Raw genomic sequence first — 461373 nt, 5'->3', positions numbered from 1 at the left:
GGCCTGAAGATGGGCGACGCGGTGAAGATGACGGTGTTCCTGGTCGGCCCGACACCGGGCGCGGCTATGGACTTCGCCGGCATGATGGAAGCCTATACGCAGTTCTTCGGCACCAAGGAACAACCCAACCTGCCGGCACGCTCGGCGTTCCAGGTCGCCGGGCTTGCGGCGCCAGGCATGCTGGTGGAAATCGAGATCGTGTTCGCGCGGCCGTAGGCGCAGCGATCGACAACAAAAAAAGGCCACCCGCAGGTGGCCTTTTTTATTACTGTGCTTTAAGCGCCGGCCTGCAGAGCGGCGATACGCGCCTCGATCGGCGGATGCGTCGAGAACCATTCCTTGACGCCGCCCTTGATGCCGAATGCCATCTGCTGCGGCGGCAAGGTCGACGCGACCGTCGAGCCACCGAGCTTCTGCAGCGCGGCGATCATCTTGCGCTTGCCGGCCAGATGCGCCGAGCCGGCGTCGGCGCGGAACTCGCGCTGGCGCGAGAACCAGGCGACGATCATCGACGCGCCGATGCCGAACACGATCTGCAGCACCATCACGGTGATGAAGTAACCCGGACCAGTACCGCGCTCGGTCTTGAAAACCGCCTTGTCGATGACGTAACCGACCACGCGCGACAGGAACATCACGAAGGTATTCAGCACGCCCTGAATCAGCGTCAAGGTGACCATGTCGCCGTTGGCGATATGGCTGACTTCGTGCGCCAGCACGGCTTCGATTTCGTCCTGGCTCATGCTGCGCATCAGGCCGGTGCTGACCGCGACCAGCGAGGCGTTCCTGCTGGCACCGGTGGCGAAGGCATTGGGCTCGGGCGCGTCGTAGACCGCGACTTCCGGCATGCCGATGCCGGCCGCGCGCGCCTGACGCTCGACCGTCTGCAGCAGCCACATTTCAGCCGAATTGCGCGGCTCGGTGATCACCTGTGCGCCGGTCGAGCGCTTGGCCATCCACTTCGACATGAACAGCGAAATGAACGAGCCGCCGAAACCGAAGATCGCGGAGAACGCCAGCAGCGCGCCGAGGTTGAGTCCGTTGGCAGTCAGAAAGCGGTCGACGCCGAGCAGCGAGGCAACGACCGACAGCACCAGCATCACGGCGATGTTGGTGACGAGGAACAGGAAGATGCGTTTCATGGCTTGGGGAAGGCTGTGAACGTGGATTGGGAAAGGCGTGCAACAAAGTGTATCTGCGGCCTGTGACCACGGAATCAAGATTTCGGTTCAGCTATCCGGCGCCGAACCAAGCTCCGCTCGTCCCGAGTAGCCTCGCCTGCGAGGCGTATCGAGGGAGCCGACCACGCTGAGAGCCCGATCCAGTCCCTCGATACGCCGGGCAAGCCCGTCTACTCGGGACGAACGGACTTATTCATGACCCGCCGGCCTAGCCCGCCGTTATCTTGTCCACCGTCTGATAACCACGCGGCAGATGGTTGCCGCGCGAGGCGCGCGCCGCGGTGTAGGCGGCGACGTCGCTCGGCTTCAGCGTCAGGGTGCGCTTGCCGCAGGTCAGCACCAGCGCGGCGTTGGCCGGCACCACGCAGCTGGCGACGATACGGTCCTCGCCCTTCAAGGTGACCAGCTTGTTGCCCTTGCCCTTGGCCAGTTCCGGCAACTCGCCGATCGGGAACACCAGCAAACGCCCTTCGGCCGTGACCAGGGCGAAGCGATCGCTCGCCGCGGCTCGCGTCAGCGCCGGCGGCAGCGGCGCGCCTTCCAGCGTGATCATCGCCTTACCGGCCTTGTTGCGCGCCTGCATGTCGCCGAGCCGGGTCTGGAAGCCGTAGCCTTCGGTGGAACCGAGCACGTAGCGGTCGGCCTCGTCGCCCATCAGCAGCGCGACAACGCGCGCACCGTCCTGCAGATCGAGCTTGGTGGTGACCGGCTCGCCCTGCGAACGCGCCGACGGCAGATCGCGCGGATTCAGCGTGTAGCAGCGGCCCTTGCTGTCGAGCAGGATCAGCAGCTGGTTGGTCTTGCCGATCGCATGCACGAAATATTCGTCGCCGCTCTTGTACGACAAGGCGGTCGCGTCCAGGTCGTGGCCCTTGCCGGCGCGGATCCAGCCGGCTTTCGACAGCACCACGGTGATTGGTTCGGCCGGCAGGATTTCCGAGGCTTCGAGCGCCACGGCGGCCGCGCGCGCGACGATGGGGCAACGCCGCGCGTCGCCGAACTTCTTCGCGTCCTCGTCCAGCTCCTTGCCGACGAGCTTTTTCAGCTTGGCTTCGGAGCCGAGCAGATCGACCAGCTTGTCGCGTTCGGCAGCGAGTTCGGCCTGCTCGCCGCGGATCTGCATTTCCTCGATCTTCTGCAAATGACGCAGACGCAGATCGAGAATCGCATTGGCCTGGATTTCAGACAGGCCGAAGCGTGCCATCAGTTCGGCTTTCGGATCTTCCTCGTAGCGGATGATGCGGATCACTTCATCGATGTTCAGATACGCGATCAGCAAGCCGTCCAGAATGTGCAGGCGCTCGTTGACCTTGCCGAGGCGGAATTCGAGACGGCGACGCACCGTGGCGTTGCGATACACCAGCCATTCGACCAGGATTTCGCGCAGGTTCTTGACCCGCGGCCGGCCGTCGAGGCCAATCATGTTGAGGTTCACGCGCGCCGATTTTTCCAGATCGGTGGTCGCGAACAGATGCGTCATCAGCGCATCGACGTCAATGCGATTGCTGCGCGGGATGATGACGATGCGCGTCGGGTTCTCATGATCCGATTCGTCGCGCAGATCCTCGACCAGCGGCAGCTTCTTCGCCCGCATCTGATCGGCGATCTGCTCCTGGATCTTCGCCGGCGACACCTGCTGCGGCAGATGCGTGACGACGATCTGCAGACCGTTGGGGCCGTCGTCCTCCCGCTCCCAGCGTGCGCGCATGCGCACCATGCCGTTGCCGGATTCGTAGATTTTTTTCAGCTCGGACGGATCGCTGATGATCTCGCAACCGGTTGCGAAATCCGGCGCCGGAACCGCCGCGATCAGCTCGGCCATCGAGGTGTTCGGGTTCTTCAGCAGCAGCTGACAGGCCGCGACCAGCTCGCGCAGATTGTGCGGCGGAATATCCGTCGCCATGCCGACCGCGATGCCGGTGGTGCCGTTCACCAGAATGTTCGGCAGCCGCGCCGGCAACAGCTTGGGCTCGTTGAGCGTACCGTCGAAATTCGGCACCCAGTCCGCGGTGCCCATCTCCAGTTCGCTGAGCAGGGTCGACGCATACGGCGTCATCTTGGCTTCGGTGTAGCGCATGGCCGCGAAGCTCTTGGGATCGTCGGCGCTGCCCCAGTTGCCCTGGCCATCGACCAGCGGATAGCGATAGCTGAAAGGCTGCGCCATCGTCACCATCGCTTCATAACAGGCGCTGTCGCCATGCGGATGGAACTTGCCGATCACGTCGCCGACGGTGCGCGCCGATTTCTTCGGCTTGCTGGTCGAGGAAAGACCCAGCTCCGACATCGCATAGATGATGCGGCGCTGTACCGGCTTGAGGCCGTCGGCGATATTCGGCAGCGCGCGATCCAGCACCACGTACATCGAATAATCGAGGTAGGCCTTCTCGGCAAAGATGCGCAGCGGCAGGCGTTCGGTTTCTGAGATGTCGGTCATGTCATTTCAAACAGCACAATAAATAAGCATCGATGCAAGAGCCGCGATCAGACGTCGGCGCGATCGCCCTTCTCTTCCAGCCAGGCCTTGCGATCGCCGGCGCGCTTCTTCGCCAGCAGCATGTCCATGAGCATGTCGGTGGTGACCTGCGTGGATACGGCCGCGGCCGGCTCTTCGCCTTCGACCGGTTCGACGATCGGCTCCGGCAGCTCGTCCAAGGTCAGCTGCACCAGGCGGCGCGTATCACGCGACATCGTGGTTTCGCGCAGCTGCATCGGGTTCATTTCACCCAGGCCCTTGAAGCGCGTCACCGAAATCTTGGCTTTGTTGCCTTCGGCCTGCAGCCGGTCGAGGATGCCGACGCGCTCGGAATCGTCGAGCGCATAAAACACCTGCTTGCCGGCGTCGATACGAAACAGCGGCGGCATCGCGATGTAGACGTGCCCGGCCTGCACCAGCGGCCGGAAGTGGCGCAGGAACAGCGCGCACAGCAGCGTCGCGATATGCAGGCCGTCGGAGTCGGCGTCGGCCAGCACGCAGATTTTGCCGTAGCGCAGGCCGGCCAGATCCGGGCTGCCGGCGTCGACGCCGATGGCCACCGATATGTTGTGGATTTCGTCGGACGCGAGGGCCTCGTTGGCGTCCACTTCCCAGGAGTTCAGGATCTTGCCGCGCAGCGGCATGATCGCCTGCGTATCGCGATCGCGCGCCTGCTTCGCCGAGCCGCCGGCGGAATCGCCTTCCACCAGGAACAGCTCGGTCTGGTTCAGGTCGGTCAGCACGCAGTCGGCGAGCTTGCCGGGCAGCGCCGGGCCGCTGGTGATCTTCTTGCGTACCACCTGCTTGGCCAGCTTCATGCGCGCGTTGGCGTTGCTGATCACCAGCTGCGCAACCAGTTCGCCTTCGGCCGGATGCTGGTTCAGCCACAGGCTGAAACTGTCGTGGACCACGCCCTGCACGAAGGCCGCGGTTTCACGCGAGGACAGCCGCTCCTTGGTCTGGCCGGCAAACTGCGGATCCAGCATCTTCACGCTGAGCACGTAGCTGCAGCCCTGCCAGACGTCTTCCGGCGACAGCTTCATGCCGCGCGGCAGCAGGTTGCGGAATTCGCAGAATTCGCGAATCGCTTCGGTCAGACCGGTGCGCAGGCCGTTGACGTGGGTGCCGCCCTGCGCGGTCGGAATCAGGTTGACGTAGCTTTCGGCGACCGCTTCGCCACCGCCGTTGAGCCACAGCAGCGCCCACTCGGCTTCTTCGCGTTTGGCGGCGAACTTGCCGACGAAGGGCTCGGACGGAATCGTCTCGGCACCGCCGAGCGCGTCCTTCAGATAATCGACCAGGCCGTTTTCGTACTGCCACACGGTCTGCTCGCCGGCAATCTGGTCGTCGAGCGTGACTTTCAGGTTCGGGCACAGCACCGCCTTGGCCCGCAGCACCTGCTTCAGGCGCGTGACCGAAATCTTCGGCGAATCGAAATACTTTTCGTCCGGCCAGAAATGCACCGTGGTGCCGTTGCGCGATTTCGGCACCGGGCCAATCGGCCGCAGGTCGACGCTTTTGTGGCCGTCGGCGAAATCGATCGCGTACTCGGTACCGCCGCGGGCAACGCGCACTTCTAGCTTCTTCGACAGCGCATTCACCACCGACACACCGACGCCGTGCAGGCCGCCGCTGAAACCGTAGGCCTTGTTCGAGAACTTGGCGCCCGAATGCAGCTTGGTCAGGATCAGCTCGACACCGCTGACGCCGTGCTCCGGATGAATGTCGACCGGCATGCCGCGGCCGTCGTCGGACACCTGCAGCGAACCGTCGGCGAACACCGTCACGTCGATCTTCTTGGCGTGGCCGGCGAGCGCTTCGTCGACCGAGTTGTCGATGACTTCCTGCGCCAGGTGATTCGGCCGCGTGGTGTCGGTGTACATGCCCGGCCGCTTGCGCACCGGGTCGAGGCCGCTGAGGACTTCGATCTGATCGGCGTTGTAACTGGAACTGGGTGCGGGATTCTTGGAAGTCGGGGCGGCCATTGACGGGTCAGCAGGACGAGGCGGATTGCACGGCGGGAGCAGCCGGTCCCGAGAAGAGACGGCGCTGGAGGCGGCGCGAAGGTAGCGGATGAACCCGGGCGCCGCAAGCACGATAGACTGCGCGTTCGTATCAAGCCCAGCCCGCCGCGAGCGATGCCAAAAAACACTGCAAAATCAGGACTCTTCCCCGGCGACGAGGCCGCCACCGAGGCGCCCGGGGCTGCGCCGGCGGGCGACGAGGTCGCGCGCTTCGAGGACGCGCTGGGCGAGCTGGAAAGCATCGTCGAGAAGATGGAACGCGGCGATCTGAAACTGGAGGAATCGCTGCAGCTGTTCGAACGCGGCGTCGGCCTCACCCGCCAGTGCAGGACCTCGCTGGAAACCGCTGAATTGAAGGTGAAAAACCTGCTGGCTGCGGACGACGCGGCCGATGCGAGCTGAGCGGCCCGCGGAGCCCGCCGTGAGCACCGACTTCTCCCACCGGCTCGCGTTCTACCGTGAGCGGCTTCAGGCCACGCTGGACGCCAGCATTCCCGCGGACGATATCTACCCGGCGCGGCTGCACCAGGCGATGCGCTATTCGGCCGAAGGCGGCAAGCGCCTGCGCGCGCTGCTGGTCTACGCCGCCGGCGAAGTGCTGAACCTGCACGTGGATCACCTGGACGCGCCGGCCTGCGCGGTCGAGCTGATCCACGCCTACTCGCTGGTCCACGACGACCTGCCGGCGATGGACGACGACGACCTGCGCCGCGGCCGGCCGACCTGCCACAAGCAATATGACGAGGCCACCGCGATCCTGGTGGGCGACGGCCTGCAGGCGCTGGCGTTCGCGGTGCTGGCGCGCGCCGCGGCGCTGCCCGCCGAGGCGCGGCTGAAGATGGTCGGCTTGCTCGCCGACGCGGCCGGCTCGCGCGGCATGGTCGGCGGCCAGGCCGTCGACCTCGCGTCCGAGAACCAGAGCCTGAGCCTGCCGGAGCTGGAGGCGCTGCACATCCACAAGACCGGCGCGCTGATCCGCGCCAGCCTGGCTCTGGCCTGCAGCGCGCAGCCCGATTTGCTGGCAACGCATGAATACGCGCTGGACCGCTACGGCAAGCTGATCGGCCTGGCTTACCAGATCCAGGACGACGTGCTCGACATCGAGGGCGCGGCGGGCGAGCTGGGCAAGACCGCCGGCAAGGATGTTGCAGCGCACAAATCGACGTATCCTTCCGTGATGGGCCTCGCCGCCGCCAAGCAACGTGCCGAAGAACTGTTTGATGAAGCCCGCAGTGTGCTGAGCATTTTTGGCGATCAGGCCTTGCCGCTGGTCTGGCTCGCGGACCATATCCAGGGCCGCCGGCATTGACGGGCGCGCCAGCCCGCGCCGGCGCGGCTGACATGACCCGCACGCGGTGTTCACCGATAATCCCTTAATACTCTTGACCATTTCCCACATGACCGACATTCCGGGTTACTCGTTGCTCGGTGGCGTGAACGCGCCGTCCGACCTGCGGAACCTGCCCAGCGAAGACCTGCCGCACCTGGCAGTCGAGCTGCGGCGCTTCCTGATCGAGACCCTGGGCCGCATCGGCGGCCACTTCGCGGCCAACCTTGGCACCGTCGAGCTGACGCTGGCCCTGCACCGCTGCCTGAATACGCCGGAAGACCGCATCGTCTGGGACGTCGGCCATCAGGCCTACCCGCACAAGATCGTCACCGGCCGCCGCGCGCGGCTCGAGACCATCCGCAAGCTCGGCGGCCTAGCGCCGTTCAACCTGCGCTCGGAGAGCGAGTACGACGCCTTCGGCGTCGGCCACAGCAGTACCGCGATCTCGGCCGCCGCCGGCATGGCCGCGGCGTTCCGTGTGCAGAAGTTGCAGCGCCGCGCGGTCGCGGTGATCGGCGACGGCGGCATGACCGGCGGCATGGCGTTCGAGGCGCTGAATCACGCCGGCCACGCCGGCCTCGACATGCTCGTGGTCTACAACGACAACGACATGTCGATCTCCGAGAACGTCGGCGGCCTGCGCGATCATTCCGCGCGGCTGATGAGCAAGCTCGGCCTGGTCGCCCCGCATCTGGTGCGGCTGCCGCAGGACGGCGAAGACCATATCGAGACGCATCTGGACAATCCGGGCGCGCTGTTCCGCACGTTCGGCTTCAGCTATCACGGGCCGATCGACGGCCATGATCTGGACGCGCTGACGCGCACGCTGGATTCGATCAAGGACGCGCGCGGCCCGCAGCTGCTGCACGTGATCACGACCAAGGGCAAGGGCTTCGAGCCGGCCGAGGCCGACCCGATCAAGTATCACGGCGTCACCCAGTTCGACCCGGTGACCGGCGCGTTTCCGTCGAAGAAAGCCGCTGGCGCGCCGACGTATACGCAGGTGTTCGGCGACTGGCTGTGCGACGCCGCCGAGCGCGACCCACGGGTGGTCGCGATCACGCCGGCGATGCGCGAAGGCTCGGGCCTGGTCGATTACGCGCGCCGCTTTCCCGAGCGCTACTACGACGTCGGCATCGCCGAGCAACACGCGGTGACGTTTTCCGCGGGCCTGGCCTGCGAAGGCCTGCGCCCGGTCTGCGCGATCTACTCGACGTTCCTGCAGCGCGGCTACGACCAGCTGATCCACGACGTCGCGATCCAGAACCTGCCGGTGATGTTCGCGATCGATCGCGGCGGCCTGGTCGGCGCCGACGGCGCCACGCATCACGGCGCTTTCGATCTGAGCTATCTGCGCTGCATTCCGAATTTGGTGGTCATGGCGCCGAGTGACGAGAACGAGTGCCGTCGCATGTTCGCCACGGGTCTCGCGCTGCCCGGCCCGAGCGCGGTGCGCTATCCGCGCGGCAACGGCCAGGGCCTGGCTGCCGAAGCCGAATACAAGCCACTGGCCATCGGCCGCGGCCGCATCGTCCGCGATGCGCGCGGCCGTCGTCGTCCGCGCGTTGCGCTGCTCGCGTTCGGCTGCATGGTGCAGCCGGCGCTGAGCGCTGCCGACATCCTCGACGCGGTCGTCGCCGACATGCGCTTCGTCAAGCCGATCGACGCCGAACTGGTGCTGGAACTGGCCAACGAAAACGATCTGCTGGTGACGATCGAAGACAACGCGCGCATGGGCGGCGCCGGCAGCGCGGTCAATGAAGTGCTGGTCGCGCAGCACCACAAGGTGCAGGTGCTGAACCTCGGCCTGCCCGACGCGTTCATCGAGCACGGCACGCGCGAAGAACTGCTGGCGCAATGCGGGCTCGATGTCGCCGGCATCCTGCGTTCGGTGCAGAAGCGGCTGCGCGCGCGCGATCTGGACGGCAGCGAGTCGGTACGTCAGGCTTAGAGAACTTGCCCCTCTCCCCTTGCGGGAGAGGGTGGCCCGAAGCGCCGGGAGAGGGGTTGCGAATTGGCAGCCTCAACCCCTCTCCCCCCGCTACGCGGGACCCTCTCCCACAAGGGGAGAGGGATCTCCAATTCAAACCCGATCGCGCCAGCGCAGCTGCTCGCGCAGCGTGACGACGCTGCCGACGATCACCAGGCTCGGCCCTTTCACGTCCGCGGCGATCACCGCAGCCGGCAGATCGCGCAGCGTCGACACGATCACGCGCTGCTCGGGCGAGGTGCCCTGCTCCACCACCGCCGCCGGCCAGTCCGCCGGCAGGCCGTGCGTGATCAGCTGATCGCACAGGTTCGGCAAGGTGTTGAGCCCCATGTAGATCACCACGGTCTGGCCCGGCCGCGCGAGCGCATCCCAGTGCAGCGCCAGCGTGCCGTCGGCACGTTGATGGCCGGTGACGAACACGCAGGCCTGCGCATGATCGCGATGAGTCAGCGGAATGCCGGCGTAGGCCGCGCACCCGTTGGCTGCGGTGATGCCCGGTACCACCTGGAAGGCAATGCCGGCCGCGGCGAGTTCCTGAATTTCTTCGCCGCCGCGGCCGAACACGAAAGGATCGCCACCCTTGAGCCGCAACACGCGCTTGCCTTCTCTGGCCAGGCGCACGAGCTCGGCGTTGATCTGATCCTGCGCCAGCGTGTGTCGCGCGCGGCGCTTGCCGACATAGATGCGCTCGGCGTCGCGGCGCACCAGATCGAGAATCGCCTGCGGCAGCAGCGCGTCGTACAGCACCACGTCGCACTGCTGCATCAGCCGCAGCGCGCGGAACGTCAGCAGATCCGGATCGCCCGGACCGGCGCCGACCAGATAAACCTCGCCACGTCGGGCATCGCCGTCGAGCAGGCGTTGAAGCTCGGCATCGGCGGCGGCTTCGGCGCCGCTCAATACCGCCTCGGCGCCAGGGCCGTCGAGGAAGTTCTCCCACAGTCCGCGCCGGTCCGCCTGTGGCAGCGCAGCCTGCACACGTGCGCGGCGCGCGCCCATGAATCCGGCGAGCCGGCCGTACGCGGCCGGCAGCATCGTCTCGATTTTCTCGCGCAGACGCCGGCCGAGCACCGGCGCCTGGCCGCCGGTGGCGATCGCGATCAGCAGCGGATGGCGATCGACGATCGAGGGCGTGACGAAGCTGCTCGGCAGGGGATCGTCGACGACGTTGACGGCGATGCCGCGCGCATCGGCAGCAGCGGCCACGCTGCGATTCAAGGCCGCATCGTCGGTCGCCGCGATCACCAGCAAGCAGCCGTCGAGCTGCGTGGCATCGAAGTCGGCGGCGACGTGACTGATCACGCCGTCGCGGCTTGCTTGCGTCAGTTCCTCATTGAGTTCGCGCGCGACGACTTCGAGCCGAGCGTCGGTCTTCGCCAGAAGACGCAGCTTGCGCGCCGCCACTTCGCCGCCACCGACGACCAGCACGCGGCGGCCGCGAAGACGCAAAAAAACCGGGAAATACGGCCATTTCGACGACTGCTCCATGGCGCCCGGCGAGCTTTACAGGCCGCGACTACAGGCCAAGATTCAGGCCCGGCGGCAGCTGCATGCCGCCGGTGGCGGCGGCCATCTTTTCCTTGCTGACGACATCGAGCTTCTGCGCCGCGTCGTTGATCGCGGCGGCGATCAGGTCTTCGAGGAATTCCTTGTCTTCGGTCATCGCGGCCGGCGCGATTTCGACGCGACGCGCCTGGTGCTTGCCGTCGAGCGTGACCTTGACCATGCCGGCGCCGGACTCGCCGGTGACTTCGAGCTTGGCGACTTCGTCCTGCGCGCGCTTGAGATTGTCCTGCACCTGCTGCGCCTGGCGCATCAGTTGTCCGAGCGGACCTTTCATGGGGTTTCTCCTGCCTGAAAAATATTAGGAATCGAGCGGATGAATCGAGTTCGGCCGCACCATGGCGCCGAACTGCTCCTTGAATGCACGCACCACCGGATCGCTCTCGATGGATTCGATCGCGCCGCGCACGCGGTCGCTGGCGCTCTTGGCATCGAGCTGCGCCGGGCTTTGCGCGGTTTCGCTGGTGATGTCGATGACCACGCGCAACGGCTCGCCGAACACGCGGCTCAGTGCCGTTTCGAGTGCGACGCGCCGCGTTTCGTGATTCAGGAACGCGGCGTCGACCGCGAGGCCCAGATGCACCACGTCGCCTTCACGGCCGTTCCAGGTGCACTGGCGCGCCAGCTGGCGGCCTGCGCCTTCGAGGCCGAGCTGCTCGTGCAGCTGCGCCCAGGGCAGACTTTTGAGCTGCGGATCAGGCGTGCTACTGGCCGAATGCACGGACTTCGCTTCGGCAACACCGAAAGACTCGACCGGACCCGGAGCCGCAGCGCGGGACGGCGCCGCCGAAACCGGCGCGGCCGCCGTGCGGGAATTCGAAGCAGCCGCCGGTTTGGCGACACCGTCGCCACCGCCCTCGCCCGGCTTGAACGCGAGCATGCGCAGCAAGGTCATTTCAAAACCGAGACGCGGATCGGGCGCCCACGGCAGATCGCGCCGGCCGGCGACGCCGATCTGATACCAGAGCTGCACGTCCTCGACGCTGACGGTCGGCACCAGCGCGACCAGGTCTTCGTCGTCGTCATCGTCGCGTGCGCCGGGCAGCATCTGCAGCACGGCGATGCGCTGCAACTGCGCCGACAGATCGTTGAGCATCGAGGCGTAATCCGGCGCCTGCGCTTCGATCTTGCGGAACGATTCGAGCAGCGCCGCGCCATCGGCCGCAGTCAGCGCGCGCAGCAACTCGATCAGCAGCTGACGCGAACCGGTGCCGAGCATTTCCGCGATCGGCTCGCGGCGCAGTGTTTCGCCGCCGGAAAACGCGATGGCCTGGTCGAGCAGCGACAGGCCGTCGCGCATCGAGCCGTCGGCGGCGCGCGCCAGTTCGGTGGTCGCGCCGGGCTCGAACTCGAGGTTCTCGTTGCCCAGCACCAGCGCCAGCTGATCGCGAATGATCGAAATCGGCAGGCGCTTCAAATTGAACTGCAGGCAGCGCGACAGCACCGTGATCGGCAGCTTCTGCGGATCGGTGGTCGCGAGGATGAACTTCACATGGCCCGGCGGCTCTTCGAGCGTCTTCAGCAGCGCGTTGAACGCGCTCTTGGAGAGCATGTGGACTTCGTCGATCAGGTAGACCTTGTAGCGGCCGCGGGCTGGCGCATAGGCGCTGTTGTCGATCAGCTCGCGTACGTTGTCGACGCCGGTGTTGCTGGCGGCGTCGATCTCGAGCAGGTCGACGAAGCGGCCGCTGTCGACTTCCTTGCAGGCGGTGCAGATGCCGCAGGGCTGCGACGACACGCCGGTCTCGCAGTTCAGGCCCTTGGCGATGATGCGCGCGAGCGTGGTCTTGCCGACGCCGCGCGTGCCAGTGAGCAGGATCGCCGGATGCAGCTTGTCGCCGTCGAGCGCATGGCTCAGCGCCTTGACGACATGGTTCTGGCCCATCACGTCGTCGAAGCGACGCGGGCGCCATTTACGGGCGAGGGCGAGATAGCTCATAGATCACTCATGGGCGGCGGTCGAGGATCGAGGCCGTTGCGCGAGCCCTATTGTCGCGGAAATGCAGCAGCGACGGCAAAGCGCGAACGCCGTGCGCGCCGCGCGCCGCTAGTTCTTGGCGCGCATCATTTCGTGCATGCCGATGCCCGGCAGTTCCAGCAGCAGGATGCCGTCCTTGAACTGGACGCGGCCTTCGTCGAGCGCGGCGCCATCGGGCGCGCGCGCGACCAGCGCGTAGCCGTCGCCGGACTGCTTGTAGAGCACGTCGATCTGGATCGGATCGGCCAGCGCCTTGCCCAGCGGATCGACCGGGCCGACGCTGATCCTGTCGGCCGCCAGCACCCAGCGCATCGCGCCGTTCTGGCCGTGTTCGATCCAGGTTCCGAGCAGCGCCGACGGCGTGTCGCCAGCGGCCACGGCGGAGAATGAAGCCAGCGCCAGCAGGCTGCTCAGGCACAGCATTACGAAAATGCGCATATCGCAGATTTACCCGTGAGAAAAGCCGATTTTATTGCGCGAGTGCGGCTTCACTGCCACCTCGGCTTCCAGCATCTTCTTGAGTTCGGCGCCGTTGCCCATCTCGCCCAATAGTTTGGCGCGATTCCGCACCACCGCATAGTCACCCGGCGTCAGCGAATCGATTTCGCGCACACCGGCCGGCGGCTCCTGCTCGAAATAATGACGGAACGCGATCTCGCGCTGATCGGCCTTGAGGAAATCGAACTTCACCTTGAACGAGAAACGCCGCAGCGCCGCCTCGTCGAGGTGACTCATCAGGTTGGTGATGCAGGCGAACGGATGCTCGTGGCTTTCCATCCAGGTCAGCATCTCGTTGACCTGGCTGATCTCCCAGCCCTGGCTCGCACTGCGCCGATCGCCGAGCAGCGAATCGGCTTCATCGAACACCAGGAAGGCACCGGTGTCGCGTGCTTCGGCGAACGCGGCGGCGATGTTGCGCTCGTTTTCGCCGACCCATTTCGACAGCAGGTCCGAGGCCCGCTTCTGGATCACTTCCAGACCCATTTCGCGCGCCAGCCAGCGGATGTAGGCACTCTTGCCGGTGCCCGGCGGGCCGTACAGACACAGCGAGAACGCGCGCGTCTCCAGGCCGCTCAGACGCGTCGCCAGGTTGGCCAGATCCAGGTCGGCATTGATCAGCCTGGGCTCGTAGATGATGCTGTTGTTCGGCCGCGGCGGCGTCTCGGCGCCGCGCATGACCTTGGCGATCGACGTCACCGCGCGGCGGATTTCGAGGCTGCCGCCGGACGTCAGACGCGCCGAACGCACCGCGCCCGCGGCGATCGCCGGAGCGGCGTCGAAGTCTTCCGCCAGACGACGGATTTCCTCGGCCGGGATCGTCACCTTCTCCTTGTCGAGCAGCCGCTGCCAGACGCGCTCACGGACTTTGGCCGGCGGCACTTTCATCTCGATCGCGAAAGTCATGCGGCGCAGCACCGAGGGGCCGAGCGCCGAGGGATCGTTGACCGTCCACAGCGTCGGCACGCGCGATTCTTCGAACATCTTGTGCATGAACACGCGCGAGCCGTAACCGCCCGGGCGCTCGGCCAGATATTCGTCGTAGCCGTCGGCGCGCAGCAGGTCTTCGGCCTCGTCGAACAGCAGCAGCGCGTCGTTCTGGTTTTCCAGCAGTTTCTGGCTCAGGCGGAAGCTGCCGACGCGCTCGTCGCGCGACGGCTCCTGGCCGCGTTCGTCGGCCTGGCCGACGCCGTAAAGTTTCAAACCCAGCTGCGCCGCGAGCGTCTTGCAGAACTCAGTCTTGCCGGTGCCCGGCGGGCCGTACAGCAGCACATGAATGCCGCGTTCCTGGCGGCTCGCGGCTTGGCTGAGCAGGTTGGCAGCGAGATCGCGATCGGCGCGCAGGTGATCGTAGTCTTCCCACTCCAGCGATTTCAGCAGCGGGTCGCCGAGCAGCGCGGCGCGCACGTCCTCCAGCGGCTCGGCCTGCGCCTGCAGGAACCGCGTCAGCGCCGGCAGCGGCTGGCAGTCGCTGCGATAGTCGATCGTGAACAGGCCGCTGGCGAGCAGGCGGCCGCGCGGCGACATCGCGTCGAGCAGCTCGCCACGGGTCAGGCCGAGCAAGGTCGCGAGCACGCCCATCGTCGTCGAGTCGCCGGCGCGGATTTCGTCCAGCTCCAGCATCTCGAACAGCTCTTCGGACATCGGCAGCACTTTGGCGCGGACCAGCGCGCCCATCAGCGCGTGTTCCTGCTCGGTGAGCCGCAGCAATGCGCCGACCGCGCGCAGGTTGAGTTCGAGCACGCTGGGCTGCGTGTCCTGCAGCTCGTCGAGCCGGGCGCGCAGCGCCTCGACGATATGGTCGTTGGTGATCGTGCGGTTTTCGTCGCCGAGATCGATGCCCAGCGGCTCGGCTTCGTCGAGGACGAAACGGGTAAAACCATCCTGCGCCCAGCGATAACGGTCGACCTTCACCGAGAAGTGGCTGAGCCAGCTGAGCAGCAAGCGTTGCTCGAAGGGTTCCATCATGGTGCTGCCTCGTCTGCGCCGGCCGAGTGGCAATGGTGGGGATAGAGCCCCGGGATACAAGCCAGAAAGACGTTACAAAAGATGTGCAAATCAGTTCCAATGCAAAACAAAAAACACAGTCAAAATCCGCTAGCAGAGGCGCGTTGCACGCCACGATGCTGAAAAGTTCCCCAAGAAACCCCAGCTAAAGCTTTGATCTTGAAGAAGGTCCACGCCAGCTGACTCCGGCACCCGGCATCACCGCTGCCGTTGCTCCCTTCCGGGCCTGGCGGGGTTCACGGCTTTCCGTCGCGGAGGGCCGGCGTGGACCAGCCCCATTATCGCTGATACGACTGCAAATTGCCGGATCCGTTCCCGGCTAGGCGCCGGCCGCTTTGGCGGCGCGCGCCGCCTGCTGCTCGACCAGGGTCAGCGCGACGCGGTCGCGCAGATAAGCCGGCGCCAGTTCGTCCGCGCCGAGGGCCTGCCCGGACTGAAACAGCGGCAGCGCCAGCAGCAGCGCATCCTGCGCATGCGGCAGCGCGCTGCCGTCGACTGAAAGCGGCGCTTTTGCAAGACGTTGTCGCAGAATGGCGTCGTAGCTGCCCCAGCCGGTGCCAACCGCGGTCCAGTCGCCGGCAAGGGCGCTCAGATCGGCCTGCTCCGGCGGCACCACCTGATCGAACTGGAGCGACTGCGCGAGGCCGTCGCCGCCACGCTGGTAGGCGCCGAGGTAAATCTCGCTCATGCGCGCGTCGATGCACGGCAGCACGCGTTGCGCGCCACCGCGGATCGCGGCCTGCGCCAGCATCGCCAGCGAGCTGATCCCCGCGACCGGCCGGTCCAGCCCCAGGGCCAGACCCTTGACCAGGCCGACGCCGATGCGCACGCCGGCGAAGCTGCCCGGCCCGATGCCGGCGACCAGGCCGTCGAGCTGCGCCGGCCGGATGCCGGCCTCGGCCAGCAGCGCCTGTACCAGCGGCAACAGCTTCTCGGTATGCGTGCGGCCGGCCACCTCGAAGCGCTCGATCAGCGCGCCGTCCAGCCACAGCGCGGCGCTGCAGGCTTCGGTGGCCGTATCAATGGCTAGCAGGCGCATGAACTCGCCTTGCCTGTCTCCTTCCCCCGTGAGCGGGGGAAGGTCGGGATGGGGGCGCGACGAGAGAGCTGCGTTGCGGCGTCCCGCCCCCACCCTGGCCCTCCCCCGCTCGCGGGGGAGGGAATTTCGATCGGGAATTCGGCGGCGCTCATAGCGTCTTTGCCCAGGCCAGCGCCGCGTCGCGGTCGATCAGCGGCATCGGCGGCAGGGCCTGCAGCACCTTGCGGCCGTAGGGTTTGCTGCGCAGCCGCGGATCACCGATGACCAGCAGGCCGCGATCGCCGATGTCGCGGATCAGCCGGCCGGCGCCCTGGCGCAGCATCATCACCGCCTCGGGCAACTGGTAGTCGAAGAAGGCATTGCCACCGCGCTGCTTGATCGCGCTCAGGCGCGCCTCGAACACCGGGTCGCCGGGTGCGGCGAACGGCAGCTTGTCGATCAGCACCATGCGCAGCGCGCGGCCGCGAACATCGACGCCCTCCCAGAAACTGCTGGTGCCGACCAGCACGCCGTTGCCGTCGGCGGTGAAGCGCTCCAGCAGCCTTGCGCGGTCGTCGTCGCCCTGCACGAACAAGGTCTGCGCCAGCCGCGTCTGCAGCGCCTGCGCGACCAGCTTGAGCGCGCGATGGCTGGTGCACAGCACGAAGGCGCCGCCATTGGCGGCCTCGATCAGCGGCACGATGCTGTCGATGAAGGCCGCGGTGTAGTACGGATCGTTCGGCTCGGGCAGACCGGCCGGCAGATGCAGCCGCGCCTGGTTTTCGAAATCGAAAGGGCTGTCCAACGCCAGCGTCTGCGCATCGACCAGGCCGAGCTGGCGCTGGAAATGGCCGAAGTCGCCATTGGACGACAGCGTCGCCGAGGTGAAGATCCACGCGCCTTCGTGGGTCTCGCGCATTTTCGCGAAGTTTTCGGCGACTTCGATCGGCGTCTGGTGAAAGCTGCCGCCGCGACCGCGCGCTTCGACCCAGCGAACGCGGCCTTCGAGCTGCTCGGGCGCGGTCAGCAGCGCCCAGCGCTCGTACAAGGTCGCGGCGCGCTCGAAAATGCCGGACAGCGCCGGCGAGCGGTCCTCGTAGGCTTTCAGGGTCTGGCGGATTTCGAAGAGTTTCTCGTCGAGCTGATCGATCAGCTTCGGCACCATCGGCCGGATCAATAAATCTTCGAGCCGCAGGCGGCCGTTGATGGTCGCGAACACCGCTTCCACCGGCACAACCGCGCTGGCGAGCGCTTCGGCAGCGGTAACCAGATCCGGCAGATCGCCCCACTCTTCGGCCTCGGCCTGCGCGTCCTGCGCGATGTCGCGGAACTGGCGTGTCGACACGCGCACGCCGAAGAACTGCGTCGCCAGCTCCGGCAGCTGATGCGCCTCGTCGATCACCACCGCGTCGCAGCCCGGCAGGATTTCGCCGAAGCCTTCCTCTTTCAACAGAAAGTCCGCGAACAGCAGATGGTGATTGACCACGACCAGGTCCGCGGCCAGCGCCGCGCGCCGCGCCTTGACGACGTGGCACTCGGCGAAATCCGGGCATTTGGCGCCGAGGCAGTTGTCGGCGGTGGAACTGACACGCGCGTACAGGGGATCGTCGTCCTTCAGATCGCCGAGTTCGGAGAGTTCGCCGGAATCGGTGCTGCGCGACCACGCGCGGATGCGATTGAGCCGGTCGTCGTAACGCCAGCCCGGCGTCAGCAGCGCGCGCTCGAGCCGGTTCAGGCAGACGTAGTTGCTGCGGCCCTTGAGCAGCGCGGTGCGCGCCGGCACTTTCAGCGCGCCCAACAGCCGCGGCAGATCGCGCCGATACAGCTGATCCTGCAGATTCTTGGTGCCGGTGGAGACGACGACGCGCTTGCCGGCGACCAGCGCCGGCACCAGGTAAGCATAGGTTTTGCCGGTGCCGGTGCCGGCCTCGACGATCAGCGTGCCGGCCTGCTCCACGGTGTCGGCGACGGCCTGCGCCATGGCCCGCTGCGGCGCGCGTGCGACGAAACCGGGCAACCCGCGGGCGAGGACGCCGCCGTCGCCGAAGAGCTCGTCGAGGTCATTCACGGAAGGTTGATGCCTTGACCCTAACTCCGTTCGTCCCGAGTAGTGCCGCGCAGCGGCGCGTATCGAGGGACCGGACATCGATCGGGTCCCTCGATACGCTCACTGCGTGAGCTACTCGGGACGAACGGAGATTGATTGAGCAGGTCCGGCCGGACACGCCTCAGCCGCCGCTGATGCCGCGCTGGATCTCGTCGGCCTTGCCCTGGGCCTGCAGCGCACCGATCGCGTCGCCCTGCGCCTGGCGCGCCGCGGCGATGATCTTCCAGTTTTCGAGCTCGACGTAGATGTTGCCGCGCGCCAGGCTGTTGGACTTCAGCGCGACGCTTTCGGCGTTGTCGTAGTCCTTCTTGTCCAGGTACACGCGCGCCAGTGAACTCCAGACGAAGTAGTTGCGCGGCTCGATGCGCTGCGCGCGTTCCAGCGCGCCACTGGCCTGGTCGAACTGGCCCGCGGCGCGCGCGGTGCGCGCCTGCTTCATCAGCGACACCACGGCCTGGCTGCTGATGTCTTCGGCCGCCTTCGGGTAAGTCGGCACGGTCTTCGGCGGCGGAATCATCGCCAGCGAGGGATCGCCGGGCACCGGCGTGCCGGGCGTGATCGGCACCGGCTGGCGCGGCGGCGGCACCGGCTGCGTCGGTGCCGGAATCGTGCGGCCGATGTTGTCGGGCCAGGACGAGGTGTGTTCGCCCTGCGTGCTGGCGCAGCCGGCGAGCATCAGCGAAGCCAGCAGCAGGCTGGCGGGGGCGCAGCCGGAAATGCGGCCGGAATCGCGGCCGGAATTGCGGATCGACATGGCTATTGGAATATCTCGCGCAACCATTGCATGGGCTGGGACTCCGCAGCATGCGCGCAGGGCGCCCAGGTCTGCGGCGCAAAACCGCGCAGATAGGGTATCAGCAGCCTGCTCTGGCAGCCGTCGTCGGCGCGCAGGCCGGTGATGCTGTCGGCCTCCTGCTCTTCGACATCGGGCGGCGGGATCAGGTCCAGCGGCTTGACCTTGAGATCTCTGATCAGCCGCGACCAGATGTACAGCGCGCCGGTGGAGCCGGACAGGCCCATCGGCTTGTAATCGTCGCGGCCGACCCAGACCACGGCGACGCGATCGCCGGAGAAGCCGCTGAACCAGGAATCGCGCAGGTCGTCGGTGGTGCCGGATTTGCCGGCCAGGGTCATGTCGCCGGGCAACACGCTGTAGGCGCTGCGGCCGGTGCCCAGGCGCATCACCTGGGTCATCGCCCAGGTCGTCAGGTACACCGGGCCTTCCGGCAGCGTCTGTTTGACGCGGATCGGATAGCGATTCAGCGGCTCGCCTTCCTTGGTCGTGACTTCGCGGATCGACGACAGCGGACTCTGGAAGCCGCCGGCGGCGAGCGTGCCGAACATCTGCGCGACTTCCACCGGCGCGACGTCGACCGCGCCGAGGAACATCGACGGCAGCAGCGGCGGATTCGCGGTGTAGCCGGCCTGCTTCAGCGTCGCCGCGACGGCCTTCTCGCCGATCTCCAGGCCCAGGCGCACGGTCGGCAGGTTGTAGGACTGCGCGAGCGCGTTGTACAGCGGCTGCGGACCGTGCAGCTTGTGATCGTAGTTCTGCGGCGCCCAGATCTGCTTGGTCGGCAGCTTCAGTTCGATCGGCTCGTCGTCGAGGATGCTGTGCAGGTTGTAGCGGTCGCCCTGCTCCAGCGCGGTCAGATAGACGAAAGGCTTGACCAGCGAGCCGATCGAGCGGCGTGAATCCAGCGCACGGTTGAAGCCGCTGTAGCGCACGTCGCGGCCGCCGACGACGCCAAGGATTTCACCGCCGCCGACGCTGGTGACGACGCCGGCCGCCTCGAGCGTGTCGGTGGCGATTTTCTTGCTCTTCTCGATTTCGCTCAGGCCCTGCTCGATGTTGCGTTCGAGGGCTTCCTGCGCGCGCGGATCGAGCGTGGTGAAAATGCGCAGGCCTTCGTCGGTCAGGTCGCTGTCCTTGTACTGGCCGCGCAGCTGGCGCTTGACCATGTCGACGAAGGCCGGATAGCGCTCTACGCCGCCCTGCTTGCTGCCGGCCAGCGACAGCGGCCGCGCGATCGCCGCGTTCATCTCGGCCTCGTCGATCAGGCCGGCGTCCTTGAATACGCGCAGCACCACGTCGCGACGCGCCTTGGCGCGCACCGGGTTGCGCCGCGGGTTGTAGAACGAGGCCCCCTTGACCACGCCGACCAGCAGCGCCACTTCGTGATCGCGCAGCTCGCCGATCGGCTTGTTGAAATAGAACCAGCTGGCCAGGCCGAAGCCGTGGATCGCGCGATTGCCGTCCTGGCCCAGATAAATTTCGTTGAAATAGGCTTCGAGGATGTCGTTCTTCGAGTAATGCCGTTCCAGCAGGATCGACATGAACATCTCGTTGAACTTGCGCGACCAGGTGCGATCCAGCGTCAGGAAGAAATTGCGTACCAGCTGCTGGGTCACGGTGCTGGCGCCCTGCACGGTGTGGCCGGCGCGCAGGTTGACGAACATCGCGCGCACGACGCCGCGGATGCTGATGCCGAAGTGATCGTAGAAGTCCTTGTCCTCGACCGCGAGCAGGCCTTCGCGCAACAGGTCGGGCACCTCGTCCAGCTTGACCAGTACCCGGTCTTCGCCGTCCTGCTGCGGGTAGATGCTGCCGATCAGCATCGGGTCCATGCGCACGATGTCGCGCGACTCGCCGCTGCCGGCATCGGCGACGTCGGCGATGCCGCCGGCCGCGAACTTGACGCTGATCTTGCTCTCGGGACGCGGACCGTCCCAGAAATGGAAGGCGCGGATGTAGATGTCGGCGCGGTCCTTGGCGAGCACGAATTCGCCGGGGCCGTCCAGCGTGTCGTTGTTTCGGTAGCCGAGCCGTTCCAGTTCGTGCTTCAGATCACCGGCGTCGAGGTTCAGCCCCGAGTACAGCTCCAGCGGCGAGGCGAACACCTGGGCCGGCAAAGCCCAGCGCACACCGGCAAAGCGCGTGCGGATGTCCTTGTCCAGCGCCACCAGGTAATACGAGAACGCGACCAGGCCGATGCTGGCCAGCACCAGGCCGACAGCCGCCAGCCCGTACCAGAACTGGCGAGGCACGCGGGGGCGGTTCTTTCTGTAAGGGGACGCCATATGGCGCGCCATCATACCGGCTTGCGCCGGCGAAATCCGCGAGCGCGGACCGCCGCGCGCCGCGGTAACGCCAAGCTGAACGGCAGCCTATTCGCCGCGAACCGCGTGCTCGACCTGGTCCAGCGGCGTGTGGCGCACGTCCTTGCCTTTGACGAAGTAGATCACGTACTCGGCGATGTTCTTGGCATGATCGCCGATGCGCTCGATCGCGCGCACCGCCCAGATCAGGTCGATGACGCGGCCGATGGTGCGCGGCTCTTCCATCATGTAGGTGATGCACTGGCGCAGCAGTGCCTCGTACTCGCGGTCGACATTGACGTCTTCGCGCACCACGGCGAGCGCCGCGTCGGCGTCCATGCGTGCGAATGCGTCGAGCGCGCCGCGCACCATCTGCGAAACCTGACGGGACAGATGCTGCGTCTCCATCATGTTTTCGTACATGCGCTCCTGCGTCGACAGCTCATGCGCCATCTTCGCGATCTTGTGTGACTCGTCGCCAATGCGCTCCAGGTCGGTGATGGTCTTGATCACCGCGTGCACCAGGCGCAGATCGCTGGCGGTCGGCTGGCGGCGCGCAAGGATGCGCGAGCATTCCTCGTCGATGTAGATCTCGAGCTGGTCGACCTTGTCGTCGGTGCGGAACACCTGCTCGGCGAGCTCGGTGTCCAGATCCATCAGCGCCTTGGTCGCGTCGATCAGCTGCTGTTCGACCAGGCCACCCATCGCCAGCACGCGCTGGCGCACGTCCTCGAGTTCGGCGTTGAACTGGCTGGAGATATGCGATTTATAGCCGGTCGTATTCATCTGTCGCTCTGCGGATCATCAACTGCGGATTTGCAAGGTCTACAACATATACAAGCAAAGACAGCGGCGTTTAGCCGTAACGACCGGTGATGTAGTCTTCCGTCTGCTTCTTGCTCGGCTTGGTGAACAACTGATCGGTATTGCCGAACTCGATCAGGTCACCGACATACATGAACGCGGTGTAGTCGCTGACACGAGCGGCCTGCTGCATGTTGTGGGTGACGATGACGATCGTGTAGTTGTTCTTCAGCTCGGTGATCAGCTCTTCGACTTTCAGCGTCGAGATCGGGTCCAGCGCCGAGCAGGGCTCGTCGAGCAGGATCACGTCCGGGTGGATCGCGATCGCACGTGCGATCACCAGACGCTGCTGCTGGCCGCCGGACAGGCCCAGGGCGGAATCATCCAGGCGATCCTTGACCTCGTCCCAAAGCGCGGCGCCCTTGAGCGCCCATTCGACGGTTTCGTCGATGACGCGCTTCTTGTTGATGCCGGCCAGGCGCAGGCCATAGGCGACGTTCTCGTAGATTGATTTCGGGAACGGGTTGGCTTTCTGGAACACCATGCCGACACGGCGACGGAGCATCGCGATGTCGACGTCGCGGTCGTAGATGTTCTTGCCGTCCAGGCGCAGATTGCCTTCGACGCGGCAGCCGTCGACCAGGTCGTTCATGCGATTGAAACAGCGCAGCAAGGTCGACTTGCCACAGCCGGACGGGCCGATGAAAGCCGTGACCTTCTTGTGCGGGATCTTCATCGACACGCTGTTGAGCGCGCGCTTGGGGCCGTAGTAGAGATCGAGCTTCTCGACCTCGATCGCGATCGACTCGTCCTCGATGCGCGTCGGCACTTGCGTGCGTTCCATCGACGAGATGTCGATGCCATGGCTGATCGGAGTTCGGTTTTGCACGTTAGTCATTTTGGGGGAATCCATTTGAATCCTCGACGCGAACGGGGCGCTTGTCCAGCCTTTGAGAGCTAGCCTTCCAGCGCCTTGTAGCGCTCGCGCAGGCGGTTACGGATGCTGATCGCGGAAAGATTGAGCGCCAGGATCACCAGCACCAGCAGGAACGCGGTGGCGTAGACCAGCGGCCGCGCGGCTTCGACGTTCGGCGACTGGAAGCCGACGTCGTAGATATGAAAGCCCAGGTGCATGAACTTGCGCTCCAGGTGCAGGAACGGCGCGTCGCCGTCCAGCGGCAGCGACGGCGCCAGCTTGACCACGCCGACCAGCATCAGCGGCGCGACTTCGCCGGCGGCGCGCGCGATCGCCAGGATCAGGCCGGTCATCATCGCCGGCGAGGCCATCGGCAGCACCACGCGCCACAGCGTCTCGGCCTTGGTCGCACCCAGGGCCAGCGACGCTTCACGCAGCGACCGCGGAATGCGCGCCAGGCCTTCCTCGGTGGCGACGATCACCACCGGCAAGGTCAGCAGCGCCAGGGTCAGCGACGACCACAGGATGCCGGGCGTGCCGAAGGTCGGTGACGGCAGCGATTCGGCATAGAACGCCTTGTCGATGTTGGCGCCGACGAAGTAGACGAAAAAGCCCAGGCCGAACATGCCGTAGACGATCGACGGCACACCGGCCAGATTGTTGACCGCGATGCGGATCGACTGCGTGACGACGCCCTGCTTGGCGTATTCGCGCAGGTACAGGGCGGCGAGCACACCGAACGGCATCACCACGATCGACATCAGCATGACCATCATCACGGTGCCGAAAATCGCCGGGAAAATACCACCCTCGGTGTTGGCCTCGCGCGGATCTTCCGACACGAATTCCCAGATCTTGTGAAAGAAGAAGCCGATCTTGACGAACACGTTCATCTCGTTCGGCCGGTACGCGTCGAGTACTTTCGCCAGCGGCAGCTTCACTTCGGTGCCGTCGACGGTCCTGACGATCAGCGTGTCGCGCGCCAGTTCCTTCTTCAGCGATTCCAGCTCGCCGCGCAGGCCTTCGTACAGCGCCTGCTGCTCCTTGCGACGCGCGTCGAGCCTGGCGTAGTCGGCGGCCGCGTTCTCGGGCGTATGGCCTGCCAGGGCAAGACGACGCTCGTCCAGGCGCACGCGCTCGATCGCATAATTGATGCTGCGGATGCGGCCTTTCTCGATCGCATGCAGTTTGCCGCGCAGATCGTCTGCGCGAGCCTCAGCCTTCCTGAAAGCCGCCCAGGTGTCGGCACCGCTGGCGACGCTCTTGCCGTCTTCTTCCAGGCCGGTCAGGAAACCGTGGAAATTGCCCCATTCGACGCGCTCGAAGACGGTGGCATCTTGCGGCTCGGTACGCGCGGTGAACCAGTCCGACAGCAGATAGCGGAAATCCGCGCCCAGCAGATCGCGGTTGGCTACCTTGACCAGAATGCGATCGTGCAGCGGCTTGCTGTCCTCGATCTTCAGTCCGGCGCTCAGCAGACGCGCCGTGGTGACTTCCTCGGTGCTGCGGATTTCGACCAGCAGCGGCTCGGACTTTCCACCCGGCTCCTGGTAGCTGCCCTGCACCAGATCCGCCGGCCAGAAATGCGGCAGGCCGCGCGACGCCGTCAGCACCAGCAGCGACAACGTGATGATGAAGGCCATCGAAATCGCGGCCGCGGTCACCCAGACATAGGGCGCACCGGATGCGATGTAAGCGCCGACGCCCTGGGTGCCCTTGGACACCAGGGTCTTGGGCATTGCCGCGGCAATTTCTTCTTGTGCAGTCGCCATGATCTAGGGAACCTCTGATGAAGTCCTGCACGTCCGCGCGGCGGCCGAAAGGGGTGCAGTGCAAGGAACGACTGACGCGGTGTACTCGCCGTACACGAGGAAGGAGAGACGCCGCCATGCGCCCCTTTCGGCCGCCGCCCTTCGGGTTGCCCCGCAAATGCCGCCATGCGGCGTTGCGGGCTGCTTGTTTGGAATCACCAAACCGCGCACCCCGCGCCTTGCCTGACGGCATTTGCGGGGCAACGCGGGCGCGCAGGACTTCATCAGAGGTTCCCTCGCCCTAGAGGCTGCTGTACTTGCGGCGCAGGCGCGTACGCACCACTTCCGCAACGGTGTTGAAGAAGAACGTGAACAGGAACAACACCAGGCCCGACAGGAACAGCAGGCGGAAGTGCGTACTGCCGACTTCGGATTCGGGCATTTCCACGGCGACGTTGGCGGCCAGCGTCCTCATGCCGGAGAACAGGCTGAAATTGGTCACCGCGGTGTTGCCGGTGGCCATCAGCACGATCATGGTTTCGCCGACCGCACGGCCCAGGCCGATCATGATCGCCGAGAAAATGCCGGGGCTGGCGGTCGGCATGACCACGCCGACCAGGGTCTGCCACGGCGTCGCGCCCAGCGCCAGCGAACCCAGCGAAAGATGGCGCGGCACCGAGAAGATCGCGTCCTCGGCGATCGAGAAAATCACCGGAATCACCGCAACGCCCATCGCGATGCCGACGACCAGCGCATTGCGCTGGTCATAGCCGATGCCCAGCGTGTGGTCCATCCAGGACTGCATGTTGCCGGCGAACAGCAGCGCCTCCATCGGCTTGGCCAGCACGAAGCACAGCCAGATGACGAAGCCGATCACCGGCATCAGCAGCGCCGCTTCCCAGCCCATCGGCACGCGCAGCCGGATCGCCCGCGGCATGTGCAGCCAAAGATAGCCGAACGTCGGTATCGACAGCGGCAAAAGCAACAGCGCCAGGAACATGCCGGGCAGATTGCTTTCGACGAAAGGCGCCAGCCACAGGCCGGCGAGAAAACCCAGGATCACCGACGGCAGCGCCGCCAGCACTTCGACCGCCGGCTTCACCACCTGGCGCATTTCCGGCGACATGAAGTTGGCGGTAAAGATCGCGCCGAGCACCGCGATCGGAATCGCGAAAATCATCGCGTAAAACGCGCCTTTCAGCGTGCCCAGCGCCAGCGGCGCCATGCTGAACTTAGCCTCGAAGTCGGCGCTGGCCGACGACGACTGCCAGAGGAAGTTCGGCTCGTCGTAGCTTTCGTACCAGACCTTGCCCCACAGCGCGCCGAGGGAAATTTCGGGGTGCTCGTTGTGCACGTCGGAGGCGACCAGCTTGCCGTCGTCGCCCAGCGCCATCAGCAGCTGCGCACGCGGGTTGAATGCCAGCGCGCGCACCGGCGCCTCCAGCATCTTTTCCTCGTGGATCAGCCGGCCCGACGTCGCGTAGAACAGCGACACATTGCCCTGCTCGTCACCGACCGCAAAGCCGCGGCGGCGCGGCTCCGAGCCGATCACGGTCGGCTTGGCGCCGGTCTTCAGCGTGAAGTCGCGAACGTGCGCGAGATAAGTCTTGCCGTCGTCGTCGCCGCCCTTGCGGCGCGCCGGAAACCACTGCGAAATGCGGCCGTCGGTCTGCGCGGTGACGATGGAAATGCCGCCGGCCAGATAATGCGCGTCGACGATCGCAGCCTTGGCTTCGCTGACGTCGATCAGCTTCGGCATCTCGCCGCCGTTGAGGCGATAGAACGCGATCTTGCCGGCCGCCTTGTCGATCGCATACAGCCAGTGCATGCCCGGTTCGAGCAGCAGCAGGTCGGGCTTCAGCGGCGGCGTGAACTTCTGCAGCGGCGATTCGGTGACTTCGCTGTCGCCCATCAGCGAGGTGGTGACCTCGAAGCTCTTCAGCGAAATATCGCCCGCCGGGTCGGATCCGACCAGCAGCAGCGCGTCGTCGCTCTCGCGCACCGCCAGGTGCATCGGCGCCTGGTCCATGAACGCCAGCGGCTTTTCGCCCTTGGGATACAGCACGTTCGGCGTGATCAGGCGCTTGTCGTCGGGATACGTGACCTTGTATTCCTGCTGGAACATCAGCACCGAGCCGTCGGACAGGCCGGCGGCCAGCAACGCGCGCTCCGGCGCCACGTCGACCACCTGCTTGATCTGCAGCTCGGCGATCGGCAGATGCACGGCGTTGCGCGCCTGGCCGCTGTGCAGATCGAAGAAATCCAGCTCGCCGGAGGCACCGACGCGCATGCCCACTTCGCCCTGCTCTTCCGCCGCCACGTACAGCGAGGTGCTGCCGTCGCTGGGCACCGGGAACGGCTGGCGCGCCTTGAACTCGGCACCGGCGAACAGCGGCGCGACCTCACTGAGCAGGTAGACGAAGATCAGCAGCAATGCGGCGATCACGCCGACGCCCCCGATCAGCACCACCACCTTGGCCAGGCGGTCCTTGATGTAGCGCGGCTGATAGCCGGCGTTGCCGGCCACGATCGAGCGCGGCTGGGCTGGCGCGTCTGATGCTGTCACTTCGGTCATGAGTACGGTTCGGCAGGCATCGGGCGGGCGCAGAAACGGCCCGGCTTTTTTCCGCAGCGCTTTCTACCGGAAAAGGGCTGCGGAAAAAAGTCTGGTGCCGCCCCGCGGCGGCACCAGACCTGTTGCTAGACGTCTTTTAGACGAATTTTGTTACAGCTGCTCGTTGCCCGCTTAATTAAAACGCGAACTGGGCGCGGGCGGTGATCGCCTCGGGCTTGTCCTTCGCAAAACCGCGGTCATTCTCGCCCATGATGTAGTTGAGCATGAAGCGCACGTTCGGGTTGACGTACCAGTTGGCGCCCAGCGTCAGCGCGGTGGCGCTGCACTCGGTGGCCAGCACGGTGATCGCCGGCAGAGCCGCCGTGGTGCCCGAAGCGGCGACCGCCGGGATGGTCACGTTGCAGGCGGCGTTGCTGTCCTTGTTCTCACCCGAGTCGTAGCGCACGGCCAGTTCGATCGCGCCGAAGTCGTTCTTCGCCTTCGGCTGGCCGAACGCGCCTTCGCCCTTCTTGTACGGCTTGGCTTCGCCGGTGACGAAGTAGCTGGCCTGCGCATACCAAGCCACGACATCCTGGCTGGAGCCGACCGACTGGTCGAGCTTCTGCAGCATGTACTCGGCCTGCAGGGTCGCCGGGCCAAACGAGCCAGCGAGTTCGCCGCCGATGGTCGTGGCGTGTTCGCCGCCGGTGGTGGTGAAGGCGCCAACCGAAGGGCCACGACGGCCGGCATAGCCGAACGCCGAGCCGACGCCGTCGACGGTGCCGTCGTTGCCGTTGGTCTGCGGGTTTTCGTCGGTGTACGACACGGCGACGTGCAGCACCTGACCGTCATTGCGGAACGGCGCGTAGACCGCGCGGGCGTTGTAGCCCAGGCCTTCGGTCGGACGCGTGTTGTCGCGGCGCAGGTCGAAGAAGCCGGCGCCGAACAGGAAGTCGCTGATGTCGGCCTTGTAGAACACGCCCTGCTGGAACTCGCGGCTGGAGCCACCGTTGAAGATACCGGCGGCCGAAGCGAACGGACGCTCCATCAGCGTGATGTCGTTGGAACTGGTCAGCTCTTCCATGCCGCGGAACGGCTTGATCTGGCCGATGATGATTTCGCCGCCCGGGCCGAAAGCGTGGCTGATGTAGACGTCCTGGAAGGCGATGTCACGGCTGCCGCTGGTGTTGTTGGTGCTGTTGCCGGCGAAGTCGGGTTCGAACTTGTAGTTCCAGCCGTAGGCCTTGCCCTTCAGGGTCAGATACAGGCGGCGGAAGTAGGTCGAGCTGCGCTCGTCGTTAGCGGCAGTGTTGCTGCCGAACTTGGCGTTGCGGCCGCTGCCGGCCGGATCGAAGGCCAGCGCGTCGTCGTCTTCGCTCAAGGTGTAGAGATCGAACATGATGCGACCGCCGATGCTCATCTCGAAGCGGCCGTCGTCGGTCTTGATCTTGAAGCCGCCCTTGGTTTCGGCGGTATCGGCCTGAGCGGCGCCGATGCTGCCGCCGATGAATGCGGCGAGGGCGCCGTATTTGATGAATGAATTCACTGGGTGTCTCCCTGGTAAGAAAAAGGCATACACGCCCGTGGCGGCGCCATGGGCGCCACGCGGGGATTACGAATGCGGATGGGGGTTAAGTCAGAAAATCAGAAAGCGGCGGCGCAGGGCTTCCCTTCCCTGCGCGCCGTGACGAAGGCTTACTGCAGCTTGGCGAGTTCCTTGGCAGCCAGCTTGGCCGGCAGCGCGATGTAGCCGTCCTTCTCGACCGTGCCCTGGCCGGTCTTGGACAGCACCATCTTGAAGAACTCCAGTTCCAGCGGCGACAGCGGCTTGTTCGGCGCCTTGTTGACGTAGACATAGAGCACGCGGGCCAACGGATACTTGCCGCTGACCGCGTTCTCTTCGGTGGCTTCTTCCAATTCGCCGCCATCCTTGGACGACAGCGGCACGGCGCGCACGCCGGAGGTCTTGTAGCCGATGCCGGAGTAGCCGATCGCGTTCAGGCCGGTCGACACCGACTGCACCACCGAGGCGCTGCCCGGCTGCTCGTTGACGTTGGTCTTGTAGTCGCCCTTGCAGAGCGCGTGTTCCTTGAAGTAGCCGTAGGTGCCCGAGACCGAGTTACGGCCGTAGAGCTGGATCGGCTTCTTGACCCAGTCGCCGGTCAGGCCCAGATCACCCCAACGCGTCACGTCCTTTTCGGCGCCGCACTTGCGGGTGGCGGAGAAGATCGAGTCGACCTGGCTCAGGCTCAGGCCCTTGACCGGGTTGTCCTTGTTGACGAACACCGCCAGCGCGTCGATGGCGACGCCGATCGCGGTCGGCTTGTAGCCGTACTTCTGTTCGAAAGCCTGGACTTCCTGATCCTTCATCAGACGCGACATCGGGCCGAAGTTGGCGGTGCCTTCGGTCAGCGCCGGCGGCGCGGTCGCCGAACCGGCGCCCTGGATCTGGATGTTGACGCTGGGGTACAGCTTCTTGAAGTCCTCGGCCCAGAGCGTCATCACGTTGTTCAGCGTGTCGGAACCGACGCTGCTGAAGTTGCCGGAGACGCCAGATGCGGGCTTGTAATCGGGAAGATCGGCATCGACTTTGGCGAATGCCGCACCGGCGGCAAGGCCGGAAGCAGCGCCCAGAACGGCGACGATAGTCTTGAGTTTCATTGAGTGCTCTATGAGAAGGGGTTTGCGGCGCGGCGCATGGTCGCTCTCCGTGATTGAAAGCGTATGACAGTCATATTTCATCTAGATGACAAGGCCTGCTTTTGCGCCCTTTTGGCCCTCGGACCGCTCCTAACTAGTGCATCGCCTTCCACAACATGGTGCTGCCGACGAAAATCAGCAGCGCCGAAATGACTTTTTTCAGAGCCTTGGGGTCGAGCCTGAAGCCGATGCGGGTGCCGATGTAGATGCCCGGAATCGCGCCGATCAGCAGCGCGCCCAGCATCGGCCAGTCCACCGAACCGAGGCTGGCGTGGCCGGCACCGGCGATCGCGGTGATCAGCACCGCATGCGCCAGATCGCTGCCGACCAGCCGGATCGGCGACTGCTTGGGATACAGCAGCAGCAACATCATCATGCCGATGACGCCGGCGCCGACCGAGGAGATCGTCACCAGCGCGCCGATGGCGACGCCGCTGACCACGGTCATCGGCCGCTGCCAGCGCGAATCTTCCGTGCCGCCGGCCCGGCCCGGCGCCCGGCGGATCAGCGCCATGATGCGATCCTGGAATACCGTGAACAGCGCCGTGAGGACGATCGCGACCGACAGGGTCAGCTTGATCATCTGGTCCAGGCCCTTGCCCGGCGCCTGTTCGTGCAGGAACACCAGGGTCAGCAACGCCGCCGGCACGCTGCCGATCGACAGCCAGCCGACCAGCTTCCAGTCCAGCGAGCCGTTGCGGCTGTGCAAGGTGACGCCGAAGGCCTTGCTGATCGAGGCGTAAATCAGGTCGGTACCGACGGCGACGCTCGGGCTGATGCCATAGAACAGGATCAGGATCGGCGTCATCAGCGAGCCGCCGCCGACGCCGGTTGCGCCCACGGCGAGACCGACCACCAGGCCGGCGAGAGAAAAAGCGAGATCCATGTCGTGTGACGTAGGAAGTAGTGAAGTGCAACCCTAGCAAGCGGCCGACGGACCGATGAGGAATTTAGGGATATATCGTTATTCCATAAAAGAATTAAAAAGCTTTAAATGCATAATGGAATAACCAACAAATCTTTTACGCCTATATTGAATATGGCAAAGTGCCCACACGGTCTAAGGCCGATGTTCTATAGATAGGCCTGGGGGCCGAATGAAACTCCGACAGCTTGAATACATTCACGAAGTCTCGCACCGCGGGCTCAATGTCACCGCCGCGGCCGAAGCGCTGTTCACTTCGCAGCCCGGCGTCAGCAAGCAGATTCGGATGCTCGAGGAGGAACTGGGTGTCGATATCTTCGTGCGTAACGGCAAGCATTTGTCGGAGATCACGCCGGCCGGCAAGCGCATCCTCGAGTACTCGGACCGGCTGCTCAACGAGGTCGAGAACATCAAGAACATCGCCGAGGAGTTCCGTGACACCGATCGTGGCGACCTGTCGATCGCAACCACGCATACCCAGGCGCGCTATGCGCTGCCGCCGGTGATCCAGCGCTTCAAGGGGCGCTTTCCGCGCGTGTCGCTGCACCTGCACCAGGGCTCGCCGCAGCAGATCGCGCGCATGGCCGCGGAAGGCCAGGCCGATTTCGCGATCGCCACCGAAGCGCTCGAACATTTCGAGCAGCTGGTGATGCTGCCCTGCTACCACTGGAACCGCACCATCCTGGTCAAGCCCGATCACCCGCTGACCCAGGTGTCCAGGCTCAGCCTGAAGGACATCGCCGAGTTCCCGATCGTCACCTACACCTTCGGCTTCACCGGCCGCTCCAAGCTTGACCAGGCCTTCGCCGCCCACGGCCTACGCCCCGACGTGGTGCTGACCGCGGCCGACGCCGACGTGATCAAGACCTACGTGCGCCTGGGCCTGGGCGTCGGCATCGTCGCCGACATGGCCTATGAGCCGACCCAGGACGCGGACCTGGTGTCGCTGAAGGCCGATCACCTGTTCGAGCCCAGCACCACCCATATCGGTTTCCGCCGTGGCCTGTTCCTGCGCGGCTATATGTATGAGTTCATGCAGACTTTCGCCTCCCACCTGTCGGTGGAACTGGTCGACACGGTCGCCGCAGTCGCCGATCACGAGGAGCGCGCCAAGAAAACGCGCGAGATGATCGACTCGCTGCACCTTATCTAGGGATTATTCCTTTTAGTTCTTTCGATATACCCGTATACGGCTGTAGGGCCGTCTACGGTGCTGGTAGCCTTGCGCCCCCTTTTCGCATCAGGCCACCCGCCGGACCGCCGCGATGTACCGCTACGACCAATACGACCAGACCCTGGTCGACGAACGCGTCACCCAGTTCCGCGACCAGACCGAACGTTTTCTCGCCGGCACCCTGCCGGACGAGGAATTTCGCGCGCTGCGGCTGCGCAATGGCCTGTATATCCAGCGCTTCGCGCCGATGCTGCGCGTCGCCATTCCTTATGGCCTGCTCGCCAGCCGCCAGTTGCGCATGCTGGCGCACATCGCCCGCACTTATGACAAAGACTACGGGCACTTCACCACGCGCCAGAACATCCAGTACAACTGGCCGGAACTGGCGCGCGTGCCGGACATCCTCGCCGACCTGGCCAGCGTGCAGATGCACGCCATCCAGACCTCGGGCAACTGCATCCGCAACATCACCAGCGACCATCTGGCCGGCGTCGCCGCCGACGAGCTGCTCGACCCGCGTCCCTACTGCGAGCTGACCCGCCAATGGGCGACGTTCCACCCGGAATTCAACTGGCTGCCGCGCAAGTTCAAGATCGCGTTCTCCGCCGCCAACGGTGACCGCGCGGCGATCCGCGTGCACGACATCGGTGTGCAGATCGTCAAGAACGCGGCCGGCGAGATCGGCTACACGGTTTACGTCGGCGGCGGCCTCGGCCGCACGCCGATCATCGGGCCGATGGTGCGCGAGTTCCTGCCGGAGGCCGATCTGCTGTCGTATTTCGAAGCGGTGCTGCGCGTCTACAACCGCCTCGGCCGCCGCGACAACATGTACAAGGCGCGGATCAAGATCCTGGTCAAGGAAACCGGCCTGGACGCCTTCCGCAAGTTGGTCGAAGCCGAGTGGGAACAGATCAAGGACGGCGAACTGCGGCTGCAGCCGGGCGATCTGGACGCGATGCGTGCGCGCTTCGATACCTTTGAATACGACGCCGCGGCTGCCGCAGACACCAGTTTCGCGCAACAGCAGGCGCAGGACAGCGCCTTCGCCGCCTGGGCCAAGCGCAACCTGGTCGCGCACAAGCAGCCCGGCTACCAGATCGCGTTCGTGTCGCTGAAGGCTTCCGGCATCGCGCCGGGCGACATGACGGCGATGCAGATGGATGCGGTCGCCGAACTCGCCGACCGCTACTCCTTGGGCGAAATCCGCGTCACCCACGACCAGAATCTGGTGCTGGCCGACGTGCACCAGAGCGATCTGTACGCGCTGTGGCAGAGCCTGCGCGATCTGGGGCTGGCAACGCCGAACATCGGCCTGCTGACCGACCTCATATGCTGCCCCGGCCTGGATTTCTGCTCGCTGGCCAACGCCGGCTCGATCAGCGTCGCCCAGGATATCTTCGATATCTTCGAAGACCTCGATGACCAGCACGACATCGGTCCGATCAAGATCAAGATGTCCGGCTGCATGAACGGCTGCGGCCATCACAGCGTCGGCCACATCGGCATTCTCGGTGTCGATAAGAAAGGCGAGGAGTGGTACCAGGTGACGCTCGGCGGCTCCGCCGAAAACGACGCCAGCCTCGGCGACCGCACCGGTCCGTCGTTCTCGCGCGACGACATCGCGCCGGCGATCAAGACCATCGTCGACGTGTACCTGAGCCTGCGCAACAGCGAGGACGAAAGCTTCCTTGCCTGCTACCGGCGTGTCGGAATGGCACCGTTCAAGGCGCGCCTTTACGCCGTGGAGGCCGCATGAGCCAGCTGATCGGTGACGGCAGGATTCTCGAAGACACCTGGACCACGCTGACCGATGACGCCGAGTTGCCCGCTTCGGGCCAGGTCATCGTCAGCTGGGATCGCTGGAATGCCGAGCGCGCGACGCTCGAACCCGGCACGCTGAAAGTCGGACTGTCGCTGCCGAACACGCTCGACGTGGTGCCGGTGCTGGCGGAGCTGCTGCAGCGGCCGCTGCTGGCGCTGAACTTCCCGTCATTTGCGGACGGCCGCGCCTATTCCCAAGCGACGCTGTTGCGCCGCCGCCACCGCTATGCCGGTGAACTGCGCGCCATCGGCCAGGCGGTGGTGCGTGACCAGCTGCAACAGATGCACAGCTGCGGTTTCGACACTTTTCTGTTGCGTTCGGACCAGAATGCCGAGCAGTGCATCCTAAGTTTTCATGACATGAGCGTTGCCTACCAGCCCAACCTGCTCAATATTTCCGGTCTTAGACCCGGAAAACATTGAAAAATCAGCGGGCAGCAAGCTTTGTAATCCACAATGGCGCGACGGTTGCCTTTAGACAGTCGTCACGTCTACAGTCAGTACGGTATTTCGATATATTTTTGGCGAATGCTGCCGCATGGCATTTAGGGACGCCAATCCAATCAAAATGGGAGCATGCAATATGTTGCAGAACAAGGTGTTGGCCGTGGCCGCGGGCGCAGTCGCCCTCCTTTCGACGAACGCCTGGGCTCAGGAGGGTGGCGCGGCGGCCACCGCGGCGACCCGCAATATCCAGGGCTATGCAGCAGCTTCCTTCGAAGCGCCGGTCGGCTTCGGCGCCAGCTGGGGTTCGGTCGGTGTCGGCGCTTTCGCGCAGACGCTCGATAGCACCAGCGACGGCGCCGCCGGCGTCAGCGTCGGCTTCGGCGATGCCGACGAATACGTAGGCCTGGAAACCTCGGCGGTGTTCTCGTCGCTGACCGGCCGCGGCTCCGACGACTCGTTCGGCGACTCCGGCTCGTTCGGCCTGAAGATCCACACCAACCTGCCCGGCGATGCCGCCTTCGGCGTCGGCGTGATCGGCACTGGCGAATGGGGCAGCGACACCTTCAAGCAGGCCAACAGCTCCAGCGTCTACGCCGCCGTGACCAAGGCCGTGCAGCTTGGCAACCACGTCGCGATCCTGAACATCGGCGTCGGCGACAACGTGTTCAACGAGCCGGGCAAGACGACGATGGGTGTGTTCGGCTCCGGCGCGTTCTACTTCACCAACTGGCTGTCGGTCATCGCCGAATACACCGGCCGCTTCACCAACGCCGCGATCTCGATCGCGCCGCTGCCTCAGTTCGTGCCGCTGACGATCACCGTCGGCGCAATCAACATCGGCAAGCGTTACGGCGCCGACGTCGAGCTCGGCGGCACCGTCGGCCTCGGCTACAACTTCAAGTAAGCACTCACCGGTTTCGGCAGGAGCAACACATGACGACTTTCATCAGAGTAATGACCCAGACGGCGCTGGCCGCCGTGCTGCTCGGCAGCATGTCCATCGCCAGCGCCGCCAGCGGCATCAGCGGCAGCGCCGGTGCGACCATCGACACTGGTGGTGGCGGCGCACAGGCCGGCACCAGCGCCGGCACCAACCCGCGCGCTGGCGCTGGCGTCGGTGGCCCGGTCGGCTTGCTGGCCAAGGTGTTTGGCGGCGCCGACCCCGCGGGCAAGAAGAAGAAAAAGGACGAATAGGGCTTTCGTTCAAGCAATAAAAAAGCGGGCTTCGGCCCGCTTTTTTATTGTCGGCGACGTCGGCTGCGCTCAGCCGGTCAGCACCTCGGTCACGCCCCCCATATACGGCCGCAGCGCTTCCGGCACTTCGATGCTGCCATCGGCGCGCTGATAGTTCTCCAGAATCGCCACCAGCGTGCGTCCCACCGCCAGGCCTGAGCCGTTGAGCGTGTGCAGCAGCTCGACTTTGCCCGCGGCAGTGCGATAACGCGCCAGCATGCGCCGCGCCTGAAAATCCTCGCAGTTGGAGCAGGAGCTGATTTCGCGATAGCGGTTCTGCGACGGCAGCCAGACTTCCAGATCGTAGGTCCGCGCGGCGGTGGCGCCCATGTCGCCGGTACACAGCGCCAGCACGCGATACGGCAGGCCGAGCTTCTGCAGGATCGCCTCGGCGTGGCCGGTCAGCGATTCCAGCGCGGCGGCGGACTGCTCCGGCGCCACCGCCCAGACCAGCTCGACTTTCTCGAACTGGTGCTGACGAATCATGCCCTTGGTGTCGCGGCCGGCGGCGCCGGCTTCGGCGCGAAAGCAGGGCGTATGCGCGACGAATTTTTTCGGCAGTGCGTCGACGCCGACGATCTCGTCGCGAAGCAGATTGGTCAGCGGCACTTCGGCGGTCGGGATCAGGCGCCAGTCCTGCTGGCTGCCCTCCTCCATCTTCAGCGCGAACAGGTCATCGCCGAATTTCGGCAGCTGGCCGGTGCCGCGCAGGCTCGCCGCGTTGACGATATACGGGACGTACATTTCCTCGTAGCCGTGCTCGCGCGTATGCGTATCGAGCATGAACTGGGTCAACGCGCGATGCATGCGCGCCAGGCCGCCACGCAGCACGGTGAAGCGCGCGCCGGTGAGCTTGGCGGCGGCGGCGAAGTCCATCAGGCCCAGGGCTTCGCCGAGGTCGGCGTGATCCTTGGCGCCTTCGGCCGCGCGCGGCGTGCCCCAGCGGCGGATCTCGACATTGTCGTTCTCGTCACGGCCTTCCGGCACGCCGTCCTGCGGAATGTTCGGGACGCGCAGCAGGAAGTCTTCGAAGTCCGCCTGCAAGGTCGCCAGCGCCTGCTCGTTGGCACCGAGCTGCGCCTTGATCCGGTCCATGTCGGCCAGGATCGGCGAGGCGTCCTCGCCCTTGGACTTGGCCATGCCGATGCGCTTGGAACCGGCGTTGCGCTCGGCCTGCAGCTGTTCGGTTTCGGTCTGCAGCTGCTTGCGCGCTGCCTCCAGCTCGACGAAGCGCGCCGTGTCGAACACGAAGCCGCGGCGCAGTAGCTGCGAGGCGACCGCTTCGGGATTGGCGCGCAGGCGCTTGGGGTCCAGCATGAGGTCACCACTTCAATAAACGACGTAGCCGCGGATTATAGCGGCCTGCGCTGCAGGCTCAGCCTCGACGCCGACGCTCGCGCAGTTGCGCCAGTTTCTCGCCGATCTTGGCCTCGAGGCCGCGCGGCGTCGGCTCGTAGAACTCGCTGCCGACCAGCGCGTCCGGCAGGAACTGCTGGCCGGCGGCGTTGGCGTCTGCCTCGTTGTGGTCGTAGCGATAGCCATCGCCGTAACCGATGTCCTTCATCAGCCGCGTCGGTGCGTTGCGGATGTGCATCGGCACTTCCAGCGAGCCGGTTTTCTCGACCAGCGCGCGCACCGTGTTGTAGGCGGTGTAGACCGCGTTGCTCTTCGGCGCGACCGCCAGGTACACCACCGCCTGCGCCAGTGCCAGCTCGCCTTCGGGGCTGCCGAGGCGCTCGTACGTGGCCCAGCCTTCCAGGCACAGCGACTGCGCGCGCGGGTCGGCCAGGCCGATGTCCTCGACCGCCATGCGCACCAGCCGCCGCGCGACGTAGCCGGCATCGACGCCGCCGTCGATCATCCGTGCGAACCAGTACAGCGCCGCATCGGCGTCGCTGCCGCGCACCGATTTATGCAGCGCCGAAATCTGGTCGTAGAAGTTCTCGCCCTGCTTGTCGAAGCGGCGAAAGCCGCGGCCCAGCAGGCGCTCGAGCAGTGCGTCGTCGGCCTGCGCGTCGCCGCGCTTGTTCTGCTCGGCGCGCCACAGTTCCACTGCGGTTTCCAGCAGAATCAGCGCGCGCCGGCCATCGCCGTCGGCCGCCTCGGCCATGCGTTGCAGCCAGGACGCCGGCAAGGCGTCATCGGCTTCGCCGAGGCCGCGTTGCGGATCGCTCAGCGCGCGCTTCAGCAGATCGGAAATCGCCGACTCATCCAGTGCTCGCAGCACGAACACGCGCAGCCGCGACAACAGCGCCGAGTTCAGTTCGAAAGAGGGATTTTCAGTGGTCGCGCCGATCAGCACGACGGTGCCGTCCTCGACGAACGGCAGCAGCGCATCCTGCTGGCTTTTGTTGAAGCGGTGGATTTCGTCGACGAACAGCACGGTGCGCTGCGGCGTCAGGCCTTGCAGCGCGGCGTGCGCGCGCTGCGTGGTTTCGCGTATTTCCTTCACGCCTGCCATCACCGCCGACAGGCTGACGAAATGCGCATCGACATGCTGCGCGACCAGGCGCGCCAACGTGGTCTTGCCCACACCGGGCGGCCCCCAGAACACCATCGACGGCGGACGCCCCGCTTCGAGCAAGGTGCGCAGCGGCGCGCCGAGCGCCAGCAGATGATCCTGGCCGACGACTTCGTCGAGCTTGCGCGGACGCATGCGCTCCGCGAGCGGCGCCGCCGCGGCCTGGGCGGCGCCTTGCTTCACTTCTTGCTCGGTTTCACGACCGGCAGGCTAGTCGGCGGCGACTGCTGGCCGGACTCGACGATCTCGGCGCCCTTGGGCGGCGTGAACTTGAGCTGCGCGTCGTCGACCTTGGTGTTGACCTGGATGTCGGTGAACGCGACTTCGGTGCGGTTGCCGATGCGGTCCATGAACACCATGCGTTCCGGAGCGCCCTTGCGCAGCCACATTTCGATCGCCTCGAAATCGCCGTCGACGTTGCGCGGCTTCAGGCGCACGCCCTGGGCGTCGTTGCGGGCGCCCAGATCCTCGATCGCGAACTCGTCGGTCAAGGTCGAGCGCTGCGCCAGCAGCGCGGCGGGCGTGCCGCTCAAGGTATCGGCTGCGGGCCGCACCGTGACCTGCGACAGGTCCGGATCGTAGAGCCAGATTTTCTGGCCGTCGCAGACCATCAGCTGCTCGTAGGGTTGCTCGTAATTCCAGCGGAAGCGGCCGGGGCGCGACAGGATCATCTGGCCGGAACTGCTGGCCAGCTTCTCGCCGCGATCGTTGAACTGCACCTGGCTGAAGCGCGCGGTGACGGTGCGCGTGTCGTTGATGAAGCGGTTGAGTTCTTCGGCGCCGCTGTTGGCGAGCGCGCTGTTCACACTCGCAACAGACAGCGCGAGCAGCGCGGCCGACCGGAACAGAAAGTTACGCATGAAATACCCGAACATGATGGACTCCTGGGACAGGCGCGGCCGGCGTTCGTTCGCCGGCGCCGCGCCACGGAACCTCTGAAACCGTCCTGCACATCCGCGCCGGCGTCAAAACGGGCGCCGCGCAAGGAAGGAGCGACGCTGTGTACTGATAGACATGAGGCGCGACTGACGCCGCACGGCACCCGTTTTGACACCGGCCCTTTGGGTTGCCCCGGAGTGCCCGCCATGCGGCGTTGCAGGCCGCTTGCTTGGAACCACCAAGCCGCACAGCCCGCGCCTTGCCTGGCGGGCACTCCGGGGCAACGCGGGCGCGCAGGACGGATTCAGAGGTTCCCTTAGTCGCCGCTGCGCCCGCCCGGCGCCAGAATTTCGCGATTGCCGCCGGGCCCGCTGGGGCCGACGATGCCGGCGGCCTCCATCTGCTCGACCATGCGCGCGGCGCGGTTGTAGCCGATCTTCAAACGGCGCTGCACCCAGGACACGCTGGCCTTGCGCGTTTCCAGCACGATCGCCACGGCCTGGTCATAGAGTGCGTCGGACTCGGCATTGTCTTCGCCGCCGCCCGCGCCGCCGCCCTGAGCATTCGTCGGCGCCTCGTCGGCGAGGATGTCTTCGATGTAATCCGGCGCGCCGACCTGCTTGAGGTAAGCAACGACCTTGTGAACCTCGTGATCGTCGACGAAGGCGCCATGCACGCGCGCCACGGTCGACGCGCCGATCGGGCGATACAGCATGTCGCCGTGACCGAGCAGCGTTTCAGCGCCCTGCTGATCCAGAATCGTGCGGCTGTCGATCCGCGACGCCACCTGGAACGCGACGCGCGACGGAATATTCGCCTTGATCAGGCCGGTGATCACGTCGACGCTGGGGCGCTGTGTGGCGACGATCAGGTGGATGCCGGCGGCGCGCGCTTTCTGCGCGATGCGCGCGATCAGTTCTTCGACCTTCTTGCCGACCACCATCATCATGTCGGCGAGTTCGTCGATGACGATGACGATATGCGGCATGTTCTTCAGATACACCGGCGTCGGCGCGAAGCCGTCGTCGTCGAACAGCTGCGGCGCGTTCTTGATCGGATCGAGGATAGGCTCGCCGGCGGCTTCGGCTTCCTCGATCTTGCGGTTCAGGCCGGCCAGGTTGCGCACGCCCATCGCCGTCATCAGCCGATAGCGGCGCTCCATCTCGGCGACACACCAGCGCAGCGCATTGGCCGCGTCCTTCATGTCGGTGACCACCGGCGTCAGCAGGTGCGGAATATCGGCATAAACCGACAATTCGAGCATTTTCGGATCGACGAAGATGAAACGCACCTGCTCCTTGGTCGCCTTGTACAACATCGACAGGATCATCACGTTGATCGCCACCGACTTGCCCGCGCCGGTGGTACCCGCCACCAGCAAGTGCGGCATCTTGGCCATGTCCACCGACACCGGATTGCCGGCGATGTCCTTGCCCAGCGCCATCGTCAGCGGCGACGCGCTGTTCTTGTAGCTCGGCGAGTCGAGAATCTCGCGTAGCCAGACCATTTCACGCTTGGTGTTCGGAATTTCGAGCCCGACGTAAGGCTTGCCCTCGATGACCTCGATCACGCGTACCCGCGACACGCTCAGCGAGCGCGCGAGGTCGTTGCTCAAGTTGGTGATCTGAGCGCCTTTGACGCCCGGCGCCGGCTGGATCTCGAAGCGCGTGATCACCGGCCCCGGCATCGCATTGATCACCTGCGCCTTGATGCCGAAATCCTTCAGGTGATTTTCGACTTCGCGCGACAGCCGTTCGAGTTCTTCCGGCGTATAGCGCTTGCCGGTGGGCTTGGGCATGTCGAGCAGGCTGAACGGCGGGATCGGATCGCCTTCGAATTTCGGCACCGCCGCGAACGGCGGCGGCTCGACCTTGGCGGCCGGCTTGGGCTTGGGCGCCGGCTTGGGTTTGGCGCGCGCCAGCGGCGGCTCGTCGTCGATCTCCAGTTCGTCGAGCTCGTCGGGGTCGACGACCGGCGTCGGCATGAACACCATCGGCTCGACCGCCGGCGCGCCGAGCAGGTCCATCTGCGTTTCGGCGGTGCCAACAGACGGCGGCCGCGGCGTGCCCATCTGCGGCGTCCTGCGCCGTTTCAGCCAGGGCAGATCCTCGTCGACGACGGCCACCGGCGGCAGGCTCGCGGCAGGCGCGGCTTCGTCTTCCTCGTCCAGATCCCGCGCCTGGCGTTCCGGCAACTCCGGACGCAGGGCCCACAGCCGCATGACCATGGAGCCGACCGAGTCGAGCACGTCGACCCAGGAGAAAATCAGCGCCAGTGGCAGCATGCACAGGGTCAGCGTCAGCAACAGCAGGCTGGAGCCGACCGGATTCAGTATCGACACCAGCCAGGAGCCCAGCGACAGCCCGGCGATACCGCCGGCGCCCTGCGGCGGGAACGACGGGAACGTACCGACGTGCAGCGCGCACAGACCGGCGACGCTGGGTAGCAGCACCAACCAGGCGATCGCTCGCAGCGGCCACGGAATGCCGCCATCGTTCGAGCGGCCGCGATAAAAGCGCAGGCCCAGCAGGAACACCGCCCACGGCAGAAAGAACGCGACGTAGCCGAACAGGCTCAGCAGCACGTCGGCGATCCAGGCGCCGACGCCGCCGACCAGGTTGTGCGCCGGGGCGCCGGTGCCGCTTGAGGACCAGCCGGCGTCATCGGCGTTGAAGCTGATCAGGGCCACCAGCAGGAACACGGTGAAGCCGGCGCAGGCCAGCAATACCGCCTCTCGCGGCAGGCGTTCCAGCCAGCCCGGATCGGCCAGGTCGTCCGTGGCCTGAGATTTGCTTTTAACCGACTGATTCGCCACTTGATTCGCTAGCGCAGAACGCGGTAATGATGTGACCTGAGTATAGCAAGGCGTTTTCACGGCCCCGGCGTACATCCGGGCAGCACAGACGGGCTTGAATTGAATACGTTCAGCTTCACATAGCAGAAAGGTCGCGCCGGCATCATCGATGCAGAGATAAAGGCGCAGTACCGCCACCATTTTTGCCAGCGAGTCGCAGGACTCGAACGAGGACCGACATGAGTAACCACGTGCGGCATTTCGTTCTGACGGGTGATGGACGCATCCGTGAATTTTCACCGGAGCAGGCCGCCAGGGTGGCGGCAGGCGCCAGCCGCATGCCGGAATATGCAGAAAGCCGCGTGCGTTACCTGCAGCTGACGCTCGAGGACGAAACCGATTCCGAAATCCGCATTCAGAGCGCCGGCGCGAGCATCCGTTTCGACGCCGACGGCAAGATGCTGGAGGCCGGGCCGTCGACGCCCGACGACCAGATCAGCGGCTTCGAGCACGACGCGGTGATCCAGTGGGTGCTGCGCGATCGCCCGGCGGTCGGGCCGACGTTTCACTGATCGCCGCCGCTGACAGCACTCGTCCCTAACACCGCGCCGGCGCCGCTGCGATTTTCTGTCGCAACGGCGCTGGCACGCATCGACGCCGATGAATGGGACGCGCTGTTCGACAGCGGCTATCCATTCACTCGCCACGCTTTTTTAAGCGCACTCGAGACCTATCGCTGCGTCGGTGAATCCCTCGGCTGGCTGCCGCAGCATCTGCTGGCGCATCGTGACGGCAAGCTGGTCGGCGCCGCGCCGCTGTATCTGAAGCTGCATTCCTACGGTGAATTCGTATTCGATTTCGCCTGGGCCGAAGCCAGCCACAGCATTCGCCAGCCTTATTACCCGAAGCTGCTGAACGCGATCCCGTTCGTGCCCTCGGTCGGGCCGCGCATTGGCGCGGTCGATGACACGGTGCGCGCCCTGGTCGTGCAACAGCTCAATGCGCTGGTCGCCGACGAATCGTTGTCGTCGGCTCACACGCTGTTCGTCGCCGACGATCAGGCCGCAGCCTATCGCGCGGCCGGCTGGCTGGAGCGCCACGATCTGCAGTTCCAGTGGTTCAATCGCGGCGACGCCGATTTCACCGCTTTCGCGGCGCGCTTTTCCAGCGACAAGCGCAAGAAGATGCTGCGCGAGCGGCGTCGTGTCACCGAGGCCGGGCTGCGTTTTGAGACGCGGCGCGGCGACGAGATCGACGACGCGCTCTGGGTCGCGATCTACGCGCTCTACGCCAACACCTACGAAGAACGCGGACAGGCGCCCTATCTGACGCCGGAATTCCTGCTCGGTTACGGCGGTGCGGCGGGCTCGCCGCTGCGCGTGATCCTCGGCTACGAAGGCAGCCGCCTGATCGCCGCCGCGCTGACGCTGCAGGGCGGCGACACGCTGTATGGACGCCACTGGGGCGCGGCGGACCGCTATCACAGCCTGCATTTCGAATGCTGCTACTACCAGGGCATCGAGTTGTGCCTGCGCGAGGGCCTGCGCCGCTACGACGCCGGCACCCAGGGCGAACACAAGCTGGCGCGCGGCTTCACGCCGGTGCTGACGCGTTCCTTGCATCACTTGGCCGAACCGCGGCTCCGGGATGCCGTCGAACACTTCCTGACGCGCGAACGTCGTGCGGTCGCCGCGCGTAGCCAGGAACTGATGCACCATAGCCCCTACCGACTCGAGCCTCCGACCAGCGTTTGACCGATGGACAACCCGATCCGCCTGCACTGGCTGGATCCACGCGATCCGAACCAGAACTTTCCGTCGCCGCATCTCGCGATGCGCGATCCGAACGGGCTGTTGGCTATCGGCGGCGATTTGTCGGTAACCCGGTTGATACGCGCCTACTCACAGGGCATTTTTCCCTGGTACAACCCGGACGAGCCCATCCTGTGGTGGAGTCCGGACCCGCGCGCGCTGCTGATGCCGACCGGCATGAAGGTCTCGCGCTCGCTGGGCAAGGCACTGCGCCGCGGCGACTACGCGGTGACTTTGGACACCGCCTATCGCGACGTACTCGACGCCTGCGCCGGGCCGCGCCTGCGCGGCCGCGGCACCTGGCTGGGCAGCGACATGCGCGATGCCTACCAGGAGCTGCACCGGCGCGGCTATTCGCACACGGTGGAAGTCTGGCGCGACGGGACACTGATCGGCGGCCTCTACGGCGTGTCGCTGGGGCGCGCGTTTTTCGGCGAGTCGATGTTCAGCCACGCCACCGACGCGTCGAAAATCGCGCTGTACTGGCTGTGCGAGCAGCTCAAGGCCTGGGAGTTCCATCTGCTCGACTGCCAGGTCGCCTCCGAGCACCTGCGCACGCTGGGCGCGCTGGACATTTCCCGCGAGCGTTTCCTCAACCTGCTGCGCCCTGCGGTAGCACTGCCCGGCCGCACCGGCGCCTGGCATTTCGACATCGCGGTACCCACCCCGCGCGAGCATCTACCTCGGTAAGATGCAATGGCAATGGAACGGATCCGGCTCTACTTAAGCACCGAACATCCCTGCGGCTACCTGCCGCAGCGGACCGCGCGCAGCCTGTTCGTCGATCCGGATTTCACGCTGAACCCGCAGCGCTACGAAATGCTGCTGTCGCAGGGCTTCCGTCGCGGCGGCGATCATGTCTATCGGCCGCGCTGCAGCGGCTGCGCCTCCTGCATTCCGGCGCGCATTCCGGTGCGTGATTTCCGCCCCAACCGCTCGCAGCGGCGCTGCCTCAGAACCAATGCCGATCTGACGATGGAAATTCGCCAGGAGCTGACCGACGAGCAGTTCGATCTGTACCGGCGCTATCTGAAAGGCCGCCATTCCGGCGGCGGTATGAACCCGGAAGACAAGCCCGGTTTCCACAATTTTCTCGACTGCGGCTGGGGCACGGCCGAGTTCTGGGAGATGCGCCTGCAGGGCCGCATGGTCGCCTGCGCGGTGGTCGACCGCACGCCGCAATCGCTATCGGCGGTGTACACCTTCTTCGACACCGACATGCCCGAGCGCAGCCTTGGCACCTTCGCGGTGCTGCAGCAGGTGATGGTCGCGCGCGAAGCCGGCATGGACCACGTCTATCTGGGCTACTGGGTGCCCGGCAGCCAGAAGATGGAATACAAGCGCAACTTCCACCCGCTGGAGATTCTGTCCGGCCGCGGCTGGCAAGTACTGGGCGATCAGCAGGCCTGAACACGCAGCGCGGATTGCCCGCAGGCGGACTCGTAGCTTGCCGGTATCGGCCATAAGGCGGATAATGCCGGGCTATCTTGCATGTCCCCTGTTTTGGAGCAGCTCCCTCGCTAATGGCGAAAGAAGACCACATTGAAATGCCGGGCACGGTCGCCGAAACCCTGCCCAACACCACGTTCCGCGTCAAACTCGACAATGGTCACGTGGTCACCGCCCATATCTCGGGCCGCATGCGCAAGAACTACATCCGCATCCTGACCGGCGACAAGGTCACCGTGCAGCTGACGCCTTACGACCTGACCAAGGGTCGGATCACGTTCCGCGACAAGTGAGATTGCGCTAGCAAAGCCATCCACGCGCAGGCGCGGATCCAGCAACAAAAAAGCCCGCGAATCGCGGGCTTTTTTGTTGCTGGCCGGCTTACACCGGTTCGAGCAGCGCCACCTTCTCTTTCGATTCCATCTCGAACACCAGCTTGTCGTCCTTGACGCTGACGTGAACGCTGCCGCCCGAGGCAAGCTTGCCGAACAGCAACTCCTCGGCGAGCGGACGCTTCAGCGCATCCTGGATCGTGCGCGCCATCGGACGCGCGCCCATCTTCGGATCGTAGCCGCGCGTGCCCAGCCAGGTGCGCGCTTCCTCGTCGATGTCGAGCACCACGCCCTTGGCGGCGAGCTGTTCTTCGAGCTGCACCAGGAACTTGTCGACGACGCGCGCGATCTCGACCGGGCCCAGCGCCGCGAACGGGATGATCGCGTCGAGTCGGTTGCGGAATTCCGGCGTGAACATCTTGCGGATGACCTCCATCGCGTCCATCGAGTGGACATGCTCGACCAGGCCGATCGAACGCCGCGAGGACTCCTCGGCACCGGCGTTGGTCGTCATGATCAGGATCACGTTGCGGAAGTCCGCCTTGCGGCCGTTGTTGTCGGTCAACGTGCCGTGGTCCATGACCTGCAGCAGCAGGTTGAAAACATCCGGATGCGCCTTCTCGATTTCGTCGAGCAGCACCACGCAATGCGGCTGCTTGATCACCGCCTCGGTCAGCAGGCCGCCCTGGTCGAAACCGACGTAACCCGGGGGCGCGCCGATCAGGCGGCTCACCGTGTGGCGCTCCATGTACTCGCTCATGTCGAAGCGGATCAGCTCGATGCCGAGTTGCAGCGCCAGCTGGCGCGTGACTTCGGTCTTGCCGACGCCGGTCGGGCCGGCCAGCAGGAAGTTGCCGATCGGCTTGTCCGGATTACCCAGGCCCGAGCGCGACAGCTTGATGCTCGACGCCAGCTGCTCGATCGCCGCATCCTGGCCGTAGATGGTCAGCTTCAGATCGCGCTCCAGCGTGGCGAGCTTGTCGCGATCGTTGCTCGACACGCTCTTCGGCGGAATGCGCGCGATCTTGGCGACCGTCTCTTCGATGTCACGAACCTGCACGGTCTTGCGACGCTTGGATTCCGGCAGCAGGCGCAGGCGCGCGGCGGCCTCGTCGATCACGTCGATCGCCTTGTCCGGCAGGTGGCGATCGGTGATGTGGCGCACCGACAGCTCCACCGCCGAGCGCAGCGCGCCGCGCGTGAACTGCACATGGTGATGTTCTTCGAAGCGCAGCTTCAGGCCTTCGAGGATCTTGACCGTATCTTCGACCGTCGGCTCGGACACGTCGATTTTCTGGAAGCGACGCGCCAGCGCGCGATCCTTCTCGAAGATGCCGCGATATTCCTGATACGTGGTCGAGCCCATGCAACGCAGCTCGCCCGAGCTGAGCAAAGGCTTGAGCAGATTGGACGCGTCCATGACGCCGCCGCTGGCAGCGCCGGCGCCGATGATCATGTGAATCTCGTCGATGAACACGATGGCGCCGGGCTGCGTGGTCAGCTCGGTCATCACCGCCTTGAAGCGCTTTTCGAAGTCGCCGCGATACTTGGTGCCGGCGATCAGGCTGCCGAGATCCAGGCTGTAGACGACGCTGCCTTTCAGCAGGTCCGGCACGCGGTCTTCGATGATCAGCCAGGCCAGGCCCTCGGCGATCGCGGTCTTGCCGACGCCGGCTTCACCGACCAGCAGCGGATTGTTCTTGCGACGGCGGCACAGCGTCTGCATGACGCGCTCGATCTCATGCTCGCGGCCGATCAGCGGATCGATCTGGCCGCGCGCCGCGCGCTCGTTCAGGTTGACCGCGAACTGCTCCAGCGCGGTTTTGCCGTTGGCCTTGCCGTCTTCCTTGTCCTCGTTGTCCTGCGAGGCTTCCGGCGCGGCTGCGGCGCCTGGCTGTTGTTCTTGGCGATGCCGTGGCTGATGAAGTTGACCACGTCGAGCCGCGTCACGCCCTGCTCGTTGAGCAGGTAAACCGCGTGAGTGTCTTTTTCGGCGAACAGCGCGACCAGCACGTTGAGCGTGGTCACCTGCTTCTTGCCGGCGGCCTGCACGTGGTAGATCGCGCGCTGCAGCACACGCTGGAACGACAGCGTCGGCTGCACCTCGACCTGATCGGCAGAATCGCGGTTGGAATGAATGTTCTGACGGATGTAGTCGCGCAGCGCCTGCTCGAGTTTCTCGAGATCGGCGCCGCCACCACTCAGCACTTCCGACACGTTGGTATCGGACAACAGGGCCAGCAGCAAATGTTCGACGGTCAGCAGTTCGTGGCCTTCACCACGAGCGGCCAAGAACGCGGCGTCCAATGCTTTCTGGAGTTCATCGCTGAGCATTAAGCTTTCTCCATGACGGTGAGCAGCGGGTGCTGATGCTTACGAGCGTAGGCGTTTACCTGAGCAGTCTTCGTCTCCGCGATTTCCACCGGAAAAATACCGGCAGTGCCGCGGCCCTTGGTGTGCACGTGGAGCATGATCTGCACCGCGGCCTCCCGAGTGTGATGAAAAAACTGCTGCAAAACCTGGACCACGAACTCCATCGGTGTGAAGTCGTCGTTGACGACGATCACCTTGTACATCGGCGGCTGCTGCAGGCGCGGTTTGGCTTCCTCTACGGCGAGGTCGCGAAGGTCGTCACGCTGGGTATTGCTGCTGCGGCTCATGGTCCTAGTGTAGCGCTGCGTTCACAAAAAACGAGGGTGCCGGCAAAGCCGTTCTGAACTGCATCTGGATTCGTCCGGCCGGGTCGTCTCGCTGCGCTCGACAGCATTGATACGAGATTCGGTAAGACAAGCAATCTGGTTTCAGATACCGGCAATTCAAGTGCCGTACCCGCGGCCGGCCCGGCGGCGACGGCGTGTTACCGACGGCGACGGCCGGCAACACTTCGGCAACGACTGCCGCTATTTGTTCCTGCGCCGCGGCTTTCTGCGCCACGGCACGCGGATTCCGACCGACGACGAGGGTTTATCCTGCTGTTATCCGTAACAAACAGCAGGTTATGATGGCCTATGACCTCACTGGCCGAGAACCTGCCGCGCAACATCGCGCTTGCCTACGAGCGCCACGGGCGTTGGCTGCCGGCCGTGGGCAAAGTGCTGTTCGCGCTGCTGCTGGCGCGATTGCTGGCGCAGTTCATCTGGCTGTGGGTGCCAGTGCCCGAGGCCAGCGCCTGGAAACCGGCGCCGCCCGCGGTCAGCACCGCCAATACTCCGACGGCCAACGCCGGCCCGAACGCCGAGCTGGTCGCCGGCGCGCACCTGTTCGGCGACTACCAGGCGCCAGCCGATCCGCAACTCGACCAGATGGACAAGGCGCCGGACACGCGGCTGAGCCTGAACCTGCTGGGCATACTCGCTGCCGACCGCGACAAGGAATCGCGCGCGCTGATCGGCACCCAGGACGGCGAAGAGAAACCCTATTCGGTAGGCGACGACGTCGTCCGCGGCGTCAACCTGCAGGCGATCTTCCCCGACCGCGTGATCCTGTCGCGCAACGGCCAGCTCGAGACGCTGCGCCTGGACAAGGACCGCCCCGGCACCTCGCTGGCCGGGGCCGGCGCCGCGCCGGCACTGGCGCAGCCCGGCAATACCGATACCGCAGCGATGCTCGGCAACATCCGCGACCAGCTGCTCGCCGATCCGAGCAAGGCCTCTGATTACCTGCGCATCCAGCCGGCCAACATCAACGGCCAGCAGCGCGGTTATCGTATCTATCCGGGCCGTGACCGCTCGGTGTTCAACGGCGCCGGGTTACGGCCTGGCGATCTGGTGACATCGGTCAACGGCGTGCAGCTGGACGATCCGTCGCGCGCGCTGCAGATGCTCGGCGACCTGAGCACCGCGAACACGCTGAATCTGACCGTGGAGCGCGGCGGCTCGCAGCAGGCGATCACCGTCAACCTGCTGGGTGGTCACTAGCGGTCGGCACACCGTTTTTTGATATTGCGCGCAACGTTCTGACGTTGTTCTTATTTTAATTATCTTGCATCGTTTCCGGGGTCGGTCGAAGCTCACATGACGCCTTCCATTGTTACGCGCCGCGCTCGCGTCGCCGTGCTGTTCCTGCTGGGGTCTATGTGCGCCGCACTGCCGGCCTGGGCGCAGGTGACCTTGAACCTGAAGGACGCCGACATCAGCACGCTGATCGCAACGGTTTCCGAAGTCACCGGCAAGAATTTCATCGTCGACCCGCGCGTCAAGGGCAAGGTCACGGTGGTGTCGTCGAGCCCGATGGACGCCTCCGGCGTCTACGAGACCTTCCTCGCGGTGCTGCAGGTGCAGGGCTTTGCGGCGATCCCGGCCGGCGAGTCGATCAAGATCGTGCCCGAGACCAATGCGCGCCAGGACGGCGGCGGCTACAACTCCAGCGGCGCGGGCCTGGCGATCGACGAGGTCGTGACCCACGTCTACAACATCCAGAACGTGTCGGCCGCGCAGCTGGTGCCGATCCTGCGGCCGCTGGTGCCGCAGTGGGGCCACCTCGCCGCCTACGCGCCGTCGAACATGCTGATCATCTCCGACCGCGCCGCCAACGTCGTGCGCCTGGAAAAGCTGATCCGCCAGATTGACCAGAGCAGCGACCGCGACATCGAGCTGGTGCACCTGAAGAACGCCGGCGCCGCCGATATGGTCCGCACCTTGACCGCGCTGACCCAGGGCGACAAGAACCAGGACCCGAGCGTCAAGCCGGCGATCGTGCTCGCCGACGAGCGCAGCAACAGCGTCATGGTCGGCGGCGACAAGTCCGACCGCCAGAAGATGCTCGACATCATCCGTCAGCTCGATGTTGAAGTCGGCGAAGGCGGCGCGACCCAGGTCGTGTACCTGAACTACGGCAGCGCCGAAAACCTCGCGCCGATCCTGGAAGGCTATGCGCAGCAGGTCGCGGCCGAAGGCAAGCCCGGCGGCGCCACCGCCGCGGCACCGACTGCCAGCTCCGGCAGCGTCACCGGCGCCAAAGTGCTTGCCGACAAGGAAACCAATGCGCTGATCGTCACCGCGCCGCCCAAGACCATGCGCCTGATCCGCGACGTGATCGCGCAGCTCGACGTGCGCCGCTCGCAGGTGCTGGTCGACGGCATCATCGCCGAAGTCTCGGCCGACAAATCCAGCCAGCTCGGCGTCGACTGGGCGGTGTACAACGGCAACAAGGTTGCCGCCGCCGGCATCCTCAACCCGACTACCCTGAGCGCGATCTCCGGCGCCGCCTCGGCCAGCAGCACCGCGGAAGCGCTGGCCGGCGCCGTCAGCCAGGGCATCAACATCGGCGGCGGCGCGATCAGCAGCGGCGGCACCACGTTCGCGCTGCTGCTGAAAGCGCTCAAGGGCGACGGCAATACCAACGTGCTGTCGCAGCCCTCGCTGACTACGCTAGACAACCAGGAGGCCGAATTCTCGGTGGGCCAGGAAGTGCCGTTCCTGACCGGCTCGTACAGCAATACCGGCACCAGCAGCAGCAGCGGCTCGGTCAATCCGTTCCAGACCATCGAACGCAAGGACGTGGGCCTGACGCTCGGCATCACGCCGCAGATCAACCAGGGCAATACGATCAAGCTGAAGCTGAAACTGGAGATTTCCAGCCTGGCCGCGAACTCCACGTCCGCTGTCGATCTGGTGACCAACAAGCGCACCCTGAGCAACACCGTCACGGTCGAAGACGGCCAGATCCTGGTGCTCGGCGGCCTGATCGACGACTCGCTCAACGACAGCCGCAGCGGTGTGCCCTTCATCAGCGACATTCCGCTGATCGGCTCGCTGTTCAAGTACCGCTCGGTGCAGCGCACCAAGCGCAACCTGATGGTGTTCATCCGCCCGGCGATCGTGCGCACCCAGGCCGAGGGCGATTACTACACGCGGCGCAAGTACGACTCGGCGCGCGAAGCACAGTTGAACGGCACCGCCGGCTCGATCCCGCTGATCGGCGGCACGCGTCCGGTGATGCAGGGCTGGGACAAGGCGACGCTGGATCACATGCCGGCCAGCGTGCCGCCTCCGGGCGCCCTGCCCGGCGCCGCGGCGCCGTCGATACCCGATACAGCACCCCTGGCGCCGGGCGCCGCGGTGCCGCTGCTGCCGGAGCGCGAGGAAACCATCGTCACGCCGCGCCGCGACCAGTAGCCGCGCGCCATGGAAGCCATGTTGCGCCGCCCGCCGTTCGCTTTCGCCAAGCGCCACGGACTGATCGTCTCCGAAGATCTCGGCGACCATGTGCTGGTCGCCGCGCGCCCCGGCGCGCAGATCGAGGCGCTGCAGGAAACGCGGCGCTTCGTCGGCCGCCCGGTGCGCTTGAAGAACGTCAGCGTCGTCGAATTCGACGCGCTGCTGTCGCGCACCTACGAAGGCCAGACCGCGGCCACCGCGAGCCTGATGGAAGGGCTCAACGACGAGGAAGGCGCGGATCTGGACGCGATCGCGCACGCGCTGCAGGAGAACCAGGACCTGCTGGAATCCAACGACGACGCGCCGGTGATCAAGTTCATCAACGGCCTGCTGGTCGAGGCGATCAAGGAAAACGCCTCGGACATCCACGTCGAAACCTTCGAGAACCGGCTGACCGTGCGCTTTCGCGTCGACGGCGTGCTGCGCGAGATCATGTCGCCGCCGCGCGCGTTGGCGCCGCGCCTGGTGTCGCGCATCAAGGTCATGGCCAAGCTCGACATCGCCGAAAAGCGCCTGCCGCAGGACGGCCGCATCAGCCGCGCTTTCGGTGGCCGCAAGGTCGACGTGCGCGTGTCGACGATCCCGACCGGCGTCAACGCCGAGCGCGTGGTGATGCGTATTCTCGACAAGCAGGCCGACCGGCTGGATCTGGAACACCTGGGTATCGACGCCGGCCAGATCGAAATGCTGCGCCGTATCATCTTCAAACCCTACGGCATCATGCTGGTCACCGGCCCGACCGGCTCGGGCAAAACCACGACGCTGTATTCGGCGCTGAGCGTGTTGAACGACCGCAGCCGCAATATCATGACGGTCGAGGATCCGATCGAGTACTACATCGACGGCGTCGGCCAATCGCAGGTCAACACCAAGGTCGAAATGACGTTTGCGCGCGGCCTGCGCGCGATCCTGCGTCAGGATCCGGACGTCGTGATGATCGGCGAAATCCGCGATCTGGAAACCGCGGAAATCGCAGTGCAGGCGTCGCAGACCGGTCACCTGGTGTTGTCGACGCTGCATACGAACACGGCGGTCGGCGCCGTCACGCGTCTGCGCGACATGGGCGTCGAGCCTTATCAGCTGAGTTCGTCGCTGGTCGGCCTGATGGCGCAGCGCCTGGTGCGTACGCTGTGCAAACACTGCAAGCAGCCTTACGAAGCCAGCGTCACCGAGAAGGAACAGCTCGCCGTCGCGATCGACGAGCCGCTGACGCTGTACAAGCCGGTCGGCTGCCCGCTGTGCCGGCACATGGGCTTCCTCGGCCGCAGCGGCATACACGAAATCATCGAAATGGATCGCACGCTGGAAACGATGATCCACGACGGCAGCAGCGAGCAGAAGCTCGAGGATTACGCGCGCAGCCGCGGCCCCGGCATTCTTCAATCCGGCCGCTGGAAAATCATCGCCGGTCATACGACGCTGCGCGAAGTGCTGCGCGTGACGGTCGAGGAATAAGCGCCGCACGATGCCCGCTTACGAGTACAGCGCACTCAACGCCAAGGGTCGCCAGGAAAAAGGCCTGATCGAAGGCGACAGCCCGCGCCAGGCGCGCCAGTCGCTACGCGATCGCGGCCTGACAGTGATGGCGATCGAGCAGGTCTCCGACAAGGCCGCGGCGCAGCAGTCTTCGGTATTCAACAACCGCGGCAGCATCAGCAGCACCGAGCTGTCGCTGTTCACGCGCCAGCTCGCGACCCTGGTGCGCTCGGGTTTGCCGCTCGACGAATCGCTCGCCGCGGTTTCGCAGCAGAGCGAATCCAAGCGCGTCAAACGCATCGCGCTCGGCGTGCGCAGCGGCGTGCTCGAAGGCAGCACGCTGGCGCTCGCCCTGAACCAGTTTCCGAACGCGTTTCCGCCGCTGTTTCGTGCCACGGTGGAAGCCGGCGAGCAGTCCGGCAAGCTCGACAACATTCTCGAGCGCCTCGCCGAATACGTCGAAAAACGCCAGGTGATGCGCAACAAGGTGATGCTCGCCGCGGTGTATCCGGCGATCCTGACCCTGGTCGCGATCGGCGTCGTCGTGCTGCTGCTGACCTACGTCGTGCCGCAGGTCGTCGGCGTGTATTCGGACATCAAGGCCGAGTTGCCGGCGCTGACCACCGGCCTGATCGCGGTCAGCAATTTCCTGCGCAATTACGGCATTTTTCTCGCGATCGGCCTGTTCATCGGCGGCATCGTGTTCAATCGCATGATGCGCAACGACGCGTTCAAGCGAAAAATGCATCTGCGCCAGCTCGGCCTGCCGCTGATCGGCAGGCTGACGCGCGGCGCCAACACCGGCCGCTTCACGCGCACGCTCGGCATCCTGTTCGGCAGCGGCGTGCCGATCCTGGAAGCGATGCGCATCGGCACGCAGGTGGTCACCAACCTGCCGATGCGCGAGGCGATCGAAGTCGCGGCGCGCAAGGTGCGCGAAGGCGGCAGCCTGTATCGCTCGCTGGCCGAGAGCAAGCTGTTCCCGCCGATCACGGTGCACCTGATCGCCAGCGGCGAATCCTCGGGCAAACTCGACGAAATGCTCGACCGCGCCGCCGAGAATCAGGAGCGCGAAGTCGAGACCCTGGTCGCGGCGATGATGGGCATTTTCGAGCCGGTGCTGATCCTGGCAATGGGCGGCATCGTGCTGGTCATCGTGCTCGCGATCCTGCTGCCGATCTTCGATCTGAACCAGCTGGTCAAGTAGCCCGGGTGCAACCCGGGGTTTACGACGTTGGCAATCCCGATGCCGCGAGCAGGCTGCTGATCCGCGTCGGCACGTCCTTTTCGATTTCCTTCAACGCCACTTCCAGCGCATTGCCGAAGGACAGCGCGTCGGCACTGCCGTGGGATTTGATGACGATGCCCTGAAGGCCGACGAAGCTGGCGCCGTTGTAGTTGCGCGGATCGATGCGCCTGGCCAGCGCTTTCAGCGCCGGCATGGCGGCCGCAGCGCCGGCGCGGGTCAGCATGTTGCGATCGAATTCCTCACGCATGAACTGGCGGATCAGCTTGGCCACGCCTTCGCCGGTTTTCAGCGCGACGTTGCCGGCAAAACCGTCGCAGACGACGACATCGAGATCGGAGAAGAACACGCCGTCGCCTTCGACGAAACCGACGTAGTTGATCGTCGACTTCTGCAGCAGCGCCGCGGCGCTGCGTATCGTGTCGCTGCCCTTGATCGATTCGGTGCCGATGTTGAGCAGCGCCACGCGAGGCCGCTCGACGCCGTTGACCGCGGTGACCAGGGCCGAGCCCATCACTGCGAACTGCACCAGCTGCTCGGGCGTGCATTCGGCGTTGGCGCCCAGATCGAGCATGTGCACGTGCCGCAGTACCGCCGGCAGCGCCGAAACGATCGCGGGGCGGTCGATGCCAGGCAGGGTTTTCAGCACGAAACGCGCGGTCGCCATCAGCGCGCCGGTGTTGCCGGCGGACACTGCGGCTCTCGCCTGCCCGGTCTTGACCAGGTCGATGGCGACGCGCATGGAGGAGTCTTTTTTGTGCCGCAGCGCTTTGGACGGCGACTCGTCCATGGCCACGACTTCGCCGGCGTGACGCAGGCTCAGGCGTTTGCCCGGCTGCCAGCGCGTATCCAGCAACGCGGCGCGCAGGCGAACCTGATCACCGACCAGCACGATATGCAGCTTTTTATGCTGCTCCAGGCACGACAAAGCGGCGGGCACGGTCACCGATAGACCGTGATCGCCGCTCATGGCGTCTACAGCGAGGACGACGGGCGCGGCCATTTATGGATGCGCGCCGTCAGCGAGGATTATTCCTCGGTGGATTCCGGCGCGGCCTTGTCGATCACCTTGCGGCCACGGTAGTAGCCGTCGGCCGTGACGTGGTGACGCAGATGCGTTTCGCCCGAGGTCGGATCGACCGACAGCGTCGGCGCCGACAGCGCGTCGTGGGAACGACGGTGGCCGCGGTAGGAACGGGACTTCTTGGATTTTGCGACTGCCATGACGACTTCCTTCGGGGCCTGTGTACGCCCGTAAAATTACTTCAGCTCTTCTTCAATTGCGCAAACGGATTGGGCCTCTCGGCTTTGGCCGCGGGCGCCGGCTCCGGCGCATCCGCCTTCGCCTGCTCGCATTGCTGACAGCGCGGCAACATCGGCAGCGCCAGCAGTACTTCATCCTCGACGACGTCTGCAACCACCAGACGATCATCCTCGACCTGGTAAGGGTCGGCTTCCTCTAAAACCTGCTGCGCCTCGGCGTCGTTGCGGACCAGCCGCAGATCGATGTTCGCATCCAGCGGCCAGGCAAAGACTTTTTCGCAGCGGCTGCATTCCAGCTCCAGGCTGCCGTGCAACTCACCGCGGAGCCAGTTGCCGCCGCGATCACGCGCCAGACCCAAGGTGACCTGCAGGGCTTGCGACGGCGCCGCCAGTTCGAGCCTGAGCCGCGGCAGTTGCTGCGGATCGATCTCGCCGACGTGCTGCTCGGGTCTAGCAAGGCCTTGGCTGACCTTTATGTACTGTGGGAGTGCCATAAGCGGATTCACCAGGGGCGCGGATGATAGAGTTCGTCCCCCACATTGTCAAAGCTTTCCTCACCAATGGAACCGTCGTCGGACCCGTCTCCGCCAGCCCCACAGACCCGCTCGGAAAACCCGGTCGTGATCAGCCCCGCCACGCCGCTGATCCTGGCGTCGACCTCGAAGTACCGGGCCGGGCTGCTGGCGCGCCTGCAGCTGCCGTTCACCGTTGAGGTGCCCGGGGTCGACGAGGCCGACCAGCCCGGCGAATTGCCCGAAAGCCGGGCGCGGCGCCTGGCCACCGACAAGGCCGTCGCCGTCGCCACGCGCCTGCCCGGCCACTGGGTGCTGGGCTCGGACCAGGTCGCGTTCTGCGACGACGAGATTCTGCACAAGCCCGGCTCGCCCGAGGCCAATGTCGAACAGCTGCTGAGCCTGAGCGGCCGCGAGGTGCACTTCGCCACCGCGCTGTGCCTGACCACGGCCGGCGGCATCGAGCATCTGGGCCTGGAAATGACCGTGGTGCGCTTCCGTCAGCTCGACCGCGCCGCGGTCACGCGTTACGTCGCGCTGGAGCCGGCCGATGATTGCGCCGGCGGCTTCAAGGTCGAAGGCCTCGGCATCAGCCTGTTCGACGCGGTGGAGTCGCGCGACCCGACCGCACTGATCGGCCTGCCGCTGATCGCGCTGTGCCGGATGCTGGAGAAAGCCGGCCTAGCGGTGCCCTAGCCATAGCGGCAGCTGCGCCGCGTATTCCAGCACCGCCTCGGCGCCGGCCTGGCGCAGCCGGCTGTCGTCATGCACGCCGCAGATCACGCCGACCATCGGCATCCCCAGCGCCGCTGCCATGTGCGCGTCGTACTCGGTGTCACCGACCATCAGCGCGCTGGAAGCCGGCACATCGAGTTCCTGCAGCAGCTCCTTCAGCATCAGCGGATCGGGCTTGGACGCGGTCTCGTCCGCGGTGCGGGTCGAGATCATCAGGTCGCGCACTTCAGCGTGATGCGCCAGCGAGCGGTTCAGGCCGGCGCGCGATTTGCCGGTGGCCACGGCCAGCCGATAGCCCTCGGAATGCAGCTTGCGCAGGCCTTCGAGGGCGCCGGCGAACAGCGGCGCCTCCGGCGGCAGATTGCCCAGATAGGCCGCGCGATAGCTGGCGAGCAGGCTCATCACATCGTCGGGCTTGAGCTCCGGAAACAGCCGGTACAGCACGTCGTGCATCCCTAAGCCGATCAGGTCGCGGATTTCGTGATCCGTGCGCTGCGGCAGCTTCAGCGCGGCGATCGCGGCCTGCATCGAGCTCACGATCTGCGCCGCGGAGTCCGCCAGCGTGCCGTCCCAGTCGAAAATCAACAGCTCGAATCTTTTTTTCATACGTTTTAGGTCTCGCGCCAACCCCGTTCATCCCGAGTAGCCGCAGCGCGGCGCATCGAGGGACGCCTGCGAGGTCGGTCCGCTCCCTCGATACGCGGGCACGGCCCGCTACTCGGGACGAACGGAGGGCGGTTGTATCTGCGTGAAAAAACTAGCGCCGCTCGGCCGCCGGCAAGGTCCCCAGAAAATCCCGCAGCTCGTCCGGCATCGCCGCCGACACGATCAGCTTCGGGAAATCCTCGTCGGCCGCCAGCTTCAAAAAGTGCGAATGCAGGAACATGCGCTTCAGACCGCGCTCGCGCAGCGGCTTGTGGATCTCGCGCTCGCCGTATTTGCGGTCGCCGGCGACCGGATGGCCCAGCGCCAGCGAGTGCACGCGAATCTGGTGGGTACGGCCTGAAAAGATCTCGACTTCGCACAGCGTCGCGTCCTTGTAACGCGCCTGCGGCGTAAACAGGCTGCGCGAAGGCTTGCCGTCTTCTTCGTCCAGTTCGGTAAAGCCCTCGCCGTTTTCGGCGCGGGTTTTCAGCAGCGCGGCATCGACCTCGCGTGCCTCGCCTTTCCAGCGGCCGACCAGCAGCGCGAAATAGCGTTTGTCGGCATGGCCATGCTGGAACGCGCGCTGAGCCCGCAGCAGCGCGGCACGGGTCTTGGCCAGCAGCAGCACGCCGCTGGTGTCGCGGTCCAGGCGATGGCAAAGCTCGATGAACTCGTAGGCCTCCCAGGCGCGGACCGCTTCGATCACGCCGTAAGCCAGGCCGCTGCCGCCGTGCGAGGCATAGCCGGCCGGCTTGTTGAGCGCCAGATAGTGAGCATCTTCGTGGACGATGCTGTCTTTTAGCCGCTGAAGCACCTCGTCCGGCGGCCGCACCAGCTCGCCTTTCTCGGCCACGCGGACCGGCGGGATACGAACCTCGTCGCCTTCTTCCAGCTTGCGCTCGGGCTTGGCCCGGCCGCCGTTGATGCGCACCTGGCCGGATCGCACAAGCCGGTAGACATGCGACTTGGGCACACCAGGCAGCTGTTTTATAAGAAAATTGTCGATTCTTTGACCCGCGTCCTGGGCGCCGGCGCGAACATAGCGGACTTGCGGCTTGACTTGTGGCAAAATATTACAACTCCGTGCTTTAAAGCCGGAGCCTCTCGCCCGGCGGCGGTTTTAAACTGCACGCCAGGGGGACCGTCAAGGATCGGGCCGCCGCGCCGGCTCGCGCTAAGTCTAGCAGCGCCACGACCGATCCCGCCGGAATGTAAGTTTAGAGAGTATTTCAGCCTGCTCGCATGTAGGGATAACGATCCTCGGCGTAGCAGATTCCAATGTCATTACAACGCTCCCGCAACAGACGGGCTACAGAAGCGCGCCGGAGACTCCCACCATGAGCAACGTGCGCCAGAAAATCACCCGTGTCGCGGTCGAGCGCTCCAACCAAGACCGCCTTAATGAAAAGAATCCTGATCAATGCCACCCAGCGCGAGGAATTGCGCGTGGCCATCGTCGATGGGCAAAAGCTTTTTGACCTCGACATCGAACTCGCCAGCCGGGAACAGAAAAAATCCAATATCTACAAGGGCAAAATCACCCGCGTAGAACCTAGCCTCGAAGCCTGCTTCGTCGAATATGGCTCGGAGCGCCACGGCTTCCTGCCGCTGAAGGAAATCGCCAAGAGTTACTTCAAGCAGCCCAGCGGCAACATCCGCGAACTGGTCAGCGAAGGCCAGGAGCTGATCGTCCAGGTCGAGAAAGAGGAGCGCGGCAACAAGGGCGCGGCCCTGACCACGTTCATCAGCCTCGCCGGCCGCTATCTGGTGCTGATGCCGAACAACCCGAAAGCCGGCGGCGTGTCGCGCCGCGCCGAGGGCGAGGACCGCGAAGAAGCCAAGGCCGCGCTCGAACAACTCGAGATCCCCGACAGCATGGGCGTGATCGTGCGCTCCAACGGCGTCGGCCGCACCGCCGAAGAGCTGCAGTGGGACGCCAACTACCTGATCGAGATCTGGACCGCGATCGAGAAGGCATCGAGCGAGCGTAGCGGCGCGTTCCTGATCTACCAGGAAAACAACATCATCCTGCGCGCGCTGCGCGACTACCTGCGCCCGGACATCGGCGAAGTGGTGATCGACAACGCCGAAATCTACGAGCAGGCGCGTCAGCACATGGAACATGTGATGCCGCAGAACCTGCCGCGCCTGAAGCTCTACGCCGAGGAAGTGCCGCTGTTCTCGCGCTACCAGATCGAGAGCCAGATCGAGCTCGCCCACGAGCGCACCGTGCGCCTGCCTTCGGGCGGCTCCATCGTCATCGACCACGGCGAAGCACTGACCGCGATCGACATCAACTCCGCCAAGTCCACCGGCGGCGGCAGCATCGAGGACACCGCGCTCAACACCAATCTTGAAGCGGCCGATGAAATCGCGCGCCAGCTGCGCCTGCGCGATCTCGGCGGCCTGGTCGTGATCGATTTCATCGACATGAACAGCTCCAAGAACCAGAAGGACGTCGAACGTCGCCTGGAAAAAGCCTGCGAAATCGACCGCGCGCGCATCCAGCTCGGCCGCCTGTCGCGCTTTGGCCTGATGGAGATGTCGCGCCAGCGCCTGCGTCCGTCCCTGGGCGAACACACCCAGATCACCTGCCCGCGCTGCGAAGGCCGCGGCCAGATACGCAGCGTCGAGTCGCTGTCGCTGTCGATCCTGCGCCTGATCGAAGAAGAGGCGATGAAGGACCGCACCGGCCGCGTGATCGCCCAGGTTCCGGTCGATGTCGGCACCTTCCTGCTCAACGAAAAGCGCGCGATCGTGCGCGAGATCGAAGCACGCTGCCGCGTCAGCATCTCGCTGGTGCCGAACGCGACGATGCACTCGCCGCATTACGAAATCCGCCGCATCCGCGCCGACCACCTGCAGCAGGACGACAACGCCGCCCCCAGCCACCTGCTGGCCCGCAACCTGGACGCCAAGGCGCTGGAAGAGTCGAGCACGCCGCGCCCGATCGCGCGCCCGGTCGAGGCCGCGGTCAAGCAGATCGTGCCGTCGGCACCCGCACCGGCACCGGTCGCGGCCGCTCCGGCACCGATCCCGGTGATGCAGCCGGTGGTCGTGGTCCAGGGCGAAAGCCTGTGGACCCGGATCCTGCGCCTGTTCGGCCTGAGCCCGAAGACCGCCGAACCGGTGGTGGTGGCGCCGGCCCAGCGCAGCAGCCAGTCCGGCCAGCGCTCGGGCAGCAGCAGCAACAACAACCAGCGCCGCGACAACAGCCGCGGCGGTCGGCCGAACGACTCGCGTCGTGATGGCGGCAACCGTGACCAGAACCGCAACGACGGTGGCCGCGATCAGCAGCCGCGGCGCGACGGTGGCAACGGCCAGCAGCAGCCGCGCAACCCGAACGGCGGCGGCAATAATCCGCCGCGCCAGCCGCAGCAGCCCCAGCAACCGCGCCGTGACGGCGGCCGTCCGCAACAGCAGCCGCAGCAACAGCGCGCTGCGACGGTGATCGTCGAATCTGCCGACGAGGCCGCGCAGACCGCCGCGCCGCGCGCGCAGAATCCGCAGCAGCAGGGCGCTCCGCGCACCGGCGCGCCGGGTGAAGAAGAGCGCAGCGGCCGCAGCCGCCGCGGCCGTCGTGGCCGCAACCGCGGCGAGCGCCGTCCGCAGGAAGAAAACGCTGATGGCCATGACGTCAGCCGCGATTCGCTGCCGGCCGATCTGGCTGCCGCGCTGACGCCGGCCGCCGCCGCTGCGGTCACCGTGACCCTGCTCAACAGCGGCGACTCGGTCGACGCACCGGTGCCGACGCCGATGGAGCCGCCGGCCGGCACCGTGCCGAGCTTCATCCCGGCCGCAATCGACGGCCAGGGCGCCGCGCAACCGCCGGTCAACGCCGCGGTCGCGCAGGCATTTGCGCCGGACACGGTGCGCTACTCGCGCGTCGAGTCGCGCTTCCCGGTGATCGACCCGATCGCCGAACTGCACGCCCCCGTCGAGGCGCCAGTGGAAGCACAGGCCGAAGTGACGGCCGCCGAGGTCGAGACGCTGACCGAGGCCGTCGCGCATGCGCCGGTCGCGTCCGAAGCGCCGGAACTGAAAGTACAGCAGGAACTGTTGATCGAGCCGGCGCCGGTGCTTGCTGTCGAGCAAGCGGCGGCCGCGCCGATGGAAGTTGCCGCGGCCGAGCAGGCGGCCATTGCCGCCGCGCCGGAAGCAGACGCGGCTGTGCCGTTCGAAGCGACGGTGGAGCCCGTCGTCGCCGAAGCGGCGCCGGTGATCGAGCCGCAGGCCGAGACCTGGGCCGAACCGCTGCAGGTTTCCGCGCTGGAAATGTCATCGGAATCCTTCCCGACTCCGCCGCCGGCCGAGCCTGAGCTGGCCGTGGAAGCGCCGGCCGAAGCGGCGCCGGTTGCGCAAGCCGCGGCCGAGCCTGTCGTCGAAACCGCCGCCGAACCGGCCGCGGCACCGGCGGAAGCGCCCAAGCCCGCTGCGCCGCGCTTCATCCAGGTCGAGACCGCGCAAGCCGACAAGCCGGCTTCGGAACAGGAAAAGCAGCAACACTCTTAACGAGTGGCAGGAAAAAAGCCCGCCGGATCTCGACGATCCGGCGGGTTTTTTTTCGATCCCGGCTTGCAGCCGGTCAGCCCGCTCAGCGCCGCGACAGCGCCGCGCTGACGAAGGCCAGATCCTCTTCGGTATCGACGCCGCGCGGCGGCGGGTTGTCGGTGAAGCCGAGCTTGATGCGCAGGCCATTGGCCAGCGCACGCAACTGCTCCAGCGCTTCGCAGTCTTCCAGCGGCGCCGGCGGCAACGCGCTGAATTCGGCGAGACGTCCCGTGCGATACGCGTACAGGCCGATATGGCGGAACGCCAGGCCCTCGGGCAGCAGCGGCTTGTCGCGCGTGGCGCCATCACGCTTCCATGGAATCGGCGCGCGCGAAAAATACAGCGCGTAACCGCGACGATCGCCCACCACTTTCACCACGTTGGGATTGAGGAATTCCTCGACCGAATGCAGCGGATGCGCCAGCGTTGCCAGATCGGCGATCGGATCCTCCGCCAGCAGCGCGGCCGCCTGGCGCAGCAGCGCCGGCGGCATCAGCGGCTCGTCGCCTTGCAGGTTGACGACGATAACGTCGTCGGCCCAGCCTTCCATGCGCGCGACTTCGTTGACTCGGTCGGTGCCCGAATTGTGGCTGGACGAGGTCATGCGCACTTCGCCGCCGAATTCGCGCGCGGCCGCCGCGACTTTCTCGTCGTCGGTCGCGATCAGCACCTGCTCGGCGCCACTGGCGCGCGCCGCGTCCCAGACATGCGCGATCACCGGCCGCCCATGCAATGCGCGTAGCACCTTTCCCGGCAAGCGCGTCGAACCCAGGCGCGCCGGAATCACCACCTTGAATTTCAGCGGCGGCTTCATCACGCCGTTCATGCGAGTTCCTCGTCGGCCAGCGTGCGCGCCTCTTCCTCCAGCATCACCGGAATGCCATCGCGCACCGGATAGGCCAGGCGCGAGGCACGGCACCACAGCTCCTGCTGATCGGCGTGCCACTCCAGCGGTGCTTTGGTCACCGGGCACACCAGAATGTCGAGCAGACGTTTGTCCATACTTAAGTCACCGTGTTCCTGTTGGTTGCCGCTTCAAGGCCGCGCAGGATTCTCGCACACGCGCCTCGTCGGCCGGCGACAGCACCGCCGACACGGGTAGCGCCCACCAGTTTTTTTCAGCGAAGTGGCGACATTTGACCGCGTCCTTCTCGGTCATCAGCAGCGGCAGGCCGTCACTAAATGCCAACTCCTCGCGACGATAGCGATGATGATCGGCAAACGCATGGCGCCGCACTTTCAGACCGGCCGACTCAAGACTCGCAAAGAAGCGCTCGGGATTGCCGATGCCAGCGATCGCATGCACCGTTTTGCCGGCGAAATCCGCGAGCACACACTGCGAAGCGTCGAGCAGATTGCGTGGTTGATCCGCCTGCAGATCGAAGCGTGCCGAATGCGCGCCACCATCGAAACCGGCGCCGTTGACGATCACCCAATCGACCTCACGCAGACGCGATGGCAACTCGCGCAAGGGCCCGGCCGGCAGCAGCGCGCCATTGCCGAGACCGCGCGCGCCGTCGACGACGCAGAACTCGAGCTGCCGCGGCAGACGATAGTGCTGCAGGCCGTCGTCGGCGATCAGCACGTCGACTTCGCCGCTGGCGATCAGCGACTGCGCCGCGACAACGCGATCGGGATCGACGGCGAGCGGCGCGCCGCTGCGCAGCGCGATCAGCAGCGGCTCGTCACCGCACAAGGCGGCATCGGTATCCGTGGTCACGCGCAGCGGATACTGCGCCGCGTTGCCGCCGTAACCGCGCGAAATCACGCCGGGACGAAAACCCCATTCACGCAGGCGCGCGACCAGCCAGATCACGAACGGCGTCTTGCCGGTGCCGCCGACGCTGATGTTGCCGACGATGATCACCGGCAGCGCGAGAGGCTGGCGCGATGCTTCGAGCTTGTGGCGACGCGATTGCGCGACGTGTCCGTACAGCGCCGCCAGCGGCCGCAACGGCAGCGGCGGGGCCTGCGTTTGCGAATACCAGCGGCGCTGTAGCCAGGACTTCATCACTCGCGCGCGCACCAGGGCCTGTTAGCACCAATACGATCGCTGCGCGAACACCAAAGGAGGCGCAGCGCAAAGATCGACCGACGCGGTGTACCGAACGTACACCAGGAGGGAGAGACGCCGCGATGCGTCTCCTTTGGCGCTCGCCCGAAGGGTTGTCGCCCAATAGGCGGCCATACCGCGTTGCTCGTCGTCACCATAGTCACCACTATGCCTCCTCCTCGCGCCTTGTCTGGCCGCCTATTGGGCGACAACGCAGCGATCGTATTGGTGCTAACCGGCCCGATCGGCGCCGACGGGTTCCTCGAACTGCATGCGATACAGCGAGGCGTAGATGCCTCCACGCGCGAGCAGTTCGTCGTGACGTCCCTGCTCCACCGCGCGGCCGTCCTGCATGACGACGATGCGATCGGCGCGCTGCACTGTCGACAGCCGATGCGCGATCACCAGCGTGGTGCGGCCGACCACCAGGCGCTCCAGCGCCGCCTGGATCAGGCGCTCGGATTCGGTGTCGAGGGCCGAGGTGGCTTCGTCGAGAATCAGGATCGGCGCGTTCTTCAAAAGTGCACGAGCGATCGCCAGGCGCTGTCGCTGGCCACCGGACAAGGTCGTGCCGTTCTGGCCGATCATCGTGTTCAGGCCCTGGGGCAGTTTCTGGATGAATTCCCAGGCATTCGCGGCTTTCGCCGCCTCGATCAGCTGCGCTTCCGGCGGCAGCTGGTCGAAGCCGTAGGCGATGTTTTCGGCGACGCTGGCATTGAACAGCCGCACCTGCTGATCGACCAGCGCGATCTGCGCGCGCAGGCTTTTGACCGGGTACTCACGCAGGTCGTGGCCGTCGATCAGCACCGCACCGCCGTCGACATCGTAGAAGCGCGGAATCAGCGACAGCAGCGTCGACTTGCCGGAACCGGAGCGGCCGACGAAGGCAACCGTCTGGCCCGGCGCGATATCCACCGACACGCCTTTCAGCGCATCCGGCAGCTCGTCGCGATAGCGGAAATGCACGTCGCGGAATTCGATTGCACCAATGGCACGCTGCAACTCCCGCGTGCCGCCGAGAGGTTCGGATTCCTCGCCCATCAGGTTGAAAATGTCGCCGGCCGCGGCGATGCCGCGCTGCACTCTTTCGTTGACGTTGCCCAGATTTTTCATCGGGTTCATCAGCGCCAGCATCGAGCCGACGAAGGAGACGAAGGTACCCGGCGTGATTTCGGCAAGCCGTTCGGGCTGTGTCGCGAAGTAGACGATGCCGGCCACCGCCCAGGCGGCGATGAACTGGATCAGCGCTTCGCTGCCGCTGCGCGTGGCGACGATTTTCAGCTGCAGATAACGCTGCCTGTCGTTGACCACGTCGAACGCACGTCGCTCGAAATCCTGCGCGCTGTGAATCTTGACGATGCGCTGGCCGGAGACACTTTCCTCGGCCGCCTGCGCGACCTGGCCCATGTTCTCCTGGATGCGCTTGGAGACTTTGCGGAAGCGCTTGCTGACATAGCGCACGATGGTCGCGATGATCGGCGCGACCACCATGCAGAACAGCGCCAGCCGCCAGTTCAGATAGAACAGCCAGCCGATCAGGCCGATCACGGTCAGGCCGTCCTTGATCACCACGGTCAAGGCGTTGCTCGCGGCCTCGGCCACCTGCTCGACGTGGAAGGTGAGCTTCGCCACCAGCTGCGCCGAGCTGATGCGATCGTAGAAACGCACCGGCATGCGCAGCATGTGTTCGAACAGCTCGCCGCGCAGCTGCTTGACCACGCTGCGCGCGATCCACGACATGCCGTAGGTCGAGCTGAAACCGGCGACGCCGCGCATCACGAACAGGCCGACGATCGCCCAGGGCAGCCAGCGGATCGTCTGCGGATCCGGGGTCACGAACGTCTTGTCCAGCAGCGGCCGCATCAGGCTCATGAAGCTGACTTCGGTCGCCGCGGTCAGCGCCATGCCGAGCGCGGCCAGCGCGAATACTTTCCAGTGGCCGGCGGTGTAGCCGAGCAGCCGCTTGTACACGGCCCAGGGGGTCATGTCGGCGACGGGATCGAGCAAGGGATTGGCGGGCGGGATTTCGGACATCGGGCGAATGTTAGCGTGATTGGGCGTGTAAGCTCACTTCCCGCCCCGCCACCGGTGTCGAGCATGGCCAGAACGCTGTTCGAAAAAATCATCGCCAAGGAAATCCCGGCGAGTTTTCTGTACGAAGACGAGCTCTGCGTCGCGATCCGCGACATCAACCCGCAGGCGCCGCTGCATGCGCTGATCATCCCGCGCCAGATGATCGCGCAGCTGTCGCATGCCAAGACCGAGGACCAGGCGCTGCTCGGCCACCTGATGCTGGTGGCGAACAGGATCGCCGCCGATGCCGGCTACGGCAACGCGTTCCGCCTGGTGGTCAACAACGGCGCCGAAGCCGGCCAGAGCGTGTTCCATATCCACGTGCACGTGCTCGGCGGCCGACCGCTGAGCTGGCCGCCGGGCTGAGCGCGTCATGGCTTTGAAAGACCAATTCCTGCACAACCCACGCTGCAGCAAGTCGCGCGAAGCCCTGCAGCTGTTGCAGGACAAGGGCGTCGAGTTGCCGGTGGTCGAATACCTGAAAAAGCCGCTGAAACAGGCCGAACTACGCGAGCTGTGCTGGCTGCTCGACGTGCCGCCGTCGGCGATCGTGCGCACCGGCGAGGCGCTGTTCAAACAGCTCAAGCTCAAGCCCAGGGGCATCAGCGACGACCAGTGGTTCGACATCCTCGCCGAACATCCGCTGCTGATGGAGCGGCCGATCGCGGTGTATCGCGGCCGGGCGGTGATCGGGCGCCCACCGGAGAATGTGCTGGGTTTGCTGTAAGGCTGTCACCCCACTCCGTTCGTCCCGAGTAGCCGCTTGCGGCGTATCGAGGGACACGACCGATCCGGTGCCTCGATACGCCCGCAAAGAGCGCGGGCTACTCGGGACGAACGGGGCTTGGGCCTCACCATCTTCTACCGCTACGGCATCGCCTCGAAAGCCTGCCGCAGCTGCTCGACGCGAGCACGGTTGCTGCCGCGGTCGTCGTAGGAGAAGCGCGAGATCGAACGCACGTCGACGCGGCCGCTGGGCAGCATCAGCAGCTCAAGATCGTCGCGCAGCTTGAGTTCCGGCGTCACGAACACCGCGTGAATATAGCCCTCTTTCTCGTCCTCGATCGTGCCGCCCATGCGCTCGACGACTTCATGCAGCATCACGTAGTTCGCCGCGGAATCGCCGCTGTAGCCGAGCGCGGCGACGCGGTGCATGTCGTCGGTGGCCAGCGAGGACACGCAGCTCGGGCGCTTCGGGCAGCCGCCGAAATGGCCGGCGTTGATGTAAAGATGTCCGGGCGGCGTCAAGGTGCGGTACGCACCGAAGCCGAATCCGGCAAGGGCCAGCAACAGCAGGCCGACGATCAGTCGCTTGAACATGCTTTTTTGTTGTCCTCTTAACGGGGCTTGTTGGGCTTATTCTTCGAAGGTGGAGTCTGGTCGGCAGCCGTCATCGCCGGCACCAGGCGCTGCGGATCGACACGCGCGTCGAACCAGCTGATACGCCAGTCCAGATGCGGCCCGGTCGCGCGTCCCGACGCGCCGGACAGCGCCACCACGTCACCTTGCTTCACCGCATCGCCGACCTTGGCTTTGAGCTGCGACAGATGCAAAAACGCCGAGGTCAGTCCATGGCCGTGGTCGATCATGAGGGTGCCGCCGGTGTAGTACAAGTCGGGCTCGGCGAGCGTGACGACACCACCGGCCGGCGCGCGCACCGGCGTGCCGGTCGGCACCGCGACATCGACGCCGTAATGCGGTTGCTTCTTCTCGCCGTTGAGAATGCGTTGCGAGCCATAGACACCGGAAATACGGCCTTTCGCCGGCCAGACAAATGCGCTCCGGTAGTCGTCGCGCGACGAATCGATCATCCGCGCATCACGCGTCAGCACGCCTTCACGCTCGATGCGCGCAGCAACTTCCGGTGGCGCGTTGACCTTGTCCGGCGGCAGCGTGAGCTTCTGGATGCTGTACGTGCGAGCCGCGATCTTGTGCGATTCGCTGTGCGTGTTGCCGTCGGCGGTGATGACGTCGAGCTCGGGCTCGCCTGCTTCGTCGCGATCCAGGCCGATGACGAAATGGCCGTCGTCGCCGACCCGCAGCGGCTTGCCCTTGAAGCGCACTTCCGAGCCGGGCGCGACCTGGCCGATCAGCAGCTCGCCCTGGCGCCACTGGCCCTTGATCTGGACCGGCGTGGCCGCTACCTGGGCCGCGTCGACGACGGCGATCCCGAACAACATCGGGATCGCCACCAGCAGCAGGGCCGTGCCGCGCATCAGCCGGGCGCGCGCGCTTCGGACGCCAGCAGCTCCACCGCGTCTGCCAGCGACATCGTCTCCTGCCGCTCGCTGCCGAGACGCCGCAGAGTCACGGTCTTCTCCTCGGCTTCGCGACGACCGACCACCAGAATCACCGGCACTTTCTGCATCGAGTGCTCGCGGATCTTGTAGTTGATCTTCTCGTTGCGCAGATCGGCCTCGGCGCGCAGATTCACGCCACGCAGCGCTTCCCTGACTTCGGTGGCATAGCCATCGGCGTCGGAGACGATGGGCGCCACCACCGCCTGCACCGGCGCCAGCCACAGCGGCATCGCGCCGGCGTGATGCTCGAGCAGAATGCCGATGAAGCGTTCCATCGATCCGACGATCGCGCGATGCAGCATGATCGGCCGCTGCTTCTGCGAATGCTCGTCGACATATTCTGCGTCGAGGCGCTCCGGCATCATCGGATCGAACTGCATCGTGCCGACCTGCCAGCTACGGCCGATCGAATCGCGCATGTGATATTCGATCTTCGGGCCGTAGAACGCGCCTTCGCCGGGCAGCTCGGTCCATTCGACGCCGGTCGCGCGCAGAGCGGCGCGCAGCGCGTTTTCCGCGTGATCCCAGGCTTCATCCGTGCCGAGACGCTTGTCCGGACGCAGCGCCAGCTTGACCGCGATGTTGTCGAAGCCGAAGTCGGCGTAGACCTTCATCGCCTGCAGGTGGAACGCGGTGACTTCGCCTTCGACCTGGTCCGGCGTGCAGAAGATGTGACCGTCGTCCTGGGTGAAGGCGCGCACGCGCATGATGCCGTGCAGGCCGCCGCTGGGCTCGTTGCGATGGCAGCCGCCGAACTCGCCGTAGCGGATCGGCAGGTCGCGATACGAGCGCAGGCCGGCATTGTAGATCTGCACGTGCCCCGGGCAGTTCATCGGCTTCACCGCGTAAGTACGCTTCTCGCTCTCGGTGAAGAACATGTTCTCCTGGTAGTTATCCCAGTGCCCGGATTTCTTCCACAGGCTGACGTCCATGATCTGCGGGCCGCGCACTTCCTGGTAGCCGCTCTTGCGATAAACGCCTCGCACGTATTGCTCGACCGCCTGCCAGATCGCCCAGCCTTTCGGGTGCCAGAACACCATGCCCGGCGCTTCTTCCTGCTGATGGAACAGGTCGAGGGCGCGCGCGAGTTTGCGGTGATCGCGCTTCTCGGCTTCTTCCACCATTTTCAGGTAGTTTTTCAGCTCGTCGTCGGTCGCGAAGGCAACGCCGTAGATACGCTGCAACTGCGCGTTGTTGGCGTCGCCGCGCCAGTAGGCGCCGGAAACCTTGGTCAGCTTGAACGCGCTACCGAGCTTGCCGGTCGACGGCAGGTGCGGTCCGCGGCACATGTCCAGCCAGGTATCGCCCTGCCGGTAGATCGTGATTTCTTCGCCGGACTTAATGCCTTCGGTGACCCATTCGGCCTTGAAGGTTTCACCGCTTTTCTCGAAGAACTGGATCACCTGCTCGCGCGGCCAGACTTCGCGCCGGATCGGCAGATCGCGCTTGACGATGTCGCGCATGCGGCTTTCGATCGCGCCGAGATCATCTTCGCTGAAAGGCTCGGGACGCGCGAAGTCATAGTAGAAACCGACGTCGGTCGACGGGCCGAAGGTGATCTGCGTGCCGGGGAACAGCTCCTGCACCGCTTGCGCAAGCACGTGCGCGGCGTCGTGGCGGATGGTCTCCAGCGCCTCGGGCTTGTCGCGGGTGATGATGCTGATCGCCGAGTCCTGATCGATCGGCCGGGTCAGGTCCCAGAGTTCGCCGTTGACGCTGACCAGCGCGGCTTTCTTCGCCAGGCCCGGCGAAATGCCCTGCGCGATGGACAGGCCCGTCGGCGCGGCATCGAAGCTTTTTACGTTGCCGTCGGGGAAAGTGATGTTGATCGACATGCTGTGCATCCTTCGCCGCGATCGTTCGCGGCGCTGATTTGTTTTTGCGTTGCCGTACTAAGGCTCGTAATGCGGCGGAATCCATTCCTTCAGGAATTCCTCGGCACTCATCGCCAGCAGCCGGCGTTCTTCAAGCTCGTAAGGATCGGCGTCGTAGTTGATCGCGCGGATCGCGATGCGCCTGTCGCCAGCCGGGATGATTTCGCATCCCCTTTCGGCGGCCAGACGAATCGCGTCGACCATACCCACGTGCAGATTCCTTTTAGCCCGGCGCGCGCGAACGCGCCCAGGCCACGGCGGCGTCGAGCCGCGCCAACGTTCGGTCACGGCCGAGCAGCGACAAGGTCTGATCGATCGGCGGCGACACCGCCATGCCGACCACGGCGACACGAATCGGCTGCGCGACCTTACCCAGGCCCAGGCCCTGCGACTCGGCGAAATGGTTCACCGCTTCGTGCAGCGCCGGCACGGTCCATTCCGGCAGCGCCTTCAGCGCCTGATACAGGCCGGCGAGCACGCGCAGACCCTCGTCGTTGAAATGCTTGGCCGCGTCCTTGTCGTTGTAGCCGCTCAGCTCGGCATACAAAAAGTGCGATTTCTCGGCCATTTCCAGCAAGGTGCGGCAACGCTCGCGCTGCGACAGGATCACGTCGACCAGCGCCGGACCATTGGCGGGATCCACGCCCATGCGGCGCAGATGCCACTCGAATTCCACGGCAACGACAGCCGGATCGGCGATCTTCAGATACTGGTGATTGACCCAGTAAGCCTTCTCCATGTCGAAGCGCGCCGGCGACGACGAGACCTTGCTCAGATCGAAAAGCGCCTGCATTTCATCGCGCGTGAACAGCTCCTGGTCGCCATGGCTCCAGCCCAGGCGCACCAGATAATTCAGCAGCGCCTCGGGCATGAAGCCCATCGCGCGATACTCCATCACGCCGAGTGCGCCGTGACGCTTGCTGAGCTTGGCGCCGTCGGCGCCGAGGATCATCGACACGTGCGCGTACTTCGGCAACTGCGCGCCGAGCGCGAGCAGGATGTTGATCTGCCGCGGCGTGTTGTTGACGTGATCGTCGCCGCGGATCACGTGCGTGATGCCCATGTCGAGATCGTCGACGACGACGCAGAAGTTGTAGGTCGGCACGCCGTCGGCGCGCGCGATGATCAGGTCGTCCAGCTCGATGTTGGCGAAGCTGATCGGGCCCTTGATCAGGTCGTCGAGCACGACTTCGCCTTCGACCGGATTGCGGAAGCGCACCACCGGCGGCACGCCTTCCGGCGGCGTCGGCAAGATCTTGCCGATCTCCGGGCGCCAGCGGCCGTCGTAGCGCGGCTTCTCCTTGCGCGCCTGCTGCTCGGCGCGCATCGCGTCGAGTTCTTCGCGGGTGGCATAGCAGTAGTAGGCGGTGCCGTCGGACAGCATCTGCGCGATCACTTCCTTGTAGCGATCGAAACGCTGGGTCTGGTAGACCGGCGCGAAGTCCGACTTCAGGCCCAGCCACGCCATGCCCTCGAAGATCGCGTCGACCGCTTCCTGGGTCGAGCGCTCGCGATCGGTGTCTTCGATGCGCAGCAGGAACTTGCCGCCCAGGCGCTTGGCGACCAGGTACGAAAACAGCGCCGTGCGGGCGCCGCCGATATGCAGGAATCCGGTAGGGCTGGGAGCGAAGCGGCTGACGGCGGACATGGCGGCCAAAAGGGTCTGAATAGCCGCTGATTCTATCAGGACGGCCCTGCCCGGCCGTAAAATGAAGCCATGACTTCGCTATTCGTAGAACAACTCACCGTCATCGACTGCTCCTACCTGGATGCGGCGCGCGGCCTGGTCGGCGAAAGCTGGATCGTCGACATCGAGCTGATCGGTGATCTCGACGATCAGTCGATGGTGCTCGACTTCGGCGAGGTCAAGCGCCGGCTCAAGCGCGCGATCGACGGCTCGGTCGACCACAGCCTGGTGGTGCCGCGGCTGGCGCCGGAGCTGAGCCTGACGCAAAGCGCCGGCAGGATCGACCTGCTGTTCCGCTCGGATCTGGGCGCGTTCGAGCATCAGTCGCCGCCGGTCGCGGTCAGCCTGGTCGACGCCGCCACGATCGATACGGACGCGGTGATCGCCTACCTGAAACCGCGGCTCGCCGAAGTGCTGCCAGCCAATGTCAGCGAACTTCGCCTGCAACTGCGCAACGAGCACATCGACGGCGCCTATTACCACTACACACACGGTCTGAAAAAGCACCGCGGCCATTGCCAGCGCATCGCCCATGGCCACCGCTCGCATATCGAAATCCGTGTCGACGGAACACGCGCACCCCGGCTGGAGGCGGAACTCGCGGCGCGCTGGCTCGACATCTATCTGGGTAGCGACGAGGACATCGTCGCCCGCGGCAACGGCCGCCTGCGCTACGCCTACGACGCGCCGGAGGGGCGCTTCGAAATCGCGCTGCCCGAAGCGCGCGTCGAGTGCATGCAGGGCGACACCACGGTCGAACGAATCGCCGAATGGATTGCCCAACTGCCAAGATCCGCCGCGGTGTCAGGCGAGCTTGAAATACGCGCGTACGAAGGCGTAATGAAGGGCGCCATTGCAAGACGCACGATTGCTGCGTAGCAGCAAGCAATATCCCCGAAAATTCACGTCTTATTCAGCACTTGGGCAGATAATGGGAACATGAACAAGTCCTTCCCGACTGTATCGTTGTACCGCCCCCTGCGCTGGCTGGGTATCGCTGGCGTCGCTGCCCTTACCGGCTGCGTCGGGTACTACCCTGACTCCTATCCGTCTTCGCCGCAGCCGTACTACAGCGGCGGTGGCGGCGGCACCTACTACGAGCCCTACGACAGCGGCTATTACAACAGCCCTGGCTACTATGGCCCGGCCTACGGCGCCACGACGATCTACTACCAGAGCTATTCGCCGGGCTATTACTACCGCCCCGGCTACGGCTATTACCCGCCGCCGCGGCCACGCCCGCCCGGCGGCGACCACAACCACGGCCCCAGCCACAGCGACAACGTCAGGGGTGCCTGGGCCGATCGCCTGGACAACGCGACCGGCAGCAACCCCAGCCGCTACCCGCACGACAACCGCGGTGACGATCGCAACGATGGCCGGCCTTCGCCGTCGAATGGCCAGCCGCGGCCTTCGCCGTCCAACGACGCCCGCGGCGGCTGGGGCGGTCGCGTCGGCCAGGGCGGTGGCGATCGCTCGCCGCCGCCGCGGCCGATGCAGCAGGCGCCGCAACAGCAGCAGCAGGCGCCCGCACGCAACGACGATCGCGACGGCGCCCGCGGTGGCTGGGGCAATCGCATCCGGGACAAATCGAACTGATCCGCGACGGCATCGGTTCCGCGGCCGGCATGTGGGATAATGCCGGCCCTTTTTTTGGCCCCGGCCCCTGACGAGCACCGCCCGATGAGCACCGCAGCCGACGTCCGCTTCTTTCCCCGCGTCACCATCGAGCAGGTCGAGGAAGGCCACCAGCTCGCGCCGAAGTTCGACGAACACGGCCTGATGCCCTGCGTGACCACGGCCGCCGCTACCGGCGAAGTGCTGATGCTCGGCTACATGAACGCCGAGGCGCTGAAGGCGTCGATCCTGACCGGCGAGGCGCACTACTACAGCCGCTCGCGCAAGACGCTATGGCACAAGGGCGCGACCAGTGGCCTGGTGCAGAAGATCGTCGACCTGCGCATCGACGACGACCAGGACGCGATCTGGCTGCGCGTGGAAGTCGCCGGCGACGCCAGCTGCCACGTCGGCTACCGCTCCTGCTTCTATCGCTCGATCCCGACCGGCGACACCGGCGCCGCCGGTGAGCTTCGCTTCGAAGAGAGCGAAAAGACCTTCGACCCGAAGCTGGTGTACGGCGACGCGCCGAATCCGACGATCCTGTAGCGGCAACCGCCCGCCTTCGGGATCACTGCACCGGCACCCGCATGATGTCCATCTGCGCCGGGCCGGCGATGGTCAGCAGCGCCACGCCGTTGCCATCGATCGACAACGAGCGATAGGCACGGATCGACCTCGTCGGCAGTTCCAGCACGGTCTGCGCAGCGCCGTCCGCGGCAAGACGCAGCAGCCGATCGTGTTCGGCGCTGCGCCGCACGATCCACAGTGCGCCATCGAACCACTGCCAGTTGCCCCAGTCGTCGATCGGCAATGCCGCATCGACGCTCTCGGGGGCTCCGATCACTCCGTCCCCGGCGATCGATCGACGCCACAAGCCGGGCACGCTGAGCCGCGTGTAATACAGCCAGTTGCGCCCGGCTATCACCACCTCGCGGCCGAAGCGCCCCTGGTCGTGGGTCAGCCGCGTATAGCGCGCGGTGTCGGGCTCGTAGCGCCACAGATCCCAGTCGCCGCTGCGGTCGCTGCCGAGAATCAGCGAGCGTCCGTCCGGCGCCCAGGTCAGCGCCCGCACGCTGGACCGCTGGTCGATCACCTGCGCGACCTGCCCCGCGACCAGCGAGCCGATGACGATGCTGTCGTGGGCCGCGCCTTCGCGGCGCAGGCTGGTGGCGTAACGGCCGCCCAGCGGAGAACAGGCCGGCGGCTCCGGCGTACCGGCCGGCATGGCCAGCATGCGCGCCTCGGCGCCGGCGCCGTCGATGTACCACAGCGCGACGCCGCGGCTGCGCATCGACACGAAGGCCGGATGATCCGCGTCCGGGCAGGCTTCGCCGAACATGTCGCGGCCGCTGGACGAGATCGACGACAGCAGCGCGCCGCTGCGCAGGTCGTAGCGATCGATGCGGTCGGCGGCGCGGTGCACCGCCGCTGCGATGTCGCCGCTGCCATCGGGAATCATCGCCAGATCAACCGCGGTTTCGACGCGGGAGATCGCCTGTGGCCGCCCGCCACCGTCGGCCGCGATTTTCCAGATCGCGAAGTCGCCGTCACGCGCCGCGTTGAAAAACAGCGCGTGGCTGTCGCCTGCCCAGGCCAGGCCCCAGACCGGAACCTGATCCTGCGTCAGTCGCGTTTCGCGGCCGCTGGCGACGTCGACCACGTAAACCTCGCCGACGGTGTCGGTGCCGCGCAGGAACGCAAGCCGGCTGCCGTCGGGCGCCCAGGCAACGGTGCCGTCGTCCATCCCGGCGGGCGGATGCGTCAGCCAGCGCTGCTGCGCGTCGGCGATGCGATGCAGCACGATGCCGATGCTGGCCGCCTCCGGCAGACGCCGCGCCATTGCCAGCCACTGGCCATCGGGCGACACGGCCAGGCCAGGAAAGCCGCGCTGGTAGAAACAGGGCGCGAGTTCGCGCAGCGAGCGGTCCCGCAGATCCAGCAGCATCACACGGCAGGCATCGCCATCCAGGCCGCGCTCGTAGGCCATGTGGTCCGCGTCCACCCACACCGGCCGCGCGACCGGGGCGATCGGGTCGACGAATTCGAACGGCGCCCGATCCGGTCGCGCCGGGTCGACGATGCGCAGCCGGGCTGGCATGCCCGACTTCTGCCAGGTGTAGGCGAAGCGCCTGCCGTCCGGCGAATAGGCCGGAAAAGCCTCGACCCCGTCCAGCGAGGTCAGCGCACGCAGCGGCCCGGCCGGTGCCGCGGCGCGCGGCGAACGCAGCGCTAACAGGCCGCCGACCGCAAGCAAGGCCAGCAAGGCCAGTGCAGCCACGGCCCAGACCAGGCGCCGCCTGATCCGGATCGAGTCTGCGACGGAGACCGTTGCCGCCGTAGCGGGCTCGATCTCGAGCAGGCTTGCGCTCACCGCCGCGGCGGCAATCTGCGTCGCCGGCAGGCTGAGCCGGTAGCCGGATTTGGAAATGGTTTCGATCGCGCTCGCCGCACCGGGCCGATCGTCAGCGGATTGATCCAGCGCGCGCCGGAGCTGCCAGACGGTGTAGGTGAGACCGCGCGTGCCGGTATAGGCGTTGCCGTCCCAGACCTCGGTGATCAGGCGCTCGCGCGTGACCACGCCGCCGGCCTGCTCGGCCAGGCGTAGCAGCACTTCGGAGGCCTTGACGGTGAGCCGTTCGCGACGCTCATCCAGGCTCAGGCTGCGTGCATCCGCATCGAAGCGATAGTCGCCGATGCGCCAGACCCGCGGCAGTTTCTGGCCGAGACCCACGGCCGCTCAGAAACGCTGGCAGCCGTCGCCAGGGCCGCGCGCGACAGCACGGCGGCGTTCGGGAAACGGCAGCTTTTTGCGGGAGGAGTCGATGGCGCGTGCCGTCTTCGGGCTTCGCGCAAAGCATGCCGTATTTCATAAAAAGGAGTACGCCGCGGCCCTGGCCGCGACGCACTCCCCCGCCATCGACATCCCTGTGATGACGTAACCGGTGAGATCTGCGCGCTACTTGGTCTTGATCACCGTGACCGTCGCCGAGGCCGAGCCGCCGGCGCCGCTGCAGGTCATCGTGTAGCTGTGCGTACCGCGTCCGGCCGGCAGCACTTTCTTGCTACCGGAGGTCGGCGCCGTGCCGCTCCAGTCGCCGCTGGCCTCACAGCTGTCGGCGTCGCTCGACGACCAGGTCAGGGTCGCAGTCTCCTTGCCGCTGACGCTGGTCTTGTCGCTGGTCAGCGTCGTCACCGGCACCGCCGGCAATACGAAAGCCGAGGTCGGATCGACGCTGAACAGCGCGCCGACGTTGTTGGCGCCGCCGAAGATCGAGCTGCTGTAGAGCGTGCCATCGGCGCCGGCGGTGAACCCGGTCGGCAGGCCGTTGACGTTCTCGAACGAGATCAGCCCGAGCAGCGTGCCGTCGGTGCCGATCTTGTAGGCCGCGCCGGCGCCGACCGAGCCGCCGTTGTAGGTGGTGCCGTAGATCGCGCCGCTGGCATCGATGACCATGCCTTCGCGCGGCGCCGAACCGTCGGTGCCACCCGAGAACCGGTGCAGCGTGGTCAGATTGCCGGCCGTGTCGATCTTGAACACCGTGCCGCAGCCGCAGCTGCCGCCGCCGGCATTGGTCGAGCCGTAGAAATAGCCGTCGCTGCCCTGCACCAGCTGCGAATACGGATTGCCGCCGTCGCCGGAGCCGGGGAAGTGATACAGCGTCGCGAAGTTCTTGCCATTGGTCTTCAGGCTGAAGACCGTGCCCATACCGCTGACGCCGCCGTAGCTGGCGGTGCCGTAAAGCTTGCCGTCGGCGCCGAGGGTCAGGCCCTGCACCGGCGAGTAGCCGTCGGCACCGGTGAACTCGTGCAGCACGGTGAACTTGCTGCCGTCGGTCTTCATGCTGAAGACCACGCCGAAGTCGTAAGTGCCGCCGGCCTGGGTCACGCCATAGAGCTTGCCGTCGGCGGCCTGCACCAGCTTGCCGGTGACGAAACGGCCGTCGGTGCCGGCGAAGGTATGCAGCGTCGTGAACGTGCCATTGGTCTTGATCTTGAAGATCGTGCCGTAAGGCGCGGCCGCGAAATCCGACGAGCCCTCGGTGCTCCCGTAGTAATTGCCGTCGGCACCGAGCAGCAGTGGCGCGATCGGAATGCCGCCGTCGGCGCCGCTACCGCTGAACACGTGCAAGGTCGTGCGCTTGCTGCCGTCCGGCTTGATCTTGTAGACCGTGCCGTAGCCGGTGTACGGATCGGTGCTGGTTTCGCTGCCGAAGTAGGTCGAGCCGTACAGAAAGCCGTCGGTGCCGGCGACCGGCGTGCCGTACGGAAAGGCGCCGTCGATGCCGCCGACGAACGAGTAGAACGTGTTGATGCCTTCGGCGTATGCCGCGCCGCTGGCGAGCATCGCCATGCCCGCAAACGCGGCACTGCCGCGGCGCAGCCAGGCGGCCGTCGTAGTCTTCAAATTGATCATCCCTAACTCCCGTGACTTTTGGATCCCCGACCGAACGGCGGGGTGTACGGGGCAAGCCAAGGCGCAATCACCGCGCCAGCGCGTGGCGGAGGAACGCGGCTATCCGGTTATTTTTTGGCGTTATTTTTCTTTGTTTTTTATTTTTACAACGGCGACAAGGGACTATGCGAATGCCGCGAACCTGATCAGCCGCCGCCGTTCGTCCCGAGTAGCCGCGACGCGGCGTATCGAGGGACTCGAGCGCGACCCGGTCCCTCGATACGCCCACTGCGTGGGCTACTCGGGACGAACGGAGGGTGGAGCATGCCGCGCGTTTTCGATACGCGGGCTATCGTCTCGCCCGAATTCGGGGCAGCCAGCATCGCTGTCAAGGCTCGGCCGCCGCATTCCACCAGTGCGCATCACGCCGCCGTGTCTCGACGATCTGCCAGTCCCCGCCGACGCGGGACAACAGCAGCGCGCCGCTGACGCCGGTCACGTACTGCCGCGCGCCGATCGCCGCATACCGCGCGACGACTTCCGGCCGCGGATGGCCGAAGTGGCTGCGCCAGGCGGCGCCATAGATCACGATTCGCGGATGCACCGCCGCAACGAAGTCCGCCCCCGAGGAACTGCGGCTGCCATGATGCGGCGCGACCAGCACCTCGCTGGCCAGCTGCGCCGAGTGACGCTCGATCAACCGGCGCTCGGCCGCCGCTTCGATATCGCCGGTCAGCAGCAGCCGGTGCGGCGCCGAGCCGACCGCGAGCACGCAGGAACCATCGTTGTCGGTCCAGCCGCTGCCATCGGGATGCAGGAACTCGAAGTGCACACCATCCCAGTCCCAACCGATGCCGTCGCGGCAGGGCGGCCGATCCGGCGCACCGAATTCGCTGTCGACACGCAACAAATGGCGCACCGCTTTCAAGCCGCCGATGTGGTCCTGATCGGCGTGAGAAATCACCACGCGATCGAGCTGCCGCGCGCCCTGCCCCAGCAGATATGGCACCACCACCGATTCGCCGGCATCGAAGCCTTCGTCGAAAGCCGGCCCGGCGTCGTACAGCAGCCGGTGATGCGCGGTGCTGACGACGACGGACAGGCCCTGGCCGACATCGAGCACTGCGACGTCGAAGTCTTTCGTCGGTATCGACTGCGTCGGCAACAGCAAAGGCACGAGGCATAGCGCGCCGGGCACACGCAATGGCAGACCGCGCGGCGCCAGCAACAACAACAGCCCGAAAGCGGCGAGCAACAGCGCCGACGGCGGCGGACTCGCCGCGAACCAGGCCGGCATCGCATAGTCGGCGACCACGTTCAGCCCCAGCTGCAGTTGCGACAGCGCCGACGCCGTGACGCCCAGCAGCGGCACGCCGGCCGCTGGCAAGATCGCGGCAGCGCTCAGCGCCAGCAGCGCGATCGGCGTCAGCACCGCGACGACCGGCACCGCGATCAGATTGATCGGCGCCGTTGCCCACGACAGGCCGTGAAAAAACAACAGGCTCAGCGGAACCAGCGCGCCGGTCAAAGCGATCTGCACGCGCAGCGCTTCGATCGCGAAGTGGCGATTTTTCAGGCGCCCGGACGTGATGTAGAAGATCGTCGCCACCGCGGCGAACGACAGCCATAGTCCGGGCGCGGTAATCGCCAAAGGATAGATCAGCAGCACCACAATCCAGGCCAGCGCCAGCACCCGCGACGGATGGCGCAGCCGATCGAACCAGGCCGCAGCCAGCAGCAGCACCAGCATCAGCGCCGCGCGTTGCACCGGCGGCTCCCAGCCGGCGACGAAGGCGTAGGCCAGGCCGACGATCGCCGACATCAGCATGCCGGCTTTCTGCGCCGGCAAACGCAGGCACAGCGGCGGCCACAGGGCCCACAGCCAGCGGCCGAACAGAAAACCGAAGCCAGCGATGATCGCGACGTTGAAGCCGGAAACGGCAATCAAATGGCTTGTGCCGGTCGCGCGGTAAGTATCCCAGTCGGCGTCCGACAGGCCCGAGTCGTCGCCGATGGTCAGCGCCGCCAGCAGCGGCAGACCGGGATGCTGCGGCAGCCATTCGTGCATTCGGTCGAGCACCCGCTGGCGCCAGCGCAGCGACGCCGGGCCGCTGCTGCCGGCGCAAGGCTCGGCCTCACGAACCGTGGCGATGGCGCCGATTCCCTGTCGAAAAAGCCAGGCTTCGTAATCAAACGCATGCGGATTGATCGAGCCGTGCGGCATGCGCAGCCGCAGTTTCATTCTCCAGCATTCGCCGCCGCGCAAAGTCCCGGTCGCGCGATACCAGGACGCGCGGATCAGCGGCAGGGATCGGTCGTCGGGCCGGAACTGGAAGCGCCAGGTGCGCTCGTCTCCGCTCTTGCCCGGAGTCTGCTGCGGCAACGAGGCGATGTGCCCGGTGACGAGGAGTTCTTCGCCATGCCGCGATGCCGGCCAACTCGATTGCAGCACGGAATCGGCGCGCCATACACAGCACAGTGCGCCGAGAAAAAACACCGCGTAATGCGCGCGAAAACGCCACGGCAGCAGCGCCGGGATCGCGGCACACAGCACAACGGAAACGACAGGAAGAACCGGCGAGGCGTGCACCATCAGCACGCCCGCGGTGAACAGCGCGGCTAGGAGGTAAGGGCTTCCGGCAGTGCCAGACGCCCGGCGTCCAGCGTCCATATGCGTTCCATGCGCGCCGCGAGTTTCATGTCGTGCGTGACCACGACCAGGCTAGTGCCAAGTTCGCGATTCAGCTCCAGCATCAGGTCGAAAACCTTGTCCGCGGTTTTTGAATCCAGGTTGCCGGTGGGCTCGTCGGCGAGCACGCAGGCCGGCCGCGTGACCAGCGCGCGCGCGACCGCAGCGCGCTGACGTTCGCCGCCGGACAGCTCGCCGGGCTTGTGTTCGAGGCGCTGGCCGAGGCCGACGCGCTCCAGCAGATCGGCGGCCTGCTTGCGTGCGTTCGCGGCGGGCTCGCGGCGGATCATCAGCGGCATCATCACGTTTTCGAGCGCGGAAAATTCCGGCAGCAGATGATGGAACTGGTAGACGAAGCCGAGGCGGCGATTGCGCAGTACGCCGCGCGCGGTGTCGGACAACTGCGACATGCGCTCGCCGGCCACCCAGACTTCGCCGCGCGTGGGCGCATCCAGCCCGCCGAGCAGATGCAGCAGCGTCGACTTGCCGCTGCCGGACGAGCCGACGATGGCGACGCGCTCGCCGCGGCCGACCTCCAGATCGATATCGCCGAGCACGTCGAGCTTGAGGCGGCCGTCGTCGAAGGTCTTGCCCAGACCCACGGCTTTCAGAATCGGCTGCGAGGTATCGATGATGGTGTCGATCTTTTTAATGGGATCACTCATAACGGAGCGCCTCCGCCGGCTGCACGCGTGACGCGCGCCAGGCGGGATACAGCGTCGACAGTAACCCAAGCGCCAGCGACAGAATGCTGATGCGGATCACGTCGGACGACTTCAATTCGGACGGAAGGTCGCTGATGTAGTAGACGTCGGGCGACAGGAACTGATGCCCGGTCAGCGCCTGCAGGATCGGCACCAGCGTCTCGACGTTCGACGCCAGCAGCACGCCACCGATCACACCGAACAGGGTGCCGACGATGCCGATGATCGAGCCCTGCACCATGAAGATCGCCATGATCGAGCGCGGCGTCGCGCCGAGCGTGCGCAGGATCGCGATGTCCGACTGCTTGTCCTGCACCACCATGACCAGCGTCGAGACGATGTTGAACGCGGCGACGCCGACGATCAGCGACAGGATGATGAACATCACCATTTTCTCGGTCGCCACCGCCTGGAAGAAGTTCGCGTGGCTGCGCGTCCAGTCCTGCACGTAGAACGTGCCCGGCAGACTTGAGGCCAGATCGCGTGCGACCGCCGGCGCGCGGAACAGGTCATGCAGCTTGAGCCGCACGCCGGTGACGCCATCGCCCATGCGATACAGCGACTGCGCGTCGGCCATGTGGATCAGCACCAGGCCGCGATCGAACTCGTACATGCCGATGCGGAAAATACCGGCGACCTGAAAGCGCCGGAAGCGCGGCAGCACGCCGGCCGGCGTCACGCTGGCGACCGGGATCATCAGATCGACCTTGTCGCCGACGATCACGCCCAGTGTCTCGGCCAGTTCCGAGCCGAGAACGATTTTGAACTCGCCGGCCTTCAGATCCGTCAGTTCACCGACTTTCATGTGCGTGCCGATTTCGGAGACCTTGGCCTCCTCCTCCGGCACGATGCCGCGCAGCAAGGTGCCGGACAGACCGGAATCCAGCCGCAGCATGCCCTCGCCTTCCACATACGGCGCAACCGCCTCGACCTCCTTGTCGGCCATCGCCGCGCTGGCGACGCCGGGCCAGTCCTGCAGCGAGCCCTGGTACGCGCTGATCGTCGCGTGGCTGGCCATGCCGAGGATGCGCGTGCGCAACTCGCGCTCGAAGCCGTTCATCACGGACAACACCGTGATCAGCGCGGTCACGCCGATGCCGATGCCGAGCATCGACGCCAGCGAAATGAAGGAGATGAAGTGATTGCGTCGCTTGGCCCGCGTGTAACGCAAGCCGGCGAACAGTTCGTAGGGATGGCGCATAGCTGCTGATTACACCATAAAGGCCAGTGCCTGGCGGTCTTTGTGGCCGTTGGCTGGCGTACCCATCACCCTCACCCGGCGGGAAGAGGGCCGAAGCCGCACGCCGCTGGTCGCGCATCCGCCTCCGGGCGGCGAACCGGCGCGGTGGCGGACAGCGCCATTGCTATAGTCGCCGCGTCTCCCGCACTCCGGCCGCCGCCATGATCAAAGCCCTGCTCGCCGCCGCGCTGTTCGCCGCCAGCCTGCCCTGCGCTCACGCCGACGTGCTCGCGCTGCCGCCAGACGCGGGTGCGGCCAGCGACACCGTGCTGCCGGCCAAGGGCAGCAGCATGGCTGCGGTCAGCCGCGAGTTCGGCGCGCCCAGGGTTCGGCATCCGGCGGTTGGCGGCGACTCGCCGAAGCACCCGCCGATCACGCGCTGGGACTACGAAACCTTCTCGGTGTTCTTCGAGAACCAGCACGTGGTCGACGCGGTCCGGCCAGACGCGCCGACACCGGTGGCGCATCGGGAAGATTTGACGACGCCGTAGCTGGATTTTCCCTCTCCCGCGTGCGGGAGAGGGTGGCGCGCCAGCGCCGGGAGAGGGGCTTTTTATTCGCTGCACCAGCCCTCTCTCCCCCGCTGCGCGGGGACTCTCTCCCGCACGCGGGAGAGAGGACAAAAGCCCCCGACGCGCAAGCTTCACCGACTCGGTGTAAGGTCTGCGCCCCCGGCCGCCCGTCTGCACCCCAAAGACCGCGATGACCCGTACTTATCTGCCGCCCGAATGGGCACCCCAATCCGCCGTGATGCTGACCTGGCCGCGTGCCGAGGGCGATTTCGCGCGCCATTTCGATGCCGTCGAGGCCAACTTCGTCGACATCGCGGTCGCGATCTCGAAGCACGAAGAAGTCCATATCAACTACGGTCTGGACCCGGCCGCGCTGCGCAGCCGGCTGATCCAGGCCGGTGCGACGGCCGCTCGGCTGCGCGTGTATCGCGTCGACAGCGACGACGTCTGGGCGCGCGACCACGGCCCGATCACGGTGATCCGCGACGGCCGCCTGGTGCATCTGGACTTCGTGTTCAACGGCTGGGGCGGCAAGTTCTCGGCCGAGCAGGACACCCAGCTGACACGGCGCCTGGCCGAGCTGGGCGCCTGGAGCGCGCCGATCGAGTCGCTGGATTTCGTGCTCGAAGGCGGCGCCATCGAAGTCGATGGCAGCGGCACCTTGCTGACCACCGAGCGCTGCCTGCTCGCGCCGACGCGCAATCCCCATCTGAGCCGCGAGCAGATCGAAGACACGCTGAAGCGCGAATTCGGCGTCGAACGCGTGCTGTGGCTCAAGCACGGTGATCTGCTCGGCGACGACACCGACGGCCATGTCGACACGATCGCGCGCTTCTGCGACGCGCACACCATCGCCTACCAGGGCTGCGACGACGCAGCCGACGAGCACTACGCCGACCTGCAGGCAATGGCCGCGGAACTCGCCGAATTCCGCACGCGCGACGGCAGCCCTTACGACCTGGTGTCGCTGCCGCTGCCGGGCGCGATCTTCGACGAAGACGGTCGCCGCCTGCCCGCCGGCTACGCCAACTTCCTGATCATGAACAACTGCGTGCTGGTGCCGATCTACGGCGACGTCAACGACGAACCGGCGCTGGAAAAACTGCGCGAAGTGTTCGAAGACCGCGAGGTCATCGGCATCGACTGCCGCGCGCTGATTCAGCAATACGGCAGCCTGCATTGCGTCACCATGCAGATCCCGTCGGCACCGCCGAGCTCGACCCGCGCTGCCTGAAAGAGCCTTGAAAGCAGGAGATTTACGATGAGCCGCAGCAAGACCTTGCGCGTCGGCATCGTGCAGCAAAGCTGCACGGACGACCGCGAACACAATCTCGCCGTCTCCACCGCCGGCATTCGCGACGCCGTCGCACGCGGCGCCCAGCTGGTGCTGCTGCAGGAGCTGCATACCGGCCTGTACTTCTGCCAGCACGAATCCACCGATCTTTTCGATCTGGCGGAAGCCATTCCGGGGCCGTCGACCGAAACCCTCGGAGCCCTAGCAAAAGAGCTGGACATCGTCATCGTCAGCTCGTTGTTCGAGCGTCGCGCGCCAGGGCTTTATCACAACACCGCGGTGGTGCTGGAGCGCGACGGCACGATCGCCGGCAAGTACCGCAAGATGCATATCCCGGACGATCCGGGCTACTACGAAAAGTTCTACTTCACGCCGGGTGACCTCGGCTTTCAGCCGATCCAGACCAGCCTCGGCAAGCTCGGCGTGCTGGTGTGCTGGGACCAGTGGTACCCAGAAGCCGCGAGGCTGATGGCGCTGGCCGGCGCCGACCTGCTGTTCTATCCGACCGCGATCGGCTGGAACCCGGAAGACACGGCCGAGGAGAAAACGCGCCAGCGCGACGCCTGGATCACGATCCAGCGCTCGCACGCGGTCGCCAACGGCCTGCCGGTGTGTGTGGCCAATCGCACCGGCCTGGAGCCCGATCCGACCGGCACGCTGAAAGGCGCGCAGTTCTGGGGATCGAGCTTCGCTGTCGGCCCGCAGGGCGAGTTTTTAGCGCAGGCGGGCAGTGAAAACGGCGAAGTCCTGGTCGTCGACATCGACCTCGCCCGCTCGGAAAACGTGCGCCGCTGGTGGCCGTTTTTGCGCGACCGGCGCATCGACGCTTACGGCGATCTGACGAAGCGGTTTCGCGACTGAGCTTTCTGCTGTCATTCCCGCGAAGGCGGGAATCCACTGCGGATAGAGCCTCTCTAGCCGCTTCTGGATTCCCGCCTGCGCGGGAATGACACGCTATCTCTAGCCCAGCGCGTCCATCACCGGCTGATACGGCAGCTGCAGCGCATCGGCCACCGCCTTGTACGTCACCTTGCCGGCATGCACGTTGAGGCCTTCGCGCAGGTGCGCGTCGTCGAGCATCGCTTGTCTGTAGCCCTTGTCGGCCAGCGCGACGGCGAACGGCATCGTCGCGTTGGTCAGTGCGAAGGTCGAGGTGCGGGCCACGCCGCCCGGCATGTTGGCGACGCAGTAATGCACCACGCCTTCCTCGACGTAGGTCGGGTTCTGGTGCGTGGTCGCGCGCGAGGTCTCGAAGCAGCCACCCTGGTCGATGGCGACATCGACGACCACCGCGCCGGGCTTCATCGCGCGCAGATGCGCCCGCGTGACCAGCTTCGGCGCCGCGGCACCGGGCACCAGCACGGCGCCGATCACCAGATCCGCCTGCGCGGTGTAGTACTCGAGCGCATCGACGGTGGAATAGATCGTGTTCAAGCGGCCGTCGAATAGCGAATCCAGATAATTCAGCCGTGGCAGGGAGCGATCCAGAATGGTTACGTGCGCGCCCATGCCGACGGCGATGCGCGCGGCGTTGTAGCCGACCACGCCGCCGCCGATCACCAGCACTTCGGCCGGCGCCACGCCGGGCACGCCGCCGAGCAGCACGCCGTTGCCGCCCTGGGCTTTCTCCATCGCATGCGCGCCGGCTTGGATCGACATGCGGCCGGCGACCTCGGACATCGGCGCCAGCAGCGGCAGGCCGCCGCGCGCATCGGTGACGGTTTCATAGGCGATCGCGACGCAGCCCGAGGCGATCAGCGCCAGCGTCTGGTCCGGATCCGGCGCCAGATGCAGGTAGGTGTAGAGCACCTGGCCCGGGCGCAGCATCGCGCACTCGATCGGCTGCGGCTCCTTGACCTTGATCACCATCTCGGCGCGCGCAAAGATTTCCTGCGCGGTGCCGACGATCTCGGCGCCGGCGGCGACATAGGCCTCGTCATACAGGCCGATGCCGGCGCCAGCGCCAGCCTGGATCAGCACCTGATGGCCGTGCGCCTTGAGTTCCTTCACGCCCGCCGGTGTCAGACCGACGCGGTACTCGTGAACTTTGATTTCTTTGGGCGTGCCGATGAGCATGTGCAGCTCCGTTGCGATTTAAACCGCGAGTATCACAGAGCGACGACGGCACCGCCTGAAGGGAATCCCGGCCCGTCAGTTCGGATCGGAGCAACTCGTGCCAACGCCATACGGACTAATGGCGCCCGGCGGAGAGACCTTCAGATCGCTGACGTCGTCAGCCGAGATGTTGAGCCAGAACACCGCGCGAGCTGTCGTCTCGGTGCCGGCGACGGAGGCGACGCCACGCAATTCAACTTCGCCCCAGTCCGCGCGGTCCTGGGGATAACGGACCAGGAATTCGCCGGCACCGTTGGCGTCGAGCGCCACCGTCGTCGGCGTCGAGGCGACATTGCCGGGGTCGAGGATCCCGTTGTTGTTGAAGTCTTCGCCGGTGTCCTTGACGCCGTCGTAATCCACGTCCTCGTTTCCGCAGGTCGCGGTGACCACGTAGCCCCATGCATCGGGGGTACCGTCGTCATCGGTGTCGACCGTCTGGCGATAGCCTTTGCGATAGCGCGTCGGCAGCACGCTCAGGCGGAACGTCGCGCCCGTCACCGGGTTGCCGGAGGAGTCGGTGACGATCACCGAATAAGGCTGGTCGTAAGTCGTCGAATTCGGCTCCTGGATCTCGTTGCCGGTGCCGAGCGTGATGCGCAGCGCCTGGCCACCGACGGTGAAGCTGGCGAAGCCGGTCACCGACGTCGTGTCGTGCACGGTAGCGTCGACGCGCACGCCCTTGTCGGCGGACGACACATTGGACGCCGCGTAAGTCACCGAGGCCTTGCCCTGGCTGTCGGTGGTCGCATTGGGCGCCGACAGCGTGCCACCGGAAATGTCGGTGAGCTTGAAGTCGACCTGTTTGCCCTTGACCAGATTGCCGGTCGGATCGCGCACGATGGCGGTGACCACGCTGGTGGTGCTCACCGGCAGCGTCGCCGGCGAGGCCTGAACGTTGATCGTCGCCGCCGTGGTGGCGACGAACTCCAGCGGCACCGATGCCGAGGGTTTGCCCAGTTGCTGGCTGCTGGCGACGATGACCGCACCGCCCGCGTTGGTGGAGCTGATCGTGGTCGAGGCACGGCCGGTTCCATCCAGCGTCAGCGTACTGCTGGCCAGCGTGCCGCGCGACGCCGACAGGTCCACCGTGGCGCCAGCGGTTTCGGCCGCCGAGCCGTTGCGCAGCCATTGCACCGCGACGCTCTGCGCGGTGTTCAACGCGATCGTGGCGCTAGAGGCCGGAGCCTCGATCGTGAGCTGATCCGCGGAGATCGCCACGGCATGGCTCGCGGTCAAGCCCAGCGCCTGAACACTGACCTCGCCGGAAGCGGACCCGGTGAGGCTGGCCTTGGCGACGCCGGTGCCAGTGGCGGTGATCGCCGTATTGGGCGTGATCGAGCCGGCCGTGGTGGCAAACTCCACGGTGCTGCCGCCGATGCCGTTGCCGGCGGAGTCGACCAGCTTGGCGCTGTATTCGCCGGTCTGTCCGAAACCGATGGTATCCGGGCCGGTCAAGGTCAGCGCGGTGCCGGTGACCTGGATGTCGAGCGTGCTGCTGATGCCCGAGGCACTCGCGGTGACGGTGATGCTGCGCGGCGTCGGATCACCGGCCGTGGTCAAGGCCGCGGTGCGCGTGCCGCTGCCGTCGTCGGCGGCGACGATCAGCGCGCCGCTGCCGGGCGGAATCGAAAAGCCGATGGTCGAGGCGCTGATGAGGTTGCCGCTAGCGTCCAGCGCCTGCGCCGACAGCGTCACGCCCTCGGCCGGTTGGTCCGCCGCCGACGGCAGCTGCGTGGTGCTGGCCAGCAGGATCACGCGCGATACCGTCGTCGTCGAGCCGCCGCCGCTGCCACTGTCATCGTCGTTGTCGACGAAGCTCGGCCCGCCGCCGCCACAGCCGGCCAGCAGCGAGAATGCGAACAGCAGGCCAAGGTAAGTCGACTTCAGCATCTGATTCCCCAAAGTGGTACGACTTGCACCGGACCTGCCGCCTGGATGCTAGCGAGCATGCTGCAGGCACTCAACAAGCCGAGCGATGTTGGCGCGAGATTGCCAGCGTCCGGCGCGGCCGTGCCGGGTGCTGGGCTCACCAGTCGCCAAGGGCAGACAAACGGTACGCGCCAAAATCACGTACCCGCCGGATTCGCGCCATTACCGCGGCGGACTTAGAATGCACCCAGGTCTCCGTAGCTCAGCTGGATAGAGCGCGCCCCTCCTAAGGGCGAGGTCGCAGGTTCGACTCCCGCCGGGGACACCAAATGAGTACCGCCGCCGACCGCAGAACACGATGAGCAAAATCGCCGCACAAACCTTCAAGGGCAGCAAGGTCAAGCTCGACGGCACCCTGTTCGAGGACTGCGCATTCGAGGGCTGCACGCTGGTCTACGCCGGCGGCGAGCTGCCGCAGTTCGTCGGCTGCTCGTTCAACAACATCCAGTTCGTGCTCGACGGCGCCGCCGCGCGCAGCGCGGCCTACATCCGCATGACTTACAAGGCGGGCGCCGCCAACGTGGTACGCGACTGGCTGCCGGAGCTGTTCCTGTCGAAGAGCCAGCACTGAGCGTGACCGGGCCTGCAGCCGACTCCGGGCTTGAATACGTCGGCTTCTGGGCGCGCTTCGTCGCGTTCCTGATCGACTCGCTGCTGGCGCTGCTGGTGATTTCGCCGTTGAGCGCGCTGCTGCCCGGCAATAGCAGCTCCCAGTTCACGGAGTTGCTGAGCGCCGGCGACCTGCAATCGGCGATCAGCCTGCAACAGATCGACATCGTGCCCGGGCCGGCGGAGTTCGTGATCTCCTATCTTCTGCCGCTGGTGGCCGCGGTGCTGTTTTGCCTGGCGCGCCAGGCGACGCCCGGCAAGATGGCGATCGGCGCGCGCATCGTCGACGCCCGCACCGGCGGCAAGCCGACGCTAGGCCCGCTGATCGTGCGCTACCTCGGCTACTACGTTTCGATCGTGGTGTTCTTTCTGGGCTTCGTCTGGATCGGCCTCGATTCGCGCAAGCAGGGCTGGCACGACAAGCTGGCCGGGACCGTGGTGGTGCGCAGGAAGAAGGATCTGACGGTGAAGTTCGGGCCGCCGGGCAACTAACACGTCAGCTGTAGGAGCGGATCCTATCCGCGACTCTGCCGTCGAAGCCTCAGTCGCGGATAGGATCCGCTCCTACAGGTGCGGTGGCTACTTCAACACCTGCCCCAGAAACAGCTTCAAGCGCTCGTTATCCGGCGCCTCGAAAAACGCCTGCGGGGCGTTCTGGTACTGGATCTGGCCGGCGTCCATGAAGATCACGCGGTTCGCCACCGCGCGCGCAAAACCCATTTCGTGCGTGACCACGCACATGGTCATGCCTTCGCGCGCCAGCGTCTTCATCACCTCCAGCACCTCGCCGACCATTTCCGGATCGAGCGCGCTGGTGGGCTCGTCGAACAGCATGATCGTCGGCTGCATCGCCAGCGCGCGCGCGATCGCGACGCGCTGCTGCTGGCCGCCCGAAAGCTGCCCGGGATGCACATTGGCCTTGTCGGCCAGGCCGACTTTCGCCAGCAGTTTCTCCGCACGTATACGCGCATCGGCTTCGGTCAGCTTCAGCACTTTCATCGGCGCCAGCATCACGTTCTCGACCGCGGTTTTATGCGGAAACAGGTTGAATTGCTGGAACACCATGCCGACATGCGTGCGCAGCCGGTTCAGATCGGTCTTGCGATCGTGCACCGGCACGCCGTCGACGACGACTTCGCCGCCGGTGATGGTCTCCATCGCATTGAGCGTGCGCAGCAGCGTCGATTTGCCCGAGCCGCTGGGGCCGATGATGCAGACCACTTCGCCGCGCGCGACTTTCAGGTCCACGCCCTTGAGCGCATGCGTGCCGTTGGGATAGCGCTTTTCGACGCCCTGCGCGCGGATCAGCGAGGTGTCGCGGGCGGTCGTCTCAGTCATGGGCGAGTCTCTTTTCCAGGCGCCGCACCAACCAGGACAGCGTGCCGGTCAGCAGCAGGTACATCAGCGCGACCGTGAACCAGACTTCGAAAGGACGGAAGTTGGAGCTGATGATTTCACGGCCGGCCTTGGTCAGATCGGTCAGCGCCATCACCGACACCAGCGAGGAATCCTTGATCAGGTTGATGAACTGTCCGGCCAGCGAAGGCAGGGTCTTTTTCAGCGCCTGCGGCAGGATCACATGGGTCATCGCCTGGCGATAATTCATGCCCAGGCTGCGCGCCGCCTCCATCTGCCCCTTCGGCACCGACTCGATGCCGCTGCGCACGATTTCGGCGATGTAAGCACCGGTAAACACGGCCAGCGCGGCCACGCCAGCCGTGAACGCCGACAACTGCAGCACCGTGCCGATGAAGAAATACATGATGAAGATCTGCACCAGCAGCGGCGTGCCGCGGATGATCTCCACATAGGTCGTCGACAGCTGCTTCGCGGCCGGATTATCGGCAACGCGGCCAAGGCCGGCGATCAGACCCAGCGCCAGCGCAAACACCAGCGACACCGCCGACAGCTTCAGCGTCATCCACAGGCCGACCAGCAGAATGCCGGCGCGCAGGCCTTTCTGATACGCCAGCAGGTCGCCGCGGAACACCAGGTCGCCGGTCTCGGCGTAGGCCTCGTCGAACTCGGTGTAGGTCTGCGTCTTGTCGCCGCCGTACTCCTTGAGACTGAGCCTCTTGCCGTCCGGCGTGATCGTCACGTAGGCATCGAACGGCGACAGCAGCTCCTGGCCGCTGGTGCTGACCAGATTCTGCGCGACGTCCTTCCAGTTCCAGTCGTAATGAATGCGCTGCGACATGCCCCAGATGCCGAAGCCGAGCGCGACCAGGATCGCGACGTAGACGGCGTACCAGAAGCTGCGCGGGAGGTGGTGCTGGTTCATGTTACGGCCTCGACTGATGTCGGGCCGACATAACAAAGCTCCGTTCGCCCCGAGTAGCCGCATGCGGCGTATCGAGGGGCCGGATCGCGTCGGGTCCCTCGATACGCCCACAAGTGGGCTACTCGGGACGAACGGATTTCATTGGGCGATTCAGAGAAATGGTGCATGGCTCAATTCACCAGCCGCAGCCAGGCCGTGCGCTCGAACCACTTGCCATACAGCGCGTCGTAGGCCTTGTCCGCATGCGCACCGGCGAGGAATTCGTTGAGCCAGGCGCGCCACTCCGGGTCGCCCTTGCGGATCGCCCAGCCCAGTTCCTCGCGCGTAAACGGTTTGGGCAGCAGCACCAGCTGGCCCGGATTGCGCGCGGCGTAAACCGCGTTGTACGGCAGGTCGTAGACGAAGGCGGACGCGCGGCCGCCGCGCACCTGCAGGATCGCCTCGGCCTCGGTCTCGAACTTCTGGATCGTCGCGTGCGGCAGGAACTCCGATGCGGCGACGTCGCCGGTGGTGCCGAGCTTGGTGACGACGATGTACTTGGGGTCGTTCAGATCGGCGACGCTCTTCACCGTGGCCGCCAGCTTGGGCTGGATCAGGATGCTCTGGCCGATGACGATGTAGGGGTCGGAGAAATCGACCTGCTTGGCGCGCTCCTCGGTGATCGTCATGCCCGACATCAGCACGTCGAATTTGGAAGTTAGCAGCGCCGGGATGATGCCGTCCCACTGCGTGTTGACCAGGGTCAGCTTCACGCCGAGCTTGCGCGCCATCAGCTTGGCCATGTCGACGTCGAAGCCGATGATGCCGCCGCGCTTGTCGCGCATCTCGAACGGCATGTAGCCGGCCTCGAGGCCGACCTTGAGTTCGCCGCGCGCGCGGATCTGCTTGAGCAGGCTGTCCGGCGCCGCCTCTTCGGCCCGCGCGCCGGCACTGCACAGCGCCAGCATCGCGGCCGTCGCCGTCAGCAAAACCTTGACCCATCGTCTGAATGCCACGCGCCCGTCACCCCGGTTTGGTCCGCTGCACAGCCTAGCATCGGTCATGCCGGATCGGCGCAGTCGGCACAAACCATCCGGTTGCGACGGCGACAGCCCAGCGGAAGTCTACCCAGGCGACCACTGCGGCCCTGCTCTACGATGGGGGCCCGTCCCACGCGAGAAGACGCTCTAATGGTGGATCGTCCCGAGCTGCAATGGATCGCCGGCCAGCTGCCGGCGATGCGCGACACGCTGCTGCAACTGGCGCACATCAACTCCGGCAGCTTCAATGCCGCGGGCGTCGACGCGGTCGCAGCAAAGCTGGACGCGCTGTTCGCGCCGCTGGGCGCCAGCAGCGAGCGCATTGCGCTGCAGCCGTTCCGTTCCACCGCCGACGACGGCAGCATCAAGGAACGCGCGATCGGCTCGGCGCTGCGGCTGCGCAAGCGCCCGGACGCGCCGCTGCAGGTTTTTTTCTGCGGCCACATGGACACGGTGTACGCGATCGACAGCCCGTTCCAGACCGTGCGCGAGCTCGACCCCGACCGCCTCAACGGCCCCGGCGTCGCCGATCTCAAGGGCGGCCTGCTGGTGATGTTCCTGGCGCTGTCGGCGCTGGAGCGGTCGGAGCATCGGGAGCGTATCGGCTGGGAGCTGCTGTTCAATCCCGACGAGGAAATCGGCAGCCGCGGCTCGGCGCCACTGCTGGCCGAGGCAGCGAAGCGCAACCATCTCGGCCTGATCTACGAGCCGGCCTACGCCGACGGCAACCTGGCCTCGGCGCGCAAGGGCAGTGGCAATTTCGACCTGGTGATCAAGGGCCGCGCCGCGCACGCCGGGCGCAATCCGGAAGACGGCCGCAATGCGATCGCCGCGGCCTCCGAGCTGATCACCGCGCTGAATGGCTTGAATGGCCAACGTGAAGGCCTGACGCTGAACCCCGGCTACGTTCGCGGCGGCGGCGCACTGAACATCGTGCCGGATCTGTGCGTGTTCAAATTCAACGTGCGCACCTCGCAGCCCAGCGACGAATGCTGGCTGCACGACCAGCTTGATCTGCTGCTGACGCGCGTGAACGTACGCGACGGCTATTCGGTGGAACTGCGTGGCGGATTCACGCGGCCGCCGAAAGTGTTCGACGAGAAAAATCAGCGCCTGGCCGCAATGATCGGCGATTGCGGCCGCGCGCTCGATCTGGACCTGCAGTTCAAACCCACCGGCGGCTGCTGCGACGGCAACAACCTCGCCGCGCACGGCCTGGCCAATGTCGACAACCTCGGCGTCGTCGGCGGCGAAATTCACTCGGATCGCGAGTGGATGCGGGTGTCCAGCCTGGTCGAACGCGGCCAGCTGTCGGCGCTGCTGCTGCTGCGGCTGGCCAGCGGCGAGTTGAGCTGGTCGTGAAGATGCCGATTACCACTACACATGTAGGAGCGGATCCCATCCGCGACTGTGCCGTCGCAGCCTCAGTCGCGGATAGGATCCGCTCCTACAGTGGCAACTTCAAAGATCCGCACGACAAAAAATGAAAATCATCCGCCCCATCCGCCTGGCCGATCTCGACGCCCTCGTGCACATGGCCGAGACCGCCGGCGCCGGCTTCACCTCGCTGCCGCCCTACCCCGACTTCCTGCGCCAGAAAATCGAGCTGTCGCTGCACAGCTTCGCGCATCCGGTGACCACGCCGGGCCACGAACGCTACCTGTTCGTGCTGGAAGAAAGCACGACCGGCGAAGTCGGCGGCTGCTGCGCGATCGAGGCCGCGTGTGGTCTCGATGAGCCGTTCTACAACTATCACGTCGGCGTCACCGTGCACGCCAACCGCGAGCTCAAGGTCTACAACCGCATTCCGACCTTGCACCTGAGCAATGACTACACCGCGACCTCGGTGCTGTGCTCGCTGTACCTGCGGCCGGAATTCCGCAGCGGCGGCGCCGGCAAGCTGCTGTCCAAGTGCCGCTTCCTGTTCATGGGCACATTCCCGAATCGCTTCTCGGAAAAAGTCATCGCCGAAATGCGCGGCGTCAGCGACGACGACGGCCGCTCGCCGTTCTGGGAAGGCCTGGGCCGGCACTTTTTCAGCATCGACTACGGCGAGGCCGAGCATATCGTCGGCATGGGCAACAAGGCGGTGATCGCCGAGCTGATGCCGCCGCATCCGATCTACTCGGTGCTGCTGCCGGCCGAGGCGCAGGCGGTGATGGGCAAGGTGCATCCGCATACCGCGCCGGCCTTGCATCTGCTGGAACAGGAAGGGTTTCGTTATCAGGGCTACATCGATATCTTCGATGGAGGCCCGACCGTGGAGGCGCCGTTGATGGACATCCGATCGAACCGAAAATCCGAAGTGCTGCCCTGTCGCGTCGTCGGCGGCGCCGCGCCGACCGGCGCCACGCATCTGCTGGCGAACACGCTGCTGCAAGACTTCCGCTGCAGCATCGCGCCGCTGGCGCCGGATGCGGACAGTGTCGCGATCAGCGCGGAAATGGCCGCCGGCCTGGGCGTGAGTTCCGGCGATCCGCTGCGCGTGGTGGCGTTATGAGCAGCGGCTGGCTCTATATCAACGGCGCGCGCCAGATGGGCACCGGCGCCGACTTCGTCAGCCTGGACCCGACCACGGCCGACGCGATCTGGGAAGGCAATGCCGCCAGCGCTGCCGACGTGCAGCGCGCGATGGAAGCGGCACGCGCCGCGTTCGCGAACTGGGGCTCGCTGCCATTCGCCGAACGCGAAGCGGTGGTGCGGTGTTTCGCGACCAGGCTCGAGGCGAACAAGGAAGCGCTGGCGCAGATCATCAGCCAGGAAACCGGCAAGCCACTGTGGGAGACGCGCACCGAAGTCGCGACGATGATCGGCAAGGTCGACATCAGCGTGAAGGCCAATCGCGAGCGCACCGGCGAGAGCGACAGCGACAACGCCGGCATCAAGCTGATGCTGCGGCATCGCCCGCATGGCGTGGTGGCGGTGTTCGGCCCCTACAATTTCCCGGGCCATTTGCCCAACGGCCACATCGTGCCGGCGCTGCTGGCCGGCAACTGCGTGCTGTTCAAGCCCAGCGAGCTGACGCCGCGCACCGCCGAAGAAACCATCAAGCTGTGGGAAGAAGCCGGCATTCCGCCCGGCGTGCTGCAGCTGATCCAGGGCGAGCGTGCGACCGGCGAAGCACTCGCACAGCATCCGGATCTGGACGGCCTGTTCTTCACCGGCAGCTCGCGCACCGGCCTGCTGCTGCAACAGCAGTTCGCCGCGCATCCGGGCAAGATCCTGGCGCTGGAAATGGGCGGCAACAACCCGTTGCTGATCGGCGAGATCGCCGACATCAAGCCGGCGATTTACGACATCATCCAGAGCGCTTATCTGTCCAGCGGCCAGCGCTGCACCTGCGCACGGCGGCTGTACGTGCCGAGCGGAAAAAACGGCGATGCGCTGATCGAAGCGCTGATCGCAGCGATCGCGAAAATCCGCATCGCCGCGCCCGATGCCGAGCCGCAGCCGTTCATGGGCCCGCTGATTTCGGTGCGCGCCGCCGACCAGATACTGGCCGCGCAGACCAAGCTGATCGCGCTCGGCGCCAAGCCCTTGGTGATGATGAAGCGGCTGCCTTTGGGCGCGGCCTATGTGTCGCCGGCGCTGCTCGACGTCAGCGCGATCGAGCATTTGCCGGACGACGAAAACTTCGGCCCGCTGCTGCAGCTGATCCGCTACGACAGCTTCGACAACGCGATCAAGCTGGCCAACCGCACGCGCTACGGCCTGTCCGCCGCGCTGCTGTCGGACAGCGCCGCGCAGTGGCAGCAGTTCGCCACGCAGATCAAGGCCGGCATCATCAACTGGAACCGCCAGACCACCGGCGCCAGCAGCGCCGCGCCTTTCGGCGGCGTCGGCCAGAGCGGCAACCATCGGCCGAGTGCGTATTACGCCGCGGATTACTGCGCCTATCCGGTGGCGATGATGGCGATCCCGAAGGCCGAACTGCCGAAGGCCCTCACCCCAGGCATCGAGCTTTGATCGTTACCCTCTCCCCTTGTGGGAGAGGGTGGCGCGAAGCGCCGGGAGAGGGGTTCACGCTCCGGGCGCACAACCCCTCACTCGGCCCTGCGGGCCACTCTCTCCCACAAGGGGTGAGAGGAACAGCATTGGCTGGAATCCAAGCATGACAAGTTCTCCCCACACTCCCGCCGTCGAAGCCAACTTCGACGGCCTGGTCGGCCCCACGCACAACTACGCCGGCCTGGCGCAGGGCAATCTCGCGGCCGCGAAAAACGCCGATCTGCCGTCGAATCCGCGCGAAGCCGCGTTGCAGGGCCTGGCGAAAATGCGCGCGCTGCACGACATCGGCATGGCGCAGGGCGTACTGCCGCCGCAGGAGCGGCCCAACCTGCCGGCGCTGCGCCGGCTCGGCTACAACGGCAAGGACCGGCAGGTTCTCGAGCGCGTCGCGCGCGAAGCACCGGGCCTGCTGGCCGCAGTGAGTTCGGCGTCGAGCATGTGGACGGCGAACGCCGGCACCGTTTCGCCGAGCGCGGACACCGCCGACGGCCTGCTGCACTTCACGCCGGCCAATCTGTGCAGCAACCTGCACCGCTCGTTCGAGCCCGAAACCAGCGGCCGCGTGCTGCGCGCCACCTTCCCCGACGCCGCGCACTTTGCCCATCACGACGCGCTGCCGGCGACGCCGGCGATGGGCGACGAAGGCGCGGCGAATCACACGCGGCTTTGCGGCGAATATGGCGAGCCCGGCCTGGAGCTGTTCGTCTACGGCGCCGGCAATGCCGACGAACCCGCACCCGGCAAATTCCCCGCGCGACAGACGCGCGCCGCCTGCGAAGCGCTGGCGCGTCTGCATGAGCTGAGCACCGGCAGCACACGCCAGCAGCTGCAGAATCCGGACGTGATCGACCAGGGCGTATTCCACAACGACGTGATCGCGGTCGGCAATCGCGAGGTGCTGCTGTATCACCAGGACGCGTTCGTCGATGCCGACGGTCTGCGCAACTGGATCAGCGCGCAGTGGCGCGGCTCGCGCACGCCGGTGTTTCTGGAGGTGTCGCGTGACCGCGTCAGCGTCGAGGACGCGGTCAGCTCCTACCTGTTCAACAGCCAGCTGATCTGCCCGCCCGACGGCAGCATGCGCCTGGTGGTCAGCAGCGAATGCCAGGAAAACCCGCGCGTCTGGGCGCAGATCGAGCAACTGATCGAGGACCGCGCCAACCCGCTGAGCCAGGTGCAGGTATTTGACCTGCGCCAATCGATGCGCAACGGCGGTGGCCCGGCCTGCCTGCGCTTGCGAGTGGTGCTGACCGAGGCCGAGCGCGCCGCCGTCAACGCCAACAGCTGGCTGACGCCGGAGCGCCACGCCGAACTCGTCGGCTGGGTCCAACAGCACTATCGCGACCGCCTGGTGCTGGCCGACCTCGCCGACCCGCAGCTGCTGGACGAAAGCCGCACCGCACTCGACCGGCTGACGCAGATCCTCGGGCTGGGCAGCATTTACGAGTTTCAGCGCTGAGATGCCCCAAAGTATCCAAAGCGGCAAAATGTCCCCCGCGGCGGGCGTTCGGAGGCGAACGGCCGGCAAGTAACTTGCTAGACCCCGATTACCCGTAAAATCGGGCTATCAACAAAACTCCAAGGGATCGCTTTGAATATCACCATTTTCGGCTCGGGCTACGTTGGCCTGGTCACGGCGGCCTGTTTTGCCGACGCGGGTAACGATGTGCTGTGCGTGGACGTGGATCCGGCCAAGGTCGAGCGGCTGCGCCGCGGCGAATGCCCGATCTACGAACCCGGCCTGGAGGACATGCTCCAGCGCAATGTGCGCAGCGGCCGCATGCGCTTCACCACGGTGGCCAGCGAGGGCGTCGCCCACGGCGTCTACCAGTTCATCGCCGTCGGCACGCCGCCCAGCGAAGACGGCTCCGCCGACATGCAGTACGTGCTCGCCGTGGCCAAGTCCATCGGCCAGTACATGGCCGAGTATCGCGTGGTCATCAGCAAGTCGACGGTGCCGGTCGGCACCGCCGATCGCGTGCAGCAGACGCTGGCCGCCGAGCTGAAGGCGCGCGGCGTCGAGGTGCCGTTCGACGTCGTCAGCAACCCGGAATTCCTGAAGGAAGGCGCCGCGGTGGCCGACTTCAACAAGCCGGATCGCATCATCTGCGGTACTTCGTCTGATCGCGCCACGGCGGCGATGCAGGCGCTGTATGCGCCGTTCAACCGCAACCACGACAAGCTCATCGTCATGGACGTGCGCAGCTCCGAGCTGACCAAGTACGCGGCCAACGCGATGCTGGCGACCAAGATCAGCTTCATGAACGAGATCGCCAACCTGGCCGAAGCGCTCGGCGCGGACGTGGAGAAAGTGCGCGTCGGCATCGGCGCCGATCCGCGTATCGGCTATCACTTCATCTACCCCGGCTGCGGCTACGGCGGCAGCTGTTTCCCGAAGGACGTCAAGGCGCTGGTGCACACCGCCGGCGGCGCGAACTTCGACGCGCAGCTGCTGCAGGCGGTGGAATCGGTGAACACGCGGCAGAAGACGCTGGTTTTCTCCAAGCTGGAGAAATCGCTCGGCTCGCTCAAGGGCAAGACCATCGCGCTGTGGGGCCTGGCGTTCAAGCCGCAGACCGACGACATGCGCGAGGCGCCGAGCCGCGACCTGATGGAAGCGGTCTGGGCCGCCGGCGGCAAGATCCGCGCGCACGATCCGGTGGCGAGCCACGAGTGCGAGCGCCTGTACGGCAAGCGCGACGATCTGATCCTGGTCGACACGCCGGAGGCCGCCTGCGACGGCGCCGACGCGCTGGCGATCGTCACCGAATGGCGCGTGTTCCACTCGCCGAACTTCGCGCGGCTCAAGTCGCTGCTGAAGAACGCGGTGATCGTCGACGGCCGCAACCTGTATGAGCCCAGCGTGCTCAAGGAAGCCGGCTTCCGGTACTTCGCCATCGGGCGTGGCGAGAGCTGAAGACCCGGTTGTAGGAGCGGGCTTGCCCGCGACTCTGCCCGTCCAGAGTACAGTCGCGGGCAAGCCCGCTCCTACACAACGCTCTCGATTTCCAGCAGTAGGAGCGGATCCTATCCGCGACTGAGACATTCACAGCACAGTCGCGGATAGGATCCGCTCCTACAACAGCGAAAGCGCGAACCGCATCGCAGACCGCAAGGGCGACTAAAGGCTTCACTGCCGCTGGATTCCAGCGGCAGAACGCCATGCTCAAGCCCCTAGCGTTTGCACTCGCGCTCACCGTGATCTCGGCAGCGTCGAACGCCGCCGACGCCCCGCCTGTCCAGCTCGCCGAGACCTACCATCTCGGCGACGCAATTGATCTCGACGCCTACTTCGTCAGCGAGAAATACGACGGTGTGCGCGCCTGGTGGGACGGCCGGCAATTGCTGACCCGCAGCGGGCAAGTCATCGCAGCGCCCGCATGGTTCACGGCGCATTTGCCGGCGCAAACGGTGCTGGAAGGCGAACTCTGGGCCGGGCGCGGCAAGTTCGAAGAGGCTTCCGCCACTGTGCGCAGGAAAATGCCCGACGACGAGCAGTGGCGCAAGCTGCGCTACATGATCTTCGATCTGCCGCAGAGTCCGGGCATTTTCGCGGAGCGCCTCAAGGCGATCGCGGCCATCGTCGGCGCCTGCGGCGATCCCTGGATCAGAACCGTGGAGCAGTCACGCATCGATTCGCAGGCCGATCTGCACGCACGGCTAGACGCGATCCTCGCGGTCGGCGGCGAAGGCCTGATGCTGCACCGGCGCGACTCACTCTACTCGGCCGGCCGCGGCCGCGATCTGCTCAAACTCAAGCCTTACGACGATGCGGAAGCAACCGTCGTCGGCTACCTGCCGGGCAAAGGCAAATACGAGGGCATGACCGGCTCGCTGTTGGTGCAGCGCGCCGACGGGCTGCGCTTCGCCGTCGGCGGCGGGCTGAGCGACGCACAGCGCCGACAACCACCAGCGATCGGCAGCACCATCACCTATACCTACAACGGCGAAACCGAAGCCGGCGTGCCGCGATTCGCGCGCTTTCTGCGCGTGCGCGAATCGCAGTAGCCATGCGCTAGAACAGCGGTCGCGTCACCGTCGATGTGCCGACCACCGAGCTGCTGCCGGCCGGGGCGGTATACGTCGCCGTGACGTTGGCCGAACTGGGGAATAGCCCGGACACGCCGGTGGCCAGGCCCTTGCTGCCGACATCATTGCTGACGGTGACCACCGAGGTGTCGCTGGACGCCCAGGCGGTCTGGTCGGTCAGATTCAGGCGTTCCGGATTGTCGTAGCCGCCGCCGGTGAAATTACCCTTGCAAGAGAACTGAAGCATCGCACCGCCCCTGAGGCTGGTGGTTGCCGGGGTCATGGTAATCGTCGTCAGGGTTTCGTTCGACACCACCACTCGCGCCTCCTGGGTGAGGGTGTCGAGCGTCGCGGTGATACGGCCGGTGCCGGCCTTGATACCGGTGAGGTAGCCCTTGGTTTCGACGACATCGCTGACGGTCGCGATATCGGGCGTCAGGCCCATCCAGGTGACGCTCTGGGTCAGATCCTGCTCGGATTCGTCCGAGTAATGCCCGATCGCGCTCAGATGCGTGGTGAAGCCAACCGGCGTGCGGCCCAACTCCGAGTCGATCTTGATCTCGATCGACGACAGGGTGGCCGTCACCACTTCGACGGTCGTGGTTCCAACGATTGCCGGCGTCGAATCGGTTGCAGCTGCGGTTGCAGTGACCGTGGCCGTCCCCGTCGCCACGCCGGTCAGCTCGCCCTGCTTTCCAACCTCATTGCTGATCGTCGCGAACGAGGTGTTGTCGACCGACCAGACCACTTCCTCGGTCAGCGCTTTGGTGCTGGCGTCCGAATAAGTACCGGTGGCGACGTATGTCAGCTTGGCACCAATGCCGACCTTGGTCGCGGCCGGAGTGACCGCGATGCTGGTCAGCTTGACCTCTGCAGGCGAGTCAGGAGCCTCATTGTCGGTCTTGACGCAGCCCGACGCAGCCAGAAGCACGGTCGCAGCCAATACACTCCAATACGCCGAGCGCAGATCCCATTTCATATCGACACTTATCCCCGATAGGCCAGCTATAAATTATTCAAGGCACCGTGCCAGCACGTGATCCGATCAAATGGACCCTCGCGAGGCAGGAGCAAGCCGCATGCTACATAGCCGGGCTACGCGCCACAAACCAAAAAACATCACCCCAAGTTGAATCTGCGCCGGTTGGGCACCCAAAATCGTGTGTAAGCATTTGCGCACACATGAGCCACGAATCACCTGGACCTGAAAACCCTGCAGAACTGGGCGTCTGACTCGCAAGTCACTATGCGTAATTAAATGAACGACATAGCACCATCTGCCGTTCATCCCTTGGGCTACACCGCCGGTCAGCAACCGACATAGTTGACCCGCGATTCAGGGCCGTGTTAAACAAGGATCGTGATGTAGCTTTAGGTCACAACTTTGACTGGCGCTGCATGGCTGGTATTTAACGAACCACATTCATCGGGAGCTTCAAAAATGTTCAAGTCCATCAAGGGCGCCGCCAGCCTCGCGCTGGTTGCCGCTTCGCTGTACGCGGGCAGCGCCTCGGCGCAGTCCCTGCCGTCTTCCCTCACGATCCCGGTCCCGGGCCTCCTCACCCTGAGCCTCAGCGGTCTGCCGACCACGCCGGTCATCAGCCTGAACCTGCTGACCACCCTGAGCACCCAGCCGATCGTCGGCGTCACGCTTCTGGGCAAGCCGCTTCTGAACCTCGAAGTCGGCAAGGTTGCCGTCCCGGGCGTTCCGGAGCCGGAAATGTTCGCGATGATGGGCCTGGGCCTCGGCTTGGTCGGCTTCGCTGCTCGTCGCCGTAAGCTGCAGGGCTAAATTCCTGTAGCTCTGTAGTATCTAAGGGCGGATGCCATATGGCATCCGCCCTTTTTTGTTGGATCGCTGTCGGAGACCCTTGTAACATGGTCTGCCGGCGCCGCTGTAAAAGCTTTCAACTAGCCGCGGCGCCGGCAACAATCCGTCCGCCGGCAGTCGAACCGTCACGAATTAATGTGATGCTGTTTTTGTTAGAAACGTCGCACCTCCGTCAGTCTTCGGATTAAAGACAGCAGAGCGTCTGGTACAGACCTTGCTGAACACAGTTTTCGAGGTCGATAACCGATCTCGCTCAGGGTACCCAAACAAAAAGCCAAAATGTCCAACGGACCAAGTATCGATTCGCCCGCCTACGGCGTTCTAGTTCATCGCCCCAAACGCAATGCAATCAACATCGGAGATTATGTCCAGGCCATCGCTGTAAGACAGGCGCTTGGAATCAAAGGCGACAGCTTTCTCCTCGAAAGAGAAGAACTCGCGACCTACGATGGGCCACCGCTACGTATCGTCGGCCAGGGCTGGTACTGCCATACCGATGGAGCTTGGCCGCCGTCGTCCAAGATCGACTATCTGCCCTTGGGAATTCACATTAACCCACGCAGTTACGAACTCTTTTTAAGACCGAACTCGCGCGCAGCCCTTGATCGCATTGCGCCAATCGGTTGCCGCGATCAGATCACAAAAGATTTCCTCGACAAGCATGGCGTCGGCGCATATTTCTCCGCATGCATGACGCTGACAATCCAGCCGTCGTCGGAGATCCTGCGTAAACCGAAAGCGATTTATCTGATCGATGCCAGTTCGGAAGCGATCAAGCTTCTGCCGACCGAGTTCAAGGGCCTGCCAGTTGTTCAGCTTTCGCACCTGATCCCGCAGGACCCAGCAAATCCGCCGAGCCACGAAGAGCTATTGAAGCTGGCCCAGGCGCGTCTTGACGAATACTACCGGGATGCCGCCATCGTTGTGACGAGCCGCCTGCACGCTCTGCTGCCGTCGATGGCAATGGGCATCCCTTGCCTATGGGTCGAGCGCCGCGTTTTTGATCGCCGGCTCGACCTGGCGCGACGCTACGCAAGGCGCAGCGTGTTTCCTCAGCCTGATCGCACCGGAAAGGCGGTGGCCGATCTCCTCGAGAAGTTCGTCCACCCGTTCTTCGCGATCCTCGGCTCGCGTGGACAGCAGGCCGCGAAGCTGAGAATCACGCCGAAGATGGACATGAAGGCAGAACGGGCACGCATCCTCGGCCTGCTGGCGACGGCGATGAAAAAGCACGGTTGGCCCACGGCCAGTTGATATCACTCAGCCTGACGACGCTACGTTCGCGAAGCGTCGTCAGGCCTGCACGCTTTAAAGCACCGAGGACTCGGCCAACATCGCGAGTCCTCGAGTACTAGCCGGCGATAAACTCTGCGAGATGCTCGATCAACGATACCTTGGAAGCCGACTGCCTGACATTGGGCATCTCTAACGTCGCACGCTGCCGGATCAGCTCCGACAGCTCCTGTTCGGTCGTCGCCGAATAGAACCCCGCTCTACCCGCCAGCTGCCTGACCGTCGCGAGTTGATGCTCGTTACGATGTTCACCGAGCTTGGCCAACCGAGGAAACAGGATGATGGGCTTGCGGTTACGTTGAGCCGACAACACCGAGCCAATTCCCGCGTGCGCCACGATCAGTTCGGCTTCCTGAAAATAACGCTCGAACTCCTGCGGCGCCAGATGAGCATGCGCCTCGAGCGTTGTCGACGAATAGCCGGCATCACCGGTCTGCGCGACGATCCTCACCTTCTGATCAGCTGCGATTTTTTCCAGCATGTTCAGCAGCCGCGGAAATGGTAGCTGCGTTCCCACCGTCGCGAAAATCACAGCACCGACCCTACATAGACGGCGCCGCTGGCCTTGGCGACGTGCTCCCATTGCGATACCCATAGATCTGCAAATCGTCTGGCCTGGCCGCCGGACATCGACAACTCTTCCGCGTTGGCGACACTGTCGACCCAGATCGTTTTCGCGCGCAGGAGCTTGCCGATCGCCAGCGCGATCACACCCGGCAGAGAGCCGGTGGTGATCACCACGTGAGGGCGATACGCCAGCATCAGCTGAAACAGCGACCAGAGGCAGCGTATCGCGTCGGTCTTTCGATCACGATTGCAGTCGGGAACGATCGTGAACACAGCCAGATGCTCACGCTGCGGCAGTCCTGGCAGCGTCGTCGCGTAGTGCACCTCGTGCCCGGCAAACGCGTCGCGAAGCTGCATCAGCTGCTCCCAGTGCCCCCCACCGGATGCGACCGCCAGTATTCTCCTTTGCTTCATTTACTCCCCGATCCAATCAGCGCTTTACAATTCACCGCTCTACGCAAATGCCGTACCGGCAAAAACGATGCTATTGAATTTGCAGGTCATCCCAATAAACACTCAAGGCATCGCCTCGCGATTTGACGTAGTCGATGACCTGCCTGGACGTGTAGAGCTTAAGCAGATTCAAATGCGTTAAACCTATCGGCGCCGGGTCAGCGGGATGATGCGTGAAATTGGTCTCAGCAAAGAGCGTTTTGGTTGCTCCGTCTTCCGGGGTCACCGTCATTTTGAACTGACCGGTCTTGTCGTCGCCTTCGACCCAGTAGTAGTCCAGCGTCATCCACTTCTCGGTCGGGATCTCGAAATCTTTGTTCACCGAGAACCAGACATCTTCCATGCCTTTATGTTTGACCACCTTGTCCATGGTCTGCGCCCTGACCGCGAAATACAGCGACTTGGCACTAGCATCGGGCTTGGTGATGTTCACGCTAATGCGAAAAGGATATTTGCCGCCGCCCCAGGCAGGATTGTCCCACCATTCCGAAACAGTCATCCAATCGATATCGCTAGGATAATCCTTAAGCAGCGCAAAGCTTTTCGTCAAAAACATTCGGACTGAGTAATGCACCTGGCGCAGATTGCGATTGTTGTACAAGTCCATCTGAACCCGACCTTTTGCCGGAACCCCCTGAGGGCTGCGAACGTTAGGCGATTGCAACCAGAACTGCAGGACGTGGTTGTCCGTATTGCCAGGCTCCGGAATGACCTTAGCGAAACGCTCGCTATTGACTCCGCCCTCGTATTCAATCTTCGGCACACCGAAAACTGACTTGCCGCCGGCAGCGGATAAAGATCGGCGGTTGCAGCTGGGAGATTTACCCAGCAGCTGGATCTTTGAATACTGAACATCACTATCGCCGTCGACAATAGACAGTCCTTCGAACGACATTGCGACGCTGCTTTTGTCCACCGTGTCGCACTTGAGTCTGGTCAGCACAGGGTCGCTTTCTTGCGCAGCATTTTTGCCCTGTGCAGATACCACTGGCGAGATCGTAAAAGTTAAGACGGCGAATAACGCCGAAAACAGCAGACGGACGACATGACGATAGTCCACAAGACCTCCTGAGCCCAACTGAGCAGTATCGATCTGCAGCATTACGCGGAAAGCTGAACCAGAGCTATATAACGCTTCGCAATATTTTCCCAGGACAGATGCTCCGCGAGCCTGTCTCGGGCCTCATTGGACGCCCGTTGCCATTCTTCCGTTGGGCGGGCATAAAAACTTTTAATAGCGTCGACGACGGCCTGGACGTCAACCGGAGCCGTAACGATCTCCAGCGCCATACCTTGCCGATACAATTCACCAAGTCCACCGGCCAAAGTGCCGATCACCGGACGCCCGCTCAACGCGGTGAGCACGGCGACACCACTCTGCGAACTGAAGCCCTGATAAGCCAGCAGCACGGCATCGATGCGGCTGAACAATGGCCCCAGATCGTCGTCGCTCAGAAATCTGGCGTGCACCTCTATTCCCTCTGATCGGCATTGTATGCGCCGCTGACATTCGTCCCAGTACTCCTTTTCGTTCTTGTATGGAGCGCCAGCGACAACCAATTTAGTCGGGTATCCCTCTGATCTGAGCAATTGAATGGCTTCGATGCACTCCAGCACGCATTTGTTTTTTCTCAGCGTTCCGAAAATCAGCAGCGTGTCGCTTGCCGGGATAGGTGCTAATCCTTCTATCTTGTAGACACCATGGGGAATGATGCTTATTTTTTCTTCAGCGATTCCGAAAATCTTGACCAGATCGTCCTTGGCGCTCTGCGTCAATGTCACCAAAGTTGACGCAAGTCGGTAAGAAAGCGCGTGGCCGAATTTTTCGACTGCCAATAGGGGGCCACGGAATTTCCAAGCGTGGGGCACCGCATCATGTACGACATAGATGACATGAGCCGACGTCAGCCGCAGCAGCAGGAACAGCGGGATCGTGAACAGTAAAGGCTCTGGTATCGACGCAATAAAAACCTTGCAACGTCGGCGTGCCATCAATACCGCCCAACAGCTCAGCACGACCCTGGCGGACGACACGGCGAATTTCCGCAACCACGTCGCCGAGCCTACAAGTTCGCGCGGCGGCTTGACGCGCCGTACGCCAGGATGGCTAGGCTCCCGATTGGCGGGCTCGGCAGGAGGCGCGACGAAAACCACCTCGGCCCCCTGCGCGCCAAGGGCTTGCGCTAGTTCTTGCGCGAACCAGCCCGCCCCGGATTTCCAGGATCGAGTGAACAGACAAATGCCGCTCATTGTGTCGCCATGAAATTAGAGACGGCCGCTTATCGTTGTATCAAAGGAGTGGGGCCAGCTTTCTGCTGGAAACTCCATTTATGTTATTGGTAAGGCTGCAGTCCGAAATCTATCGGTGCACTGCCGCCCCTCCACGTTGAATTCCTTGCCTCATGTGTCACGCTTGCAGAGGGCTTCGCTCCACAACGATTCCAATTGCGGATAGATAACATCGGCTGAGAATGCAGCATGATGAGACCTTTGTCCCGCTTCCGCCACCGCCCTCCGCGCCCCGGCATCATTCATTGTCGCGATCAGGGCCGATGCAAGTTCCTGCACATTGCCTGGGCTGATCAAGACCCCACGCCCTTCTGACAAAACATTGGGGATGCCGCCAACTCGCGTTGAGATAACACAATTACCGCGGGCCATCGCTTCGAGGATAAACATCGGCATCGCTTCGTCACGCGAAGGCAGCACCGCAATCTCCGCTTGGTCGAGCCAATGCATCAACTCCTGATGGGGAATCGCTCCGAGCCAGATCGCGTGGGGCAATTCCTTGTCATATACATCTACGTCCTTGACCGGGCCGGCGATGACAAGCTCCCAGTCAGCCTTGCCCACCAGTCGCCAGGCTTCGACCAGAACGTCCACTCCTTTGCGATGGCTAACACTGCCGCCAAAAACGATGATCTGGCGCTTCGGCCGGTCGATTCCCGTCACGACGGCATTTGGAATCAACCGAACTCGGGACGCGGGGACGAATTGCTGGGCGACCTGTTCGGACTCGGCACTCAGCACTAGCACCCGTGTTGCTGCGCCCAGGACGGCTCGTACGCGCGCCTGATGCTTCGCAGCGTAAGCGGCGAACTGGCTGCCATGAAGCTGCGCAATGGTGGCGAACCCACGCGCCCGCGCGATGCGCAACAGCAGCCCTTCTCTGACGAACGAGCCCCCCTGTGACAGATGTACGATCACAACGTTTTCCGCAGGATCCCGCAGCAGCGCAACACGCAGTACCGACTTCAGAAACAGGATCAGCGCCTTGGCGCTTTTGCTTCCATCTCGCGAACTGATCACCTTTATTCTGAACGACTTCCAGGAAGACCATGACACGTAGCCGTTGACCACCTGTGTCATTCCGCCAGCAACTTCACCGACACGCCCCACATGCCAAGCGGTACGCACACGAGAGGAATTCATTGGTTGGCCAATTTAAGGAAGCGAGTTATGTGCGCCACGGTGTCTGTTGGGTTATCTATAGGCTGACAGATTGGCGAACTCAGCGATTGATCAGCCTGAGGAGATCCCGACGCACGCCGTCAAGGGCTTCCCGTGCTTTCGGCAAGGCTGCCAGAGTTTGCTGTCTGCGGTTCACGCTTGCTTCCAAAACTTCACAGACCCGGGCCGCCGTCGGATTTGGAAGGGCGGCCGCCACGCTCTCCAGATCCAGTACTGCGAAATGACGGCCGACTTTTCCGGACGGCGTCGTCTCGGGGGCGACCGGAACCACCCCCTCGGTATACGCAGCAATCAACACATGTAAACGGTCGCTAACCGCCAGCACGCTCCGGGCGTAGATAGCGCGCAGCAACTGCTCCTGAGGTCCATGAGCATTTCCATCCCAATCGACCGCAACGCCGCCCATCGCTGCCGCAAGTTCTCGCGCGCGCCCCTCGTCTCCCAGGACCTGAGTGACAACTTCAATCCGATAGGCATTCTGCTTGGCGAAGGCGGTGATGCCTTCCAACCAGGCGCTTCCCAGCATCGGCCGATCGCCACGCATCGACACGACGACAGTATCTCGGATCTGCCCGTCGTCTGATCCCTGCTTTGCGTAAGCGCCTTCCCAGAAGGCGAGGTCCGGCATGACGGTCCCCTTCTGCAGATAATCAGCGGTAACGCCGTCACGCCAGTAAACCAGCTGGGACAATGCATTGGACGGATACATCAAAGCCCGCGGCAGCGGTAGAAAATTGCGGGCACCCGCCCCGATCCGCGCAACGCTGCCACCGAACGCTCTGACCAGCATTACCAACGGGAGCACTGCAATATGCTCCTTCATTCCGACTACGGTCAGCTGAATTTCGCCTGGCTTGAAGACATAGTGAGCCTGCCCTTTTAATGCAGCCTTCAGCGCCGCCCGATAGAACGTAGAAAAGGAAGTATAGATTTTGTCTTCCGGCAACAGGCCAAGACCGTCGATATAATCCTGCTCCGCTTTGCCGACGAAGATATGGAGTTCGCCGGCCGGCCGTAACCAAGACGCCAGTGGACGACGCAGAATAATGTCGCCGATATTGTGGTATTGGCCAATCAGGGGTAAAAAGATTTTCTTTTTGTTTTCCATAGTCACGGCGCGCAGCGATCGAAGACCGCGTCAATTTCCTTAACGATATTTCTACGACGGTCCCGCAACCGATTTACCCTATTCATCGAAGCCAGCTCATTGCTGAAAAGATCCCGCTCGGAATTCGCCTCGCCCATTCGAACGACTTGCTGCGAGAGCACTAGCAGCCTCTGTGCCGCTATGCCTACGGCTGCGAAGCGAATCCGGACGCAGTAGTCTCCATCCGTCAGTGAGCCGAGTGCCTCAAGCGCCGACGAAACCCGGCTTTACACGCCGATCGGCACGCTCAGCATTCGCCACTATGACCGAAGAATGCCGCCGATCTCGTGACCGTTCCACGACTTTCGCGATTTTGCCGTACGACAGGGACATGCCAAACAGAGCCATTGAGAAGCCGACCATGCCGGGACTCGAATACAGCGCTGACGTCAGTGAAATACCGAATGGAACAATCTGACCTATGAACGCGTATGCCCGAAGACGACGGTGGGTTTCGTCCGTTGTATCGAATATTTTAAGCCAGGTATAGCAGCAGATAACGATCGGAATAAGGAACAAGATCGAAAAACCGAGCCAACCGAGTTCCGCTACGTAGTTGGGCCAATAAGTATCGAGCAGAAACTTATCAGCCGCATACCACCAGTACGCGCCATAGCCAAGGTATTCATAAAGATTGCGATCGAAAAGTCGGGCGCCGTTGCCAGCGAAAGTTCCAAACCCGGTGCCAAACGGGAAATAAGTATTAGCCAATCGAATGGAGTCGCCGACGAAAACCGGGCGAGCTGCTTCAATGGGGTTGAAGGAAGGCAGAAAACCCCATTGCTCGCCCAGGATCTGCAGCAGCTTGGGACCCAGCAGAAGACCGATCAGCGCGAAGGCAATAAAAAGCACTGAGAAAGACAGGAAGAAGGCCTTCAATGGGCTCTTGACCTTCAATGCAACGGTGACTAGTCCCAAGGTGCCGAGCACAGTCGCGGTCTCTTGCCGCTGACCACTGAGAATCAGCAAAACAAAGAGTACCACTGGCAGGCTGTAAGCGAGTAATTTCTTTTCCGAGCGACGTTGCAACGCAAGGACCCATGCAAAACCACAGAAAACCGACGCAAAGTAAGCGAGCATTGTCGAAATGACGAAAGGCCCGGTGCCGCGTGGGAGGTGGCCACCCACCAGCGGATTACCGATGTGCCCGTCCTCGAAAAGACGGCTGCCGAAGAGCCGATAGTAGGTACCCGGCGCACCAAACTGCAGCACAAGAAACAACGATACGATGATTACGAACGCAATCATCACCTGCACCAATCGTTTCTCACCGTATTGATCCCAGCCGATGCGAAAACCCATCAATAGCATCAACGGCCATCTGGCGTTGTAAAGGAACTGATAAATCGCTGCTTTCGGATTTGTAAACTCGGAAAAATACGTGCTGATCAATCCGAGAAGGACCGCGATAGCGAAGCAGCAAGTCACGAAATACATGATTCTCGAGACTCTAAATGCTTGCGGAATGCTGGCAACAATGAACGGAAGCGACAAAAAGAGAGCCACATCGGAAAGCCAACCCAGCGGCACCGGAACGATCAGACCCAAGGCATCGATGCCGACAGACGTAGCCACAGCCGTCCAGAAGAAACCCTGCGCCCCGTACTTGAATGGCGAGAAACCATAAGCAATCAAGAACCAGGTGATCGCCCCCAGGAAGACCAAGCCGGCGGCGAGCGGCACGCCGAAACCGGCGCCGACAATCAATCCGACGAGCAGGACGGCCAAAATCAACGGAACTATTACGCGCACGCGACCACCCCTCCCCGATCCTCGTCCTCGCCATCTACGGCTGTCCGCGATAGAACAGTGTCGTCGCTGTAATAAATCACGGCTGCTTCACCAGAAAAAAACTTTACGCTTCGCGAGGCTATTGACCAAGTCTCGTTCAGCCGCGCTGAAAGGTCGAACAACCAGGGCCACCAGCAGGAAGGTGATCCCGCATACGACAAAGGCGGCAGCTACACCTAATTTGCCGTCAGGCAGCCCGGCGAGCGCTGCCTTGGCCGTCGCGATGGAGCACAGCGAGGCGAAGATCACTCGCAGATTTCCTTTCCAGTCGAACTGAAGCGGAACGCCGATGCGGTAGAGCGAGTAACCAACCCAGATGCACCAGAAAATTTCGCTGAAGACCAGGCCTATGCAGAGGCCGCTCGGCCCCATCGTGCGACTGGCGTAGGTGCCGATAGCCAGGCCGCCGAGACCCAGCACCGTGGCGAAGAAAGTCGAGGCGCCGATCTCCATGCTTTGCGCAACCATCTCGACGATGACACGCATCGCCTTGGCCAACACGATCAGCGTGAACAGGAACAGATACAGACCTGCGTCCGGGAAATGTCCGCCTGTCAGTTCCGTGGCGACTTCCTCGGCGCCGGCCAGAATGAAGGCCGCGACCGGAGCCAGCATGAATATGTTCAGCTTGAACAGAAAGTTGGCCATGAACGGCAGCCGGGTCTGATAGTCCTGCCTTCCGCGGGCGGCGACAAAAAGAGGCCGGATCGCGCTGATCAACAGATAGACTGGCAGATAACGCTGCAGCATCGTCGCGAAAGTGGCCGCAAAACCGAAGGCGCCGATCTGCAAGGCACCGAGTGTCTTGGAGGCGATCAGCTTGATCGTGTCCGGACCGTAGCTCAGATAGATGATCTGGCCGAAATACGCCGGGATCGAGTAACGCAACATCCTGCGGGTAGTGAGGACGATGTCGCTGGCGTTGGGCGCATTGGTTGCGCGGCGGCTGGTCACACCCAGGTGCAGAACCTTGTACAGCGCAAAGCAGCATCCGATGCTGCTCGCGGTCAGGTCGATCAAAACCCAATGATGGAAATCGATAGACGAGCCCGCCGAGTGCGAGACGACGATCGCCAGCAGCGCGAAGCGCAGACCCGTCCTGAGGACCATCGATATCTGCGAGACGCCCTGCATCATCAGCGAGTTTTCGCAGAGTTCCAGGTATCGCGCCGATCCTTCAAAGAAAATGACGACGAGGTACAACTGGAAGGTCGATACGTAGTCTTCGAAACCGAAAACATCGGCAATCTGCCTGGAAAAAACATAGACCAGCATCAGCGCCAGCGCCAAGGTCGCCAGCCGCAGCGAAACGATCTTGATCAGCAGATGGCCGAGTTCCTTGACCTGACCTTTTGATCTCAGCTCCGGGATGTAACGCAGCGCAATGATCGTCAGGCCCAGACTCGAAGAAAGCTGTATCACTTCGAGAGCGGCAAGAAATGCGACATAGACGCCATACTCGGCCGGCTTCAGCGCGCGGACCAGCAGCATGATCAAGCCGAAACCGAGCAGCATGCCCACCGCTCTGCCGGTCGCGAAATGCTTCAGGCTGGTGCGCAGCTGCGCTTTTGAGTAAGCAGGATCCATCAGCAAAGACCGCTCGACATGCCAGGAGCGCGATTATTCAGTGCAAACATGTCAATCACTGCGATTTCGTCATTGACGATCAATGCCCTGCGCTGAAGTAAATGGTGAATGGGGTTGGCTTGCCGACAACGAACACACAGTGCGCGATCAGTTCGACAGGCCCGTCAGTCGCTTCAGATCCTTGGCGCTCAGGGCACGCGTCAACTCCGAGATGAACTGGTCCTGCAGCCTGTAGGCCTCAGCACTGTCCCTGCCGATCGACGATACGCGGAACAGCACCGCATCTGCCTTGACGCCTTGAAACGCGTAGGAGAACTCGATTTTCTTGCGAGCGTACTTGTCAATCGCCGCATGCTCGCCGAGCATCATCCAGTAGGTAACGGGCTCGTAGCGCTGGGAACCCTGCAGGGTCTCCAGGCGACGCAAAGGCAGCTGACTTCCGAATAGCGGCGTCGAATCGTTTTTGATCGAAAGCACTTTGAAACCCTGGGCGGGGTAGCACACCTCGGGATAATGCAATGCAAGGCCGTCGCTCTGGTCATCGCCATACGAAACCGACAGCATCACCATCTGCTCTTTCGAGTTGACGTAGGTACGTGACAACATTTCCTTGTAGATTTTCTGCAACAGAACCTCTTCTTGAGGATTGATAACCGCGCCTTGGGATATCTTGTCGACATGCCAGTCGCCGAACGTTTGCGGTATTGCCTGTTCCAGATGAGGTGAGCCCAGGATATCGGCGAGCCGCTCCTTCGGCACCATCGCCCAAGCGGCCAGCGAAAAGGCCGTCATCAAAGCGCCGCAAATCAAGCCTCTCAAGGTGTCAACGCGCATCGCGACCACCATCGGCACGCGCCGGCTTTCTGATCACGGCGGAGCCAGCACGCAGCAGCGAATCGATCAAAATCAATAGCAGCAACGCGCTGACGAACAACAGCATGCCGGCAAAGCCGTGCAAAAATCCTTGCCCGACTTCATCCCCAAAATAGTAGGTCAGCAAAATCAGGACGATCACGCGAATCGAGTTCGCCATGAAACTGATCGGAACCACCAGAATGGCCAGCGCAATATTGCGGATTGCGGAACTCGACTGGACCACGTTCAGATACAACAAACCCATCGCTTCCAACACAAACAGGGTATGCAAGCCGGCGCAAGCGTCGGCCACCAACAATCGGTACTGCCCGATCTGCAGGATCACGCCGGTACGCGCAATCGGATAACCGGCCCAGTAGAGAATGTGCTCGGAGACCGATGACACGGCCAGTTTCATCGGCTGTGTCATCGAGTCGATGATCGGTGCGGGCAGCGGAATCATGAACAGCATGAAAAACAAGGGGAACCAGACCACACGCAGCCGCCGGTAGCCATGCAACAGCACCACGACGCCGATCAGCAGGGGCACCATTGCCCCCACTTCAAACAGCAGAATGCTCAGGACCCGACCCACGACGTAGGTCGCGCCGGCCAGCACGATGATCGTCCAGCCCAAACGCGGCGCCGGCTCGCTCGAGTCGGGCGAGATCAGCTCGCCCCATTTGCGCCAGACTAGCCAAACTGACAGGCCCAGCACGATGGGGCCCTGCCCCTGTTTATCGCTGGTCCAGATAGTCTGGAACAGGGTCACGAAGGTCGGCAGATACATGCAGGCCAGACCGATGCCGACCAGCAGCCAGGGGAGCTGCTGCGGACCCAACCAAGCCGAGTACGCCGACCGATCGGCGAGCGCGGGCGTAGTCTTGTTCTTTGATCTCATTTCATCTCATCCGTCGCGCGGTCAGTCGAGCAGGACGGACCCCGCGAGTTCGACTGAAGAGCGGTGCAGCAATGTCGTGTACTGATCAAACAGCGACAGCTTGCTGTAGTTCTTGCGCGCGACAAACAGCGCACTGCCCGCACGGGCGGCAATCGCTTCGGCGTCGGCTGCATCTTCCAGCGCTGGCGAGTCGATCAAAATAACGTCGTACTCTTCGCGCAGGCGTTGCAGCAACATCGCAAATTCGATCTTGCCCACCAGTTCCTGCGGGTTCGGCGGCAAAGTTCCCGATGGCATGATCGATAGATTCGGGAAGTCAGGGCACTGGTAAATCGTTTCGAGCCCGGCGAGCCCGGCGATCACGTTCGACAATCCGTTCTGATTGCGGATACCAAACATCGAATGCTGCCGAGGATTGCGCATGTCGGCATCGATGATCAGCGTGCGCTCACCCAACTGCGAGAAGAGCACCGCCAGATTAGCAGTCAGCCAAGACCGGCCTTCGCTGCGGCTCGGGCTGACAATCGCCAGTGCCTTACCCGACTGAGAATCGGCCAGCCAGTTCAGCAACAACCGGCTGCGAACACCGCGAAGAGCCTCGATCTGACGAGAATATGGCCGATGCCCCGCGGCGACTTCTTTGGTGACGACGCTGGAATCGAGAATGGGATACGGATACTCAAACTGGCGTGACAACGCAAAGGTAATGTCCTTCTGCGTCAGCAGGCCCATCGCCTTGCCGGTCTCGCTGAAATCGGCCCCGGTTTGCTTCTGCCGCTCGAGAATTTCCTCGGATTTTTCGGGTGTCAGACGGCCCGACGCAATCAGGATCGCGGCGACCGAGCGATCCTTGGGACGGTGGATCTTGATGTCATTCCCATGCTGGGAATCAGAGTCACTCACAGCGCACCTTTGTTCACTTAATAAGGAAATCCTGATCGTTAGCCGCGACTATCAGGAGGCGGCGCTCGTAGGCCCGCTGATTTGGCGGAGGCGACGCTCCTCCAGCCGTCTATCCTGCTTGCTCGGCTTGGTGCCGTTGGGCACCACGCCCAGTAACGGCAGCGGCATGCCCGAACTAATCTCGAAGTCAGCGGCGTCGCGGATACGGCGATCCGTCAGTTCCAGTGCCAACGCGCCAGCGATACCGAAAACGCCGCCTAGGAAAATCGCCACTGCGATATTGAGCAATGGCCGCGGCGAAGCAGGCAGTAAAGGCGGAGAGGCTGGTGTAACCAAGCTGATGTTGGTCGACGTGGACTGACTTTCCAAGTTGGTCTGCAGATAGCGCTGCGAGATAGTCTGGTAAGAGGCCTCGGCCACTTCGAGTTGGTGCTGCAGCACGCCCAGGCGGTCCATGTCGGCGTTCAGCGTGATCACCGTCTGCCGTTGTTCTTCCATCGACTTCTTCAAGGTTTCAACCTTGCGCGCACCTTGCTCGCCCATCATCGACAGGCTCGAACGAATACGGCCCATCTGCGCGCCGAGTTGGGATTCGAGCTCGGTCAACTGGGCCGCGGTGCGCTTGTATTCGGGGTGATTCAGGCCCAGACGGCTGCCAGTGTCCTGCAGTTTCGCTCGCGTCTCGGCAACCTGCACGCGCAGATTCTGAACCAGCGCGTTGTCCATCACTTCCGGCGAAGACGAGAGATCACCGCCGCCCCGCTTGCTCTGCAAATCGGCACCCGTGGTCTGTGCCAAGGTCAATTGGTTGGCCATCTCGTTGAGCTGTGCGGTTTCAGAATCGATGCGGCTGCGCGGGTCGCCAATCAGCTGCTTTTCACGACGAAAATCAGAAAGCGCGACTTGTGCCCGGTCGACCTCGGCGCGCACGGCCTCAAGCCGCTCCTTGAACCAGGCCGCGTTCTCGCCTGCCGGCGACACCCGCATGTCGAGAGCCGCCTCCATGTAGGAATTCGCGTACGTGTTGACGATATCGGAAACGGCCTGAGGATCGGGACCAGTAAACGATATCTCGAACAGATTGCTATCACGCGACGGCGTCACAGTCAGGCTTAGCGACAACGTATTGAACAACCAAACACGGATATCTCCAGCGCCGTCGGTTGCATTGCGCCACGCATCGACCATCTGCGGATTTTGATCGAGCTTCAACTTGTCGATGACCTTGTCAGCAACCTTGCGGCTCTTTACCAGATCAATCTGGGTACCCATGAACGAGGTCATCATCATGCCGGGCACAAAAGCGCCGGTCACGGCATCCGCCGCCTTAAGGTCAAGCATGATGTCAGCGTCGGCCTCATACTTCTTGGGCATCAGCAAAGTAACCGCGACGGCCGCAGCGATCAGCAGAATCCAGATCGACGCGATGAACTTCCAGCGCGCCCGCAAAACCGGAAGAAGTTGTTGGAGATTCATGGAAGTCTGACAGATCCTAGAACAGGCTCTCGCCCACGTTGATGACGTCGTCGGGCTTGACCAGGTCGGTCATGTTCGGCTTGATTTCTTCCATCTGCCCAGAGACCGAACGTCGGGAGAGCTTCAGAGAGCGCTCGGTACCACGTTGGGTCAAGCCACCGCCCTGCGCCAGGGCCTGCATGACGGTCATGTTGCGCGTCAGCATGTAGGAACCGGGGCGCTGCACCTGACCATAGATGTAGAACATCTGAGCACGGGGCACGAAGATCGAATCACCGGCCGCCACGACGATGTCGTTCTGCAGCTTGCTGGTGACATAAAGATCTTCGACGTCGACCTGGGTCCGGAACGGACGATTGCCGCGCTGGCCGCTGACGATGACGATGTCGCCACCGGTCTGGGCCACACCGCCGGCCGCCGCCAGGATCTGCGACAGCCTCAGAGTGGAGTTGTACAGCGGGTAGTTACCCGGCTTGTTGACCTGTCCCAGCACCGAAACCTGATTGCCAAGCACGGCCGACATCGAAATGTTGACCTGGGGCTCGGCGACGAAACCACCGGAGCGCAGACGACGGGCAATTTCGGTCTCGGCCTCACCCAGCGTCAGGCCTCCGACCTTGATCACGCCGATCAGCGGAAAGGTGATCATGCCGACTTCCGATACACGGGTTTCGGTCGCCAGATCCGGGTTCTGGAACACCGAGACCTTGATCACGTCGCCGCCCGCCAGGCGATATTCGGTTCCGTCGGCCGCTCGAGCGCCGGTCGCAGAGAGCAGCATCGCGCAAGCAAAAAGGAATACCTGGACCAGGTACGAACGCAAACTGCTTTTCATTTGCCACCTTCGATGGCCGAATTCGTGGAAGAAGTACCCGCAGGCGGCGCGAGCTTCTCGTACTTGGCAAAATCGCCAACGTATTGAACCGGGGTCGTCTGCACCAGACGATCAACCTGAGCCGGCAGCGCGGCCTGAGTCAACTTATTCACCAGCAACTGCGTGATCGTCGGTTGCGCGGTCACCATATCGACCGGCGAGTCCATCATTTCCTTGATCTCCCAAGCGACGGTCTTACCATCAACCGATGCGGAAGCAACGCCGCCGATACCCTGCCCCCCCAGCTTGGCGGCAACATCAGGGTCCAGGTCGCTCGAATCCTTGCGCAACAACTCCAGACTGTGTTCGACCTTGGCCGACCTGAGACCGGCGGCGATGTCCTCGAGGCTATGGCTCGCCGCGACGCCGTCCGTCAAAACCTGAGTCGATTTTTCCGCAGACTTGGGTAGTGTCAGCTGCAGCAGCAAGTAGGAACGCCTCTGCCCGAACATCGCGGGGTTATCACGATAGAACTTTTGCACTTCGGTCTGCTGAGGCCGCTGCAGATGGCTCGCGTAATCGGCCAAGTAGAGCTGAGTCAGCATTTCCAGGCGCGCTGCATCTAGCAGAACGACAGCATCAGGTGTGCGGTCGAGCTTCTGCTGGATGGCCTGCTGGGCGAGCACCTGCTGCTGGATCAGGGCTCGAATAATCTCGGCTTTCTTTTGCTCCACCTCGGACGGATCGCCCGGAGGCAGGCGCATGACCGCACTACTCAATTGGTATACCGATATTTCGGTATTTCCGACTTTTGCGACGACTTGACTGGCTGAAGCGTCGGAGCTTTTTTGGCCGCAGCCAGCCAAAAAGATCGACAAACCAACGGACAGGACTAAGCCTTCGACGCAGCGTGACCTAGGCTTCATGGCGTTTGCGGGTTGATTTTTGAGATGAGGGTGTGAGTGCTGGACGCGCGACAATTATGGCAACCATCGCGAACAAGCAAGACGGCCGATGCCCACGGCAGGCCTGATCAGGTCCAGCCGCACAAGTGTACCCAAAATCCATGCCGATATCTTATGGCTTGATTTGAGATGTCTATTTACCATTGGGACGCCGGGCTCGAAAAGGTCTGCGGCCTTTCTACCCGCGCGACGCCTTATGCTACCTTCCGCTTGATTGCAGTCGCGATCGCGGCAACTAAAGGGATCCGGGGGCGTGCCCCCGGATGAAGGGGACGGTCAATTGGAAATGAGCATTACCGCGAACATCGCGCGAATGGGCTGTGCGCGTTATTGCCTGCTGGGACTGGTTTTTTTTACCCAGGCATCCGTCGCACAGGTGTCTGGCACTCCCGATGATCCACTGACGCTTTACGTCAGCAGCACCACTTACTACGATGACAATTTGTTTCGTCTGGCGAGCAACGTCAACACTCAGGATGCAATCGGAGAGAATCATCGCTCAGCGTTCACCGAAGCAGCCACAGCTGCAGTGCACTTAAATCAGCAGTACGCCCAGCAGCAGATTACGGGTGACGCCTCCTACACCCGGCTCTGGTATCAGACCTTCGATTATCTGAACGGGGGCATCACAAACTACAACCTCGCCTGGAATTGGCATCTGACCTCGCGAGTCGAGGGCACCGTATCCGGGCGCCGGACTGAAACGCCGGCTAACTATGATTTTTTCCGCGATACCTCGCGACGGAATCTAACGAATCGGCAGGAGTACCGGTTGCGGATGAATGCCAACCCTTACGGGGGCTGGCACCTGATCGGCGGAGGCGGCTATTCGACCACCTCCAGCGACGCCGCCACCAGCGACACCCCGAAGAGCGAGCAGAACTTTTTCGATGGCGGCTTAGGCTACGTCAGCGCCGCAGGCAGTAACATCGAGATCGTTGGTCGCCACGCCAACGGCAAGTACTCGCGCTCAAATACATCGGAGTTTGCGGAGGCACGCGACTACGAAGAGAACAGCTTCGAAGTCCAGTTCGTGGGAAACGGTCAGCAGACGGTATCACTGAACTTGGTCGGCGGCTATTTGTGGCGTGACCACGAGCAGAATCCAGGCAGGGATTACCAAGGCTGGACCGCAGACAGCAAACTCACGTGGAACGCAACCGATAAGCTCGTATTTACGGGGGAAGCAATGCGTACATTGACCCCGTATCAGGCAGATATTTTCACGCATTACAGCCGATCGGAATACACCTTTACGCCAGCCTGGGTTTTCAGTCCGAAGCTGTCAGTAAGCGCTCCAATCGGCTACAACGTTTACAAGTTCGGCGGAGAGTTGGCGAGTGCTTCCAATGTGGCTCGGACTGATCGAATTGGCACCTATTCATTGAAAGCGAACTGGATTCCTCGCCGATACATTGCAGTAACTGCCTCGCTCGGCAAGCGCGTTCGTGATTCCAGTTTTGCACTTCGAAATCTGGACTACGAAGACGCAACTGCGTCCTTGTCGCTGGCGCTTTCCTATTGAAATAAGGTGATCACGAGTGTTGCACGGATTGTGGCGACACTAAATGGTGCGTCGCACCAAGCGGGTGCGCGGAGCACGTTGACAGATATCAAGGTCACAGCCCGGTAGTCAAACAGCATCTCGCTATACTCACGCTAGATGCATTCCTTTTGTTGCTGTCGACCGCTGATCGCGGACGTCTGAAACCAAGCCCTATCCGCCTTGTACGCCCAGTTCTTCAACCTCCGGGAGATGCCGTTCACGATCACCCCGGACCCCAGCTATCTTTACCTGTCGCCCAGGCATCAGGAGGCGTTGGGGCATCTGCTGTACGGCACGGGGCAGTACGGGGGCTTCGTCCAGCTGACCGGCGAAGTCGGCACCGGCAAGACCACGGTCGTGCGCACGCTGCTGGAGCAGAAGCTGGTCGATGTGGATGTGGCTATGATCCACAACCCGAGCCAGAACGAGCTGCAGTTCGTGCAGTCGATCTGCGACGAGCTCGGCGTGGTCTACGAGTCCGCGAATCTGACGCTGAAGACGCTGGTCGACGCGCTCAACGCGCATCTGCTGAAGGCGCATGCCGCCGGGCGGCGCACCGTTTTGATCATCGACGAGGCGCAGAACCTGCCGCGCGACGTGCTCGAGCAGGTGCGGCTGCTGACCAATCTCGAGACGCATAAAGAGAAACTGCTGCGGATCATGCTGATCGGTCAGCCGGAGCTGGCCGAACTGCTGGCGCGGCCGGATCTGCGGCAGCTCGCCAGCCGCATTACCGCGCGCTATCACCTGATGCCGTTGTCCGAGCCCGAGACCGGCGAATACATCCGCCATCGTCTGCGGGTAGCCGGCTCCAATGAGGATGTGTTTGCGCCGGCCGCGATCCGCGAGATCCATCGCGCGGCGCGCGGCGTGCCGCGCCTGATCAACATCCTCTGCGACCGCTCGCTGCTCGGCACCTATGCGCAGGGTTCGCGGCGGGTAACGCCCGAGATCGTGCGCAAGGCGGCGGTCGAGTCCATCGGCGGCACGGCCATCGAGACCGGCAGTCCGCGCGCGCCGATTGTGCTGCCGGCCTGGCTGAAGTGGCGGCCGAAGCTGGCGCAGGTCGAGGCCGCGCTCGCGATACTGGCGGTGGTGATCGCGGGCTTGCTGCTGTACGAAACCTTCTTCAAGCGCGATCCCAACGAGCCGACGACGCAGGCGGCGGCGACCACGGAGTCGCAGCAACCGAGCGCCGAGCCGCAAGCCGCCGTGTCCGAGCCCGCCACAGCCGCGCCTGCGACGACAAGCAATACCGCAGCCGCTGCGAGCAGTTCCAAACCGGAAGCCAAGGCTGCGACGACGGTGCAGGCGCCGGCCGCTGCTCCCGCCACACCGCCGACTACGACGGCTGAGAAGCCCAAGGCCAGCGCGCCGGCGACGAAGGCGGATGGCAAGGCCGCGTCGACGACGAGTAGCAGCGCCGGCAAGGTTTCGGCCACACCCCAGCCCGCCCCCGCTCGCGGGGGAGCGGGTGATGGCGCGGTTGGTGAGGCAGCCGACCCGCTACCGCCGCTGCCCGCAAACGCCGACCTGACCACGCTGCTGCAATCGACGCAGCCGTTGCCGACCGTCGTCAGCCGGCTGATCCGGCTGTGGGATCGCAACGTGATCATCGACAAGGGCGCCAACATCTGCCGCGAGCTGTCGGCGCGCGGGCTCGAGTGCTACAAGTCCACCGGTGAGTGGGCCGATCTGCGTAATATGAATCGCCCCGCAGTACTGTCGCTGACCACCGGCCGCGGTGAAGTGCAGCACGTGCTGCTGCGCGGCCTGACCGCGACGTTCGCCACGCTCGACACCGCGCGCGGCACCATCGGTGTGCCGCTGGATCAGCTCGACGCGCTGTGGAGCGGCGAGTTCCTGCTGCTGTGGAAGCGCGACACCTCGGACAACTATCTGTCGCCCGGCATGCGTGGCAAGTCCGTCGCCTGGGTGCGCGAGCGCCTGGCCGAATTCAACGGCCAGAAGCTCGCCGCGCCGGTGTCGGACGTGTTCGACGACGAGCTTACCGAGCAGCTCAAGCGCTTCCAGACGCAGCGCGGGCTGGACTCCGACGGCCTGGTCGGCATTCGTACCCTGATCGTGCTCGGTGAGCGCCTGCCCGGCACGCCGACGCTGGCGACGCCGCGATGAGCTTCATCCTCGACGCGCTGCGCAAGGCCGAGCGCGACCGCAACCTGGGCCAGGCTCCGCGCATAGAAGACGTCGCACTGGCGCAGGAGCGCCCCGCTCTGGACGACGGCCGCGGCTCGCGCCGCTGGCTGCGGGTTGCCGGACTGCTTCTGCTGGTGCTGATCGCCGCGCTGCTGGTGATTCTGCTGCTGCGCAAGCCGCCGCAGCCGGCCGTCGTCGCGGCCGCTCCGGCCGGCGTGGTCAACGCCACCGTGCGCGGCCCGGCACACGTGGCAAGCGCAGTGCCGGCTCCGACCGCGGCAGAACCCGAAGACAGCGGTCCGCCGGCGCTCGACGAGGACGCCGACATCAGCTCGCTCGACGATCTGTCGCAAACGCCAGCCAACAAGGCGCGCGCCGAACCGTCCGAAGAAGCCAACGTGATCCGCGAGCACGACTTCATCGCCCGCCCGGCAACGGCGGACGCCAGCAGCGACATGGACCCCATCGTCGTGCCGCAACCGGTGCCGTCGTCACCGTCGCGCGCGGCGCTCAACAGCACGCCGACGCCGACCACGCTGTCGGCGCTCGCCGATTCGGCGACCGGCGCGAGCGCGACGCCTTTGTCGGAGATGCCGCCGGCATATCGCGCGGACTTTCCGGCGCTGTCGGTGGAAGTGCACGTCTGGGACAGTCTGCCGGCCAAGCGCTTCGTGCTGGTCAACGGCAAGCGCTACTCCGAGGGCGACACGCTGGCCCAGGGCCCGCGCCTGGCCGAGATCGCGCAGGAGGGCCTGGTGCTGGAGTACCGCGGCTCGCGCGTGCTGTATTCGCTGCAATGAGCGCTGAGCCAAGCTACCGCTGGCATCGCTGGCACGAGCTGTCGGCCGACACGCTTTACGCGTTCCTGAAACTGCGCTCCGACATTTTCGTCGTCGAGCAGAACTGCGTATTTCCCGAGATGGACGGCATCGATCCGCAGTGCGAACACCTGACGGCTTTGGACGACCGCGGCCAGTTGATGGCCTATCTGCGCCTGGTTCCGCCGGGCGTCAAGCGGCCGCATAGCGAGTCACCTGCCGCGTCCGGGCCCGCGATCGGCCGCGTCGTCGTGGCGATGCCGGCGCGCGGCACCGGCCTGGGGCGGCGCATCATGCTGCAGGCTTTGCAGCACTGCGCACAACGGTATCCGCAACAGCCGGTTTCGCTTTCCGGGCAGCAGCATCTGGAAGCGTTCTACGCGTCGCTGGGTTTCGTCACGCAGTGCCAGGCTTATCTCGAAGACGGCATCTGGCACGTGGATATGGTGCGGGCTGCGGGTTGAGAGTGGTTGGTTCGTCGGTCGCGGGCAAGCCCGCTCCTACAACGGCTCCTTGTAGGAGCGGGCTTGCCCGCGACTCGTCAGCCGTGGCTGGCGACGATCGCCGGTAGCGCGCGCGACAGCAGCATGCGCACCTTGGACATGCCGCTCTCGACCGACTTCTCGATCTCGTCGTGGATGCCGCCTTCGCCGATGCCGGCGCCCCAGTTCACCGACACCGCGAGGCAGGCATAGTCGAGGCCGAGTTCGCGTGCCAGCGGCGCTTCGGGGAAGCTGGTCATGCCGACGATGTCGCAGCCGTCGTGCTGCAGGCGGCGAATTTCGGCGGGCGTCTCCAGGCGCGGGCCCTGGGTCACGCCCATCACGCCACGCTCGGCGACTTCCAGGTTGGAGGTGCGCGCGGCGTCGATCAGGTGCTTGCGCAGCCGCGGGCTGTAAGGCTGGTTCATTTCGACGTGGTGCAGTTCCCACTGGTCGCTGCCGTCGGAGTAGGTGTGCTCGCGGCCGTAGGAATAATCGATCGCGTCGTCCGGGATGCCGACGGCGGCCGGCGGATACCAATGCGTGATGCCGCCGACCGCGGCGATCGCGATGACGTCGGTGACGCCAGCCTGCTTCAGCGCCCACAGGTTGGCGCGGTAGTTGATCTTGTGCGGCGGAATCTTGTGGCCCTCGCCGTGGCGCGCCAGAAAGCAGGCGTGCACGCCGTAGACGCGGCCGAACAGCAGCGGTGCCGACGGTGCGCCGTAGGGCGTGGTCGCTTCGACGCGCTCGTCGATTTCCAGGCCCGGCCACTGGTTCATGCCGGTGCCGCCGATGACGGCGATGCGGGGGGTGGTGTTGCTCATGGATCGATCTCGATGGTTCGCTTTACCGAACCTGTAGGAGCGGGCTTGCCCGCGACTGATATCTGCGAGAGCAGAATCGCGGGCAAGCCCGCTCCTACAGGAACCAACATCACATGCCTTTTACCGCATAAATCGCCGGTAGCTGGCGCCAGTATTCCTTGTAGTCCATGCCGCAGCCGAAAACGTAGCGGTCTTCCACCGCCAGGCCGATGAAATCGGCGTGAGCGCCGGGCGCACGGCGGTCGTGGATTTTCTCGCAGGTTACCGCAACGGCGAAGCTCGCCGGCTCGAATTCCAGCAGCGCCTTGCGGATCGCGACCAGCGTGTGGCCCTCGTCGAGGATGTCGTCGATCACCAGCACATGGCGGCCGCTGATGCGCTTGGCGTCGGGCTGCTTCTTCCACACCAGGCCGCCGCCGCTGGTGGCGCCGCGGTAACGCGTCGCATGCAGATAGTCCTGCTCCAGCGCGAACGTCAGGCGGCCGACGATCTCCGCAGTCGGGATCAGGCCGCCGTTCATCACCGTCAGCACCAGCGGATTGTGCTCGGCGTACTTCGCGCTGATGTCGCGCGCCAGGCGATCGTAGGCCGCCTGCACGGCGGCGGCGCTGTGCAGGCAGTCGGCCTCGGCGAGCACGGCGCGCGCCTCCAGCTGGGCCGCGTCGATCTGCTGCTGGTCCACCTGGGGATGCTGGGCTTTCATCAGTGGCTGAGCTCCTGTCGATACAAGGCCGCCAGTCGCTGCGAACTGCTGCGGCGCGGTTTTACATCCTTGAGCGCGTCCAGCAGCGCGACGCAGCCGGCGCGGTCGTTACACACCGGCAGCATGTCGCAGCCGGCATGCAAGGCGAGCCGCGCGCGCTCTTCCAAATCACCAACCACGGCCGCGCCATTCATCGACAGATCGTCGCAGAAAATCGCGCCGCGAAAACCGAGCTTGCGCCGCAGGATGCTCATGATCCACTTGCGCGACAGCGAGGCTGGCGTCGCGTCCAGCGCGGTGTAACGCACGTGCGCCATCATCAGCGACTCGATGCCGTCGTCGATCAGCGCCTGGAACGGCAGCAGGTCCAGCGACTCGATGGTCTTCATCGCGCGCCTGTCCACCGGCAGCTCCAGATGCGAATCGGCGACCACATTGCCATGCCCCGGAAAATGCTTGCCGGTCGACGCCAGGCCCGCACTGCGCAGGCCGTTACGCAGCGCACGCGCGAGATCGATGACGGTCTGCGGATCGCCGGAAAAAGCGCGGTCGCCGATGATCTGGCTCATGCCGGTGTCGACGTCCAGCACCGGCGCGAAGCTCAGATCGAAACCATAGCCGGCCAACTCGCGGCCAATGGTCGCACCCCAAGCTTGCGTCTCCATGACGGCGCGCGGCGCGTCTTCCAGATACAGCCGGCCCATCGTCGCCATCGCCGGCACGCGGGTGAAGCCGACACGAAAGCGCTGCACTCGCCCGCCCTCGTGGTCCACCGCCAGCAGCAGGCGCGGCGATGATTTGAGCGCCAGCAGCTCCTTGCATAGCGCGGCGAGTTGCGCCGGGTCGTGATAGTTGCGCGTGAACAGAATGACGCCGCCGACCAGCGGATGCCGCAGGACCTCGCGGTCTTCCGCTGTGAGTTCCTGGCCGGGGACATCGGCCATGATCGGGCCAATCAAGGATGAGGGCATGCGAATGCGGCTCTGTGGTGTGCAGTATTTTTAGGAAAGGTCGGTGGGGCTATTCGTGCAGCAGCACGCGCGTTCCGACCGGCACATGCTCGAACAGTTCGACGATGTCGTCGTTGGCCATGCGAACACAGCCGTGCGAACCCGGCGCGCCCAATGGGTACGCGGCGGGCGTGCCGTGGATGTAGATGTAACGCCGGAACGTGTCGACACAGCCGAGGCGGTTGCGACCGCGCTCCAGGCCGGACAGCCACAGGATGCGCGTCAGGATCCAGTCGCGCTTGGGATGCGCCGCGTGCAGCGTCGGCGACCAGATTTCGCCGGTCGCACGGCGGCCGCGGAACACGCTGCCGCTGGCGGCGCCAGCGCCGATGCGCGCACGCACCAGGTGCAGGCCGCGCGGCGTCATGCCGGAGCCGCCGATTTCGCCGATGCCGTTGGCGCCGGTGGACACCCGGTAGTCGCGCACGGTATCGCCGCAGCGCAGCAGACGCAGGCGCTGGCGCGTCAGATCGATGTGCAGCTCGGTCGCGATGTCAGCGCTGCCAGCTTGCATACGGATGGCTGGCGAGCGCGTTGTTGTAGTAGCGGCGCTCGCTGGTGACTTCGGCGCCGATCCACGCGGGCGTATCGAAAGCCTCGGTCTCGCTGCTCAGCTCGATTTCGGCGACGACCAGCCCGGCATTGTCGCCTTCGAACTCGTCGACTTCCCACAGGTGGCCGGCGTGATCGACGTAATGCCGCGTCTTCAGGATCAGGCCGCGGCACAGCGTCGCGATCATTTCTTCGGCATCGGCGGCCGGGATCGTGTATTCGTACTCGGCTCGCGACATGCCGACCACGGCCTGCTTGACGTTGAGCTTGCCGATGTCGCCTTCGACGCGCACGCGCACCGAGGCCGGCGCATTCAATTCGGTCAGATAACCATGGCGCATGGCGATGCGTTTGTGCGCCTGCGCGCGCCAGCCGTCACCGGTAACGAGGAACTTGCGTTCGATTTCCAGCGGCATGGGGAGGGTTCTTGATGACGAGCGCGCATTGTAAGCCCTGCTCTGCTCAGCTTCTGCTTTAGGAGAACAGACGACAAGCCGTTCGTCCCGAGTAGGCCCGCTTGCGGGCCGTATCGAGGGACCGGATCGCGGACGGGTCCCTCGATACGCCGGGCACGCCCGGCTACTCGGGACGAACGGGTGTCGTTGAGCGCTGCTTAAACCCGCTCGAACAGCGCCATGCTCTCGACGTGCGCGGTGTGCGGGAACATGTCCATCACGCCGGCGCGGACCAGTTTGTAGCCGTGCTCGCGCACCAGCAGGCCGGCGTCGCGCGCCAGCGTGCCGGGATGGCAGGACACGTACAGAATCCGCTGCGGCGCGAGCTTGCCGAGCAGCGGCAGAATCTCCTGTGCGCCGGCGCGCGGTGGGTCCAACAATACGGCGTCGTACTGCGCGTGCGCCCAGGGCGCCTCGAGCTGCGGCTCGAACAGGTTGGCGCGCGAAAATTCGATCTCCAACCCGAGCCGCTGCGCGTTGTCGCGCGCGCGCTGCACCAGCGCGTCTTCGCCTTCGACCGCATGTAGCTGTACGCCGGCACGCGCCAACGGAATCGAGAAATTGCCGAGGCCGCTGAACAGCTCCAGCACGTGCTCACCGCGCTGCGGCGCCAGCCAGTCCATCGCCTGCTGCACCGCCTTGCGGCTGAGCTCGCCATTGACCTGGATGAAATCGGTCGGCCGGAAATGCAGACGATCCGGCTCCTGCAGCGGCGCGTAGCTGAGCTCGCGCGGCGGCGGCGCCAGCGGCGCGACCGTGTCCGGTCCGCCGGGCTGCAGATAGAAATCGACATCGTGCTCCAACGCAAAAGCCCGTAGCTTTGCGAGGTCCTGCGCATCCGGCGGCGACATCACGCGCAGCACCAGCGCGACCACTTCCGTCGACGCCGCGACTTCGATCTGCGGCAGCTGCGCGCGGATGCTGAGATCGGCGATCAGCTCGCCCAGCGCGCGCAATTTCAAACCGACGCGCGGATCGAGCACGACACAGCTTTCCAGCGCCGCCAGGAACGAGCTTTCGCGCTCGCGAAAACCCACCAGCGCGGTGCTGCGCGCGCTGACGTACTTGGCGCCGAGGCGGGCGCGGCGGCGATAACCCCAGACCGGGCCGGTCAGCGGCTCGGCGATCGCCTCCGGCGTGACCTTGCCGATGCGCGCGAAGGCCTGAATCAGCTGGTTCTGCTTGTAGCGGATCTGCGCTTCTGGCGCGAGATGCTGCAAGGCGCAGCCGCCGCACACGCCGAAGTGCTTGCACAGCGGCGTAACGCGGTCGGCGGACGCGACTTCGACGCCGACGGTCTGGCCTTCATCGAGTTCGCGCGTCACCCGCGTATAGCGAAAGCGCACGCGCTCGCCGGGCAGCGCGTCGGCGACGAACAGCACCTTGCCGTCGATGCGCGCGACGCCGCGGCCGTCCTCGGCCAGGTCGATCACGTCCGCGAGGAATTCGCCGGCGGGCGGCGGTTTACGACGATGACGCGCCATTAGATTTCTTGATTGATTGTCCCCTCTCCCGCGTGCGAGAGAGGGTGGGGCGCGAGCGCCGGGAGAGGGCGCGGCGCAGCCGCGGGCCGTGCGGCAAAAGCGCCCTCTCTCCCCGCTGCGCGGGACTCTCTCCCGCACGCGGGAGAGAGGAAAAGCAAACGCAGGCTCATGCCTCCGGATCCCATGCCACCGCGAATTCCGACCAGTGCGGCTCGTCGGACGCGGCCAGGTAATCGCGCACGCGGTCGAGTTCGTCGGCCAGTTCTTCGGCACTCAGGATGCCGCGCATGCGCTGGAATTTCAGGTACACCAGCCAGGTGTTGAGCACGTCGGTTTCGCAATACGCGCGGATGTCGGCGATGCCGCCGTTGCGCCAGGCCTCGAACACCTTGGAGCCGTCCATGCCGAGCTTGCCGGGGAAGCCGAGCAGCACCGCGATCTCGTGCAGCGGCGCGTTGTTGCGGCCGCTGTACATCGCCAGCACGTCCATCAGATCGGTGTGCCTGTACTCGTAGCGCTTCTGGTAGTTGTTCCACTTGCTGTCGCGGTCGAACGTGCCGTTGTCCCAGTAGGCCTTGGCCTGCACGCCGTGCACCAGCGCGCGGTAATGCAGCACCGGCAGGTCGAAGCCGCCGCCGTTCCAGGACACCAGCGTCGGCTTGTAGCGCTCGATGCCGTCGAAGAAGCGCTGCACCAGCTCGCCCTCTTCGGCGCCCTCGTCGCCGAGCGACCAGATGCGCATGTCGTTGCCGGTGCGCAGCACGCAGCTGATCGCGACGATTTTCTGCAGGTGCGCCGGCATGAAATCGTTGCCACGCGTGGCCAGGCGCAGCGTGCGCATCGCCAGCCAGACTTCCTCGTCACTGGCGTTCGGCAGATCGTGAATGCGCCGTGCGCCTTCGATGTCGGGGATGGTCTCGATGTCGAAGACCAGGGTGGTGTCGGTCATGTGAATACGATGGGCAATCGGCTAGACCGCTTGAGTGTGATCCCTTCTCCCTCCGGGAGAAGGTGCCCCGAAGGGGCGGATGAGGGATTTTAAGAGCCGCGCGAACGTCGAGACCCTCACCCTGACCCTCTCCCAGAGGGAAAGGGGATTGAAGGAAAGCTAATCCGGGAACACGCCAGTGGAGATATACCGGTCCCCACGATCGCAGATGATGCAGGCGATCGTCGCGTTCTCGAGCGTCTTGCACAGCTGCAGCGCCGCCCACACCGAGCCGCCGGACGACGGCCCGCAGAACAGGCCTTCGCTGCGCGCCAGCGCGTGCATCGTCGCCTCGGCATCGGTGGCGGTGACTTCGATCACGCGGTCGATGCGCGAGCGGTCGAAAATTTTCGGCAGGTATTCTTCCGGCCATTTGCGGATGCCGGGGATCGAGCTTTCGCCCTGCGGCTGCACGCCGATCACCTGGATCGAGGGGTTCTGCTCTTTCAGGAACCGGCTGGTGCCCATGATGGTGCCGGTGGTGCCCATCGTCGCGACGAAATGCGTGATGCTGCCGCCGGTGTCGCGCCAGATTTCCGGGCCGGTGCCCTCGTAGTGCGCGCGCGGATTGTCCGGGTTGGCGAACTGGTCCAGCACGCGGCCCTTGCCCTGCGCCTGCATCGCCTGGGCGAGGTCGCGGGCGCCTTCCATGCCCTCCTCCTTGCTGACCAGGATGATCTCCGCGCCGAAGGCCTTCATCGCGGCGCGGCGCTCGGCGCTCATGTGCGCCGGCATGATCAGCAGCATGCGGTAACCGCGCATCGCCGCGGCCATCGCCAGCGCGATGCCGGTGTTGCCCGAGGTGGCCTCGATCAGCGTGTCGCCGGGCTTGATTTCGCCGCGTTCTTCGGCGCGCCGGATCATCGAGTAGGCTGGGCGATCCTTGACCGAGCCGGCCGGGTTATTGCCCTCCAGCTTGGCCAGCAGGCGGTTGGTGCCGATACCCGGCAATCGACGCAGTTCGGCCAGCGGTGTATTGCCGATAAAATCGGCCAGGGAAGTGCTCTTCATGGAAGCGGAAGTTTAGCCGATGCGCGCCAGGTCTCGCCGATGCCGATGATGCTGCTGAACCCGCCTGCACACCTGGGCCGGCTGCGCTGGATGATCCTGGCCATGGTCTGGCTGGCACCCTCGTTCCTGACCGCCTGGGTGGCGCTGATCTTCTGGTTGCTGGCGCCCGACACGGTACCGACCTGGCTGCGCGTGATCGTGTTTGGCAACGCCGCGACGATGCTGGTGCTCAACCTGCTGCAGCTGCGGCGCTGGGGCCAGCTGCTGCGGAGCCTGGAGCAGGCGCTGCGCAACATCGCCCAGGGCCGCCTCGAGGCGCGGCTGCCGAGCAACCTGCCGCCCGGGCTGCAGGAGATCGGCGTACAGATGAACCTGGTCAGCCAGCAGATGCTGGGCTATCGCGACCAGCTCGAGCAGCGCATGCAGACCGCGATCGGCCGGCTGCGTCTGGACCTGGACCGGGCCAAGTCCGAGCTGCGGCTGGCGCACCAGAACCTGGGCGGTGTGCAGAAGAATTTCCGCCAGCAGTCGGAGCTGTTTTCCGGCATGACCCACGAGCTGCGCACGCCACTGACGGCGATCCTGGGTTTCTCCGACCTGCTGCGCAAGACCCGGCTCACCGAGCAGCAGGACGACTACCTGGCGACGCTGGACCGCAGCGCGCGCGGCCTGCTGTCGATGCTCAACGACGTGCTCGACTGGAGCCGCATCGAGGCCGGGCGGCTGACGCTGAACATCGAGCGCTTCGACCTCGCCGACGCGGTCGAGGACGTGGTCGCGCTGCTGGCGCCGCTGGCCTACGAAAAGCAGCTCGAGCTGGTGCACATCATCTATCACGACGTGCCGCTGCAGCTCGAGGGCGACGCGCAGCGCCTGCGCCAGGTGCTGACCAACCTGCTGAGCAATGCGATCAAGTTCACCGAGCACGGCGAAGTGGTGCTGCGGGTGATGAAGGAGCGCGAACAGGGCAGCCGCGTGTGGCTGCGCGCGTCGGTCACCGACAGCGGCAGCGGCCTGACCGAGCAGCAGCGGCAGCGCCTGTTCCTGCCGTTCGAGCAGTTCCAGGGCGTCAGCCGCCAGCCGGGTACCGGTCTGGGCCTGACCATCGTCAAGAAGCTGGTCGACGCGATGTCCGGCAGCATTAGCGTCGAAAGCGAACCCGGCCACGGCAGCACCTTCAGCGTGCTGGTCGAGCTGGGCGCCTCGCCCGGCGCGCTGCAGCAGTGGGATCACCTGCGCAACCGCAACATCTGGACCTGCGAAACCCACCCGACTGCCGGCCTGGCGCTGAGCCATTCGTTGCAGTTCTGGGGCATCGAAGTTACCGCCTTCGACGACCTGAGTTTGCTGGTGCAGCGGCTGCGCCACGCACCGCGGCAGAACCGGCCGGACCTGGTGATCGCCGGCCTCAAGCCCGCCGAACTGCAGCAGGAAACGATGCAGACGCTCGGCAGCCTGTGCATGGACGCGCACCCGCCGCTGCTGGCGCTGCTGACCTCGGCCTCGCCCAGCGACCAGCAGGAGGCGATCGACCTCGGCGCCGCGCGCGCGCTGCCGAAGTCGGTCGGCCGCCTGCAGCTGTATCGCGAACTCTGCGATCTGGTGCGCATCGGCCGCGCCAAGCCGATGCTCGATGGCCAGACCCTGCTGATCGCCGACAACAACCCGTCGAACCTGCGCTATCTCGCCGCGCTCGGCCGCGAACTCGGCGCCACCGTGCTCGAGGCGCGCGACGGCGATCAGGCCGTGGAGATCTGGCGCAGCCGCGGCTGCGACTTCGCGCTGATCGACTACCGCATGCCCGGCCTCGACGGCCTCGGCGTGGTGCGCGCGATGCGCGCGCACGAACTCGACCGGCGCGTCGAGACGCGCACCCGCGTGGTCGCGACCTCCGCGCATCTCGCACCGCAGGAGCGCCAGGCGCTACGCGAAGCCGGCGCCGACGAGGTGCTGATCAAACCCTTCGACGAAGCGCAGCTGCTGCGCGCGCTGACGCCCGGCATGACGCGCGAGCTGGTACGCCCCGCCGCCGGCCCCTCGCGCCTCGCCCAGGACGCCGAACTGCTCGAACTGCTGCGCGAAGAACTGCCACTGCAGCTCAAGGACCTGGAAGACGCGTTCTCGCGCGGCGACGCCGTGGCCGCGCGCGCCGCCGCGCACACCCTCAACGGCAGCGCCGCGTTCTACAAGCTGACGCAGTTGAAAGCCGCGGCCAGCGACATGGAAGAGCAGCTCGCGGCCTCGGCCTTCAGCGGCGTCGTCGCCGGCGGTTTGCCGCGGCTGCGAGCGGCGCTCTACGAGACGCTCGGCGGCATGGGCGCAACGCGCGAGGCCGAGGCAGCAGCTGCCGAAGATTCCGCCAAAGACCCCGCTGCGTAACGCAGCTGCCTCAAGCACGCTCCAGGGTCACCACCGCGCACACCAGATCCAGCTCGTCGGTCAGGCTCAAATGCATCGCGCCGATGCCGAGGCCGCTGAGCATTGCCTGCACGCGGGGCGTCACGCACAGCTCCGGCCGTCCGTGTTCGACCCTGGTCCAGCCCACCTCGTCATGCGCGATGCCGCGAAAGCCGGTGCCCAGCGCCTTGACGAAGGCCTCCTTCACGGCGAAGCACTTCGCCAGGTAATTCACTGGGTTTTTCGCAGTACTCAGTCGCTGCATCTCCAGCGGATGCAGCAGCCGCTTGGCCAGCCGATCCGGGTGACGGCCATGCACTTCGGCCATGCGCGATATATGCAGCACGTCGATGCCGACGCCGTAAATCGCGCTGCGCGGCGCCGCTGGCGGCGCAGCGCGCGCCACGCCGCTGGCATAGCAGCCACCGCGACGTAGCGGACGCTCGCTCATCTCAGGCCGACGCGCGGCCGGCGCGCATCGCCGCCAGCATTTCAGACACCGCCTCGCGCATACCGACCATCAGCGCGCGCGCCACCACGGCGTGGCCGATGTTGAGTTCGACGATCGCCTTGATACCCGCGATCGGCCCGACGTTGTGCAGGTTCAGACCGTGGCCCGCATGCACCTCGATACCCGCCGCATGCGCCGCGCGCGCGAAATCATCGATGACGACGAACTCGCCCGCCGCCGACTCGAAGTGCGAAGCATCCGCGTAAGTGCCGGTGTGAATCTCCAGGTGCGGCGCGCCGCTGGCGATGCAGGCTTCAAGCTGCTCCGGATCCGGATCGACGAACAGGCTGGTCTGGATGCCAAAGTCCGCCAGCCGCGCACACACATCCCTGATCCGCCCCAACTGCCCGGCGACATCCAGCCCGCCTTCGGTGGTGCGCTCCTCGCGCTTCTCCGGCACCAGGCAGACATACGCCGGTTTCAGGCGGCAGGCGATCGCGACCATCTCGTCGGTCACCGCCATCTCCAGATTCACCGGCACCTTGCTGACGGCCAGCAGACGCTGCACGTCATGATCCTGGATATGCCGCCGGTCTTCGCGCAAATGCACGGTGATCGAATGCGCGCCGGCCTCAGCGGCAAGCAGCGCGCCTTCGACCGGATCCGGATAAGGCGCACCGCGCGCCTGGCGCACGGTGGCGACGTGATCGACGTTGATGCCGAGGCGAAGCGCTGGAGTCGTCATAAAAAAAGGAGGCAGAGCGGACGCTTATGTTAACCGCTTCGTACCTCGACGATTTCGCCGAAGGCACGCACTCTGCCAGACCGGTCGACTTGCGAGGCTCAAAATACCGAGCGGGAGATCATGATCACGAATCCCTTGTCGAAAGAATTCGAGTACTTGATCCCGCTGTACTGGGCAGGCAATGGCTGCCCTTCGCTGATGCCATCGGCCAGGCGTTGCGTCTTGTGGACCATGTAACCGATGCCCACGTTCCAACCTTGCTTGAACGTATCCCTTATGGCGACGGCATTGTCGATACCCACTACATTTTGCTTGTCTTGCTCGACCAGGCTGAGCTGAATGCCCAATGCGACCGCCGTGACCGATTCACCGGACTGATCCAGCAGCTTCGCGCCGAAAAACATTCCGGGCCTGATATCCGAATTGCAGAAGAGCTTCTGCCAGGCAGCCGTGCAAGGAGTCAGCTTGGTGTAGCTGGCCACGGCCCACACTGATGGCTGGACCTTGTAGGCCTTGTCGATCGTGACGATCTGGTTGGTGCCGTTCACCGATGCGGTTTCTATGTAGCGTTGCGAGTGAAAATCCGCTCCCAGTCCCACGGAGAAACCGAAGGCGCTCTGAAGCTTCGGACCGTTGCCAGTGCCGCCGGCTGCTTTGTCGGCGGCGGCCTTGGCGCTTTCCACCGTCGACAGTGTGTTTTTCACAGTGTCGTCCGCGGCGGCCGATGTCTTCTTGGCTTGCGTTGCCTTGACTTCGGCCTCCGACGCATCTTGTTCAGCGGTCTCTGCATTTCGTTTGAGTGCGTTCAGCTCTGCTGATTTGCCGCGGGACGAGCCAGTTGCCAGGGCACGCTCGAAGGCCTTGCGTTGCGCCTCCAAGTTTTCCCTTTTTTTCTCCAGCTCGGCTGCCGCATCTGCCGCCGCCCGCTTCGACTGCGCCGCTACCTGCATGGCCGCGACCGCTGCAGCCGTGGCGGCTTCAGTCGCGACGCCGGCAGCCCTGGCGGTTTCGGCTGCGGAGTCCTGGCGGTCGGGCACGACGGGATCGCCTATCGTCGGTTTCGACAGTGCGGCGGGAGCGACGCTGTCGGCAGCCTGCTTCGCCCTTGCAGCCGACACCGTGGCGTTCCTTATCAGCTGCAGCGGCGAATCGGTGACCGGATCGCCGTTCAGGTGGTCCGGCACCGCTGCCGCCAACACTGGCTTGCCGGCGATCTCCGCTGCCGTGTCCGCCAGGGACTTGGCCTTGTCTGCCTCAACCTGAAGCTCCGAACTACCCGCTGCTGTTGGCTCTGCGCCACCCCCCGCTTGATCCTGCGCCCGGACTGCGCCATGACCCAGGATCATCAGCGCGGTGAACAGCAAAAGTGATTCGACCTTTTTGACCATTTCCATTCCCCGTCAATACCGGCGCTCATTCGCCGGGCTGAAGAACTAGATACCGATCGAAACGACTTGCTTCATCAGCAAGCTTGATGACAAGTGGTCTCAGGCGTGGCCGACCGATCCCGCACAAAACATCTCCCGCATCGGCGACATCGAGCGCGAGGGACACGTACAAGGCATGGGCTCCCGGGTGCTTGCGAGATGACGGTTCAAGGCGCCGACAATTTCAGGAACGGAACGAGGTCGCCGTCATCGCTCAGCTGCAGACGATTGCGCTCGACCTGCGCGCCGAAGACGCCGGCGGTGTCGCCCTTGTCGACGGCGCCGCAGGTACTGGTATCGAGCGTCAGATCATGAAAGCTCAGCTGATGCTTGGACGCGTCGAAGCTGTACTGGCCATACTCGACACCGCTGTCGGCACAATCCGGATCACCGCTGTCGACGCTCGCCAGTACATAGCGGCCGTCGGCGAAGAACGAGATCACCGCAGGGTTCGTACCCGGGGCCAGTGGCTTTTCGCTCGCGGCTCCGGCCAGCCAGGAACCGCTGAGCTGATCCTGAGCACCGGGCACTCGACGCAATACGCTGATGTCGCCACCGTCGTCGACGACCAGCTCGCCCAGGCCGTTGAGCTGGATCTTCACGCCACCCGGCTTCAGCGCACTGCCGAGGCCGCAGCCGTCACCGGGCTGATTGATCGTCAGGCTCGCGCTCAGCGGCCCGCTGACCAGGTTCTGCAGGTCGGCGACCAGCGGCCACTCGAAGCGACCGAGCTGTAGACCCTGGCCGTTATTGGCGCAGCTGGGGTCCTGATCGTTGATCGCCGCGATCACGCTGCCGTCGCTGAAGAAGCTGAAGATATCGGCGTGTGGCGACGACGGCTCGCCGTTGTACGACACCAGCTCCCAGCTGCCGCTGATCATGTCAGGCCCCTGCACTTCGTAAAGGCGGGTCAGGTACTCATCCGGCGTTGTCGGCGTGATCTCGCCATCCGGGCCATCGCCGAAGCGGCGATGCTCGATCACGTAGTGCCAGCGACCATCGGCGCTGACTTGAATCGGGATCAGCTCGCGCTCGGCGTACAGCACGCAGGTCGACGCCGCAGGATCGCAAGGGTCTTCCCCGGTTTCGACATCGTAGTACGAGCGGATCAACAACGAACCGCTGGCCGTATCGACCGACCAGACGCGATTGGCACCGCCCTGCGCGTTGCGGCTGTTGTTGACGGACGAGTAGTCCGATGCAGCGGTGTGATTGCTGAGAAGACGTTGCGCAAAGCCGGTGGTGCCGGCGTTCAGCGTTGCATTGTCCGCCGACTCGTCGCCGTAGCCGAAGAGATAGTAGGTTCCGGCTGCGTTGCTGTCGGTGTAGTGCAGATCCAGCGGCGCGCTGATCGCCAGCGCAACATCGACGCGATGCACGCCACCCTTGACGTAGTCGACCAGCCAGTAACCAGCCGCCGCGTCGATATCCGCGTAGCGGTAGTAGCTCAGCACGGCACCGTCGGCCAGCGTTACTTTCAAAGCCCCGTCGGCATCGTTGGTGTAAATGAAACTCTGAGCGAGATATCGCGCGCTGCCGACGCCACCGCTGGCGAAGTCGAGAACATCGCCTTGAAAACCGAAGCCCGGGTTGACCGGGTCAACCCTGAAGATCGGCGCGACCCACTTCAGGCCGACCAGGCTTTCGGCCGCGATCGACTTCAGACCGGCGTTGGGCATCAGGCTCACCAGGCTGTCCTGGCGGCGCGCGGCCGTCGTCGTCGGCGGCTGCGTCGGATCGTCAACCGGCGTCTCGCTATGCAGGCCGCTGAAGGTCGCGGCATAGGCCATGTCGCCAGTCCGGACCAGATCGACCACCGAGTAAGCGTCGGTCGCATCCACGATTTCCTCCTGGGCATTGACTGTCGTGTAGCTGAAGCGGTCCGGCGTATCCAGCGTGACGTGGATGGCGGTGCCCTGCGGGGCCCAATGCGTGGACGTATTCACACTGGAATTGGCGTACGTTCCCGTGCCATCTGCGGCGAACGTGAACGCGGTCGCCAGTGCCTGGTAGTTGCCGTAGCCCACCGGATTCGAAGCCACCGGCTGACTCAGCAGCAGCGACGCCGGCACGCTCGCCGCAGAAGGCTGCTCGACTGCCTGCGGATCGGCCAGCGTCTGATCGATCGCCGCCTGCAGGTCCGCAGCGCCCTGATCGGTGGACAGGATGCCGTCGATATACGGGTCGCGGACCGCGGCCGAGCTAGCGAACGCCAGCGTGTCACCGGCTCCGGCGGGCAGCGGATAGTCCGAGTCCTGGATGATCAACTTCAGCGTGCCGGCCAGCTGCAGTTGCTGGTCGGCCTTGATCGCTGTCAGCGCACCATCGAGCTGCGTACCGTTGGCCGGAATCGCGCCGTCGTTGGCCTCGGTGACGAGCACCGCTTCCGCGGTGCTCAGCTGGGTGATGTTGTTGCGGATGTTCTCGGACGAGTCGGCGGTAGCGTCGCCGGCTGCGGCCTTCAGATCGGCGAAGCTGCCGAGAATCGAACTGAGCTTGATCGACGTGCTGTCAGCTGCCTGCGGCTGCGATGACTTGCCGCGATCGACCGACGCCGGTGCGCGCACGACATTGCCAACGGACTTCGCGTCCAGCGTGGTGTGGCGCTGGCCCGGGCTGGCGCGGCGCGGCGAGTCGGGCGACTTCATTTGCGGCATCAACGATGCCGGACGAGGCGCGGCAACCGCTGCTGCCTTGCTGTGCGTGGCCGTCGGCGACGACGACATCGCCGCTGTTGCCACCGCGCTGATCACCACGCTCGGATCGTCGACTTCGACGGTAACGCTATATGCGCCGCTGGCGTCGGTCGTCGTGGTTTCACTGTCGCTGCCGGCAGCGATGACGACGCTGGCACCCGGCAACAGCTGGCCCGGCGTGCCGGCGACGGTGACAAAGCCGGTCAAGGTCAGTGACTGCTTCACCGAGCTTGGCGACACCGTCAGCGTCGCGCTGGCGCTGGCGCTGCCGGCGTCGCCGTTGCAGGTCAGCGTGTAAATCAGCGCGCCGGCCGCCGCCGGTGAGACGCTCTCGCTGCCGCTGACGGCACGCGATCCGCTCCAGGCACCGCTGGCGACGCAGCTGCCGACGTTGCTCGTCGTCCAGCTCAAGGTCGAGGTCGCCCCCTGCAAAACAGCGCTGGGCGACAGGCTCAAGGAAACACTCGGCTCCTTGTCGCCGCCTTCTGCGGATCCACCGCCGCCTCCGCAAGCCGCCAATACGGCGCATAGCAGCGCGGATACCAGTACATGTTGGTTTTTCATCGTTTTGTTCCTGCCGGAAAGAATGCTGATTGACGAATGGATCGCACCGCTGGGCGCACGCGCAGGCGGGCTCATAGTTCGGCTCCGAATAACAACGTGAGATTGCTGGCACGCGCATCGACGACACTGGCGCCACTGAAATTGAGTTCACCGAGATCGCCGAGCGTGCCCTTGCCGTCGCCGCGGCTGTAATAGAAGCCGAGCTTGTATTCGCGTGTGTTGTCGCGGTAGGTGCCGCCGAGTGAGAACCCAACCAGATCGATCGATTCGCGACGCTCGAACACGCCGGCATCGGCGACGTCGGCATTGCTGTAGTCGGTGTAGACCGCTGCGCGCAGCGATACCTGCGGCGAGGCGACGTATTCGCTGCCGAGCGAGAAATTGTCGACCGCTTTGAACTGGCGTGTTACTGGCGGCGAATCAGCCGAGCCGCTGGCGACCGCGCCCTGATCGACCTTGAAATAGTGATCGACCTGCGCCGAGAGGAACCACTGTCGGTACGGCTGCAGTGCCGCGCCGATCGACGTCTGCCATGGATAGTGCTGACGCGCCGGGCTGCGCGAATCGGCCTCGATGTCGAGCACCGCCTCGGGCTTGTTACTGCCGTCGTCGTTCTGCGTGACCAGGTTGCGCGAGCTGCGATAGAAGTAGCGATAGTCGCGCCTGAAGCCGAAATCGCGCGCGACCACCGCACCGAAGCTGACACTGTTACCGCGATACTGCAGGCCAAGCACCGGCCGCGCGCCAAGCTGCGTGTCCTCGATGCGATAGCTGGTCTGTACGTTGAGACGCTCGGTCGCGCCGTCCTGTGTGGCGCGTGTCGCTTTGCCGCCGATCGTGCGCGACTCGCGCATGTCGCGATAACTGCCGTATAGCGTGACGCCCCAGGACCAGCCGCTGTTGCCGAGCTTCATGCCGAAGCTCGGGCCGACGTTATACAGCCGCCGATCGACGTCGCCGCTGAGATATTCGTCGACCGAGCCACCGGGTGTCAGGAACTGCGAGTCATCGAGCTGGCGCTCGGATAGAAAATCGTTGACGGCGATCGAGAAGCCGAAAGCGCAGGCGCATGCCTCGGATACCCGCATGATGCCGAAGTAACTCGGCACAAGGCCCGACGACGTCGAGTGCAACGATCCGCCGTCGGGAAAAAAGTCCTGATACTGGACCTGGGAGCGGCTCAGAACATTGACCGTCGCCGCAGCGAGTTCCTTGGAATACGGCGCGCCCGCCGGGTTGTAGAACAGCCCCGCGGTATCGTCGGCGAGTGCCACATAAGCGCCACCGAAGCCGATCGCGCGATCGCCGACCATCAGATTGCGGTAGTGAAAGCCGTCGGCCCGCGCCTTGCCTGCACACAGCAGCAGCGCGGCGACCGAAACGCAGAGCGCAAGCGCCCGCCGGGCCCGGATCGGGCCCGTGACAATGCCAGACATAAATCCCCCGAGGTTGGAGCGGCGCGCGCTAGAGCTTGAAGCGGTAGCCGATGGCGAGGCTGATCGCCGGATAGATCTTGAAGTCCTTGATGTCGCCTTCCAGGTCAGAGCGCTCCTGCTCTAGGTTGGCCTGGAACAACATCGCCTCGGGCGTATCGCCGTCGACCTTGAACGAGGCTGAATCGTCGTCTTGGTTCTTGGCGCTGCCGGTGGCCTTCATGTCGATCTTGCCAGCGCCCTGAAAATACGCGCCGATCTCGAGGCGGAAGTACAGGTTCCGGTCGCCCAGAATCGGATTGCCCCAGCCCAGACCGGCGTACGGCGCCACCGAGTTGAACTTCATCCGCGCGTTCAGATCCAGTGGATCGCTGGTATCGGAGACGTAAGTGGCGTCACCGATGTCGTACTCCTCTTCACCCGTCGGGTCGGAGGCATGCAGCTTGAGCTTGTTGCCGTTGGCGAACAGGCCGGCACTGAGAAAGAAACTGCCCTTGAATGGATGCACGTCGACCTGCGCACCGAAGCTCTGCAGCTTGAGTTTGCCGTCGTAATCGATGCCGTCTTCGTTGCGGCTATCGCTATAGCTGAAGAGATTGAACGGCACGCGCACGTTGATGTAATCGTTGACGCCGATCGTGCCTTCGGCGCCGATGCCGAGCGTACCGACGCGAAAGCCGGCCGCGATCGGCGGCGTTTCCGCGTGAGCCGGCGCCGCCGCTGAAATAGTTGCGACTAACGTAAGGCTCGCCCACATCCCCTTATTCAGCTTGATCACGCGGATTCCCCCTGTCACCTGCCGAGCAAGCCGCTCGTGTGACTATGGTGTCAACCGCGCAACACAGACTCATCCTCAACGTTGATGATCGCCTGCTTTATCGATCGCAATCGGCTAAAAAATGGCTCACTTGGCTCTGCAGAACGACCACAAGAAGTCCTGTTGCATATACCCCTTCTGGCCCTGCGATCCAGCGAACCACTCAGGCAGCGGCACGCCAACGTATCCCTCGGCCTGCTGCGGTTCTTGGCCGTTCATAGGCGCATTACAGAGCGAGCCCGGTGCATTTTTGAAAAAAGGGAGGCGGCGTGCCACGCCCCGCTCAACCAGAATGGCTGCGCGCGCGTGGCAGGTCATGCAAGACGAAGTTTCCTGGAATCGATCCTCCAGTTTGGAGTTCGCGAGCAACACCGGCACGCTCTTTTGATCGACATAGCGGATCTGCGTGCCACGCAAGCGGTAGTTGTCCCAGACAGTGCCCTGCAGACCGATGCCAACTGGAGTTCCCTCGCAATCCGGTTGGTCTGATTTGCACGCGAAATTGTCGCGGGAGCTTAGCTTCCATCCTACGTTGTTACCGATGGCGGACTTGTTGTCGACATGTTCGAACGTTGCCCAGAACCAGGTCGACTGATGCTTTGCCATCACATTCAATCCTACGAGCCCATACAACTTATCGCCCTCGCTTACGGCATAGTAGGATCGCCTCTGGCATTTATCGATCTCGGTCCAAGCCGCTTTTACTACCTTGGATTCCGCTGGAAAGCTTATTTTCTTATTATTGAAATAGGCGTCGATCTGACCCTGCAAACTATTGAGCTTGTTTGTCCGGATATAGCAGTATGCGGCTTCATTGAACCGGACCTCCGCGCCGACGCTGGGCTCGGCGAATTTTTCGGTACAGCCAGCCTCGATCGCTCGTCGGACCCTCTGTTCTACTGGGAGCGCGGTAAATCGTGAATGGCCGGCGTTGGCCTGATTGCTGCCGCGCCAAGCTGCTGGCACCTTTCCGCCTTCCATGAAGATGTCGCCTGCTTCCTGCCAGTTCTCCCAGACGACACCGACCGGACTGGGCCCGCCCAGCGCCTTGCCCTGATCAGCCTCACCTGTTTTGGGGTCTGCTGGCCAGTTCATCGCCACAAATAGACGCCAGGCATACTCGTCGCCGTCGGAGATAGCAGCGGCCGGATCCTGCGGAATGGTCCAGGGTCGATTCCAGTCGACCTTGGCACCCGCAGCCGACGCACTGCAGAGCAGTAAAAGACCCACCAGATTTGCAAGCACCTGGCGACCAGCCGCCGTCGTCCAAGTTCCTGCCGACCGACGACATATCAGTCCGTTCACCGGCATGCTGTGTCTACAGCCTCTCACGAAGGTCCAGGATGGCCATCCTGATATTTCCCGAATAATTGTTTGCAATGGTGGTCAACTGGCTGTTGATCGACAGTAGAGTTTCGTCGCCCTCAAGATACTGTTTCAGTACAGACCAGACTGGATAGTCTAGGGCGGTAAAAGTCCAGATGTAGTTGACCGCAGGAGGCGGTACGATCGCCTTTGAAGCTGGATTTGGATAGATCGGACGACAGGCCGCCTGAGAAAAGACAATGGCCGAAGCCGCTGTGATCCAGCTTTGGCTAACCGCCGACGCGGGCGCGTAGCCCGCTGCGGGTGGCTGTTGCGCCAGGGTCTGCAGCTGGGCAAACAGCGTTTGTAGTTCAATTGAATAAGTACTTATCGCTTGATCAGCGACGCTGCCGTCCGAACCAAAAAATGAACTTGCGGCAGCGGCAGGATCCTGTATTGCCTGCCCCCTGAGCACCGCGTTTTTGCAAACCTCTGAAATGAATGCAGAGAACTTCCTGAGCGTAATGTAGGGCCTCGTTGCAGCCAGATGAATTTTTTCCATTTCGATGTCTCCAGTTCGAACAATTCAAGTCGGTACCGTTGGGCGCGCATAGGTCGCTTGACGGTGCTGACGCCTTACCTCTTACTATCAATAGCGTCTCTTAGTGCGGACGCTCGCGCTCGTATCGGATGATGCGCAGGCAGCTTGATCGCATCGAATTCCCGATCATCGGGCAGCGCTTCTAGAGCGAACTTCGTTTTTCCTTGCTCCAGCAGGATGCGTGCTTTGAGCGTCCGGATTTCCAAGGTCCTCGGATGAGCGGGGCCGAAGAGCCCGCCCGAAGACACCAGCGCTTCATCCGCCATGACTAGTGCTTCGCCCAGCCGTCCCAATCGCAGCAGGGCCTCCGCCAACGGCCGCTTTTCGTTGAACGTCTGATCCAGTTCCATCTGATCGCGCTGAGCCACTGATGCCAGTACTTCGCGCAGGATCGCTACCGCTTCGAGAGGCTTGTTTTGGTCAAGTGCGAGTTGCGCTTCGAAGCCGCGCACGGACAGCAGCGTGTCACTGTCGGCGTTGATCAGCTCGCTGAGTACCGCTGTCGCCGAATCGAAGTCCTGCTGCGCTTCTGCGAACCGCTTGCTAGCAGCCAGCAGCTGGCCGCGCCTTATCAAGGCTATCGCCATCGCATGGCTTCTTTCACCGTTTTTTCTAGCGACTGCCGGAATCAGATCGGCCAGCAGTGCTTCCGCTCTTTGATAGTTGGCGAGTTCCAGGTACACATAAACTGCGGCCGACTGGATCGAGATCAGAAACGAACTATCCGGGTCATCATGGGCATTTATTCGGGTCAGGACCTGCTCCAGCATTGGTGCTGTGTCCGACCAATACCCCATCTGGAATCGCCCCATCGCGATGGCGGATTGCAATTGCAAGACCAGCCGGTCGCTTTCGCCACGTCGCTTGGACGCGGATTCCAGCAGTGCCTGGTACTGGGACAGCCGCTGTTGCAGGCGCCCGGTAACCCAGTCGATTCCGACCAGATCGGCTGCGAGGTTCAAAGTCGAATCTGAACTCGCCTCGCCGCTGCCTTGGTAGTAGTCGAGCGCCGCTGCCAAATGGGTAGCCGCTTCATGGTCGTACTCCAGAGCCGCGTACGAACGTCCCAGTGATTCATTTATCTTTGCCGCAATATCGGCTTGCCCCGCGAAGCGGCGATCGACCTCCGAAGTGGCACTGTCGAGCAACTGTTTGACGCTCAGATCGCGCTTTGAAAGGTCCTGGCGGCTTATTCGTGCCAGCATGTCCTGATTGAGAAAATTGGTAACCGCTTCGGCACGCTGGGCTTCTGCTTGCGCCTGCTGCCTTGCATTGACTGCCCGGCGATAAAGTGCGGTGCTGACCAGCAGGCCGAGCGCCAGCGCAGCTATCGCGAGCAGCAATCCGACTCGGCGGGCCTTCATCCGCTCGATCGCGCGCTTGGAGGCTTCTGCCTTGGCCAAGGCTTGCTTTTGCCGGTCCAGACTCAGACGCCTATCGGGCAGGCCGCGCAGGCGTTCAGCTAGCTCGCCAGCATTGCCTATACGCGTTTCGACATTGCCGTCGATTGCCCGGGCAATATCGGACCGCAATACCTCGTCGCTGATACTGCGTTCCCAGCCGGCGGCGACAGGGCGCGCAAGGTCGCCGATTACCAGCTGGTACAGCGCCACTCCAAGCGCATAGATGTCCGCCCGTATTGTCGGTGGCTGCCCCATCAGCAGTTCGGGGGCCAGGTACATCGGCGTTCCGGCGCCCCCTGCTGCCGCAACAATTGTCCGCGTAAATCCCATCCGGGTGATGCCCATCGCATCCATCCGCAGCGGATCGGACACACCCCCGCTGCCGAGATCACCCAGCAATACTCTCGAAGGCTTGCCAGCGGGATCCAACTCCAGCAACACATTCGACGGCTTCAAATCCTTGTGCAGCACGCCGATCGAATGAATCGCCGCCAATCCATCGGCGATCCTGGCGATCAGCTCGATGCGCTCCTCCAGCGGCACGGCCGCCGCGCCGCCGACCGCTTTCCACCAGTCCGCCAGACTGCCGCCATCCGCCAACCGGCTCTCGATGAAATACGGCGGCTCCGCCAGGTTCCAGTCCAGCAAGGTGACGACCGGCGCTTCGTCCTCCAGCGTGTTCTTGATCAGCCGGTACAGCGTGATCTCGCGCTTCAAGCCCACCAGCCGCGCCGGTTCGCGGGCGAATTTGAAGACGCGGATTTCGCCGGTCTTGTCGTGGCGCACCTTCCAGGTGTCGCCGCCACCGCCGCCGCCGATGCGTTCCTGCAAGGTCCACAGCGGTCGCAGCGGCGGGTGATCGCCGGCTTTGAGTTCGGCCAGCAAGGGCGGCGCTTCGCGCGCGATCACTTCGGTACGTGGATTGCCGGCGAAGCGGTAGCCGTAGCCGTGGGCGGTCTTGATCAGGCTTTGATTCTGGTCGGCCAGCACGTCGCGCAGGCGGCTGATGCACTTGGCCAGCGCGGTATCGCTGAGGATGCGGCCGGGCCAGACCGCGGCCAGCAGCTCGTCCTTGGTCACCACCTCGCCGGAATGCTGGAGCATGAACAGCAGCACTTCGAGCGGCTTGCGTTCGATCGGCAGCAGGCGCCCGTCGCGACTCAGTTCAAGAGTCGACTCGTCGAGCATGTAGCCGGCAAACAACCAGCGGACAGCCGGCGCCTGCACAGCTCCTTCTGCGATATCGCCAGTCCCCATCGTCCCTTTACGGCCAGACCCGCGCCGTCCCCTGCAGGGACGATAGCCGTTTGCCAAGCTGCTCGGAAGTGGCGGCCGTCCTACAACGTGGAGGAAAACACAAAAGTCAGACGATTTCAGGAAAAAGTCAGGACCTTCATACCCCATCGCTCCTAAGTTGGACCCCAGCCGACGGACCGCCGCAACCGCAACACGCAGCGAGCCGGGACGGCGACGGGGATGGAACACAGGGGATCGCAACATGGACGGAAGCATGTCGTCAGGCCAGCAGTTGAGACGCAACGAAGCGGCAGTCAGCACCACACCCGGCGGCGGCCTGCTGGCCGCGCTGGGTTTCACCGCGCTGTCCGCCATGCCGCTGCCGCTGGTGCTGATCGGGCCGCGCGGCATCGCCTTCGTCAACGATGCCGGCGAAGAGTTGCTGGCGCGCCGCGACGGCCTCTGCGTCAGCGAAGGCCGACATGGCCTGGCGACGACGATGCCGCACGAGGCGCAGCAGCTGCGCACGGTGATCGGCAGTGCGCTGATCGGCGGCCCTGGCGGGCTGGCGCCGGTGACGCGCCAGCACGCGGCGCTGCCGCTGCTGATCGAGGCGCTGCCGCTGGACGAGCAGCGCCTGAAGCTGTTCGACATCGGCAACCCCAGCGGCGGCTTCGCGCTGGTGCTGATCCGCGATCCGCAGCCGGTGCGCAGCGCCACCACGCGCGACGCGCTGATCGCGGTCTACGGCCTGACCGAGGCCGAAGCCTGCGTCGCCGAGGCGATCGCCAGCGGCCGCAATGCCAAGCAGATCGCGAGCCGGCGCAACGTCAGCCTGCCGACGGTGCGCAGCCAGATCCGCCAGGTGCTGAGCAAAACCGCGAGCCGCGACCAGCGCGAATTCCTGCGCCGATTCTCCTGGCTCAGCGGCGCGGCTTGAGACGATAGCGGGCGATGACGGTCGGGCAGACATGGCCCGACCGTATCAAGCGCATCGTGCGCGCTTCATCCTCAAGCTTGGCGATGAAGCGCGCGATGCTGAGCGCTAGCGCAGCACAGGATTCAGCAAGGGCCGCTACAGGCTGAAGCGATAGCCCAGCGTGAAGCCGATCACCGGATAGATTTCGTAGTCGGTCAGATCGTCTTGCAGCGACGCGCGCTCTTCTTCGAGCTGCGCCTGGAACAGCTGTGCTTCCGGCGTGTTGCCGGTGGTGCTGAAGGACTGGCCGGTCTGCTGATCCACTGCCGAGCCGCTGGCGTTCAGGCCGACTTTGGCCGAGCCCTGGAAGTAGGCGCCGAGTTCGAAACGGAAGTAGAAATTGGAGGCGCCCTGAATCGGGTTGCCCCAGCCGAGGCCGATATAAGGCGCGGCGGAGTTGACATCGAGGCCGCCTTTCAGGGTCAAGGGATCGCTGGTGTCGGAGGTGTAGACGCGATCGTCGTCGCCGATCTGGTATTCCTCGGTGCCGCTCTTGTCCTGCGCGAACAGGTCGAGCTTGTTGCCGTTGGCGAACAGGCCGCCGGTCAAAAAGAACGTGCCCTTGAACGGGTGATAGTCGAGCTGCGCGCCAATGCTTTTCAGCTTGAGCTTGCCGTCGTAAGGCACGCCGTCCTGCTCGTCGTCGAAGTTGTAGTTGAACAGATTGAACGGCAGCCGCAAGTTGAGGTAGTCGTTCAAACCCAGCGAGGCTTCCAGGCCCAGGCCGAGTGTGCTGACGCGCGCGCCGACCGCGGTGCTGGCCGCCTGCGCGGAAACGGAACTGGCAGCCGCCACCAAGCTGGCGCCGACGAAGGCGGCGCTTCTGATCAAACTCATTGTCTCTCCCCAGAGTGTGTTGGGCTTAGCGCCCGGTCTAAAACCCCATGCCGCCGCAACTGCGCGCGGTCGGCATCGCAATGTAAGGCATTCGTGTAACGATTTGTAGCGCGCCGCGCGGACGCGCATCCGCGGCGCGGGATGTACGCAGGCGCTGCGCCGACCGGCGGCGCGCTCGGGTCAAGATGCGCGCGCGCGCAGTGCCCGCAGCAGGCGCGAGGCTTCCAGCTCGCGGTCGCCGAGTAGCGGCTTGAGGCTCAGGCGCAGCAGGCGGCGTGCATCGTTGAATGCGCGGCGCGAGCCGTCGGCTGCTTCGAAAGCTTCGTCGCGCAACGCGATCAGGCTGGCGCCGCTGAAAGCGCCGACGGCCTCGGCGTCGCAGACGATGGGGCCCTGCTCGGCGTCGTAGTGATACGCGGCGTCGGCGTCGAGGTCGTCCGGCAGTTGCAGGCCGTAGCCGAGTTCGCTGAGCAGATTCTTTTCAAAGATGCGCAGCGCCGGTTCCAGCAAGCTCGGCAACCGCGCCAGCGCGCTGACGTACTCGGCATACAGCGCCGGATGCGGGTCGTGGCGCTGCAGCAGGCGCAGCAGCAGTTCATTCAAGTACCAGCCGCTGAAGATCGCCTCACCGCTGAGGCTCACCGGAAAACCATCGGCTTCGACGCCGGTCAGCGCGCCGAGATCGCCCTGCTCGTTCCATGAGATCAGCAGCGGCTGAAACGGCTGCAGCAGCGCGCGGGTTCTGGACTTGGCGCCGCGAGTGCCGCGCGCGACCAGGCCGATGCGGCCGTGGTCATAAGTCCAGGCCTCGACCAGCAGGCTGGTGTCGCGGTACGGGCTGGTACGCAGCACATGGCCCGGCGCCAGCTGGATGCGTGCGCGGGTCATGGCGCTCGAAAACTACTCGGTGTCGAAACCGAGCTGGCGCAGCGCCTTGATGTCGTCGCTCCAGTTTTCCTTGACCTTGCACCAGAGTTTCAGAAACACCTTGTCGCCGGTGATCTGTTCCAGCTCGCGCCGGGCCGAGGTGCCGACGCGTTTCAGGTTCGCGCCTTCTTCGCCGATCACGATCGACTTCTGGCCTTCGCGTTCGACCCAAATCGTCGCGTTGATCCGGCGCAAGCGGCCTTCGCGCTCGTAGCTGTCGATCGACACGGTCAGCGAGTAAGGCAGCTCCTGGTGCAGACCGCGGGTGAGTTTTTCGCGGATCAGTTCGCTGGCTTCGAAGCCGTGGTCATAACCGGTGACCATGTCGGGCGGATACAGCTCGGGGCCTTCCGGCAGGCGCCGGAAAATCTCGGCGACCAGCGCGTCGAGGTTGCTGCCCTTGGTCGCCGACACCGGCATCACGAACGCGAATTCGCGCAGCGCGCCGAGCCGGGCCAGCTCCGGCAGCAGCTGTTCGCGGCTCTTCATCTGGTCGATCTTGTTGACCAGCAGCGCCACCGGGCCGGTCACGTCCTTGAGCTTGTCGAGCACTGCCTGGTCTTCATCGCGGAACGCGCCGGCTTCGACGACGAACAGCACCAGGTCGACGTCATGGATCGAGCCCGAAGCGGCTTGGTTCATCAGCTTGTTCAGCGCCTTTTTCTCGCCGCGATGCAGGCCCGGCGTGTCGACGAACACGATCTGGCCAAGATCGTGATGCAGCACGCCCTGGATGCGGTGCCGCGTGGTCTGCGGCTTGTGCGAGACGATGCTGACCTTGCGCCCGATCAGCGCATTCAGGATCGAGGATTTGCCGACGTTGGGTCGGCCAATGATGGTGACGATGCCGCTTTGCATGGGGACCACGGTACACAATAAAGCGGCATTGTAGCGCGGTGCCATGGTGCAGGTTCTCGGTCGCGGACAGGGTCCGCTCCTACAGGTACGGATCGCTCGTGTAGGAGCGGACCCTGTCCGCGACTGCGGCCCCACCGCAGCCGCCGCCGGTCGGCAAGCGTCAGGCCGTCGCGATCAGCCTTTGCAGCAGCAGCTCGGCGGCTTTCTGCTCGGCGCCGCGGCGGTTGTTGGAGAAGGCTTCAGTGGTCAGCTCGGCGTCGGTCAGGCGGCTGCGGACCACGAACTGGCGACGGTGCGGCGGGCCGGATTCGGACAGCACTTCGTACACCGGCAGCGGCCGGCCGCGCGCCTGCAGCCATTCCTGCAGCCGCGTCTTCGGATCTTTCAGGGTTTCCGGATCGGGCAACTGGTTCAGCAGCACATCGAAGCGGCGCAGGCAGACGTCGCGCGCGGCCTCGAAACCGCCGTCCAGGAAGATCGCGCCGACGATCGCCTCGAAGGCATCGGCGAGGATAGAGTCGCGCCGCCAGCCGCCGCTCTTGAGCTCGCCTTCGCCGAACTTGATCGCCTCGCCGAGCTTCAGATCACGTGCCAGCAGCGCCAGCGATTCTTCGCGCACCAGGCTCGCGCGCAGGCGCGACAACGCGCCTTCCTCGGCCGAAGGACGCAGCCGGTAAAGGCTCTCGCCGATGATGAAATTGATCAGGCCGTCGCCGAGAAATTCGAGGCGCTCGTTGTTGACGAGCGCATGCGAGCGATGGGTCAATGCCTGCGACAGCAGCGCCGGATCCTTGAACTGATAACCGAGAGCTTCGCCGAGATTCTGGATGATGCGAGACGTCATCGAGCCAGCGGCTTCAGTCGATCGTCGGGTTGCGCAGCGGCACCGCGTCGGTGAAATGCACCACGACGTCGATGTTGTAGAACAGATGCGCGCGCGCCTCGTAGTCGTAGACCATCGCGCGGCCTTCGCTGTTGCGGCGGATCTTGATGTCTTCGGGTTTGACGAAGTCGATCAGCTCGATGATCCAGCGACGCTGCAGATGCAGGCGGATGTTCGCTGCATCCGAGGCACTGACTTCCGGATCTTCGGACACGCCGTCGAGCGCGCGCGCGATCTTCATCTGGTTCAGATACAGCGGCAGGATCTTGATCGTCAACGTCGCAAAAAACGCGATCAGGCCGAACACCAGCAGCAGGCTGATCAAGGTCAGACCAGCCTGCTTGCGCGGGTGTTTGGCGATCGGCATCGCGGCGCTCAGCGGATCGGCGTGCCGATGCGCGAGAAGAACGGGCGCTTGCTCTGCGCGTCCCAGCTCATCCAGATGAAGAACGCGCGGCCGACCAGGTTGGCTTCGGGGATCGTGCCCCAGCCGCGGCTGTCGAAGCTGCCGTCGCGGTTGTCGCCCATGCCGAAATACTGGCCCGGCGGCAGCACCAGTTCATCACCGGCGCACAGCGATTCGTTGGCGCCGCTGCTGGCCGGACCACACAGCGAATCCACCGGGCGGTTCGGATCGGTGAGGATATGGTGCTCGACGCCGCTCAGGTTCTCGCGCAGCCGGTACCGCACGTCGCTGGAAGAGCCCGACGCGGCATACACGCCGTCGGCTTCGAGCTTGGCAACGACGCCGTTCACGTACAGCGTCTTGTCCTTGTAGACCAGGTGATCGCCGGGCACGCCGACGATGCGCTTGATGAAATCGGTGGACGGATCGCGCGGCCAGCGGAACACCACCACGTCGCCGCGCGCAGGCTCGCCGTTGCCGAAGAACCGGTGATGGAACACCGGATCCCGCAGGCCGTAGGTGAATTTGTTGACCAGGATGAAGTCGCCCTTGATCAGGGTCGGCAGCATCGATTCCGACGGAATCCGGAACGGCTCGGCGACGAAGGAGCGCAGTACCAGTACCGCGAAAATCACCGGGAAGAACGAGCGGCAGAAGTCGATGATCCAGCCCGGCTTGTCGTCGCCGCCGATCAGCGCACGGCGGCGCTGGGCCAGCCACAGCTTGTCGACCAGCCAGCCGAGGCCGGTGACGAACGTCAGTACCGTCAACAGCACCGCAAAATCAAAATGTACGTCGGACATCGCTTCGCCCCGCCTCCTGCTGCAAACGACTACAAAACTCGAATGGCCAGCCCGGCTTCAGTCGGCCTTGCTGCTCTTGCGTTCGACTCCCAGCACCGCGAGGAAGGCTTCCTGTGGGATCTCCACGGCGCCGACCTGCTTCATGCGCTTCTTGCCCTCTTTCTGTTTCTCGAGCAGCTTCTTCTTGCGGCTGATGTCGCCGCCGTAGCACTTGGCCAGAACGTTCTTGCGCATCGCCTTGACCGTCGACCGGGCGATGATCTTGGCGCCGATCGCCGCCTGGATCGCGACGTCGAACATCTGCCTCGGAATCAGCTCCTGCATACGCTCGCACAAATCCCGTCCGCGCGCATAGGCCGCGTCGCGATGCACGATCGTCGCCAGCGCGTCGACCTGGTCGCCGTTGACCAGCACGTCCAGCTTGACCAGCGGCGCCGCCTGGAAGCGCAGGAATTCGTATTCGAAGCTGGCATAGCCGCGGCTGACGCTCTTGAGGCGGTCGAAGAAGTCCAGCACCACCTCGCCCATCGGCATCTCGACCTCGAGCTGCACCTGGTTGCCGAAGTACTTGAGATTGCGCTGCACGCCGCGCTTTTCCATGCACAGCTGCATCACCGGGCCGACGTAGTCCTGCGGCATCAGCACGCGGCAGTTGATGATCGGCTCGCGGATATCCTCGAACTCGCTGCCCTCGGGCAGCTCGGCCGGGTTGTCGATCTTGCGGATCTCGCCGTCGGTGCCGGTGATCTCGTAGATCACCGACGGCGCGGTGGTGATCATGCTGATGTCGTACTCGCGCTCCAGGCGCTCCTGCACGATTTCCATGTGCAGCATGCCGAGAAAGCCGACGCGAAAGCCAAAGCCCAGCGCGGTGGAATTCTCCGGCTCGTACTGCAGCGCCGAGTCGTTCAGGCGCAGCTTGGACAGCGATTCGCGGAAATCCTCGAAGTCGTCGGCGTCGATCGGGAACATGCCGGCGAACACGCGCGGCTGCACTTTCTTGAAGCCCGGCAGCGCCGATTCGCAGGGTCTGGCCGGATCGGTCAGCGTATCGCCGACCGGCGCGCCGAAGATGTCCTTGATGCCGGCGATCAGGAAGCCGACTTCGCCGGTCTCCAGCGCGTCCTTGAACACGCGCTTGGGCGTGTGCACGCCCAGCGAGCCGACTTCGTAATCCTTGCCGGTGGACATCACGCGCATCTTCTGGCCCTTGCGGATGCGGCCGTTGATCACGCGTACCAGCGACACCACGCCGAGGTAGTTGTCGAACCAGGAGTCGACGATCAGCGCCTGCAGCGGCGCGTCTTCGATGCCTTTCGGCGGCGGCAGGTTCGCGATCACCGCTTCGAGCACGTCCGGCACATTCAGGCCGGTTTTCGCCGAAATACGCAGCGCGTCGTGCGCCGGAATGCCGATGACGTCCTCGATTTCCTTGGCAACGCGCTCGGGCTCGGCGTTGTGCAGATCGACCTTGTTCAACACCGGCAGCACGTCGAGATTCAGCTCCAGCGCGGTGTAGCAATTGGCCACCGACTGCGCCTCGACGCCCTGGCTGGCATCGACCACCAGCAGCGCGCCTTCGCAGCTCGCCAGCGAGCGGCTGACTTCGTAGCTGAAGTCGACGTGGCCGGGCGTGTCGATCAGGTTGAGCTGATAGATCTCGCCGTCCTTGGCCTTGTAATTGAGCGAAACCGCCTGCGCCTTGATAGTGATGCCGCGCTCGCGCTCGATCGGATTGTTGTCGAGCACCTGCGCCTGCATCTCGCGCAGCTCCAGGCCGCCGCAGATCTGGATGAAGCGATCGGCCAGCGTCGATTTGCCGTGATCGATGTGGGCGATGATGCAGAAATTACGGATGTTCGACTGTTTCATTAGACCGCTGGTCACGCCGCCGCGGCTGGCGGAGCAAGAAAAGGTGGGAATTCAAGGCGCGAAGTATACCGGCTAATCCGCTCCCTCCCCTCTGACAGCCCCTCCCCCGCAGGCGGAGGAACGAGCCGGCCGCCACCAACCACCCCGTTCGTCCCGAGTAGCGCCGAAGGCGCGTATCGAGGGGCCCGACCGCGATCCGATCCCTCGATACGCCGCTGTGCGGCTACTCGGGACGAACGGGGTTTTGTAAAGGCGTCGGCGATGCAGCTTAGATACCGCGGTCGCGTATCCACTCCGCAACCACATCGGCATCGAAGAACGTCGAGCACACCGGCTCGCCATCGACCGCGTCCAGCAGCACCGGGATCTTCAGCCCCCAGCGGCGCTGCCAGTCCTCGCGGCTGTCGACGTCGGCCTCGCTGATCTGCGTCGCCAGCGCCGGGAACGTGGTCAGCAGGTCCGTCACCAGCTGCTCACACAGGTGGCAGCCGGGACGGCTCAGCAGCAGCAGGGCCACGTTTAGCGCGGCACCGCGGCGGCGGGTACGTCCAGCGGCAGGAACGACGGCGCGCCGCCGCGATTGATCAGCACCGGCACGGTCACGCCCGGCGTCAGCAGGCTGACGATTTCGCCCAGGCGCTGCGGCGTGCCGACTTCCTGGCCGGCGATCGACTGCAGGATGTCGCCGCGACGGATGCCGGCCTGCTGTGCCGCGCCGGCGGTGACGTTCTCGACCAGCACGCCGGCACCGACCAGATGCGCGTGGCGACGGATGTCGTCCGGGATTTCGCTGACGGTCAGGCCCAGCGGCAGCACGCCCGGCGCCGGCGCGGGCTTGCCCACCGGCGGCGCCGCGGCTTCGCTGCCATCGGCGACTTCGCGGTCCTGGTTGTCGAGCTGGCCGACTTCGACCTTGATCGTGACTTTCTTGCCGTCGCGCTGCATGACCAGCGGCACCACCGCGCCGGGATCGGCATTGCCGACCATCGGCGGCAGCGCCGTCGACACCTGCAGTTCCTCGCCGTTGAAGCTCAGGATCACGTCGCCGGCCTTGATGCCGGCGCTCTCGGCCGGGCTGCCGGGCATCACCCGCGCGACCAGCGCGCCGACCGGGCGCTCCATGCCGAAGGTCTGCGCCAGGTTGCGATCGACCTCCTGCACCACCACGCCGAGCCAGCCGCGGGTGACGCGGCCGTGCTCCTTGAGCTGCTTGGCGACCTTGGCGGCGACGTCGATCGGGATCGAGAAGCTGACGCCCTGGTAGCCGCCGCTCTGCGAGTAGATCTGCGAATTGACCCCGACCACCTCGCCTTCGAGGTTGAACAGCGGGCCGCCGGAATTACCCGGGTTGATCGCGACGTCGGTCTGCACGAACGGCACGTACTGCTCGGAAATCAGGTTACGGCCCTTGGCCGAGACGATGCCGGCCGTGACCGAGTAGTCGAAGCCGAACGGCGAGCCGATCGCCAGCACCCACTGGCCGGGGCGCAGCTTGGCGAAGTCGCCGATCTTGACCGCCGGCAGGCCCTTGGCCTCGATCTTCAGCAGTGCCAGATCGGCGCGCTCGTCGGAGCCCACCACCTGCGCGGTGAACTGGCGCCGGTCGAGCAGGCGCACGATCACTTCCTTGGCGTCCTGCACCACGTGGTAATTGGTCAGGATATAGCCGTCTTCCCACAGGATGAAGCCCGAGCCCAGCGGCTGCGGCGCACCCGGCGCGGCCTCGCCCTCGTCGACGCCGTCGCCCGGCGGCAGATCGTCCGGATCGGCGTCGGTGGAGTTGTCGGGGGTCTCGGAGCCGCCGTTCTGCTCGAGAAAGCGGCGGAACCATTCGGGCGCGTTCTGCGTGTCCGGCGGCGTCTCGCCGGTACCGGGCACCGCGCTGCCACCGGCGCGGCCGGCGGAAATCGTGCTGATGTTGACGACCGAGGGGCTGGCGCGTTCGACCAGATCGGCGAAATCCGGATAACCGCCGGTGGAAGAAGGCCTGGAGCAGGCGGATACCGCGACGAGCAGCAGCATCGATGCGACCGTCGCGGCCGAGGGCCAGCGCGACAGGCGTGCAACTTCAATCATGGGAATCAAGTTACCGAATCCGGCTTGGGGCAGACGCAAAATGTCGCCTCATTCTAGGGGAGTCGGCCACGAAAGAAACCCGGAGCGGCAAAAAACGCCAATCCGGGTCCGGTTCAGAGGTTTGGGACGCTTGCCCGCTCCCGTCGGGAGCGGGCGAAAAGCTTACTGGCGCGGCGAGTTGTCGGCCGTGGTCGAATCGAAGCGCGCGTTGCGCAGGCTGGCGCTGCTGTCGGCGTAGGCGGCATTGCGGCTGGCGATGTAATCGCGCAGCAGCGCGGCGTATTCCTCGTCTGCGAACGTGGTGCCGGCGTTGTTGGTGTTGTTGTACTGAGCACCGCCCAGCGACACCGCCTGAAGGCGGCCGGAGGACCGCACGCCCGGCAGGGTGATGGTGTTGGCCAGCGGGTTGCTGACGCGCACGCTCGCGCCTTCGCCGGTACCGGAGCCGCCGTCGAACGGCTGGCCGTGCTGCTGCGGCGCCAGGAACAGCACCGCGGCGGCACCCATCGAGGCGGCGGCGGCGAAGCCGACCAGGGGCTTCCAAGGCAGCGCCACCAGCTTGCGGCGGAACGCGGCGATGTCGACGACGCGGCCACTCTTGCTGGGTTCTTCCAGCGCGGCCATCACGCCGGCGCAGATGCAGGCCTGGCCGGGCTCGTAGCGGACGCCTTCGGCGATGTCGCGGCGCAGATGCCAGCGGCTCCAGCGCTGCGCGAGATCGGTGTCGTCATCCAAGCCAGCCAGCAGCCGATCCAGCTCGGCATCGCTGCATTCGCCATCAACCAGGGCAGACAGAGATTCTTGGGACATGCGTTCGGGACCTGTGGGACGGTACAACGGTTCGCAATTAAGCGTGGATACAGGCTAAACCACTTTTTGAGAACTTAGTTCCGGGTTGTTACAAATTGTACTGCCCGATGGTGCAAAAACTTTACACGTGGCGGGGACCGTTCAACCCAGCATCGGTTGCACGACGGCGTCGATCGCCTCGCGCGCGCGGAAGATGCGCGAGCGCACCGTGCCGATCGGGCAGTTCATGACCTCGGCGATCTCCTCGTAGGACAGGCCGTCGAGCTCGCGCAGCGTGATCGCCTGGCGCAGGTCCGGCGGCAGCTTGGCGATGGTCTCGCCGACCTTGCGCTTGAGCTCGTCGGACAACAGCAGCGACTCGGGGGTGTCCGCGTCCGACAGCTGCTCGGTATGGCCGTATTGCTCGGCGTCGCCGACGTCGATGTCCTGGTTGGAAGGCCGCCGGCCGCGGGCGACGATGTAGTTCTTCGCGGTATTGATGCCGATGCGGTACAGCCAGGTGTAGAAGGCGCTCTGGCCGCGGAAGCCGTTGAGCGCGCGGTAGGCCTTGATGAAGGTTTCCTGGGCGACGTCCGGCGCATCGGCGTCGCCCACCAGCCGGCTGACCAGCTGAATGATCTTGTATTGGTACTTGCGGACCAGCAACTCAAAGGCGCGCTTGTCACCTTGCTGGGCGCGCTCGACCAACTGTTCGTCTACTAGTTCTTCGCTCATGCGCGGCCGCGCGGCCTTCGCCTTTTCTATAACGCTATAAAATGAATACTGATGATGCTTAAGACCGCGCGCCCCGAGCGGCCAGCACACTAGTCTAACGAATCCAGACCATGAGTGAACCCGCGGCCCCCTCGAAAGTCCTGATCATCGGCAGCGGCGCCGCCGGCCTGACCTGCGCGCTGAAGCTGGCCCGGCACGGCATTGCCAGCACCGTGGTGTCCAAGGCCCAGCTGGAATCGGGCGCGACGCTGTGGGCCCAGGGCGGCATCTCCGCGGTGTTCGACGAGGACGACTCGCTGGAGGCCCATGTGCGCGACACCCTGGTCGCCGGCGCCGGCCTGTGCGACGACGCGGCGGTGCGCTTCACCATCGAGCGCGGCCCCGGCGTGGTGCGCTGGCTGCAGGAGAGCGGCGTCGACTTCACTCGCGAGTCCGGCGCCGCCGACAGCAAGCTGCACCTGACCCGCGAAGGCGGCCACAGCCACCGCCGCGTGGTCCACGCCGCGGACGCCACCGGCCACGCGGTCGAAACCACGCTCGCCGGCCTGGCGGCGGCCAATCCGCTGATCACGGTGCGCGAGCGAACCATTTCGCTGGACCTGATCCTCGACGACGAGCGCAAGCGTGTCGTCGGCGCCTATCTGTACGACCGCAAGAGCAAGCGGGTCGAGGCGGTGCCGGCGCAGTGCGTGGTGCTGGCCAGCGGCGGCGCCAACCAGGTGTACCTGTATTCGAGCAACCCGTTCGGCGCGTCCGGCGACGGCATCGCGATGGCCTGGCGCGCAGGCTGCCGCGTCGCCAACATGGAATTCATGCAGTTCCACCCGACGATTCTGTACAACCCGGGCCTGACTGCAGCGGGCGGCAACGGTGGCAGCAGCGCGCCGGTACAAGGCGCACGCTCGTTTCTGATCAGCGAGGCGCTGCGCGGCGAAGGCGCGGTGCTGCGCCTGCCGACCACCGGCGAGCGCTTCATGCCGCGCTTCGATCCGCGCGAGGAGCTGGCGCCGCGCGACATCGTCGCGCGCGCGATCGACCACGAGATGAAGCGTCTCGGCCTGTCGCATGTGCATCTGGACATCACGCACAAGGACGCCCGCTTCATCGAGGAACATTTCCCGAGCATTCACGCGCACTGCGCGGCGCTGGGCCTGGACATCACCAGGCAGCCGATACCGGTGGTGCCGGCCGCGCACTTCACCTGCGGCGGCGTGCTCACCGATCTGGCCGGGCGCACCGATGTCGAAGGTCTTTATGCGGCCGGCGAAACCGCCTGCACCGGCCTGCATGGCGCCAATCGCCTGGCCTCGAACTCGATCCTCGAATGCCTGGTGTTCGGCGAAGCCGTCGCCGACAACATCGCCGATTCGCTGGTGGTGATGCCGCCGATGCGGCCGCTGAAACCCTGGGACGAATCGCGCGTGTCGCACTCGGACGAGGACGTCGTGGTGTCGCACAACTGGCTGGAGCTGCGTACCTTCATGTGGGACTACGTCGGCATCGTTCGCACCACCAAACGCCTGGTGCGCGCGCTCAATCGAATTACCTTGCTGCAGCAGGAAATTCAGGACTTCTACGGCAACTACCGCGTCGATCATCACCTGATCGAGCTGCGCAACCTGGCCGCCTGCGCCGATCTGATCGTGCGCTCGGCGCTGGCGCGGCACGAGTCGCGCGGCCTGCATTACACGCTCGACTATCCTCAGACCCTGCCGACGGCGGTACCGACGATCCTGCCGGGCCGCGTGCTCGGCATCGGAGCCAGGTAAGCCATGAACACGGCGTCGCGAACGATCCTGATCACCGGCGCGACGGGCTTCATCGCCGGCGCACTGATACCGCAGCTGCTGGCACGCGGCGACCAAGTGGTGGCGCTGGCGCGCAACCTCGACAAGGCGCGCAAAAAGCTCGGCGCCGGTGTCGAGATCGTCGGCAGTCTCGACGCGATTGCGCCGGATCGCGAGATCGACGCGGTGATCAATCTCGCCGGCGAACCGCTGGCGGCCGGGCCCTGGAACGCCGCGCGCAAGCAGCGCCTGATCGACAGCCGCGTGCAAACGACGGCCGCGCTGATCGCGCTGATGTCGCGGCTGCAGAAAAAACCCTCGGTGATGATCAGCGGCTCCGCCGTCGGCTACTACGGTGATCGCGGCGACGCCACCCTGGACGAGCACGACGCCGCGACGGCTGAGTTCATGTCCGAGCTCTGCGTGTTGTGGGAAAACGCGGCGCAGCCGGCAGCCGATCTCGGCGTTCGCCTGTGCCTGCTGCGTACCGGCCTGGTGTTCGGCCACAACGGCGGCCTGTTGCCGCCGCTGCTGCTGACCAGCCGTTTCGGCCTGGGCGCGGTGCTCGGCGATGGCCGGCAGTGGCAGCCCTGGATCCATCTGGATGACGAAGTCGGCGTGATCCTGCACCTGCTCGACCACCCGACGATGCGCGGGCCCTTCAACGCGGTCGCGCCGGAGCCGGTGACGCAGCGCGCGCTGATGCGCGCGATCGCCGCTCAGATGCACAGGCCGCTATGGCTGCGCGTGCCGGCGGGCCTGCTGAAACTGGCGGGGGAAATGTCGGCGCTGTTCCTGATCAGCCAGCGCGTGTTGCCGGTGGGTTTGCTGGAAGCCGGCTATACGTTCCGGCACCCGGAGTTGAGCGGCGCGCTGAAAGCGATCATCGCCAAGTAACGTCGCTCAAGACGGCGCCTACTTCTCGGGCCACTGCTGCGGCACCTTGCGGATTTTCGCCACGTCGTAGCCCATATCCGCAATCATCTTCTCGTAGCGCACATAAGCCGCATCGCTGATCTGAGGCGTGCGCGCCATCAGCCATACATAGTCGCGCTTGTTGCGCGCGACGATCGTCGCCGAGTAGTCCGGCTCGACGAAGGCGATCCGGTATTCGCCCTTGAACGGCCACAGGAACTGCATGCCCCAGACCGCGTCGCCGGTACCGTCGACGACGTAGCCCGTCGGGTGATAGACCTTCACGGGCGCATCGAAACTTCCCTTTCGCATGCGGAAATCGGTCTTGATCGAACGATCCGGCTGCAGCGTATAGGTCTCGATCGCGTTGAATGCCTCGCGCTCCGGGTACAGCGGAATCGCAGCGATCACATACCAGCTGCCCATGAAACGCGGCAGCTCGATGCTCGGCATGATCGGCGTCGGCTGTTTGGGCGCACTCATGCCGGCGCAAGCCGACAGCGACAGCACGGCGAACAACACGAGGAGGCTACGCATGCGGGCAAAGTCCTGAAGAAGGTCATTGCCTGAGACTACGAAGCGCCGGCTTAACCGGATGCGTCTGGCGGTGATGTGCGGCTCGGGTTGCTGTCGACGCCGAGTAGCAGCGCGCGCAGCCGACGCAGCGCATCGGCCGGCAGTTCATCACCGAGCAGCACGCGGCTGTTGCGACGGCCGGCGGCGCCGCCGTCGAGGTAGCGGAAGTTCAGCACCAGCAGGCGCTGCTGTACGTAGCTGTCGGATTGCAGGGCCGCGGCGGCTTCGGCGCCGTTGCTCTGCCAAATGCGCCAGCCCGTATCCGGCTGCCACAGCACACGCACGATCGCGCGTGGACCGTAGCCGAAAGCGCGATGGCGTCGCAGATAAAACCAGGAGCAGCCGAAAGCCAGCGCAAGCCCGATCATCGGCAGGCCCTGCTGCATCGCGAAGGCGATGACGATCAGCGGAACGAAATGGATCGCGTAGAGCCAGCGCAGCGCCCGTAGCGAGGGCACCAGCCGCAGATCAAGCGTGGATTCGAAGCCGCTGGACAACATCGACGTACTCGGCCGGCACCGCCTGATAGTCCATCACCCAGGCCCAGATATCGGGATCTTCGGCGGTCTCGATCAGCTTGACGAAGGCCGCGCGCTCGGTATCGCTGGCGGTGGCGAAGTGGCGCTCGTAATAGCGCGTCACGACGACATCCAGCTCCTTCATGCCGCGGCGGAGCAGCCAGCGCAGGCGCGGGTTATCGGTGGGGGTCGTCATGGGAAAGGGCTCGTTGTCCCCTCTCCCTCCGGGAGAGGGTTAGGGTGAGGGACCATCAGGTAAAGAGCCTCGGCCATAACCTGAAGCACCCTCACCCCGGCCCTCTCCCGGAGGGAGAGGGAGACAAACTTTCAGCCCTGACGCTCGACCAGCAGCTTCTTGGTCTTGGCGATCGCTTCTGCCGGATTCAGACCCTTGGGGCAGGTCTTGGTGCAGTTCATGATCGTGTGGCAGCGGTACAGCTTGAACGGATCTTCCAGCGCGTCGAGACGCTCGCCGGTGGCCTCGTCGCGCGAGTCGGCGATCCAGCGATAAGCCTGCAGCAGCACGGCGGGCCCCAGGTAGCGATCGCCGTTCCACCAGTAGCTCGGGCAGCTCGTCGAGCAGCAGGCACAGAGGATGCACTCGTACAGGCCGTCGAGCTTGGCGCGGTCTTCTTCGGACTGCAGACGCTCGCGCGTCGGCGCGGGGCTGTCGGTCTTCAGCCAGGGCTCGACCGAGGCCAGCTGCGCGTAGAAGTGCGTCAGATCCGGCACCAAATCTTTCACCACCGGCATGTGCGGCAGCGGGTAAATCTTGACGTCGCCCTTCACCTCGTCGCAGCCCTTGGTGCAGGCCAGCGTGTTGGTGCCGTCGATGTTCATCGCGCAACTGCCGCAGATGCCTTCGCGGCAGGAGCGGCGGAAGGTCAGCGTCGGATCGATCTCGTTCTTGATCTTGATCAGCGCGTCCAGAACCATCGGGCCGCAGGCATCCATGTCCAGATCGTAGGTATCGACGCGAGGATTGGCGCCGGTGTCCGGATCGTAGCGATAGATCTTGAAGCTGCGGACGTTCTTGGCCCCAGCCGGCGCGGCGAATTTCTTGCCGGCCTTTTTGTCGATCGTCGAGTTCTTGGGTAGCGTCAACTGAACCATTTTCGGCTTCCTTCTTGATACATCGGGTGCGTCAATCCGCCAGGGAATTGCGCAACTGTTCAAAAGATTCGGGGGACATCTCGATATCGACCACGCGCCATTTCGCATCCGCCTGCTGCTCGACCGTCAGCGTCACCTGCTTGCCGTCGGGCAAGCCCAGGGTGGCGAGGTAACGGCTCGCGGACTCGGAATGGCGATCCTGCAGCTCGCCTTTGAGATCGCAGGGCGGCGGCGGCGACGGCGGGGCTTTGAGCGAACCATCGCAGACCCAGCCGATCAGGCCGCGCGGCGTCGCGATCTTGTCGATCACGCGGTCGGCGAAACGATCGGCGATCGCCGCACGCAGGCCACCGAGCGGACGCCCTTCGTTGGCCTGGCGCAGCCGTGCTTCGACGCGCATCGAGGCATTGGCCTTGACCCGCGGGAAATCGACCAAGGCGGCGACGCCGGTCTCGTCGCGTGCCTGCAGCGCATCGCGCAGCTGTTTCAGCGCGCGCAGCGGCGCGATGCCGTCGCAGGCGACGAGCACCAGACTCGCCACCAGCAAGGACAACAGCGCTTTGTGCGACGCGGCTTTCATCGAGGGCGGCTCTTAGTACACGCGCTTCTGTGGCGCGACGACCTGCATCTCGTCGTCGAGCGTGTGCATGTGCACCGGGCGGCCGTCGAGCTTCACCGAGGTCTCGCCGGTGCGCCAGGCCAGGCTGTGCTTGAACCAGTTGACGTCGTCACGATCCGGATGATCTTCGTGCGCATGCGCGCCGCGCGATTCCTTGCGTGAGGCGGCCGACTCCAGCGTGACCAGCGCCTGGCCGAGCAGGTTGTCGAGTTCCAGCGTCTCCACCAGGTCGCTGTTCCAGATCAGCGAGCGGTCGGAAACCTGCACGTCGCGGAACGACTCGATGGTCTTGCGCAGCTTGACCAGGCCTTCGTCCATCGACTCCTGCGTGCGGAACACGGCGGCATGCTTCTGCATGGTCTTCTGCATTTCGAGACGCAGGTCGGCGGTCTTGCGCGTGCCCTTGGCATTGCGCAGCTTGTCCAGGCGATCCAGGCACATGTCTTCGGATTCACCGGAAATCGTGCGGTGCGGCGCGCCTTTCTTGACGACCACGGCAGCGCGATGCGCGGCAGCGCGGCCGAACACCACCAGATCGAGCAGCGAGTTGCTGCCGAGGCGGTTGGCGCCGTGCACCGACACGCAGGCGGCTTCGCCGACCGCCATCAGGCCCGGAATCACGCTGTCCGGATTGCCGTCCTTGAGTGTCACCACTTCACCGTAGAAGTTGGTCGGGATGCCGCCCATGTTGTAATGCACCGTCGGGATCACCGGAATCGGTTCCTTGGTGACGTCGACGCCGGCGAAGATCTTCGCGGTCTCGGAGATGCCGGGCAGCCGCGCGTGCAGCACTTCCGGACCCAGGTGCTCCAGATGCAGATGGATGTGATCGCCTTCGGCACCGACGCCGCGGCCGTCGCGGATTTCCATCGTCATCGAACGCGACACCACGTCGCGCGACGCCAGATCCTTGCGATTCGGCGCGTAGCGCTCCATGAAGCGCTCGCCCTTGGAGTTGGTCAGATAACCACCCTCACCGCGCGCGCCTTCGGTGATCAGACAGCCCGAGCCGTAGATGCCGGTCGGGTGGAACTGCACGAACTCCATGTCCTGCAGCGGCACGCCGGCGCGCAGCGCCATCGCATTGCCGTCGCCGGTGCAGGTGTGCGCGCTGGTCGCCGAGAAATAGGCGCGGCCGTAGCCGCCGGTGGCCAGGATCACGGTCTGCGCGCGGAAGCGGTGCAGCTGGCCGGTGGCCATGTCCCAGGCCATCACGCCCTTGCACTCGCCCTTGTCCATGATCAGGTCGAGCGCGAAGTATTCGATGTAGAACTGCGCCTGCGCCTTGAGGCTCTGCTGATACAGCGTGTGCAGCATCGCGTGGCCGGTGCGGTCGGCGGCGGCGCAGGTGCGCTGCGCGGTGCCTTCGCCCCAATGCGTGGTCATGCCGCCGAACGGACGCTGGTAGATCTTGCCTTCCGGCGTGCGCGAGAACGGCAGGCCGTAATGCTCAAGCTCGATGATCGCCGGGATCGCTTCGCGACACATGTACTGGATCGCGTCCTGGTCGCCGAGCCAGTCGGAGCCCTTGACGGTGTCGTACATGTGCCAGCGCCAGTCGTCCTGGCCCATGTTGCCGAGCGCGGCGGAAATGCCGCCCTGCGCCGCCACCGTGTGCGAGCGCGTCGGAAACACCTTGGTGATGTTGGCGGTCTTCAGGCCCACTTCGGCCAGGCCGAGCGTGGCGCGCAGGCCGGCGCCGCCGGCACCCACCACCACCACGTCGTATTCGTGATGGACGATTTCGTAACCGGGACGGGTCTTGGGAAAAACGATGTCGGGCTGAGCCATTTAGTCTGTCTCTGATATTGCTTGATGTTCCGGGGCGGATGCTTAGGTCAGCGCGACCTTGAGCACCGCGAACACGCAGATCGCGCCGAGGATGGCGAGGCCGAACTTGACCGCGACCAGCATCGACAGCTTCCAGCCTTCGTGGCTGACGTAGTCTTCGATCACGGTCTGCACGCCGAGCACCGCGTGCCAGAACGCGATGATCAGGAACAGCACCAGGGTCACCGCGAACGGCGGGTAATGCACCCACAGGTAGGTCGACTCGTAGTCGCCGCCGGCCAGGCGCGCGACCGAGAACACGAACCACAGCGTCAGCGGGATCAGCGCCAGCGCGGTCAGGCGCTGCACCCAGAAGTGATGCACGCCGGACTTGGCACTGCCGAGACCGCGGGCGCGGGAAAGCGGGGAACGTAAGCTCATTGTTCTAGGCTCCGATCAGGCGGCGTAAGCCAGGATCCAGACGGCGATGGTCAGCACCGCCGACACGATCACCACGGTGTAGCCGCTCAGGTATGCAGTCTTCAGATCCAGGCCGAAACCCACGTCCCAGCCCAGATGCCGAATGCCGTTGCACAGGTGGAACAGCGTGCACCAGCTCCAGGCAAACAGCAGCGCCTGGCCGTACCAGGCGAGCATGTGGTAGGCGTAACCCGAGTACCAGTAAGGGCCGGCGGCCAGCGAGATCAGCCAGCCCGCGATGAACAGCGAGCCGAGCGTGATCACCAGGCCGGTCAGGCGATGGGTGATCGACAGCATCGAGGTCAGCTGGGGCTTGTAGAAAGGCCCGATCATGAAAGGTGACAGCGGTCTTTTATCGACCGACTTGTTCGTGCTCATTCCGACTCCCTTTGAGGTCTGGGACGTGAAAGTTGCCACGCGCTGCTGCGCGCAGGTGCTGCCACTTCCAAAACGGTGTGCTTGAGTAAATTCGTTTAAAGACTAGAAATCGATGCAGCGGCCATTCTTTTCCCAGTCGCCGTACCGCGTCGGCTCGGTCCCGTCTTTGCGACCGCCAATCTCGCGTACCGGGGTTATGCCGTCGTGCAGGCTGGCCACCGACGCCGGCAGCTCCCAGCCCGCGACCGGCTGCGGCTTCGCGGCGGCCGCTTCGGCCGGCTTGGCCCTGGCCATCGCAGGCTTGGTTTTCGGGTCGAAACGCACGATCGTCTCCGCCACCGCGCTCGCCGGCTGATACCGCTGAACCGATGGGTCGGATGGGATGGACAAAGTCTGGACGGTCAAACTGACGTGTCTGGATGGCGAAACCAACATAGTGTGACAAAGTTATCCGACGCGTGGCAATGCAATGCGACCCTTGTTGCCATCGCCTTTCCCGATCAAACCGGCCAGGAAAACCAATAACCCCATGTCTTCACCGTACAGCCTTGTCGATCTCGCGCCGGACTGGAGCCTGCTGCGCGCCGCCGGCAGCGATACCGACAGCTTCCTCCAGGGCCAGCTCGGCAACGATTTGCGCAAACTCAGCGCCGAGTGCGCGCAGATCAGCAGCTACAGCAGCCCCAAGGGCCGCATGCTCGCGGCGATGACGCTGAGCCGCGCCGCCGACGGCGCGGTCGACATCGAGCTGCCGGCCGTCCTGGCCGAGCCGATCGCCAAACGCCTGCGCCTGTTCGTGCTGCGCTCCAAGGTCAAGGTCGAGACCTCGCCGGACGCGCTGCTGGGCCTGCGCGGTGCCGGCGCCGCCGCCGCGCTGACCGCGGCCGGCCTGCCGGTGCCCGAGCAGGCGATGCAGATGGCGGAAGCAGACGGCGTGCGCGTGCTGCGCCGCTTCGGCGCCCTGCCCCGCTACAGCTTGCTGGCGGCGCGGGACAGGCTCGATGCGCTGGCCGCTGCCTGGACCGACGCCGACCGCCTCGGCGCTGATGCCTGGCGCCTGGACGACGTGCTCGCCGGCGTCACCACGGTGCTGCCGCAGACCCAGGATCACTTCGTCGCGCAAATGGCCAACCTCGACAGGCTCGGCGGCATCAGCTTCGACAAGGGCTGCTACACCGGCCAGGAGATCGTCGCGCGGCTGCACTACCTCGGCCAGCTGAAGCGGCGCATGTTCCTGTGCCGCGGCGCCGGCGCGCCGCCTGAACCGGGCAGCGCGGTGCACGACGGCGGCGAGGCGCAGGCGGTCGGCGAGATCGCGCTGTCGGCGGCCGAGGGCGATGGCTTTGCGGCGGCGGTGGTGTTGCAGATCGGCCAGGCGCAGTCGGCGTCGCTGCGCGTCGGCGATGTCGCCTTGAGCGTGCCGCAGGCTTACGAGTACTGAGGTCGGTTGCATCCCTTGATACGCCGCGAAAAGCGCGGCTACTCGGGACCAACGGCGGTTTATGAGCACCAGCCCCGAACGAAAACCCGTTCGTCCCGAGTAGCGCCGCAGGCGCGTATCGAGGGACCCGATCGAGGGCGACGCCTACTGCCCCGGCTTCAGTATCCAGGCCTGCATGAAACCACTGCCCTTGAGCTGCTCGGCCATGCCCTGCGCCTCCTCGCGGCTGGCGAGGCCCTGGATCTGCACGCGGTACCAGTTGCGGCCCTTGACGTCGGCCGGCGTCACCACGCCGGGGAAGCCGGCTTTCTTGAGCCGGGCGAGCTCCTTGTCGGCACTGGCCTGGTCCGGGAATGAGGCCAGGTTCAAGGTCCAGCCGCCGCCAGCGACCGCGGCGGCGGCAACCACGCGCGGCGGGCTGGCCGGCGCTGGCACCGGTGCCTTGGCGACCGATTTCACCGCAGGCTTTTCTGCCGGCTTTTCTGCCGGCTTCGGCGGCACCGGCCTGACCGCTGGCGGCGTCACCACCGGAGCGGTGATGCCCGGCAACGGTGGCGCGGCCGCTGCTGTGGCCGTCACTGGCGGCGACGCACTCGACGCGACCGCCGGCATCGCCCACATGCTGCGATCCAGCGCGCGATTCGCACGCACCGCGATCCAGTCCTCGGGCCGCTGGTCACGCGGCTGCGGCGGCACGCCAGGGACCATGCGATAGCAGGTGTCGGGCTCCAGCGCCTGGGCCTCGTCGCGGCTGCCGCCCTGCAGCGCGAGGCCGCCTTCGGCGACGCAGATCGCATTGATCTCGCTGCCGACTTCGAAGAAATATTCGCCGCTGAGCAATGCCGCGCGGTCGCTGTCCATGTAGACGAACAGCGGCCATTTGATGTCCAGCGGCGGCTGCTTCCAGATCACGCGCAGAAAGCCGCGACGCAGCCGCAGGATCGTGCGCAAATCGTCGGCGTAGCTGGCGAAAGGCAGGCGCTCGACGGTCAGCTCGCTGCCGGCGCCGAGTTCCAGAATGCCGTGGCGGCCCAGCCGCAAGGACAGCTTGCTGCCGGCGCCGACCCGGATCTGGTCGTCGGCAACGATCGCGGTCTCGGCGTTCAGCGGCGGATGCGTGTCGCCGCGCGTCAGCTCGGCGCTGCCCTGGAGCTGGTCGAGCCGCAGCATCTGCGCGCTCGCGCGCGGCGGCAACGCGCCCAGCGCGAGCAACGGCAGCAGCAGCGACGCGGCGACGGAAGGTTTCATGCGCTTAAAACTTGGCCCGGAACCGCGACAGTGTAGAGCCTGACCCGCACGAGCGAATCAGGCTTTTGCCGACGCCAGCAGTTCGTCGAAAGGCCGGCCCTCGCCGATCACCTTGCCCTGAACCCAGTCGACGCCGATGGTCGACAGCAGTTGCAGCGCATCGGCGGTCTCCACGTGCTCGGCGATCGTGCACAGGCCCATGTCGTGGCCGATGCGGTTGATCGCCTCGACCATGCCGCGATCGACGGTGCTGCCCTGCATGTTGCGCACGAAGCTGCCGTCGATCTTGACGAACTGTACCGGCAGATTTTTCAGGTACGAAAACGACGCCATGCCCGAGCCGAAATCGTCGAGCGCGAAGCGGCAGCCGAGTTCGGCCAGATGGGTGATGAAGCGCACCGCCTCGCTCAAATGCGAAATCGCCGAGGTCTCGGTGATCTCGAAGCAGATGCGCTCCGGCGCGACGCCGGTGCGCTCCAGCACGCGGATCACGTAGCCCAGAAACTGGTCGTCGGACAGCGACATGCCGGAGACGTTGACCGCGTAGATGATGCCGTCGGCCGGCAATTGCGCGATGCCGGCGAACGCGGTGCTGAGCACCCAGCGATCCAGCGCCGCCATCAGGTAATAGCGCTCGGCCGCGGCGATGAAGCCGCCGGGCTGCACCAGGCGCCCGTCGTCGTCGCGCATGCGCACCAGCAGCTCGCGGTAGAACACCTGATGCGTCGCGTTGGTCGCGACCACGTCCTCGTAGAACAGCAGGAAAAGGCCCTCGTCGAGCGCCTTGCCGATACGCCCGACCATCGTCATCTCGGCGTGGCGCGCGCGGATCTCGTCGTGGCCGTCGGAGACCCAGCGCGCGCGATCGCGGCCGCCGTCCTTGGCCGCATAGCAGGCCGCGTCGGCGTCGGCCAGGGTACTGACGATGTCGCCGCTGCCGGCGTCGACTTCGACGACGCCGATGCTGACGGTGATCGCATAGCTCTTGGCTTCCCAGGGAAAGCGGAAGCCGCGCACCGCTGCGAGCAGCGCCTCGACCAGCGCGCGGCCGGAATCGCCGTGCAGCTCCGGCAACAGCACGCCGAACTCGTCGCCGCCGAGCCGCGCCAGCGCGTCTTCCGGCCGTAGCCGCGAACGCAGCAGCGTCGCCAGCTGGCGTAGCAGTTCGTCGCCGGCGTAGTGGCCGAGCGTGTCGTTGATCACCTTGAACTGGTCGACGTCGATGTAGCACAGCATCTGCCGCCGGCCGCCGGCCTGCGCCTCGGCCAGCGCGGCGGAAACGCGGCGCTCGAATTCACCGCGGTTGAACAGCCCGGTCAGCGCGTCGTGCGAGCTGCGGTATTCGAGTTCGTCGGCGAGCAGTGCCTGCTCGGTGGTGTCTTCGAGCAGCAGCAGCACGCCGCTGATTTCGCCCTCGGTCAACAGCGGCGAATAGCTCAGGCGCACGCGCAGACGCCGGCCGTCGCGGCTCAGCAGCTGATGCTCGTCGCCGCGACGGATCAGATGCGGATCGCGCAGGCAGCGCGCCACCGGCCCGGCTTCCACCGCACCGCCAGAGCCGACCAGGCGCAGCACGCTTTCGTGTTCCAGGCCGATCGCCTGGCTGCGCGGCCAGCCGGTCAGGCGCTCGGCGCCGCGGTTGAACTCGACGATGCGACCGGCGCTGTCGGTGACGATCAGGCTCTCGCTCATCAGCCGCATGCTGGCGGCGAGCAGGCTGCCGGCCTGGCCGCTGGAATCAGCCACCGGCGCACTCGCCAGACGCCATTCGGCGAGCACGAAAGGGGCATCGCCACCGTGCCAGCGGCTCAGCGCCAGCCGCGCCGGCAGCGGCGCCGCCGGCGTCAGCAGCGAGACGTCGATCTCGTGGCGCTGGCCGTCGGTCAGGGTCTGCAATGTCAGCTGCAGCGTGGCGGCTTCGGCTTCCGGCAGCAGCCGGCTCAGGCTCTGTCCGAGCAGTTCGTCGGGCAGCCGGCCGCTGAGCCGCAGCAGGGTCGGATTGATTTCCAGCAGCCGGCCCTGGGCGTCGAGCACCGCGCCCGGCGTGGTCGAACTGAGCAGTGCGGCGCGATACGCATCGGAAGGCGGATCGCTGGGCCGCGGCTGCGGTTCCACTCGCTGATAAAGCCCGGGCACGGACGCGCTGCGTTTGAACAGATCGCCGTGCGCGCCCATGACGTCGCCGCGACCCACCAGCAGAAAACCGCCGGGACGCAGCGCCGCGCGGAAATGCTCGAGCGCGGCACGCTGTACCGGCAGCTGCAACGAGGCCACCAGGTTGCGGCAGTCGACCAGGTCGAAGCCGCTCAGCGGCAGCGGCACGGTCAGCTCGTGCAGCAGAAATTCGCAGCGCGCCGCCAGCAAGGGAATCACGCGGTACTGGCCGTCGACGAATTCCAGATAGCGCGCGCGCAACGGCGCCGGCACCTGCAGCGCGTCGGTGGCGCCGTAGCGGCCGCCGCGCGCGTCGGCGAGCAGCTCCGCGTCGATGTCGGTGCCGAGAATGTCGAAGCTTTCCGGTGACTCGGACGCGGCCTGCGCCTCGGCCAGCAGCATCGCGATCGAATACGCATCTTCGCCGCCGGCGCAGCACGGCACCCAGACGCGCGGCGTCGGCGAAGCGTCGAGCAGGTACGGCAGCGCGCGCGCCAGGCCGGCATAGGCCTCGGGATCGCGGAACAGCACGGTGCTGGCCTCCAGCATCTCGCGCGCCAGCGCTTCGGCCTCGCGACGGTCCCGGCTCAGGCAGCCGAGGTATTGGTCCAGCTCGACGATTTCCAGCTGGCGCATGCGCGATTGCAGATGGCGCAGCACGCTGGCGCGGCGGTAGTCGTCGAGACGCAGGCCGGACACCGCACGCAGCGACTCGGACACGCTGGCATAGGCCGCGGCGCTCAAGTGCTCGTCAGCGGCGACGGTGTCGTGATCGATCAAGGAACGGGCCGGAGTGAGAATCGGGGCTCAACGGTCGGCATGCTAGCAGCCGGCACCCGGTAAGCCCCGCACACCGGTACAAAGCAGCTACAGCGGCCGGCTCGCGACCGCGGTGCCGCGTCGGCCTCAGGCCGGCTTGCCCAGATCGGTCAGCGCCTGGCCGAGACGACGCAGGCCTTCGGCCATATCGGCCTCGCTGATATTCAGCGGCGGCGCCAGACGCAGCACGTCGGGGCCGGCGGCCAGTATCCAAAGGCCGTGGCGCATCGCCGCATTGATCACGTCCTTGGAGCGGCCTTTCCAGGCGTCGACCAGCGGCGCGCCGATCAGCAGGCCCATGCCGCGCGAGCCGCTGAACACGCCATGCGCGGTCGCCAGTACCGCGAGACCGTCGCGCAGCTGCGTCGAGCGCGCCGCGACGTTTTCCAGAATGGCCGGGCTCGAGGTCTCGGTCAGCGCCGCAAGACCGACGGCGCAGGCCAGCGGGTTACCGCCGTAAGTCGAGCCATGCGTACCGAAAGCCAGGCTCGCCGCGGCTTCCTTGGTGGCCAGCATCGCGCCGACCGGAAAGCCGCCGCCGAGGCCCTTGGCGGTGGTCAGCACGTCGGGGGTGACGCCCAGCTGCTGGTACGCGAACAGGCTGCCGCTGCGGCCGTTGCCGCACTGCACTTCGTCGAAAATCAGCAGCGCCTTGTGGCGGTCGCAAAGCTGGCGTGCCAGCGCCAGGAACTCGCGCGTCGCCGGCATAATGCCGCCTTCGCCCTGCACCGGCTCCAGCACCACCGCGCAGGTCTGCTCGCCGACCGCGGCTTCCAGCGCCGCCAGATCGTTGAACGGCAGATGGGTGATGCCGCCCGGCAGCGGCTCGAAGCCCTGCGTGTACTTGGCCTGGCCGCCGACGCTGACAGTGAAAAGCGTACGGCCGTGAAAGGCGTTGTAGAACGAGATGATCTGCTGCTTGTGCGGGCCGTAGTTCGTTGACGCATGCTTGCGCGCCAGCTTGAACGCGGCTTCGTTGGCCTCGGCGCCGGAGTTGCAGAAGAACACGCGGTCGGCGAACGTCAGCTCGACCAGCTTGCTGGCCAGCTTCAGCGCCGGCTCGTTGGTCATCACGTTGGACAGATGCCACAGCTTGCCGGCCTGCTCGGCCAGCGCCGCGATCAGCTTCGGGTGGCAATGGCCGAGACCGGTGACGGCGATGCCGCTGGCGAAATCCAGGTATTCACGCTCCTGCTGATCCCAGATTCGCGAGCCCAGACCGCGCACCGGAATGATGTCGGACGGCGCGTAATTGGGAACCATGACCTCGTCGAAGGTCTTGCGGGTGACCTGCATGTGAATACCTCTCGAACCTCTACCTCGAAGGCGCAGAAGGATGCGCCGAACCAGCGTCACAAAATGCGAATGGCCCGGGTGCCGGGCCATTGATCGCGGTGACGCCCGCTTATAGTAACAAGCGCTGTCACGCGGGCCAATCCGGCCGCTCGCCGCCACGCCTAGATTGCCGGCGGTCCGCCCACCCACACGGAACTTCACACCATGGTTTTCGAAGAACTGATCCAGCTGCAGCAACCCGACGGCGACGGCTGGACCGCGACCATCACCGACGACTGGCTGCAGGGCCGCAGCGCATTCGGCGGCCTGCAGGTCACGTTCGCGGTCAAGGCGATGCGCGCGCTGGTGGCCGCTCAGCCGCTGCGCGTACTGCAGGTGACCTTCCTGGCGCCGGTGCCCGCCGGCACGATCCGCGTGCAGGCCAGGCTGCTGCGTGCCGGCAAGAACGCGACGCATGTCGAGGCACGGCTTTACGACGGCGAACAGACGCTGTGCCTGGTCGTCGGCATCTTCGGCGCGACACGCGAATCGGTGGTCAACATCCGCCCCGAGCAGCCGGCCTTCGTCGCGACGCGCAAGCCGATGCTGATGCCGAACATCCCCGGCATGACCCCGGCCTTCCTGCAGCACTTCGACATGCGCTGGCTCAATGGCAACCTGCCGTTCACCGGCGGCACCAGCGCGGCGGCGGTCATCGAAGTCGGCTTCAAGCAGCAGGGCATGATGAGCGAACTGCATCTGCCGACCATCGCCGACTCGATCCCGCCGCTGGCGATCACCCTGCTGAACAAACCCGCACCCGCCAGCTCGATGACCTGGATGCTGGAATTCCTCGCCGACCGCTACGACCACCTGCCGCTGCAGGGCTGGCGCTTCGACGCCGACGTCCTCAGCGCCGCCAACGGCTACACCAGCCAGACCGCGATGATCTGGGCACCGGATGGTTCGCCGGCGATGTTGAGCCGGCAGAATATGGTGGTGTTTGCGTAGCGCAGCCCGGTTTGTCTGGCTCCAATCGAATACAACGCCGCCAGGGACGATCCCAAGCTCCGTTCGTCCCGAGTAGCCGCGGCTTTCTCGCGGCGTATCGAGGGACCCGATCGATGGCCTTTTGGATGTACATGCTCCAGTGCAGCGATGGCAGCTTCTACACCGGCCACACTGACAACCTCGACCTGAGGATCGCACAACACCAGCACGGCGAGGGCGCCGAGCACACGCGGATGCGTCGGCCGGTTCAACTGGCCTACTCGCAGGCATTCGCTACTCGCGACGAGGCAATGACAGCCGAACTGCAGATCAAGCGTTGGAGCCGGGCAAAGAAGAAAGCACTGGCCGCTGGTGACTGGGCAGCGCTCAGCGCTGCGGCCAGAAAGTGCTTCGTCAGTCAAAAGTAATCTGGTCCCTCGATACGCCGCGACAGGCCGCGGCTACTCGGGACGAACGGGGATGGGTTCGGATTCCGTGCCGACACGACCACCATCACCACAACGGCCCACCCGACAGCCGCTCCACCTCCACCGCGGTAACCGCACGCGCCTGGTTTCCCCACGACATGCGCACATAGCTCAGCACATCGGCCACGTCCTGCTTGCTCATTGCCGCCGAGAACGGCGGCATGCCGAAAGGCCGCGGATTGCCGGCGGTCCCGGGCGTGTAGCCACCGAACAGCACGATGCGGATCGGGTTCACCGCAGAGTCCATGGTCACCGCGCGATTGCCGGCCAGCGCCGGGGCAGCGGGTGCACGGCCTTCGCCGTCGTCGCCGTGGCATTGCGCGCAGTTTTTTGCGTACAGCGACGCGCCATTGGCCCTGGCCCTGAGCAGATCGTTGGGCAACACGCGCGGCTGGGCTTCCGGCTCGGGCTTCGCCGTGACCGGCAGAGATTGCAGATACGTCGCCATCGCCGCGATGTCCTCGTCGCTACCGTGCTGCAGGCTCTCGTAGATCACTTCGGCCATCGGCCCCAGCGCCGAGCCGCGCGCTGATTTGCCGACCGACAGCAGCGCGACGATGTCGGCCTGCGGCCAGTCCTGCACGCCGGCTTCGACGGCGGCGCTGAGCACCGGCGCGTACCAGTCCAGCACCAGGCCGCCGGCCGGGTTGTCGCGCGTCTGCACGCCGCCGAGTGCGTTGCGCGCTTCGTGGCAGGCGCTGCAATGCGCCAGGCCCTGAACCAGGTAAGCGCCGCGATTCCAGGCGGCGCTCCGATCCGCTTGCGGCTTGAACACCGCGGGCTCGAAGAACAGCGCGCGCCAGCCGATCAGCGACACGCGCCAGGAAACCGGCCACTTCAGATCGTGCTCGCGCGAGGCCTGCTTCACCGGCGCAATCGTGCGCAGATAAGCGTAGATCGCATCGCTGTCGTCGCGCGTCATGCGCGTGTAGTTGGTGTACGGGAACACCGGATACAGCAGCTTGCCGCCCTTGGCGCGGCCCTCGTGCAGCGCGCCCCAGAAATCGTCGGCGCTCCAGCGGCCGATGCCGGTGTCGTCGTCGGGCGTGATGTTCGGCGAATAGAAACGGCCGAATGGTGTGGTGATCATGCGGCCGCCGGAATAGGCGGCGCTGCCCTGCACCGTGTGGCAGGCCATGCAGTCACCGAGCTGGGTCAGATAACGGCCGCGTTCCAACGGTGTCTGCGTGGTGTCGATCGGCAGCGGACTGCTGCCGGCGACATCGTGATCGTGGCGCAGCCCGCGCCACAGCAACAGCGTGACGGCGACCGCAGCGAGCGCGAGCAGACCGAACGACAGCTTGCGGATGATGATCATGGCGCGTGCTCCGCGGTCGGCATCAGGCCGCCGCATTGCAGCGGGGGCGGCGTCGTGAAGGTGTTGGCCGGATGCGTGTCGGCCGGCATCGGCTGCGCGGCGAGCCAGGCGGCGACCGCGGCGACATCGTCGGCGCTCAGGCGTTCGGCGATCTGCGCCATGCAATCCGGCGCCTGCGCTCGGCGGATATGCTCGCGCCAGGATCCGAGCTGCGCGGCGATGTAGTCGTAAGGCAGGCCGAGCAGGCCGGGCACCGCGGGTGCCACGCCGGTGAGGCGCTCGCCGTGGCAGGACTGGCAGGCCGGCAGGCCGCGTTCGGCATCGCCGCTGCGCGCCAGCTTCATGCCGCGCTCCAGCACCAGCGCTGCGGCGCGCGGCGCTTCCGGCGGCGGATACGGCAGATCGATCTGCGCAAAGTGTTGCGCGATTTCCATCAGGTAGGCGTCGCTCTGGCGCTGCACCAGATACGTCATCTGAGCGTTCGCGCGCCGGTTGTCGCGAAAGTTCTGCAGCTGGTTGTACAGATAGCCTGCGGGCTTGCCGGCGATGCGCGGGTAATAGCCCTCGCGCGTCGCACGGCCTTCGGCGCCGTGGCAGGCCGAGCACGGCAGCACGCGCTGCTCGATGCTGTCGAGTTCGTGCGTGGCCCCGGTTTGCGCCGTGGCAGTCAACGAGGTCGCCAGCAGCAGGCCGAACCAGGCCGCGCGCTTCATGAGGCGCTGACCGCGAAGTGCAGGATCAGCCGCACGATCGCGATCAGCGACAGTGCGAACAGGCCCGTCATCACCACCGCGACGACGAAGAACGCAACCGGATTGCCGCTGGAGAAATCGCGCTTTCGTGCCTTGGAACTCTGCACGCCGAAGAACGAGGCGAGCACGCTGCCGACGGTCTGCCAGAAGCTCAGGCGCGCGGGCTTGGTCTGATGGTCCGGGGATGTCATGGTGTGATGCGACCTCGCTGCGCGCTAAGTTGAGAACGAAATGTCAGGCAGGGTTTTGACATTGGATGCGATCCGCCAGGGCGCCGCTGCTGCCTCGTGCTAACCTGCGGCGCATCTGCATTGCAGGATGAGTTCGATGACGCGCGACGGCCATATCCTCGCCACCATCGGCAACACGCCGCTGGTGGAACTCAAGCAGCTCGACACCGGCCCGTGCCGGCTTTTCGTCAAGCTGGAAAATCAGAACCCGACCGGCTCGATCAAGGATCGCATCGGCCTGTCGATGATCGAGGCCGCGGAGAAAAGCGGCGCGATCCAGCCCGGCGGCACGCTGATCGAAGCCACCGCCGGCAACACCGGCCTGGGCCTGGCGCTGGTCGCCGCGCAGAAAGGCTATCAACTGGTGCTGGTGATCCCGGACAAGATGTCGCAGGAAAAAATCCTGCATTTGCGCGCGCTCGGCGCGGACACGCGGATCACGCGCAGCGATGTCGGCAAGGGCCACCCCGAGTATTACCAGGACATCGCCGAGCGGCTTTCGCACGAGATCCCGAACAGCTTCTACGTCAACCAGTTCGCCAACCCGGCCAATCCGCTTGCGCACGAGGCGACCACCGGCCCGGAAATCTGGGCACAGACCGAACACATGTGCGACGCGGTGGTGGTCGGCGTCGGCAGCGGCGGCACACTCACCGGCCTGTCGCGCTACTTCGCGCGCGTCGCGCCGCATGTCGAGATGGTACTGGCCGACCCCAAGGGCTCGATCCTGGCACCGCTGATCAACACCGGCGAAACCATCACGCCCGGCAGCTGGCTGGTCGAAGGCATAGGCGAGGATTTCATTCCGCCGAACTGCGAACTCGACTATGTGAAAAAAGCCTACGAGATCACCGACGCCGAAAGCTTTCACGCGGCACGCGAACTGCTGGGCCGCGAAGGCATTCTCGGCGGCTCGTCCACCGGAACGCTGCTCGCCGCCGCGCTGCGCTACTGCCGCGAACAGACCGCGCCCAAGCGCGTCGTCACTTTCGTTTGCGACAGCGGCAACAAGTACCTGACCAAGATGTACAACGACTTCTGGATGTTCGAGCAGGGCCTGCTCGATAGGCCCAAGCAAGGCAACCTGCTCGACCTGATCGTGCGCCGCTACGCCGAAGGCAGCGTCGCGACCCTGGTGCCGGAAGACACGCTGCTGCAGGCCTACCGCCGTATGAAGTTGTTCGACGTCTCGCAGCTGCCGGTGATGCAGGGCGACAAACTGGCCGGCATCCTCGACGAATCCGACCTGCTGTTCCATGTGCAGGCCGACCCGGCGCGCTTTCAGGACCCGGTGCGCTCCGCGATGGTCACCAAGGTGGATACCATCGCCGCCGACACGCCGGTCTCCGAGCTGGTGCCGATTTTCCAGCGCGACCATGTCGCGATCGTCGAGGACCACGGCAAGTTCGTCGGCCTGATCACCAAGATCGATCTGCTGAATTATTTGCGCAAGCAGTTGTGACACATGCGCATCGGCAAGACCCAACATCATGCGATAGAACTGCGACGGCATTCGACCGACGCCGAGCAGCGCCTCTGGCAGCGTCTCAAACTGCGTCAGTTGCTGGGCTACAAGTTCAGACGGCAGGCGCCGATCGGACCTTATGTCGCCGACTTTGCATGCCTGGAGAAAAGGCTGATCGTCGAACTCGACGGAGGGCAGCATGCCGACAGTGCGCGTGACACCAGGCGACCGGCTTACCTTGAGGCACAGGGCTTTAGAGTGCACCGTTTTTGGAACGATCAAATCTTCAAAGAAACTAACGCGGTGCTCGAAGTGATCGCCGCGTCTCTGCGTCCCCATCCCGACCTTCCCCCGCAGGCGGGGGAAGGAGACCAACAAGGCGTCGCTGCCCCGTCCCCTCCCCCGCCTGCGGGGGAGGGTTAGGGTGGGGGCGAGACGAGAGAACAAGGCCAAATGAAAACGAACCAACATCACTTCGCCACCCGCACCATTCACGGCGGCCAGTCGCCGGATCCCTCCACCGGCGCGATCATGCCGCCGATTTACGCGACCTCGACTTACGTGCAGCAGAGCCCGGGCGTGCACCAGGGCTTTGAATATTCGCGGTCGCAGAATCCGACGCGCTTCGCCTACGAGCGCTGCATCGCCGACCTGGAAAGTGGCACGCGCGGCTATGCGTTCGCCTCGGGCCTGGCGGCGACGTCGACGATTCTCGATCTGTTCGAGCCGGGCGACCACGTGATCGCCAGCGACGACATGTATGGCGGCAGCTATCGGCTGTTTGCGCGCGTGCGCGCCAAATCGGCCGGGCTGGAGTTCAGCTACGTCGACATGCGCGACGCGACGAAGGTCGAGGCGGCGATACGGCCCAACACCCGGATGATCTGGGTCGAGACGCCGACCAACCCGATGCTGAAGCTGGCGGATCTCGCAGGGATCGCCGCGATCGCGAAAAAGCGCGGCATCCTCGCCGCGGCCGACAACACCTTCGCCAGCCCCTATCTGCAGCGCCCGCTGGAGCTGGGCTTTGGCCTGGTGATGCATTCCGCGACCAAGTATCTGAACGGCCATTCCGACATGGTCGGCGGCGTCGCCATCGTCGGTGAAGACAATGAGCTCGCCGAACGAATCGCGTTTCTGCAGAACGCGGTCGGCGCGATCGCCGGGCCTTTCGATGCCTTCCTGGCGCTGCGCGGCGTCAAGACGCTGGCGATCCGCATGCAGCGGCATTGCGAGAACGCGGCCGAACTGGCGGACTGGCTGCAACAGCATCCGAAAGTCGCGCGCGTGCACTACCCCGGCCTGACTTCGCACCCGCAGCACGAGCTGGCGCGGCGACAGATGCGCGGTGGCTACGGCGGCATGATTTCGATCGAACTCAAGGGCGGCATCGACGAGTCGCGGCGATTTCTCGAACGCTGCGAGCTGTTCGCGCTTGCCGAGTCTCTCGGTGGCGTCGAAAGCCTGATCGAGCATCCGGCGATCATGACCCACGCTTCGATTCCGCCCGAAACGCGCGCGCAGCTCGGCATCAGCGACACGCTGTGCCGGTTGTCCGTCGGTATCGAGGACGTCAACGATCTCAGGGCGGATCTGGATCGCGCCCTGAGCTGAAGCTGCAGCGCTTAGTGGTGCTCGCGCTGATCCTTCATGTCGATCATCGCACCGACGATTTCGCCCTTGGTCAGGTAGCCGTCCTTGTCGGCATCGAGCTGGTCGAAGTGCTCGGAGACGCGCGGCATGCCGGCTTTCGCTTCTTTCTTGCCGAGCTTGCCGTTGTGATCGGTGTCGGCGGCGTCGAAGCGCTCGTTGAGCTCCTGCATTGCCTGCTGGCCGCGCTCGCGGTCCTGTGCCACGGCCGCGCCGCTGGCCAGCACGCAACAGCCTGACATCGTCAGAATAATTAGATAACGCATGATGTTCTCCTCGCAGAGCGACCCGCATGGTGCGTATCGCGATGCCGCAGACTAGCGCGCGAAACTGAGCGCCGGATTGCTGTCCGAATGCAATGAGTAACATCGCGTGACCGGCGCTGTTCACATGACCCGCGAAGCCAGCGTCGGATGCTGCTCGATCGCGTCCTCGATGATTTCCAGCGAGTGCTGGCAATCTTCGCGGCTGGAAGCGCCGCCCAGACAGACGCGCACCGCTTCCGGCGCGCCGCCGCTGACGGTGAACGTGTCGGACACGACGACACCGACGCCATGCGAACGCAGATGCGCGGCGAACTCGATGCGATTCCAGGGCTGCGGCACGCTCAGCCACAAGTGAAAGGCCTCCGGATGGGCGACGTATTGCGCCTGTTTCAGCACGCGCCGCGCGATGTCCTGGCGATGGCGTGATTCCTCGCGGATCGCGCTGGTCGCCGCGACCACGGTGCCGTCGTCGATCCAGCGCGTCGCCAAGGTGATCATCGGCGGCGAGGCCATCACCGAGGTCGTGCGCAGCGTCGCCTGCACCCGCGCGGTGTAGCGCACGTTGGGCGTGCACAGATAGGCGATGCGCAGACCGGCGCCCAGGTGCTTGGCGAAGCCGGTGATGTAGAACGTCAGCTCCGGCGCCAGCGCGGCCAGTGGCGGCGGACTTTGCGCCGGCAGGAAGCCATAAGCGTCGTCCTCGATGATCGGCACCGCGTGGCGGCGCGCGATGTCGACGATCGCCTGGCGTCGCTGCAGCGACATCGTCGCGCAAGTCGGATTGAGCAGGGTCGGATTGCAGTACAGCGCTTTCGGCGGATCGGCCGCGCACAGCGCACCGAAGGCTTCCGGATCGATGCCCTGGTCGTCGATCGGCAGTCCGATCAGTTTGATGCCCAGATGCGTGGCGATGCCCTTGATGCCCGGATAGGTCACCGCCTCGCAGGCGATGGCGTCGCCGGCGCGCGCCAGGATCGTGAACAGCGCGAGCAGGGCGCCCTGCACGCCGGGGCAGACCAGCACGCGCTGCGTGACCAGCTCCGGCAAACGCGGCGCGAGCCAGCGCACGCCGGCCGCGCGGTCCTCGTGCGAGCCGCCGAATTCCTGATAGCGCAGCAAGTCGTAGGGATCGGCGCGCTGCAGGCTGGCGAGACCGTCGCGGAAGCGCTCGATCAGCGCGGCGTCGCGCGGCTCGGGCGGCATGTTCATCGTCATGTCGATCAGCGACGAGGCCTGCGGCCGCCTCACCGGATCGGCACGCACCTGCTCGCGCACCACGGTGCCGACGCCGGGCCGCGCCGCGAGCAGGCCGCGGCGCTGCGCCTCGGCATAGCCGCGCGCGGCGGTGGTGAAGTTCAGATCCAGCGCCGTTGCCAGCACACGCAAGGTCGGCAGCTTCTGGTTGGCGGTGAGCTGGCCGGACTGGATGTCGGCGGCGATCGCGTCGGCGATGGCCATATACGCCGGCCCCTCGCTGCGCTTCAGCGCCGCGGCCCAGCGGCTGGTGTGGTTGGACGACAAGGCTGGCTCCAATCAATCGATACAATAATGCGATCAATGCCGGCATTATGGATCAGATGATCGCCGCTTTGCACCAGGCTGAGGCGTTTTGTCCCAGGCTGGTGCGACGCTGGACCTGGATCTTCTCAGCGGGAACGGCCGGCAAAAATCCGATCAATGCGCGATCAATAAATAACCGGAAATAAGAATTCCCAAGCGATCCAATCATGTCTCCCATTGATCGCATTTTTCGACCGAAAGCGACGCAACAAGTGGCACATCGGTTGCGCTATTCCTGGCACCGGCACCGATCTCGGCGCCGCCACACCACTGCCCAGGAGACTCACATGCCCGCCGTCACCGCCCCCGCTCACAAGAAAGGCGACTTCTTCGTTGACTACGAGGAGAAGGTGTTCGAAGACGTCAAAGCCAAGCCGGGCGAGAAAGCCCTGATCACCTTCCACACGGTCGCGTTCGAAGGCTCGATCGGCCTGGTCAACATGCTTCAGGGCAAGCGCCTTATTCGTAAGGGCTTCGAAACCTCGATCCTGCTGTACGGCCCCGGCGTCACGCTCGGTATCCAGCGTGGCTTCCCGACGCTCGGCGACGAGGCCTTCCCCGGCCATCAGAACTTCACCAATCAGCTGACCGCGTTCATGGCCGAAGGCGGCAAGGTCTACGCCTGCCGCTTCGCGCTGCAGGCGCTGTACGGCCACGGCGAGCCTTCGCTGATTCCCGGCATCAAGGCGATCAGCCCGCTCGACGTGCTCGACTGCATCCTGCTGCATCGCAACGACAACGCTTTCATGATTCATACGTGGACGGTTTGAGGGACTCGCGATGAAACATGCCTTGGCTCGCGCGACGCCCCCTCTCCCCCGGCCCCTCTCCCGGAAGGGGAGAGGGGAGAAAAACGCCGACGCAAACCCTCTCCCCTTGCGGGAGAGGGTGGCGCGCAGCGCCGGGAGAGGGGTTGTCCGGTACGGACTCACGATATGACCATCATCCGCGCCGCCGCCGCACAGCTGTCGCCGGTACTCGGCAGCCGCGAAGGCACGATCGCGAAAGTGATAGCCGCGATCGCCGCTGCCGCAGCGCAGGGCGCGCAGCTGATCGTGTTCCCGGAAACGGTCGTGCCCTACTACCCGTACTTCTCGTTCATCACGCCGGCGGTGGCGATGGGCCCGGCGCATCTGGCGCTGTACGAGCAGGCGGTGACGGTGCCCAGCGCCGCTACCGACCTGGTCGGCGCTGCGGCCAAACAGCACGGCATCGTGGTCGTGCTCGGCGTCAACGAGCGCGATCACGGCACGCTCTACAACACGCAACTGGTGTTCGACGTCAGCGGCGACATCGTGCTGAAGCGCCGCAAGATCACGCCGACCTATCACGAGCGCATGGTCTGGGGTCAGGGCGACGGCAGCGGGCTCAAAGTGGTGGACACTGCGGTCGGCCGCATCGGCGCGCTCGCCTGCTGGGAACACTACAACCCGCTGGCGCGCTACGCACTGATGACGCAGCACGAGCAGATTCACTGCTCGCAGTTTCCGGGCTCGCTGGTCGGCCCGATTTTCGCCGAGCAGATGGAGCTGACGGTGCGTCATCACGCGCTGGAATCCGGCTGCTTCGGCATCAACGCGACCGGCTGGTTGAGCGACGAGCAGATCGCCACCATCACACCCGATCCGCAGCTGCAAAAGGCGATGCGCGGCGGCTGCTATACCGCGATCGTGTCGCCGGAAGGCAAGCATCTGTGCGAACCCTTGCGCGAAGGCGAAGGCATGGTCATCGCCGATCTGGACTTCGCGCTGATCACTAAGCGTAAACGCATGATGGATTCGGTCGGTCACTACGCACGACCGGAACTGCTGTCGCTGAATCTCGACTCACGCGCGGCAACGCCGCTGCATTCCACCGCTCCCGCTGCTGGAGAACTCCCCGATGAACGCACCGCTTCCGCTTTCGACGACGCAGCAGTTGCTGACCGATCTGCAATCGCACGGTCTGCGACTGGCTGAGCCGGATGCCGGCGCGCCCAGCCGTCGCGGCGGCGCGGGGCCGACCGATCACAAGGCGGTCAGCGTCGACGGCCGCACGATCATGGTGCCGGTGCATACCGGCAGCGCCGCGGACTCGCCGTTCGAAGCCGGCGCAATGGCCGCCGACGGCAGCGTACCGCTGAAGTTCAAGGGCTCCATCGTCGCCAAGATCGGCTTTCCGAAACAGCCGCGCTTCTACAAGCTGCAGACGCTCGACGGTGTACCGTATTCCAAGATCGCGCAATTGCATGGCAGCGACGTGCTGGCGACGACGGTGCTGCAGACCTGCATCCGCTACGGCCGTCGCTCGACTTCCTGCCAGTTCTGCGCAATCGGCGAATCGCTGGCCAACGGCCTGACGATCAACCGCAAGCTGCCCGAGCAGCTCGCCGAAGTCGCGCGCGCCGCGGTGCTGCTCGACGGCGTCAGGCACATGGTGATGACCACCGGCACGCCGAACTTCACCGACCGCGGCGCGGCGCTGCTGTGCGAAAGCGCGTTCGCGGTGAAGGCCGCGGTCGATCTGCCGATCCAGGCGCAATGCGAGCCGCCGGACGATCCGGTGTGGTTCTCCCGCCTGAAAGCGGCCGGCGTCGACAGCCTCGGCATGCACCTGGAAGCGATCACGCCGGAAGTGCGTGAACGCATCATGCCGGGCAAGGCCGACGTGTCGATCGAGCAATACATGCAGGCCTTCTCCGACGCGGTTGCGGTATTCGGCCGCGGTCAGGTCAGCACCTATATTCTGGCCGGCCTCGGCGACACGCGCGACGCGATCCTGCAGATGTGCGAGCAGCTCATCGCGCTCGGCGTGTACCCGTTCGTGGTGCCATTCGTGCCGGCCTCCGGCACGCCACTGGCGAACCATCCGGCGCCGGACTCGATGTTCATGCGCAGCCTGCTGCAGCCGCTGGGCCGCATGCTGGTCGACGGCGGTTTGAAGTCGGCGGATATCAAAGCGGGCTGCGGGCGTTGCGGCGCGTGTTCGAGTCTGGCGTCGTATGAGCGCTGAAAGCCCTCTCGTTACCTGTAGGAGCGGATCCTATCCGCGACTGACACTCGACGAGAACAGTCGCGGATAGGATCCGCTCCTACGTTTTCAAAAAAGGAACGACGATGACCATCGAACCCCGCCCTCCGTTGCCGCCGTTCACTGCCGAGACCGCGGCGAAAAAAGTTCAGGCCGCCGAAGACGCCTGGAATTCGCGCGATCCAGCGCGCGTCGCGCTCGCCTACACGCCCGATTCGGAGTGGCGCAATCGCTCGGAGTTTTTCTCGGGCCGCGACGCGATTCGTGAGTTCCTGACAAACAAATGGCAACGCGAACTCGACTATCGCCTGAAGAAAGAGCTCTGGGCGTTCACCGAAAACCGCATTGCGGTGCGCTTCGAATACGAATTTCACAATGCGCAGGGCGAATGGTTCCGCGCCTACGGCAACGAGAACTGGGAGTTCGACGCCAACGGCCTGATGCAGCGCCGTTTCGCCAGCATCAACGACATCGCGATCCTTGAGGCACAGCGCAAATTCCGCTGGGAGCGCGGCTAGCCATGCTGCCGTTCGCGCCAGCGGACTGCACGGCCTTCCCGTTCGTGCCCGGCGAATACCGGATCAAGCACCTGAGCGAGCGCTGGGAACATGCCGCCTGCCTGGCACTGCGCCGCCAGGTGTTCTGCCGCGAGCAACAGATTTTCGAAGACGACGACGCCGATGCGCGCGACGCGCACGCACTGCCGATCGCCGCGATCGCCTGCATCGCCGGCCTGCCGGAGCAACTGGTCGGCACGGTGCGTATCCATTGCGACGACGCCGAAGCGGCGCACTGGTCGGGCTCACGGCTCGCCGTGCATCCGGACTTTCGGCGCAGCGCCTGGCTGGGCTCGGAGCTGATCCGCCATGCGGTCAGCACCGCAACAGCGCGCGGCTGCCAGCGCTTTACCGCGCAGGTGCAGGCGCAGAATCGCGCGCTGTTCGAGCGCCTGCACTGGCGCGTGATCGAGGCGACGACGATTCGTCATCGCCCGCATTTTCTGATGGAAGCCGATCTGGGCCACTACGCGGCGCGCCAGGCCGACGAAATCGCTTGGTACACCTCGCGTCCGGGTGCAGCGCGAACGCAATGGCAGCGCGCCGCATGATCGACCTCGCCGCCCTGGTCACCGCGCTGCACGCCAACCGCGGGCTCGCGCACAAGGCCGACATCGCCGACGCGGTGCGCACGCTGGCGGTCGCCGATGCCGCTGCCGATGTGCCGGTCGGCGACGACTGCGCGGCGATTCCCGATGGCCGCGGCGGCTACCAGTTGCTGGCGATCGAAGGTTTCATCAACGAGTTCGTCACGCACGATCCCTGGTTCGCCGGCTGGTGCGGCGTGATGGTCAACGTCTCCGACATTTACGCGATGGGCGGCCGCCCGACCGCCGTGGTCGACGCCGCCTGGAGCCGCAGCCGCGACAAGATGCGCGTGTTGCTGGAAGGCCTTTCGGCCGCGTCGAAAACCTATGGCGTGCCGGTCGTCGGCGGCCACAGCAATGCACGCGGCGACCGCGAGCAGCTGTCGGTCGCGATCCTGGGCCATGCGAACCGGCTGCTGACCAGTTTCGATGCGCGGCCGGGCGACCTGCTGATCGCCGCGATCGATCTGCGCGGCGCCTACCGCGAACCCTACCCGCACTGGAACGCGAGCACCGCCGCGCCGCCGGAACGCTTGCGCGCTGATCTGGAGCTGTTGCCGCAGCTCGCCGAAGACGGCCTGTGCCGCGCAGCGAAAGACATCAGCCAGGCCGGGCTTATCGGCACGACGATGATGCTGCTGGAATGCTCGGGCATCGGCGCGACGATCGACGTCGAGCGCGCACCGAAACCCGCCGATATCGACCTGGCGCACTGGCTGCTGTCGACGTTCCCGAGCTTCGGCTTCGTGCTGGCGGTGGCGCCTGCGAACGTCGACGCGGTGCTGGCGCGCTTTCATACCCGCGGCCTCGGCTGCGCCGTGATCGGCGCATGCAACGACGGCCATCAACTGCATTTGCGCAACGAGCGCGGCGACGAACAGCTCGCCTGGGATTTCCGCGAACGCAGCCTGATCGGCTGCGGCCCGAAACTGACGACGGATGGGAAGCACCATGCCTGAAATGAACTTCCGCGTGCGCTGGCCCGACGACAGCACCAGCGTCTGCTACTCGCCCTCGAGCACGATACGCGATGCACTGAAGCTGCATCACGCTTATCCGCTGAGCGAGTTCGTCGCGGCCAGCCGTGCTGCGCTTGAACATGCGAGTGAGCGCGTCGCAGCGAAATACGGTTGGGGATGCGGGCATGCCTCGGCGCAGATTCGCGAGATCGAGACCACCGCACAGCGCTGGGCGAATGATCCGCAAGCGACCGTGACCGTCGTGGCTTTTGAATGAATACCAACCGCCCTCCGTTCGTGCCGAGTAGCGGACTTGTCCGCGTATCGAGGTACCGGATCGGACTCGCAGCGCGCTCCGCTCCCTCGATACGCCGCGTAGCGGCTACTCGGGACGAACGGAGTTGGTTTGCTCCCTCACTGAAAAGCATCAGCCCATGAACGGCCCCATGATCACTCCCCCGCAACATCTCCCCGTCGCCGTCATCGGCGGCGGCCAGGCCGGCCTGGCTATCAGCTGGTATCTGAAACAGCGCGGCATCGAACACCGCGTGTTCGAGCGTCACGGCGTCGCGCATGAATGGCGCAACGCGCGCTGGGACAGCTTCTGCCTGGTAACGCCGAACTGGCAGTGCCGCTTGCCGGGCTTCTCTTACGACAAGGAGTTCGGCGGCAAGGATCCGAAAGGCTTCATGCTCAAGGACGATATCGTGCGTTATCTGGAAGCCTACGTCGCCTCGTTCGATCCGCCGCTTTCGACCGGCGTCGACGTGCAGCGGGTACGCGCTGCGGACAATGGTGGCTTCGAGATCAAAACCTCCAAGGGCGATTATGTCGCTGACCAGGTCGTCGTCGCGATCGGCGGCTACCACCTGCCGACGATCCCGCGCAGCGCCGAGAAACTGCCGGCCGACATCCTGCAGCTGCATTCGTCGAACTACCGCCATCCGGCGCAGTTGCCGGACGGCGGCGTGCTCGTCGTCGGCACCGGACAGTCCGGCTGCCAGATCGCCGAAGACCTGCATCGCGAGGGCCGCGAGGTGCATCTGGCAGTGGGGACCGCGCCGCGCTCGCCGCGCGTGTATCGCGGCCGCGAAGTCACCGAGTGGCTGACCGAATCCGGCTACTACGGTATCGCCATCGCCGATCATCCGCAGAAGGAAACGGTGCGTGAAAAAACCAATCACTACCTGTCCGGACGCGACGGCGGCAAAGAGATCGACCTGCGCCAGTTCGCCCGCGAAGGCATGAAACTGTATGGACGCTTCAGCGATATCCGCGATGGCTGCGTCCGTTTCGAGCCGGACCTCCGGCGCAATCTCGACCGCGCCGATGACAGCTACCGATCGATCCGCGCGGCCGTCGACAGCCATATCGCCGCGCAGGGCATCGATGCGCCGGTCGAGCCGCCGTATCAGCCCTGCTGGCAGCCAGACGCGGAAATCGACATGCTCGATCTGCGCGCCGCCGGCATCGGCAGCGTGATCTGGTCGATCGGCTTTGCGGCCGATTACCGCTGGCTGGAGGCACCGGTGTTCGACGGCCGCGGCCAGGTCGTACACCAGCGCGGCGTGTCGCCGGTCGAGGGCCTGTATTTCCTCGGCCTGCCCTGGCAGAACACCTGGGGCTCGGGGCGATTCGCCGACGTGGGCTTCGATGCGGCGTTTCTGGCTGAGCGGATCACGGCGGCCAAAGTCGCCGTCTGATACCACAGCGGGCGGTCGGTTTTATCCGGGCCTTCGACGGTGCCGGTTCCGGTGCCGATGCATTCATCGCGACCACGGCGCCGGCGTATCGCCCGTGAGCTCGCGATCCAGAATCACTGCCGCGCTGATCAGCGCGAGATGGCTCAGCGCCTGCGGAAAATTACCCAGTTGTTCGCCTGAATCGCTGAATTCTTCGGCATACAGCCCGACATGATTGGCGCTGCCGAGCATGCGCTCGAACAGCATCCGCGCCTCGGTCAGCCGGCCGCTGCGCGCCAGGGCTTCGACGTACCAGAACGAGCAGGCGGTGAACGTGCCCTCCTTGCCGTGCAGACCGTCGCTGGGCACCTGCTCGACGCGATAGCGATAGACGAAAGGCTCTTCCACCAGGTCTTCGCCGATCGCCTTCAGCGTCGACAACCACTTCGGATCCCGCGGCGCGATGAAGCGCATCATCGGCATCAGCAGGGTCGAGCCGTCCACCACCTTCGAGCCGCGCGATTGCACGAAGCACTGGCGTTCCTCGTTCCAGAAGTTGGTCGTGATGTCGGCGTGAATCGCGTCGCGCACCTGGCGCCAGCGATCCAGTGGCGCCGGCAGCGAACGCTTCACCGCGAGCCGGAAGCCGCGATCGATGGCCACCCAGCACATCAGCCGCGAATGCAGAAAATGCTGTTTTCCGCCGCGAAATTCCCATATTCCTTCGTCGGCCTGCTGCCAGTGCTCGCAGACGTAGTCGACCAGGCCGCTGAGCTTGGCCCAGGCGTCCAGCGAGCTGGGCGCGCCGCGCTTGTTGGCGATATAGACCGCGTCCAGCAGCGTGCCGTAGATGTCGAGCTGGGTCTGGTCGAAGGCGGCGTTGCCGATCCGCACCGGCCTGGAGCCCTGGTGGCCGCTCCAGTGCGGCAGTTCTTCTTCGTGCAGGTCGGCGCGGCCGTCGATGCCGTACATGATCTGCAGCGAACCATCGCCGCGCATCTTCGTGCACAGCGCCTGCACCCAGTCGACGAACCCCGCGGCCTCCTCGATGTAGCCCAGTCGCATGAACGCATACACGGTGAAGCCGGCGTCGCGGATCCAGGTGTAGCGATAATCCCAGTTGCGCGTGCCGCCGATGACTTCGGGCAGGCCGAAGGTCGCCGCGGCGATCATCGAGCCGTGCTTCTGCGACATCAGCAGTTTCAAGGTCAGCGCCGAGCGCGTGACCATCTCGCGCCAGCGGCCGCGATATTCGGAACGCTCGGCCCATTGGCGCCAATAGCTGACCGTGGCATGCAGGCCGAGATCGTCCTGATCGAGCCGCTCGCCGTCGCCGTGTTCGCGGTCGGTTTCGAGGATCAGCCGGCGGTGCTCGCCAGCCTGCAGCTGCAGCTCACATTCGGCGGCGTCGTCACGGCGATACAGTTCGCCGTCGACCGTCAGCCGCAACGGCGGCGTCTGGTCTTCCGGAAAGAACCGGGCGATGCCGCGCTCGATTTCCAGCCGATGGCGCTTGCGTCCGTAGTCGAAGCGCGGCGCGCAGCGCAAACGGAAGCGGATACTGCCGCGCACGACACGCAGAATGCGCACGATGCGGTAGCCGGTGATCGTGCCGTCTTCCTGAAGCGGCATGAAGTCGACGATTTCGCCGACACCCTCGGCAGTAAAGAACCGCGTCGTCAGCACATTGGTGTCGGGCAGGTACATCTGCCTGACGCGTAGCGTCTCGGCCACCGGCGCAACGCTGAAGCAGCCGCCTTTCTCGGCATCGAGCAAGGATGCGAAAATCGTCGGCGAATCGAAATCAGGGTAGCAGTTGAAATCGATGGTGCCGTCGGTCGCGACCAGCGCAATGGTGGCGAGATTGCCGATCGCGGCGTGATCTTCGATACGGGCAGAGGTGGAAGGCATGGTCCTTACTGCAACTCAATTCACCCGTCGGACAGATGAACATGCGCATCGTCAAACCGTCGGCGTGGTCCCTCCATCGATGACATATTCGGTGCCCGTGATGGTCGGGGCACGATCCGATGCCAGAAACGCGATCAGCTCGGCGACCTCTTCGGGCCGGTTGGGCCGGCCGATCGGAATGCCGCCGAGCGATCTCATCAGGTTCTGCTGCGCGGCTTCGTAGCCGATGCCGTCGTTGCTGGCCAGACGCTCGACCATCGCCACCGCGGCCGCGGTTTCGATATCGCCGGGCGCGACCGTGTTGACCCGCACGCCGTGCGGACTCACCTCTTTCGACAGGCCCTTGCTGTAGGTGGTCAGCGCCGCCTTTGCGGCGGCGTATGCGAGCGTCGATTCGTACAGCGGCAGGCGCCGCTGGATCGACGACACGTGAACGATCACGCCGTGGCGCTGCTTCAGCATCGTCGGCAGCAAGGCCTTGTCGAGCCGCACCGCGGCCAGCAGGTTGGCATTGAGCGTCGCCAGCCAGTGATCGTCGATCAACGCCGCAAAGCCGCCGCCAGGCGTGCTCGAGTCCAGGCATTGATGAAAGAAATCTTGCAAACGCGCTGCAGCATTGTGACAGCCGGCAGCGAGCGTTCGGAACGAATTTTGTCGGCCCGCGTTTCCGATTGTCACCCTGCAAAGGCCAGACCCTGATCCGAGCGGACGCACCGGATAAGCCGCCGATGCGCGAGCCGCATACGAGTCACCCAGGGTTCACGACGCCGCCATAAACGGCAATTACCATCCGACAATCGACCATGCTGCGGCGGTTTCTAGGCCGCCATAATCTCGGGCCTATAACGATTTTGAAGATCGGGCTGTATCTCGTCGTGACACTGGTCGGGCTGGTTTTGCTCCGACGGCTGGCGCGACGACTGCGTCTTTCGATGGCCAAGCATCCATCCCTGCGCGGACACTCGAAGATGTCGCGTCGTGTCGCCCGCCTGCTGCGCTATTTCGAGTATGACGCGGAGCGCTACTTCAGCAGCGATCTGGCGCCGGCCGACGTCGCAGAACAGCGTCGCGGCGGCATGGAGCGCCTGCGCCAGCAGCTGGTGGAGCGTGCGCCGCTGACACTGGCCTTCGGCCAGTCGCTGGAGAGCGGCATTTCGGATGTGCAGTTCACCAGTGCGCATCGAGTCCCCTTCCCGTATCGCGAACGGCTTCCTCGGGAGCTGAAAATCGGCAGTGCGGTCACGCAGTCGAAACACACTCAGGTCTGCGACCTCGACGGAAACTGGCGCTATGACGTTTCCGGCTCGTACGGCGTCAACGTCTTCGGTTACGACTTCTATAAGGAATGCCTGAGCGAAGGCTACGCGGCGGCTGCCGAGTTGGGGCCGGTGCTCGGCCCCTATCATCCGGCGATTCGCGACAATGTGATCGCACTGAAAGCGATATCCGGCCTGGACGAAGTCTCGTTTCACATGTCGGGCACCGAGGCGGTGATGCAGGCGGTGCGCCTCGCCCGTTACCACACCGGCAGGACCCACCTGGTTCGGTTGTGCGGCGCCTACCACGGCTGGTGGGACGGCGTGCAGCCTGGCGTCGGCAATCAGCGCCGCGTCGACGACGTCTACACACTGGCCGACCTGAGCGCGCGCACCTTGAAGGTCCTGGAGACACGCAAGGACATCGCCTGCGTGCTGATCAACCCGCTTCAGGCGCTGCATCCCAACGCCGACGCACCCGGTGATGCCAGCCTGGTCAGCAGCGACCGCAGCACCGCATTCGATCGCAGCCGCTATACGCAATGGCTGGCGCAAATCCGCGATGTCTGCACGCGTCGCGGCATCGTGCTGATCTTCGACGAGGTATTCACCGGCTTTAGGCTGGCGTATCGCGGCGCCCAGGAATATTTCGCGATCCAGGCCGACATGGTCACCTACGGCAAGACCCTCGGCGGCGGTTTGCCGGTGGGCGTGCTGTGCGGCCGTGCCGCGCTGATGAAACGCTTCAAGGACGCGCAGCCGGCCAATCTGTCGTTTGCGCGCGGCACGTTCAACTCGCATCCGCACGTGATGACGAGCATGGCCGCGTTTCTTCGGCGCATCCGCGATCCGCAGGTCCAGCAGATCTACGCGCAGGCCGATGCGCAGTGGAATACGCGGGTACAGAGCCTCAACCGGAGCCTGGCCGACGCCGGCCTTCCGGTGCGGCTCGCCAACCTGCACAGCATCCTGACCATCCTGTATGTCGCGCCTTCACGCTACAACTGGATGCTGCAGTTCTACCTGCGCGCGGAAGGCCTGGAACTGAGCTGGATCGGCAGCGGCCGGATGATCATGAGCCTGAACTATACCGACGCCGATTTCGCCGAAGTCGCCAGCCGCTTTCAGCGTGCCGCGCAACAGATGCACAACGACGGCTGGTGGTGGAGCGCGCCGCATCTGAGCAACCAATGGATCAAGCGGCAGATGTTCAAGGACATGCTCGCCTACCGCTTCAAGTGGCTGGCACCGCGCACGCAGCACTCGCCGGCAGACGGCATCGTCGCCGCACTGAAACCGGGCCACTGATATGCCGGGCAGCAGCCTCGAGCACGCGAGCTTTCGAGACGACCTGAATTCGGAGTTCAGGCGCTACCTGATGCTGGAGGCGGCGCGCTTCGACCGCAGCGAGTGCCTGCGTATCGACTTCCATTGTCACGACCACAACAGCGACGTACCCGATGAGCTGTGGGGCCGCATCCTCGGCCTGCCCGAAACCTGGCTCAAGACCAGCAAGCTGGTCAAGACGCTGCAGCGCAATGGCAGCGACGTCATCACCATCACCAACCACAACAACGCGCGCTCCTGCTGGAAGCTGCTGGAAAAGGGCATCGACGTGCTGGTCGGCGCCGAGTTCACCTGCTACTTACCCGGGCACGACCTGTACCTGCACGTACTCACCTACGGCTTCACGCCCGAGCAGGAAACGGTACTGAACCGCAAGCGCAGCGATGTCTACGACTTCCTGCGTTACGCGGCCGAACACGACATTCCGGTGATCCAGCCGCATCCGCTGTATCTCTACACCCGGCAGCCCGGCATCAACCTGGAGATGTACGAGAAGCTGGCCTTGCTGTTCCAGCACTTTGAAGTGCTCAATGGCCAGCGCGATGCCTGGCAGAGCGTGCTGACATTGAACTGGGTACAGAGCCTGGACGAGGAAACGCTGCGGCGATACAGCCGCAAGCACGGCATCGATCCCGCTGAATTCGGCGTCTCGATCCAGCGCCCCAAGACGCTGACCGGCGGTTCCGACGATCACATGGGACTGTTTGCCGGGCAGAGCGGCTCCTCGCTGTGGATTCCCGATTTGCACCGGCGCCTGCGCGACACCGCCGCATCAAAGCTGGCGCTGGAGGCCTTGCGCGCGGGCCGCGTTGCGCCGTTCGGTGACGTCGGCGAAAACCAGAAACTCAATATCGCGCTGCTCGACTATTTCGCCCAGGTGGTGGCGCGGATAGAGGAGCCGGGCCTGCTGCGGATGATGCTGCATCGTGGGGAACTCAAGGACAAAGTCGCCTGTTTCGCCATAGCGAATCTGCTGCTGGAGATGAAGAAGAACAAGAAGACGCAGATGTTCGTCTCCTTCATCCACGATGCACTGCACGGCAAGAAACCCGACTGGCTGGTTCGCTGGAATGTGCCCAAGGACTACCGCTTCTGCGTCGCGCATCTGCAGGCGGTCGCCGAGAGCCGCGATACCGCGCCGGACCGGTTCGTCTCCGCCGTCAACGACGCCGGCGCCGGCCTGTTTCGCGATCTGAGCAAGCTGGTGATCAAGCGGCTGCGGGCATCGATCGCGGATTCGAAGGACAGCTTCGACGAACTGTCCACCGAATCCCTGATACGCAGTTTCGAGATACCGAGCCAGCTCAGCTCGCTGCTGTCGGGCGCAAAATCCGGCAAGAAGAAAAACGGCAAGATCAACTTTGCCAAGCTGCTCGACGATATCGCCTTCCCGGCGCTGATCGGGCTGGTCCTCGCCGGCACGCAGTTCGCCAGCACCCGGGCGCTGTATGAGAACCGCGAATTTCTCAATGGTTTCGCGCGGCAGCTGGGACGCAGCCGGCATCCGCAGCGGGCGCTCTATCTGACCGACACCTTGCGCGACAAGAACGGCGTATCGAACTCGCTGTCGGCCAAGCTCGCCGAAATCCAGCGCAAGGATCTGCCGATCGATTTCCTGATCTGCCATGCCGAGGTCGCGCCGGAGCCGCATCTGCACGTGGTCAGGCCGTTGACCGAATTTGCTTTCGAGAAATTGAGCGAGCAGCGGTTCCGCGTACCGAATGTGCTGGAGATAGCCGAGCTGTTCTACCGCGGCGGTTACGACCGCATCGTCTGTTCGACCGAAGGGCCGATGGTGCTGGTCGCGCTGTTGTTGAAGCACATGTTCAATGTACCGGCGCACTTCTTCATGCACACCGACTGGATGGACTTCGTGCGCCATACCACCGATTTGAGCCAGCACGAGCGGGATCGCATTCGCCGGCTGCTGCGCATGCTCTATCACCAGTTCGACGGCGTGTTCGTACTCAACAGCGATCATCGCCACTGGCTGACCGGTCACGACATGGGTCTGGCCGAAGAGGCGGTGCACCTGACCGCGCATCACACCGAGCCGGCGGCCTCGAACATCGTTCCGGTGCGGAAATCGGATCTGTTTGCCGGCGCCAGCGCGCAGACGCCGGTGATGTTCACCGCCTGCCGCATCAGCAAAGAGAAGGGCGTGCTGGAATTGCCGGAGATCTACTACCGGGCGCGCCACGCAATCCCCGATCTGAAACTGGTCATCGCCGGCTCCGGACCGGCTGAAACCAAGCTGCGCAAGGCGGTGCCGGAGGCGCTCTTCCTGGGTTGGGTCGATCGCCAGCGGATGGCCGAGCTGTATGCCGGCCTCGACCTGTTCGTGTTCCCGTCGCAGTTCGACACATTCGGCAACGTCATCCTCGAAGCCTTCTCGCAGGGCATGCCGGTGCTGGCCTACAACTGCAAAGGGCCTAAGGACATCATTCAGAACGGCCGGAACGGTTATCTCGTCGACGATATCGACGGCATGTCGGCGCGCATCGTCGAGCATTTCGACAGGCCCGATCGTCATGCCACGATGCGCCGCGAAGCACAAAGGCGGGTCGCCGACTACCAGGCCGAGCCGATCATGCGCCGCTTCCTCGAAGATCTGGGCCTGGCAACGCCGTCGCCCGGAACGGCACTGCGTCCCACCGCGGTCGCGGCCTGAAAAAATGCGCAACGGCATGGCCACCGCACTCCATATGCTGAGCCAGCATGAACAGCTCAATTTCCTGCTGACCAATCGCATTCCACGCCGTCAGCTGACGCGCTTCATGGGCTGGTACAGCCGCATCGAAAGCCGGCGGTTGACGCGCGCGTCGCTGCGCCTGTGGCGCCTGTTCGCTGCCGACCTCAACCTGGACGAAGCCGAGCACCGCGACTTTCTCAGCCTGCACGACTGCTTCACGCGGCGACTGAAACCCGGCGCCCGCACGATCGACGCCCGTGCAAACGTCGTTGTCAGCCCCTGTGATGCCATCGTCGGTGAATGCGGAACGATCCAGGGCACCCGCGTTTTCCAGGCCAAGGGCTTTCCCTACGAAATCGGCGAGCTGATTCCCGACGCCGGCTTGCAGCAGCGGTACCGCGACGGCTGCTACGTCACGCTGCGCCTGAAATCCAGCATGTATCACCGCTTTCACGCGCCGGTGGATTGCAGCGTCGATCAGATCACCTACATTTCGGGCGACACCTGGAACGTCAATCCGGTCGCGCTCAAGCGCATCGAAAAACTGTACTGCCGCAACGAGCGCGCCGTGGTTGCGTTGACCCAGCCCGTGGCATCCGGATCCATCTGCCTGGTGCCGGTGGCGGCGGTGCTGGTAGCGAGCATGAAGTTCCACTGCCTGCCGGATGATCTCAACCTGCAATACCGCGGCCCGAATCGCATCGCCTGCTCGGCGCGGTACAAAAAAGGCGAGGAAATGGGCTATTTCCAGCACGGCTCGACCATCATCGTCTTCGCCACATCGAACTATCGGCTCGCCGAAGGCCTGGGCCAAGGCCAGGCCATCCGCATGGGCCAGGCCCTGTTGACCGATACCGCGACAACCTCGGACTGACCCCGCTTTTGCAAACACCCCGGAGCACGCCATGACCTTTCTCGAAGAGTTGCACCAACAGCGCTGGGACGACCATCGCTACTACCATCACAGCCGCATCAACCAGGCGCTGCACCTGCTCAGCGCCTGCTGTTTTCTGGCGAGCTATGCACTGCTGTTCGTCAACCCGGTGCTGGCGGTGATGGTGGGCTGGCTGCTGGCGATGATCCTGCGCCAGATCGGCCACTTCTTCTTCGAGCCCAAGACCTACGACACCGTCAATCACGCCAGCCATGAGTACAAGGAGAGCGTGAAAGTCGGCTACAACCTGCGGCGCAAGGTCGTGCTGCTGAGTATCTGGGTGGTGGTGCCGGTGCTGCTCTACGCCGAACCCTCGCTGTTCGGCTTCTTCGACGCCCGCGACGTGGCGCGTGGGCTGGTCTACAACACCTCGGTGCTGTGGCTGATCGTCGGCGTCGGTGCCGTGGTGTTCCGCACCGTGCAGCTGTTCTTCATCAAGGGCGTGCAATCGGGCCTGGTCTGGGCCACCAAGATCGTCACCGACCCGTTCCACGACATCAAGATCTACCATCGTGCGCCGTATTTCATCGCCAAGGGCGCGATGTACGACGACATGAGCGAGTGGTATGCCGAGCGCCCGGTCTAGTTGAAGCCCGGTCGGGTTGAAGTCTGCTTGAATCGGACGGCGCTGCGGCCGATTGCTTCCGGGCTATCGGCCGCCGGCGCGGTCAAGGAGTTCGCCGCTTGCGGTGGTAAAAATGCCCTGCCGTGACGTTTGTCAACGATCAGTCACAGGATCACCTTAACTTGCCCCGCTGAATGACCCGCCGGCTACCCGACGGGTCGCACTGGGGATACCTGCGATGAACAACCGGATCAGGCTGGCGACAGCCGGCGCACTGCTGCCCGTGACGCTGCTGGCGACGGCCTACGCCGCCGATGCGCCGCCCGCCTGCGAGGCCTACACCGGCCCGGCACTGGACACGCTGCAGGCCTACGAGGGCATCACCCACGAGCACTCCTCGTACTCGGACGGCGATCCGCATACGCGGCCGGACGACTACTACCGCCTCGCCGCCGAGCGCGGCTACGACTTCGCCGCCGGCTCCGAACATTCCGACAGCCTCGACGCCGGCAACTTCATCAGCCTGCATGCGAGCTGCGATCCCACCAGCGGCAAGTTCGATCCGACTCAGCTCGAATACTGTTTCCTCAATCCGAGCGCCGACAAGCTGTTCAAATGGACCGCAACCCAGCAACAGGCGCAGGCGCGCAGCTCGCCGACGTTTCTGGCGATCCGCGGCTTCGAGTGGACTTCGGACGTATTCGGCCACATCAACGTGTACTTCTCGCAGAACTTCAGCAACGCCAAGACCGACCTCGGCTACGCGCTGACCCTGAAAACCTTCTGGGACTGGTTCGCGCGGCCGCCGTATCAGATCGGCCTCGCCGGCAGCGCCTCGTCGCCGGTACCGTTCGGCGGCGGTGGCGATGGCCTGGCCGTGTTCAACCATCCGCACGACAAATGCCTGACCAAGAACGACCCCACCGGTCTGCTGGCCAAGCAGTGCGACTGGAATGACTACGAGCTGATCCCGGCCGCAGCGGAACGCATGGTCGGCATCGAGGCCTACAACGACGGCAATCGCGACGATCGCTATCTGCCCTACATCGCGCGCGCGCTGGACAAGGGCTGGCGCCTGGGCTTCTTCGGCTCCGAAGACGAGCACTTCGGCCTCTACGCCGACGAGTCCAAGCCCAAGACCGTGACCCTGGCGGCGGCGTTGTCCGAAGCCGGCTTTCGCGAAGCCTGGCTGGCGCGCCGCAATTACGCGCTGTCGCCGGGCCAGCATCTGCGCGCGAAGTTCAGTGCGGAAGGCCATCCGATGGGATCCGAGCTGCAATGCCAGACCGGCCGCCGCGTCGCGATGCAGGTGAACGTGCGCGACCGCAACGGCCGGCCCTTCAGCGGATCGCTGCGTCTTTACACCGACGGCGGCGAAGAGCTGTCGCGCCTGGCCAGCGCCAACGGCCGCTTCAATGTCGAGGTCAAGGCCGGACGGCACTGGTACTTCGTGCGCGTGGACGACGCCAGCGGCCGGTCCGCCGCGTATCTGGCGCCGGTGTGGATCGATGGCTCGGTGCAGCCGCGCAACGGCAGCTGGCTCTCCGGCGACATGCACGTGCACACCGACCACTCCGCCGACGGCTCGCTGCTGCGCCAGTTGTTCGACGACCGCGCACCCGGCAACGTCTCGGTCGCCGACCAGATCGGCGAGGCGCAGCGCAACGGTCTGCAATGGCTGCCGCTGACCGATCACCGCACCTACGACCAGCACTACGATCCGCAATGGGAATCCAGCAAGCTGCTGCTGATTCCGGGCGAAGAAGCCAATGGCTCGCCGCATGTGACGATCCACGGCGCGGTCGACATGATCGACCAGGCCGATGCACCGGCCGGCTCGCCGGAATTTCGTTCGATCCAGCAATCGCTGTGGAGCGCGCACGCGCAGGGCGCGGTGTTCGCGGTCGCGCATCCCGATGACGGCGAACTCGACAGCAGCGGCCTGCCGAACAATCGCGCCAATCTGGTCGGCATGGACTCGATGGAAGTCTGGAATCGTGGCAGCGACATCGAGGCGGAGATCGACTACGCCGAGAACCGCTGGAACCGCGGCTTCCGTTTCGGCATCAACGGCGCTAGCGACGACCACTTCCGCGAGCTGTGGGGCCTGACCTCGCCCGGCACGCCGCGCACGCAGATTTTCGCCGAGCGCTATTCCGAACGCGGCGTGCTGCAGGGCATCGCCGCCGCGCACGACATGCTGAGACTGCGCGCCACCGATCCGCAGATCACGCTGGAAGCCGACTTTCAGAACGACGGTGTATTCGAAGCGCTGCAGGGCGACGAGATCTTCACCGCGCCGGGCACGACCGCGCGTCTGCGCCTGCACGTCAGCAATGCGCTGACGGCGCTCGGCAGCCGTCTCGAGCTGTATCAGGCACCCGGGCGCAGCGTCGGGCCGCTGCAGAGCTGGATCATCGACGCACCCGACAAGACCGTTACCATCGATATCACGACGCCATTCGACGCGACCTGGTACCGCGCTGAAATCCGCGGTCTCGGCGAGCCTGCCGCGATCGATACCAATCTGCTGAAGTCGCTCGATCTGCAGGCGATCCTGAAAAGCCGTCTGCTGAAGTTGCAGGACCAACGCCGTGCGATCACCTCGCCGATCTTCGTATCGGCCGCGCCCGTCGAGGCGCAAGGCGAGCAAGCGGTGCCGGCCGATAACGGCGGCAACGACGGCGCGGCGGTGGTCATTGGAAATCGTGGCCAGTGGGCCGGGTTCCCTGCCGTCGCCGAGTCGAAGAGCGGCGTCCATGTCGTGGCAGAGCAGCACGGTGCCGGCACGACACAGGTGACCTATGTCCATCGCCTGCCGTCCGGTGCGTCGACCATTCCGGTGCTGCTGTCGGGCGACAGTCCGGCGGCACGATTCCCGAAAGTGGCGGCTGTGGGCTCGAACGTCTGGGTGGTCTGGGAGGACGAGCGCGCCGGCCAGATTCCGCGGCGCAAGGCCATTTATTTGCGGCACAGCAGAGACGGCGGCGCCAGTTGGGAGCCCGAGACCGCACTGCGGGTCGTGCCCGGCCGCGCCGAACATCCGGTCATCGCCGCGACGCCCGCGGGCGAAGTGATCGTGGCCTGGGCGGAGATTCGCGCCGGCAGCGCCTTCGACATCTACGCCCAGGTGCTGGGCGCTGATGCCGAGCCGGTCAACGTATCGGGTACCGGCAAGGACGTGTCGGCCGCGCGGCTACTCGACAGCCGCAGTGCACGCTACCCGGCGTCGGTTTGGCCGTCGCTGGCGGCCGCGCCGAACGGCGAGGTCGCGCTCGCCTGGCAGGACAATCGCGGCGATCGCGATCCCTTGTTCACCGGCGCCACGGCCTATGGCGAAGGCAGCGCACCGGACGACTGGCAGATCTTGCTGTCCGTACGCAGCCGCCGCGGTTGGAGCATGGCGAACAGCCTGGGAGCCGCCGATCGAGCCGATCGCCATCCGACTGTCGCGTATGACGCCGACGGAACGCTCGCGGTGGCCTGGGACAGCAAGCCGCTCGTGGCAGCCGGCCCCAGCCTGTCGGTTTATGTGGCCCAATCTGCCGACGGCGGCGCGACATTCACAGCGCCGGTGTTGATCGGCGTCAACGCCGCAGCCTTTTCGCAGCGTCCGGCACTGGCACGCCGGACGGACGGTCGGCTCAAGCTCGCCTGGTTCGACAACAGCTCGGCGGACTGGCGTTGGCGCATCGCCTATTCCGTGCTGAAGAAACGGCAATGGTCCGCACCAAACTTGTTGCGCGGCCGCGGTAACAACACCTGGCCGGCCCTGGATGGCGACAGCCTGGTGTTCGCGAGCAGCCGCAACGCGCAGCGTCTGCAGCGGGATGCCACGCAGCAGATCGTGCTGCGCCGGGATTAGGGAGCCTTGTAACCTGAAAGCTGACGCCAAGGGATATGCTGCTGATACTAATGCCCAGGAGCAGTCCATGAAATTCAAGAAGGAAGATCGCGCAGAGTTTGCGCGGAGTATCTATGCAGCGCTGCTGGTGTCCGGCAATTTGCCGGCAGACGGCAACCCGCAACAAGTCGGCGCGCTGTTGCAACTGCACATCGATCGCTTCGACGCCGCTCTGGATCAGATGAAGCAGCCCGAGCAGGTGATCGTCGAAGACTCCGTCGCCGCCGGAAAGCGTCGCCGCCGCAGCTTGTAACGCGGCCTTGGTAGTAACAATCGTTGGCGAACCGGGCCTCTGCACAAAAAGCGAGGCCGAGTCGCCCCGAGATAGGCGCTTGTACATCCGGTGACGTGAAGCAAGAGCGCCTGTGCTGCAGCGATATCACTCGACGATCAAGTCGACCACCCGGACCTTCTGAGCGCGGAAGGCGATCTCCGGGTCGCTGAGCGCCCTATCGCACTGCGCTCTATCCTCAGCCAAATCGATGCGTTTTTTAGCATCGTACGTTTGCCAATCCTCGGAGCCAGATCGGTTTACCATCAACGACGTGACGTCGGCCAAGGCCGTGCTGCAGGACCTGAAAGCGTCCTTGGCTACGCCGCTGGCGTCCAGGTTGGTCCAGCGGTAGCCGAAGCCGGCAAGCTCAGACTGGTATGCATCGTCGAAATCCGACAACCGTAATCGACGCTCTGCTTCAAGCAGCTTCCTTCTCTGGACTTTTGCTTCGGCAACGACAGCGCTTTGCTCACTTTTGGTAATGACAGTCGCGGCATGGGCGATGTTCCCGGGAGCCACTGCGGCGCCCAGCATCAGAAATAGAGTCGCAGCCAAAGTCGGTTTTGTGGGCCGTAGTGTTTTCATCTATCTCTCAATTTTTATGCAAGGACGAGCGGCATGCGCGCTAGCCGCTATCAGAACAAAACGTCGCCGATGCACCAGCCTAAATGATCAAAACGCTGCGCTGCCAGGCAAACGCTAGTCTATTTTTCAATACAACCAGCCCGCGACCCTTTAAATCCTTGCCACGTCTGCCGCTTTGACGCGACGGATCGGCATTGACCGAATGACCAGTGAGCTGAGCGCCACACAATCGCAGGCAAGCCTCGCCCGGATAGCTCGCTGCAAAGTTTCCCGGGACACCCGTTCTTTGATTGGCGTCATGAAATACTCCTTCATTTGTCGGGATAGCTTAACAATCGCGCATTACATTTCCGCCGTCGATAGTCATTGGGACTGTGCGAACTGCACACCGCTTGGACGTTCAAGCAACTGAAATCCAACAGCGGCAGCATGCTTGCAATCACCTACCAGCCGTTATGCGACCGCGACCGCTATTGCCCCGCCTCCCATATCTGGTTCGGGGCTTTTAGTGAAAGGCATCAGGTTCTAGACGCCATCTCCGTTTACTGACGGAAGCTATGCGAGGGGCAACGACTCGCTGATTCATCGGGAACGTTGCGGCGGAGGGTCAGAGGGCGGGAGGCTGATTCCTCCCGCCCAAAGACTAAAACAGAGCAGGCTCCGATCGTCTGCATAACAGGCCTAAATTGATAAGCGGATTCTCTGCGTAGAGTTCAGCTGGCATGGCCAATGGCAGTGCTGCGAGATAGCCCTTCTCCGGTGTCTTGCGATCATGGCTGCTACGCGGTCGGCGAGTGTTGTAGAAGTCGAGGCAGCGGCCGAGTGAGGCCTACGACTCCTCATACTTGACCGACCTCCAGAGTCGCTCGACGAAGACGTTGTCTCGCCAGCAGCCACGACCGTCCATGCTGATCGCGATGCCGTTCTGCTTGAGCAGGTCGGTGAAAGCCAGGCGGGTGAATCGGCTGCCCTGGTCAGTGTTGAAGATCGCGGGCTTGCCGTAGCGATGCAGCGCATCCTCCACGGCGTCGATGCACAAGTTCGTCTCCATCGAGATCGACACGCGCCAGGCCAGCACGCGGCGCGTATGCCAGTCGATCACGGCGGCGAGGTAGACGAAGCCCTTGGCCATCCGGACGTAGGTGAGGTCCATGGCCCCAGGGCCCAGACCGGGTTGGGCCGATCGCGGGGGGCAGGGCTTGATCAGAAGTTCCGTAGAGGACGATTCTGGAGGTGCAAAAATGGCAGAGAGGGAGGGATTCGAACCCTTATCTGAATCGGCCGCGCGCCCGCGAGGCCCACTCTGCCTCGACAAATTCCCGTTTCGCTAGCCGCACAAACATGCAACTAATCGGAGGGCGTGAGATTCGAACTCACGAGGGGTTGCCCCCTGCCGGTTTTCAAGACCGGTGCAATCGACCACTCTGCCAGCCCTCCTTAGCCGCAATTGTAGCGCCCCAAACCGCTTAGACGAAGAACAACGGCGTCCTCGCGCCGCCCTCAATTGCAGGGAGGCTCACCGTACGGCTCGGTACGGCGCAGAATCAGTATGGCGGGCAGACCCCTCACTCCAGGACACCGTGCGGCCATGCGACTGCCAGCGGCATGCCCGCGCATCGACTGACTTCAATAAGCGATAAATGCCATTAAGGATAAGGAACCTCTGATCAATCACGAATCGCGGCTGAGAGGAATCTCCGGCTTGTCCGGAGATATGAGGAGGCTGCGTAGCGCCGCGGCCACCAGTCCAGAAGCTCAACTCGCGCTCGATTGTTTCGCTTCATCGGTGGCGAAGCAGATTGCGGCGATGACCACATCCCTGGGCGGGCTCGATGCGATTGCATTCACCGGCGGCATCGGACAGCACGACGCTGTGATGCGCGCGTCGATCGTCGGCCGGCTGGCATGGCTGGGGATCTATATCGACCAGACGCGCAGTGCTCTGGCGACGCCGCACATACAGCGCGACGATTCACGTTGCCGGATTCTGGTGACGGAGTCGAAAGAGGACGAACCGATCGCTCGCATCATCGAGACGCTTGCTCGGCGCGTAGTCGATGCGCCGGCCGTTTTCCGCGGCGCGCACCCTATTCAGTCGCGACTTCCGGTCGAAGCAGCGACAGGCGACGCGCCGCAGGCTGCGCCGGTTTTTGATCTCGATATGGCCATTGTCGTCGGTAACGGCCCGGCATCGGACCAGATAGGTCAGCTCGCGAGCAACCGAGGCCACCGATGCCCCCAGGTGTTCCGCCAGCATCTGACGGCTGGCGTACATGTGCTTTTTCCCGACACGATCCGACAGCATCAGCAGCCAGCCCGCCAAGCGCTGCGATAACGTATGCCGCTTCACACACATCAAGGCGTCCCGGCTGCACTGGACCTGATTGCCGGCATCCATCCGAACTTGCCGATCCAAAGTCGGGGCATGCTGCAACAGATGCTTGAAGGCCTGAATCGGGATCCATAGCGCATGACCGCCCTGGAACACCTTGGCGCGCACCTGCCACGTATCGATACCGACGGCCAGGCTGGCGCCAACGCTGCCTTCCGGGCCGACCAAGGTAAACGAACTCTCGTCCAGCCCCTCGTACTGGTTCATCAAGGCAACCACGCAGTCGATCGGGAAGTAGACGTAATGGATGACTTCGTGCGGGAAGCCAATGCTCTCGCCCTCCAGCACCGTCACGTCCTCGCAGCAATGAAGAACCCGTTTGCGCTCCGCGACCGGCAACGAATCCAGTATCCGGTTTCCCGTGCAAAGCTCACTTGTCTGATTCATGGCGCCGCCCCGTGTCGAATCCGTCGATACTCACTGGCCGATCCTGATGCCGCATTGATCTGAGTCATTTGACCCGCGATGTCGATCTCACATCGCGAAAGACAAGATGAGTCCCACGGCCGTGCCCAGCAGGAAGCCGACCGCTGCATAGTAGAAGCGAGTCTTGATCCGGTGGCTGCCAGTCGCCGGATCGTAGTAGCGAAGTCCCATCGTTATCCCTGCCCAGCAATTCCGCGAATCATTTCGTCGATTGAGGGCCGCGATCCGTAGCGCGTTTCTGCATCGCGAGAATTCCGGAGGCACGGCGTCGTCTGTTGATCAGACTCAACTCGAGTGCCTGCATTCCTCGGCTCAGCATCGCCAACGCCGTAGGCGGCTTCAGATCGCTGTTGTTCGGGTCGTCCCGCTGAGCCAGAAAGAGCTGCCCGTTGATCACCTGCGACCTTAGCCGGCCGCCCGCTTCCAGTCGTACGATTGCATCGAGCAAGTCGCCTCGCCGAAACTTGAGCTGCTCCCATTGCAACTGCAGTTGCTGAAGTTCGATCCGGCCGCCGACCGGGACGAAACTCCCGCGAAAGATCCGCATCACCGCGGCATCGATTGTGTGATCGCTGGGTTTCATTCGAGCGGCCTCCTACGCTGACGGTTGCAAGGCCAGATCGCCATTGCGCGTTGCCCGATGTCATCACCGCAACAACTAGTCGCAGTAGTACTCGCCCTCGAACTTGCTCTTGATCTGGCGTTCCGCTTCCAGCCAGTTCTCCATCGAAGCACCGGGCTCGAATCCGCGACGTTCAGCCAGGAAGTAAGCCGCCTCCGAAATCAGGTCGACTATCTGGTCCGCCGTTACGCGACGACAGTTGGAGGGAACGTGCTGCAGATTTGTCTGCGGTAAGAGCTCGGCCATGTAAGACATCTCGTTTCTCTTGCGTTGGTGTCGACCGTACGATTCTCGGGCCTTGGCGCTCCACCCGGCATTGACCCATGTCAACGACCGGCCATCGAGGCAATCCCAATTTTGTTGGCATCTCCAACGGAGCCCTCCTACCTTGACCCCGATCAATGCAGACGCTCGCTCGACTGCACAGGATCGTGGCAATCCGGCCCGTGCAGGGCGGCCGCCTCCATCGGACGAGAAAATATGGATGACCTTCACCTGAAGCTCTGTGTACTACAAGCATTGACTGCCGATACGGCAATCGATGCCACGCATATTGATGTTCATGTGGACGCCGGCGAGGTCGAGCTTATCGGTCACGTCCGCGATTACGTGCAGATGCACCTTGCAGCGCTGACGGCTCGCCGGGTCGAAGGCGTGAAGCGCCTCAACCAGCAACTGGAAGTCCGCCTCTAGCTGCTACTCTTCTTAGAGTCCTGCCTCGGTGATGAGGCAGGCGACGTCGCAGCGAGCGGCTAACGCATATCGATGACGATCCTGCCATGGACCTTTCGGGCGTTCAGATCTTGAAGGACTTCGTTGATCTGATGCAGCCTGACGCTGTGAACCGTCGGCCGCACTTCGCTCTGAACAGCAAATGCCACGGCCTCCTGGAGATCCAGACGGGCACCGACGATGGGGCCCCGAATCGTCAGACGCTGCAGCACGACGTCGAAGATCGGGGCCTCGAACCCGCCGGGGGTAAGCCCTGCCAGGCTGACCGCGCCGTGCGCCGTGCCATTGCCAAGGGCTGACCGAATGCGACCGGAGACACCGCCGTAACCAGGCGGCCGCATGCAAATCGGTGTGCCAGACGCCGCTCGCCAGCAGCTTGATCAATACCTCGCCACGACCTGATATCGGAATCTGAACCTGCTCAATCTGAAGCGGCTGACCAAAGCTGCGAACCACCACCGCCATCATCGTCTTCTTCATGACCGCCCATCCCTTGGGGGCCAGAGAAGCATCGGGTATCACCGACGGGACGACATTGATCACCGTCAACTCGATCCGGCAAGCAGCGTCCTAGTGTCTGCCGACTGCGCTATGCATCGATTTAATCCCTGGCATTGCTGCGCACGCATGATGACGCACCAGTTTCAACCTGGCATTGACGCGGATCACCCAGCCCGTGCTGAGACGCTTAAATTGTCAGTCTGCCAGAAGCGTTGCATTTCGAGGTAGGTGAAAGACGCTGACCAGGTCAACAGCACGAAGCCGGTCAAGGCTTCGCTGCCTAGTACCAATCTCAAAGGACCTCGGGGCACCAAGTCGCCGTATCCCACGGTCGTGAACGTCGTCGTAGACAGATAGACCGCATCCAGTACGCGGGAAGTGCCAGCCCCGATGTCTCCGCTGCCAGGTATCAGCGTAATTAGATGAAGACCGATGCCGAAGACCCAGATCTCGGCGATATGCAATGCGATGATCACGAAGATCAGACGAAGGATCCGCATGCGCGGAGCCATACGCCACTGCGGCATCGTCCGGTTGAGACGATCGAGACCTTCGAAGTGGAGCGTGACCGCGCCTCCGACCAACAGCAATGTCGCGACGACGATGCCCCAGTAAAGTGGTGACGTTGCCGCACGCAACAGTTCGGGTGTCATCGTGGACGTCACGCGAGCGCATCGACGCCGTATCGACGCGGCGTCATATTGCCAGCGCGCCGTATCGACGCATCAGCGGCAGCCACTTCGATTCGACACGATTGTGCCGACCCTCAACCATCCCCACAACGGTGGTGCTCACCGGGGAGATGCCGGCAAATTTCAGGATGTTCCGGACCAGGCTCTTCAAACCTTGGGCCATGAAGTAGAACCGGTACAACAGCCCCGACATTCCCATTGTGAGGACCACACGCGCGGACCGGCCGCTGAGCCGCTTCAATGCGCCTTTGCTGCCGCGAACGACGGTGAAGTCAGGCCGAGAGACCTGCTCCAAGAACGCTTTGAAAGACGCGGGCATCGATCCTAGCCAGAGCGGATGCACGATCAGCAGATGGTCGGCCCACATCATCACATCCTGCGCCGCCATCACCGTCTCAGGTACTTCGCCGTTCTGCCACTCGTCCTTGGTGTACAACAACGGCACCGCCAGTTGGGCGACGATGATGTTTCGCACTTCATGCCCCGTCTTTTCTGCTGCGTCGGCATAGGCGCGTGCCAGGGCATGGCCAAGGTGTGTCTCACTGGCGTCGGGATGGCCCTGGATGATAGCGATTCGCATGATGCAGTCCGGGTAGTCTGGAGTCGCCAGCATAGCCAGGAGTCAGGCCGGCTCCCTTGACCCCGGTCAAGACGACGGTGTCAGGCCAAAGCGCTCAGTGCATCGCGGTCCACCACCTCGCTGACGGCTCCCTGGCTGCGCAGGATATTGCGCGCCTGAAGCCGGGTGAAAACACGAGACACCGTCTCCGTTGCAAGATCCAGACAGCGAGCCAGATCCACGCGTGACATCGGCAGCTGTATCTCCGTCTTTTCAGTTTCATCACATCTCAGCTGACTCATCAGGAAGCTGGCAACACGCTGGTCGGCCGTGCAACGCTCACGGTGCAGCATGCCGTTCAGGCGATCGAACTCACGGCCCAGGTTGGCCAGGATGCGATCGCGGAACGAGCCCGACTCAAGCATCCGGCAGCGTACTGACGCGACCGGCAGGCGACATATCCCGGTGCGGGACAACGCCCGCGCGCTGGAGCGGACGCTCGGCTGGCAGATGGCGTCAAGTCCTGCCACTTCTTCGGCGAGGGTGAAAGCCGCGGATCTCTTCGTCGCCTTCGAGGGACGTCACGTAGGTCTTCAACGCTCCGCCACGAACCACGTAGACGTGGTCGGCCTTGTCGTCGGCCCGCTACAGGTGCTCGCCCTCGACCACCGGCATCCGGCTCACGGCGACGTTCGACTCAAAACAAGATCGACCCGCTCCTGCCGCATGCAAGGCCGCGGTGGCGGTATGGGCATTCATCGACGTATCAGGGTCGATATGGATCAGCCCCTCTGCAGGCCTAGTCCTCAAGACAGCTTCGACGTGATCGGCGCCATGCACACGCAGCAGCGATGCCACGCTCGCCTCGGATGCCTCCATGCGATGCAGGCGACAGCTCGGATGCGTGATCCAGTAGCTCGGCAAGGTGGTCATGATTACGCCATCGCATCGGCGGTAATCGCCGGCACAGGCAGCATAGCGATCGACCGCCCCCCTCCCCCTTGACCCTGGTCAATGAGACGCGATCACGCGCACGCCAACATGAAGCGCCTTATTGCCGAGCTTCTCCATGACCTCAAGCCTGACGCTCACTCCCGGAAACTATCAGCGGATCCTGCTGATCGTGGATCCGACGCTGCGGCGCACCCCCGCGTTCGAAAGAGCGGCCTGGCTAGCGCGAGCCAGCGGCGCGTCGTTGCACATGGTGCTGTTTGACCGCAACCGCGTGATCGCCGCTGCCGAGAAACTGGACCATTCCGAAAGCAAGATGGCGCGTGAATCCTGGATTGGGGAAAAGATCGCGCGCCTGAAGGAAGAGACGATGCTGCTCGCGCGCGACGGTGTTTCGGCCACGTCAGAGGTGGTGTGGACACGCAGTCTGCTCGAAGAGATCCTAATCCATGTCCAGGAATACCAGCCCGACTTGGTCATCAAGGACACCACCCATGAAAACCTGATCAAACGGGTGTTGCTGACGCCACTAGACTGGCATCTGCTTCGAGACTGTCCGGTTCCGCTGTTGCTGGTCAATTCGTTGGCACATGCGTTACCGAAGCGCATCGTGGCCGCTGTCGATATCCAGCCGACTTCGGCGGCGGTCGAAGTTCTCAACGACCAGATCATTCACGCAGCGCTCTCACTCGCGCTGCAGAGCGACGCCGAACTTCACCTGGCCCATTGCTTTGAAGTGGCGGCGGCCATTCCGATGGATCCGATGGGTACCGGCGTCGAAATGGCCGCCGAGCTCTACGCCACATTGGAGGCCATCGCCATCGACAACTTCGCCGCGATCTGCGATCGCTACGGCGTTGCCGCCGAAAGACGACACTTTCTTCCTGGCGCACCGGGCCTGGCGCTCGCCGAATTCGCCAGGGGCGACAACAGCGACGTCATCGTCATCGGCGCCGAGCATCACACGGCGATGGATAGGGCGATGCTCGGCACCAGCGGCGAGTCGATTCTTCAGAACGCGCCGTGCAACGTACTGGCAGTCAAGCGAGCGACGTAATTCCGGGGGCTGCTGACGCAGCCCGGCATAGCGGCCGGCCTGCGAACACCGGTGCAGACTCGCAAATTTCGCACTATCGCGTTGATCCAGGTCAATCGATATCGCGCCATCGCTTGACCCACATCATCGTCCGTCTGCCGGCTGAAGCGCATCTTGAACAGGTGCCAATCAGGAAACCAGCATGAACATCTCAACGATGGCTGCTCTCGTAGTTCTGCTCGGCGTCACCGCCCCCGCCATGGCGACGCCACCGGACGTATGGAGCTTCAACGAAGCCTGCGACCGCGCTCTCCGCTCTGCCGACTATCCGAACGCGATATACAAATGCGAGGCTGCCGCAGACCTCGCCGTGCGCCTGAGAAGCGGCGCGCCGGAACAGGCAACAGCCTTCGAGAACCTGGCGCAGCTGCGCGTCGACCAGGGTCAATTCGACGACGCCACGCTGCTGGCGCAGCAGGCGGCCGACGTCACCGAAGCGGTGTTCGGCGCCGACGATCCGATGATGGTGCCGGCGCTTCGACGTCAGGCCGACATCCTGCAAGTCACCGGCAATATCTCGCTGGCCGAACGCAAGCTGCTGCGCGCTCAGGCAATTCTGGGGCTCTCGTACGAACCCGATGATCTGGAGATCGCGGAGACGCAAGGGCAACTCGGGATTCTGTATCTCGCGTCGCATCGCTATCAGGAAGCGTACACGGCATTCAATGCCGCCCATGCAAGCCTGATTCGCTACTACGGCGAGGAGAACTTGCCGTCCAGCGATCTGCCACAACTGCTCGAGCGAGCGCGCCGCGAATTGAACTGTCAGGACACGGTAGCACCCTGAAGTGCGGCACCGCGCGACAGCCCGCTGTTGACCGACGTCAATGTCACTGCCCAGCCACACCAGCAGTATTGACCCTGCCTTCCTTCGATCAGACAAGCCAATGGACGACATCCAGCTCAAGCAGGCCGTGCTAGACGAACTCTTCTCCGCGCCGAACGTCGACGCGTCCCTGATCCGCGTGCTGGTCCATCACGGCGTGGTGACGCTGGTCGGCTCGGTTCCCGATCAGGAACAGAAGCGCCGGGCAGAGTTGCTCGTGCTCGGAGTGGCAGGAGTCGTCGGGCTGGCCCAGGGCCTGGACTCGGCCACCGACGGCCACGATGACAGGCCCGACGATTCCATCGTATTCAAAGCCCGTTGCCTACTCGATTGCGACGACAGGTTACCGGTCGGTGCGTTCACGATCACCTCCGAGCGCGGCGACCTGACCATCCGTGGCGAAGCCGATTCGGAAGCGAAGCGCCGCGTCGCGGAAAGCGACCTGGCGAATCTGGGTGGCGTGCACGCCGTACACAACGAAATTCACATTGCGGGCGCTCCGGATCCGGGCCAGATCCAGCGCGTGATCCGCAACCGCTTCGAACACGCTGCCGATCTGGAGGCAGATCGAGTGACGGTTCAGGTTGCCGATGAAGGCACCGTCGTTCTCGGAGGCCATGTTCACACGGTACTGGAGCGTGCATGCGCCGAGGATGCGGCCTGGGCGGTACCGGGCGTCGTAAAAGTCGTCAATCAGATCGAGATCGGGTTTTGAAAAGTGCCTCTGGCATAACGTCGAGACTGACCACGCCGATGCAATTTTTGCGGCGGCTTTCATATCTCGTGCCGCTGCTGTCGATGCTGGTCGTGACGCCGGTGATCGCCGACTCGGATCTGCAACTAAGCGAGAGAAGCCGACTCTACAAGCACCTGGCATCGGAACTCGACCAGAACGATCTGGCGCGAGTGGAAGAGTTGCTTGATGCCGGCCCCGATGCCCAAGCGGACCGGTGGCGCAATCCCATTTCTCATAACGTCTACACGATCCAGATCGCGGACGTCTTCGATACGGCAGCAGGCCCATGTCGCGCCTTCGACATCTCGGCATGGCTGGTCGACCGTCGGCTACAAATCGACGGTCTGGCCTGCCGGCGTCATGGGCATTGGCGGATCGTCGAGTGAATCGAACCACTGCCATGTTGTTTGTAGCTTTTATCCCAATCAATGTCTAACGAAGCTCAGTGAACCATGATTCGTTGGTAATCCTGGACTCGGTACCGGCCATGAACTCTACGACCTCCGTGGCACCTCTCCGGAACGACTCGCGCGCCGAGGCCGTTTTGGCAACTCATCGCCGCTGGTTGATTCGCTTTGAGCAAATGCAGGCAGGCCTTGAGCCCTGCTTCACCACCGATGTTAAGCAATGCGGCGAATCCGCCTGCTCGTGGTACGCGGAATGTCAGCAGCTGCGCGCTGAGTGGTGCCGTTGACCCGTCACGATGAGCCCGATCCATCCAGGAGCCGCGGGGCGCTTCGTCAGCTTGCTGACGCGGGACACCCTTGCGCTGATCCTCGCCGGCGGCAGGGGTACTCGCCTTGGCGCACTGACGGCCAACGTGGCCAAACCGGCAGTTCCATTCGGCGCCAAGTATCGATTGATCGATTTCCCGCTGTCTAAGGAAGGTCTGAAAAACCCATTGCGAGTGGCGTGATGGTTGCTGCGATCTGTGGCTAGAAAAGAATCGGAGCGGAAGCAATGCAGTTGAGTTTCGGGGACGCGGAGTACGCGGGCAAGCGAAAACGGACACGTCGGGAGATTTTCCTAGCCGAGATGGACCAGGTGGTTCCGTGGAAGCTGCTGCTGTCGCTGATCGAGCCGGTGTATCCGGTGGGCGGCGATGGACGGCCGCCGTATCCGCTGGCGACGATGCTGCGCATTCACCTCATGCAGAACTGGTTCGGATTGTCGGATCCGGCGATGGAAGAGGCGCTGTACGAAGTCGCCTCGATGCGTCAGTTTGCCGGGCTGTCGCTGACGCGGCCGATTCCGGACGAGACCACGATTCTGAATTTCAGACACCTGCTGGAAACGTATGGGTTAGCGCTGGAGCTTTTCACCCGGATCAATGCCTACCTGGGGCGCAAAGGCTTGCTGCTCAAGCGCGGCAGCATGGTGGATGCCACGATCATTTCGGCGCCGAGTTCGACCAAGAACGCCGACGGTGAGCGCGATCCCGAGATGCACCAGACCAAGAAAGGCAATCAGTACTTTTTCGGCATGAAGGCGCACATCGGCGCGGACGTGGATTCTGGCTTGGTGCACACCGTGGTGGTAACCGCTGCCAATGAAGCCGACATCGCGGTGGTGGACGAGTTGCTGCACGGCAGGGAGCAAGTAGTCTATGCCGACGCGGGCTACACGGGCGCAGACAAGCGCGTGGTGAGAAAGAAACTGCAGTGGCAGATCGCGGCTCGCTCAAGCCGGATTCGTGCGATGCCGGAAGGCAGTCAAAAGCGCGCGGCTCAGCAGGCGGAATATGCCAAGGCTCGCGTTCGCGCCTTCGTCGAGCATCCGTTTCGCGTAATCAAGCGGCAGTTCGGCTACAACAAGGTGCGCTTCAAGGGCCTGGCGAAAAACACGGCGCAGGTGATGACCCTGTTTGCGCTGTCGAATCTGTGGATGGTGCGAAAGAAATTGCTGTCGATGACGGGGGAATTGCGCCCGCTGATACTCAATGTGGGATGAATTGTCACCGGTAAGCGTCTTTTGATCAGCTCAGGCCGATAAATGAATCAGTCGGCTTCGCAGAAAACAATCATGAAGGCAGCGCCGCAGTCACCGCTTCGACTTTCGGTGAGTTATTCAGAGGTTCCCTAACTGTCGAAACTCGGGCATTCGTCGAGTAGGGTGCTGACTCAATACAAAGCACAGGGGTTGATCACTCACATCAGCGCGTCATGGAGCTTTCTGCATCGGGAGTTCAACGAGTTCGTGGAGATCCTACCGGCGCAGCAGCACACGGGGTCCGATTGGTACAAAGGAACCGCGGACGCCATTCATCAGAACACCGAGATCATCCATCAGCACGCTCCTCAGTTCGTGCTCATTCTGGGCGGAGACCACATCTACAAGATGGATTATGGAGCGATGCTCGGCTTTCACGTCAGCAGCCTGGCCGATGTTACCGTAGGCTGCATCGAGGTCCCGATTGGCGAGGCGACTGCTTTCGGTGTGATGGGAGCCGATTCAGATAGTCGCGTCCTCAGCTTTCAGGAGAAGCCTCGACACCCCGCCAGTATCCCGGGCCGTCCTGACACCGCCTTGGCTTCCATGGGCATCTATGTGTTCAACGCGAATTATCTCGATAGAATGTTGTCCGCCGATGCCGCCAACGTCAGCTCGACTCATGATTTTGGCTACGACGTATTGCCGGCGGCGGTTTCATCAGGCGATCGGGTCTATGCCTATCCATTTCGCGACCCGCTTGGCAACCAACGCGGCTACTGGCGCGACGTGGGCACCATCGACAGCTATTGGAAGGCCAATCTGGAGCTGGCACAGGTCGATCCACCGCTCAATCTATACGACCGCAACTGGCCGATCTGGACCTACCAAGAGCAGGTGCCTCCCGCCAAGTTCGTGTTCGACGAAGACACGCGACGTGGGCACGCATTGGATTCCCTGGTTGCAGGTGGCTGCATCGTCTCCGGCGCCGTCGTAAGAAGCTCCCTGTTGTTTCCGAATGTCCACGTTCACGAGGGCACAGAAATCGAAGAGAGTGTGATCCTTCGCGACGTCACTGTCGGGCGAAATTGCCGGCTTAGAAAAGTCATTGTCGAAAGTAGTTGCTCCATCCCAGACGGCATGGTCGTGGGGTTTAATCCTGAGATGGATAAGAGCCGCTTCGACGTTACGGATCACGGCGTAACCCTTGTGACAGCGGCCGATCTTGCGGCACTGACGTCTGCTTCTTGATGGGGCTTCTCAGTCCCACATTCACACCGTGATGAATGCGCTTATCGGTAGGATGGCTGTGGCGCTTTCAGTTGAGCCCGGCCGTTGGCCCGGAATGACGCGCTGATTCCTGCGATCACGGCGACGATCAGTTTTTTACCGCCAGCACGTCGCAGGGCGACAGATCAAGGATCGCCTCGGCGGTCGAGCCCAGCAGCATGCGATCGACAAGACCGTGGCGCAGCGTGCCAATCACCAGCACATCGCTGTGATCTTCTCGAGCAAAATCGGCGATGGTTTGCGCCGCCGGCCCGCTAATGAAATGCCGGCACTCGATCGGCACACCGTAAGCGTCAGCCAGTTCGGTGAAGTTGCGACGATGGGCCGGCTCGACCGACCTGTAGAAGTCGCTCAAATAGGCAGCCGCCGGTCCCATCGGCATCATCGGGGTGTAGGGTCCGATAAACGCATACAGCAAATGAAACTCTGATTTGCACTGCCGCGCCAGGAACAACCCACGTTCGATGACCCGCTGGTTGATCGCCTTCTGCTCCTTCGATGGCAAGCTCGCATCGACTGCCGCCAGCACCCGGCTCGGCACTGCATGCGAGAACGTGTGCGCGAACAGCAACGGCACCGGGCAGGACCGCAGCAGCTGCCAGTCGAGCGGCTTCAGCAATACGCGCTTCACCCGGCTTTCGTAGTGCACATCCTTGACCACCAGATCGGGATCGTAGTCGGCGATGGCCATCAACACGTCGTCTTCGACAGGGGCGGCCCAAACCACATCGGTACTGACCTTCAGCCCGTCGCTTTCGAGCTCGGCTGCTTCACCGCGCAGCCAGACGAGGCGTTCGTTCAACCAGGCATCGATCGCGGCGTGCGCGCGATCCTTGTCGATCAGTGCCGCAAGGTTGATCAAGGGATTGCGGTCGAAAAGCGTAATGTGCAAGGCCGCACCGCTGCTACGGGCGAGCCACACGGCACGCTCGAACGCCACGGTACGCCGCATCGACGGGTCGGCAATTAGCAGGATGCGCTTGTAGTTTTCCATCGGTGCGTCCGAATCGGCGGGTGTAACGCACTATGCAGCGCCGGGTTCATGGCAGCCTTGACTGAGGTCAATCTCACTGAGACAGGATCGTTGCGTTTCAGCCTGCAGTGCGGCGCTGATATAGCCACTTGCGGCGAACCGCCAGTTTCTCTATTTCTGATGCACCAAAAACGACTGCGGCGACGGCTACGGCGATTCCCAACTCGAGAGCTGAAAGGGGCTGCGTCGAAAACAATCGATTCGCCGGTTCCCAGTAGATCAGGATCATCTGCGACACCAACATGACGCCGACCGCCACTAGCAGAATGCGATTACGCAGCAACTCAAGACCAGTCGCCACGCGCCAGCCGGCGCGAATTGACAGCACCTGGGCCATCTCGGCGAATATCAGTGCGGTGAACACCAAGCTTGGGCCGTGAGCGTCCATGCGGCTGTTCGACCATGCATGAACCGCGAGCAATAGCGCGCTCATGAAGAGGCCCATCCAGATAATGTGAGCGCCGAGGCCGCTCGAAAAAAGCGTCTCGTCGGATCGCCGTGGCGCCTCCTTCATCACGTCATCGTCAACCGGATCGCGCGCCAGAGCCAGGCCTGGCAAGCCATCCGATACCAGGTTGATCCAGAGGATTTGCACCGGAAGCAGCGGGAGCGGCAAGCCTAATACCGGTGAAAGCGCGAGAGTCAACAGCTCGGCAGTATTGGTCGTGAGCGCGTACTTCAGGAACTTCCGGATATTGGCGTAGATCCGCCGGCCTTCGCGAACGGCGGGAATGATCGTCGCGAAGTTGTCGTCGAGTAGCACGAGATCCGCGGCCTGTCGGGCGACGTCGGTTCCCCCCCGCCCCATTGCGATACCGATATCCGCTGCTTTCAATGCGGGCGCATCGTTGACGCCGTCGCCGGTTACGGCGACCACCTCACCCGAGGCACGCAGAGCTTTGACGATGCGAATTTTCTGCTCGGGACTGACGCGTGCAAAAGTACGGACGCTGCTCAGTTGCTGCTGCAGCTCTGCCTCTGATAGCAAGCCGATCTGCGTTCCAGTCAGCACTCCGGCCTCGGTGGAGATGCCGACGCAACGCGCTATAGCCACCGCGGTGCTGGGGTGATCACCGGTCACCATCAGCGTCTGGATGCCGGCGCGAGCTGCATCGTCTACTGCCTTGGCCGCCTCGACCCGCGGTGGATCCAGCAGACTCGCAAGACCGATGAACTCGAGGTCCCGTTCCACCTCACCCAGTTCGCTGGGAAGTTGCTTCAGGCTGCGCTGGGCAAAAGCCAGAATCCGCCCGCCCCGCTCCGCCATCTGCGCCATCTGAGTCTCGAAAGCAGCGACATTGATGTCTCTACATAGCGGCAGCACCGACTCGGGAGCGCCCTTCACCAACGCCAGATACTCGCCGCTCCCCCCGCGATGCACGGTGAGCATTCGCCGGCGCAGGCTGTCGAACGGCAGTTCGCTCACCCGAGGCCAGATCTGCCGCAGGCCCGGCCCGCTCGCTGCCGCGGCGATGGCCAGCGCTATCTCCGTGGGATCTCCGGTATGCGGCGCATCGCCGACTCCCAGGCTGGCATCGTTGTTTAGCGCCATCACGCGCCGCATCGTCTGCTCGAGGTCGAGCGAATGCCGGCGTTGACGGTCCACCGCCGACCACGTCTCCAGCACGCTCATCCGATTCTGCGTCAGGGTACCGGTCTTGTCGGAGCAGATACGCGTGACCGAACCCAGTGTCTCGACCGCCGGCAAGTGCTTGACCAGCGCGTGCTGCTTTGCCATTCGCGCGGCGCCCAGGCTGAAGGCCATCGTCAGTACTGCCGGCATCGCTTCTGGTATTGCTGCCACTGCCAGCGAAAGCGCGCTCATCAGCAGCGGAATCAGCTCGTAGCCGAGGACGTACCCATAGACGAACATCAGCACCGCGACGGCGATCACCACGCCGGTTATCTGCCGCCCCAGTGCAGCCAGCTTTCGCTGCAAGGCCGTCCGCACGTCGCCCTCCACCAGCAGCAACTCGGCGATGCGGCCCAGTTCCGTGCCGGTTCCGATTGCAACGACCAAGCCGGTCGCACGCCCGCTCACCGCGAGGCTGCCCTTGTAGGCCATGTTGCTGCGCTCGGGGAGCGGCGCTTCGGCGGCAAGCGGCGGCAGCCGTTTCTCAACGGCAAACGATTCTCCGGTCAGGATGGATTCGTCGCAGACGAATCGAGCCGCGTCGATCAGTCGCAGGTCGGCCGGTACTACCGCACCCGCTTCCATTTCAACGATGTCGCCGACCACGACCTGATCGGCCGGAATGCGCGTAACGCGGCCTTGACGGCGTACGCTGGCCAACGGCGTGGAGTATTGCTTCAAGGCATCGATCGCGCGATCGGTCTGCCAACTCTGTGCGAAGCCAAAGCCCGCGTTGAGCGCGACGATCACCAGAATGGCCAGCGTATCCACGGCCTCGCCGATCAGCCCCGACAGCACCGCAGCGATCAGCAGCAGCACGACCATCGGTTCCTTGAACTGGCGGGACAGCAAACCGATGACGGTCAGACGTCCGGCTTCAGGGATCTGATTGCTACCGTAAGCGGCCCGGCGATCCAGCGCAGAGGCTTCGCTCAATCCCTGCCCGGCATCGACTCCGTGCCGAGCGAGGCATTCATCGACCGTCAGCAGATACCATGCGGGGTCCGGTCCCTGTTGCTGATCTGGCAGATCGGCGTCGGCGCGCGCTGCGTCCATGGTCACCGCCGACGGTTATGATTTGACCGCCAGGATTGAGCACGGAGCAGCATCCAGTATGGCTTCGGCGTTGGTGCCCATCAGGAACCGGTCCAGCATCGAGTGACGCGTCGATCCGAGCACCAGCACATCACTGTGGTCGGCACGTACGAATCGTGGCAGCGTTTTGGCCGGCTGCCCGTCGAGAAAGTGACGTCGGTCTTCGGGCACGCTGTGCAGTTTGGCAAGCGCTTCAAAATTGCGTTGGTGCGTCGGCAAGAGACTGGCGTAAAGCTCGCCTATCGCACCGACCCGACTGCCATCGGCGTCGATCATCGAGTTCGGACCCGCCATCGAATAGACCAGATGCAACTCGGCATCGCACTGGATCGACAACGACAGTGCCTGTTTGATGATGCGGTGATTCAGCTCATCATGCTCGACGGTCCTGTAGCTGGCGTCGACCGCCGCCACGATCCGTTTGGGCACGACATGGCTGAGTTCACTTGCGAACATCAACGGAACGGGACAAAGACGAAGCAGCTGCCAGTCCAGCGGAGTGAACAGCAAACGACGCAAATGACTTTCGTAGCGGCCGTCCTTGATCACGATATCCGGCGCCACTTCAGCGACATGATCGAGGATCGGCTTCGCCGCCGCTTTCGCCCAGATCACTTCGAATCGGGTTCTGATTCCCAGACCGGCCAGTTCCGCAGCCTGGTCCGACAGCCACCGACGACGCTGCTGTAGCCAGGCCGACTCGGCGTCGGCGTAGCCTCGAGAGTTGATCTCCCCGGCCGCCGCGATGATGGCATTTCGATCGAAGATCGCCATGTGGAGTTCAGCGCCGCTACGTCTGGCAAGCCATGCCGCCTGCTCGAATGCCGCGGTGCGCCGCATCGCGGAATCAGCGATCAACAAAATGCGCTGATACTGGCTCATGTCGTCGTCTCCTTCGTTTGTGATTGAACTACTGCCCGACGCAGTTCCAAATACGCGTCATGGAGCGAGGTGACGAGAATCGAAATAGCAAAGCCGATCTCGATGCGCGAAACACTGGCAGCGTTCTCTACTGATTTCAGCTTCTGCTGCAGCTCATGCCAGTGCCGTTCGGCATTGTCCCATCGCTCCTTGAGATCTTCCTTGTAGAAATGGGCGGCGAACTGCAGCTCGCTGCGTAGCTCGCCGAGAGCATCGAGATCGTCGCGTGTTACCGGGCGCACGCCTTCGATAGTCGCCGACGCTTCGGGCTGGTGGTGTTGCTGAGCACTTCCGTTTGCGCCGACTTTTCCCGGAAGACTTTTGCGATTGGTTCGTCTCACGCTACTTCTCCTGTCAAGGCTCAGCAGTGTGCTCGGGGCCCCCTCACGTGGCGTTGATCCCGGTCAATCGAACTGGGATATCGCTTAGGCGAGTCCGAACAGATCGTTGGTAGCGTGCGAACGATACCTTCCGCTGCGTGGCAGTGACGGGTTCACAGAACGCATGTCTTGCCTACGCACCCCTGCGTTTGGCAGCGTACAAATTGATCGAGATCAATGACCGATATGTCCCGTCGATGCAGCCTTCAACACTCTAAGGGTGACCAGGATGAGCATCATGGCCAAAGATTATCGAGAGATCACAAGAAGCGTATCGAGTTCTCTCAAAATTTTGAGGGCCGATATTCCGGAAGTGATGGCAGGCTTCAACACGATGGCTCGTGCTGCAACCCAAAGCGGAGAGTTGGATGGAAAGACGAAGGAACTCATCGCTTTGGCCCTCGGTGTCGCCGCACGGTGCGACGCCTGCATCGGATTCCATGTTCAGGCCCTGATCAGTCATGGCGCCACCCGACTTGAGATTGAGGAAGCACTCGGGATGGCTGTTTATATGGGCGGTGGACCTTCGCTGATGTATGCGGCTGATGCACTGACCGCCTATGAGCAGATGACCTTCCCCAAGGTAGAGAGCTCGATCTAAAAAACCCAAGGCCAGCTGAGCGAGAACTACGCGACCCCCTTAAGTTGACCTCGCAGTACGTCGCCGATGCCACTACCAGGAGATCCGATGCATGACTCAGATTCGAACGGCCGCCAACTCCTTCTCCTAAAAACCCGTGCCGAACTGCAGACTCGCCTAACCCGGATTCGAGTCGACAGACACCATGGAGAAACCCCGCTAGAAGCAAACTTCTCAGATCAGGCTGTCCAGCGTGAGAACGACGAGGTGCTGGACTCTCTCGAACGATCGGCGGAATGGGAGCTGATACAAATTGAGCGCGCATTGGCCCGGATCAGTATTGGACAAGGAAACGACTGCTCCGTCTGCGGTAGACCTATCGAAAAGGCCCGCGTCTCGGCGCTACCTTCCGCCACGGAATGTGCAATTTGTGCAAACAAACTCTCCGATTCCAAGATTCCGATAAGTATGTAATTCACCGTGCTTTTTATGGCTCCGTTCGGCTTCAGGGCTTGCTCACATCCCGTTCGGCGTCAGTTGTATTTTCACGTCACCGTGTAGAGATTTTTGTCGTCTTTTCACAAACCGTTGAGTCGTCCGCTTCTATATCTTGAATAGAAAAGCGACAGTATCCTGATCTCTGTCGCTGTCCGTATCTACCTGGCGTTTCAAACTCGATAAAAGATCAGAATTGAATGATCGAACGATCAACTCTCGACCTATCGGGACACACGAAGGTGATCATGATGATGATCTCGAAGAAATGGACACTCCGCTGGCTAGTCATCGCGCTCCTCCTCACATTCGCTGTCGGCACGGCGGTGGTTTCCCGTGAGGTGATGCGAGTCTGGCCTTGGATCAGCGATCTACCACCCTTGTGATATTTCTTTTTAGTTGTCCTTTTAGTGATGTGCCCCGCCGCAGCAGCTGCGAACAATCGGATCTTTGCTCAGTGACATCCCGGCGAACTCGATCAACTTTCGTATCCCATCTACTTCACCGCATGGTCGGATTACGATGCTACCGGCGAAGGGCGGACGATCCACTTACTAGTCGAGTACGCACATGAGCCTGCCGACATAGGGCAAGCGATTGCCAGTGCATTTGGGAAATGGTTCGGCCAATTTCCTTCGCCAGAGGCAGGGAATTCTCGGCATCTCGCCCGCCCCCATCCACAAGCCCCGCGGGCGATCCGAGCAAACTATGGAGTTCACTCGGGAATTAGAGGGGCTGATTCAAGCGTCCCTCGACGCATTCAGATCACGGGTGGATGCAATCGGGTCGTGAAGGTGACGAAGATAACTTCCTGGCCGACCGAGGGACCTAACGACCACGGAAAATGAGCCACCCGTGGCCAGGTCAAAATGCTTCAACGAACGGCTCAATCGGAAGGTGTTCCCCAAGCACATCATGATAGACTGCATCGCAAATGCGATACAGGACTAGGAAATGAAGTCTGCAACCATTCCCTCTCTCAGGGTCACGCCCGACCTTCGCAAAGCGGCGGAGAACGTGCTGCATGAAGGCGAAACGCTATCGAACTTCGTCGAAGAGTCGTTGCGGAGCCAGATCGAGCAGCGTCAGATGCAACGTCAGTTCATTGAACGTGGGCTGGCCGCGCGCGATGAAGCTCGCGCCAGTGGCACGTATGCCAGTCAGACCGAAGTCATGGACTCACTCCGCAGTATCCTGAAGAAAGCAGAGCAAAGGTAGCAAAAGCAGCTGCACCGCTGATGACTCGACGGATACGTTTCACTGCAGCCGCCCAAGAAGATCTTGAGCAGCTTTTTTCATTCCTTGCTGAGCGCGACGTCTTGGCGGCACGCCGAGCGCTAGAGAAGATAGACAAGGCCTGGGAACTCATTCAGGAGTTTCCATTCGCATGTCGTAAGGCAAGGGCGGATAACCCATTCCTTCGCGAGTTGCTGATCAGCTTTGGTAACTCCGGATATGTGGCCCTGTATGAGATCGAGGGCGACGATCTGCTCACTGTCCTCGCGGTACGCCACGCACGAGAAAACGACTACCACTGATTATCGGGGAGGCCTCGGGGTCGCCGTTTGCTGGAGCATTTTGACCTGGCCACGGGCGGAATATTTTCATGCGGCCGCCAGGGCCGAGGGTGACATGGATGCCGAGATACGTGACCCGGTCAAGCGCGTATTCGCGTCAATGAAGCTCTGGCAAGGGTTGCGTGGTCAACAGCGAGACAACTGCAACTGCAAAACCACTCCGCGGCCACTTCAGACGTTTCGGACAATAAGCGGCCTGAGCGCGCGCGCAGCAAAGCCAAAGCCTAGACGCACCAGATCCAAGCCCCCAGCACTATGGATTAGATGTACACGGGGCTGGTTGAGACAAGAACCCCCGGAACCTTGCGGTTCAGCGGTTTTTCAAGACCGCCGCAATAGACCACTCTGCCGCCTCTCCGCTCGCCGTCGGTTCAGCACGGAGCGCTATTGTGCCCGGGGCGGGTGCAAATTTCCTGCACAGTTGTCGCCTAGGATGGCGCCGCCAGCAGGGGCCGTCCCGGGCCCGCTTACTCCGCGTAACGAAACTTTACGGTGCCAGCCGCGTCGATGGTGACGCCGGCGCAGTAAGGTGCGGCGCGGCGCCAGCGTGTCCGGCACGCAAGAACAACGACAGACCAGCATCTGACCAGCAGAGGTTTTCCGGTGGGGAACGCAACAACGCAGCGACCGTCACGTCAGCGCGGGCGGACGAAAATCATCGGCACCATCGTGGTGCTGCTGATCATCGCCGGCATGGTCGGTATCGGTTACTACTTCAAGCACCGGCCGGCGGCGCAGAACGGCATAGGCGGCCCTGGCGGTCCTGGAGGACCCGGCGCCGGTGCGCCTCCAGGCGGTGGTCCCGGTGGGCCTGGCGGTGGCGGGCGGCGCGGTGCGACCACGGTCGGCACCACCAAGGCCGAGAGCACCGACATTCCGGTGATCCTGGAGGCGCTCGGCACGGTGACGCCGTCGGCCAGCGTCACCGTGCGGCCGCAGGTGTCGGGCGTTATCACCGAGATCCGCTTCCGCGAAGGGCAGATGGTCAACAAGGGCGACGTGCTGGCGGTGATCGACCGGCGTCCGTTCCAGATGGCGCTGGCTCAGGCCAAGGCGCAGCAGCAACGCGACGAGGCCGAACTCGACAATGCCAAGCTGACGCTGGAACGCTACAAGACCCTGCTGGCTCAGGACTCGATCGCCGAGCAGGACGTCGACACGCAGGCCGCGACCGCCAAGCAGCTCGAAGGCACGGTCGCCGCCGATCGCGCTGCGACCGGCACCGCGCAGCTGAATCTGGAATACAGCGAAATCCGCTCGCCAATCAGCGGCCGCGCCGGCTTGCGCGTGATCAACGCCGGCAACTACATCGGCGCCGGCGACAGCAGCGGCATCGTCGTCGTCACGCAGATTTCGCCGACCGATGTCGAGTTCACGGTGCCGCAGGATCGCGTCGGCGAGATCGCCGCACCGGTGGCCAGGGGCGAGGCACTGGGCATCACCGCGCTCGACCGCACGCGCAGCAACACGCTGGCCAGCGGCGTGTTTTCGACGCTGGACAACCAGGTCGACACCACCACCGGCACGGTCAAGGCCAAGGCGCGTTTCGAGAACAAGGATGGCGCGCTGTTCCCCAGCCAGTTCGTCAACGTGCGGCTGACGCTGCGTGTGATCAAAGGCGCGGTGACCCTGCCGGTTTCGGCGGTCCGCAATGGCGCCGACGGCGACTTTGTCTGGATCCTGAAAGACGACCAGACCGCGGCGATGCGCAAGGTCAGGCGCGGCCAGGCAACCAACGACAAGGTGCAGATCGTCGACGGCCTGCAGGTCGGCGAAGTGGTGATCACCGAAGGCGGCGACCGCCTGCAGGAAGGCGGTCGCGTGATGCTGCCCGCCGACGCGGTGAAGCCGGCCGGCGCCGCAGGCCCGCCGAACGCGGATGGCCAGAAGCGCGAACATCGCCGGCGCAAGGATGGCGCGGCGCCGGGTGGCGACAAGCCGGCTGCGCCGGGCACGCCGTGATGCGATCGAGGCCGCCGTTGTCCCCTCTCCCGCGTGCGGGAGAGGGTCCCGCGCAGCGGGGGGAGAGGGGCTTTTCGGCTGAGGGCGCAAGCCCGCTCCCGGCGCTGCGCGCCACCCTCTCCCGCACGCGGGAGAGGGGCACAGACGCGAGGTTCGCGTCATGAACCCTTCGCGTCCCTTTATCGAGCGCCCGGTCGCCACCGCGCTGCTGATGGCGGCGATCGTGCTCGCCGGTCTGGTCGGCTTCAAGTTCATGCCGCTGTCGGCGCTGCCCGAGGTCGACTATCCGACGATCCAGGTGCAGACGCTGTATCCGGGCGCCAGCCCCGAGGTCATGAGCCAGACCGTGACCGCACCGCTGGAGCGTCAGCTCGGCCAGATGCCGGGGCTGCAGCGCATGAGCAGCGTCAGCACCGCGGGCGCGTCGATCGTGACCCTGCAGTTCACGCTCGCCGAGGCGATCGACGTGGCCGAGCAGGAAGTGCAGGCCGCGATCAACGGCGCCAACTCGCTGCTGCCGGCGGATCTGCCGGCGCCGCCGGTGTACGCCAAGGTGAATCCGGCCGACGCGCCGGTGCTGACGCTGGCGCTGACCTCCGACACCCTGCCGCTGACCGAGGTGCGCAATCTCGCCGACACGCGGCTGTCGCTGAAAATCAGCCAGGTGTCCGGCGTCGGCCTGGTCACGCTGTCGGGCGGCCAGCGCCCGGCGGTGCGCATCCAGGCCGACACGCAGGCGCTGGCGTCTTACGGCATTGCGCTGTCGACGCTGGAATCGGCGATCGATGCGGCCAACGCCAACAGCGCCAAGGGCAGTTTCGATGGCCCCAGCCGCGCGTATTCGATCAACGCCAACGATCAGCTGCTGACGGTCGAGGACTATCAGAGCCTGATCGTCAGCTACAGCAACAACGCGCCGGTGCGCGTGCGCGACGTCGCGCGCGTGGTCAACGCGGCCGAGAACACTCGCCTCGGCGCATGGGCCAATCAAAAACCCGCGATCATTCTCGACGTGCAGCGCCAGCCTGGCGCCAACGTGATCAAGACCGTCGACGCGATCAAGTCGCGCCTCGCCGACCTGCAGGGCACGATGCCGGACAGCGTGCATATCGACATCCTGTCGGACCGCACCACCGGCATCCGCGCCTCGGTGCACCACGTGCAGATCGAGCTGCTGCTGGCCGTGGTCATGGTGGTGCTGGTGATCTTCTTCTTCCTGCACAGCCCGCAGGCGACGCTGATCGCCAGCCTGTCGGTGCCGATTTCGCTGATCGGCACCTGCGGCGTGATGTACCTGATGGGCTATAGCCTCAACAACCTGTCATTGATGGCGCTGACCATCGCCACCGGCTTCGTCGTCGACGACGCGATCGTGGTGATCGAAAACATCTCGCGTCATCTGGAAGAAGGCGATCCGCCCTTCACCGCCGCGTTGAAAGGCGCCAGCGAAATCGGCTTCACCATCATCTCGCTGACCATCTCGCTGGTCGCGGTGCTGATCCCGCTGCTGTTCATGGGTGATGTCGTCGGCCGGCTGTTCCGCGAATTCGCGGTGACGCTGGCGATCACGATCCTGATTTCCGCGGTCGTGTCGCTGACGCTGGTGCCGATGCTGTCGGCACGCTGGCTGAAGAATCATTCGATGACCGCCACCAGCGGGCTCGGCGGCAAGATCCAGCGCGGCTTCGACCGCGTGATCGCGCGCTACGACCGCATGCTGACCTGGGTGCTGGCGCGACAGGGCGCGACCCTGCTGGTGGCACTCGCCACGTTCGCGTTGACCGCGTTGCTGTACATCGTCATACCCAAAGGCCTGTTCCCGACCCAGGACACCGGCCAGTTGCAGGCGCGCGTGCAGGCCTCCGAGTCGGTGTCGTTCGCGCGCATGCAGAAGCTGCAGCAGGCCACGGCCGAGGCGATCCTGCAGGACGAGGCGGTCGAGAACCTGAGTTCCTTCGTCGGCGTCGATGCGGCCAACAGCACCTTGCTCAGCACCGGCCGCATGTTCATCAACCTGAAGGATGATCGCAGCGGCTCGCAGGACGAGATCATGCAGCGGCTCAAGCAGCGCGCCGCCAATGTCGCCGGCGTGAGGCTGTACCTGCAGCCGACGCAGGATCTGACCATCGACGCCGAAACCGGGCCGACGCAGTACCGCGTGTCGATGGAAGGCGCGGACACGCCGACCGTGACCGAATGGGCCAAGAAGCTGACCGCGCAGTTGCAGAAAGTCGACGCGCTGCGCAACGTCACCTCGGACGCCGGCGCCAGCGGCTACTCGGCGCTGGTCGACGTCGATCGCGACACCGCCTCGCGCCTGGGCATCACCGCCTCCGCCGTCGACGACGCGCTGTACAGCGCGTTTGGCCAGCGCATCATCTCGACGATTTTCACCGAGACCAACCAGTACCGCGTGATTCTCGAAGCGCGGCCGGACCTGCTGACCGATCCGCAGTCGCTGGGCCTGCTGCATCTGAAATCCGGCAGCGGCGCCTCGACACCGCTGTCGGCGTTCGCGACGATACGCGAGCAGCAATCGCCGCTGCAGATCACCCATGTCGCGCAGTATCCGGCGACGACGATCGGCTTCGATACCGCCAGCGGCACGTCGCTGGGGCACGCGGTCGACCAGATCCGCAAGGCCGCCGTCGACATCGACATGCCGGCCGCGGTCAGTCTCACCTTCCTCGGCGCCGCCAGCGCCTACGAGAATTCGCTTAGCAACCAGCTGTGGCTGATCCTGGCCGCGGTGATCTGCGTTTACATCGTGCTCGGCGTGCTCTACGAGAGCTACGTGCATCCGCTGACGATCCTGTCGACCTTGCCCAGCGCCGGTGTCGGCGCGCTGCTGATGCTGATGATCACCGGCAGCGACCTCGGCGTGATCGGCATCATCGGCATCATCCTGCTGATCGGTATCGTCAAGAAGAACGCGATCATGATGATCGATTTCGCGATCGACGCCGAACGCACGCAGAACCTGCCGGCGCGCGAGGCGATCCATCAGGCCGCGCTGCTGCGCTTCCGGCCGATCATCATGACCACGCTGGCGGCGCTGTTCGCCGCGGTGCCGCTGATGCTCGGTGTCGGCGAAGGCTCGGAGCTGCGCCGCCCGCTCGGCATCAGCATCTTCGGCGGCCTGATCGTCAGCCAGGCGCTGACCTTGTTTACGACGCCGGTGATTTATCTGATGTTCGACCGGCTGGGGCAGCGGCTGCGCGGTGGTCATAAATCGGTTGTGGTTGGCGTTCCACGATGAGATGCGAGAAACGCAGCGCGCTGTTGTTGCCCTCTCCCTCCGGGAGAGGGTGGCGCGCAGCGCCGGGTGAGGGACTGGCAGTCGATGACCGCCCTCACCCGCCCCTCCGGGGCACCCTCTCCCGAAGGGAGAGGGGAGAAAAAAGCGCATGAACCTCTCCGCGCCCTTCGTCAGCCGCCCGATCGGCACCGTGCTGCTGACCATCGGTGTCGCGCTGGCCGGCATCGGCGGCTTCTTCGTGCTGCCGGTCGCCCCGCTGCCGCAAGTCGATTTCCCGGTGATTTCGGTGCAGGCGCAGTTGTCCGGCGCCAGCCCCGACACGATGTCGACCAGCGTCGCCACGCCACTGGAACGCCGTCTCGGCATCATCTCCGACGTCAACGAGATGACCTCGCAGAGCGGCACCGGCAGCACGCGCATCAATCTGCAGTTCGCGCTGGAACGCAACATCGACAGCGCCGCCCGCGAGGTACAGGCCGCGATCAACGCGGCGCGCGCCGATCTGCCGGCCTCGCTGCGCAGCAATCCGACCTACAACAAGGCCAACCCTTCGGACTCGCCGGTGATCGTGCTGGCGCTGACGTCCGAAACCTCGTCGACCGCGGTGATGTACGAGGCGGTGACCAATGTGCTGCAGCAGAAGATCGCGCAGATTCCCGGCGTCGGCGAAGTCGAGATCGGCGGCGGTTCGCTGCCGGCGGTGCGCATCGAGGTGGTGCCGTTTTCGCTGAACCGTTATGGCGTCAGCCTGGAGGACGTGCGCGCCGCGATCGAATCGGCTAACGCGAATCGCCCGAAAGGCGCGCTCGAAAGCGACAGCGAGCACTTTCAGATCTACACCAACAACGTCGGCCGCGTCGCCGCCGATTATCGCAACCTGATCGTCGCCTGGAAGAACAACGCGCCGATCCGGCTCGGCGATGTCGCCGAGGTCAAGGACGGCATGGCCGACGAGCGCACACTGGGCCTGTTCAACGGCCAGCCGGCGATCATCGTGCTGATCCGCAAGCAGCCCGGCGCCAACGTCATCGAAACCGTCGACGCGGTGCGCGGCTCGATCGCCGGCCTGCAGGCGCAGATTCCGGAAGGCATCAAGCTGCAGGTCGCCTCCGACCGCACCAACTCGATCCGCACCTCGCTGCACGATGTCGAGTTCACGCTGGTCGCGTCGATCGTGCTGGTGGTGCTGGTGGTCAGCGTGTTCCTGCGCGACCTGCGTGCGACGATCATCCCGGCGGTGGCGACGATCGTGTCGCTGCTCGGCACCTTCGGCGTGATGTACCTGCTCGGTTATTCGCTGAACAATCTGTCGCTGATGGCCTTGACCGTGGCCACCGGCTTCGTCGTCGACGATGCCATCGTCGTGCTGGAAAACACCACGCGGCATATCGAAGCCGGCATGGACCGCTTCAAAGCCGCGCTGCTCGGCGCCAAGGAAGTCGGCTTCACCGTGGTCTCGATTTCGCTGTCGCTGATTGCGGTGTTCATCCCGCTGCTGTTCATGGCCGGCCAGGTCGGCCGGCTGTTCCGCGAATTCGCGGTGACCCTGTCGGTGGCGGTAACGATTTCGCTGGTGATCTCGCTGACGACGACGCCGATGATGTGCGCCTGGCTGCTGCGCCCGCCCGGCGCCGAGCACAAGCCCGGCCGGCTCGCGCGCGTCGCCGAACGTGGCTTCGCGCTCGTACAGCGCAGCTACGTCAGACAGCTGGACTGGGCGCTGGAGTCGCGGCGCATGGTGATGCTGCTGCTGGTGTCGGTCATCGTGCTGAACTGGTATCTGATTTCGATCATCCCGAAGGGCTTTTTCCCGCAGCAGGATTCATCTCAGCTGATGGGCGGCCTGCAGGCCGACCAGAGCATTTCGTTCCAGGCGATGTCGACCAAGCTGAGGAACATCATGGACGTGATCCGCAAGGACCCCGGCGTGTCGACCGTGGTCGGCTTCACCGGCGGCACCCGCGCCGGCGGCGGCTTCATGTTCGTCGACCTGAAGCCGCTGGCCGAGCGCAAGGAGCCGGGCTCGGCGATCATCGCGCGGCTCAGGCCGCAGCTGGCGCAGATCTCCGGCGTCAGCGTGTTCCTGAATCCGGTACAGGATCTGCGCATGGGCGGCCGCTCCGCCAACGCGACCTACCAGTACACGCTCAAGGGCGACGACGCGGCGCTGCTGAAAACCTGGGCGACCAAGCTGTCGGAGCGGCTGAAAACGCTGCCGCAGCTGACCGACGTCAACACCGACCAGCAGGCCAATGGCGTCGAAAGCTTCGTCACCATCGACCGCGACACCGCCTCGCGTTTCGGCATCACGCCGCGCGCGATCGACAACGCGCTGTACAACGCCTTTGGCCAGCGCACCGCGTCGACGATCTACGAGGACATCAACCAGTACAGCGTGATCCTGGCCACGGCGCTGCGTTATCGCGAAGGTCCGCTGGCGTTCGGCGATGTCTACGTGCCGGCCGGCAGTGCGGCGACCGGCGGCACCAACGCGACGGATACCGCGGCGACCGGCGACGCGGCGACGCGCACCGACAGCACCGGAACCAAGGCCGCCAACCCGGCGCTGCGCGATCCTTCCACCGGCTCGGCGCTGGCCACCAGCACCGCGCAGATGGTGCCGCTGGCGGCGCTGACGACGATCTCCGAACGCGCCGCCGCCACCTCGATCAATCACCAGGATGCGACGCTGGCGACGACGATTTCGTTCAACCTCGAAACCGGTGTCAGCCTCAGCGACGCGCAGGTTCTGGTGAAGCAGGCCGAAGCCGACATCAGCATGCCGACCAGCATTTCCGCCAGCTTCCAGGGCCAGGCCAAGCAGTTCGCGGAATCGCAGAGCCAGCAGCCGCTGCTGATCCTGGCGGCGATCGTGGTGATCTACATCGTGCTCGGCGTGCTCTACGAGAGCTACGCGCATCCGGTGACGGTGCTGTCCACTCTGCCCAGCGCCGGCGTCGGCGCGGTGATCGCGCTGCTGCTGCTGAACATGGAGTTCTCGCTGATCGCGCTGATCGGGCTGTTCCTGCTGATCGGCATCGTCAAGAAGAACGCGATCCTGATCATCGATTTCGCGCTCGACGCGGAACGATCGCGCGGGCTCACGGCGCTGGAGGCGGTGCGCGAAGCCTGCGTACTGCGCTTCCGCCCGATCCTGATGACGACGCTGGCGGCGGTGCTCGGCGCGCTGCCGCTGGCGATCGGTTACGGCGAAGGCTCGGAACTGCGCCGGCCACTGGGCGTGGCGATCATCGGCGGCCTGATCGCCAGCCAGCTGCTGACTTTGCTGACCACGCCGGTGGTCTACGTCTACATGGACAAGCTACGCCGCCGCCGTCCGGACGAGGCCAGGCTGAGCCGCCACTTGAATGATCCGCAGGAAGCTTGATGAGTAATTTCGACGACATCTGTGCCGCTCGCCTGTCTGTTTTTGCGCTCGCCGCAGCGGCGGTGCTGACCACCGGCTGCGCCATCGGCCCCGACTACGCGCGCCCCGACATCGCCTCTTCCGCCTCGTTCAAAGAGGCCGATGGCTGGGCCGCGGCGCAGCCCGCCGACGCCGTGCATCGCGGCGACTGGTGGGCGGTGTTCGACGATCCGCAGCTCGACGCACTGGCCAAGCAGGTCGCTGTCTCCAACCAGAACGTCGCCGCCGCGCAGGCTGCCTATGCGCAGGCGCGCGCGCTGGTCGCGCAGCAGCGCGCCGGGCTGTTCCCGACCATCGACCTGACCGGCAGCGCGACGCGCTCGGACAGCGGCGGCGGCAACAGCAGCCGTACCGTCACCGACAGCACCACCGGCGAAACCACGGTGGTATCCGGCGGTGGCAGCATCAACAACAGCTACCGCGCCAGCATCGGCGCGAGCTGGGAGCCGGACGTGTGGGGCCGGCTGCGACGCACCGTCGAAGGCGCCGCCGCCAGCGAGCAGGCCAGCGCCGCGGACCTGGCCAGCGCGACGCTGTCGGCGCAGGGCGAACTCGTCACCAACTATCTGTCGCTGCGTGAAAGCGACGCCGAAATCGAACTGCTGAAAGCCACGCTCGAAGGCTACGAGCGCGCGCTGCAGATCGCGCAGAACCGCTACAAGGCCGGCATCGCACCGCGCACCGACGTGCTGTCGGCGCAGACCCAGCTGTACGGCACGCAGGCCGACATGGAAGGCCTGGCGCGCAGCCGCGGCCAGCTCGAGCACGCGATTGCGGTGCTGGTCGGCCAGGCGCCGGCGAACTTCAGGCTGGAACCGGCACCGTGGAATGGCGTCGTGCCGAGCGTGCCGGTCGGTGTGCCGTCGGAGCTGCTGCAGCGCCGCCCGGACATCGCCGGCGCCGAGCGCCGCGTCGCCAACGCCAACGCCCAGGTCGGCATCGCCCGCTCCGCGTATTTCCCGAGCCTGGCGCTGAGCGCGTCCTACGGCTCGCAGACCAGCAGCCTCAGCGACCTGTTCAGCGCCTCGTCGATGCTGTGGTCGATCGGCGTGTCGGCGACCGAGACGCTGCTCGACTTCGGCTCGCGCAAGGCGCAGATCGCGCAGTCGCGCGCGGCCTACGACCAGGCGGTGGCGACCTATCGCCAGACCGTGCTGAGCGCGTTCGCCGACGTCGAGGACCAGCTCACCGGCGTGCGCGTGCTGGAACGCACCCAGGAGCTGCGCGCCAAGGCCTCGGCCGTCGCCGACGAGAACGAGCGCTTGATCCTCAACCAGTACAAGGCCGGCCAGGTCAGCTACACCGAAGTGGTCACCGCCCAGGCCTCGGCGCTGTCGGCGCGCCGCACCTTGATCCAGTCTTCGCTGGACCGCCAGACCACGGCGGTGGCGCTGATCCAGGCCCTGGGCGGCGGCTGGGAAGCCCCCGTCCCTTGAGCGTTCATTAGCGCGATGCGGGCGCCGCTGCGGCCCGGCAGGCATCCGGATTCAGACCGGGTTTCGCCTGTCGCGATCCATCGGCATCGACGATGAACGTCGCAGGGTATTGCAACAGGAAGTTCTGCACCTGGCTGAGCGTGCAGGAACTCACCGTGGTTTTTTCGACCGCGGTGTTGTTCGAGCTGTCGGCGTCGTTGCTCGCCCCGACTTTCAGTTTCGCGGTCAGGACCTGCGGCTCGGCAGGCGCCTGGAAATCCACGTAAAAATCCTTATAGCCTCCGCCTGGAATCGTCGACGGGTAGACGCACTCCAGCTGATTCTTTTTTTTGCTGCAGTTCCAGCCATTGGCGTAAATCGATCCGATCTGCACGTTGTCCGGAAGCGTTGCCTTCGCCGTCGCCTGCTTGGCCGGCTTCGATCCGATGTTCTGCACGTCGAAAAACAGGGAGCCGCCGGCTCCCGGAGCGATCGGATCGAGCCCTTCGGAAATGCTGGCCTTCAGGTCCGCCACTTGGCTGTCTTTGCCGGGCACGGCCTGGCTGCTGAGTCCCAGCGCCAGCGCGTCCAGATCGTTGACGTGCGCATAAGGCGGCTCGCTGCCGTCGGTCACCGTGTAAATCGCCGAAACTGCCTTGACGACGAGTTGCTCGAAGCCGACGCCGGTAGCGGTCGAACAGTACTGCTGCAGTATCTGATACAGCGACTGCATCGTTTCCAGCGACAGGAACGCGTAACCGCCAGCGGCACCCTTGACCGTCACAAGACCGTTGATCGGCAGGCCGGTGCTGGCGTAACAGGACAGATCCGGTAGCGCGAGCTGAAAGCCCACGCGGTCCCAGTCGGCACCCACGGTGAACTGCACCGGCGCTTTCGGGAACAGCGTGAACATCACGCCGTCGTCGATGCCAACGATCGGGTACGGCGTCTTCAGCTCGTAGGACTCGTCGTCAAAGGGCGGCGACACGAACACGCCGTCGCCGGGCGTGCCGGGATTGCCGGTCTGCAGGGCCTGGTAACTGGCCTGGCCGGCGAATGCGGGCGCACAGGCAAACAACAAAACCGCCAAGCAGCAGCGGCGGGTGGCAAATGATTTCACTGGATTCTTCCCCATCGATAGCACGCGGGTCCCCCGACCCGGCCTGGATGCCGCACGGGAAAACATATCAGGCGGCACTGCCGACGATACCGACCCGGGGAGGGTGTTGCATTCGATTTTGTTACGATATATCTTATGATAGTTACTTAAGTAATTTACTTAAGACATATCACGCTTTAGGAGCACTCATGCATCGCCATTTTTCCGATCACTCACACCACGACGACCGCCGCCATGGCGGCCCCTCCTCCCATCACCAGCAAGATCTGCACGAGCGCCTGCACGGCCTGTGGTCGATGATCGGCCGGCATCACCGCGGGCCCTTCGGCGGCGGCCCTTTTGGTGGCCGTGACGGCGGCGACGACCCGCGCGGCCGCGATCCGCGCCATGGCGGCGGCGGACGCTCCAGCCGCATGTTCGGCCAGGGCGACCTGAAGCTGCTGCTGCTGTCGCTGATCGCCGAGCAGCCGCGCCACGGCTACGAGCTGATCCGCGCGATCGAGGATCTGGCCGGCGGCACCTACACGCCCAGCCCCGGCGCGATCTACCCGACGCTGACGTTTCTCGAAGAATCCGGCTACGCCGCGATCCATCAGGCCGACGAAAGCGCCAAGAAGCAGTACGCGATCACCGACGAAGGCCGCCGCTTCCTGCAGCAGAATCTCGCTGAAGTCGAAGCGGTGAAGCAGGGCCTGAAAATGTCGGCGCGGATGCGCGCCAAGCTCAGCGTGCCCAATGCGATTCGCGATTCGGTGGAGCAGCTGAAGCAGGCGCTGATGGCGCACGAGCGCAACTGGGACACGGCCGAAACCGCGCGCGTGACCGCGATCATCGACAAGGCCGTCGCCGACATCGGCAAGGCGGGGTCATGATCGAAGCAGCGGAAGCGCATGTCTTCACCCGCGTGCGCCATCGCCTGGTGCCGCGCCAGCTGCAGGTCAAACGCGTGGTCGATCTGACGCCGAAAATGCGCCGCGTCACCTTGAGCGGCGCCGATCTCCAAGGCTTCAGCAGCCCGTCGCCGGACGATCACGTAAAGCTGTTCTTTCCGCTGCCCGGCGAACAACGGCCGCGCATGCCGACGTTCTCCGGCGAGCCAATGAGCCTGCCCGAAGGCACGATCTTTTCACCGGCGCGCGACTACACGCCGCGGCGCTTTGATGCGGACGCCGGCGAGCTCGACATCGACTTCGTGCTGCATGGCGAAGGCCCGGCGGCGACCTGGGCCGCGCAGGCCCGGATCGGTCAGTGGATCGGCGTCGGCGGTCCGCGCGGGTCGTCGATTCCGCCGAATGACTTCGACAGCTATCTGCTCGCCGGCGACGAAACCGCGCTGCCCTCGATCGCGCGGCGCATCGAGGAGTTGCCGGCTGGCAGCAACATCGTCGTCGTCGGCGAAGTCGCCAGCGCCGACGAGCAACAGGCGCTGCCGTTAAACACGCATGTGTACTGGCTGCATCGCAATGGCGCCGATGCCGGCGTACTGCTGCAACGCAAGCTCGCGACGATCGAACTGCCGCAAGGCGATTGCTACATCTGGATCGCGACCGAATCGCAACGCGCGATGGCGATACGCGACCATCTGGTCGAACAGCGCGGCCACGATCCGGACTGGATCAAAGCGGCCGGCTACTGGAAAAAATAAAACCCGCGCGGCCATTGGGCCTGCGCGGGTCGCGATATCGCTACGACGGTTAACGCTTGCAGGACGGGTCGGTGGTGTCGGCGCATTTCTGGATCACCTGGCCGGTCTTCTCGACGTCCTTGCCGGCGCCTTCCATGGTGTTGCAGCCGACCAGCGAACTGGCGCCTGCGAGCATCGCCAGTGTGGCGAAGGTTCCGATGAGGTTTTTCATAATGTTTCTCCTGTGGATGAGTACGACCACCGCCAGCATGCAGCGGCGAGACTGAACGCCCGCCTGCGTCCCGGCTACTATTCGGCGTCGCTCTGCGCTGAAGACCGCCATGCTCCAGCTTTACATCGCCAACAAGAACTACTCGTCCTGGTCGCTGCGTCCCTGGCTGCTGATGCGCGAGTGCGGCATCGCTTTCGAAGAGCAGCTGGTGCCGTTTGCTGCCGGTTCGAGCTGGAATGCGTTCCGGCGCTTCTCGCCAAATGGCAAGGTGCCCTGCCTGGTCGACGGCAACATCACCGTCTGGGATTCACTGGCGATCGTCGAATACCTCGCCGAATCCCATGCGCGGGTCTGGGCCGCAGACCAAAGCGCACGCGCCTGGTCGCGCAGCGCCGCCAGTGAAATGCATTCCGGTTTCGGCGCGCTGCGCTCGAAGTGTCCGATGAACTGCGGGCTGCGCGTGACGCCGCTGCTGATCGCCGACGATCTGCAGCGCGATATCGATCGCATCGAAGAATTGTGGAACGAGGGCCTGTCGCGTTTCGGCGGCCCCTTCCTGGCGGGCACCTCGTTCACCGCGGTCGACGCGTTCTTCGCGCCGGTGGCGTTCCGCGTGCAGACCTACGCGCTGCCGCTGGGCAGCGTGGCGGCGGCCTATGCTGCGCGCTTGCTGGCCTTGCCGGCGATGCGCGAGTGGTACCACGCCGGTCTCGACGAGCCCTGGCGCGAGACCGACCACGAAGCCGAAGTGCGGGCTGCGGGCACCTTGATCGCGGACTACCGCAAACACCAGCCCTGAGATCGTCGGCAACGGGTTTGCGCCGGCACTGCCGACGTCCGCACCGCGCGGTCACTTCAAACGATCAATCCCGAGCGCGGCTCATGCCCGATCCGGCGCGCGACGTCGCTTCCACCAGGCGACGACGCGCAGCGCACGCGGCCGCAGCCACAGCTCAGCACGGTCGAGCAGGCGCGCGACCATCAGCGATTCGCGCGCCAGCAGCACCAGGCCGAAGGCGACGACCAGCATGCCGGGGCCCGGTGCCGGCATCATCACCAGTCCGACCAGCGTGATGACCACGGCCAGTACCGCGCGCACGACGCGCGCCATCGGCGACTTGGCACCCTGGTGGCCGCGACGATGCTGCGCCTGAAAGCGCGTGCCGGGCTGCTGCGCCTTGAACTGTTCCCACTGTTGTTTGAGTGTGTCGAGCATGTCAGCGAAACGCTAAGGAACCTCTGATGAAGTCCTGCACGTCCGCGCGGTGACCGAAAGGGGCGCAGTGCAAGGAACGACTGACGAAATGTACCGGACGTACATGAGGAAGGAGAGACGCCGCAATGCGCCCCTTTCGGCCACCGCCTTTCGGGGCAACGCGGGCGCGCAGGACTTCATCAGAGGTTCCCTAAGGCGCCGCAGCGGGCTGTGCGCTTAACTGCTGCGCCGCCGCGGCCGCGCGATCGCTGATCTCCTGCACGATCGCGTCTGCCTTGGCGTAGCCATAGCTCAGGCCGCCGTCGGGCAGGATGATCGCCGGCGTGCCATGAATGCCGAGATCGACCGCGGCCTGGTACTGCGCGCGCACCGGGTCTTTGCAGCTGGCCTCGCGCGACGGCACGACGCCGGACAGCAGGCCGACATTCAACGACGCCTGCTGGTCCTTCTGGCACCAGATCACGCGCGCGCGATCGAAGGCCTGCGACGGCGCGCCGTACTTGGAGAAGAACAGGTAGCGGACGCCGATGCCGAGCTTGTTCAACTCCGGCACTTCGCGATGCAGCAGCCGGCAGTAGTGGCAATCGACGTCGGTGAACACGGTGATCCACTGCGTGGCCTGCGCCGGCGCGAACTCGATCGCGTCGGCCTGCAGGCCCTGCACGACCTTCAACCGGTACTGGTCGCGACGCGCGTCGGTGATGTGCTCGCCGTTGTCGAGATTCGCCATCTCGCCGGAGATCACGTACTTGCCGTCGGCGGTGACGTAGCCGAAGGTCACGCCGGCGCGCACCTCGAACAGACCCGGCGCGGCCGAGCGCTGTACATCTTCACGGCGCACTTCGGGCAGGCGCGTGGCCAGGCGGTCGCGCATCTGCTCGAGTTCGGCATCCACCGGCGCGTCGGCCGCGAAGCTCGGCGTTGCGGCAATCAGCAGCAGCACCGCGCCGATCCATCGCCGCAGGCTCGCACTCCCTCCCCCGCTTGCGGGGGAGGGTTGGGGTGGGGGCGAGTCGTCGCGGAGCCGCGCTGGCGTCGCGCCCTCATCCCGGCCTTCCCACGCCAATGGGGGAAGGAGATAAAACGAATCGATCAACCCGTCGGCGCCGGCGGCAGCGCCTGCTCGGCGTTCTTCTGCTGCAGCACCGCCAGCAGATCGGCCGGCGGCCGATAGCCCGGCACCAGCTCGCCGTCCGGCAGCACGATCGACGGCGTGCCGCGCAGGCCGAGTTCGGCGGCGGCCTGCAGATGCGCCATCACCGGGTTCGGGCAGCTCTTGTCCGAGTTCAGGTCGATGCCGCTCTTGGCGCGGGTCAGCGCGGCCTTGCGGTCGGCCGAGCACCAGACTTCTTCGGCCTGGTAGAACGACGGCGTATTGGCGCCGCTGCGCGGGAAAAACACGTAGCGCACCGCGATGCCGAGCGCGTTGTAGTCCTTGATCTGACGATGCAGCATGCGGCAGTAGCCGCAGTCGACGTCGGTGAACACGGTGACCGTGTACTTGGCCGGCATGTTCTCCGGCGCGAACTCGATGAAGCCTTCGCGATCGATTTTCTCCACCAGGGCGACGCGCGCGTCGCGGCGGCGGTCTTCGGTCAGTTCCTGGCGCGTCTTCAGGTCGGTGAGGTCGCCGGCGATCAGGTAACGGCCATCGGCCGTGACGTAGCCGAAGTTCATGCCGATCTGGATTTCGTAAATGCCCGGCATCGGCGTGGAGCGGATCTGCTCCGGGTCCAGGTCGGGCATGTTGGCCTTGACCGCGGCGCGCACCGCGGCCAGCTCGGCGGGATTTTCGCTGGCCGGCGCCACGGCCGTGGCTTGTGCGGCCTTGTCGACGGCGGCCTTGTCGGCAGCGTCCGGCGTCGGCGGCTTGCAGGCGGCGACGAAAAGCAGGGTCAGCAACAGGGTCAGGCTATGGCGCAAGGTCTTCACGAGGTAATCCAGGGTGATCCGGTTTGATCGCATGCCGGCGCGGCGGCCGGGCCTGCATGATGCCACTTACGCAAGATCCCGGCTCGAATCGGGCGCGCGGCGGCGGCGCGGGGCGAAGGGAGATTGGGGGTGCTCATCGCTGCCCGCATTGTAAGGAGCGCGGCGGGGCTTGGCCTTATAATCCGCGGCCTATGTCACCCCGCTCCCCTTCCCTGATCGGCTCGCTGCTGGGCTGGCTGTATACCGCCTACGCGACGGTTGTGTTCTGCATCAACACCTTCATCCTGATCTGCCCGCTGATCCTGGTGCTGCCGGGCCAGACCTTGCGCCGGCAGCTCGGCGCCTGGGGCGTGCGGCTGGGGATGCTGCTGATGCTGGTGCCGTTTCGCGTGCGCGGTGCCGAAAACCTGCCGGCCGGGCCCTGCATCGTCGTCTCCAATCACGCCAGCTATCTCGACGGCATGGTGATGACCGCGGCGCTGCCGACGCGTTTCAGTTTCGTCATCCAGCACGGCGTCGCGCAATGGTTCTACGCCGGCCGCGTGCTCAAACAAATGGGTTATCGCTTCGTCAATCGCACGAGTGCTCGCGCCGGCGCCGTGCAGACGCGCGCGCTGCTGCGCGACATCCAGGCCGGCGAATCGCTGGCGATTTTTGCCGAAGGCACGTTCAAGGCCGAAGCCGGCCTGCTGCCGTTCAAGAACGGCGCGTTTCTGCTGGCGGCGAAAGCCGGCGTGCCGGTGGTGCCGGTGACGATACGCGGCACGCGCCAGCTGCTCGGCGGCGCGAAAACGCGCTTCCGCTGGAGTCGCGTCGACGTCGACATCGGGGCGCCCTTGCCGGTCGGCGGCAGCGCCGCGCAGCTGCGCGATGCGGCGCGCGCGCAGATCCTCGCGCTGTGCGGCGAGCCCGACACGCATCTGCCGGCAAGCGCCGACGACGCCATCGACCCCAACGCGGAAGTCGCATGAGCGAGCCCGAAAACACGCTGTCGCCGCGGCAGCGCTACCAGCAGGATCTGGCGCGCAGCGGCTTCGTCTCCGATGCTTCCCAGGCCGCGGCGGTCGACGCGCTCGACCGGGTTCAGCAAGAGCTGCTGGCGCAGGCGCCGAAGAAGAAACTGCTCAGCGACCGGCTGACCTGGCCGCCGGTGCAGGGCCTGTACATGTGGGGTGGCGTCGGCCGCGGCAAGACTTATCTGATGGACGCGTTCTACGAGTCGCTGCCGTTCAAGTACAAGCAGCGCACGCACTTTCACCGCTTCATGCTCGACGTGCACGAGCGCCGCCGCACCTACTCGCACAAGCGCGATCCCCTGAAGCTGGTCGCACTGGAGATTTCGCACCAGGTGCGCGTGCTGTGTTTCGACGAGTTCTACGTCTCCGACATCGCCGACGCGATGATCCTCGGCCGCCTGATCGAATACCTGTTCGACGAGGGCGTGACCCTGGTCGCGACCAGCAACTGCGCGCCGGACGAGCTGTACAAGGACGGCCTGCAGCGGCAGAACTTCGTGCCGGCGATCGAGCGCCTGAAGCAGCAGCTGCGCGTGCTCAACGTCGACGGTGGCGTCGACTATCGGCTGCGTACGCTGACGCGCGTGCAGCTGTATCTGTCGCCGTTCGATGCGCAGGCCGATGCGCGGCTGGAGCAATGGTTCCAGGAAATCGCGCAAAAGCCCGGCGAAACCAACCTGCCGATCGAGGTGCAGAACCGCCAGCTGCGCACGCGGCGCCGTGCCGACGGCGTGGTCTGGTTCGACTTCACCGAGATCTGCGAAACCGCGCGCTCGGCCGCCGACTACATCCAGCTGGCCCGCGAATATCACACCGTGCTGATCTCGCGCATTCCGCAGCTCAATGTCGACAACGAGGACGCGGCGCGGCGCTTCATCAACCTGGTGGACGAGTTCTACGACCGCGGCGTGAAGCTGCTATTGGCCGCGGCGGTACCGCAGGACCAGCTCTACGCCGGCCGCAAGCTGCGTTTCGAATTCAAGCGCACGCTGTCGCGGCTCAAGGAAATGCAGTCCGAGGAATACCTGGCGAAGCCGCATCTGGTTTGAGGCGCACAGCCCGGGTGAAACCCGGGATTGCTTCAAACCTCGGCGCCGCGCCGCAGCCGCGAAATCAGCTGATACAGCAGCCAGCTGAGCACACCGGCGATCAGCACGCCGAGCAGCAATTCCTTGGGCCGTATCGGCCGGCCGATGATGCCCGACAGCGCCGCGCCGAGGCCGTAGCCAGCCGCGGTCAGCAGCACCGTCCACAGCGCGCCACCGGCGACGTTGAGCGCGGTGAAGCGCCACATCGGGTAACCGCGCGAGCCCAGCAGCACCGGCGTGATGGTGCGCACCAGCGGCACCGGCAGAAAGCGGAACAGCACGACGAACATCGTGCCGTAGCGGCTCAACAATCGGTCTACGAAGGCCAGGCGCTTGCGCCAGGCCGGACGCCGGTCGATGAAGGGCTGGCCGAAGCGGCGGCCGATCTGAAACCAGATCTGGTCGCCGAGCACACCGCCGAAGAACGCCACCGCCAGCACCATCGGCAGCGACAGCAGGCCGCGATGCGCCATCGCGCCGGCCGCAAGCAAGGTGGTCTCGCCCTCGAACAACGTGCCGACGACAATCGCGAAATAGCCCCAGCGGGCGATGAGTTCTTCGATCACGAGGCCGCGCGCCGCGTGATCCGCGTGGCGAGCCGGAACATAATGGTCATCCGCCGATGATGCCATGGCCGGGCGCGGTCTCGCCCGAGCCGGCACTGCGCCCGCAATAGAACAGGAGCCTACTCGATGACCCGCGCTAGCAACCCCGCCGCCGCCGCGCTGCGCTGGATCGGCAAGAGCCGCCCCAACCTCGACGAAAACGAGTTGGCCGTGGTCGAGCAGGTCGGACAGCGGCGCGCGATCAGCACCCAGCTGCACGACGCCGACAACACCGCCACGTTCGGCGAGCGCCTGGCCGACGGCGTTGCCGCGTTCGGCGGCTCGTGGCGCTTCATCCTGATCTTTACCGGCCTGCTGCTGGCCTGGACCGTGCTCAACACCGAGCTGCTCGGCAGGACCGCGTTCGACCCCTATCCGTATGTGTTCCTGAACCTGCTGCTGTCGATGACCGCGGCGCTGCAGGCGCCGGTGATCATGATGTCGCAGAACCGCCAGAACGCGCGCGATCGGCTCAGCGCCGAAAGCGATTACGCGGTGAACCTCAAGGCCGAAATCGAGATCATGGCGCTGCACGAGAAATTCGACGCGATGCGCGCCGACCAGATCATTGCGCTGCTGGAGAAGCAGCAGGCGCAGATCGACGAGCTGACCGCGCTGTTGAAGAACCAGCGCACGTAAACCTCACTGCAGATGGATAGCCGAAGCCGTCCTCACAAAGACTGAGCATATAAAAGTGCGGCCGCGCGCCGCCGTAACGCCCTGCGCCGGCGAAGCAATCGATACAGTCGGGACTCCCGCATGAGAACGCAGCGCGATACGCCGCTGCCAACCGGACCTCGACGATGACGTCCCTACGCAAGCCACAGGCGTCCAGCCTGCTGGTGCTGGTATCCACGCCCTGGCAGTTGTTCTGCGCGCTCGGCCTGCTGTTCGGGCCGTACCGGCATGCGCGGCGCCGCCTGGTTCTGATCGACCAGCGCGGCGACCGGCGCGATCCCTGGCTGCCGCTGTTGCAATCGTTGAACCTGCCCGGGCTGCAGATTTCCTCGCTGCCGGCGATCGGCAAGTCGCCGCTGCGCAAGCTGCTGCGCACGCGCGTCGTGCTGCGCCAGATCGCCGCGCTGGTCGACGAAACCCAGCCCGACGAAATCATCGGCGGCAACGACCGGCGCGTGGAATTCCAGTACGCGATGGCGCACGCAAACCGGCGTCGCTACACGCTCGGCGCCTACCTGGACGACGGCACGTTTTCGTATTCCGGGCTGAGCAGCCTGAGGCCGCGCCGCTACGAAAATCTGCTGCGCCGGCTCGAGCGCTGGAGCAGCCGGATGCATTACGGCAGCTGGTACGACAAGCCGACCTCGCTCGGCAGTTCGCGCTGGGTCGAATACGCCTGGCTGGCGTTCCCGCAACACGCGCATCCGCAGCTGGCGACCAAGCCGCGGCTGGCGCTGGACCCGTACTGGTACCGGCGCAGCGAGGTACAGGCGCTGTGCCAGCGGCTGATCGAGGGCAGCCAGGGCGCGGCGATCACGCGCGGCTTCGACAGCCTGCTGATCCTGCCGCACGATCATCTGCTGCGCGCCGATCCGGCGCTGCGCGCGGCCCTGTCGCAGCGGCTCGATCAGGCTCTGCGCAACGGCCAGTCGGTCGCGGTCAAACGCCATCCGCGCAGCAGCGACTGGCTGCTCGACGTCGACCGCAGCCACCTCGCCGAGCTGGACTCGCGGCTGCCGATCGAGGCCTACGCGCCGTGGCTGGGCCAGGCGCAGATCGTCGGCACCCTGAGCACCGCGCTGCTGAGCCTGCGCTGGCTGTGCCCGGACGCGCGCATCGAGGCGCTGAGCCAGCACGGCTCGCTCGCCGATCCGTTGTTGGGGCTGTATCAGCGGCTCGGCATCGGCGTCGACGCACCGGCGCCCAAGCTGCTGCCGCCGGTCAACGATCCGGTGTGGCTGCTGGTCGGCTAGGGAACCTCTGATCCAGTCCTGCGCGTCCGCGTTGCCCCGGAGATGCCGCCAGGCAAGGCGCGAGCCCCGCGGTTTGGTGATTCCAAACAAGGGACGAGCAACGCGGCATGGCGACATTTCCGGGGCAACCCGAAGGGCCGGCGCCAAAACCGGCAGGCTGCGGCGTCAGTCGCTCCTCATGTAGGTCCAATACATATCGTCGCGCCTTCCTTGCATCGCGCCGGTTTTGACGCCGGCGCGGACGTGCAGGACTGGATCAGAGGTTCTCCAGTGTGACGGCGAGCAAAAAGCTGACCCGGCTGTGAGCCTTTGGCTATGTGCACGTACGTAAACATTTGGGACAATTTACAGGACTGCGGCGCGGCTGCAGTCTGCTGGCTTGCTCCTGGAGACGCGTCATGCTGAAAAAACTATTCCCCTACACCCTGCTCGCGGCCGGCCTTGCCGTCGCCGCATCGCCGACGCTGGCACAAAGCCGCGGCGCTTCCGCCAACGCGAACGTCAGCATCAATGTCGACGGCGGCCGCTACGACGATCGCTACGACAGCCGTTACGACAGCCGCTATGACAGCCGCTATGACGACGAGTACTACGAAGACCGCCGGCCGCAGAGCCGCGGCCTGGTCGGCAACATCGTCGGCGGCGCGCTCGGCATTGCGGGCGACGCCACCCGCGGCGGCATCGGCATCGCGCGCGATGCGACACGCGGCGCGCTGGGCATTGCCGGCGGCGCGGTCGGTGGTGGCGGCGGCGCCGGACTCAACGTCGGCGCCGGCGTCAATGCCGGCGGCGGCCGCGGTCTGGGCGTCGGCAGCGGTGTCAGCCTGCACGGCCCCGGCGGCGGCGGCATCGATGTCGGTGCCGGTGCGCGAGCTGGCGCCGGTCGCGGCATCGGCGCTGGCGCCAATGTCGGCGTCCGCGGCCCGGGTGGCGGCGGCATCAACGTCGGCAGCGGTGCCAGCGTCGGCGGTGGTCGCGGCGTCAACGCCAACACCAACGTCGGCATCCGCGGCCCCGGCGGCGGCTCGGTCAATGTCGGCGCCGGTGCCAATGCCGGCGGTGGCCGCGGCATCGGCGCGGGTGCCCATGCCGGCGTCAACGGCCCCTACGGCGGCGGCGTCAACGTCGGCGCCAATGCCGGCATCGGCGTGGTGCGTCCGGCGCCGCGTACGCCCTACGTGTATCGCCACGACTCCCGCTGACCCTACTCGGTCTGCTGCAAAACAATCGGCGCCCTGGTGGCGCCGATTTTCGTTTCAGCCGGCCATGTGTCGCGGCAGGCGCAGCGCCTGCACCATCAGCAGCTGCAGCAGCAGCAGGCCGGCGAAGGCATAGCCGGCGAGCTGCCACAGCTGGTGGTCGGCCAGATAGGACAGCGCGTAGATCACCGCCGCCGCGCCGGCATTGCCGGCCAGCCAGAACGCGCTGACCGCCAGGCCGCCGTGCTGCGCGCCGGCCAGGCCGCTGACGGTGTCGAGCAACAGCGGCAGCGGCGCCAGCATGATCACGCCCAGCACCAAGCCGATCGCGCACAGCAGCGGCAGCTGGTCGAGCCGCGTCAACAGCAGCACCAGCGGAATGCCGAGCAGCGCCGCGCCGCTCAAGCTCAGCCTCAGGCGCGCGCCCAGCCCCGGTAGCGCGGGCACGAACACCATGCCGCCGACGCCGCCGGCGAGCATCGCCAGTGCGACCAGGCCTGCGGCGTCCGCGCTCAGGCCGTTGGCGCCGAGCATCGGCTCGATCCAGGTGAACAGCGCGTTGAAGAAACCGTTGCCGACGAAGATCAGCGCAAACAGCAACAGCAGTGCCGGCCGCGTCAGCAGGAAACGGGCGCTGCCGTTGCTGGATGCGACCCGCGTCGCCGACTCTGCGTCGTCGAGCGGCGGTGGATCGCGCGGCACCAGCGCGAACACCAGCAGTGCGACCAGCGCGAGCACGATCAGATCGAAACGCTGCGACGCGGCGACATCGGCCGCCGCCAGCGGAATCAGCACGAAGGCCGCGCCGAGTCCGACGAACAGCGCCAGCGTGCCCACCGACGTCGCCGTAAGGCGCTGCGACGGCGCAAACCAGGCACGCGCCAGCGGCGCCATCGCCGACATCACCATCGGCTGCACCAGTGCGATCACGGTCTGACCGATCAGCAGGCCGGAAAATCCGGGCAACAGGGCGCGCAGCAGCGCGCCGAGCAGCAGCACACCGGCGATCAGCCGCAGGCTGATGCGCAGATGGAGCCGGTCGACCAGCGCGCCACTGGGCAGCGCCAGCGGCAGGAACAGCAGCGGAAACACCAGTGACAGCCAGCCGACGGTGCCGACGCCGACGCCATACTGCGCAGCGACGTCATTGGCCACCGGCGCGAAGCGCAGCCATTCGAATTGCATCAGCGCATTCAGCAGCGCGTACAGCGCAAGCACGCGCCAGCGCGCGGCGGTCGGGTTCGGATTCATGCGCACGACTATCGCAAGAAAAGTGCGAAGCGAGCCGACGTGATGCCGATTTCCCAACCGTGCCATCACGAGCAGCTAAAGTAGGCAAAAACCAAGGAGGGGACGCTGATGCGCCAGGCGCGGATATTGTGGCTGCTGGCCCTGTGCTGGCCGGCGCTGGCGGGTGCCGCCCAGGTGCAGAGTTTCTCGCCGCAGGGAAGCGTGCGCGACGTGCGCCAGGCCACCGCACGCTTCTCGGAAAGCATGGTGCGTTTCGGCGATCCGCGGCTGCCCGACCCTTTCGACATCGCCTGCGCCGCCAGCGGCCACGGCCGTTGGGCCGACGAGCGCAACTGGGTCTACGATTTCGACGCCGACCTCGCCGCCGGCCAGAGCTGCCGCTTCACGCTCAAGGCCGGCCTGAAGAGTCTCGCCGGCGCCGCGCTGAGCGGCAAAAAGGAGTTCAGCTTCGCCACCGGCGGCCCCGCGGTACGCGCGGCCCTGCCCGGCGAGGGCTCGCAGACCGTCGACGCCGAACAGGTCTTCCTGCTGGCCACCGACGCGCCGGCGACTCGCGCCAGCATCGAGGCCAGCGGCTACTGCGCGGTCGCCAACTTGGCCGAGCGCCTGCCGCTGCAGTTGATCGAAGGCAAGGAGCGCGAGGCGGTGCTCGCGCAGCGGCGCGCGCTGAGCTACTCGTACTACCGCGTGCTGTTCAAGAACGGCGACACCGACTACCTGCAGATCAACAGCGACGAACTCGCGCGCCGCGAGCGCGACATCGCCGTGGTGCGCTGCTCGCGGCCGCTGCCGGAAGATACCGAGTTCGATCTGGTCTGGGGCAAGGGCATCGCCACCAGCAGCGGCGCGGCGACGACCATCGACCAGGTGCTCAAGTACCGCACGCGGCCCGCATTCAGCGCGAGCTTCGGCTGCGATCGCGTCAATGCCGACGCCGCCTGCACGCCGGTGCTGGCGATGAGCCTGCGCTTCAGCGCGCCGGTGCCGACCCAGCTGGCCATGCAGATTCGTCTGAAAGGCGCCGGCGGCACGCGCGAGCCCGAGCCTGCCGACGAGGACGCGCCGTTCGTCGACCGCATCGAGTTCCAGCCGCCGTTCCCGGAATCGGCGGCGCTGGAGCTGCAGCTGCCGGCCGGGTTCAAGGACGACGCCGGGCGCCAGCTCGCCAACGCCGGCAGTTTTCCGCTGAAAATCGCCACCGACAGCGCGCCGCCACTGGCCAAGTTCAGCGGCGAATTCGGCATTCTCGAAGCCAGCGAAGGCGGCGTGCTGCCGGTGACGCTGCGTGACGTCGAAAGCCCGGTGGCCGCCAGCCGCATCGGCGGCGCCAGCAAGCGCATCGACGACGAAGCGCAGATCCTGCAGTGGATCGCGCGCGTCAAAACCAACATGAGCGGCCGCTGGGACCAGGACGTCTACGTGCAGCCCGGCGTCGAATCGGTATTTGCCGGCAGCAGCGCCGAGGCTTTCGAGCTGCCGCGCCCGGCCGACGCCAAGGCCTTCGAGGTGATCGGCATTCCGCTGAAGGAGCGTGGCTTCCATGTCGTCGAGATCGCCAGCCCGCGGCTCGGCGCCGCGCTGCTCGGCAAGCCGGCGACGCGCTATGTCGCGACCACCGCGCTGGTCACCAATATGGCGGTGCATTTCAAATGGGGCCGCGAAGGCTCGCTGGCGTTCGTCACCACCTTGGACGGCGGCAGGCCGGTCGCCGGTGCGGCGCTGAAAATCGTCGACGGCTGCAACGGCTCGGCGGTGTGGAGCGGCAGCACCGGCAAGGACGGCATCGCGCGCATCGACAGCCTGCCCAAGCCCGAAACCTGGGTGAACTGCGACAGCGAAGACGGCCATCCGCTGATGATCAGCGCGCGCCATGACGGCGACTTCTCGTTCGTGATGTCGAGCTGGAACGACGGCATCGCGCCGTCGGACTTCAACTTGAACGTCGGCCTGTGGGACACGCCGACGATCGCGCATACGGTGTTCGACCGCAGCCTGTTCCGCGCCGGCGAAACCGTGGCGATGAAGCATTACTGGCGCGAGCGCGGCAAGGACGGCATCAAGGTGCCGGCGCTGCGTCCGGACAAGCTGGTGATCGAGCACAGCGGCAGCGATCAGAAAGTCGAACTGGCCTTGAGCTTCGACGAACGCGGTATCGCCGAATCGCAGTGGCCGATTCCGCAGGCGGCCAAGCTCGGCGAATACCGGCTGCGCTTCGAGGGCAAGGACGGCCTGTCCGCCGACGCCGGCTCGTTTCGCGTCGAGCAATACCGCATCCCGCTGATGCGCGCGCTGGTGCAGCCGCCGCAGGCGCCGGCCATTGCCACGACGCAGCTGCCGCTGGATCTGTACGTCGGCTATTTCAGCGGCGGTGGCGCAGCCGGCCTGCCGGTGAAACTGCGCACGCAGCTGCAGCCGCGCACGATCAGCTTCAAGAACTACGACAACTTCACGTTCGACGCCCGGCCGATCAAGACCGGCGTGTCGGAAGAAAATCAGGGCGGCCTGTTCCCCGACGACGATGGCGACGCGCAGGCCGATGCCGATGCCAAGCCCAAGCCCAGCCGCACGCTGCCGCTGAATCTCGACGCCAACGGCTCGGCGCACAGCCTGATCGACGAGTTGCCGCTGTCGGATCGCGCCCAGACCCTGGTCGCCGAACTCGAATACCCGGACGCCAACGGTGAAGTCAGCAGCGTACGCAGCAGCGTGCCGCTGTGGCCGGCGGCCCAGGTGGTCGGCATCGCCACGCAGGGCTGGGGAGCGGCCAAGGACCAGCTGCAGTTCCAGACCGTGGTACTGGATCTGAAAGGCCAGCCGCTGAAGGACCGCACAGTCGACGTCGCGCTGTACCAGCTCAAGACGCACTCGTATCGCAAGCGCCTGGTCGGCGGTTTTTACGCTTATTCGCACAGTAGCGAGACGATCAAGCTGGCCGAGAAATGCAGCGGCCGCACGGACGCCAACGGCCTGCTGTTCTGCAAGCTGGACCCGGGCGTGTCCGGCGAGATCCTGATCGAGGCCAGCGCGCGTGACGACGACGGTCGCGTGGCGCGCGCGGTGACCAGCACCTGGATCGCCGGCGCGGAGCAATGGTGGTTTGCCCAGGGCGATTCCGATCGCATGGACCTGATCGCCGACAAGCGCGAAGTCGAGCCGGGAGAAAAGCTCAAGCTGCAGGTGCGCATGCCGTTCCGCAAGGCCACCGCGCTGGTCACGATCGAACGCGAAGGTGTGATCGACGCCTTCGTCACCGAACTGTCCGGCCGCGAGCCGGTGATCGAAGTGCCGATGCTGGATCGCTACGCGCCGAACGTGTTCGTGTCGGTGCTGGCGCTGCGTCCACGAGTCGGCGACTTCCGCTCGACGTTCTACAGCTTCCTGCGCTGGCTGGGCCTGGATCGCTGGCTGCAACTCGACGGTGGCAGCGCGACCGCGATGGTCGATCTGTCCAAGCCCGCATACCGGCTCGGCATGACCGCGGTCGACGTCGGCTGGTCGGCACATCGACTCGAGGTCAGCGTGAAACCGCAGCAGCAGACGTACAAGACGCGCGGCCTCGCCAAGGTCGACGTGCAGGTCAAGGCGGCGGGCAGCGGCCAGCTGCCGGCCGCCGCCGAAATCGCGTTTTCCGCAGTCGACGAGGCGCTGCTCGATCTGCTGCCGAACGACAGCGTGCATCTGCTCGAGGCGATGATGCAGCGGCGCGGCATCGAAGTGTTCACCTCGACCGCGCAGATGCAGGTGGTCGGCAAGCGCCACTTCGGCCGCAAGGCGCTCGCGCCGGGCGGTGGCGGCGGCCGCGGTGCGCCGCGCGAAATGCTCGACAGCCTGCTGCTGTGGAAAGGCCGGGTGCCGCTGGATGCGCAGGGCCGCGCGACCGTGGAGGTGCCGCTCAACGATGCGCTGACCGCGTTCCGGCTGACCGCGGTCGCCAGCGCCGGCGCCGATCGCTTCGGCGAAGGCCACGCCAGCATCCGTACCACGCAGGACATTCAGATCCTGTCCGGCCTGCCGCCGCTGTTGCGCGAGAACGATCGCTTCGACGCGATCTTCACGGTGCGCAATACCACCACCCAGGCGCAGCAAGTGATCGTCGATGCCGAAACGCTGATCCCCGGCCAGGATGCGCCGGTCAGACAGACGCAGCAGCTGACCATTCCCGGCAATACCGCGGCGCCGGCGCGCTTCGCTTTCACGGTGCCGTTCGGCATCGACAGGCTGAGCTGGACCGTGACCGCCGAAAGCGCCGACGGCAAGCAGACGCTCGATGCGCTGAAAGTCGCGCAGCAGGTGGTGCCGGCCTATCCGGTGCGCGTGTATCAGGCGACGCTGCTGCAACTCGACGCGCACCAGGAGCTGCCGATAGCGAAGCCGGCCGATGCGATCGCCGACCGCAACGGCCTCACGCGCGGCGGCATTCGCGTGGCCCTGTCGCCGTCGCTGACGACGAGCCTCGACGGCGTGCGCGACTGGATGAACGTCTATCCCTATGCCTGCATCGAACAGCGCGCGTCCAAAGCGATCGCGCTGGGCGATCACCCGATGTGGGATCTGCAGATGTCCGGCCTGTCCGCTTATCTGGATCGCGACGGCCTGGTGAAATATTTCCCGTCGAGCTGGCTCGAAGGCAGCGACAGCCTGACCGCCTACCTGCTGCAGATCGCCAGCGAAGCCGGTTGGGAAATCCCGCAGGCCGAACGCGAGCAGATGCTGGACGGCCTGGAGCATTTTGCCGAAGGCAAGCTGCAGCGCGGTCTGCGCGTCGATAACGCCAGCGTCACCGAACGCAAGCTCGCTGCGATCGAGGCGCTGTCGCGTTACGAGCGCGCCAAGCCGGAATGGCTGGGCACGATCACGATCGATCCGAATCTGTGGCACACCTCGGCGCTGATCGACTGGATCGGCATCCTGCAGCGGGTCGAAGGCCTGCCGAAACGTGAACAACGTTTGATCGAAGCCAAAACCCTGCTGCGTTCGCGCCTGAATTTCCAGGGCACGACGATGAGCTTCTCGGCCGAGCAGGACGACGCCTTGTGGTGGCTGATGATCTCCGCCGACGTCAACGCGGTGCGTGCGGTGCTGGCGCTGCTGCCCGAAGCGGACTGGCGTGAGGATATGCCGCGCCTGGTACGCGGAGCGGTCGGCCGTCAGCAGCGCGGCCACTGGAATCTGACCACGGCCAATGCCTGGGGCACGCTGGCGCTGGCAGGCTTCGCACGCGCGTTCGAGAAAGAGACGGTCAGCGGCAGCACCAGCGCCAGGCTCGGCGACGACACGCAGCAGCACGCGTGGAAAGACACACAAGCGGCGGCCCTGGATCTGCGTTGGCCGACGGCAGCGGGCACGCTGTCGCTGGATCACAGCGGCAGCGGCGCTCCCTGGATCACGGTGCAAAGCCGCGCCGCGATTCCGCTGCGCGAGCCGCTGTCGTCCGGCTACCGCATCACGCGCACCGTGACACCGGTCGAGCAGAAGACCAAGGGCAAGTGGAGTGTCGGCGACGTCGCCCGCGTCAGGCTCGACATCGATGCGCAGTCCGACATGAGCTGGGTCGTCGTCGACGATCCGATTCCGGGCGGCAGCACGCTGCTCGGCGGCGGACTCGGCCGCGATTCGGCGCTGCTGTCCCAGGACGATCGCAAGAGCGGCGATGCCTGGCCGGCGTTCGAGGAACGGCGCTTCGACTTCTATCGCGCCTACTACGCATTCGTGCCCAAGGGCCGCTTCAGCACCGAGTACACGCTGCGCTACAACAACGCCGGCCGCTTCGAAATGCCAGCCACGCATGTCGAGGCGATGTACGCTCCTGAGATGCTGGGCGAGTCGCCGAACGCGGCGGTGGAGGTGGTGGCGCCATGAAACGTTCACGCTGGCACTGGTTTGTCGCGGTCCTGCTCGGCATCGTCGCCGGCCTGGGTTCGGCTGCGTGGTCGGTCGGCGCGGGGCAATCGTCGAGCCTGCTGCGGCTCGGCCCCTGGCAGACCGATACGCTGACCGGCTCGGTCGCCGCCGGTGCGCATACGCGCGCCGCGATCGCGCTGCATGGCCTGCTGGCACTCAACAGCAGCGAGGCGGTTTATTACACCGCATTCAACGACAGCAGCGGCGAGCCGCTGCGTCAGGATTGCCGCTATCGGATCGACGGCGCCGCGCTGCCGGCGCCGTGGTGGTCGCTGACGCTGTATGCGCAGGACGAATTCCTGGCGCGCAATACCGACCAGGCGCATGCGGTGAATCGCGCCGGCATCGTCCGTGACGAGCATGATCACTGGCAGATCACGGTGGCGGCCGAGCGCGGTGATGCAGCCAACTGGCTGTCGACGCGAGCCGCCGGCCGCTTCAGCATCAGCCTGCGGCTGTATCGCCCGCAGTCGCGACCGCAGGCCGAGCAACTGCCGACGATCACGCGCCTGGGCTGCGAGGCCACGGCATGAGGCGCCTGCTCCGGGTTGCGCTGCTCGCGCTCGCCGTCGCCGTGGCCACGCATTACGCGGCGGTTGTCGCGCTGCCCTATCTGAGCATGCAGCTGGCGATGCGCGCCATCAGCTTCGGCGGCGAGCGCGTCAACAGCTGGCTGCACGCGCGCCCGGTCACGCCGGATTCGCGGCGCGTGGTGCGGCCGGCGCCGGAGTTCGCGTATTCCAGCTGCGTCTACGATCTGAGCCGGCAACCGCTGCGGATTCACGTCGCCGCCTGGCCGGCTTACTGGTCGCTGTCGCTGTATGCGGCCAACACCGACAACTTCCTGACGATGGGAGATCGCGACCATCCCGAAGGCGTAGAGCTGGTGCTGGTCCAAGGCGACCAGGCTGCAGGTACCGTGCATTCGCCGTCGACGCGCGGTATCGCGCTGATCCGCCGGCTGGTCACGGATGCCGACGGCTGGAGCGCCGTCGACGCGGCGCGCAAGGACGATGTATGCGCGCCGCTGACGCCGTGACGCCGCTGCGCCGACATCGCGGATGTCGTTCGCTCTGAACCGCCGCGCGATCGCGTTCGCGCTGATCGCAGCGACGCTGCTGATCTGCGCCGCCTGGCTCGTCGATATCACGCGCACGGCGCCACCGCCCTCGCCCGATCAAGTGCGCGCCGGCTATCGCTCCTCCGAAGCGCAGTTGCTCGACCGGCACGGCGAAGTGGTGCAGAGCCTGCGCATGGATCTGAGCGGCCGGCGGCTGCAATGGACGCCGCTGTCGCAGATCTCTCCGGCGCTGGTTTCGGCGGTGATCGCCGCCGAGGATCATCGCTTTCGCGAACACCGCGGCGTCGATGTTCGCGCGGTGATCGGCGCGCTGCGCGACCGGCTGCGCGGCCAGGCGCGTCGCGGCGCCAGCACGATCACGATGCAGCTGGCCGCGCAGCTCGACACGAGTTTGAGCAGCAGGCGCGAGCGTCGCGACCTGCTGCAGAAACTGCGGCAGATGCGCGCGGCGCGGGCGATCGAACGCAGCTGGAGCAAGGACCAGATCCTCGAGGCCTATTTGAACCTGGCCGGTTTTCGCGGCGAAAGCCAGGGCATCGCCGCGGCGGCGAGCGCGCTGTTCGGCAAGCATGCCGACGGCCTGACCGATGCAGAGGCCCGGACCCTGGTCGCGCTGCTGCCCTCGCCGGCCGCATCGGCGACGGTGGTGGCGCAACGCAGCTGCGCCATCGCCGGGCTCAGCGGCGACGCCTGCGACGCGCAGCGTCGCGTCGCGCTGCAGGCCCTGTCGCGAACCCCGACGGCGATCAGCGGCGATGATCTCGCGCCGCATCTGGCGCGACGCCTGTTGCGCAAGCCCGGCGAACAAGTCATTTCCACATTGGACGCGCGCACGCAGCGCCTCGCGCTGCATGCGCTGCGTGCGCAGCTGGCGAGCCTGCAGAACGAGCGCGTGCGCGACGGCGCGGCCGTGGTCGTCGACAACGCCAGCGGCGACGTGCTCGCCTACGTCGGCTCGGCCGGGCCGGCGAGCCGCGCCGGCCAGGTCGACGGCGCGCGTGCGCTGCGCCAGGCCGGCTCGACCCTGAAACCGTTTCTGTATTCGCTGGCGATCGAACATCGCTGGCTCACTGCGGCTTCGCTGCTCGACGACGCGCCGGTCGCGCTGGAAGCCGGCCCGGGCCTGTATCTGCCGCAGAATTACGAGCACGACTTCAAGGGCCTGGTCAGCGTGCGCACCGCGCTGGCCGGCTCGCTGAACATTCCGGCGGTGCGCACGCTGCTGCTCAGCGGCGTCGACCGTTTTCGCGAGCGCCTGCACGATCTCGGCTACGTCGGCGGGCTTACCGAATCCGGCGAGTTCTACGGCTATTCGCTGGCGCTGGGCAGCGCCGAAGTCAGTCTGCTGGAACAGGTCAATGCGTATCGCACGCTGGCCAACGGCGGGCGCTGGTCGCCGCTGCGTTTGCAGCCGGACAGCCGCGCGCCGGTGATGCGCGCGGTGATCTCGCCGCAGGCGGCGTGGATCGTCGAAGACATCCTCGCCGACCGCGGCGCGCGCGCGGTGACCTTCGATCTGGAAGGCCCGTTATCGACGCCGTATCGCGCCGCGGTGAAAACCGGCACCAGCAAGAACCTGCGCGACAACTGGTGCGTCGGCAGCACCGCGCGCTACACGGTCGGCGTCTGGGTCGGCAATTTCGAGGGCGACGCGATGCGCACCGTCTCCGGCATCACCGGCGCGGCACCGGCCTGGCGCGACATCTTCGACGAACTGGAACGCGGCGACGCCGCGGCGCCGCAGCCGCCGGCCGGCCTGGTGCATCAGCCGCTGCGCTACGCCGGCAACATCGAGCCGCCGCGCGAGGAATGGTTCATCGCCGGCACCGAAACCGCGCTGATCGCGCCGGCCACGCAGACCGCGCAGCGCGCGCGCCTGGTGTCGCCGGCCAAGGGCAGCTTCATCGCGCTGGACCCGGACATTCCGCTGGACCGCCAGCACGTCGCGCTGCGCGCCGAGCCGGCCAGCGCCCAGCTGCGGCTGCGGATGGACGGCCGCGCGATCGGCTCGGCCGCGCAGCCGAGGCTGTGGACGCCGCTGCCGGGCGCCCACCGGCTGGAGCTGGTCGACGCCGCCGGGCGCCCGCTGGACCGGGTCGATTTCAGCGTCCGCAGCCCCTGAGGCCGCTGCGGCCCGGCAACCGAGATAGACAAGTTTGGCCCGGGTATGTAACAAAACAGACTAACGGTTACGTATCGACGCATTTCCGGCAGAGATCTTGCCGTTCAAACGCGCCGTCGCCGGCCGGACCGTGGCGACCAGAAACTTCAGCATCTTTCAGGGGAGAATTTTCATGAAGCGTCATTTGATTGCGGCCAGCCTGCTGCTGGCCATCAGTGTGCCCGCGCTCGCCGCCGGCCAGCAGGAGCGGGTTTACGTGCAGTTCGCGCCGGGCAAGGCCCAGGCGCTGCGCGAACAGATCGGTCGCGAAGGCGGCAAGATCCACTACCAGTTCGACGATCTGTCGACGCTGGTGGTCACCCTGCCGAAGGCCGCGATCACGCGCCTGCAGCAGAACCGCGACGTGCTGCTGGTCGAGGAAGACGTCAAGCGCTACCCGATGGCCACGCAGACCACGCCCTGGGGCGTGAAGAGCGTCCAGGCCACCAAGGTCTGGGATGCCAACGGCGACGGCGTCGTCGACGCGGGCGCGCCCACCGGCGCCGGCGTGACGCTGTGCATCATCGACTCCGGCATCGACGGTGATCACCCCGACCTGCAGGGCCTGAACATCATTGGCGGCACGCCGTCGAACTACAACATCGACAACTGCAGCCACGGCACCCATGTCGCCGGCACCATCGCCGGCGTCAACAACGGCATCGGCGTGGTCGGCGTGTCGCCGGGCGCGGTCAGCCTGTACTTCGTCAAGGTGTTCGGCGACGACGTGTCCACCTCCTGCGCGTGGAGCTACTCCTCGACCCTGGTCAATGCCGGCCAGATGTGCGTCGCCAACGGCGCCAAGGTCATCAGCATGAGCCTCGGCGGCGGTCGCAAGAGCAAGACCGAAGAAACCTTCTTCAACAAGGCCGCCAGCAAGGGCGTGCTGCCGGTCGCGGCGGCCGGCAACGACGGCACCACCGGCTACAGCTATCCGGCGAGCTATTCGTCGGTGATGTCGGTCGGTGCCATCGACAAGAACCTGGTGATCGCGGACTTCTCGCAGCAGAACGACCAGGTCGACGTCGTCGCGCCAGGCGTGGACGTCTACAGCACCGTGTCGCACAAGTTCCAGGGCTCGCTGACGGTGGCCAAGGTCTCGTACGCCGCGAATGCGCTGGAGAACTCCGCCGTCGCCAGCATCAGCGGCGCGATGGTCGACGGCGGCCAGTGCCTGGAAACCGGTCCCTGGGCCGGCCTGGTGGTGCTGTGCCAGCGCGGAACGATCACTTTCGCCGAGAAAGTCACGTTCGCACAGAACAGCGGCGCGATCGGCGTGATCATCTACAACAACGTCAGCGGCGGCTTCTCCGGCACCATGGGTGAGGACGTGTTCGCGACGGTTCCGGTGGTCACGATCAGCATGGAAGACGGCGCGCTACTGGTTCCGCAGGTCGGCACCACCGCCAAGGAAGCGGTCAAGATCGTCGAGAACACCTACGACTACTACAACGGCACGTCGATGGCGACGCCGCACGTGTCCGCCGCCGCGGCCGTGCTGCTCAGCGCCAACCCCTCGTACACCGCGGCCCAGGTGCGCTCGGCTCTGGAATCCACCGCGCTCGACCTCGGCACGCCGGGCGTCGACAACGCCTACGGCCATGGCGAAATCCAGATGAAGAAGGCACTGAACCAGCTCAGCGGCCAGTAAGCCCGGGCTGAGAACCCAGGCTCCGGGAACGGGGCCCGCTGCACCCGAACCGTCACGGCTTTTGCCGTGGCGGTTTTTTATTGGGCGGAGCGCCCGCCGTCGCGTCCGGATTTGCATTTGTACTTTTACGGACATAATCTGTCCGCATGAAAACTTATAGCCGTAGCCTTGCCGAAGACGAGCGTCTGGGCGTGCAGGAAGCGCTGCCGGCCGGCCGTGCTTCCTACGACAAGGACGAGCGCTCGCGGCTGGCCAGGATGGTCACGCGCCTGTTCGAGCATTGGGGCGTCGACACCAGCGCCCAGGCCGAGCTGCTCGGCCTGTCCGGCGGCAGCCGCACCGCGGTCAGCCGCTACCGCCGTGGCACGCCGCTGCCGGAGAGCCGCGACCTGATCGACCGCGTCGGCAACCTGTTCGGCATCCACAAGAGCCTGCGCCTGTTGTATCCGCACAATCCCGAGCTGGTTTACGGCTGGCCCAGCCTGCGCAACGCCACGCTCGACAACTACACGCCGCTGGAAATCATGGTCGAACAGGGCCTGCCGGGCATCGTCGCGATCCGCGGCTATCTCGACCAGCTGCGCGGCCTCTGAGCGCGTCGTGGCGCTGTACGACCAGGCCCTGCATTACGAGGGCGACCTGTATCGCAACGTCGTCAGCCTGCGCGTGTCACGCAACCTTGCCGACGACCTGAGCGACGATCCGGCCGATGCCGACCTGTTCGCCGACGCCGAAATGCGCAGCAAGCCGCGGCGGCCGGTGCCGGCGATCAACCGGCCGTTCGAAACCGGCTACGGCCAGGCGGTGCTCTACCCGTTCGTGCAGCCGCAGTGGTTCGCGACGCGCTTTTCCGACGGCCGCCACGCCGCCTGGTACGGCTCGCTGGATCTGGAAACCACGGTGCATGAAACCGTCTACCACTTCCGTCGACGGCTGATCGGCGAAGTCGGCCTGCAGCGGCACAGCAGGCCGATCATCGGCGAGCGTCGCGTCTACCGCGTCGCCGCGGACGCGCTGCTGATCGACCTGCGCGGCAAGCTCGATGAGGAGCCCGGCCTGGTCGACCCCGACTCCTACGCGGTGTGCCAGCGCATCGGCCGCGAGCTGCAGCAGCGCCGTCATCCGGGCGTGCTGACGCGCTCGGCGCGCTGCAGCGGCGACAATGCGGTGCTGTTCGACCAGCACTATCTGTCGGATGTGCGCGATCATTGCTACCTGACCTATCGCTACGACCCCGCCGACGGCGCGGTCGTCGTCGAGCGCACGCCGGGGCAGCCCTGGCTGCGCCTCAACTGAACACCACGAGCACTGCCATGCCGATCAACAAGACCATCGATCACGCCAAGCTCGACCGCATCGTCGCCGACCAGCGCCGCGCCTCCGAGCAGCGCAACCTCGGCTATCGCGAGCGCGCGCTGAAGATGTACCCGTGGATCTGCGGCCGCTGCATGCGCGAATTCACTCGCGTCAACCTGACCGAGCTGACCGTGCATCACCGCAATCACGACCACGACTTCAACCCGGAAGACGGCAGCAACTGGGAGCTGCTGTGCGTGTACTGCCACGACAACGAGCACTCGCGCTACAAGGATTTCAGCGGCGACACCTCGACACCGGAAAGCAAGCCGCTGGCGACCGGCAACCCGTTTGCGGATCTGAAATCGCTACTCAAGAAATAGCCGGGTCGAGCGGCCCGGGTCCAAACCCGGGTTTCACCCGGGTTACGGACCCTGCTCGCTGAACAGCTCGATGAAGACTTCGAAGATCGCGCGCATCGCGGCAGCGGCGCCCGGCCTGTCGTTGTCGCACAGGCGATCGAGCAGCGACTTGTGCAGCGGATACATCGGCGTCAGCTCGCGCCCGGCGTCGGCGATGCGGCGCAGCACCACGCGCGCACGCACGTCCCAGATGAAGCTGTCCCAGGTGCGCAGAAACGTCTGATTGCCGCTGGCCACCACCAGGCGCCGGTGAAACTTCAGCGCCGCCACGGCGTGGGCGTCGCGATCGGCATTGCCCATCGTCATCCGCATCTGCTCCAGCAGTACCGCCAGCTCGTCGCATAGCGACGGCGCGCAAGGCACGATCAGCTCGACACAACGCGCCTCGATCAGCGAGCGCAGCTCGTAGGCCTCGCGCAGGGCGTGGACATTGAACGGGCGCACGCGCGTGCCCCGATACGGCTCCGACACCACCAGATCCAGCGCCACCAGCTCGCGCAGGGCTTCGCGTACCGGTGCCTGGCTGACGTTGAATTCGCGCGCCAGGCTGAGTTCCTTGAAACGGAAATCCGGCGGATAGCTGCCGTCGAGGATGCGCGAAATCAGCAGATCGCGAATGCGCGAATGCATGCAGGCGCGGTTCAGCCCCGGCAATGCGTCCGCGCCGGAGGCGACAGCGGTCACGGCCGGCACGACGGCTCTCACTGCGGCGCTGCCACCGCGGCGTCGCCGTCGGCGTCACCCGCGGTTTCGAGTTGCGCGAGGTTCCAGCCACCGCCCATCGCACGCACCAGCTGTACCGCGGCGTCGATGCGGCGCACGCGTGCGTCGAGCGCGTCGCGCTGCGCGCTCAGCGCCGCGGTCTGCGTCGTCGTCACTTCCAGATAGCTCGCGACGCCGGCGGTGTAGCGCTTGTTGGCGTGGAACACCGAGCGTTGCGCGGCAGCGGCGGCCGCTTCGTCGCCGGCGACTTCGTCGGCCAGATGACGCAGCGCCGCCAGGTTGTCCTCGACTTCCTGATACGCGGTCAGCACGGTCTTGCGATAGTTCGCGACAGACTCGTCATAAGCGGCGCGCGACTGACGGCGCAGCGACGACAGCGCGCCGCCGTCGAGTATCGGCGCGGTGACACTCGGGCCGATCGACCAGTAACGGCTCGGCGCATCGAACCAGTCGGAAGTCCCGGTCGCCTCGTAGCCGCCGGTCGCGCTGAAGCTGAAGATCGGAAACCAGGCCGCGTTGGCGACGCCGATGTTCGCGTTCGCCGCCGCGACGCGGCGCTCCGCCGACGCGATGTCGGGACGGCGCTGCAACAGCGACGACGGCAGGCGGGTCGTGACCATCGGCGGCTCACCGACGAACTCGGCCGGCATCAGCGAAAACTCCGAAGGCGACACGCCGAGCAGCACGGCGATCGCATGCTCAAGCTGAGCGCGCGACAGCTTCGCCGCGGCGAGCTGCGCGCGCGTGCTGTTCAAGGTCGTCTCGGCCTGGTCGACATCGGCGACCGCGGCGATGCCGCCGTCGTAGCGCTTCCGGGTCAGCTCCAAGGCGCGCTCGTAGGCTTTGATGCTGTCGTCGAGCAGCGCGATCGTCGCGTCGGCGCCGCGCAGCTGGTAGTAGCGGCTCGCCAGTTCCGCCTGCAGGCTCAGCTGCAGCGCCGCGAAATCGCCGGCGCTGGCTTCGAGCTGGCGATCGGCGGCGCGGCGCGCATTGCCGAGCCGGCCGAACAGGTCGATTTCCCAACTCAGGCTCAGCGATGCGAACAGGTCGTTGCCGGTGCTGCTGTTGCCGTCGTTGCCGGGCGCATTCGCCGAGCTGCTGGCGCGCGTCGCGCCGGCGTTGGCCGAGAGCTGCGGATACAGCGACGACGCGGATTGCCGCGCCAGCGCACGCGCCTGCTGGTATCGCGCGAACGCCGCCTGCAGATCGGGGCTCGCATTGGCCAGCTGCGCCTGCAACTCGTCGAGCTTGGGATCGGCGAACACCGCCCACCAGTTGCCGCGCGGCGCCGCATCCGCCGGCTGCGCCAGCTGCCAGCCGGCGACCGGTTCAGCGGCTTCCTTGAAGTTCTCGCTGAGGGGTGCGGCCGGCGCCTTGTATTCCGGCGCCAGCGAGCAGGCCGAGGCCAGCGCCGCGAGCAGCAGCGGCGTCAGCCGATACGCCGTGCGTGTCGACACGGGGCGGATCACGACTTGGCTTCCGCCGGCCTGGCCGCGTCGGGTTTGGCGTCGGCCTTGGCATCAGGCTGCACGACGCGCACCTGGATACCGTCGGTCATCGAATCCGAAGGCGCGATCACGACCTGGTCATCGGCGGTCACGCCATCGGTCACTTCGATCTGCGTGCCGAGGTCGCGGCCCAGACGCACGCTCTTCATCACCACTTTCTGATCACTGCCGACGGTGGCGACGCGCAGACCGGAGCCGTTGAACAGCAAGGTATTCGACGGCAGCAGTAGCGCCGTGCCGCCCGCCTGCGCCGGAATCTTGAAGCGAACCTCGGCATACGCGCCGGGCAGCAGCAGGCCGTCGGCGTTGTCGACCTTGAGCTCGGCGAGCAAGGTGCGCGAGCCCGCATCGAGCGCGCCGGACGTGCGCGCGACCGACGCCGTCACCGGCGTGGTTGGGCGGTCCGGGAAGCGCACCTCGGCATTCAGCCCGGCCTTCATCACCGCCGCGTACTGCTGCGGCACGTTGACGTAGAGGCGCAGCGAGCGCATGTCGGCGATGCGGAACAGCTCGCCGCCGCCGCTGCCGGCACCGATCAGGCGGCCGAGGTCGGTGCTACGCGCGGTGATCACGCCGTCGAAAGGCGCGACGATTTTCTTGTAGCCGGTCAGCTCCTTCAGGCGCTGCACTTCGGCGCGCGACGCATTCAGCGAAGCCGAGCTGGCCGCGGCGGCCGCGATCTTTTCGTCGGCCTCCTGCTTGGACACCGAATCGCTCTCGCGCAGATCGCGCCAGCGATCCGCGGTGACCTGCGCGATCTTCTCGTTGGCCTCGACGCTGGCCAGATCGGCCTGCGCCGCGCGCAGCTGCTGATCGAGTTCCGGCGCATCGATTTCGGCCAGCTCCTGCCCGGCCTTGACCTGCGTGCCGATGTCGACCCGCCAGCGCTTCAGATAACCGTCGGTGCGCGCATAGATCGGCGCCTCGGCCAGCGCCTGGACATTGCCCGGCAGCAGCAGATCGAGATCGCCGCCGGCGGCCTGCGGCTTGACCACCTGCACCGGCTGCGCGATCTGCGCGTCGGTTGCCTCTTCGAGCTTGCCGGCCGCGCGATGGCGCGAATACAGGCCCCAGGCGATCAGCACCGCCGCCACCACCACGATGATCAGGCCGACTCTGGCCATGCCGCGCTGGCGGCGGGCACGAAGGGCGGTGAATGCTGAGCTTTGCATCGCGGATTCCTTGGGTGGTGCGTAACGGCGATCAGACGAAGGAGAGAGTCGGTTCGGATCAGGCACGGGCGGCCTCGCGTGCTTCGCGGCGCCCGTGCAGCAGCGCAAAAACCGTGGGCACGAACAGCAGGGTCGCCACCGTCGCCAGCAGCAGGCCGCCGATCACCGCGCGGCCCAGCGGCGCGTTCTGCTCGCCGCCTTCGCCGACGCCCAGCGCCATCGGCATCATGCCGATGATCATCGCCAGCGCGGTCATCAGCACCGGACGGAAACGCGTGAAACCGGCGTCCAGCGCCGCCTGCAGCGCGCTCGCGCCCGCGGCCAGGCGTTCACGCGCGAAGCTGACCATCAGGATCGAGTTTGCGGTGGCTACGCCCATGCACATGATCGCGCCGGTCAGCGCCGGCACCGACAAGGTCGTGCCGGTGATGAACAGCATCCAGGCAATGCCGGCGATCGCTGCCGGCAGCGCGCTGATGATGATGAAAGGATCCAGCCAGCTCTGGAAATTGACCACGATCAGCAGGTACACCAGCACGATCGCGCCGACCAGGCCGATCAGCAGGCCGGTGAAGGATTCCTGCATCGTCAGCAACTGGCCGCGCGAGGTAATGCGCGTGCCCTTGGGCAGATGCTCGCTGGCGACCTTGACGATGCGGTCGATGTCCTTGCCGACGCTGCCGAGATCGCGGTCCTGCACCGAGCCGTAGATTTCGATCACGTTCTGCGCGTCGTACTTGCTGACGATCACCGGGCCGAAGCCGCGCTGTATCGTCGCCAGGCCGCCGAGAATCTGCGGATCGCCGCCGCCGCTGGCCGATGCGCCGACCGGCAGGTTCTGCAGATCCTGCAGCGACGACAGGCGATGCTGCGGCGTCTGCGTGACGATCGGGTACTGGATACCGGTCTTCGGATTGAGCCAGAACGTCGGCGAGGTCTGCAGGCTGCCGGACAGCGCGATCAGCAGGTTGCCGGCGATGTCACGTTGCGACAGGCCGAGCTGCTCGCTGCGGGCGCGGTCGGTGGCGATGCGCAGCTCCGGCTGGTTGTTCGGCTGCTGGATGCGCAGATCGACCAGGCCCGGCACGTGGCGCAATTGTTCGAGCAGCTTGTTGGCCAGCTCGCGATTCTCCGGACTGTTGCCGGAAATCTGCACGTTGATCGGCGACGGCAGGCCGAAGTTCAGAATCTGGCTGACGATGTCGGCCGGCAGGAAAGAGAAGGTGCTGCCGGTGAACTTCGCCGGCAGGATCTTGCGCAGTTCGCGCACGTAATCGGCTGTCGGGCCGTGGCCTTCCTTGAGCTGCACGAGAATGTCGGCATCGCCGGAACCGATCTGTCCGGAGTTGCTGTAGGTCAGGTTGATGCCCGACGACGGCAGGCCGATGTTGTCGACCATGCTCTCGATTTCGCTCGGCGGAATCACGCGGCGGATTTCGCTTTCGACGTGATCCACCAGCACCGCGGTTTCCTCGACGCGCGTGCCGCTGGGCGCGCGCACGTGCAGCTTCATCTGGCCGGCGTCGATCGCCGGGAAGAAATTGCGACCCAGCGTCGGAAACAGCAGCGTCGACAGGATCATCGCGCCGAGGAACACGCCGATGAACAGGCCGCGATGCTCCATCGTCGACGTCAGAATGCCGTGATAGCGATCGCGGATCTTCTCGAAGCGCGCCTCGAAACCGGCCTGGAAACGCTGCGCGGCATTGCGATGTGGCGGCTGGCCTTCACCATGCGGCTCGTGCTTCTGCAGCCAGTATTTCGCCAAGGTCGGCACCAGCGTGCGCGACAGGATGAAGGACGCCAGCATCGCGAACACCACCGCCTCGGCCAGCGGCACGAACAGGTAACGCGCGACGCCGGACAGCAGGAACATCGGCACGAACACGATGCAGATCGCCAGCGTCGACACCAGCGCCGGAATCACGATCTGCTGCGAGCCCTCGACGATCGCCTCTTCGACATCTTTGCCTTCTTCGAGGAAGCGGTTGATGTTCTCGATCGTCACCGTCGCGTCGTCGACCAGGATGCCGACCGCCAGCGCCAAGCCGCCGAGCGTCATGATGTTGATGGTCTCGCCCAGCGCATTCAGCGCCAGGATCGAGCTGATGATCGCCAGCGGAATCGAGATGGTGATGATCAGCGTGCTGCGCCAGCTGCCGAGGAACAGCAGGATCATCAGCGCGGTCAGCGCCGCCGCGATCAGGCCTTCGGTGACCACGCCCTTGACCGCGGCTTTCACGAACACCGACTGGTCGCCGGTGGCATTGATTTCCGCGCCCTCGGGTAGCTGCTCGCGAATGAACGGCAGGCGTTCCTTGATCGTGTTGACGATGTTGAGTGTCGACGCCGAACCGGTTTTCTGGATCGTCATCAGCACCGCGCGCTGGCCGTTGACGCGCACGACGTTGGTCTGCGGCGGATGGCCGTCATGCACGTGCGCGACATCGCGCAGATAGGTGACGGTGCCGTTGACGTTGCGCAGCGGCAGATCGTTGAGGCCGTTGATCTCCAGCGGGCTGGCATTGAGCTTGATGTTGTATTCGGTGTTGCCGATCTTCTGCGAGCCGGACGGAATGATCAGATTCTGGTTGCCGATCGCGATGTTGACGTCACTCGGCGTCAGGCCCTGCGCGCGCAGCTTCTGCGGCTCCAGATCGACCATCACCTGGCGCTGCGCGCCGCCGAACGGGAACGGAATCGAGGCGCCGGCGACGGTCGCCAGCTGCGCGCGAATGAAGGAGTTGCCGAAGTCGAACAGCTCGGATTCGCCGAGCTTCACCGACGACAGCGCCAGCTGCAGAATCGGCACCGTCGAGGCGTTGTACTTGAGCACCAGCGGCGGCTGCACGCCACTGGGCATGTTGCGCAAGGTGGTCTGCGCAAACGCGGTGACCTGCGCCATCGCCAGGTTGATGTCGACGCCCGGCTGGAAGAACACCTTGATCACGGTGACACCCGGATACGCGGTGGACTCGACATGCTCGACGTCGTTGACGATGGTCGTCACCGGCCGCTCGAAGTTGCTGGTGATGCGCCCCGACATCTCGTCCGGCGGCAGGCCGGTGTAGCTGTAGACCACGCCGATCACCGGGATGCGGATGTCCGGAAAGATGTCGGTGGCCATGCCCGGCTTGATCGGGGTGCCGATGACCACCAGCGCGCCGAGCAGCGGCAGCAGGATGGCGAGGACGATAAACGTGTACGGCCGGTCCAGCGCGATACGGACAATCCACATGAGGCAGTCTTCCTGACGGCGGCAGGGCTGAAGACAGCCCGTTTGATCATCGATTATCGATAATTAAAGGCCCGATCGACAAGACTGACCGGTCACTTATTTCGATCGCAATTTCCAATGCCGTCGATCAGCCGGCGCCGCCGATCTTCGCAGGCCGGTCTGCGACCCGCTCAATTGTCCGTGACGCCGATGTCCGCAATTTGAACGTCGCGATCGCCGGCCGGCCGCGGCCAGCTGACGATGTCGCCGCGCTGCGCGCCGTTGACGGCACGGGCCAGCGGCGCGACCCAGCTGAGCCGCCCACGCGCCGGGTCGGCCTCGTCCTCACCGACGATCTGGTAACGGTGCTCGGCGCCGGATTCCACTTCGACCAGGTCGACGCTGGTGCCGAAGGCGACCCGCTCCGGCCGGTGATCCGGATCGTGCGCGACCTCGATCGCCGCCAGCAGCCGTGCCTGCAGCCAGCGCAGCTCGCGCTGCAGGCTGGAGCGCTCGCCGGCATGTATCGGCGCGTCGGCCACCAGCGCCAGACGGCGCTCGGCCGCGTCGAAGCGCTCGCGCAGCAGGCGCAGGCCGCGCGGGGTCACATAGTTGGGATGCGGGCTCAGCGGCAGGTCGCCGGCGGTGTCCGGCGGCGTGTCGGTTTCCTTGACGAAGGCGCGGCTCATGCACAACTGAGCGCGACCGATGCCGAAGGTTCAATGGAAACCCCCTCCCCTCCGTGAGTGCGGCAGGGGTGAGGGCGTCGCAGGTTCGCGCCTGGCCGGACACCCTCATCCGCCCCTTCGGGGCACCTTCTCCCAGAGGGAGAAGGCAAAAAAACTAGCGCTGCAGCAGCTTGATCTTGTCCGGCTTGCCGTCCCAGTCCTTGGCGTCGGCGGGCATTTCCTGCTTTTCGGTGATCACCGGCCACAGCTTGGTCAGCTCGGCGTTGAGTTTCTTGAACTCGGCCTGGTTCTCGGGCAGATCGTCCTCGGCAAAGATCGCCTCGGCCGGGCACTCGGGCTCGCACAGCGTGCAGTCGATACATTCTTCCGGGTCGATCACCAGGAAGTTCGGGCCCTCATGGAAGCAGTCGACCGGGCAAACCTCGACGCAGTCCGTGTATTTGCACTTGATGCAGTTTTCTGTGACGACAAAGGTCATGGCGCGAGCTGGGAGTCCGGGGGGAAGGCTGGGAATGATGGCGTAGCGCCGCGCATTGTAGCCGAAGCCGTCGCAGCCTAGCCCTCCATCCGGACGATGGGCGGCACGGGCGGGCCCTTTCGGCGGCGCGACAGCGGCGGAGTTACCATGCGCGTCCGCAACACCTCTTTACGGATCGTGACATGGCCGACGACGCTCCCGCCCTGACCAGCGGCAACACTTCTCCGCTGCTGACTTTCGAGACGCAGCTGCTGCAGAAGTCCGCCGACATCGAGGCCTGGTTCCGCAGCCAGTGGCACCAGACCGCGCCGCCGTTCTATTGCTCGGTGGACCTGCGCAACGCCGGCTTCAAGCTCGCGCCGGTGGACACCAACCTGTTCCCGGGCGGCTTCAACAACCTGAACCCGGAATTCGAGAGCGTCTGCGTGCAGGCGATCCAGTCCGCGGTCGAGCGCGTCTGCCCGACCGCGACCAGCCTGCTGCTGGTGCCCGAGAACCATACGCGCAACAAGTTCTATCTGGAAAACGTCGCGACGCTGCACGACCTGATCCAGAAAGCCGGCTTCCACGTGCGGATCGGCTCGCTGTTGCCGGACCTGCGCGAGCCGACCGAGCTTGCGCTCGAGATCAGCGGCCGCAAGCTGCTGCTGGAACCGCTGCGGCGCAGCGGCGACAAACTGCACCTGCAGGACTTTGAGCCCTGTCTGGTGCTGCTGAACAACGATTTGTCCAGCGGCATCCCGGAGATCCTGCAGAACCTCGATCAGAACGTGATGCCGCCGCAGGCGCTGGGCTGGCACTCGCGTCTCAAGTCCTCGCACTTCGGCTACTACCGCGAAGTCGCGCGCGAATTCGGCGAAGTCGCCGGCATCGATTCCTGGTGGGTCGATCCGCTGTTCCGCAACTGCGGACAGATCAACTTTCTGAAGCGTGAAGGCGAGGAATGCCTGATCAGCAATGTCGAAATGCTGCTCGAGGACATCACCGCCAAGTACAAGCAGTACGACATCAAGGAACAGCCTTTCGTCATCGTCAAAAGCGACGCCGGCACTTATGGCATGAGCGTGATGACGGTGCGCAGCGTCGACGAACTGCGCGAGATGAACCGCAAGGCGCGCACGCACATGGCCAGCGCCAAGGAAGGCCGCGACGTCACCGGCGCGATCATCCAGGAAGGCGTCTACACCTATGAAACCTGGGGCGCCGAGCAGGCCACCGCCGAGCCGGTGGTGTACATGATCGACCGCTTCGTCGTCGGCGGCTTTTATCGCGTGAACGAAAAGCGCGGCAATCAGGAGAACCTGAATTCGCCGGGCATGTCGTTCAAGCCGCTGCCGTTCCAGACCTGCTGCAGCCATCCGGACCGCACGCAGTCGCCGGACGCGATACCGAATCGCGCCTACGCCTACGGCGTGGTCGCCAGGCTGGCGCTGCTCGCGGCGGCTCGCGAAGTGGCGGCCTCGCGCGCCGTCGTCGCCGCCTCGAAAGCGGCGTAGCCGATGGCCCGTCGTCTCGGCGTGATCATGGACCCGATCGGGTCCATCAAACCGTACAAGGACACCACGCTCGCCTTGATGCTGGCCGCGCAGAAACGCGGCTGGGAGCTGGTGTATTTCGAGCTCGGCGACCTGTGGCTGCGTGACGGTATCGCGCTCGGCCGCGGCCGCGGCGTGACGGTGTTCGACGACAAGAAGCACTGGCACGAATTCACCGGCGACGCCGCGACGATCCGGCTCGGCGACCTCGACGCGATCCTGATGCGCAAGGATCCGCCGTTCGATCTGGAATACGTGACCGCAACGTATCTGCTGGAACGCGCCGAAGCGCAGGGCGCCCTGGTCGTCAACAAGCCCGAGTCACTGCGCGATTGCAACGAGAAGATGTTCACCGCCTGGTTCCCGGAACTGTGCCCGCCGACCTTGTTCGCGCGCGACGCGAACGTGCTGCGCGCCTTCCACGCCGAGCATCGCGACGTGATCTACAAGCCGGTCGACGGCATGGGCGGCATGGGCATTTTCCGGGTCGGCAGCGACGGCATGAACCTGGGCTCGGTGATCGAGCAGCTGACGCTGATGGGCACGCGCACGATCGTCGCGCAGCAATATCTGCCGGCGATCAGCCAGGGCGACAAGCGCGTGCTCGTCGTCGACGGCGAGGCGGTCCCCTACTGCCTGGCGCGCGTGCCGCAGGCCGGCGAGACGCGCGGCAATCTCGCCGCCGGCGGCACCGGTGAACCACGGCCGCTGAGCGACGACGACCGGCGCATCGCCGCCGCCGTCGGGCCAGAGTTGAAACGCCGCGGCCTGCTGTTCGTCGGCCTCGACGTGATCGGCAACCGGCTGACGGAAATCAACGTGACCAGCCCGACCTGCGCACGCGAGATCGACGCCGCCTACGGCACCGACATCGGCGGCCTGCTGATGAGCGCAATCGAGACACGCCTGGGCGCATAAGCTCAGGCCGTTCGCACATCTTTACCTACCGCCCCGACGCGTAGGGCGGATTTCGTCTTGACAGGTTTCCGGCCTGGGTAATACTCCCTGCATGACCCAGGGACTATTCCTCAAAAACCAGTTTCTCGTTGCGATGCCGAGCATGGAAGACGAGAACTTCAGCCACACCGTGTCACTGCTCTGCGAGCACAACGACAAGGGCGCCGTCGGCCTGGTGATCAACCGCCCCACCGACCTCGCGCTGACCGCGATGCTCGACCAGATGGGCATGACCCACGACAAGATCGGCGCCGACCAGCCGATCTACTGGGGTGGCCCGGTGCAGCCGGAACGCGGCTTCGTCGTGCATCGCGAACCGGGCGGCTGGGAATCCTGCCTGCAGGTGCAGGACGACCTCTACATCACCACCTCGCGCGACATCCTGAGTGCGATCGGCGCCGGCGAAGGACCGAAGGAATATCTGGTCACGCTCGGCTATGCCGGCTGGGGTGCGGGCCAGCTCGAAGACGAAATCCTGCTCAATTCCTGGCTGAACACGCCGGTGGATTCGGCGGTGCTGTTCGGCATGCCGCCGCGCCAGCGCTGGCAGGCCGCGACCCGCCTGCTGGGCGTCGACGTCACCCAGCTGACCGGCTCGGTGGGCCACGCCTGAGCGGCTACCTGGCTTTCGACTACGGCCTGCGCCGCATCGGGGCAGCGGTCGGCGACGACCTCACCGGTTCGGCGCGTCCGCTGCCGACCATCGCCAACGCGGCACAGCCCGACTGGACCGCGATCGACAAGCTGATCAAGGAATGGCGCCCGGCGGCACTGGTCGTCGGCCTGCCGCTGGACGAGGACGGCGGCGAACAGGCGATCACCGAACCGGCGCGCAAATTCTCGCGCCAGCTGCAGTCGCGCAGCGGCCTGGCCGTGCACCTGGCCGACGAGCGCTACTCGTCGCGTGCCGCCGACGACGCCTTGCGCGACGCCCGCTCCAGCGGCCAGATGGCAAGGCGCGTAAAAAAGGGCGATCGCGACGGCCAGGCCGCGCGGATCATCCTCGAGCAGTGGATGGCGGAGAACGGCTGAGGCCACAACGCATCCCGTTTTTCCCGAGTAGCCGGGTTTTGCCCGGCGTATCGAGGGACGCAACCGAACCCGCGATGGGTCCCTCGATACGCCGCAAGCGGCTACTCGGGAGGAACGGGGGTTTAGTTGAAATCCCCCCAGCAAAACCGGTCGAGACCCGGCAGCCGCTCTGCTAAACTCGCGCCCCAGCATGAAGACCCCTTCCCTGCAACTCGACGAGCACGGCCGCCTGCGGCACCTGCTGACGATGGAGGGGTTGTCGCGTGACCTGATCCTGCGCCTGCTCGACCGCGCCGCCGGCCTCGCCGATGCCACTTCCGGCGCCGAGAAAAAAGTCCCGCTGCTGCGCGGGCGCACCGTCGTCAACCTGTTCTTCGAAGCCTCGACCCGCACCCGCACCACGTTCGAGCTGGCGGCCAAGCGCCTATCGGCGGACGTGATCAACCTGCAGATCGCGGCCTCCAGTACCAGCAAGGGCGAAACCCTGCTGGACACGCTCAAGACCATGGAGGCGATGCAGGCCGACATGTTCGTCGTGCGCCACGAAGCCAGCGGCGCGGCGCACTTTTTTGCCGAACACGCCGCGCCCGGCGTTGCGATCCTCAACGCCGGCGACGGCCGCCATGCGCATCCGACGCAAGGCCTGCTCGACATGTACACGATCCGCGCGCACGCGCCGAAAGCCCGCGACGGATTCGGCGGGCTGTCGGTCGCGATCGTCGGCGACGTGCTGCATTCGCGCGTCGCCCGCTCCGACATTCACGGCCTGCGCACGCTGGGTTGCGTGGACATTCGCGTGGTCGCGCCGCCGCCGCTGATTCCGGCCGGCATCGAAAGCCTGGGCGTGCGCGTGTTCCACGATCTGCAGCGCGGCCTCGACGGCGTCGACGTGGTGATCCTGCTGCGCCTGCAGAAAGAACGCATGCTCGGCGCCTTCCTGCCTTCGCTCGCCGAATTCCATGCCGACTACGGCCTGACCCGCGAGCGCTTCAAGAAGCTCAAGCCGGACGCGATCGTGATGCATCCCGGCCCGATCAATCGCGGTGTCGAGATCGAAGGCGAGCTTGCCTACGGCGAGCGCTCGCTGATTCTCGACCAGGTCACCCACGGCATCGCGGTGCGCATGGCGGTGATGGCGGAAATTCTGGGCGAGCCCGAGGCCGCGGCATGAACAGCACCAGCCTGTCGCTGCTGATCCGCAACGCGCGCGTGCTCGACCCGAGCAGCGGTTTCGACGCCGTGGTCAACGTCGGCATTCGCGACGGCCGCATCGACTATCGCGGCGACGCCGAGCCGGCCACGGCCTACGACCAGACCATCGACGGCAGCGGACGCTGGCTGATGCCGTCGGCGATCGACCTCGCCGCGCGCTTCCGCGAGCCCGGCGAAACCCACAAGGCGGACTTCGTCTCCGAGACCGGCGCAGCCCAGGCCGGCGGCATCGGCTGCGTCGTGCTGCCGCCGGACACCAGCCCGGTGATCGACTCGCCCGCCGTCGTCGACCGCATTCGTGGCAAGGCCAGCGCCGTTGGCGGCGTCGACGTGCAGATGCTCGGCGCGCTGACCCAGGGCCTGAAAGGCGAAGCGCTGGCGTCGATGAGCGCGCTCAAGCGCGCCGGCTGCGTCGGCTTCAGCCAGGCACTGGCGCCCTTGCGCGGCGCGCTGGTCGCCCGCCGCGCGCTGGAATATGCCAACGGCCTCGGCGCGACGGTGCATGTGTTCGCGCAGGATGCCGACCTGTCCAATGGCGGCTGCGCCCACGAAGGCCCGGTCGGCACGCGGCTCGGCCTGCCGCCGATCCCGGTCGCCGCCGAAGTCGCCGCAATCCGGCTGTGGATTTCACTGGTCGAGGACACCGGCGCCAGGGTGCACTTCTGCCGGCTGTCGACCGCCAGCGGCGCGGCGCTGGTCGAGTCCGCCCAGGCGCGCGGCCTGGCGGTCAGCGCCGACGTCGCCGCGCACCAGCTGTTCATGACCGACGCCGACCTGGAAGGCTTCAACGCGATGGCGCACCTGGTGCCGCCGCTGCGCACGCGGGCGGACCGCGACGGCCTGCGCGAGGCCGTGGCGCGCGGCGTCATCGGCGCGGTGTGCTCCGACCACCAGCCGCACGAGCCGGACGCCAAGGTCAACCCGTTCCCGCTGACCGAGCCGGGCATCTCCTCGCTGGAGACCCTACTGCCGCTGGTGCTGGAGCTGGTGCACGAACAGGTGCTGACACCGCTGCAGGCCGCCGCGCGGCTCAGCCTGGGCCCGGCGCTGGTGCTGGGCCGCGCCGAACCCGGCGTATCGGCCGGCTCGGCAGCGGATCTGGTGCTGATCGATCCGGATACGGAATGGAATTTGAATACAGCCGATGCGACGCGCTGGCTCAGCCGCGGTCGCAACACGCCGTTCGCGGGCCGCCGTTTCCGCGGCCGGCCGGTGATGACGCTGCACGCCGGCCGTATCGTCTGGCAGGCGCCGGCGGTGTAGCGGCGATCAGCGTTAGAGGATCAGCGTTTCGGGGCCGCGTCCGCGGGGGTGGGCAGGCTGACGTAGGGAGCATCGGGCTGGGCCTGGGGTTTGCGGAACATGCTGGCGTGCCCGGTGGGCACCGCATCGACCGATTTCACCTGTCCTTCCTGGGCCCGCGAAAAGCCGTCCCTTTCGATGAAGTTGCCGACCGAGGCGTCGCCGAAGTGGCCCTGGTCGATGTCGCCGAAGCTGCCGGCCTGGCGGTCGCCCCAGCGCGCCGGGGCACTGACATCGTCGGCCCAGGCCGGTGTGGCACCGGCGGCGGCGAGCAGCACGGTGCAGAGAGAAACGGAGGTAAAGCCGGCACGGTTCATCATTTATACATTTATTTGAAGACAATCTGGGGTTCAGTATAAGCGTGGCCGCCGGCCCTTTCGGGCGCTGCGATCATGGATATTTTGTCCCCTGCTGACTATGCTTGACACATATGGGTTGCAATGCTTTTGCATATGGCAATAGCCAGTCGACCCCGCTACTTTCCAATCCTTGAGGATGCATCATGACGTTTCAGACGAGCTTTCAGGCCGATCTCGAGAAACTGTTCGGTTTCAAGACCGTCAGCTTCAAGTACAACCTGGGCAAAACCGAGTTGTTTCATGAGGCGATCGCCCATGATCGCGGCCGTGTGAAGCGGGGCGGTGGCAGCAACGAGCAGAAGGCCTTCCCGACCGTGCTCGGCGACAAGGGCCCGCTGGTGTACTACACCGATCCGGACTGCACCGGCCGCCGCACCAAGGACACCTACGCCGTCAAATGGCCGGAAGTGGCCGACGAGATCTGGTTCAAGGCCGACCTGAACCCCTACGATCCGGAAAAGTACCAGGGCCTGCTGAAACGCGTGGTCGCCCACTTGAACGACAAGAAGGGCACGCTGTACGTGAAGGACCTGTTCATGGGCTCCGACCCGGACTTCGCGGTGCCGTACCGCTTCGTCGGCGAATACGCGGCCCACGCGATGTTCTGCCACAACATGTTCCCGAAAGACCTGCAGGGCGTGAAGGACGTCGATACACGCCGCTGGACCATGCTCAACGTGCCCAGCTTCGTCTGCGAGCCTGAGCTGGACGGCAGCCGCTCCGAAGCCGCCTGCATCATCGACGTGCGCAACAAGATCTGCCTGGTCGCCGGCCGCGCCGACTACTGCGGCGTCAACAAGAAGATGATCTTCACCGTCGGCAACTACCTGCTGCCCAAGGAAGGCCGCCTGTCGATGCACTGCTCGGCCAACGTCGGCAAGAACAACGACGCGGCGATCCTGTTCGGCCTGTCCGGCACCGGCAAGACCACGCTGTCGGCCGACGCCAGCCGCAAGCTGATCGGCGACGACGAAATCATCTGGTCCGACAACGGCCTGTGCAACCTCGAAGACGGCTGCTACGCCAAGCTGATCGACCTCGACAAGGAAAACGAGCCGGTCATCGCGCAGGCGCTGTCCAAGCCCGGCACGATCATCGAGAACGTGCCGCCGCTGCCGGGCAAGAAGATCGAAGAGTGCCACCCGGACGAACTCGACCTGTTCGACGGCTCGCTGGCCGAAAACACCCGCTTCAGCTATCCGCTCGATGCCAACCCGAACGTGATGCCCAACGGCCAGGGTCCGCATCCGAAGACCATCGTGTTGCTGACCGCCGATGCCTTCGGCGTGCTGCCGCCGGTGTCGATCCTCGAACCCAAGGACGTGATGTATCACTTCGTCTCCGGCTTCACCGCGCGCGTCGCCGGCACCGAAGTCGGCGTCAGCGAACCGCAGCCGACGTTCTCGGCCTGCTTCGGCGGCCCGTTCATGGCCCAGCGCCCGAACGTGTATGCCGAGCTGCTCGCCAAGAAAATGCAGCAGAACAAGACCCGCTGCATTCTGCTGAACACCGGCTGGAGCGGCGGCGGCGCCACCTCCGGCGGCGCGCGCATGAAGCTCAAGGTCACGCGCGCGCTGCTCAACGCCGCGCTCAACGGCGAGCTGGATAACGTTGAAACCGAAGTGCAGCCGATCCTGAATCTGAAGATGCCCAAGAGCTGCCCGGGCGTCGATGCGGCGATCCTGAACCCGCGCAACACGTGGACCGACAAGGACGCCTACGACGCCACCGCCACCAAGCTGCGCGACATGTTCCGCGACAACTTCAAGAAGAAGGGCTTCGCGGCTTTCGGTATCGAAGAACGCATCTAAGCATGATGCAGTAAAGAAAAGGCCCCGCTCAGCGGGGCCTTTTTTGTAGCCCGGGTGAAATGCCGCCGGACGACTCCGATTACTCCAATCGTATTCGCAGTATCAAACGCGGCTTTACCTCAGAGGTGCTGAGGTCGGGTATCGCAATGCCTGGCAATGGGCGAGGCGAATATTCGCTATGGCAGCGCCGATTCTGGGAACACACGATTCGCGACGGAGACGACTACGCGCGGCATGTCGACTACATCCACTACAACCCGGTCAGGCATGGCCTGGTCAGCGCCGTTGGCGATTGGCCGTACTCTTCGTTTCATCGATACGTTCGGCAAGGCCTGCTGCCGAACGACTGGGGCGGAGTCAATCCGGAACCGGACCAGGACGTATACGGAGAGCCACGACAAACCCGGGTTTCACCCGGGCTACGCAAGCCATGGTGAAACCCAAGCTTCACCGTAGCCCGGGTGAAACCCGGGATTTCCAAACTCAAAAGTTCGCACCGACCGCGACGAACAGCTGCCGCCCTGCCGCCTGCTGCGCGTAATACGTGCCGGGGAAGAATGCCGCGTCCTGCACCTGGTTGAGTACGCGCTTGTCGGTGATGTTGGTGCCACCGAAGGTCAAGGTCCAGACCTCCGACGCCGGCGCGATGATCAGGCGCGCGTTGTAAAGCGTATAGGCCGGCACATAGGTGTTCGGATCGAGATCGACGTCGGTGTACTGGTTGCCCTGGTAGATCACATCGCCGGCGAGCTGCGCGCCGAGCCCAGCGAACAGCGGGAAGCTCAGCGTCGGCGTCAGCGTCGCGGTCTGCTTCGGCGCATAGGCAACGCGGCGGCCGGCGAGGTTCTGCGTGGCGCCGATCTGCAGCTCGCCGGTGTCCGGGTTGCGCACCGGAGCCGGTGCGCCGGGATAGTCGTCGTACTTGGCGTCGATCAGGCCGAACGAACCCATGATGCGTAGCGGCGACCACGGCGTCAGCCACATGAAATCGGCTTCCATGCCGCGCGAAGTCGCATCCGCGGTGCCGACATTGGTCACCAGACCCTGCAGCGCGATCACCTGCAGATCCTTGAACTCGGTGCGGTACAGGCTCGCGTTCAGACGTAGCGTGCGATCGAAGAACGTGGTCTTGGCGCCGAGTTCGTAAGTCTGGTCTTTTTCCGGCGCGAAACCGAGATTTTCACCGGTGTACGACAGCGAGTTGAAACCGCCGCTCTTGTAGCCGCGCGCATACGAGGCATACAGGTTGATGCCGCCGCCGCTGAAATACTGCAGCACCACTTTCGGCGAAACGTCGGCCTCGTCGCGCTTCAGGTTCGGCTCGTCGTAATCGTTGGCGCCGAGCAGCAGCGCCATGATGCAGCCGTTGTCGCCGCGCGTCGGGCAATGCTGGCTGCCGGCCGAACTGACGTCCTTCTTCTCCTGGTTGATGCGCACGCCCGAGGTGATCGCGAAGTGCTCGGTGATGGTCCAGGTCGCCTGGCCGAAGCCGGCCAGCGACTTCACGTCCTGCTCGTAGTTGAACAGGAAGTAGTCGCTGCCGATCAACGGCGCGGTGATGCCCCCGACGATCGGCAGGCCCGGCAGGCCGGGACCGCTGTTGGCGCCGCTGCACAGGCCGGCGAGCTGGCAGAAATCCGGCGTCAGCAGATACGAGCCGATGTCGGCGCCGGCGTTGATGCTCGCGCGCAGCACGTAGTTGCTGTCGTAGTAGAAACCGCCGCCGACGAATTCGAACTTGTCGCCGAGGCCGAACAGGCTGTCGGTCTCGCCGGAGAAGCGCAGCTCCGCCGAGAACTGCCGGTGATCCTCGTGGCTGTCGAGGCGCGAGATATCGGCCGGCGACACGTCGAGTTCGTTGAGCTGGTCGATATGGAACTTGGAGCCGGCCAGCACCAGGATCGACTGCGTGTTGTGCACCGCGCCGAGGTCGCCGATATTCCACTGCGTGCGCGCGGCCACCGTCTCCGAGCCCTTGTCGATCCAGCCCGGCGTGTCGAACTCGGTGCGAAAGTCCTTGGGGTTGTCCTCGATGTTCGGATCGAAGTTGTCCAGATAATTGCGCGTATCGGCGTCGAGCTTGTAGATCTGGTAGGGCCAGAACGGCGCCTTGGTGTTCGAGGCCTGATACAGCACGTCGGTGGTGACGTCGTCGCCGAGCAGGAAGCGCAGCTTGCCGCGGCCGGCCTTCTGCTTCAGCGCTTCTTCGCTGCGATTCAGGTAGGTGTTGTACAGCTCGCCGTCATCGTGACGATAAATGCCGGCGACGCGGAAACCCAGCCAATCCGTCAGCATGCCGCCGGCGCCGCCTTCGATGCGGTGCGAGTCGTTCTCGCCGTACTGATAGCGGCCGTCGGCCTGAAACGAATCGGTCGGCGCCTTGGTGGTGACGTTGTAGATGCCGGCGATGGTGTTTTTACCGAACAAGGTTCCCTGCGGACCGCGCAGCACTTCGACGCTGGCGACGTCGAACATCGACTCGGTGAAGTAACCCGGACGGCCGTAATAGATTTCGTCCTGCACGAAACCCACCGAGCTTTCGAAGCTCGGGTTGAAGGCATTGGTGCCGAAGCCGCGGATGAACAGCTGCGGCGAGCCCGGGTCGTGGCTGTCGACGCGCGCGTTGGGCACGTACAGCGCGACCTTGGACAGATCGGCCGCACCGGTGTTCTGGATGAAGTTGCCGTCGAGCGCGGTCACCGAAATCGGCACGTCCTGCAGCGACTGCTTGCGCTTCTGCGCGGTGACCACGACTTCCTCGAGCTGCACCGGCTCGCTGGCATCGGCGGCCGGCGTGGCGTCGCTATCGCCCGGTGTCGTGACCGCGATCGTCGCCAGTGAGGCGTCGCTGGTGGCCGGCGCGGCGGCGTCTGCCGCATCCTGTGCCTGCGCCAGCGTCGTCATCGCCGCCAGCAGCAGGGCGCCCAGGCTGGTTTGCTTCATGTTGTTTCTTCCCTTGATGTCAGGACTTCGTTGTCCCACGGCCCCCGGCCGAGGCATCCGCACACCGGCCAACCGCTGGCGGAATGCTAGCCGAAAGCGCAGCCGGAACCACCGGCGTGCTTTGCTCGAATCAGGCCAAGGCGGCGGCATTAGGCTGCATTTGCTGCTGCCCGGCCGGGCCGATCCGGTGCGCTTCTTGATTGCCTTGCGGCATGAAATCCACGCTGCGTTTTACCGCCATCACCACGAGCCTGCTGCTGAGCGCCTGCGGCTCGTCCTCGCCCTCCTCCGACGAAGGCGACGGCAGCGCGCCGACGAAGTTCGTAATCGAGGAAGCCTCCGTCGCCGATCTGCACGCGGCCTTCGCCGGCCGGCAGATCCTCGACGACGGCAGCGCGCTGACCTGCGTGAAGCTCTACGACATGTACGTCGCGCGGATCAACGCGATCGACGATTACCCGCAGGCCGGCGGACTGCCGATCAACGGCGTGCTGCGCATCAATCCGCAGGCGCGCGCCGAGGCCGAAGCGCTCGACGTGCTGTACGCGAAGGAAGGCATCGGCAAGCGCAATATGCACTGCGTGCCGATGCTGCTGAAGGACAACTACGACACCTACGATCATCCCTCGACCTCGGGCTCTTACTCGATGCTCGGCCACCAGGCGGGCATCGACGCGCATGCGGTCGCCGGCCTGCGCAGGGCCGGCGCGCTGATCCTGGGCAAGGCCAACCAGGACGAGTTCGCGTTCACCGTGTCCGGCACCAGCGGCCGCGGCCCGCTGACACGCAATCCCTACGACACCGCGCAGGATCCGGGCGGCTCCAGCTCAGGCAGCGGCGCCTCGATCGCGGCCAACTTCGCGACCATCGGCACCGGCACCGACACCTGCATGTCGATCCGCTTTCCGTCGTCGGTCAACGGCCTGGTCGGCATACGCCCCAGCGTCGGGCTGGTGTCGCAGCACGGCGTGTTTCCGTTGACCCATGCGCGCGACGCGCCGGGGCCGATGGCGCGCAGCGTGCGCGACGCGGCGCTGGCGCTGTCGGCGATGGCCGGTGCCGACCCGGCCGACGCGAAGACGCTGCAGTACGAGAACGCCGCGTTTCCGCAGCGGCCTGGCGACTACACGAGGTTTCTCGATCGCGCGCACTACGGCTTGAAAGGCCGGCGCATCGGCTTCGTGCGCCAGTTCGGCGCGCTCGATTCGGCCGGCAGCGGCGAGCACCTGGCGCTGATCGAGGCCGCGATCACGCAGATGCGTGCGCAGGGCGCGCAAGTCGTCGATATCAGCCTGCCCGACTTCGTGTCGGCCTCGGCCTCGGCGATGCATTACGAGTGGAACGAATATTTCCGCAACTTCGAAGCCGAGAACGCTTACGCCGCGCCGCGGCGCTGCCTGACCGCGCTGAATCCCGGCAGCAACCGCTGCTCGCTGCCGGACTTCGACGGCATCCTCGAAACCGGCCTGGTCAGCGCGGTGGCGATCGCCTCGGTCGGCGCCGCGGCGCTGACCGACAGCGACATCGGCCCCGATCCCGCGATCCTGCAACAGCACGCGGACACGCGCGCCTACGTGCAGGCGGCGATGGACGCGCAGCATCTGGACGCGCTGCTGATCCGCCCCGGCAGCAGCCCGCGCACCTGCGATTTCGGCTCGACCACGCAGATGCCGTCGGTGGTCGTGCCGATCGGCTTCACCGCCGACGGCGTGCCCAAGGGCGTCGAAATCCTGGCGCGCAAATGGGACGAGCCGACCGCGATCGGCATCGCCTACGACTACGAGCAGGCGACGCACTGGCGCAAGCAGCCGACGCTGCGCGCCAATCCCTTGGCCGGCACGCTGATCGTCGACGAGTTCAACCGCGCGCGCGAAGACCTGCTGCTGAATATCCTCGACCAGGATCCGCAATCGCTGCCGCTGGATGCCTATCTGCGCGTGATCCGCGACTACGTCAGCGGCTTCACCGAAATACCCGGCGCCGGCTGAGTCGCGGACCCGGCGGCGCGCGCCGCGGCTGCGGCGCCGGCGCGTTGCGTCTACCATCTGCGGCCAAGACATCGCCAACGAAGTCCATGAACGTCAAACGCATCTTCTGCATCGGCCGCAACTACGCCAAGCACATTGCCGAACTCGGCAACTCGCCCGACGGCGACTGCGTGATCTTCATGAAGCCGGCGAGCTGCGCCGTCGAAGAAGGCGAGACCGTGCGGCTGCCGACCGCGTTCGGCGAGGTGCATCACGAGGCCGAGCTGGTGGTGCTGCTGACCGGCGGCGGCCGCGACGTCGCCGTGGAAGACGCGATGGACTGCGTCGCCGGCATCACGCTGGGCCTGGACCTGACCCTGCGCGACCTGCAGACCCAGCTCAAGAACAAGGGCGCGCCCTGGGAGCTGGCCAAGGCCTTCGACCAGTCCGCCCCGCTCGGCGACTTCAAGCCGTATCTGGAGCAGGACCTGCAGGCAATCGACTTCAGCTGCTACGTCAACGGCCAGCTGCGCCAGCACGGCCACACCCGGGACATGCTGTACTCGGTCGCACGCCAGATCCACATCCTGTCGCAGACCTGGGAGCTGCAGCCCGGCGATGTGATTTTCACCGGCACACCGGAAGGCGTCGGCCCGGTGAAGCCCGGCGACACGATCGTGCTGCAGAGCGAGCAGATCGGCCGCTTCGAATGGAGTTTCAGCGCATGAAGTTCGACTGGAGCAAGATCGACTGGCGCAAGACTGGCTCGGCCAAGCCGAGCTGGCGCAAGCTGTCGCGCACCTTCTTCACCGGCCTGCTCGCGGTGCTGCCGATCATGGTCACGCTGGCCGTGGTGATGTGGCTGATCGGCGTGGCCGACAGCTTCTTCGGCGGCGTGGTGCGGCTGTTCCTGCCCAACACCGCGTCCTGGCCCGGCGCCGGCCTGCTGGTGTCGCTGGTGGTGATCTTCGTCATCGGCCTGCTGATGCAGGCGGTGTTCTTCCGCGAGTTCGTCAAGTGGACCGAAGAACAGCTGGAGAAAGTGCCGCTGATCAAGACCGTGTACAGCGCGGTACGCGACCTGACCGGCTTTTTCTCGAAGAAAGGCCAGAGCAGCTTCGGCCAGGTGGTGATGCTGACGGCGCCCAACCTGCCGTTCAAGCTGCTCGGCTTCATCACCGTCGAAAACCTGGTCGCCTTCGGCTTGGCCAAGGATCAGGACACGGTCGCGGTGTACCTGCCGATGAGCTACCAGATCGGCGGCTACACGATCCTGGTCTCGCGCGAGCATCTCACCGTGGTCGACATGAGCTTCGAGGACGCGATGCGGTTCCTGATCACGGCCGGCATGTCGCGCGTCGGCGAGACGCCGGCGGGCGGCAGTGGCGGCGTGATCATCACGCCGGATGCGGCGGCGTCGAAGCCGCTTTGAATGCAGGCAGAAACGCGTAAAACCCGTTCGTCCCGAGTAGCGGGCCGTGCCCGCGTATCGAGGGACCGGATGCGATCGGATCCCTCGATACGCCGCAAGCGGCTACTCGGGACGAACGGGGTTTGGTCGAGCCGGGATTTGCTAACACGCGAGCGCGAAATTGCACGCTAAGCAAACCGCCGCCCCCGCCGCCTACACGCTGACGCTGCTCACCGGCCTGTACATCGCCCAGGGCATCCCCTACGGCTTTTTCACGCAGGCGCTGCCGGTGCTGCTGCGCGAGGCCGGCCTGTCGCTGAAGGCGATCAGCCTGACCTCGCTGCTGTTCCTGCCGTGGATCCTGAAGTTCCTGTGGGGCCCGCTGATCGATCGCGTCGGCGCGCCGCGCAGCTGGCTGCTGCCGCTGCAGCTGGCAACCGCGGCGGGCGCCGCGCTGCTGACCCTGATCGACCTGCAGCACGGCTTCACCGTGCTGTTCGCCGCGTTCTTCATGTTCAACGTGTTCGCCTCGATGCAGGACGTGGTCACCGACGCGCTCGCGGTGCGGATGCTCGACGACCGCCAGCGCGGCCTCGCCAATGGCATCCAGGTCGGCGCGTATCGCATCGGCATGGTGCTGGGCGGCGGCCTGCTGCTGTACGTCTACGCGCGCTACGGCTGGAAGCCGATGTTCCTGGCGATGTCGGCGCTGCTGCTGCTGTGCACGCTGCCGGCGTTGTGGCTGCGCGTGCCGGCGGCGGCGAGCCCGCAGCGCGTCGCCGCGCGTGAACTGGTCTCCGGCTGGTGGCTGCGCCTGCGCCAGCCCGGCGTGATCGGCTTTCTGCTGCTGATCGCCAGCTACAAGTTCGGCGACACCATGGCGGCCTCGCTGATCGGGCCGTTCATGCGCGACTGGGGCCTGAGCAAGGAGGCGATCGCGCTGATCAAGGGCACGGTCGGCTCGTCCGCGGGCTTTGCCGGCGCAGCGGCCGGCGGCTGGGCCGCGTGGAAGTTCGGCCGGCGCTTCGCGCTGCTGACGTTCGGCCTGACGCAGACCCTCAGCATCGCGCTGTACGTGCTGGCGGCCGCGCATGTCGGCGGCGTCGCGATGTTGTGGGCGGCCTGTGTCGCCGAACATCTGTTCGGCGGCATGGCGACGGTGGCGCTGTTCACCTTGATGATGGATGCCGCCGATCGCGATCACGCGGGCACCGATTACAGCCTGTACGCCTGCGCGATCGTCATCACCCAGGGCGTGGCCGCGTTCGTCGGAGGCGCTGCCGGCGACGCACTGGGCTATGCGGCGACGTTCGCGATCGCGACGGTGGTGTCGGCGGCGGGTTGCCTGCTGCTGGTGGCGCGGCTGGATCGCGGCGCGGGGCCTGCGCTGCTCGACACGGTGTGGCCGCGCAGGACGGCCTGATATCCCGTCACGCTACTCGATCGGCCGCACGCGGAAGTTCTTGTTCTTGATCTTGCCTTCGCGCAAGCGCTTCATCGCTTCAGCCGCGACTTTCTTGTCGATGGCGACATAGCTGCGCGTGTCAAAGCTGCTGATCTTGCCGACCGCTTCCTTGGGCAGGCCGGCGGCGCCGGTCAGCGCGCCGAGGATGTCGCCGGGGCGCAGCTTGTCGCGGCGACCGCCGTCGATGCAGATGGTCACGCGCGTCGGCTGCACCGGGTTGTCCTGCACTTTCGCCGGGATGCCGAGCTTGCTGGTCTTGATGGGCTCGCCCAGGTCTTGCTCGATCGCGGCGACCCGCGCGCGCTCGCGATGCGAGAACAGATGCAGCGCCAGGCCACTGCGCCCGGCGCGGCCGGTGCGGCCGACGCGGTGCGTATGCGCGCTGGCGTCTTCCGGCAGCTCGTAGCTGATCACCGCGGCGAGATCGGGAATGTCCAGGCCGCGCGCGGCGACGTCGGTGGCGATCAGCACGCGGCAGCTGCCGTTGTGGAAGCGCACCAGCACTTCGTCGCGCTCGCGCTGCTCGATGTCGCCATGCAGGCCGAGCACCGCGTAGCCGCGCTTTTTCAGCTGCTGCTCGACGTCCTGGGCGTCGCGGCGCGTGTGGCAGAACACCAGCGCGGACTCGGGCCGGCGCTGGCTCAGCAGCATCGCCAGCGCGTCGATGCGACGCAGCGGATCGACCTCGTAGAAATGCTGCTCGACTTGGGCAGGGCTGGTCACCGTGTCGACGGTGATCTCGACCGGATCGCGCTGCAGCGTCTTGCTGAAATCGCGGACGATGTCGTTATAGGTGGCGCTGAAGAACAGCGTCTGCCGCGTCGCCGGCGTATGCGCGACGATCGCGCGGCTGGCGTCCTCGAAGTCGCCGTCGAGCATGCGGTCGGCTTCGTCCAGCACCAGCACGCGCAGGTTCGCAAGGTTCAGCGTGCCCTGGTCGAGATGCTCGAGCACGCGCCCGGCCATGCCGACGATGATGTGCGGCTCGTGCTCCAGCGAGGCCAGCTGCGGCCGCTGCGAAATACCGCCGCTGAGCTGGGTCAGCTTGACGTTGGGCAGGCAGCGCGACAGCCGGCGGATCTCCTTGGCGATCTGGTCGGCGAGTTCGCGCGTCGGGCACAGCACCAGCGCCTGCACGGTGTTTACCGTGGGGTCGATGCGCGACAGGATGGCGAGGCCGTAGGCCGCGGTCTTGCCGCTACCGGTGCGCGCCTGGCCGATCACGTCGCGCCCGGCGAGCAGCGCCGGCAGGCTCTGCTGCTGGATCGGCGTCATCGCCGTGAAGCTCAGCGATTCCAGCGCCTGCAGCAGTTCGGGCTTCAGATTCAATGAAGAAAATGCTTGGGATTCCACAAAATTCTCGGTCAATACGCTAGCCGCGCACGGCAGCGGGCCCATATTGTGCGCGAATGCGGTAGCCTCGCGCCCCGGTTTCACCTTCTCCTCACGGGAGAAGCGGCCCGAAGGGCGATGAGGGCCTTGGAGTTCGCGCTGAACTTGGAGGCCCTCACCCCTGCCCCTCTCCCGGAGGGAGAGGGGTTCCACTTAACTTTTCAGCGGAGATTCGATGGCCACGGTTCACTTCATCGGCGGAGAAAAAGGCGGCGTCGGCAAGTCGCTGGTTTCGCGCCTGCTGGCGCAGTATCTGATCGACCGCAAGCTGCCGTTCCTGGGCTTCGACTCCGATCGCAGCCATGGCGCGCTGCTGCGTTTCTACGCCGGCTATGCCTCGCCGGTGGCGATCGAGCGTTTCGAGAGCCTGGACCTGGTGCTGGAATCGGCCGCCGAAGACGCGCAGCGGCGCATCGTCGTCGACCTCGCCGCGCAGACCCACGAGCCGCTGACGCGCTGGCTGGACGAGTCCGGCGTGCTCGAGCTGGCCTCCGAGCTTGGCGTCGGCATCCGCTACTGGCATGTGATGGACTCGGGCCGCGACTCGGTGGACCTGCTGAGCCGCTGGCTGGACCGCTTCGGCGAGTCCTCGCAGATCGAGCTGGTGATCGTGCGCAATGCCTCGCGCGGCGACGACTTCGACATCTTCGACAAGAGCGGCCAGAAGGAACGCGCACTCGGCCTCGGCGCGAAGATCATCTCGATCCCGCGGCTGCACGAGCCGGTGATGACCAAGATCGACGAGCGCAGCACCAGCTTCTGGGCCGCCGCGTATAACGACGACAGGAGCCTGACCGGCCTGGGGCTGCTCGAACGCCAGCGCGCGAAGATGTGGCTGCGCAAGGCCTACGAGGCACTGGACTCGCTGGGCTTGTAAGGGCGCGCCATCCCGGGTTTCACCCGGGCTACGGCGACGCGCCGAACCCCGGATTTCATCCATGTAGCCCGGGTGAAACCCGGGGTTCTTCATTTTGAACGGCCGCGCACCTGCTGCTCGATCAGCGCCAGCATCGCCGCCGGCTCGCGTTGCACCAGCAGCTCGAGCCGGGCCTCGGCCGGCAGCGGCAGCACTTCGGCGAGCCGGTACGCGACCCAGGCGGCGTCGCTCAGATGCAGCGGATCGGGGAAGTGCTGCACACCGATCTTGCCGATGATGTCTTCCAGCAGATCGCGCAGAAAACGAAAGCGCGCCGGCAACAGCTCGGCCGGCGGCGCGTCCTCCAGCTGCACCAGCGCGCGGATCAGCCCGCTCGGCGTGCTGAAACGCTCGCGGACTTTGAAGGGCTGCTCGCCGCGCGTCTGCAGGCTGAACAGGCCCGGCGACGGCACGTCCCATTCGACGATGCGCGCGGTGCAGCCCAGGTTCGCCGGCACCGCCGGTGCACCGACTTCGCTGCCTTCGAGAATCAGGCAGACACCGAAAGGCTCGTCCTCGCCGATGCAGTGCTTGGTCATGTCGACGTAGCGGGCTTCGAAGATCCGCAGCGGCAGGACGCCGCCCGGATACAACACGGTGCGCAGCGGGAAGATCGGGATTTCGAGCAGCTTGGGCATGGGTCTTGTAAACAGCGACGGCTCGATGTGCAAGCGGGAGGTCGCGGGCAAGCCCGCTCCTACAATGCGACACCTGTAGGAGCGGGCTTGCCCGCGACTGGACACTGGCAGATCACACAGCGATGCTCGGCCATGCCGATCAAACCGCCGTTCAAATTGTTGTCCGCGCTCAGCGCCTGCTGCATCGCCCTGCCCGCCTCCGCCCAGACCCTGGGCACCGACACGGTCGCTCCGGATTCGCCCGACCAGCCCAAGTGGGAGGCCGGCGTCGCCGGCGTGGCGCTGACGGTGCCGGACTATCCGGCCTCGGACGAGAACCAGACGCTGGCGCTGCCGGCACCGTACTTCGTCTATCACGGCACCACCTTCCGCTCCGACGACGAGGGCTCGCGTCTGCGCCAGAAGCTGACGCCGAACGTCGAGCTGAGTCTCAGCGGCGGCGGCGCGCTGAGCAGCGATTCCAAACATTCCGACGCTCGCCAGGGCATGCCGGACCTGGGTTATCTGCTCGAAGTCGGGCCGAAGATGCGCCTGGTCTTCGACGGCCCGGCACCGCAGACGCAGTGGGTGATCGATCTGCCGGTGCGCGCGGTCGCGTCGCTGCAGGATTCCGATCTGCACTGGCGCGGCGTGGTATTCGCACCGGAGTTCGCATTCCAGAGCAAGCGCTTTCTCGACGAACGCGCCAGCCTGCGCGTGGCACTCGGCGCCGAGGTCGCGAGCACCTTGCTGCAGCGGCATTTCTACGACGTGCAGACGCAGTACGCGACCGTGGACCGGCCCGAGTATTCGGCCTCGGCAGGTTATATGGCGGCATCGCTGGCGACGACGCTGAACTACAAGTTCACGAAGAAACTGCACGGCTTCCTGTCGCTGGAATACGACAACTACGCCGGTTCGGCCAACGACGACAGCCCGCTGTACCGAGCCAACGACGGCTATTCGGCGGTCGTGGGTTTCTCGTGGTCGTTCCTGCAGTCGAAGGAGCGGGCGGCGGCGGATTGAACCTCGGCCCGTTCGTCCCGAGTAGCCGCTTGCGGCGTATCGAGGGAGCGGACCGCGGTCGGATCCCTCGATACGTCCGCAAAAAAAAGCGGGCAACTCGGGACCAACGGAGAGTAGAGCCGTCCGCTACTGCGGCTGCACCGAAAACCGCTGATCGCCGATCAGCAGATCCGCCCAGCGCTGCGGCTTGAGCGTGAACTTGCCCTGCTTCAGGGCCGCCTCGACCTGCGGGCTGCTGCCCCAGGCCTCGACGTTGCCGACGTCGCTCCACTGGCCGGCGATCCTGGCGCTCAGGCGGCAGGCGATGACCTCGCCGATCTCGCACAGCAGGCGCTCGTTGCTGCCGTCGCGATCCAGGTCCGGGCTCAGGCTCACGCAGTCGCTACCCGCTTCCAGGCAGCCCATCGAACTGAGCTGGTGGTCGACGACGCGCTGCAGCCAGGCGTCGTCGATCGCATCGGCGCCGGGCGCGGCGACGAAGCGCGGCCTCGCCTGCTCGACGCTCAGCTTCAGGCCCGATTCCTTCGCCGGGCTCGCCTGCGGCCAGCGTTCGCTGCGCTTGAGCATCTTCTGCACGCCGGTCCAGGCCACCGGATCCTGTTTCATCGCGACATCGTTCTGCAGCGCCTGCAAGGTCTGGTAGCCATAGCGCCCGGACGAAAAGCGCAGAAACTTCAGATCGAGTTCCGCCGGCTTGATCTCGCCGTCGTGCAACCGCGCCAGCTGGCTGGCGACGCTGATGCGCAGCGGGTCGAGCACCGGCGAATTCAGCAAACCGATCAGCGCCATCACCAGCCACGACAGGCTGACGTTGATGGTCGTGATCGGCGACAGCCAGCCGCCCGAGGGCCGCAGCACGCTGTACGAATAACCCAGCGCATACGCCGCGCAGGTGGTGGCCAGCAGCGCCGCATAGAGCCGCTCCGGCGACCAGCCGTACTGGTCCACGCGCAGCCACACCGCGTACAGCGCGAGGAAGGCGTAGATCGGCAGGCTGGCCAGGCCGAGTTCGACCAGGCGCCGCAGGATCTTCGGGTAAGTCGCGACCACGCCGTTGTGCGCGCGGCCGTCCTGGAATAGCGCGTTGGTGAACAGCACCATCAGCATCACCACGGTCATCAGCAGCGAGGCCGCACGCCGCGTCTGCCACAGCGGTTCCAGCCCGGTGACCGGCAGCATCGTCAGGAACAGCACGGCGATGAAGGCGAGCAGCGGCAGCAGGCCCTTGAACACCGCGAACACGATCTGCTGCAGGATCTGCACCGGCCGCTGCTGCGTGCGCGCCACCAGAATGCCGAGGCCGACCATGGTGCCGGTCGCCAGATAGATGAACGGCCGCTCGCCGAACAGCTCGGCAAAGAAGCCGACATTGACCAGCCTGAACAGCGCGCCCCACAGCCACAGCACCGCCCAGCACAGGCCGACGAAGGGAATCAGCAACAGCAGCGTCAGGCCGTTCTGCCAGCCATGTTCAAACAGCCCGGTATAAGGCGCGCTCCAGCGGCCGTGCTGCAGCCGACACTGCAGATAGGGCATCAGCACGAACAGCGCGACCGCCGCGGTGAAGCCGAACGGCGCCAGCACCGTACTGGCCTGCAGGCCGGGGGCGCCGGTCGCGTTCCAGCTGGCCCAGCCGGCGAACAGCCCGTAGATCAGCGCGATCAGCGCGGTGTGCTGCCAGAAGCGCGCGTCGCGCAGCTTCTGCACGGTCAGCGTCATTACGGTCGGCACCGACAGCACCAGCGTGTACCAGCAGACCTGGCCACCCAGGTCGCTCAACGGCCACCATTGCCGCTCCGCGCCGAGGCGCGCCAGATACAGCGCCAGGCCTTGCAGCAGGGCCGCCAGCACGATGAATCCACGCAGCGATCGATCCGGGTTCTGCGGCTGCATGGGGCCTCGGTGTGGCGGTGTCCGCCCATGCTGCCATGGCCGGCCGTCGAGCTGAATACCTGATTTCATTCAGGCTTGGGACTATGACCGGGCCTAGACGGCCTGTCACGAAAGCTTCACCGGGGTGGCTTGAGAATTCAGATAGGGTTAAGGTGCGGCCTTAGGGGTATGGCGCGAAGACCGGCTGCTAGACAAGGCCGGACCCGCGATAGGTCCGCTACAAACTGGAATTGAATAATCGTGATGACTTCCAAGAGTCACGACGGCGCCGTGTTTCTCGGCCGTTGCCTTGCCCTCGGCACGACGCTGTTCGCCTCGTCGCTGTCTTTCGCCGCCTCCAACGACACCGGCCGCACGCTGCCCGCCAGCTACGGCGCGCCCGGCGTGGAATCGCGGATGTCGCTGGACCTCAAGCCCGTCGTCAGCCGTCCGCTGCAGAATTCGCTGGAGCTGTGCCTGAGCAAGCTGCAGCTGCAGGGCGCGGTTCGCAACGGCCACCTCGCGGTGTCGCTGGTCGACATCACCGACCCGCTGGTGCCGAGCATCGCGCAGGTCAACAGCAATCAGATGTTCTACGCGGCGAGCCTGCCGAAAATCGCGATCCTGCTCGGCGCGTTCGAGAAAGCCGCCGCCGGCAAGCTGGTCATGGACGCCGACCAGATCGAAGAGGCCAAGCGGATGATCCGCGAATCCTCGAACGTCGCCGCATCGTCGATGCTGCAGAAAGTCGGCACCGAATATCTGGCCTCGGTGCTGCAGTCCAGCCGCTACCGGCTGTACGACAGCGCGATGAACGGCGGTCTCTGGGTCGGCAAGCCCTACGCCACCGGTATGGCCACGCACCGCGATCCGCTGCACAACCTGTCGCATGGCGCCACCACGTTCCAGGTCGCACGCTTCTACTACCTGCTCGAAACCGGCCAGCTGGTGTCGCCTCAGGCCAGCGCGCAGATGAAGGAGATCATGGGTTCGCCGGCGATCCATCACAAGTTCGTCGCCGGGCTGGAGAACCGCTATCCCGACGCCAAGCTGTTCCGCAAGAGCGGCACCTGGCGCAACTTCCACGCCGACAGCGCGATCGTCGAGCACGACGGCCGCCGCTACATCGCGGTGGCGCTGTCCGACGACGCGCGCGGCGGCGAATGGCTGAAGTCGCTGATCGGTGGGCTGGACGACGCGGTGTTCGCCAACGGCCTGACGCGCAGCGTCGCCTCGGTGACGCAGCCGGCGCTGTAGCTTGTCTCCTTCCCCCGCGTGCGGGGGAACGCCGGGATGGGGGCGAATCGCTAAAGAGCTGCGCCGCGACGTCGTGCCCCCACCCTAGCCCCCCCCGCACACGGGGGAGGGAATCAAGCCTAAGCTGCCGCACCCTGCATTGCCGAGCCTTTCGGCGCCTTGCCGGCCTTGCCGCCGAGCCTGCGCAAGGTCACCACGCAGCCGATCCAGCCGACGCAGAGCATCACCACCACCGCCGACAGCGCGGTCTCGCTCTGCTGGTACGCGGTCCACTGCACGATCAGCAGGATCGCGACGTTGCCGGCGATCTTGAACACGCGATAGCCGACCATGTCGATCCAGGCCTTGACCTTGAAGATCGTGTTGGCATCGGCGCCGACGTAGAGCAGCTCGCGCGACGCTCGATTGACCGAATACGACAGGCCGCGATCGCTGATCTTCATGATCGAGGCGCTGCGCAGATCGGTCTGGAACAGGTAGGCCATCGCCGACACGCCGAGCAGCAGCGGCTGCATCAGCAGGCCGGCGATGACGCCGCCGTAGCGATGGATCAGCGGCGTCAGCAACAGGTTCACCGCCAGCGCGACCGCGCTCTGCAGGCTCAGGAACTGCGACAGGAATACCGTGCGCGCCTCGCTGTCGGCATAGCTTGCCTCGACGTGATGGATGAACTGGTATTCGACGATCGGCTCGCAGATTTGCGAGAACAGCACCAGCAGCGCGATCAGCGCGACGAAGCGGTTCGAACGTATGCTTTTCAGCACCACGCCGAAGTCGATGCTCGGTTCCTCCAGCTTGACCGGCGCACCCGACACTTCGCGCTCGCGATACACGCCGGCGCGCGCCAGGCGCCCGGTCAGCGCCATCATCGCCAGCACCAGCACCGCGGCGACACTGATCAGGTCTTCGGTCTTCAGCGGTGTGTGTTTGACCAGCCAGCTCGCCGCCAGGCCACCGGCGATGCCGCCGACCAGGCCGCCACTGGCGATCAGCCCGTACCAGCGCTTGCCTTCGCGGCTGTCGTAGACGCTGTTGGTCAGGCTCCAGAACTGCTCGACCAGCACCACGCTGAAAATGTCGACCAGGATGTAGAAACCGATCGCGATCGGTGCGTTCGCGTAATGGAACAGGCCACGGAAAATCAGCAGCAGCACCGCGGTGCCGACGCAGCTGCCGAGCACCACGCGCATGCGCCCGTAGCGCAGCAGCAGTTTCTGATAACCCGGCACCAGTGCCAGCAGCAGCAGGCCGCTGGCCGTCCACACCCACGGCAAAATGTCGCTGCTGCTATGGCTCAAAAACAGCGAGCGGCTCGCGGGTTTGACCAGGTAGTACGCGAGCAGGATCAGAAAGAAATTCAGGAACAGCAGCAGCGAGCGCAGCGCGGTGCTGCCGGTCCAGAACGTGCGCGGGTGCGGCATCGGGTTCATTGCGGGTCGCTCTGGTTGCCCTTCTTCGCCGGATCATCCGGATCGTCGACCGGCACCGTCGGGAAGGCGTTGTCGGCCGGCAGCGGCGGCTGCTCCGGCGCCGGATGCGTCTCTTCGATCAGCCGGTGAATCTTCAGCGCCAGCGACTGATGCGCGACCGCGGAGTTGACGCCGAGTACGTTGGAGGTCACCGCGACCAGGTAACGCAGCCGCGGCACGTTCAGCGGCGTCATCTCCGGCGACTCGATGATCGCCACCGACGCCAGGCGATTGGTCTTGGTGCCCTTGTACTGGCCGCAGCTGTTGCCGGGCAGGCACTGGTAGAACGAGCCGGACTTGAAGAACACCGCGTCGTCGTTGAGCACCGGATGCGAGGCGTAGCGGATGCGCCGCTGCGTCATGTACAGCAGGCGCTTGATCTCGCGGCTGCTGAAGGCATCGACCAGGGTCCCGGCTTCGAGCCGGTACAGATAACGCACCAGCTGCTCACTGGTCGCATAACTGCTGGTGCCGTTGACCTTGGTCTTGCCGCCGCGCGTGAACAGGCTGCCCTGGCGGAACTGCTCGGGATCGAAGCCGTTGCGCACCGCGGCGTCGTTCATCACCTGCAGATAGATGTCGCCGAGCACTTTCGGCGACTGCTTGAAGAAGGCCTCGTACTGGTCCGGCGGCGGCGGATACGCGGTGCCGAAGTGCTTCAGCGCGATCAGCTCCTTCTGCACCATGCCGGCCGCGGAATTGCTGCTCGCCGACAGCATCCAGTCCAGGTATTCCCACAGCGAGCCCTGATCGCCGGCCCTGATCTGGCGGCCCTTGCGGACCTTGGTGACCGGGTCCCAGAACGTGACCGTGTGATGGTCGTACTGGCTGTAGACGTCGGCGGTGACCTGCGTGGTTTTCAGAATGCGCTCACGCGCGGCGATATCGTCCGGATACAGATCCGCGAGCGTCTGCATCAGCGCCAGCGCGACGAGCACCTTGCCGACGCTGCCGACGTTGACCTTGTCGCTGGCGTTATGCGTTGCGTACAGCGGATGGGTGACGTCGCTCAGATCCAGCAGCGCGACGCTATAGGTCGCATAGCCGCTGCCGGCGAGCAGCTTGTCGAGCTTGGCCTGCAACTCGGCATCGGCCAGCGGCAGCGCCTTGCCGTCACTGCCGTTCCAGCGCGGGAACACCTGCTCCATCGTCAGATACTGGCCGGGCTGCAGCTTGCGTCCGGGGACCTTGTCGTCATGCACCTGCGCGATGTAATCGAGGCGGCGGATGCCGGTGTAGTCGTAGCCGTCGTAGGGGTAGGCCTGGGCGAGTGTGCTGGCGCTCAATAGCGCGGCACCGAGCACGAGCCGTCCCCTCTCCCGCGTGCGGGAGAGGGTGGCCCGCAGGGCCGGGAGAGGGCCTGTGGCAGCGGCAAACGCCCTCTCCCCCCGCTGCGCGGGACCCTCTCCCGCACGCGGGAGAGGGGAACAATCACAGGCTTCGCTTTTCACGATCCCACCTCGGGCTTGTCATCCAGATCGACCTTGGTCGAATCGTTCTTGCGCAGCTGCGCGTCCATTTTCTGCAGATAGGTCTGGCGGCTGGCCGAGCGGTTCTGCAGGAACGGGCGGATCTGCTGCAGCATCAGCCTGCCCTTGACGAAGCCGAATTCGATGTCCGCCGGCGTCGCATGGCCTTCGTCGTCGTGCAGCTCGACGTATTCCTTGGGCAGACGTTTCGCAAATTCGGCGAGCTTGTCGATCTCGTCCTGGCTCAGCACCGCGTCGGGCGCGGCGGCGGCGATCATCCTGGCGCCGCCGGTCACCGGCAGCACGCGTTCCTCGCGTGCGGTGGCCGAGGCCAGAAGCCTGGCCTTGCCGCTGTCGGTGTCGATATGCAGTGCTTCGGAAGCTTCACCGTCGACGCCGCCGCCGACGCCGAGACTGGTCGCCACCGTCAGCGTGTCCTGCTTGCCGGTGTCGACGTCGGCGGTGATCATCACGCCGGATTTTTCGTTGCGCACCGACTGATGCAGCAGCACCGACACGTAGACGTGCTCGGGCTGGTCCATCAGGTCCTGGCGCCAGCCGTAGGCGCGTTCGGTGAAGGGCGACGCCCAGACCTGGCGCAGTGCCTTCACGGTGTTGTCGAAGCCGACCAGATTCGGGATCGTCAGGTTGAGGCCGGCGCCGGTGAATCCCGGCAGATCCTCGATGTTGGTGTCGCTGCGCACGAACACGCCGTAAGTGCCTTCCATGCCGAAGCGCGCCAGCATCGCGCCGCGCATGCGGTCCATCAGCGCCGGCGGCAACGGCTGCCTGGCGATCCAGCCGCGGGTGAAGTCGAGAAAGTCGTTGACGCGTTGCGCATGCTGGGAGGGGTCGAGACGACGACGCACCGCGATCTCGGCGTATTGCTGCTTCATCCACTCGAACATCGCCGGGCCGCCGGCCTTGACCGGCTCGTTGAGCAGCTCGCGATAAATGCCGAAGGTCACGGCGAGACCCGGCGAGACATTGTCCGGAAAGCGATGCGTCAGCTCGCCGACATGCGCGGCTTTCGGCCCGCAGATGCGGCCGGAATCGCTGGCACGCAGGTTCGCGGTGGAGACGAAATCCGCGCGCAGCAGGTTCAATTTCACCAGGTCCGGCACGATCACCACGCTGGGTTTCTGCGCGCCCTGCCCCAGCACCTGATCCCATTTGGCGCCGTCTTCGGCGATCTCGACCAGGCCGCCACTGCTCGCGGCGACGACGATCTTTTTGCCGTTGTACGGCGCCAGCTTCGGCATCAGCTCGCGCGACACCACCACGTTCGGAATACCGAGATTGCGCGCCAGCAGCTGCACGTGCGACACCGGGTTGCCTTCGGCTTCGGTCAGGATGCCGGCCGCGGCGGGAAGATCGGACGTGGTTTCCGGCACCAGAAAAATCGCCGGCTCGCTACCGGCGCCGGCGTCTTTCAGCGAGGTGCGCAGCACGCCGCGCGCGATGCCCGGATTGAGCCTGCGCAAGCCGCCGCCGGCGTTCTCGCCGAACATCTGCTGGCTGACGCCGGAGACCTGGTCGGCGTCGACGCGCAGGCTTTGCAGCACGCCGGAATAGAACAGCAGCGGGCTGGCGCGCAGGCGATCCGGTGCGAATGCCTCGACCAGCGGCTCGATCGGCCGCAGCCGATCCAGGCCATTGCCGTAGGTGTAGTTCAAGCGATTGCCGCACCAGGCCGAAGCGCGTTCCAGAAATTCCAGACCGCTGCGGTATTCGGTGAGCTTGACGCTGCCGGACAGCGATTCCAGGCTCGCGGTCAGCGATTCGGATTCGCGTGCCGTCAGCAGGCCCATGCCGTAGAGCGCGCGTTGTGTCGGCGCCAGCCAGGCGAGGCGCTGCTCGCGCGACAACTGCGGCATCGTCGGCAACGCCTGCGAGGCCGCGACCATGAAAGCCTGCTCGGCGTCGAGGCTGGCGTCGAGCACCGCGACTCTCGCATTGCGCGCGATCGCCGCGTAGCCGGTGTCGCGCAGCCACACCAGCACGTCGGCCGACGACTTCAGGCGCGCGTCGATCGTCGCATCCGCCGCCTCGGCCGCGGTCTGCGCTTTCACCAGATCCTGCAAGGCGTCCTGGGCTTTCTCGTCGCGGAAATAACGCTTGAGACGCGACAGCGCCAGCGACAGCGGCGCCGGCTGGTAGGCCGCGTCGATCGCGTCGACCAGTTCCTGGTAGCCGGCTTTCAACTCGGGCCTGGCGGTGCTGCTCATCGCATAGGCGCGCACGCGCGCCGCGTCCGCGGCCTCGGGCGAGTTGTGGATGCGCGAGCGCAGCGGATGAAAGGCGTGATCCTTGTCGTCTAGCACCACCGCCAGGCTGCGCACCTTGCTCAGGCTCGGCGTGTCGGCGCCATGCGGGAACGAGCGCGCGGCTTCACGAAGTTGCAGGTACGGCAAGTCCTGACCATTGCTTGGCTGGGCGGTGATCGCCGCCAGCAGCGAGCGTGCTGCTTCTTTCTCGTTGTGATCCTGGATCGCGCCGCGATAGAACTGTGCCTTGCGATAGATCCAGCCGTCGTCATAGGAAATCAGGAAGCGCTCGATGACCAGGATCGACAGCAGATCCGGATCGGCGTCCGGCCCGGTGACCTGCTCGGGCGCCACCGTCACCAGCAGGTTGGCGATCGGAAAACCGGCGGCGCGCAGCTTCAGCGTCTGCGCATTCCACTCGCCGTGCTGATAGCCGCCGCCGAAAGGCTCGCAGATGAAGGCTTTCGGCTCGAGAATCTGGCCGTCGGAACAGAAATAGCGGATGCGGCTGAAAGGCCCGATCGCCGAGTTCTTCATCGCCGCGATCCAGGCGCGTCCGGTGTCGGTGTTGAACGTCGGATCGATGTGCTGCGCGGCAGGCGTCGCCGGCGGCGGAATCTTGGGCGGCGGCTTGCCGCTGGCGGGCGACGTCGGTGCTGCGACCGACTTGGCGGCGGGTGTCGCGGCGGCCGGAGCCGCCAGTGTCTGAGTTGCTGCAACGGCGCCGACCAGAGCCAGCATCGCCCCGGTGAGCCAGTCCCCTGACCGCATGAATCGCTCCTGTGCGCGAGATCGCTGACCAGCCCCTGCGAGCCCGCTGCCTGTTTGATGCAACCTGATGAACGCAATCTGGGCTTGCGCGATTAATCCGTACTTAACTCTCGCCGCTGCCGCCGACCATCTGCTGCCAGCGCCGCTGCATTTCCGCCTTGGACACCTCGACCTTGTGCGTCGCCAGATTCCAGCGATGGCCGAATGGATCGAGCAAGGTCGCGCTGCGATCGCCGTGAAACTGGTCGGCCGGCTCGCGCAGCAGTGTCGCGCCCTTGGCCACCGCCGCAGCCGTGCTCGCATCGACGTCGCCGACGTACAGCATCAGCGATACCGGCGTGCCGCCGATTGTGGCCGGGCCGACGATCCCCATGTCGGGATATTCGTCGGCAATCATCAGCACGCTGTCGCCGAGCTGCAGCTCGGCGTGGCCGATCTTGCCGCCGGGTTCGGCGAAACGCAGGCGCTCGATCGCACCGAACACCTCGGTGTAGAACGCGATCGCGGCGGGCGCGTCGCTGACGACGAGATACGGCGTCAGGCTGTGGTAACCGTCGGGGATGCGCCGGGTCATCGTTTGGCTCCGTCGTGCAGGAACACTGGCAGGGTAACCCGGCGGCGCGCGATGCGCTCGGAGTGGAGCTTGCGGTCCGGTCCCTCGATACGCCGCAAGCGGCTACTCGGGACGAACGGGGTTCCGTGCACACATCGAGTCATAACTACACTCCGTTCGTCCCGAGTAGCCCGCTTTTGCGGGCGTATCGAGGGACGCAGCGCAGACCGCATCAACGCTTCGACGCCGGCAGCGGCTTCTGCTGCGCCGCGCAGTCGGTCTTCAGCCATTTCAGCAGCGCCGCCGACAGCGCGTCGCGGTGGCCGGAGAACGGATGGTCGTCTTCATAGGTCAGCGAATGCACGCGATGGCCGCCGGCTTGCTTCACCGCCTTGGCCAGGGTCCTGCTCATGACCGCATCCTCGTCGGGCGAGTCGTCGGTGGCGCCGACCAGCAGCAATGCGTGCGATTTCAGCGCCGCCGCCTGCTGCAGGTAATCCCAGGGCGCGGCGTGCTCGACCATCTCGGCGATCAGATCGTCGGGTTTGGCGTCGATCGGCCCGGAATCGCCGTCGGTGGTTTCGTGGAAATACGCCAGGGTTTCTTCGCGCTCTTTCGGATAGTCGTCGAAGCGTTGCGCGGCCCAGCCGACGTTCCACGCGGCCATCGCCGAGATGCAGACGCTGTCCGGCAGATGCGCAGCCGACATCAGCGCCAGCCAGCCGCCGAAGCTGTGGCCGACGAGGATGATGCGCTTCGGGTCGATGTGATATTTCGCCGCGACCGCCGGCGTCTGCAGCCAGGCGATCACCGCGTCGACGTCCTCCAACCCGTGCCGGAACGAGAACGTGCCGCCGGTGCCCCAGGAGCCGCGGTAGTCGAAGTACAGCGCGTCGTAACCGGCGCGGCGCACGTCCTGCGCGGTGTCGAGATTGCGCTCGTTGCCGGGATAGCCGTGCAGGAACACCACCACCGGATGCGGCTGCCTGCCGGCGGCCAGATAGATCAGCCCATTGAGCTTGACGCCGCCGCTGGGAATGCCGACTTCGTCCATCGAGCCGCTGGCTTCGTCGAGCTCGAACGCGCGCGCCGGGGGCGTCAACAGCAGCGACGACAGCAGCGCGCAGATCAGCGGCAGCGAGACTTTTTTCATGGGCTAGTCTGGCATGGGCCGCCCGGGTGGGCGATCCCCCGAACCACCGTCATGCCCAACCCGCTAAAATCCGTATCCCTGCCCCAAGCGCCTTCCCATGTCGATCCAGAAACCTTCCGCAATGACGCCGCTGGCCGCGTTGATCTTCTCGTCCCGCTGGCTGCAGCTGCCGCTGTACCTGGGTCTGATCCTGGCGCAGTGCGTCTACGTGGTGCTGTTCGGCAAGGAGCTGTGGCACTTGCTGCACGGCGCGTTCAGCTTCAACGAGCAGGACGTGATGCTGATCGTGCTCGGCCTGATCGACGTGGTGATGATCAGCAACCTGCTGATCATGGTCATCGTCGGCGGCTACGAGACCTTCGTGTCGCGGCTCAACCTGGAAGATCATCCGGACCAGCCGGAATGGCTCAGCCACGTCAACGCCAGCGTGCTCAAGGTCAAGCTGGCGATGGCGATCATCGGCATCTCCTCGATCCACCTGCTGAAGACCTTCATCGCCGCCGGCACCTTGGGCGCGTTGCCGGTGTGCGCCAGCGTCGAAGCCGGCGTCGCCTGCACCACGTTTACGCAGACCTCGGTGATGTGGCAGACCATCATCCACCTGGCCTTCATCATTTCGGCGATCGGCATCGCCTACACCGACAGGCTGATGAACGCCTCGGTCGGCCAGGCACGGAACGATCACTCCGCCAGCTGATCTGAGGGCATACACACCCGGAGTCGCGCGATGAAACGATCCACCTTGCTGCTGGCCCTCGCCATGCTGCTGCCGCTGGCCGCGCAGGCCGCCGAGGTCAAGGTCGAGTTCAAGGACCCGGACAAGATGGTCGACCCGGGCAACCGCGGCCGCGAGCGCGATCGCAACTTCAAGACCCTGACCGAGTACCTGCAGAAGCTCGGCGAGAAGCTGCCGGCCAGCCAGAGCCTGAGCATCACCTTCACCGCGCTCGACCTCGCCGGCCAGTACGAGCCCTGGCACAGCCAGCCCGGCAGCGAAGACATCCGCTACCTGCGCAGCATCACCTGGCCCAGTGCCAGGCTGCAGTTCCGGCTCAGCGAGGGCGACAAGACGATCAGCGAAGGCGAAGACTCGATTGCCGACATGAACTACCAGCTCAGCGTGCGCAGCGACAACGGCGACCGCCTGTTCTTCGACAAGCGCCTGCTGCAGACCTGGTTCGACAAGCGCTTTTTGAGTACCGACAAACCCTGATCCCATGCCGATATAAGCCAACTCCGTTCGTCCCGAGTAGCCTCGCCTGCGAGGCGTATCGAGGGACCGGAGCGCGGCCGGCTCCCTCGATACGCGGGCAAGCCCGCTACTCGGGACGAACGCAGTCGGGTCGTAACCGCTGGCTCTGGACATCGTCGCGGTGCAAGCCGCGCTTTTGCCCGCAGCAGCCCGCTGAGCGAGAATCCCGACAGGCTCAAGGATGGGCCGTCCGGGAGAAGTAGATGAAAACGCAACGCCGCCACGTAGCGCGCGTGATGTCCTGCCTGCTGCTGTTGCTGACGCTCGCCGGCCTGCCGTCGCTGGCCCGCGCCGCCACCTGCAGCGATACGATCGATCGCAACTCGCCGGTCCGCAGCAACGGTTTCGCGCAGAACCTGGCGAACACGCGCAACACCGCCTCGGGCATCAACGCCGGCAACGTCGCCACGCTGAAGCTGGCGTTGAGCCATATCGCCAGCGGCAGCACCGAGAAGCGCGGCGCACCGGCGGTCACCGATCAGGCGATCTTCCTGTCGGCCGGCGTCGATCTGGTGGCGATCGATCGCCTCGAAAGCTGCCAGTACTGGTCGTATTCGGTACCGAAGCGGGTCGGCCTGAGCTTGCGTAAAAACGCGCTGCGCTCCTCGTCGATCTATCTGCTGAATGCCGACGCACACAAGCCGGCGCTGGTGCTGGCCGGCGACGCCTTCGGCCACTATTACGCGGTCGATGCGGTCAGTGGCCAGCTTGCCTGGTCGCGCTTCGTCGGCATGGATACGGAAAACAGCTCGATCACCGGCGGCGCGCAGTTCGTCGACGGCAAGCTGCTGGTGCCGGTGGCCAGCAAGGAAGTGCTGAACACGATCTTCCAGCTGCTGAAAATCTGCTGCACCAGCCACGGCCAGCTGCAGGCGATCGACCCCTACACCGGCGACTCGATCTGGACTTACGAGACAGCCGCCAAAGCGACGTATCAGCCGTCCTCGCGCAAGATGGCGCCCAACGGCATGAGCCTGTGGGGCACGCCGGCGGTCGACACCGCGCGGCGCACTATCTACATCGGCACCGGTCAGAACCTGACGCCGCCGGCCACCGACAACTCCGATGCGATCGTCGCGCTGGACCTCGACAGCGGCCGCAGCAAATGGGTGTTCCAGTCCACCGCAGGCGACGCCTGGAACGCCGGCTGCGAACTGCGCCCGCCGCTGCGCGGCGACTGCGTCGAGCCCGCCGGCAAGGATTTCGATTTCGGCGCGCCGCCGATTCTCGCCAAACGCAGCGGCGCCAAGGACGCGGTCATCGCCGGCGCCAAAAACGGCGTGATCTATTCGCTGGATCCGGACACCGGCGCGCTGAACTGGCAACGCAAGCTCGGCCGCGGCGGCAATCTCGGCGGCGTGCACTGGGGCATGGCGGTCGACGGCACGCGCGTCTACGTCGCGATCAGCGACGTCAGCCTCAACAAGACCAGCAAGTTCAATCTGAACCGCCTGCTGGTCAACCCAACGCCGCCGCCCGAAGGCGATGCGCATCCCGGCGTCTACGCGCTGGATCTGGCGACCGGCGCCGTGCTGTGGCAGGTGCACCCGACACACCAGTACGAGGGCGCGAGCTACGCTTCGATCTTTTCGGCGGCCCTGTCGGTGACCAACGACGTGGTCTTCGCCAGCTCGCTCGACGGCGTGGTCTACGCGCTACGCAGCCGCGATGGCGCGCAGCTGTGGCGCTACGACACCGCGCAGCCCTATACCGACAAAGCCGGCAACAGCGGCAACGGCGGCACCATCGACTCGGTCGGCGCGATCGTGGCCGGCAACGACGTGCTGGTGAACTCCGGCTACGACACCTTCGGCAAGGCCGGCGCGATGCAGGCCGGCCCGGGCAATGCGCTGCTGGTGTTTCGGCTGCCGGGTGGCTGATATCTGCCCCCGTTCGTCCCGAGTAGCCCCGCTCGCGGGGCGTATCGAGGGACACGACCGCCATACCCGCCGGCAAGAAAACAGGCTAACGTCGCAGCACCTCGCTCAACCTCACGAAAACCCCAATGCGTTACTTCGCCTTTTCCCTAGCGAGCCTGCTGATGCTCGGCAGCAGCGCCGTCGCCAACGCCGCCGGGCCCGCCGCACTGATCACTCACGAGCAGAAGGCCAACTGCAAGTTCGTCAAATTTTTGAAAGTCGACGGCCAGCCCGATGCCGCGCTGCAATCGGCGCTGGACCAGGCCGGCCGCTCCGGCGACAGCTTCCTGGTGCTGAGCAAGACCGACCGCGGCGTCGACGGCCAGGTGCTGCGCTGCAAGCCCTAAGCATCAGCGCCGAAGATCCCGGCAGCGCCGAAGCCGGCGAGTTGCTCGAGGCGCTATCCGCGCGCCTGGCTGAAATCAGCGGCGCCGACGGCAAAGCCTCGTTCGACCCCAACGACGTGCGCGGCGCCCGCGCCTGCTTCCTGATCGCACGCGAAGCGCAGGGCCGCGCCGTCGGCTGCGCCGCCTTGCGGCCGTTGCAGGATGGCGTCGGCGAAGTAAAGCGCATGTACGCGCGGCCGGGCACGCGCGGCGTCGGCAGCGCACTGCTGACGCAGATCGAAAGCCGCGTGGTCGGGCTAGGCTACGCCGCGCTATGGCTGGAGACACGGCGCGTCAACACGCAGGCCGTGGCGTTCTACCAGGCGCGCGGTTATCAGCTGATCGACAACTACGGCCGCTATGTCGGTCGCAGTGAAGCCGTGTGCTTCGGCAAGACCCTGCAGTTGCCCGCGTGAACACCGCGAACCTCTTGTGGGGCCTGCTGTTCAGCTCGATCGGCCTCGGGTTTTTTCTGTACGGCAAGAAGCAGGGCCAGATCGTGCCGCTGATCAGCGGCCTGCTGCTGATGGCGTATCCCTACTTCATCACCAATACGCCGCTGCTGGTCGCGATCGGTGCGGCGCTGACGGTGGCGCCCTACTTCATCCGGCTTTGACCAAGGGCTTCAGCGGCGGGACTCGCCGGAACGCAAGGGATGAGTGGACGGCCCAACGGAACCGCGATTTGGACCGATGCCGCTGTTGCCGTCAGGCGAGAGCGGGGCCGTGGCGCGAAAGCTGGCTAAGGGTACGGCTTATTCCGGGACAGATGCCTGGCCTTCATATCCTCGTAAGCGGCCTTGATCAGTTGCACCAGGGCGTTGTCGTCGAGAGCTTGGCCCGGCCGAAGCTTCACATGCCGCATGAAACGTCCCGAGCCCTGCAGAAGCTTGGATGGATCCTCCAAGCTGGCGCCAAGATAGAAGCCGACGTTTACATGCTCGGTGAAGGCGTTCACATAGGCGAAGGCCAGGTCGCCGACGCAGGCGGTTGGGTGGCCGTCGTGTAGCAGGTCGAGTATGTCCGGCCCCGCTCGGCGCAGCTCGTTGCACCAACGGCGCGCAATGATCTGCAGCTCGCCTGTTTGCCTTGCAAGCCAGCGATCGACGTCGGCGTTGTTCCTCTTGGCATCTTCGAGCGGGAAGAGTCGGATATCGGCCACGGTTGCGCGCCTTAAAAGTCCCGTTTCACACCCATCATGCGGCACATCCGTGTCGCCCTGTCGAGGAAACTCACGAGCACCGCGGCCCCTGGTTTCTGCTGAGCCCGAAGCTTGCTCAACGGACAACTACGCCTGGTTATAAGCTCTTTCGAGCTCAGCCACGTCGAGCTTCACCATCGTCATCATGGCCTCCATCACAGCCTTTACCTTCCCCGGGTCGCTGTCCCGGATCAGCTCGGTGAATCGTCTGGGGACAATCTGCCAGGAGAGACCGAAGGGGTCCTTGATCCAACCGCATGCCGTGGGCTTCGCTCCTGCGCGCAAGAGCTTGTCCCAGTATTCATCCACTTCATGCTGATCCACGCAGTCCACGTAGAGCGAGACCCCCTCGGAGAAGCTGAAGTACGGCCCACCGTTGTAGCCCATGAAGGCTTGACCCCCGACGACGAACTCGGCAGAGCTGATGGGACCGTCTTTACCCGTGCGGGAGACGTTGCGTACTTCGGAGCCCGGAAACGTCGCGGTGTAAAACTCGATCGCCGCTTCGAGTTGGTCGTTGAACATGAGGAAAGGCGTCACTTTGTTCATGGGAATGTCTCCTCTGTGAGCTACATGCTATTCGACTCGAAGCCGATGATTGTTCTAGGCGTCGTTGCTTTAGATTCAACGCTAAAGCTCAGGCGCGGCGAAGCCACCGCCTAGAGCGCCTTTGTCGGCGCACTCAGTGAAGTAACACACAGCAAGGGCAGTGAGGAAAGCAGCGTATAGCGCTGCCATAACTGACCGCTGACTGAAGCCGAATAAAATTGTGTTTGCCACGGCAACAGCGATGGTTGTTGCTTGGAGCGAGAGGCTGATATGCAACCTTCTTCTCACACGGCGCCGCATCTCAATGCGCACGAGTGAAGGCTCTTCCGCCGGGTACTCGTCGTTGGTTCCGAAATGCATGTCTTTTCTAAGCCCAACGTTTGAATTCAGCGGCCGCCAGAGACTGTCCGCTAGAATGATGGATTGGGAATTTTTTCGAAATTATCCGTGGTGCAATGAAATTATTGGCAAAGCTTCCGCAAAAGAGTGGGCAATCACAAAAGCGTTCTTGCGACTATTATCCTTTGCCCAGTTTCTGAATTCTACTGGCTCGCGGCCAACATAAAACAATGGTGACTTTGCCTGTCCCAGTGGCTGCCATATATGTTCGTCAATGGCATGAACGCGAAGGCCGATCAGATAAATTCGAGACGCCGACTTTATTGAAGCCAAAAACAGATCTTGCTGCGCTTTCACAAATGCAGACGAATACAGCACCCGCTTTTTTGAGTGGTACATTGCCAGGGCAGGTGCAATTGCATCCTGAGTCGCGCAGAAATGCTGTATTTCATCAGCTGAACGTGCCGCTCGAATTGGGGCATCAAGAATTCCGGCGCCAGCTCCTGCAAAACTTAAGTCGAAGGAGATTCCCTTGATTCCCCCTGTCCCCATATCGGGAAGGAAGTTGCAGGAGCCATGAATTTTGAGGACCGGAATATTTTTTGGAGAGACCGGCAGCCCGCCGTATGTGATCAAAAAACCTGAACGAACAATTGCGTGTTCTATCAATAAATCATAGTTGGTTGTGGCAAATACTGCCTTCTTTCGCGTTCCTCCCAGTGCAGCTATGACCTCCATGTAGAGATTTCCTTCTTCGGGCTCAAATACTGCAAAAAAGCGAGCCATGTCACGTAAGAGTTCCGACGTCCATGGGTTATGTTCGAGCCAGAAGCGATCCATACCCGCTTCGAAGTCACACCTAAAAAGGGCGGCGAGATCATCGCTTACCCGCGCGGCCACTCCACCACTATTTCGCAGCTCGTCAAAGAGGGCACTGCCGAGCGGCGGTGTAGTCGGTTGGCAGGGTCCACTGCCGAAACTTGCACCCGCGCCGAACAGGAAAAGACTACTCATATACTCGCCTACGCCCAGACAGTATGACTACCGCCGTCAGAGGTGCTGACCTCCGCAAAGGCCGTAGCGCGGGTTAGCTTGACGCCAGAGCCGCAGGAGCGAGACAGGACTGCGCTCATGGATCGGTTTCCTTACGCGGAGGTCAGCATGGCAAACGATAACACCGGTTTTGTGGGATTGGACGTCCATAAAGAGTCGATCGTGGCGGCTTATTCGGTCGGCTTTGGCGAGGCATCGAGTGTGGTGTTCGTCTACGAAGCCGGGCCCTGCGGCTACGGTCTGCAGCGCCAGCTGAGCCGGGCCGGCTTCACCTGCCACGTCTGTGCTCCGTCGCTGATCGCCAAGAAAGCCGGTGATCGGGTGAAGGCTGATCGGCGTGATGCCGAGAAGCGGGGCAAGTCGCTGCGCGACGGCGATCTGTATCGGCGTCGATATTTTGCGTACCGGCGCCGATCCTTTTTTTTGCCGCGAGGTATCAAATCGATGCCACTTCGAGTCTTCTTGGGCCGGCGGTGCACTGGAGTAAGTCGGCGCGCAGACTCGGAGTATCGGAGCCGATTTTCGGAAAGCCCCTCTCTCCCCCGCTACGCGGGGACTCTCTCCCGCACGCGGGAGAGAGGAACAAAAAAGCCGCCCGATCCTGCGATCGGGCGGCTCTTTCAACACACTACCAACTCAATAGCGGACCGAGGCCTGCACGTAGCCGTAAGTGCCCGGCAGGTCGTACAGCGAGGCGTCGTAGCCGTTGAGCGAGCAGCTCAGGCAGGCGGGCGGGTCCTTGTCGAAGACGTTGTTGACGCCGGCCGCGACGGTCGCGTCGGCCTTGACCGGCAGCTTGTAGGACACGCGCGCATCGTTGTAGACCACGGCGCCGAGGCGGTTGGTTGCCTTGTCCGGGTCCGAGCACAGCTGCGAGAAGCCGTCGAGGATGTCGGCGTTGCACTCTTCCTTCAGCGAGCTGATGTAGCGCATCGTCCAGGCGGCGTTGAAACGGCTGATTTCGTAGCTCGCACGCAGGTTGCCGCGAATGCGCGGAATGCCGCTGTCGGTGACTTCCACGCCCACCTTGCGCGGCTCCTCCAGACCGGTGGCCTTGGACACCGACTTGTATTCCTGCATGTAGGTGCCGTTGAAGTTCAGGCCGAACTTGCCGAACGCGCTTTCCGGGCTGAACCAGCTCAAGGTCAGGTCGAAGCCCTTGACGTCGATCGTGCCGACATTCAGCAGCTTGTTGCTGAAGCCGTTGATGTCGCCGGTGCTGCCGCGGGTGATGCCGGCGCAGAAGGCGTCGTCGAGCGTGTCGACGCAGCGGTCGAGCTGGGTCTGCGCGTCCAGTGCGCTGATCGCGTCGTCGAGCTTGATCTTGAAGTAGGTCAGTTCCACATCGACGCGCTTGGTGAACGGCAGGCTCTCGGCCCAGAACGGGCTGTAGACGAAACCGAAGGTGGTGCTCTCCGAGGTCTCGGGCTTGAGCTGGTTGTTGCCACCGGTCTGCACCGAAATCTGCGTGTTGGCCTGTTCAAAACCACCTGGCACGCCGAGCGTCTGGCAGTTGGCGATGGTCTGCGCGTCGCTCGCACCGGAGCAGGGATCTTCGATGGTCGCGTCGAAGCGGCTGCTGGACGCGAACAGCTCGCCGACCGTGGGCGCGCGGAAGCCTTCCGCGTAGGTGCCGCGCAAGGTCAGATCCTTGATCGGCTGGTAGCGCAGGCCGTACTTGTTGTTGGTGGTGTCGCCGAAAGTGTCGTAATCCGAGTAGCGCGACGCAAAGTCGAACTCCAGCGAATACACCGCCGGCATGCTGGCGAGCAGCGGCACCGACAGCTCGATATAGCCTTCGTCGACGGTGTAACCGCCGGCGGTGGGCTGCGACGGCACGCCGTTGGTTTCACCGGCGGTGACCACCGAATCCGGCGAGTATTCGCCATGCAGGCGGCGCGACTCGTAACCGGCGGCAAAGCTCAAATCGCCCGCCGGCAGCGTGACGATCGGGCCGGACACGTTCGCCGACAGCGAGTGCAGCGTCTGTTCGCTGCGATCGTTCTCGGTGAACTGGATGTAGTTCAGCATCGCCGGCGTCAGGCCGGCCGGGCCGCCGAAGAAATTCAGCGGCACGCAGTTGCCGGTCGCCACCGTGCCGTCGCAGTTGGCCACCGGGCCGAGTGCGCGCTGGATGTGCGCGATGTTGTAGGTGCCGGTCACGTACTGCTGGGCGCGGTTGGTGCTGTCGATGTAGTGCGCGTCCCAGTTGTAGTTCTTGCCGAACGCGTCGAAGTCACCCTGCAGGCCGCCGGTCAGGTACAGCGTGTCGACGTTCTGCGAAAACACGCGCGGGCCGCCGGCCAGCGGGCGCATCGCGGCGAACGCGAGGTTGCTGGAATCCAGCGTGACGCCGAAGGGGTTGAACGGGTTGGTCACGTCGACGCCGACCGTGTCGGCAAGCCCGCCGGTGCCGGCGCCGGCACCGATGAAGATCGGCTCGGCCGCGGCCTGGTTGATCGATTCGCGATTCTGGTACAGGCCCTTGACCGAGAACTTCACATGATCGAGCAGCTGGTAGCTGCTCTGCGCGAAGATCGCCTTGCGCGTCGATGGCGTCAGCAGCAGGTTGTACTGCGCGAAGTTGAAGCGGTCGGCGCCCGTGAACTGATGGAAGCCGTCAGGGAAGCTCTGCACGCCGTTGGCACCGGCGTTGCCATTGGCGGTGATGTTGCAGGTAGCGACGCCGGAATCCGCGTCGACCGGGCACAGGCCGTTGTAGGTCTGCGCCGGATCGGTCGGCGTGAACACGGTGCGCGTGGTCGGGATCGCGGAGCTGCCGAAGGCAACGCCGGTGCCCGGCACCGGAAAGCGCGACTGCACCCAGTCGTTGGAGCTGATGCCGTTCTGGTCGAAGTAGCTGAGGTTGACGAAGTAGTCGAACTTGTCGCCGCTGCCACCGAAGGACACGTCGGCGGTCTTGGTCTTGCCGTCGCCGGTGCCGTAGTCGCCGCCGTAGACGTTGAAGGCAATGCCCTCCTGCTTCTTCTTGGTGATGATGTTGACCACGCCACCGATCGCATCCGAGCCGTAAACGGCGGAGGCGCCGTCGGTCAGGATTTCGATGTGGTCGACGATGCTCATCGGGATGGTGTTGATGTCAACCGCGGCCGACACGCCCGACGCCGACGATTCGTTGACCCAACGCAGGCCGTCGACCAGCACCAGGGTGCGCTTGGCGCTGAGCTGGCGCAGCGCGACCGTGGCCGAGCCCGAGCCGACACCGCCGCCGTCGGCCGGAAAGCCGAAGTTGCCGGCCGAATTGAACTTGGCGTTCAGTGCCGAGCCGCTGACCGACAGCTGCGACAGCACTTCGCCGATGCTGCTGACGCCGCTGTTCTCGATGTCTTCGCGCGTCAGCACCTGCACCGGCGCGGCGCCTTCGGCCTCGGCCTTGCGGATATGTGAGCCGGTGACGACGATGGTTTCGATCTCCGTCGCTTCGCTGCTCGGGGCCGCGTCCTGCGCCGTAGCGCTGGCCGTCCAGCCCAGCGACGATGCCAGCGCTGCGCTGCCGATCAAGCGCGACGCGAACGCGCGCTTCCTGCTGCTGTTCTTATGCATGTGAACTCCCTTGTCATTTTTGTGCATGCCGCCCCCGGCGCTGCCCAGAGCCGCTTCATCAAGTTTCATACCGCAGCGCCCCGCCTTCCATAGCACGGCTGCCCACTGCCGTGCAGGATTTTTCCTCTTGCACTTCGCCGGCGGATCACTGCGGAATCACTTTTGCCTACGATATCGCGACGGGTCTACCGTCGAAGACCCTGCCCGAGGAACACACAATGAACCCGCGTCGCATGCTCCTGCTTTTCTCCTTGCCCCGCTTGCGGGGGAAGGCCGGGATGGGCGGCGGGCGGAGGGCGCAGCGCCGCGACGGCTTGCCCCCACCCCAACCCTCCCCCGCACGCGGGGGAGGGAGTGCCTACATGAACCGGGCAAGGTTCATCGCGGCAGCGGCTTTGACGTTGCTGAGCAGCGCCGCTGGCGCCCAGGGCGACGGCGAGGCGGCGTTCCGCGAGCTGTATCGCGAGCTGATCGAGATCAACACCACGCTGTCGGTCGGCGATTGCACGGCGGCGGCCAAGGCGATGTCGGCGCGCCTGTCGGCGGCCGGCTTCGCCGCGAGCGATCTGCAGCTGCTCGGCCCGGCCGACCACCCGCGCGAGCAGGCGCTGATCGCGACCCTGCACGGCAGCTCGCCGAAGCTGAAGGCCGTGCTGCTGCTCGCGCATATCGACGTGGTCGAGGCCAGGCGTGAAGACTGGCAGCGCGATCCGTTCAAGCTGGTCGAGGAGAACGGCTGGTTCTACGCGCGCGGCGCCAGCGACGACAAGGCGATGGCCGCGGTATTCACCGACGCGATGATCCGGTTCAAGCAACAGGGCTACCAGCCGCGCCGCGACATCAAGCTCGCACTGACCTGTGGCGAAGAAACCAGCGAGCAGTTCAACAGCGTGCGCTGGTTGCTGGAGAACAAGCCGGACGCGCTGCGTGCCGCGTTCGCGCTCAACGAAGGGGCCAGCGGCGAGCTCGACGCCGCCGGCAAGCCGGTGGCATTGCAGATCCAGGCCGGTGAAAAAGTCTATGAAGACTTCACGCTGGAAACCACCAGTGGCGGCGGCCACAGCTCGCGTCCGGCGCCGGGCGACAACGCGATCTACCGCCTCGCCGCCGGCCTGTCGCGGCTCGCGGCCTACCAGTTTCCCTTGGCGCTGAACGATGCGACACGCGGTTATTTCCAGGCGCAGTCGAAGCTGGTCGCGCCGGACATCGCCGCCGACATGCAGGCGGTGCTGAAAGACCCGCCGGACGCGGCCGCGCAGGCGCGGCTGTGGGCCGCCAACCCGATGTGGAACAGCATGCTGCGCACCACCTGCGTGGCGACGCAACTCTCCGGCGGCCACGCGCCCAACGCGCTGCCGCAGCGCGCCACCGCCAACGTCAATTGCCGCATCCTGCCGGGCGTGGCCGTCGCCGACGTGCAGCAGACGCTGGTCACGGTGCTGGCCGACGACGGCATCACGGTCAGGCCTTCGCCCGAGCCGGTCGTGATCGGCCCGGCACCGCCGCTGACACCGCAAATGCTGCAGCCGGTGCACAAGGTCGCGGCGACGATCTGGCCCGGCGTCACCATCGTGCCGTCGATGTCGACCGGCGCCACCGACGGCCGCTTTCTGAATGCGGCCGGCATTCCGACGTACGGCCTGTCCGGCATGTTTCACGACGCCGAAGGCAGCCACATGCACGGACTCAACGAGCGCATCCGCGTGAAGTCGCTGATGGACGGCCGGCGTTTTCTTTACGAGGTGGTCAAAATCTACGGCAGCCAGAAGTAAGGGAACCTCTGATTAAGTCCTACGCGCCCGCGTTGCCCCGGAAAAGCCGCCAGGCAAGGCGCGGGCTGCGCGGCTTGGTGATTCCAAGCAAGCAGGCCGCAACGCCGCATGGCGGCTTTTCCGGGGCAACCCGAAGGGCGGTGGCCGAAAAGGGGGCATTGCGGCGTCTCTCCTTCCTTGTGTACGTCAAGTACACGGCGTCAGTCGATCCTTGCACTGCACCCTTTTCGGTCACCGCGCGGACGTGCAGGACTTAATCAGAGGTTCCTAAGCATGCTGCCGACACCGATCACCGATGCGCTGGCGCGTTACCTGGACGAGGACGAACCACGCAGCGCCCTGGATGCGGCCTGCGAGGCCGCACGCAGCACGCGCTTCGACATCGCCGAGCTGTTCGACTGGCTGCAGCGCTTCGACGCCGACGCGGCCCTGAAGCAGCGCGCGAACGTTGCGCTGCGCGCGGCACTCGGCCTGCCGCTGATTCCGGGGCCGCCGTGCCGCGCGTCCTGATGCGCGCGCTGCTGTGCGGCGCGTCGCTGCTCGTCGGCGCCAGCGCATTCGCGGCGACGCCGGCCTACGAGACGATGAGCGTCGCCGAGCTGCAGGCGGCGATGGAAAACCATCAGCTGAGCTCGTGCGCGCTGACCGACTACTACCTCGCGCGTATCGCGCAGTACGACCGCCGCGGGCCGAACCTGCACGCGGTGATCGAGATCAATCCCGAGGCCGACGCGATCGCCGATGCACTCGACGCCGAGCGCGCCGCAAAAGGCTCACGCGGTCCGCTGCACGGCATTCCGGTGTTGCTGAAGGACAACATCGATACCGCCGACCGCATGCTGACCACGGCCGGCTCGCTGGCGCTGGCCGGCTCGCGCGCCGGCGCCGACGCGGCGCTGGTGCAGCGGCTGCGCGACGCCGGCGCGGTGCTGCTCGGCAAGACCAACATGAGCGAATGGGCCAACTTCCGCTCCCGTCGGTCGATCAGCGGCTGGAGCGCGCGCGGCGGCCAGACGCGCAATGCCTATGCGCAGGACCGCAGCCACTGCGGCTCCAGCTCGGGTTCGGCGGTGGCGATGGCGGCCGGCTTCGCCGCGCTCGCGGTCGGCACCGAGACCGACGGCTCGATCGTCTGCCCGGGCAGCGTCAACGGCGTCGTCGGCATCAAGCCGACGCTGGGCCTGATCAGCCGCCGCGGCATCGTGCCGATCGCCTTCAGCCAGGACACCGCCGGACCGATGGCGCGCAGCGTCGGCGACGCGGTCGAGCTGCTGCGCGCGATGGCAGCGAGCGATGCGGCCGATCGCGCTGCACCGGCGATCCCGGCCGGCTTCATCGCGCAGCTGCGGATGCCCGCCGCCGGCGGCGATCTGCAAGGGCTGCGCATCGGCGTCGCGCGCAACCTGAGCGGCTATCACGACGGCGTCGACGCGGTACTGGAAACCGCGCTGGCCACGCTCAAAGCACGCGGCGCGCAGCTGCTCGATCCACTCACACTGCCGCGCGATCCTTCGATCGCCGCCGACGAACTGACGGTGCTGCTGTACGAATTCGGCAGCGGCATCGGCCCTTACCTGGCGACGCGCCGCGGCGGCCCGAAAACGCTGCAGACCCTGATCGCGTTCAACCACACCATGAGCACGCAGGAGCTGCCGCTGTTCGGCCAGGACCTGTTCGTGCAGGCGCAGGCACACAGCAGCCGCGACGAGGCCGCGTATCGCGAGGCCCGCGCGCGTTCGCTGCGCGCCGCCGGCCGCGACGGCATCGATGCGCTGCTGCGCGCGCACAAGCTCGACGCGCTGGTCGCGCCGACCAAGGGCCCGGCGTGGCTGATCGATCCGGTGCTCGGTGATCTGGGCCTGGGCGGCGCCGCGCAGTCGGCCGCCATCGCCGGCTACCCGCACATCACGCTGCCGGCGGGTTTCGTGCAGGGCCTGCCGATCGGCCTGTCGCTGATCGGCAGCGCCTGGAGCGAGCCGGTGCTGATCCGTATCGCCGCGGTGTTCGAGCAGGCGCGCGGGCCGTTTCCGGCGCCACTGCTATCTCCGTAGGGCCACGGCGGGTCGTGACCCGCCGTCTTTTCGTCGAAGGCCTCCACCAAACCCCGTTCGTCCCGAGTAGCGCCGGAGGCGCGTATCGAGGGAGCGGATCGTCCGCGCCCCTCGATACGCCGCTACAGCGGCTACTCGGGACGAACGGAACTTGGTTGTATCCACACCAAGCCGGCCATTTAAACTCCCCCCATGGCCGACCTGATCAACTTCAACAAGGCGCGCAAGCAGCGCGACAAGCGCAACGCCGAGGCGCAGGCCGCGGAGAATCGCGTGCGCTTTGGCCGCACCAAGGAACAAAAAGCGCTCGAAGCCGCGCAGGCCCTCGATGCACAGCGCAAGCTCGACCAGCTCAAACGCGATCGCGATCCGGACGATCCGAACGAGCCGCAATGACGACGCTGCGATGAAGACCGTGATCATGCCGCTGCCCTCGCGCGACTTCGATCCCAGCGAAGCCGCGGTGTCGTGGCAGCGCCTGGTGCAGGACGGCCATCGCGTACGCTTCGCGACGCCGGATGGCAAACCCGCGTCGGCCGATCCCCTGATGCTGACCGGCGAAGGCCTGGACCTGTGGGGCTTCATTCCGCTGCTGAAGAAATTCAAGCTGCTCGGCCTGGTGCTGCGCGCCAACGCCGATGCGCGCCGTGCGTATCGCGCGATGCAGCGCGACGCCGAATTCCTCGCGCCGCTGCGCTACGACGCGCTTGCCGTGGCCGACTTCAACGGCCTGCTGCTGCCCGGCGGCCACTGGTCGCGCGGCATGCGCGAGTACCTGGAAGACACGCGGCTGCAGGCCTTCGTCGGCGCCTTTTTCGACAGCGGCAAGCCGGTCGCGGCGATCTGCCACGGCGTGGTCCTCGCCGCGCGCGCCCGGCGCGCCGACGGCCGCTCCGCGCTGCATGGCAAGCGCACCACGGCGCTGACCTGGAAGCTGGAATCCTCGGCCTGGTCGCTGATGCGTTTTCTCGGCCGCTTCTGGAATGCGGCGTATTACCGCACGTATTCAGAAGCGCGCGGCGAGCCGCGCGGCTATCGCAGCGTGCAGGCCGAAGTGACGCGCGCGCTGGCCTCGCCCGCCGACTTCCAGGACGCGCCGGCCGGTGACTTTCGCAAGAGCAGCGGCCTGTTCCGCGACTCGAACGTCGACGGACGCCCCGCTTTCGTCGTCATCGACGGCACTTACGTGTCCGCACGCTGGCCCGGCGACGCGCACAGCTTCGCCGCGCGCTTTTCGCAGCTGGTGGCGCGGCGCTAGGCAAGCGACCGATGTAACGCTCTGTACAGGCTGCGTCCATCAAGCAGCTGACATGCTGGGCCCTGGTTTTCGCGAAGAATCAGGAGCTTTTCATGTCGAGTTTCACGCAGCGGATGCTGGGCGCGGCCCGGCTCGATGTCCCGACGATCGAAGAAGTCGAAAGCGATCGCAGCGCTACCGGCCAGGCACTCGGCGTGGTCGTGCTGTCCTCGTTCGCGGCCGGCATCGGCGGCCTGTTCTATTTCGGCCTCGGCACCATTCTCAGCGGCGTGCTCGGCGCGGTGATCGGCTGGGCGCTGTGGGCCGCGCTGATCTGGCTGATCGGCACCAAGATGCTGGCCGAGCCGCAGACGCGCTCCGACTGGGCCGAGATCGCACGCACCACCGGCTTCGCGCAAAGCCCCGGCCTGCTGCGCGTGTTCGGTTTCATTCCGGTGATCGGCTGGGTGGTGATGGCGGTTGCCAACATCTGGATGCTGATCGCGATGATCGTCGCGGTGCGCCAGGCGCTGGATTACCGCGACACCTGGCGCGCGATCGTCGTCGTACTGATCGGCTGGGTGCTGAACCTGATCCTGTTCGCGGCGATTACCCGCATGGCGTAGCCCGGGTGGAACCCGGGGCGTTTTTACGATGACCGACGCACCCGGGTTTCACCCGGGCTACGGGTCGTAGCCGGAGCGAGCGCATGGCAACCAAAGCCCGATCCACCGCCAAGAAGCAAACCAGCGCGCGCGCCGACCCGCTGCAGCACTACAACACCAAGCGCCGTTTCGACGTCACCAGCGAACCCGCCGGCAAGCACAAGCGCGGCAAGGCCGGGTTCGCGTACGTGATCCAGCAGCACGACGCGACGCGCATGCATTTCGATTTCCGCCTGGAACTCGACGGCGTGCTGCTGAGCTGGGCGGTGCCGAAAGGGCCGAGCCTGTCGGTGCAAGAAAAGCGCCTCGCGGTGCAGACCGAAGATCATCCGCTGGACTATCGCGATTTCGAGGGCCACATCCCCGAAGGCGAGTACGGCGGTGGCCCGGTCATCGTCTGGGATCGCGGCACCTGGACGCCGGAAGACGATCCGCGTCGCGGCATGGAAAAAGGGCATCTGACGTTCGCGCTGCACGGCGAAAAACTGCAGGGCCGCTTCCAGCTGGTGCGCCTCAAGGGCCGCGGCAAGGAGCTGGATCGCGGCCCGAAAAGCATCTGGTTGCTGATGAAGCGCAGCGACGAATTCGTGCGCGAAGGCGCCGCGGCCGAGCCGACGCAAAAGCTGACCAGGAGCGTGATCAGCGGAAAGACCGTCAAGCAAATCGGCCAGCGGAAGGACGCGGCGAAACCGCCGCATGCCGATACGGCGGCGACGCGGGCGCATGCGGCAAAAAACAAAGCGTCGAAGCTCAGCGCGGTACTCACGCCCCCATCCCGGCCTTCCCCCGCAAGCGGGGGAAGGAGCAAAGCCAGTTCCCTCCCCTGCTCGCGGGCGAGGGTTACGGTGGGGGCGAAAAAGCTCGCCGAGCTGCTCGAAAACCTGTCACCGCAACTCGCCCAGCTCACCGAGACCGTTCCTGAAGCCGGCGACTATCGCTACGAAGTGAAGTTCGACGGCTACCGCCTGCTCGCCGGCGTCGCCGACGGCGCGGCGCAGCTGCGCTCGCGCAACAACATCAACTGGACCGACACGTTCCCGGACATCAAGGCCGCAGTCGCCGCGCTAGCTGCCAAGCAGGCCGTCATAGACGGCGAGCTGTGTTATCTGAAGCCCGACGGCCGCAGTGATTTTCAGCTGCTGCAGAACACGCTCGGCATGCGCGGCGGCAAGGGCCGCATGCCCCAGCAGCCGATCGAACACCGCAACCTGGTGTTCTACGTGTTCGATCTGCTGTTCGAGAACGGCGAGGACCTGCGGCCGCTGCCGCTGAGCCAGCGCAAGCAAAGGCTCGCGGCGCTGATGAAGCGCAATCGCTCGCCGGTGCTGCGGTACAGCGAGGATCTCGACGGCGAAGCACGCACGATCCTGGCCCAGGCCTGCAAGCTCGGCCTCGAAGGCATCATCGGCAAGAAGGCCGACGCGCCGTACCGCGAGGGCCGCAGCCGCGACTGGATCAAGCTCAAGTGCAATCAGCGCCAGGAGTTCGTCATCGTCGGCTACAGCGAATCCGATGCGCGCGCCGGCTTCCGCTCGCTGCTGCTCGGCTTGCGCGACAACGGCGAACTGCGTTTCGCCGGCAGAGTCGGCACCGGCTTCAACGACCAATCGATCGCCGATCTGAGCAAGCGGCTGAAGAAACTCGTGATCGAAAAATCGGCGCTGGCCAAGCCGCCGAAAGAACGCGGCCTGATCTGGGTCAAACCCGAGCTGGTCTGCGAAGTCAGCTATACCGAAATGACGCGCGACGGTTCGCTGCGTCATCCGAGCTTTGAAGGCCTGCGTCTGGACAAGCCGGCCAAGGACGTGGTGCGGGAAACGCCAGAAAAGCCGCCCAAAAAAGCAGCGGTAAAAGCAGCCAAAAAAGTCGTCAAGGCCAGCACCACGAAATCCGGCAGTGACGACACCGTCGCCGGTGTGCGCATCAGCCATCCCGAAAGGATCATGGACGAGGACTCCGGCCTGACCAAGCTGCAGCTGGCGCAGTATCACCAGCTGATCGCCGACTCGATGATGATCGAGGCGGCGAACCGGCCGCTGGCGGTGGTGCGCTGCCCGCAGGGCGACGTGCACGAATGCTTCTTCCAGAAAAACCTGACGCCGGGCATCGGTCCTCACGTCAAATCGCTGAAGCACGCCGGCCTGCCCGGCCTGCTGGTCACCGAGCCGCGCGGCATCATCGAGCTGGTGCAGTTCAATGCGATGGAGCTGCATGGCTGGGGATCGAAAATGCCCCGGCCCGAGCAGCCCGACTGGCTGATCTTCGATCTCGACCCGGACACCTCGCTGAAATTTTCCGACGTGGTCAACGCCGCGCTGGAGCTGCGCGAAATCCTGAAATCCGCCGGCCTGCCGACCTTCGTCAAAACCACCGGCGGCAAGGGCCTGCACGTGGTCGTGCCGCTGATCCCCAGCGCCGAATGGGACGAGGTCAAGGAGTTCTGCAAACAGGTTGCGCAGACCCTGGCGCAGATGCAGCCGGAGCGCTACGTCGCCAACATGGCCAAGGCCAAACGCGGCGGCAAGATCTTCATCGACTACCTGCGCAACGGCCGCGGCGCGACCGCGGTACTGCCCTACTCGCCGCGCGCCCGCCCCGGCGCACCGGTGGCGCTGCCGATCGAATGGAGCCAGCTCAAAGCCGGCCTGGACCCACGCGAGTTCCGCGTCGACAACGCCGCGCAATGGCTGCGCAAGAGGCGCGATCCGTGGAAGGCGCTGCGCGAATCTGCGGTCACGCTTCCAAAGCTGGTATCGATGCCGGCTCGCCGCCGCGGCATTTGACGCCGCCGGAGCCGACGCGGCTCATCACTGAATCGGAACTTCGCTTATATCCTTGGTGTTGGTGATCGTACGGTACTCGCCGCTGTCAGCCTCGGCGGCAAATATTTCATCTGCGCCGTCGATGCCCATGGTTCCGAGAAAAGGACTGCCAATAGCATAACCGGCGGAAAAGCTCGTTGCCTTCGGCGGCAGTTGCTTCAGCGGAATCTTGGCGCCATCGACGAGCCGATACATCTTGACTTTGGCCTTTGCGTAAGGGTACACACCAGCGTTGATTCCCTGGGCCAGAATCAGATGCGTATATCGACGGGGAGGCAGTCTGTAGATATAGCTGCCGTCGGCAGGTCCGGCTAGAAAAGTGGTGTCAGCGCCGAAATCGCTCTGCGGCGTGCCGTTGTCTTTTGCTACATGCGCCGCTTGCGATCCGTACGCCCCGTGGTTGTAGTAGACACGCTTGTCGTCGACGAACGCAGTACCGTACTTCTGAGAGTCCACCAGCACGGGAGCCGGCACACCGGAAGCCGCTGTCTTGGACATCGAATACAGTTCATAACGGAGTTCGGACGTCGTCGGGTCCAGTACGGTATGGGAGAAGATCAGATTCTTTTCACTTAGAACTCCGGTGAAAAGGTCGAAGCCTCTAACTTCGTTAAGGTACTCCTTGGTCTTATACATATTTACCGGTGCAGAACTGCCATCCATCGCCGTCCTCCAAAAGGACCTCTTTTTGGAGTCTGTATTGTCCTCGTACCAAAACAGTTCTTGGCCGTCGTTGACGCTAGAAGCGAAGCGGTACTCGCTGGGTAACGTCCTGAGCGGCTCTCCGATGAGCTTGCCATTGGTTTTGATCCGCCTCAGATCGCTGTTGATCAGGACCACGCTCTCACCGTTGGGCCTTGTGGCCGCGTAGGCGAACCGAGTTACATCGGAGGCGATCTCGACGGACGTCATAAAATCCGAAGCGTAGTAGCGCAGGTCATTGCCGGGTTTTGACAGCAAGCCATAATACCGGCTGTTCTTGTCGTAGATTGGATAAACCAAGGTACTCCAGATCGACGTAACGGTAGGCGCCTGCGTCGGGGCATCATCCAGACGGATCATTCTCGCGTACTCGTTCGCGCAACTGCCCGTAGGCCCCGGCACCTGGTACAACAATGCGGAATGCTGAGGAGCGAGCGGATCCGTGGTGATCACGGCAGTGGGGCAATACACAGAAGCCGAACTGGGGGCCACAACGCTCTCGCTGGAAATCTGTATCGGCGTCAGCGAGGCGCTCTTGCGCAGATCAAGGCGATACCATTTGCCGCCGGTGGCATACACCACCGCGTAGGGTCGCACATCGCTGGGTCCGTCCTCGCCGAGTGTGCCACCATAGACCAGCTTCGCCTGAGTTATGACGTGGCTGGTATCCAGTATCTGCTGGATGTTGCTGAAATCTTCGCTGTCGACGACCTGTAGACCATAGCCATCCGAACCGCCGACTTTCGCGTGCATGAACGGCATGTAGTAGTCGCGCGTCGATGCCGCTGCGGGAGCTGGTCCGCCTAGCCACAAAAAGGCAGCTATCAGCAAGAAAACCTGCTTGAGTCGATCCATCGCCTACCCCCCCGATTTTGGGTGCGCTGCACTTTCCGGCAATGCCCCCGCGCTAGCACGGCACAGCTTCCCTTCACGGCGTGCCAATGTAGTATTGCTCTGCAGCCATTTTTTTACCATGACGGTTCTGTGACGAAAGCCGTCATAATTGCCTCGCCCCAGCAGTACAGAACTATTTCGAGGAGTGGGCCGATGCAGAAGATCATGGCGAGCGCCGCGGCGCTGGCGGTGTTGTCGCTGGCCGCCTGTGGCGGCTCCGGCTCGCCCGATGCCGGTGACAAATCCGGTGGCGAGACGCCGACCTGTACCAGCCCGAGCCCGGCGAGCGTGACCAGCGGCTCGCTGCTGATCAACAGCCCGTCCGACGTCGATCCGAGCGCCGATCCGGCGGCGACGACGACGATCTTCTACACCGTGCTGACGCCGCCGCGCTGCCCCGGCGCGAGCTATCCGCTGGTGCTGCACAGCCACGGCTACGGCGGCTCCAAGCTGACCGCGCTCGCCGCCAATGGCGATCTGCAGCCGACGATGCCGCACTTCGGGTCGATCGACGCGCTGGCGCAAGCGCTGCCGTATCACGGCTACGTCGTCATCAGCTTCGACGAGCGCGGCCACGGCGAATCCACCAATGCCAACGCGCGGCTGATCGATCCGGCGCTGGAAACCCAGGACGCGCGCGCGCTGCTGGACTGGGCCTACGACCACGCCGACGACTACGGTATCCAGCGCGAAACCGGCACCGGCATCGCCAAGGATCTCAAGGTCGGCACGCTCGGCTACAGCTACGGCGGCGGCTACCAGATGCCGCTGGCTGCGTTGGATGCGCGCATCGACACCATCGTGCCCAATGGCACCTGGCACGGCCTGATCTACAGCCTGCTGCCGGGCGATTCGGTGAAGCTCGGCTTCGGCGGCCTGCTCGGATTGCTGGCCACCATCGGCGGCGTCAGCAACACGCCGATCGTGCAGACCGCGATCAACACCATCGGCGTCACCGGCGCGCAGGCCTACAACGTGCGCTCGCGCGCCGATCTGGCTGCGGCGGTCGGCAAGAGCAATGCGCGGCCGCGCCCAGTGACCGAGGCGGAGATGATTGCGCTGTTCGACACGCACGGCATGAGCTACTTCCGTCGCCAGCAGAAAGCCGGCAACAGCTGGGGCTTCGGCGAAAAGTCGGCGAAGCTGCGCAAGGTTCCGGCGCTGTTCCTGCAGGGCAATCGCGACGTGCTGTTCAACCTCACCGAAGCCTACTGGAATCGCCGCTATTTCAGCGAAGCCGGCGGCGACGTGCGCCTGATCAGCACCGAAGGCGGCCACATGAATCCGCTCGCCAACCAGACCGAGGGCACCGCCAACTGCGGCGGCGTGATCGGCGTCGAGGCGGTGCTGGGCTGGTTCGACCACTACCTGAAAGGCGTCGGCTCGACGGCCTACGACGCGCTGCCGAAAATCTGCATCTCGGTCGCCGACACCAGCGGAGCGCCCGACGTGCCGGCGGCCGGCCTGATCGTCGACGAGTTCCCGGTCGGCTCGCTCAGCGGCAACGGCGCGGTGCCAGCCAAGCTGGAGACCGCGACCGCCGATGTCGCCGCGTTTGCGATCGCGCCGACCTTCGTGCCGGTGACGACCATCAGCGGCAACGACAAGGTCCTCGCCGGTGCGCCGACGCTGGCCCGCATCGTGATCACGCGCGGCTCGCCTGTGTTGCCCAATCAGAGCACCAATGGCTTCGTCGGCGTCGGCATCGTCCGCGACGGCAAGACGATCCTGGTCGACGACCAGCTGACGCCGTTCACCGAAGGCGAGCACCACAACAACCGCAACATCGAAGAGGACGACCGCATCCTGTTGCCCGCGGTCGGCGAGCAGCTCAAGGACGGCGACCAGGTCGGCCTGCTGTTTTATCCGCAGCACGTGCAGTACGCGGCGATCGTCAGCGGCGAAGGCCTCGCCGGCATCACCGGCATCATCACCTACCTCAGCGGCATTCCGATCCCGCCGATCACCTCGTCGCTGGAGCCGGTGCTGGGCCTGATCTATCTCAACCCGTACAGCGCCGCAGTGAGCGACGTGCAGCTGCCGATCCTGGTGCCGGGTACCTACTCGGGCAGCAGGTTGAGCCAGTAGGTTCTCGTCCGTCCCGCACAGGCGGGAATCCAGCGCGGCGCAAACCTCGCTGGATTCCCGTTTTCGCCGCAATGAACGGCCAGGCCAGTGGCATACAATCGGCGCCCGGACATCGGACAGCCCTACGCATGAGCCACGACGCGCCCTACGAAATCCACATGTACGCAGCGGTCGCCCGCATGGGCGCCGACGGCCGTTATCCGGCCGGCGAGCAGCATCCGCTGCTGGTGTTCCTGAAGCAGGCACCGGACTCCGAGCACGACTTCGACGCCGCGGCGGACGTGGCGCTACGCAATGGCTGGGTGGACGCGGATTTCACCAAGGCCGGCACCCTGCCCGCGGATGCCGGCGAGAACCATGTCGAGCCGTTTCACGGCTGCTACATGGCCGCGGTCCGCGACGGTGATGCGATCCTGGTTTACGACACGCCGGTCAAGGAAGCGCCGCCGAAGAACAAGCCGGCGAATCCCGAACCGGGTGTGCACTGAAGCGATCCTTTCACCCCGTTCGTCCCGAGTAGCCTCGCTTGCGAGGCGCATCGAGGGAGCCGACAAAGAGTGCCGCCGCCTCGCTCGATACGCGGGCTCAAGCCACTACCCGGGACGAACGGAATTCAGTGAAGGCCGCGATGAAACCTAAGCCGCCTGCTGCAGCCTGCGCTGCGATTCGTAGCCGCGATTGTCGTCATGCATCCAGATCGTGCCGCAGGCCAGGCACTGGTAGGACGGCATCAGGCTGATCCTGCCGGACGCGCGATAAGCGCTGTACGGGAACACGATGCGCTCCAGGCAACTCGGAATGCATTTATCGGTTTGACTGTATTGCATCGGAGAACAGCCGGCGCAGTTGCTCATGTCTCGCTCCATTGGTACACGTCGATGGAGCCAGATCCTTTGGCGTCGGCCCCCTGTTGCGACAAATTAGTGCGTAACCGCTGAACGCAAAGTTAGCCGCCGCTTTCCACGGCCGACATCTTGGTGCAGGGCTTAGACAAGACTTCGCCGATGCACCACCGCGAACCGCTCGTGGGCATTTTCGATGCCGAGGTCAGCGTTCAGCGTGCCCCCTCTACAGTGCGCGCGCATCGATCGCAGTCCGCGATCGCATCCCAAGGAGACGCCATGAACAGCACCCAGGCCAAAGCCGAAGCCCAGAAGACTCTCGACGAGGCTCAGCACAGCGCTGCCGCCGACAAGGCCAAGGGCCAGGGCAAGCAGCTGCTCGGCAACATCAAGCAGCAGGTCGGCAAACTGATCGGCGACGAAGAGCTGCAAGCCAAGGGCGCGGTGCAGCGTGCCGACGGCAAGAAGGACGAAATCAAGGGCAACATCAAAGAGAAGATCGAAGACGTCAAGGACACGCTCAAGGCCGGCGCCGAAGTGATCAAGGAGCAGTTCCAGAACGCCAAGAAGTAAAGCAAGTTCCGGATAGCGCCGGCGCAAGCCTGGGCCGAAGCTGCGTGGCATCACGCCGCTGCGGTCCAGGAGTCTTAGATGCAGCTTTCCAGCGACACGCTCACGGAACTCGATCAACACGGCTGGGCGCTACTACCGCGGTTGCTGGCTGGCGACGAATGCGTCGCCATCAGCGGACTCTACTCGGCGGACTCGGGCTTTCGCAGCCGCGTGGTGATGGCGCGCCACGGCTTCGGTCGTGGCGAATATCGCTACTTCGACTATCCGTTGCCGCAGCGAATTCAGCAGTTGCGCGGCGCCTTCTACACGGCACTGGTGCCGCTGGCCAATGCCTGGCACGAGCGCATGGGCCTGGCGACGCGCTTCCCCGCCGACCATCGCGAGTTCATCGAGCGCTGTCATCAGGCCGGGCAGCGGCGGCCGACGCCGCTGCTGCTGCAGTACGGCGCCGGCGACTACAACTGCCTGCACCAGGATCTGTACGGCGAGCAGGTGTTTCCGCTGCAGCTCGCGGTGCTGCTGTCCGAGCCAGGCGAGGATTTCGACGGCGGCGAGTTCGTGATGACCGAGCAGCGGCCGCGGATGCAGTCGCGCGTACAGGTGGTGCCGCTGCGGCGCGGCGACGCGGTGATCTTCGCGGTCAACAGCCGACCGCAGCGTGGCTCGCGCGGCGACTACCGCGTACAACTGCGTCATGGCGTCAGCGCCGTGCGCCGCGGCCGGCGTCACACGCTCGGCATCATCTTTCACGACGCGCTCTGAAACACGATTGAATTGGGCTTAGCATGGCGCTTTCCGTCGCAAGGAAGGCCCGATGAGCCTGCAAACGCTGCTGGGTATCGAGCTGCCGGTGATCCAGGCGCCGATGGCCGGCGTGCAATCGAGCGCGATGACGGTCGCCGTGTCGCAGGCCGGCGGCCTCGGTTCGCTGCCCTGCGCGATGCTCGGTCTGGATGCGCTGCGCGCCGAGCTGGCGGCGATCACCTCGCAGACCACCCGACCCTACAATCTGAACTTCTTTGCGCACACCGCGCCGCTCGCCGATCCGGCTCGCGAAACGCAGTGGCGCGCAACACTGGCGCCGTATTACCGCGAATTCGGCATCGACACGGCCCGCATCGCGGCCGGCGCGCCGCGCCATCCGTTCAACGCCGACTACGCGGCGCTGCTGGCCGAGTTCAAGCCACCGGTGGTCAGCTTCCACTTCGGCCTGCCGTCGCCGGAACTGCTGACGACGATCAAAAGCTGGGGCACGAAAGTCCTGTCGTCGGCGACCACCGTCGATGAAGCCTTGTGGCTGCAGCAGCGCGGCGTCGACGCGATCATCGCGCAAGGCATCGAGGCCGGCGGCCATCGCGGCCTGTTTCTTTCCGACGATCTGAGCACGCAGGTCGGCAGCTTCGCCTTGCTGCCGCAGATCGTGCGCGCGGTGAATCTGCCGGTGATCGCGGCCGGCGGTATCGCCGATCGCGCCGGCGTGGCGGCGGCGATGTCGCTGGGTGCGGCCGGCGTGCAGATCGGCACGGCTTACCTGCTGTGCGACGAGGCCACGACCAGCGCGGTGCATCGCGCCGCCCTGCAAAGCGAAGCCGCGCGGCATACCGCGCTGACCAACGTCTTCACCGGCCGCCCGGCGCGCGGCATCGTCAACCGGGTGATGCGCGAGCTGGGGGCGATGAATTCGCAAGCGCCGGAATTCCCGCTGGCGACGACCGCGATCACGCCGCTGCGCGCGAAGGCCGAGAGCCAGGGCAGCGGTGATTTTTCGCCGCTGTGGGCGGGGCAGAACGTCAGCGGCTGCAAGGCGGTTTCGGCGGCGGTGCTGACGCGGGAGCTGGCCGGGGTTTCAACAGCGAACCTGTAGGAGCGGGCTTGCCCGCGACCCTGCAATCTCACAGTCGCGGGCAAGCCCGCTCCTACAGATGTCGTATCAAACGGTCCACGACGCCGGCGCATCCGCATCGATGCCGTACTTGCGGATCGCATCGCGCAGCAGCGGCTTCGCCACCGCCTGCAACGCCGCCAGCACGATCTGATATCGATCGACCTCGAAGAAGCGGCGCAAGGCACTGCGTGTATCGCTGCGGCCGAAGCCATCGGTGCCCAGCGCGATGAAACGGGCTTCGACGTACGAGGCGATCAGCTGCGGATAAGCGCGCATGTAATCGGTCGCGGCGACGATAGGCGCGGCGCCGGCAAGACATCGCTCGACATGACTGACGCGAGCCTCGCCCTCCGGATGCAGGCGATTGTGCCGCTCGCATTCGCGCGCATCGCGCGCCAGCTCGGTGAAGCTGGTCGCGCTCCAGATTTCGCTGGCGATGTTCCAGTCTTTCGCGAGCAGTTCCGCGGCCGCGATCACTTCGGGAAAGATCGCGCCGGAGCCGAGCAGGCGCAGGCTCGCGGCCGGCTGCTTCAGGCTGTGGCCGCCAAAGCGGTACAGCCCCTTGATCACGTCGTCGGCGACACCTTCAGGCAACGAAGGCTGCGCGTAATTCTCGTTCATCACCGTCAGGTAATAAAACACGTCCTGCTGCCGCTCGAACATTGCACGCATGCCGTGGTCGACGATCACCGCGAGTTCGCAGGCGAAAGCCGGATCGTAGGCGCGGCAGTTCGGGATCGCGGCCGCGGCCAGATGGCTCTGGCCGTCCTGATGCTGCAGGCCTTCGCCGCCGAGCGTGGTGCGGCCCGCGGTCGCGCCAATGAGAAACCCGCGCGTGCGCTGATCCGCCGCCGCCCAGATCAGATCGCCGACACGCTGGAAGCCGAACATCGAGTAGTAGATGTAGAACGGCAGCATCGCCACGCCATGCACGCTGTACGAGGTGCCGGCCGCGATCCATGACGACAGCGCGCCGGCCTCGGTGATGCCCTCTTCCAGGATCTGGCCGTCGGTGGCCTCCTTGTAGTACAGCATCGACGCCGAATCCTCGGGCTCGTAGAGCTGGCCGACTGGAGAGTAGATGCCGACCTGGCGGAACAGGTTGGCCATGCCGAAGGTGCGCGCCTCGTCGGCGACGATGGGCACGATGCGCGCGCCGAGGTGCTTGTCCTTGAGCAGGCCGCCGAGCATGCGCACGACCGCCATCGTCGTCGACATTTCCTTGTTGTCGGCCTGCAGTGCAAAGCCGGCGTAGCTTGAAAGCGGTGGCACGATCAAGGCGTCGGCCTGGCGACGCCGCGACGGCAGCGCGCCGCCGAGCGCGCTGCGGCGCTCGCGCAGATAGTGCATTTCCGCGCTGTTTTCGGCCGGTTTGTAGAAGCGCAGATGTTCGAGATCGTCGTCGCTGAGCGGAAGACGGAAGCGATCGCGGAAACCGCGCAGGCCGTCGACGTCGAGCTTCTTGGTCTGGTGCGAGGTCATCCGCGACTCGCCGGCCGTGCCCATGCCGTAACCCTTCTTGGTCTTGGCCAGGATCACGGTCGGCGCGCCCTTGTGCGCGCGCGCCGCGGCGAAGGCCGCATGCAGCTTGCGCAGGTCGTGGCCGCCGCGCTTGAGCGCGTCGACTTCGGCGTCGCTCATGTGCGCCACCAGCGCGCGCACCTGCGGGTCCTCGTTGAAGAAGTTGGCCATGTTGTAGGCGCCGTCGTTGGCGCCCAGCGTCTGGTACTTGCCGTCGACGGTGTCGGCGAACAGCCGCAGCAGCGCGTGGTCGTGGTCGCGCGCGAACAGCGCGTCCCAGTCCGAACCCCACAGCACCTTGATCACGTTCCAGCCGGCGCCGGTGAACAGCGCCTCGAACTCCTGTATCACCTGGCCGTTGCCGCGCACCGGGCCGTCGAGCCGCTGCAGGTTGCAGTTGATGACGAAGGTCAGATTGTCGAGCTTCTCGCGCGCCGCGAGCGTCAGCGCCGCGACCGATTCCGGCTCGTCCATCTCGCCGTCGCCGAACACGCCCCAGACCCGGCGCTGATCGGTCTGCGCCAGGCCGCGCTGCGCCAGATAGCGCAGAAAGCGCGCCTGGTAGACCGAGTTGATCGGCCCCAGCCCCATCGAGCCGGTCGGGAACTGCCAGAAGTCCGGCATCAGCCACGGGTGCGGATACGAGCAAAGCCCCTTGCCGCCGGTCTCCTGCCGATAGTGCGCGATGCGCTCTTCGGACAGGCGGCCTTCGAGGAAGGCGCGCGCATAGACGCCGGGCGCCGAATGCGGCTGGAAATAAACCAGGTCGGCGCCCTGCTCGGCTTCGGGGCCGCGGAAGAAATGCTGGAAGCCGACTTCGAAGATCTCGGCCGCCGAGGCATAACTGGCGACGTGGCCGCCGAGATCGCCGTAAGCCTGGTTGGCGCGCGCGACCATGGCCAGCGCGTTCCAGCGCATGATCGCCGTCAGCCGCTCCTCGATCGCCAGGTCGCCCGGATAGGCGCCCTGCTGGTCCAGTGGGATCGTGTTGCGATAGGCCGAGTACGGCTGCGCGTAGCCGGGCACACCGAGGTGGCGCGCCTCTTCCTCGAGCCGCTGCAGCAGGTAGCGCGCGCGCGGATTGCCACCGGCGCGGAGCGCCGCATGCAGCGCGTCGAGCCAGTCGCGGGTTTCCTGCGGGTCGATGTCCGCGCTGCCGCGCGGCTTCTGGGGACTACCGGCGTCTTCCGCCATGGATGGCTCTCGGGCAATCAAACGAGTCAGCGCGAACTGTACCCGGCGCGCGTGCCGAATGATGCCGGTGGAATGCCCGGAATCGGGCATGAAGGCTTGAAGCGAGCTCCGTCTCGGTGCATAGTCAGCGGCATGTCGGACAGGGAACGTCCATCCGATGACAGGGAGCGTCAGGATCGAGCCCGCGGCCAAGCCGCACACAAAGGCACGCCGAGCACCCGAACGCTGCAAATGCTGGGGTGCCCGCACGATCCCGAGGTGCAGGCACCCCTTTTTTTGACTTAATTTTTTGATTCATTTTCCCCCTCTACCGCGTGCGGGAGAGGGGTTCTGAGTCAACTCCCGCAGCCGCCGATCTCGAAGCTCTGCGTGACGCCGCTGTAAGCCCCGTCCGCCGACGCGCCCTCATGTCGTATCCGATACGTGCCCGGCCGCGTCCCCGCCGGCACCTTCCACTCGACCAGCGCCAGGTTGGCGCGGCCCTCGGCACCGCTCTGGTAGGTGAAATAGGTCGACCAGTCGTCGTCGGTCGCGACCAGGTCCCAACGGTCGCCGTTCTTGCGCTCGACGTAGACGTAGCTGGCGCCGCGGCGCAGGTCGCGGCGCGGGTGGCCGGCGTAGAAGCTGGCGCTGATCGTGGTGCGCTCGGTGTTGCTCAGCGTGTAGCTCGCCTGCGGCTGCACCGCGACATCGCCGAAGGCCTTGCCCGACGGCGGCGTGCCGTCGCTGACGCTGGGGAAATGCCGCAGGATCGGCGTGTGGTCGGTGAAGCTCGCCGCCGCATAGGGGCTGGCCGGCGCCGTGCCGTCGCGCAGATGGCCGGCCAGGCGCACGAACTCCTGCAGCACCGCGTCCTGCGACCACGGCCCGAATACCGTCGACGCGCCTTCGTAATCCTGCTGCGAGTATTCCTCGCGCGTGGTCAGGTAATGGATGTAGGTGTTGGACAGGCCGGAGATCACCGCGTAGTCGATACCGGCGTCCTGCAGCTTGTCGAGCACCGCCTCGCGCAGCCGGCGACCGGCGACCGTCGTGGTCTCCCAGGGCACCGAGACGATCGCCAGGTTGCCCAGCGCGATGATCTGGATCGGGATCACGTAGGGCTGCAGCTCCAGCACCGGCAGGTTCAGCGGGGCAACCACCAGCGGGATCGCGATCGGCTTTTCCTGCTGGCAGGAATAGCCCAGCGCCGCGTAGGCGACGTTGTAGCAGCCGATCGGCTGCACCAGCGTCGACGGCAAGGCGCCGTCGAACAGCGGGCCGATCGTGTCCTGCAGGTACTGGCTGATGTAGTCGGCGGTGTCGGTGCTGATCGGGCAGGCCGCGCCTTCGGTGAACGGGCCGCGGCCGTCTTCGGCGCCGGCGGCGAAGGAGATGCCCAGCGCCGGTTCACAGGTGCGCTGCACGCCGACCTGCGGCATCAGCCCGTCGGCATAAGTCTTCGGCGCTTCGACGATGACGCTGCTCATGTCCAGCGCCAGGTGCACCGCCCGCACCTCACCGTGCAGCTTTTCGCTGGCCTGGTCCCATAGCGCCCTGGCGCCGTGATACTGCTTGTAGCCGGCGATCTGCGCGCTCTCGAAATCGTCGCGACCGCCGCCGCGCGCGAACCAGGCGTCGGTGTCGCGGCTGTGCAGCTCGGCCTCGTTCAAATACAACATGTAGGGGTTGGGCGAGGCATCGCCTTCGTCACTCTGGAAAAAGCCGGCGACGAAGGCGCCGGCGCTGCTGCCGCCCTGCGGGAAGTCCTGGCTGAAACGCCGCGCCGCATAGCCCTTGTTGTCCGAGGACAGCAGCTTGTAGGTCTGGCCGATCGAGGTGCCGTGCACCGAGAACCAGTTGATCATGCCCACCGGCGTGCCGTCGTCGCGTTGCAGCTTCAGCAGCGTCATCCAGCGATTGGTCTGCACGTCGCGGCCTTTGGTATCCGCAAAGCGCGCGCGCTCTTCGGCCGGGTTGAGTTCGAAAGCGTCGGGCGAGCGGTTGAAGTTCGCGTCCAGCACTTCGTTCATCGCGATCTTCACGCTCGCCGTCGGCGCCGCAATCATGTTGCGATGCGCCTGCAGCAGCGCGTCGTAGACGCCGTCGACGAGCGACTGGTAGGCCTGCTGGTCGAGGCCGAAAGCGAACACGTTGACCAGGTCGTAGTGCGACTGGCCGCCGGAGCTGGAATGCGTATGCGTCGCCGAAACCAGGATGTTGTCGATGTTCCAGTAGTCGGCCAGATGGTCCTCGGTGTTGGCGGCGATCTTCGCCAGCACGCCGAACTTGATCGAGTCGAAGGCCAGGCCGTTTTCGATGGTGATCAGCATCGCGCGGCCCTGGCGGCCGCCGCAGTCGGACTCGAATGCGAAGGCGCGCGCGTACTCGCGCGTGTGCAGGCCCTCGGAAACCTGGCCAGGATCGGCGTAGCCGAGCAGCTCTTCGCCGGAAGCCGGGCCGCTGATATCGCCGGTGCCGGCGCCGTAGCGGAAGCGCGTGTTGTCGGCGCAGTCGCCGCCGTTGAGCACCGCGTCGGCGGCGCGCGCGGCCTTGCGCGCGCGGTAGTGGCGGGTGTCGGCCAGCGGCGCATCCGGCTCGTCGCGCTTGACCGCGAGCATCTGCTCGCCGGTCAGCTCGGCGGCCTGGCACATCGCGTCCTTGCCACCGGCGTCCGGCGACGAGGCGCTGCAGCCCGCCAGCACCGCGCTGATCAACATCAAGGCCCACTGCGGTTTCGGCATGTTCTCTCCCTCAAGCTTTGACATCGCAAACACTCCCCGTTCGTCGCGAGTAGCCGCGCAGCGGCGTATCGAGGGACTCGTGCCGGCCCCTCGATACGCGCCTTCGGCGCTACTCGGGACGAACGGAGAGCCGTTCCGTCGGCTTTTCCGGCGCCATCTTGACCGCGGCTTTCCGGAGCATTTACTGTGCCGACCAGTCGGTACAGTAAATCAAGCAGGCCCATGTCGGCAAAACCTTCCATCGCGGCACTCAAACCGGTCGCCCCCGAACCCGTCCGGGCCGCGCGCGGCCGGCCCAGTTCGCGTGAAACCATGCTCGACGCGGCGGTCGCGGTCGCGCTGGAACAGGGCGCCGGCAGGCTGACGCTGGACGCGGTGGCCAAGCGCGCCGGCGCCAGCAAGGGCGGCGTGATGTACAACTTCCCGACCAAGGAAGCGCTGCTCGAAGCCCTGCTCGAGCGCCTGACCTCGCACAACCGCGCCGCCAGCGAGGCGCTCGCCGCCGAGCTGCCGGACGAGCCCGGCCGCGCGCTGAAAGCCTATGTGATGAACTCGGTGCGCGAACCCGACGAGGACGACCGCGTCTCCGGCGCGCTGGTGGCCGTGGTCAACGGCAGCCCCGAGCTGATGCAGCGCGTCGCCGCTTATTTCGCCCGGCGCTTCGAAGTCATTTCCAGCGACGTCGGCTTCGACCGCGCCGCCCTCACACACGTGGCCACCGAGGGTCTGTGGCTGATGGAGCTGTTTCAGGTGTCGCCATTCAATGCCGTGCAGCGAGCCCGCGTGGTGCAGCTGCTGACCGAACTCGCGTCGACGGAGACGCCGCCGCATGTCGCGCCCTGAGTCCGGCCCTCTTGTCGCGGCATCGTTCGCCGACGACGACGCCTATTACCAGCGCCTCAAGCGCGCGCTCGCCGGTCGCAGCCTGCCCATGATGCTGCTCGACCTCGACCGGCTCGAAGCCAATGCGCACGCGATGCTGCTGCGCGCCGGCCGTCTGCCGATCCGGCTCGGCACCAAGTCGATCCGCTGCATCGAGGTGCTGCGCCGGGTGATGGCGCTGTCGCCGCAGTTCCAGGGCCTGCTGTGCTTCAGTGCGCGCGAAGCCGACTGGCTGGCGCGCGAGGGCTTCGACGATCTGCTGATCGCGTATCCGACGATCGATCCGCTGGAGCTGTCGCATGCAGCCGACGCGCTGCGCCGCGGCAGCCGGCTCACCTTGACGGTCGACAGCATCGAGCAGTGCACGCTGCTGGCCGCTCAGGCGCGCGCGCATGGCGTGCGCTTCCGGCTGAGCCTGGATCTGGACATGTCCAGCAGCGTGCCGGGCCTGTGGTTCGGCGTGCGCCGCTCGCCGATTCGCGATGCGGCCGCGGCTCTGGAGGTGGCGAACTTCATCAAGGCCAACGCCGACACGCTGCAGCTGGTCGGCCTGATGGGCTACGAAGGCCAGATCGCCGGCCTGCAGGATCGTGTGCCCGGCGGCGGCGCGCGCAATCTGATGGTGCGCGTGCTCAAGCGCCGCTCGCTGCGCGAGATTCACGCGCGTCGCCAGGCAGTCGTCGACGCGCTCGAAAACGCTGGATTTGCGCTGGAATTCGTCAACGGCGGCGGCACCGGCAGTCTCGAGGACACCGCCGCGGATCGCAGCGTCACCGAGGCCGCGGCCGGCTCCGGGCTCTATGCGCCGGGCCTGTTCGACTACTTCGGCCACTTCCGTCATCAGGCCGCAGTGTTCTTCGCCTTGCCGGTGGTACGCCGGCCCGCTCCGGGCATCGTCACCTGCACCGGCGGCGGCTACATCGGCTCCGGCCCGGCCGGCGCGGATCGCCTGCCGCGGCCGTTCCTGCCGGCCGGCATGAAGCTGCTCGACCTGGAGGGCGCCGGCGAAGTGCAGACGCCGTTGAGCCTGCCGCCGGGCCTGAATCCGGCGCTGGGCGATCCGCTGTTCTTCCGTCATGCCAAGGCTGGCGAACTCGCCGAGCGTTTCGAACGCGTGCTGCTGCTTCGCGGCGAACAGATCGTCGGCGACGTGCCGACTTACCGTGGTCAACACCAGAGCTTCTTCTGATGCCCGACGATATCGCGCCCTCGCCCGCCCCTGCTTCCGCCAGCGCCACCGCAGCCGTCACCACCCGAGCTTCGAGTCCCGTCATGAGCACGACGAACCCCCATACCAAACCCTGGCGCAACTGGTCCGGCGCGGTGCGCTTCACGCCGCGCAACTTCGCCAAGCCGCATTCGATACCGCAGCTGCAAAGCCTGGTGCGCGAGGTCGGCGCGCGCAACGGCCAGCTGCGCGTGGTCGGCAGCGGCCACTCGTTCACGCCGCTGGTGCAGACGCCGGACACGCTGGTCAGCCTCGAAAACCTCAGCGGCATCGAGAGTGTCGACGGCCATATCGGCCACATCTACGCCGGCACCTCGCTCAAACCGCTGGGCATCGAGCTGGCCAGGCGTGGCTTTGGCATGACCAATCTCGGCGACATCAACAAGCAGGCGCTGGCCGGCGCGGTGTCCACCGGCACGCATGGCACCGGCGCCAGCCTGGGCTCGATTTCGACCCAGATCCGCGGCATGGATCTGGTGCTCGCCAGCGGCGAGGCGATCCATTGCTCGGCCACCGAAAACGCCGAGATCTTCGACGCCGCGCGCGTCTGCGTCGGCGCGCTCGGCGTGATCGCCAAGCTGGATATCGAGCTGCAGCCGGCGTATCGCCTGAAGCTGATCAAGCGCGCGATGGACCTGGACGACTGCCTGGCACAGGCGCCGGATCTGGCGCGTCTTTATCGCCACTTCGAGTTCTACTGGATCCCGCATACGCGCCGCACCCTGGTCAAGCTGATGGACTGGACCGCCGAGCCCGAGTCCGCACGCGGCATGACCACGGCCGCCGAGCTGCTGATCGAGAACGGCGCTTTCGGCGTGGCCTCGCGCCTGGCGCGAATGAATCCGGACTGGGCGCCCGGCATCGCCCGCTTCATCGGCAACGTCACCAAGAGCGACGAGAGCACGATGGTGGCCGACTGCCATCGCGCGTTCTCGACCACGCGCCTGGTGCGCTTTCAGGAAATGGAGTACGAGCTTCCGGTCGAGCGCGGCCCGGACGCGCTGCGCGAACTCGCCGAGCACATCCAGCGCAAGCAAGTGCGGGTGCATTTTCCGGTCGAATACCGCTACGTCGCCGCCGACGATATCTGGCTGTCGCCGTTCTATCAGCGCGACGCGGTCGCGATCTCGGTGCATCAGTACGTCGGCATGGCGCACCAGGAATATTTCGCCGCGGCCGAAGCGATTTTCCGCAATCACGGCGGCCGCCCGCACTGGGGCAAGATGCACAATCTGGCCGAGCGCGAGCTGTCCGAACTGTATCCGCGCTGGAACGATTTCCAGCGCGTGCGCAAGCAGCTCGATCCCAAGGGCATGTTCAGCAACGCGCTGCTGCGGCGCTGGTTCGGGGACTGAGATGTCGCTGCTCGCTGGCGCCGCCCGCGAAGAAATCGTCGTCAGCGGGCGCGGCTTCGGCATGCTCGGCTACGGCCGCACGGAGCACAAGGTGCTGGGCGCGGCGACCAAGCTTTACAGTCGCGCTTTCTGTTTCGATGACGGCCGCGACGCGGGCGCGCTGTTCTTCGCGCAGGCCGAAATCTGCATGGTGTTCCCGGAGCTCAGGCGCGCCATCGTCGAGCGCGTACGCCAGGCGATCGGCATGGAGACGCTGCGCAGTGAACGCTTCATGTTCACCTCGCAGCACACGCACTGCGGCCCGGGCGGCTACTCGCACTACCCGTTCTACAACTTCTCGATTCCGGGTTTCCGTCGCGACGTGTTCGACGCGATCGTCAACAGCGTCAGCGATGCGCTGGTCGGCGCGTGGAATGCCCGCGCGAGCGCGCAACTGCAGTTCGCAGTCGATCGCTTCGCCGACGACGTCGACGTCGCCTTCAATCGCTCGCTGGCCGCGTACAACCGCAATCCGGAGGTCGCCAGGCTCGGCGATCACCAGACGCATCTGGCGGTCGACCGGCGCATGTGGCTGCTCAAAGTGAGCAAGTCCGACGGCGCGCTGATCGGCCAGATCAACTGGTTTGGCGTGCATCCGACCAGCATCAGCAGCAAGGTGTCGCTGCTCAGCTACGACAACAAGGGCTATGCCGCGGACTATCTGGAACAGCAGATGGGCGCCGGAACTGTCGCGATTTTCGCGCAGCATTTTGCCGGCGACGTGTCGCCGAATGCGCAGGGCAACACGCGGCCGGACTGGCCGCGCGGCAAGTTCAAGGACGAGCACGCCAGCGCCGAGTACAACGGCCAGCTGCAATGCGCGCAGGCCTGGAAGATGATCCAGGCGATGGGTCCCAGCGATGCACTGCCGGCCGATCAGCTCGACGCTGCACTGGTCAATCGCGATTTCACCAATATCGAAGTCGACGCCGATTTCGCCGACGGTCTGCGCGGCGAGCGCACCACGCCGCCGTGTCACGGCCTGGCGTTCTACGAAGGCTCGCCGATCGACGGCCCCGGCATCCGCCAGCCGATCACCGGCCTGGTGGGCTTTCTGGCGAAGCTGGCCACGCGTCGCGTGTTGCGCAAGGCGCGCCGCGACGGCGAAACCGCGCTGGCGGCGGCGCAGCAGCTGTATCGCGCGCAGCAACCCAAGATCGTGGTCACGCAAAGCGCCGACGGCATCCTGCTCGGCCTGCGCGACCGGCAGAAACTGCCGGGGCTGATGGACCCGATGCTGGCCGAGATGCAGCGTCAGGATCGCGCCGGCGCGCTCGACGCGGGGCCGTGGGTGCCGGTGGTGTTGCCGCTGCAGTTCATGCGCATCGGCGAACTCGCGATCATCGGCTTCCCTGGCGAAATCACCACGGTCGCCGGGCTGCAGTTGCAAGCGCTGAGTCTGGAGGTGCTGGCGCCGGCCGGTGTGCGCAAGGTCGTTATTGCCAGTTACGCCAACTCGTATTTCGGCTACTGCACCACCTGGCACGAATATCAGCAGCAGCAGTACGAAGGCGGCCACACGACTTTCGGCAGCCGCACTCACGATGCGTTTCGTACCGAATTTCGCCGGCTTTTGCGCGAATGCGTGAAGCCCGCGGCGGCGCGCGAGCTGCGCTCCGAAGACGAGACCATCTTCTCGCCGGAAACGCTCGCATTGAGGTCCGCGCGATGATGTGTCGCTGGCTAAGCTTAGGAACCTCTGATGAAGCCCTGCACGTCCGCGCGGTGACCGAAAGCGGCGCAGTGCAAGGAACGACTGACGAAATGTACTGGACGTACATGAGGAAGGAGAGACGCCGCAATGCGCCCCTTTCGGCCACCGCCCTTCGGGTTGCCCCGGAAATGTCGCCATGCGGCGTTGCGCGCTGCTTGCTTGGAATCACCAAGCCGCGCAGCCCGCGCCTGGCCTGGCGCCATTTCCGGGGCAACGCGGGCGCGCAGGACTTCATCAGAGGTTCCTTAGAGATAGTGGGTATTGGCGCGGCCCGGGAACGAGCTGCAATAAGAGCGGCCGCCGACACGAGGGTCTCCGTTCCTCCCGAGTAGCCGCTTGCGGCGTATCGAGGGACACATTGCGATGCGTCCCTCGATACGCCACGCAGTGGGCTACTCGGGATGAACGGGGTTTGTGCTGTTTTCAACCGCTATACCGATGGGGGCATCGTGATCATCAGAAGTTCGGGCCTCGGCATGTCGATGCTGCTTGCATCGCTGATCAGCTGCACTTGCGCGTGGGCCCAGGACGCCGGCGAAACGATTGAATCCGCAGAAACCCTGGACACGATTCCGGTCGATCCGGCATCGGACAGCGACAACGCAAACAAGCCACAGCGCGAGCGTACCCGCGCCAGCAACGCAGTGCAGCTGGAAGAAGTCGTCGTCACGTCGCGCCGCCGCGAAGAAAATGCGCAGGACGTACCGATCTCGCTGGCGGTGCTCGACGGCGACGATCTCGCCGAGGCCGGACTGTTCCGGCCGCAGGACATCCAGCAGCGCACGCCGGGCATGACCGTCAGCGTGCCCAACGCGCGGCTCACCAGTTACACGATTCGCGGCCTGGGTTCGACTTCGCAGAACGACGGCATGGAAAGCAGCGTCGGCCTGTTTCTGGATGGCGTGTACCTCGGCCGCCAGGGCATCTCGATGTTCGACCTGGTCGATCTGGATCGGGTCGAAGTGCTGCGCGGGCCGCAAGGCACGCTGTTCGGCAAGAACACCACGGCCGGCGCGCTCAACATCGTCACCAAGCTGCCGTCGGAATACTTCGAAGCGCAGGGCGAAGGCAGTATCGGCAGCGGTGGTTTCAGACAGCTGCGCGGCAGCGTCACCGGGCCGCTGATCGACGGCCTGCTCGCCGGCCGCCTCACCGCCTACTCGACCGACAAGGACGGCCAGATCGAGAACCTCTACAACGGCGACGATCTCAACAACCAGAATCGCCAGGGCGTACGCGGCCAGCTGCTGTGGACGCCGGCCGAGACCGTCAGCGGCCGCTTCATCGCCGAATACGGCCACCAGAACGAGGACTGCTGCGTGTATCCGCTGGTGGTGTATCGCGATGCGGTGCGCGCGCGCGACGAATACATGGAGTACACGCGTGCGCCGATCGACCCGTACGCGCGCCAGACCGATTCGGATACGCGCACCTCGAGCAAGGTTGAATCCAAGGCCGTGTCCGGCGAGTTCAACTGGGACATCAACGACCAGCACAAGCTGACCAGCATCACCGCGTATCGCGACTGGAGCTTCAAGCCGCTCAGCGATGACGCGACCTCGCTGAAACTGGTGCCGATCACCGGCGTCGCCAACACCCATCACCAGATCAGCGAAGAGATCCGGCTGGCGTCGAACTTCGACAACTTCGACATGGTGCTGGGCCTGTTCTATCTGTACCAGCATCTCGAAGGCCATGAGCAGAACATCTTCGGCAAGGACCTCGTCGGCTGGACGTTCGGCGGCCTGATCCGCCAGAACGTGCTGCCGTTCGCGACCGTGTCCAACACCGGCCCGCTGCTATACGCACTGATTCCGCCGGAAGCGCTCGACGGCATGACCGTGCTCACCGACACCTATCAGAAGAGCCACAGCGCGGCGGGCTTCGGCTCGATCGACTGGCACCTGAGCGACAAGCTGGATCTGACCACCGGCCTGCGCTACACGCACGAATGGAAGGACGCCGGCGTGACGCGTACGCGCACCGGCGGCTGCGATGCCTGCAGCCCGTTGCAGCTGCTCAATGCGCTGGACAATCCGCTGACGCAGATCCTGGCACAGGCGGTCGGCGTCGACGTCACCGGCCTCACCTACGACGGCCTGATCGACGGCGTCGCCGGCGGCGACTACGCGCGCTACAACAAGCGCGACGAAGGCAATTTCAGCGGCCAGGCCGCGCTCAGCTATCACCCGGTCAAGAACGTGCTGACCTACGGCTCGATCGCCCGCGGCTACAAGGGCGGCGGCATCAACCTCGGCGCGACCGGCGAAACGGTGAAACCGACGTTCAAGCCGGAAGAAGCGACCTCGTTCGAACTCGGCGTCAAGAGCCAGCTGTTCGATCGCGCACTGTCGGTGTCGTTCGCGGCCTACGACACCGAGGTCAAGAACTACCAGGCGCTGACGTTCGACGAAGAACAGTCGCTGATTCCGAATCCGCGCCAGCTGAACCTGCTCAATGTCGGCAAGGTGCGGCTGCGCGGCGCCGAGTTCGACGCCTTCGGCTACGCCGCGCGCGGCCTGATGCTGCGTGCCGGCGCCGCCTACAACGAGGCGATCACGGTGAGCTTCCCGAACGCGCCGGACGAAGTCACGCGCGACAACACCAAGGATCTTTCCGGCAAGCAGCTCTACAACGCGCCGCGCTGGACCGCGACGGCCGGCAGCGAATACAGCCACGGCCTGTTCGGCCAGGTCGATGGCTACGCCGGTGTCGACTACTACTATCGCAGCGGCACCTGGGCCACCGTCGAGCACGGCGAAGGCAGCTACATCAAGGCCTATGACATCACCAATGCGCGGCTCGGCCTGCGCAGCGCCACTCGCAGCTGGGACGTGTCGGCCTTCGTGCGCAACGTGTTCGACCAGAACTATCTGGCCGCGGTCTACGCGTTGTACGGCGTCGGCGACTACGGCGGCACCGCCGGTGACGAGCGCAGCTACGGCCTGACCGTGCGCGTGGCATTCGACTAGGGCTGGCAGGAGCGACCACACGATGACAACGGCATTCGACTATCCGCGCTTCGAACTCGGCGAAGCGCTGACACCCGAACAGATCGCCCATTTTCAGCGCTGGGGCTTTCTGCATTTCAAGAACTTCATCAGCGCCGAGCGGGTCGAGCGCCTGATAGCGGCGACGCGGAACGTCGAGCGACAGTGGGTCGACGCCAATGTGGAAAAGGTCAACGGCGTGCCGATCAAGTATGGCCGCGACCTCGACGGCCGCAAGATCGTGCAGCGCTTCGCTTTCGCGAATCAATATGACGCGGAGCTGGCCGAGTTCCTGAAAGACCCGCGTTTCAAGACACTGTTCGCGTTGATCGGCAGCGCCGATGCGCGCGTCGGCGCCGACGAGAAAGACGGCCTGGTGGTCAACCACTACGTGCACGGCCCGGACAGCGAGCACAGCCGCCTGGGCTGGCACACCGACGGCCTGCGCGACATCTTCCTCGGCTCGCGTCTGAACCCGCTGCTGAATGTCGGCGTACACCTGAGCAATCTCGGCATCGAACACGGCGGCCTGCGCCTGCTGCCGGGCACGCATCAGCAGTCGCTATGGCAGTTCCTGTTCCGCAAGCGCTACTTCCGCGACCACGAGCCGGACATCGACGAAGTCGCGATCATTCCGGCGGCCGGCGATCTGACGGTGCACGACGGGCGCCTGTGGCATCGGGTTGCACAGTCGACGGTGTCGGGCGAGGCGAGCCGTCGCAGGGTGATGTACATCCCGGTGATTTCGGGCGCGTATGCGCCGAAGCATGCGCAGAGCGCGACGCCGTTTTATCAGCGCCTGGCGAAATTCGCGAAATAGCGGCTGTCGCTCCTGGGGCGGTAGGCGCAGCCGGTTTGCACGCCTCCGCAATCGGCAACTTTCACGGGGACCGGGTCCGGCACAGTATCCGCACCTGTAGGAGCGGACCCTGTCCGCGACGGTGCCGTTGGAGTGTGAGTCGCGGACAGGGTCCGCTCCTACAGCCCGCGGGAACCCAGGGCACACACAAAACAGGTCGCTAAGCGGCAACCGCCACCGGCTCGGCGACATGCTCGACATGCCGCATCACGCGCCCGGCGCGCTCGACACCGAACACCGGCAAATAGGCGCCATCGCGCCACAGCAGCTTGCCACCCACCGCAACCGCCGCCACCACGCCGGCCGGCCGGTTCACCAGCTGGTGATGCTCGAAGCAGTCTCGCCACACGTATTCGACGGTCGCCTCGGGATTCCATGAAGACAGCGCAGCCGGATCGATCAACACCAGATCGGCAACCGCGCCGACGGCAACACGGCCGCGGTCCACACCGAAATACTCCGCCGGCTCGGCCGTCAGCCGATGTACCGCCTGCGCAACCTTGGCCAGACCATCGGTCTGCGCAAACTTGAGCATGCGCAAATTGCCGTCGTAGAACGCCATGTTGGTCAGGTGCGCGCCGCTGTCGTTGAAGCCGGGCAGCAGCAGCGGATGGAACATCAGGCGCTTGGTCAGCGCCGGGTCGAGGTTCGCCGTCGTCGTCTTCCAGCGCAGGCCGGTGTCGTACCGGCGCAGCAGATGCAGCAGAAAGTCGGCATCGTCGACGACATCGGCCGGCAGCGAGGTGAATGCCGCGCGTTCTTCATCGCTGCGTGCCCGCGACACCTCACCGGCGCGGAACGCCAGCGCGCGCTGGTATATCGAATGCAGGCTCTCGCCCGACCACTGCGCGACCGGGCAGCGATCGACGAACATATCGCGCAGATCGCGCGACAGCACGTCGGTTTCACGGCGGCGCAGCCGTGCCAGGCGCGCGAAGCTGAAGCCGTGTTTGCCGCGGAACCACATCTTGCGGAACGAGGCGATCCATTGCGCATCGTTGAGCAGGCGGCCGCGGCCGGCGTGGTCGTCCAGATCCAGTTCGTTGAGCAGGCGCAGGCAGGGAATTTCTTCGGCCAGCGGCGTGACCACGCCGTCGCTCCAGGTGGTGAACGGCGCGGCCAGTGCCTGAAAGCGGAAGCGGCCGCCGACGAACTTCGAGTTCAGCACGCGCGACAGCAGCAGCGCCATCTTCAGCAGCGAGCCGTTGGTGTTGAAGTCCATCGCGGCGACTGCGGTCACTTTCAGCGTGCGACCGAAAAAGCGGCGCGAGGTCAGCATGAAATTGCGGATGATCGCGAGCTTGTCGTCCTTCGGCGGCGTCGCCTGCCACAGGCGGCCCCAGCGGCGTACCACGCCGGTCAGGCGCTTGAGCTCGGAATACGGCGCGAACTGCGTCGGAATCTGCTTGCGCGTGTTCGGCTGGTTGGCCAGAAAATGGAACGGCAGCGCATCGGTGGAAAAGCCGACATAGCCTTCGCGCATGCCTTTTTCGACCAGCGCCTCCATCTTCACCAGCTCGGCTTCGGTCGGCTCGCGCGTCACCGATGCATCGAGTCCCATGACCTCGATGCGTAGCATCGAATGCGGAATCATCGGTACCACGTTCGGGCCCAGCGGCAGCGCATCCAGATGCTCCAGATACGCGCTCGAATCGCTCCAGTCGACGGTGTCGGCCACTTTGCGCAGCACCGTCTTGGGCACGTTCTCGACCCGCGCGAAGCAGTCGACGATGGGATCGGCGCCATCACGTCGCTGCGCGCCGTAAGCCAGGCCCAGCGAGCAGTTGGCGACGACCACGGTGGTGCTGCCGTGGCGCACCGCTTCGGGCAGCCCGGGTTCGAGTTCGACTTCCAGATCGAAGTGCGTGTGCACGTCGAGCAGGCCGGGCATCAGCCATTGGCCCTGGGCGTCGATCTCCTGCACCGCCGACATCGCCAGCTGCGGGCCGATCGCGCTGATGCGGCCTTCGGACACCGCGACATCCTGTGTTTGCGGTGCCCCGCCGCTGCCGTCGAACAGCAGTGCGTTGCGGATCAACAGATCGGTTGTGGCGCGGCCACCATCCATGGCGCACTCCTGTTCTTCGGGTAGATGAAGGCCTATTTACGCCCGGGCCTCCGGCAGCGTGAACTAGGAATATCGCCTCAGACGCGCAAACAGGCGGCGATTTTGTAAGTCGAGTCTGACATTGGGCTGATATTGCTAGCCCGCCGAATCCGCCGCCGACCTGCTGACGCGCGGGTCGGTTTTAGTTTTGCTGGGCGCGGGCGATCGTCGACGTGGTCGAATAGCCGTTGTGAAAATCCAGGATCACGGTGCGGCCGCCGGCCGCCGCCACGGCTTCGTGCCCGGCGACCTGCTCGACGGTGTAGTCGCCGCCCTTGACCAGCACGTCCGGCAAGACCCGCGAAATCAGCCGCGCCGGCGTGTCCTCGACGAACTCGACGACGGCGTCGACGCACTTGAGCCCGGCGAGGATGCGCATGCGATCGGCGGCGGTGTTCAACGGCCGGGTCGGCCCCTTGAGCTTGCGCACCGAGGCGTCGCTGTTGACCGCGATGATCAGCACGTCGCCGAGTGCGCGTGCGCCTTCCAGATAGCGCAGGTGGCCGACGTGCAGCAGGTCGAAGCAGCCGTTGGTCATGACGATGCGCTGGCCGCGCGCACGCTGCTGCTGCGCCCAGGCGAGCAGCGTGTCCTCGCTCATCGCCAGCTGCTCGCTGCCACGATCCGGCGACAGCTGCGCGCGCAGCTCCGCCGGCGACACCGTCGCCGCGCCGAGCTTGCCGACGGTGACGCCGGCGGCCAGATTCGACAGCCGCACCGCGTCCTCGATGTCGGCGCCGGCAGCCAGCGCCGCGGTCAGCGTCGCGATCACGGTGTCGCCGGCGCCGGTCACGTCGAACACTTCGCGCGCAACCGTCGGCAGGTGCAGCGCCGGCTGGCCGGGGCGCAGCAGGCTCATGCCTTTTTCGCTGCGCGTGACCAGCAAGGCCTGCAGCTGCAGCCCGAGCATCAGCTGCGTCGCCTTGACCACCAGCGTCTCGTCGTCGGCACAGACGCCGACCACGGCTTCGAGTTCGGCGAGATTCGGCGTCAGCAAGGTGGCGCCGGCATAGCGCGCGTAGTCGCTGCCCTTCGGGTCGATCGTCACCGGCTTGTTCGCGGCGCGGCACAGCGCGATCAGCGTCGCCACGTCACTGAGCGTGCCCTTGCCGTAATCCGACAGGATCACCGCGTCGACATCGCGCAGCTGGCGATCGAAATCCGCAGCGAAGACGGCGCGATCGAAGGCGGCCTCGTCGGCCAGCGACTCCTCGAAATCCAGCCGTATCACCTGCTGGTTGCGCGACATCACGCGCAGCTTGGTGATGGTCGGATGCGAAGCGGACTCGACGAGGCTCGCTGCAATATCGGCCTCGACCAGACGCTGGCGCAGCAGCACGCCGGCCTCGTCGCTGCCGATCACGCCGAGCAGCTGCGTGCCGACGCCGAGCGCTGCCAGATTCAGCGCAACGTTGGCGGCGCCGCCAGGCAGCGCGCGGTCTGCGCCGACCTTGACGATCGGCACCGGCGCTTCCGGTGAAATCCGCGAGGTGCTGCCGGTCCAGTAGCGGTCGAGCATCACGTCGCCGGCGACCAGCACGCGGGCGCGGTTGAACGGCGGCAGGGAAATCATCGACGAATTCCGGGAATATTGGGGAAATACATCAAACCTCGGTTCGCCCCGAGTAGCGCCAGAGGCGCGTATCGAGGGGCCATGACGGCACTGGCGATCGAGCCCCTCGATACGCCGGGCAAAGCCCGGCTACTCGGGACGAACGGGGTGTCCTCAGTCTTCACGAGACTGGAGCCGAGCCTTGAACCGAGCCTTAAATAGGGCTCAGCCACTCGGGATACTGCTCGCGCTGGCCCTTGACCTGCGCCAGATACGTCGCCTGCAGCTTCTGCGTGATCGGGCCGCGCGAGCCGCTGCCGATCGGGCGGTTGTCGAGCTCGCGGATCGGCGTGACTTCGGCGGCGGTGCCGGTGAAGAAGGCCTCGTCGCAGACGTACAGCTCGTCGCGCGTGATGCGGCGCTCGCGCACGGTGTAGCCCATGTCCTGCGCCAGCTTGATCACCGTGCGGCGGGTGATGCCGTCCAGCGCCGAGGTCACGTCCGGCGTGCTGATGACGCCGTCGTTGATGACGAAGATGTTCTCTGCCGAGCCTTCGGCGACATAGCCTTCCGGGTCGAGCATCAGCGCTTCGTCGTAGCCGTCTTTCAGCACTTCGTTGAGTGCCATCGACGAGTTAAGGTAGTTGGCGTTGGCCTTGGCGCGGCACAGCGAGCTGTTGACGTAATGGCGCTGGAACGAGCTGGTCTTGACGCGGATGCCGCGCTCCATGTTGTCGGCGCCCAGGTAGGCGCCCCAGGTCCAGGCGGCGACGATCACGTGGGTCTTCAGCCCGGTGGCGCGCAGGCCCATGCCTTCGGAGCCGTAGAACACCATCGGCCGCAGATAGGCTTCCTTCAGCTTGTTGACGCGCAGCACTTCGAGCTGCGCCTCATTCAACTCTTGCTGGCTCCAGGGCATTTCCATGCCGATGATCTTGGCCGAATTGAACAGGCGCTTGGTGTGTTCCTGCAGGCGGAATATCGCGGTGCCCTTGGGCGTCTCGTAGGCGCGCACGCCTTCGAAGCAGCCGGCGCCGTAATGCAGCGTATAGGTCAGAACGTGGGTGGTCGCTTCGCGCCAGGGCACCATCTTGCCGTCGTACCAGATGTAGCCATCGCGGTCGGACATGCTCATGATCTAAATATTCCTGTGTGGGCCTTGTCGGCCTATTCGTCTGTGTGGGCCGCGGCGGCGGCAGGTTCACGCCGCGAAAAGCCGCGACGGCTCGTTATTATAAGCTTCTGACCGCCCCCGTCCGCCCCTTGCCTCTCGCCGATTCCCTGCCCGTCCGCGGCACCGCGCCGCGCATCCTGATCGTGCGCCTGTCGGCGCTGGGCGACATCGTGTTCGCGACCTCGCTGCTGGCCGGCCTGCGGACGCGCTGGCCGCAAGCGCACATCGCCTGGCTGGCCCAGGCCGGTTTCGCCGGCATCCTCGACGGCGACCCGCGGGTCGACGAGGTGATCAAGATCGCGCCGGATACGATCAAATCTCCGGCCGCGCTGTGGCGACTGCGCGGTGAACTCAAGCGCCGCCGCTTCGACTGGGTAGTCGACGCCCAGGGCCTGGCCAAGTCGCGGCTGCTGGCAGCGCTGGCGCCGGGGGCGACGCGCATCGGCTTCGACTCGAAGGAGCCGCTGGGCTTCGTGCTGCAACAGCGCGTGGCCAAGGGCGGCGACATTCGCGACATCGCCTCGGAATACCGCTATCTGGCCGAAACCCTCAGCGGCCAGGCCGCGCCGCCGCCGCGGCTGATCGTCGGCGAGGCCGCGCACCAGGCCGCGGTGGCGACGCTGGACGAGCACGGCCTGCGGCCCGGCTTCGTCGCGCTATGCCCGTTCACGACGCGGCCGCAGAAGCACTGGATGGAGGACTACTGGCCGCAGCTGGCCGCGCTGCTGGAAGGCCGCCAGCTGGCGATCTTCGGCGGCCCCGGCGATGTCGCCGCGGCAGCGCGCATCGTCAGTGCGTCGAAAACCCCGATCGTCGATCTCACCGGCAAGACCAAGCTCGGCCAAGTGCCGGCACTGCTGCGGCTCTCCGGCGCGGTGATCGGCGTCGACACCGGCCTGACCCATATCGGCATCGCCGTACAGCGGCCGACGGTCGCGATCTTCGGCAGCACCTGCCCGTATCTGCAGGGCGCGGAATCGCCGCTGATCGTGCTTTACGACGCGCTGTCCTGCGCGCCGTGCAAGCGCCACCCGACCTGCGACGGTCGCTACGACTGCCTGCGCGGCCTGACGCCGCTGCGCGTGGCGGCGGCGGCGCGCGCACTGCTGGGGATGCATACGACATGAAACTGCTGCACGTCGAAACCGGCCAGCATCTGTACGGCGGTGCGCAGCAGCTCGCCTACCTGCTCGAAGGCCTGGCCGCGCGCAACATCGCCAACGTGCTGGTGTGCCCGCCCGGCGCCGCGATCGGCGCGCATTTCAAAGGCAGTGCGGTGAACGTCATCGAAGTGCCGTGCAGCGGTGACGCCGACCTGGCCTTCGTGCCACGGCTGGCGCGCGTGCTGCGCGAGCAGCAGCCGGACCTGGTGCACTTGCACAGCCGCCGCGGCGCCGACCTGCTCGGCGGCATCGCCGCGAAAATCGTCGGCGTTCCGGCGGTGCTGTCGCGCCGTGTCGACAACGCCGAAAAACACTGGTGGGCCCGGCGCAAGTATCGTCTGTACGCGCGCACCATCTGCATTTCCGAAGGCATTGCCGAGGTGCTGCGCAGCGAAGGCGTGGACGCATCACGCATCCGCGTCGTGCGCTCGGCGGTACAGGCGGCGCCGTGGCGTCGGCACGAGCCACGCGCCGCGTTCTGCGCGGAGTTTGGCGTCGGCGAGGATGCGGTCATCATCGGCGTGATCGCGCAGTTGATCGAGCGCAAAGGCCATCGCGTACTGTTCGAGGCACTGCGCGGGCTGCAGGCCGCGCAGAAAATCGAACTGATCGTGTTCGGCCAGGGCGCGCTGCGCGAGGCGCTGCAACAGGAAGCCGCCGCTTTGCCACTGCCGGTGCACTTCGCCGGCTTTCGCAAGGATCTGCCGCGCTGGGTCGGCTGCCTGGATCTGCTGGTGCATCCGGCGCTGATGGAGGGCCTGGGTGTGTCGCTGCTGCAGGCTTCGGCGGCGAGCGTGCCGATCATCGCCAGCCGCGCCGGCGGCATGCCGGAGGCGGTGCGCGATGGCCTCAATGGTCTGTTGGTGCCGCCGGGTGATGCGCTGGCGCTGCGTCAGGCAATCGCACAACTGGTCGCCGATCCCGAGCGGCGCCGCGCGCTCGGCGCAGCCGGCTCACGATTGATCGACGCGGAGTTTTCCACCGAGGCGATGATCGAAGGCAATCTGGCGGTGTATCGCGAGTTGGTTGCGTAGCCCGGGGGAAACCCGGGGCTGAGACGACCCGGGTTCCACCCGGGCTACAAAAATCAGCGCATCGCCCAGCTGCTCAGAAACCGCTGCATGTCGCCGTGTACTCGCTGCGCCTGCCGACGCAGCGGCTCGAAGTCGAAGTTCCAGTCCGGTTCCGGGCGCGACGCGGTCACCAGCGGAAACGCGAAGGCCTCGGACATGCCGCGGGCGCCGCTGTCGGCTGGCACCAGCCAGCTTTTCTTGTTGCGGCTCAGGAACAGCAGATGCGCATGCAGGCGGCTGCCGACATGCAGATCGATCGCATCGTAAATCGCGGCGGCGACATCGGCGGTGTCCGGCACCAGCACCTGATAACCGCGGCTCGCCGCATATTTTCGTAGCGCCATCGCGCGCCCCGGATCGGCTGCGTCGGCGTGGCCGCGCAGCCGGTCGCTCCAGCGCGCGATCATCGACCTGGCGCAGAAATCCTGGTGCACGACGAAGTAGCGACGCGCGCGCGGAAAGCGTCGCGCGACGCGGTCGATGATCGCGGTTTCGCGCCCCCAGAAATCGCCGCGCTCGGTGGCGGTCACCGCGACGCTGCGCTCGGCGGCGTGAAAGCGCGGCTGATCGAGCAGCGGCTGATCCATCAGCACCGGGCAGCCGGTCATCAGGAAGCGGTCGGCCAGGTGCGGCAGCTCGGCGCGCAGGTAACGCAGCGTCGCCGGGCAGCGCCACGACGAGTATTCGGTGCGCTGGTGAATCGCCTCGAGGATCGCGCGCGTGCCCTCGGACATGCGCCGGGTGCGCTGCGGATCGCCGCTGAGGCCGACGCCGAAGATGACGAATCGCCAGGCGCCGCGCAGCAGTTGTTCGGCGGTCATGCCCGGCCAGACGCTGTAGCGGTCGTCGAGCTGGTTGGCGCCGGCCAGCACCACGTGCTGCGCCTGTTCCATCACCGCCTGCGCGATCGGCGGCGGCGTCGCGCGCGGCGAATAGCGGCCCATCGGCGCATTCGGCCTCAGCAGGCGCTCGATTGCGCGCAGGATCAGACCGTCGCCGAGATTGGCGACCTTGAGGCCGATCTGCGAAGCCGGCAGCAGATACGGCGTCAGCAAGGCGTAGGAAGGCGTCATGGTGTTTCGTTATGGCTGCGCACGCAGGCCCAGATCAGGCTGCGGCCGTCATCGCTGCCCAGCGGCCGTTGCGCCAGCCAGCCGGCCTGCGCGAGCTGTTTTTCGAAGTCGGCGCGCGACAGATAGTTGTGCCAGCCGATCCGCTGCAGCTCATCGGCAGAGCGCGGCCGGTCGCCGAGCGTGTGGCTGATCACCAGCGCCGCGGCGTCCTGGCGCAGCCGCTGCAGCGTCTCGACCAGCGACGGCAGGAATTCGCTGACGCCGAGCATCACCGCGACGTCGCAGGGCTGCGGCAGACGATCGCGTTCGGGGTCGAAAGCAGTGACGTCGGCGCTCCGCGGCAGACGATCGTAGCCGCGGTATTCGCAGGGCGTGCCGAGCCGCGCCAGTGCTTCGCGCAGCCGGCATGTGCCGCAGCCGATGTCGGCAACGCGGCGCGAAAAAGTCTGGCCTTCGAGCAGCTCGATGACCAGTTGCGCAGCCTGGTCGGCATGCTGCTGCAGCACTGTCAGCTGCGGCTGTTCGAGCAGCGGCGGCGTCGATCGCAGCTGCTCGCGACGCCGCGAGCCGGCGCGGCCGATCAGTTGCAGCAGGCGGGTGACGTGCGCGGCATGATCGAAGCGCGGTGCCGAGGCCAGCGCCGCATCGCGGTACTTGGCGAACGGGTGCGAGTCGCCGGCGATGCGCAGCACCGCGTCGGCGAGCGCCTCGGGATCGGGCACGCCAGGCTCGGCGACCCGGTGCAAGTCGGGTCGCCACACACGCGGATAAACACCGGCCGCATCGCCGCCGAAATCGGCGTACTCCGCCAGGCTCAGCGACGGCGTCACCAGCACGCCGTCGACGCCGTCGCGGATCACTTCGGGCAGGCCGTCAACCACGGTCGCGACCACCGGCACACCGGCGATCAGCGCCTCGGCGCAGGCATTGCCCCAGGGCTCGCACAGCGCCGGATGCAGCAGCAGGTCGATGCCGGCGTAGAACTCGTGCATCACCGACAGCTGCCCGAGAAATTGCAGATCGGCGATGCCGAGCCGTTGCGCGACGCGCTCGATGCTGGCGCGCTCCGGTCCATCGCCGGCGATGCTCAGCGTCGCTTCGACCCCGCGACGACGCAGCGCCGCCAGCGCATGCACCGCAAGTACGCCGCCCTTGAACGCTTGCAACGGCGCGCAGAAGCCGAGTCGTAGCGGGCCGTTCGCTATCGGCCGCGGCGTCGGCGATGACAGGCTGTCATCGCGATAAATGCCGGGACTGCAAATCTCGATCGGCGCGGTCACACCCCAGTAACGCAGCATTGCCGCGCAGGCTTGAGAGTTGGCGATATAGCCATCGAAGCCGCGCAGAAAATCTTCCTCCGGTACACGCGAGCGCGCATGCCAGGCGGCGCCGCACTCCCAGTACACCGAGGCCGCGCCGATGCGATGCGCCAGCCGCAGCGGCCGCGGATCGCCGAAGCGATTCCAGCTCAGTACCGCGTCGATGTTCCAGCTGCGCGCCTGGCTGGCCTGGCGCGACTGGCGCATGCCGCGCCAGTTCGGCACCGTCATGCCATGCCAGCGCCGCGTGTCCGCGGCCGGTGCGCGCAGCCCGCTCAAGGCCGCAGCGACACCGGGCGCGACATCGCGAAGATCTTCGGACAGGTAGTGCGACACGCGCGCATCCTGCGCGGTCGCCTGCAGCAGATGAGCAAACTGCTTTTCCATGCCGCCCCAGGCATCGTGGGCCAGATGGATCTGGTGCAGCAGTCGCAGCGGGCGGCTCATTCGCGCCGCCACAATTGCCAATCGCCGCCGCCGGCAAAAGCCGGCGTCGCTCGCTGTTCCATCGCCATTCCCGTTGCGGCGCCGTACGGCGTCGATCCACTTTCAATGGATCATGGTCGGCCGAAAAAGCTGAACAGGGGCTTGCGGATCGGCATCTTGTAGGAGCGGGCTCGCCCGCGACCTGCGAACTCGCAGTCGCGGGCGAGCCCGCTCCTACAGAAGCCCGAGCTGCTGCAGATAGCGCCGCGCGCTCAGCTCGACGCGGTACTCGGCGACGGCTTCGCGCAGTTCCGCAGCCGGCAGCGGCGCAGACAGCGTCGCCAGCATCGCGCGGGCCAGCGCGGCGTGATCGCCGACCGGCACCAGCGGGCCGTAACGGCCGTCGGCGAGCAGCTCGTCGGGGCCGCTTGGACAGCGCGTCGACACGCTCGGCACGCCCAGCGCCAGCGCCTCGGTGAGTGCGTTCGGCGAGCCCTCCCAGGCCGAAGACAGCACGAACAGATCGGCGCGCGCGAGCCAGGCGTAGGGATTCTTCTGAAAGCCGGCGAAGCTGACATGCTCGGTAACGCCCAATTCGGCCGCCAGCGTCGCCAGCGCCGCGCGATCGGCGCCTTCGCCAAGCAGGATCAGACGCGACGGCCGCTGCGGCTGGATCGTGGCGAACGCGCGCAGCAGGCTCGGGAAATCCTTCTGCCGCGTCAGCCGGCCCATGCCCATGATCACCGGCACCAGCTTGTCGGCGAGCCAGGGGTGCGGCACCGGCTCGGCTGCCTGCGTCGCCAGCGCCGGCGTGATCACCGGATTGCGGATGACGACGACGCGTTCCGGCGAAAGGCCGGTGACCGCGATGGTGTCCCGGCGCACGCCTTCGGAGACCGCGATGACACCGTCGGCCAGCGGATACAGCCGGCGCATCGGCGCCACGCGCAGCCAGCGGTTGAACGCGGACTTGCGCTCCAGCGCCGCCGACAGGTTGGTGCCCAGGCGAATCCACAGCGGCAGGCTCACGCCGGCTTTTTTTCGCGCGCGGATCGCGGCGCGGCCGGCACGGTCCTTGGCCACCAGCAGCGCGTCGGGTTTGGCCTCACGCAGATAGGCTGCGATCTCGCCGACGCTGGTCCACGAGTGCCTGGCCTTCAGGTGAATCAGTTTGACCTGCGGCGGGATCCGGCTGACGTGGCGGCCCTGGGCACGCAGCGCCAGCAGGTCGACCTGAACGTGATCGGCGAACTCGGCGCACAGATTGGTGACCATGCGCTCGACGCCGCCGTCACCGGAAAAGGAGATCAGTACCGCGAGACGCTTCATCGTCGGGCGCTCCGGATGGCTAAGAAAGGTAAAGCGCGGCTTCGCTTCAGCATCCGGCGCGTTTGTTGATGCAATGATCCGGGAAACTACGTACGGGCGGCCGGGGTATGGCAGCGATCCGACCGTGCCCCCCGATGCTGACAGAGCGCCACGCTAGCCCGACATCATGCCAGCATTCCCCACTTTTCTGGTCATCGGCGCGATGAAGGCCGGCACCTACAGCCTGCACCATTATCTGCAACACCATCCGCAGATCGAGATGTCGCGCAAGCGCAAGGAAGTGAATTTTTTCGTCGATGGGTTCAACTGGCATCGCGGCGCCGACTGGTATCGGCAGTTCTGGGCCGGCAATACGCCGGTGCGCGGTGAATCGTCGACGCGCTACTCGATGTATGGCCGTTATCCCGGCGTGCCGGCGCGCATCGCCGGCCTGCTGCCGAAGGTCAAGCTGATCTACGCGGTGCGCGATCCTGTCGAGCGCCTGGTCTCGCAGTACGTGCATGAAGTCGACGACAACCAGGAGCAGCGCAGTTTCGAGCAGATGCTGTCGGCACCGGATCGGCAACTGAGCCTGGGCACCGGCTGTTACCACCAGCAGCTGCTGCAGTATCTGGAGTATTTCCCGGCCGAGTCCATCCACGTCGTCTGCAACGAGGAACTCGCCGCCGATCCGCGCCGGGAGATGAAACCACTGCTGCGGTTTCTCGGCGTCGATGCCGATTTCGAGCACGCCGACTGGTGCGTCAAGCACAACGACGGCGGCGACAAATGTCGCGAAACCGCCAGCGGCCGCTTCGTCCGCAGGCTGGTCGGCCGACGTCGGCTGCGGCGCGCGCCGCTACTGCGCCAGACTTTCACCCGGCCGATCACGACACCGCTGTTCGACGCGCAGCGCCACGCCGACATCGTCGCGATGTACCGCGCCGATTGCGAAAAGCTAGAGGGTTTCACCGGGCGCTCGTTCCGGCAATGGAAGCGCTTGTGGCCTTGATGTCCTGTCATCTACGCCTGCGCGGGAACACAGCACCAAGGACGACTCACAACCAGGCCAGCGGGTCCTCTTCCGCGCCCGGGCGCTGATCGGGATGCTCGATGAACAGCCGGTGCCAGATCGCGAACTGCATCAGGCTCCAGATCTCGCGCGAACGCACCGCGGTATCACCGCTCAGCAGCTCGCGCACCGCCTGCGGCTGGCACCAGCGACGGATCGCCTCGCTCTTGGGCAGGCGCTCGGCCAGGCCATGCAGGAACTCGCCATTGAGCCACTCGCGTACCGGCACATGGAAGCCGCGCTTGGGCTGCCACAGATGATCTTTCGGAATGTACTTTTCAGCCCATTTCTTGATGAACACCTTGCCGGCGCCGCGTGAAACCTTCAGCGAATCCGGCAGGGACAGGCCGAATTCGACGACGCGGTGATCGACGAAGGGTACGCGGCCTTCCACCGACCAGCTCATCAGCATGCGGTCGCTCTTCACCAGCAGGTCGTCCGGCAGGTTGGTGACCAGGTCGGTGTACTGGCGGCGCTGTAGTGCGCTCCAGTCGCGCGGCGTGCTGCCCCAGGCTGCGATCATCGGCGCGCGATGCGCGGCCAGATACGGCTGCAGTTCCGGCACGAACAGTTTCTGCGTCCAGCCGCTTTCGAGTTCGCCGCGTACGCGGAAACCGCCGCTGCCGGGAAAGCGCAGGCTCTTGTACAGGCGCTCGCTCCAGTCCGGGCGATAGCGGCCGTAACCGGCGAACGCCTCGTCGCCGCCTTCGCCGCTGAAAATCACTTTCAGGTCCTTGCTCGCCGCTTCGGCGAGCGCCAGCGTCGGCAGGCAGGCGTAATCGCGCATCAGATCGTCAGCCGACCAGACCACACGCGGCAGCCGGCGGAACACCTGCTGCCGCGTCATCCGGATCGGCGTGTGCTGCGCGCCGAAGCGCTGCGCGATCATGCCGGCTTCGTCCAGCTCGTCCTTCATCTGCACGTCTGCATAGCCGATCGAATACGTGCGGATCGGCGTGCTCTGGCGCTGGCTGAGCAGCGCGAGCAGCACCGCCGAATCGACGCCGCCGGACAAAAACAAACCGTAGGGAACGTCCGAGCGCACGTGCTCGCGCATGACCTGGTCGATCAGCGTTTCCCACTCTTCCCGGGCGGCGCTTTCGCTGATCTGGCGCGGCTTCACGTCCAGCGCGGACCAATAGCGATGCCGCTCGATTTTCAGATCGGCATCGATGCGCAGCGCCTCGCCCGGCATCACCCGGCGAATGCCGCGGACGATCGCGTCCTCACCGCTGGAATGCTGGTTCTGAAAGTATTGCGCCAGCGCCGATTGGTTCAGATCGACGTTTGGCATCTGCGGCAGCAGCGCCTTCAGCTCGCTGCCGAACAGCACGCGATCTGGCAGCACCGCGTAATACAGCGGCTTGATGCCGAGCCGGTCGCGCACCAGCCACAGCTCGCGCTGTTGATGATCGTAGAGCGCGAACGCGAACATGCCGTTGAGACGCCTGAACGAGTCGCGGCCCCAGGCAGCGTAAGCCTGCAATGCGACTTCGCTGTCCGACTCGCAGGAGAATCGATGGCCTTGCGCTTCTAGCTCGGCGCGCAGCTCGGGGAAGTTGTAGATCTCGCCGTTGCAGACGATGGCGTAGCGTTTTTCGGCATCGAAAATCGGCTGATGGCCGCCGGCGATATCGATGATCGCCAGCCGCGTGTGCGCGATGCCGAAGCTGCCGCTGCCGCTACTACTGATGTAGAAACCGGTGTCTTCGGGCCCGCGGTGCGTCAGCCGCGACGACATGCTCGCCAGCGCCGATTCCTCGACGACGCCACCGCGCAACACCTGGCCCGCGATTCCGCACATCGGCTAGCCCGGGTCGAAGCGATAGCCGAGCATGTCGATGTCGCGCGCAAAATACTGCGCGACCAGCTCGGCGGTCTGATCGGTGTAATAGCCGCGGAAATCCTTGGGCCTGTCGGTGGAATGGCGCTTGTGCGCCAGCTCCGGCGTCGGCAGGCCCAGGCGCCTGCAGATCGTCGCCCAGTCGTCGTGCAGGCTTTCGTAATGGCCGACGAAATCGACCACCTGCTTGCCGCGCAGGTCGACCAGGTAGTCGGTCTGCAGGGTGATCGAGGTATCCAGGTGATACTGCCAGGGCCGCTCCGGGTTGAGTTTCCAGCGCAGGAAGTCCTCGAAGCTTTCATGGCCTTCAAGCAGATGCGGGCGCTCGCGCTTCAGGTGGTGATAGCTGCTGACCTGCAGGTCCCAGGGATTGCGCACGAAAGCGAACTTGAACAGCGACTCGAAGTAGTCGCGCGGCAGCATCTCCATCGCCGCGATCACCTTGGAGTGCCGCGGCAGCTTGGCGGCGATGCGGTGGCCAGACAGATGATCCAGCCTTGAGCAGATCATCTGCAGCAGGTACATCGGATCGCGATACTGCAGCTTGCGCAGCGACGCGCGCACGCTGGTGCCGCCGGTCTTGGCGATGTGCACGTACAGGAAGCGGAAACGATGGCTGATGACCACGGCGTGGCTCGCAGGTAGAAGGCGGTAGTTTACAAGTGCGTGAGGCCGGCATGGCTTTTCCCCTCTCCCCTTGTGGGAGAGGGTGTCGCGCCAGCGACGGGAGAGGGGTTGCGCGGCCCGGGCTTCAGCCCCTCTCCCGGCCCTTCGGGCCACCCTCTCCCGCAAGGTGAGAGGGGCATGGCTTTACAGACCTACCGTGCTCCAGATTTGTTTCACGCGCTCGCGCTCTTCACGGAACGCATCCTCCGGCGCCATCACCGGCTGCTGCTGCAGGCCGCGGGCGTGGCTCCAGGCGCGCAGCATGCGGTAAGCGTGAATCAGCGCATCGCGGTCTTCGGCGACGATCACGCCGGCCGCGGTCAGCGCCTCGAGCTGGCGCCAGTTATCGGAGTACTCCACCAGGGCCGCCTGCCGTGGCGCTTCGCGTAACAGTAAATATTGCGTGATGAACTCGATGTCGATCAGCCCGCCCTCGCCCTGCTTGACGTCCCAGCAGCCGGCCTCGCGGCGCTCGAGCTTGGCGCGCATCTTCATGCGCATGTCATGAATGTCGGCGCGCAGCTTGGCAGCATCGCGCGGCTGGCACAGCACGTCGCGGCGCAGCGCCTCCAGTCGCGCGGCGATCTGCGGGCTGCCGGCGACGGCGCGCGCGCGCGTCAGCGCCTGGTGCTCCCAGGTCCAGGCCTCGCGACGCTCGTAGTCGGCAAAGCCTTCGACGCTGACCACGGCCAGGCCGCTGCGGCCGCTGGGGCGCAGCTCCAGATCGATCTCGTAGGCGCGGCCGGCCGGCGTCAGCGTCGACAGCCAGTGAATGATGCGCTGTGCCCAGCGCACCATGAAGGTGCTGCCGGCGATCGCGCGCTCGCCACCGACGGTGTCGCGATCCGGCGCGTCGCAGTCGTGGATGAACACCAGGTCCAGGTCCGAGCCATAGCCGAGTTCGATGCCGCCGAACTTGCCGTAGGCCAGAGCGCAAAGCCCGGCGCGCGTGTCGTCCAGGCGCAGCGGCTCGCCGTAACTTTTGCTCAGCTCGCCGTAGGCGCGATCGAACGCGGCCTGCAACACCGCTTCGGCGAGCCAGGTCAGGCGGTCGCTGACCTGCACCAGCGGCAGGCTGCCGGCGACGTCGCAGGCGGCGATGCGCAAGGTCATTTCCAGGCGGAAGCGGCGCAGCGCGTCCATGCCGGCCTCGACCTCGATGGCCGGAATATGCAGCAGCACGTCGGCGAGTTCGCGCTGGATATCGTCGCGATCCGGCGGTGCGTAAAGCGTGCGCGTGTCGAGCAGCGAATCGAGCAGCGCCGGATTCGATGCCAGCAGCTGGCTGACCCAGGGGCTGGCCGCGCAGAGTTTGACCAGGTGATCGCGCGCGACCGACGACTCGCGCAGCAGGGTCAGATAAGTCGAGCGGCCGCCGATGGCCTGGATCACCGCGAGCGTGCGCTTGGCGGCGAACGCCGGTTCGGTCTGGCGCTGTGCTTCTTCCAGCAACAGCGGCAGCAGCGCCTGCAAGCGCTGCTGCGAAGCCGGTGTCAGGCTGCGCACGCTGCGCGAATCGCGCAGGTCGCGCAGCGCCTTGGCGACCTCGGCGCCGGCGTCGCCGAAACCCGTCGCCGGCGGCGCGATGGCCTGCCCGTCCGGCTCGTTCCACAGCTGCAGCAGCCAGTCGGCGAGGCCTTCTTCTGCCTGCTGCTGATCGGGCTCGGCAAAGATACGGCGGAACTCTTCGTGCACCTGGTTGCGCACGTCGGTGAAGCGCGCGATCAGCGCATTCCAGTCGGCGAAATCCAGCGCGATGCACAATGCGCGCTGCGCATCCTCGCCGGTCGGCAAGGAATGCGTCTGCTCGTCGGCGTACATCTGGATCGCGTTCTCCAGCCGGCGCAGAAACACGTAGTGCTGGTCGAGCTGCCGCGCGATTTCCGGCGACAGGTAAGCGCTGTCACCGAGCCGCCGCAGCACCGGGCGCAGCCGTGTATCGCGCAGCGGCGCTTCCTGTCCGCCGCGCACCAGCTGGAACGATTGCACGATGAATTCCAGCTCGCGGATGCCACCGGCGCCGAGCTTGACGTTGTCGTCCTGCCTGCGCCGCGCGACATCGTCGGCAATGAGCTTTTTCAGCGCGCGCAGGCTGCCGATCGCGTTGAAATCCAGATAGCGCCGATAGACGAAAGGCCGCAGCGCACGCAGGAATTGCAGGCCCGCCTCGATATCACCGGCCACCGGCCGCGCCTTGATGAAGGCGTAGCGCTCCCATTCGCGGCCGTGCTCCTGGTAGTAGTCCTCGGCCGCGTCGAACGCGATCGACACCGGGCCGGCGCTGCCGAAAGGCCGCAGCATCAGGTCCACGCGAAAAACGAAACCGTGCTCGGTGCGCTCGGACAGCAGGCGCGTCACCAGCTGCGCCGCGCGCTTGAAGAATTCGCCGTTGTCCAGCGCGTTGGCACCGTCGGTTTCGCCCGGCGCACCGTGGCAGAAAATCAGGTCGATGTCGGAAGAGAAGTTGAGCTCGCGGCCGCCGAGCTTGCCCATGCCCAGCACCACGGGCTGTACCGCCTTGCCATCGGCGCCGCGCGGCTCGCCATAACGCGCGCGCAGCTGCCGCAAGGCGAAATCCAGCGCCGCCCGCAGACAGACTTCGGCCAGCTCGGACAGATCGCCGAGGGTCTCGTCGAGCTCGGCCAGCGCCAGCAGATCGCGGCTGGCGATGCGCGCCATCTCGCGATCGCGCAGCTGGCGCAGCACGCGCATCGTGCCGGCTTCATCGCTGATCGCGGACATCGCGGCCGCGACCTCGTCGGCGAGCGAGCCGGCAGCGCGCGCGGCGCGATGGCCGCCGGCGGCCTGCCAGTCGGCATTGCGTTTGAAAGCCGCCTGCAGGAAGCGGCTGGAACAGAGCAGGCGCTGGTCGTCGTCCATCCGCGAACTTTAACGCGTCTGACTAAGGCACCACCGGCAGATCATCCGGGTCGGTGCCGCCGGGACGGACCTTGCCGGACTGCAGCCGGCGCACACGCGGTTGGAAAGCGGCGTCGATCAGGCTCAGCTGCGGCTGGTCGTGACGGGTTTGGATGTCGAGCAGGTCAAGCAGGGTCCAGTCGAGCACATCGTTCTGGAACGGCCGCTGCTCCATTTCGCGCTCGACTTCGGCCGGCGGCGGCCGCTTCATCCACATGATCAGCGGCACGACCAGGCCCGGCATTTCGGCTGAATGGCCGGCGAAATTGCGGGTATGGCCGACTTCCTGCGCGTGGTCGCTGGTGTACAGAAACGCGCCGGAGCTGCCCGACAGTTGCTGAAAGTTGCTCAGCAGCTGACTGATCACCGAATCCTGGTAGCGCATCGCGTTGTCGTAGTGGTCGCGCGCGACGCATATCCACGGCATGCGGCCCCGGCTTTTCAGTTCTAGGCTGATCGAGTCCTCGGCCTTGCCGTAATGACCGAAAGCCTCCGGATAGCGCAGCTCGTAATGCGGGTGTGCGCCGAGCAGATGCACGATGATCAGCTTGCGCGGCGCCGGATCGTGCAGCGCCGCGACCCACTCCGGAATCAGGCTGTCGTCCAGATGGCGATCGCCGCGACGGCCGCCGACGTTGAGCAGCCTGACCACGTCGGCCTCCTCGGCGAAACGCGGGTTGATGTAGCGGTCGTGCTGGTTGCTGATCCAGAAAATCTTGTAGCCGGCGGCGCGCGCCAGCATCAGTACGCTCGGCGTCTCTTCGTCCTGCAACGGCTGGTCGATCGCCATCGGCGTGAACATGTAGCGGAACGAGGACACCGTACCGGAGGTCGCGGCGATCACGTCCTTGAACACCATCAGCTTGGCCGACGCCGCCTGCAGCAGCGGCGTGGTGTCGCGCGCGTACCCGTAGAGCTGCCAGTTCCAGCGGCTGGTGCTTTCGCCGATGACGATGCCGACCGTGTGTTGCGCCGGGCCGTCATACGCCGGGCTCCAGTCGGCCAGCTTGGCGCGCGCGATGTCGCGCTTGGCGCGCAACTGCTCGACATTCTGCTGAAAGCCGTGAACCTGGGCGATCTGCGACGGCCAGAAATACAGGGGATCGGATTTGCGAAAGGTCGGGTTCGCGTGCAGCGCGAGAAACAGCACGGCGACCGCCAGCGTGGTCCTGGGCCCCGGCAGATGCGCGCGCCGGTACGGCGCATCGATCAGCGTCAGCAGCGCCGCCAGCAGCGCGGCGCCGCCGAGGTAATAGGCCAGCGCATGCCAGCTCTGCATCAGGAATTCCAGCGACTCCTCACTGGTGGTATTGGAGACCGCCTCGACTACCAGCACCGTGTCCGGCTTGGTCTGGTAGATCGCCAGCAGCAAGGCGCGGATGCCGAGATCGGCAACAAAGGTGAAGCGCCAGACGATCACCAGCAGCGCGCGCAAGCGCGACGGCAGCCGCGGCGAGGAAAGCGCGAATGCGCCGAGCGCATAGACCAGCACTGCCTTGCCGCTGTCGCGCCAGCCGATGTCGGCCAGCAAGTAGCCGATGGCGACGAGCAGGCTGCCGACCAGCACATGGTGGCGCCGGCAGAAGCAGATCATCCGGCGCATGGCTCCGGGAGTTGAGGCCTTCAAGGGTTGGATGGCTCGGCTCTGGAGGCGTGCCCGCGGATCCAACCGCCGGACGATCGCCAGCGGGCTAGTCTGGCAGGAATCCTCGCCAGGGATAGGACGGCAGGTTTCGCGGACTGGCCTTGAAACTGGCCAATGGGCTCGAAGCCTGAGCTTTCCGCTGCGCGAACCGTAGCACGGCCCGTGCCTGCGGTCGGCGCAGCGCGATCAGCGGCCGTCGGCCGGCGCCTGCAGACCCAGCGCCTCGACCGCGCCGCGGTTCCACTGGCGCGCGCCCTGCGGACCGTCGACCAGGCCCATGTGCTGGGTGAAGTCGAAATGGCTCCAGGCGATGCCGCGCGCCTCCATCAGCTCGCGCGCGTCGCGCAGCCAGGCCTCGCGCGAGCCCGGCGGCGCATAGGTTTTGACCGCGCCGAACTCGCCGCACCAGACCGGCACCTTGTTCCGGTTCTTCCATTCGGCGACGCGATCCAGCAACACGGCGAGCTTGTCGCGGTTCCAGTTCTGCTGGCCGTACCAGGCGGCGTCGGCGCGCGCGCTGGCATCCAGCGTCGGCAGCACCGGCGCCAGTCCGGCGACCGAGGATGGATACGGAAAGCCGTGGAACTTGGCCCACATCGGCCAGCCCCAGGTCGCGCCCTGATGCGTGAAGTTGAACGGCTCGTAGAAGTGGAAGGTGTAGACCAGGTTCTGGTCCTGGAACGGCTGCAGCGCGAGCAACTCGTCGATCGACGAGTATTTGTGGCCGGCCACCGCGATCGTGTACGCCGGCGCCGCATCGCGCACCGCACCGGCCAGGTTCTGCATGACTTTCAGCGAGGCCGCCGCATCGTCGTTGCCGGGCTCGTTGAGCACTTCGAATACCAGCTTGTCTGAAGGCAGCCGCGACGACAGCTGTTTGGACAGGCTCCACCAGAACGCGGACGCCGAGGTCAGCGTCGCCGGATCGCTGAGCAGACGCTTCAGATAGTCGTTGTCGGCGTTCATGACGACCACCGCCATCAGATCGTGCGCGGCGACCTGTTGCAGCGCGTCGCCGAGTTCGGCCGCGCGCTGCGGATTGGCGCGCGAGGGATTCGTGGAATCGACCAGCCAGCTGTGATCGAAGGCGATGCGCACGTGGCGGAAGCCCATCTTGCGCAGCCTGGCCAGATCCGCGTCGTCGGGCCGGAACAGCTGCGGATCGATGGTCGGATTGCCGCGGTAGGTGAACCAGAACGACAGGTTGATGCCGCGCGCGAGCTTGGTCTGAATCGCGGAAGGAACCTCGGCCTGCGACGTCACGCTGGTGGCGGCGAGCAGTAGCGCTGCGGCGAGAAACAGACCGCGGCGGATCAGGGAATGCATGAGGCTCGTCGTCAGCATCGGGATCGGCATCATGTGCACCCGGAGCCAGCGACGCAAGGCGCTCCGGTCCCTCGATACGCCGGGCCAAGCCCGGCTACTCGGGACGAACGGAGTGGGTTGCTTTCCTTGGGCACAGCAGCTCCCGTTCGTCCCGAGTAGCGCCAACGGCGCGTATCGATGGACCGGACGCGCAAAAAAAATCGGGGCGCCCGAAGGCGCCCCGATCTGAACAACAGTGCAGCGAGTGACGCGATCGACTAGAAGTCGCCCATGCCGCCCATGCCACCCATGCCGCCGCCCGGGGGCATGCCGCCCATGCCGCCTTCGTCCTTCTTCGGCGATTCGGCAATCATCGCTTCCGTGGTCAGCAGCAGGCCGGCGACCGAGGCCGAGTTCTGCAGCGCCAGACGGGTGACCTTGGTCGGGTCGATGATGCCGAGCTCGATCATGTCGCCATAGGTGCCGTTGCTGGCGTTGTAGCCGTAAGCGCCGGTGCCTTCGAGCACCTTGGCCAGCACCACGCTCGGCTCGTCGCCGGAGTTCTTGACGATCTGGCGCATCGGCTCCTGGATCGCGCGGCGCAGGATGCTGACGCCGATCTGCTGATCGGGGTTGGCAACCTTGAAGCCGTCGAGGAACTTGGACGCACGCACCAGCGCGACGCCGCCGCCGGGGACGATGCCTTCTTCAACGGCCGCACGGGTGGCGTGCAGCGCGTCTTCGACGCGGGCCTTCTTCTCTTTCATTTCGACTTCGGTGGCAGCGCCGACCTTGATCACCGCAACACCGCCGGCGAGCTTGGCCAAACGCTCCTGCAGCTTCTCGCGGTCGTAGTCCGAGGTGGAAGCCTCGACCTGCTTGCGGATCTCGAGCACGCGCGCTTCGATCTTTTCCTTCTCGCCGGCGCCGTCGACCAGGGTGGTGTTTTCCTTGTCGATCTGCACTTTCTTGGCGTTGCCCAGATCGGCCAGCGTGGCCTTCTCCAGCGTCAGGCCGACTTCTTCGGCGATCACGGTGCCGCCGGTCAGCGTGGCGATGTCCTTGAGCATTTCCTTGCGGCGATCACCGAAGCCCGGCGCCTTGACGGCGGCGACCTTGAGGATGCCACGCAGGTTGTTGACCACGAGCGTGGCCAGGGCTTCGCCTTCGACGTCTTCGGCGATGATCAGCAGCGGACGGCCCTGCTTGGCAACGCCTTCGAGCACCGGGAGCAGATCGCGGATGTTGCTGATCTTCTTCTCGGTGATCAGGATCAGCGGGCTGTCCAGCTCGACGGTCTGGCTCTGCGAGTTGTTGATGAAGTACGGGCTGAGGTAGCCGCGGTCGAACTGCATGCCTTCGACGACGTCCAGCTCGTTGTCCAGGCCCTTGCCTTCTTCAACGGTGATGACGCCTTCCTTGCCGACCTTGTCCATCGCGTCGGCGATGATGTTGCCGATCGCCTCGTCCGCGTTGGCCGACACGGTGCCGACCTGGGCAATGGCCTTGCGGTCCTTGCACGGCACGGACACTTTCTTCAGCTCGGCGGTGACGGCCTCGACGGCCTTGTCGATGCCGCGCTTGATGTCCATCGGGTCGACGCCGGCGGCGACCGACTTCAGGCCTTCGTTGACGATCGCCTGGGCCAGCACGGTGGCGGTGGTGGTGCCGTCGCCGGCGAGGTCGGAGGTCTTGGAAGCGACTTCCTTGACCAGCTGCGCGCCCATGTTCTCGAACTTGTCCTTGAGCTCGATTTCCTTGGCCACGGACACGCCGTCCTTGGTCACGGTCGGGGCGCCGAAGCTCTTGTCGAGCACGACATTACGGCCCTTGGGGCCGAGGGTGACCTTGACCGCGTTGGCCAGGATGTTGACACCGGCGACCATGCGCGAACGCGCGTCATCGCCAAACTTGACGTCTTTTGCTGCCATGTTGATCTACTCCTGAAGCTGAATTGGGGTTGTTACGAGCGGCAACGACTGAGGCGATCCGCTGTTAGGCAAACACGGCCATGATGTCGTCTTCGCGCAGCACGACCAGATCCTGGCCGTCGACCTTGACCTCGGTGCCGGAGTACTTGCCGATCAGCACGACGTCGCCCTTCTTGACGTCCAGCGCCTGCAGCTTGCCGTCGTCGGTACGCTTGCCCGGGCCGACCGAGATGACTTCGGCACGCAGCGGCTTTTCAGCGGCGGAGTCCGGGATCAGGATGCCACCGGCGGACTTCTTCTCTTCTTCCAGACGCTTGACGATCACGCGATCGTGCAGGGGACGCAGACTCATAGAACACTCCTAAATCTTAGATGTTGCTAGGTAAATTGATTCCCAGGACCTCATCGGGATCACGCCAGAAAGCCAGCGGACGATTCTTTTGGGCCGCCCTTCCAGCTTCTGTTAGCACTCTACCCCGAAGGCTGCTAATTCTTGGGCACCTTGCGGGCCGTTTCAAGGGGTGGAGCGAAAATTGATGCTTATAACCGCTGCTGTAACAAGGCGGTAATGTAGGCGATTCGCTGACTTACGCTTCAGATTGGCTTAAGCTGGTGTAAGCAGTATCCGTAAAAGCTGTCCATCGACCGTCTAAATAAAGGTCGAACCTCGTATATCAACAAGGACGTCTTCAAAAGGGAGTTGCACTATGAAATTTGCACGCCGCAAAGTCGCGGCCGCTGCCGCTGCTGTGATCGTCTCGATGGCATCGCAGTACGCCGTGGCACAGGATGATGGCTCTACTGATTCCTCCGGCAACGACGCCGATAAACCCAAACTCAGCTATGTCGGCATCCTCGGCAGCTATCTGGATCTCGACAAGGACCGCCTGCCGAACGACGGTTACGGCGTTGGCGCCTATTACGGCCGCCAGCTCGGCCACGGCAACTGGTTCTGGGAAGCGCAGGTTTTTGCGCAGAACCTGGAAACCGATGAGGACAACCTGACCGATTTCTACCGCACCGGCGGCGGCCTGGATCTGGTGTATTCGCTCAACGAGCGCCGCACGTTCTCGCCGTTCCTGCTGGTCGGTGTCGGCGGCAACTACAACGACGTGATCCCGGACAACGAAGACAAGTTCGGCTTCTACGCCAACGCCGGCATCGGCTTCGTCACCAAGCCGATCGGCTATTACGGTTTCCGCCTGCGCGCCGAAGCCCGCTATATCTACGACGATTTCGAAGGCGGCCAGCAGGACTTCCGCTACAGCGTCGGCATCGAGTTGCCGCTGTCGCCGTACGAGCAGCCGCACGTGGTGCCGGCCTCCGAGCCGGTGACCACCGAAGTGGTCAAGACCGAAACCATGGCCGACAGCGATGGCGACGGCGTTCCGGACCAGTTCGACAAGTGCCCGGGCACCCCGACCGGCATGCCGGTGGACGGCGTCGGCTGCGGCCTGGAGCAGGTGATCACGCTGACCGGCGTCAACTTCGAGTTCGACAAGGCCTCGCTGACGCCAGACTCGCGCAAGATCCTGGAAGAAGTGGCCCTCAAGGTCGCGCACTTCAAGGACGTGCCGATGACGCTGGAAGGCCACACCGACAGCAAGGGCAGCGACGCCTACAACCAGAAGCTGTCGCAGCTGCGTGCCGACTCGGTGCGCAACTTCCTGATCGAGCAGGGCGTGCCCGGCGACAAGCTGAGCGCGGTCGGCAAGGGCGAAACCCATCCGGTGGCGGACAACAACACCGACGCGGGCCGCGCCCTGAACCGTCGCGTCGAGCTGCACATCGCCGGCCAGACCGCGCCGAGCGTGCCGGTCGATGCCAACGGCAACGCCCTGCCGGGTGACGCCAGCGCCGCGCCGGCTCCGGCCGAGTCCGCGCCGCCGGCGGATGCCGCTCCGGTTGCCGACGAACCGGCGCCGTCGGCCGAGATGCCGCCTCCGACGGGCGACGAGCCGGCTCCGGTGCAGTAAAGGCTTCGATGCAGCAGGCAATCAGGGAGCGCGGTCGGCGAGACCGCGTTCCTTTCAAACGCTAAGGAAATTTCGATTCACAGGGAGATGTAAACGTGAACAAATGGAAAATGAAGGCTACTGCGGCGGCTGCCGTGCTGGCCGTGATGACGCTGGCCGGTTGTGATGCTCAGGGCGGCAAGGATCTCGACACCGACGGCTTGAGCGGCGACGACACCGGTCTGTTCCCGAACGACGGCACCGACCCGAACACGACGACGACGATCACCGAAGGCACCACCGCGCTGAGCGGTAATTTCATCTGCGAAGGCGGCATCCGGGCATTGACCACCGGCGCCACCACCGAAGTCGCCACCGGCGGCCTGGTTGGCGGCCCGTTGACGCTGCTGCTGAACGCGCTGGGCGGCGACACCGTCACCCAGCTGACCAACAGTGTCAGCGAACCCGACAACGTGATCGACAACAAGCTGTCGACGTTCGCGACCTACTCGCTGACGCTCGGCCTGCTGGCGATCATCGATTCGGTCGATCTGCTGGTGCATGCCGACCAGTCGATCCAGCCGGGTAACTTCGCGGTTTTCGCGGTGCGCTTTCCGAAGGCGACGCTTGAACTGTCGTTGATCAATTCGGTGACGGTCAGCACTTTCCTGGGCGACACCGCGCAGGAAAGCATCAGCTACAGCAAGTCCGATCTGGATCTGCTCGGCTTGGGCGAGGAAGCCAAGCTGTTCATCGGCGTCAAGGCAACCAAGGCTTTCGACACGGCCTCGATCTCGCTGACACCGGCGGTGCTGTCGGCCAATGTCGGCGAAGCGATGTACGTGCATGAGCTGTGCACCAAGGGCCGTTTCGTCGCAGCTCCGTCGCCGTAAGGCATCGGCAAAGCAGTCCGCCATCCCGGCAACGGGGCGGCTTTACGGTCAGATGCGGCTACCCCGCATCTGACCGTTTTTCGTTGTGGGACGATCCTTGCTTACAGCCTCTGCGATAGCGGAAACCTGCTCAGGCGCAGCCGTCGCCCGCGCGGGCATACTGTCGGTCAACATCGGGCGCAACAAGCCCGCACCACGCTCGTCATCAAACCTATAAAGCGTCCCCAGGGAGAATCAATGAGTCTGTCTGCCAAGCTGCTGCGCACCAAGGCGATCATTACCGACGGCAGTTCGGAGTCGGGGCTCAAGCGCGTGCTCAGCGCCACCGATCTGACCCTGCTCGGCATCGGCGCGATCATCGGTGCCGGCATCTTCGTGCTCAGCGGCATTACCGCGGCGACACAGGCCGGCCCGGCGGTGATCCTGTCGTTCGTCGTCGCCGGCTTCGCCTGCGCCTGCGCCGCGCTGTCGTATGCGGAGATGGCCTCGTCGATCGGCGGCAGCGGCAGCGCCTATGGCTACGGCTATGCGGCGCTGGGCGAATTCCCCGCGTGGATCATCGGCTGGATGCTGATCTGCGAATACTCGGTGGCGATTCCGGCGGTGTCGGCGGGCTGGTCGGGTTATGCCGCCGACGGCCTGCGCGCGATCGGCCTCGGCCTGCCGGACGCACTGACGCATACGCCGTTCGACCCCAAAATACCGGGCCTGATCAACCTGCCGGCGTTCACCATCGTCGCCATCCTCGGCGTGCTGCTGTCGGTCGGCGCCAAGGTCAGCAGCCAGTTCAACGCGATCATGGTCGCGGTCAAGGTGGTCGCGATCCTGATCTTCATCGTCGTCGCGATTCCGCACGTGGTGCCGGCCAACTGGCATCCGTTCATTCCGGAGCTGGTGATCGACAGCGAAGGCCAGCCACATTTCGGCATCAACGGCATCTTCAAGGGAGCGGCGACGATCTTCTTCGCCTATTTGGGCTTCGACGCGGTCAGCACCGCCGCCGAAGAAACCAAGAACCCGCAGCGCGATCTGCCGATCGGCATCCTCGGCTCGCTGTTCGCCTGCACCGGCCTGTACATCCTGGTCTCGGCGCTGCTCACTGGCATCGTGCCGTACACCGAGCTCAACGTCGCTTCGCCGGTGGCGCATGCGCTGCTGCAGATCGGCAAGGACTGGGCTGCCGGCCTGATCTCGATCGGCGCCATCGCCGGCCTGACCACGGTGATGCTGGTGATGTACTTCGGCCTGACCCGGGTGCTGTTCGCAATTGCCCGAGACGGCCTGCTGCCGAGCTTTTTCTCCTACGTGCACCCGAAGACCGGCACGCCGCTGGGCTCGATCCTGGTCAGCGGCATCATCATGCTGGCGTTCTCCGGCTTCATCCCGCTGGGCAAGCTCGCCGAAATCGCGAACATCGGCACGCTCGGCGCGTTCGTCGTTGTCTGCGCAGGTGTCATCGTGCTGCGCAGGACGCGCCCCGACCTGCCCCGCCCGTTCCGCTCGCCGGCTTCGCCGCTGATTCCGGCGCTGGGTGTCGCCTCCTGCAGCTATCTGATGTACCAGCTCGGTCCGCACACCTGGATCGCGTTCGGCAGCTGGATGGTGATCGGACTGGTCGTCTATTTCCTTTACGGCTACTCGCACAGCCGCATCGGCCGCGCCGCCAGCAACGCGGCCTGAGGCAATGGATGCTTTCTTCGCGGTACTCGACGCCATCAATGGCGTGCTGCTCAGCGTGCCGGTGTTGCTGGCGCTGCTCGGCATCGGCCTGCTGTTCACGATCTGGAGCGGCTTCTCGCAATACCGCTCTCTGACGCACGGCGTCGCGCTGGTCGCCGGCAAGGGCATCGACACCTCGCACGGCCCCGGAGCGTTGACGCATTTCCAGGCGCTGACCGCGGCGATGTCCGGCACGGTGGGCCTGGGCGCGATTGCCGGCATGGCGATCGCAGTGGATTTCGGCGGCCCCGGCGCGGTGTTCTGGATGTGGGTCGTCGGCCTGGTCGGCATGTCGCTGAAGACCACCGAGGTGACCTTGTCGCTGCTGTTCCGCGACACGCGCGAGGCCGAGAACCCGCACGGCGGCGCGATGTACGTGGCGCGCGACGGCCTGGCGACGATCTCGCCCAGATTGAAACCGTTCGGCCGCATCGTCGGCGGCCTGTTCGCGGTGTCGCTGATGATCTTCGCGTTCACCGGCGGCAACATGTTCCAGACCTGGAGTGTCGCCGACACCACGCGTGAGTACTTCGGTGTACCGACCTGGATTACCGGCGTGATTCTCGCGGTCTGCGCCGGCGTGGTGATCCTCGGCGGCATCAAGCGCATCGGCAACGTCACCAAGACCCTGGTGCCATTCAAATGCGGCGTCTACGTACTGTGCGGGCTTTACGTGATCATCACCCACGCCGACGCGCTGCCCGAATGCTTCCGGATGATTTTCGCCGGCGCGTTTTCTAAGACCGACGGCGTCGGCGCTTTCACCGGCGGCACGCTCGGCACGGCGTTCATGTGGGGCATGAAGCGCGCGCTGTTTTCCAGCGAATCCGGCCTCGGCACGGCACCGATCGCGCATGCGGCGGTGAAAACGCCGGAGCCGGTCACCGAGGGCGTGGTCGCCGGGCTCGAGCCCTTCATCGACACGATCTTCGTCTGCACCGTCACCGCCTTGGTCGTGCTGATCACCGGCGTCTGGAACCGCCCGCCGGCCGCGACCTGGAGCGAGCCGCCGGCGCTGGTGGAAAGCGCGCCGGGCCACTGGCAGCCGCGGTTGCTGCCGTCGCAGCTGGAGTTGCGCGACAACACGCTGAAGGTCAACAACGCCGGCTCGCCGGTGTTCGTCGTCGTCGAGTCCGGCGGCGAGCGCAAGCGGCTTTACGGCAGCTACAACACCGACAGCAGCGGCAGCCGTTTCGAGTGGCAGCCGATGGCGAGCGTCGAGGCGCCGAAGCTGGTCGAACCCGGCGTGTTCGCCGATTTTCGCGGCTCGACCCTGGTCGCCAAGGGCTTCGACACCGTGCACGACGGCCTCGGCCGCTGGCTGATCACGATCGCGGTGTGGGTGTTCGGCCTGAGCTGCATCATCAGCTACGGCTATTACGGCGAGCAGGGCGTGATCTATCTGTTCGGCGAACGCGCGGTGATGCCGTTCCGCTGGGTCTGGTGCTTCGCCGCGGCGGCGGCCTGCTTCGGCTTCATCAAGACTTCGGGCCAGCTCGACACCATCAGCACCATCGGCATGGGCTTCATGTACGCGATCAACCTGCCGCTGCTGGTCATTCTCGGCAGCCGGGCGATGCGCGCGTATCACGACTATTTCCGTCGCCTGAAAGGCGGTCAGATCGCGCTGAAGTAGTTTTCGCTGCTGGAGCCCGGGCGCAACCCGGGTTTCACCCGGGCTACGAATCGCCTCGCCGCTGTACGCGCTTTATCATGGGCAGATGATCCGCCGGCTCGAAGCCGGCGCGATGGCCCTCACACAACCAGGCGAGCCGATGTCCGCAAGCGATTTGATCGAGCGGCGCCACAGCGCGCCACCGAAAACCGGTGTGCTGCTGCTGAACCTGGGCACGCCGGAAGCCCCGACTCCGGGCGCGATCCGCCGCTATCTGAAGCCGTTCCTGTCGGACCGCCGCGTGGTCGAGCTGCCGCGCGCGCTGTGGCTGACGATCCTCTATGCCTTCATCCTGCCGCTGCGTCCGCGCCGGCTCGCGCACAGCTACGCCAGTATCTGGATGACACCCGGGCCGGAGGGCTCGCCGCTGCTGCATCACTCGCAACAGCAGCGCGACGGCCTGCGCGGCTGGCTCGCGCAGCGACTCGGCCAGGATGTGCCGGTCGCGCTCGGCATGACCTACGGCAAGCCCGGTGTCGACAGCGCGCTGGCCGAACTCGAAGCGCAGAACGTGCGCCGCATCCTGGTGTTGCCGCTGTACCCGCAGTATTCGGCGAGCAGCACCGCGGCGGCGCTGGACGCGGTGTTCCGCGCGCTGCAGACACGGCGCTGGATGCCGGAAGTCCGCACGATCAACAGCTATCACGACGAGTCCGCGTGGATCGCCGCGCTCGCGCAGAGCCTGCGTTCGCACTGGGACGCACACGGCCGCGCCGATCACCTGCTGATTTCCTTTCACTCGATCCCGCGCCAGTACCTGCTGTCCGGCGATCCTTACTACTGTTTCTGCGAGAAGACCGCGCGGCTGCTGACGGACGCGCTACAGCTGGACAAGGGCCGCTACTCGGTCAGCTACCAGAGCCGCCTCGGCAAGCAACCCTGGCTGCAGCCGTATACCGACGTGGTGATTCCGCAGCTGGCGCGCAGCGGCGTCGGTTCGCTGGATGTGATCTGCCCGGGCTTCGCCTCGGATTGCCTGGAAACGCTGGAAGAAGTGGCCTTGCGTTACCGCGACGATTTCATCAACGCGGGAGGCAAGAGCTTCCGCTACGTGCCGGCGTTGAACGCCAGCCCGGCGCACATCGATGCGCTGGGGCAGATGATCGAACGCCACCTGCAAGGCTGGCTGCCAGCTGCGGATGGCGATGACGCCCTGCGCGTGGCACGCGCCAAAGCGGCCGAAACGCAGATGATGTCGCCGACCTTGCTCGACCGGCCGGCCTGAGCCGACCGCGACCTACTCCGCTTCGAGCATCACATCGGCGCGGCGGAATTCGGTGCCGGCATCGACCGCTTGATGGCCGACGCTGCGCAGACGCTTGCCATCGATGCCCTTCTGCTCCAGCACCCGCCGCAACATGTTGGCGCGCGAGCGCGCCACCGTGTCCGCCGCGTCGCCGTCGCTCTCAGTATCGGCAAAGCCCTCGACCAGCAGCACGCCCTGGCGCTGAGACGCCAGCGCAGCACGCAGCGCCGGCAAGGCCTTGTCGATCTTGGCCATCGCCGCCGGACCGATGTTGTTGTTCTGTGACCCGAACGACAGGCTCAGCAGGGCCGCCGGGTTCGGTGCCGCCGTCGCCGATGGCTTGACCGAGGTACTTGGCGTCGCAGCAGCCGCTGGAGGCGCAGCCGGCAGTGGGGCCGGAATCACGATTCTGACCGGCGCCCGCGACTGGATTGCAGCCGCCGTTGCGGGCGCAGATGCAGATGCAGAGTCAGACGTCGCCACGGCTGGCGGCGGTGCGCTAGCGGGCGCCGGCCCGCTCGGCGCCGCGGGGATCACCGACGGTGTTGGCTTCGCCGGCAGCACCGTGGCCGGAGGCAGCGAGCGCGGCTTCGGCGTGATCGCCTGGGCGATCTGCCCGCTGGCGCAGCCCCGGGTATCGACCACCGCGCCGAGTTCGGTGCCCAGGCAGGCGTCGAGCCCGTTGGCGACGCCGTCGAAATCGTCGTCCAGCGCGCAGCCACGGGCGTCCACTTCGGCGCCGGCCGTGGTGTAGGGGCAGTCGTCGACGGTATCGGCAACGCCGTCGCCATCCTGATCGGTCTGCGCCGAGCAGCCCCGCGCATCGACCGTCGCCTGCGGCGGCGTGTACAGGCACTGATCGACGGCATCGTCGACGCCATCGGCATCGCCATCGACGATCGGCGTGCGCGCCTGCACGGCAGCGATATTCAAAGAGACGGCCGCCAGCACCGCCAAGGCGGCGCAAAAGCCCGGCCTGGCACGGTGCAGCGGATTCTGGTTTGCCCGATGTTGCCGCATGCCTTCGCCGTTTTTTGTTTTATCCAGGCGCGAGCCCGCAGGTTAGCGGGGATCGGCGTCACCGGCCAAGTTCTTACGGCCTGTAGGCACGACCGTTCAGCCGCCGCGGCGCAAAAAAAAACCCGCCGGGATCACCGGCGGGTTGATTGAAGCCTTGCAGCTTACTCGTGCGTCTGGATCTCGGCGCGACGATTCAGGGCGCGGCCTTCCGCGGTGTCGTTGGTCGCAATCGGCTTGGACTCGCCGAAGGCATAGGTGTTGATGCGACCACCATCGACGCCCTTGCGGACCAGGTAGCTCTTCACGCTGTTGGCGCGACGCTCGGACAGACCCTGGTTGTAGCCGTCGGTGCCGACCCAGTCGGTGTGACCGGAAACGTCGACCTTGAGGCTCGGGTACTTCTTGCTCAGACCGCCGATCACGTTGGCGTCTTCATCCAGCTTGGCTTTCTCGGAATCGGCCAAGTCGGACTTGTCGAACGCGAAGTGCACGTCGTCGAACTTCTTCTTGGCGCCGTCAGCGGCTTCCTTCGGGCATCCCTTGGCATCGACGGCGGTCCCGGCCGCAGTGCCCGGGCACAGGTCGGCGGTATCGCAGACGCCGTCGCCATCGCTGTCGGCGCAGGCAGCTGCCACCGGCGGCGGTGCATCCGGTTCGGCGCGCTTGCCGAGCGGAATCACCAGGCCGAACTTCAGCACGGCTTCGCCCAGGTTGCTCTTGCCGTCGATACCGGGCCAATCATCGGTGATGAAGATGTGGCGATAACGCAGGTCGGCGCGGAAGCCGAGGTCGGCGTTCCAGAGCGTGAAGTACTTGATGAAGCCGACGCCGGCATCGGCAAGTCCATCGCCGACGTGGGCGTTCTTGCCCGGATTGCGCGTTTCGCTGTGCACGGCGCCAGCGCCGACCGCGAAATACGGCGAGAACGACGGGTTGCGGCTGTAGAAGTACATCGCATTGATCTTGCCGCCGTACTCGAGCTGAGCGATCGAGCCGGGGTTGTCGTCATGCGGGAACGTGGTGTAGAACGCGCCGACTTCCCAGCCCCAGTGCTCGTTGAACGAGTTGCCGAAGGCGAGTTCGCCGCCCTTGCCGGAATCGACTCCGACGCGGTCGTTGTTCTCGAAAGTGTAGGTAAACAGCTCGGAAATGTACGGACGCATCTCGTACGGCGAGTCCGTGACCGAACCTGCAGCATGGCCGGTGGATGCGATGGACAGCAGTCCGACAAGCAGACCTGCCCGGATAATTCTCTTCATTCAATAAACTCCCTTCAAGCAAAGCGGAACAGCTTTTGGCCAAGCCTTTTTTACCGCGCGGCTATTATAGGCGAAGCTGAATGAGACTCGGCAAGTCTCAAACCCCTTTTTTCCCATTTCTTCCGCTTTGCAACATTGCCACTTCCGCCCAAACCGCGACTGAACGCGCGGGCTTGGCTGCTCGCGCCGATGCCGTCGGTTTCCTCCGGAGTTCAAACTGTGATGCAGTTTCTGGCCCAGTACGGGCTCTTTCTTGCAAAAACCGTGACCTGGGTTGCGGCCATTCTGCTGTTACTGGCTGGAATCCTCAGCTTACTGCGTTCTGCCAAGCAACAGACCGGCAACCGGCTGGAAATCAAGAACGTCAACGAGCGGCTGCGCGAGCTGGCCGAGGGGCTCAACGAAGAGCTGCTCGCGGCGGCCGACCTGAAAAAAAGCACGGCCGAGCAGAAGAAGGCCCGCAAACGTGAGGCCAAGCAGAACAAAAAGGCACCGCCGCCGCCGAAGCCGCGCGTTTTCGTGCTGGATTTCGACGGCGACATCCAGGCCTCGGCCGTATCCAGCCTGCGCGAGGAGATCAGCGCGCTGCTGCAGGTGGCGCGCGACGACGACGAGGTGCTGCTGCGCCTGGAGAGCGGCGGCGGTCTGGTGCACTCCTATGGACTGGCCTCGTCCCAACTGGTGCGGCTGCGCCAGCGCCGGCTCAAGCTGACCGTCGCGGTCGACAAGGTCGCCGCCAGCGGCGGCTACATGATGGCCTGCGTTGCCGACCAGGTGATCGCCGCGCCGTTCGCGATCGTCGGCTCGATCGGCGTGGTGGCGCAAATTCCGAACTTCAACCGCCTGCTGCGCAAGCACGACATCGACCTGGAGCTGCATACCGCCGGCGACTACAAGCGTACCTTGACGATGTTCGGCGAGAACACCGAGGCCGGCCGCGCCAAGTTCCGCGAGGAAATCCAGCAGACCCACGACCTTTTCAAACGCTTCGTCGCCGACAACCGGCCGGGGCTGGACCTGGCCAGGGTCGCCACCGGCGAACACTGGTTCGGCAGCCAGGCGCTGGAGCTGAAGCTGGTCGACCGCATCGCCACCTCCGACGATTACCTGCTGGGCCGCACCCAGGACGCCGACGTCTACGAGCTGCACTACCGCCGCCGCAAGCCGCTCAGCGAACGCCTCGGCGACAGCCTGACGCGGCTCGCCGCGAGCCTGCGCCGCGCCACTCACGGCGAGATGATGCGCCCGCTGTAAACAGGCCGCGCCCGGCCTGCGCGGCGCCGTCTAATAAAACCATCGCGCGACGTAGGAAAAACGCTATCGGTCCGCGCGAGGGCTTGGTAGCCTGTGGTCATTCGGGCTGGGGAAAGCCCGGCGGCTCGCGCCGTTGCGTCATCAATAAAAAATAGATCGAAGAGGAGAACCCGATGCACCACGCACAAGGCGGCCTGCGCCCGCTCCTGCCCGTCATCTCGCGGACCCGTCGCCTCCAGGCGCTACTGCTCGCCGGCACACTGGCCGCGCCGATGCCGGCGCTGGCGACCCCGTTCGACTTCGAGCTCGCCGACGAGTCGTTCAACGGCATCATCAACACCAATCTGAGCGTCGGCGCGCAGTGGCGTGTCGAAAACCGCTCGAACGACCTGATCGCCAAGAACAAGGTCAATCCGAACTTCTGCCCGGTCGCGCCCAACGGTGCCGGCACCTCGTGCCAGGGCCATCTGGACTACGCCGATCCCTCGCACGCACTGCTCGGGCTCAACAGCGTCATCGGTGAAGGTTCGAGCGCCAACCAGGTCGCGGTCGACGCGCCCGGCCAGTTCTCGAACAACAACGACGACGGCAACATGAACTACGACAAGGGCGACCTGACCCAGGCCGTAGGCAAGCTGGCGATGGACATCACCGCGCATTACCGCGGCTTCGACCTGTTCGTGCGCGGTTATGGTTTCTACGACGCCGAGAACCACAACCGCCAGGACTTCAACAACAATATCCAGACCGCCAACACCACCAGCGGCGCCAACCAGATCCGCCGCGGCATCGGCGAGGCCAACAAGCGCCCGCGCAACGGCACCACCGAAAACCAGATCGGCGTCGGCGCGAGGCTGCTCGACGCCTACATCTCGACCTCGTTCCCGCTGGGCGAAGACCGCGACCTCACCGTCAAGCTCGGCAGCCAGAACATCAACTGGGGCGAGAGCACCCTGCTGGTGGTCGGCAGCCTGAATTCGTTCTCGACACCCAACGTGAACTCGCTGTATCGCCCGGCTTTCCTCGATATCGCCGAAGTGCTGGAGCCGACGCCGGCGCTGATGGTGTCGACCAGCCTGTTCGAGAACGTCACCGTCGAGGCCTTCTACCAGTACGCCTGGAAGCCGGCGGAAATTCCGCCGGCGGGTTCGTACCTGTCGACCGTCGACGTCGGCTCGGACAACCAGCGCGACTACATCTTCCTGGACTTCGGCAAGACCGCCGAGGATCCGGACCGCCTCGCGCTGCCCGACCAGATCATGCTGTCGGCGATCACCGAAACCTCGGGCACGATCGAGCTGCTGCCGGAGAACCGCGCCAAGAACAGCGGCCAGTTCGGCATTTCGCTGAAGTACTACGCCGAGTGGCTCAACAGCGGCACCGAGCTGGCGCTGTACGCCGGGCGCTATCACAGCCGCCTGCCGTACCTGAGCTTCTATGAAGGCGACTACGGCTGCCTGTCCGGCCCCGACGCGCTGCAGCCGGCCGCGGTCGGCCCGACCAAGACCTTGCAGGACACCCTCGGCGTGATGGGCGCCTGCCAGGGTCTGGACACGACGCTGTTCGTGACCAACGCGCTGCCCGGCGCGGTCGCGCCGGCGGTGCGCGACCAGAACGTCGCCGCCACCGGCGATGCCTTCGTGCTCGACACGGTCAAGGCGCGGCTGGAATATCCGGAGAACATCGACCTCTACGGCTTCAGCTTCAATACCGCGTTCGGCGACATTTCGCTGCAGGGCGAAGTTGCCTACCGGCCGAACCAGCCGCTGCAGGTCGACGACACCGATCTGGCCTTCGCCGCGCTGCAGAACATCTTCCCGCGCGGCAACGGCACCGGTGCCCAGGGCGACAGCTACGACTTCGGCCTGGCCGGCGATCTGCCCGGCGTGCCGGCGCTGCTGGCCGGTGCCGGCACCATCGCGCAGCTGCCGGGCGCGCGCTACGGCGTACCGGACTTCGTATCCGCGTATCGCGGCCAGGACCCGCTGGGTTACGCACCCGGCCAGTACATCCGCGGCTGGGAGAAGTTCAAGACCGCGAACTACAACCTCGGCGTGACCAACGTGATCGGGCCGGAGAACTGGTTGTTCGCCAACCAGATCATCCTGATCGGCGAATTCGGCGCCAGCCAGATCTTCGACCTGCCGTCGACCAGCAAGCTGCAGATCGAAGGCCCGGGCACCTTCACCTCGGCCGGCGCCGGCGCCGACGGCACCGGCGCGGACGGTTCGGCGCAGTCGAACTCGGCCGTGATCGGCCCCTCCGGCATCCGCTTCAATCCGACCCAGACCACCAAGGGCTTCGTCACCGATTTCTCCTGGGGTTATCGCGTGATCGCGCTGCTGCGCTACGAGAACGTGCTGCCCGGCATCGGCGTCGAGCCGACCATCATCTGGTCGCAGGACGTCAGCGGTGTATCGCCGGGCCCGGGCGAAAACTTCGTCGAAGGCCGCAAGTCGGTGATCGTCAGCACCACCGTGCGTCTGTCGCAGGCGATGGCGGTGGCGGCGGGCTATACCGCGTTCTTCGGCGGCGGCAGCCACAACCTGCTGGCCGATCGCGACTTCGTGCAGGTCGGCATGCGCTACCAGTTCTGATCGGTTCACGGCGGCGGATGCGCGGATCCGTAGCGGATTCGCCGCGCATTCGCTGGCCGGTTCGCGGCGCGGTGTTTCATAATCGCCGGATCGCAGCCAAGCCATTGCGGGCCGCGATGCCGCCACTGCTTCACGCAGACGCCCAGGAACCAGAACGACAATCAGGACGAGCGCATGAAACTGACGAGCAAAAGTTTTCCCGACGGCGGCGTGGTCCCCGGCCGCTGTGCTTTCGCGATCAAGGCGCCCAAGGGCCGCGTGCGCCTGTCGGACAATCTGAATCCCGAGCTGAGCTGGAGCGGTGCACCGGCCGGCACCAAGAGCTTCGTGCTGCTGTGCATCGACCCGGACGCGCCGACCCGGGCCGACGACGTCAATAAGGAAGATCGCGAAGTGCCGCTGAAACTGCCGCGCACCGCGTTCGCGCACTGGGCGCTGGTCGACATCGCGCCGACGCTGAGCTCGATCGAAGAAGGCCTGTACTCCAATGGCGTGGTCGCGCGCGGCAAGCAGCAGCCGGCCGGGCCGGAGGGCTCGCGCCAGGGCATCAACGACTACACCGGCTGGTTCAAGGGCGACGCCGACATGGAAGGCCAGTACTACGGCTACGACGGCCCCTGCCCGCCATGGAACGACAGCGTGCCGCACCACTACCGCTTCGAAGTGTTTGCGCTGGACATCGAGCGCTGCCCGGTCGAAGGCGCGTTCTCCGCGTCCGACGTGCTCGCGGCGATCCAGCCGCACGTGCTGGCCAGCGCCAGCATCACCGGCCGCTACAGCCTCAATCCGCGGATCCGGCTGAACTAGGTCGGCCGCCAGCAGCGGTCATTTCGCGAGAGCGGCAATGACCCGGCCTGGCGGTAGCCGCCGCGAACTCGCGCGGTGCTGCATGGTCTGAGTGCGCGTGACAGACTCTGAGTCCAGTCTTCCCTCCCCCCGTCCTTCGATTGTCGTTGCCGAGATTGCCGCGCATGTCCCGACCCGTGCTGATCAACCGTCTTGCGCCGCTGGCGCTGATGCTGCTGTCCACCCTTGCCGCGCTGCCGGCCCAGGCCCAGGTACAAGGCGGCCTGCCACTGCAGCAGGGCCTGCCGTCGCTGGCGCCGATGCTCAGGGGCGCGACACCGGCGGTGGTCAACATCGCCGTCACTTCCAAGGCCGAGTCCTCGGCGCAGAACCCGCTGCTGCAGGATCCGTTCTTCCGCCGCTTCTTCGACGTTCCCGAGCAGCAACAGGAGCAGGAATCGCAGGCGGTCGGCTCCGGCGTGATCGTCGATGCCGCCAAGGGCTACATCCTCACCAACAACCATGTCGTCGATCAGGCCGACACGATCAAGGTGCGCCTGGTCGATGATCGCGAGTTCGACGCCAAACTGATCGGCAAGGACCCGGACACCGACATCGCGCTGCTGCAGATCAAGGCGGACAACCTGAAGGCGCTGGTCATGGCCGACTCCGACAAGCTCGAAGTCGGCGACTTCGTCGTCGCCATCGGCTCGCCGTTCAATCTGCGCACGACGGTGACCTCGGGCATCGTCAGCGGCCTCGGCCGCCAGGGCATGGGCGCCGGCTACCAGGACTTCATCCAGACCGACGCCTCGATCAACCCGGGCAATTCCGGCGGTGCGCTGGTCAACCTGCGCGGCGAACTGGTCGGCATTCCGAGCCAGATCCTGTCGCGCAGCGGCGGCAACATCGGCATCGGCTTCGCGATCCCGACCAATCTGGCCAAGCTGGTGATGAATCAGCTGACCCAGTACGGCACCATCGAGCGCGGCCGCATCGGCATCGGCGGCCAGGATCTGGACCCGGCACTGGCCAAGGCCTTCGGCCTGGCGACCACGCGCGGCGCGGTGATCAACCAGATCCTGCCGGGCTCGCCGGCGGAGAAAGCCGGCCTGAAATCCGAAGACATCGTGCTCAGGGTCAACGGCCGCGAGATTTCGACGTTCCAGCAGCTGCGCAACATCGTCGGCCTGATGCGGGTCGGCGACAAGGTCGATCTCGACATCCTGCGCAACGGCAAGCCCAGGACCGTGACCGTGACCATCGGCAAGAGCACCGAGCTCAGTGCGGCCGAAGACGGCGCCGGCACCGACGCCAGCAAGCTGCATCCGGCGCTGGCCGGCGCGACGTTCGTCGCCATCGACGAAGCCACCGCCAAGCGTCTGCGCACCGGCGGCATCCTCGTCAAGGACGTCGCCGTCGGCTCGGCCGCCGCGCACGCCGGCCTGCGCCCGGACGACGTGATCCTCAGCGTCAACCGCCAGCCGGTGACCACGATCGACCAGTTCAGCAAGCTCGCCGGCCCCAAGGCCACCGAGCTGCTGCTGCACATCCAGCGCGGCGCCGGTGCGCTGTTCCTGATCATCCGCTCCTGATCCGCTGCTGAGGCGAACCCGAGCCTCCCTGCCGATAGCGGCAGGGAGGCTTTTCGCGTTTAGGCGCGGCTATACTGGCCCGACCCACTTTTGACGCGGCGTCGCCCCATGCTGGAAGCCGAACTCGAGCAGCTCGAACAGCGCATACAGCGGCTCGCCGCGGCCTACCGGCAGGCGCGTCTGGAAGCACGCCGCGCGCAGCAGGAGCGCGACCGCATGGTCGCGTTGAACAACGAACTGCGCCGGCGCATCGAGGGCATCGTCGAGCGCGTGCGGCTGCTGGAAACCGAGCAGGATCCATGACCGACAAAGTCGCCTTCGGCAACGACGGCAAGAGCGAGGCGCGCAGCGTCACCGTGCGCATCATGGGCCGCGAATACACGGTGATGTGCCCGGCCGAAGAACACGAGGCGCTGGTTGCCTCGGCGGATTTCCTCAACGAGCGCATGACCGCGATCCGCAAGCGCGGCAAGGCGCTCGGCGCCGAACGCATCGCGGTGATGGCGGCGCTGAACATCGCGCGCGAACTGCTCGAGGCCAAAGGCTCGGACTCGGTGGCGCATCCGGACGACGCGGCGCTGGCCCGCGTGCGTCAGATGCGTCTCGACATCGATTCCACTTTGACCCTGGAATAAAGCGCATCGAACGCTGGACGAGGCGCCACTGGCGACCGGCGGCAAACGCGATTCAGGCGGCGTCGGAATGCGGTGTTATGATGTCCGCGGTGTCTCCTGCCGTGTTCGACAATCGCTCTAATCCCCTTGAGCCTAATTGCAAACCCCGGGAGCCAAAACTGTTTGGGCGTGCAGGCCCGCGTCGTCGGCGGGAAGCCCGAAAAACGGATTGCGGCACCCACTTGAGACCTCGTCTCAAGGTACCGAGCGAATGACGGCGCAGGTGGGAGGCACCGCTACTAATTCCGTCAATCCGGTGATCGACAAAAGCTCGCTCCGCCGGATGCTGCGTCAGCAGCGCGTCGCGCTGCCGCGCGATCAGCGCCGCGAAAAAGCCAGGCGATGCGCACGACATGCGCTACGCGCTTTGCTCGCGCGCAAGGTGCGCCGCGTCGCGGTGTATATCGACTACCAATCCGAGTTGTCGACGCAGCCGCTGATTCACGGCCTGATCGATCGCGGTGTGCGCGTCTATGTGCCGCGGCTGATCGGCGCGGCGAACATGCGCATGATCGAGTTGCGCAGCGATACCCGCCTGCAGCGCAATCGTCACGGCATCGCCGAGCCCTGCGGCCGCAGTCACGCGCGGCCGCGCCAGCTCGACGCGATCGTGCTGCCGCTGACCGGCTTCGATCTGCAAGGCCGTCGCCTCGGCACCGGCGGCGGCTATTACGATCGTTTTCTCAGCGATCTGCGCGGCCGGCCGAAACCCTGGCGGCTTGGCTATGCTTATGCGCTGCAGCAATGCGCGTCACTGCCGGCCGATCCCTGGGACGTGCCGCTGCACGCGGTCTGCACCGAACGCGGCCTGCTGCGCTTCACCCACTCACTATGAAAAAGACCATGCCTTCCTACTGGCTGATGAAGTCCGAACCGGACACGTTCTCGATCGACGATCTGGCCAAACGGCCGAAGCAGATCGAGCCCTGGAACGGCGTGCGCAACTACCAGGTGCGCAACATGTTCAGGGACCAGATGAAGGAAGGCGACCTGTCGTTCTTCTATCACTCGAGCTGCCCCGAGCCGGGCATCTACGGCGTGATGAAGATCATCAGCAACGCCTATCCCGATCCGACGCAGTTCGATCCGAAGTCGGACTACTACGACGCCAAGTCGACCCAGGAAGATCCACGCTGGCTGCTGGTGGACGTGCAGTTCGTGCAGAAACTGCAAACGCCGGTGCTGCTGGGCACGCTGCGCGAGCACGAGGCCAAGCTGGCGGGACTCAGAGTGCTGGAAAAAGGCACGCGGCTGTCGGTGACGCCGGTGACGGCGGCGCACTGGAAGTACGTGTGCAAGCTGGCCGGGATCAAGGCCTAGCTTTCCTTGAAGAAGAAACCGAAGTCCGTTCGTCCCGAGTAGCCTCGCCTGCGAGGCGTATCGAGGGACCGGACCGCGGCCGGATCCCTCGATACGCGCCTGCGGCGCTACTCGGGACGAACGGGATGTGTTTGCGGCTTTCTCAAAACACCAAACGCACGCCGGCACGCGCATCGCTCAAGCGCAGATCCAGGTTGCTATGGCTCAGATCGGTCGACCGGTAGTCGGCGAACAGGCCCAGATAATCGTTGATGCGCACATCGAGGCCGACGTTGTACTCGATGCCGTCATAAGTGTCGCCGTCGCGATCCAGGCGCACGTAGCCGATCGCACCGGTGAAGGCCAGGCCTTTGACCGCCAGCCAGCTAGTGCGCAGGTAGATGCCGACGCCGTCGGCGTCCGCGCTGCTGATGCCGTCGTCGACCGACTCGTTGATGTAGTCAGCAGCAATGCCGAAATAGCGCCAGTAATAGCCGGCACCGGCGCGATAGCTGTCGCGGTCGGCGTCGCCGTCGTAATTGCCTTTCTGGTATTCGCCGTCGAAGGCGATGTTGTCGTTGAGCCGCAGCAAGCCCTTGATGCCGTAGCCATCGCCGTCCGTGCTGCTGCTGACCGAGTTGCCGTTGTCGTCCTCGACCTTGGCCTTGATTTCGGTCCACGGCAAGTAGTAGACGTCGACGAAACCGTCCAGGGCCTGCGCCTGCACGGCCGGCGCGAACAGCACGCTGGCGAACGCGGCAATGGGTGCAACAGCGGACGCGATCAGCTTCAAACGACGCATATCAGTCTCCCTGACGTGGTGAATCCCCAGGCTTCAAGCCTGTGTACCCAAGAATAACCGGTACGCGGGATTGGCGGTTTCTTCCCAATATTCGTAGCCGAGTTCATCCAGCGAACGCCGGCACTCCCCGAGCTGACCGCGCGGCAGCTGCAGCGCGCACAGCACACGGCCGTTGGCGGCGCCGTGATTGCGGTAGTGGAACAGGGAAATGTTCCAGCGTCCGCCGACTGCGTCGAGAAAATCCAGCAGCGCACCGGGGCGCTCCGGGAATTCGAAGCGGAACAGGTGCTCGTCGGCCAGGCCCGGCGCGCGGCCGCCGACCATGAAGCGCACGTGCATCTTGGCCATCTCGTTGCCCGACATGTCGAGCACCGGATAGTCCTGGGCGCGCAGTGCATGGATCAGCGCGTCGCGCTCGGCCAGGCCGGCGCTGAGCTTGACGCCAACGAACACGTGCGCCTGGCTGGGCGAGGAATAGCGGTAATTGAACTCGGTGATCGCACGCCGGCCGATGACTTTTAGAAAGCGCTTGAAGCTCGCCGGCTTCTCCGGGATGGTCACCGACAGCAGCGCCTCGGCGTCGTCGCCGAGTTCGGCGCGCTCGGCCACATGGCGCAATCGATCGAAGTTGATGTTGGAGCCGGAGACGATCGCGCAATAGGTCTTGCCGGCGACGTCGTGCGTCTGCGCCCAGCGCTTGACGCCGGCGATGCCGAGCGCGCCCGCCGGCTCGGGCACCGCGCGATTCTCGTTGAACATGTCGCGGATCGCCGCGCAGATCTCGTCGACGCTGACGGTGATGCAGTCGTCGACCAGCTCGCGCGCGACGCGGAAGGTCTCCTCGCCCGCCTGGCGCACCGCGACCCCGTCGGCGAACAGCCCGACCTGGCTCAGCCGCACGCGGCGTCCCGCGGCCAGCGCCTGCTGCATGCAGTTGGAATCGTCGGGCTCGACGCTGATGACCTGGGTCGTCGGGCTCAGATGCTTGATCCAGGCCGCGACACCGGCGAGCAGCCCGCCGCCACCGACGCAGACGAACACCGCATCGAGCCGGGCCACGCCCAGCGGCGCCAGCTGTTGCAGGATTTCGCGCGCCACCGTGCCCTGGCCGGCGATCACGTCGACGTCGTCGTAGGGGTGGACCATGGTCATGCCGCGCTGCTCGACCAGCTCGCTGGCATGCGCCGAGGCGTCGTCGAAGGCGTCGCCGTGCAGGATCGCCTTGCCGCCGAGGCTGCGTACCGACTCGACCTTGATCGCCGGCGTGGTCCTGGGCATGACGATGGACGCGGCGATGCCGAGCCGCTGAGCAGCCAGCGCTACCCCTTGTGCGTGGTTGCCGGCCGAGGCCGCGACCACGCCGCGCGCCCGCGCCTTGGCGTCGAGCTGGGCGATCTTGTTGTAGGCGCCGCGCAGCTTGAAGCTGTGCACCGGCTGGGTGTCTTCGCGCTTCAGCAGCACGCGGCAGCCAAGCCGGGCCGACAACTTCGGCGCGTCTTCCAGCGGGCTGATGGCCGCAACCTCGTAGACCCGGGTGGCGGCCAGCTCGATGCGGCGTGCGTACTGGTCCAGCAGTCGGTTGCGGGCAGCGGAGCTGGCGGCAGCGGCGGGTGCGGCTTTCTTTTTCACGTCGGGTCCACAGAAGCGCGCCCTGGCCGGGCGCGGCGCCGGCAGCGGGTTCGTAGATTGGGCGGGCGTTCATTATGATAGCGGCCCTTCGCTTCCCCTTCCCCATTCCCTGATCGGTCCCTCATTCCCGCGCATGGCTCAGACGATGGCTGGCACGGTCGCCTTCATTGGCGGCGGCAATATGGCGACGAGTCTGATCGGCGGCCTGATCGCGGCCGGCGCCGACCCGCAGGCGCTGCGCGTTGCCGAACCGGACGCGGCGCGCGCCGCGGCGCTGCGTGAACGCTTCGGCGTGCAGACAGCGGCGTCCGGCGGCGACATCGTCGCCGGCGCGGCGGCCGTGGTGCTGGCGGTGAAGCCGCAGCAGCTGGTAGCCGCGGTCAAGCCGCTGCAGCTGGACAAGGGCACGACGGTGCTGTCGATCGCCGCCGGCGTGCGCGTCGAGACCTTGCGCGCCTCGCTCGGCAGCGGCGTGCACATCGTCCGCAGCATGCCGAATACACCGGCGCTATACGGCGTCGGCATCAGCGGCTTGTACGCGCCCGAGGGCACGCCGGACGCGGCGCGCAAGCTGGCGCAATGGATCCTCGACGCGGCCGGTCAGTGCTGCTGGGTCGAGCACGAAAGCGACCTGGACGCGGTCACCGCGGTCAGCGGCTCGGGCCCGGCCTACTTCTTCCTGCTGGTCGAGGCGATGCGCGAGGCCGGCGTCAAGCTCGGCCTGTCGCCGGAAGTCGCCGCGCAACTCGCGGCTCGAACGCTGGTCGGCGCGGCAAAGATGGTCGATGCCGGTGACACCGACGTGGCGGTGCTGCGCGCCAACGTCACCTCCAAGGGCGGCACCACCGCGGCAGCGCTGCAGCACCTGGAAAGCGCCGGCCTGCGCCCCATCATCCAAGATGCGCTGGCCGCCGCGGCCAACCGCAGCCGCGAACTCGGTGACGAGCTGGCCGCTGCGGCGACGTCATAACGGAGACTGTCTTATGGGCGCGCAAGCGGCCAATGCCCTGATCTACCTGATCAACACGCTGTTCAACCTGTACATGGGCGCGGTGCTGCTGCGTATCGTGCTGCAGTGGGTGCGCGCGGATTTCTACAACCCGATTTCGCAGCTGGTGTGGAAGATCACCCAGCCGGTGCTGCGCCCGTTCGCCAGCCTGCTGCCGCGCTGGCGCAAGCTCGACATCGGCGCCTCGCTGCTGCTGCTGATCCTGGCGATCATCTACGTGCAGATCATCGCCTCGCTTTGGAGCCTGCACATCGGCCTGCTGGCGACGCTGTGGTACTCGGTGCTGAAGATCGTTTCGCTGGGCATTTCGATCTTCACCGCCAGCATCATCATCTACGCGATCCTGTCGTGGTTCGGCCCCGGCCTGAGCAACCCCAGCGCGAACATCCTGTACAGCATCAACGAGCCGCTGCTGCGGCCGATCCGCAAGATCGTGCCGCCGCTGTCCGGGCTGGACCTGTCGCCACTGGTGGCGATCCTGCTGCTGCAGGTGGCCGGCATGCTGCTGCCGCTGCCCGGCTACTTCGGCCTCGGCTAGAGCGACGACTTTAGTGTCCGCAGAAGCAGTTGAAGGCTCGGTCGGCCGGGTCGTTCCGCAGCTGATCGATATCGACACGGCGCTGATCCTGGACTGCGGCCGGCTGCTGCCGCGGCATCAGCTGATGGTCGAAACCTACGGCAAGCTCAACGCCGATCACAGCAATGCGGTGCTGATCTGCCACGCGCTGTCGGGCGACCATCACGCCGCCGGTTTCCATGACGACGAGCGCAAGCCCGGCTGGTGGGACAACTGCATCGGACCGGGCAAGCCGATCGACACGAACCGCTTCTTCGTGGTGTCGCTGAACAATCTCGGCGGCTGCCGCGGCAGCACCGGCCCCAACACCGTCGACCCGGAAACCGGGCGCGTCTGGGGCCCGGATTTTCCACTGCTGACAGTGCGCGACTGGGTGCGCTCGCAGAGCCTGCTGGCCGATAGACTCGGCATCACCCGGTGGGCGGCCGTCGTGGGCGGCTCGCTCGGCGGCATGCAGGTGATGCAATGGGCCGTCGACCTGCCGCGCCGCGTGCGCCATGCCGTGGTGATCGCCTCGGCGCCGCAGATTTCGGCGCAGAACATCGCCTTCAACGAGATCGCGCGCCAGGCGATCCTGAGCGATCCGGATTTTCACGGTGGCCGCTACTTCGAGCACGGGGTCGTGCCGGGCCGCGGCCTGCGCCTGGCGCGCATGCTCGGCCACATCACCTATCTGTCCGACGCGGCGATGCGCGCCAAGTTCGGCAACGATCTGAAAGCGCCGCAACCCTCGTTCAACTTCGACGTCGAGTTCGAAGTCGAAAGCTATCTGCGTTATCAGGGTGAGGCCTTCGTCGATCGCTTCGACGCCAACACCTATCTGCTGATGACCAAGGCGCTGGATTATTTCGATCCGGCACGCGACTACGACGATTCGCTGGTGACCGCGTTCCAGCAGGCGCAGGCGCGTTTCCTGGTGATCGCGTTCTCCAGCGACTGGCGCTTTTCACCCGCCCGTTCGCGTGAAATCGTCAAGGCTCTGGTCGACGCCGGTCGCGATGTTTCTTACGCACTGATCGAATCGGCACTCGGCCACGACGACTTCCTGATGCCGCTGCCGGACTATCACCTGACACTGCGCAATTACCTGGCGCGCGTTGCCGAGGAAGTCGGCACATGAGCGCGCTGCGTGCGGACCTCGCGCTGATCGCGGAATGGATCGAGCCCGGCGCGCGCGTGCTCGATCTGGGCTGCGGCGACGGCTCGCTGCTGGCCTATCTGGCCGAGCATCGCCAGGCGCGCGGCTACGGCCTGGAGATCGATCCGGCGAATGTGGCCGCCTGCATCGAGCGCGGTGTCAACGTGATCCAGGCCGATCTCGACGACGGGCTGCGTGATTTCGAGACCGGCTCGTTCGACTATGTGCTGCTGACGCAGACCTTGCAGGCGCTGCAGCGGCCCGACGAGGCGATCGAAGAAATCCTGCGCGTCGGCCGCACCGCCATCGTCACCTTCCCGAACTTTGGCCACTGGCGCGTGCGCATGGCACTGATGAATGGCCGCATGCCGGTGACCAAGTCGCTGCCCTCGGCTTGGTACGACACCGCCAACATTCACCTGTGCACCGTCGACGATTTCGAAGCGCTGTGCGCGACGCGCGGCTGGCAGGTGCACGAACGCCGGCTGCTGAACCGCGCGCACAAGGAAGGCTGGTCGATCAGGCTGGCGCCGAGCCTGTTTTCGGAGATCGCGCTGTACCAGCTGCAGGGCCGCGCCGGCGGCTGAAAGCTCCCTCTCCCTGCGGGAGAGGGCCGGGGTGAGGGTGTCCGAGACACCGCGAAACTGAGCCTCCCTCATCCGCTCCTTTGGGGCACCATCTCCCGGCGGGAGAAGGGAAAAATCACGAAGCCAGCAGCACGCGATTTTTCCCCGACTGCTTGGCCGCATACATCGCCGCGTCGGCCGCGCGGATCAGCGCTTCGCGGCGGTCGGTGGCGCCGCGGCAATCGTCGGGGAATATCGCCACGCCGATGCTCGATCCGATGTTGACCGGCACCGGCACGGCCAGACCGAGGTCCAGCGCATAAGGCGCGGCCAGCACTTCCAGCAGTTTTTCGCCGAGCTGCTGCGCCGCTTGCGGACCTTCGACGGCGTCTTCCATGACCACCGCGAACTCGTCGCCGCCGAGGCGCGCGACCGTGTCGGACTTGCGGATCGCGCCGCGCAGCCGATGCGCGATCTGCTGCAGCAGCACGTCGCCGGCGTGGTGGCCGAGCTTGTCGTTGACCGGCTTGAAACCGTCGATGTCCAGGTACAGCAGGCCGACATGGCTGCGCTGGCGATCGGCGCGCTGCAGCGCCTGCTCGACGCGATCCATGAACAGCGCGCGATTCGGCAGCTCGGTCAGCGCGTCGTGCGTGGCGCGATGCCGCACTTCCTGCTCGGCACGCCTGCGCTCGGTGATTTCGATTTCGAGCTGGCGGTTGCGGCCATCGAGTTCGGCGACCAGCATCTGCAATTCCTGGCGGCCGCGATACAGATCGAGAAACACCCGCACCTTGGATTGCAGGATCACGTCGTTGATCGGCTTGGCGATGTAGTCAACCGCGCCGAAGTGATAGCCGCGCAGGCGGTTGACGTCGTCGGAGAACGCGGCGGTGACGAAGATGATCGGCGTATCCGCGGTTCGCGCCTCGCCCGACAGCAGGCCGGCGACCTCGAAGCCGTCGATGTCCGGCATCTGCACGTCGAGCAGGATCAGCGCGAACTCGTGGTCCAGGCAGGCGGCCAGCGCGTCGTTGCCGGACGAGACCATGACCAGCTCGGCGTCGATCTTGGACAGCAGCCGCCGCATCGCCACCAGGTTGGCCGGCGTGTCGTCGACGACCAGGATCTTCGGCCGCGGCAGGGTCTGGGCCGGCAGCACTGCCGATTGAAGTCGTTCTTCCATTGCGTCGTATTGTTCAGGGGCGGCGGCAGCAGGCCAACGTTTGTCCAGCCCTGGTGTAGGAAATAAAGCAGTACATCTGACAGTATCGGCTTACAGCTTATCAGCGCGACGCGAAACGCCGGAAGACGCTGGCGCCTGCGTCGATTGCACGAAAGTCCTCGGCGAAACGCAGCTCCGACGGCCGCTCGCGGTCGCCCAGGCACAGGAAGCCGCCGCGCACCAAGCTGTCGCGGAACAGGCCCAGCGCGCGCTGCTGCAGCTCTTCGCCGAAATAGATCAGCACATTGCGGCACAGGATCAGGTGCATCTCGCCGAACACGCCGTCCGCGGCCAGATTGTGGTTGGCAAAGGTGATGCGCTCGGCCAGCGACACGTCGAGCTTGATGTGGTTGTAGGCGGCGGTGTACCAGTCGGCCAGCGAGCCGGTGCCGCCGGCCTGCAGGTAGTTCGATGAAAACAGCTTGGCCTCGCGCAGCGGGTAAATGCCCTCGCGCGCGACCTGCAGCGCGACGTCGCTGATGTCGGTGGCGTAGATGCGCGCGCGTGCATACAGGCCGGCCTCCTTCAGCAGGATCGCGATCGAATAGGCCTCTTCGCCATGCGCACAGCCGGCCTGCCAGATGTTGATCTGCGGATAGCTGGCCAGCACCGGCAACACCTCGCGGCGCAGCAGATCGAACACCAGCGGATTGCGGAACATCTCCGACACCGGCACCGACAGCTTGCCGATGACCTCGGGCAGAAAGGCCTCGTCGTGAATCAGGCGCTCGGTCAGCGAGCTGATCGTCGCCGCGCCGGCGGACTGCATCAGCGCACGCACCCGGCGACCGAACGAGGCCTGCGCGTAGCCGGCGAAGTCGTAGCCGTGACGCGCCTTCAGCGCCTGCATGAACAGCTCGATCTCGATGTTCTCGCGCTGGTGCAGGTCCATCGGGAGCTCAGTCTCTGCCCAATATCGTCATTCCCGCGAAAGCGGGAATCCAGTGATGCGAGCGCGCGATGGACGGCCCTGGATTCCCGCTTTCGCGGGAATGACAAAAGAGCGGCGCCGCCATCACACCCACACCCGGATCTGCGACATCAGCTGGTCGATATCGATCGGCTTGGCGCAGTAGTCGTTGGCACCGGCCTGGAGGCAGTGCTCGCGATCGCCGCTCATCGCCTTGGCGGTGACCGCGATGATCGGCAGCTTCTTCCACTCCTCGCGCTCGCGGATGCGGCGGATCGTCTCGTAGCCGTCCATGCCCGGCATCATGATGTCCATCAGCACCAGGTCGATGCCCGGTGTCGCGTCCAGCGCGGCCAGCGCCTTGTAGCCGTCCTGCGCCATCGTCACCTGCAGCTTGCGCGTGCGCAGCGCCTTGCTCAGCGCGAAGATGTTGCGCATGTCGTCGTCGACGATCAGCACGTGGCGGCCGGCGACGTCGCGCACCGGATCGCTGCTGGTCGGCGCGGCGGCGCCACGCGGCGGCGCCAGCGCATGCAGGAACAGCGACACCTCGTCCAGCAGCCGCTCCGGCGCGCGCGCGCCCTTGATGACGATGCTCTCGGTGTACTGGCGCAGCCTCAGCATCTCGTCCTGATTCAGTTCGCGCGCCGAGTACACCACCACCGGCGGCAGTACGATGCCGGCCGCGGCAAGCTGGTCGAGCAGGTCCAGGCCGGAGGTGTCCGGCAGGCCGAGGTCGAGAATCAGGCAGTCGAAGCGGCGCGTGCGCAGCGCCTCGGCGGCCTCATGCGCGTTCTGCGCCTCCTCGATCTGCGCGGCCTCGGGTTCGAGCAGCTTGCGCACCGCGGCGCGCGAACCCAGATCGTCGTCGACCAGCAGCACGCGGCGCGGTGCGCCTGGCGCGGCGCCGGCGCCGCTGCCGGCCGGCGCGAGCACGCGATCGAGGGCGCCGATCACCGCCTCGCGCGATACCGGCTTGGTCAGGACGCCAATCGCGCCGAGCTGCAGTCCGCGGTCCAGATCGTCCGCCGCCGAGATGATGTGCACCGGCACCTGCTGCGTCGCCGGCGAAGCCTTGAGCTGCTGCAGCACCTGCCAGCCGCTGATGTCGGGCAGGCCGACGTCGAGCAGCACGCCGAGCAGCGGCGTCGAAGCCGCGATCTTCAGCGCGTCGGCGCCATTGCCGACGACACGCGTCGGGATCGCCCTGCGCGCGGCCAGGCCGGTCAGGATGGTCGCGAACGACAGGTCGTCCTCGACGATCAGCAGCACCGCGGTCCCCGGCTGCGGTATCGCCGGCGCTTCGACTGGCGTGGCTTCGGCCGCAGCGCCGACTTTGGCCGGCGCTGCCGGCTCGGCCAGGGTTTCCAGATGCTCGGGCAGGATCAGCAGGAAGCTCGAGCCCTCGCCAACCGTGCTCTGCGCCTGCAGGCTGCCGCCGAGCAGGCCGGCCATGCCGCGCGCGATCGACAGGCCCAGGCCGGTGCCGCCGAAGCGTCGCGAGGTACTGGAATCGACCTGCTCGAAAGGCTGGAAGATCGCCTCCAGCCGGTCCGGCGGAATGCCGATGCCGCTGTCGCTGACCTTGAAGCAGACCGCGCGCTCCGGCACCAGGCCGGCGAGGCCGGCGCTGCGCAGCGCCTCGCGGTCGGGCCGGCCGATATGCAGCGTGACGCCACCTTTCTCGGTGAACTTGAACGCGTTGGCGAGCAGGTTGACGACGATCTGGCCGAGCCTGGTGCTGTCGGTACGCACGGTCTGCGGCGCGTCGTCGCCGATGACCACCCCGAACTGCAGATCGTGGCTGCGCGCGACGTGGCGGAAGTTGCGCTCCTGCAAGCTTGCGAAGCCGCGCAGGCCGACCTCCTCCGGCAGCACCGTCATGCGCCCGGCCTCGACCTTGGACAGGTCGAGGATGTCGTTGATCAGCTGCAGCAGATTCTGGCCGGCGTCGTGGACGATGCGCGCGCTCTCGACCTGGTCGGCTGTCAGATTGCCGTCCTCGTTGTCGGCCAGACCCTTGGACAGGATCAGCAGGCTGTTCAGCGGCGTGCGCAGCTCGTGGCTCATGTTGGCCAGGAACTCGCTCTTGTAGCGACTGGCGCGTTCGAGTTCGGCGGCATGGATCTCGAGCTTGCCGCGCGCGGCTTCCAGCTCGGTCTGGCGCGTGCGCAGCGCCGTACTGCGATCGCGCAGGGTGTCGTTGGCCAGGCGCAGTTCTTCGGCCTGCGCGCGCAGCTCCTCTTCAGAGGCGATCAGCTGACCACTCTGCTGCTCCAGCAGCTGCGACCGCGAGCGCAGCGCCTCGTTGGTGCTGCGCAGTTCTTCCTGCTGGATGCGCAGCGACTCCTCCGAGCTGCGCAGCTCCTCGGACTGCGAGCGCGTCACTTCCAGAAGCTCGGCGGTACGCAGGCTGCGCGCCAGCGTCTGCCAGGCCAGCGCGGTCGGCGCCAGCGCCTGCTCGATCAGATCGTCGTGGCGGGCGCCGGGACGTTTCAGCGCGGCCACTTCGATCGCGCCGACGATTTCGCCGCGCGAAAACAGCGGCGCGAAGCTCAAGGTATGCGCGGTCATCGCGCCGAGGCCGGAGGAGACTTTCAGATACGACGGCGGTACCGGCGACAGGCGCAGGATCTTCGCCTCCATCACGCACTGGCCGACCATGCCCTGGCCGCTCTTGAAGTGGCGCGACGCCAGTTCGCCGGCGGCGACCCCGTAGGCGGCGCAGGCCTGCAGCTCTTCGGCGACCGGATTCCAGCGATAGGCGACGCCGTAGCCGGCCTCGATCGCCGGGCACAGCGCACGCAGCAGCGCGTCGCCGAAAGCCTCGTGCGTGTCGGCGAGCTGCAGTTCGCCGGCCAAGCTCGCCAGCTGCGTCTTGATCGCGTCGTCGCCGGCGCGTTGCTCGACCAGCTGCGACAGCGCCGACAGCGAGCGCGCAAACTCGCCGACCTCGTCCTTGCGTGCACGATACGGGATCGCCTCGACATGGCCGCCAGCGGAAATGCGCGGAATCAGCGCGGTCAGCTCGTTGAGCGGCTCGGCCACCAGGCGACGCGCTGCGATCAGCGCATATAGCGACGCGATCAGGCCGAGCAGTGCCGCGATCACGACAACGTCGCGGCCCAGCACGGCCACTCGATCCAGTGTCCTGACGCGCTCGACGAGCAAGCCCCGTTCTTCGGCGCGCAGCTGCAGCAGCTCGGCCTGCAGCGAATCCAGAGAGACGCCGCCGCTCTTCAGAAAATCCAGGAAATCGTCCGACTGGTGCGCTTTATCCAGCAGCTCGGCGCTGCGCAGCCGGTCGATGGCCGGCCGCACGAAGGCCTCCTCCCAGTCCGCCTTCAGATGTTCGATGCGCTCGACGCGCACCTGCTGCACCGGGTTGTCGCTCAGCAGTTCGCGCAGCTCGGCGAACAGCACCTCGTAACGATCACTCTCGGTCTGGTAGGCGTCGATGCGCGACGGATCGCCGGCGAGCAGGCCGTCGCGCAGGAAGCGGCGCATGTTCAGCAGCGCGGTTTCGCTGCGCTCGGCGACCGACATCACCTGGTAGGTGTGCACGGTCCATTGCCGCGCCACGGTTTCGCGTTGCTGCACTGCCAGGAACGCCGCGCAGGCGCAGATGAACAGTCCCAGCAGGGCGAGAACGATCAACCGGAATTTGGCCAGCAGTGGCAGATCCGCGATCCAGCGCCGCAGCCGCGAGCGCGACACCGGGGCGATGATCTCGGCGGGCCAATCAGCCATTGCCCATCTGCGCCTCGGTCTGCAGCTTGGTTGCAATGAAATCGCCGTGCGGGATGTACAGCAGGTCGGCCAGACGCCGCAGCAGATGCTCTTCCTGCACATCGAGCCGGCCGTCGGCGTAGGCGACGCGCCACAGCATCGTGATCAGCTCGATCTTGTCCGAAGGCTGCATGCTGGCATTGAGCCGCTGCACGAATTCGTGCAGCGACACCGCCTGCCGCGCTTTCTCGCCGGCCTCGGCGAGCAGCCGATCAAGAGCGGCATCGTCCAGCGACAGATAGCCGCGCAGTGCGCTGCGCACCGCCGCCATCTCGGACTCGCTGCGCTCGAAATCCGCGCGCGCGCATTCCAGCAGCAGCACCGCCACCGCGATGCGCTGCCGCGCCGCCTCGTCCACCGGCGGCGACTCGAAATGACGCAGCAGCTTCTGCCACATGGACGCGACTCGGCCGGCTGCTAGAGGGAGAAGCCCAGGCGCAGGTTGAACACGTCACGGCTGCCGATGTGCTCGTATTCCGGCGTGATTTCGAGCAAGCCGGCGGAGATGCGAATGCCGGCGAACACGCGGCCCTGGTCGGGGCTTTCGTCGTCGAGCACGTCCTCGTAAGTGCCCTTGACCTTGACGTCGCCCCAGACATAACCGGCGCCGATGTACGGCGTGATGAAAGCAAAACCCTTGGACAGGGTCGCGTCGACGCTGTACGTGGTCAGGTCGATGTCATCGACACCGGCGGACTTGGTGAACGCGCCGCGCACCGCCAGACCGGGCGAGGCGACACCACCTTCCAGGATCGCGTAGCGCAATTCGGCGCCGTAGACGCTGGCGCCGGTGGTCGGCACCCAGCCGTAGAAGCCGCCGACGTCGACACCGAACGGCAGGCCCTTGTGCGCGGTGACGCCGGCCATGCCGATTTCGCCGAGGCTTTCGCCGGTCAGCGTTTCCCACGCACTTTCGTCGGTCGACATGTAGCTGCCGAAACCGCCGATGCCGAAGCCGGTCACGCCGGTGGCTTCCGCCGGCGCCAGGGTGTGATAGCTGAACGCGCTGACCAGGTCCTTGGAGACTTCGTGGAACGCGCCCTGGTCGGGCACTTCGATGCTGTAGTCATCGGCCATCGCGGGACCGGCGGCCAGGCAGCAGGCAAGCATCAACAGACGTTTCATGTGTTCTCCATGGAGTTTCAAAGGCGCCGCAACAGCCGCCGCAGGATAGCTCAGGCCGCCGGCAGATGGCGTTGAATGAAATCAGCCGCGGCCTGCTGGATGTCGCCGAGGCGGCCATTGAAGAAATGGCCGGCGCCGTCGACCGCATGCAGCTCGGCCGGCGGCTCGTAGGCAGCCAGCGCGGCGGCGGTGGCGTCGAAAGCAACCGTATCGTCGTCGCGGCTGTGGATCACCAGCCAGGGGCAAGGCGGCCGCAACGGCCGCGTCTCGTAGACGAAGCGGCCCCCGAACGGCGGTGCGACGCTGATCTGCAGTGCCGGCCGCGCGCGCGCCGCGGCGGCGACGCTGACGTAGCCGCCGAACGAGAAGCCCGCCAGCATCAGCGGGAAGTGCTCCGGTACGCGCTGGCGCAGCCAGTCGACCAGCAGCAAGGTGTCTTCGGTCTCGCCCTTGCCCTCGTCGTGCGCGCCTTCGCTGCGGCCGACGCCGCGGAAATTGAAGCGCAGCGCGTAGAAGCCGGCTTTCAGCGCGATCGCCGCCAGCGTATAGGTGACCTTGTTGCTCATCGCGCCGCCATACAGCGGATGCGGATGGCAGATCACGGCAATGCCGCGCGGCGCGAGCTCGCGCGGCGCGGCCAGCATCACCTCCAGATTGCCGGCGGCGCCGGGCAGCAGCAGGTCGCGGCCCTGGCCGGGGGCGGGCAGATCAGGGTGGGGCGTGGCGTCTTGGGTCGTCGTCATGGGCGGAGTTTAACGATGCAGAGACGCACAGGCCGATAGGGTAAGATTTTGCCCTGCATGAACCCCAATCCCCGCTTCTGGACCGACAGCCTCGGACGCGCGTTCGCGCTCGACCTGCGCTCGCTCGCCGCGATGCGCTTCGCGCTCGGCCTGCTGCTGCTGATCGACACGCTGTCGCGCCTGGGTGAAGTCGGCGCGTTCTACGGCGACGCCGGCGTGCTGCCGCGCGCGCTGCAGGCGGGCGTCGCCTCGCCGTGGCGCTGGTCGCTGCATCTGGCCAATGGCGAGGCCTGGTTCCAGAGCCTGCTGCTGCTGGCGCAGGCCCTTGCTGCGCTGCTGCTGGCTTTCGGCTGGCGCACGCGCGTCGTGACCTTGATCGCCTGGCTGCTGACGGCCTCGCTGCTGAACCGCAATCCGCTGGTGATCGGCGCCGGCGACGTGCTGCTGTGCCTGTTGCTGTTCTGGAGCCTGTTCTTGCCGATGGCGGCGCGCTGGAGTGTCGATGCCGCACTGTCGCCGCAGCCGCCGCCGGATGATCATCGCCACGCCTCGTGGGCCTCGGCCGCGCTGCTGCTGCAGCTGCTGTCGGTGTTCGTGTTTCAGGCGCTGCTGCAGCCAACCGCGGCGAATCTTTACGCGGCCGACACCGAGGTGCTCGCTGCCGGCCGCTGGCTGCGTCAACACCTCGCCGCCAATGAGGCGATCACCAGCTGGGCGCTGACGGTGCAGCTGGTCTCGCCGCTGATCCTGCTGCTGCGGGCCGGCAGCACGCGCATCGCGCGACTACGCATCGTCGTGCGCGCGGTGCTGCTGCTGCAATTGCTGCTGGTGGCGCTGCTGACGATGTTCACGCTGCGCTGCGGCGTGCTGCCGTGGGCTCAGATCGTCGGCCTGATCGCGCTGGTCGGCGCGACGTTCTGGGAGAACCGTGCGCTGCGTCTGCGCCGTCAGAACAGCGGCGGCGAGTTGCGTATCTACTACGACCGCGGCTGCGGCTTCTGCCTGAAGTCCTGCCGGCTGCTGACGCAGATGCTGGTGCTGCCGCACGCGAAAGTGCTGCCGGCGCAGGATCATCGCCGCGCCGACTCGCTGTTGCGCGCCAACGATTCCTGGGTGGTGATCGATCACGACGACACGGCGTTTCTCAAAGGCGCGGCGATGCTGCTGCTGATCAAGCGCTCGCCGCTGTTTTCCTGGCTGGGCCGGCTGGCTTTGCGACTCGGCTTCAGCGCGGCAGCCGACCTGGCCTACGAGGTGGTGGCGCGAAATCGCCCGGCGTTCGCGCGCGTCACCGACAAACTGATACCGGAGCGCGCGCTGCGCTTCGTGCCCTCGCCCGGCGTGCAGCGCATCGCCGGCGTGCTGGCGACCCTGGTGCTGCTGTGGAACCTCGCCGGCCTGCGCACACCGGCCGGTCCATTCGAGAAACTGCTGGCGCCGCCGCTGCAGCTGCTGCGCCTGGATCAGCACTGGGATCGTTACTCGCCCTCGCCGACGCCGGCCGACAGCTGGTGGGTTGCGGCCGGCCATCTCGGCGATGGCCGCGAAGTCGATGCCTTGCGCGGCGCCGACGACGCGCTGCGCTTCGACGAGCCGGCCGCAATACGCGACGACGGCCTGCATTGGCGCGCATTCCGCCGGCAGATGGCACAGCCGGAGGCTGCAGCGGTGCGTGCGCGCTGGGCCGACTATCTGTGCGAGCGCTGGAATGACGGACGCTCCGCCGAATCCGCCGATCGTCTGGTGTCGTTCAAGCTGATAGCCGTGCTCGATCTTCAGGCCGGCGCAGGCCGCCGGCTCGAACAGCGCGTACTCGGACGTCAGGACTGCGCTGCCTCGGCCGCGCCTTGAGACCCATGCAGCTGATCGACATCGGCGCCAATCTGGCGCACGAGAGTTTCGATGCGGATTTGCCGGCGGTGCTGGAACGCGCGCGCGCTGCCGACGTCGCCGCGATCGTCGTCACCGGCAGTTCGGCCGACAGCTCCGGGACGGCAGCCAGGCTCGCCGCCGCTCACGCCGGCTATCTGTACGCGACCGCCGGCCTGCATCCGCATCACGCCAGCGACTGGACGCAGGCGATGGCGCAGCAGTTTCGCGCGCTCGCCGCGCAGCCGGGCGTCAAAGCGATCGGCGAATGCGGTCTGGACTATTTTCGCGACCTGTCGCCACGCGATGCGCAGCGCCGCGCGTTCGCCGAGCAACTCGACCTGGCGGTCGAACTGCAGTTGCCGGTATTCCTGCATCAACGCGACGCGCATACGGATTTCCTGGCGATCTTGCGCGACTACCGACCGCATCTGGTCGACGCGGTGGTGCATTGCTTCACCGATACCGTCGAGGCGCTCGCCGACTATCTTCAGCTCGACTGCCACATCGGCATCACCGGCTGGATCTGCGACGAGCGCCGCGGCCGCCATCTGCTCGATGCGGTGAAACTGATCGGCAGCGACAGACTGCTGATCGAAACCGACGCACCCTACCTGCTGCCGCGTACCGCGCCGAAAGTCGCGCACCGGCGCAACGAGCCGGCTTACCTGATCTACGTGCTGCGCACGATCGCCGCGGCACGCGGTGTCAGCCAAGAGCAGCTGGCCGAAAGCACCACCGCCAACGCGCGCCGATTTTTCCAACTGTAAAACTCTTCGTTCCCGCCGTTGCAGGAATGACGACACACAAAAAACCCCGCTTTCGCGGGGTTTTTTTGCACCATCAGCGACGATCAATCGTCGTTGTTGGCGTAGCCGAGAATCTGCAACAGGCTGATGAACAGGTTGTAGATCGACAGGTACAGCGACACCGTCGCCAGTACGTAGTTGGTCTCGCCGCCGTTGATGATCTCGCCGGTCTGGTACAGGATCATGCCGCACATCAGCAGCGCGAACATCGCCGAGATCGCCAGCGACAGCGGCTGCAGGTGCACGCCGAAGAACGAGGCGATCAGCAGGCCGATGCTCAGCGCGAAGGCCAGGATCATGCCGCCGACCAGGAAGCCGCGCATGAAGCTGAAGTCTCGACGCGTCTTCACCGCGTAAGCCGACAGGCCGAGGAAGATCGTGCCGGTCAGGCCCAGCGCCATCATCACCGTCTGCGGGCCATTGGCCATCTTCAGGTACAGGTTGAGGATGGGGCCGAGGCCGAAGCCGAGCAGGCCGGTCACGCCGAACACCACCCAGATACCGGCCTCGCTGTTGGCGGTGCGCGGCACCACGAACCACAGCAGGCCCATCGATACCAGCGAGCACACCAGGCTCAGGCCGTAGGGCACGTGCAGCGCCATCGACACACCGGCCATGGCGGCGCTGAACAGCAGCGTCAGCGACAGCAGGCTGTAGGTCTGGCGTAGGACTTTCTGGGACGGGCTGACGGCACCGGCGCGGCCGAAACCGGCGTCGATACCGGCGCCGCGATACTGGGTCTGCAGATCCTTCATGACTTCCTCTCTGGTCGAGCGTTTGTAACAAGGTGTTACATCTTTGCCGCAGTCTAGCAAATGCCCGGAGCGGCGGTATAAAACGACACAGGCACTTCGTTCCGCTTACAGACCGCGAAGTCGGCCCTTCAGTTCCTCTAATCTGTTTAAAAAGGGAAAAAACAAGCCCGCCATGAAAGCCGACGCCTATCCGGTGATCGCCGTAACCGACGATTCGGGCACGCTGGTCCGCGAGGACTGGCTGTTACGTGCCGAAACAGTACACCGCCAGCTGCGTCCGGCGCTGCCCGAGGGCTACGCCGCGGTGATGCAGCCGGTGTTCGAGCACGGCGGCCGCATGGCGGTCGCGGCCGACGGCGAACGCGTGGTCGCGGTGATGGTCTGGCGTGTGCTGGTCAATACCGCCTACCGGCGCGCGCTCTACGTCGACGATCTGGTCACCGACCAGACGGCTCGTTCCACCGGCGCCGGCAAGGCGCTGCTGAACTGGGCCAGCGACAAGGCGATCGCCATGCACTGCGACTGGCTGACTTTGGATTCCGGCACGCAACGGCACGATGCGCATCGCTTCTACTTTCGCGAGCGCATGGCCGTCAGCTCGTTCCACTTCGTCAGGCGCCTGAGCGCCTGACGAAGCAGGCCGCCCTTAGAACGGGATCAGCGAGCGCTTCAACGTGTAGTGCAGGTAGCCGATGCTGGCACCGGCGCGCAGGCCGACGCCGGTGCGGATCGGCGCCAGCGTGATGTCGCCACTGCGCTGATAGTTCACGCCGATGCCGCCGACCACGTACAGGCTGCCGTCGACGCCGGGGAAGCGCTGCAGCATTTCGTTGGTGGTGCGCAGGTTGTAGACCAGCGTGAACACCTTGCTGGCGTTGCCGCCGAAGTCCCAACCGGCCGAAGGGCCCTGCCAGTAAAGCGGCAGGCCGCCGCCGCCCTTGTAGTTCAGGGTGCCCTTGCCGTAGCGCAGGCCGACGACGAACGCACCGCTGCCTTCCTCGCCGACGATGTAGGCGTTCGGCCGGCCCTGCTCGGCGAAGACCTTCTCGATCGCCTTGGCGAAGCCTTCGGTGGTCGCGCCGAAAAAGTCGCGGCCCTTGCTGACGATTTCCTCGGAGCTATAGGTGTCCTGGCTGACCGGCTGGCCACCCGTCGTCGCAGCCTCGTCGGCAGGCGGCTCGACCGGCGTGGGCTGCTCGTTCTGCGCAACCGCGACCATTGCCGAACACACGAAGGCCATCGACAAAACCGCTACGATCAACTGGCGCATAAAGTCCCGCTCCGCTTCAAAAAGGTGGCCCAGTCTTTCGGTAGCGGATGAGCGCAACCTGAATGGTGTGTGACTGGCGAGGCCAAAGGCTACATCCAAACCGGCTGGCGCTGATACATTGTCCGATATCGAGATTTACTGACACGCGAATCAGAAAAACGAGGGGGACTCGGTGGCAACAGCTGGTGCAAGCCCTGCATCGTCCGAACCGGCCGATCTGAAGGTCGACCGCTACATCGCACGCCTGTATCGCTCCGGCTTGGCGGTGCCGCCGGAACGCTATCGCGCCTGGGCGCTGGAGACCCTGGCGCGGGTGATTCCGCATGATGGCGCGCTGTGGGGCAGCGGCAGCGCCACGCAGGGGCGCTTCTACACGCGCACCGTGGTCGGCCTTCCGGAAGAATTTCCGGCGCAGCTGGAAGCGACCCTGCCGATGAACCCGCTGTTTCCGCGGATCATGGCCAATCTCGAACGCCCCGTGGACATGGCCAGCGTGCTCAGCGACGAGGAATTCCATCGCAGCGAAATCTACAAGCAGGTATTCCAGCCGCAGGGCATCGAAAGGATTCTCTCCACCGGTCATCTTGAGACACGCAGCGGCCTGTACAGCCTGGTGACCTTGTACCGCAAGAATCCGGACGAGCCGTTCACCGATCAGGAAAAAGACTGGCAGCGACGCATCACCTATCACCTGTTCAACGCGGCCTCGCACGTGTTCTTCGTGCATGAGCTGCATCGCAGCGATCGTCCGCCGGGCAGCGGCGCGGCGGTGGTCGACAGCAGCGGCCTGTTCCACGAAGCGCAGCCGCGTTTTCTCGATCTGCTGGAGACGCACTACCCGAATCCCGAACGCGCGCAGGCCTTGCCGTTCCCGTTGCCTGAGGCCGGCTCCAGCGGCCTGGTTGGCGGCCTCGGCATCAAGTGCGAGCCGCTGGGCGATCTGTTCCTGCTGCACATCTGGACCGCCGGCCCGCTGGACCGGCTGACGGTGCGCGAGCGCGAAGTGGTCAACGCGGTCGCGCAGGGCCTGTCGTTCAAGCAGGCGGCGAAGAAGATCGGCGTGGCGCCGTCGACGGTCGCCAATCATCTGTATCGGGTGTATCGCAAGCTTGGCGTCTACAGCCGCACCGAGCTGGCGGCGCTGGTGCATCCGGCGGAGAAGAAGATTTAATCGCGATACCGCCAGCTGTAGGAGCGGATCCTATCCGCGACTGTGATGGCGAGTCCTGGGTCGCGGATAGGATCCGCTCCTACAGAGACCGCGATCAAGCCCTGTGATACGGGTGCCCCGCCAACAGCGTCGTCGCGCGATAAATCTGCTCGGCGATCAGCACGCGCACCAGCGCATGCGGCAGGGTCAGCGGTGACAGCGACCATTTCTGCTCGGCGCGTTTCAGCACGTCCGGCGCGTGGCCGTCCGGTCCACCGACGAGCAGCGCGACATCGCGCCCGTCCTGCTGCCAGCGTTTGAGCTGATCGGCCAGATCCACGCTGCTCCAGCTGGCACCGCGCTCGTCGAGCGCGACGCTGCGAACTCCATCGGGCAAGGCTTTCAGCACGCGCTCGCCTTCGAGCTGGCGGGCGCGCGCGATATCCGCGTTCTTGCCGCGCGTCGCCAGCGGAATCTCCACCAGCTCCAGCCGCACTTCGCGCGGCAGGCGTTTGACGTAATCGTCGAATGCGGTCTGCACCCAATCCGGCATACGGCCACCGATGGCGATCAGGCGCAGACGCATTCGGGCGGTGCCGCGCTAGCCGTTGGCGGCTTTGGACCGCGGCTCGCTCATGTCCCAGAGCTTTTCGAGCTGGTAGAACGCGCGCGTCTGCGTCTGCATCACATGCACGACGACGTCGCCCAGATCCACCAGCGCCCACTCGCCTTCCTCCAGCCCCTCGATTCCTCGTGGCGTGTAGCCGGCCTCCTTCGCCAGATCGAATACGTTGCGTGCCAGGGATGCGACGTGTCGGTTCGACGTGCCGGTGCAGATCATCATCACGTCGGTTATGGAAGTCAGGCCGCGAACATCGAGCACCTTCAGGTCTACCGCCTTGAGGTCTTCGAGCGCGCTACGGGCAATGTCAGTCAGTGGCTGGGTCTTCATCGTATGTAAGAAGGCTGATGTCCTTTTGAGTGAATGAAGCAATCACGGACTCGGGAACGAGACCGCGTACCGATCGGCCCGCCTTCAGCAGACGGCGGACACGAGTTGAAGAAATCGCCAGCGGTGGAATGTTCGCCGACGTCCACAGGCCGGCGAGCTGTTGGCTGAAATCCGCGTTGCTCTGCGCACGACGGCCGCGCAGATGCGCGACCAGTTCCGGCGCCGGCGCCGGCGGCTCGTACGGCCGCTCGACGAACACCAGATGCGCCAGCTCGATGATTTCACGCCAGCGATGCCAGGTGTGAAACTGGTTGGCCGCGTCATCGCCGAGCAACAGCACCAGCGGACGATCCGGGAATTCCTCACGCAGCGCGGCCAGCGTGTCGTGCGTGTACGACGGCCCGGCGCGGCGCAGCTCGCGATCATCGGCGACCAATGCCGGCTCGTGCTGCAACGCCAGCTCCACCCATTCCATGCGCCGCTGGGGGCTCACCTGCGGCGCTTCGCGATGTGGCGGCTGCGCGCTTGGAATCACCCGCACCGATTCCAGGGCGAGCCGCTCCTTGAGTTCCAGCGCGAGCCGCAGGTGCCCGTTGTGAATGGGCGTGAAGGTGCCGCCAAAAATGCCGAACGGGGCGTTCAGCGCCGGCGTCCCAAAACGGCCGCCATCATGCGCGGTCGCTCAGCATTCAGAGATCACCGGACGTTGCCATCGCCGAGCACCACCCACTTCTGCGAGGTCAGGCCTTCGAGGCCGACCGGGCCGCGGGCGTGGAACTTGTCGGTGCTGATGCCGATCTCGGCGCCGAGGCCGTATTCATAGCCGTCGGCGAAACGCGTCGAGGCGTTGACCATCACTGAAGCCGAATCGACTTCGCGCAGAAAGCGCCGTGCGCGCGTGTAGTTTTCGGTCACGATCGCATCGGTGTGAGCCGAGCCGTAGTGCGCGATGTGGTCCATCGCCGCGTCGATTCCGTCGACGATTTTCACCGCCAGGATCGGCGCCAGGTATTCCTCGGCCCAGTCCGACTGCGCGGCCGGTTTCGCGTCGCTGAGGATGCGCCGCGTGCGCTCGCAGCCGCGCAGTTCGACGCCGGCTTCACGATAGATCTGCGCCAGACGCGGCAGCACGCGCTCGGCGACCGGCGCGTCGACCAGCAGGGTTTCCATCGTGTTGCAGGTGCCGTAGCGCTGGGTCTTGGCGTTGACGCAGACCGCGATCGCTTTCTCGACGTCGGCATCGGCGTCGATGAACACGTGGCAGACGCCGTCGAGATGCTTGATCACCGGCACCTTGGCGCCGTTGGACACCGCCGACACCAGGCCCTTGCCGCCACGCGGAATCACCACGTCGATGTATTCGGGCATCGTCACCATCAGCCCGACCGCGCGTCTGTCGGTGATGCTCAGCACCTGCACTGCGTCTTCGGGCAGGCCGGCGTCGCGCAGCGCGCGCTGGATGCAGCGCGCGATCGCCTGATTGGAATTGATCGCCTCGGAGCCGCCGCGCAGGATCGCCGCGTTGCCGGACTTCAGGCACAGGATCGCGGCTTCCGCGGTCACGTTCGGCCGCGATTCGTAAATGATGCCGACCACTCCGAGCGGCACTCTCATGCGGCCGACCTGGATGCCGGACGGGCGCATTTTCATGTCGGTCATTTCGCCGATCGGGTCGGCCAGCGAGGCGACCTGGCGTACGCCGTCGGCCATCGCCTCGATGCGCGAGTCGTTGAGTTCGAGACGCTCGAGCATCGCCGCATCGAGCTTGGCGGCGCGGCCGGCGCGCATGTCCTCGGCGTTCGCGGCAAGGATCGCGCGCTTGTCATCGATCAGCAGCTGCGCCAGCGCGAACAGCGCTGCGTTCTTGATGCCGGTGTCGGCGCGTGCGATGTGCCGCGCAGCGGCGCGCGCGCGTTCGCCGCGTTCGCGCATGTACTGCAGCACCTCGTCCTGGCCGGCCTTGCTTGCGATTTTGACCGCCTGCGCGTTCATGCTCGTTGGGCTACTGAGGGGATCTTGGTTTGGGAAATCTTCGGCGCCGACCCGGCCGCCGCCATGACCAATGTTAGCAACTCTTCCCAGGCCTGTTCCTTGCCGCCGGTGGACTTGGCCAGCTGGTCGATGACCGCAGTCTTGCGCATCCAGCCATAGATCTGCGGCAGGCGGGTACGGCGCAGGGCTTTTTGATACGGCCCCTGGCGCGGCCGCGGCACGTAGGCGGCCTCGCAGGCGCGCTGGGCGTCGCCGCTGCTGGCGAACGCGGCCTGCACATTGGCCCACTGGCGCAGGCCATACGTCAGCGCGCCGAGCAGCTCCAGCACCTCGACGCCCTCTTCTCGCAGATGGCCGAGGCTGCGCACCACGCCGGCGGCATCACCGCTGAGCATGCGTTCGTTGAGGTCGAAAGCGTCGAAGCGTGCGCTGTCGGCGACGGCTTCGCGCACCTGCTCGATACCGATCGCGGCGTCAGGAAACAGCAGCGCCAGCTTGGCGATGTCCTGGGCCGCCGCCAGCGTGTTGCCCTCGGTGCGCTCGGCCAGCAGCTGCAGTGCCTCGGCATCGGGCTTGAGCCCGGCGCCGCGCAGCCGCTCTTCCAGCCAGGGCTCGAACTTGTCGCCGTCGATAGGCCAGGCGTAGACGCTGGCGCCGGCGCTCTCCAGCGCCGCGAACCAGGCGCTGTTGCGCTGCTTGGTCTCCAGCGCACCGCAGACGACGATGAACAGCACGTCCTGCGGCGGCCGCTCGGCCAGCCTCTGCAGCACCGCGCTGCCTTCGGTACCGGGCGCACCGCCCGGCATGCGCAGCTCGACGATGCGCAGGCTCGCGAACAGCGACAGGCTGTCGCAGGCCTGGCTGACTCTGGACCAGTCGAAGCCCTTTTCCACGTCCAGCACTTCGCGCTCGCTGTAGCCGCGCTTCCGTGCGGCGGCGCGGATCGCGTCCAGCGATTCCTGGATCAGCAACGGCTCGTCGCCGGCGACCACGTAGACCGGCGCCAGGCTGCGCGCCAGCGCCGCGGCCAGCTGGTTGGGGTTGAGTTTCATGCCGGCATTGTCCCAGACCGGCGCGGTCCTGGCATCCCTGACCTACATGTCATGTAGGACTCTAGCTAGTTCACGTAAGCACCTAACTACGATAGAGTTTATTTCCTACATATCCGGACAGCCGATTCAGGTGATTTCGGCTGCCATCTCACAGGGAGGGAAGATGTCGATAGCACGAACATGGGCAGCGGGCGCCTTGATGCTCTCACTCGCCACCAGTCCGGCGGCACACGCCGGCATCGGCGACGCACTGGGCCAGATCGGCGACGGCCTGGCCAAGACCCGCGAGCGGGTCTCCGCCGGTTTCAGCAAGACCTTCGCCGGCCTCAGCGATGGCCTCGGCACCGCCTTGTCGCGGCTCGGACAGCAGCACCTGAATCCAACCGAAGGCACGGTCGCGATTGCCGACGCCATCGAGCACCAGGGCGTCGCGCGGCCGCTGCTGATCATCGAGCCGGCCCTCGCAAGCCCCGAGAAGGCGCCGCTGGTGGTCCTGCTGCACTACTCCGGCGGCAATGCCGAGGTGATGGCCAACGTCGCACGCGCCGGCCGCCTGGCTGCCGAACACGGCGCCTGGGTGGTGTTGCCCGAGGCCATCAACGGCCACTGGGGCGACGACCCTTCGACCTCGGCGTCCAGCGGCGACGTCGAGTTTCTGGCCAAGCTCATCGCGCACATGAGCGCGACCTATCCGATCGACGCCCGGCGCGTGTTCATGGCCGGCATGTCCAACGGCGGCTTCATGACGGTGCGCTTCGCCTGCGAGAAAGCCGGCCTGGTCGCCGCGGTGGCGGTGGACGCGGCGAGCATGCGCAACTCGCAGAACGCGGCGTGCAAGCCGTCGCGGCCGGTGCCCATCGTCAGCATCGTCGGCACGCGCGACGCCTTTGTCGCCTATGAGCATCCGCTGGGCATGCTGTCCGCCGAAGAGAACTATGCGCGCTGGTCGGCGATCAACGGCTGCAATGCGGCCTCGCGCACCGACACCACGCTGCCGTCAAAAGTCAGCGACCGCACCACGATCAAGCTGCGCGAAAACTACGACTGCAGCGGCGGCAGCGCCGTCAACATGTATACCGTCGTCAACGGCGGCCACGCCTGGCCCGGCAGCCAGACGCCGATCGCCGTCGGCCACACCTCGCAGAATCTGGACGCGACCGAGGCGATCTGGGATTTCTTCGCGCAATTCTGAGGTTTTTGTACCGCGCAAAAAATAAAGGCCGGGCATCTGCCCGGCCTTTTCGCAGGATGAGAGGCCCTGCGACAAACCAACTTTTTCAAGACCGCGTTTAAGCCCTAGAACGAGTAGCCGACGCTGGCTTCGACGTAGTCGCGATCGGACAGCAGGTTCTGGTCGCTGCCGCCGAAGTAGTTGACGTAGCCGATGTCGCCGCTCCAGGCCGCGTGGTAGGTCCAGCCCACCGAGACGCTGACCAGCTTGCGGCCTTCGACGAAGTTGCCGATCGGCTGCGGCGTGTAGCCGTGCAGATCGTGGTCGAAGCGGATCGTCGGGTTCAGCGCGACCGAGCCGATCGCGTTGTTGTAGCTCAGGCGTGCGATCAGCTTGTAGCCATAGGAAGCCGAGGTCGCATAGCTGTTGCTCTCGGCCGGAAGATCGTCGCGACCATCCGGATCGGCCGGGTTGACCTTGCCGCGGTTGTGCAGGAAGCCCGCACGCACCGCGCCGTCGGTGGCCGCGTCATAGCCCGGCAGAGACGTGCCCGGTGCATCGAAGCGCAGCTCGCTGGTCGGCGGCAGATCGTGGATGTAGTCGTAGGCGAATTCGGCAACCAGAATCGTCTGGTCGGACTGAAGCCAGCTGCTCGGCCCGAACACGCGCGTCAGCGCCATGTCGACCTGCGACACGTCCTTGCGACGATAGCCCTTGAGATACTGGTTGCCGGAGGCGCCGCCGAGCGTGCGATCGAGCTGGCTCGGAATGCCCAGGCCGGTCAGCAGGATCTCGACGTCGTCGATCTGCAGCGGCTGGCCGACTTTCAGGCTGTACTCGCCCTGCAGCGCCAGGCCCCAGGGCAGGGTCGAGTTGAACGAGGTGCCGAACATCTTGATGTCGTCCGGATACTCGAGGAAGTAGTCGCCACCGAACGGCTTCAGCGGCTCGGTCGCCGAGTGGCCGCTGATCACCGGCAGGCGGCTGTTGTACTTGGCCGCGTACAGCGACAGGTCGATGCCGTTGAGCTGCGGAATGTAGAAATGCAGCGCGCCGCCGAACTGGCCGCTGTCCTTGCCCAGGCGATCGTCGCCGTGCGGCACGGTGCTGCCGATGTCGTTCTCGCCGGGGATCGCGAAGCTGATGTTGGCGCGCGTGCCGCCGGCGCCGACGAAGTCGTTGGTCTCGAAGAAACTGCCAGCCGCATCCGGATCGGTGCGGCGCCATTCGAACTGATAGAAGCCTTCGAGGCTGACGTTCTCGATCACATCGAAGGACGCGGTGACCATGCCGACCGGCTTGACCACTTCGTTGATGTCGAAGCCCGGCACGCGCAGCTTGTTGGCGTCGGCCGAGACCAGCGAGTTCAGGCCGTTCTGCACCAGGGTCGATTCACCCCAGTTCAGGATCTGCCGGCCGATCTTGTAAGTCAGCGTGCGATCCAGGATGCGGTTGCTGCCGAAAAAATAGGCGTCGAGCAGGCTGCCGTCGTGGCCGAGGCGATCACGCACTTCATCGGTCTTGTCGTGATACTCCGAAGCCGGCGCCTCCTTGCCCGGCTGGCCGTAGTTGGCCGGGTTGAAGTATTTCTTCTGCTGCAAGGTCGGGTCGTACACATAGCTGCCGCGCACGAACACGCCGTAGTTGCCGTAGGTCAGCGTCGCATCGCTGGTCAGCTTGATCGGGGATGCGATCAGGTCGCCCTTGTCGAAAGCGAGGTTGCCATCGTCGCTGTTGGTGGAATACGCATCGCCGCCGTTGCTGATGCCGATGTTGTCCTTGTCGCGGCCGGCGACACGCCAGGCGGCGCCGACGCTGATCTTGCTGTCGACACGCAACTCGACGCCGTTGGAGGAATAGTCCAGCGCCTGCGCGCCGGGTGCGAAGCTGCAGCCGAATGCGGCCGCGGCCAGCGCCAGCGCGGTTTTGCGCAGACGCGGATTGAGAGTGCGGTTCATGTGCCTGTCCTTGTGTGATGAGTTGCCGGTCAAAGAGGTCGCTGCGCGCGTCATGGGCAGGACCCTCCGATCGGCAGGCACAGGCCGTTGCTGGCGAGGAAGCTCGCGGTTTCTCTCTGCATCTCCGTGGTCGCCGCAGCGGACGCGGCCGGGCTCAGGATCGAGGCGTGATCACCGCTGGTGAACTGCACGACGTTGCTGCGCGCGGCTTCGCCGAGCAGCACGTTGGCGCTGCCGTCGAACACATGCGGCGTCAGGCCCATCTGCTGATACAGCGGATCGGTGCCGGACAGAAAGCCGGTGATCGTGACCTTGTCGTTGTTGGTCGTGCCGGCATTGGCCGGTGCATCGTTGGGCACGACCTGATCGGCCGGCGAGCTGTCGCTGCCGACGACTTCGATCATGTGCAGCGGATGCTTTTCTGCGGCGCTGGCCGCGTAGTTGATCGGATCGGCCGAGTCGACCAGGGTCTGCGCGAAGCGCAGGAAGGTTTCGTAGTTGTCGGTGCCTTCGATCAGGCCGCTGGCGGCGAGGCCGGCGGAAATGCGCGGGCCGAAGCTGACCGAAGCGTCCAGCAGCTTGGCGATTCCGCCGCCGGGCATCGCCAGCGTGGCGGCGCCGATTTCGGTGTTCACGCCGAGCAGCGTGCCGCCGACGATGCCGCCGAGCGAGTGGCCGACGAAGCGGACCTGGCTGCCGTCGAACTTGTTGCCGTCGGGCGTGCCGCCGCTGTTGACCAGGATGCTGCCGCCGGCCGACTTCGCCATCACGATCAGGTCGGACACCGCCTGGCGGATGTTGTCGCGGCTGGTGATCAGGCTCGACAGGTTGATGAAGTAAGTGCCGGAGGAATCGACCACGCCGTCCGGGCCGGAGGCACCCGTCGTGTTGTTCGACAGATCCAGATCGAAGGTGCGCTCCGTGACGCCGCTGATACGCAGCGGGCTTTCCGGCGGCAGGCCATGCAGCGGCAGATCGATCGCCACCACCGCGAAGCCCGCCAGCGTCAGTGCCGGCGCGATCGCCAGCATCTGCGAACGATTGCCGGTGATGCCGTGCTGGAAGATCACGACCGGCCAGCCGTTGGCCGGCATGGTCTTGCCGCTGTCCGCATTGGGCACGGTGATCAGCACCGGCACGGTGACGTCGGCGCGCTTGACCGGATCGGGGAAGCAGGCAGTGGTCGACACACTCGGCGTCAGGCCGGTGCCGTCGGTGACGAAGGCGCCGCAGGGCACGCGGCCGAGAAAGCTCTGCGTGTTGTCCGGCTTGCTCGCGTCGGCCAGCCAGTACTGGGTCAGCGGATCGGTGACGGTCTCCGCCGTCGCGCCCGGCGTGGCCAGGTAGTACGGCAGCTTGACGGTGCCGAAGTAGACGTTCGCGATCGGCGGCAAGGCACTGTTGAAACTGGCCAGCGTCGCGCCGGTGTTCTTCGCCGCGATCTGGCTGGCCACGGCATTGGCCTGCAGATGCTGCAAGGTGTTACCGATCGACTGCGTGGTGAAGCTCCAGGTCAGCACCACCTGTTCTTCGGTGATACCGAAGCCGGCGAGTTGCTCGACGATAGGCCGGATCAGGGTGCTACGCACCGTTTCCAGAGTGGTCTTCTGCGCGGAGGTCAGCGCACTCAGCGCCGGAACCGTCGACTCGGCGACCGGCGTCGCCGAACGCGCGACCTTGAACAGCTCGCTGGGGGCAGCCGGCACGCCCTCGGTGCTCTTCAGCGCCGGCGTCAGCACGACCACGTAACGCGTCTGCGCATCGAGCGGTTTCAAGGGCTCGATCAGCACGCGTGAACGGAATGCACTGATCGGCTCGTTTTGGCCCGACAGCGGATTGGTCGAGATCGCCACCGAAGGCTGCGTGGTGTAGTCGACGCCGGGCTTGAGCACCGCACCGGTCCGGGTGTTGACCACCAGCAGGCCGGCATTCAGCGTGCTGTAGTCCAGCGTGCCGAGCATGTCGGTGAACATCGACGCGGTGGTCGAGAAACCGTCCTGCAAATTCGCCTGCGTCACGAACGGCGCGCTGCTGGCGTTCGGGATGTTGAGCGTGCCGTCGGTGGAGCCAGAGAAAAAGCCGTCGAACGGGAACGGTACCGTGGCGCTGGCGGCCACCGGGTCGAACAGCGAAAACACACCGGATTTCAGACCGGCATCGTCATCAAGGGATTCATTGCCACCACCGCCGCAAGCCGACAGAAACAGCGGGGCGCAGGCAACCGCGAACGCGGCACAGGCGTTTCGTACGAGCATCGAGCCTCTCCTCAAGCACAAGGGACTTCTTGTCCCAATCGGCTGCACTAGAAATCAGCACAACCACTTATGTGGGGCGGAGTCTCAGAGCTTCGTAACAGAACAGCAACAAAAAAATCATACTCACGACTCGCGTGTCAGGAGGCAGACAAGCGCGTGATGTAACAGCGGAAATCCTGATTGTGAGTGGCCGCGTCAACGCGACTGCATTTCATCGACTGCCTGCTGCCGTTGATCGGCGGTCCAGCCTTTTTGCTCGCCGAATAGCGTGGCGATTCGCTGCAAATCGGCCTCGGAAAGCCTCGTCAGCAAGGTCAGCGGCATGCGGCGGCGCAACAAATCGTCTAAGGAAAAAGACATCTCTTCGCGTGCGGCGAGCACGATCTCGGCGTCGATAAACGCCGCGCCGGCGACCACGCGCGCAGACCAGGCCGGGTTTTCCTGCAATAGCTCGATGATGCGATCGATGCGCAGGCCATGGCGCAGCGCCAGTTGCGTCGCCGCCTGCTGGTCGACGCCCTGCTCCCAGGCGCGCGCCACGGCTTGCGCGAGCCAGCCGTCGAAGCCCTGCGCCGACGGCGCGCCCGGCAGCGGATGATCGTGCGTCGTAGACGGAGGCCGTCCGCGGTTGAGCGCGTGCATCACCGCGTCGACGATCTCGATCGCATCGACACGCGAGGTGGTGTATTTGCCGCCGATCGGCACCACCAGCCCCGGCGACGGCTGCAGCACGACGAACTCGCGCGTCACCGCCGACAGCGAGTCCTCTTCGTCGGCCTGCAGCGTGCGCACGCCGGCGAAGCGGCCCTGCACGTCGCGCTCGCTCCATTGCAGCTGCGGCAGCGCATCGCGCGCGGCGTCGAGCAGATAACGCACTTCGGCCTCGGTGACCACGGCCTGCTTCGGATCGCTGACTTCGGACTCGGTGGTGCCGAGCAGAGTGCGGCCGTACCAGGGAATCACGAAGTAGACGCGGCCGTCCTGCGGCGCGGTGAAAAGGAAGGCGTCGCTGCAATCGGGGATCGCCGGCATCACCAGATGCACGCCCTTGACCAGCTTGACCTTCGGCGCTTCGCGACCGATCAGGCCGTGAGCCCAGGGGCCGGCGGCGACGACGACGGCCGAAGCTTGCAGATCGAAACTGCTGCCATCGGCAACATCGAGCAGCGACGCGCCGACGATCTGCTTGCCTTGCTTCAGCAGCGCAGTCGCCGCGACACGATTGGCGACGACGACGCCGGCCTGCTGCGCCGCTGCAACCACCGCAAGCGTCATGCGCGCATCGTCTTCCTGGCAGTCGCCGTAAGACAGCCCGCCCTTGAGTCCGCTCTCGCGCAAATAGGGATGCAACTGCAGCAGCTTGCTCTTGGAATAAGACTTGTGCCGCGCCACCGGCTGGTCGCCGCCGGCGAGCAGATCGTAGAGCGTCAGACCGGCGGAGAGCTTGAACATGCCGGCGCGCGCGCCTTTCCAAACCGGCACCATGAAGCGCAGCGGCCGCACCAGATGCGGCGCGATCTCGGTGAGTACGCGGCGCTCCGCCAGCGCATGACGCACCAGCTGAAATTCGAAATGCTCCAGATACCGCAGGCCGCCGTGAATCAGCTTGCTCGACGCGCTCGAGGTGCCGCTGCCCCAGTCGTTCTTCTCGACCAGCGCGACCTTCAGGCCGCGCAGCGCGGCGTCGTAAGCGGTCCAGGCACCGTAGATGCCGCCGCCGATGACCAGCAGATCGTAGGGCGCGCCAGCTTGCAGCGCGGAAATGTCGCGGATCAGCGGATAGGCATTGGGCATGGGGTTAGCTTAAAGCCAAAGACTTGTGCCTCATGCCTTCTCCCCTCGGGAGAAGGTGGCGCGAAGCGCCGGATGAGGGCGTCGCCGCGAGCAGACCGATCACCATCGGCGAGGCCCTCACCCCTATCCCTCTCCCGGGGGGAGAGGGGTTTCCTAGATCAAGCAGCCTCGGCCAACAGCCCGTTGTGCCGCAGCAGCGCATCCACCTGCGGATCGCGGCCGCGGAATTCGCGGAACAGCTCGCGGGCTTCTCGCGAACCGCCGTTGGCGAGGATGGTGTCGCGGAAGCGCTGACCGGTTTCGGCGGCAAAGTTGCTTTCCTCGAACGCGGCGAACGCGTCGGCCGACAGCACCTCGGCCCACTTGTAGCTGTAGTAACCGGCCGCGTAACCGCCGGCGAAGATGTGGCTGAAGCTCATCGGCATGCGGTTGAACGCCGGCGGAGGCAGCACCGAGACCTCGTTGCGCACCGCGTCCAGCGTCTCCAGCACGCGCGCGCCGACGGCCGGGTCGAAGTCGCGATGCAGGCGCAGGTCGAACAGCGCGAACTCGACCTGGCGTACCGTCGCCAGGCCGGTCTGGAACACGCGGCTGCCGAGCAGCTTTTGCAGCAAAACATCCGGCAGCGCTTCGCCGGTCTGCCAGTGGTGGGCGAAACCTTTCAGCGTGTCCTCGTGGTAGCACCAGTTCTCCATGAACTGGCTGGGCAGCTCGACCGCATCCCATTCGACGCCGTGGATGCCGGCCAGCGAGGCCTCGTCGACCTGGGTCAGCAGCAGGTGCAGGCCGTGACCGAACTCGTGGAACAGCGTCACGACTTCGTCGTGCGTCAGCAGCGCCGGCTGATCGGCGTTGACGGCCGGGCGGAAGTTGCAAACCAGATACGCGACCGGGTCCTGCAGGCCGGCCGCGGTGCGGCGGCGGTTGTGGCACTCGTCCATCCAGGCGCCGCCGCGTTTTTCCTCGCGCGCGAAGGGGTCGAGATAGAAGCGGCCGACGATGTCGCCGGCCTGGTTCTTCAGGCCGTAGAGCCTGACGTCCGCGTGCCACACCGATGCGCCTTCGATGACCTCGGCACGCAGGCCGTAGAGCTTTTCGATGACGCCGAACAGGCCCTTGAGCACGTTCGGCAGCGAGAAGTACGGGCGCAGCTCCTCGTCGGACAGGCCGAGGCTGCTCTCTTTCAGTTTCTCGCTGTAAAACGCCGTGTCCCAGGGCTGCAGGTCGTCCAGACCGTCGAGCTTTTTGGCGTAGGCGCGCAGCTCGTCGAGTTCGGCCTGTGCCTGCGGCTTGGCGCGGCGCGCCAGATCGAGCAGGAATTGTTCGACCTCGTCGGCGGAGTCCGCCATCTTGGTCGCCAGCGACAGCTCGGCGTAATGCTTGAAGCCGAGCAGCTGCGCTTCTTCGTGCCGCAACGCCAGGATCTCCTTCATCAGCGGGCCGTTGTCGAACTGGCCGGCCTGCGGCCCCTGATCGGAAGCGCGGGTGGTGAACGCGGTGTACAACTCATGGCGCAGCTCGCGGTTGGTCGAATAGCTGATCACCGCGTCGAAGCTCGGGAAATCCAGTGTCAGCAACCAGCCGTCCAGACCCTTGGCCTTGGCCTTGTCGCGTGCCTGGCTCTTGGCCGCCTCGGTCATGCCGGCGAGCACGGCCTCGTCGGTGACGTGCTTGCCGAACGCCTGGATCGCGTCCATCAGGTGTTCCTCGAACTGGGTCTGCAGCTCGGACAGGCGCAGCGCGATTTCCTTGTAGCGCGCCTGCTTGTCCGCCGGCAGGTCGATGCCGCTGAGGCGGAAGTCGCGCAGCGCGTCGCGGATGACTTTCTGGCGCACCGGCGACAGCTGCGCAAAGTCGGCGCGCTGCTCGATCGCGCGGTAGGCCGCGCACAGCGGCGCCGACTGCGACAGCTCCAGGCTGTACTCGGTGATCTTCGGCAGGCAGGCGTTGTAGGCCGCGCGCCAGCCGCTGGTCGCGCGCACGCCGAACAGGTGTTGCACCGGCCCCCACATCTGGCCCAGGCCCTCGCCGAGTTGCTCAAGCGGCTCGACCAGCGTCGCCCAGCTCGGATCGGCCTGCCCGGTCAGCAGCTGGTCCAGCGCGGCGCGGTTGTCGGCCAGCAGCTGGTCCAGCGCCGGCTCGGCCTGCTCGGGCGCGAGCTGCGCAAAGTCCGGCAAGTGGTTCAAGGGGCGAAGGGCGAGCAGCGGGTTCGCGGTCTGGGTCATGGCTTGGTGTCTTGTGATGAGGCTGAAAGCATGGGGGCGTATGCCGGCGCGGACAAGGTAGCGGCCGGTCGCGGGCAAGCCCGCTCCTACAAATAGCGCGGCGCCTGTAGGAGCGGGCTTGCCCGCGACCCAGATTCCCCGGGCCACCGCGAGCGACATCCCAGCGACATCAATTAACATTGGCACCCAAGGGCGCGCTCCCGCGCCGGTCTCCGCCATCCCGATCCCGATGACCCACGCCTTCCGCAAATATTGCCTCTGGCTGAGCCTGCCGCTGCTCGCCGCGCTCGCCGCCTGCTCCGGCGAACAGGTGCTCAACAGCATGACGTCCACCAAGGACTTCCAGCGCACCCAGAACATGCCCTACGACGCCGCCAAGAACCTGCGGCTGGACGTCTATACGCCGCAGAACCAGACCAAGCGTCCGGTGGTGGTGTTCTTCTACGGCAAGCGCTGGACCAGCGGCAGCAAGGACGAATACGAATTCGTCGGCGGCGCGCTGTCGCGCATCGGCTACTGCACGGTGATCCCCGACGTCAGCCTGTACCCGATGTCGCGCTTCCCGGCCTTCGTCAACGACGGCGCCAAGGTCGTCAAATGGACCCGCGACCACATCGGCGACTACGGCTGCGATCCGAAGAAGATTTTCGTCATGGGCCATTCCTCCGGCGCGCACATCGCGGCGATGCTGGCGCTCAACGAGCAGTACCTGGCCTCGGTGGGCGGCTCGCGCACCTGGCTGCGCGGCATGATCGGCCTGGCCGGCCCCTATGACTTCCTGCCGCTGGTCGATCCGACCCTGCGTGACCTGTTCGGCCCGCCCGAGAAGTTCGAGCAGTCGCAGCCGATCATGTTCACCGACGGCCGCAATCCGCCGCTGCTGCTGATGGCCGGCGAGGATGACGAGATCGTGCAGGTGAGCAATACGCGCAACCTCGCCGCCAGCGTCGGCCGCGCCGGTGGCCCGGTCGAGACCGTGATCTACCCGAAGATGTCGCACCCGCGCATCCTCGCCTCGATCGGCCCGGGCCTGCGTGGCCAGAGCGACGTGATCGACCACATCCGCGAATTCCTCGGCAAGTGGTCGGACGCCAACTACGTCAACCGTCTGAACACGCCGGGCATCATCACCACGCCGCTGCCGCCGTGATTCGTGCCTTTCAGGGCGTGAAGCCGACGCTGGGCCGCGACGTGTTCGTCGACGAGCTCGCGCTGGTGCTCGGCGCGGTGACCCTGGCCGACGACGTATCGATCTGGCCGTTCGCGGCGCTGCGCGGCGACGTCAACAAGATGCAGATCGGCGCGCGCAGCAACGTGCAGGACAATGCGGTGCTGCACGTGACCCACGACGGCCCGTACACGCCGGGCGGCGTCGACTTACGTATCGGCGAGGACGTCACCGTTGGCCACGGCGCGGTGCTGCACGCCTGCACCATCCATGATCGCGTGCTGATCGGCATGGGCGCGATCGTGCTCGACAAGGCGGTGATCGAAAGCGACGTGATCGTCGCGGCCGGCAGCCTGGTGTCGCCGAACAAGACCCTGAAATCCGGCTGGCTGTATCGCGGCTCGCCGGCGGTCGCAGTGCGTGAACTCACGCAGGCCGAGCGCGACAACTTCACCTACTCGACCGCGCATTACGTGCGGCTCAAAAACAAGCATCTGCAAGACCAACAGGAATCAAAAGCCCAATGAGCACCCGCAAACTCGTGCTGCTGCGCCACGGCCAGAGCCAGTGGAATCTGGAGAATCGCTTCACCGGCTGGGTCGACGTCGACCTGACCGAAGCCGGCGTCGCCGAAGCCGTCGCCGCCGGCAAGCTGCTGAAGCAGGAAGGCCTGGCCTTCGACGTCGCCTACACCTCGGTGCTCAAGCGCGCGATCCGCACGCAGAACGTGGTGCTGGAGGGCCTCGACCAGCTGTGGATTCCGGTGATCAAGAGCTGGCGCCTGAACGAGCGCCACTACGGCGGCCTGCAGGGTCTGGACAAGGCCGAGACCACCGCCAAGCACGGCGAGGAGCAGGTCAAGATCTGGCGCCGCAGCTACGACGTGCCGCCGCCGCCGATGGACGCCGCCGATCCGGGCCACCCGAAGCACGATCCGCGCTACAAGGCTTTCGACGTCAACGCGCTGCCGGCGACCGAGTCGCTAGCGACCACGCTGGAGCGCGTGCTGCCGTACTGGAACGACGCGATCGCGCCGGACCTTAAAGCCGGCAAGACCGTGCTGGTGACCGCGCACGGCAACTCGCTGCGCGCGCTGTACAAGTACCTGACCGGCGTCGGCGAGAAGGAGATCCTCGAGATCAACATCCCGACCGCGATCCCGCTGCTGTTCGAACTCGACGACGAGTTGAAAGCCAAGAGCCACCGCTATCTCGGCGATCCGGAAGCGGCCAAGCGCGCGGCCGAGGCGGTCGCGAATCAGGCGAAGAAGAAGTAGAGCTCAAGCTGCAACGGTAGGAGCGGACCCTGTCCGCGACTGAGGCTGCAACGGCACAGTCGCGGACAGGGTCCGCTCCTACAGGTCCCGAGATCAGGGCGTGCTGGTAACGGTCAAGGTCTTCACCGCCATGCCATCGCCCCACTTGCCCATGTAGATCTGCGCGGCGCTGCCATGCCCGATCGCGATGTCGCGATCGACGGTGTCGGTCTTGTCGCTGGCGGCCAGCAGTAGCGCGTCGGCGAGTTTCCAGTAGCCGTAGTAATCCAGCGCGTCGGGCGGATACAGCGAACCCAGGCCGTCGCGGCTGGCGAGCGCGGCAAAGTGGTCGGCGACCAGCGGCGTATCGCCGTACGAGTCGCTGTTGACGACGATGTAATCCTTGTTCGCCATCGGCACATTGGTGGTGCCATTGAAGATCTGCTTGGCGATGCTGTCGCCGATGCGCTGATCGGCATCGCTGAACAGCGACAGCTGCAGGGTCGTCGCCGGAATCTGCGCCAGGTCTTCCATCGGCATCACGAACATGCCGTTCTGCGACTGGTTGCTGGGGTTGATCGTCATCAGCGCGGCCGGCTGCGGAATGCCGGACGAGCCGGCGACCGCGGCGACATTGGCCGCGACCGCGCCGCCCAGCGAGTGGCCGATGATGATCATCTTCGCGGTGTCGGCACGCACGCCGCCGGCGCTGGCGATGCGCGCGAGCGCGTCCTTGATGCCCTGCACCGCATTGGGCACGTAGTCCGACACCGCAGTCGCCACCAGCAGCTGGTAATGCGGGTAGATCACGATCGCGCCGCGCTGCGCCAGATGCTCGGCCCAGGCGCGATACGGAGAAATATCGATCGTGCCGTAACCGTGCAGCAGCACGACCACCGGCAAGCTCGTGGTGCCGGCACCGACCGGCAGCACCAGCGTGTAGGCAGTACCGCCCATGCCGTAATAGTTGCTGGTGACCGCGGCGTAGCGGGCCTCGCTGCTGCCGGGGCCGGTGCTGGCCTGCGTCGGCGGGGTCGGGTCGCCGCTGGGTGTGGTCGGCTCGCTGGGCTCGGCCGGGTCCGGCGGCGTGCCGCTGCTGGGCTCGGTGGTGGGCTCGTCGGCACCGTCGCTTCCACCGCCGCAGGCGGTCAGCAGGGTCAGCGCGGAAAGCGCCAGGGCAGCGGCAACGGCCAGCCGTCGGCCGGAATCATGCGCAGACAGAACGTATCCCCCAAAGAAGACTAAGGCTGGACTGGAGCAACAAGCTTGCCGAACTCCCCGTCAGCTCAGGGGTGAATATTACCTAAGCGCCTCGCCCGGCGGCATCAGCTTAGGCTTACATGACCTAAGGCGGCGCCCTCCAGCCAGCACTGAAAGCGTCCCTGCGAGCGCAGCCAGGCCTGCGCGTCCTCGCTGTCCTGCTCGAACCAGGCGCGGGTGCTGCCGAGGCGGAAGTGGTAGCCCCAGGCGTCCATGTCCGCGAACAGGCGCTCGCGGCTGTAGCCGGCCAGATGCGGCGCGAGCAGGCCCTGCAGGTAGCAGACCGCGGACTCCTCGACGTCGCTGCCGCCGGCATCGGTGTGCAGGCCGCGGCGACGATCGGTATCCATGCACAGCCAGTGACAGGCCTCGTGCAGCGCCGAATGCACCGGCGTGTCGCCGCGCAGGTAAAGCGCGTCGCCGACCAGGCCGGCCTCGCGCTCGCCCCAGTAGCTGCCGGGGATGGTCTCGTCGTCGGCGACCCTGACGATGCCCAGGCCCAGCGGCGCGAGCAGGTGTTGCAGCGCCTCGGCCGGCAGTTCGCGGATGTTGAGGACGCTGTCTTCGCTCATCTCGGCAGCATAACCGTGAGCGCCACAGCTACAACGTCGAATCGCGGATCACCTGTACGGATCTCGGCGCACCGGATTGCCGAAATCCGGATCGCTGCTGACCTTGCGCGCGATCTTGCCGGCCGGCATCGCATACGGGCCGGGATCGCGAAAATCGCCGGCGGCCAGGCCTTCGCGCACTTTCAGCACGGTGAACATGCCGCCCATTTCCAGCGGACCATAAGGCCCGCGGCCCGTCATCATCGGCAAGGTGTTGTCCGGGCCCTGCATGTGCGCGCCATGACGCGCGTGCTCGCTCATGCCGTTCTTGCCCATCGCCATGTGGCCGGGAAGCAGCTTGCGCATCTGCGCCTGTACCTCGCCGCCCTGGTCGACGCCGACCGGGTTCGGTACGCCGTGGCCCATCGCGTTCATCGTGTGATGCGCCATGTGGCAATGCAGCGACCAGTCGCCGGGTTCGGTCGGTACGAACTCCAGGTCGCGCACCTGGCCGACGCCGACGATCTCGGTGCTCTCGCGCCGCCATTGCGCCTGCGGCCAGCGGCCGCCGTCGCTGCCGGTGACCCAGAACGGATTGCTGTGCAGATGGATCGGGTGATTCCACATCGACAGGTTGCCGACGCGGATGCGCACGCGCTCGCCCATCGCCGCCACCAGCGGATCGATCGCCGGGAACACCTTGCTGTTGAAGGTCCACAGATCGAAATCGACCATCACGCTGGGATCGGGCCGGTAGGTGCCGGGCTTCAGTGCCCAGTTGTGCAGCAGCAAGCAGTAGTCGCGATCGATCTTCAGCGCCTCGCCGTCGCGCGGATGGATCACGAACATGCCCATCATGCCGAAGGCCATCTGCGTCATTTCGTCGACATGCGGGTGATACATGTGCGTGCCGTGCTGGCGCAGCGTGAATTCGTAGACATAGGTTTCGCCCGGCGGAATATGCGGCTGGGTCAGGCCGCCGACCCCGTCGTAACCATTGGGCAGATCGATGCCGTGCCAGTGCACGCTGGTGCCCTCCGGCAGGCGGTTGGTGACGAAGATCCGCAGGCGGTCGCCTTCCACGGCTTCGAGCGTCGGCCCCGGCGTGGTGCCGTTGTAGCCCCAGCATCTGGCGCGCGTGCCGGGTGCGAATTCATGCTCGATTTCTTCGGCGACCAGGTGAAACTCTTTGACGCCGCCCACCATCTTGTGCGGCAAGGTCCAGCCGTTGAGCGTGCGCACCGGCCTATAAGCCTGCGTCGCGCCTGGCGCCGTGCGTGGCGGCGGTGTGTCGTGCGGCGGATGTTCGATCGCATCCTGGCGCTGCATCTCGCTCATCGTATGGCCTTCGTGCTGCGCCAGCGCGGCGCTGGTGCCCGCAGCGGCGACGCCGGCGCCGGTGATGCTGATCATCTGCAATACATCGCGGCGGCTCGGCATCAGTTTTCTCCTGCGTGTTCGGTGTCCGCGACTTCACGCGGCAAGGCGCGGCCGATGGCGCGTGCCAGCTCGGCGCGCGCGGTCCAATAATCTTTTGTCGCCTCGACATAGCCGGCGTAGGCGTCGTATTCGTCCTGCTTGGCGACCAGCAGCTCGAACACACCGGCGAGCATGTAGTTCACTTCCTTCTGCAGGCTGGCGACGATCGCCTCACGCTGCGGAATCAGCTCGTCGCGATAGGCCAGCGCGCGCTGCTGCGCGGCGCTCATGCGCGCCTGTGCGCGCTTGACGTCGTTGCCGACGTCGAGCACCAGGCCGTCGAGCTGCGCCTCGCTGCGATCGAGTTCGGCCTGCGCGCGCGCCTTGCGGCCGCCGCCCCAGTCGAACAGCGGCAGCTCGATCGAAGCGGTCGGCCCGGCATTCAGCGATCCATCAAAGTCGCGCTCGCGTTCGGCGCCGACTTCGATGCTGCCGATCAGCCGCGTGCGCCGCTGCAGACCGTAACGCGCCGCCAGCGCCTGCGACTGCGCGCGCGCGGCGTCGACATCGAGTCGCGAACCCATCGCCGTCTTCAGCAGCGCATCCAGATCTTCGACCTGCGACGGTGGTTCGGGGAATTGCCCGTCCAGCTGCCATCCGTCCTGCGTCGCGCTCAGGCCCATCAGCCGGTTCAGCGCGCCATGCGCGTCGACCGCGGCGGCGCGCGCGCTGATCGCGTCGAGCCTTGCGCGCGTCGCCGAGGCCTGCTCCATCGCCAGTTGCTTCTGGCTGATGTTGCCGGCGTCGAAGTAGCGCTGTGCCAGCGTCGCCGACGCTTGCGCTGCCGTGCTCGCCTGCTCACGCATCAGCGCGATGCGATCCGCACCGGCAGCCTCGAACCAGGCCGCTTCGGTATGCGCCGCGAGCTCCAGCGCCGCGGCGCTGGCACCGAGCTTGGCCGATTCGAAACCGGCTTTTGCATAGCGCGAATTTGCCGGCAGGAACAGCAGATTGACGAAGTTGAAGGCGACACCGAGCGTCAGCTGCGGATGCGGCTGGTTGTTGTCGCCCGGCGACAGCCGCGTCGCCGACAGCACCGGATTGGCCAGCCGCCCGGCCTCGTAGACATCGGCCGCGGCGATGCCGAGTTGAGCGGCCTGCGCGCGCAGATCGGGATTGTTCAGCAGCGCCAGCTGTACCGCGCTGTCGGCGGTCAGCGGCGCCTGCGTCCGCTCAGCGATCAGCGTCGCGGCATCTTTCACCTGAGGCAGCTTGCGCCCGTGTTCGCCGGCAACGCGCGCGACATCGGCGCGGCCCCAGTCGTCCGGCACGCTGGCGCAGGCGGCCAGCAGCAGCGGCAGCGCGACGACGAAAATTCGTTGGTAAAACACGTCACTCTCCAGTCTCGTTCACTGATTACCACGGTCCCCCGTTCCTCGAACGGGGTTCTGCTGGTGCTCAGGAATAGCTGGGAGGTCGTATCAGATCGCGATCGTGAGCATCGCGCAGCGGTGTGGCGGCGATACCCGCCACGGTCGCGTCGCCTTGAATCACGACGAGGCCGGCCGAGGGATTCGCAGCGCTCAGGCCAGGAGCCGCAGCCGTGCAATGACGGTCGGCGCAGCCACAGCCGCAGCCGCAGCCTTTCAGCAGATCGGGTGCAGCGTGATGGTGATGCGTCATCACGGGCTGCATCACCATGCCGGGCTGGTGCTGATGATGCTCGTGCAGGCCGGCCGGCGACGCCGGCGGCGCATGCCGGCACAGATGCGCAGCGCTGCCAGCCAGCGCCTGTAGCGAAAACAGGCACAGCAGGCACAAGGTGAACAGCGAGCGGAGGTGACGACGCGACGGCATGCGGCTTTTTAACGGTTCGCGCGCCGTGCGGCAAGCGCGCCGCCGTCAGGGAGCCGGGGTCAGCCCGATCAGCGCGCGTGCGCGCGTGGCTTCGCCGGGGGTGGTGAAATCGCGCGCGATCAGCGCGTCGATCTCGCGCTGCTTGTCCTGATCGCTGAGGCCCCTGCTGGCGACGATCAGGCTGCGCTGCGCGCGCAGTGACTGCATGCGCTGGTCCCAGGCCGCGCGCTGTTGGTCCAGCGCCTGCAAACGCGCCGCGGCTTCGACGCCGACCCGCTGCTCGCGATACGCCTGCAACTGCGCTTCGCTGGCACCGGCGCGGCGCAGCTGGTCGGTATGCGCGGCGAGCTCGGCGACGGTGCGGCTGGCCTCGGAGCTTTCGATCTCGGCCTGCGGTGCCTGCTCGCGCAGCTCGTCGAGCCGCTGGCGGCGCTGCGCATCGCTCAGCGCCGGGTCGCGGCGGATTTCCATCTGCTGCATCGCGTACGCATCCAGCGCCTCGGTGTCGGCGAAGAAGCCGGCCGCGACCTCGCTGCCGAGCATGTCGCGCCGCAGACGGTCGCGCTGCGCCATCGCCGCGCGCAGATCGCCGGGGTCATCGGAGACCGGCCGCAAGCCCTGCAGCGCGACCGCGTAGTCGTAGTAGTGACCGAACAGGGTTTCGAGCTGCGCGATCTGCGCCTCGTTCAGGCCGCGCGCAGCGGCCAGCGCACGCAGCTTGGCGCGCATCTGCGCCGCGTCGAGCTGGCCGTTGGCCGACAGCAGGTAGTCGAACAGCTGGCGCAGCGCGACATCGCCGATCACGCGACCCTGCGCGTCGACGCGGATGTCGCCATCGACATCCGCGTCCTGCCAGCCCGGCACCTGCTGCAGCAACGGCTGCGCATCACGGCTGGCGGCAGCGCGCGCCGCCGTTGCCGCTGGCGGCGATGCAGCCGACGGCGCATTGGCCGTTGGCTGCATCGTCACCGGCGCCTCTGTCGCGATCCCGCCGACGGCATGCCGCTGCAACAGCAGCAGCGCCAGCAGGCTGGCGACGGCGGCTCCGAGCAGGATCAGCAGCGGGCGTTTGAAGCCGGAGCTTTTCACGCGCGGCCGCTGCCGAGGTCTACAGCCCGGCCTGTTTCAGACGGTTCGCCTGTATGCGATACAGCGGCAGCGGATTGCTCAGCGGGCTGACCAGGCCGGCGAGCTGGTTGATCTCGTCGAGATGGTTCTGCAGGTAGTCGTCGCGCAGCACCTGGCCGAAGTGGTTGCTGCAACGGCCGACCAGGCCGTCGTTGGCTTCGAAGCCGAACGCCAGTCCCAGCGCCAGCAGCGCCGCGTCGCTGGGGTCGATCACCGTCGTCAGCTGGCCGACACCGCCCCAGGAATAGAAACGCATGCCGTTCGGGCCGCTGGTCGCGCCACTGCCGCAGTCGCTGGTCGGAATGCCGGCCGGGTACTGCTGGTTGATCGCCGCCGCGCCGCTGGTCGACAGCGAGCCCAGTGCGTTCAGGAAGCTCTGCGGCTTGCCGCCCTCGGACAAAAGGTCGATCAGGGTGCCGGCGGCGCTGCCGACCAGGTTGCTGATGCTGCCGGGCACGGTGTCGGCCGGCGCCAGCGTCAGCAGCAGGTCGGCCACCGCCGAACCCTTGTGCGGCGAGCCCACCGTGGTCACCGAAGCCACCAGATCGGGGCGTACCGCGGCGACGTAGCGCGCGTCCATGCCGCCCTGGCTGTGGCCGACCAGATTGACCTTGCCCGAGCCGCTCAGCGCGACGATGTCCTCGACCTGGCGCAGCAGCTGTTCGCCGCGCTCGGCCACACCGTTGGTCGCGGAGACCTGCGTCACATAAACCTTGGCGCCACTGATCTGCAGCGCCTGCGGCACCAGGAAAAAGTAGTCGAAGCCATGGATCGAATCCCAGCCGAACAGGCCGTGCGTCAGCACGATCGGATACTGGGTCTTGGTGTAATCGAACAGCGCGAAGGCCGGTTGGGCCGACACACACAGCAGCAGCATCACACCGGCCAGGCGGCCGGCCATCTTCTTGATCATCATTGTCTCCCTTGACGCACGTTCTGATGCATTGCCGGCTGACGTGTCGGCTCCGACATCGCCTCAGGCCTTTTTTCAACAGCGCCTGACGCGATCGCCGAGCAGTAGTAAGTCCCAGGAAAAATGCCCGCATTGGCGGTGAAGACACAGGCTAACGGTCGCCAAAGCCGGCTGTGAGCAAGGGCTTACAGCGATGTCGGAGAGGTCCTGCAAGATCGGAAATAAAGACCCGATCCGCGACGCGCGCGGCTCATTTCTTCTGCGCGTCGCTGCCACGCCAGCGGCTCAAGGTCAGCGCGTTGGCGACGACGCTGACACTGCTGAGGGCCATCGCGGCGCCGGCGATCACCGGGCTGAGCAGGCCGAGCGCGGCCAGCGGGATGCCGGCGAGGTTGTAGGCGAAGGCCCAGCCGAGGTTCTGGCGGATCTTGCGCGAGGTGCGTTGGGCGATGTCGATGGCATCGGCAACCAGGCGCGGATCGCCGCGCATCAGCGTGATCGCGGCCGAGCTGATCGCGATGTCGCTGCCGGTGGCCATCGCGATGCCGACATCGGCGGCGGCCAGTGCCGGCGCGTCGTTGATGCCGTCGCCGATCATCAGCACGCATTGGTCGCGGGCTTTCAGCGATTCGACCCATGCCGCCTTGTCCGCCGGCAGCACTTCGGCGTAGACCTCGCCGATGCCGAGCTGGCGCGCGACGTGATGCGCGGCGCCGGCATTGTCGCCGCTCAGCAGCACGCAGCGCAGGCCGCGCTGCTGCAGGCTCGCGATCGCCACCGATGCTTCGGGCTTGAGTTCGTCGCCGAACGCGAGCAGGCCGAGCAGCTGCGGCCGCGGTGCGGTCTGCGCGAGATATGACACGCTGAGCCCGCGCTGCTGCAGCAGGCTCGCCGGCGCAGACAGCGCGGCGATGTCGACGCCGCTCTCCGCCATCAGCCGCACCGTGCCGAGCTGCAGCGTGCGCGCGCCGACCTGGCCCTCGATGCCGCGGCCCGGCAAGGCGCGCTGCGCGGTCGCGTCCTCGGGGCTCAGCCCGCGCTCGCGCGCCGACTCGAGCACCGCGCGCGCCAGCGGATGTTCGCTGCCGCGTTGCAGTGCCGCGGCATCGGCGAGCACGGCGCGCTCGTCCGCGCTTCCGACAGTCTGTACCGCAATCAAACGAGGACGGCCCAGGGTCAGCGTGCCGGTCTTGTCGAATACGGCGATGCTGGCGCGCTGCAGCAGCTCCAGCGCTTCGGCGTCCTTGATCAGGATGCCGCGGCGCGCGGCAGCGCCGGTGCCGGCCATCATCGCGGTCGGCGTCGCCAGGCCGAGCGCGCAGGGGCAGGCGATCACCAGCACCGCGACCGCGTTGATCAGCGCCGGTTCCCAGTCGCCCGTGGTGAATCCCCAGGCGAGCAGCGTGATCGCCGCGACCAGCACGATCACCGGTACGAACACTTCGCTGACCTTGTCGACCAGTTGCTGTATCGGCGCCTTGCCGGCCTGTGCCGATTCGACCAGCCGCACGATGCGTGCGAGCGTGGTTTCCGCGCCGATCGCCAGCGTGCGCACGCGCAGCAGGCCGGCGCCGTTGATCGCACCGCCGGTGACCTGATCGCCCGGCGCCTTGGCCACCGCCAGGCTCTCGCCGGTCAGCAGCGACTCGTCGACTTCGCTATGCCCTTCCAGCACCCGTGCGTCGACCGGCACGCGCTCGCCGGGACGGATCACGACGACGTCGCCGACGCGCACCTGCGCCAGCGGCGTGTCGATCGGCTCGCCGCTGGCGCCGACTACGCGCGCGGTTTCCGGACGCAGCGCCTGCAGCGCGCGGATCGCGTCGCCGGTGCGGCGCTTGGCGCGCGCTTCGAGATATTTGCCGAGCAGCACCAGCGTGATCACCGCCGACGAGGCCTCGAAGTACAGCACCGCGTGCGCGCCATGCCGCATCAACTCGTACACCGACAGCCCGTACGCGGCCGACGTGCCGAGCGCGACCAGCAGATCCATGTTGCCGGCGCGGTTGCGCAGCGCGACCCAGGCGGCGCGATAGAAACGCGCGCCGAGAACGAACTGCACCGGCGTCGCCAGCAGAAACTGCAGCATGCCCGACACTCTCAGGTGCAGGCCCAGCGGCATCAGCAGCATCGGCAGCAGCAGCGGCAGGCTCAGCGCCGCGCCGAGCGCCAACGCACTCCACGCCGGCCAGCGCGACTCGGGCGGCGCCGGCGTCTGCAGCGTACGCGCCTGGTAGCCGGCGTCGACGATCGCGGCGATCAGCGTCTCGGCGCTGGCCTGGCCGCTGATCGTCGCGCGCTCGGTCGCCAGGTTGACGCTGGCCTGGGCGACGCCCGGCACGCGCCGCAACGCACGCTCGACGCGTGCCGAGCAGGATGCGCAGGTCATGCCGGTCACGGCGAGATCGATGCGGTTTGCCGGCGCCGGAATGGACGGATTCATCGGTGAAAGATAAACCTTCCGCCCGCCGAAGGGTGCAGACTGTGCGCCGCCATCCACCGAACAGGAGCGCCAGATGCTGGAACTACAGATCAAGGGCATGACCTGCGGCCATTGCGTGCGCGCGGTGACGCGTGCGGTGCAGGGCCTCGATCCCGCCGCGAAGGTCGACATCGACCTGGCCAGCGGCCGCGCCAGGATTGAAACCGCGCAGCCGGCCGACCGCGTCGCCGCTGCGATTCGCGAAGAAGGCTACGCGGTCGGCGTCGCCTAGTTTTTTTGCCCGGAGTCAGCGCCATGGCCAGCAAACCACCGCCGCCCGAAGACGGCGCCTACACCGACTTCGCCAAGGCGATGAACTACGGCGACTACCTGCAGCTCGACACCTTGCTGTCGGCGCAGAAGCCGCTCAGCGACAAGGACGACGAGCTGCTGTTCATCGTCATCCACCAGTCCACCGAGTTGTGGATGAAGCTGGTGCTGCACGAGCTGGATCTGGCCGTGGCCAGCGTGCGCGCCGACCGGCTGCAGCCGGCGCTGAAAAACCTGGCGCGGGTCGGCCGCATCCAGGAGCAGATGATCCAGTCCTGGAACGTGCTGTCGACGATGACGCCGGCCGAGTATTCCGGCTTTCGCGATGCGCTGGGGCGCTCGTCCGGCTTTCAGTCGTTCCAGAACCGGCGCATCGAATTCCTGCTCGGCAACAAGCAGGACGCGATGATCGCGCCGCATCGTCACGACGATGCGCTGAGCGCCAGGCTCGACGCCGCGCTGGCCGCGCCCAGCCTGTACGACGAGGCGATCGCGCTGCTCGCGCGCCGCGGTTTTGCGATCGACGCGGCGCTGCTGACGCGCGACTTCCGCGAGCCGCACCTGAGCAACGACAGCGTGCGCGCGGCCTGGCTGAGCATCTACCGCGATCCGCAGCAGTACTGGGATCTGTATCAGCTCGCCGAGAAACTGGTCGACGTCGACGACTGGTTCCAGCAATGGCGCTTTCGCCACATGACCACGGTGCGCCGCATCATCGGCTTCAAGCGCGGCACCGGCGGCACGGCTGGCGTCGGCTATCTGAAAAAAGCCGTCGACATCACGCTGTTCCCGGAACTCTGGGACTTGCGCACCGAGCTTTGAAGCTCAGCGCTGGTCCGGCGCGATCCACTTGTCGATCACCGGCGCCTGATACGCGGCCAGCCGCGCCAGCAGCGCAGCGGGATCGCGTTCCACCAGCAGCATGTCGCGGATCCTGGGCTTCAGCAGCTGCTGGTCCACGACCTGATCGAGGAACGCGATCAGGCCGTCGTAGAAGCCGTTGACGTTGAGCAGAGAGCAGGGCTTGGCGTGATCGCCGAGCTGCGCCCAGGTCCAGATCTCGAACAGCTCCTCGAACGTGCCGATGCCGCCGGGCATCGCGATGAAGCCGTCGGACAGCTCGGCCATCAGCGCCTTGCGCTCGTGCATCGAGCCGACCACGCGCAGCTCGCTCAAGCCCCGGTGCGCCAGCTCGCGCGCGAACAGCGAGCGTGGCAGCACACCGATGACTTCGCCGCCCGCGGCCAGCGCGGCATCGGCGACCGCGCCCATCAGCCCGACCGAGGCGCCGCCGTAGACCAGCGCCACGCCTTCATCCGCAATCGCGCGGCCCAGCGCGCGCGCGGCTTCGGCAAACGCCGGATCGCGGCCGATGCTGGAGCCGCAGAACACGCATAGCCGCCGCAGTGTCGCCATTTATTTTCCTGTCGCCCCTGGGCGAATCGCGATCGCCGAAGCTTTGCATATAACCCATGCCGCCTTCTGTTCCCAGCTTGGGCACTGGCCGCGCAGCCGCAGGGCAGCGCCACGCGATACCGTCTGAGCGCGGGTGCGACGGCGCGCCGGCTTGCCTGTTCAACAGTTGTATTTATACAATATTTGTATGAATGCAACTATTGATGCGTCGCCCACCCCGGCACGGCCGCTGCGGCCCAACCTGGTCCTGGCGATCTGCTGCCTGAGCCTGCTGATGGTTTCGATGGACGCCACCATCGTCAACGTCGCGCTTCCCTCGATCCGCCGCGATCTGGTCGCGTCGATCCCCGATCTGCAGTGGGTGATCGATGCCTACACCCTGGTCGTCGCCAGCCTGCTGATGCTCGCCGGATCGATGGCCGATCGCTACGGCCGGCGCCGCATTTTCCAGGCCGGCATGAGCCTGTTCATGCTCGGCTCGCTGCTGTGCAGCCTGGCCGCCGACATCCATAGCCTGATTGCGTTCCGGGTGGTGCAGGCACTGGGCGCGACGATGCTCAACCCGGTAGCCATGTCGATCATCGCCAACACTTTCGTCGAGCCCAAAGCGCGCGCGCGCGCGATCGGTTTCTGGGGTGCGGTGGCCGGCATTTCGATGGCGTTGGGCCCGCTGGTCGGCGGCGCGCTGACCCAGAGCATCGGCTGGCGCTCGATCTTCTGGATCAACCTGCCGATCGGTGCCGCCGCGATCGCGCTGGCCGCGGTCTACATCCCCGAATCGAAAGCGCCGCGCGCACGGCGTGTAGATCCTATCGGCCAGGTGCTGGTGTTCACCGCGCTGGCCTCGCTGATCTACGCGGTGATCGAAGGCCCGCGCATGCAGTGGGACTCGGCCGCGATCATCGGCCTGTTCGCGACCTCGCTGGCCGCGGTGATCGCGCTGCTGATCTACGAGCCGCGCCGCGTCGACGCGCTGATCGATCCGCGCTTCTTCCGCAGCCTGCCTTTCAGCAGCGCCGCGGTCATCGCGATCTGCAGCTTCGCGGCTTTCGGCGGCTTCCTGTTTCTGAATGCGCTGTATCTGCAGCAGGTGCGCGGGCTGTCGGCGTTCCACAGCGGCCTCTATACCTTGCCGCTGGCGCTGGCGACGCTGATCTGCTCGCCGCTGTCCGGGCGACTGGTGGGTTCTTACGGCACCCGGCCGTCGCTGCTGATCGCCGGTGCGGCCATCGCGCTGAGCGCCTTCATGCTCACTCATCTGCACGCAGACTCGGATTTCTGGACGCTGATGCTGGCCTACGTGATCTTCGGCATCGGCTTCGGCGCGGTGAATGCGCCGATCACGACGACCGCCGTTTCCGGCATGCCCAAGGCACAGGCCGGTGTCGCGGCCGCGATCGCATCCACCAGCCGACAGGTCGGCGCATCGCTGGGCGTGGCGCTGGCCGGCACCATTGCCGGCACGCAGGCCGCGGCCGGCAGCAGTTTTGCCGAGGCGACGCATGCGTTCTGGTGGTGCATCACCGGCGCGGGCATCGTGGTCTTCGCACTCGGCCTGTTTTCCACCAGCGGCTGGGCACGCGAGAGCGCGCGGCGCGCGGCGCATCTGCTGGAAGAGGCGACGCCGGCCAAATGAAAGCACGCGCCAAATCCGGCACCGCCGCCGACCGCATCTGGCAGCTGCTGGTAGCGCTGGTCATGGACAGCCGCGGCGACTGGCGGCGCAAGGTCAGCGAACTCACCGGCATGCCGTTCAGCCGCTGGCGCGCGCTCAAGCGCCTGGTCGACGCGCCCTTGACCCTGCGCGAACTGGCCGAGCTGATGAACACCGACGCACCGGCCACCACCGTCGCGGTCAACGATCTGGAGCAGCGCGGCCTGGTCGAGCGCCGTCCGCATCCGGACAATGCGCGCGCCAAACTGGTGTCGATCACCGCGGCCGGCCGGCGCGTCATGGACAGCACGCGCAGCATTGCCGACCATGCACCGGCTGCGATTTCCGAGCTGCCCGCAGCCGATCTGGCCGAGCTGGAGCGGATACTCGCCGCAATCGCGACTCACTCCGAAAAATAGTGTCCCGGATATTCCAAAGCATGCGCATCGGCATCGACCTCGGCGGCACCAAGATCGAGGGCGTGGTCATGGCGCCCGACTCGCAGCTGATCGCGAAGCGTCGCGTCGCGACGCCGCGGGGCGACTACGCGGCGACGCTGGCGGCGGTCGCGCAAGTTGTTGCCGATCTGGAAACCGAAGTCGCTGCGCGCGGCCTGCCGGTCGGCGTCGCCCATCCCGGTGCGCTATCGCAGGCGAGCGGTAGGTTGAAGAACTCGAACTCGACCTGCCTCAACGATCAGCCGCTGCAAGCGGATCTGGAACGCGCGCTGCAGCGAGAAGTGCGCATGGCCAACGACGCCAATTGCCTGGCCTTGTCCGAAGCCGTGGACGGTGCCGCGGCCGGTGCGTCCAGCGTGTTCGCGGCGATACTCGGCACCGGCGCCGGCGCCGGCGTCGTCATCAACGGCGCGCTGCTGCAAGGCGCAAATTCGATCGCCGGCGAATGGGGCCACAACGGCTTGCCACGGCCGAAGCCGGAATGGAACGAGACACCCGGCCCGGCCTGCTGGTGCGGCCGCCATGGCTGCATCGAAACCTGGCTGTCGGGCCCGGCGCTGGCCGACGACCACGCGCGCAACGGCGGCGAGCGCATCAGCGGCGAGACCATCGTCGCGCTGGCCGAGGCCGGCGACGCACGCGCGTCCGCGAGCCTGTCGCGCTACGAGGATAGGCTGGCGCGCTCGCTGTCGCAGGTGATCAATCTGCTCGACCCGGACGTGATCGTGCTCGGCGGCGGGCTGTCGCGGATCGAGCGCCTGTATCGGCATGTACCGGCGCTGTGGGACGAGGGCATTTTCTCCGACACCATCGCGACGCGGCTGCTGCCGGCGCTGCATGGCGACAGCAGCGGCGTACGCGGCGCGGCGCGCTTGTGGCCGGCAGGCTGAACCGCTTCTGAACCCGGCTGCGGGGGCGGCGGGGCCTTCGGTACACTGCAGGCCTTCCTGGTCCACGGGCTGGCCTCATGGCGCCTCCGCTGAAGTACTTCCTGATCATCCTCGGCCTGTTCGTGCTGGCCGTCGTCGGCGCGCTCACTGCCGCGGTGATGACCTTCGATCCGAACGACTACCGCACGCGCATCGCGACCATCGTTCACGACAAGACCGGCCGCGATCTGAAGATCGGCGACATCAAACTGACGGTGTTTCCGTGGCTCAAGGTCGCGTTGAAGGATGTCAGCCTGAGCAATGCCGCCGGCTTCGGCGATGCGCCGTTCGCGCAGGTCGGTGAAGCCAAGGTCGGCGTGCAGCTGCTGCCGCTGCTGCGCGATCGCAAGATCACCGTCGATGGCGTGCAGCTCGACGGCCTGGCACTGAACCTGGCCAAGAACGCCGACGGCAGGACCAACTGGGAAGACCTGGCGAAGAAGGCCAGCGAGCCCGAGAAACCCGAAGAGCCGAAGCAGCCGTCGAGCTTCAAGCTCGAGGACATCGACATCGGCGGCATCGACATCAAGGACGCGGCGATCAGCTATCGCGACGATGTCACGCACCAGAGCTACCAGGTCAGCGACTTTGATCTGAAGACCGGCGCGCTGAAGCCGGGCAAGGCCTTCGATATCGAAACCTCGATCAAGGCACTGCTCGCCGCGCAGAAACTCGACACCGAAATCAAACTGTCGGCGCATGTCGATCCCGACCTGAAAACCCAGGATCTGAAGCTCGACGACCTGAAGCTGGAAGTCAGCGCGAAGAACCCCGAACAGCAGGCCACGATCAAGCTCGACGGCGCGATCAAAGGCAATCTCGACACGCTGCTGTTCGAGAGCAGTGGTTTGAAAATCGCGGCGACCGGCAAGAACGCGACGATCGACGGCAAGGCCGATATCAAGGCCAACGTGAAGGCCGACATCAAAGCCAAGCGCTATGAAATCGGTGGACTGAATCTGGACGCGAGCGCCAGCGGCAAGGCGCTGCCCGGCGGCAGCCAGAGCCTGCAGCTGAGCGGCGACGTGATCGTCGACCAGGGCAGTGGCAAAGGCGAGGCTCGCGGCATCGTCGTGAAAGCCGGCGGACTGGAAGCAGCGACGACGCTGGCGATCAGCGGCCTCGACGGCGATACGCCGCGCTACAGCGGCCCGCTGACGGTGAAGCCGTTCAATGCGCGCGATCTGCTGGCCAAGTTCTCGGCGACGCCGCTGAACACCAGCGACCCGAAAGCACTGACCGAAGTCAGCTTCAAGGCGCAGATCGAAGGCACGTCCAAGAGCGTCAAGCTCAGCGATCTGCTGCTGAAGCTCGACCAGACCACCATGAGCGGCACGCTGAACCTGCGCGACTTCGCCACGTCCGCGGTCAGCTTCGCGCTGAAGGCCGACGTGCTCGACGCCGACCGCTACATGGCGCCGCGTCCGGCGACGCCGAAAGAGAAAGTCGAGAAGGTCAAGAGCAGCGATCTCAACAACACCGAAATCCCGGTGGATGCGCTGGCCAAGCTCGACATCGACGGCACGCTCGACGTCGCCAAACTCACGCTACGCGGACTCAAATTGTCAGACGTGAGACTGACACTCGCGGGCCCTAAGGGCGCCGCCAAGACCGCCAGCCTCAACGGCCGGCTCTATGGCGGCAGCTTCACCAGCAGCACGCGCATCGCACCCGGCGCGCGCCCCGGTTTCGCATTCAAGACCAGCCTGCAGACCTTGCAGCTCGGGCCGTTCCTGAAAGACCTCAGCGGCAACGACAAGGTCGACGGCATCGGCACGATCGATCTGGATCTGACCTCGGCCGGCAAGACCGTCGGCGACGTGCGCAAGGCGCTCAACGGCACGGTGGCGCTGAACTTCAAGAACGGCGCGGTGAAAGGCTTCAATCTCGGCGAGATGCTGCGTCGCGGCCAGGCGATGATCCGCGGCCAGACTTACACGCCAAGCGGCGAACCGCCGCAGACCGATTTCGCGTCCATCGATTTCAGCGGCCAGATCGTCAACGGCATCCTGAAATCGGACACGCTAGACGCGCGCAATCCGCTGCTGCGTGTCGGCGGCGCGGGCAGCATCGATCTGGTCAACGAAACCTTCGACTACACCGCCAAGCCGACCATCGTCGAGACCAGCAAGGGCCAGGGCGGCCGCGGCCTGGAAGACCTCGGCGGCGTCACTGTGCCGGTGCATCTGACCGGCACGTTCACCGACCCCAAGTACAAGGTGCAGATCGCCGACGCGGTGCGCGCGCGCGCCAAGGAAGAGGTCAAGCAGCAGCTCATCGAGCACAAGGAAGAGCTGAAGCAGAAACTCAACGAGCGCCTCGGTCCGGCGCTCGACAGCCTGTTCGGCAAGAAGAAGCAGAAGCAACAGCAACAGAACGACGAGCAGCAGAGTGCGCCGACCACGCCTTGAGCTGCGCCTCAATCCGTCATTCCCGCGCAGGCGGGAATCCAGTCTCGCAGTTGGCAGCGCCGTGAGGTTTCTGGATTCCCGCCTGCGCGGGAATGACGGCCTGGCATGGGCGCTGTTGCTGGCCGCGCTGCTGTCGCCGGCTACCGCCCAGGCCGTCGTCGTCGACCGCCTCGAAGTCACGCAGCACGGCGATCGCTACCGAGTGGAGATGAAAGTGCAGCTCGAGGCCTCGGCCGATTCCGCCTACGCGGTGTTCGCCGACTACGACAACCTGCCGCGCATCAACACCGCCGTGAAGAAAGCCGCGGTGCTGCCGGAAACCACGTCGCCCGATGTGTCACGGCTGCAGACGCAGGTGCGCATGTGCTTCTCGTTTTTCTGCAAGACGCTGGACCAGGTGCAGGACATGCGGCGCATGCCGGAAAGCCCGGGCGGAAGGCTCAGCGCGAAGGTCATCGCCGAACGCAGCGACCTGCGCTACGGCGAAGCCAGCTGGCGTCTCAGCAGCGGCGCGACCGCCGCGCAAAGCCAGCTGGAATTCACCGCGGAGCTCGAGCCCAAGTTCTGGATTCCGCCGCTGATCGGCCCCTGGGTGATGCAACGCAAGCTGCGCCAGGAGGCGATCCAGACCTCGGAAGGCATCGAGCGCCTGGCGCGCGACAGCATCGCGCACGCGGCGCCATGAGTCGCGCAAAGAAATCGCGCATCGCGCCCGTGGCTGCCCCTCTCCCGCAAGCGGGAGAGGGTGGCGCGACAGCGCCGGGAGAGGGCGACGACAGCAGCAGATTTTCAGACCGCCTGCTCGCCTGGTTCGATCTCCACGGCCGTCACGATCTGCCCTGGCAACACCCTCGCGAGCCTTACCGCGTGTGGCTGTCGGAAGTGATGCTGCAGCAAACGCAGGTGACCACGGTCATCCCCTACTTCGAGCGCTTTCTGGCGCGTTTCCCGACGGTGCAGGCGCTGGCCACGGCGCCGATCGACGACGTGCTGCAGCTCTGGGCCGGCCTGGGCTACTACGCCCGCGCGCGCAACCTGCACCGCTGCGCGCAGGTCGTCGTCGAGCTGCACCAGGGCCAGTGGCCGCGCGACATCGACCAGATGATCGCGCTGCCCGGCATCGGCCGCTCGACCGCGGCGGCGATCCTGGCGCAGGCTTTCGGCGACCGTCACGCGATCCTCGACGGCAACGTCAAACGCCTGATGTCGCGCCACGCCGCGGTCGCTGGCTGGCCCGGCCTGCCGGCGGTACAGCAGAAGCTGTGGAATTACGCCGAGCGGCTCTTGCCGGACGCGCGCCTGGCCGACTACACGCAAGCCTGCATGGACCTCGGCAACCAGATCTGCGTATCGCGGCGGCCGCTGTGCGCGGTGTGCCCGGTGAGCGCCGATTGCAGCGCGCGGCTGCAGGATCGCGTCGCCGAGCTGCCCGCATCCAAGCCCAAGCGGGAGCGCCCGCAGCGCAGCGCCTGGCTGCTGCTGATCGAGAACGACGCGCGCGAGCTGCTGCTGGAACGGCGCCCGCCCAGCGGCATCTGGGGCGGCCTGTGGTGCCCGCCAGTGGTGCCGGCCGATCAGGACTGGCGCGACGAGCTGGCGACGCGCTACGGCCTGCGCGCGGAGTTGCTCGAACAGCTGGCGCCGGTCGAGCACGGCTTCACGCACTACGACCTGAGCTTGCAGCCGCTGCGCCTGCGCGCCTCGGCGGCCGGCGTCGCTCAGGCCAGCGAAACCGCGTGGACTACAATGGCCGACCCCAGCACCCTGCCCGGCCTGCCGGCGCCGGTGCGCAAGATCCTAGACGCGGCGTATTTCGCCCCGAAAAAAGCACAACAGAACCTATGGCCAGAACCGTCCACTGCGTGAAACTCGGCGTCGATGCCGAAGGCCTCGACCGCGCACCCTACCCCGGCGCGCTCGGCGTGCGCCTCTACGACAACGTCTCCAAGGCCGCCTGGGCCGAATGGCTGCAGCACCAGACGCGGCTGATCAACGAGTACCGCCTGGCGCTGTCCGACGTCGAGGCGCGCAAGTTCCTGGCCAAGGAGATGGAGAAATACTTCTTCGGCGGCGGCGATCTTGCGCAAACTTCCTACGTCCCGCCGCCGGCCCCGCCCAGCAGTTGACGACAGCCGGCCGCGCGGCTCTAATACGCGGCCTTCGCGCCCCGATGTTCCTCCGGCGCCGAGGTTTCCGGTACCCAGTTGGCCGAATAGCTCAGTTGGTAGAGCAGGGGATTGAAAATCCCCGTGTCGGCGGTTCGATTCCGTCTTCGGCCACCATTTCTCGTTCAGAACGTTATCTGCCACTTTTTGATCGGCAGTTTGCGTGATTTTCTGAGATTTAACGATTTTGGCAGGATGGGGCAGCAACGCCCGCCGACTCCTGCCGCTGTCACTCAGTGTCTGGCTCATCGGGCGACAGCGACATCTGCGCTCGGACCGGCTCAAGATCGCAAGCGCAGCCGACGAGATCATCAGCGGACCAAATCCTGATTGGACAGGGCCCGCGAGACCGGGAGGTGCTTCCTAAGCTCGGAACCTCGGTCGGGTCGAGCTTCCAAATGGCCGCCCCACTCATACAGACATTGCGCCGAGCCGGGCGGCCAGGCGAGCAATCTTTACCGCCTGGATTAGACCCGCTCCAAAATCGTGGTGATGCCCTGGCCGCCGCCGATGCATTGCGTCGCCAGCGCGTAGCGTCCACCGTGTCGCGCCAGTAACTGGGCTGCCTTGCCCACGATGCGGGCACCGGTCGCGCCTGCTGGATGCCCCAGAGCGATCGCGCCGCCATCCAGATTGACACGAGCAAGATCAATATCGAGTTCGCGAAGGCAGGCGAGTGCCTGGCTGGCGAAAGCTTCATTGATTTCGACGACGTCAATGTCGCCTGCTTTCAAGCCGGCGCGCGCCAGCGCTTTCTGCGTGGCAGGCATCGGGCCCATTCCCATGATTTCTGGAGCACAGCCCGCGACTGCGGAGGCAATAACACGCGCCAGGACAGGCAGGCCATGCTTACCTGCGAATGCCTCCGAGCAGACCAGCACAGCCGCTGCGCCATCGGTCAACGGAGACGAAGTGCCAGCGGTGACCGAGCCCTGCGGATCGAATGCCGGCTTGAGCTTGGCCAGGTCCTCCAGCGTCGTCTGCGGGCGCAGGCAACCATCGGCCTCGACAATGCCCGCCGTCGTCGGCATCGCGACCAATTCATCGGCGAAGCTGCCAGCCGCCTGCGCAGCAGCAGCTTTCTGTTGGGACGACAGCGCGAACGCATCCTGGTCAGCACGCGAAACCTTGTACTGTGCGGCGACGTTTTCGGCAGTGCGGCCCATCGCGATATAGGCATCGACTGTGATTTCCGCATCCGGCTGCGCGTCGGACATAAAGCGCGGGTTGGGCGATGGCGTGAAGCCGCCCATCGGGATACGCGTCATCGACTCGGTGCCTGCACAGATAAAAGCGTCGCCCATGCCGGCAGCGATCTGGCCGACCGCGTAGTGCACCCCGGTCATCGACGAGCCGCAGGCGCGGCTGAACGTAGCGCCGCCCAGAGTGTTGGGTAGCCCGGCGAGCAAGGTTGCGATGCGTGCGATATTGCGGCTCTGCTCACCTTCCGGATAGCCGCAACCCATCAGCACATCTTCGAACAGCGTCGGATCGACGCCGCTGCGATCGACCAGCGCACGCAGCACCACCGCCGCCATGTCGTCAGGCCGCGTATCGATCAGGCGGCCCTTGCGTGAAATGTGGAAAGGTGTGCGGACGAATCCGGCGATTACGGCTTGGTTCATGACGGCACTCTCAAACGGGCTGAACGGCATTCCGCGATACAGGAATGGCAGGGCGCGACGAAGGTCCGCCTGCCGTCATAATATCGTATTGTTGCCTACTAATGTGCGTTTGAGCAAAGCGAGATTACAGCTTGCCTTCCAGCTCCGGCACCGCGGTGAACAGATCGGCGACGAGGCCGTAGTCGGCGATCTCGAAGATCGGCGCCTCGGCATCCTTGTTGATCGCCACGATCGTGCGCGCGTCCTTGATACCGGCCAGGTGCTGGATCGCACCCGAGATGCCGGCGGCGATGTACAGCTCCGGCGCGATGATCTTGCCGGTCTGGCCGACCTGCAGATCGTTCGGCACGTAGCCCGAGTCAACGGCCGCGCGGGATGCACCGACCGCCGCGCCCATCTTGTCGGCGAGGCTGTAGATGATCTTGAACGCGTCGCTGGAGCCCGACGCGCAGCCGAGTGCAGCAGGGCTTTCGTCAGCGCCTTACAAGTATGTATACCTACTATGCATTTGAGTAGCCCGAACGCGGCTACGCAATCAACGCTTCTTGAAGCGAGCCAAGCGCGCACCGCGCATCAGCGTGCGGCCGGAGCAGTCATCCTGGATCATCGCGCACTCGCGAAAAGTCATATTGCTGTTCAAGCAAATGCTGACTTCACTGAGCTCGTTGTCGACACAATGCAACGCAACTCCCATGGCGGGAAGGCCAGGGTTGGCGTCGAGAAACTGCTGGCGTATTTCCTCAGCCTGAAAATATTGCCGCTGTTCCAGCTGCTGGTAGGCCTCGGGCACGCTGACCCGCCGGCTCACGTAATCGAATTTCATCGCGTACTGATCGAAAGGCACCTCGACGCAGCCGCCCTCCTTGCGCCAGCGCGTGATCAGCTCTTTGCGATTGCCCACCAGCGGCATCAGCCGCGTTACCTGGGACTCCGTCAGCCCCTTGGCGGGCTGACAGTCGACGACGGCGTAGGCCTTCTCGGCGACGAGCGCGCGTGGCGTGAAATAATTAATGTCAGCACATTGAGGCTGATTCTTTTCACCCGGATGTTCCTCGCAATACTGCGGCGACCAGGCCATCACATAAGTCCAAGGCTGGGTCAATGCTGCACTGGCCGTCGGCGCCGAAAACATCGCGATCACCCACAGCGCCGGCAGTCTCACCCGGCGCACCAAGTTCGTGGTGCTATTCATCTGCTCTCCTCCATGTCGCGGCACCGGATGGTGGAGGCGCGATCAAGCGCGCCTCCGACTCCAGTGCATCTTTATGTCCCTCGCCGCCTAGGATGCTATCAGCGCGACGTAACGGCTCGCAGCTTATTTCTTGGCCGGTGCGCTACGCGCTTGCAGCGTCCATAGACGAGCCAGATTCTTGGACCCGTCGGTGCCCTGCACGCCTGCGAAGGTCTTTTCTGCCAGATCTTTTTTGCCGGCCAGCAGATAAGCGTAGCCAAAATGCAGTTTGGCCTGATCAATGGATTTCAGACCGCCTTTCTTGAGGCCCTGATCCATCAACGGAATGCCCTTGGCGTAATCGCCGTAGGCCACCAGATTGAAGCCGGTACTGACCAAAGCGTCGCCAGTAGGCTGGGCCGCTGCGGCTTTCTCGCCCTCGGCGAGAGTGGCCTTATCTTCCGCAAGCTTCCTGGCGATCAGATCCTTCAGCCGCTGATGGCGGCTCGCGTCGGGACCGGTGCCCAGTGCCTTGGCTTTGTAGCCATCGTCAAGGAACTTTTGCGCCTCACCGGGAAAGCCCGCCTGTAAGGCCAACTGTGAGGCCTCCATGAAGTCGTTGGGCTTTTCCAAAGTGCCCGTCGCACTGCGCAGGCGATACACATCCAGCGCCAGATTCTGCGAAAAGCCAGGGCGCTGAGCGGTGCGCAGGATCAAGTCAAGCCAGTAGTCCTTCTTCGGGCTGTAGGTGACCAGCTTTTCCAACGAAGCGGTGTAGGCCACCATGTCGTTCTGCTTCAAGGCGCAGCTTGCGAGCAGTTGCAACTGCGTATCGGTCGGGCGCTTGCCCGCCGCCTCTAGTGCGTTGATCTGACTGGTCAGCTCGGCGCCAGCTTCCTTGTATTTGCCAGCCAGGTACAGCGACTGAGCATACAGCCCGAGTGTTTCCGCGCTGGTGCCGCCGGCCGCCTTGTACTTGGCGATGCCTTCGGAAGTTTTGACGTAGTCTTTCGATGCATAAGCGATTTTCACATAGGCATCGAGCGTCGGTAGCTTTTCAGCGGCCGGTAGTTCGGGGGAAGCGAGCACCGTCTCATAGCCCGACAGAGCGCTCTTATAGTCATTTAGACCAATCGCCGCGGATGCCTTCAGCCGCGCGAGAATGTAGCTCTCATACGGCGTCAGCTTGCCGATCGCTTCGGCCTTCCCGATCTGGTTCTTCGCTTCGGCGTACTGCTTGGTTTGCAGCGCTTTTTGGGCTTCCTGCAGCGGCGCGCCGACTTCCGGACGCACGGTCGGCTTGTCGGCTGCAAAGCTCTGCGCGCCGATCAGCATCAGCAAGGCGCCGGAGGCGAGACGGAAGGTTTTCGAGGTCTGGTTGTGCATGGAGTCCTGCTGCTTGCCTACTGCATGAATTGTTCGTTACCGACGAGACCGATCTTGGTCACGCCGTGACGCTGCGCCGAGGCCAGGACCGCGGCGACGTACTTGTACTCGACCAGCTTGTTCGGGCGGATATGGAATTCGCTCTGGTTTTCTCCCGCTTCGCCTTCGCGGCGGAAGTTCGCGTCCAGCGTGCCGCGGTCCATCGGCGTGCCGTTCCACAGCACCGTGCCGTCGAAGTCGATCTCCAGGTCCACCGCCGGCGGCGGCGGGGCGTCGCTCGCCGGCGGGTTCGCCGATGGCATGTCCAGCTTCACCGCATGCGTCTGGATCGGGATCGTGATGATCAGCATCACCAGCAGCACCAGCATCACGTCGATCAGCGGCGTGGTGTTGACGTCGACCACGACTTCCGGATCACCGGAGCCGCTGCCGCTTCCTAGGTTCATTCCCATCGTCTGCGTCCTCGTCTTTTGAACCCCTCTCCCCTTGTGGGAGAGGGGCTGGGGAGAGGGGTTGTTCCGGTGCAGGACACAACCCCTCTCCCGGCGCTGCGCGCCACCCTCTCCCTCAAGGGGAGAGGGGTTTCTGTTATCCGCGCGGCGGCGGTTCGGTGATGAAGCCGATCTTGGCGATGCCCGCTCGCTGGCAGGTGACCATCACCGTGCCGATCGCCTGGTAGCGCGCGGTCTGGTCGCCGCGGATGTGCACTTCCGGCTGTGGCACTTTCACCGCCTCGACCTTGAGCTTTTCAAGGAGGGTGTTCACGTCCGGGATCGCCTGCGTGTTCCAGTACATGTTCCCTTCCTTGTCCACCACGATGGTGATGTTCTCGGGCTTGGTCTGCAGCGCCTGGTTGCGTTCGTTCGGCAGCTTCACCGGGATCGTCTGCGTCACCACCGGGATCGTGATCAGGAAGATGATCAGCAGCACCAGCATCACGTCCACCAGCGGCGTGGTGTTGATCGCGGAGACGACTTCGTCTTCGTCTCCCGATCCTTCACTGCCGATGTTCATGCCCATCGGATCAGGCCTTGTCGCCGACGCGCGAGCCCGACAGCAGCACGCTGTGCAGGTCGGCCGAGAACGCGCGGACCGCTTCCATGCCGGCCTTGTTGCGACGTACCAGCCAGTTGTAGCCCATGACCGCCGGGACGGCGACCGCCAGACCGATGGCGGTCATGATCAGCGCTTCGCCCACTGGACCGGCGACCTTGTCGATGCTCGCCTGGCCGCTGATGCCGATCGCGGTCAAGGCGTGGTAGATGCCCCAGACCGTGCCGAACAGGCCCACGAAGGGCGCGGTGGAACCGACCGTGGCGAGAACCGCGAGACCGCCCTGCAGGCGCGACTGGATTTCATCCACCGCGCGATTGATGCTCATCGTCACCCAGCTGCTCAGGTCGATCTGCTCGACCAGCGTGCCTTCGTGGTGGTTCTGTGCGGAGACGCCGCGATCGGCGATGTACCAGAACGGGCTGCCGGCGGCGAGCGAATTGACACCGTCGGGCACCGAGCGGGCTTTCCAGAACGTCGCGTTGGCGGCTTTCGCCTGGCCCATCAGCTTGGTCTGGTCGATGAACTTGACGATCATGATGTACCAGGTCGCACCCGACATGATCAGCATCGAGATCAGCACGAAGCGGGCAACGAAGTCGCCCTGCTTCCACAGCGCGCCGATGCCGTAGGGGTTTTCGACACTCTCGGTTTTCGCTTCGGCCAGCGGCGCTTCGGCCGGCGCGGCTTCCGTTGTCGGCGCGGCAGGCGCCGGGTCCTGTGCGAACACCGTGCTCGACAACACCACCAGGGCGGCTCCGGCCAGCGCGTGCATCAACTGCTTGATTGAAACCATCTCTCATCTCCTCCAGATTCTGCGGATGTTCACTTCTGCTTACGGAACGTGTACTTCAACTGCGCCCATGCGGGTGATGGCTTGCCATCGACAGAGCCGGGTTCAAACTTGCAGCGTGACAATGCCGCCTGCGCCGCCTTGTCCAGACGCTCGAAGCCGCTCGAGGTCTGCACCTTGCTATCCGTCACCTTGCCGTCGACACCCACCAGCAGCTGCAAGGTCACCGAACCGGTTTCACCGAGACGCTCAGAGACGGCGGGATAGTCCGGCTCGCGGCACAGCTTGGCCTTCACTACCGGCGCCCTGGTCACGCCGGTCGCCGGCTTCGGCGGCGCAGGCGGCGCCGGTTTGTTCGACGCGGTGATGGTGTTGGTCGGCGCCGGTGCCGAGGCGATGTTGATTTCCGGCGGCGGCACGAACGGCGGCGGCGGGATGTCGAGCTTCGGCGGCGGCGGAGGCGGCGGCGGCGCTTCGTCGGTCTTCACCTCGTCGAGAATCTTGGTCTCGATCGGCGCCGGCAACAGCTCGATCGCCTTGCGGGCGAGACCGTTGACCAGGCCGTATACCAGCAGGATGTGAAAGATCACAACGCCGCTGATACCGATCACGCGCTTCTTCGGATCTTGGCGTTTGCCAAATTCCATCTTCTTGACCTCCTCGCACGGATCGCCTTAGGCGAACCTTCTTTGATCACCATCTCGCAGGGGACGGTGCATTTTGTATGGCACAATACCACTTCGTAATGACCAATACTACTTTTTTATAGAGCTTATCTTTGCGGCACGCCTCCGGGGCATTGCCAGGGCGGCCCCGTCGAGCCAGAACCAAGGTTTTCGAGCCATTCCCGAGCAAGCATGAACCAACGGGACCAGCGACCGGAATCGTAATATGCACTGCGGTTCCAGAATAAAACTTGTACGCCTTCATACTGTATTGGCAAAGTCAGCTCCCGCCAAGCGTCTTATGCGCTCAACCACCAATCAAAATTCCGGCGGCAAGGCACTACTTCATTTCCGTACCCCGATCTCTTCCGATTCTCAACCCCCAAAATGGACACTCGATGATTCGTTCTGCCCTGTTCGTGCCAGCAGACAGTGAAAAGAAAATGGCGAAAGCGGCCTCGGCCGGCGCCGATGCGCTGGTGCTTGATCTGGAGGATGCGGTATTGCCAGCGCGCAAATCTTTGGCACGCACGATGATGAGTGAATACTTGTCGTCGGCCACTTCACGCGAAAAGCTGTGGGTGCGCGTAAACGACCTCGCATCCGGCGAATTGCTGAAGGATCTGGCAGCGGTAGTTCCCGCTCGGCCCGCTGGTATCCTGCTCCCCAAGATACGCGGGCCTAAGGACGTCAGCGTGGTCGGCCACTACCTTGATGCATTCGAGAGCGAGCACGGACTACCCGCAGGACAGATCCGCATCACGGCAATCGTGACCGAAACGCCGTCATCGGTGCTGCGCCTCGGCGAACTGGTGAAGCTCGCCCATCCACGCATCCAAGTTATCACCTGGGGCGCGGAGGATCTGAGTTCAGCAATGGGCGCTGGCGATCCACGTTCGCCGAGCGGTAGCTGGCGTCCGGTGTACGAATACGCGCGCACGCAGTGTCTGCTTACAGCACATGCGCTGAGCGTCGAAGTACTCGATACCGTCTACGTCGACTTCAAGAATAGTGAAGGTTTACGCTTGGCTTGCGAAGCCTCTCGTTACGACGGCTTCATCGGCCGCATTGCGATACATCCGGATCAGGTTCCGATCATCAACGCTGCCTTTACGCCCAGCGCCGATGAAAGAGCTACCGCGCAGAAAATCGTCGACGCTTTCGCATCCGGTGCCGGAGTGGTGTCTATCGACGGCAAGATGTACGACATTCCGCATCTGAAGGCGGTGCGCAGAACCCTCGCTGCATGAATCCGCCGCAACGTCGAGTTCGGCGACGAGTCGACGCTTTACTCAGCGGTTTTTTTCAGTTGCAGGGCGCTGCGGCGGCAATGCGCGACGAGTTCGTTCTTCTGGTTGTAACCACGATGCAGAAATTCAACGATGCCAGCGTTCGGGCGCGACTTGCTCTCACGCAGCTGCAGCACTTCGGACTCTACTCGCAAGGTATCTCCATGAAACAGAGGCTTCGGAAAACGCACTTCGTCCCAGCCGAGATTGGCGACGGCTGTGCCATGCGTGGTGTCGTTGACCGAAATCCCGACCATCAGGCCGAGCGTGAACGCGCTGTTGACGATACGCGTACCGAACTCGGTGTGCTGTCGGCAGTACTCCTCATCCAGATGCAGATACGCTGGGTTATGGGTGATGGCGGTGAACCACACATTGTCGGACTCGGTAATCGTCCGCCGGATCGGATGATCGAATACCTGCCCTACCTTCAGCTCGTCGAAATACACGCCCGCCATCTGTCCACACTCCCACTTGGTTGAACGGCGCGGCTGACTTATTGGGTTCTGTGATCGCCGCGGACTGTTAGTATTGAACCATATTATTGTTTCTGCATACAGCGCCGCCAACCGAACCTGCAGATGAACCGCGATCAAGTCGTCGCCCTTGCCTTCCCCGAAGTGCAGCAGCGCTACACCGTCCGCGACACCATGCTCTATTCCTCGTCGGTCGGGGCTTGCCAGGACTCGCTCGCCGCCGGTGATTTGCGACTGGTATACGAACCCGGGTGCGGGCCTTGCCGTCGATGGCCGGCGTGCTGTCGCGTCGGGTCTGTGGGTGAAAAGGCCAGAGTTCGGCATCGCCTGGCCGTGGATGGTTCATGTCAAGCAGCCGGTCCAGATGCTGCGCCCCTTGCCGGCCGCGGTGCTGGTGACAGCCCGCCATCAGGTCACCGGCGTCGCTGCCAAGGGTCAGGACGGTGGCGCGCTGCTGGATTTTTCGCAAGTCGCTGTACAGCGAAGGCGACAAGCTGATCGGCACGGTCGACAGCGTCTATTTCCTGCGAGGTGATGGGGGCTGCGGCAGCTGGGGTGAAACGGGACTGGCGTTTGCAACCGTGCCGGGACACGAAGCCGACGGCAGCATCGACATCCTGCTCGCCGATTCGGCGGCTTTGCTCTATCGGCTCAACGGCGACTACACCCCCCCCTGCAGGCCGACCCGGCCGTCGCGCGCAAAGCAGGCTTCGATCGCCCCATTTTGCATGGTCTATTCGCGTACGGTGTAGCGTGCCAGTCGCTGGTTCGAAGTATCTGCGCCCATGATCCGGCGCGCCTGCTGATGATAGGCGCTCGTTTTACCAGGCCCGTATTCCTGGGAGAAACTTTGCGCAAGCAATGGTGGCTCGGCGAAAACGGGCTGCTGGAATTTTGCTGCGTCAGCGTCGAGCGCAGCGTGGTCGTGCTGGATCTCGGCCAAGCCCAGATCGCCGTGGCGTGACTCCGTCACGATTGAAGGAAACGGCGACGTTTAGTCGACAGATGTGATCGGCTGTGGATTGCCTATATTATTGGTGTTGGGGGATATCATTATTCCGACCCAGGCAACCGCCGATCGGTGGGCTCTCGGCCGGAGGGGTGGATTCCCGCCACGATCCGAAACGAAGGCCACCCAAAAATGTCGACCAAGAAGCCGTCGTCCAAAACCCCGGCAGCGCGCAAGAACGCGGCTCAGGCCGCGGCGCCATCCAGGAAAGTTAAATCAGAAGCGCCGAAAGCGGCAGCAAAGAAACCTGCCGCGAAAAGCCGAGCCGTCGCCGTCGAGCCAGAGGTCACGCCGATCGCATTGATGGACGGGATGCCCGCAACCGACGACGTGTCGCGGCAGGCGATTCGCTTGAGCTTCCTGGTCCATGACGTGTCGCGTATGCGGCGCGCCGCCTACGACCAGTTAATGAAGCCGTTCAATTTCACCCGGGCACGCTGGTGGATTCTGGCGCATTTGTCGCGCCACGACGGCATGATGCAGTCGCAGTTGGCCGACGTGCTCGAAGTCGGCAAGGCCAGCCTCGGCTCCGTCGTCGAACAGCTCGAGGCCGACGGTTGGGTCGAACGCCGTTCCGATCCGACCGACAAGCGCGCCAAGCGCGTGTACCTTACTCGTGCAGCGCAGCCCTTCATCAAGAAGATGACGCTTGAAGAAGACGAGTTCAACAACCGCATCCTCGTCAACCTGAACTCAGCCGACCGCGCCAACCTGGTGCGGATGCTGTCGTTGATCAAGGAGTCCCTACAGCAGTTCGCCAAGCTTTCGGACGCGGGCGTCGACTGAAAGCGGTCCGCGGCGCCGATTGCTTGGCGCTCGTCAATAAAGTATGGCAGCATACGTTGTTGAGAAAAGCTCGGCCGCGCCGCCGGCGGCTGTGCGCCGGGCGTCGTTCCCGTGCATTCGTCCGATAACCTAGGGCCGCGTCGACGCGGCGCCCCACAATGACTCCGAATACAGGGCGTACATGAGATCCAAGATTTACCCAGACGCCGCCAGCGCCATGGCCGGCGCGGTGAGCGATGGCATGACCATCATGTCCGGCGGCTTCGGCCTGTGCGGCATTCCGGAGAACCTGATCACCGCGCTGCGTGATACCGGCGCCAGGAACCTGACCGTGATCGGCAACAACGTCGGCGCCGATCACCACGGCATGTGGGCGGTGCTCGCCAACGGCCAGATCAAGAAGGTGCTGGCGTCCTACGTCGGCGAGAACAAGATCCTAGAGCAGCTCTACATGAGCGGCGGCGTCGAGATCGAGTTCAATCCCCAGGGCACGCTCGCCGAGCGCATTCGCGCCGGCGGCGCCGGCATTCCGGCGTTCTACACGCGCACCGGCTACGGCACCGCGGTCGGCGAAGGCAAGGAGACGCGGCAGTTCAACGGCGAGTGGTATGTGATGGAGACCGGCCTGGTCGCCGACGTGTCGCTGGTCAAAGCCTGGAAGGCCGACACCGAAGGCAACCTGGTGTATCGCAAGACCGCGCGCAACTTCAATCCGATGATCGCCACCGCCGGCAAGCTGACCTTGGTGGAAGTCGAGGAGATCGTCGAAGTCGGCGAGCTGGATTCCGACCAGATCCACACGCCGGGCATTTACGTGGACCGCGTGTTCGTCGGCCAGCACTACGTCAAGCACATCGAGCGCCTGACCACCCGCAAACGCGAAGCCGGCAGCGCTGCCGCCGGTTCGGAGATCTGACATGGCCTGGACCCGCGACGAAATGGCGCTGCGCGCCGCGCGTGAACTGCAGGATGGCTTCTACGTCAACCTCGGCATCGGCATCCCGACGCTGGTCGCGAACATGATTCCGGCCGGCATGAAGGTCACGCTGCAAAGCGAGAACGGCATGCTCGGCATGGGGCCGTTCCCGTATGAAGGCGAAGCCGATCCGGACCTGATCAATGCCGGCAAGCAGACGATTACCGAACTGCCGCAGACCAGCTATTTTTCCAGCGCCGACAGCTTCGCGATGATCCGCGGCGGCCACATCAACCTGTCGATTCTCGGCGGCATGCAGGTCGCAGCCAACGGCGATCTGGCGAACTGGATGGTGCCCGGCAAGATGATCAAGGGCATGGGCGGCGCGATGGACCTGGTCGCCGGCGTCAAGCGCGTGGTCGTGGTGATGGACCACTGCGAGAAGAGCGGCGCCTCGAAGTTCAAGCAAGCTTGCGATCTGCCGCTGACCGGCAAGGGCGTGGTCGATCTGCTGATCACCGATCTCGGTGTGTTCGAGATCGATCGCAGCGGCGCCAAGCCGCCGAAACTGCTGGAGCTGGCCAGCGGCGTCACCATCGACGAGCTGCGCAGCAAGACCGAAGCCCATTTCGCCATTGAAGAGAGTCTGTCATGAGCTTGCTCAAGTCACTGTTCGGGCCCAAACAGGCGAAGGTGGTTGAAGTCGCCCCTTTCGGTGTCAGCTTCGAAATGGAAAGCAACCAGACGTTGCTGGAAGCGGCGTTGAAAGCCGGCATTCCTTACCCGCACAACTGCACGGTCGGCACCTGCGGCTCGTGCAAGAGCAAGCTCAAACACGGCCGCGTGAACGCCCTCAGTGATTTCGGGTACACCCTGTCTCAGCAGGAAATCGCGGCCGGCTACATCCTGGCCTGCCAGGCGATACCGAAGGACCCGCTGACGCGCGTCACCGTCGAACCGCTTGTCAGCGATGCCCCAGCGCCGGAGAAGTACACCGGCAAGATCGCGGCTACCGAATCGCTGACGCACGACATCCTGAAAGTCACCATCGAACTGGATCGCCCGATCCGCTTCGTCGCCGGACAGTACGCCAATTTGCGCACGCCGGGGATGGAACGGGAACGCAATTATTCGTTCGCCGACTCCCCCGAACGTGAAGGCCGCAAGACCATAAATTTCTTCATCCGCAAGATTCCCGGCGGGGCTTTCACCGAAGCCCTGTTCGACGGCAAGGTCTCGGACGCATCGCTGGAGATCGAGGGTCCTTTTGGTCACTTCTATCTGCGGCCGAATGCCAGCCCGATGGTTTGCATCGCCGGTGGTAGCGGACTGGCACCTTTGTTGAGTCTGCTCGAGCACGCGAAACATACTCGGGTGAAACGTCCGTGCATGATGTTGTTCGGCGCCCGCACGCAAGCCGATCTTTACATGGTCGACCAGATCCAGGCGATCGCTGATGGCTGGGCTGACCGGTTCGTTTTTTTGCCGGTGCTGTCTCACGAGCCCGCCGACAGCTCGTGGACTGGCGCCCGCGGCCTGGTCACTCAGTTCATCACCGATGCACTGCCTGGCATCAACTGGAAAACCGCCGAAGGCTATATGTGCGGACCGCCGGGCATGATCGACGCCGGCATCTCGTCGATGACCGAGCAGGGCATGAGCCTGGAATCGATCCACTACGACAAGTTCACCGACGCGAGCCATTCTTCGAAAATGCCCTAGCGTAATCGCACCGAAAAGTCCCGACTCGTCGGGGCTTTTTTATGGGGGTCGGTAATACCGGCCCGGCCAATAAAAAAGGCCCGACATCGGTCGGGCCTTTTTGCATCATCCGCTAGCTACTACGGCGTCGCACTGGCAAACGGGTTCTCTCCCTCGGCCGCTGGTTCGGCGGCCGAGGCGGGCTCGGCCACAGTCGGCTGCTGCTCCATGCTGCTGGGCTCGCTTGCCGGCATCGGCTGGGGCTCGGGCTTGGACGGAATCGCCATCGAACCGTCCGCGCTTGCGCCGACGATCTTCAGCTCGACACGACGATTCAGCTCGCGGCCTTCATCGGTGTCGTTGTCCGCAATCGGCTGAGTCTCGCCATAACCAACCGAAGTCATACGCTCGCTGTTGATGCCGCGCCCCACCAGATACTGCACCACAGAGGACGCACGCCTGTCGGATAAGTTCTGGTTGTACTCATCGGAACCACGCGAGTCGGTGTGGCCGCCGATTTCGACGTTGATCTGCGGATTGGCCACCAGCTCGTCACCGACGTTGTCGAGGATCGCTTTCGCGTTGGGCGTCAAGCTGGCCTTGTCGAAATCGAAGTTGACACCGCGCAGCACGATCACGTCACCGGTGCCGCAACCGGCCAGCGACACGCGTTCGCCCGGCGCCGGGATCTTGCAGGGCGGCGGCGGCGGCGGCAGCGGGCAGCCCTTGTCGTTCACCGGGGTGCCGGGCGGCGTGCCGGGGCACATGTCGAGATCGTCGATCACACCATCGCCATCGCTGTCCGGCGGCGGCGGTGCAACGGTGACCGCAGGTGCAGCGGCCGGCGCGACCGCAGCGGCCGGCTTGTGGAAATACCAGTCCAGCGACAGGAACACCGACTGCGCGTCGTAGTCCGCATCGAAATGGGTCTGCGGCTGCAGGCGGTAGACGTAGAACTTGCCCGTGCCACCCTTGACGTAACGATAGTCCAGACCGACCGTGAATTGATCGCTGAAGTCGTAGCGCAGGCCGGCACCGCCCTGATAGGCGAAACGCGCGTCGTCGGAGCGGCGCGTGTCTTCGACGGTCGGCGTGATGACGGAAATCACCGTACCGTCGGTGTGGCGACCCACAGCCACCACGTTTTCGCGGAAATGGTTCATCGTGTAGCGGATAACGCCGCCGCCGCCGCCGATGTAGGGGTGAAAGCTGGAGCCGGGGAAGAAGTCGTACCAGAGGTTCAGGAACACCGTCGAGGTGTCGAAACTCACGTTCTTGGTTTCGGCTTCGGCATTGCCGGCCGTGCCCGCGGTCAGGAAGTCGATGCTCTTGGGTTTGTCGGTACGAAAGTCGAGTTCGAATTCCGGCCGTAAGCCGTTGGCGAACGAATAACCGCCGACCCAGCCGTAAGCGAGACCGGCCTTGTACTTGTAGTCGGCGATCGATTCGCCGCTGTTATCCATCAGCTGGTCTTCGACGATGATCGGCTGCTGCGGCACCGGCAGCACAGTCTGCTGACCTTTCCAGTCATAGGTCTGCGTGCCGGCCTTGCTGGCACCGATACGCGCGCCGATGTACGGGCCCTCGGTGGCCTGCGCAGGCCGCGACACCAGGCCTCCCACGATCGCCGCTAGCGCGGCGGCGTAAATCATCTTCTTGCGATTCATTGTCTCTCCCACCACTCGATTTTTATCAGCGTCGTCGTGCACGTTCTGGCTTTTCATGTCGACCTTAAGAACCGTAGTTCCAGGTAAAGGTCAGGCCGTAGGTGCGGGAGGCGCCGTAGATGCCGGTGTCGCCGAAGTCCTGACGATACTTCTGCGTGAAGAACACTTCGTCGGCCAGGTTCTTGCCGAACAGGCTGACGCGGATGTTGTGCGCCGGGTCATTGATGCCAAGGCGGGCATTGACGATGTAGTAGGACTCCTGTGTCAGCGTGTTGAGCGGGTCATAGAAGAAACCGTCGTTGTAGTACACGTCGGCACCGACATCGCCTTCCAAGCCCCAGAATCCGAGCGGGAAGCTGTAGCTGCCCGCCAGCGTACCGGACCACTTCGGCGTTCTGACGGTGTCGTTACCCTTGAAGTCATGTTGCGTGTATAGATACAGCGTCGGATCGAAGCCCTTGCCGACGAACTCGTCGTAACGACCGTGCAGGTAGACGCCGGTTGCCGAGAACACCAGCGATTCCGTAGCGAACCAGTTCAGCTCGACTTCGGTACCGCGAACGGTGTACTTGCCTGCGTTGACCAGGTTTGTCACGCCGCCGGAGGTCAGCGCCAGCGTCTGCACCTGCGCGTTTTCGACTTCGGTCTGGAAGAACGCACCGTTGAACTTCAGCGAGCGGTCATCGAAGAGTTCGGTCTTGTAGCCGATTTCATGCGACTTGGCGGTTTCCGGTTCGACGCGAGTCGGCGGATTGTTGATGTTCAGACCGTTGTAGTTGCCCGACTTGAACGCTTCCGAATACTTGTAGTACAGCAGGATATCGTCGGTCAGCTTGTAGTTGGCACCCAGGTTCGGCGTCAGGCTGTTCCAGGTGTGCTGCTGCGGGTTGTAGACGATCGCGTCGACCGTGCCGATATCGATCGGCGCATTGGAGACCAGGGCTTGCACGCCCGAATACTTCAGCTGGCGTTCTTCGGTAGTGACACGAGTACCCGCGATCGCAGAAAGGTTGTCGGTGAGCTTGAAAGTCAACTGGCCGTAGGCCGAGTACGAGTAGGTCTGGATGCCGCTGATGATCGGGGCGACGATCAGAGGATTCTGGTTGGCGTTCGGATCGGCGTTGCAGTCCAGACCCAGTGTCTGCAGGAATCCGCAGATCGGCGACTCGCCATTACCCAATGGTGAGCCCACGGTGCCAAGCACGGTCGCCAATGCATCGATCGTCGCCGGGTAGCGGCCGGTCTTGTAAGAGTTTTCGTAGTACAGACCACCGACCCACTCGAGCCAGTCGGGTGCAGTCGCCGGGTTTGAAGTAAAGATCAATTCGGCAGAGTCGGCACGAGCGGTGTTCGGCAGCGCGCTGATGTCGAGCACCGGCTCCGGAGCGGAGTCATAGTCGAAGTTGATGTTGCTGAGCGCGTCGGTGTGTCCGTAGACCAGCTTCATGTCGAACCAGTCGATCAGGTGCGACTCGGCCGAGAAGGTCGCGACACGGGTCAGCGCATGCACACCGACATTCGGCTCGTTGCCCGACTTGTGCGCTTCGTCGTTGTCGGTAAGCAAAGCCGTGAAAGCCGGCGCTACCTTTAGCAGCGTGGTGGCAACCGAGTCCGCATCCTGGTTCTTCAACCAGTAATAGGACGCCGTCATTTTCAGATCATCCATCGGCTCCCACTTGATGGCGCCGCGGAAACCGATGTTCCGATACGGCAGATATTTCCGATCCGGCTGCACGAAATTTTCGGTGAAGGCGTCGCGGTTTTCATACAGACCCGACAGGCTGTAGGTCACCGTATCCAGCCCAGGAACCGGTCCGGAGATCGCGCCCTTGGTCTTGTAATCGCCGTAGTTGCCCACCTGCTGCAGCACATCCGCGCGGAACGTGTTGCTCGGCTCCTTGAGCTTGATCAGGATCGCGCCGGCGATCGCGTTGCGGCCGTACAGGGTACCCTGCGGTCCCTTCAGCACTTCAACCTGGGAGACGTCGCCCAGCGCCTGCGCGGCGGAGAACGTAAACGGCAGATAAAGGCCGTCGATATATGTCGCGACACTGGAGTCGACCGCAGCCTGGAAGGCATCACCACCGATACCGCGAATGAAGATGATCGAGTAGCTGGCCATCGAGTCGTAAGTCAGACCCGGCGTCACCAGCTGCATGTCCTTGATGTCCGACACGCCCTGTGCTTCCAGCTGCGCACCGCTGAATGCGGTCACCGAGCTCGCTACTTCCTGCAGGTTCTGCTCGCGCTTCTGCGCGGTGACGACCACTTCTTCGATCATGCGGTTGCGTACGCCGCTACCGCCGGTGGTCGCTTCCGCTTCCGCTTCCGCAGCCGGCTCTTCAGCTGCCGCAGCCTGGCTGGCGTCGGGCGCGAGCGTCGTCAGCGCCACGCCGTCGCCGCCGGCCTCCTGGACGCTACTGGTTGCGGTCGAGGATTCGGCCTGCTGCGTGTCCGAGGGCGCCGGAGCTGGCGCGTCTGCGGTTTGAGCGGGAGCGGCAGATGCATCCCCCGGTGCCTCCATCTGAGCCAATCCAGGTGGCGAAAACGCGAGCACCAGCCAGCCGAGGCCATTCCGCCATATCTTCTTATCCACTACTCTCCCTCCAGTTACCGACTTTGAAGTCGTTGAACACGCACGTGGCGCCGGAGCGCCTGTTCTTGAATTCGTTATGACGCTTGAGTTCGCGCGAGCTTTAATGTGTGTTTGCTCAGCACGGCCGCTATGGTGCGACACTTTTCGTATGCGACCATATCATCTGGTTTCAGCCCATGCAACACGATTCATGTAGCCGGCCTGAATGTTTCGCGCTCCTCATATCCGACGCTCCCGAGGGCGATAAAACAGCGGCAATTGAAACTTACCATTTGCCGACTTTTCGCTGTTTTATAGAGGTACTCTCTTATTTATCGCTGCGACTCGGCTGTTACGGTTTACGCCCGGACCTGGATGCAAGGCAGGGCGAGCCATACCGGCCGGCCTGCTTTTCTCTATTAGTATGGACTGATACGATTCAACAATGCATCATTTAATGAGTGCCGCTTTTTGATGCGCTGCAGCAGGCGTTCGCGTTCCTACGGCCGCGGCAGCAGGCCTGCCGACAAGACGCAGCCACGGTACAAAACCGGAGGGGAGAAAATTAATGAATAGTCATACGGCCCAGGCGGGCCGGACCATCGATCTGTTCAGGCCGACGCTCCGGTCGGCCGCGGATATTGCCGCAGTCGAGCTGGCCAAGCCGGAAGATGTTCTGAGCTGCAACACCATCTACGAATGCATAGCGGCGTCGGCGCAAGCCTCGCCCGAGAAGGTCGCGCTGAGTCATCTGCTGTCCGCCGATCCGGAAGTCGCACCACGCGATATCCGCTATGCCGAGTTACTGACGCAGGTGCGGCGCGCAGCCAATCTCTTCAAGCGATTGTCGGGCGATGAGCGCACGTCGGTGTCGATCATCCTGCCGATGCTGCCTGAAGCGCTGATCGCATCCTGGGCCGGATCCACCGCAGGCATTTCCAATCCGATCAATCCCTACCTGGAGGTCGGCCAGATCGCTGCGATTCTGAACGCATCCAAGGCCACCGTGCTGGTCACCACGACGCGCCGTCACGGCGCCGGCGCCTGGGACAAGCTCGATCAGATCGTCGGCGCGGTGCCGAGCCTGAAGCGGGTACTGATAGTCGACTCCGAAAATCCGCAGAACGATTTCAACACCGCTGTCGCGGGCAGCGCCGCGGAACTCGAATTCGAACCGGGCAATGATCCCGATGCGGAGGCAGTCTACCTGCCAACCGGCGGCACCACGGCCGCACCGAAGCTGGTGCGCATGTCGCATCGCGGGCAGTTGTTGAATGCCTGGACCATGGGCGGCCTCGCCGGATCCGGGCCGGAATGTGTCGTCGGGCATGCAATGCCGAACTTCCATGTCGGCGGCTCGGTTCTGATCGCATTGCGCGTGATGCTATTCGGGCAGACGCTGCTGACCTTGACCACCGACGGCTTCCGCAACGTCGGCGTGGTCAAACATTTTTGGGACATCGCGCGGCGTCACAAGATGACCTCAGTGATCGCGACGCCGGCAACCGCTGCCGCGATCCTGGCGCTGCCGGGCACTTCGTCCGAAGGCCACAGCATTCGTTGCTTCAACTGCGGCGGCAGCACCATCCCGGTCGAACTGCTACGCGGCTTTCACCAGCGTTTTGGCATCTGGCTGCGCGAACTCTGGGGCATGTCCGAAATCCATGGCGCGGTGTCGAGCCATCCCGACGATGGCACACAACCGGTGTCCGGATCGGTCGGCATCCACCTGCCCTGGCATCCGGTCAAGGTGGTGGAGGTCGACGCCAGCAACCGCTTCGTCCGCGAGTGCGCGCCGGGCGAGCGCGGCCTGCTCGCGATCGGCGGCCCCGGCGTGACGATGGGCTACGTCGACAGCCGTCTCGACAAGGATTTTTTCATCACCGGCATGTCGGACGACAGGCGCTGGGCCAACACCGGTGACCTCGGCACGATCGACGAGAACGGCTACATCTGGATGTTCGGCCGCGCCAAGGATGTGATCGTCCGTGGCGGCCACAACATCGATCCGAAAATGATCGAGGAAGTGCTGGTCTGCCATCCGTCGGTACAGGTTGCTGCTGCGATTGGCCGGCCCGACGCTGCCAAGGGCGAGATGCCGATCGCCTACGTGCAGTTCAAGGAAGGCGTGAGCGCGCCGTCGGTGCAGGAGCTGATCGATCTGTGCAAGCGCGACGTGCAGGAACGCGCCGCGGTGCCGGTGGAAATCATCGCCATAGCCGCCATGCCGATGACAGCCGTCGGCAAGATCAACAAACCCGCGCTGCGTTATGACTCGATGCGTCGCGTGGCCAGCAGCCTGGCCAGTAGCCTGGTTGCGGAGCGAGGCAGCGTTGACGTCGTGGTCGACGAGAACGGCCTTCGTCCCTGCGTGACGGTCACAGTCCATTTGAGAGACGGCGACAGGCTTGCGATCAAGGACCAACTGACGGAAGCGTTTCGTACCTACGAGTTCCTGACCGTCGTCAACGTTGCGGTCTGAGCAGCAGCGGATCGATCGGCCGGCGCGCGCCGATTGGTCAGCTCGCGCCTCGATACCCACATAAAAAAAAGCCCCTCCGATGGCGAGGGGCTGAATGGCTCCCGGACGGAAGGGTAACCGTCGGGGAGCGAGAGGAAGGGATCGACAACGCCGCGTGCGGCGCGGTGCATCAATCAGGGCCGGACGAATCAGCCGCCGGCCGGCAGATAAATCGACTTCAGCTGCTGGTAACCAGCCAAAGCCTCGGGCCCGAATTCTCGGCCCAAACCGCTCGATTTGACGCCGCCGAACGGGGCATTGACGTCGATGACGTAGCCGTTGACGCCGATGGTGCCGGTGGAAACCCGGCGAGCGAGCGTGATCGCACGTTCGCTGTCGCCGGACCATACCGTGCCGCCGAGTCCGAACTCGGAGTCGTTGGCGATTTTCACTGCGTCGTCTTCGTCGCCATAGGGGATCACGGCCAGTACCGGCCCGAAGATTTCCTGCTGCGCGATAGCAGCGCGATTATCGACATCGGCAAATATCGTCGGCTCGACGAACCAGCCACGATCGGCGCGGTTTTTCGGGCGGCCGCCGCCGGCGACGACACGCGCTTCGCTTTTGCCCTTGGCGATGTAGCCTTCGACACGGGCGCGATGCTCGGCCGAAGCCAGCGGACCGACCTGCGTTGCCAAATCCAGCGGATCCCCGACGACCAGGCCCGAGGCCATCGCTGCCAGTGCATCGACTACCTCCTTGTAGCGGCTTTTCGGCGCGAGAATTCGCGTGCAGGCGGCGCAGGTCTGGCCGTTGTTCGCCAGTGCCGCGAAGTGCAGGCCCTGCATCACCGCGTCGAGTTTCGCGTCCTCGAGAATGATCGCCGCCGATTTGCCTCCCAGTTCCAGGCTGACCGGGCGCAACAGACTCCCGCAGACCTGCGCGATCGATCGGCCGGCAGCGGTCGAACCGGTGAACGCCACCTTGGTGATGCCGGGATGCGACACCAGGTAAGCGCCGAGTTCGCGGCCACCCGGCACCCAATTGATCACGCCGGCGGGCAGGTCAGCTTCTTCTGCGCACTCGGCGAGAATGAAGCTGTCGAGTACCGTGCCGGGCGATGGCTTGATTACCAGCGTGCAGCCTGCGGCGAGCGCCGGCGCGATCTTGGTCAGCGCCAGCACCACCGGGTAATTCCACGGCACGATCGCCGCCACCACGCCCAGCGGGTCGCGGCGAACCAGGGTATCGAAGCCCAGCGGTGACGGGCGTCGCTCTTCCTGCTGCATCGCGCCGGCCAAGCCTGCGTAGTAACGCGCCAATGCGACACCGTAGCCTCCTTCGAACTGCTGGCTCAATGCGAGCGGCATGCCGTTCTGCATGCTGACGGCACGGGTGATTCGATCGGCACGCTTTTCCATCGCGTCGGCGAAGCGACTCAGCTTCGCGGCGCGGTCGGCCGGCGATGTCTGCGACCAGCCGCCATCGAAAGCGCGACGCGCTGCGGCGACGGCCGCATCGACGTCCGCGTTGCTGGCTTCAGGAACGCTGCCGATGACCTCCTCGGTGGTCGCGCTGATCACTTCGATTCGCCGCGACGAGGCCGGCCTGGCCCACTTGCCATCGATGAACAGAGATTCGTGGTGCTGAGTCATGTTTCGGCTCCTCCGCCGTGAAGCTTTTATCGGGATCTACAGTCTTTTTCGGCCGGGGCTTCTAGGGCGCCGTGCCATGAATGTATTGTGCCATACTAGTTAGCCTAATCCGCTGCGGTCAATGCCCGCGCATAATTCGTCGCGCAACGGATCGCACCCAAGCCGCGCCCGATCGTCGCGGCAAATACCATCTCGAGGAGAGAAAACAGCATGTCCGACAAGTCGATCATCGTCCGCTCCTACAGCGATAGCTCGGTGGTTATCGCTGGTGGAACCTCGGGCGTGGGCCTGGCGACCGCGCTGCAGTTGGTCGATGCAGGCGTGCGGCGCATCGCGCTGCTCGGCCGCAACGCCGAGCGTGGCGACGTCGCGCGCAGGGTCGTGCTGGCGCGAGCACCGGAAGCCAACGTGGTGTTCGTTGCAGCGGACGCCAGCAAGATCGATCAGGCGGCCCGCGCGGTAGATGAAGCCAAGAGCAAGCTCGGCAGCATCGACGTGCTGATCAACTCGACGATCGGTCTGTACACGCCGGAGCCGCTGCAGAAAATCGCACTGGAAGATATCGAGCCGATCCTGCTCGCGACGATGCTCGCGCCGATGCTGATGAGCCGGCTGGTACTGGAGCCGATGCGCGAACGCGGCGGCGGCGTGATCCTGAACATGGCATCCGACGCGGCCAAGGTGCCGACGCCAGGCGAAACCATCCTGGGCGCCGGCATGGCCGGCATCGTCGTGTTCTCGCGGACGCTGGCGATGGAAGCCAAGCGCCACGGCATTCGCGTCAACGCCATCACGCCGTCCTTGATCGAAGGCACGCCGACGGCGGCGCGCGTACAGAAGGAAGGCTTCAGTGCCAAGCTGTTCGAGCGCGTGGCCGCGCTGGCGGATCTCGGCGTCTGCACGCCTGAGGATCTGGCCTCGCTGCTGGTATTCCTCAGCGGCCCCGGCGCTTCGAAACTCACCGGCCAGACCATCAGTGTCAACGGCGGTATTTCCGCTGCCTGAGCTTCACCCGGACTTCAAGGACTGGACCACCTGCTCGAGGCGCGCCGTGATCGCGTCGAGCTTGTCGGTGCTGGTCGCAGTCGCCACCGGCTGCGCCAGCATGCCGCGATAAATCACTTTGGCCACACCGTCGGCGACCTCTTCGATCGAAAACTCACCCTCGCCGCGCAGGAACGCCCAGGTGCGGTGTTCGATACAGCCGAATAGCATGTCACGCAACATCGGCGCCGACACATCGTCGTGGAATTCGCCGCTGGCGATCGCCTGCTTGCAGACCCGCAGCGCGTCTGACGTGAAGCGTTGGTTCAGATCGAAGAACGGCGAGCCGCGGTAGCTGGGATCGGGTCGCAGCTCCAACAACATGAAACGCGCGAGCACGGGTTCATGGCGGATGATGGTCAAGGTCCGCCACGCCAGGTGGCGCAATTTGTTCATCGTGCCGTCGATCGAATCGATACGCGAATCCTCGGCCAGCGCCTCGCCGAACCAGGCTTCGGCAACTTTCACCAGCAAGTCGCGCTTGTTCTCGAAGTAACGATAGATCGTGCCCTCGACCACGCCGGCTCGTTCGGCGATCTCAGAGATCAGCACCTTCTCGTAACCCTTTTCAGTCACTGCCGCGCGGGCCGCCGCCATGATGTCGTTGATACGGTCGTCCGACGACAGCCGGTTGACCGTCTTGCGCGTCGCCACTCTTTCAGTTTTCCGCATTCTGGACCTCGGTCCGGCCATCTAATGAATATTACTCATTATTTATTTAAGTTCTTAATCAATTGTTTTAATTGTAAATATACTCAAGGCTTGTCATCGAGATGATCGTCGATCGATTGACGTTAATGAATCGACTTCATTAGCATGGATTCATTACAGGAGAACCGCATCCAATGAGTATAGAAAGCATTCTGGCCACGCTCGAATGGACCGCCGAGAATTCACTCGAAAGCGCGCGCCAGTGGAAAGAGAAAAGCGGCCAGCGCATCGTCGGTTCGTTCCCGATGCACTTCCCCGGCGAGATGGCACACGCCGCAGGATGCACGCCGGTAATCCTGCAGGAGAACCATGAGCCGATCACCGTCGGTCACGGCATGATCTATCCGTTCTACTGCGGATTCACCCGCAGCGTCGTCGACCAGGCCTGCAAGGGCGGTTACGAATTCCTCGACGCGATCATGTTCGGCGATCACTGCGTGCAACTACTCGGCGCCGCCGACGTCGTGCGCGCCAAGCTCCCGAACACACGCGTGCATTTCTATCAGCTGATCTCGTCGATGAGCGATCCCTGGAGCCTCGGCCGCGCTCGCGAAACCTTCCTCAACCTGAAGGAAGGACTCGAGGAGATGATCGGCCACAAGATCGACGACGAGGCGATGCGCGCCAGCATTCGGCTGTTCAACAAGAACCGCCAGCTGCTGCGCCAGCTCTACCAGATGCGCCGCGACGGTGACGCACGCATCACCGCCAAGCAGATGCAGATCCTGGTCAAGAGCAGCATGATCATGGACCGCGCCGAGCACACCAAGCTGCTCGAAGAGTTGCTTGCGGAGTTCGACAAGAGCAAGGCCACCGCGCAGCGCGGCGTGCGCGTCTACCTGTCCGGCCATTTCTGCCAGTCGCCGAAAACCGGCGTGCTCGACATGATCGAAGAATGCGGCGGCATCGTCGTCGACGACGATCTGTACCACGGCCAGCGCTTCATCTCGACCGATGTTGACGAGACCGGCGATCCACTGGATGCGCTCGCCAAGTGGTATCTCGAACGAAACCTGAAAGTCCCCTGCCCGACGCGCGTCGATCAGAACGCGGACTGGGAGAACTATCTGCTTGGCGCCATGGACCGCAGTCAGGCTGACGGCATGATCGTGCTGATGGCCAAGTTCTGCGAGCCGCACATGTACTACTACCCCGAAATCAAAGAGGCATTCGACAAGCACGGCCGGCCGCATCTGCTGATCGAGACCGAGCACGAGCAGAACTCGTTCGAAGGCCTCAGAACCCGCGTCGAAACTTTTCTCGAAGTCGTCAAACGTCAGACCGCCGCCCGGAGAATTGCAGCATGAACGACCTGATCCTGCCCCCGATCAAGAAGGCGAATCGGCTGAAGACCTCGTCGATGAACAACAAGATGGTCAATGACTATTGGACCGACGTATTCAACGCCAAAGCCGAAGGCAAGCTGGTGTGCTGGTACGAAGGCGTTGCGATCAACCCGCTGATGCAGGCGGCGGACATCCGCTGGGTGCATGGTGAAGCCTGGTCGGCCTTGCTGGCCGCACGCAACAACGAAGAGCCGGCGCAGACTGCAGCCGAACATCGCGGCTACATGAAAGAGCTGTGCTCCTACGCGCGCACACACATCGGCTGTGGTGTGCTCGCCCAAAACCGCGGCGTCGAAGCCAGCGGCTCGAGCTTTTCGGATGCGCTCGGCGCCGGCCTGCTCGGCGAGCGCATCCCCGCTCCGGACATGTTCATCAGCGCGTATCCGTATTGCAGCACCGGCCAGCAGTGGGACGAAATGCTGTTCCGCCTATTCGGCAAGAAAATCCCGATCTTCAACATCTCGGTGCCGTGGGTCTGGGGCAACAAGCCAGACGCAATCTACCTCGGCGGCTCGGAATTCAAAGAGGCCACGCAGTACATGGTCAAGCAGATCCGCGCCTGCACCGACTGGATCGCGGAGCAGACCGGCAAGAAATACAACTGGGACAAGCTCAGCGAGATCATGAGCTACACCAAGCAGGCCGGAAAGCTGCGCATGGAAGCGATGGAACTGTGCAATGCCAAGCCTGCACCGGCCAGCTTCTTCGACTGGACAACGAGCCTGGCGCCAGTGAACTTCATCCCCGGAGGCCCGGCCATTGTCGACTACTTCGAGAAAACCAAGACCGAAATCGTACAACGCATCGCCGACAACGAAGGCGGTATCCCGCAGGAGAAATATCGCCTGTTCTGGGACGGCATCATGAACTGGAACAAGATTGGCTGGCTAGCGAACAAGTTCGCCAACTACGACGCCAACATGGTCGCCGGCCGCTATACGCACATGGGCTTCTGGCACGAGTACGAGTCGATCGACGTCGAGAACCCGCTCGAGGGCATGGCGATCAACTATCTCGTCTGCCCGATCAATCTGTCGGCGCCGCTGATGATCGAGGAGATCATCAAGCTGTGTAAGCACTATGAGATTCAGGGCATGGTGATCCACGCGGCGCGCACCTGCCGCGCGTTTTCAAACCCGCAGTTCCTGATCGCCGACGCCGTGCAGAAGCGCTTGGGCCTGCCGGTGGCGATGATCGAGGGCGACATGGTCGACGAGTCGTTCTACAAGGACGAGATCGTCAACAGTCGCGTCGAAGCCATGCTGGAAGCCATCGAAGCCCGCAAGCGCGTCGGCATCGCAGCATAGACCGGCTCGAAGCACTCCGATCAGGAGACACGACATGAAGTCCTTTGTAATGGGCATCGACTTCGGCTCCACGACCACCAAGACGGTGATCCTGGACCTGAAGGGCAAGCTGGTGGCGTCCTGCGTCGAGAGTCAGGGATCGATCAGCGCGGAAGGCTCGCGGGCGTCGATGGCCGGCGCTCTCGCACAGGCCGGCATCACGCAGAAGGACATCGCACGCGCGGTCAGCACCGGCTACGGCCGGCGCATGATCGAAGTCGCCGACCAGAGCTACACCGAGATCACCTGCCACGCGCGCGGCGCGATTGCGATGTTCCCGGAAGCGCGCCTGGTGATCGACATCGGCGGTCAGGACAGCAAGGTCATTTCGGTCACCGGCGACGGCCTGGTGCAGCAGTTCGCAATGAATGATCGCTGCGCGGCCGGCACTGGTAAATTCCTGGAAGCGCTGGCTCGCGCGGTGCAAGTGTCTGTCGAAGAAATGGGCGCGCTGGCGATGACCTCGACCGAAAGACTGGTCGTGTCGAACATGTGCGCGACGTTTGCCGAGACCGAAGTAATTTCCTTGCTGGCCGAAGGTAAGTCCAAGCCCGATGTGCTCGGCGCGGTCCATGCGGCGATCGCCAGCCGCACCGCAGGCCTCGTCGCACGCGTCGGCAATCGCAACCCGATCGTGATGACCGGCGGCGTCGCCAAGAATCACGCAGCGGTGCATTACATCGAGCAGGAGCTCAGGGCGAAAATGCTGATCGCGCCCGATCCGCAGATTGCCGGCGCACTCGGCGCAGCGCTGTTCGCTCTCGACGAAGTCGCCAAGCCCAGCGCCGAGCTGATAGACGAAGAAGACGTGGTGGACGAGGCAATGTCGACTGCCAGCGGTTGCGCCACGCAACCGTGCAAAACGGCGCCGAAGCTGCCCGCCAACGAGCGGCTCCTAATCGGACCGATGTGAGCGCCATGTACAACATTTCGAACGCTGTCTGGCTTGACAGGTCGCGCTTTGATCGTATGATCCCATACTATCAAAAGCGACGTGGTTCGGCCTCGCTTGGCTGCCGTCGCTTTTATGTTTAATCGAAATAAACCGTTCGTTTAATTCAATGCCGCATTGCCGCTGTGAGGAGCCGTTCCATGATTGACTATCTCAAGTACTACACCGCCGCGCTGCTGCTGGCGGCCGGCTTCGCCGGCTTCGCCCTGGGTGGCGATTACCTCTGGCTGGGCTTCAGCACTTTTGCCGTCGTCACTTTCCTGGACTTCGTGCTGCCGCGCGATTTCAGCATGCGCAAGATGAACTCCGCGTTCTGGGCCGCGATCCCGGTGTGGATCGGCTCGCTCGGGCCGATCGCGATGTTCCTGGCTTTTGGCTGGCGCATGCACATCGAGGAACTCAATGGCATGCAGCTGCTGGGCGGCACGCTGAGCTGCGGCTGGCTCGCGTTGGTCCCCGGCATTGCAGCTCAGCACGAGATGTTCCATGCACGCGGCACGATCACGCGCACCATCGGCCGCTACGCCCAGTTCACGTTGCTCGATGGCATGCGCGATATCGAGCATGTGGTCTATCACCACATCGACGTGTCGACGCCGCACGATCTCAGCACCGCGCCGCGCGGCACATCGATCTACAAGTTCACGCCGCGGGCGGTATGGGGCACGATCAGCTATGCGCTGAAAGCCGAGAGCGAAGCGCTGCGCAAGCGCGGCCTGAGCGGCTGGAACTGGCGTCACCGCGTCTGGAAGATTGTTGCGATCCAGCTGGTGTTCCAGAGCGTCATTTTCGCGATGGCAGGCTGGATGGGTGTTTTCTGCGTGCTGTCGGCAATGGCCATTGCCAAAGTCTGGACCGAATCCTTCAGCTACTTCCAGCACTACGGTCAGACCCGCGTGCCGGGCACGTCGGTGGGCCGTCGGCACGTCTGGAATCACCTGGGTGCGATCACGCGCCTGGTCGGCTTCGAGCTGACCAATCACGCCGACCACCACATGAATTCCTATCAGCCCTACTACAAGCTGGTACCGCATCGCGAAGGCATCGAGATGCCGAGTGTGTTCGTCTGCTTCCTCGCCGCGCTGATTCCGCCGGTCTGGGACGAGTTCATCATCAAGCCCGCGCTGAAACGCTGGGACATGGAGTACGCGACGCCGGGCGAGCGCAAGCTGGCGCGCGAACAGAACCTGGCAGCCGGCTGGGAAGACTGGTTCAGCACTTCCGAGTCCTGGCCGGTCAAGGGCGCGCGGATCGGCATCTGATGGGACGCAAAAAATTAGCGTTGTATTGGTGAGCACAAAGCCCCCGAAACGGGGCTTTTTTATTTTATACGAGGTGCAGCGCTGTGCCTGATGCACCGGATTGAACACTTACATCGCTGCAGCCGTGTCGTGTCGTCTCGTCTCTTGGGAATCGACTTAGCCGGTATCGAACTTCGGTAGTCTCGGCGTGTTGGAACCGGACGGCGACCTGATCAAAGCGATTCAAAAGACCAGAACCGGCTTGATTGCGAAACCCTGCTCCGACGCCGACGCGGCTTCGTTGATCCGATCGAACGGGAACTTCCTGATCAGCCGGTCGAACGGAAACTTGCCGGCCTTGTACAGCGCGATCATCTGCGGAATGAAGGTCTGCGGATCGGCGTCGCCCTCGGTTATGTAGCGGATCACGGTCCCACGGATCAGCATGCTCAGCATGTTGGCCGGCAGCATCGCATCGGGCGGCGGCACGCCGAGCAGGCCGAGCGTGCCATTGGCCAACGTCGTTTCGACCGCCACTGCGATCACCGCCGGATTGCCGGTGGTGTCGAGCGCGTGATTGACGCCACCACCGCTGAGTTCCTTGATTTTGGCGAGCACGTCGGCGGTCGCCCTGGGATCGATCACGTGTGCGGCACCGAGTTCGAGCGCGAGTGCGCGGCGCTCGGCGTTGGGCTCGACGACGATAACCGTGCCGGCTTCCACAGCGCGGGCACCGAGCAGCGCGCTGAGGCCGACCGCCCCGCCACCGAAAATCGCCAGTGCCTCGCCCGCTTTCAATGCGAGCGAATTGATCACCGCACCGGCCCCGGTCTGGATGCCGCAGCCGAGCGGACCGAGCAGTTCCAGCGGCACGCTGGTGTCGACACTGACGGTATTGCGCTCGTGCGCGATCGCATACGAGGCGAACGAGGACTGGCCGAAGAAATTGGCATGCACGCTATGGCCTTTCTGGCTCAGCGCGGTGCTGCCGTCGGACAAGCGCACGCCGGCAAAATTGCTCGCCATGAAGTTGTAGCAATAGGCTGGCTTGCCCTGGTTGCAACTCGGGCAATCGGCGCAGGAATTGAAGCTGAGCACGACGTGGTCGCCGGGCTTGACCCGGCTGACTTTTGCGCCGATCGCCTCGACGATGCCCGAGCCTTCATGGCCGAGCACGATCGGCGTCGGCACCGGCAGATGGCCGGCACGCACGACGATGTCGGAATGACACATGCCAACGGCGGTCATGCGCACGCGTACCTCGAAGTCGCGCGGCGCTGCGACGTCAACCTGCTCGATGGTGAAAGGCTCGCCCGCCTTGCGGACGACGGCAGCGGTGGCGCTGACGGGCTGGACTGTTGAGTTCATGCGGTTCTCCTCTAAGCTCGGCCGGGCTCAGCCCATCACATAGGTGGATTTGAACTGCTGGTAGCCGCCGATGGCTTCCGGCCCGAGTTCGCGGCCGAGGCCACTGGCCTTGATGCCGCCGAACGGCGAACCCACTGAGGGCACGTAGCCGTTAATGCCGATAGTGCCGGTCTGCACTTGCTTGGCCACGCGCGATGCGCGCGTCGGATCAGTGCTCCACACCGAGCCGCCGAGGCCGTAGACCGAATCGTTGGCGAGGCGAATCGCCTCGGCCTCGTCGTTATAGGGAATGATCGCCAGCACCGGCCCGAAGATTTCTTCGCGCGCCACCGTCGAGCTGTTCGACACGTCGGCGAACACGGTCGGCTGCACGAACCAGCCGCGCTCGGTTCCTTTCGGACGGCCACCGCCGGCGACGACTTTGCCGCCTTCGGCCTTGCCCTTGGCGATGAAGCCTTCGACCCGCTGGCGATGCAGCGACGAGGCCATCGGGCCGACATGGGTTTGCGCGTCTAGCGGATTGCCGACCACCAGTGACGACGCGGTCGAAGCGATCGCGTCGACGATCTCCTTGTAACGGCTCGCCGGCGCGAGGATGCGCGTGCAGGCGTAGCAGGTCTGGCCGTTGTTCATCAGCGAGGTCATCGGCAGGCCCTGCGCGACGGCGCCGATGTCGGCGTCGTCGAGAATGATCGACGCGGACTTGCCGCCGAGTTCCAGGCTCACCGGACGCAGCAGTTCGCCGCAGGTTCGGGCGATCGCACGGCCGGCCGCGGTCGAACCCGTGAACGCGACCTTGTCGACGCCAGGATGTGAAACCAGGTACGCGCCGACTTCACGGTCCGCCGCGACCCAGTTGATCACGCCGGGCGGCACGCCGGCTTCGAGCGCCGCCTCGGCGAGCACGTAACTGTCGAGCACGGTGCCCGGCGAGGGCTTGATCACCAGCGTGCAGCCGGCCGCCAGCGCCGGGCCGATCTTGCTCATCGCCAGCACCACCGGGAAATTCCAGGGCACGATCGCAGCGACCACGCCCAGCGGCGCGCGACTGACTTCGGTGCTCTTGCCCATCTGCGATTCGCGCGTCTCGTCGCCAGGCAACGCCGCGGCCAGCTGTGCGTAATACGCGAGCAGGCCGAAAGATAATCCGGCCTCGAACGGGCCGCTAAGTGCGATCGGCATACCGTTCTGCATGCTCACAGCCGCTGCGACATCCCCGGCGCGCTTCTGCAATACGGCGAAGTAGCGCAGCATGATCTCGCTTCGCTGCGCGGCACTGGCATTGGCCCATTCGCCGACTTCGAAGGCGCGCCGTGCGGCGGCAACTGCGCGATCGATATCAGCCTCGCTGCCCTCGGGCACGTGGCCTATCAATTGCTCGGTCGTGGCGTTGATCAACTCAAAACGGCGATCGCTCGCCGGCTTGACCCATTCACCACCGATGAAAAAGGCGTTGCGGCTGGTTTCCAGTGCCATGTTGCGTCTCCTCTTATGACGAGCGCCGTCTGGCGGCGCCCTGGTGGCGATGCTCGAACGGCTTGCGCCTCAGGCGCGCGCGGCGATGTCGTCGCGCAGCACGCGCTTGGCGACTTTACCG

Annotated in this window: 396 protein-coding genes, 3 tRNA genes, 2 other RNA genes and 9 pseudogenes (2 of these 410 cut by a window edge); 193 read left to right on the top strand and 217 right to left on the bottom strand. The window is 65.1% G+C overall.

What is annotated here, in order from left to right; translation table 11 throughout:
• On the top strand, nucleotides 1-216 hold the 3' end of the coding sequence (locus ACQZF9_RS05500; protein WP_428312249.1) for a RidA family protein. The gene continues 273 nt to the left of window position 1, outside the view; the window shows 216 of its 489 coding nt (coding positions 274-489); its start codon lies off the left edge, out of view; the stop codon is at nucleotides 214-216.
• 59 nt (nucleotides 217-275) lie between these two features.
• Here the strand turns inward: ACQZF9_RS05500 and htpX are convergent, their stop codons facing one another.
• The 3 genes from htpX to parE form a co-directional block, all read right to left on the bottom strand.
• Nucleotides 276-1142, bottom strand: coding sequence for a protease HtpX (gene htpX, locus ACQZF9_RS05495; protein WP_428312248.1), 867 nt, complete (start codon nucleotides 1140-1142; stop codon nucleotides 276-278).
• A gap of 247 nt (nucleotides 1143-1389) precedes the next feature.
• The gene (gene parC / locus ACQZF9_RS05490) at nucleotides 1390-3615 is read right to left on the bottom strand and encodes a DNA topoisomerase IV subunit A (RefSeq protein WP_428312247.1); all 2226 of its coding nucleotides are present in this window, start codon (nucleotides 3613-3615) and stop codon (nucleotides 1390-1392) included.
• 47 nt (nucleotides 3616-3662) lie between these two features.
• A complete protein-coding gene (gene parE / locus ACQZF9_RS05485) occupies nucleotides 3663-5639 on the bottom strand; it encodes a DNA topoisomerase IV subunit B (protein ID WP_428312246.1) in 1977 nt (658 codons plus the stop codon).
• Nucleotides 5640-5792: 153 nt separating this feature from the next.
• Between parE and ACQZF9_RS05480 the strand changes: the two genes are divergently transcribed.
• From ACQZF9_RS05480 to dxs, 3 genes are all read left to right on the top strand, one after another.
• Nucleotides 5793-6080 carry an exodeoxyribonuclease VII small subunit gene (locus tag ACQZF9_RS05480; RefSeq protein WP_428312245.1) on the top strand — a complete coding sequence of 96 codons (288 nt, stop codon included), beginning with the start codon at nucleotides 5793-5795 and terminating at the stop codon, nucleotides 6078-6080.
• Between the two features lie 19 nt (nucleotides 6081-6099).
• Nucleotides 6100-6987 (top strand): polyprenyl synthetase family protein, encoded by an 888-nt coding sequence (locus ACQZF9_RS05475; protein WP_428312244.1) that lies wholly within the window; start codon nucleotides 6100-6102, stop codon nucleotides 6985-6987.
• An 88-nt stretch (nucleotides 6988-7075) separates the two neighbouring features.
• Entirely contained in the window at nucleotides 7076-8959 is a 1884-nt protein-coding gene (gene dxs / locus ACQZF9_RS05470; protein WP_428313375.1) for a 1-deoxy-D-xylulose-5-phosphate synthase, read from the top strand.
• A gap of 132 nt (nucleotides 8960-9091) precedes the next feature.
• On the opposite strand, the gene cysG is transcribed toward dxs, so the two are convergent.
• The 17 genes from cysG to ACQZF9_RS05385 form a co-directional block, all read right to left on the bottom strand.
• Entirely contained in the window at nucleotides 9092-10486 is a 1395-nt protein-coding gene (gene cysG, locus ACQZF9_RS05465) for a siroheme synthase CysG (protein ID WP_428312243.1), read from the bottom strand.
• Between the two features lie 28 nt (nucleotides 10487-10514).
• Entirely contained in the window at nucleotides 10515-10838 is a 324-nt protein-coding gene (locus ACQZF9_RS05460; protein WP_428312242.1) for a YbaB/EbfC family nucleoid-associated protein, read from the bottom strand.
• Nucleotides 10839-10862: 24 nt separating this feature from the next.
• Nucleotides 10863-12500: a DNA polymerase III subunit gamma/tau gene (gene dnaX, locus ACQZF9_RS05455; protein WP_428312241.1), complete on the bottom strand. Its 1638-nt coding sequence runs from the start codon at nucleotides 12498-12500 to the stop codon at nucleotides 10863-10865.
• Between the two features lie 108 nt (nucleotides 12501-12608).
• Nucleotides 12609-12977, bottom strand: a complete 369-nt coding sequence (locus tag ACQZF9_RS05450) for a hypothetical protein (protein WP_428312240.1) — start codon at nucleotides 12975-12977, stop codon at nucleotides 12609-12611.
• Nucleotides 12978-12986: 9 nt separating this feature from the next.
• Nucleotides 12987-15005 (bottom strand): AAA family ATPase, encoded by a 2019-nt coding sequence (locus ACQZF9_RS05445; RefSeq protein ID WP_428312239.1) that lies wholly within the window; start codon nucleotides 15003-15005, stop codon nucleotides 12987-12989.
• Between the two features lie 208 nt (nucleotides 15006-15213).
• Nucleotides 15214-15310: signal recognition particle sRNA small type (ffs, locus tag ACQZF9_RS05440), an RNA gene on the bottom strand.
• A 53-nt stretch (nucleotides 15311-15363) separates the two neighbouring features.
• Nucleotides 15364-16083 carry a tRNA (adenosine(37)-N6)-threonylcarbamoyltransferase complex dimerization subunit type 1 TsaB gene (gene tsaB, locus ACQZF9_RS05435; protein WP_428312238.1) on the bottom strand — a complete coding sequence of 240 codons (720 nt, stop codon included), beginning with the start codon at nucleotides 16081-16083 and terminating at the stop codon, nucleotides 15364-15366.
• Between the two features lie 148 nt (nucleotides 16084-16231).
• The gene (locus ACQZF9_RS05430) at nucleotides 16232-18130 is read right to left on the bottom strand and encodes an ATP-dependent DNA helicase (protein ID WP_428312237.1); all 1899 of its coding nucleotides are present in this window, start codon (nucleotides 18128-18130) and stop codon (nucleotides 16232-16234) included.
• Between the two features lie 160 nt (nucleotides 18131-18290).
• A complete protein-coding gene (locus ACQZF9_RS05425; protein WP_428312236.1) occupies nucleotides 18291-18923 on the bottom strand; it encodes a tetratricopeptide repeat protein in 633 nt (210 codons plus the stop codon).
• Between the two features lie 2 nt (nucleotides 18924-18925).
• Nucleotides 18926-21217 carry a penicillin-binding protein 1B gene (mrcB, locus tag ACQZF9_RS05420; RefSeq protein WP_428312235.1) on the bottom strand — a complete coding sequence of 764 codons (2292 nt, stop codon included), beginning with the start codon at nucleotides 21215-21217 and terminating at the stop codon, nucleotides 18926-18928.
• 120 nt (nucleotides 21218-21337) lie between these two features.
• Complete coding sequence (gene phoU, locus ACQZF9_RS05415) at nucleotides 21338-22054, bottom strand: phosphate signaling complex protein PhoU (protein ID WP_428312234.1); 717 nt, start codon at nucleotides 22052-22054, stop codon at nucleotides 21338-21340.
• Nucleotides 22055-22124: 70 nt separating this feature from the next.
• Nucleotides 22125-22961 (bottom strand): phosphate ABC transporter ATP-binding protein PstB, encoded by an 837-nt coding sequence (gene pstB, locus ACQZF9_RS05410; RefSeq protein WP_428313374.1) that lies wholly within the window; start codon nucleotides 22959-22961, stop codon nucleotides 22125-22127.
• A gap of 68 nt (nucleotides 22962-23029) precedes the next feature.
• Entirely contained in the window at nucleotides 23030-24727 is a 1698-nt protein-coding gene (gene pstA, locus ACQZF9_RS05405) for a phosphate ABC transporter permease PstA (RefSeq protein WP_428313373.1), read from the bottom strand.
• A 313-nt stretch (nucleotides 24728-25040) separates the two neighbouring features.
• Nucleotides 25041-27314 carry an ABC transporter permease subunit gene (locus ACQZF9_RS05400; protein ID WP_428312233.1) on the bottom strand — a complete coding sequence of 758 codons (2274 nt, stop codon included), beginning with the start codon at nucleotides 27312-27314 and terminating at the stop codon, nucleotides 25041-25043.
• Nucleotides 27315-27489: 175 nt separating this feature from the next.
• Nucleotides 27490-28839, bottom strand: a complete 1350-nt coding sequence (locus ACQZF9_RS05395; RefSeq protein ID WP_428312232.1) for an OprO/OprP family phosphate-selective porin — start codon at nucleotides 28837-28839, stop codon at nucleotides 27490-27492.
• A gap of 149 nt (nucleotides 28840-28988) precedes the next feature.
• Nucleotides 28989-29954, bottom strand: a complete 966-nt coding sequence (locus tag ACQZF9_RS05390; RefSeq protein WP_428312231.1) for a PstS family phosphate ABC transporter substrate-binding protein — start codon at nucleotides 29952-29954, stop codon at nucleotides 28989-28991.
• A 133-nt stretch (nucleotides 29955-30087) separates the two neighbouring features.
• A complete protein-coding gene (locus ACQZF9_RS05385; RefSeq protein WP_428312230.1) occupies nucleotides 30088-30879 on the bottom strand; it encodes a sulfite exporter TauE/SafE family protein in 792 nt (263 codons plus the stop codon).
• 211 nt (nucleotides 30880-31090) lie between these two features.
• On the opposite strand from ACQZF9_RS05385, the gene cysB reads away from it, so the two are divergent.
• The 5 genes from cysB (at nucleotide 31091) to ACQZF9_RS05360 (ending at nucleotide 35554) form a co-directional block, all read left to right on the top strand.
• Nucleotides 31091-32071, top strand: coding sequence for an HTH-type transcriptional regulator CysB (cysB, locus tag ACQZF9_RS05380; protein WP_428312229.1), 981 nt, complete (start codon nucleotides 31091-31093; stop codon nucleotides 32069-32071).
• Nucleotides 32072-32183: 112 nt separating this feature from the next.
• Nucleotides 32184-33848: a nitrite/sulfite reductase gene (locus ACQZF9_RS05375; protein ID WP_428312228.1), complete on the top strand. Its 1665-nt coding sequence runs from the start codon at nucleotides 32184-32186 to the stop codon at nucleotides 33846-33848.
• A complete protein-coding gene (locus ACQZF9_RS05370; RefSeq protein ID WP_428312227.1) occupies nucleotides 33845-34336 on the top strand; it encodes a DUF934 domain-containing protein in 492 nt (163 codons plus the stop codon). Before ACQZF9_RS05375 ends, ACQZF9_RS05370 begins: the two co-directional genes overlap by 4 nt.
• A 160-nt stretch (nucleotides 34337-34496) precedes the next feature.
• Complete coding sequence (locus ACQZF9_RS05365; RefSeq protein WP_428312226.1) at nucleotides 34497-35264, top strand: hypothetical protein; 768 nt, start codon at nucleotides 34497-34499, stop codon at nucleotides 35262-35264.
• Between the two features lie 29 nt (nucleotides 35265-35293).
• On the top strand, nucleotides 35294-35554 hold the full coding sequence (locus tag ACQZF9_RS05360) for a hypothetical protein (protein WP_428312225.1): 261 nt from the start codon (nucleotides 35294-35296) through the stop codon (nucleotides 35552-35554).
• A gap of 69 nt (nucleotides 35555-35623) precedes the next feature.
• Here the strand turns inward: ACQZF9_RS05360 and serS are convergent, their stop codons facing one another.
• The 4 genes from serS to ACQZF9_RS05340 all read right to left on the bottom strand — a co-directional run bounded on the left by serS (nucleotide 35624) and on the right by ACQZF9_RS05340 (nucleotide 41808).
• Nucleotides 35624-36910 carry a serine--tRNA ligase gene (serS, locus tag ACQZF9_RS05355; protein WP_428312224.1) on the bottom strand — a complete coding sequence of 429 codons (1287 nt, stop codon included), beginning with the start codon at nucleotides 36908-36910 and terminating at the stop codon, nucleotides 35624-35626.
• A gap of 58 nt (nucleotides 36911-36968) precedes the next feature.
• Nucleotides 36969-38249: a replication-associated recombination protein A gene (locus ACQZF9_RS05350; RefSeq protein ID WP_428313372.1), complete on the bottom strand. Its 1281-nt coding sequence runs from the start codon at nucleotides 38247-38249 to the stop codon at nucleotides 36969-36971.
• Between the two features lie 44 nt (nucleotides 38250-38293).
• Nucleotides 38294-38989, bottom strand: coding sequence for an outer membrane lipoprotein chaperone LolA (lolA, locus tag ACQZF9_RS05345; RefSeq protein ID WP_428312223.1), 696 nt, complete (start codon nucleotides 38987-38989; stop codon nucleotides 38294-38296).
• A gap of 320 nt (nucleotides 38990-39309) precedes the next feature.
• Nucleotides 39310-41808 (bottom strand): DNA translocase FtsK, encoded by a 2499-nt coding sequence (locus ACQZF9_RS05340; RefSeq protein ID WP_428312222.1) that lies wholly within the window; start codon nucleotides 41806-41808, stop codon nucleotides 39310-39312.
• Nucleotides 41809-42026: 218 nt separating this feature from the next.
• On the opposite strand from ACQZF9_RS05340, the gene ACQZF9_RS05335 reads away from it, so the two are divergent.
• The 5 genes from ACQZF9_RS05335 (at nucleotide 42027) to infA (ending at nucleotide 45340) form a co-directional block, all read left to right on the top strand.
• The gene (locus tag ACQZF9_RS05335) at nucleotides 42027-42359 is read left to right on the top strand and encodes a hypothetical protein (RefSeq protein WP_428312221.1); all 333 of its coding nucleotides are present in this window, start codon (nucleotides 42027-42029) and stop codon (nucleotides 42357-42359) included.
• A 9-nt stretch (nucleotides 42360-42368) separates the two neighbouring features.
• Nucleotides 42369-43541 (top strand): GNAT family N-acetyltransferase, encoded by a 1173-nt coding sequence (locus ACQZF9_RS05330; protein ID WP_428313371.1) that lies wholly within the window; start codon nucleotides 42369-42371, stop codon nucleotides 43539-43541.
• Between the two features lie 3 nt (nucleotides 43542-43544).
• Nucleotides 43545-44288 carry a leucyl/phenylalanyl-tRNA--protein transferase gene (gene aat, locus ACQZF9_RS05325; RefSeq protein ID WP_428312220.1) on the top strand — a complete coding sequence of 248 codons (744 nt, stop codon included), beginning with the start codon at nucleotides 43545-43547 and terminating at the stop codon, nucleotides 44286-44288.
• 6 nt (nucleotides 44289-44294) lie between these two features.
• Complete coding sequence (locus ACQZF9_RS05320; RefSeq protein ID WP_428312219.1) at nucleotides 44295-45008, top strand: arginyltransferase; 714 nt, start codon at nucleotides 44295-44297, stop codon at nucleotides 45006-45008.
• 113 nt (nucleotides 45009-45121) lie between these two features.
• The gene (infA, locus tag ACQZF9_RS05315) at nucleotides 45122-45340 is read left to right on the top strand and encodes a translation initiation factor IF-1 (protein WP_007186111.1); all 219 of its coding nucleotides are present in this window, start codon (nucleotides 45122-45124) and stop codon (nucleotides 45338-45340) included.
• Between the two features lie 88 nt (nucleotides 45341-45428).
• Here infA and clpA read toward each other — a convergent pair.
• Both clpA and clpS read right to left on the bottom strand, forming a co-directional pair.
• A pseudogene (clpA, locus tag ACQZF9_RS05310) lies at nucleotides 45429-47713 on the bottom strand (ATP-dependent Clp protease ATP-binding subunit ClpA).
• The gene (gene clpS, locus ACQZF9_RS05305; protein ID WP_428312218.1) at nucleotides 47713-48039 is read right to left on the bottom strand and encodes an ATP-dependent Clp protease adapter ClpS; all 327 of its coding nucleotides are present in this window, start codon (nucleotides 48037-48039) and stop codon (nucleotides 47713-47715) included. The pseudogene clpA and the gene clpS overlap by 1 nt, the downstream one beginning before the upstream one ends.
• A 348-nt stretch (nucleotides 48040-48387) precedes the next feature.
• Between clpS and gspC the strand changes: the two genes are divergently transcribed.
• From gspC to gspF, 4 genes are all read left to right on the top strand, one after another.
• Complete coding sequence (gene gspC, locus ACQZF9_RS05300) at nucleotides 48388-49296, top strand: type II secretion system protein GspC (RefSeq protein ID WP_428312217.1); 909 nt, start codon at nucleotides 48388-48390, stop codon at nucleotides 49294-49296.
• 96 nt (nucleotides 49297-49392) lie between these two features.
• Nucleotides 49393-51495 (top strand): type II secretion system secretin GspD, encoded by a 2103-nt coding sequence (gene gspD, locus ACQZF9_RS05295; protein WP_428312216.1) that lies wholly within the window; start codon nucleotides 49393-49395, stop codon nucleotides 51493-51495.
• A gap of 9 nt (nucleotides 51496-51504) precedes the next feature.
• Complete coding sequence (gene gspE / locus ACQZF9_RS05290) at nucleotides 51505-52992, top strand: type II secretion system ATPase GspE (RefSeq protein ID WP_428312215.1); 1488 nt, start codon at nucleotides 51505-51507, stop codon at nucleotides 52990-52992.
• A gap of 10 nt (nucleotides 52993-53002) precedes the next feature.
• Entirely contained in the window at nucleotides 53003-54220 is a 1218-nt protein-coding gene (gene gspF, locus ACQZF9_RS05285) for a type II secretion system inner membrane protein GspF (RefSeq protein ID WP_428312214.1), read from the top strand.
• A gap of 19 nt (nucleotides 54221-54239) precedes the next feature.
• Here the strand turns inward: gspF and plsX are convergent, their stop codons facing one another.
• The 3 genes from plsX to ACQZF9_RS05270 are packed head-to-tail and all read right to left on the bottom strand — an operon-like array spanning nucleotide 54240 to nucleotide 56016.
• Nucleotides 54240-55262: a phosphate acyltransferase PlsX gene (gene plsX, locus ACQZF9_RS05280; RefSeq protein ID WP_428312213.1), complete on the bottom strand. Its 1023-nt coding sequence runs from the start codon at nucleotides 55260-55262 to the stop codon at nucleotides 54240-54242.
• 26 nt (nucleotides 55263-55288) lie between these two features.
• Entirely contained in the window at nucleotides 55289-55483 is a 195-nt protein-coding gene (rpmF, locus tag ACQZF9_RS05275; protein WP_428312212.1) for a 50S ribosomal protein L32, read from the bottom strand.
• Nucleotides 55484-55524: 41 nt separating this feature from the next.
• Nucleotides 55525-56016 carry a YceD family protein gene (locus tag ACQZF9_RS05270; RefSeq protein WP_428312211.1) on the bottom strand — a complete coding sequence of 164 codons (492 nt, stop codon included), beginning with the start codon at nucleotides 56014-56016 and terminating at the stop codon, nucleotides 55525-55527.
• A gap of 126 nt (nucleotides 56017-56142) precedes the next feature.
• On the opposite strand from ACQZF9_RS05270, the gene ACQZF9_RS05265 reads away from it, so the two are divergent.
• Nucleotides 56143-56730: a Maf family protein gene (locus tag ACQZF9_RS05265; protein WP_428312210.1), complete on the top strand. Its 588-nt coding sequence runs from the start codon at nucleotides 56143-56145 to the stop codon at nucleotides 56728-56730.
• Here ACQZF9_RS05265 and ACQZF9_RS05260 read toward each other — a convergent pair.
• Nucleotides 56716-57375 (bottom strand): HAD-IA family hydrolase, encoded by a 660-nt coding sequence (locus ACQZF9_RS05260; protein WP_428312209.1) that lies wholly within the window; start codon nucleotides 57373-57375, stop codon nucleotides 56716-56718. The genes ACQZF9_RS05265 and ACQZF9_RS05260 overlap by 15 nt on opposite strands.
• A gap of 151 nt (nucleotides 57376-57526) precedes the next feature.
• Nucleotides 57527-58483 carry an RluA family pseudouridine synthase gene (locus tag ACQZF9_RS05255; protein WP_428312208.1) on the bottom strand — a complete coding sequence of 319 codons (957 nt, stop codon included), beginning with the start codon at nucleotides 58481-58483 and terminating at the stop codon, nucleotides 57527-57529.
• Between the two features lie 332 nt (nucleotides 58484-58815).
• Here ACQZF9_RS05255 and ACQZF9_RS05250 point away from each other — a divergent pair, with 332 nt between their 5' ends.
• The gene (locus ACQZF9_RS05250) at nucleotides 58816-61926 is read left to right on the top strand and encodes an Rne/Rng family ribonuclease (protein WP_428312207.1); all 3111 of its coding nucleotides are present in this window, start codon (nucleotides 58816-58818) and stop codon (nucleotides 61924-61926) included.
• Nucleotides 61927-62008: 82 nt separating this feature from the next.
• Here the strand turns inward: ACQZF9_RS05250 and kdsB are convergent, their stop codons facing one another.
• The 4 genes from kdsB to msbA form a co-directional block, all read right to left on the bottom strand.
• Entirely contained in the window at nucleotides 62009-62791 is a 783-nt protein-coding gene (gene kdsB / locus ACQZF9_RS05245) for a 3-deoxy-manno-octulosonate cytidylyltransferase (RefSeq protein ID WP_428312206.1), read from the bottom strand.
• Nucleotides 62788-62967 carry a Trm112 family protein gene (locus tag ACQZF9_RS05240; RefSeq protein WP_428312205.1) on the bottom strand — a complete coding sequence of 60 codons (180 nt, stop codon included), beginning with the start codon at nucleotides 62965-62967 and terminating at the stop codon, nucleotides 62788-62790. Before ACQZF9_RS05240 ends, kdsB begins: the two co-directional genes overlap by 4 nt.
• 7 nt (nucleotides 62968-62974) lie before the next feature.
• The gene (gene lpxK / locus ACQZF9_RS05235; protein ID WP_428312204.1) at nucleotides 62975-63976 is read right to left on the bottom strand and encodes a tetraacyldisaccharide 4'-kinase; all 1002 of its coding nucleotides are present in this window, start codon (nucleotides 63974-63976) and stop codon (nucleotides 62975-62977) included.
• Between the two features lie 273 nt (nucleotides 63977-64249).
• Nucleotides 64250-66052, bottom strand: a complete 1803-nt coding sequence (gene msbA, locus ACQZF9_RS05230) for a lipid A export permease/ATP-binding protein MsbA (protein ID WP_428312203.1) — start codon at nucleotides 66050-66052, stop codon at nucleotides 64250-64252.
• 63 nt (nucleotides 66053-66115) lie between these two features.
• Here msbA and ACQZF9_RS05225 point away from each other — a divergent pair, with 63 nt between their 5' ends.
• Nucleotides 66116-66457 (top strand): histidine triad nucleotide-binding protein, encoded by a 342-nt coding sequence (locus tag ACQZF9_RS05225; RefSeq protein WP_428312202.1) that lies wholly within the window; start codon nucleotides 66116-66118, stop codon nucleotides 66455-66457.
• Between the two features lie 7 nt (nucleotides 66458-66464).
• Nucleotides 66465-66818 (top strand): arsenate reductase (glutaredoxin), encoded by a 354-nt coding sequence (arsC, locus tag ACQZF9_RS05220; protein ID WP_428312201.1) that lies wholly within the window; start codon nucleotides 66465-66467, stop codon nucleotides 66816-66818.
• A gap of 140 nt (nucleotides 66819-66958) precedes the next feature.
• Here the strand turns inward: arsC and ACQZF9_RS05215 are convergent, their stop codons facing one another.
• The 5 genes from ACQZF9_RS05215 to gltX are packed head-to-tail and all read right to left on the bottom strand — an operon-like array spanning nucleotide 66959 to nucleotide 71913.
• Nucleotides 66959-67411, bottom strand: a complete 453-nt coding sequence (locus tag ACQZF9_RS05215; RefSeq protein WP_428312200.1) for a DUF1499 domain-containing protein — start codon at nucleotides 67409-67411, stop codon at nucleotides 66959-66961.
• A gap of 17 nt (nucleotides 67412-67428) precedes the next feature.
• Complete coding sequence (locus tag ACQZF9_RS05210; RefSeq protein WP_428312199.1) at nucleotides 67429-68307, bottom strand: M23 family metallopeptidase; 879 nt, start codon at nucleotides 68305-68307, stop codon at nucleotides 67429-67431.
• Nucleotides 68307-70226: a threonine--tRNA ligase gene (gene thrS, locus ACQZF9_RS05205; RefSeq protein ID WP_428312198.1), complete on the bottom strand. Its 1920-nt coding sequence runs from the start codon at nucleotides 70224-70226 to the stop codon at nucleotides 68307-68309. The genes ACQZF9_RS05210 and thrS overlap by 1 nt, the downstream gene beginning before the upstream one ends.
• 57 nt (nucleotides 70227-70283) lie before the next feature.
• Nucleotides 70284-70475 carry a hypothetical protein gene (locus tag ACQZF9_RS05200; protein ID WP_428312197.1) on the bottom strand — a complete coding sequence of 64 codons (192 nt, stop codon included), beginning with the start codon at nucleotides 70473-70475 and terminating at the stop codon, nucleotides 70284-70286.
• Nucleotides 70476-70488: 13 nt separating this feature from the next.
• Nucleotides 70489-71913: a glutamate--tRNA ligase gene (gene gltX, locus ACQZF9_RS05195; protein WP_428312196.1), complete on the bottom strand. Its 1425-nt coding sequence runs from the start codon at nucleotides 71911-71913 to the stop codon at nucleotides 70489-70491.
• A gap of 69 nt (nucleotides 71914-71982) precedes the next feature.
• On the opposite strand from gltX, the gene ACQZF9_RS05190 reads away from it, so the two are divergent.
• The 3 genes from ACQZF9_RS05190 (at nucleotide 71983) to hisI (ending at nucleotide 74118) form a co-directional block, all read left to right on the top strand.
• Nucleotides 71983-72831 (top strand): 6-carboxytetrahydropterin synthase, encoded by an 849-nt coding sequence (locus ACQZF9_RS05190; protein WP_428312195.1) that lies wholly within the window; start codon nucleotides 71983-71985, stop codon nucleotides 72829-72831.
• Between the two features lie 60 nt (nucleotides 72832-72891).
• Entirely contained in the window at nucleotides 72892-73551 is a 660-nt protein-coding gene (locus ACQZF9_RS05185) for a hypothetical protein (protein WP_428312194.1), read from the top strand.
• Nucleotides 73552-73635: 84 nt separating this feature from the next.
• The gene (hisI, locus tag ACQZF9_RS05180) at nucleotides 73636-74118 is read left to right on the top strand and encodes a phosphoribosyl-AMP cyclohydrolase (protein ID WP_428312193.1); all 483 of its coding nucleotides are present in this window, start codon (nucleotides 73636-73638) and stop codon (nucleotides 74116-74118) included.
• A gap of 22 nt (nucleotides 74119-74140) precedes the next feature.
• On the opposite strand, the gene ACQZF9_RS05175 is transcribed toward hisI, so the two are convergent.
• The 5 genes from ACQZF9_RS05175 to ACQZF9_RS05155 all read right to left on the bottom strand — a co-directional run bounded on the left by ACQZF9_RS05175 (nucleotide 74141) and on the right by ACQZF9_RS05155 (nucleotide 82559).
• Nucleotides 74141-76303: a winged helix-turn-helix domain-containing protein gene (locus ACQZF9_RS05175; RefSeq protein ID WP_428312192.1), complete on the bottom strand. Its 2163-nt coding sequence runs from the start codon at nucleotides 76301-76303 to the stop codon at nucleotides 74141-74143.
• A 225-nt stretch (nucleotides 76304-76528) separates the two neighbouring features.
• Nucleotides 76529-77986 carry a choice-of-anchor tandem repeat GloVer-containing protein gene (locus ACQZF9_RS05170; protein ID WP_428312191.1) on the bottom strand — a complete coding sequence of 486 codons (1458 nt, stop codon included), beginning with the start codon at nucleotides 77984-77986 and terminating at the stop codon, nucleotides 76529-76531.
• Nucleotides 77987-78353: 367 nt separating this feature from the next.
• The gene (locus ACQZF9_RS05165; RefSeq protein ID WP_428313370.1) at nucleotides 78354-80558 is read right to left on the bottom strand and encodes a DNA internalization-related competence protein ComEC/Rec2; all 2205 of its coding nucleotides are present in this window, start codon (nucleotides 80556-80558) and stop codon (nucleotides 78354-78356) included.
• Nucleotides 80559-80584: 26 nt separating this feature from the next.
• Nucleotides 80585-81319, bottom strand: coding sequence for a lipoprotein-releasing ABC transporter ATP-binding protein LolD (gene lolD / locus ACQZF9_RS05160; protein ID WP_428312190.1), 735 nt, complete (start codon nucleotides 81317-81319; stop codon nucleotides 80585-80587).
• Nucleotides 81312-82559 (bottom strand): lipoprotein-releasing ABC transporter permease subunit, encoded by a 1248-nt coding sequence (locus ACQZF9_RS05155; RefSeq protein WP_428312189.1) that lies wholly within the window; start codon nucleotides 82557-82559, stop codon nucleotides 81312-81314. The genes lolD and ACQZF9_RS05155 overlap by 8 nt, the downstream gene beginning before the upstream one ends.
• 200 nt (nucleotides 82560-82759) lie before the next feature.
• Here ACQZF9_RS05155 and ACQZF9_RS05150 point away from each other — a divergent pair, with 200 nt between their 5' ends.
• The 3 genes from ACQZF9_RS05150 to ACQZF9_RS05140 all read left to right on the top strand — a co-directional run bounded on the left by ACQZF9_RS05150 (nucleotide 82760) and on the right by ACQZF9_RS05140 (nucleotide 85265).
• Nucleotides 82760-83089, top strand: a complete 330-nt coding sequence (locus ACQZF9_RS05150) for a phosphodiesterase (RefSeq protein WP_428312188.1) — start codon at nucleotides 82760-82762, stop codon at nucleotides 83087-83089.
• Between the two features lie 211 nt (nucleotides 83090-83300).
• Nucleotides 83301-84344 carry an agmatine deiminase family protein gene (locus tag ACQZF9_RS05145; RefSeq protein WP_428312187.1) on the top strand — a complete coding sequence of 348 codons (1044 nt, stop codon included), beginning with the start codon at nucleotides 83301-83303 and terminating at the stop codon, nucleotides 84342-84344.
• 27 nt (nucleotides 84345-84371) lie between these two features.
• Complete coding sequence (locus tag ACQZF9_RS05140) at nucleotides 84372-85265, top strand: carbon-nitrogen hydrolase (RefSeq protein ID WP_428312186.1); 894 nt, start codon at nucleotides 84372-84374, stop codon at nucleotides 85263-85265.
• 99 nt (nucleotides 85266-85364) lie between these two features.
• On the opposite strand, the gene ald is transcribed toward ACQZF9_RS05140, so the two are convergent.
• A complete protein-coding gene (gene ald / locus ACQZF9_RS05135) occupies nucleotides 85365-86480 on the bottom strand; it encodes an alanine dehydrogenase (RefSeq protein WP_428312185.1) in 1116 nt (371 codons plus the stop codon).
• A 75-nt stretch (nucleotides 86481-86555) separates the two neighbouring features.
• On the bottom strand, nucleotides 86556-88409 hold the full coding sequence (locus ACQZF9_RS05130; protein WP_428312184.1) for a hypothetical protein: 1854 nt from the start codon (nucleotides 88407-88409) through the stop codon (nucleotides 86556-86558).
• Between the two features lie 230 nt (nucleotides 88410-88639).
• Between ACQZF9_RS05130 and ACQZF9_RS05125 the strand changes: the two genes are divergently transcribed.
• From ACQZF9_RS05125 to ACQZF9_RS05115, 3 genes are all read left to right on the top strand, one after another.
• A tRNA-Arg gene (locus ACQZF9_RS05125) sits at nucleotides 88640-88716 on the top strand.
• Nucleotides 88717-88746: 30 nt separating this feature from the next.
• Nucleotides 88747-89019 (top strand): hypothetical protein, encoded by a 273-nt coding sequence (locus ACQZF9_RS05120; RefSeq protein ID WP_428312183.1) that lies wholly within the window; start codon nucleotides 88747-88749, stop codon nucleotides 89017-89019.
• A 2-nt stretch (nucleotides 89020-89021) separates the two neighbouring features.
• The gene (locus ACQZF9_RS05115) at nucleotides 89022-89549 is read left to right on the top strand and encodes an RDD family protein (RefSeq protein ID WP_428312182.1); all 528 of its coding nucleotides are present in this window, start codon (nucleotides 89022-89024) and stop codon (nucleotides 89547-89549) included.
• An 87-nt stretch (nucleotides 89550-89636) separates the two neighbouring features.
• On the opposite strand, the gene ACQZF9_RS05110 is transcribed toward ACQZF9_RS05115, so the two are convergent.
• The 3 genes from ACQZF9_RS05110 to ACQZF9_RS05100 all read right to left on the bottom strand — a co-directional run bounded on the left by ACQZF9_RS05110 (nucleotide 89637) and on the right by ACQZF9_RS05100 (nucleotide 92285).
• Nucleotides 89637-90395 (bottom strand): amino acid ABC transporter ATP-binding protein, encoded by a 759-nt coding sequence (locus ACQZF9_RS05110; RefSeq protein ID WP_428312181.1) that lies wholly within the window; start codon nucleotides 90393-90395, stop codon nucleotides 89637-89639.
• Nucleotides 90388-91338, bottom strand: a complete 951-nt coding sequence (locus ACQZF9_RS05105; protein ID WP_428312180.1) for an amino acid ABC transporter permease — start codon at nucleotides 91336-91338, stop codon at nucleotides 90388-90390. Before ACQZF9_RS05105 ends, ACQZF9_RS05110 begins: the two co-directional genes overlap by 8 nt.
• Nucleotides 91339-91508: 170 nt before the next feature.
• Nucleotides 91509-92285, bottom strand: coding sequence for a transporter substrate-binding domain-containing protein (locus tag ACQZF9_RS05100; protein ID WP_428313369.1), 777 nt, complete (start codon nucleotides 92283-92285; stop codon nucleotides 91509-91511).
• Between the two features lie 222 nt (nucleotides 92286-92507).
• On the opposite strand from ACQZF9_RS05100, the gene ACQZF9_RS05095 reads away from it, so the two are divergent.
• The 6 genes from ACQZF9_RS05095 to ACQZF9_RS05070 all read left to right on the top strand — a co-directional run bounded on the left by ACQZF9_RS05095 (nucleotide 92508) and on the right by ACQZF9_RS05070 (nucleotide 100373).
• Nucleotides 92508-93719, top strand: a complete 1212-nt coding sequence (locus ACQZF9_RS05095; protein ID WP_428312179.1) for a hydrolase — start codon at nucleotides 92508-92510, stop codon at nucleotides 93717-93719.
• Between the two features lie 121 nt (nucleotides 93720-93840).
• Nucleotides 93841-94857, top strand: a complete 1017-nt coding sequence (astA, locus tag ACQZF9_RS05090; protein ID WP_428312178.1) for an arginine N-succinyltransferase — start codon at nucleotides 93841-93843, stop codon at nucleotides 94855-94857.
• Nucleotides 94854-96323 (top strand): succinylglutamate-semialdehyde dehydrogenase, encoded by a 1470-nt coding sequence (gene astD / locus ACQZF9_RS05085; RefSeq protein WP_428312177.1) that lies wholly within the window; start codon nucleotides 94854-94856, stop codon nucleotides 96321-96323. Before astA ends, astD begins: the two co-directional genes overlap by 4 nt.
• Nucleotides 96324-96468: 145 nt before the next feature.
• A complete protein-coding gene (gene astB / locus ACQZF9_RS05080; RefSeq protein ID WP_428312176.1) occupies nucleotides 96469-97824 on the top strand; it encodes an N-succinylarginine dihydrolase in 1356 nt (451 codons plus the stop codon).
• Nucleotides 97825-97956: 132 nt separating this feature from the next.
• Nucleotides 97957-99282 carry a UDP-glucose dehydrogenase family protein gene (locus ACQZF9_RS05075; RefSeq protein ID WP_428312175.1) on the top strand — a complete coding sequence of 442 codons (1326 nt, stop codon included), beginning with the start codon at nucleotides 97957-97959 and terminating at the stop codon, nucleotides 99280-99282.
• A gap of 245 nt (nucleotides 99283-99527) precedes the next feature.
• Nucleotides 99528-100373, top strand: coding sequence for a DNA ligase (locus ACQZF9_RS05070; protein ID WP_428312174.1), 846 nt, complete (start codon nucleotides 99528-99530; stop codon nucleotides 100371-100373).
• A 7-nt stretch (nucleotides 100374-100380) separates the two neighbouring features.
• Here ACQZF9_RS05070 and ACQZF9_RS05065 read toward each other — a convergent pair whose 3' ends face one another.
• On the bottom strand, nucleotides 100381-101373 hold the full coding sequence (locus tag ACQZF9_RS05065) for an Ig-like domain-containing protein (RefSeq protein ID WP_428312173.1): 993 nt from the start codon (nucleotides 101371-101373) through the stop codon (nucleotides 100381-100383).
• Nucleotides 101374-102090: 717 nt separating this feature from the next.
• On the opposite strand from ACQZF9_RS05065, the pseudogene ACQZF9_RS05060 reads away from it, so the two are divergent.
• Together ACQZF9_RS05060 and ACQZF9_RS05055 are read left to right on the top strand one after the other, a co-directional pair.
• A pseudogene (locus ACQZF9_RS05060) lies at nucleotides 102091-102186 on the top strand (PEP-CTERM sorting domain-containing protein); the annotation flags it as partial.
• Nucleotides 102187-102504: 318 nt separating this feature from the next.
• A complete protein-coding gene (locus ACQZF9_RS05055) occupies nucleotides 102505-103479 on the top strand; it encodes a polysaccharide pyruvyl transferase family protein (protein WP_428312172.1) in 975 nt (324 codons plus the stop codon).
• Between the two features lie 97 nt (nucleotides 103480-103576).
• On the opposite strand, the gene ACQZF9_RS05050 is transcribed toward ACQZF9_RS05055, so the two are convergent.
• The 14 genes from ACQZF9_RS05050 to ACQZF9_RS04985 all read right to left on the bottom strand — a co-directional run bounded on the left by ACQZF9_RS05050 (nucleotide 103577) and on the right by ACQZF9_RS04985 (nucleotide 118409).
• Nucleotides 103577-103999 carry a glycosyltransferase gene (locus ACQZF9_RS05050; protein WP_428312171.1) on the bottom strand — a complete coding sequence of 141 codons (423 nt, stop codon included), beginning with the start codon at nucleotides 103997-103999 and terminating at the stop codon, nucleotides 103577-103579.
• Between the two features lie 47 nt (nucleotides 104000-104046).
• On the bottom strand, nucleotides 104047-104442 hold the full coding sequence (locus tag ACQZF9_RS05045; RefSeq protein WP_428312170.1) for a hypothetical protein: 396 nt from the start codon (nucleotides 104440-104442) through the stop codon (nucleotides 104047-104049).
• A gap of 127 nt (nucleotides 104443-104569) precedes the next feature.
• Nucleotides 104570-105640 (bottom strand): hypothetical protein, encoded by a 1071-nt coding sequence (locus ACQZF9_RS05040; RefSeq protein ID WP_428312169.1) that lies wholly within the window; start codon nucleotides 105638-105640, stop codon nucleotides 104570-104572.
• Entirely contained in the window at nucleotides 105640-106788 is a 1149-nt protein-coding gene (locus ACQZF9_RS05035) for a glycosyltransferase family 4 protein (RefSeq protein ID WP_428312168.1), read from the bottom strand. Before ACQZF9_RS05035 ends, ACQZF9_RS05040 begins: the two co-directional genes overlap by 1 nt.
• A gap of 150 nt (nucleotides 106789-106938) precedes the next feature.
• Nucleotides 106939-107907: a glycosyltransferase family 4 protein gene (locus ACQZF9_RS05030; RefSeq protein ID WP_428312167.1), complete on the bottom strand. Its 969-nt coding sequence runs from the start codon at nucleotides 107905-107907 to the stop codon at nucleotides 106939-106941.
• 142 nt (nucleotides 107908-108049) lie between these two features.
• Nucleotides 108050-109117 carry a polysaccharide pyruvyl transferase family protein gene (locus tag ACQZF9_RS05025; protein WP_428312166.1) on the bottom strand — a complete coding sequence of 356 codons (1068 nt, stop codon included), beginning with the start codon at nucleotides 109115-109117 and terminating at the stop codon, nucleotides 108050-108052.
• A 243-nt stretch (nucleotides 109118-109360) separates the two neighbouring features.
• Nucleotides 109361-110890 carry a hypothetical protein gene (locus ACQZF9_RS05020; protein ID WP_428312165.1) on the bottom strand — a complete coding sequence of 510 codons (1530 nt, stop codon included), beginning with the start codon at nucleotides 110888-110890 and terminating at the stop codon, nucleotides 109361-109363.
• A gap of 105 nt (nucleotides 110891-110995) precedes the next feature.
• Nucleotides 110996-112534: a lipopolysaccharide biosynthesis protein gene (locus tag ACQZF9_RS05015; RefSeq protein ID WP_428312164.1), complete on the bottom strand. Its 1539-nt coding sequence runs from the start codon at nucleotides 112532-112534 to the stop codon at nucleotides 110996-110998.
• Nucleotides 112535-112681: 147 nt separating this feature from the next.
• Complete coding sequence (gene epsI / locus ACQZF9_RS05010) at nucleotides 112682-113380, bottom strand: exosortase-associated protein EpsI, B-type (protein ID WP_428313368.1); 699 nt, start codon at nucleotides 113378-113380, stop codon at nucleotides 112682-112684.
• Nucleotides 113358-114290, bottom strand: a complete 933-nt coding sequence (gene xrtB, locus ACQZF9_RS05005; RefSeq protein ID WP_428312163.1) for an exosortase B — start codon at nucleotides 114288-114290, stop codon at nucleotides 113358-113360. Before xrtB ends, epsI begins: the two co-directional genes overlap by 23 nt.
• Nucleotides 114291-114311: 21 nt before the next feature.
• The gene (locus ACQZF9_RS05000) at nucleotides 114312-115193 is read right to left on the bottom strand and encodes a polysaccharide biosynthesis tyrosine autokinase (protein ID WP_428312162.1); all 882 of its coding nucleotides are present in this window, start codon (nucleotides 115191-115193) and stop codon (nucleotides 114312-114314) included.
• Between the two features lie 51 nt (nucleotides 115194-115244).
• Nucleotides 115245-116669, bottom strand: a complete 1425-nt coding sequence (gene epsF, locus ACQZF9_RS04995) for a chain length determinant protein EpsF (protein WP_428312161.1) — start codon at nucleotides 116667-116669, stop codon at nucleotides 115245-115247.
• A gap of 16 nt (nucleotides 116670-116685) precedes the next feature.
• A complete protein-coding gene (gene epsE, locus ACQZF9_RS04990; RefSeq protein WP_428312160.1) occupies nucleotides 116686-117504 on the bottom strand; it encodes a polysaccharide export protein EpsE in 819 nt (272 codons plus the stop codon).
• The gene (locus tag ACQZF9_RS04985) at nucleotides 117501-118409 is read right to left on the bottom strand and encodes an EpsD family peptidyl-prolyl cis-trans isomerase (protein ID WP_428312159.1); all 909 of its coding nucleotides are present in this window, start codon (nucleotides 118407-118409) and stop codon (nucleotides 117501-117503) included. The genes epsE and ACQZF9_RS04985 overlap by 4 nt, the downstream gene beginning before the upstream one ends.
• A 325-nt stretch (nucleotides 118410-118734) precedes the next feature.
• Here ACQZF9_RS04985 and ACQZF9_RS04980 point away from each other — a divergent pair, with 325 nt between their 5' ends.
• From ACQZF9_RS04980 to ACQZF9_RS04965, 4 genes are all read left to right on the top strand, one after another.
• Nucleotides 118735-119973 carry an outer membrane beta-barrel protein gene (locus ACQZF9_RS04980; RefSeq protein WP_428313367.1) on the top strand — a complete coding sequence of 413 codons (1239 nt, stop codon included), beginning with the start codon at nucleotides 118735-118737 and terminating at the stop codon, nucleotides 119971-119973.
• Nucleotides 119974-120204: 231 nt separating this feature from the next.
• Nucleotides 120205-122130, top strand: coding sequence for an AAA family ATPase (locus ACQZF9_RS04975; protein ID WP_428312158.1), 1926 nt, complete (start codon nucleotides 120205-120207; stop codon nucleotides 122128-122130).
• Nucleotides 122127-122951, top strand: coding sequence for a general secretion pathway protein GspB (locus ACQZF9_RS04970; RefSeq protein ID WP_428312157.1), 825 nt, complete (start codon nucleotides 122127-122129; stop codon nucleotides 122949-122951). The genes ACQZF9_RS04975 and ACQZF9_RS04970 overlap by 4 nt, the downstream gene beginning before the upstream one ends.
• The gene (locus ACQZF9_RS04965; RefSeq protein ID WP_428312156.1) at nucleotides 122948-123433 is read left to right on the top strand and encodes a GNAT family N-acetyltransferase; all 486 of its coding nucleotides are present in this window, start codon (nucleotides 122948-122950) and stop codon (nucleotides 123431-123433) included. Before ACQZF9_RS04970 ends, ACQZF9_RS04965 begins: the two co-directional genes overlap by 4 nt.
• Before the next feature lie 77 nt (nucleotides 123434-123510).
• On the opposite strand, the gene ACQZF9_RS04960 is transcribed toward ACQZF9_RS04965, so the two are convergent.
• The 8 genes from ACQZF9_RS04960 to cysM form a co-directional block, all read right to left on the bottom strand.
• The gene (locus ACQZF9_RS04960; RefSeq protein WP_428312155.1) at nucleotides 123511-124278 is read right to left on the bottom strand and encodes an S-methyl-5'-thioinosine phosphorylase; all 768 of its coding nucleotides are present in this window, start codon (nucleotides 124276-124278) and stop codon (nucleotides 123511-123513) included.
• 109 nt (nucleotides 124279-124387) lie between these two features.
• Complete coding sequence (locus tag ACQZF9_RS04955) at nucleotides 124388-124981, bottom strand: hypoxanthine-guanine phosphoribosyltransferase (protein WP_428312154.1); 594 nt, start codon at nucleotides 124979-124981, stop codon at nucleotides 124388-124390.
• Complete coding sequence (gene nagZ / locus ACQZF9_RS04950; protein ID WP_428312153.1) at nucleotides 124981-125952, bottom strand: beta-N-acetylhexosaminidase; 972 nt, start codon at nucleotides 125950-125952, stop codon at nucleotides 124981-124983. The genes ACQZF9_RS04955 and nagZ overlap by 1 nt, the downstream gene beginning before the upstream one ends.
• A 49-nt stretch (nucleotides 125953-126001) precedes the next feature.
• Nucleotides 126002-126505: a L,D-transpeptidase family protein gene (locus ACQZF9_RS04945; protein ID WP_428312152.1), complete on the bottom strand. Its 504-nt coding sequence runs from the start codon at nucleotides 126503-126505 to the stop codon at nucleotides 126002-126004.
• A complete protein-coding gene (locus ACQZF9_RS04940; protein ID WP_428312151.1) occupies nucleotides 126486-126959 on the bottom strand; it encodes a CYTH domain-containing protein in 474 nt (157 codons plus the stop codon). The genes ACQZF9_RS04945 and ACQZF9_RS04940 overlap by 20 nt, the downstream gene beginning before the upstream one ends.
• A 197-nt stretch (nucleotides 126960-127156) precedes the next feature.
• Entirely contained in the window at nucleotides 127157-128482 is a 1326-nt protein-coding gene (gene rlmD / locus ACQZF9_RS04935) for a 23S rRNA (uracil(1939)-C(5))-methyltransferase RlmD (protein WP_428312150.1), read from the bottom strand.
• Nucleotides 128483-128648: 166 nt separating this feature from the next.
• The gene (locus ACQZF9_RS04930; RefSeq protein WP_428312149.1) at nucleotides 128649-129431 is read right to left on the bottom strand and encodes a 3'-5' exonuclease; all 783 of its coding nucleotides are present in this window, start codon (nucleotides 129429-129431) and stop codon (nucleotides 128649-128651) included.
• Nucleotides 129432-129590: 159 nt separating this feature from the next.
• Complete coding sequence (cysM, locus tag ACQZF9_RS04925; protein ID WP_428312148.1) at nucleotides 129591-130481, bottom strand: cysteine synthase CysM; 891 nt, start codon at nucleotides 130479-130481, stop codon at nucleotides 129591-129593.
• A gap of 39 nt (nucleotides 130482-130520) precedes the next feature.
• Here cysM and ACQZF9_RS04920 point away from each other — a divergent pair, with 39 nt between their 5' ends.
• Nucleotides 130521-132860, top strand: coding sequence for an ATP-binding protein (locus ACQZF9_RS04920; RefSeq protein ID WP_428312147.1), 2340 nt, complete (start codon nucleotides 130521-130523; stop codon nucleotides 132858-132860).
• Between the two features lie 10 nt (nucleotides 132861-132870).
• Here the strand turns inward: ACQZF9_RS04920 and acpS are convergent, their stop codons facing one another.
• From acpS to ACQZF9_RS04875, 9 genes are all read right to left on the bottom strand, one after another.
• The gene (gene acpS, locus ACQZF9_RS04915) at nucleotides 132871-133329 is read right to left on the bottom strand and encodes a holo-ACP synthase (protein WP_428312146.1); all 459 of its coding nucleotides are present in this window, start codon (nucleotides 133327-133329) and stop codon (nucleotides 132871-132873) included.
• Between the two features lies 1 nt (nucleotide 133330).
• Nucleotides 133331-134074 (bottom strand): pyridoxine 5'-phosphate synthase, encoded by a 744-nt coding sequence (locus ACQZF9_RS04910; RefSeq protein WP_428312145.1) that lies wholly within the window; start codon nucleotides 134072-134074, stop codon nucleotides 133331-133333.
• A gap of 98 nt (nucleotides 134075-134172) precedes the next feature.
• A complete protein-coding gene (locus ACQZF9_RS04905; RefSeq protein ID WP_428312144.1) occupies nucleotides 134173-135462 on the bottom strand; it encodes a hypothetical protein in 1290 nt (429 codons plus the stop codon).
• A gap of 206 nt (nucleotides 135463-135668) precedes the next feature.
• Entirely contained in the window at nucleotides 135669-138761 is a 3093-nt protein-coding gene (locus ACQZF9_RS04900) for a carboxypeptidase-like regulatory domain-containing protein (RefSeq protein WP_428312143.1), read from the bottom strand.
• A gap of 71 nt (nucleotides 138762-138832) precedes the next feature.
• Nucleotides 138833-140197 carry an OmpP1/FadL family transporter gene (locus tag ACQZF9_RS04895; RefSeq protein WP_428312142.1) on the bottom strand — a complete coding sequence of 455 codons (1365 nt, stop codon included), beginning with the start codon at nucleotides 140195-140197 and terminating at the stop codon, nucleotides 138833-138835.
• Between the two features lie 28 nt (nucleotides 140198-140225).
• The gene (locus ACQZF9_RS04890; protein WP_428312141.1) at nucleotides 140226-140972 is read right to left on the bottom strand and encodes a hypothetical protein; all 747 of its coding nucleotides are present in this window, start codon (nucleotides 140970-140972) and stop codon (nucleotides 140226-140228) included.
• Between the two features lie 126 nt (nucleotides 140973-141098).
• Nucleotides 141099-142256, bottom strand: coding sequence for a hypothetical protein (locus tag ACQZF9_RS04885; protein ID WP_428312140.1), 1158 nt, complete (start codon nucleotides 142254-142256; stop codon nucleotides 141099-141101).
• 73 nt (nucleotides 142257-142329) lie between these two features.
• On the bottom strand, nucleotides 142330-142878 hold the full coding sequence (locus ACQZF9_RS04880) for a hypothetical protein (protein WP_428312139.1): 549 nt from the start codon (nucleotides 142876-142878) through the stop codon (nucleotides 142330-142332).
• Between the two features lie 74 nt (nucleotides 142879-142952).
• A complete protein-coding gene (locus ACQZF9_RS04875; RefSeq protein WP_428312138.1) occupies nucleotides 142953-145577 on the bottom strand; it encodes a protein kinase domain-containing protein in 2625 nt (874 codons plus the stop codon).
• A 241-nt stretch (nucleotides 145578-145818) separates the two neighbouring features.
• On the opposite strand from ACQZF9_RS04875, the gene ACQZF9_RS04870 reads away from it, so the two are divergent.
• Nucleotides 145819-146496, top strand: a complete 678-nt coding sequence (locus tag ACQZF9_RS04870; protein ID WP_428312137.1) for a helix-turn-helix transcriptional regulator — start codon at nucleotides 145819-145821, stop codon at nucleotides 146494-146496.
• Between the two features lie 135 nt (nucleotides 146497-146631).
• Here ACQZF9_RS04870 and ACQZF9_RS04865 read toward each other — a convergent pair whose 3' ends face one another.
• From ACQZF9_RS04865 to rpoE, 11 genes are all read right to left on the bottom strand, one after another.
• Nucleotides 146632-147372, bottom strand: coding sequence for a hypothetical protein (locus ACQZF9_RS04865; RefSeq protein WP_428312136.1), 741 nt, complete (start codon nucleotides 147370-147372; stop codon nucleotides 146632-146634).
• A 180-nt stretch (nucleotides 147373-147552) separates the two neighbouring features.
• Nucleotides 147553-148260 (bottom strand): DNA repair protein RecO, encoded by a 708-nt coding sequence (gene recO, locus ACQZF9_RS04860; RefSeq protein WP_428312135.1) that lies wholly within the window; start codon nucleotides 148258-148260, stop codon nucleotides 147553-147555.
• Nucleotides 148261-148272: 12 nt separating this feature from the next.
• Nucleotides 148273-149202, bottom strand: a complete 930-nt coding sequence (gene era / locus ACQZF9_RS04855; RefSeq protein ID WP_428312134.1) for a GTPase Era — start codon at nucleotides 149200-149202, stop codon at nucleotides 148273-148275.
• Between the two features lie 115 nt (nucleotides 149203-149317).
• Complete coding sequence (gene rnc, locus ACQZF9_RS04850) at nucleotides 149318-150001, bottom strand: ribonuclease III (protein WP_428312133.1); 684 nt, start codon at nucleotides 149999-150001, stop codon at nucleotides 149318-149320.
• A gap of 13 nt (nucleotides 150002-150014) precedes the next feature.
• Nucleotides 150015-150407 (bottom strand): DUF4845 domain-containing protein, encoded by a 393-nt coding sequence (locus ACQZF9_RS04845; protein WP_428312132.1) that lies wholly within the window; start codon nucleotides 150405-150407, stop codon nucleotides 150015-150017.
• An 8-nt stretch (nucleotides 150408-150415) separates the two neighbouring features.
• Complete coding sequence (lepB, locus tag ACQZF9_RS04840) at nucleotides 150416-151249, bottom strand: signal peptidase I (protein WP_428312131.1); 834 nt, start codon at nucleotides 151247-151249, stop codon at nucleotides 150416-150418.
• A gap of 57 nt (nucleotides 151250-151306) precedes the next feature.
• Nucleotides 151307-153121 carry a translation elongation factor 4 gene (lepA, locus tag ACQZF9_RS04835; RefSeq protein ID WP_428312130.1) on the bottom strand — a complete coding sequence of 605 codons (1815 nt, stop codon included), beginning with the start codon at nucleotides 153119-153121 and terminating at the stop codon, nucleotides 151307-151309.
• Nucleotides 153122-153389: 268 nt separating this feature from the next.
• Nucleotides 153390-153638 carry a glutaredoxin family protein gene (locus ACQZF9_RS04830; protein ID WP_428312129.1) on the bottom strand — a complete coding sequence of 83 codons (249 nt, stop codon included), beginning with the start codon at nucleotides 153636-153638 and terminating at the stop codon, nucleotides 153390-153392.
• A 2-nt stretch (nucleotides 153639-153640) separates the two neighbouring features.
• Nucleotides 153641-155197, bottom strand: coding sequence for a Do family serine endopeptidase (locus tag ACQZF9_RS04825; RefSeq protein WP_428312128.1), 1557 nt, complete (start codon nucleotides 155195-155197; stop codon nucleotides 153641-153643).
• Nucleotides 155198-155359: 162 nt separating this feature from the next.
• Nucleotides 155360-156007, bottom strand: a complete 648-nt coding sequence (locus ACQZF9_RS04820; RefSeq protein WP_428312127.1) for a sigma-E factor negative regulatory protein — start codon at nucleotides 156005-156007, stop codon at nucleotides 155360-155362.
• A gap of 141 nt (nucleotides 156008-156148) precedes the next feature.
• Entirely contained in the window at nucleotides 156149-156721 is a 573-nt protein-coding gene (gene rpoE, locus ACQZF9_RS04815; protein ID WP_428312126.1) for an RNA polymerase sigma factor RpoE, read from the bottom strand.
• A gap of 110 nt (nucleotides 156722-156831) precedes the next feature.
• On the opposite strand from rpoE, the gene nadB reads away from it, so the two are divergent.
• Nucleotides 156832-158490: an L-aspartate oxidase gene (gene nadB, locus ACQZF9_RS04810; RefSeq protein WP_428312125.1), complete on the top strand. Its 1659-nt coding sequence runs from the start codon at nucleotides 156832-156834 to the stop codon at nucleotides 158488-158490.
• A 3-nt stretch (nucleotides 158491-158493) separates the two neighbouring features.
• A complete protein-coding gene (locus tag ACQZF9_RS04805) occupies nucleotides 158494-159405 on the top strand; it encodes a TIGR01777 family oxidoreductase (RefSeq protein WP_428312124.1) in 912 nt (303 codons plus the stop codon).
• A gap of 18 nt (nucleotides 159406-159423) precedes the next feature.
• Here the strand turns inward: ACQZF9_RS04805 and ACQZF9_RS04800 are convergent, their stop codons facing one another.
• From ACQZF9_RS04800 to ACQZF9_RS04760, 9 genes are all read right to left on the bottom strand, one after another.
• Nucleotides 159424-159960, bottom strand: a complete 537-nt coding sequence (locus ACQZF9_RS04800; RefSeq protein WP_428312123.1) for a lipocalin family protein — start codon at nucleotides 159958-159960, stop codon at nucleotides 159424-159426.
• Nucleotides 159961-160010: 50 nt separating this feature from the next.
• On the bottom strand, nucleotides 160011-160499 hold the full coding sequence (locus ACQZF9_RS04795) for a protein YgfX (RefSeq protein WP_428312122.1): 489 nt from the start codon (nucleotides 160497-160499) through the stop codon (nucleotides 160011-160013).
• On the bottom strand, nucleotides 160468-160713 hold the full coding sequence (locus ACQZF9_RS04790; protein ID WP_428312121.1) for a succinate dehydrogenase assembly factor 2: 246 nt from the start codon (nucleotides 160711-160713) through the stop codon (nucleotides 160468-160470). The genes ACQZF9_RS04795 and ACQZF9_RS04790 overlap by 32 nt, the downstream gene beginning before the upstream one ends.
• 131 nt (nucleotides 160714-160844) lie before the next feature.
• Nucleotides 160845-161630, bottom strand: coding sequence for a succinate dehydrogenase iron-sulfur subunit (locus tag ACQZF9_RS04785; protein WP_428312120.1), 786 nt, complete (start codon nucleotides 161628-161630; stop codon nucleotides 160845-160847).
• A 31-nt stretch (nucleotides 161631-161661) separates the two neighbouring features.
• Nucleotides 161662-162210: a DUF2939 domain-containing protein gene (locus tag ACQZF9_RS04780; RefSeq protein WP_428312119.1), complete on the bottom strand. Its 549-nt coding sequence runs from the start codon at nucleotides 162208-162210 to the stop codon at nucleotides 161662-161664.
• A 12-nt stretch (nucleotides 162211-162222) separates the two neighbouring features.
• Nucleotides 162223-164040 carry a succinate dehydrogenase flavoprotein subunit gene (gene sdhA / locus ACQZF9_RS04775; protein WP_428312118.1) on the bottom strand — a complete coding sequence of 606 codons (1818 nt, stop codon included), beginning with the start codon at nucleotides 164038-164040 and terminating at the stop codon, nucleotides 162223-162225.
• A 42-nt stretch (nucleotides 164041-164082) separates the two neighbouring features.
• Nucleotides 164083-164460 (bottom strand): succinate dehydrogenase, hydrophobic membrane anchor protein, encoded by a 378-nt coding sequence (gene sdhD, locus ACQZF9_RS04770; RefSeq protein WP_428312117.1) that lies wholly within the window; start codon nucleotides 164458-164460, stop codon nucleotides 164083-164085.
• A gap of 15 nt (nucleotides 164461-164475) precedes the next feature.
• Nucleotides 164476-164877, bottom strand: coding sequence for a succinate dehydrogenase, cytochrome b556 subunit (sdhC, locus tag ACQZF9_RS04765; RefSeq protein WP_428312116.1), 402 nt, complete (start codon nucleotides 164875-164877; stop codon nucleotides 164476-164478).
• Between the two features lie 102 nt (nucleotides 164878-164979).
• Nucleotides 164980-165216 (bottom strand): DUF1674 domain-containing protein, encoded by a 237-nt coding sequence (locus ACQZF9_RS04760; protein ID WP_428312115.1) that lies wholly within the window; start codon nucleotides 165214-165216, stop codon nucleotides 164980-164982.
• Between the two features lie 190 nt (nucleotides 165217-165406).
• Between ACQZF9_RS04760 and ACQZF9_RS04755 the strand changes: the two genes are divergently transcribed.
• Nucleotides 165407-166318: a YgfZ/GcvT domain-containing protein gene (locus ACQZF9_RS04755; RefSeq protein WP_428312114.1), complete on the top strand. Its 912-nt coding sequence runs from the start codon at nucleotides 165407-165409 to the stop codon at nucleotides 166316-166318.
• Nucleotides 166319-166462: 144 nt separating this feature from the next.
• Here the strand turns inward: ACQZF9_RS04755 and ACQZF9_RS04750 are convergent, their stop codons facing one another.
• The 3 genes from ACQZF9_RS04750 to ACQZF9_RS04740 all read right to left on the bottom strand — a co-directional run bounded on the left by ACQZF9_RS04750 (nucleotide 166463) and on the right by ACQZF9_RS04740 (nucleotide 171835).
• Entirely contained in the window at nucleotides 166463-167566 is a 1104-nt protein-coding gene (locus ACQZF9_RS04750) for an SPOR domain-containing protein (RefSeq protein ID WP_428312113.1), read from the bottom strand.
• A 57-nt stretch (nucleotides 167567-167623) separates the two neighbouring features.
• Entirely contained in the window at nucleotides 167624-170500 is a 2877-nt protein-coding gene (locus ACQZF9_RS04745; protein ID WP_428312112.1) for an EAL domain-containing protein, read from the bottom strand.
• Between the two features lie 126 nt (nucleotides 170501-170626).
• A complete protein-coding gene (locus ACQZF9_RS04740) occupies nucleotides 170627-171835 on the bottom strand; it encodes an acetylornithine/succinyldiaminopimelate transaminase (RefSeq protein ID WP_428312111.1) in 1209 nt (402 codons plus the stop codon).
• A 204-nt stretch (nucleotides 171836-172039) separates the two neighbouring features.
• On the opposite strand from ACQZF9_RS04740, the gene ACQZF9_RS04735 reads away from it, so the two are divergent.
• Nucleotides 172040-172825 carry an acyl-CoA thioesterase gene (locus ACQZF9_RS04735; protein WP_428312110.1) on the top strand — a complete coding sequence of 262 codons (786 nt, stop codon included), beginning with the start codon at nucleotides 172040-172042 and terminating at the stop codon, nucleotides 172823-172825.
• Nucleotides 172826-172938: 113 nt separating this feature from the next.
• Nucleotides 172939-173232 carry a GIY-YIG nuclease family protein gene (locus tag ACQZF9_RS04730; protein ID WP_428312109.1) on the top strand — a complete coding sequence of 98 codons (294 nt, stop codon included), beginning with the start codon at nucleotides 172939-172941 and terminating at the stop codon, nucleotides 173230-173232.
• An 85-nt stretch (nucleotides 173233-173317) separates the two neighbouring features.
• Here the strand turns inward: ACQZF9_RS04730 and ACQZF9_RS04725 are convergent, their stop codons facing one another.
• From ACQZF9_RS04725 to ACQZF9_RS04715, 3 genes are read right to left on the bottom strand one after another with little or no spacing between them, the layout of a single operon-like run.
• On the bottom strand, nucleotides 173318-174610 hold the full coding sequence (locus tag ACQZF9_RS04725; RefSeq protein WP_428312108.1) for a c-type cytochrome: 1293 nt from the start codon (nucleotides 174608-174610) through the stop codon (nucleotides 173318-173320).
• Complete coding sequence (locus tag ACQZF9_RS04720; RefSeq protein ID WP_428312107.1) at nucleotides 174607-175323, bottom strand: c-type cytochrome; 717 nt, start codon at nucleotides 175321-175323, stop codon at nucleotides 174607-174609. Before ACQZF9_RS04720 ends, ACQZF9_RS04725 begins: the two co-directional genes overlap by 4 nt.
• A complete protein-coding gene (locus ACQZF9_RS04715) occupies nucleotides 175320-175553 on the bottom strand; it encodes a DUF2970 domain-containing protein (protein WP_428312106.1) in 234 nt (77 codons plus the stop codon). The genes ACQZF9_RS04720 and ACQZF9_RS04715 overlap by 4 nt, the downstream gene beginning before the upstream one ends.
• 136 nt (nucleotides 175554-175689) lie before the next feature.
• Here ACQZF9_RS04715 and ACQZF9_RS04710 point away from each other — a divergent pair, with 136 nt between their 5' ends.
• Genes ACQZF9_RS04710 through ACQZF9_RS04700 form a run of 3 tightly spaced genes read left to right on the top strand, consistent with a single transcriptional unit; the run spans nucleotide 175690 to nucleotide 178671 of the window.
• On the top strand, nucleotides 175690-177054 hold the full coding sequence (locus tag ACQZF9_RS04710) for a pyridoxal-phosphate dependent enzyme (RefSeq protein ID WP_428313366.1): 1365 nt from the start codon (nucleotides 175690-175692) through the stop codon (nucleotides 177052-177054).
• Between the two features lie 3 nt (nucleotides 177055-177057).
• Entirely contained in the window at nucleotides 177058-177480 is a 423-nt protein-coding gene (locus tag ACQZF9_RS04705) for an endonuclease domain-containing protein (protein ID WP_428312105.1), read from the top strand.
• Nucleotides 177481-177510: 30 nt separating this feature from the next.
• Entirely contained in the window at nucleotides 177511-178671 is a 1161-nt protein-coding gene (locus tag ACQZF9_RS04700) for a cystathionine gamma-synthase (RefSeq protein ID WP_428312104.1), read from the top strand.
• A gap of 11 nt (nucleotides 178672-178682) precedes the next feature.
• Here ACQZF9_RS04700 and ACQZF9_RS04695 read toward each other — a convergent pair whose 3' ends face one another.
• Nucleotides 178683-178973 (bottom strand): EF-hand domain-containing protein, encoded by a 291-nt coding sequence (locus tag ACQZF9_RS04695; protein WP_428312103.1) that lies wholly within the window; start codon nucleotides 178971-178973, stop codon nucleotides 178683-178685.
• A 120-nt stretch (nucleotides 178974-179093) separates the two neighbouring features.
• Complete coding sequence (locus tag ACQZF9_RS04690) at nucleotides 179094-180494, bottom strand: PLP-dependent aminotransferase family protein (protein WP_428312102.1); 1401 nt, start codon at nucleotides 180492-180494, stop codon at nucleotides 179094-179096.
• Between the two features lie 326 nt (nucleotides 180495-180820).
• On the opposite strand from ACQZF9_RS04690, the gene ACQZF9_RS04685 reads away from it, so the two are divergent.
• From ACQZF9_RS04685 to ACQZF9_RS04650, 8 genes are all read left to right on the top strand, one after another.
• Complete coding sequence (locus ACQZF9_RS04685; protein ID WP_428312101.1) at nucleotides 180821-181303, top strand: MSMEG_0572/Sll0783 family nitrogen starvation response protein; 483 nt, start codon at nucleotides 180821-180823, stop codon at nucleotides 181301-181303.
• Nucleotides 181304-181468: 165 nt separating this feature from the next.
• Nucleotides 181469-182491 carry a Nit6803 family nitrilase gene (locus ACQZF9_RS04680; protein WP_428312100.1) on the top strand — a complete coding sequence of 341 codons (1023 nt, stop codon included), beginning with the start codon at nucleotides 181469-181471 and terminating at the stop codon, nucleotides 182489-182491.
• The gene (locus ACQZF9_RS04675; protein ID WP_428313365.1) at nucleotides 182454-183524 is read left to right on the top strand and encodes an MSMEG_0568 family radical SAM protein; all 1071 of its coding nucleotides are present in this window, start codon (nucleotides 182454-182456) and stop codon (nucleotides 183522-183524) included. The genes ACQZF9_RS04680 and ACQZF9_RS04675 overlap by 38 nt, the downstream gene beginning before the upstream one ends.
• A gap of 110 nt (nucleotides 183525-183634) precedes the next feature.
• Nucleotides 183635-184060, top strand: coding sequence for a DUF1348 family protein (locus tag ACQZF9_RS04670; protein WP_428313364.1), 426 nt, complete (start codon nucleotides 183635-183637; stop codon nucleotides 184058-184060).
• Between the two features lie 2 nt (nucleotides 184061-184062).
• A complete protein-coding gene (locus tag ACQZF9_RS04665) occupies nucleotides 184063-184650 on the top strand; it encodes an MSMEG_0567/Sll0786 family nitrogen starvation N-acetyltransferase (RefSeq protein ID WP_428312099.1) in 588 nt (195 codons plus the stop codon).
• Nucleotides 184647-185645: a sll0787 family AIR synthase-like protein gene (locus ACQZF9_RS04660; protein WP_428312098.1), complete on the top strand. Its 999-nt coding sequence runs from the start codon at nucleotides 184647-184649 to the stop codon at nucleotides 185643-185645. Before ACQZF9_RS04665 ends, ACQZF9_RS04660 begins: the two co-directional genes overlap by 4 nt.
• Nucleotides 185638-185922: an MSMEG_0570 family nitrogen starvation response protein gene (locus ACQZF9_RS04655; RefSeq protein WP_428312097.1), complete on the top strand. Its 285-nt coding sequence runs from the start codon at nucleotides 185638-185640 to the stop codon at nucleotides 185920-185922. The genes ACQZF9_RS04660 and ACQZF9_RS04655 overlap by 8 nt, the downstream gene beginning before the upstream one ends.
• Before the next feature lie 169 nt (nucleotides 185923-186091).
• Nucleotides 186092-187348 (top strand): MSMEG_0569 family flavin-dependent oxidoreductase, encoded by a 1257-nt coding sequence (locus ACQZF9_RS04650; protein WP_428312096.1) that lies wholly within the window; start codon nucleotides 186092-186094, stop codon nucleotides 187346-187348.
• A 63-nt stretch (nucleotides 187349-187411) separates the two neighbouring features.
• Here the strand turns inward: ACQZF9_RS04650 and ACQZF9_RS04645 are convergent, their stop codons facing one another.
• Nucleotides 187412-189238, bottom strand: a complete 1827-nt coding sequence (locus ACQZF9_RS04645; RefSeq protein ID WP_428312095.1) for a glycoside hydrolase family 15 protein — start codon at nucleotides 189236-189238, stop codon at nucleotides 187412-187414.
• A gap of 51 nt (nucleotides 189239-189289) precedes the next feature.
• A pseudogene (locus ACQZF9_RS04640) lies at nucleotides 189290-189871 on the bottom strand (oxidoreductase); the annotation flags it as partial.
• 335 nt (nucleotides 189872-190206) lie between these two features.
• Between ACQZF9_RS04640 and ACQZF9_RS04635 the strand changes: the two are divergent.
• From ACQZF9_RS04635 to ACQZF9_RS04610, 6 genes are all read left to right on the top strand, one after another.
• Complete coding sequence (locus ACQZF9_RS04635) at nucleotides 190207-191802, top strand: aminotransferase class III-fold pyridoxal phosphate-dependent enzyme (protein ID WP_428312094.1); 1596 nt, start codon at nucleotides 190207-190209, stop codon at nucleotides 191800-191802.
• A gap of 1 nt (nucleotide 191803) precedes the next feature.
• Nucleotides 191804-194512 carry a glycosyltransferase gene (locus tag ACQZF9_RS04630; RefSeq protein WP_428312093.1) on the top strand — a complete coding sequence of 903 codons (2709 nt, stop codon included), beginning with the start codon at nucleotides 191804-191806 and terminating at the stop codon, nucleotides 194510-194512.
• 16 nt (nucleotides 194513-194528) lie between these two features.
• Nucleotides 194529-195407 (top strand): archaetidylserine decarboxylase, encoded by an 879-nt coding sequence (gene asd, locus ACQZF9_RS04625; RefSeq protein ID WP_428312092.1) that lies wholly within the window; start codon nucleotides 194529-194531, stop codon nucleotides 195405-195407.
• A 31-nt stretch (nucleotides 195408-195438) separates the two neighbouring features.
• A complete protein-coding gene (locus ACQZF9_RS04620) occupies nucleotides 195439-196053 on the top strand; it encodes a hypothetical protein (protein WP_428312091.1) in 615 nt (204 codons plus the stop codon).
• A 217-nt stretch (nucleotides 196054-196270) separates the two neighbouring features.
• Nucleotides 196271-199897, top strand: a complete 3627-nt coding sequence (locus tag ACQZF9_RS04615) for a CehA/McbA family metallohydrolase (RefSeq protein ID WP_428312090.1) — start codon at nucleotides 196271-196273, stop codon at nucleotides 199895-199897.
• Nucleotides 199898-199964: 67 nt separating this feature from the next.
• Entirely contained in the window at nucleotides 199965-200189 is a 225-nt protein-coding gene (locus ACQZF9_RS04610; RefSeq protein ID WP_428312089.1) for a hypothetical protein, read from the top strand.
• Nucleotides 200190-200315: 126 nt separating this feature from the next.
• On the opposite strand, the gene ACQZF9_RS04605 is transcribed toward ACQZF9_RS04610, so the two are convergent.
• The 3 genes and pseudogenes from ACQZF9_RS04605 to ACQZF9_RS04595 form a co-directional block, all read right to left on the bottom strand.
• On the bottom strand, nucleotides 200316-200795 hold the full coding sequence (locus ACQZF9_RS04605; protein ID WP_428312088.1) for a hypothetical protein: 480 nt from the start codon (nucleotides 200793-200795) through the stop codon (nucleotides 200316-200318).
• Between the two features lie 643 nt (nucleotides 200796-201438).
• Nucleotides 201439-201951 (bottom strand): annotated as a pseudogene (locus ACQZF9_RS04600) (transposase); the annotation flags it as partial.
• A gap of 196 nt (nucleotides 201952-202147) precedes the next feature.
• A tRNA-Ser gene (locus ACQZF9_RS04595) sits at nucleotides 202148-202232 on the bottom strand.
• Between the two features lie 265 nt (nucleotides 202233-202497).
• Here ACQZF9_RS04595 and ACQZF9_RS04590 point away from each other — a divergent pair.
• Nucleotides 202498-202761, top strand: a pseudogene (locus tag ACQZF9_RS04590) (acetate/propionate family kinase); the annotation flags it as partial.
• Nucleotides 202762-202767: 6 nt separating this feature from the next.
• Here the strand turns inward: ACQZF9_RS04590 and ACQZF9_RS04585 are convergent.
• The 3 genes from ACQZF9_RS04585 to ACQZF9_RS04575 all read right to left on the bottom strand — a co-directional run bounded on the left by ACQZF9_RS04585 (nucleotide 202768) and on the right by ACQZF9_RS04575 (nucleotide 204490).
• The gene (locus ACQZF9_RS04585; RefSeq protein WP_428312087.1) at nucleotides 202768-203574 is read right to left on the bottom strand and encodes a Crp/Fnr family transcriptional regulator; all 807 of its coding nucleotides are present in this window, start codon (nucleotides 203572-203574) and stop codon (nucleotides 202768-202770) included.
• A gap of 238 nt (nucleotides 203575-203812) precedes the next feature.
• Nucleotides 203813-204196, bottom strand: a complete 384-nt coding sequence (locus ACQZF9_RS04580; RefSeq protein ID WP_428312086.1) for a hypothetical protein — start codon at nucleotides 204194-204196, stop codon at nucleotides 203813-203815.
• Between the two features lie 75 nt (nucleotides 204197-204271).
• Nucleotides 204272-204490: a DUF2934 domain-containing protein gene (locus tag ACQZF9_RS04575; protein ID WP_428312085.1), complete on the bottom strand. Its 219-nt coding sequence runs from the start codon at nucleotides 204488-204490 to the stop codon at nucleotides 204272-204274.
• 225 nt (nucleotides 204491-204715) lie between these two features.
• Between ACQZF9_RS04575 and ACQZF9_RS04570 the strand changes: the two genes are divergently transcribed.
• A complete protein-coding gene (locus ACQZF9_RS04570) occupies nucleotides 204716-204928 on the top strand; it encodes a BON domain-containing protein (protein ID WP_428312084.1) in 213 nt (70 codons plus the stop codon).
• Between the two features lie 86 nt (nucleotides 204929-205014).
• Entirely contained in the window at nucleotides 205015-205266 is a 252-nt protein-coding gene (locus ACQZF9_RS04565) for a hypothetical protein (protein WP_428312083.1), read from the top strand.
• Between the two features lie 366 nt (nucleotides 205267-205632).
• On the opposite strand, the gene ACQZF9_RS04560 is transcribed toward ACQZF9_RS04565, so the two are convergent.
• From ACQZF9_RS04560 to ACQZF9_RS04545, 4 genes are all read right to left on the bottom strand, one after another.
• Entirely contained in the window at nucleotides 205633-206121 is a 489-nt protein-coding gene (locus ACQZF9_RS04560) for a potassium channel family protein (protein ID WP_428312082.1), read from the bottom strand.
• Between the two features lie 43 nt (nucleotides 206122-206164).
• Entirely contained in the window at nucleotides 206165-206740 is a 576-nt protein-coding gene (locus ACQZF9_RS04555; protein WP_428312081.1) for an NAD(P)H-dependent oxidoreductase, read from the bottom strand.
• A gap of 80 nt (nucleotides 206741-206820) precedes the next feature.
• Nucleotides 206821-207249 carry a Crp/Fnr family transcriptional regulator gene (locus ACQZF9_RS04550; protein WP_428312080.1) on the bottom strand — a complete coding sequence of 143 codons (429 nt, stop codon included), beginning with the start codon at nucleotides 207247-207249 and terminating at the stop codon, nucleotides 206821-206823.
• A 115-nt stretch (nucleotides 207250-207364) separates the two neighbouring features.
• Nucleotides 207365-207652 (bottom strand): hypothetical protein, encoded by a 288-nt coding sequence (locus ACQZF9_RS04545; RefSeq protein WP_428312079.1) that lies wholly within the window; start codon nucleotides 207650-207652, stop codon nucleotides 207365-207367.
• 136 nt (nucleotides 207653-207788) lie between these two features.
• On the opposite strand from ACQZF9_RS04545, the gene ACQZF9_RS04540 reads away from it, so the two are divergent.
• The 7 genes and pseudogenes from ACQZF9_RS04540 (at nucleotide 207789) to ACQZF9_RS04510 (ending at nucleotide 213508) form a co-directional block, all read left to right on the top strand.
• Nucleotides 207789-208727 (top strand): universal stress protein, encoded by a 939-nt coding sequence (locus ACQZF9_RS04540; RefSeq protein WP_428312078.1) that lies wholly within the window; start codon nucleotides 207789-207791, stop codon nucleotides 208725-208727.
• A gap of 181 nt (nucleotides 208728-208908) precedes the next feature.
• A complete protein-coding gene (locus ACQZF9_RS04535) occupies nucleotides 208909-209553 on the top strand; it encodes a tetratricopeptide repeat protein (protein ID WP_428312077.1) in 645 nt (214 codons plus the stop codon).
• Between the two features lie 100 nt (nucleotides 209554-209653).
• Nucleotides 209654-210307 (top strand): BON domain-containing protein, encoded by a 654-nt coding sequence (locus ACQZF9_RS04530; RefSeq protein WP_428312076.1) that lies wholly within the window; start codon nucleotides 209654-209656, stop codon nucleotides 210305-210307.
• A 38-nt stretch (nucleotides 210308-210345) separates the two neighbouring features.
• The gene (locus ACQZF9_RS04525) at nucleotides 210346-210714 is read left to right on the top strand and encodes a hypothetical protein (protein WP_428312075.1); all 369 of its coding nucleotides are present in this window, start codon (nucleotides 210346-210348) and stop codon (nucleotides 210712-210714) included.
• Between the two features lie 317 nt (nucleotides 210715-211031).
• Nucleotides 211032-211208, top strand: a pseudogene (locus tag ACQZF9_RS04520) (sugar phosphate nucleotidyltransferase); the annotation flags it as partial.
• A gap of 80 nt (nucleotides 211209-211288) precedes the next feature.
• Nucleotides 211289-212278 carry an IS5 family transposase gene (locus ACQZF9_RS04515; RefSeq protein WP_428310096.1) on the top strand — a complete coding sequence of 330 codons (990 nt, stop codon included), beginning with the start codon at nucleotides 211289-211291 and terminating at the stop codon, nucleotides 212276-212278.
• Between the two features lie 189 nt (nucleotides 212279-212467).
• The gene (locus tag ACQZF9_RS04510) at nucleotides 212468-213508 is read left to right on the top strand and encodes a glucose-1-phosphate adenylyltransferase (RefSeq protein ID WP_428312074.1); all 1041 of its coding nucleotides are present in this window, start codon (nucleotides 212468-212470) and stop codon (nucleotides 213506-213508) included.
• A 127-nt stretch (nucleotides 213509-213635) separates the two neighbouring features.
• Here the strand turns inward: ACQZF9_RS04510 and ACQZF9_RS04505 are convergent, their stop codons facing one another.
• The 4 genes from ACQZF9_RS04505 to ACQZF9_RS04490 form a co-directional block, all read right to left on the bottom strand.
• A complete protein-coding gene (locus ACQZF9_RS04505; protein ID WP_428312073.1) occupies nucleotides 213636-214541 on the bottom strand; it encodes a universal stress protein in 906 nt (301 codons plus the stop codon).
• Between the two features lie 97 nt (nucleotides 214542-214638).
• Complete coding sequence (locus ACQZF9_RS04500; protein WP_428312072.1) at nucleotides 214639-217269, bottom strand: cation-translocating P-type ATPase; 2631 nt, start codon at nucleotides 217267-217269, stop codon at nucleotides 214639-214641.
• A gap of 15 nt (nucleotides 217270-217284) precedes the next feature.
• A complete protein-coding gene (locus tag ACQZF9_RS04495) occupies nucleotides 217285-218190 on the bottom strand; it encodes a universal stress protein (protein ID WP_428312071.1) in 906 nt (301 codons plus the stop codon).
• Nucleotides 218187-218570, bottom strand: a complete 384-nt coding sequence (locus ACQZF9_RS04490) for a hypothetical protein (RefSeq protein WP_428312070.1) — start codon at nucleotides 218568-218570, stop codon at nucleotides 218187-218189. The genes ACQZF9_RS04495 and ACQZF9_RS04490 overlap by 4 nt, the downstream gene beginning before the upstream one ends.
• Nucleotides 218571-218847: 277 nt before the next feature.
• Between ACQZF9_RS04490 and ACQZF9_RS04485 the strand changes: the two genes are divergently transcribed.
• The 8 genes from ACQZF9_RS04485 (at nucleotide 218848) to ACQZF9_RS04450 (ending at nucleotide 231345) form a co-directional block, all read left to right on the top strand.
• Nucleotides 218848-219210, top strand: coding sequence for a carboxymuconolactone decarboxylase family protein (locus ACQZF9_RS04485; protein WP_428312069.1), 363 nt, complete (start codon nucleotides 218848-218850; stop codon nucleotides 219208-219210).
• A gap of 66 nt (nucleotides 219211-219276) precedes the next feature.
• Nucleotides 219277-219663 carry a TraR/DksA family transcriptional regulator gene (locus ACQZF9_RS04480; protein WP_428312068.1) on the top strand — a complete coding sequence of 129 codons (387 nt, stop codon included), beginning with the start codon at nucleotides 219277-219279 and terminating at the stop codon, nucleotides 219661-219663.
• Between the two features lie 975 nt (nucleotides 219664-220638).
• The gene (locus tag ACQZF9_RS04475) at nucleotides 220639-220902 is read left to right on the top strand and encodes a YlcI/YnfO family protein (protein ID WP_428312067.1); all 264 of its coding nucleotides are present in this window, start codon (nucleotides 220639-220641) and stop codon (nucleotides 220900-220902) included.
• A 20-nt stretch (nucleotides 220903-220922) separates the two neighbouring features.
• Nucleotides 220923-221222, top strand: coding sequence for a type II toxin-antitoxin system RelE/ParE family toxin (locus ACQZF9_RS04470; protein ID WP_428312066.1), 300 nt, complete (start codon nucleotides 220923-220925; stop codon nucleotides 221220-221222).
• 642 nt (nucleotides 221223-221864) lie between these two features.
• Nucleotides 221865-223223, top strand: coding sequence for an efflux RND transporter periplasmic adaptor subunit (locus tag ACQZF9_RS04465; RefSeq protein ID WP_428312065.1), 1359 nt, complete (start codon nucleotides 221865-221867; stop codon nucleotides 223221-223223).
• 160 nt (nucleotides 223224-223383) lie between these two features.
• Complete coding sequence (locus tag ACQZF9_RS04460) at nucleotides 223384-226482, top strand: efflux RND transporter permease subunit (protein WP_428312064.1); 3099 nt, start codon at nucleotides 223384-223386, stop codon at nucleotides 226480-226482.
• Between the two features lie 148 nt (nucleotides 226483-226630).
• Nucleotides 226631-229870, top strand: a complete 3240-nt coding sequence (locus ACQZF9_RS04455) for an efflux RND transporter permease subunit (RefSeq protein ID WP_428312063.1) — start codon at nucleotides 226631-226633, stop codon at nucleotides 229868-229870.
• Nucleotides 229870-231345, top strand: coding sequence for an efflux transporter outer membrane subunit (locus tag ACQZF9_RS04450; protein WP_428312062.1), 1476 nt, complete (start codon nucleotides 229870-229872; stop codon nucleotides 231343-231345). Before ACQZF9_RS04455 ends, ACQZF9_RS04450 begins: the two co-directional genes overlap by 1 nt.
• 7 nt (nucleotides 231346-231352) lie before the next feature.
• Here the strand turns inward: ACQZF9_RS04450 and ACQZF9_RS04445 are convergent, their stop codons facing one another.
• Nucleotides 231353-232444: a hypothetical protein gene (locus ACQZF9_RS04445; RefSeq protein ID WP_428312061.1), complete on the bottom strand. Its 1092-nt coding sequence runs from the start codon at nucleotides 232442-232444 to the stop codon at nucleotides 231353-231355.
• Nucleotides 232445-232632: 188 nt separating this feature from the next.
• Here ACQZF9_RS04445 and ACQZF9_RS04440 point away from each other — a divergent pair, with 188 nt between their 5' ends.
• Both ACQZF9_RS04440 and ACQZF9_RS04435 read left to right on the top strand, forming a co-directional pair.
• Entirely contained in the window at nucleotides 232633-233316 is a 684-nt protein-coding gene (locus ACQZF9_RS04440; RefSeq protein WP_428312060.1) for a PadR family transcriptional regulator, read from the top strand.
• A complete protein-coding gene (locus ACQZF9_RS04435) occupies nucleotides 233313-234089 on the top strand; it encodes a siderophore-interacting protein (RefSeq protein ID WP_428312059.1) in 777 nt (258 codons plus the stop codon). The genes ACQZF9_RS04440 and ACQZF9_RS04435 overlap by 4 nt, the downstream gene beginning before the upstream one ends.
• 49 nt (nucleotides 234090-234138) lie before the next feature.
• Here the strand turns inward: ACQZF9_RS04435 and ACQZF9_RS04430 are convergent, their stop codons facing one another.
• Nucleotides 234139-234300, bottom strand: coding sequence for an entericidin A/B family lipoprotein (locus tag ACQZF9_RS04430; protein WP_428312058.1), 162 nt, complete (start codon nucleotides 234298-234300; stop codon nucleotides 234139-234141).
• Nucleotides 234301-234409: 109 nt separating this feature from the next.
• On the opposite strand from ACQZF9_RS04430, the gene ACQZF9_RS04425 reads away from it, so the two are divergent.
• Nucleotides 234410-235099 carry a glutathione S-transferase family protein gene (locus tag ACQZF9_RS04425; protein WP_428312057.1) on the top strand — a complete coding sequence of 230 codons (690 nt, stop codon included), beginning with the start codon at nucleotides 234410-234412 and terminating at the stop codon, nucleotides 235097-235099.
• Between the two features lie 81 nt (nucleotides 235100-235180).
• Here ACQZF9_RS04425 and ACQZF9_RS04420 read toward each other — a convergent pair whose 3' ends face one another.
• The 3 genes from ACQZF9_RS04420 to ACQZF9_RS04410 all read right to left on the bottom strand — a co-directional run bounded on the left by ACQZF9_RS04420 (nucleotide 235181) and on the right by ACQZF9_RS04410 (nucleotide 237481).
• Nucleotides 235181-235516, bottom strand: coding sequence for a PGPGW domain-containing protein (locus ACQZF9_RS04420; protein WP_428312056.1), 336 nt, complete (start codon nucleotides 235514-235516; stop codon nucleotides 235181-235183).
• Between the two features lie 190 nt (nucleotides 235517-235706).
• Nucleotides 235707-236459: a DsbC family protein gene (locus ACQZF9_RS04415; protein WP_428312055.1), complete on the bottom strand. Its 753-nt coding sequence runs from the start codon at nucleotides 236457-236459 to the stop codon at nucleotides 235707-235709.
• A gap of 149 nt (nucleotides 236460-236608) precedes the next feature.
• Nucleotides 236609-237481, bottom strand: coding sequence for a DsbC family protein (locus ACQZF9_RS04410; RefSeq protein WP_428312054.1), 873 nt, complete (start codon nucleotides 237479-237481; stop codon nucleotides 236609-236611).
• A 158-nt stretch (nucleotides 237482-237639) separates the two neighbouring features.
• Here ACQZF9_RS04410 and ACQZF9_RS04405 point away from each other — a divergent pair, with 158 nt between their 5' ends.
• Nucleotides 237640-238419, top strand: a complete 780-nt coding sequence (locus tag ACQZF9_RS04405) for a lysophospholipid acyltransferase family protein (RefSeq protein ID WP_428312053.1) — start codon at nucleotides 237640-237642, stop codon at nucleotides 238417-238419.
• Nucleotides 238416-239513 (top strand): cell division protein ZapE, encoded by a 1098-nt coding sequence (gene zapE / locus ACQZF9_RS04400; RefSeq protein ID WP_428312052.1) that lies wholly within the window; start codon nucleotides 238416-238418, stop codon nucleotides 239511-239513. Before ACQZF9_RS04405 ends, zapE begins: the two co-directional genes overlap by 4 nt.
• 32 nt (nucleotides 239514-239545) lie before the next feature.
• Here zapE and ACQZF9_RS04395 read toward each other — a convergent pair whose 3' ends face one another.
• Entirely contained in the window at nucleotides 239546-240118 is a 573-nt protein-coding gene (locus ACQZF9_RS04395) for a DedA family protein (RefSeq protein WP_428312051.1), read from the bottom strand.
• A gap of 126 nt (nucleotides 240119-240244) precedes the next feature.
• Here ACQZF9_RS04395 and ACQZF9_RS04390 point away from each other — a divergent pair, with 126 nt between their 5' ends.
• The 3 genes from ACQZF9_RS04390 to ACQZF9_RS04380 all read left to right on the top strand — a co-directional run bounded on the left by ACQZF9_RS04390 (nucleotide 240245) and on the right by ACQZF9_RS04380 (nucleotide 243290).
• Nucleotides 240245-240796 (top strand): DUF1003 domain-containing protein, encoded by a 552-nt coding sequence (locus tag ACQZF9_RS04390; protein WP_428312050.1) that lies wholly within the window; start codon nucleotides 240245-240247, stop codon nucleotides 240794-240796.
• 164 nt (nucleotides 240797-240960) lie between these two features.
• Nucleotides 240961-242088, top strand: coding sequence for a hypothetical protein (locus ACQZF9_RS04385; RefSeq protein ID WP_428312049.1), 1128 nt, complete (start codon nucleotides 240961-240963; stop codon nucleotides 242086-242088).
• A 398-nt stretch (nucleotides 242089-242486) separates the two neighbouring features.
• Entirely contained in the window at nucleotides 242487-243290 is an 804-nt protein-coding gene (locus tag ACQZF9_RS04380) for a hypothetical protein (RefSeq protein WP_428312048.1), read from the top strand.
• Between the two features lie 54 nt (nucleotides 243291-243344).
• Here the strand turns inward: ACQZF9_RS04380 and ACQZF9_RS04375 are convergent, their stop codons facing one another.
• Complete coding sequence (locus tag ACQZF9_RS04375) at nucleotides 243345-244538, bottom strand: MFS transporter (protein WP_428312047.1); 1194 nt, start codon at nucleotides 244536-244538, stop codon at nucleotides 243345-243347.
• A 108-nt stretch (nucleotides 244539-244646) separates the two neighbouring features.
• Here ACQZF9_RS04375 and ACQZF9_RS04370 point away from each other — a divergent pair, with 108 nt between their 5' ends.
• From ACQZF9_RS04370 to ACQZF9_RS04335, 8 genes are all read left to right on the top strand, one after another.
• Nucleotides 244647-250397, top strand: a complete 5751-nt coding sequence (locus tag ACQZF9_RS04370) for an alpha-2-macroglobulin family protein (protein WP_428312046.1) — start codon at nucleotides 244647-244649, stop codon at nucleotides 250395-250397.
• The gene (locus ACQZF9_RS04365; RefSeq protein ID WP_428312045.1) at nucleotides 250394-250972 is read left to right on the top strand and encodes a DUF1214 domain-containing protein; all 579 of its coding nucleotides are present in this window, start codon (nucleotides 250394-250396) and stop codon (nucleotides 250970-250972) included. The genes ACQZF9_RS04370 and ACQZF9_RS04365 overlap by 4 nt, the downstream gene beginning before the upstream one ends.
• The gene (locus tag ACQZF9_RS04360) at nucleotides 250969-251478 is read left to right on the top strand and encodes a DUF1254 domain-containing protein (RefSeq protein ID WP_428312044.1); all 510 of its coding nucleotides are present in this window, start codon (nucleotides 250969-250971) and stop codon (nucleotides 251476-251478) included. Before ACQZF9_RS04365 ends, ACQZF9_RS04360 begins: the two co-directional genes overlap by 4 nt.
• Nucleotides 251479-251500: 22 nt before the next feature.
• Entirely contained in the window at nucleotides 251501-253642 is a 2142-nt protein-coding gene (pbpC, locus tag ACQZF9_RS04355) for a penicillin-binding protein 1C (protein WP_428312043.1), read from the top strand.
• Between the two features lie 172 nt (nucleotides 253643-253814).
• On the top strand, nucleotides 253815-255332 hold the full coding sequence (locus tag ACQZF9_RS04350) for a S8 family serine peptidase (RefSeq protein ID WP_428312042.1): 1518 nt from the start codon (nucleotides 253815-253817) through the stop codon (nucleotides 255330-255332).
• Between the two features lie 146 nt (nucleotides 255333-255478).
• On the top strand, nucleotides 255479-255925 hold the full coding sequence (locus tag ACQZF9_RS04345) for an antitoxin Xre-like helix-turn-helix domain-containing protein (protein ID WP_428312041.1): 447 nt from the start codon (nucleotides 255479-255481) through the stop codon (nucleotides 255923-255925).
• 7 nt (nucleotides 255926-255932) lie between these two features.
• Nucleotides 255933-256628: an RES family NAD+ phosphorylase gene (locus ACQZF9_RS04340; RefSeq protein WP_428312040.1), complete on the top strand. Its 696-nt coding sequence runs from the start codon at nucleotides 255933-255935 to the stop codon at nucleotides 256626-256628.
• A gap of 17 nt (nucleotides 256629-256645) precedes the next feature.
• Entirely contained in the window at nucleotides 256646-257011 is a 366-nt protein-coding gene (locus ACQZF9_RS04335) for a YajD family HNH nuclease (protein ID WP_428312039.1), read from the top strand.
• Between the two features lie 42 nt (nucleotides 257012-257053).
• Here the strand turns inward: ACQZF9_RS04335 and ACQZF9_RS04330 are convergent, their stop codons facing one another.
• The 6 genes from ACQZF9_RS04330 to fdxA all read right to left on the bottom strand — a co-directional run bounded on the left by ACQZF9_RS04330 (nucleotide 257054) and on the right by fdxA (nucleotide 264837).
• Complete coding sequence (locus tag ACQZF9_RS04330) at nucleotides 257054-257743, bottom strand: GntR family transcriptional regulator (protein WP_428312038.1); 690 nt, start codon at nucleotides 257741-257743, stop codon at nucleotides 257054-257056.
• An 8-nt stretch (nucleotides 257744-257751) separates the two neighbouring features.
• Nucleotides 257752-259242: an efflux transporter outer membrane subunit gene (locus ACQZF9_RS04325; RefSeq protein ID WP_428312037.1), complete on the bottom strand. Its 1491-nt coding sequence runs from the start codon at nucleotides 259240-259242 to the stop codon at nucleotides 257752-257754.
• Nucleotides 259239-260453: an efflux RND transporter periplasmic adaptor subunit gene (locus ACQZF9_RS04320; protein ID WP_428312036.1), complete on the bottom strand. Its 1215-nt coding sequence runs from the start codon at nucleotides 260451-260453 to the stop codon at nucleotides 259239-259241. The genes ACQZF9_RS04325 and ACQZF9_RS04320 overlap by 4 nt, the downstream gene beginning before the upstream one ends.
• A gap of 58 nt (nucleotides 260454-260511) precedes the next feature.
• Nucleotides 260512-263691 carry an efflux RND transporter permease subunit gene (locus ACQZF9_RS04315; protein ID WP_428312035.1) on the bottom strand — a complete coding sequence of 1060 codons (3180 nt, stop codon included), beginning with the start codon at nucleotides 263689-263691 and terminating at the stop codon, nucleotides 260512-260514.
• Nucleotides 263692-263861: 170 nt separating this feature from the next.
• Nucleotides 263862-264359 (bottom strand): GreA/GreB family elongation factor, encoded by a 498-nt coding sequence (locus ACQZF9_RS04310; RefSeq protein WP_428312034.1) that lies wholly within the window; start codon nucleotides 264357-264359, stop codon nucleotides 263862-263864.
• Between the two features lie 154 nt (nucleotides 264360-264513).
• Nucleotides 264514-264837, bottom strand: a complete 324-nt coding sequence (gene fdxA / locus ACQZF9_RS04305) for a ferredoxin FdxA (RefSeq protein WP_428312033.1) — start codon at nucleotides 264835-264837, stop codon at nucleotides 264514-264516.
• 182 nt (nucleotides 264838-265019) lie between these two features.
• Between fdxA and gshA the strand changes: the two genes are divergently transcribed.
• The 6 genes from gshA to ACQZF9_RS04275 all read left to right on the top strand — a co-directional run bounded on the left by gshA (nucleotide 265020) and on the right by ACQZF9_RS04275 (nucleotide 270836).
• Nucleotides 265020-266333, top strand: a complete 1314-nt coding sequence (gene gshA / locus ACQZF9_RS04300; protein ID WP_428312032.1) for a glutamate--cysteine ligase — start codon at nucleotides 265020-265022, stop codon at nucleotides 266331-266333.
• Between the two features lie 3 nt (nucleotides 266334-266336).
• Nucleotides 266337-267290, top strand: coding sequence for a glutathione synthase (gene gshB / locus ACQZF9_RS04295; protein ID WP_428312031.1), 954 nt, complete (start codon nucleotides 266337-266339; stop codon nucleotides 267288-267290).
• A 91-nt stretch (nucleotides 267291-267381) separates the two neighbouring features.
• Nucleotides 267382-267942 carry a YqgE/AlgH family protein gene (locus ACQZF9_RS04290; protein ID WP_428312030.1) on the top strand — a complete coding sequence of 187 codons (561 nt, stop codon included), beginning with the start codon at nucleotides 267382-267384 and terminating at the stop codon, nucleotides 267940-267942.
• Nucleotides 267873-268361: a Holliday junction resolvase RuvX gene (gene ruvX, locus ACQZF9_RS04285; protein WP_428313363.1), complete on the top strand. Its 489-nt coding sequence runs from the start codon at nucleotides 267873-267875 to the stop codon at nucleotides 268359-268361. The genes ACQZF9_RS04290 and ruvX overlap by 70 nt, the downstream gene beginning before the upstream one ends.
• A gap of 190 nt (nucleotides 268362-268551) precedes the next feature.
• Complete coding sequence (locus ACQZF9_RS04280; RefSeq protein ID WP_428312029.1) at nucleotides 268552-269532, top strand: aspartate carbamoyltransferase catalytic subunit; 981 nt, start codon at nucleotides 268552-268554, stop codon at nucleotides 269530-269532.
• An 11-nt stretch (nucleotides 269533-269543) separates the two neighbouring features.
• Complete coding sequence (locus ACQZF9_RS04275; protein ID WP_428313362.1) at nucleotides 269544-270836, top strand: dihydroorotase; 1293 nt, start codon at nucleotides 269544-269546, stop codon at nucleotides 270834-270836.
• A 20-nt stretch (nucleotides 270837-270856) separates the two neighbouring features.
• On the opposite strand, the gene ACQZF9_RS04270 is transcribed toward ACQZF9_RS04275, so the two are convergent.
• Entirely contained in the window at nucleotides 270857-271195 is a 339-nt protein-coding gene (locus ACQZF9_RS04270; protein WP_428312028.1) for a hypothetical protein, read from the bottom strand.
• A 182-nt stretch (nucleotides 271196-271377) separates the two neighbouring features.
• Between ACQZF9_RS04270 and ACQZF9_RS04265 the strand changes: the two genes are divergently transcribed.
• Complete coding sequence (locus tag ACQZF9_RS04265; protein ID WP_428312027.1) at nucleotides 271378-273045, top strand: phosphoenolpyruvate carboxykinase (ATP); 1668 nt, start codon at nucleotides 271378-271380, stop codon at nucleotides 273043-273045.
• 59 nt (nucleotides 273046-273104) lie between these two features.
• Nucleotides 273105-273482 (top strand): REP-associated tyrosine transposase, encoded by a 378-nt coding sequence (locus ACQZF9_RS04260; protein ID WP_428312026.1) that lies wholly within the window; start codon nucleotides 273105-273107, stop codon nucleotides 273480-273482.
• A 46-nt stretch (nucleotides 273483-273528) separates the two neighbouring features.
• On the opposite strand, the gene ACQZF9_RS04255 is transcribed toward ACQZF9_RS04260, so the two are convergent.
• Nucleotides 273529-275988, bottom strand: a complete 2460-nt coding sequence (locus ACQZF9_RS04255; protein ID WP_428312025.1) for a TonB-dependent receptor — start codon at nucleotides 275986-275988, stop codon at nucleotides 273529-273531.
• Nucleotides 275989-276200: 212 nt separating this feature from the next.
• Between ACQZF9_RS04255 and ACQZF9_RS04250 the strand changes: the two genes are divergently transcribed.
• The 4 genes from ACQZF9_RS04250 to ACQZF9_RS04235 all read left to right on the top strand — a co-directional run bounded on the left by ACQZF9_RS04250 (nucleotide 276201) and on the right by ACQZF9_RS04235 (nucleotide 280789).
• Nucleotides 276201-277976, top strand: coding sequence for an amidase family protein (locus tag ACQZF9_RS04250; protein ID WP_428312024.1), 1776 nt, complete (start codon nucleotides 276201-276203; stop codon nucleotides 277974-277976).
• Between the two features lie 86 nt (nucleotides 277977-278062).
• Entirely contained in the window at nucleotides 278063-278683 is a 621-nt protein-coding gene (locus ACQZF9_RS04245) for a fumarylacetoacetate hydrolase family protein (protein ID WP_428312023.1), read from the top strand.
• Nucleotides 278680-279387 (top strand): DUF502 domain-containing protein, encoded by a 708-nt coding sequence (locus ACQZF9_RS04240; protein WP_428312022.1) that lies wholly within the window; start codon nucleotides 278680-278682, stop codon nucleotides 279385-279387. Before ACQZF9_RS04245 ends, ACQZF9_RS04240 begins: the two co-directional genes overlap by 4 nt.
• 160 nt (nucleotides 279388-279547) lie before the next feature.
• The gene (locus tag ACQZF9_RS04235; RefSeq protein ID WP_428312021.1) at nucleotides 279548-280789 is read left to right on the top strand and encodes an MFS transporter; all 1242 of its coding nucleotides are present in this window, start codon (nucleotides 279548-279550) and stop codon (nucleotides 280787-280789) included.
• A 12-nt stretch (nucleotides 280790-280801) separates the two neighbouring features.
• On the opposite strand, the gene dbpA is transcribed toward ACQZF9_RS04235, so the two are convergent.
• Nucleotides 280802-282229, bottom strand: a complete 1428-nt coding sequence (gene dbpA / locus ACQZF9_RS04230; protein WP_428312020.1) for an ATP-dependent RNA helicase DbpA — start codon at nucleotides 282227-282229, stop codon at nucleotides 280802-280804.
• A 169-nt stretch (nucleotides 282230-282398) separates the two neighbouring features.
• Between dbpA and ACQZF9_RS04225 the strand changes: the two genes are divergently transcribed.
• Nucleotides 282399-283100 carry a mobilization protein gene (locus ACQZF9_RS04225; protein ID WP_428312019.1) on the top strand — a complete coding sequence of 234 codons (702 nt, stop codon included), beginning with the start codon at nucleotides 282399-282401 and terminating at the stop codon, nucleotides 283098-283100.
• Between the two features lie 89 nt (nucleotides 283101-283189).
• On the opposite strand, the gene ACQZF9_RS04220 is transcribed toward ACQZF9_RS04225, so the two are convergent.
• Nucleotides 283190-283777 carry an LON peptidase substrate-binding domain-containing protein gene (locus ACQZF9_RS04220; protein ID WP_428312018.1) on the bottom strand — a complete coding sequence of 196 codons (588 nt, stop codon included), beginning with the start codon at nucleotides 283775-283777 and terminating at the stop codon, nucleotides 283190-283192.
• A gap of 132 nt (nucleotides 283778-283909) precedes the next feature.
• On the opposite strand from ACQZF9_RS04220, the gene ACQZF9_RS04215 reads away from it, so the two are divergent.
• Nucleotides 283910-284782, top strand: coding sequence for a MipA/OmpV family protein (locus tag ACQZF9_RS04215; RefSeq protein ID WP_428312017.1), 873 nt, complete (start codon nucleotides 283910-283912; stop codon nucleotides 284780-284782).
• 126 nt (nucleotides 284783-284908) lie between these two features.
• Here ACQZF9_RS04215 and ACQZF9_RS04210 read toward each other — a convergent pair whose 3' ends face one another.
• Nucleotides 284909-286675 carry a DUF4153 domain-containing protein gene (locus tag ACQZF9_RS04210; RefSeq protein ID WP_428312016.1) on the bottom strand — a complete coding sequence of 589 codons (1767 nt, stop codon included), beginning with the start codon at nucleotides 286673-286675 and terminating at the stop codon, nucleotides 284909-284911.
• A 243-nt stretch (nucleotides 286676-286918) separates the two neighbouring features.
• On the opposite strand from ACQZF9_RS04210, the gene ACQZF9_RS04205 reads away from it, so the two are divergent.
• Nucleotides 286919-287911: a serine hydrolase gene (locus tag ACQZF9_RS04205; protein WP_428312015.1), complete on the top strand. Its 993-nt coding sequence runs from the start codon at nucleotides 286919-286921 to the stop codon at nucleotides 287909-287911.
• 119 nt (nucleotides 287912-288030) lie between these two features.
• Here the strand turns inward: ACQZF9_RS04205 and ACQZF9_RS04200 are convergent, their stop codons facing one another.
• The 5 genes from ACQZF9_RS04200 to ACQZF9_RS04180 form a co-directional block, all read right to left on the bottom strand.
• Nucleotides 288031-289341, bottom strand: coding sequence for an Npt1/Npt2 family nucleotide transporter (locus tag ACQZF9_RS04200; RefSeq protein ID WP_428312014.1), 1311 nt, complete (start codon nucleotides 289339-289341; stop codon nucleotides 288031-288033).
• Entirely contained in the window at nucleotides 289338-290666 is a 1329-nt protein-coding gene (locus ACQZF9_RS04195; protein WP_428312013.1) for a hypothetical protein, read from the bottom strand. The genes ACQZF9_RS04200 and ACQZF9_RS04195 overlap by 4 nt, the downstream gene beginning before the upstream one ends.
• A gap of 161 nt (nucleotides 290667-290827) precedes the next feature.
• Nucleotides 290828-293887, bottom strand: a complete 3060-nt coding sequence (locus ACQZF9_RS04190) for a PEP/pyruvate-binding domain-containing protein (RefSeq protein WP_428312012.1) — start codon at nucleotides 293885-293887, stop codon at nucleotides 290828-290830.
• Nucleotides 293888-293990: 103 nt separating this feature from the next.
• Nucleotides 293991-294461, bottom strand: a complete 471-nt coding sequence (locus tag ACQZF9_RS04185; RefSeq protein WP_428312011.1) for a VOC family protein — start codon at nucleotides 294459-294461, stop codon at nucleotides 293991-293993.
• A 211-nt stretch (nucleotides 294462-294672) separates the two neighbouring features.
• Nucleotides 294673-295593 (bottom strand): alpha/beta hydrolase family protein, encoded by a 921-nt coding sequence (locus ACQZF9_RS04180; protein ID WP_428312010.1) that lies wholly within the window; start codon nucleotides 295591-295593, stop codon nucleotides 294673-294675.
• 97 nt (nucleotides 295594-295690) lie between these two features.
• Between ACQZF9_RS04180 and ACQZF9_RS04175 the strand changes: the two genes are divergently transcribed.
• The 6 genes from ACQZF9_RS04175 to ACQZF9_RS04150 all read left to right on the top strand — a co-directional run bounded on the left by ACQZF9_RS04175 (nucleotide 295691) and on the right by ACQZF9_RS04150 (nucleotide 299766).
• The gene (locus ACQZF9_RS04175; protein ID WP_428312009.1) at nucleotides 295691-296290 is read left to right on the top strand and encodes a TIGR00645 family protein; all 600 of its coding nucleotides are present in this window, start codon (nucleotides 295691-295693) and stop codon (nucleotides 296288-296290) included.
• A gap of 30 nt (nucleotides 296291-296320) precedes the next feature.
• Nucleotides 296321-296806: a DUF3016 domain-containing protein gene (locus ACQZF9_RS04170; RefSeq protein ID WP_428312008.1), complete on the top strand. Its 486-nt coding sequence runs from the start codon at nucleotides 296321-296323 to the stop codon at nucleotides 296804-296806.
• A gap of 242 nt (nucleotides 296807-297048) precedes the next feature.
• Nucleotides 297049-298725, top strand: a complete 1677-nt coding sequence (locus ACQZF9_RS04165; RefSeq protein WP_428312007.1) for a PQQ-binding-like beta-propeller repeat protein — start codon at nucleotides 297049-297051, stop codon at nucleotides 298723-298725.
• Nucleotides 298726-298850: 125 nt separating this feature from the next.
• Nucleotides 298851-299111, top strand: a complete 261-nt coding sequence (locus ACQZF9_RS04160) for a hypothetical protein (RefSeq protein WP_428312006.1) — start codon at nucleotides 298851-298853, stop codon at nucleotides 299109-299111.
• Between the two features lie 41 nt (nucleotides 299112-299152).
• On the top strand, nucleotides 299153-299566 hold the full coding sequence (locus ACQZF9_RS04155) for a GNAT family N-acetyltransferase (RefSeq protein WP_428312005.1): 414 nt from the start codon (nucleotides 299153-299155) through the stop codon (nucleotides 299564-299566).
• Nucleotides 299563-299766 (top strand): amino acid transport protein, encoded by a 204-nt coding sequence (locus ACQZF9_RS04150; RefSeq protein ID WP_428312004.1) that lies wholly within the window; start codon nucleotides 299563-299565, stop codon nucleotides 299764-299766. Before ACQZF9_RS04155 ends, ACQZF9_RS04150 begins: the two co-directional genes overlap by 4 nt.
• Before the next feature lie 125 nt (nucleotides 299767-299891).
• Here the strand turns inward: ACQZF9_RS04150 and ACQZF9_RS04145 are convergent, their stop codons facing one another.
• From ACQZF9_RS04145 to ACQZF9_RS04135, 3 genes are all read right to left on the bottom strand, one after another.
• The gene (locus tag ACQZF9_RS04145) at nucleotides 299892-300311 is read right to left on the bottom strand and encodes a DUF1801 domain-containing protein (protein WP_428312003.1); all 420 of its coding nucleotides are present in this window, start codon (nucleotides 300309-300311) and stop codon (nucleotides 299892-299894) included.
• A 126-nt stretch (nucleotides 300312-300437) separates the two neighbouring features.
• Nucleotides 300438-300899, bottom strand: a complete 462-nt coding sequence (locus ACQZF9_RS04140; RefSeq protein ID WP_428312002.1) for a VOC family protein — start codon at nucleotides 300897-300899, stop codon at nucleotides 300438-300440.
• Between the two features lie 441 nt (nucleotides 300900-301340).
• Complete coding sequence (locus ACQZF9_RS04135) at nucleotides 301341-302252, bottom strand: hypothetical protein (RefSeq protein WP_428312001.1); 912 nt, start codon at nucleotides 302250-302252, stop codon at nucleotides 301341-301343.
• A gap of 147 nt (nucleotides 302253-302399) precedes the next feature.
• Between ACQZF9_RS04135 and ACQZF9_RS04130 the strand changes: the two are divergent.
• A pseudogene (locus tag ACQZF9_RS04130) lies at nucleotides 302400-302672 on the top strand (IS110 family transposase); the annotation flags it as partial.
• Nucleotides 302673-302927: 255 nt separating this feature from the next.
• Here ACQZF9_RS04130 and ACQZF9_RS04125 read toward each other — a convergent pair.
• Nucleotides 302928-305855, bottom strand: coding sequence for a TonB-dependent receptor domain-containing protein (locus ACQZF9_RS04125; protein WP_428312000.1), 2928 nt, complete (start codon nucleotides 305853-305855; stop codon nucleotides 302928-302930).
• A gap of 362 nt (nucleotides 305856-306217) precedes the next feature.
• On the opposite strand from ACQZF9_RS04125, the gene ACQZF9_RS04120 reads away from it, so the two are divergent.
• The 7 genes from ACQZF9_RS04120 to ligD all read left to right on the top strand — a co-directional run bounded on the left by ACQZF9_RS04120 (nucleotide 306218) and on the right by ligD (nucleotide 314363).
• Nucleotides 306218-307627 (top strand): M20/M25/M40 family metallo-hydrolase, encoded by a 1410-nt coding sequence (locus ACQZF9_RS04120; RefSeq protein ID WP_428311999.1) that lies wholly within the window; start codon nucleotides 306218-306220, stop codon nucleotides 307625-307627.
• Nucleotides 307628-307900: 273 nt separating this feature from the next.
• Nucleotides 307901-308137: a hypothetical protein gene (locus ACQZF9_RS04115; RefSeq protein ID WP_428311998.1), complete on the top strand. Its 237-nt coding sequence runs from the start codon at nucleotides 307901-307903 to the stop codon at nucleotides 308135-308137.
• Nucleotides 308122-309678: an amidase gene (locus ACQZF9_RS04110; RefSeq protein WP_428311997.1), complete on the top strand. Its 1557-nt coding sequence runs from the start codon at nucleotides 308122-308124 to the stop codon at nucleotides 309676-309678. Before ACQZF9_RS04115 ends, ACQZF9_RS04110 begins: the two co-directional genes overlap by 16 nt.
• Nucleotides 309679-309870: 192 nt before the next feature.
• Complete coding sequence (locus ACQZF9_RS04105; RefSeq protein WP_428311996.1) at nucleotides 309871-310074, top strand: DUF4169 family protein; 204 nt, start codon at nucleotides 309871-309873, stop codon at nucleotides 310072-310074.
• 10 nt (nucleotides 310075-310084) lie between these two features.
• Complete coding sequence (locus tag ACQZF9_RS04100; RefSeq protein ID WP_428311995.1) at nucleotides 310085-310936, top strand: type 1 glutamine amidotransferase domain-containing protein; 852 nt, start codon at nucleotides 310085-310087, stop codon at nucleotides 310934-310936.
• Between the two features lie 92 nt (nucleotides 310937-311028).
• Complete coding sequence (locus tag ACQZF9_RS04095; protein ID WP_428311994.1) at nucleotides 311029-311541, top strand: YIP1 family protein; 513 nt, start codon at nucleotides 311029-311031, stop codon at nucleotides 311539-311541.
• 83 nt (nucleotides 311542-311624) lie between these two features.
• On the top strand, nucleotides 311625-314363 hold the full coding sequence (gene ligD, locus ACQZF9_RS04090; protein ID WP_428311993.1) for a DNA ligase D: 2739 nt from the start codon (nucleotides 311625-311627) through the stop codon (nucleotides 314361-314363).
• A 24-nt stretch (nucleotides 314364-314387) separates the two neighbouring features.
• Here ligD and ACQZF9_RS04085 read toward each other — a convergent pair whose 3' ends face one another.
• The gene (locus ACQZF9_RS04085) at nucleotides 314388-315959 is read right to left on the bottom strand and encodes a hypothetical protein (RefSeq protein WP_428311992.1); all 1572 of its coding nucleotides are present in this window, start codon (nucleotides 315957-315959) and stop codon (nucleotides 314388-314390) included.
• A 192-nt stretch (nucleotides 315960-316151) separates the two neighbouring features.
• Here ACQZF9_RS04085 and ACQZF9_RS04080 point away from each other — a divergent pair, with 192 nt between their 5' ends.
• Nucleotides 316152-318086: a CocE/NonD family hydrolase gene (locus tag ACQZF9_RS04080; RefSeq protein ID WP_428311991.1), complete on the top strand. Its 1935-nt coding sequence runs from the start codon at nucleotides 316152-316154 to the stop codon at nucleotides 318084-318086.
• Nucleotides 318087-318214: 128 nt separating this feature from the next.
• Nucleotides 318215-318574: a hypothetical protein gene (locus ACQZF9_RS04075; protein WP_428311990.1), complete on the top strand. Its 360-nt coding sequence runs from the start codon at nucleotides 318215-318217 to the stop codon at nucleotides 318572-318574.
• Nucleotides 318575-318721: 147 nt separating this feature from the next.
• On the opposite strand, the gene ACQZF9_RS04070 is transcribed toward ACQZF9_RS04075, so the two are convergent.
• On the bottom strand, nucleotides 318722-318940 hold the full coding sequence (locus ACQZF9_RS04070) for a hypothetical protein (protein ID WP_428311989.1): 219 nt from the start codon (nucleotides 318938-318940) through the stop codon (nucleotides 318722-318724).
• A 267-nt stretch (nucleotides 318941-319207) separates the two neighbouring features.
• Here ACQZF9_RS04070 and ACQZF9_RS04065 point away from each other — a divergent pair, with 267 nt between their 5' ends.
• The 3 genes from ACQZF9_RS04065 (at nucleotide 319208) to ACQZF9_RS04055 (ending at nucleotide 321365) form a co-directional block, all read left to right on the top strand.
• Complete coding sequence (locus ACQZF9_RS04065) at nucleotides 319208-319501, top strand: CsbD family protein (RefSeq protein ID WP_428311988.1); 294 nt, start codon at nucleotides 319208-319210, stop codon at nucleotides 319499-319501.
• Nucleotides 319502-319579: 78 nt separating this feature from the next.
• Nucleotides 319580-320263: a 2OG-Fe(II) oxygenase gene (locus tag ACQZF9_RS04060; protein ID WP_428311987.1), complete on the top strand. Its 684-nt coding sequence runs from the start codon at nucleotides 319580-319582 to the stop codon at nucleotides 320261-320263.
• Between the two features lie 52 nt (nucleotides 320264-320315).
• Complete coding sequence (locus ACQZF9_RS04055) at nucleotides 320316-321365, top strand: NAD(P)H-dependent flavin oxidoreductase (protein ID WP_428311986.1); 1050 nt, start codon at nucleotides 320316-320318, stop codon at nucleotides 321363-321365.
• A gap of 66 nt (nucleotides 321366-321431) precedes the next feature.
• Here ACQZF9_RS04055 and mdeB read toward each other — a convergent pair whose 3' ends face one another.
• Both mdeB and ACQZF9_RS04045 read right to left on the bottom strand, forming a co-directional pair.
• Entirely contained in the window at nucleotides 321432-324101 is a 2670-nt protein-coding gene (gene mdeB / locus ACQZF9_RS04050) for an alpha-ketoglutarate dehydrogenase (RefSeq protein ID WP_428311985.1), read from the bottom strand.
• 335 nt (nucleotides 324102-324436) lie between these two features.
• Nucleotides 324437-326824 carry a neutral/alkaline non-lysosomal ceramidase N-terminal domain-containing protein gene (locus tag ACQZF9_RS04045; protein ID WP_428311984.1) on the bottom strand — a complete coding sequence of 796 codons (2388 nt, stop codon included), beginning with the start codon at nucleotides 326822-326824 and terminating at the stop codon, nucleotides 324437-324439.
• 312 nt (nucleotides 326825-327136) lie between these two features.
• Between ACQZF9_RS04045 and ACQZF9_RS04040 the strand changes: the two genes are divergently transcribed.
• The 6 genes from ACQZF9_RS04040 (at nucleotide 327137) to ACQZF9_RS04015 (ending at nucleotide 335852) form a co-directional block, all read left to right on the top strand.
• Complete coding sequence (locus ACQZF9_RS04040; RefSeq protein ID WP_428311983.1) at nucleotides 327137-327667, top strand: TetR/AcrR family transcriptional regulator; 531 nt, start codon at nucleotides 327137-327139, stop codon at nucleotides 327665-327667.
• A complete protein-coding gene (locus ACQZF9_RS04035; protein WP_428311982.1) occupies nucleotides 327654-328895 on the top strand; it encodes an amino acid deaminase/aldolase in 1242 nt (413 codons plus the stop codon). Before ACQZF9_RS04040 ends, ACQZF9_RS04035 begins: the two co-directional genes overlap by 14 nt.
• A gap of 83 nt (nucleotides 328896-328978) precedes the next feature.
• Nucleotides 328979-330289, top strand: a complete 1311-nt coding sequence (locus tag ACQZF9_RS04030) for a D-arabinono-1,4-lactone oxidase (protein WP_428311981.1) — start codon at nucleotides 328979-328981, stop codon at nucleotides 330287-330289.
• Between the two features lies 1 nt (nucleotide 330290).
• Entirely contained in the window at nucleotides 330291-332000 is a 1710-nt protein-coding gene (locus tag ACQZF9_RS04025) for a neutral/alkaline non-lysosomal ceramidase N-terminal domain-containing protein (protein WP_428311980.1), read from the top strand.
• Between the two features lie 491 nt (nucleotides 332001-332491).
• Nucleotides 332492-335014 carry a TonB-dependent receptor gene (locus ACQZF9_RS04020; RefSeq protein WP_428311979.1) on the top strand — a complete coding sequence of 841 codons (2523 nt, stop codon included), beginning with the start codon at nucleotides 332492-332494 and terminating at the stop codon, nucleotides 335012-335014.
• A 22-nt stretch (nucleotides 335015-335036) separates the two neighbouring features.
• A complete protein-coding gene (locus tag ACQZF9_RS04015; protein ID WP_428311978.1) occupies nucleotides 335037-335852 on the top strand; it encodes a phytanoyl-CoA dioxygenase family protein in 816 nt (271 codons plus the stop codon).
• 199 nt (nucleotides 335853-336051) lie between these two features.
• Here the strand turns inward: ACQZF9_RS04015 and ACQZF9_RS04010 are convergent, their stop codons facing one another.
• The 3 genes from ACQZF9_RS04010 to ACQZF9_RS04000 all read right to left on the bottom strand — a co-directional run bounded on the left by ACQZF9_RS04010 (nucleotide 336052) and on the right by ACQZF9_RS04000 (nucleotide 340685).
• Entirely contained in the window at nucleotides 336052-337959 is a 1908-nt protein-coding gene (locus tag ACQZF9_RS04010) for an N-acyl-D-amino-acid deacylase family protein (RefSeq protein ID WP_428311977.1), read from the bottom strand.
• A 181-nt stretch (nucleotides 337960-338140) separates the two neighbouring features.
• On the bottom strand, nucleotides 338141-339571 hold the full coding sequence (hldE, locus tag ACQZF9_RS04005; protein WP_428311976.1) for a bifunctional D-glycero-beta-D-manno-heptose-7-phosphate kinase/D-glycero-beta-D-manno-heptose 1-phosphate adenylyltransferase HldE: 1431 nt from the start codon (nucleotides 339569-339571) through the stop codon (nucleotides 338141-338143).
• Nucleotides 339572-339764: 193 nt separating this feature from the next.
• Nucleotides 339765-340685: a branched-chain amino acid transaminase gene (locus tag ACQZF9_RS04000; protein WP_428311975.1), complete on the bottom strand. Its 921-nt coding sequence runs from the start codon at nucleotides 340683-340685 to the stop codon at nucleotides 339765-339767.
• Nucleotides 340686-340813: 128 nt separating this feature from the next.
• On the opposite strand from ACQZF9_RS04000, the gene ACQZF9_RS03995 reads away from it, so the two are divergent.
• Both ACQZF9_RS03995 and ACQZF9_RS03990 read left to right on the top strand, forming a co-directional pair.
• Nucleotides 340814-341851, top strand: a complete 1038-nt coding sequence (locus tag ACQZF9_RS03995; RefSeq protein WP_428311974.1) for a glycosyltransferase family 9 protein — start codon at nucleotides 340814-340816, stop codon at nucleotides 341849-341851.
• Nucleotides 341848-342921, top strand: a complete 1074-nt coding sequence (locus tag ACQZF9_RS03990) for a glycosyltransferase (protein WP_428311973.1) — start codon at nucleotides 341848-341850, stop codon at nucleotides 342919-342921. Before ACQZF9_RS03995 ends, ACQZF9_RS03990 begins: the two co-directional genes overlap by 4 nt.
• A 53-nt stretch (nucleotides 342922-342974) precedes the next feature.
• Here the strand turns inward: ACQZF9_RS03990 and ACQZF9_RS03985 are convergent, their stop codons facing one another.
• From ACQZF9_RS03985 to ACQZF9_RS03975, 3 genes are all read right to left on the bottom strand, one after another.
• Nucleotides 342975-344033, bottom strand: coding sequence for a hypothetical protein (locus tag ACQZF9_RS03985; protein ID WP_428311972.1), 1059 nt, complete (start codon nucleotides 344031-344033; stop codon nucleotides 342975-342977).
• Nucleotides 344030-345799, bottom strand: coding sequence for a glycosyltransferase (locus ACQZF9_RS03980; RefSeq protein ID WP_428311971.1), 1770 nt, complete (start codon nucleotides 345797-345799; stop codon nucleotides 344030-344032). Before ACQZF9_RS03980 ends, ACQZF9_RS03985 begins: the two co-directional genes overlap by 4 nt.
• A gap of 213 nt (nucleotides 345800-346012) precedes the next feature.
• On the bottom strand, nucleotides 346013-347107 hold the full coding sequence (locus ACQZF9_RS03975; RefSeq protein WP_428311970.1) for a glycosyltransferase: 1095 nt from the start codon (nucleotides 347105-347107) through the stop codon (nucleotides 346013-346015).
• A 166-nt stretch (nucleotides 347108-347273) separates the two neighbouring features.
• Here ACQZF9_RS03975 and ACQZF9_RS03970 point away from each other — a divergent pair, with 166 nt between their 5' ends.
• Nucleotides 347274-348098, top strand: coding sequence for a sulfotransferase domain-containing protein (locus ACQZF9_RS03970; protein ID WP_428311969.1), 825 nt, complete (start codon nucleotides 347274-347276; stop codon nucleotides 348096-348098).
• A gap of 46 nt (nucleotides 348099-348144) precedes the next feature.
• Here the strand turns inward: ACQZF9_RS03970 and asnB are convergent, their stop codons facing one another.
• The 7 genes from asnB to ACQZF9_RS03935 form a co-directional block, all read right to left on the bottom strand.
• Nucleotides 348145-349962: an asparagine synthase (glutamine-hydrolyzing) gene (gene asnB, locus ACQZF9_RS03965; RefSeq protein WP_428311968.1), complete on the bottom strand. Its 1818-nt coding sequence runs from the start codon at nucleotides 349960-349962 to the stop codon at nucleotides 348145-348147.
• A gap of 3 nt (nucleotides 349963-349965) precedes the next feature.
• Nucleotides 349966-350628, bottom strand: a complete 663-nt coding sequence (locus ACQZF9_RS03960; protein ID WP_428311967.1) for a sulfotransferase family 2 domain-containing protein — start codon at nucleotides 350626-350628, stop codon at nucleotides 349966-349968.
• A 183-nt stretch (nucleotides 350629-350811) separates the two neighbouring features.
• Complete coding sequence (gene glnE / locus ACQZF9_RS03955) at nucleotides 350812-353547, bottom strand: bifunctional [glutamate--ammonia ligase]-adenylyl-L-tyrosine phosphorylase/[glutamate--ammonia-ligase] adenylyltransferase (protein ID WP_428311966.1); 2736 nt, start codon at nucleotides 353545-353547, stop codon at nucleotides 350812-350814.
• Nucleotides 353548-353569: 22 nt separating this feature from the next.
• Nucleotides 353570-355189 carry a phosphoethanolamine transferase gene (locus tag ACQZF9_RS03950; RefSeq protein WP_428311965.1) on the bottom strand — a complete coding sequence of 540 codons (1620 nt, stop codon included), beginning with the start codon at nucleotides 355187-355189 and terminating at the stop codon, nucleotides 353570-353572.
• A 228-nt stretch (nucleotides 355190-355417) separates the two neighbouring features.
• On the bottom strand, nucleotides 355418-356557 hold the full coding sequence (locus tag ACQZF9_RS03945) for a glycoside hydrolase family 5 protein (protein ID WP_428311964.1): 1140 nt from the start codon (nucleotides 356555-356557) through the stop codon (nucleotides 355418-355420).
• Between the two features lie 257 nt (nucleotides 356558-356814).
• On the bottom strand, nucleotides 356815-358467 hold the full coding sequence (groL, locus tag ACQZF9_RS03940) for a chaperonin GroEL (protein ID WP_428311963.1): 1653 nt from the start codon (nucleotides 358465-358467) through the stop codon (nucleotides 356815-356817).
• Between the two features lie 64 nt (nucleotides 358468-358531).
• Nucleotides 358532-358819, bottom strand: a complete 288-nt coding sequence (locus tag ACQZF9_RS03935) for a co-chaperone GroES (RefSeq protein ID WP_428311962.1) — start codon at nucleotides 358817-358819, stop codon at nucleotides 358532-358534.
• A 355-nt stretch (nucleotides 358820-359174) separates the two neighbouring features.
• On the opposite strand from ACQZF9_RS03935, the gene ACQZF9_RS03930 reads away from it, so the two are divergent.
• The 5 genes from ACQZF9_RS03930 to hemH all read left to right on the top strand — a co-directional run bounded on the left by ACQZF9_RS03930 (nucleotide 359175) and on the right by hemH (nucleotide 365934).
• A complete protein-coding gene (locus ACQZF9_RS03930) occupies nucleotides 359175-360443 on the top strand; it encodes an OmpA family protein (RefSeq protein WP_428311961.1) in 1269 nt (422 codons plus the stop codon).
• 95 nt (nucleotides 360444-360538) lie between these two features.
• Entirely contained in the window at nucleotides 360539-361315 is a 777-nt protein-coding gene (locus ACQZF9_RS03925; RefSeq protein WP_428311960.1) for a hypothetical protein, read from the top strand.
• 237 nt (nucleotides 361316-361552) lie between these two features.
• The gene (locus tag ACQZF9_RS03920; protein ID WP_428311959.1) at nucleotides 361553-362995 is read left to right on the top strand and encodes an amino acid permease; all 1443 of its coding nucleotides are present in this window, start codon (nucleotides 361553-361555) and stop codon (nucleotides 362993-362995) included.
• 4 nt (nucleotides 362996-362999) lie between these two features.
• The gene (locus ACQZF9_RS03915; RefSeq protein ID WP_428311958.1) at nucleotides 363000-364670 is read left to right on the top strand and encodes an alanine/glycine:cation symporter family protein; all 1671 of its coding nucleotides are present in this window, start codon (nucleotides 363000-363002) and stop codon (nucleotides 364668-364670) included.
• 139 nt (nucleotides 364671-364809) lie between these two features.
• Nucleotides 364810-365934, top strand: coding sequence for a ferrochelatase (hemH, locus tag ACQZF9_RS03910; RefSeq protein ID WP_428311957.1), 1125 nt, complete (start codon nucleotides 364810-364812; stop codon nucleotides 365932-365934).
• A 12-nt stretch (nucleotides 365935-365946) separates the two neighbouring features.
• Here the strand turns inward: hemH and ACQZF9_RS03905 are convergent, their stop codons facing one another.
• Complete coding sequence (locus tag ACQZF9_RS03905; RefSeq protein WP_428311956.1) at nucleotides 365947-366888, bottom strand: OmpA family protein; 942 nt, start codon at nucleotides 366886-366888, stop codon at nucleotides 365947-365949.
• A gap of 248 nt (nucleotides 366889-367136) precedes the next feature.
• The gene (locus ACQZF9_RS03900; RefSeq protein ID WP_428311955.1) at nucleotides 367137-368234 is read right to left on the bottom strand and encodes an OmpA family protein; all 1098 of its coding nucleotides are present in this window, start codon (nucleotides 368232-368234) and stop codon (nucleotides 367137-367139) included.
• A 222-nt stretch (nucleotides 368235-368456) separates the two neighbouring features.
• Here ACQZF9_RS03900 and sohB point away from each other — a divergent pair, with 222 nt between their 5' ends.
• The 9 genes from sohB (at nucleotide 368457) to ACQZF9_RS03855 (ending at nucleotide 376460) form a co-directional block, all read left to right on the top strand.
• On the top strand, nucleotides 368457-369488 hold the full coding sequence (sohB, locus tag ACQZF9_RS03895; protein ID WP_428311954.1) for a protease SohB: 1032 nt from the start codon (nucleotides 368457-368459) through the stop codon (nucleotides 369486-369488).
• A 173-nt stretch (nucleotides 369489-369661) separates the two neighbouring features.
• On the top strand, nucleotides 369662-372085 hold the full coding sequence (locus ACQZF9_RS03890) for a DUF1302 domain-containing protein (protein ID WP_428311953.1): 2424 nt from the start codon (nucleotides 369662-369664) through the stop codon (nucleotides 372083-372085).
• A 174-nt stretch (nucleotides 372086-372259) separates the two neighbouring features.
• Nucleotides 372260-372892 carry a YbhB/YbcL family Raf kinase inhibitor-like protein gene (locus tag ACQZF9_RS03885; RefSeq protein WP_428311952.1) on the top strand — a complete coding sequence of 211 codons (633 nt, stop codon included), beginning with the start codon at nucleotides 372260-372262 and terminating at the stop codon, nucleotides 372890-372892.
• Nucleotides 372893-373074: 182 nt separating this feature from the next.
• Nucleotides 373075-374466, top strand: a complete 1392-nt coding sequence (locus ACQZF9_RS03880) for a DegQ family serine endoprotease (RefSeq protein WP_428313361.1) — start codon at nucleotides 373075-373077, stop codon at nucleotides 374464-374466.
• 108 nt (nucleotides 374467-374574) lie between these two features.
• The gene (locus ACQZF9_RS03875) at nucleotides 374575-374769 is read left to right on the top strand and encodes a hypothetical protein (RefSeq protein WP_072898826.1); all 195 of its coding nucleotides are present in this window, start codon (nucleotides 374575-374577) and stop codon (nucleotides 374767-374769) included.
• The gene (locus tag ACQZF9_RS03870) at nucleotides 374766-375101 is read left to right on the top strand and encodes a cell division protein ZapA (RefSeq protein ID WP_428311951.1); all 336 of its coding nucleotides are present in this window, start codon (nucleotides 374766-374768) and stop codon (nucleotides 375099-375101) included. The genes ACQZF9_RS03875 and ACQZF9_RS03870 overlap by 4 nt, the downstream gene beginning before the upstream one ends.
• Nucleotides 375102-375191: 90 nt before the next feature.
• A non-coding RNA gene (gene ssrS / locus ACQZF9_RS03865) (6S RNA) lies at nucleotides 375192-375374 on the top strand.
• Nucleotides 375375-375423: 49 nt separating this feature from the next.
• A complete protein-coding gene (locus tag ACQZF9_RS03860; RefSeq protein ID WP_428311950.1) occupies nucleotides 375424-375975 on the top strand; it encodes a 5-formyltetrahydrofolate cyclo-ligase in 552 nt (183 codons plus the stop codon).
• The gene (locus ACQZF9_RS03855; RefSeq protein WP_428311949.1) at nucleotides 375972-376460 is read left to right on the top strand and encodes an EVE domain-containing protein; all 489 of its coding nucleotides are present in this window, start codon (nucleotides 375972-375974) and stop codon (nucleotides 376458-376460) included. Before ACQZF9_RS03860 ends, ACQZF9_RS03855 begins: the two co-directional genes overlap by 4 nt.
• 142 nt (nucleotides 376461-376602) lie before the next feature.
• Here ACQZF9_RS03855 and ACQZF9_RS03850 read toward each other — a convergent pair whose 3' ends face one another.
• Nucleotides 376603-377241: a hypothetical protein gene (locus ACQZF9_RS03850; protein WP_428311948.1), complete on the bottom strand. Its 639-nt coding sequence runs from the start codon at nucleotides 377239-377241 to the stop codon at nucleotides 376603-376605.
• A gap of 33 nt (nucleotides 377242-377274) precedes the next feature.
• Nucleotides 377275-378816, bottom strand: a complete 1542-nt coding sequence (ilvA, locus tag ACQZF9_RS03845) for a threonine ammonia-lyase, biosynthetic (RefSeq protein ID WP_428313360.1) — start codon at nucleotides 378814-378816, stop codon at nucleotides 377275-377277.
• 199 nt (nucleotides 378817-379015) lie between these two features.
• Between ilvA and proC the strand changes: the two genes are divergently transcribed.
• Genes proC through metW form a run of 4 tightly spaced genes read left to right on the top strand, consistent with a single transcriptional unit; the run spans nucleotide 379016 to nucleotide 382181 of the window.
• Nucleotides 379016-379840 carry a pyrroline-5-carboxylate reductase gene (proC, locus tag ACQZF9_RS03840; protein WP_428311947.1) on the top strand — a complete coding sequence of 275 codons (825 nt, stop codon included), beginning with the start codon at nucleotides 379016-379018 and terminating at the stop codon, nucleotides 379838-379840.
• Nucleotides 379841-379853: 13 nt separating this feature from the next.
• Nucleotides 379854-380417 carry a YggT family protein gene (locus ACQZF9_RS03835; protein ID WP_428311946.1) on the top strand — a complete coding sequence of 188 codons (564 nt, stop codon included), beginning with the start codon at nucleotides 379854-379856 and terminating at the stop codon, nucleotides 380415-380417.
• Between the two features lie 13 nt (nucleotides 380418-380430).
• On the top strand, nucleotides 380431-381576 hold the full coding sequence (metX, locus tag ACQZF9_RS03830) for a homoserine O-succinyltransferase MetX (RefSeq protein WP_428311945.1): 1146 nt from the start codon (nucleotides 380431-380433) through the stop codon (nucleotides 381574-381576).
• Nucleotides 381577-381581: 5 nt separating this feature from the next.
• The gene (gene metW / locus ACQZF9_RS03825; protein WP_428313359.1) at nucleotides 381582-382181 is read left to right on the top strand and encodes a methionine biosynthesis protein MetW; all 600 of its coding nucleotides are present in this window, start codon (nucleotides 381582-381584) and stop codon (nucleotides 382179-382181) included.
• 115 nt (nucleotides 382182-382296) lie between these two features.
• On the opposite strand, the gene ACQZF9_RS03820 is transcribed toward metW, so the two are convergent.
• The 6 genes from ACQZF9_RS03820 to ACQZF9_RS03795 all read right to left on the bottom strand — a co-directional run bounded on the left by ACQZF9_RS03820 (nucleotide 382297) and on the right by ACQZF9_RS03795 (nucleotide 389952).
• Nucleotides 382297-383346 carry a diguanylate cyclase domain-containing protein gene (locus tag ACQZF9_RS03820; RefSeq protein WP_428311944.1) on the bottom strand — a complete coding sequence of 350 codons (1050 nt, stop codon included), beginning with the start codon at nucleotides 383344-383346 and terminating at the stop codon, nucleotides 382297-382299.
• A 100-nt stretch (nucleotides 383347-383446) separates the two neighbouring features.
• A complete protein-coding gene (locus ACQZF9_RS03815) occupies nucleotides 383447-384277 on the bottom strand; it encodes a CheR family methyltransferase (protein WP_428311943.1) in 831 nt (276 codons plus the stop codon).
• Between the two features lie 123 nt (nucleotides 384278-384400).
• The gene (locus tag ACQZF9_RS03810; protein ID WP_428311942.1) at nucleotides 384401-388045 is read right to left on the bottom strand and encodes a response regulator; all 3645 of its coding nucleotides are present in this window, start codon (nucleotides 388043-388045) and stop codon (nucleotides 384401-384403) included.
• Entirely contained in the window at nucleotides 388038-388481 is a 444-nt protein-coding gene (locus ACQZF9_RS03805; protein ID WP_428311941.1) for a TerB family tellurite resistance protein, read from the bottom strand. Before ACQZF9_RS03805 ends, ACQZF9_RS03810 begins: the two co-directional genes overlap by 8 nt.
• Before the next feature lie 20 nt (nucleotides 388482-388501).
• Nucleotides 388502-389209 (bottom strand): hypothetical protein, encoded by a 708-nt coding sequence (locus ACQZF9_RS03800; protein WP_428311940.1) that lies wholly within the window; start codon nucleotides 389207-389209, stop codon nucleotides 388502-388504.
• 50 nt (nucleotides 389210-389259) lie between these two features.
• Nucleotides 389260-389952, bottom strand: coding sequence for an alpha/beta hydrolase (locus ACQZF9_RS03795; RefSeq protein ID WP_428311939.1), 693 nt, complete (start codon nucleotides 389950-389952; stop codon nucleotides 389260-389262).
• A 57-nt stretch (nucleotides 389953-390009) separates the two neighbouring features.
• On the opposite strand from ACQZF9_RS03795, the gene ACQZF9_RS03790 reads away from it, so the two are divergent.
• Together ACQZF9_RS03790 and ACQZF9_RS03785 are read left to right on the top strand one after the other, a co-directional pair.
• Nucleotides 390010-391803 (top strand): DCC1-like thiol-disulfide oxidoreductase family protein, encoded by a 1794-nt coding sequence (locus ACQZF9_RS03790; protein WP_428311938.1) that lies wholly within the window; start codon nucleotides 390010-390012, stop codon nucleotides 391801-391803.
• A gap of 5 nt (nucleotides 391804-391808) precedes the next feature.
• On the top strand, nucleotides 391809-392591 hold the full coding sequence (locus ACQZF9_RS03785) for a TatD family hydrolase (RefSeq protein ID WP_428311937.1): 783 nt from the start codon (nucleotides 391809-391811) through the stop codon (nucleotides 392589-392591).
• An 83-nt stretch (nucleotides 392592-392674) separates the two neighbouring features.
• Here the strand turns inward: ACQZF9_RS03785 and ACQZF9_RS03780 are convergent, their stop codons facing one another.
• Nucleotides 392675-393385 carry a Bax inhibitor-1/YccA family protein gene (locus tag ACQZF9_RS03780; RefSeq protein ID WP_428311936.1) on the bottom strand — a complete coding sequence of 237 codons (711 nt, stop codon included), beginning with the start codon at nucleotides 393383-393385 and terminating at the stop codon, nucleotides 392675-392677.
• A 172-nt stretch (nucleotides 393386-393557) separates the two neighbouring features.
• Here ACQZF9_RS03780 and ACQZF9_RS03775 point away from each other — a divergent pair, with 172 nt between their 5' ends.
• Nucleotides 393558-394016 carry a GNAT family N-acetyltransferase gene (locus ACQZF9_RS03775; RefSeq protein ID WP_428311935.1) on the top strand — a complete coding sequence of 153 codons (459 nt, stop codon included), beginning with the start codon at nucleotides 393558-393560 and terminating at the stop codon, nucleotides 394014-394016.
• Between the two features lie 15 nt (nucleotides 394017-394031).
• Here the strand turns inward: ACQZF9_RS03775 and ACQZF9_RS03770 are convergent, their stop codons facing one another.
• On the bottom strand, nucleotides 394032-394655 hold the full coding sequence (locus ACQZF9_RS03770) for a DUF1134 domain-containing protein (RefSeq protein WP_428311934.1): 624 nt from the start codon (nucleotides 394653-394655) through the stop codon (nucleotides 394032-394034).
• 172 nt (nucleotides 394656-394827) lie between these two features.
• Between ACQZF9_RS03770 and ACQZF9_RS03765 the strand changes: the two genes are divergently transcribed.
• Nucleotides 394828-395826 carry a response regulator transcription factor gene (locus ACQZF9_RS03765; protein ID WP_428311933.1) on the top strand — a complete coding sequence of 333 codons (999 nt, stop codon included), beginning with the start codon at nucleotides 394828-394830 and terminating at the stop codon, nucleotides 395824-395826.
• A 94-nt stretch (nucleotides 395827-395920) separates the two neighbouring features.
• On the opposite strand, the gene rlmH is transcribed toward ACQZF9_RS03765, so the two are convergent.
• From rlmH to holA, 5 genes are all read right to left on the bottom strand, one after another.
• Nucleotides 395921-396391, bottom strand: coding sequence for a 23S rRNA (pseudouridine(1915)-N(3))-methyltransferase RlmH (gene rlmH / locus ACQZF9_RS03760; protein WP_428311932.1), 471 nt, complete (start codon nucleotides 396389-396391; stop codon nucleotides 395921-395923).
• 15 nt (nucleotides 396392-396406) lie between these two features.
• A complete protein-coding gene (rsfS, locus tag ACQZF9_RS03755) occupies nucleotides 396407-396757 on the bottom strand; it encodes a ribosome silencing factor (RefSeq protein ID WP_428311931.1) in 351 nt (116 codons plus the stop codon).
• Nucleotides 396735-397331 carry a nicotinate (nicotinamide) nucleotide adenylyltransferase gene (gene nadD, locus ACQZF9_RS03750; RefSeq protein ID WP_428313358.1) on the bottom strand — a complete coding sequence of 199 codons (597 nt, stop codon included), beginning with the start codon at nucleotides 397329-397331 and terminating at the stop codon, nucleotides 396735-396737. The genes rsfS and nadD overlap by 23 nt, the downstream gene beginning before the upstream one ends.
• Nucleotides 397332-397453: 122 nt before the next feature.
• Complete coding sequence (locus tag ACQZF9_RS03745) at nucleotides 397454-398749, bottom strand: glutamate-5-semialdehyde dehydrogenase (RefSeq protein WP_428311930.1); 1296 nt, start codon at nucleotides 398747-398749, stop codon at nucleotides 397454-397456.
• Nucleotides 398746-399801, bottom strand: coding sequence for a DNA polymerase III subunit delta (gene holA, locus ACQZF9_RS03740; protein ID WP_428311929.1), 1056 nt, complete (start codon nucleotides 399799-399801; stop codon nucleotides 398746-398748). The genes ACQZF9_RS03745 and holA overlap by 4 nt, the downstream gene beginning before the upstream one ends.
• A gap of 199 nt (nucleotides 399802-400000) precedes the next feature.
• On the opposite strand from holA, the gene ACQZF9_RS03735 reads away from it, so the two are divergent.
• Nucleotides 400001-400993: an alpha/beta hydrolase family esterase gene (locus tag ACQZF9_RS03735; protein ID WP_428311928.1), complete on the top strand. Its 993-nt coding sequence runs from the start codon at nucleotides 400001-400003 to the stop codon at nucleotides 400991-400993.
• 104 nt (nucleotides 400994-401097) lie between these two features.
• Here the strand turns inward: ACQZF9_RS03735 and ACQZF9_RS03730 are convergent, their stop codons facing one another.
• From ACQZF9_RS03730 to ACQZF9_RS03715, 4 genes are all read right to left on the bottom strand, one after another.
• Nucleotides 401098-402930, bottom strand: a complete 1833-nt coding sequence (locus ACQZF9_RS03730) for a DUF1302 domain-containing protein (RefSeq protein ID WP_428311927.1) — start codon at nucleotides 402928-402930, stop codon at nucleotides 401098-401100.
• Between the two features lie 50 nt (nucleotides 402931-402980).
• Nucleotides 402981-405185, bottom strand: coding sequence for a hypothetical protein (locus ACQZF9_RS03725; RefSeq protein WP_428311926.1), 2205 nt, complete (start codon nucleotides 405183-405185; stop codon nucleotides 402981-402983).
• Nucleotides 405186-405380: 195 nt separating this feature from the next.
• Nucleotides 405381-406979, bottom strand: a complete 1599-nt coding sequence (locus ACQZF9_RS03720; protein ID WP_428311925.1) for an FAD-dependent oxidoreductase — start codon at nucleotides 406977-406979, stop codon at nucleotides 405381-405383.
• A gap of 158 nt (nucleotides 406980-407137) precedes the next feature.
• Complete coding sequence (locus tag ACQZF9_RS03715; RefSeq protein WP_428311924.1) at nucleotides 407138-409204, bottom strand: M3 family metallopeptidase; 2067 nt, start codon at nucleotides 409202-409204, stop codon at nucleotides 407138-407140.
• 229 nt (nucleotides 409205-409433) lie between these two features.
• Here ACQZF9_RS03715 and ACQZF9_RS03710 point away from each other — a divergent pair, with 229 nt between their 5' ends.
• From ACQZF9_RS03710 to gpmA, 3 genes are read left to right on the top strand one after another with little or no spacing between them, the layout of a single operon-like run.
• A complete protein-coding gene (locus tag ACQZF9_RS03710) occupies nucleotides 409434-410354 on the top strand; it encodes an alpha/beta hydrolase (protein ID WP_428311923.1) in 921 nt (306 codons plus the stop codon).
• Nucleotides 410351-410899 carry a gamma carbonic anhydrase family protein gene (locus tag ACQZF9_RS03705; RefSeq protein ID WP_428311922.1) on the top strand — a complete coding sequence of 183 codons (549 nt, stop codon included), beginning with the start codon at nucleotides 410351-410353 and terminating at the stop codon, nucleotides 410897-410899. Before ACQZF9_RS03710 ends, ACQZF9_RS03705 begins: the two co-directional genes overlap by 4 nt.
• Nucleotides 410896-411648, top strand: coding sequence for a 2,3-diphosphoglycerate-dependent phosphoglycerate mutase (gene gpmA, locus ACQZF9_RS03700; RefSeq protein WP_428311921.1), 753 nt, complete (start codon nucleotides 410896-410898; stop codon nucleotides 411646-411648). The genes ACQZF9_RS03705 and gpmA overlap by 4 nt, the downstream gene beginning before the upstream one ends.
• Nucleotides 411649-411741: 93 nt before the next feature.
• Here gpmA and ACQZF9_RS03695 read toward each other — a convergent pair whose 3' ends face one another.
• The 8 genes from ACQZF9_RS03695 to ACQZF9_RS03660 form a co-directional block, all read right to left on the bottom strand.
• On the bottom strand, nucleotides 411742-412584 hold the full coding sequence (locus tag ACQZF9_RS03695; RefSeq protein WP_428311920.1) for an alpha/beta hydrolase family protein: 843 nt from the start codon (nucleotides 412582-412584) through the stop codon (nucleotides 411742-411744).
• 368 nt (nucleotides 412585-412952) lie between these two features.
• On the bottom strand, nucleotides 412953-413459 hold the full coding sequence (locus ACQZF9_RS03690; protein ID WP_428311919.1) for a hypothetical protein: 507 nt from the start codon (nucleotides 413457-413459) through the stop codon (nucleotides 412953-412955).
• A 48-nt stretch (nucleotides 413460-413507) separates the two neighbouring features.
• On the bottom strand, nucleotides 413508-414878 hold the full coding sequence (locus tag ACQZF9_RS03685) for a multicopper oxidase family protein (protein ID WP_428311918.1): 1371 nt from the start codon (nucleotides 414876-414878) through the stop codon (nucleotides 413508-413510).
• Complete coding sequence (locus ACQZF9_RS03680; RefSeq protein ID WP_428311917.1) at nucleotides 414878-416248, bottom strand: TolC family protein; 1371 nt, start codon at nucleotides 416246-416248, stop codon at nucleotides 414878-414880. The genes ACQZF9_RS03685 and ACQZF9_RS03680 overlap by 1 nt, the downstream gene beginning before the upstream one ends.
• 67 nt (nucleotides 416249-416315) lie before the next feature.
• Nucleotides 416316-416714, bottom strand: a complete 399-nt coding sequence (locus tag ACQZF9_RS03675; RefSeq protein ID WP_428311916.1) for a hypothetical protein — start codon at nucleotides 416712-416714, stop codon at nucleotides 416316-416318.
• A gap of 45 nt (nucleotides 416715-416759) precedes the next feature.
• Entirely contained in the window at nucleotides 416760-417803 is a 1044-nt protein-coding gene (locus ACQZF9_RS03670) for a lipase secretion chaperone (protein ID WP_428311915.1), read from the bottom strand.
• 19 nt (nucleotides 417804-417822) lie between these two features.
• Nucleotides 417823-418755: an esterase/lipase family protein gene (locus ACQZF9_RS03665; protein ID WP_428311914.1), complete on the bottom strand. Its 933-nt coding sequence runs from the start codon at nucleotides 418753-418755 to the stop codon at nucleotides 417823-417825.
• Nucleotides 418756-419005: 250 nt separating this feature from the next.
• The gene (locus ACQZF9_RS03660; RefSeq protein WP_428311913.1) at nucleotides 419006-421198 is read right to left on the bottom strand and encodes a heavy metal translocating P-type ATPase; all 2193 of its coding nucleotides are present in this window, start codon (nucleotides 421196-421198) and stop codon (nucleotides 419006-419008) included.
• Nucleotides 421199-421271: 73 nt separating this feature from the next.
• Here ACQZF9_RS03660 and ACQZF9_RS03655 point away from each other — a divergent pair, with 73 nt between their 5' ends.
• Nucleotides 421272-421469 carry a heavy-metal-associated domain-containing protein gene (locus ACQZF9_RS03655; RefSeq protein WP_428311912.1) on the top strand — a complete coding sequence of 66 codons (198 nt, stop codon included), beginning with the start codon at nucleotides 421272-421274 and terminating at the stop codon, nucleotides 421467-421469.
• 23 nt (nucleotides 421470-421492) lie between these two features.
• Nucleotides 421493-422329: a tryptophan 2,3-dioxygenase gene (gene kynA, locus ACQZF9_RS03650; protein ID WP_428311911.1), complete on the top strand. Its 837-nt coding sequence runs from the start codon at nucleotides 421493-421495 to the stop codon at nucleotides 422327-422329.
• 3 nt (nucleotides 422330-422332) lie between these two features.
• On the opposite strand, the gene ACQZF9_RS03645 is transcribed toward kynA, so the two are convergent.
• Nucleotides 422333-422923 (bottom strand): TIGR00730 family Rossman fold protein, encoded by a 591-nt coding sequence (locus ACQZF9_RS03645; RefSeq protein WP_428311910.1) that lies wholly within the window; start codon nucleotides 422921-422923, stop codon nucleotides 422333-422335.
• 187 nt (nucleotides 422924-423110) lie between these two features.
• Here ACQZF9_RS03645 and ACQZF9_RS03640 point away from each other — a divergent pair, with 187 nt between their 5' ends.
• From ACQZF9_RS03640 to ACQZF9_RS03605, 8 genes are all read left to right on the top strand, one after another.
• Nucleotides 423111-424559, top strand: coding sequence for a DHA2 family efflux MFS transporter permease subunit (locus tag ACQZF9_RS03640; RefSeq protein ID WP_428311909.1), 1449 nt, complete (start codon nucleotides 423111-423113; stop codon nucleotides 424557-424559).
• Nucleotides 424556-424996 carry a MarR family winged helix-turn-helix transcriptional regulator gene (locus ACQZF9_RS03635; protein ID WP_428311908.1) on the top strand — a complete coding sequence of 147 codons (441 nt, stop codon included), beginning with the start codon at nucleotides 424556-424558 and terminating at the stop codon, nucleotides 424994-424996. The genes ACQZF9_RS03640 and ACQZF9_RS03635 overlap by 4 nt, the downstream gene beginning before the upstream one ends.
• Nucleotides 424997-425016: 20 nt before the next feature.
• Entirely contained in the window at nucleotides 425017-425925 is a 909-nt protein-coding gene (locus ACQZF9_RS03630; protein ID WP_428311907.1) for an ROK family protein, read from the top strand.
• Nucleotides 425926-426002: 77 nt separating this feature from the next.
• Nucleotides 426003-428375, top strand: coding sequence for an AsmA family protein (locus tag ACQZF9_RS03625; RefSeq protein WP_428311906.1), 2373 nt, complete (start codon nucleotides 426003-426005; stop codon nucleotides 428373-428375).
• Nucleotides 428376-428436: 61 nt separating this feature from the next.
• On the top strand, nucleotides 428437-429060 hold the full coding sequence (locus ACQZF9_RS03620) for an SRPBCC family protein (RefSeq protein ID WP_428311905.1): 624 nt from the start codon (nucleotides 428437-428439) through the stop codon (nucleotides 429058-429060).
• 29 nt (nucleotides 429061-429089) lie between these two features.
• Nucleotides 429090-430241 carry an A/G-specific adenine glycosylase gene (gene mutY, locus ACQZF9_RS03615; RefSeq protein WP_428311904.1) on the top strand — a complete coding sequence of 384 codons (1152 nt, stop codon included), beginning with the start codon at nucleotides 429090-429092 and terminating at the stop codon, nucleotides 430239-430241.
• On the top strand, nucleotides 430217-430501 hold the full coding sequence (locus ACQZF9_RS03610; RefSeq protein ID WP_428311903.1) for an oxidative damage protection protein: 285 nt from the start codon (nucleotides 430217-430219) through the stop codon (nucleotides 430499-430501). Before mutY ends, ACQZF9_RS03610 begins: the two co-directional genes overlap by 25 nt.
• An 80-nt stretch (nucleotides 430502-430581) precedes the next feature.
• Nucleotides 430582-430657 (top strand) — tRNA-Phe (locus ACQZF9_RS03605).
• Between the two features lie 350 nt (nucleotides 430658-431007).
• On the opposite strand, the gene ACQZF9_RS03600 is transcribed toward ACQZF9_RS03605, so the two are convergent.
• From ACQZF9_RS03600 to ACQZF9_RS03565, 8 genes and pseudogenes are all read right to left on the bottom strand, one after another.
• On the bottom strand, nucleotides 431008-432165 hold the full coding sequence (locus ACQZF9_RS03600; RefSeq protein ID WP_428311902.1) for a thiolase family protein: 1158 nt from the start codon (nucleotides 432163-432165) through the stop codon (nucleotides 431008-431010).
• A gap of 124 nt (nucleotides 432166-432289) precedes the next feature.
• A pseudogene (locus tag ACQZF9_RS03595) lies at nucleotides 432290-432601 on the bottom strand (FAD-binding protein); the annotation flags it as partial.
• 99 nt (nucleotides 432602-432700) lie between these two features.
• Nucleotides 432701-433357 (bottom strand): hypothetical protein, encoded by a 657-nt coding sequence (locus ACQZF9_RS03590; RefSeq protein ID WP_428311901.1) that lies wholly within the window; start codon nucleotides 433355-433357, stop codon nucleotides 432701-432703.
• Between the two features lie 123 nt (nucleotides 433358-433480).
• Nucleotides 433481-434722, bottom strand: a complete 1242-nt coding sequence (locus ACQZF9_RS03585) for a hypothetical protein (RefSeq protein ID WP_428311900.1) — start codon at nucleotides 434720-434722, stop codon at nucleotides 433481-433483.
• 17 nt (nucleotides 434723-434739) lie between these two features.
• Nucleotides 434740-435174: an ExbD/TolR family protein gene (locus tag ACQZF9_RS03580; protein ID WP_428310398.1), complete on the bottom strand. Its 435-nt coding sequence runs from the start codon at nucleotides 435172-435174 to the stop codon at nucleotides 434740-434742.
• 136 nt (nucleotides 435175-435310) lie between these two features.
• The gene (locus ACQZF9_RS03575) at nucleotides 435311-435742 is read right to left on the bottom strand and encodes an ExbD/TolR family protein (protein ID WP_428310399.1); all 432 of its coding nucleotides are present in this window, start codon (nucleotides 435740-435742) and stop codon (nucleotides 435311-435313) included.
• 4 nt (nucleotides 435743-435746) lie between these two features.
• A complete protein-coding gene (locus tag ACQZF9_RS03570) occupies nucleotides 435747-436571 on the bottom strand; it encodes a MotA/TolQ/ExbB proton channel family protein (RefSeq protein ID WP_428311899.1) in 825 nt (274 codons plus the stop codon).
• A gap of 29 nt (nucleotides 436572-436600) precedes the next feature.
• Nucleotides 436601-437215: an energy transducer TonB gene (locus tag ACQZF9_RS03565; protein ID WP_428311898.1), complete on the bottom strand. Its 615-nt coding sequence runs from the start codon at nucleotides 437213-437215 to the stop codon at nucleotides 436601-436603.
• Nucleotides 437216-437631: 416 nt separating this feature from the next.
• Between ACQZF9_RS03565 and ACQZF9_RS03560 the strand changes: the two genes are divergently transcribed.
• Nucleotides 437632-438483 carry an HpcH/HpaI aldolase/citrate lyase family protein gene (locus ACQZF9_RS03560; protein ID WP_428311897.1) on the top strand — a complete coding sequence of 284 codons (852 nt, stop codon included), beginning with the start codon at nucleotides 437632-437634 and terminating at the stop codon, nucleotides 438481-438483.
• Between the two features lie 38 nt (nucleotides 438484-438521).
• Here the strand turns inward: ACQZF9_RS03560 and ACQZF9_RS03555 are convergent, their stop codons facing one another.
• The gene (locus ACQZF9_RS03555) at nucleotides 438522-438980 is read right to left on the bottom strand and encodes a MaoC family dehydratase (RefSeq protein ID WP_428313357.1); all 459 of its coding nucleotides are present in this window, start codon (nucleotides 438978-438980) and stop codon (nucleotides 438522-438524) included.
• A gap of 461 nt (nucleotides 438981-439441) precedes the next feature.
• Between ACQZF9_RS03555 and ACQZF9_RS03550 the strand changes: the two genes are divergently transcribed.
• The 6 genes and pseudogenes from ACQZF9_RS03550 to ACQZF9_RS03525 all read left to right on the top strand — a co-directional run bounded on the left by ACQZF9_RS03550 (nucleotide 439442) and on the right by ACQZF9_RS03525 (nucleotide 443431).
• A complete protein-coding gene (locus tag ACQZF9_RS03550; RefSeq protein WP_428311896.1) occupies nucleotides 439442-439750 on the top strand; it encodes a hypothetical protein in 309 nt (102 codons plus the stop codon).
• Nucleotides 439723-439821, top strand: a pseudogene (locus ACQZF9_RS03545) (3-alpha,7-alpha,12-alpha-trihydroxy-5-beta-cholest-24-enoyl-CoA hydratase); the annotation flags it as partial. The gene ACQZF9_RS03550 and the pseudogene ACQZF9_RS03545, both read left to right, overlap by 28 nt.
• Nucleotides 439822-440139: 318 nt before the next feature.
• The gene (locus tag ACQZF9_RS03540; RefSeq protein ID WP_428311895.1) at nucleotides 440140-440793 is read left to right on the top strand and encodes a MarR family winged helix-turn-helix transcriptional regulator; all 654 of its coding nucleotides are present in this window, start codon (nucleotides 440140-440142) and stop codon (nucleotides 440791-440793) included.
• 181 nt (nucleotides 440794-440974) lie between these two features.
• Complete coding sequence (locus ACQZF9_RS03535) at nucleotides 440975-441709, top strand: CoA transferase subunit A (protein ID WP_428311894.1); 735 nt, start codon at nucleotides 440975-440977, stop codon at nucleotides 441707-441709.
• A gap of 1 nt (nucleotide 441710) precedes the next feature.
• Nucleotides 441711-442364, top strand: a complete 654-nt coding sequence (locus ACQZF9_RS03530) for a 3-oxoacid CoA-transferase subunit B (RefSeq protein WP_428311893.1) — start codon at nucleotides 441711-441713, stop codon at nucleotides 442362-442364.
• A complete protein-coding gene (locus tag ACQZF9_RS03525) occupies nucleotides 442361-443431 on the top strand; it encodes a 2Fe-2S iron-sulfur cluster-binding protein (protein ID WP_428311892.1) in 1071 nt (356 codons plus the stop codon). Before ACQZF9_RS03530 ends, ACQZF9_RS03525 begins: the two co-directional genes overlap by 4 nt.
• Before the next feature lie 119 nt (nucleotides 443432-443550).
• On the opposite strand, the gene ACQZF9_RS03520 is transcribed toward ACQZF9_RS03525, so the two are convergent.
• Nucleotides 443551-445077 carry an OmpA family protein gene (locus ACQZF9_RS03520; RefSeq protein ID WP_428311891.1) on the bottom strand — a complete coding sequence of 509 codons (1527 nt, stop codon included), beginning with the start codon at nucleotides 445075-445077 and terminating at the stop codon, nucleotides 443551-443553.
• Nucleotides 445078-445141: 64 nt separating this feature from the next.
• A complete protein-coding gene (locus ACQZF9_RS03515) occupies nucleotides 445142-447673 on the bottom strand; it encodes a TonB-dependent receptor domain-containing protein (RefSeq protein ID WP_428311890.1) in 2532 nt (843 codons plus the stop codon).
• 547 nt (nucleotides 447674-448220) lie between these two features.
• Between ACQZF9_RS03515 and ACQZF9_RS03510 the strand changes: the two genes are divergently transcribed.
• Nucleotides 448221-450134 (top strand): AMP-binding protein, encoded by a 1914-nt coding sequence (locus tag ACQZF9_RS03510; protein ID WP_428311889.1) that lies wholly within the window; start codon nucleotides 448221-448223, stop codon nucleotides 450132-450134.
• 188 nt (nucleotides 450135-450322) lie between these two features.
• Here the strand turns inward: ACQZF9_RS03510 and ACQZF9_RS03505 are convergent, their stop codons facing one another.
• Nucleotides 450323-451768 carry an aldehyde dehydrogenase gene (locus ACQZF9_RS03505; protein ID WP_428311888.1) on the bottom strand — a complete coding sequence of 482 codons (1446 nt, stop codon included), beginning with the start codon at nucleotides 451766-451768 and terminating at the stop codon, nucleotides 450323-450325.
• A gap of 104 nt (nucleotides 451769-451872) precedes the next feature.
• Nucleotides 451873-451998 carry a hypothetical protein gene (locus tag ACQZF9_RS03500; protein ID WP_428311887.1) on the bottom strand — a complete coding sequence of 42 codons (126 nt, stop codon included), beginning with the start codon at nucleotides 451996-451998 and terminating at the stop codon, nucleotides 451873-451875.
• On the opposite strand from ACQZF9_RS03500, the gene ACQZF9_RS03495 reads away from it, so the two are divergent.
• The gene (locus tag ACQZF9_RS03495) at nucleotides 451979-452773 is read left to right on the top strand and encodes an SDR family NAD(P)-dependent oxidoreductase (RefSeq protein WP_428311886.1); all 795 of its coding nucleotides are present in this window, start codon (nucleotides 451979-451981) and stop codon (nucleotides 452771-452773) included. The two genes, ACQZF9_RS03500 and ACQZF9_RS03495, sit on opposite strands and share 20 nt — an antisense overlap.
• A 3-nt stretch (nucleotides 452774-452776) precedes the next feature.
• Here the strand turns inward: ACQZF9_RS03495 and ACQZF9_RS03490 are convergent, their stop codons facing one another.
• Nucleotides 452777-453466: a TetR/AcrR family transcriptional regulator gene (locus tag ACQZF9_RS03490; RefSeq protein ID WP_428311885.1), complete on the bottom strand. Its 690-nt coding sequence runs from the start codon at nucleotides 453464-453466 to the stop codon at nucleotides 452777-452779.
• A 191-nt stretch (nucleotides 453467-453657) separates the two neighbouring features.
• Between ACQZF9_RS03490 and ACQZF9_RS03485 the strand changes: the two genes are divergently transcribed.
• The 4 genes from ACQZF9_RS03485 to ACQZF9_RS03470 all read left to right on the top strand — a co-directional run bounded on the left by ACQZF9_RS03485 (nucleotide 453658) and on the right by ACQZF9_RS03470 (nucleotide 458429).
• Nucleotides 453658-454830 (top strand): 2-hydroxyacyl-CoA dehydratase subunit D, encoded by a 1173-nt coding sequence (locus ACQZF9_RS03485; RefSeq protein WP_428311884.1) that lies wholly within the window; start codon nucleotides 453658-453660, stop codon nucleotides 454828-454830.
• Nucleotides 454827-456176 carry a 2-hydroxyacyl-CoA dehydratase subunit D gene (locus ACQZF9_RS03480; protein ID WP_428311883.1) on the top strand — a complete coding sequence of 450 codons (1350 nt, stop codon included), beginning with the start codon at nucleotides 454827-454829 and terminating at the stop codon, nucleotides 456174-456176. The genes ACQZF9_RS03485 and ACQZF9_RS03480 overlap by 4 nt, the downstream gene beginning before the upstream one ends.
• A gap of 34 nt (nucleotides 456177-456210) precedes the next feature.
• The gene (locus ACQZF9_RS03475) at nucleotides 456211-457128 is read left to right on the top strand and encodes an acyl-CoA dehydratase activase (protein ID WP_428311882.1); all 918 of its coding nucleotides are present in this window, start codon (nucleotides 456211-456213) and stop codon (nucleotides 457126-457128) included.
• Nucleotides 457129-457307: 179 nt separating this feature from the next.
• Nucleotides 457308-458429 (top strand): alkane 1-monooxygenase, encoded by a 1122-nt coding sequence (locus tag ACQZF9_RS03470; RefSeq protein ID WP_428311881.1) that lies wholly within the window; start codon nucleotides 457308-457310, stop codon nucleotides 458427-458429.
• Between the two features lie 222 nt (nucleotides 458430-458651).
• On the opposite strand, the gene ACQZF9_RS03465 is transcribed toward ACQZF9_RS03470, so the two are convergent.
• The 3 genes from ACQZF9_RS03465 to ACQZF9_RS03455 form a co-directional block, all read right to left on the bottom strand.
• Nucleotides 458652-459776 (bottom strand): NAD(P)-dependent alcohol dehydrogenase, encoded by a 1125-nt coding sequence (locus ACQZF9_RS03465; RefSeq protein WP_428311880.1) that lies wholly within the window; start codon nucleotides 459774-459776, stop codon nucleotides 458652-458654.
• A 27-nt stretch (nucleotides 459777-459803) separates the two neighbouring features.
• Entirely contained in the window at nucleotides 459804-461252 is a 1449-nt protein-coding gene (locus ACQZF9_RS03460) for an aldehyde dehydrogenase (RefSeq protein WP_428311879.1), read from the bottom strand.
• Nucleotides 461253-461321: 69 nt separating this feature from the next.
• A protein-coding gene (locus ACQZF9_RS03455) for a long-chain-fatty-acid--CoA ligase (RefSeq protein ID WP_428311878.1) crosses the window boundary here: on the bottom strand, nucleotides 461322-461373 show its 3' portion. Its footprint extends 1508 nt past the window's final position; only the last 52 of its 1560 coding nucleotides appear in the window; its start codon lies beyond the right edge, outside the window; it ends in the stop codon at nucleotides 461322-461324.

The sequence above is a fragment of the Hydrocarboniphaga sp. genome, assembly GCF_965279055.1.
GTDB lineage: Bacteria > Pseudomonadota > Gammaproteobacteria > Nevskiales > Nevskiaceae > Hydrocarboniphaga.
This window is presented reverse-complemented; position numbering and strand designations above follow the sequence as displayed.

Coding starts and splice junctions, on each gene's coding strand:
- htpX (WP_428312248.1), bottom strand. CDS start 1,142: ATGAAACGCATCTTCCTGTTCCTCGTCACCAACATCGCCGTGATGCTG.
- parC (WP_428312247.1), bottom strand. CDS start 3,615: ATGACCGACATCTCAGAAACCGAACGCCTGCCGCTGCGCATCTTTGCC.
- parE (WP_428312246.1), bottom strand. CDS start 5,639: ATGGCCGCCCCGACTTCCAAGAATCCCGCACCCAGTTCCAGTTACAAC.
- ACQZF9_RS05480 (WP_428312245.1), top strand. CDS start 5,793: ATGCCAAAAAACACTGCAAAATCAGGACTCTTCCCCGGCGACGAGGCC.
- dxs (WP_428313375.1), top strand. CDS start 7,076: ATGACCGACATTCCGGGTTACTCGTTGCTCGGTGGCGTGAACGCGCCG.
- cysG (WP_428312243.1), bottom strand. CDS start 10,486: ATGGAGCAGTCGTCGAAATGGCCGTATTTCCCGGTTTTTTTGCGTCTT.
- ACQZF9_RS05460 (WP_428312242.1), bottom strand. CDS start 10,838: ATGAAAGGTCCGCTCGGACAACTGATGCGCCAGGCGCAGCAGGTGCAG.
- dnaX (WP_428312241.1), bottom strand. CDS start 12,500: ATGAGCTATCTCGCCCTCGCCCGTAAATGGCGCCCGCGTCGCTTCGAC.
- ACQZF9_RS05450 (WP_428312240.1), bottom strand. CDS start 12,977: ATGCGCATTTTCGTAATGCTGTGCCTGAGCAGCCTGCTGGCGCTGGCT.
- ACQZF9_RS05445 (WP_428312239.1), bottom strand. CDS start 15,005: ATGATGGAACCCTTCGAGCAACGCTTGCTGCTCAGCTGGCTCAGCCAC.
- tsaB (WP_428312238.1), bottom strand. CDS start 16,083: ATGCGCCTGCTAGCCATTGATACGGCCACCGAAGCCTGCAGCGCCGCG.
- ACQZF9_RS05425 (WP_428312236.1), bottom strand. CDS start 18,923: ATGTCGATCCGCAATTCCGGCCGCGATTCCGGCCGCATTTCCGGCTGC.
- phoU (WP_428312234.1), bottom strand. CDS start 22,054: ATGAATACGACCGGCTATAAATCGCATATCTCCAGCCAGTTCAACGCC.
- pstA (WP_428313373.1), bottom strand. CDS start 24,727: ATGCCCAAGACCCTGGTGTCCAAGGGCACCCAGGGCGTCGGCGCTTAC.
- ACQZF9_RS05400 (WP_428312233.1), bottom strand. CDS start 27,314: ATGACCGAAGTGACAGCATCAGACGCGCCAGCCCAGCCGCGCTCGATC.
- ACQZF9_RS05390 (WP_428312231.1), bottom strand. CDS start 29,954: ATGAAACTCAAGACTATCGTCGCCGTTCTGGGCGCTGCTTCCGGCCTT.
- ACQZF9_RS05385 (WP_428312230.1), bottom strand. CDS start 30,879: ATGGATCTCGCTTTTTCTCTCGCCGGCCTGGTGGTCGGTCTCGCCGTG.
- cysB (WP_428312229.1), top strand. CDS start 31,091: ATGAAACTCCGACAGCTTGAATACATTCACGAAGTCTCGCACCGCGGG.
- ACQZF9_RS05375 (WP_428312228.1), top strand. CDS start 32,184: ATGTACCGCTACGACCAATACGACCAGACCCTGGTCGACGAACGCGTC.
- ACQZF9_RS05370 (WP_428312227.1), top strand. CDS start 33,845: ATGAGCCAGCTGATCGGTGACGGCAGGATTCTCGAAGACACCTGGACC.
- ACQZF9_RS05365 (WP_428312226.1), top strand. CDS start 34,497: ATGTTGCAGAACAAGGTGTTGGCCGTGGCCGCGGGCGCAGTCGCCCTC.
- ACQZF9_RS05360 (WP_428312225.1), top strand. CDS start 35,294: ATGACGACTTTCATCAGAGTAATGACCCAGACGGCGCTGGCCGCCGTG.
- serS (WP_428312224.1), bottom strand. CDS start 36,910: ATGCTGGACCCCAAGCGCCTGCGCGCCAATCCCGAAGCGGTCGCCTCG.
- ACQZF9_RS05350 (WP_428313372.1), bottom strand. CDS start 38,249: ATGCGTCCGCGCAAGCTCGACGAAGTCGTCGGCCAGGATCATCTGCTG.
- lolA (WP_428312223.1), bottom strand. CDS start 38,989: ATGTTCGGGTATTTCATGCGTAACTTTCTGTTCCGGTCGGCCGCGCTG.
- ACQZF9_RS05335 (WP_428312221.1), top strand. CDS start 42,027: ATGAGTAACCACGTGCGGCATTTCGTTCTGACGGGTGATGGACGCATC.
- aat (WP_428312220.1), top strand. CDS start 43,545: ATGGACAACCCGATCCGCCTGCACTGGCTGGATCCACGCGATCCGAAC.
- ACQZF9_RS05320 (WP_428312219.1), top strand. CDS start 44,295: ATGGCAATGGAACGGATCCGGCTCTACTTAAGCACCGAACATCCCTGC.
- infA (WP_007186111.1), top strand. CDS start 45,122: ATGGCGAAAGAAGACCACATTGAAATGCCGGGCACGGTCGCCGAAACC.
- clpS (WP_428312218.1), bottom strand. CDS start 48,039: ATGAGCCGCAGCAGCAATACCCAGCGTGACGACCTTCGCGACCTCGCC.
- gspC (WP_428312217.1), top strand. CDS start 48,388: ATGACCTCACTGGCCGAGAACCTGCCGCGCAACATCGCGCTTGCCTAC.
- gspD (WP_428312216.1), top strand. CDS start 49,393: ATGACGCCTTCCATTGTTACGCGCCGCGCTCGCGTCGCCGTGCTGTTC.
- gspE (WP_428312215.1), top strand. CDS start 51,505: ATGGAAGCCATGTTGCGCCGCCCGCCGTTCGCTTTCGCCAAGCGCCAC.
- gspF (WP_428312214.1), top strand. CDS start 53,003: ATGCCCGCTTACGAGTACAGCGCACTCAACGCCAAGGGTCGCCAGGAA.
- plsX (WP_428312213.1), bottom strand. CDS start 55,262: ATGGCCGCGCCCGTCGTCCTCGCTGTAGACGCCATGAGCGGCGATCAC.
- rpmF (WP_428312212.1), bottom strand. CDS start 55,483: ATGGCAGTCGCAAAATCCAAGAAGTCCCGTTCCTACCGCGGCCACCGT.
- ACQZF9_RS05270 (WP_428312211.1), bottom strand. CDS start 56,016: ATGGCACTCCCACAGTACATAAAGGTCAGCCAAGGCCTTGCTAGACCC.
- ACQZF9_RS05260 (WP_428312209.1), bottom strand. CDS start 57,375: ATGAAAAAAAGATTCGAGCTGTTGATTTTCGACTGGGACGGCACGCTG.
- ACQZF9_RS05250 (WP_428312207.1), top strand. CDS start 58,816: ATGAAAAGAATCCTGATCAATGCCACCCAGCGCGAGGAATTGCGCGTG.
- kdsB (WP_428312206.1), bottom strand. CDS start 62,791: ATGAACGGCGTGATGAAGCCGCCGCTGAAATTCAAGGTGGTGATTCCG.
- ACQZF9_RS05240 (WP_428312205.1), bottom strand. CDS start 62,967: ATGGACAAACGTCTGCTCGACATTCTGGTGTGCCCGGTGACCAAAGCA.
- lpxK (WP_428312204.1), bottom strand. CDS start 63,976: ATGAAGTCCTGGCTACAGCGCCGCTGGTATTCGCAAACGCAGGCCCCG.
- msbA (WP_428312203.1), bottom strand. CDS start 66,052: ATGTCCGAAATCCCGCCCGCCAATCCCTTGCTCGATCCCGTCGCCGAC.
- ACQZF9_RS05225 (WP_428312202.1), top strand. CDS start 66,116: ATGGCCAGAACGCTGTTCGAAAAAATCATCGCCAAGGAAATCCCGGCG.
- arsC (WP_428312201.1), top strand. CDS start 66,465: ATGGCTTTGAAAGACCAATTCCTGCACAACCCACGCTGCAGCAAGTCG.
- ACQZF9_RS05215 (WP_428312200.1), bottom strand. CDS start 67,411: ATGTTCAAGCGACTGATCGTCGGCCTGCTGTTGCTGGCCCTTGCCGGA.
- ACQZF9_RS05210 (WP_428312199.1), bottom strand. CDS start 68,307: ATGCGCGGCACGGCCCTGCTGCTGGTGGCGATCCCGATGTTGTTCGGG.
- thrS (WP_428312198.1), bottom strand. CDS start 70,226: ATGTCGATCAACATCACTTTCCCCGACGGCAACGTAAAAAGCTTCGAT.
- gltX (WP_428312196.1), bottom strand. CDS start 71,913: ATGTCCGCCGTCAGCCGCTTCGCTCCCAGCCCTACCGGATTCCTGCAT.
- ACQZF9_RS05190 (WP_428312195.1), top strand. CDS start 71,983: ATGACTTCGCTATTCGTAGAACAACTCACCGTCATCGACTGCTCCTAC.
- ACQZF9_RS05185 (WP_428312194.1), top strand. CDS start 72,892: ATGAACAAGTCCTTCCCGACTGTATCGTTGTACCGCCCCCTGCGCTGG.
- hisI (WP_428312193.1), top strand. CDS start 73,636: ATGAGCACCGCAGCCGACGTCCGCTTCTTTCCCCGCGTCACCATCGAG.
- ACQZF9_RS05170 (WP_428312191.1), bottom strand. CDS start 77,986: ATGATCAATTTGAAGACTACGACGGCCGCCTGGCTGCGCCGCGGCAGT.
- ACQZF9_RS05165 (WP_428313370.1), bottom strand. CDS start 80,558: ATGGTGCACGCCTCGCCGGTTCTTCCTGTCGTTTCCGTTGTGCTGTGT.
- lolD (WP_428312190.1), bottom strand. CDS start 81,319: ATGAGTGATCCCATTAAAAAGATCGACACCATCATCGATACCTCGCAG.
- ACQZF9_RS05155 (WP_428312189.1), bottom strand. CDS start 82,559: ATGCGCCATCCCTACGAACTGTTCGCCGGCTTGCGTTACACGCGGGCC.
- ACQZF9_RS05150 (WP_428312188.1), top strand. CDS start 82,760: ATGATCAAAGCCCTGCTCGCCGCCGCGCTGTTCGCCGCCAGCCTGCCC.
- ACQZF9_RS05145 (WP_428312187.1), top strand. CDS start 83,301: ATGACCCGTACTTATCTGCCGCCCGAATGGGCACCCCAATCCGCCGTG.
- ACQZF9_RS05140 (WP_428312186.1), top strand. CDS start 84,372: ATGAGCCGCAGCAAGACCTTGCGCGTCGGCATCGTGCAGCAAAGCTGC.
- ald (WP_428312185.1), bottom strand. CDS start 86,480: ATGCTCATCGGCACGCCCAAAGAAATCAAAGTTCACGAGTACCGCGTC.
- ACQZF9_RS05130 (WP_428312184.1), bottom strand. CDS start 88,409: ATGCTGAAGTCGACTTACCTTGGCCTGCTGTTCGCATTCTCGCTGCTG.
- ACQZF9_RS05120 (WP_428312183.1), top strand. CDS start 88,747: ATGAGCAAAATCGCCGCACAAACCTTCAAGGGCAGCAAGGTCAAGCTC.
- ACQZF9_RS05110 (WP_428312181.1), bottom strand. CDS start 90,395: ATGACTGAGACGACCGCCCGCGACACCTCGCTGATCCGCGCGCAGGGC.
- ACQZF9_RS05105 (WP_428312180.1), bottom strand. CDS start 91,338: ATGAACCAGCACCACCTCCCGCGCAGCTTCTGGTACGCCGTCTACGTC.
- ACQZF9_RS05100 (WP_428313369.1), bottom strand. CDS start 92,285: ATGCTGGCGCTGTGCAGTGCCGGCGCGCGGGCCGAAGAGGCGGCGCCG.
- ACQZF9_RS05095 (WP_428312179.1), top strand. CDS start 92,508: ATGGTGGATCGTCCCGAGCTGCAATGGATCGCCGGCCAGCTGCCGGCG.
- astA (WP_428312178.1), top strand. CDS start 93,841: ATGAAAATCATCCGCCCCATCCGCCTGGCCGATCTCGACGCCCTCGTG.
- astD (WP_428312177.1), top strand. CDS start 94,854: ATGAGCAGCGGCTGGCTCTATATCAACGGCGCGCGCCAGATGGGCACC.
- astB (WP_428312176.1), top strand. CDS start 96,469: ATGACAAGTTCTCCCCACACTCCCGCCGTCGAAGCCAACTTCGACGGC.
- ACQZF9_RS05070 (WP_428312174.1), top strand. CDS start 99,528: ATGCTCAAGCCCCTAGCGTTTGCACTCGCGCTCACCGTGATCTCGGCA.
- ACQZF9_RS05065 (WP_428312173.1), bottom strand. CDS start 101,373: ATGAAATGGGATCTGCGCTCGGCGTATTGGAGTGTATTGGCTGCGACC.
- ACQZF9_RS05055 (WP_428312172.1), top strand. CDS start 102,505: ATGTCCAACGGACCAAGTATCGATTCGCCCGCCTACGGCGTTCTAGTT.
- ACQZF9_RS05050 (WP_428312171.1), bottom strand. CDS start 103,999: ATGCTGGAAAAAATCGCAGCTGATCAGAAGGTGAGGATCGTCGCGCAG.
- ACQZF9_RS05045 (WP_428312170.1), bottom strand. CDS start 104,442: ATGCAGCTTCGCGACGCGTTTGCCGGGCACGAGGTGCACTACGCGACG.
- ACQZF9_RS05040 (WP_428312169.1), bottom strand. CDS start 105,640: ATGCTGCAGATCGATACTGCTCAGTTGGGCTCAGGAGGTCTTGTGGAC.
- ACQZF9_RS05035 (WP_428312168.1), bottom strand. CDS start 106,788: ATGAGCGGCATTTGTCTGTTCACTCGATCCTGGAAATCCGGGGCGGGC.
- ACQZF9_RS05030 (WP_428312167.1), bottom strand. CDS start 107,907: ATGACACAGGTGGTCAACGGCTACGTGTCATGGTCTTCCTGGAAGTCG.
- ACQZF9_RS05025 (WP_428312166.1), bottom strand. CDS start 109,117: ATGGAAAACAAAAAGAAAATCTTTTTACCCCTGATTGGCCAATACCAC.
- ACQZF9_RS05015 (WP_428312164.1), bottom strand. CDS start 112,534: ATGGATCCTGCTTACTCAAAAGCGCAGCTGCGCACCAGCCTGAAGCAT.
- epsI (WP_428313368.1), bottom strand. CDS start 113,380: ATGGTGGTCGCGATGCGCGTTGACACCTTGAGAGGCTTGATTTGCGGC.
- xrtB (WP_428312163.1), bottom strand. CDS start 114,290: ATGAGATCAAAGAACAAGACTACGCCCGCGCTCGCCGATCGGTCGGCG.
- epsF (WP_428312161.1), bottom strand. CDS start 116,669: ATGAATCTCCAACAACTTCTTCCGGTTTTGCGGGCGCGCTGGAAGTTC.
- epsE (WP_428312160.1), bottom strand. CDS start 117,504: ATGAAAAGCAGTTTGCGTTCGTACCTGGTCCAGGTATTCCTTTTTGCT.
- ACQZF9_RS04985 (WP_428312159.1), bottom strand. CDS start 118,409: ATGAAGCCTAGGTCACGCTGCGTCGAAGGCTTAGTCCTGTCCGTTGGT.
- ACQZF9_RS04980 (WP_428313367.1), top strand. CDS start 118,735: ATGAGCATTACCGCGAACATCGCGCGAATGGGCTGTGCGCGTTATTGC.
- ACQZF9_RS04975 (WP_428312158.1), top strand. CDS start 120,205: ATGCCGTTCACGATCACCCCGGACCCCAGCTATCTTTACCTGTCGCCC.
- ACQZF9_RS04970 (WP_428312157.1), top strand. CDS start 122,127: ATGAGCTTCATCCTCGACGCGCTGCGCAAGGCCGAGCGCGACCGCAAC.
- ACQZF9_RS04965 (WP_428312156.1), top strand. CDS start 122,948: ATGAGCGCTGAGCCAAGCTACCGCTGGCATCGCTGGCACGAGCTGTCG.
- ACQZF9_RS04960 (WP_428312155.1), bottom strand. CDS start 124,278: ATGAGCAACACCACCCCCCGCATCGCCGTCATCGGCGGCACCGGCATG.
- ACQZF9_RS04955 (WP_428312154.1), bottom strand. CDS start 124,981: ATGAAAGCCCAGCATCCCCAGGTGGACCAGCAGCAGATCGACGCGGCC.
- nagZ (WP_428312153.1), bottom strand. CDS start 125,952: ATGCCCTCATCCTTGATTGGCCCGATCATGGCCGATGTCCCCGGCCAG.
- ACQZF9_RS04945 (WP_428312152.1), bottom strand. CDS start 126,505: ATGCAAGCTGGCAGCGCTGACATCGCGACCGAGCTGCACATCGATCTG.
- ACQZF9_RS04940 (WP_428312151.1), bottom strand. CDS start 126,959: ATGCCGCTGGAAATCGAACGCAAGTTCCTCGTTACCGGTGACGGCTGG.
- rlmD (WP_428312150.1), bottom strand. CDS start 128,482: ATGGCGCGTCATCGTCGTAAACCGCCGCCCGCCGGCGAATTCCTCGCG.
- ACQZF9_RS04930 (WP_428312149.1), bottom strand. CDS start 129,431: ATGACCGACACCACCCTGGTCTTCGACATCGAGACCATCCCCGACATC.
- cysM (WP_428312148.1), bottom strand. CDS start 130,481: ATGAAGAGCACTTCCCTGGCCGATTTTATCGGCAATACACCGCTGGCC.
- ACQZF9_RS04920 (WP_428312147.1), top strand. CDS start 130,521: ATGCCGATGATGCTGCTGAACCCGCCTGCACACCTGGGCCGGCTGCGC.
- acpS (WP_428312146.1), bottom strand. CDS start 133,329: ATGAGCGAGCGTCCGCTACGTCGCGGTGGCTGCTATGCCAGCGGCGTG.
- ACQZF9_RS04910 (WP_428312145.1), bottom strand. CDS start 134,074: ATGACGACTCCAGCGCTTCGCCTCGGCATCAACGTCGATCACGTCGCC.
- ACQZF9_RS04905 (WP_428312144.1), bottom strand. CDS start 135,462: ATGGTCAAAAAGGTCGAATCACTTTTGCTGTTCACCGCGCTGATGATC.
- ACQZF9_RS04900 (WP_428312143.1), bottom strand. CDS start 138,761: ATGAAAAACCAACATGTACTGGTATCCGCGCTGCTATGCGCCGTATTG.
- ACQZF9_RS04895 (WP_428312142.1), bottom strand. CDS start 140,197: ATGTCTGGCATTGTCACGGGCCCGATCCGGGCCCGGCGGGCGCTTGCG.
- ACQZF9_RS04880 (WP_428312139.1), bottom strand. CDS start 142,878: ATGGAAAAAATTCATCTGGCTGCAACGAGGCCCTACATTACGCTCAGG.
- ACQZF9_RS04875 (WP_428312138.1), bottom strand. CDS start 145,577: ATGGGGACTGGCGATATCGCAGAAGGAGCTGTGCAGGCGCCGGCTGTC.
- ACQZF9_RS04870 (WP_428312137.1), top strand. CDS start 145,819: ATGGACGGAAGCATGTCGTCAGGCCAGCAGTTGAGACGCAACGAAGCG.
- ACQZF9_RS04865 (WP_428312136.1), bottom strand. CDS start 147,372: ATGAGTTTGATCAGAAGCGCCGCCTTCGTCGGCGCCAGCTTGGTGGCG.
- recO (WP_428312135.1), bottom strand. CDS start 148,260: ATGACCCGCGCACGCATCCAGCTGGCGCCGGGCCATGTGCTGCGTACC.
- era (WP_428312134.1), bottom strand. CDS start 149,202: ATGGCACCGCGCTACAATGCCGCTTTATTGTGTACCGTGGTCCCCATG.
- rnc (WP_428312133.1), bottom strand. CDS start 150,001: ATGACGTCTCGCATCATCCAGAATCTCGGCGAAGCTCTCGGTTATCAG.
- ACQZF9_RS04845 (WP_428312132.1), bottom strand. CDS start 150,407: ATGCCGATCGCCAAACACCCGCGCAAGCAGGCTGGTCTGACCTTGATC.
- lepB (WP_428312131.1), bottom strand. CDS start 151,249: ATGTCCGACGTACATTTTGATTTTGCGGTGCTGTTGACGGTACTGACG.
- lepA (WP_428312130.1), bottom strand. CDS start 153,121: ATGAAACAGTCGAACATCCGTAATTTCTGCATCATCGCCCACATCGAT.
- ACQZF9_RS04825 (WP_428312128.1), bottom strand. CDS start 155,197: ATGATTGAAGTTGCACGCCTGTCGCGCTGGCCCTCGGCCGCGACGGTC.
- ACQZF9_RS04820 (WP_428312127.1), bottom strand. CDS start 156,007: ATGTCCCAAGAATCTCTGTCTGCCCTGGTTGATGGCGAATGCAGCGAT.
- rpoE (WP_428312126.1), bottom strand. CDS start 156,721: ATGAGCGAAGAACTAGTAGACGAACAGTTGGTCGAGCGCGCCCAGCAA.
- nadB (WP_428312125.1), top strand. CDS start 156,832: ATGAGTGAACCCGCGGCCCCCTCGAAAGTCCTGATCATCGGCAGCGGC.
- ACQZF9_RS04805 (WP_428312124.1), top strand. CDS start 158,494: ATGAACACGGCGTCGCGAACGATCCTGATCACCGGCGCGACGGGCTTC.
- ACQZF9_RS04800 (WP_428312123.1), bottom strand. CDS start 159,960: ATGCGTAGCCTCCTCGTGTTGTTCGCCGTGCTGTCGCTGTCGGCTTGC.
- ACQZF9_RS04795 (WP_428312122.1), bottom strand. CDS start 160,499: ATGTTGTCCAGCGGCTTCGAATCCACGCTTGATCTGCGGCTGGTGCCC.
- ACQZF9_RS04790 (WP_428312121.1), bottom strand. CDS start 160,713: ATGACGACCCCCACCGATAACCCGCGCCTGCGCTGGCTGCTCCGCCGC.
- ACQZF9_RS04785 (WP_428312120.1), bottom strand. CDS start 161,630: ATGGTTCAGTTGACGCTACCCAAGAACTCGACGATCGACAAAAAGGCC.
- ACQZF9_RS04780 (WP_428312119.1), bottom strand. CDS start 162,210: ATGAAAGCCGCGTCGCACAAAGCGCTGTTGTCCTTGCTGGTGGCGAGT.
- sdhA (WP_428312118.1), bottom strand. CDS start 164,040: ATGGCTCAGCCCGACATCGTTTTTCCCAAGACCCGTCCCGGTTACGAA.
- sdhD (WP_428312117.1), bottom strand. CDS start 164,460: ATGAGCTTACGTTCCCCGCTTTCCCGCGCCCGCGGTCTCGGCAGTGCC.
- sdhC (WP_428312116.1), bottom strand. CDS start 164,877: ATGAGCACGAACAAGTCGGTCGATAAAAGACCGCTGTCACCTTTCATG.
- ACQZF9_RS04755 (WP_428312114.1), top strand. CDS start 165,407: ATGTCTTCACCGTACAGCCTTGTCGATCTCGCGCCGGACTGGAGCCTG.
- ACQZF9_RS04750 (WP_428312113.1), bottom strand. CDS start 167,566: ATGAAACCTTCCGTCGCCGCGTCGCTGCTGCTGCCGTTGCTCGCGCTG.
- ACQZF9_RS04740 (WP_428312111.1), bottom strand. CDS start 171,835: ATGCAGGTCACCCGCAAGACCTTCGACGAGGTCATGGTTCCCAATTAC.
- ACQZF9_RS04735 (WP_428312110.1), top strand. CDS start 172,040: ATGGTTTTCGAAGAACTGATCCAGCTGCAGCAACCCGACGGCGACGGC.
- ACQZF9_RS04730 (WP_428312109.1), top strand. CDS start 172,939: ATGGCCTTTTGGATGTACATGCTCCAGTGCAGCGATGGCAGCTTCTAC.
- ACQZF9_RS04725 (WP_428312108.1), bottom strand. CDS start 174,610: ATGATCATCATCCGCAAGCTGTCGTTCGGTCTGCTCGCGCTCGCTGCG.
- ACQZF9_RS04720 (WP_428312107.1), bottom strand. CDS start 175,323: ATGAAGCGCGCGGCCTGGTTCGGCCTGCTGCTGGCGACCTCGTTGACT.
- ACQZF9_RS04715 (WP_428312106.1), bottom strand. CDS start 175,553: ATGACATCCCCGGACCATCAGACCAAGCCCGCGCGCCTGAGCTTCTGG.
- ACQZF9_RS04710 (WP_428313366.1), top strand. CDS start 175,690: ATGACGCGCGACGGCCATATCCTCGCCACCATCGGCAACACGCCGCTG.
- ACQZF9_RS04705 (WP_428312105.1), top strand. CDS start 177,058: ATGCGCATCGGCAAGACCCAACATCATGCGATAGAACTGCGACGGCAT.
- ACQZF9_RS04700 (WP_428312104.1), top strand. CDS start 177,511: ATGAAAACGAACCAACATCACTTCGCCACCCGCACCATTCACGGCGGC.
- ACQZF9_RS04695 (WP_428312103.1), bottom strand. CDS start 178,973: ATGCGTTATCTAATTATTCTGACGATGTCAGGCTGTTGCGTGCTGGCC.
- ACQZF9_RS04685 (WP_428312101.1), top strand. CDS start 180,821: ATGCCCGCCGTCACCGCCCCCGCTCACAAGAAAGGCGACTTCTTCGTT.
- ACQZF9_RS04680 (WP_428312100.1), top strand. CDS start 181,469: ATGACCATCATCCGCGCCGCCGCCGCACAGCTGTCGCCGGTACTCGGC.
- ACQZF9_RS04665 (WP_428312099.1), top strand. CDS start 184,063: ATGCTGCCGTTCGCGCCAGCGGACTGCACGGCCTTCCCGTTCGTGCCC.
- ACQZF9_RS04660 (WP_428312098.1), top strand. CDS start 184,647: ATGATCGACCTCGCCGCCCTGGTCACCGCGCTGCACGCCAACCGCGGG.
- ACQZF9_RS04655 (WP_428312097.1), top strand. CDS start 185,638: ATGCCTGAAATGAACTTCCGCGTGCGCTGGCCCGACGACAGCACCAGC.
- ACQZF9_RS04650 (WP_428312096.1), top strand. CDS start 186,092: ATGATCACTCCCCCGCAACATCTCCCCGTCGCCGTCATCGGCGGCGGC.
- ACQZF9_RS04645 (WP_428312095.1), bottom strand. CDS start 189,238: ATGCCTTCCACCTCTGCCCGTATCGAAGATCACGCCGCGATCGGCAAT.
- ACQZF9_RS04635 (WP_428312094.1), top strand. CDS start 190,207: ATGTCGCGTCGTGTCGCCCGCCTGCTGCGCTATTTCGAGTATGACGCG.
- ACQZF9_RS04630 (WP_428312093.1), top strand. CDS start 191,804: ATGCCGGGCAGCAGCCTCGAGCACGCGAGCTTTCGAGACGACCTGAAT.
- asd (WP_428312092.1), top strand. CDS start 194,529: ATGGCCACCGCACTCCATATGCTGAGCCAGCATGAACAGCTCAATTTC.
- ACQZF9_RS04620 (WP_428312091.1), top strand. CDS start 195,439: ATGACCTTTCTCGAAGAGTTGCACCAACAGCGCTGGGACGACCATCGC.
- ACQZF9_RS04615 (WP_428312090.1), top strand. CDS start 196,271: ATGAACAACCGGATCAGGCTGGCGACAGCCGGCGCACTGCTGCCCGTG.
- ACQZF9_RS04610 (WP_428312089.1), top strand. CDS start 199,965: ATGAAATTCAAGAAGGAAGATCGCGCAGAGTTTGCGCGGAGTATCTAT.
- ACQZF9_RS04605 (WP_428312088.1), bottom strand. CDS start 200,795: ATGAAAACACTACGGCCCACAAAACCGACTTTGGCTGCGACTCTATTT.
- ACQZF9_RS04585 (WP_428312087.1), bottom strand. CDS start 203,574: ATGAATCAGACAAGTGAGCTTTGCACGGGAAACCGGATACTGGATTCG.
- ACQZF9_RS04580 (WP_428312086.1), bottom strand. CDS start 204,196: ATGAAACCCAGCGATCACACAATCGATGCCGCGGTGATGCGGATCTTT.
- ACQZF9_RS04575 (WP_428312085.1), bottom strand. CDS start 204,490: ATGTCTTACATGGCCGAGCTCTTACCGCAGACAAATCTGCAGCACGTT.
- ACQZF9_RS04570 (WP_428312084.1), top strand. CDS start 204,716: ATGGATGACCTTCACCTGAAGCTCTGTGTACTACAAGCATTGACTGCC.
- ACQZF9_RS04565 (WP_428312083.1), top strand. CDS start 205,015: ATGGACCTTTCGGGCGTTCAGATCTTGAAGGACTTCGTTGATCTGATG.
- ACQZF9_RS04560 (WP_428312082.1), bottom strand. CDS start 206,121: ATGACACCCGAACTGTTGCGTGCGGCAACGTCACCACTTTACTGGGGC.
- ACQZF9_RS04555 (WP_428312081.1), bottom strand. CDS start 206,740: ATGCGAATCGCTATCATCCAGGGCCATCCCGACGCCAGTGAGACACAC.
- ACQZF9_RS04545 (WP_428312079.1), bottom strand. CDS start 207,652: ATGACCACCTTGCCGAGCTACTGGATCACGCATCCGAGCTGTCGCCTG.
- ACQZF9_RS04540 (WP_428312078.1), top strand. CDS start 207,789: ATGACCTCAAGCCTGACGCTCACTCCCGGAAACTATCAGCGGATCCTG.
- ACQZF9_RS04535 (WP_428312077.1), top strand. CDS start 208,909: ATGAACATCTCAACGATGGCTGCTCTCGTAGTTCTGCTCGGCGTCACC.
- ACQZF9_RS04530 (WP_428312076.1), top strand. CDS start 209,654: ATGGACGACATCCAGCTCAAGCAGGCCGTGCTAGACGAACTCTTCTCC.
- ACQZF9_RS04525 (WP_428312075.1), top strand. CDS start 210,346: ATGCAATTTTTGCGGCGGCTTTCATATCTCGTGCCGCTGCTGTCGATG.
- ACQZF9_RS04515 (WP_428310096.1), top strand. CDS start 211,289: ATGCAGTTGAGTTTCGGGGACGCGGAGTACGCGGGCAAGCGAAAACGG.
- ACQZF9_RS04505 (WP_428312073.1), bottom strand. CDS start 214,541: ATGGAAAACTACAAGCGCATCCTGCTAATTGCCGACCCGTCGATGCGG.
- ACQZF9_RS04500 (WP_428312072.1), bottom strand. CDS start 217,269: ATGGACGCAGCGCGCGCCGACGCCGATCTGCCAGATCAGCAACAGGGA.
- ACQZF9_RS04495 (WP_428312071.1), bottom strand. CDS start 218,190: ATGAGCCAGTATCAGCGCATTTTGTTGATCGCTGATTCCGCGATGCGG.
- ACQZF9_RS04485 (WP_428312069.1), top strand. CDS start 218,848: ATGGCCAAAGATTATCGAGAGATCACAAGAAGCGTATCGAGTTCTCTC.
- ACQZF9_RS04480 (WP_428312068.1), top strand. CDS start 219,277: ATGCCACTACCAGGAGATCCGATGCATGACTCAGATTCGAACGGCCGC.
- ACQZF9_RS04475 (WP_428312067.1), top strand. CDS start 220,639: ATGAAGTCTGCAACCATTCCCTCTCTCAGGGTCACGCCCGACCTTCGC.
- ACQZF9_RS04470 (WP_428312066.1), top strand. CDS start 220,923: ATGACTCGACGGATACGTTTCACTGCAGCCGCCCAAGAAGATCTTGAG.
- ACQZF9_RS04460 (WP_428312064.1), top strand. CDS start 223,384: ATGAACCCTTCGCGTCCCTTTATCGAGCGCCCGGTCGCCACCGCGCTG.
- ACQZF9_RS04455 (WP_428312063.1), top strand. CDS start 226,631: ATGAACCTCTCCGCGCCCTTCGTCAGCCGCCCGATCGGCACCGTGCTG.
- ACQZF9_RS04450 (WP_428312062.1), top strand. CDS start 229,870: ATGAGTAATTTCGACGACATCTGTGCCGCTCGCCTGTCTGTTTTTGCG.
- ACQZF9_RS04440 (WP_428312060.1), top strand. CDS start 232,633: ATGCATCGCCATTTTTCCGATCACTCACACCACGACGACCGCCGCCAT.
- ACQZF9_RS04435 (WP_428312059.1), top strand. CDS start 233,313: ATGATCGAAGCAGCGGAAGCGCATGTCTTCACCCGCGTGCGCCATCGC.
- ACQZF9_RS04430 (WP_428312058.1), bottom strand. CDS start 234,300: ATGAAAAACCTCATCGGAACCTTCGCCACACTGGCGATGCTCGCAGGC.
- ACQZF9_RS04425 (WP_428312057.1), top strand. CDS start 234,410: ATGCTCCAGCTTTACATCGCCAACAAGAACTACTCGTCCTGGTCGCTG.
- ACQZF9_RS04420 (WP_428312056.1), bottom strand. CDS start 235,516: ATGCTCGACACACTCAAACAACAGTGGGAACAGTTCAAGGCGCAGCAG.
- ACQZF9_RS04410 (WP_428312054.1), bottom strand. CDS start 237,481: ATGCGATCAAACCGGATCACCCTGGATTACCTCGTGAAGACCTTGCGC.
- ACQZF9_RS04405 (WP_428312053.1), top strand. CDS start 237,640: ATGTCACCCCGCTCCCCTTCCCTGATCGGCTCGCTGCTGGGCTGGCTG.
- zapE (WP_428312052.1), top strand. CDS start 238,416: ATGAGCGAGCCCGAAAACACGCTGTCGCCGCGGCAGCGCTACCAGCAG.
- ACQZF9_RS04390 (WP_428312050.1), top strand. CDS start 240,245: ATGACCCGCGCTAGCAACCCCGCCGCCGCCGCGCTGCGCTGGATCGGC.
- ACQZF9_RS04385 (WP_428312049.1), top strand. CDS start 240,961: ATGACGTCCCTACGCAAGCCACAGGCGTCCAGCCTGCTGGTGCTGGTA.
- ACQZF9_RS04380 (WP_428312048.1), top strand. CDS start 242,487: ATGCTGAAAAAACTATTCCCCTACACCCTGCTCGCGGCCGGCCTTGCC.
- ACQZF9_RS04375 (WP_428312047.1), bottom strand. CDS start 244,538: ATGAATCCGAACCCGACCGCCGCGCGCTGGCGCGTGCTTGCGCTGTAC.
- ACQZF9_RS04370 (WP_428312046.1), top strand. CDS start 244,647: ATGCGCCAGGCGCGGATATTGTGGCTGCTGGCCCTGTGCTGGCCGGCG.
- ACQZF9_RS04365 (WP_428312045.1), top strand. CDS start 250,394: ATGAAACGTTCACGCTGGCACTGGTTTGTCGCGGTCCTGCTCGGCATC.
- ACQZF9_RS04360 (WP_428312044.1), top strand. CDS start 250,969: ATGAGGCGCCTGCTCCGGGTTGCGCTGCTCGCGCTCGCCGTCGCCGTG.
- pbpC (WP_428312043.1), top strand. CDS start 251,501: ATGTCGTTCGCTCTGAACCGCCGCGCGATCGCGTTCGCGCTGATCGCA.
- ACQZF9_RS04350 (WP_428312042.1), top strand. CDS start 253,815: ATGAAGCGTCATTTGATTGCGGCCAGCCTGCTGCTGGCCATCAGTGTG.
- ACQZF9_RS04345 (WP_428312041.1), top strand. CDS start 255,479: ATGAAAACTTATAGCCGTAGCCTTGCCGAAGACGAGCGTCTGGGCGTG.
- ACQZF9_RS04335 (WP_428312039.1), top strand. CDS start 256,646: ATGCCGATCAACAAGACCATCGATCACGCCAAGCTCGACCGCATCGTC.
- ACQZF9_RS04320 (WP_428312036.1), bottom strand. CDS start 260,453: ATGCAAAGCTCAGCATTCACCGCCCTTCGTGCCCGCCGCCAGCGCGGC.
- ACQZF9_RS04315 (WP_428312035.1), bottom strand. CDS start 263,691: ATGTGGATTGTCCGTATCGCGCTGGACCGGCCGTACACGTTTATCGTC.
- ACQZF9_RS04310 (WP_428312034.1), bottom strand. CDS start 264,359: ATGAGCCGCGCCTTCGTCAAGGAAACCGACACGCCGCCGGACACCGCC.
- fdxA (WP_428312033.1), bottom strand. CDS start 264,837: ATGACCTTTGTCGTCACAGAAAACTGCATCAAGTGCAAATACACGGAC.
- gshA (WP_428312032.1), top strand. CDS start 265,020: ATGGCCGACGACGCTCCCGCCCTGACCAGCGGCAACACTTCTCCGCTG.
- gshB (WP_428312031.1), top strand. CDS start 266,337: ATGGCCCGTCGTCTCGGCGTGATCATGGACCCGATCGGGTCCATCAAA.
- ACQZF9_RS04290 (WP_428312030.1), top strand. CDS start 267,382: ATGACCCAGGGACTATTCCTCAAAAACCAGTTTCTCGTTGCGATGCCG.
- ACQZF9_RS04280 (WP_428312029.1), top strand. CDS start 268,552: ATGAAGACCCCTTCCCTGCAACTCGACGAGCACGGCCGCCTGCGGCAC.
- ACQZF9_RS04270 (WP_428312028.1), bottom strand. CDS start 271,195: ATGATGAACCGTGCCGGCTTTACCTCCGTTTCTCTCTGCACCGTGCTG.
- ACQZF9_RS04265 (WP_428312027.1), top strand. CDS start 271,378: ATGACGTTTCAGACGAGCTTTCAGGCCGATCTCGAGAAACTGTTCGGT.
- ACQZF9_RS04260 (WP_428312026.1), top strand. CDS start 273,105: ATGCCGCCGGACGACTCCGATTACTCCAATCGTATTCGCAGTATCAAA.
- ACQZF9_RS04255 (WP_428312025.1), bottom strand. CDS start 275,988: ATGAAGCAAACCAGCCTGGGCGCCCTGCTGCTGGCGGCGATGACGACG.
- ACQZF9_RS04250 (WP_428312024.1), top strand. CDS start 276,201: ATGAAATCCACGCTGCGTTTTACCGCCATCACCACGAGCCTGCTGCTG.
- ACQZF9_RS04245 (WP_428312023.1), top strand. CDS start 278,063: ATGAACGTCAAACGCATCTTCTGCATCGGCCGCAACTACGCCAAGCAC.
- ACQZF9_RS04240 (WP_428312022.1), top strand. CDS start 278,680: ATGAAGTTCGACTGGAGCAAGATCGACTGGCGCAAGACTGGCTCGGCC.
- dbpA (WP_428312020.1), bottom strand. CDS start 282,229: ATGGGCCCGCTGCCGTGCGCGGCTAGCGTATTGACCGAGAATTTTGTG.
- ACQZF9_RS04225 (WP_428312019.1), top strand. CDS start 282,399: ATGGCCACGGTTCACTTCATCGGCGGAGAAAAAGGCGGCGTCGGCAAG.
- ACQZF9_RS04220 (WP_428312018.1), bottom strand. CDS start 283,777: ATGCCCAAGCTGCTCGAAATCCCGATCTTCCCGCTGCGCACCGTGTTG.
- ACQZF9_RS04215 (WP_428312017.1), top strand. CDS start 283,910: ATGCCGATCAAACCGCCGTTCAAATTGTTGTCCGCGCTCAGCGCCTGC.
- ACQZF9_RS04210 (WP_428312016.1), bottom strand. CDS start 286,675: ATGCAGCCGCAGAACCCGGATCGATCGCTGCGTGGATTCATCGTGCTG.
- ACQZF9_RS04205 (WP_428312015.1), top strand. CDS start 286,919: ATGACTTCCAAGAGTCACGACGGCGCCGTGTTTCTCGGCCGTTGCCTT.
- ACQZF9_RS04200 (WP_428312014.1), bottom strand. CDS start 289,341: ATGAACCCGATGCCGCACCCGCGCACGTTCTGGACCGGCAGCACCGCG.
- ACQZF9_RS04190 (WP_428312012.1), bottom strand. CDS start 293,887: ATGCGGTCAGGGGACTGGCTCACCGGGGCGATGCTGGCTCTGGTCGGC.
- ACQZF9_RS04185 (WP_428312011.1), bottom strand. CDS start 294,461: ATGACCCGGCGCATCCCCGACGGTTACCACAGCCTGACGCCGTATCTC.
- ACQZF9_RS04180 (WP_428312010.1), bottom strand. CDS start 295,593: ATGAAAAAAGTCTCGCTGCCGCTGATCTGCGCGCTGCTGTCGTCGCTG.
- ACQZF9_RS04175 (WP_428312009.1), top strand. CDS start 295,691: ATGTCGATCCAGAAACCTTCCGCAATGACGCCGCTGGCCGCGTTGATC.
- ACQZF9_RS04170 (WP_428312008.1), top strand. CDS start 296,321: ATGAAACGATCCACCTTGCTGCTGGCCCTCGCCATGCTGCTGCCGCTG.
- ACQZF9_RS04165 (WP_428312007.1), top strand. CDS start 297,049: ATGAAAACGCAACGCCGCCACGTAGCGCGCGTGATGTCCTGCCTGCTG.
- ACQZF9_RS04160 (WP_428312006.1), top strand. CDS start 298,851: ATGCGTTACTTCGCCTTTTCCCTAGCGAGCCTGCTGATGCTCGGCAGC.
- ACQZF9_RS04140 (WP_428312002.1), bottom strand. CDS start 300,899: ATGAACAAAGTGACGCCTTTCCTCATGTTCAACGACCAACTCGAAGCG.
- ACQZF9_RS04135 (WP_428312001.1), bottom strand. CDS start 302,252: ATGAGTAGTCTTTTCCTGTTCGGCGCGGGTGCAAGTTTCGGCAGTGGA.
- ACQZF9_RS04125 (WP_428312000.1), bottom strand. CDS start 305,855: ATGCATAAGAACAGCAGCAGGAAGCGCGCGTTCGCGTCGCGCTTGATC.
- ACQZF9_RS04120 (WP_428311999.1), top strand. CDS start 306,218: ATGAACCGGGCAAGGTTCATCGCGGCAGCGGCTTTGACGTTGCTGAGC.
- ACQZF9_RS04115 (WP_428311998.1), top strand. CDS start 307,901: ATGCTGCCGACACCGATCACCGATGCGCTGGCGCGTTACCTGGACGAG.
- ACQZF9_RS04105 (WP_428311996.1), top strand. CDS start 309,871: ATGGCCGACCTGATCAACTTCAACAAGGCGCGCAAGCAGCGCGACAAG.
- ACQZF9_RS04100 (WP_428311995.1), top strand. CDS start 310,085: ATGAAGACCGTGATCATGCCGCTGCCCTCGCGCGACTTCGATCCCAGC.
- ACQZF9_RS04095 (WP_428311994.1), top strand. CDS start 311,029: ATGTCGAGTTTCACGCAGCGGATGCTGGGCGCGGCCCGGCTCGATGTC.
- ligD (WP_428311993.1), top strand. CDS start 311,625: ATGGCAACCAAAGCCCGATCCACCGCCAAGAAGCAAACCAGCGCGCGC.
- ACQZF9_RS04085 (WP_428311992.1), bottom strand. CDS start 315,959: ATGGATCGACTCAAGCAGGTTTTCTTGCTGATAGCTGCCTTTTTGTGG.
- ACQZF9_RS04080 (WP_428311991.1), top strand. CDS start 316,152: ATGCAGAAGATCATGGCGAGCGCCGCGGCGCTGGCGGTGTTGTCGCTG.
- ACQZF9_RS04075 (WP_428311990.1), top strand. CDS start 318,215: ATGAGCCACGACGCGCCCTACGAAATCCACATGTACGCAGCGGTCGCC.
- ACQZF9_RS04070 (WP_428311989.1), bottom strand. CDS start 318,940: ATGAGCAACTGCGCCGGCTGTTCTCCGATGCAATACAGTCAAACCGAT.
- ACQZF9_RS04065 (WP_428311988.1), top strand. CDS start 319,208: ATGAACAGCACCCAGGCCAAAGCCGAAGCCCAGAAGACTCTCGACGAG.
- ACQZF9_RS04060 (WP_428311987.1), top strand. CDS start 319,580: ATGCAGCTTTCCAGCGACACGCTCACGGAACTCGATCAACACGGCTGG.
- ACQZF9_RS04055 (WP_428311986.1), top strand. CDS start 320,316: ATGAGCCTGCAAACGCTGCTGGGTATCGAGCTGCCGGTGATCCAGGCG.
- mdeB (WP_428311985.1), bottom strand. CDS start 324,101: ATGGCGGAAGACGCCGGTAGTCCCCAGAAGCCGCGCGGCAGCGCGGAC.
- ACQZF9_RS04045 (WP_428311984.1), bottom strand. CDS start 326,824: ATGCCGAAACCGCAGTGGGCCTTGATGTTGATCAGCGCGGTGCTGGCG.
- ACQZF9_RS04040 (WP_428311983.1), top strand. CDS start 327,137: ATGCTCGACGCGGCGGTCGCGGTCGCGCTGGAACAGGGCGCCGGCAGG.
- ACQZF9_RS04035 (WP_428311982.1), top strand. CDS start 327,654: ATGTCGCGCCCTGAGTCCGGCCCTCTTGTCGCGGCATCGTTCGCCGAC.
- ACQZF9_RS04030 (WP_428311981.1), top strand. CDS start 328,979: ATGAGCACGACGAACCCCCATACCAAACCCTGGCGCAACTGGTCCGGC.
- ACQZF9_RS04025 (WP_428311980.1), top strand. CDS start 330,291: ATGTCGCTGCTCGCTGGCGCCGCCCGCGAAGAAATCGTCGTCAGCGGG.
- ACQZF9_RS04015 (WP_428311978.1), top strand. CDS start 335,037: ATGACAACGGCATTCGACTATCCGCGCTTCGAACTCGGCGAAGCGCTG.
- ACQZF9_RS04010 (WP_428311977.1), bottom strand. CDS start 337,959: ATGGATGGTGGCCGCGCCACAACCGATCTGTTGATCCGCAACGCACTG.
- hldE (WP_428311976.1), bottom strand. CDS start 339,571: ATGATTTCCCTGCCGCCGTTCAACCGCGCCCGCGTGCTGGTCGCCGGC.
- ACQZF9_RS04000 (WP_428311975.1), bottom strand. CDS start 340,685: ATGAGCATGTCCGACCGCGATGGCTACATCTGGTACGACGGCAAGATG.
- ACQZF9_RS03990 (WP_428311973.1), top strand. CDS start 341,848: ATGAAACTGCTGCACGTCGAAACCGGCCAGCATCTGTACGGCGGTGCG.
- ACQZF9_RS03985 (WP_428311972.1), bottom strand. CDS start 344,033: ATGACGCCTTCCTACGCCTTGCTGACGCCGTATCTGCTGCCGGCTTCG.
- ACQZF9_RS03980 (WP_428311971.1), bottom strand. CDS start 345,799: ATGAGCCGCCCGCTGCGACTGCTGCACCAGATCCATCTGGCCCACGAT.
- ACQZF9_RS03975 (WP_428311970.1), bottom strand. CDS start 347,107: ATGAAGCGTCTCGCGGTACTGATCTCCTTTTCCGGTGACGGCGGCGTC.
- ACQZF9_RS03970 (WP_428311969.1), top strand. CDS start 347,274: ATGCCAGCATTCCCCACTTTTCTGGTCATCGGCGCGATGAAGGCCGGC.
- asnB (WP_428311968.1), bottom strand. CDS start 349,962: ATGTGCGGAATCGCGGGCCAGGTGTTGCGCGGTGGCGTCGTCGAGGAA.
- glnE (WP_428311966.1), bottom strand. CDS start 353,547: ATGGACGACGACCAGCGCCTGCTCTGTTCCAGCCGCTTCCTGCAGGCG.
- ACQZF9_RS03950 (WP_428311965.1), bottom strand. CDS start 355,189: ATGCGCCGGATGATCTGCTTCTGCCGGCGCCACCATGTGCTGGTCGGC.
- ACQZF9_RS03945 (WP_428311964.1), bottom strand. CDS start 356,557: ATGCATTCCCTGATCCGCCGCGGTCTGTTTCTCGCCGCAGCGCTACTG.
- groL (WP_428311963.1), bottom strand. CDS start 358,467: ATGGCAGCAAAAGACGTCAAGTTTGGCGATGACGCGCGTTCGCGCATG.
- ACQZF9_RS03935 (WP_428311962.1), bottom strand. CDS start 358,819: ATGAGTCTGCGTCCCCTGCACGATCGCGTGATCGTCAAGCGTCTGGAA.
- ACQZF9_RS03930 (WP_428311961.1), top strand. CDS start 359,175: ATGAAATTTGCACGCCGCAAAGTCGCGGCCGCTGCCGCTGCTGTGATC.
- ACQZF9_RS03920 (WP_428311959.1), top strand. CDS start 361,553: ATGAGTCTGTCTGCCAAGCTGCTGCGCACCAAGGCGATCATTACCGAC.
- ACQZF9_RS03915 (WP_428311958.1), top strand. CDS start 363,000: ATGGATGCTTTCTTCGCGGTACTCGACGCCATCAATGGCGTGCTGCTC.
- hemH (WP_428311957.1), top strand. CDS start 364,810: ATGTCCGCAAGCGATTTGATCGAGCGGCGCCACAGCGCGCCACCGAAA.
- ACQZF9_RS03900 (WP_428311955.1), bottom strand. CDS start 368,234: ATGAAGAGAATTATCCGGGCAGGTCTGCTTGTCGGACTGCTGTCCATC.
- sohB (WP_428311954.1), top strand. CDS start 368,457: ATGCAGTTTCTGGCCCAGTACGGGCTCTTTCTTGCAAAAACCGTGACC.
- ACQZF9_RS03890 (WP_428311953.1), top strand. CDS start 369,662: ATGCACCACGCACAAGGCGGCCTGCGCCCGCTCCTGCCCGTCATCTCG.
- ACQZF9_RS03885 (WP_428311952.1), top strand. CDS start 372,260: ATGAAACTGACGAGCAAAAGTTTTCCCGACGGCGGCGTGGTCCCCGGC.
- ACQZF9_RS03875 (WP_072898826.1), top strand. CDS start 374,575: ATGCTGGAAGCCGAACTCGAGCAGCTCGAACAGCGCATACAGCGGCTC.
- ACQZF9_RS03870 (WP_428311951.1), top strand. CDS start 374,766: ATGACCGACAAAGTCGCCTTCGGCAACGACGGCAAGAGCGAGGCGCGC.
- ACQZF9_RS03860 (WP_428311950.1), top strand. CDS start 375,424: ATGCTGCGTCAGCAGCGCGTCGCGCTGCCGCGCGATCAGCGCCGCGAA.
- ACQZF9_RS03855 (WP_428311949.1), top strand. CDS start 375,972: ATGAAAAAGACCATGCCTTCCTACTGGCTGATGAAGTCCGAACCGGAC.
- ACQZF9_RS03850 (WP_428311948.1), bottom strand. CDS start 377,241: ATGCGTCGTTTGAAGCTGATCGCGTCCGCTGTTGCACCCATTGCCGCG.
- proC (WP_428311947.1), top strand. CDS start 379,016: ATGGCTGGCACGGTCGCCTTCATTGGCGGCGGCAATATGGCGACGAGT.
- ACQZF9_RS03835 (WP_428311946.1), top strand. CDS start 379,854: ATGGGCGCGCAAGCGGCCAATGCCCTGATCTACCTGATCAACACGCTG.
- ACQZF9_RS03820 (WP_428311944.1), bottom strand. CDS start 383,346: ATGGAAGAACGACTTCAATCGGCAGTGCTGCCGGCCCAGACCCTGCCG.
- ACQZF9_RS03815 (WP_428311943.1), bottom strand. CDS start 384,277: ATGGACCTGCACCAGCGCGAGAACATCGAGATCGAGCTGTTCATGCAG.
- ACQZF9_RS03810 (WP_428311942.1), bottom strand. CDS start 388,045: ATGGCTGATTGGCCCGCCGAGATCATCGCCCCGGTGTCGCGCTCGCGG.
- ACQZF9_RS03805 (WP_428311941.1), bottom strand. CDS start 388,481: ATGTGGCAGAAGCTGCTGCGTCATTTCGAGTCGCCGCCGGTGGACGAG.
- ACQZF9_RS03800 (WP_428311940.1), bottom strand. CDS start 389,209: ATGAAACGTCTGTTGATGCTTGCCTGCTGCCTGGCCGCCGGTCCCGCG.
- ACQZF9_RS03795 (WP_428311939.1), bottom strand. CDS start 389,952: ATGACGACGACCCAAGACGCCACGCCCCACCCTGATCTGCCCGCCCCC.
- ACQZF9_RS03790 (WP_428311938.1), top strand. CDS start 390,010: ATGAACCCCAATCCCCGCTTCTGGACCGACAGCCTCGGACGCGCGTTC.
- ACQZF9_RS03785 (WP_428311937.1), top strand. CDS start 391,809: ATGCAGCTGATCGACATCGGCGCCAATCTGGCGCACGAGAGTTTCGAT.
- ACQZF9_RS03780 (WP_428311936.1), bottom strand. CDS start 393,385: ATGAAGGATCTGCAGACCCAGTATCGCGGCGCCGGTATCGACGCCGGT.
- ACQZF9_RS03775 (WP_428311935.1), top strand. CDS start 393,558: ATGAAAGCCGACGCCTATCCGGTGATCGCCGTAACCGACGATTCGGGC.
- ACQZF9_RS03770 (WP_428311934.1), bottom strand. CDS start 394,655: ATGCGCCAGTTGATCGTAGCGGTTTTGTCGATGGCCTTCGTGTGTTCG.
- rlmH (WP_428311932.1), bottom strand. CDS start 396,391: ATGCGTCTGCGCCTGATCGCCATCGGTGGCCGTATGCCGGATTGGGTG.
- rsfS (WP_428311931.1), bottom strand. CDS start 396,757: ATGAAGACCCAGCCACTGACTGACATTGCCCGTAGCGCGCTCGAAGAC.
- ACQZF9_RS03745 (WP_428311930.1), bottom strand. CDS start 398,749: ATGAACGCGCAGGCGGTCAAAATCGCAAGCAAGGCCGGCCAGGACGAG.
- holA (WP_428311929.1), bottom strand. CDS start 399,801: ATGAAACTCAACCCCAACCAGCTGGCCGCGGCGCTGGCGCGCAGCCTG.
- ACQZF9_RS03735 (WP_428311928.1), top strand. CDS start 400,001: ATGCTCTCACTCGCCACCAGTCCGGCGGCACACGCCGGCATCGGCGAC.
- ACQZF9_RS03730 (WP_428311927.1), bottom strand. CDS start 402,930: ATGAACCGCACTCTCAATCCGCGTCTGCGCAAAACCGCGCTGGCGCTG.
- ACQZF9_RS03725 (WP_428311926.1), bottom strand. CDS start 405,185: ATGCTCGTACGAAACGCCTGTGCCGCGTTCGCGGTTGCCTGCGCCCCG.
- ACQZF9_RS03720 (WP_428311925.1), bottom strand. CDS start 406,979: ATGCCCAATGCCTATCCGCTGATCCGCGACATTTCCGCGCTGCAAGCT.
- ACQZF9_RS03715 (WP_428311924.1), bottom strand. CDS start 409,204: ATGACCCAGACCGCGAACCCGCTGCTCGCCCTTCGCCCCTTGAACCAC.
- ACQZF9_RS03710 (WP_428311923.1), top strand. CDS start 409,434: ATGACCCACGCCTTCCGCAAATATTGCCTCTGGCTGAGCCTGCCGCTG.
- gpmA (WP_428311921.1), top strand. CDS start 410,896: ATGAGCACCCGCAAACTCGTGCTGCTGCGCCACGGCCAGAGCCAGTGG.
- ACQZF9_RS03695 (WP_428311920.1), bottom strand. CDS start 412,584: ATGGGCGGTACTGCCTACACGCTGGTGCTGCCGGTCGGTGCCGGCACC.
- ACQZF9_RS03690 (WP_428311919.1), bottom strand. CDS start 413,459: ATGAGCGAAGACAGCGTCCTCAACATCCGCGAACTGCCGGCCGAGGCG.
- ACQZF9_RS03685 (WP_428311918.1), bottom strand. CDS start 414,878: ATGCCGAGCCGCCGCGATGTATTGCAGATGATCAGCATCACCGGCGCC.
- ACQZF9_RS03675 (WP_428311916.1), bottom strand. CDS start 416,714: ATGCCGTCGCGTCGTCACCTCCGCTCGCTGTTCACCTTGTGCCTGCTG.
- ACQZF9_RS03665 (WP_428311914.1), bottom strand. CDS start 418,755: ATGATCAAGAAGATGGCCGGCCGCCTGGCCGGTGTGATGCTGCTGCTG.
- ACQZF9_RS03660 (WP_428311913.1), bottom strand. CDS start 421,198: ATGAATCCGTCCATTCCGGCGCCGGCAAACCGCATCGATCTCGCCGTG.
- ACQZF9_RS03655 (WP_428311912.1), top strand. CDS start 421,272: ATGCTGGAACTACAGATCAAGGGCATGACCTGCGGCCATTGCGTGCGC.
- kynA (WP_428311911.1), top strand. CDS start 421,493: ATGGCCAGCAAACCACCGCCGCCCGAAGACGGCGCCTACACCGACTTC.
- ACQZF9_RS03645 (WP_428311910.1), bottom strand. CDS start 422,923: ATGGCGACACTGCGGCGGCTATGCGTGTTCTGCGGCTCCAGCATCGGC.
- ACQZF9_RS03640 (WP_428311909.1), top strand. CDS start 423,111: ATGAATGCAACTATTGATGCGTCGCCCACCCCGGCACGGCCGCTGCGG.
- ACQZF9_RS03635 (WP_428311908.1), top strand. CDS start 424,556: ATGAAAGCACGCGCCAAATCCGGCACCGCCGCCGACCGCATCTGGCAG.
- ACQZF9_RS03630 (WP_428311907.1), top strand. CDS start 425,017: ATGCGCATCGGCATCGACCTCGGCGGCACCAAGATCGAGGGCGTGGTC.
- ACQZF9_RS03625 (WP_428311906.1), top strand. CDS start 426,003: ATGGCGCCTCCGCTGAAGTACTTCCTGATCATCCTCGGCCTGTTCGTG.
- ACQZF9_RS03610 (WP_428311903.1), top strand. CDS start 430,217: ATGGCCAGAACCGTCCACTGCGTGAAACTCGGCGTCGATGCCGAAGGC.
- ACQZF9_RS03600 (WP_428311902.1), bottom strand. CDS start 432,165: ATGAACCAAGCCGTAATCGCCGGATTCGTCCGCACACCTTTCCACATT.
- ACQZF9_RS03590 (WP_428311901.1), bottom strand. CDS start 433,357: ATGAATAGCACCACGAACTTGGTGCGCCGGGTGAGACTGCCGGCGCTG.
- ACQZF9_RS03585 (WP_428311900.1), bottom strand. CDS start 434,722: ATGCACAACCAGACCTCGAAAACCTTCCGTCTCGCCTCCGGCGCCTTG.
- ACQZF9_RS03580 (WP_428310398.1), bottom strand. CDS start 435,174: ATGGGAATGAACCTAGGAAGCGGCAGCGGCTCCGGTGATCCGGAAGTC.
- ACQZF9_RS03575 (WP_428310399.1), bottom strand. CDS start 435,742: ATGGGCATGAACATCGGCAGTGAAGGATCGGGAGACGAAGACGAAGTC.
- ACQZF9_RS03570 (WP_428311899.1), bottom strand. CDS start 436,571: ATGGTTTCAATCAAGCAGTTGATGCACGCGCTGGCCGGAGCCGCCCTG.
- ACQZF9_RS03565 (WP_428311898.1), bottom strand. CDS start 437,215: ATGGAATTTGGCAAACGCCAAGATCCGAAGAAGCGCGTGATCGGTATC.
- ACQZF9_RS03560 (WP_428311897.1), top strand. CDS start 437,632: ATGATTCGTTCTGCCCTGTTCGTGCCAGCAGACAGTGAAAAGAAAATG.
- ACQZF9_RS03555 (WP_428313357.1), bottom strand. CDS start 438,980: ATGGCGGGCGTGTATTTCGACGAGCTGAAGGTAGGGCAGGTATTCGAT.
- ACQZF9_RS03540 (WP_428311895.1), top strand. CDS start 440,140: ATGTCGACCAAGAAGCCGTCGTCCAAAACCCCGGCAGCGCGCAAGAAC.
- ACQZF9_RS03535 (WP_428311894.1), top strand. CDS start 440,975: ATGAGATCCAAGATTTACCCAGACGCCGCCAGCGCCATGGCCGGCGCG.
- ACQZF9_RS03530 (WP_428311893.1), top strand. CDS start 441,711: ATGGCCTGGACCCGCGACGAAATGGCGCTGCGCGCCGCGCGTGAACTG.
- ACQZF9_RS03525 (WP_428311892.1), top strand. CDS start 442,361: ATGAGCTTGCTCAAGTCACTGTTCGGGCCCAAACAGGCGAAGGTGGTT.
- ACQZF9_RS03520 (WP_428311891.1), bottom strand. CDS start 445,077: ATGAATCGCAAGAAGATGATTTACGCCGCCGCGCTAGCGGCGATCGTG.
- ACQZF9_RS03510 (WP_428311889.1), top strand. CDS start 448,221: ATGAATAGTCATACGGCCCAGGCGGGCCGGACCATCGATCTGTTCAGG.
- ACQZF9_RS03505 (WP_428311888.1), bottom strand. CDS start 451,768: ATGACTCAGCACCACGAATCTCTGTTCATCGATGGCAAGTGGGCCAGG.
- ACQZF9_RS03495 (WP_428311886.1), top strand. CDS start 451,979: ATGTCCGACAAGTCGATCATCGTCCGCTCCTACAGCGATAGCTCGGTG.
- ACQZF9_RS03500 (WP_428311887.1), bottom strand. CDS start 451,998: ATGATCGACTTGTCGGACATGCTGTTTTCTCTCCTCGAGATGGTATTT.
- ACQZF9_RS03485 (WP_428311884.1), top strand. CDS start 453,658: ATGAGTATAGAAAGCATTCTGGCCACGCTCGAATGGACCGCCGAGAAT.
- ACQZF9_RS03480 (WP_428311883.1), top strand. CDS start 454,827: ATGAACGACCTGATCCTGCCCCCGATCAAGAAGGCGAATCGGCTGAAG.
- ACQZF9_RS03475 (WP_428311882.1), top strand. CDS start 456,211: ATGAAGTCCTTTGTAATGGGCATCGACTTCGGCTCCACGACCACCAAG.
- ACQZF9_RS03470 (WP_428311881.1), top strand. CDS start 457,308: ATGATTGACTATCTCAAGTACTACACCGCCGCGCTGCTGCTGGCGGCC.
- ACQZF9_RS03465 (WP_428311880.1), bottom strand. CDS start 459,776: ATGAACTCAACAGTCCAGCCCGTCAGCGCCACCGCTGCCGTCGTCCGC.
- ACQZF9_RS03460 (WP_428311879.1), bottom strand. CDS start 461,252: ATGGCACTGGAAACCAGCCGCAACGCCTTTTTCATCGGTGGTGAATGG.